This window comes from Micromonospora sp. CA-259024 (assembly GCF_050936255.1).
Taxonomy (GTDB): domain Bacteria; phylum Actinomycetota; class Actinomycetes; order Mycobacteriales; family Micromonosporaceae; genus Micromonospora.
The window spans coordinates 2,964,562-3,425,934 of the sequence record NZ_JBNJND010000001.1; the positions used below are offsets into that span (position 1 = coordinate 2,964,562).

A 461,373-nucleotide genomic window follows, 5' to 3' on the forward strand; every position below is an offset into this window, starting at 1 on the left:
TAGGTCGTCGAGCGGCTGGTCGGCGGAGTGCGGGGCGGTCATGTCGGGCTCCACGTCGAGTCGGCGGCCAGCATCTCCCGCAGCTTCGCCAGGCACCGGCCACGGGTCGGCCCGATGCTGCCGCGCGGCATGCCCAACGCCTCGGCCACCGCCGTGTAGTCGGGGCGGTCGACGTGCGCGACGATCCGCAGCAGCGCCCGGCACCGCTCCGGCAGCCGCGCGACGTGCTGCCATAGCGCCCGGTCACGTTCCTCGGACAGCAGCAGGTCGGCCGGGCCGGGATCCGGGTCGGGCGAGGACTCCAGCGTCGCCGCATCATGCGGCGTCTGCCGCTGGGCGAGCCCACGTACCCGCCAGGATTCCCGGCGGGTGGTGGTCACCAGCCACGCGGTGAGCGCGTTCGAGGACCGGATGGTGTGCAGTCCGCGTACTAGCTCCAGCCAGGTCGTCTGGACGACATCGGCGGCCTCCTCGGGGGCGAGGCCCTGTGCCCGGGCGACGTGCCACAGCAGCGGGTTGAGTTCCCGGACCACCTCGTCGAGGGCGTCCCGGTCGCCCGCCCTGGCCCGCTCGAGGCGCTCGCCGAGGCGTACCGCGCGGTCGAGCGATGCGCCCGCGCGGTCCACCGGGGTCTCCGACACCTTGGACATGGCGTCAGTCCGGCAGCCGCACGGCTGCCGGCACCAGCCCCTGGGCGAGCCGGCCCGCGTAACGGGCCGCCGAGAACGACGTGCCGCTCCAGTAGGCGTACGCGCCCAGCACGGTGACCGGTGCCGTGGACAAAGGCATGATGCTCACCGCGTTGGTGCCCTCGTGCCACTGGCGCACCCACACCCCGTGGTTGCTGTATGGCGCCCGGGCGGTCGGCGAGGCGCAGGCCCCGACGCTGATCACTGTAAGCGTCGGGTCGACCGCGAAGGCAGCCGGATAGACGGGGCTGTCCGTACCGCCGTTCCCGGCCGAGGCGACCACCGGAACGCCTCGTTCCGCCAGGCGTTTGAGCGCCGCCCGGACCGACTCCATCTCTTCTTCCTCGCCGAACCCCGGGCGGCCGAACGCAGTCAGCACGACGTCGACCCGGTGGCCGTCGGAGACTCGGTCCGCCAACCAGTTCAGCGCGTGTGCCGTGTTCAGGTCGCTGACCCGGCCCGCGTCGCTCATCACCCGCAACGAGAGGATCCGCGCGTCGGGCGCCTCAAGGCGGACCAGGCCGGCGAGGAAGGTGCCGTGCCCCCAATGACTCCCGAAGTCCGGCCCGGCTGTCTCCTCGCCGTGGCTCTCCTGGCCGGCGACCTCCGGAATGGTGCGCAGCGGCGTCCATCCCTGCGCCTCCTCCCAGTACGGCTCGCCGTCGGTCTCCACCAGCCAGTCGTGTTCCCGCACCCCGGTGTCGAGCAGCGCCACCACGGGCCGCCCGGCCGGGAACTGGCTGGCCGGGCGCCGTATGGGCTTCGACAGCATTACGTAGTCGGGCGCCGGAAGCCAGGCAACGGTGCCATGCCCGCTCTTGCAGCCGCTGGCCCGGAAGTACGGGTAGAGACTCCCCTCCAGCCGGGCGTCGTCCTCCACGGTGGCGGCCATGCACTCGTAGTCGGGCAGGCACTCCGGCACGTCGGCGTTGGACCGGCCGGCCAGCCGGCGGCTGGCCCGGGCCACGGCCACCGGGTCACCCTGGACGGGCAGTTCGATCAGTTCGACGGCGGGCGGTGCGACGGCGGCCGGCGGGGACAACGGCCGGCCAAAACCGGCCTCGGCCAGCAGCCTGTTGAGCCGCTCGACTGTCTCCGGACGCTCCGCCACCCACGCAGGCACGAGCACGACGTCAGGACGGTAAGGGGGGCGGGACACCTGACCTCCCGGTAGTACGACCGATTCACTCAGGACCGTCCCGCGCCCGGCGCGGGTCGGTGGTCACCAGCACAGTTGAGCACGTTCCGCTGCCGCCGCCAATGGCCCGGCCGGCGCATCGACGATAGCCATCCGATGTGTATCTCAGGCGCCCGTCCCCTCCCTTGCTGCAGATGGACCTGCCCCACGGCTTGTGCCTCCACCTTCGGCGTCGACGCAGGATCCACCTGCTGGGCTGAAGCTAACCAGTGAAGGTGGGCTGCCTGTTGTTTCCCATCCGCTCCCCGATCCGGGCACGGCACCGCCCTTCCTGAGTCACAGGCAGCACCAGCAATACAGATCCTCGCCTGCGGTGCGCTGACCTCCTTCACCAACTGTTCCTCCCTCGGCGGGCTCGTGGGCCTGCCCGGCCGCGCTGCGTACCATGTCTCCAAGCACGGGTGCTGGGTCTCACCCGCAGCGCTGCCCTCGAATACACGCCGCGCGGCATCCGGATCAACGCGGTCTGCCCCAAGACCATCGCCACCCCGATGGTCACCGGCATTGATCGATAGGGGCGAGCTCGACCGCGCCGAGGCCATCGCCAACCAACCCATCAACCGGGCCAGCGCTGACGGACCTTCGCCCGCAAGCAGGCCGGCTGCTTCGGCGTCCTCGGCAGGATCGGTCAGTGCAGCGCCCGCCCGCGCCGCGGGGAGATAGGGCTGGCGAGCAGGTTCATCAGGCGTCCGCGGTCATCGTCCTCGTTCCACCGGCCTATCGATGTGGTTGGTGAAACGATGGAAGATGTGGGAATTGCGAACCTGCTACACCTGCGATCTCGCCGCTGGCTATTCGTCTGCGCCCAGCGACCGTCGATGGCCGAATCCGCCCCCCGACCGGCCGCAAATGGCACAGTGGGGTGAGTGATCAGGAGCCGCTCGGCGCTGCACAGCGGTGGGCGCTTTTCCCGATTCCGCGGCGGTATTCAGGTATCCGCCGGGGGTGCCGGGGTCACCCGGTTGGAGCTGTTCCTCGACCTGGTGTTCGTGTACGCGTTCCTGAGCGTGACGGACCTCATGGCGGAGAACTTCCGCATCGAGGGCGTGCTCCAGGGTGTGCTGGTGGTTCTGTTGATCTGGCGTTGCTGGAGCTCATATACCCTGCTCGGCAATGTCGTCCGGGTGGACCGGGGATTCCTGCAGCCGCTCATGTTCGGGGTGGCCGCGACCATCCTGTTGATCGGCATCGCCGCGCCGGTGATCTTCACCGATCGGCCGGGGGGCTTGTTCGGGCCGTTGATCTTCGTCGTCGCCTTCCTGCTGGCCCAGTCCATCGCGCTACTGATCTTGACATACAGCGTCTCGGACAGGCCCCGAAGACCCATTCTTCGCGCATGGTTGCCCTTCTCCGGTGGCGCGGCCCTGCTCCTGTCCGGTGCGCTGCTGCCTCGCCACCTGCACTCGGACGTCGACGGTGGTTCCGTCCAACTGGCCCTGTTCTTCGCCGCCACCGCCGTCGACTTCACCGGCGTGCGGGCCCTCGGCACGGGCACCTGGCGGATCGTGTCCGTGCCGCACTGGGCTGAGCGGCACCGGCTGGTCATGCTCATCGCGTTGGGCGAGACGATCATCTCGATCGGCACCAGCCGCGGTCTCATCGGTGACCCACCGATCACCTGGTCCGTCATCGCGGGCTCCGCCCTGAGCCTCGTCGTGGTGGCAGTGCTCTGGTGGCGCTACTTCGACATCGCCGGATTCGCCGCCGAGCAGACGCTGGAGCAGCGGCCGGCAGCCACCAGGTCACGACTCGGCCGGGACGCGTACAGCGTGCTGCACGTCGTGATGATCGTCGGTCTCGTCCTCATCGCCCTGGGGCTCAAACGCGCGTTGAGTTCAGTCGAGCCCGCCACCGCGTACCGGTGGGACCAGCTCGGCACGCTCGTCCTCTATGGAGGCGTCCTGGTCTACCTGCTCGGCCTGGTGGCCCTTGAGCGTCGCACCATCCGCTTGCTGGGTCGTAGCCCGTTGCTGGGGATCGTTCTGGTGACCGCCTTGCTTCCGATCGCGGTCCGCCTGCCGCCGGTGGGCGCGGTGGGGCTGCTCGCCGCCATCCTCACCAGTCTGGTCCTGGCTGATCTCACCGTCTTCCGTCGGCGGCATCACGTTCTGCACCTGCAGGCGGCGCAGACCGCGGTCCGGGCTGCCACCAGCGGAGTCACACCCAAGGAACTCTTCCTCGATCTGGTGGTCGTCTATACGTTCATCCAGGTCACGGTGTTGATGACCCGGCAACCCACGGGAGTTGGGGTCGTCCGGGCCTTGGCTGTGCTAGGCCTACTCTGGGTGGCCTGGTCTCTCTATAGCCAGGTGGGGAACGTTCTTCGCAGCGAGTCCATCCCCGTGCGGTTGAGCGTACTGCTGGTCGTGGCGCTGACCCTGACGATCGGCATCGCCATCCCGCAGGCGTTCGACGTTGTACCCGACGGCCTACCCGGCCCATTGATCGTCGCGATCTGCTACGTCACGCTGCGCGTGCTGCACCTGACGGCGCTGGGCCTTCGTCGGGAGATACCACGTGCCCACCTGCTGCGGGCAAGCGTTCCAAGCGTGGCCGCGCTCGTCCTGCTGGTGATCGCCGCGGTGGCAACCTCGCGGCCGCATCCCCCCGAGGGGCTAAGCCAAGTCGTGGTGGGCCTGTGGCTCGCGGCCATCGTCGTCGACCTCGCTGGAGGCTACCTCGTCGTCCAGCGGTTCTGGCAGGTGAGTTCGACCAAACACTGGACCGACCGGTACGCCCTCATCATCCTCATCGCACTGGGCGAGTCGGTCATATCGGCAGGAGTGGCTGTCTTCGGCCGCCCGATCTCCTGGTCCGTGATCGTCGCCGTCGCCACCAGCATGGCCCTCCTCGCCACGCTCTTCTGGGCCTACTTCGACACGGACGCCATCGTCGCAGAACGCGTCCTGCAAGACCGCACCGGCAACCAGCGAGCCGCGCTGGCCCGCGACGCATACGCCTACCTACACCTACCCATGGTCATCGGGTTGATGCTACTCGCCTTCGGCCTGCGAAAGACCCTCGACCTCGTCAGCGAACCGTCAGGACCGGCGCGCGACCCGCTCGGGCACGCCATTCTCTTCGCCGGAGTGATCGTCTACCTTCTCGCCAACCAAGCATTCTGGTGGCGCACCCAGCACCAGATCCGCTGGGTCCGGGCCACCGGAATCCTGCTCGTGGCGATCCTCGCACCAGCGACCAGCCCACTGCCCCCGCTGTGGGCGCTGACCATCCTGACGGCCGCCACCGCCGCCGTCATGATGATCGACTCCCACCGCGCCGCCGAACTACGGCGACGGTTGCACGAGCCCAGTTGAGCGCCATTCGATGTCGTTGGGCGAAGCTCAAGGCCTTTCACGACACTCCGCTGCTCCCAACCTGCTCCCCCGATCCGGGCTCGCACCAGCGAGCGGGCGAGCCAGGCGGAGGCATCCCGCCAGCCAGCGACTGTTGCTCGAGGGGTGGCCGACCTGCCGGAGCACCGGCGCGAGGCGCTGCCCTGGCACTTCGCTTATGACAAGCTCCACGGCAGCTTGGACTACGTCGGCGTCGATGAACTGGTCCGGCAACAGTCACCCGTCCCGTGCCTACGCCGCGCGCCCGAACGGCAGCGGGAGCAGTCCGTCACCGCCGCCCTCGGCAGCGACGGCCGCTACCACCTGTGCCACGGCGACGGCCCGGCATGCGGGCGCAAGCCACGCCGCGGCGACAACTCCGGCCTCTACCTCCACCAGCAAGAGCTCCGCTGGTGGCACAGCGACACCGTCCACCACCTCCACGCTCCACGAGGCGTCACCGCGGTACGGCAGGTACGAGTAGCACGGTGGCTGGTGGAACTGGTCGAGGTCGACATCGACCCCGCTCTGGTGCGCGGACGGCAACGCTGTCGAGAACGAGCGGACTGGCCCGGCCACCAAGGGCCGGACACCGCCCTGGGCAAGGTACGAGCCGCCCCCGCCGCAGCAGCCGGCCGCTGGTGTCACGCCTGCGGCTGCCGTGTCGGCACCTCGATCGACCACGACCACTTCACGAACCAGGTCCGGGGCCTGCTGTGCCGACCCTGCAACAACCAGATCGAGTACTGCATGCATCTGACAGGCTGCCCGTTCGCCGACTACCTCAACGACCCACCAGCCCGCGACCTGGGGCTCGCCTACCCGCACCCCGACAGGGTCCGGCACACCACCGCCGATGCCCTACGCGTCGCGTACCTCGGGTTCGACCCTCGATACAGCCAAGGACGCCGGCGAAGCCGACGCGAACCCATCCCCGCCACGCCGACACCCCCGCCTCCTGCCTGACACGCGCAGCCATCGGCGTGCACGAGCGGCCGGAGCCAGCCGTCCAGTAACGGGTGACGAGCGCACCGTCCACCCGGCAGGACCGAACTCAGTCGGCAGCAGGCTCGGCAGACGAGGACGCGCCGACAAGCTGCAGGTATCTGAACCATCCGGCCGAGCAAGTCGAAGGTGAGGTCACGTAGGGCCGCCCGGAGCAGTTGGGCTGGTGCCAGGTGCTCTGCAGAGAACTTGTCCAAGATCAACCTAAGTGTTAAATTTGCGCTCGCATGTGGATAGTTCGCCACCCAGCAACTGAATTGGAGCGCCGATGACGACGGTCTCAGGGAAAGCAAGGAAGTTCCTTACGAGCCTTGCGATCCTAGTGCTTGCTATTCCTCTCGTTGTCTCTGTCGATCCGGCCAGATCCGCAGCGAGTGCCACAGCAGTCCGTTCGATAGGTGAACCGGTTACGCCGCCGGACGATAACCTCTGGCTCTACAATGGTGGTTACTCCCGCCTGTGTGCCCTGGCGCCGAGTAACGCGGAATGGGCCCCGGTCACGCAGTACCAATGCGGTTCATACAAGGATCAGAAGTGGAATTTCATTCCGGTTTATACGACGCCTGAGGGGCCGTATTATCTGATCCAGAACGTGAACAGCCAGAAGTGTCTGTTCATGCCTGCCGGGTCCAGCGCCAAAGCCGGGCAAGGCGATTGCTCCTATCATTTTAACGACATGTATTGGTTCATAGAGGATGCCGGCGTTGGTGGAGGCGTCCGCTTCCGGAACAAGGAGCGCAATAACTGCCTCCGATCTCCGAGCACCGTTTGGGGCGCGCAGCTAACGCAGTATCAATGCCTTCCTTACCAAGACCAGGCTTGGGATTTCTTCCTGCCCCGTTCTTAGCAACGATGATGTGAATTCCCCCAAGGCATTTTGTGTCGCGTTCCGGGGTTCAGCGCGTGGGCATCGGGCCGGGCTTTTTGAGCGTTGGCCCGGCCCGATCTGTTCCCGTCCTTAGTACTGCCAAGGCAGTAAGCGCGCACCGGTGGTTGTCGAGCCGAGCCGGGATTAGTTGTATAGCCAGGAGGCGCAGCAGAGACATAGCGCCAGTAGCGCGGCCGAGGTGAGTAGCAGTACGAGAAGCGTGGTCAGCTCGCTGCGCGCCGTCGGCGCCCGCCGCCCGTGGTTCCGCCCGGCGAAACCGAGGCCCGGTCCGCCCATGCAACCGATCCAACTCGCCATGCCACTGATCGACATCAACGTCCGTCACAGGCAGAACAACGAACGCGAGCCGAACTCGATTCGCTAACTGCCGTTGCAGTATTAGTACTCCAGCCGCACTTGGTGGAGTTGGAGTCTCCGCTGGTAGTGGGCTGTTTTGGCGCGGTACTGGTGTCGGCGTCGCCATCGTGACCATCGATGAATGTAGTCGAAGGGTCTGACGGTGGTCACCAGGTGTGCCAGCAGACGTCGGACCTCGCCGAGGGTGAGCGGAATGAGGCCGTCATCGTGTCCGACGCCCCCTTTTTGGCGTGGGCGGCGGTGACGGCGAGGTAGGCGTGGGCGCACAGAACGAGAGTTATGTGGCGGTACCAGGCGTCGTACCGACGCACCTGGTAATGATCAAGACCGACCTCGGTTTTGGCGGTCTGGAAGCACTCCTCGACCGCCCACCGGGTCCCGGCGATGCGGATCAGGTCCTCGTCCTGGGTGCCGGTGGGGGCGAAGCACAGGTAGTAGGCCAGGTCCGTGGGGTCGGTGATGCTGCGTCGAATCAACAGCCAGTGGCCGTATCCGTCGGCGGCGCCGGGCAGGGAGGCCACCGCCCAGTCGTAGAGCCGTGGCCCTTTGGCGCCGTTGCCGCAGCTGCGGCGCTTCCATGCCAGGGCCGGCGCGGCGGCGGCGAGGACGTCCGGGCGGGAGTTGCCGGCTATGGTCGGGACCCGCTGGTTGCGGGGCACGGCCAGGACGTAGCCGATGCGCTGCTGCTGCAACCAGGTCCGGAACTTCGAGTCCTGTCCATACGCCTCGTCCGCGGTGACCCACTTCGCGGACAGGCCGGCGGTGATGGCGCGTTCGATCATCCGCAGTCCCAGCGCAGGCTTTGTGGCGAACTCGACGTTCGCGGCAATGCCGGCTTCAGCACGGCGGGTGGGGTTGTCGCACCAGCCACGGGGCAGATACAGCTCCCTGTCGACCAGGATGCGCCCTGCCGGGCTGGCGTAGGCGAGGAACACTCCGAGCTGGCAGTTCTCCGTCCGGCCGGCCGTGCCGGAGTACTGGCGCTGCACCCCGGCCGACTTGATGCCCTTCTTCAGAAAGCCGGTCTCGTCGACGATCAGCACCCCGTCGTCGTGGCCGAGATGCTCGCTCACGTAGGCGAACAGGTCGTCACGAACAGCGTCCGGATCCCACGCGGACCGGTTGAGCAGCCGCTGCATCCGGTCCGGCGTCGCATCGCCGGCGGCCTCGGCCAGAGTCCAGCCGTTCTTGCTCGCCAACGGCGACAGCAACCCGACCAGGTAGGTCAGCGCCTGCCGACGCGGCTCCGCACGCCCGAACCGGTGCGCGAACCGCGCCAGCAGATCGTCCAACCCCGCCCGCCAGCCCACGATCTCATCGATCAACACAAGCACGGAAGCCTGCCCGCCCTCCGACCGACCACAACAGACAGACGGTGCGACCACGTGACCCATCCGGCGAATAGCATCGACGTCTGCAGCTACACGGCCGGCATGACTCGGCAGCCGATCCCGCCGATGAGCTGCCGAAACTCTAGATCAGGCAAGTGCGGCTGGAGTACTAGTCCCCGCCGACGTGCCACCCTCCAACGGTCAACGTTGAGGCTCGGTGCGGCGACCCGCTGCACCCGTATGTGACAGCAGACGAAGACCCGTTCCGTTGTTCAGCAGCCTTACCAGCGGCAGGCAGACCGCGACGGTCAACCAGCGGATCGAGGCGGCGTTGGGCGGCCCGGGTGCGTAGCGCCTGCGTTCCTATGCCTGTCGTGCTCTGGTGCCTGTCGTGCTGGCTACTTCCGGCCCCAGCGCCATGGAGTCGATGTGCAGCGGCTCGACCATAGAACGTGAAGCGGACTGAGTGTCCCACCTCCGGACTACGTTGACTGCATCAGCAAGTCAGATGGAGGGTGAGTGACGTCCGACTACTGGCAACTTCGGACCGGGGACTTCACGGATCGGAGGCGCCTGAGCGATGAGTTCGGGTTCTCGCGACACACCGGGATCGCCTACTCTCGGCGGAGCTCACACGTGGTGCTCTTTGCACGGGCGGAAGGCATGCAGCCGCGCACCGGTTGGATCGCCGATCGGTACCACTACCTTGGTGCCTCGGCACGCCAATTCAACGACGTCGTCCTAAGATCTTTTGAGCAAGGCCGCGTGCTGCACGTCATCGAATGGTCCGGCGCTACGGTGTACCGGTACCTCGACTCGTTCGTGCTGGAGGACGTGGAGTACACGGCCCTTCCCCGCGAATCCGACCGGGTCGGCACCGAGGTGCGGGTCTTTCGGTTGGCCCCGGTGCGCTATGCGATCCATGTGCCGGATCGCTTCTTCGAACCGGCTTCCTCAGGGCGTGCGGAGGTCGCTCCTCTACAGCGACACGAGCTGATCGGCGGTCCGCCCCTTGCTCCGGCGAGCTTCGAGCTACTGCGTCCGGAGGCGCGGCTCGAACATCGCTTCTGCCAGTACCTGATCAGCCAGGGCCGTCCTGCCCATCGCTGGCGTATCTACCACACCCCTGGCTGCAAGCCGCTGTTCAACGACTTCACCATCCCCGGATATCAGCTACTGATCGAGGCCAAGGCCGATTGCGACCGGAGAAGCATTCGAGAGGCGATCGGACAGCTCGCCGACTACACGCGGCACGTAGACGACGTACGACATGCCATCCTCGTGCCGCTGCGGCCGGAACGCGACCTCATCGAGCTTGTGCACAGCACCGGTGCCGCACTTATCTGGCCGGGCAGCGACGGCCGGTGGGCGACGACTGCGACGTACCTAGCTGGGTTGGGGCTTCGCGTCGTCTCGTCGGAAGACGCCTAAATCTTGTCTCCAATCATGATCCGCGAGACCCGGCTCGCGGGAGACCATGACCGGAACAGCTGGCGCGAGCTGGGCAAACGTTGCCAAGATCAATCCGTGAACAGTCTGTCGTATTCGACGTCAACTCCCGCCGAGTCGTGGGCTGGTCCATCGACGCATCATAGACCGCGAACCTGGTCACCAACGCCCTGTCCATGGCCATAGCAACCGCCGGCCCACCGGCACGATCATCCATTCCGACCACGCGCCCAGTACACGTCCCGGGCGTTCACCCGCCGCGCCCGCGATTCCCGGACTCGTCCCCTCGATGGGATCCGTGGGCGACTGCTACTACAACGCGGTCGTCGAATCGTTCGGGGCCGCATGCAAACCGAACTGCTCAACCGCAAGAAATGGAAGACCCGGATCGAACTGGCCAGCGCGATCTTCGACTACCTCGAGATCTTCCACAACCGGCAACGCCGCCGCAGCTCGCTCGGCACGCTCACCCCGATCGAGTATGAAAGGCTCCACCCGTTCATCACGTCCGCAGCCTAAGTCCACCAACACGACTCCAAGGAAGCCGGGGCACATCACCGACTCACCGTGATCCGACCTGACTCACCAGCCTGGCGCGTCGCTACAGCCCAGTCGCACTGCCTGCTCGATGATGGGATTGACGTCGACGGCGGCGCTTCGCAATGATCGAACCATGGCCGAGAGTTGGTAGCCGTCGTAAAAAGGTGGTTGAGTGCCGCGCAGCAGGTGGACGAGGAGCTCCGCGAAATCGGTAGGCGCCTGACTGATGCGCTCAGCCAGATCGTCGAGGAAGCGCGAATGCCGATCTAGATGGGCCGAGTGTTGCTGCGCCAGCGCAACGCCGTCTCCGACAGATTTGGTGAGGTACACCGCCCAGGTGGCCATGGCCGATGCCTCGTCGACGGTTAGTTCGATCGGGGTGCTCTTGAGCCGATCCTCCCAGTATGGGCGCATCCACCGGCTCCACTGGTGCTCGACCGCGTCGGCGTCCAACTCTGCCAGTAGCCAACCAACGCGCCGCAACCACTCAACTCGTGTCTTAGTGTCGGTGGTACGGGTGAAGGTTCGGGCCCATCCGTCAGCGGTCGGGGCGGTATCACTGAAGACGGCGACGGCAGCGAGTTGTTCGGGGATCTGATGCCCGATGTCCTCGCGGAACTGGCCGATGCGTCCGGCCGTTGCGAGGTAGAAATCAAGCAGCCCGGCCTCAAGGAGACGGTCGTTCCATCGGCCCCACGACAGGAACCCGTCCCAGGCGCGCCGTGCCCGGGCCTCGTCGCCCCAATCGAGCAGCGGCAGGATGGTGCGGTCAGCCCATTCCTGGTCGGCGCCGTGTAGGAAATGCAGACGGCTGGCGAGAATCACCTGCGCCATCGCCGCTCGATCGTCATCGCTGGCGATCAGTTCCTCCAGCCGCAACCGCATCGGCGCCGGCAGACCTGTCCAGCTGTCCGTCGCGGCTCGCCAATCGGCCGCGAGGGCATCCAGCCAGAACTGTGCGAGCCAGCCCGCGGGATGGTTAATCGCAGCGGTGAGGTAGTCGTCCCCGGCGGGGTCCCTGGTTGGTTTGCTCTCCAGCGCCGCCCAGACTTTCACGGCGAGATCCCGTGCTCCGGGGACGCCGTGCCACACGGTCCGCGTTGCCTTGTTCCCGCCGTCGTCGCCCAACATGCGGGCCACGTCTCCCGCAGCCGCAGCCGCGGCCAGCTGCACGCCGCCGAGCTGTTCAACGACAGCTGCTGACGCGGTGTCATCCAGAGCCGCGCCGGACCAGCCGCGAACAACAGCGCCGACGATGCCCGCATGGCCACCACCCTCGACGTCAATTAGGCGGAACCCGTCCCCGGGGTGGCTCTGGACCGTCTCTATCACCAGGTTGACGGCATCGTCCCAGGACGGGCCGTCGAAAGGGACATCGATTCCCTCGTATTGTCGTAGGGAGGTGAGGGCGGCGGCAGGATCCACCTCGATGCGGTGGTGCAGCGCTTCGACGGACATGGGCGGATTCGCTGCCACCCAGCCGCTCTCGAACCAGCGGCGAAACTCGGGATGCTCCCGTTCCCGATACTCGGGGTGCACGGCCTGAGCTCCCGCCAAGGCGACGCGGACGCTTTCGAGCTCGGGCGCATGTCGCGCGATCCACGCCAGAGCGGTGTACTTCTGGTAGTCGCTAACGTTGACTTGCGATGTCGCCAGCACGTCCGCGACGACCGCATCCGCCACCTCCCGGTCGGTGCCGCCGATAGCGACCTCGATCAGGCGGAAGACCTCATGCCACAGCTGGCTGTCGAAAAGCCATGCCCGTTCGCGCAGCCAGGCAACCTTGGCGGTGGCGCTGACGTCACTACGTTGCGCCCAGCCATGGACAGCCAGCCGACGTAGCAGGGGCACGTCCGAGGCAGCCCAGGCGTCCAGGTATGCGATGCCGGCTTGCCCGGCCAGCAGTGTTTCCAGGCAGTCTCGGGCAGCGTCCACGAGGATGTCAATCGGCCTGTTGATCTGGTCCTGCGGGTGCGGCTCGATTGCGGCCCGCCCGAAGGACAGCGGATCCCACCCCGGGTTCGAGACACCTGCGGCGGTGAGCATGCGATGTGCCTGGCGCAGGTGCCCGTCCACGATGCCGATGACTTCGGATGCCGCTCGCCCAAGATGCGGAGCAAACACCTTCTGCCACGCCTCTGGTAGCCAATGTGAGTCGCCTCGCACGCGCAGGTCGAACGTCGGCGGCCGATCGGGCAGGAAAGACCGTTGGAACACCGCCTGAGGCTCGGTCAGGTGCTCGAAAATCAGCAGCGCGGTGGCACGGTCCTCAGGCCACCGCGAGGCAACCAGCGCAAAGTCGAGCCAGCGATCTCGAGACTCCGGCGCGTCGCGCACCAACAGCACTAACCACGGTGAGAGCCACTCCGGGCGGCCCGCTTGCCGCCTGTGCAGGTGCAGGCCGATCGCTAAGCAGACCGCCGGCCCCAGCCGACCGCCCGCAGACTGCACCAACGCGAGCGCGGCGAGGCTGTGTTCTTCTTTCATCACGTAGTGCTCGACGAACCAGTCGGCAAGGGGCGACCTGTCGGGCGATCCATCGAACAGCCGCCGGAACTGGGGACGGTGTGCAGCCCACGACAACCACTCCGCGCTGCGCGCGTGCTCGATGAAGAAGCCCACCTTGTCGTCGTCGGCCAGAACACTCTCCAGGTATGACATCTCCTCGGGGACCCCGGACGGCGACGCTGACAGTAGTTGCGCGACCTGTCGGCGATGGTCGAGCAGACCCATGGACGACCGCGAGGCCCACTTTTCGACCACCTCGGTGAGGCCGGCGTGGGATCCGTCTACCACTTGGTAGGCGACGGCCTCGATCCGCAGGTGCCGCCAGTACGAGCTAGGCGGTTCCTGGATCAGCACGTACCGCCTACTCGGAGGGCGCAGCGCCCGGCCGAGATAGGTCATGACTACGTCGTTGTGGCTGTAGCCGATGAACAGGACGGTATACGTCGCAAACATGCGTTCCAGGAACCGGGCAGCCCACCCGTCTCGTAGATAGGCCCTCCCAAAGTCCTCGTCCGTCGCGATGAGATGGCGGGGCTCCTGCGCGAGAGTGCCATGCAAATAGACCAGGCCCTCAAAGTCGTCGCCCATGGGAAGCGCCGGCCCGTGGTACTCCATCGGCTCGTAGTCGCCTAGGACAACCGAGAGGTGCCGGTCGTAGTTGGTGGTCACAATCCGAATATTCGGGCCGGAGGTCGCCAGGGCTGCGATCGCCTTGTGCAGCCCGTTTGGCTGCGATGCAGGGTCTCCGATCCGTGTCGCCACACGCTTATGCACGTCCAGCAGCGGATTCGCATCGGCCTTGCCGAGCAGCACGTCCGGCGGGTCTGCCGGATCGATGCGGATGTTCGCGTCGGTGGCGACTTCCTCTGCTAGCACCTTAAAATTCGGCAGGCGGGAGGGAGGACTCATGGAGGCACCGGCGCCCACGAAGATGACCAACTGGCCGCGCCGGTGCGCGTCGATCAGTTCCTCGGGCACGTCGACATTCCCCATCCACACGGGGTGATCCTACGTACGACGACCGGAACCATGTCGCCTGCCGGGCGCGGCGATGCCGAAGAGCCCGCTGCCCCGGCCGATCCTCGTCACCAGCGGCACCGGTGTGGGCGCGCTGGAGGCGGCCGGGGGCAGGGCCGCGACGACGAGAGCATGCACGCGGCTGTGCCTCGTCGGCCCCATCTGCTCGAAGAACGGGGTGACGGTCGGTGGATCACCGCTGCCGGCGGCACCCTGCTCGCCACCGCAATAGCAACCACGATGGCGTTCTGCGCCGACAGCGTGCCGATCGAACAATGGGTCACGACGGCCAGACGAGCCCCGACGCGGAAGTGCGGCACGGGAAACGCGTCGCGGCGGATCAGCTTGTAGGCGGCGGAGCGGGACATGCCGAGCACCGCCGCGGCGGTTGCCAGGTCGGTGCTGGCACCCAGGGCGCGGATCCGCTCGGCCATCCACGTCGGCTCCCGCTCACCCGCGGCCGCCCCTTCCCCAGACTGCGGTGGCACCGTTCGAGTGCGTCTGGTTGCAGAAGCCGATGAAAGGCCATGCCTGCCGCACTCCGACTTCCACGACAAAAGCACCGACAAGGCGATTCATCTCCACGCACACATCATGCCCGAAGCCGAGATCGGCGGCGCTCATGTGCCGCGGCACATGGGCAACAGCGTCGGATCGGGGACGCGGGACGGGCCGGCCGGACCTGACCAGCGCCGGCCTCAAGATCGATGCCACGAAGGTACGGGCTTGGGGGTCCGCCGAGAGCCGAAGGAACCTGCCGCTCTCCCCTACGGCAAGCAGCCAGACAGCTAGACAGGATCAGGACCACCTCCCGATCGGAATATCAGGTAGAGCCTTCTGTCGCGCCTCGGGCACGATGCCCAGATGATGCTGCTGGTCCCCGCGAACCCTCTGTGGCCATGCCGACCCGACGACCACTTCGCTGCCGAAGCGCAAGCCGCCCGCGCTGCCGGGTTCGACGTCGCGGTGGTCGATCACGACGCCCTGACCCAGGGCGACCCGCTACGGGCGGTCGCGGCGGTGCCGGCCGGTGGCGTCGCGGTCTACCGCGGCTGGATGCTGCGCAGCGAGCAGTACAGGGCCTTCGCCGAAGCGCTGGCCGTCCGCGGCGTGACCCTACGAACCGGCAGCGACCAGTACCGCTGCGCCCACGAACTGCCCGGCTGGTACCACGCGCTCGCGGCGGTCACCCCGACTTCCACCTGGACCACCAGCGCAGATCGGACCGCGTTCGGCCGGGCCCGCGCGCAACTCGGTGACGGGCCTGCTGTGCTGCGCGACTACACCAAGTCGATGAAACACCACTGGCACGAAGCCGTGTTCGTTCCCGACCTCACCGACGCCACCGCCGCGTGGCAGATCGCCGCCCGATTCCTGGATCTGCGCGCCGACGATTTCACCGGCGGGTTCGTCCTGCGCTCCTTCGAACACTTCACCACCGCGGAAGTACGCACCTGGTGGACCCACGGCACCTGCGCACTCGTCGGCGCGCATCCCGACACCCCCAACGACCTCCCACCCGCCGAGGTCGGCCTCGCCACGATCACGCCGCTGGTCGCCGCCCTCGACCTGCCCTTCGTCACCGTCGACCTCGCCCGACGCGACGACGGCATATGGCGCGTCATCGAACTCGGCGACGGCCAAGTCAGCGACCGCCCCACCACCATCAACCCCCACGACTTCGTCGCCGCGCTACTCACCAGCACATTGATTGCCAAAAATAGGCGCTGAGCTGCACAGGCAGGCTCAAACAGTGGTCGCTTCTTGTTACTGGTTGTCAATGGCAGGCGGGGGTTTTCGGGGGATAAACGGGGGCAGGTCGGCAGGACAGCGCTGGGTCCCACCGCGCCCCGCTCCCCACCATCGGGGACGTCCCGTCACCAGAAAACAGCGCGCGCCTACCCGTCGCGACTCGCCTACCGTAGGCAAGGGGTTCGTGTCGGTGAGGGACTTGAACCCCCACGATCCGCATTGATGCGCACTCTGGGTGCGCATGCGCTGATACTACAGCCTGCGGCTACGGCAGCGCAGCTATGCAAAATATGCAGCGCTTGACACAGAATCAAGAAGCCAAATGCCGCATCTTCCCCGAGACGCAAATGACGCAGCAGGCCCAAGCGCGTGACAGCAACCCACGCAAACAACCACGCCCACTGGCACACAACCGAGTGGAGCCACTACCATCAGTAATGGCTCCACTCCGTTGTCAATGCGATAGACGAACCCTCGCCCAAGAGTCGCCACAAGAACTATCGACGGCTGACTCTAATCGAACTCACGGGAGGTAGGGAGATCGGCATCTCGTCCGTCACCCAGGCGAATTCGAGCGACGAAAGTCGTCCCCCTGAAAGCCAGACAAGCAACTCGCCGACATAGTTTTTAGCTTCATCGTAGACGTGGGCAACGACCGGCAGTACGCCGTCCGCTACTTGTGCAGTAGGCAGATCGGCCGATGTGTCGAGATCGATACTCGGCGACCCGCTCGGCTGCCACTTAGCCGATACCTTTGCTGAGTCAAGCTGCGCCCTTAGCTCCGCCACGCCAGGGCAGTCGTCGATCAGAATCGCCCGGATCACCTGGTGTTCAAGGGTGGTCAGAGGGCGAGGGAACTCATCACCCTGACCGTTCTCTAGATAAGTACTCATCATGGCGCTCCGGGGAACTTCGATGGAATGAATGCCGTTCCTATTCGAGGTACACCATTCACCATGGCACCCCGAATGGTCACAGTCTCGCCATAGAGTACACGCTGCACCTCGAAAGGCCCGCTCGCGGGAAGCCCGCAAGAACAGTTCAGGCTATCGACGATTGAGCGCATCGCCTCGGACCTGCCACCCGCAGCAGTAACAAGATCTCCAAATCCGTGCTTTGCAGGGTCAATCACATGCTCCAGTTTCTGAGGAGTGTTGGCGAGGTTGAATGCCTCATCCAATGTTGACTGACTCAGCGATGCGCATCCATTGGTGTTGTGAACGAGGACCGGCGTATCACCAGCCAACACGTAGTACGTGTGGATGTCAGCGACCGTAAGGTTGTAGGTCACTGCAACGCGGGCAGTCGGCTCGATGCGACCATCGAGGCGAATTGAAGCACCGTTGAGGGAGAGCAGCCTGTCACGAGAACTGAGCTGATCTGCCGGTTCCCACCGACCTGGTCGATCTGGTCAGTCGGGTAGACGGCTCGCCGAGCGACCAGCAGATCGCAGCCTGGCTGGCCAACCTGGCCGACGGAGAGGTGCTCGATCGGATGTCGAGACTGAAGGTCACCCATACCCACGACCCCGGCGTCATACTACAAAACGTCGAAGTGCTCAAAGGGCTACGTGACGAGGCTCTGGGATTCGTCCAGCGCTGACACCCGGTCTTGCCGGCCAGAGGCAAGGAAGTACCAGACCATCAGCAGTTCACGGCGCGAGGGCGGCAAAAATCGCAGGAGCTTTCACTAATCTACGGCCGGCCGAGAGTAACAGACCTGACCGAGGAATTCAGCATTGGCGAACGTCGCGCCGTGATCAGAGAGCCTGTCCTTGGCGCTCTGGATCGACAGTTTTATGGGCAGCGACGTCCTGCCGATCTTTGGGAATGTCCGCCAACCATTTGGACATCTGCCACTCATAAGGCTCGGATGACTCCCCGAATTTCACGCCAAGGTCACGGCGCACGGCCGCGTAGAAACGACCTCGCGCTTGACCAGCAGCATGTACAGCCTCGTGCCACGTCAAGTCACTGGACTGACTGTGAGCATGGCGGGGTCGGTTCAGCAGTGGTGAGCTGATAGCTGGCAGTGGTGGGCGTGACTCTTGGCCTGACTGGCTTTGTGCCTTTGGCTGGACTTGTCCGTCCGCTGCTGCCGGCGCCGGCCCGGCGGGAGACGTTTGGCCTGATCAGGAGCTTGACCGCCAGTTAGCGGCTGGCGTGTCTCATCACAGTCCTGCCATCTCCGCACCGGACCGGACCTTTGCGTCCCCACGGTGAGGAGAGAACGCATGTCCATGCTGGCAGATCTGGTCGAGGTCGTCATCGGCGTCGACACGCACAAAGACACCCACACCGCTGCGCTGCTCGATACCCGCACCGGCGGGGTCTTGGCGCGGATCACGGTCAACACCGACGCAGACGGCTACGCGCAGCTGGTGGCCCTGGCCGGACAGCATTCAGGGCTGCGGGCCTGGGCCCTCGAGGGCTCCGGCGGCTACGGCGCCGGCCTCGCCCGACACCTGGCCGATGCCGGTGAGCTGCTCGTCGAACTGGACCGGCCGCTGCGACCGGCCCGCCGGGCCGGGGCGAAGTCTGACCCGATCGACGCCGAACGCGCCGCCCGCGACGCCCTGGCCCGCACGCGGCTGGCGCAGCCCAAGACCGGCGCGCAACGAGCAGCACTGCAGGTGCGGCTGACCGCCCGCCGAGCGGCCGTGGAAGCCAGTGCTGACGCTCAGCGGCAGCTGCACGCGTTGGTGATCACCGCTCCCGAGGTGGTGCGGGCCCGCTTCCGCGGCCAGAGCACCCGGGCCATGCTCACCACCGCCACCCGACTACGCCCCTCCAGCAGCGCGGATATCGACGTGTTCACCTGCCTGACCGTGCTGCGCGACCTCGCTCGCCGCGTCCGCTTCCTCGAAGCCGAAGCCGCCGAACACGAAAGGGCGATCCGCACGATCGTCCGCTCCTGGCGACCCGACCTACTCGACCTCACCGGAGTCGGACCGATCGTTGCCGCCACCGTGCTCACCGCCTGGTCCCACCCCGGACGCTGCCGAAACGACGCCGCGTTCGCCATGCTCGCCGGCGCCGCCCCGATCCCCGCATCATCAGGAAAGACCATCCGCTACCGGCTCAACCGCTCAGGCGACCGCCAACTCAACCGCGCCCTGCACACCATCGTCCTGACCCGCCTACAACGCGACCAGGACACCCGCGCCTACGCCGAACGGCGCCGCGCCCAAGGCAAAACCGACCGAGAGATCAAACGCTGCCTCAAACGCTACGTCGCCCGCGAAATCTACCGACGCCTCGAAACCCCACCCCAAACACTTGACCCGGCATAGGAGCGTCCAACGGCCAACCGCATGAGGCGGAAAGTCACCTGGTGCCACTCCCGCGCGGCCGCGACTACCGCCTCATCACCTAGCATTAGCACCGCTTCCCACTTGGTCGTTCGCTCTTTCTCCGCATCGATAAGTTCAGCTTCGCTCGTCTCCCCGCCAAACCAAAAGTCGTCCTTATAAACGCCCCGCGTAGCGGCGAGGCGTACCGCAATCGAGATACCTTTCTTGACGGCATGCGCGTAGTCCGAGTAGGCGGCGAGCCGCCGCTCGTCCCAGCGGATCGCCTGTTGCCTGCGCCAGCGGCTCCGCTCCTGCGCCGCAGTGGTCAGGTACGTCGCAACAGCGCCGACGAGCACCCCGACGAGCGCAGGCAACTGAAGCAGTAAGAGACGCATGGCGTATCCATCCTCGGAGGCGCGCTGACGAGCTTCATCGTGTCGTTCTGGCGCAAGCCCGCGTTCAACCCCGGCAGGTAGGAACGGCTCCCGGTCCACGGTCGCAGGCCTCGGTGGCGCCCCTTCACGGGCTTCGAGCGCTAGCTCAGGTCACGATGCCGACGCTGGGCCAGCGTTCGACCGGGCGATGGCGGGCGAGCCGCTGCCGGGAGATCTCCGAGCTGACCCTGCTCGGGTTACGCCGCCACACCCCGTCGAGCAGGTCGTCGAGGCCGTACGGCGCACATACCGCGACCTGGCCGTCCGCGTCGAGGCGGACCCCTACTGCGGTGGCGTACTCGGGCCAGGTGGCGACCGCGTCAGCGATGGTCCGCAACGCGGCCACCGGACCGCCGCCGAACTTCGCCGGTACCAGGTGTGCACGGCGGCCTGGTTCTTCGCCTCCCACGGCGGATCAGGCCAGGCCGCCACCAACCGCCGGGTGGCCCGGTCGTCGTTGTCGCGACTCAGGTCCGCCCCGTCGAGGAAAACGACATCGACGTCCCGCACCCCCGCGGGGTCGAAGCCGTCGCCGTACCGCTCGCCCCAGACCAGGTCGCGGATAGCGCCCGCGCCGATCCAGGCGTCCGGCAGGCCGGAGTCCCGCACGACGCCCAGCGCCCGCACCAGCCACGGGCTGCGCCGGACCAGGTCCCGCAGTTCGTCTTCCCGCATCGTTTCCCCCGGTTGCCGCTGCTGGGATGCCTGCTCAGTCGAACAACCGGCCTACGAGGGCACCCTGGCCGGACTGCAGGATGTGCGCCGCCCGTAACGGTATCCAGAAGCACTCGAACTGGGTGGGCTCCTGCTCGCCGTCGTGGTTCTCCTGGCTCGCCCACCGCTCGGGCGTCGACTCGTGCAGCGCCAGCTCGAAGACGTGGCGACGCTGAATCTCGAAGCGGAGCGGGCTGATGTCGTACTCGATCTCCCCCAGCTTGCGCACGACGGTGAAGCCCGTCAGTCCGGTCTCCTCGCGGGCCTCGCGCAGCGCCGCGTCCGCCAGGTCCTCACCCAGGCGGACGCTGCCACCGGGCACCTGGATGCCCACCTCCTCGTAGCTGAAGTCGATGTGCCGGAAGACGAGCAAGCGCCCTTCCCGCACGACGTAGCAGAGAACCTTGTCGGTCATCACCTTCTCGGGCATGGTGCCTTTCCTCCGCTCGTTCCTGGTGCGTCTACCCGGGGTGTGGCAGGTGCGGGTCGGGCAGGCCGAAGATGGCGTCTTGGGCGGCCAGAGCAAGGCTGGCCTGGGTGGTAGCGGATAGGCCGAGCCTGTTCCAGTGGAAAATCACGTGCAGGGCGATTACTGCCCGCAGGCCACGGGTGAGGATGCCCTGTTCCCGTTGGCGGCGTAGGGCTGCGCCTGCGTTTGCCGCGCAGCGCCTCGGACTGGCGTGGCTCGCCCTGGGCGTCCTCGTCCTGGCTGGCCTGTACCTGTCCGGGCGGCGGCCGACGCTGTCCGGGTTGGCACCGGCGCAGCCGCAGCCGCGGCGGCTGCATGCGGAGCGGGTGTGATGGGCATGGACGGCATCGTGTACTCCCCCGGCCCCGACGAGCTGGCCTACACCTTCGGCGCCCGGATGCCGGTGGCGCATGTGCGCTCAGGGGACGTGCTGCAGGTCTTCACCGAAGACTGCTTCGGTGGCCTCGTGCGCGGCCCCGGTGATCTGCCGTCGCAGGTGTGCCGCATGCCCTACCTCAACCCCGTCTCCGGGCCGTTTTTCATCGAAGACGCCGAACCGGGTGACACCCTCGCCATTCACATCGCCTCGATCGTGCCGGCCCGTACGTGGGGTGTGTCGTCCACGTTCCCGCACTTCGGCGCGCTCACCTCGACCACCCACACCGCCACCCTCCAACCACCGCTGCAGGAGCGGGTGTGGGTGTACGGGATCGACCAGCGGGCCGGGACGGTTCGCTTCCGGGCTACGGGCAGCGACCACACAGTGGATCTGCCGCTGGACCCGATGATCGGCACGATCGGCGTTGCACCCGGCGGGTTCCAGGCGCTCTCCACCATCATCCCCGGCACTCACGGCGGGAACCTCGACTCGCCCGAGCTGCGCGCCGGCGCCACCGTCTACCTCGGGGTGAACGTGCACGGGGCGATGCTCGCCCTCGGCGACGGCCACGCCCGCCAAGGCGAAGGTGAGGCCTGCGGCGTAGGCGTGGAAATCGCGACCACCACCACGCTGATCGTCGAAGTACTCAAGGGCACGTCCACGCCGTGGCCCAGGATGGAAACCGACACGTCGATCATGTCGGTCGGCTGCGCCCGGCCCCTAGAGGACGCCTACCGCATCGCCCACCACGACCTCGTCGGCTGGGCCAGCACCCTCACCGGCCTGGACACCCTCGACGCCTACCAGCTGGTGTCGCAGGCAGGGCGGGCACCGATCGGCAACGTGTGCGACCCGAACTACACCGTCCTCTCCGCCGTCGACAAAACCCTCCTACCCACCCCGCGCGCTGCGTACGACGGGGTACACGGCCGGCTGCGGCAGCTCGCGGCCGGGCTGCTGTAGGAGTCAGCTGATGACCGCGTCGATCCCCCAACTGCCGCTACGCGACGAGCTGTTCCTCCTCGGCCACGACGACGACACCGGCCAGCCCCATGTGCACCGTCAAACCCTCGCCCTTGGCATGGCCGGGGCGGTCCTGATCGACCTGTTCCTGGCCGGGCGGGTCACCCTGGACCCGAACGAGACGACCTGCCCGGCCTCCACCCCGCAGCTTCGCCTGCGCGTCGACCGGCCAGTGGGTGACCTGATCGCCGACACTGCGCTTGCCTCGATCCGCCACGCCCACCCCGCCGCCACGGTTAGGCCCTGGCTGCGCGGCTTCGCCGACGACCTCTACGAACGCACCCGCGCCGGTCTGCTCGCCGCCGGGATCCTGCACCACCACACCCGACGCCGTCTCGCTGGCCTCATCCGCGCCGACACCTATCTGCCTACCGACACGAAGTGGACCGTGGTCCCCCGCGCCCGGCTGCGCTACCTCGCCGTCGGACATGAACTGCCTAACAACCACACGGCCGCCCTCGCCGGACTGGTCGCCGTCCTCGGCCTCACCCCACACCTCTACCTCGACGACGACACCACCGCACTCACCGTGCGCATGACAACAGTCGCCGACCAGCACCACTGGCAGGTCCGTGACATCACCGCAGCGGTCGACGCCGCCGTGGGTGACCTCGCGACCGCCGCCTACCGCTGAACCTCACCCCCGTCACGCATCGCGGGGCGGCGACGACGCCAGCCCGAGGATCGGCCCGCATCTGCTGTCACTCCCGACTCGTACACCGGAGGCTCCCCGCCATGAACGACGTTCCTCGTATCCGCGCTGCCCGCTGGGCCGACAAGGGACCCGTCGCCGCTCTGATCGCCGACGCCTTACACCCCAGCACTCTCGCCGAGTGGCTCGTTCCCGACCCGCGGCTGCGGCGGCGAATCCTGGCCGACGTCCTCGAGATCTGGGTGGAGCACGCCATGTTCTACGGCGACATCCACGTCACCGACGATCTCAGCGCCGCCACCGTCGGCTTCCACCGCTACCGCCCGATCCCACCGCCGGCCAGCTACCAGACGCGGCTCACCGCCGCCGCTGGCCCACACGCACACCGCTTCGACGCCCTCGATCAGATCCTCACCGATCAGCGGCCGACCGAGCCGCACTACGACCTTGCGTTCCTCGCCGTCGCAGCGCGTGCTCAGCGGACCAGGCGTGGCAGCGCGATCCTCAACTACCATCGCAGTCGCCTCGACCGCATTGATCTGCCCTCCTGGACCGCGACGACCAGCGGGGCTCAGCGCCTGTACGCCCGCTACGGATACATCTCCCGACCGGCGATCACGTTGCCCGATGGCCCGGCGATCTGCCCACTGCGCCGCAACCCCAACCACCCCGCTGACGCACGCCCGGTCACCAAGCCCCACCCAGCGCTGTCCTACGCACACGACCACAACGTCTAACCCTCGGCCGGAGGGCGGTCAACCCGATCGCGCCAGCAGCAACCCGAGCAGGACCGCCATCGCTGCCCCCGATTTGCGCCCAATGTAAGCCACACATACAGAGAAGACCGTTACCGGCTACTCCGGTAACGGGCTTCTGACCTGCACATACGAACGGTCGGCGATGCTGGTATCGAACCAGCGACCTCTTCGGTGTGAAACAGGACGCCGCACCGCTTCTGACCTGCCGAAATGTAAATCTGCGGGTCGGGGTGGGTGCAGTTGAAGGACGTTGGACGCGATTGAGTGCGGTTGAAGGCCGTTCAGGACAGCCTGTTGCTCCTCATCTGCTCCCCGATCCGGGCACGGCACCGCCCTTCCTTAGAGGTCCTCACTCTTTGAGCGTTGGAGTAGGCGCCGGCAGATGATGGCGCAGGCGAGGGTGAGGAACGCTTCGTGGATGTCGTCGCGGATCTCCCAGCGGATGCGCAGGCGGCGGAACCAGTGCAGCAGGCGATGGTCTGCTCGACGACCCACCGTCGCGTGCCGAGTCCTGACCCGTGCCCGGTGCCGCGTCGGGCGATGCCCGGGGCCACGCCGGAACTGGAAGGTCTCGGGTCTTCGTCTTGCGTCGCGGCGATCATGTCAGAACGATCGGCTGGCGGCTGGCAGATTGGTGCCATGGAGTGACCGGAGAGGATGCTCGCGTGGATCCCAGAAGGCTGCACTGGTCGTCACGCCGCTATCTGACGGCGCGATACGAGGAACTCCAGCGGGAGTACAGCCAGCTGCCCAACGATGGCCGCCAAGCCGATGGGTACCACTACACCACCAAAGCGAAGGGGATCTTCCCCCGTTACAACGTCGTGGACGCCATGCTCATAGAGGTTGAGCGGCTCGATCCGGAGCGGCTTCCCGGCGTCGACGCAGTGACCTCCACGCTGCTCGCGGCTGCCGAGAATGCGGAGTCCCCGTTCACCAAGCCACCGCACGACGAGATCCAGGCACAAGCCATGGCCGATGAGCGCCGGCTGTTCGCTGCAAACGTGCGGCGTTGGAAGGCGCAGCCCAGTCTCCGCGCCGACCCGGTCCCGTATCGGCGCGTGCTGACGCCCGAGGAGTCATCAGCCTGCCGCATGTCGCTGCAGCAGCAATGGGGTGTGCAGAACGGCTGTTGGCACCCGTTGCTGAGTAGTTCGGTTCCGCACGATGTGCTGGTGCTGACCGGAGAATCGATGTGGGAGAACGACAGCGTTGACCAGGTCCGCCGAGTACTGCGAGAGCTGGGCCGCCCGCGTGTGATCGAGCTGCGCGAGTACGGCGCCGATTACCTGCTGGATGTCGAAATCTTCGCACCGAGGTACACCGGGCCCGAGGGTCTCTGGAGCGACGAGCATCACGACTGGATCGCCTACGCATCCCATGAGGGAACCGTGGCATTCGGCGGCGCGCTCTCCACCGGGCTCGTGACAACCTGGCCTGAGGTCGACAGCTGGCGATGGCCAGGCTGGCAGGGACGCGGCCATGGATAACCCATGCCATCCTGCAGGAAGCCGCGCGCTGCACTCATCTCGCCATGAGCGGATGCCGGAATCGCGTGCTGGCGCCAGCTCGGTATCAGGAGCTGATAATCCGGTGGCAACCAGAGTGGCCCAGATGAGGGAGGAGGGCGGACTCGCCGTCGTAGGGGCGTCCGCAGAGTGGCGCTATCCACAGCTTATATCGGCCCCGGACGGCTGTCATTCGGGTGATCAGCCCTGTTGAGCTGTGGTTTCGCAGGCATACCGTCGCTGCTTGTGATTGACGACGATCCTTGGACGACGCTCCGAACGACCGCCGACACCTCGACAACTGACGGCCACATCGGTGCCTCCAGGGTGGTCTACATCCCCGGCGACCTCTGGCTGGACGGTCCGGCCGGAGACCCGGTGGCGAGGGGCTTGGCGGGCAATCCAGCGGCACCGCTCGACGTGCTGATGCGCCTGCTTGACGACCACGCCCACGCCGTTCCCGCGGCGTTCCGGCGACGCGTCGACCTGCCGTCTGTGGTCGTCGCGGCGGCGATGCGTCACCCCCTGGCCCGGGTACGCGGGGCACTCGCCGTCAACCGCCACATCGACTCTGCGCTCCGGCTTCGTCTGCTGGACGACCCCGAACGTCGCGTTGCCGCGCTCGTCCGTGAGGATCGAAACCTGGCCTTGCCGAACCGCGCGTTCATGCCGGTGCTGGACCGACTCGTCGAGCAGTTCCGACGTGACCTCATGACGTTGACCGAGCTGCGCGGTGAGGTGATCGAGGTGGCGGTGCGGGACCGGCGTGCGGTACGGGCTGTCGCCACCCACCCGGAGCCCCTTGTGCGCGCTGCGGCGGTCGAACTGCTCGACGGCCTGGACACAACGTCCCGTGAGGAGCTGCGGCAAGCCTTACTGCACGACGACGTTCCGGAGGTGCGCACGACGACCGCCCATTTCTACGCCGAGCGGGATCGGATGCAGGAGCTGGCGGACCTGCCTGTCAACGGGTATGCGTACCGAGAGCTGTTGGGCAGCCTGCGGCTCTCACCCGCGCTGATCGAGCATGTGCTCTCCGCCGAAGACGGGACGGCGGGCGTCGACGCGATGGCAACCAACCCCAACCTGCCGCCGAACGTGGTCGATGCGTTGTTCAACCATCCATCGGCGGATGTCCGGTGCGGCCTCGCCCAGCGCGACGACCTGACCGGCCCGCAGTTGGCATGGCTCGCCGCGGACCCGGACGTGTCGGTGCGAACAGCAGTCTCCGTCCATCCCGCGCTCACCGAGCAGCAGCGTGCCGCGGTCGACATCGACGTGACCACGGCACCGTGGAACCGGTGGACCGGCCTGTGCTGGCACGTGCAATGGACGTTGCTGCCTGAACCGCTGCCGCCACTGGCGGACTCGGTACAGCTCGCCACATCGGTGAACCCACTACTGCGCCGACGAGCCGCGGTCGACCCGAGGTTGCCGGCCGAGATCGTCGCCGCGCTCTCTGACGACCCCGAACCCGGCGTGCGATCCCTCCTCGCCCATCACCATCCGAACCATCCGACCGCGCCACCCGAACTGCTCCTGCGAGTGTTCCGCGAAGACGAGTACCGTCGATGCGACCGCTATCGGCTGCTGGCCCTGCCAAACTTCCCGACGGCGGCGCTAGCCCGGTTCGCCGACGACCAAGATCCGGCGGTCCGGCGGCTCGTCGCCCGCGACCCGCAGGCAGAACCTCCGCTCATCGACCAGCTCACCCGCGACCCCGACCCCGCGGTACGGCGGGCAATGGCGGCATGCCCCCAACTACCGGTGGACCGGATCGTCGACCTGCTCAACGACGCCGAATTAGCCGAGTCCGCAGCGAGGAACCCGGCCCTGCCGGTCGACGTGATGCGCAAGCGAATCGCCTCGTCCTCGCCCTCACTAGGAAAGCGCTAATGGTCGATCGGTACACCACCTGCACTCATCTCGACCATGTGCGGACGTCGCCCCGACTTAATAACCGGGAGCACCTTGGCTGACATCTTCGGATCCGCCGAAGTGGTCGTCACAGCGGATGCGCTGGTTAGGGAGATCGGTGAAAGTCGGGTCTCGACTGACCACACCAGCTACCGAACCGGTGGCGCCGGGAGTCTTCGGAATCCCGTGACCAGTCCGGGCCTTGCTGGCAATGCAGGAATTCCAGGGCTGCGCCAACGGGCAGATCACCGCCGCCACGTGCAGGGGCCCGGGTTACAGAAGGCGGGTCAGCTCGTGCATCGCGGCGAACTGTGTGTCGGATCGTGGTGGTGGCAGCTGCAGAAGGTTATCGGCGTCGCGGTCGCGCTGTTGGCTGCCCAGCACGATCGCGGCGCGTTCGAGTGTCGGGTGATCAACGAAGGGGACGAGCGCGTCGACTGGCAGGTGTGGCGCTGCGACCAGAAGCTCCCGCAACTGCGGAGCGGCGGCGAGGCCTTGAAGAGCTGCCGGGTGCCGGAGGTGACGCAACCCGAGGCATTCGGCACGCGTCAGCATGGTGCTGGAGCCGAAGTCCGGAAGCCGTTCGACGGTGAGCGTTTCCAGCCACAGCCACTGCAGTGCGAGCAAACGTGTCACCGGGGTGAGGTCGCTGAGCTTTCGCACCTGGCGCAGTGCCAGGTAGCGGAGTGTGGGGATCTGGGTGAACCATTCGCTGTTCGTCAACGAGCCGAGGGTCAACGCCAAGGCCTGCAGGTCTGGCAGGGCAACAACGGGCAGGACCTGGTCGACGGGAAGCCGCCACAGCGACAGCTCCCGCAGACCCGGGTTGCCGTGCAGCAGTTCGCTAAGCCCACGCCGGTGCTCGACGACCCTCAGCCGGCGAAGCCGACGAAACTGGGCAACCGGAGCGAGGTCGAGAGGTCTACGGGTCTCGCCGATGTCAAGGAACTCCACATCAGCGCTCAACTGATCCAACGGGGCCAGATCGGTCAGGCGCCACAGGCCCGCGACACTGAACCGGCGAACATGTGGAAACCAACGCAGGAACCGCAGCGTCGCCAAGTCGTCATCGAACCCGTAGACCCGCAGCGGGACCAACGGATTATCCCCCAGCAGCGCGGCCACCGACCGATACTCCGCCTCGGTGAGTGGCTCACTGAACTGGACGACATCCGCGTCCCTCATCCGGGCGCGAAGCTGCGCGACGTCGACCGGGCTCCGCACCTCCACGACACTGCCCATCCCCGGCATGATCCTCCACCGCCTATCGCCCGGCGGCAACCGGATCATGCCGGTGATCTGAGCCGCCGCGGCGCCAGTAGGGTCAGCCGGTGACCGCGTACGACATCGCCGCCAGATTGCCGACCATCGGACGGCTGCGGCAGCGTTGCAAAGCATTGGCCGTGCTGGAACGCATCATCGATGGTGGGGCACCGTACTACGCCTATACCTCAGCATGGGGTTCGGACGAGGCGGCGCTGATGAGCAACGGCAGCGGTGACGAGTGGGCCGTCGTGTTCACCGTCGACGGAGCGTTCATCCGAGTCTTTGACCATGAGTCGGCCATGTCGCCCTACGGCACCCCGGACCATGAGTTGTGGCCGGGTCTGCTTGACGGCATCCCCGCCGTGCTACGTCCGCAGGTGGAAGAACCCGCCTTCTGCGATGAGAGCGGGCAGTTCATCGCCACCGCAGTGCTGTGGCGGCTTTCCGATGACGACCGTTGGCACGCCGGCGACGGCATCACCTTCCCGCCACTACGCGGACCGTACGACGACACCGGGCCGGACGGTTGCGGCATACTCGAAATCCTGCTCGACGACATCGTCGACCAGTACATCGAGTTCGCCAACGACTACTACGAGATTGAGCTGGATCGGGCGGCAGTTGAGCACATCGTCGCTCACCGGCCGCTCACCGACACCCTGATACAGACCCTGAACCCGCAACTCACCCTCGACGACCTGCGCAAGGACATCGCCACCATCGGTTACCCGACCACCGCCACGTAGCGACAGGCTCAGCAAGCCGCTCGCCCTACAAGCGGATGTGTCCGTCACGGACCAGGCACACCCCGCCAGCGGCAGACTCGAAAGCCGCGCGCCCAACCCGGTCCGGCCATGTCAATCGTCCCTGGCCAGAGACGCCGGGGACCGTTCGAGCGGCTCTGGGCCTGGTCCCGATGACGCCGGCGACGCCAACACCAAGCACCGAACCTGCCACTACCGACGACGCGGCTACCCCTGAGCAAATGCCGAAAGCAACGGCGTTCTGACATGATCATGTTGTGCCCGTCCCCGAGCCGACCAAAGGCAGGCCGCCGCCGGAACCGCCTACGCCAGCGGCACGCAGCGAGCTGATCACGCTTCTCGTACTGCTACTCACATCGACCGTGCTGCTGGCGCTATGTCTCGCCTGCACCGCCTCTTGGCTCTACAACTAATCTCGGCCCGACAGCAGCCAACCGCCTGGGGCGCCGCGCTCACTGCCAGTGCATTACTAGTTCGGTCCGGCCGCCGTGCCGCCCTGGGCAGCCTTACCACGAGACAACGGCGCTGTGGGCCGCTGAGTAACCGCCACGTAGGCGAAGGCTCCCAGCCAGCCGGCGATCGCGAAGCTAACCACGCCGTCCCATGGGAACGGCAGGCCGGCCAGCACCAACCGGTAGAGCACCAGGTAGGCAACGATGGTCACCGCGAGAGCGGCGCCAAACGCCCACCAGCGATGCCGCGGACGGACCACCAACTGCCACCAGAACAGCACCAGCGGGCCGCCCGGAGCGAGCACGGCCGGACGCATCCACAGTTCCGGGTCGGTGCCCCTCACCGCACTGAGCACGGCGAGGAAGCCAAGCATGAGGACCGTCGCGAGGGGCGGCCCGAGAATCGCCCAGCGGAAGCGCATGGAATTCGGTTCGTCTGGCACGGCGGGCAACAGTACGCGAGACCGTACAGACCTCCCGCCGCCGAGAACGCACATCCGTGACGCCTTCGGGCCCGCCGAAGGGGTCATTACAGAGGATGCCCTGGTCACGGCGTCACGGGTGGGATCGGAGTCTCAGTTGACGGATCAGCTACCGGTCCCGGCAAGCCGCGACCAAGCGACTGGCGCCGACTTACAACTCCTAACTCTTTGAGTGTTGGAGTCGGCGCCAGCAGATGATGGCGCAGGCGAGGGTGAGGAAGGCTTCGTGGATGTCGTCGCGGATCTCCCAGCGGATGCGTAGGCGGCGGAACCAGTGCAGTAGGGCGATGGTCTTCCCAGCGTCGGGTGCCGAGTCCGGAGCCGTGGTCGGTGCCGCGTCGGGCGATGACCGGGGTGATGCCCCTGTCGCGTAGGTCGCGGCGGTAGCAGTCGTAGTCGTAGCCGCGGTCGGCGTAGATGTGCTTTGGTCGCTGTCTGGGTCGGCCGCGGGTGCCTTTGATCGGTGGGATCTTGTCGACCAGGGGCATGAGTTGGGTGACGTCGTGGCGGTTGCCGCCGGTCAGCGCCGTGGCGAGAGGGATGCCGCCCGCGTCGGTGATGACGTGGTGTTTCGAGCCTGGCTTGCGGCGGTCGACCGGGCTCGGACCGGTTTTGGGCCGCCTTTGAGCGCCCGAACGTGAGAGCCGTCGATCACCGCCCGCGACATGTCCAACTGCCCGGCGGCCCGCAGCTTGCCGAGCAGTGCCTCGTGCAGGCGTTGCCACACGCCGGCGTCGTTCCAGTCCCGCAACCGGCGCCAACAGGTCATCCCCGACCCGAACCCGAGTTCTTGGGGAAGGTACTCCCACGGGATCGCGGTGTAGAGCACGAACAGAATCCCGCACAACACCTTGCGATCATCCAGCGGCTTACGGCCAGGAAACCGTTGGCGGCGCGGTGGTCGAGGTGGCAGCAGCGGTTCGATCTCGGCCCACAGGTCGTCCGAGACGATCCACGGCGGCTGCTCACCCCTCCTCACGTTCAGACAGAACGACCCTCACGTCCCAGGGTTACGCCCAACATCATTTCGTTAGGAGCTCTTAAGCTCGTCGGCCATCGCGACCACTGTCAGCCGGCAAGGCCTCAAAATCCCCATCCTCATCGACGGTCGCCTCGTCATGCCGCCTAGCGTCGTTATCGGGCCCGCAGGGGAGATCTACGTCGGTCTCGACACCATGGCCGCCATGTCTTTGCCGGTAGACCACCGGTTCGTCGATAACCCAACGGACCTCCTCGGCCAGCCGATCAACACCGCCGATGCGACGCAACCCGACCCGGTGGATCTACTCGCCACCATGCTGCGGCACCTCACCCATCACGCTGCCGTCCACGTCAACGGGCCGATCACCGCGCTCACCGTCACCGTTCCGCCGAGCTGGGGACCACGCCGCTGCGGACACATCAGCGAGGCAGCAACCCGAGCGGGATTTCCACCACCCGCCCTGGTCACCGCACCCGCCGCCCTCGCCGCCTACGCCACAATGCTCGGCGTCACCGCACCGGAAGGCTCCTGCGTGCTCGTATGCCAGGCAGACCGCGAACCGGCGACCCTCACCGTTCTGCAGACCGCCGCCGACGGCTATCGCGAACTGGCGACACAGCAGATCAGCCTTGCCCATGGCCTCGACCACCTCATCGCCCACCACGTCGTCCAGACGGCCGCCGCAGACTCCGACCCGCTCCAAGCGATGGTCACTGCGCCCAGTAGGGACCAGGCAGACGTGGGACGTGCTCTCCTGGAATCTGTCCGCACCGCCAGGCATCTACTCACGACCCACGACCAAGCCCCGATCCTGCTGCCCGCGCCCCGCCAACCGGCCGTCATCACCCGCGACGACGTCACGGCCGCCGCACAGCCCCTCCTCGACCAGATCCCCGGCGCAGTCGACGGACTCCTCGACGCGGCCGACATCGACCAGACGCACCTCGCTGACATCGTCCTCAGACCAGCCCCCGGCCTACCCGCGCTGGCCGAAGCGCTCGCCGCGGCCACCGGCAAAACCCCTACGCTCATCGACCAACCCCACGCTCTCGCCGACGGGGCCCTCTCCCTCACCACCACGCACCAATCAGGCTCGGCAGCCGCCGCACGGCTACCCCGCGTGCACCTACGCATCAGCGACCTCACCGGTGCCCTACTCCTCGGTGCCTGTTCCCTGGTCCTGCTCCTGCAAGCCGTCCTCACCGCTTACATCTCCACCTACAGCACCTGGGTCGTCGGCGTCCGCACCTCCTTACCGCAACTCGGCACCGCCGGCGCACTCGTCATGCTCACCGCATTCGCCGTTGCGCACCTCGCCCCCACCACCTTCCTCGCCGGCACACCCACCGCCTCAACACCCGAACCCACCACCGGCAGCCTCATCCGCCGCGGATACCTCACCACCGCCGTCGGCGGCACCATCACCGCCGCCCTCTACGGCCTCGCCACCGGCACCGCCGTCGAATACGACTACACCCCCTACCTCAAATGGACCCTCGGCGCCGCCCTACCGCTGGCCGCCTGCGCCGCCCTCATCGCCGCCACCGCACCCCGCATCCCCGCCGACGCACTACCCACGTGGCTCGCCATGACCCGCCCCGCCGTCACCCACGCGATCACCGCCACCGCTGGCATCTACCTCATGCGCGCCGCACTCACCCTCACCACACCCATCTCCACGAACACCATCGCCCCCATCGCCGGCAGCATCGGCGCAGCCCTCGTCGGTATTGCCACCGCCCTCACCATCAGCCCCAGCCGTACGATCCGCGCCATCACCGCACCCGGCCTCGCCATCGGCTACGCCCTCGTCTTCACCGACGACACCACCAGCGCCCTCATCGTCGGCTACCTCACCGCCCTCACCTGGTGGGGCATCCGACTCACCGCACACACCCTGCGGCTCACCTTCCCCCAGCCAAGAACGGCGCTGCGCCGCCTCACCGACCGGACGGGCGGCTGAAAGGACCCAGACGCCTCTCGGGCCGCTACCACCGCACCTACAGCGCCGATGACAACGATGCCCATCGCATCGACCATCCGCGCAGCGCCTACCTCGGCCAGCAGCAGATCGTCGACAACTCGACCCATTGCTCGTCCGAGCTTTCCTACCTAACCGCGTCACGGCAACCAAGCCAGCAGTCCACCAAAATCAACAAATCAGAAGCCAGCGTCGGGCGCCTGGATCGGTTCCTGCGCGACATCGCGAAGGACCGTCCCTCGGCAGCCAAAGGCGCGAAAGTCGTCATGAGCCAGATGTTCACCCTGGCCGTTCGCCCGGCGCGATCCCCACCAACCCCCTACGTGACACCAGCCGGCTACGCAAACCCCGCTGCACCGTCGTCGCCCTCACCGACGAGAATCTCCAATCCGTCCGGACGGCGATCCGCGACTGGCAGCGACCGATCCCCGGCAAGCCCGGACCGCGGCACAGCGGCGATCTGGCGGACGTCGTCGACCTGATGCTCGCCACCGGCGCCCGCATCGGCGAGATCCTCGCCCTGCGATGGGAGGACCTGAACCTCGCCGCCGAACGCCCCACCCTGACGATCTGCGGCACACTCGTCTTCGTCAAAGGCCAGGGCTTCTTCCGCCAACCCTGGACCAAGAGCGACGCCGGCTGGCGGATGGTCGTGCTGCCCCGGTTCGCCGTCGGCATGATCATGACCCGCAAGCTCGTCGCCGCCGACAACCCCCACGACGCGATCTTCGCCTCCCGACGCGGCACCTGGCTGTCACCCAACAACGTCCGCCGTCAGTGGCGCGAGGCCCGCGCCGACACCGACCTCGCCTGGGTCACCCCCCACACCTTCCGCAAGACCGTGGCCACCCTCATCAAGGAAGAGACCAACACGAAAAGCGCCGCAGCACAGCTTGGACACTCCAGTGAGGAGGTCACCGCCACGTACTACATCGCCAAGCCCGCTCAAGCCCCGGACGTCTCGGACATCCTCGAGCGACTCGGCACCGACCGCGGGCGACGTCCCACACCCGCATCGCCCAACGATGCGCAGGGATGACGAACCTGGTTGCCGACCCCGGTAAATGGGGGGTTTTCGGGGGGCGGTTCAAAACCCCATAGACAAACTTAAAGCCCTGACCAGCGTTTCCGCTGGTCAGGGCTTTTTGTCTGTCGGGACGGCCGGATTCGAACCGACGACCCCTTGACCCCCAGTTCTACCACGATTGTGTCACGGCATATCGGAACAGGCTGATACGTCCTTAGAAACGGACAAGAGCGACGCCTCGAAATGCTGTCCCGTGTCGTGCTTTGCCGCCTCATCCGTCCGTTGCGATCCGATGCGTTACCGGGCTCGTTACCGCGGATGTCAAGGACTTCCTCTGCCAGGCAGTCCGGCCGGGCTCCGGCGTCGCGCGATCGCCAGTGGGCCGATCATCGATGTCAGGCTGGACAGGGTCCGATATCGTGCCGCGAACCTTCGCCCGCTGCACCGTCGACTAACGTGGGCCTGAACGTTGTCGTCAGGATGCAGCCGCAGAAGGCTGGTCGATCATGGGTGGTGCAGACACCGGCGGAGCGCCGGCGGGCTCCCGCTACGCCGACCAGCGGCCCTACGTCATCGCCGACCGGCTCGACGATCTTCAGGGACCGACCAGCGGCGAGGTGAGCCTGAACCGTCGGCTCGACTGGTCCGGGCGGGCGCGTTACGACCTGAGCAGCCAGCGTCGCCTGGCGAGCATGTACGAGACCGTGCTGCGCGAGGCCACCGCCCGCGAGGACCTCAGCCGATGGTTGGACGGCGCGACCCTGCTACGCCTGTGGCCCAGCCTCGTGTTGCCCCCACAGGTTCGCCGTCTGTGGGAAGCACGGTTCCCCGAACTGGCCAACGCTCGCCGACCCGCCGCATAGTGGCCGGCCAGACCCCGCCGATCCATCGCCGGCTGGCGCAGATCGCCCTGCAGGTCGGCGGCCAGTACGGGTTCGCGTTGGCCGGCGGGCACGCGATCGCCGCCCACGGCGTCCTCGACCGCCCCAGCGAAGACGTCGACCTGTTCGCTGAGTGGCAACGCCGCGCCGACTTCCCCACCGCCGTCGACGAGGTGATCGCCGCCTATCGTGCCGAAGACTTCCGCGTCGACATCGACCTTCGCGGACTTCCGGTCGTACCACGGCAAGCTGCCGGCGCGGGCGAAGGCCGTACCGGTGTTCGCTCTGCTGTTCGGCGAGGGCAACGTGGGTGAGATGACCGAGATCGCCGCGCTGACCGGCGGCCGTACGTCCGACGCGCGGACGACTCCGGGAGCGGTCAGCCGGTCTCGTCGTCGATCAATCCGTACGGGGGCCGATCGGGGTGCCGGGAGAACCGGACGATGATGCCGGCGGCGGCGGCCGGTGGTGGCGCGTTGTCCGCGATCACGATCTGCGCGCCGCTGCCCCGACCCGCCAACCACTCCTCGATGTGCCTGTAGACCCGGTCGACGATCGCGCTGTCGGCCAGATCGGCGGTGCCGTCACCGGTCTGGCCGAGGTTCTTCGGTGGGCTGTCCAACAACAGGAAACCAGGGTGCGAGGAACGCGTCTCCCAGGCGATCCGTCCGCGGCACGGCAACGCACGTGATCCGTCGAGCGGTCCCCCTCACACCCGGCGACCGCTCGACGGCGACCGCTTCACTGATTTCCAGGGCGTTGATGCGGTTAACGCGGTCAGCAGGCGCGCCGGCTGGTGGTCGTTTGGTTTTCACCGGTACGCCAGACGAACTGATCGGTGCCGGCGCGGACGGCGACAGCGGAGATTCCCCCATCGAACCGTAGCCTGACGCGCGGCTGCTGATCGTGGCTGCTGAGGCCCATGCCGATGGCAGCGGAGCCTCAGCAGCCGATCACGTTCAGACAGCGTCAGCGAACGTGTGAGACGCCAGGTTCGTACCTCAAACTGTGCGTACACATCATCAAAGATGTACGCCCACACCGAGTCATTGGGTTGAACGGCAAAATGCTCCGGATCGGGGGTCGGTCAGGGCGCGCGGACGCCTACCCCTCCAGCTTGCCGTCGTGGCAGTTGCGGGGCCCGGATACCGGGTCGCACCGCACCGGGACCGCACCGGGGAGTTCGGCCACGAAGTCACTGTCGTACCGCGCGGCCATGCCCACCGTCGGGAAGTCGGTGGTCACCAGTTGGGCACCGCTGGCCAGCGCGACATCCAGCCGGCTGAACTCCTCGTCCTTGACCGTGCTCAGCGGCTCATCCGACCGCGTACGCACCATGTAGCCGCGCTTGACCAGGTCGGTGATGGTCGCCGTGTTCGCGCCACGGGGGTCGTTCACCATGGTGATCGCCGCGTCCGGGTCGCCGGGGTTGCCTCGGGTGAAGACTGCCCGGCCGGCGAGGTTGGGGTGTCCGTTCAGGTACATGTCCCGGATCGCGCCCGGTCCGCCGTTGTCGAAGAAGAACATCACCTTGCCCCGGGCCCACTTCAGGGTCGGCCAACCGTTCTTGAGCACCGACTGCTCCAGCGTAAGGCCGGGCTTGCGCAAGTCGTCGGCGGTGATCAGCTCGTTCTCGGTGAAGACGGAACGGATCTCCTCGTCGATGTCGTCCAGCAGCGCCGGGTCCCATGCCGGGCTGACGGCGCCGCCCGCCTGCTCCAGGCGGTCGTCGGTCTGCTTAAGTTCGAGTTGGAACAGGATCGGCACATGCTCGGGATTGGCCCGCGACCACTCCTGGACCTGCTGCATGCAGCTGACCAACGTACGGCAGGTGCTGTTGTAGTCCATGTCGGCTACGTGCAGCACCTTCATGCCCGGCGTGGCCATGGCCGGATCGTCGATCGGGCCCAGCCCGGCTAGCTTACGGGGAAGCGGATGCCGGTAGAGCCCACCTTGCGGGTCGGGCAACAGGTCCAGCTCAAGCCCGCGCATGTTCTGCCGGCCGAGCAGGTCCGGGATGGATGCGTGGGAGTACCACCCCCAGGACGGGTAAGTAGGATCGATTTTCATCGATGCTTCCAGCTCGGCGCCCTGCATCTCCCGGTGATAGGCGTTGTGGGCGCCCATAAACTGGATCTGGTTCATCCGGACACCAGCGGCGTCGGACGAGCCGGCGGCGAGAGCTGGCTGCTGCGCCGGCATCACGGTCGGTAACAGGCTCACTGCGGCGACGGCGGCAACGACGCCGGCAACCACCGCGCCCATACGACTAACAACGGACATGCGTTTTCTTAAGTGGAGATTCACTGACTTAGGGTCGAAAGTCGGTGTGAACTCCCCACGTCATCGGTCCAGTGGTCAGCCAACCGGGTCATGAACCTTGCACGAAGGGAACACTCGCCGCCCCGCCTGGTCGGTGGGCAATGATCCCTGGGGCCATGGCTGACCCAATGAGCCGGTGTTGCACCAGAGAGCCCGCCCCAGCCAAGCGAAATGAAAGCTCCTAATCGGACTCATTTCTCCCAGCGGGATCAGACGGGCTCTTGGTGGCAAGCTGCTGCGTCAGCCGGTTCAGGCCGCCCTTGATCAGCCGCCCGCACTCGTCATCGCCGAGCGCACCGATCCCCGCCTGCGCACGCTGGAGGGTATTCGCGGGCACGGCCGAGATCGCCGAGCTTGCGGTAGCACTCAGCCAGGTTGAGATGCAACGACGGATACAGACTGGCCACCGGCAGCGGCACCCCGGCCCGCGCCACCCGGGCGTCAGTCAGCAGGTCGACCGCGGCCAGCGCTCGCTGATCCCAGACCAGCTCCTGCTGGACGTCATCCTGTACATCGGCCATCGAATGCGCGAAAAAGCAAACATGCAAGGGATCGCCGCGCTCCCCGCCGATGTCATCCCAAATCTGCCCGAACAAGTCGCGTGCAGCCTCACGCTCACCTTGATGATGATGCAGCCGCACCCCGTCATTGATGCGGGCGAGTGTCACGTCGGCGGCCATTGGATGCTCCTGCACGGCTTCATCTCGCGACGACGGCATGGATCATATTCTGCCTCACGACCATCGGGACAACAGCCCGACAACTTCACCAGTCGACCCAGGGTTCCACGAGACACTGCCGACTGGACCTACTTGCTGCTCGTCGAACGTTAAGCGTCTGGCCACATCCTGGCGTCAGCTTTCCTTCCTGGTCAGGCGTTCGATCTTCATTGCTCATCTCATGTCTGCTGAGCTTGGCCCCCTTCTGACTAGCCTTGTCGCGGTTTGAAGCTTTCAACCCGAGAAGGGCCTCTCATATGCATTGATGGTCATACACCGCCGCAGGCATCGGCCGGGCAGAGCGTCCAATGAACAGCGACAGCGCTCCAACAAGCCTGGTGATCCCTTGACGGCGACCCGACCCGAGTGACGGCAGCCTCGCACGACAACCAAGCCCATCGCCCGTTCCGAGGTCCGCAAGCTCGAATCTGCACGACAGCGTCGGACCCGCCACTCGGCTCCATATAACTACTTCCGGCGCCAGGTTCGTGGGTCATCCGGATCCGCGTCAGGCCTTAATCCCAACCGTTTCTGAACTGAAGTCCAATTCACGTCCCGGAGCCTCTTAGCGATGCTTTCATCTTGCTCGATCAGACGGTGCAAATCCGCCAAGTGGTTGAGGGACCAAGAAAGTTGATCATCAAGGCCTGCAGGCGCTGGGGTTCCCATTCCAAGCACTTCAAGCCAGACTCGCACTTCGTACGTAGTCCCACCGCGAACGCCAACACTAACACCCCGATTCCCCCGATCATTAAATGTCGATATGTCGATTAGGCCGTCCGTGAAGAGTAGCCTCGCGCTGCCCATCGGCCCATCAAGCGATTGCTCAACCAGCACAAATCCATGAGAGTCGAGGCGTCGCTCAAGGCCAGCAGGAAAACCTGAACTTTCCACACTCATCTCCCGCCTGGAATCATCGCATCACCCGGAGCAGTGAAATTGAAACCTGGACCTAACAAGTAGTTGACCTCCCGCTCGTACCACACTCCGGGGCCCATGTTATGGATGGGAGTTGCGAGCAAGAATGCCGCCACTCGACCACAGCCCGGGAGTCGACCGGGAACCGCTTCTGGCTGACATCGTCTCAGAGGTGCACAAGTTATGTGCATTCGGTCGTCAAGGAGCGATATGCGGGTAGTCGTCAGAGGGTTCCTGGTGGTGATGGCCCTGGCCGGACTGGCCGCGTGTGCGGGTGCGCCCACGGCGGCCGAGGCACCACCGACAGGCGGAAAGCGCCGCAGTCCGCTGCGGTAACCGGCACGCCGACCATCCGATCCGCGTGGACCTCCTTCGCGGTCCACGCCCCGGCAGCAGACGACGGACGCCCGCCCGACGCCCTCGCCCTGCCCCGCCTGGACACCGACTTCACGGTGGCGGCCGCAGTCCATTGCCAGCGAGAGCCGAAGCGACGCGCCGACGGCGGTAAGGACCTGGTCCTCACCGAGGGCCGAGCCACCGACGTGACCGCGCTTCTTGCCGCACTGCGCCTACCCGACGACACGACCCCCGTGGAAGCCTGCACACTGGAGATGCCCTGGGTGCCGAACCTGCTGTTACTCGACGCGCAGGGCCGTTGGATCCGACCGGGACTGCCGACGGATATCTGCGGCACTCTGCGCCCCGAGGTCTCGAACGCGGTGCGAGCCCTACGCCTGACCACCGTCTCGGAGAAGGACGTCCGGGAAGTCGTGTCAGCCGGAGCGGCCGCCTCCAGATGCGGCCAGGGATGGTCAGACGTGCTGGCCACCGAGACCAGAGACCCGAGACCCCTCCCACGGCCACGCAGGGTGTCGCTCCCATCCCAGGTGCGTCTGTGCGTGTACCGGGTGCCGACGCAGCAGCAGGACACGCCCCAGCCAGCCGGGACCTTCGAGTACGGGCTGCTCCTGCCACAGCACCGGCGCGCGGCCATCGAACGGACGCTGACGGCGCTGCGCCCAGCTGAGCAGTGCTCAGACGCCGCACACCGGTTCGCTGCCCTCCAGGACGCCACGATCACGGGCGACGTGGCCTACATCGAACTCGACCACTGCCGACGGGTCCTGGCCACACCGCTGTACGGCCCGCCGATCCTGGTCCAAGCCGACAACGCGCTCATCGAACTGCTCAGCAGGTAGTCGCCCGAGCCAGCCCGACGTCAACCTCCGCGCCGAGACGATGACAGGTTGCTCCACTGTCCACCGGTCGACCTGAGAAGACCAGGGCCAGGAAACGCCAACGATCCCGCCTCGCAGCCAGGCTTGTCGAAACACCCGACGCAGCGACAGCTGGCAACATCTGCAGCGCTTGACGCGAAATCAAGAGACCAGAATGCCGCTTCGTCAGGGATACAGACGAAGCGGCAGGTCAGAGCGTTCCATAGTCAGCGGACCGGAGGCCAACGATCGTCGCCGTTGTCGCTAATGAAGATCATCCGTTACCGGATGTTACCGCCGCTACCTGAGAGGATCTTCATCTTCCCAGGTCAATCGGTCGGGACGGCCGGATTCGAACCGACGACCCCTTGTTACCGTCCGCAATCATCCCGACCTTGTCATTGTTCATCAGGGATAGTCGCTGAGCTGCGCAGACACGATCAGGCGATGATCGCTACTTGTCACTGGTTGTCAGCCACGGGCGGGGGTTTCGGGGGGTAAACGGGGGAAGATCCCCACATGCAGCGGCAAGACTGTTCTGCTCTCCTCGTTCTACGGCGCCACGCCAGCACTCTCGGATACACAAGAACTAGCTCGGCATGAGGGACTCGGCCCGGCTGCCTGGCCCGGGCCTTCAGCCGGTGAGCGCCGTTCAGTACGGCAGAGCCCGGCCAAGTTGCTGGGCGTAGCCGCGGTGTGCGATGAGGATCGCGTCGAGCCACCGGGCCAGCATCTCGTCGGCCCGGAGCACCCGGGTCGTCTCGGCCTGGAAGGACTCGCGGTCGTAGTGGTAGGCGGACTCGACGTCGGGCTGCGCGGCGAGTGCGTTCTCCAGGTAGTCCTCGACGATGGACCCGAGGTTCGGCTGGACCAGATGGCCGACCTCGTCATCGAAGCCGAGGCCCCACCGCAGGCCGTCACCGGTCGAGACGTAAATCTGCGCCACCAGGTCCGCGCGGGCGATCGGATGCTCGTCCCGGGTCTCGTCGGGGCCGGCCAGGCCGATCAGCTCGGCCGGGAACCGGTCGAGGACAGCAGCCGCAGTGGGAAGATCAGCGAGCTGGTCACCGCGGTAAGCCACGCTGCCCTGGCCCGGGGTGCCGCTTTCCGGCTCGACGCCGGGCACCGCGAACGGCGGGAAAGCACTCATTTCTCAGTCCTTCGTATCGGAGGCCGTGTCGCGGGACGGGCCGGAGCCCGCCCCGCGACACCTGGGATCATTCCACCGGGAAGTGGATGGTGAACGGGATCTTGTTCGTCTTCAGGCAGTTGAACAGCTTCTCGGTCATGCCGAGGTCGTTCACGTTGGGCTGACCGCTACCGCTGCCGACGAAGTGCCAGTGGACGCCCTTGACACCCTTGCCCTTCATGTCCGGTTTGCCGGCGTTGGCAGCCTTGATCTTCTCCTGGTTGTCGGGGTTCATGTACCAGGCATCCTTCTCGCACTGGGTGACCTGCTCCAGGATCCGGTCGTCGCCCTGGGCGAAGCCCGACTTCACCTCGTGCAGGATCCAGCCGTCGGTGAGTTCCTCGCCGAAGTCGGCGTCCCGGCCGCCCTTGAACCTGTCGTCGTCCGGCCTGGCCAGCGGCAGCTGCGACCGGCCCACCTTGCCCTGGCTGGCCATCAGCTCGTTGAGGATCGTCTCGCCGTCCTGCCAGCCGTACGCCCAGCGCAGGTTGGGCCCGTCGACGTGCAGCGCGTCCGGGTCGGTCATCATCTCGTGGGTCCGCTTGAGGTCGGTCCGCTTGCCGTTGAGCAGCCGGTCGAAGGTCTTCTTGCTGATCCATCCGTCGGGGACGGCGGAGGCGGTCACGGCGAACGCCGCTGCCGCGTCCTCCGCGACGATAGCGTTGTAGACCTCCGGCATGATGAGCTCGTAGGTGAGCTCCTTGACGGTGTCCGGGATCTTGTCGTACCGGGCGACGTAGCGCGCCGCGTCCATGAGCCGGTGCGCGTACTTGGCGACGAACTTCGCGACCTTGGCCGGGATGGCAACCGCGTCGCCGACGTACGGGACGAGCCCGAGAACGTTGAAACCGACGCTCACCCAGTCGCCGTGGATGATCGCCGCGACGGTGTCGCGGATGTCCGCCAGGGTGCCGGTGATCCAGCCGACCACCGGGATGACGCTGGACGCGCTGGCACACAGGTTGCCGGCGAGCCAGGCCATCGAGTCCTTCTCGGCGAAGTCGCCGGCGAACATGCCGAGCAGGAAGTCGGTGACGTACGTCCACTTGCTGATCTGCTCGTCGAAGCGGCCCGGGTGCAGACCCTTCGACTCGGCGTTGGAGATTTCGTAGTCGTCACGCAGGCCGTCGTTGTCGGTGTCCTGGTTCAGCGCGCTGATCAGGTAATCGAGCTCGACACTGTCGGAGAGGCCGTCGCCGTCGGTGTCCACCTTGGTCGGGTCGGAGCCGAGGTCCTCTTCCGCGAGGTCCCGCACGCCGTCGCCGTCCGTGTCGATCGGCGTGGGGTTCGGGTTGATCGGCTGGCCGTCGCCGGGGACCGGCGGGGCACGCGGCTGGTCGGGAACCAGCGGGTTGGTGCCCTTGGCCACCTCGGCGCCGTCGTTCAGGCCGTCGCCGTCGGTGTCCGCCTCGGTCGGGGAGGTGCCGAGCCGCTGCTCTTCGAGGTTGGTCAGCCCGTCCCCGTCAAGATCCTCGGCGCCGTCGTTCACCGTGTCGTTGTCGGTGTCGTACGCGTTCGGCCGGGTCCAGCCGGCCAGCGCCGTGATCTCGAACTTGTCGGTGAGCTCGTCACCGTCGGAGTCGGCGAGCAGCGGGCTGGAGCCGAAGCGCAGCTCCACCACGTCGACCACACCGTCGTTATCGTGGTCACCCTCGTACGTGATGCCGAACCGGGTGAGTACCCGGAAGCCACTCTCCCAGGCGTCCTCGGCCTGGATGGTGGCGGGCAGAACGTTGGCCTTGACAAGCATCTCGTCGGCCTTGGCCAGGTAACCCTTGGCCGCTTCGAGGTCGGCGAACGCCTCGTCGATGCCGGCCGGAGCGGGCGGCGGAGGCGGGCTGACCCGGCGGAACGGGCCGATCGTCGCCTCGGCGTCCTGGATCGCCGCGTCGGCCAGCAGCCGTACCCCGGTAAGCGCCTTGACCAGCGCGGTGACGTGACCCTGCTCGGCCTCGCCGCTGGGCGGGCTGGCGCCGGTCATCCGGCTCTTGAGGAAGGCCTCGAGGTGCTTCAGGTTGTCGAACGCCGCGGCGGCGTCGGCCGTCCCGTTGAGCCGCGCGCCGTCGAAGTACCGGCTCTTGACGTCGGCCTGCACCGGCTCGAGCCGGCTTTCACCGAGATCGTCACCGACATACGGGCGCAGCGCCTCAGTGCCCTCGATGACGGACGCCTTTGCGTCGAGTTGGTACCTGGTGGCCGGGATCTTGGCGATCTCGACCTGCCAGAGCGGCGTCTCGGCGGCGGCCGCCGGTGTGCCGAGGAGGGCTATCGGAGCAACGACGGCCGCGGACAGCGCGGCCGCCATTCTCCGGCGTAGTGGTAAACCACGTCTCACAATGTTCCCCCAGTGTGTGGCGAGTTGCCCAATGAACCCGTTTTCAACCTGGCATCGAGCTCGGCGGCACCGGACCACAGAACAGCGCCGGCCACTGCCGGCCCCACCGCGTCGAAGAGGTTCAACGTGGGGGGATCGTATAGAGCCCCATGTATATTTAATATATATTTACAAATATATGTGGGCTGGCCTGCGGAAACTTAAGCAGCAGGCAGACGTTGGGAACCGGCAGGCGTCACTCGCCCGGCTCATCGCGCGGTGACGGCGAGGCAGCTGTCCTCCAGGCCGGGATCCATCGAGGCTCTTCGAAGTTAGGCGGGGTTGAGGTGTCCGCGCCGTCCGCACGGGGATCCGCGACTGGCAGCGACCGATCCCCGGCAAGCCCGAACCGCGGCACAGCGGCGATCTGGCGGACGTCGTCGACCTGATGCTCGCCACCGGCGCCCGCATCGGCGAGATCCTCGCCCTGCGATGGGAGGACCTGAACCTCGCCGCCGAACGCCCCACCCTGACGATCTGCGGCACACTCGTCTTCGTCAAAGGCCAGGGCTTCTTCCGCCAACCCTGGACCAAGAGCGACGCCGGCTGGCGGATGGTCGTGCTGCCCCGGTTCGCCGTCGGCATGATCATGACCCGCAAGCTCGTCGCCGCCGACAACCCCCACGACGCGATCTTCGCCTCCCGACGCGGCACCTGGCTGTCACCCAACAACGTCCGCCGTCAGTGGCGCGAGGCCCGCGCCGACACCGACCTCGCCTGGGTCACCCCCCACACCTTCCGCAAGACCGTCGCCACCCTCATCAAAGAAGAGACCAACACGAAAAGCGCCGCAGCACAGCTCGGACACTCCAGCGAGGAGGTCACCGCCACGTACTACATCGCCAAGCCCGCTCAAGCCCCGGACGTCTCGGACATCCTCGAGCGACTCCGCACCGACCACGGAAGCCGGCAACATCCCGCACCCGCCCTGCCCAACGATGCGCAGGGATGACGAACCTGGTTGCCGACCCCGGTAAATGGGGGATTTTCGGGGGGCGATTCAAAACCCCATCGACAAACTTAAAGCCCTGACCAGCGTTTCCGCTGGTCAGGGCTTTTTGTCTGTCGGGACGGCCGGATTCGAACCGACGACCCCTTGACCCCCAGGCAACGATCTCGACGCGCCAGCCTGCCGCGACTGTCGACTACGCTGGGCAACCTCGTCCGTCGGTGTCCACTGGCGTCCAGCCTTGTGTTCCTCGATCGTCACTCAGTTAGTCACCCAGGGAGTCATTCCGTGGCCCGCTTCCCCCATGGCGTCGAGCCTGCCCCATCGTGCCTCGGAACAGTAACCCTGCACGAGGACGATTCGACGGAGTGCAGCCGAGAGGACTGCCCGGGGACCGGCACCCTTCACTGGGACGTCGATGCCTGCGAAGCATCCGCCTGCGGCCACTGTCCGTCGGGACAAACGTGGAGCCACTGGACGCCTTCGGTGTGAAAGAACCATCACCGGTCGCTGTAGTGCGTTGCGAGCGTAAACGACCTGCCGGAACAATCCACAGGGGTCCACGGACGTCCGTCCTCGCTCGTGCCCGTCGTCACCCATTTAGTCGGGGCTGTCTCGCTAACGGTGTTTTCGGCAATCTTGGTTAGTAGGTTTCAGCGGCGGGGAAGCGGTCGCTGAAGGTGATGGCGAAGGCGTTCAACGCGGGTTTCCAGCGCATCGTCCATCGGGTTCTGCCTGCTCCGGTGGGGTCCAGGGACCGAGTCACCAGGTACAGGCACTTCAACGCGGCCAGCTCGTTGGGGAAGTGGCCACGGGCCTTCACGGCCCGTCGGTAGCGGGCGTTCAACGACTCGATCGCGTTGGTCGAGCAGATCACCTTGCGGATCTCCACGTCGTAGTCGAGGAACGGGATGAATTCGGCCCACGCGTTGTCCCACAACCGGATCACCGCCGGATACCGCCTGCCCCACTTCTCCGCCAAGTCGTCGAACGCGGCGCGGGCCGCCTGGGCGTTCACTGCGGTGTAGATCGGCTTGATGTCGTGCTTCAGCGCGTCCCAGTACTTGCGCGACGTGAGCCGGAAGGTGTTGCGGATCAGATGGATGATGCACGTCTGCACCACCGTCTGCGGCCACACGTTCGTCACGACCTCGGGCAGGCCTTTGAGGCCGTCGCAGACGAGGAAGAACACGTCCTTCACGCCCCGGTTACGCAGGTCGGTCAGCACGCTCATCCAGAACTTCGCGCCCTCACCACCCGTGCCAGCCCACAGCCCGAGGATGTCCTTCTCCCCGTCGAGGGTGACCCCGATCGCGGCATAGAACGGCCGGTTCGCGACCTGCCCGTCGCGGACCTTGACCACGATCGCGTCGATGAACACCGCCGCGTAAATCGCATCCAGCGGGCGATGGGACCAGTCGGTCATCTCCTCGATCACCTTGTCGGTGATCCGCGAAATGGTCTCCTTGCTGACCGAGGCGCCGTAGATCTCGGCGAAGTGAGCGCTGATCTCTCCGGTGGTCAGCCCTTTGGCATACAGCGACAACACGACCTCGTCGACCCCGGACAGGCGGCGCTGCCGCTTGCGGACGATCTGGGGCTCGAACGTGCCAGCCCGGTCCCGCGGCACGTCGATCTGCACCGGCCCGTTGGCCTCGGTCAGCACCGTCTTCGAGCGGGTGCCGTTGCGGATGTTGCCCGACTCCACCCCAGCCGACTCATGTTTCTCGTAGCCGAGGTGTTCGGTCATCTCCTCGTTCAGCGCGGTCTCCAGGACCGACTTGGTCAACTGCTTGAGCAGCCCGTCCGGGCCGGTCAGGGACAGCCCTTGTTCCTTGGCCGCCCGGACCAACTCGGCCGCGGCCTTCGCCTCAGCCGATGGCTCAGGCCGCTTCTTACGTCCGGTCTGGTCGTTCAGTGTCGCGGTCATCACGGCACCCTCCTCACCAGGCACAACGCCTGGCGGGTCAGGCCGGAAACACCGTTAGATCCACAGACCCATTTAGTCACTCAGCCGTTGTTGGAGCGGGTCTCTGTCGGCATATCAACCTCCGCACCAGGCCCGGAGTTGTTGCTCGCTGTCAGGAAGGTTGTAGCGGGTGAGCAACCTGGGCGCGGCCTGCAGGACGTTGCTGCTCAACAGGGTCGAGAGGGCTCTCTGCTGAGTCGGGGTGAGGTCGGCGAATCGCACACCGTCGGGTATCGGCCCGCTGGGGAAGGCGGCGTCTAACAGAGCGGTGAGTAGGGTGAAGGCGTCTGCGGTGGGATCAGCCGTAGCCGCCCTTTCGGCCAGCACATCGATCCGGTCACCAGCGACTTCCGGAGTCAGGTCTGCGATCGTCAGGGCAGCCATGCTGGCCATGTCACCTTCGAAGAACGGCCAATAGGGCACGGGTTCAATGGCCCCGAAGAGGCAGGCATAGAGCTCACTGACCAGGGATCGATCCGGATGCCTCAGTATCCGCGACAGGCCCAACACCGCCGACCAGCGCTCGGCACGGTTGACGCTGCCTCGCCGGGCAGAAAGCGCGTCGACCAACACTTCGCTGCCGTTAGGGCAACTCAGGCCCGCCGCGACGCAGGCAGTTGCCGCGACGACCGGCTCCGGCTCCCGACGGATGAGACCGGCCAACGCTGGGCCGACCAAGCCCTCGTCCTCAGGGAACCAGGCGAGCAGATAAGCCGCGTACAGCCGGACCGCAGCCTCGGACGCCTCCAGCGCTGCCACATAGACAGGCACCCCGGCCCGCACAGCGTCATACGCCTCGATCGTCCACCGCTGCTCATCACGAGCTCCCTCGACGTCCCCCCATTCGGCCCCCCGTGCCCGTGCGCTGCGCTCCTCCTCATTCGGTGCCGCTGCGATCCAGTCCCGATGCTCCGCTTCCAACTCCTCTCGGCTCATCGGCACGCGACGCTGCACCTCAGCCCTCATGTCTGACGGATCAGAACGGTCGCTGAGCCAGGAACTCTCATCGCCCACCGCGATCGCCGCCAACACCTGGCAGGCAGCAAAGCGGTCCGGGGCCGCCGGATCAGCAACGATATCGATCAGGTGAGAGGCCACCGCAGCACTTGCCTCGAACCTGGAGCCCTGGTGCACGAGCAGGTCGATGAGATCGCTGTACGCACGTTGGCGAACCTCCTGGCTGTCTGACCTGATAGAGCGTAGTAAGGCCGGGATCTCGATGGCGGGGCCGAACGCGTGGCTCACCGAGGACCAGTCAACCTCTTTGGCGGGTATCGAGCGCTGGGGCATCCGACCACCCTAAGTGTGAGAAGCCGCTGGTGCTGCCCAGCCCTAGCCCAGGCGATTCCATCCCGTCTGCCGTCGACCCGCCCTCTTGGGGAGCGGGCTGCCGCCCGGCCCGCCACGTCAAGCGGACCTTGACGCAGGTTCGGACGCTGGCGGGTCGGGCGGTGGTTTGCTCGGCTTGCCCGGGTCGATGGCAGGCGGGATGGCCTACCGCAACCACCCACGCACCCGGCACCCGCCGACGGAGCCCCGGTCATCCTGGAGCCGGAGCGCCCCCGCCGGAGGCGCAGTAACCGCAACCCCGCGACCGCCGCCAGCTCGCCAACGCGGCCGGCGTCCGTTCCCCTACGCCGCGCGGGTCCTGGCCGCGCGGCCAGGCCGGCTGCCGGCCCACCACACCACCGGTCAACGACCTGTCGTTCTGCGGCGGCCCCTTGGGCTTCTCGCTTCCGCGCCAGCCGCCGGGCGTGTTGCGTGGCCGGAGTCGGAGCGCCAGCGGAGCGACGGACGCGCGCCCAGACGGCGGCGCGTGCGGCCCGTTCAGGGCCGCCTTGAAGACGTACAGAAAGTTCTCACCACTTCGCCGGCAGCCGGCCCATGACGGACCGGTCGGTACGGGTCACGCGCTCCGGATGGTGTTCCACTCGTCCGCGAGCACGGAGTAGAGGAGCGAGTCGCGCCAGGCTCCGTTGGTGAAGACGTGGTCGCGGATGCGGCCCTCGTACTGCATGCCCAGTCGCTCTGCCACGGCGACGGACGCGGCGTTGTCGGGTCCGATGGCTGCCGAGATGCGGTGCAACCCCAGGTCCCGAAACCCGAACTCTGTCAGGGTGCGTACGGCATCGGTGGCATAGCCGCTCCCCCACTGGTCGGCGCGGATGGCGTAGCCCAACTTCGCCGCCTTGACACCGTCGAGCCCGAGCCTGGCGAAGCCGATTAAATCGTCTCCTGGCAGGGTCACGGCCAAGTAGTACTCATTGCGCGGCTCAAGCTTGGCTCGGGCTACCGCCCCCTCGATCATTGCTGTCGCGGCCTCAAGGTCCCGGTTGTCGAACGAGAGCCATTGGGTGACACGCTCGTCGCCGACGAGGGACAAGGAAGGGGCCGCGTCGTCGCTGCGGAACTCTCGCAGAATGACGGCGCGGCCCTTCAACATCACGGGGTACATGCCCTGATCTTGCCCTACCGGGGAAGCGCCCTCAGCGGGGTGCTGGTGAAGTCCTCGATCTGTTGGAGGAGGTCCCGCCCGTCGGCAGCTAGCCCAGCTCGGGTCACGGCCTGGTGCACACGCTGAACGGAGTGGACGATGCCGTTGATGCGTTGGTCGGACGGTAGCTCAAGGACCGGCCCGATCGCATCGATGGCACCCTCCAAGTCCCGGGCAGCGATCCGGGCGATGGCGAGGTCGGAGTGTGATCCGGCCTGGTCACCAAACGCCCATGCCGGGTCGTTCGGGTTGGCGTAGGCGTTGACGGCGCGGGTCGAGAGGTCGACGGCCTGCTCTGCCTCGTTCGGCAGCCACGCGAGGGCGTCCGCCGCGTAGTAGAGCGTACGAGGCTGGTTGAACGTGCAGATGCCGCCCAGCTCGTCGACCTCGTCCGGCTCGACCTGCTCCCACGCCTCCTCAGCCGTCCTGATGGCGGCAAGAGCCTTCTCGCTGTTGCCGAGTGCGGCGTAGCCACGAGCAGCGCTGACCGGCAACCAGACGGAGGTCGTACCTCCGGTGCCGGCGGCGAACCTGCTGCCCGCCTCCGCGTACCGGACGGCCTCGGCGTACCGGCCTGCCCAGTAGGCGACCATGGATTGCAGGCCACGAAGCCAGGCACGAAGTCCGTTGTGGTCGGCTTGATCGGCGCACAGCACAGCCGTACGGGCTTGCAGCATCGCGGCGTGCGGGTCGGCGAGGTCATGGGACGCCTTGGCGAGCAGCCCGCTCGTGACGGCGGTAAGGAAATGTAGTTGCCGGGCCTGCTGCGGCGTCTGTCTGCGCTCCAGCAGAGCGAACAGGGTGTCCTGAGTTTCGACCATGTCGCCGAGCAGTTCGGTGAGTGGCCGCTGCGGGTAGGCCAACGCCAAGCGCTGAACGTCGTCACGCAGTTGTTCGACTGCTTCTGGCGTGGTGCTCTCGGCGGCGAGGAGGGTGAAGCGTCGTGCTCGTTCGGCTGCCATCTTGATCAGACTCCTTTCGTTGCCGGGGGACGGCAGCACTAATGAGCCGTCGTCGGTAGCCGGCTTGGCTATGACAAGTTCCGGAGTCCAGGGCCGGAGAAGTTCTTCGAGTGGCATGCCGAACATCGCCTGTAGTGCGCGCCGGGTGGCGGGAGTCGCGCCCGCTGTTCCTCGCTCGCCTCGGGCCATACGACCGAGGTGACGGGCGCTGATGGCAGCGGGTTCCTCCAGCCGGAAAAACGCCTCAGCCATCTCTTCGTAGGTGCGTTCACGCTGCTGGATGAGGTACTCCAGCATGGTTCGGGGTGTGCGGCGTGTGTTTGCCACTGCTTCCCCTCCTCGCTCTGGGCTCCTACGTCGACGGTCGCGCACCTGCATGGCATCCCTCAACAGATGTCCCTCGATTGTCCACCGATGGTCCGTCAGAGGTCCTGATCGGGACCTCGATAGGTCCTGATCAATGACGCCACTCTCTCAGTGTGAGCCAGAACGGCACACCTTGACGAGCGAGTAGCGATGAGGAGGCAGCGCCATGGCCAGTTCCCTGCTGATGCCGGCGATCGCCATGATTGTCGGCACCGCCCTGCTGAGCTTGCAGATCTACATCATGACCCGAATCAACCACGGCGCTACCCGGAGCCCGCGACGGTCCAGGAAGCTCAGCGACAACGGAGCGAGGGGCAGCATTCGCTACAGCGTGGGTGCTGCCCCGTCCCGTATCCTGAGCGGTGATGACTCCTACGACCGATCCATCCGAGCTGCCGGACGACTGGTGGACAGCGGCGGAATGCGCTGCCTTCCTCGGGATCGCGCGCGGCACCTGGACGGCGTACGTCACGCGGGACCAGGCCCCCGCCCCGGAGCGGATGTTCGGGCGCTCCCCGGTGTGGCGTCCCCGGACCGTCAAGAGCTGGGCGGCGTCACGCCCCCGTCACGGCAAGTAGCCTCGATCCTTCCCTCCACAGCACCCGTGCTGTAAAGTCGGCCTCAATACAGCACCGGTGCTGTATGGCAATCCAATAGATGGCCCCGACGGGCTGCAACCCGTCGAGGCCGGTGCATCGGCTCCCTGCGAAAGGACCAACCGATGCCTGTTCAGCGTACCCAAAACCCTGCGTGTCGCGTCTCGGGTCTTCAGACGGACGCTCCTGCCGTGCCCTCCTTCACTGGGCATTGGTCGGTGGCGTCGACCCCTGTCGAGGCGTCGTGCGACTCGCCTGCGGGCTCTCGCTCGCATCTGTCTCCCGCTGACTACGGCCCTACCGTCCACTCCCACACCCGCACCGCTACCAGTCCCTGCAACGAACGGCTCCGAGAGCTACTGCTCTCCCTCGGTGAGTCCCCTGCGGACTTCGCCGGCAAGCTCGGTGTCGATCCGAAGACCGTCGAACGGTGGATTGGCAGCCGCGCCCGCACTCCGCATCCGCGTATCGCCTACCAGGCCGCGCGGCTGCTCGACGTGGACGTCACCTACCTGTGGCCCACCATCCACGGCCGCCGCGCCTCGAAGATCTCCGGCACTGACGAACTCCTGGCCATGTGGCCCGGACGTGCCGCCGTCCCCGCCGACCTGTGGCCCCGGCTGTTCGCCGAAGCCCAGCGGCGCATCACCATCATGGGCGACCCCGGCCTACCGGACCTCATCCCCAACCTCGCCCGGCTCCTGGTCGACAAGACCAACCAGGGCGTCCAGGTCCGGATCATCCTCGCCGACCCCGACGCCACCCCCAACCCCCTCGACAAGGCCCGCGCCATCGCCGCACAGGCCACCTACCAACCCCTCACCCAGCACGGCGTCACGGTCTGCCACTACCCGGGCAGCCTCGCCACCACCATCCTGCGCATCGACGACGACCTGATCGTCCGCACCGGCATCGACGGATGCCCCGCCGCCTTCGCCCCCGTCATCCACCTGAGGGCACTCACCGACGGCCCGCTGTCCCGGTCCTACCTGACCAGCCTCGACAGCATCACCGAAACCGCCATCCCGCTGACAATCGGCCTGCGGGCGGTGGCCTGATGACCACCACCTCAACCTCCACCGGCTACCGGTGGCGTCAACCCCGCCTTGTCCGAGGCTGGGAACCGGTCCAACTCATCGGCCGCTTGAAGATCCTCGCCGCTCGTGACGGTGTGGAACTGCCGAAGACCTACCAACTCATCCGCGACATCTACCTGTGGGAGCACCACCGGGCCGACCTGCCCGCACCCGTGGCCTCCCTGCTCGGCCGGATCTTCGACGGACCCAACCCGTTCGCCACCGGCCCCGTCCAGCACCTCCCGATGAAGGCGGCCCGCAACCGTGGCCGCTGACCTCATCGCCGTTGTCCCGGATCAGTGCACCACTGCTGGTCCGGGGCTCCGGCCCACCCTCGCCCCGTCGGTCGGCTCGTTCGTTGGTCGGGATGAGTCCGCGTTCCACCGGGCCACCGACCCGAACGTCTTCGACTGGCTCGACCACGTCAAGGCAGCCGCGGGCTGCTCCCACCCGATCCGCCTCTCGGGCGAGGTCGCCACCGTCGACCGGGCCACCGGCCAACTCCTGTCCGCCGCCCGGACCGAAAACATGCCGGACGGAGAGATCTACAAGCCGTGCGGCAACCGCCGCCACGCCGTCTGCCCCTCCTGCGCCCGCACCTACCAACGCGACGCCTACCAACTGCTGCGCGCCGGACTCGCCGGCGGCAAGGGCATCCCCGCGTCCGTCGCTGGGCATCCGGCAGTGTTCGTCACCTTCACCGCCCCGTCGTTCGGCATCGTGCACACCCGCAACGTGAAGCGGCACACCTGCGGCAACCGTCGCCGCTGCGACTGCCGGGCCGAACCCTGCCACGCGCGCCGGGCCACCGACCCCACCGCCCGACCCTGCCAGCATGGGCAACCGTCGGTCTGCTGGGCGCGTCACGAGGAGAACGATCCTCGGCTGGGTCAGCCGTTGTGCCTGGATTGCTACGACTACGACGCCCAAGTCGTGTGGAACCACTCCGCACCCGAGTTGTGGCGCCGCACCACCATCGCCATCACCCGACACCTGCGCACCCGCGCCCGGCAGCTCGGGTTGCCCTGGGTGGAGCAGGTCACCGCCTCCGGTCGGGTCCGTCGGGTGCCGCCGGCCAAGCCGTCGTTCGGCAAGGTCGCTGAGATGCAACGCCGTGCTGTCGTGCACTACCACGCGATCGTCCGTCTCGACGGCATCCACCCCTACGACCCCGACGCCGTCATCCCACCCCCGGCAGCCTTCGGCGTTGACGACCTGGTCGCCGCCGCCGAACACGCCGCCGCCACCGTCACCTTCACCACCCGCCCACACCCCGCGCAGCGGGCAGGCTGGCGCATCGCCTGGGGCGAGCAGGTCGACGTCCGCCCGATCGCCGCTGATGGCGAGATCACCGACGGCAAGGTCGCCGGCTACCTGGCCAAGTACGCCACCAAGTCCACCGAGGCCACCGGGCACGTGTCCCGCCGCCTCGACGGCGAGGTCATCGACCTCTACGCCAACGAGCACGGCAGCCACCCTGAACGGCTTGTTGACGCCTGCTGGACCCTCGGCGGTAACCGCGACTGGCAGCACCTCCGACGGTGGGCGCACATGCTCGGCTTCGGCGGCCACTTCCTCACCAAGAGCCGCCGCTACTCCACCACCTTCCGCATCCTGCGCAATGCCCGCGTCGTCTGGCGACGCACTGAGACCGGCCACGAATACGCCGACCAGACCGAGGAAGAGACGACGCTGATCGTCGGGCTCCTCACCTACGCCGGGTCCGGCTGGCGCACCACCGGAGACGCACTGCTCGCCAACACCGCTGCCGCCATGGCCCGCGAGCGGCACGAGGTAGCCCGCGAGGAGTTCGCCGCCGTGGCCTGATCCACCCACCGATTCACCGTCAAGACCGGCTTGACGGTCAACCACCGATCCGAGGAGAGGTAGCCCATTGCCCACCATCCTGACCGCACCCGAGAGAAAGGCGCTCTACCGAATCCCCGAAGCCATGACCCTGCTCAGCCTGTCCCGCTCCGTGATCTACGAACAGATCCGCGCCGGCCGCCTGCGCACCGTCCGACAAGGCCGCACCCGCCTCGTCCCTGACGCGGCGATCACCGCCTACGTCGACCTGCTCGAACACGAAGCCCAGAAAGGAGGCACCCGATGACCACACGCCGCGCCCGAGGCGAAGGCGGCCTGCACTGGGACGAGTCCCGGCAACGCTGGATCGCCACCATCACCGTCGGCTACACCCCAGCCGGCAAACGCATCGTGCGCAAAGGCAGCGGCAGGACCAAGACCGAAGCCCGCACCAAACTGCGCGAGAAGATCCGCGACTACGAAGACGGCCTCGCCCTGGTCCAGGGCGGACACACCGTGGCCGACGCTCTCACCGACTGGCTCACCTACGGCCTGAGCAACCAGTCCGAGAGCACAAGGGCCAACTACACCACCCTTGTGCGCTCCCACATCATCAGCGACCTCGGCGCGAGGAAGCTGCGGGATCTCAGCGCGACCGATGTTGACCGCTGGCTCATGGGCAAAGCCCAACGACTGAGCACCCGCACCCTGCGGCTCCTGCACTCGCTGCTCAACCGCGCGGTCAATCGAGCCATGGCGCGAGACAGGGTCGAGCGCAACGTTGTGGCACTTTGCGAAGTGCCCACAGGTCGCGGCGGCCGTCCCTCGAAGTCGTTGACGCTCGGCCATGCCAAGGCGCTTCTAATCGCTGCCGAGAGCAGCTCGTTGCACGCCTACATCGTCGTCTCACTGCTGACCGGCGCTCGCACCGAGGAACTGCGAGCCCTCACCTGGTCACACGTCGACCTCGCCGGCAAGCCGGACAACGATCCCCCGGTGCCGCCATCCATTCAGGTCTGGCGCTCGGTCCGCGCCGACGGAGACACCAAGACCAAGAAGTCGCGTCGCACCCTGGCCCTGCCGGCCCGGTGCGTCACCGCACTCGCCACCCACCACGAGCGCCAGGGCCAGGGCCAGCCTGCCGCTGATCGTCTCGTCTTCGCCTCTGCCACGGCACGGCCCTCGACCGGCACAACGTGCTTCGGGCCTTCCGCCCCGTCGTCGCCAAAGCGGGCCTCGACCCGCGCGACTGGACTCCCCGCGAACTGCGGCACAGCTTCGTGTCCCTACTGTCGGACAGCGGCATGAGCCTCGAACAGATCGCGGACCTCTGCGGCCACTCCGGCACGACCGTCACCGAGAGCGTCTACCGGCACCAACTACGGCCGGTCCTCCTGGGCGGCGCAGTCGCCATGGACCGGATCTTCGACGCTGAAGCGTAGTCACTCAGTTAGTCACCCAGGTACGACAAAGGGGCCGTCTCGATCTTCCGAGATGGCCCCTCACCTGCGTCGGGACGGCCGGATTCGAACCGACGACCCCTTGACCCCCAGTCAAGTGCGCTACCAAGCTGCGCTACGTCCCGCCCCCGCGTGGTTTCCCCCGCGGCAGCCGGTACAGCTTATCGCAGCGGCTTCGGGTCGTCCGCACAGGCCCCACCCGCGTCGCGAGGTGACCGAACCACCGCACACCCCCTACAGCGTCCTAGGAGGGTGGGGTAGGGAAATGCCGGATGGGCGCGGGGCCCATCCGGCATTTTTGGCGTACGGGGTCAGCCGTGGGCCTTGCCGCGACCACCGGGGCCGAGCTTCTTCCGCGGGCGGACCGAGATCTCGATCGGGCTGCCCTCGTAGCCGAATTCCTCGCGGAGCTTGCGCTCGACGAAGCGCTGGTAGCCGGCGTCCAGCGGGCCCGTGGTGAAGAGCACGAACCGCGGCGGCGCCACCCCGGCCTGCGTCGCGAACAGGATCCGCGGCGCGCGTCCACCCCGCACGGGGTGGGGGGTGGCCTGCACCAGCGCGGTCAACCACTGGTTGAGCTGCGCGGTCGGCACTCGGGTTTCCCAGCTGGCCAGGGCCTTGTTCAGGGCCGGGGCCAGCTTGTCCACCGCGCGGCCGGTCATCGCCGACAGGTTCAAGCGGATCGCCCAGGGGATGCGGCGCAGCTCCCGGTCGATCTCCTTGTCCAGGTAGTACCGACGGTCGGCGTCGACCAGGTCCCACTTGTTGAACGCGATGACCATCGCCCGGCCGGCTTCGGTCACCATCGACAGGATCCGCTGGTCCTGCTCGCTGATCGGCTCGCTGGAATCCAGCAGGACCACGGCCACCTCGGCGGCCTCGATCGCACCGGCGGTGCGCAGGCTGGCGTAGTACTCGGTGCCACTGGCCTTACCGACCCGCTTGCGCAGCCCGGCCGTGTCCACCAGCTGCCAGGTCTGACCACCGATCTCGACCAGGCTGTCCACCGGGTCCACAGTGGTGCCCGCCACCGAGTCGACGACCGCCCGCTCCTCACCGGAGAACCGGTTGAGCAGGCTGGACTTGCCCACGTTCGGTCGCCCGACCAGCGCCACCCGGCGCGGCCCGCGCGGCCGGTTCTCCACGATCGCCGGCGCTTCCGGCAGGGCGGAGAGAATGGCGTCCAGCAGGTCGCCGGAGCCGCGCCCGTGCAGCGCGGAGACCGGGAACGGTTCACCGAGGCCGAGCGACCAGAGTGAGGTCGCCTCCATCTCGATGGAGGTGTTGTCGGCCTTGTTCGCCACCAGGATCACCGGCTTGGCGCTGCGCCGCAGCATCTTCACCGCGGCTTCGTCCACGTCGGTGGAGCCCACCATCGCGTCGACCACGAAGAGGACGACGTCGGCGGTGACGACCGCCGTCTCGGCCTGCGCCGCGATGGCCGCGGCCCGGTCCTTCGCGTCCGGCTCCCAGCCGCCGGTGTCCACCACGGTGAACGCCCGGCCGTTCCACTGCGCGTCGTACGGCACCCGGTCCCGGGTCACGCCGGGGACGTCCTCGACGACCGCCTGCCGGCGGCCGATGATCCGGTTGACCAGTGTGGACTTGCCCACGTTGGGGCGCCCGACCACGGCCACCACCGGCTGCGGGCCGGCCTGCTCCTCGACGGCGACGTCGGGCTCACGCAGCTCGACCCACCCCGCACCCTCACTACGCTCGCTCATGCCGCTCCTTCGCTTCGCTCCGGACCGTCATGAGGCACGTCCGCACTGAACCCGATGATTCGCTCACTACGCTCGCTCATGCCGCTCCGACGCTTCGCTCCGGACCGACGACGCGCGCTCATGCCACGCCCCGCTCGCTGAGCAGGTCACGCAGCCGCGCCACGACCTCGTCGATACCCAGCTCGGTGGTGTCCAGCACCACCGCGTCCGGCGCCTGCGCCAGCGGGTTGACCTTGCGGGTCGAGTCGAGACGGTCCCGCCGCGCCAGGTCCGCGGCGGTGGCCGCCACGTCGACGGCGTCCTCGGCGCTGCGCCGGGCCGCCCGGGCCGCCTCGGAGGCGGTCAGGAAGACCTTGAGGTCAGCGTCCGGCGCCACGACCGAGCCGATGTCGCGACCCTCGACCACCATCCGGCCCGCGTTGACGATCATCTCGCGCTGCCGGACGACCAGCAGCTCGCGGACCGCCGGCACCGCGGCGACGGCGGAGACCGCCCCGGTCACCTCGGCGCCACGGATCTCCACGTCCACGCCCACGCCGTCGACGGTCACGCCGTACCCCTGCGGGTCGGTGCCGATGCGCAGATCGACCTCGCCGGCGACCTTCGTCACCGACGCGGCGTCGGTGAGGTCCACGCCGGAGCGCAGCACGGCCCACGTGATCGCCCGGTACATCGCCCCGGTGTCCAGGTAGCGCGCACCGATGCCAGCGGCGAGCCGCCGCGACACGGTGGACTTACCCGAACCGGACGGCCCGTCCACAGCGACCACACATCGCCCGGCCCGTACGTTTTCTTCCACCGTGTCCTCCTCAGCCCGTACCTCACGGATCGCCCGGTGATTCGGCGCCGCAAGCGGTTGTCCATCGTCATCAATCATGCCCGGGGTCCGTGGCGGACCCACGCGCGATGCCGCCGGAGGCGACCCACGCCACCGAGCGGCCGCGTCTCGGCCGTCCCGGAGCCTACCGGCAGCCGTACCCCGAACTCGGGGGTCAGTCACTCACCGCGTTGAACAGGGCGGCGACCTCGGCGTTGGTCAACCGCCGGATCCGTCCGGTCCGCAGTTCACCCAGCCGGATGGGACCGATCGAGGTACGCACCAGCCGGGTGACCGGGTGGCCGACCTCCTCCATCAGCCGTCGGACGATGTGCTTGCGGCCCTCGTGCAGGCTCAGCTCCACCTGGGCGGATTTACCCAGAGTGTCCACCACCTTGAACGAGTCGACCTTGACCGGCCCGTCCTCCAGCTCGACGCCGGCCAACAGGCGCTTGCTCAGGTTGCGCGGGATCGGCCCGACCACCTCGGCGAGGTAGGTCTTCAGCACCTGGTACGAGGGGTGCATGAGCTTGTGCGCGAGGGTGCCGTCGTTGGTGAGCAGCAGCAGGCCCTCACTGTCCGCGTCGAGCCGCCCCACGTGGTAGACCCGCTGCTCCACGCGGTTGCCGATGAACTCGGCCAGCTCGTTGCGTCCCTTATCGTCCGCCATGGTGGTAACCACCCCGCGCGGCTTGTTCATCGCCACGTAGACCAGGCGGGTGTCGACCTGGAGGCGCTCGCCGTCCACGTGGATCACGGCGGTGGCCGGGTCGACCTTGTCGCCGAGCTTCGCCACCCGGCCATCGACCGTGACCCGGCGGCGGAAGATCAGGTCCTCGCAGGCGCGCCGGGAACCCACGCCGGCGGCGGCGAGCACCTTCTGCAGGCGCTCAGCGCCCTCGTAGACGGGGGCATCGGGTTTGGGAGACCGGTTATCGGGTCGCATCAGCAAGCTCTTCTACGTCGTCGGGCAGGAAGGGAGCGAGGGGCGGTAGCTCGTCGACGGTGTTCAGCCCGAGCTTCTCCAGGAACAACGTGGTGGTCCGGTAAAGGAACGCCCCGCTGTCCGGTTCGGTGCCGCACTCCTCGACGAGGCCGCGAGTCACCAGCGTACGGATGACCCCGTCGCAGTTCACACCCCGGATGGCTGAGATTCGCGAACGGGTCACCGGCTGCTTGTAGGCGACCACGGCGAGCGTCTCCAACGCCGCCTGGGTCAGCCGTACGGACTGCCCGTCCAGTACGAACCGTTCGACGTACGTAGCGTATTCCGGCCGGGTGTACAGCCGCCACCCGCCGGCCGCCCGGCGCAGCTCGAACCCGTGCCCGGCCGCGGTGTAACCGGCGGCGATCTCGTCGAGCATCGGCCCGACCCGTTCGGCCGGCTGCTCCAGCACCTGGGCGAGGACCAACTCGCTGACCGGCTCGTCGACCACCAGCAGGATCGCCTCCAGCGCGCCGCGCAACTCGGCGTCGGACAACTCCGGCGCGGGCGCCGGCGCGGCCGTCGCGCGCCGCTTCCCCACCACCTCCCGACGGGGTACGCCGGCAGCGTCGCCGGGCTGCTCAGGCTCGCCGGAGGGCGTGGGCCGGGGCAGGTCCTCGGCACGAGGGTCGGTGGTCGGTGCCGGGGCCGACTGGTCGGGCTGGACGTCCACGCCGTCGGCTTCGGGGGGCACCTCGCCGCCGTCGGCTTCGAGCTGGGCGTCGTCGTCGGCTTCAAGCTGGGCGCCGCCGCCGTCGGCTTCGAGCAGGGCGTAGCCGCCGTCGTCGGCTTCGGGCTGGGCGTCGACGTCGTCGGCTTCGGGGGTGCTGGCGGCGGGTGGGCGGGGGCGGTCCCACGGCGGCACCCAGGCGGCGGCCTGGTCGGCCAGGGAGTCCCGGCGTTCCTCGTCACTCATCCCGCTCACCTTCCGTCGTTCCCGTCCCGCCCGGTCCCCCGGCCTCACCCGGTAGCGCCGGCCCGACCTCCGCCACCGGCGACCCGATGGCCGCCGCATCCGCGGTCGACGCGGCGACCGGAGCCAACCCGGCCCCGGTCGGCTCCGGGTCGGCCGGGGTGCCCGCGTACTCGTCGACGTGCACCTCGGTGTCGCCGTCGGCGGGGCCGGTCCAGCGCACGGTCAGCTCCTCCAGGGCCTGCTCCTGCACGAAGGAGACCAGGCCCTCCCGGTACAGCTCCAGCAGCGCGAGGAACCGCGCCACCACCTCCAGGGTCGCCTCGCAGTCGGCGCAGAGCAGCGAGAACGTGGCCGTGCCGGCCCGGCGCAGCCGGGCGGTGAGGATCGCCGCGTGCTCGCGGACACTGACCCGGACCATGTGCACGTGGGCGATGGAGACCTCCGGCACCGGCTTCGGGGTCATCGCCTTCACGGCCAGCTTCAGCAGCCGCTGCGGGCCGATGCCGAGCACCAGGTCGGGCAGCGCCTCGGCGTAGCGGGGCTCCAGGCTGACCGCCCGCGGATACCGTCGGCCGCCGACGGCCTCCAGCTCGGCGATGTGCGCCGCCGCCTCCTTGTACGCCTTGTACTGCAGCAGCCGGGCGAAGAGCAGGTCCCGTGCCTCCAGCAGGGCGAGGTCCGCCTCGTCCTCCACCTCGGCGGCGGGCAGCAGCCGGGCCGCCTTCAGGTCGAGCAGGGTCGCGGCGATAAGCAGGAACTCGCTGGCCTCGTCCAGGTCCCAGTTGTCGCCCATGGCCCGGATGTAGGCGATGAACTCGTCGGTGACCGTGTGCAGGGCCACCTCGGTGACGTCGAGCTTGTGCTTGCCGATCAGTTGCAGCAGCAGGTCGAACGGGCCGGTGAAGTTGGCCAGCCGCACCGTGAAACCGGCGGACTGCACGACGCCGACCGCCGGGGCGGCGGCCTCGTGCGGCCCGACCGGCGGGTCGAGGGGTGGTGCGGTCACCGGTCGACCGTAGTCCACGAGGTGGGCACGGGGCGTTCCGGCTACCGCTCCGACTGGGCGGCGATCACCTCGCGGGCCAGCTGACGGTAGTTACGCGCCCCGGAGGACGCCGGGTCCATCGTCGTGATGGGGGCACCGGCCACGGTGGACTCGGGGAACTTCACCGTCTTGGTGATGACCGTCTGGTAGACCTTGTCGCCGAACGCCTCCACCACCCGCTGCAGGACCTGCCGGCAGTGTGTGGTGCGGCTGTCGTACATGGTGGCGAGGATGCCCTCGAGCTCCAGGTCGAAGTTGAGCCGCTCACGCACCTTGTCGATGGTGTCCAGCAGCAGCGCCACGCCCCGCAGGCTGAAGAACTCACACTCGAGCGGGATGAGCACACCGTGCGCGACGGTCAGCGCGTTGATCGCCAGCAGGCCGAGGGAGGGCTGGCAGTCGATCAGGATGTAGTCGTACTCCTTGCGGACCGAGCGCAGCACCCGGGACAGGGCCATCTCCCGGGCCACCTCGTTGACGAGCTGGATCTCGGCGGCGGAGAGGTCGATGTTGGCCGGCAGCAGGTGCAGGCCTGCCACGTCGGTCTTGATCAGGACGTCCTCGGCGGTCACGTCGTCCTGCATGAGCAGGTTGTAGACGGACAGGTCGAGGTTGTGCGGGTTGACCCCCAGCCCCACCGAGAGGGCACCCTGCGGGTCGAAGTCGACCAGCAGCACCTTGCGGCCGTACTCGGCGAGCGCCGCGCCCAGGTTGATGGTGGTGGTGGTCTTACCGACGCCGCCCTTCTGGTTGGCCATCGCGATGATGCGCGCGGGACCGTGCCGATCGGTGGGCATCGGCTCGGGGATGGGCTTGCGCATCGTGTAGGCAGCCGGGTCCGCAGGACCCAGGTCCGCGCCGAGCGTGGCCTGCTGCTCGCGGAGCTCCGACGTCCAGGTCTCGGCACGGTCACCGTTGCCAGCCATGTCCTCGTTGCCCCCTCCCGACGACCCACCCGGCGTCGGAGCCGTCCGACGTCCTTCGCGGCGCCGCTGCGCACCCCGGTCGTGTCGCCCCAGGAGGTCCGCGCCGATGCCGACTGTACGCCACCGACCAGCAGGGGCTTCGGCACCGGCCCGGCGTGTCGGCGCCGACCGCGACCGGTTCAGCCCCGGGCGCGCGGATGGGCGGTGGCGTACACCTCGCGCAGCCGCTCCACGGTGACCAGGGTATAGACCTGGGTGGTGGTCACCGATGCGTGGCCGAGCAACTCCTGGACCACCCGGACGTCGGCGCCGCCGTCGAGCAGGTGGGTGGCGTACGAGTGGCGCAGGGTGTGCGGGGAGACGGCCGCGGGCCCCTCGACGGGCAGCCCGGCCCGGCCGGCGGCGCGGCGCAGGATGCCCCAGGCGCCCTGGCGGGACAGCGCGCCGCCGCGGGCGTTGAGGAACACCGCCGGGGTGCCCCGACCGGCGGCGGCCAGGCCAGGCCGGGCGCGGACCAGGTAGGCACGCACCGCGTCGGCGGCGTATCCGCCGACCGGCACCAGCCGCACCCGGCCACCCTTGCCGCGCAGCAGCACGGTGCCCTCGTCGGTGTCGAGATCGTCCACGGCGGCGCCGACCGCTTCGGAGATCCGCGCGCCGGTGCCGTACAGAAACTCCAACAGCGCCCGGTCGCGTAGCGCGAGGGGCGCGTCCTCGCCGGTCGCGGTGATCGGGCCGGCGGTCTCCAGCAGCCGGATGACGTCGTCGACCGGCAGCGCCCGGGGTAGTCGGCGCGGCGGGGTGGGTGGGCGGACGTCGCGGCTGGGGTCGGCGCCGGCCAGCCCTTCGCGCAGCGCGAAGCGGTGCAGGCCGCGCACCGCGCTGGCCGCGCGGGCGGCGGAGGAGACCGCCAGTGGCGGGTGGACGTCGTCGCCCGCGCGCAGCCGCGCCAGGTGCGACTCGACGACGCCGGCGCCGACCGACGCGAGGTCGGCGACGCCGGCGTCGGCGAGGGTCGCGAGGTAGCGGTCCAGATCCCGGCGGTACGAGGCGAGCGTGTTCGCCGACAGGCCACGTTCGACGGTGAGGTGGTCGAGGTAGCCGCGGACGGCACGGCGCAGAGCCGGCGTGGGCTGTTCGCCCACGCCGGCGGAGTCCGTGCGGCCGGTCAGCGCGCCACCGCTCAGGCCAGCGCGTCGGCCAGCGGGAGCACGTCCATGCCGTGCGCCTCGGCGACCGGGCCGTAGGTGACCTGGCCGTCGTGGGTGTTCAGGCCCAGCGCGAGCGCCGGGTCACGGCGCAGCGCCTCGCGCCAGCCCTGGTTGGCAAGCTCCAGGGCGTACGGCAGGGTGACGTTGGTCAACGCGTAGGTGCTGGTGTTCGGCACCGCGCCGGGCATGTTCGCGACGCAGTAGAAGATCGACTCGTGCACCTTGTAGACCGGGTCGGCGTGCGTGGTGGGGCGCGAGTCCTCGAAGCAACCACCCTGGTCGATGGCGATGTCGACCAGCACGCTGCCCGGCTTCATCCGGGAGACCAGCTCGTTGGAGATCAGCGTCGGTGCCTTGGCGCCGGGCACCAGCACCGCGCCGATGACCAGGTCGGCGTCGAGCACGGCCCGCTCGACCTCGTACGCGTTGGAGGCGACGGTCTGCAGGTGGCCGCGGTAGATGGCGTCGGCCTGGCGCAGCCGGGCGACGTTCTTGTCCAGCAGCAGCACCTCGGACTGCAGGCCCAGCGCGATGGCGGCGGCGTTCATGCCGGAGACGCCGGCGCCGATGACCACGGTCTTGGCCGCGTACACCCCGGAGACGCCACCGGGCAGCACGCCGCGCCCGCCGCCGGTCCGCATCATGTAGAACGCGCCGACCTGCGGGGCGAGCCGCCCGGCGACCTCGGACATCGGGGCGAGCAGGGGCAACGACCGGTCGGGCAGCTCGACGGTCTCGTACGCGATACCGGTGACCTTGCGGTCGATCAGCGCGTCGGTGCACTCCTTGGAGGCGGCCAGGTGCAGGTAGGTGAAGAGCACCTGCCCCTCGCGCATCCGGTGGTACTCCTCGGCGATCGGCTCCTTGACCTTGAGCACCAGCTCGGCGGTCTCCCACACCTCGTCGGCGGTGGCGAGGATCTTCGCGCCGGCGGCGGCGAACTCCTCGTCGGTGATGCTGGAGCCGACACCGGCGCCGGACTCGACGAAGACCTGGTGACCGCTGCGGGTGAACTCGTTGACGCCCGCTGGCGTGATCGCCACGCGGTACTCGTGGTTCTTGACCTCGCGTGGGATTCCGACCTTCACGATGCAGACACCTCTCTTCGGGGCCGCTCTCCCCCGACTGCTCGGTGCCGCAATGGCCCCTTTGCCACCGCGGTCCACCGGTCCCGCCGGCGGCAGTCTAGGCGCGTCCAACCGTGCCGCGAGCCAGCACAGTGGCATCCGGTGCCCGGGTGTCCTGACGAACTGTCAGGGCACCGGCCGGAATCGGCGGTGGAGCGCCACCTCAGCCGTCAGGACAGTGTTCGGCCCCTATCGTCCCATCTGTCGGGCGCGGGTGCGGACAGGGAGCGAGTGGATCACTAGTGTGTCCGCCCATGACCACTCCTCCTTACCAGCCGGGGTACGCCCCGGGTTACTCCGACAAGAGCAAGGTCGTCGCGGGCATCCTCGGCATCCTGCTGGGCACCTTCGGCGCCGGTCGGTTTTACACGGGACACACCAAGATCGCCGTTCTCCAGCTCGTGGTGAGCCTGGTGACCTGCGGTGTCGGCGCGCTCTGGGGCGTCATCGACGGCATCCTCATCCTGGTCAACGGCGGCACGGACGCGCAGGGCCGACCGCTGCGCGACTGATAGTCCAGACCGACAGCGAAGGGGCCCCGCGGTCAGCTGCGGGGCCCCTTCGCTCGTACTCCCTCGCCGGCTCGACCGGCGGCGACGCTCAGCGTGGCAGCGGCGCGTCCGCCCGGCGCAGCGCCGACCAGCCGGTGTCCCGGGCGCGAGCCGTGGCCAGCAGCCCGGCCACCGCGGACGCGTTGGTGATCTCCCCGTTCAGGACCATGGTGACCGCCTCGTCCAGGTCGATCCGGACGACCTGCAGGTCGGCCTCCTCGTCGCGGCGCTCGTGGCGCTCATCGGCCGGCACCTCGGACAGGTCCCGGGCCAGGAAGACCCGCACCAGCTCGTTGGTGAACCCGGGCGAGCTGTGCAGGTCGACCAGCACGTCGATCCGCCCGGCGGTGAGGTCGGCCTCCTCGGCCAACTCCCGCAACGCGGCCGCCGGCAACTCCTCACCGGAGACGTCCATCAGCCCCGCCGGCAGCTCCCACAGGTGCCGCCCGACCGGGTGCCGGTACTGCCGGATCAGCACCACCTGGCCGGCGTCGTCGAGCGCCACCACGGCCACCGCCCCGACGTGCCGGACGAGGTCGCGCAGCCCGGTCCCGCCGCCCGGCATGGTCACCTCCTCGGTGACCACGTCGAAGATCCGCCCTCGGTAACGCTCCTCGCGAGAGCGCACCTCGTAGCGGTGCTCGACAGCGCTCACGCCGTCGCCTCGCTGCGCTCGACGACGGCGCGAGGCGCCTCCCTGCTGAACCTGACGGTTCGCTCGCTCACGAGGCCGACGCGGCCTTCGTCGCGGCACCGTTGCGGGCGGCCTTGCGCGCCGTCGGGGCCTCCGTCGCCGCGTCCAGGTCGACCGGCAACTGGTCGGCCTGCGAGTACGCCACCGCGGCCTTGACGAACGAGGCGAACAGCGGGTGCGGGCGGGTGGGACGGCTCTTCAGCTCCGGGTGCGCCTGGGTGGCCACGAAGAACGGGTGCAGGCTCCGGTCCAGTTCGATGAACTCGACCAGGCGACCGTCCGGCGAGGTGCCGGAGACGTGCAGGCCGGCCTTGGTCAGCGCGTCCCGGTAGGCGTTGTTCACCTCGTACCGGTGCCGGTGCCGCTCGCTGATCGCGGTGCTGCCGTACGCCTCGGCGACGATCGAACCCTCGGTCAGCGTCGCCGGGTACGCCCCCAGCCGCATGGTGCCGCCCAGGTCGCCCTTGCCGGCGACGATGTCCTCCTGGTCGGCCATCGTGGCGATGACCGGGTGCGCCGCCCGCTCGTCGAACTCCAGCGAGTTCGCGCCGTCCAGACCGGCCAGGTGCCGGGCCACCTCGATGGTCATGCACTGCAGGCCGAGGCAGAGGCCGAGCAGCGGAATGCCGTTCTCGCGGGCGTACCGCGCGGTGCCGATCTTGCCCTCGATGCCGCGTACCCCGAAACCGCCGGGGATGAGGATGCCGTCAACGCCGGAGAGCGCCGCGGCGGCACCGGCCGGCGTGACGCACTCGTCGCTGGGCACCCAGCGCAGCTGGACGCGGGCCCGGTGGCCGAAGCCGGCCGCCCGGATCGCCTCGCTCACCGACAGGTACGCGTCGGGCAGGTCGACGTACTTGCCGACCACCGCGACGGTGACCGTGTGCCGGGGCCGGTGCACCCGCTCCAGCAGGTCGTCCCAGCTGGTCCAGTCCACGTCCCGGAAGGAGAGCCCGAGCCGGCGCACCACGTACGCGTCGAGCCCCTCGCGGTGCAGCACCTTCGGAATGTCGTAGATGCTCGGCGCGTCCGGGGCGGCGACGACCGCCTCGGTGTCCACGTCGCAGTAGAGCGACAGCTTCTCCTTGAGCTTGACCGGGATCTCCCGGTCACAGCGCAGCACGATCGCGTCCGGCTGGATACCGATGTTGCGCAGCTGCGCCACCGAGTGCTGGGTCGGCTTGGTCTTCAGCTCGCCCGACGGCGCCAGGTACGGCACCAGTGAGACGTGCAGGTAGAAGCAGTTGTCCCGGCCCAGGTCGTGGCGGACCTGGCGGATCGCCTCCAGGAACGGCAGCGACTCGATGTCGCCGACCGTGCCGCCGACCTCGGTGATCACCACGTCGGGAAGCTGGCCGTCCTCGTCCGGGTCGGCCATCGCCAGGATCCGCGACTTGATCTCGTTGGTGATGTGCGGGATGACCTGGACGGTGTCGCCCAGATACTCGCCGCGCCGCTCCTTGGCGATCACGTCGGAGTAGATCTGGCCGGTGGTGACGTTCGCCTTACCGGAGAGCGCCCGGTCCAGGAAACGCTCGTAGTGCCCGACGTCGAGGTCGGTCTCGGCGCCGTCCTCGGTGACGAAGACCTCACCGTGCTGGAACGGGTTCATCGTCCCCGGGTCGACGTTCAGGTAGGGGTCGAGCTTCTGCATCACCACGCGCAGCCCGCGCGCGGTCAGCAGGTTGCCGAGGCTGGAGGCGGTGAGGCCCTTACCCAGCGAGGAGGCGACGCCCCCGGTGACGAAAATGTGCCTGGTCGTCCGTGCTGATGGGGCCAAGGCCTGCTCCCGTGTCGTCTGTCGCGGTCATGCAGACCGCCGTGCTTGATCAGCAAAGTGATCACGCGATCCACGGGATTCGACGGTAACACCTCCCGGACCGGTACCCGCAGGCCGCACCCCAGGTGCGACACCACCGGGTCATCCGGACGACGCCCGGTGCTCAGGGAGCGGCAACCTCGGTCGATGACCGGGTGACCTGCCGGGGCGGTACGGCCGGCGTCGGCGCGGCGACCGTCGTCGAGCCACCCGCGGTCGGCTCCCCCGGGTCGTCGGCGCCCGTACGGCCCTCGGCCGGAGCCTGCGGGGCCGGGGGCGGCGCGACCGCCGGGGGCGCGCTCGCGGGCGGGCCGCTGATGGGACGGGGGTGGACCGCGCCCAGCGGCCCACCACCGCCGGTCGGGCCGTCATCCCCACCGGCCCGGCCGACCCCGCCGGATCCCGAATCGTCGTCGGCGCCGTCCGCGCGGGAGCGGCCCGGGACCGGACGGGTGCGGTCGGCGGCGTGCCCGAGCACCCGCAGCGACGCCAGAGCGGCCATCGGCACCACCAGCGCGGCGGCAGCGCCCATCACGTCCAGCGCCGCGCCGTCGAGCACACCACCGAGCACCGCGGCGACCACGGTGCCGGCCAACGCGGCCCGGACCGCCGGGTAGATGCCGAACAACCGCATCAGCCCGCCCCACGGCTGCAACAGGGCGAACCACACCAGCAACCCACCGGCCAGCGCCAACACGGTCAGCGGGCTGTTGACCAACGTCTCGAAATTCTCCGTGCTGGATCGGTGCACGGTGAACCCGCCCGTACCGTCACCGAGCGCGGAGAGGAACCGGCCCAGGCTGCCCCGCTCCGCCGGCGGACGGCGCAGGTCCACCACGGCGAACCCGATGCCGACCGCCAGTGCGGCCATGGTGGCCCAGGCCAGCCGGCTGATCGTCAGCCACCCACCGGCGCTGATCACGGCGGCGACGCTCACCCCGGCGGTGAGGGCGATCGCGCCGACCGGGTCGGCACCCAGGTACGGGCTGCCGACCACCACCACGGCGAGGCCACCCACGGCGACCATCACCGCCGGCCGCCACCCGCGCTGCACCCGTTGGGCGAGCCACCCCCCGCTGAGCAACGCGCCGGCGAGCAGCACTCCCAGGCCCACCGTGCTCAGCCCGGCGTACCGGCCACCCTGCAACGCGGAGTAGCCGACCACGCCGTTGAGCTGGAGGCTGGCACCGGTGAGCACGTCCAACCCGACGACGAGGGTGGTGAGGCCGGCCACCGCGCCGACCGGGCCGAGGGTGCCCGCGTACCCGGGGGCGAACCGGACCGCCGCCGTGCCGGCGGCCACCAGCAGCGCGGTGACCCCGGCGAAGATCCACCCGGGGTGCTCTGCGCGCCACCAGGGAACCGCGTCGGCCAGCAACGCCGCCGGCACCGTCAACGCGGCGGCGACCAGCAGCAGCTCCACCACTGCCACGATCCGCCCGGAGACGGGGGTCGGGCCGCTCGGCCCGGCGTGCGGGCGTGCCCGGCGCAGCAGCGGCAGGACCGCGAGCGCCAGCAGCACCTGCACACCGGCGAGCAGCGTGAAGAACCAGCCGGAGACGGTCCGCTGGGCGGCCGCCTCCCGGTCGGCGTCCGCCGGGGCGTTGATCGCGTCGGCCAGGTCGGCCGGGCGGTCGCCGGTGCTGATCGCCGGACGGCCGAGGAAGAGTCGTTCCGGCATCGGCCGGCCCAGCGCCGCCAGCGCGGTCGGCGCGAGGTCGACGAGTTGCAGGTAACCGTCGCGGCCGGTGCTGGCCGAGGTGAGCCACCCCCGCTCCCAGCCTGGCCCGTCGGCGACCGCCACGTGCAGCCGTGCCGGCTGGGCGGTGTCGGAGATCCCCGCGACCAGCACCAACGACCGCGGTGGCCGGGCGGCCAGCACCCGGGTCAGCTGGGCGTCCGCCGCTCGGGCCTCCTCGGCGCGGGTCGCCGGGGCGGTCCCGGCCACCGTGCCGAGGTCGACGATGCTCAGCACGCACGAACCGAGCAACGTCCGCGGGTCGGCCGGCAGCGCCGCGGCGTACCGGTCGACGCGGCCGAACGGTCGGGCGGCGGCCACGGCCGCACCCGGGCCCACGGCGACGGAGCAGCGCACCGACTCCGACAGCGACCCGGGCAGGGCGCCCCAGGGCAGCCGCTGCTGGTTGTACTGGACCACGCTCTCCTGGTCGGGCAGGTTCGCGCCGATGCCGTCCGGCTGTTCCACCGCGACCGCCGCCGCCGGGCAGCCACCGGCCGACCGGCTGCCGTTCCACGCGGCGAAGCTGCCCGCGCCCAGGGTCAGCCAGCCGTCCACCGGGCAGGTCGGTCGGTGTGCGGAGCGCACCGACAGCGAGCCGATCGACCCCTCCTGGGCCATCCGCCACAGCGTCGGGGTGCTCTGCGGATCCACGTCCTCCCACCGCAGCCCGGCGATCCCGGCGAGCACCACGAAGTCGGCGGTGCGTTGCGGGGTGCCCTGCGGTGGGCGGGCGGCCAGCGCGGTGACGCCCAGCGCCACCACGAGCACGGTCAACAGGGCGGGGGCGATTCGGCGCAGCATCACCGGTGTCCCGTTCTCGGGGCGTCGGAGTCCGGGGCCGCCGGGTCGGTCGGCTCCGCGGCCAGCTCGGCGTAGAGGGCGGCCAGCGCGGCGACGGTGTCCGTCTCGGTCGGCCACGTCGCCGCCCGTTCGGCGCCGCGCCGGCCCAGGTCGGCTCGGGCCACCGGGTCGTCCAACAGGGCGCGCACCGCCGCGTCGACCGCGTCCACGTCGCCGGCGGGGACCAACCTGGCGGCGTCGCCGACCAGCTCCGGTAGCCCGCCGACCGCCGTGGCGACCAGCGGTACGCCGGCGCGCAGCGCCTCCTGGGCGAAGAGCTGCCGGGCCTCCCAGTCGCTGGTCACCACCGCGAGGTCGGCGCCGGCGAGCAGGTCGGCCACGTCGGTCCGGTGCCCGAGCAGGGTCACCGGGGCGCGGGCCGCCGAGGTCCGGGCGGCCAGCGGCAGGTAGGCCGGGCCGCTGCCCGCGATCACCACGACCGGCGGCGGGGTACGGGTACGCCAGCGGGCCGCCGCGTCGATCAGCACGTCGTAGCGCTTCTGCGGGTGCAGCCGACCGACCGAGAGGATCAACGGCTGGTCCGGTCGGACGCCGAACTCGGCGCGTACCGCCGCCGGGCGTCGACGCGGCGCGGGCAGCGTCGGCGCGGCGACCGGGGCGAGCCGGACGTCGGCGGCGCCCAGCGCGGCGACCCGGTGCACCAGGTCCGTGGAGGCGCCCAGCGCCACCCGGGCACCCCGGGCCACCACGCGTTCGGCGAGTCGGGACACCCCGCCCCGCAACCCGCCGGCGAGCACCGCGTTGTGCCAGGTGACCACGAGCGGGGCGGCGGGACGGGCCAGCACGGCGACCAACCCGGCACGCAGGCCGTGGGCGTGCACCACATCGACCCGGGCCGCAGTGAGCACCCGGCGTAGGGTGAGCACCGCCCGGGCGTCGGCCGGGGTCGGGCTGGCCGGGATCTCCACCGGCTCGAAACGCGCGCCGACACCGACGAAGTCGAACTGTTCCTGGGTCGCCGCGGGCCCGCAGACCAGGACGTTGGCACCGCCCGCGACGAGGCCACGGGCCACCGAGCGGACGTGCTGACCGACCCCGCCGGTGCTGGACGCGAGCAGCACCGCGACGGTGCCCGACCAACCGGCAGGCAGAGCTGGCTCACTCATCGCGCAGCCGTCTCCTTCCCGTCGCCCCGCTCCGGGGAGCCCGCGCCCGGCGTCGGCCCGCCGCCCCGGCCCTGTGGGCCCCGCCGACCCAGACGCCGCAGCACCCGGGCGAGCAGTGGCTGTACGTCCCGCCGGTCGACGAACCAGACCACGGCGAGGAACACAGCCCCAACCAGAACCCCGGACAGCATGCCCTGACCGAGTGCCACCGCCATCGTCGGGGTGCCGCCGCCCGGCGTGTCGAGCCATCGGGTGAGGCCCAGCCCGGCGAGCGCGGCGAGCACACCGGCGAGAGCGCCGGCTGCCCCGGCACGCGCCGCGCCGGACAGTGCCGCACGGCCGGCGCTGCGCAGCACCGCCGTGAGCAGCAACGCCCCGAGCACCAGCATCCCCACCGAGTTGGCGGACGTCACCGCGAGCACCCGATCCCGTACCGGCAGCAGCGCGGCGAACAGCAGGACGACCGCTGGCACCACCAGAAAACCGACGGCGGTGGCGACCGTCGCCGCCCGGGTCTCGCCCCTGGCGTAGAGCGCCCGGGTGAGCACCGCGAAGAGGCCGTAGCCGACCAGGCCCGGGGCGTACCCGATGATCGCGGCGGTGGCGGTCTCGGCGGTGGACGCGGGGAAGAAGAAGTGCCCGACCGGCCCGGCGGTTCCGATCAACGCGGCCGTGCCGAGGAAACTGAACAGGAGCACACCGCGTACGGCCGGTGCCAGGGTCGCCCGGTAGGTGTCCTCGTCACCGGCGGCCCGTGCCGCCGCCAGGGTCGGGTAGGCCGCGATGGCCAGCGGCACCGCCAGCACCGCCCACGGCAGCAGGTAGACGGTCTGCGCCAGGTTGTAGACGCCCGGGTTGCTCCGCGCACCGGCGGTGACCTGGTTCAGGCTGACGATCAGGGCGATCTGCTGCGTGGTGACGGTGACCGCGCCGGCCACCGCCAACCCGCCGACCCGGGCCCGCGCGTCGGCGGGGAACCCGAACCCGGGCCGGAGACCCAGGTGCAGCCCGCGGATGGGGATCAGCAACGACAACGACAGCACCACCACGCCGAGGGTGGTGCCGGCGGAGAGCAGCAACTCACCACCGGGGCTCACCCCGTCGACGGTGGCGTACCGGCCCTGTGTCGCGGTGAACCCGAGGTAGACGACGATGACGGTGAGACTGGACAGCAGCGGGGCGAGCACCGGCCAGGCGAAGCGGCGGTACGCCTGGAGCACCCCGGTCAGCACGATGCCGACCCCGTACAGCGGCAGTTGCGGCGCGAAGACCCGCAGCATCCGGACGCCGCTCTGCTGCTGGGCGGCGGTCAGGTGGTGACCCAGCGACTCGACCAACGGCCCGGCGAACAGCACCACGAGGAGCGCGAGGGGCACCAGCAGGGCCAGCGTCCAGGTCAGCAGCGCGCCGGTGGTCCGGGCCACCGTCGTCCGGTCGCCGGCCGCGACCGCGCCGGCCAGCAGCGGTACGACGAGGCTGGCCAGCGCTCCCCCGGCGACGATCTCGAAGATGAAGTTCGGCACCGCGTTGGCCACCACGTAGGTGCCGCCGAGGTCGGTGGGCGCCAGGCTCCAGGTGAACACGGCGGTGCGGCCGAAGCCGGCGAGCCGGCTGACCACGGTGAGGACGGCGATGAGCGCGGCTGCTCCGGCCAGCCGGCCGGCGCCGGCGAGGGGTGCCGGTCTGGTCACGTCAGTCGGCGCGTCGGCCCAGTGCGTCGAGCTCGCGTAGCCCCGGGGTCCGCTGGATCACGGAGGTGAAGCTGACCTTCTCGCTGGTGGCGGTGAGGCCGGCGAGCGCGGCGAGCAGAGCGGCCCGGCCGAGCGGGCCGGTACGGGCGGCGAGCGCGACGCCGAGCAGCGCCCCGAGCGCGTTCGCGCCGCTGTCGCCGAGCATCACGTCCTCGGCCAGGTCGTCGCGGAGCAGGCCGGCGGCGGCTCCGGCCGCGCCCGCGGCGATCCCGCCGTGCGGGCCGCCGGTCAGCGGCGCGGCGAGCAGCAGCCCGGACTTGACGGCACGGCCTGGCCGCAGGTCGAGCAGGTTGAGCAGGTTGGCCGTGCCGGCGATGACGCCGGCGCCGAGGAGCACGTCGACGCCCCGGCCGAACGCTCCGTGGCGCTGGCGGCGCGGGTGCGCGGCGACCCGGGGGTCGGCGGCGAGCAGCGCGGCGGCGCCCAGCCCGGCGGCGCCCACCCCGATGACCTTGACCAGGCCTGCGGTGACCCGCCCCTCGCGCAGGGCGGCGAGGTGACCGGCGAAGCCCTTGGCTGCCTTCTGCGCCGGCCGCGCACCGACCACGTCGTCGTACAGCCCGACGCCACCGGCACCGAGGCCGGCGACCAGGGCGGCCCCGCCGGAGGCGCCGCTGGTGGCACCGAACGCGCCCGCGGCGGCCGCACCGGCGGCGAGCGCCGGCCCGGCGGCCAGGGTGACCGTGCGGCCACGGAAGTTGGTGCGCTCCAGGGCGGGCCCGGCCGGGGAGGTGCGCACCTCGCGCAGCGCGTACCGGGCCGCTGCGGCACCGGCGCCGGCGATCAGCAGCCGGCCCAGCGCCCTCACGCCGTTGCCTCGCTTCGCTCGGCAGCGGCGTGGGACGCCGCCCTGCTGTGCCTCAGGTTCGCTCGCTCACCCGTTGCCTCGTCAGTTACGGACACGGGGGTACGTCGTTCGCTCACTGGGGCAGTCTAGGCAGCAGGGACGCGGCGGTGTCGCCGACGCCGTACTGCCCGGCCTTCTTTTCGGTGAGCTGCTGTACCAGGGCGAGGGTGGTGACCAGCTGGCCCTGCCCGGTGTTGGCGTTGTCGACGGTGGAGATCGTCTGGGCGAGCACCGGGTCACCGCGGACCACGGCCACCAGGTTGCCGCCGACGGAACCGTTGCCGCCCACCACGATCGCCCCGGTGCGGTCGAACTGCTCGGCGATCTTGACGACCGACTCGTCCCGCTTGTCGGAGTCCTTGTCGACGTACGGCTGGCCGCTGACCACCACGACCGCCTCCGCCGAACCGGTGACCTTGTTGCTGTCGGTGGTCAGGTAGCCGGCGTTGTTGTACGCGGCGAGCACCGCCCGCCGGTCGGCGTCGCTGACCGGCGCGGTGCCCTGGGCCCGATCCAGCAGGACGCTGGCCAGCAGCGCGCTGGAGGTCTCGACACCGTGCCCGTTGCCCGGCAGGCCGGTGGTCTGCGCGGTGGGCCGGGCGGCGGTGACGGCCAACTCCAGCAGGTTGGAGTTGTTGTCCGGGTTGATGAACTTGTCCTGCAGGTCGACCCGGCCGGTGATAGTGGCCCCGGCGAGCTGAAGCTTCTTGAGCACACCCTCGGTGTGGTCGCGCCCGTTGGGCAGGCTGAGCACCACCACCCGACGCCCGGTGAGGGTGCCCGGCAGGACCACCTGGGAGATCTCCTCGGCGAACTCCTCCTCCAGACCGAGCTGCTTCTCCATGTTGCTGACCGTCTGGCGCCACTGCTGGTTGTCCTTACGCAGCCCGGTGACCTGCTCCTTGAGCGAGTCGGCGACCGGGCCGTTGAGGGCGGCTGTGCCGACCACCAGGCCGATCGCCAGAGCCAGGAAGACCGCGGTGAGGGACACCACGTGGTAGCGGAAGTTGATCACGCTTGCAGCCTCTTGATCGGTCGGGAACTAGAAGAGCCGGTACAGCTGGAACACGAAATTGTCCCACCATTCGGCGACAACGCCCAGGTACGCCTTCCCGACGGTCGACACGGCCACCGCGGACGCCATCGCCGCGATCGCCGACAGCACCAGCAACAGCAGCGACGAACCGGAGATGCTCTGCCGGTAGAGCCGGCTCACACCCTTGGCGTCGACCAGCTTGCCGCCGACCTTCAGCCGGGTCAGGAACGTCGAGGCCATCCCGCCGCGGCCCTTGTCGAGGAATTCGACAAGCGTGGCGTGGGTGCCGACCGCGACCAGCAGTGAGGCGCCCTTCTCGTCGGCGAGCAGCATGGCCAGGTCCTCGCTGGTCGCCGCGGCCGGGAAGGTCACCGCCGGCACGCCGAGCCCGTTGACCCGGGGCAGGCCGGGCGCCCGCCCGTCCGGGTACGCGTGCACGATCACCTCGGCGCCGCAGCGCAGCACGTCGTCGGTGACCGAATCCATGTCCCCAATGATCATGTCGGGGGTGTACCCGGCCTCGACCAGCGCGTCCGCGCCGCCGTCCACGCCGATGAGCACCGGCTTGAACTCCCGGATGTACGGGCGCAGCACGTCCAGGTCAGCCTTGTAGTCGTAGCCGCGCACCACGATCAGGCAGTGCCGACCCTGCATCTGGGTCTCGATGTCCGGTACGCCCACACCGTCGAGCAGCAGGTCGCGCTCCTGGCGGAGGTAGTCCATCGTGTTGGCGGCGAACGCCTCCAACTGCACCGACAGGCCCTCGCGGGCATCGGCCATCGCCTTGGCGACCGTCTCGGCGTCCTGCAGGCTGCCGTGCGCCACCGGCTCGTCACCGGCGAAGACCGTGTTGCCCTCGATGCGCACCTGGTCGCCCTCGCGGATCCGCTCGAAGACGCCCTCCCCCAGGTCGTCCAGGAGCGGGATGCCTGCGGCGATCAACACCTCCGGGCCGAGGTTCGGGTACCGGCCGGAGACCGAGGGCTTCGCGTTGAGCACCGCCGCGACCCCGACGGCGACCAGCGAATCGGCCGCCACCCGGTCCAGGTCGACGTGGTCGATGACCGCGATGTCACCGGGGCGCAACCGACCAACCAGGCGTTTTGTCCGGCGGTCAAGGCGCGCGGTGCCGAGGACTCTGCCCGGGTCGGAGTTCCGGTTCCGGCGCAACGTGGGTAGACGCATCGTGACCATCCTGGCATGTGGGGCAGGCTTTTCTGTCGCGACATGCCTGAGCAGGGCCGCCTACCCAGGGAAGCACACGTCGACACAAGCCGGTGTGCTTGCGCTCACAATACGCGGCGTCACAACCGTCTTTCCTTCGCCGCCACCGCCAGAAGCTCCTCGGCGTGGGCGATACCCAGATCCGAATCCGGCAAACCCGCCAGCATTCGGGCCAGCTCCCGGGCCCGCTCGGTGTCCTCCACCACTCGCACGCCGCTGGTCGTCACCGCGCCGCCGGTGTCCTTCGCCACCACCAGATGCCGGTCGGCGAACGCGGCCACCTGCGGCAGGTGCGTGACCACCAGCACCTGGTGGCTGCGGGCCAACCGGGCCAACCGGCGCCCGATCTCCACCGCCGCCTGGCCACCAACCCCCGCGTCGACCTCGTCGAAGACCAACGTGGGCGGGCCACCCGAGCCCGCGAAGACCACCTCGATGGCGAGCATCACCCGGGACAACTCACCGCCGGAGGCGCCACGCTGCAACGGCAACGCCGGCGCGCCCGGGTGGGCCAACAACCGCAGCTCCACCTCGTCACCGCCGTCCGGGGTGACACCCACCTCGACGCCGTTGACCGACAGCGTCGGCTCGGCACGCCCGGCCGGGCGGGGCAGCACCGCCACCTCGATCCGCGCGTGTGGCATGGCCAACCCGGCCAGCTCGACGGTGACCTGGTCGGCGAAACGGATCGCCGCCTCCTGCCGGGAGGCGGACACCCGCCCGGCCAGATCGGCCACCTCGACGGCGAGCCGCTGGCCCTCCCGCTCCAACTCGTCGACCAGATCGTCGGACATGTCCAGATCGGACAGCCGAGTGCGAGCCCGATCGGCCCAGGCGATCACCCCGTCGACGTCGTCGGCGTACTTGCGGGTCAGCGCGCGCAGCGCCGCCCGCCGCTCGTAGACGTGCTGCAACCGGGCCGGGTCCGCGTCGAGCGTCGCCAGGTACGTCGACAGCTCCGCGGACACGTCGGTGACCAGCGTCGCCGCCTCCTCCAGACGGGCCGCCAGCTCACCCAGCGCCGGGTCGGTGCCGGCCTGCGCCTCCAGCGTCCGCCGGGCGGTGCCCAGCAGCGCCGCGGCGTCCGGTGTCTCGTCGGCGGCCTCCGCGCCACCCGCCACACACTGCTGGGCGACCTGCGCGGCCGTCCGCAGCCCCTCGGCGTGCTCCAGCCGCTGCGCCTCGGTCTTCAGCTCGTCATCCTCACCGGGCTGCGGATCGACCCGGGTGATCTCGTCGAGGCCCAGCCGCAGCAGGTCGGCCTCCTGATTGCGCTCGCGGGCGTTGCGCCGCCGGTCGGCCAGGTCGTCGACCACCCGCCGCCACCCGGTGTACGACTCGCGCAGCGCGTCGAGCAGCTTCTCGTGCGCCGGGCCCGCGAACCGGTCCAGTGCGGCCCGCTGCTCGGCCGGGCGCAGCAGCCGCAGCTGGTCGGACTGGCCGTGCACGGCCACCGCCTGCTCGCCGACCTCACCGAGCATCGACACCGGCATGCTCCGGCCGCCGACATGGGCGCGCGACCGCCCCTCCACCGTCACCGTGCGGCTCAACAGCACCGAGCCGTCCTCGTCGGGCTCGCCACCGGCCTCGATGATCCGCGCGTGCACGGCGTCGGCGACCCGCCCGCCCAGGCGCAAGCGCCCCTCCACCACGGCCCGGCCGGGCTGGGCACGGACCCGGCCGGCGTCGGCCCGACCGCCGAAGAGCAGGCCGAGGCCGGTGACCACCATCGTCTTGCCCGCACCGGTCTCGCCGGTGATGACGTTCATCCCGCCGGTCAACGGCAGCGTGGTGTCGTCGATGACGCCCAGTCCGGTGATACGCAGCTCTTCCAGCACAGCCACCGACAGTAGACGCGAGGCCCGACAGTTGACCAGCCGACGGGCCCGGGTGCGGGCGGCACCCGGCCGCCGTACAGTTCTGCCCCGTGTTGGACGTGATCGGTTTGACCCCGGCTGAGGAGGAGCTTTACCGCTGCCTGCTCCAGCTCACCACGGCCCGCATCGACGAGTTGGTCCGTCGCCTGCACCGGCCGCGCGAGCAGGTCGTCGCCCAGGTCGAGGCGCTGCGCGACAAGGGCCTGGTGCAGCTCACCGACAACGACCCGGACGCCCCACTGCGTCCGACCGCCCCGGACGTCGCCCTCGGCGCGGCGCTGTTGCGTCGCCAGGAGGACCTGGAGGCGGCCCGCCGACGGGTCACCCAACTGGCCGAGGAGTACCGGTCCGGGCTGCGGCGGCACCACGTCGACCACCTCGTCGAGGTGATCACCGGCGCCCGGGTGCTCCGCGACCGTCTGCGCGATCTGCAAAATTCGGCGCGTACCGAGGTGCTCTGGTTCTGCCGGGCCAACCCCCTCGCGATGGCCGGCCCGGAAAACGTCGAGGAGTTCGACGCGCTGGCCCGCGGGGTGAGCTACCGGGCCATCTACGAGCGTGACCTGCTGTTGGAACCGGGCGCGTTGGCCGACCTGGCCAAGGGGGTCGCCGCCGGCGAACAGGCCCGGGTCCTGGACCGGCTACCGGTCCGACTGGCCATCGTGGACGCCCGTACCGCCATCTGCCCGTTGGTGCCCGACCGCGACGGCGGTGAACCGAGCGCCGCCGTGATCGGCCGCAGTCAACTGCTCGACGCGCTGCTCGCCCTCTTCGAGAGTCAGTGGCGGGTGGCCACCCGACTGCGGCTCGACGACCCCCTCGCCGGTGCGGCCACCGAGAGTCGCCGGCCGGACCCCGACGACCGCCCGGTCGACGGTTACCAGCCGGACGCCGACGAGGCGCGGCTGCTGTCGCTGTTCGTGGCCGGCGTACCGGACAAGTCCATCGCCTCCCAGCTCGGGGTGAGCCGGCGGACCGTGCAACGGCGGATCGCCGACCTGATGGACGTCGCCGGCGTGGACACCCGGCCCGGGCTGGCGTTCCAGGTCGCCCGGCGCGGCTGGCTCTGACGCCGAAGGGTCCGCCGTCGGCCGACGGCGGACCCTACCGGGGCGGGCGGGACGGCGTGACCGTCCCGCCCTGCCCAGGTCAGCGCAGCCCGTACGCCTGCAGCACCGTCTGGTCGACGCTGTTCCCGGCCCGGTCCGTGGCGTGCACCCGCAGCGACACCGTTCCGCGCCCCGCCGGCACGGTTGCGGTGTACCCGGTACCCGATCCCTTGGTCGGCGCGTTCCGCCAGGTCACACCCCCGTCGAAGGAGACCTGCACCCGGACGCTGGTGCCGCTGGGCGCGGGCACCCCGGCCGGCTGACGCAGGGTCAACGCCAACTGGTGCGGCCGGTTCCCGCGCACCGTGCCGAGCAGGTCGGCCGGCACCCGGTAGTCCACCTGCAGCAGCGACAACGGCTTCGCGGCGTCGCCCGCCGGTCGGGCCGAGGTGAACTCCCAGGCCGTCTCGGTCCGGGTGGCGTAGCGCCACTCGTCCGAGGAGCGCTGCGTGGCCACGTCCAGCCGGTAGCGGGCCGACTTCTCGGTGGTGGGCACCGGAGCCCAGCCGCCGGAAAGGTCGGCGATCTGCTGCCCGTTGCGGCTGACCCGGACCGCGACGGTGTCCGCCTCCTCACTGCCGCCGGCCAGGCTGTAGTTCCCGTCGGCGTCGACGAACTCGGCCACCCGCAGGTCCAGGGTGTCCCCGCTACGGGTCGGTACCGGAACCCCGCCGCCGGCCGGCACGGCCGGCCGGATCACCGGGGCGTGCCAGGTCTCGGTGTCCCGGTCGTCGGCGGTGTACTGCCGGGGCTGCTGGGTGAGCCCGCCGAGCAGGCGCCCCCAGGACCAGGTGAGCTTGTGCAGGACCTGGTGCTGCCACCACGCGTCCCCAGAGCTGACGAACTCCTGCCGGGTGGTGCCGGTACGCACCAACCGCTGGTCGTCGTTCCAGGACGTCTCCTGCCACGGACGCCAACCGAACCGCTGTTCGGTGGCCCACTCCGTACCGCCGACGTCTCCGTAGTTGGCGGTCACCTCGGCGGTGTTCTTGTCGGTGACCGTGTGCAGGATGCGCTCCGGCACCCGGCCCTTCGACACCTGCCACACGTCGTAGAGGTACGGGCTGTCCACGGTCAACGTCAGGTCCAACGTCGCCCGGCCCTTCCTGGCCTCCGCGATCAGCCGCTGCCCGTCGTCGTGGGCGACCACCAGCGACGGGATCGGCAGCCGGTCCCCGAGAGGCTGCCACACCGTCCACGCGCTGAAGTCCGCCGGCCGGACGATCAGCACGACGGCGGCGCCGGCGGCGGCTGCCGCCGCGATCTGCTCCTCCTCGGAGCGGTCCGGGCTGCCGGACAGCAGCGCGGCGGCGCCCCGCACCCGGGTCAGCTCGGCGGGGGTCCCGGTGCCCGCCCACACCAGCGGCAGCTTCCGCCGGTCGCTCGGCGCCGGCGAGAAGCCCATCAGGTTGATGTCCAGCGGACCGGACACCCCGCTGATCCGGGCGTCCACCATCGGCTTGACCAACTGCCAGCGCGACGAGAACTCGAACTCACCCTTGCTCACCGGGCGGGTCGGCGTGACGTTGACCTGCTGAATGGTGCTGAAGGTCATCACGCCGTGGTCGACCTGCCGGCCGTTGCCGAAGACCCGGTGCTCGTAGAAGCTGATCGACGCCCGCTGCTCAGTCGGCTTCGGCGTCTCGATCCGCACCGGAGTTCCCTTGCGCGGGTCCAACACGACGGTGACGTCCCCGGTGACCATCAACTCCGGGTCGGTGGCCAGGGTGATCTGCTCGTCCAGCGGGGCACCGTGCTCGATCAGCGCCTGGAGCAGGTACGGGCCCTCCTCGACCTGCACCTGCGTCTCGCCCGGGATCCAGCCGATGAAGTCGGACTCGGGCTGCTCGCCGAAGAGGGTAAGCACCGGTGCCAGGCCCGGCTGACCCTGCATGTCCAGCGCCCGCACGGTTACCGTGTGCAGCGGGCCACTCAGGGTGAGCGCGACCGCGGTGCGCACCGCGACGCCGTCCGCGCCGGTGGCCACCAGCCACCCGCTGTGCAGACCCCGGTCCAGCTTCGCCGGATCCGCCCGCAGCGGCACGGCGACGCTGCCGCCGGCCGGCACGGTCACCTCGGTGCCGCCGACCGACACCCCGTCGGTCTCGGCCGCGCGGGTGTCCAGGTTGCGCAGCTCCAGGGCCAGCCGCAGGGTCTGCGCGACCGTGGTGCCGTTGGTGTACGTCACGGTCCGCTCGGCCGCCGCACCACCGGTGCTGAGCCGGCCGAAGTCGGCCGTGCCGGACCCGTACACCCGCTGGCCGAGCGCCCGGGCCACGTCGACCCGGCCCGCGCCCTGCTCGAAGACGGTCAGCGCCGGGTTCGCCTTCGTGGTGCTCACCAGAGCGTCCTTGAGCTTGCCGGCGGTCCAGTCGGGGTGCTCCTGGGCGAGGATCGCGGCCGCTCCGGACACGTGCGGGGTCGCCATCGAGGTGCCGGACGCGGTCGTGTAGGCGTCACCCACCGGCGTACCCATGGCAGTGCCGGCCGCCCGCGCGGCGATGATGCCGACGCCCGGCGCGGTGATCTCCGGCTTCAGGCCGTTGTCACCGAGTCGCGGGCCCCGGCTGGAGAACGTCGCCAGGTTGTCGTCGCGGTCCACCGCGCCGACGGTCAGCGCCGCGGCGGCCGCGCCGGGAGCGCCGACGGTACGCGCCGCGCCCTCGTTGCCGGCGGCGACCACGAAGAGGGCGCCGGTTTCGGCGGTCAGGTCGTTGACCGCCATGCTCATCGGGTCGGTGCCGTCGGTCGCGGAACCGCCGAGGCTCATGCTGACCACCTTGGCGCCGGAGCGGGCGGCCCACTCCATGCCCGCGATGATGGACGAGCTGTAGCCGGAGCCACCGTCGTCGAGCACCTTGCCGACCAGCAACTGCGCGCCAGGGGCCACACCCTTACGCAGCCCGTCGGACGCCGCGCCGGTGCCGGCGATGGTGGCCGCCACATGGGTGCCGTGGCCGTGCCCGTCGCGGGCGCTGCCGCTGTCGGAGAAGTCCCGCGCCTCGGCGATCCGGCCGGCCAGGTCGGGGTGGGTGGCGTCGATGCCGGTGTCGAGCACCGCCACCTTCACGCCGGCACCGTCCCGACCGGCCGCCCAGGCCGTCGGGGCACCGATCTGCGGCACGCTGTACTCCAGCGTCGGGCGGACCTTCCCGTCCAGCCAGATCCGGGCGACACCGGCGCCGAGCTTGGCCGGTGAGCCGGCGGCGACACGCTGCTCGGTCGTGCCGCGCAGCGACGTCCACAGGCCACCGAGCTCACTCTTGCCGACCCGTAGCGCGGCGCCGTTGATGCTCTCCAGCGGCCGGGCGTCGGTGGCACCGGCGAGCGGCTTGACCCGCCCGGCGACCGGCTCCTGGTAGCGGACGATCAGCGGCAAGGCGCCCTGCGCGGCGTCGCCGTAGCCGTCGGCGGCCAACTCCTGCACGTCGAACAGGTCGGGGTCGAGCACCCCCGCGGAGAGGTACGGCACGACGTCGCTGGGTAGGACCCGCAGCCCGCCGTCGACCTCGATGGTCTGGAAGGTGATCCGGTTCCGGCCGGGGCCGGGGCGCACGGAGGCGCTGACCCGGCCGGGCGCTGCCTGGACCAGGTCGACCTGGTCGCCGGTGATCAGGGTGATGCGAAGGGGCGCAGCGCCCGGGACGGGCGTGCCCGATTTCGGGCCGGTGGGCCGGGCGGGCGGGTCGGCGGACGCCGGTGCGGCGAGGCCGACCACCAACGCGCCGACCGCGCCGACGGCGAGCCAGCGTGGGGACCAGTGCATGCGATGTGCTCCTCTACTCCTCCAGGTCCGTCATCCGTAGATGAGGGCCGATCGGAGTCTGCGACGGAGCCTGTCGCCAGGTCACTAGTCGTCGACCGCCGCAGCGGCGACATGTCGTCAGGTGGACAACTGACGTCCACCGAGGGTACGTGCCACGGTCACCGGCGGCTGCCGCGCCAGCCGTGCACCGGAAGGCCGAACTTCGCGACCAGCCGGTCGGTGAACGGGCGGGGCCGCAGCCGCACGATGCGCACCGGCAGGGCGCCCCGACGCACCGTCACCCGCGCGCCGGGTGGCAGGTCGTACACCCGTCGCCCGTCGCAGGAGAGCACGGCGAGGGTGGTGAACGGGTCGACGGTGATCACGAAGGTGGACGTCGGGGCCGTCACCAGCGGGCGGCTGAACAACGCGTGCGCGCTGATCGGCACCAGCAGCAGCGCCTCCACCTCCGGCCAGACCACCGGGCCACCACCGGAGAACGCGTACGCGGTGGAGCCGGTGGGGGTGGCGCAGACGACGCCGTCGCACCCGTAGCGGGACAGCGGCCGCCCGTCCACGTCGACGAGCAGTTCGAGCATCTGCGCCCGCTCGCCCTTCTCCACGCTGATCTCGTTGAGCGCCCAGGACTCGATGGTCGGGCCACCGTCGAACTCGGCGGTGACGTCCAGGGTGAGCCGCTCGTCGACGGTGTAGTTGCGCGCGACGACGTCACTGACCGCGATGTCCAGGTCGTCGATCTCCGCCTCGGCCAGGAAGCCCACCTTGCCGAGGTTGATGCCGAGCAACGGCGCCTTCGCCGGCCGGGCCAGCTCGGCGGCGCGCAGGAAGGTCCCGTCCCCACCGAGCGCGAAGACGATCTCGGCACCCTCGGCGGCCTGCGGGCCGGCGACCGGCACCACACCCGGCAGATCAAGGTCGTCGGCCTCGTCGGCCACCACCCGTACCTCGAAACCCGCGGCGATCAGGTCGGCGGCGACCGACCGGGCGTGTTCCGTGCTGCGCCGACGGCCGGTGTGGGTCACCAACAGCGCGGTCCGGCTCATCGGGCCGCCCGCCCCGGGCTGCGTTCCGTCGCTGTCGCCTCGGCGCGGCCGCGTGTCCCGCGGGCCGTTCCGGTGCCCTCGCTGCGCGCGTTCACCCTGCGACCTCCTCCGCCACGTCCGGCACGTCGCCGGCCGTCGTCGGGCCGTCCGGCCCGGCCGCCACCACGGCCCGCACCCGCTGCGGATCGGCCGGTGGTGCGCCCCGGCGCAACCATACGAAGAACTCCACGTTGCCGCTCGGGCCGGGCAGCGGGCTGGCCGCCACGTCGGCCAACCCGAGACCGAGCCGCGCGGCGGCGGCGGCCACGTCCAGCACCGCTTCGGCGCGCAGCTCCGGATCGCGGACCACGCCACCGGCGCCGACCCGATCCTTGCCGACCTCGAACTGCGGCTTGACCATCAGCGCCAGGTCACCGTCGTCGCGGGTGCAGCCGGCCAGCGCCGGCAGCACCAGCCGCAGCGAGATGAACGACAGGTCGGCCACCGTCAGGTCGACCGGCCCGCCGATCGCGTCAGGATCGAGGGTACGGACATTGGTGCGTTCCAGGACGCGGACCCGCTCGTTGGTGCGCAGCGACCAGGCGAGCTGCCCGTAGCCGACGTCCACGGCCACCACCTCGGCGGCGTCGGCGCGCAGCAGCACGTCGGTGAAGCCACCGGTCGAGGCGCCGGCGTCCAGGCAACGCCGCCCGGCGACGCTCAGCCCACCGGCCCCGAACGCGGCCAGCGCGCCCGCGAGCTTGTGCCCGCCCCGGGAGACGTACTCGTCGGTCGGGTCCGCGCCGGTCACCAGGAGCGGATCGGCGGGGTCGACCATCGCGGCGGCCTTGCGCGCGACCACCCCGCGCAGCTGGACCCGGCCGGCCTCCACCAACGCGGCGGCCTGCTCCCGGGAGCGGGCCAGACCGCGGCGGACCAGTTCGGCGTCCAGCCGGTTGCGACGTGCCATGGGTGGTTCTCCGGTCTGCTCAGGCCTGGTCGTACCGCTCAGGTCTGGTCGATGGTGGCGAGGGTCTCGCGCAGCGTCTCGTAGGCCGCCTCGTACTGCGCGATCTGGTCAGCCGGGGCGAGCGTCGCCGCGTTGGCCATTGCCTGCACGGCGGCGTCCACCGCCGGGTGCCGCGCCAGGTCGTCCTCGACGTCCGGCAGCGGGCCGGGGCGTGCGCCCGTCGGAAGACCGGGGCGTGCGCCCATCGGAGGACCGGGCCGGGCGGCGAACGACCCGCCGGGCGGCGGACCGGGCCGGCTCATTCGGCACCGTCCGGCGGCTGCTTGCGGGCCGCCTTCTTGGCCGGCATGGTCGCTGGAGTCGGGGCATCGTCGGCCGTCGGGCTGATCGTCGCTGGCGGCTTCTTCGCGACCGCCTTCTTCGCGACGGCCTTCTTGGCCACGGCCTTCTTCGCCATCGCCTTCTTCGCCACCGAGGAGACTGGGGCACCCGCCGAGGCGTCCGACGGCACGAGGCCGGTGCCGGGCCGCGCGGCGAGGGTCGGGTCGGGTTGCTCCCTGGGGCCGGCCGTCGGCGCGTGCGCCGGCTCAGCGGCGCGCGCCTCGCGTAGCTGCCGTTCCAGGTCGTGCACCCGTCGGGTCAGCTCGGCCACCTCGTCGGAGGTGGCCAGGCCGACCGCGCCGAGGGCCCGGTCGACCTCGAAACGAACCAGCTTGGTCAGCGCCTCCCGGTTGGCGGCGCCGGTGCTGACCAGTTCCTCGCCGAGGGCCTGAAGTTGGGCGGCGGTCGCGCCGCCGGAGCCGACGAGGCGACGTGCCACGTCCTGGGCCTTCTTCCGCGGCGCCTCCGCAAGGCCCATGGCCAGCTCGAGGTAGGCGCGCCACGCGTCCTGCATGCCTGAGTCCTTCCACGGGGGGCGGGGTGTGCAGGTGTCACGCTACCGGGCACCCCGGGCCGTCCCGTGCGGTACGGTGCCGAGGACGGTGTGGCGATCAACGAGGGGGAGATGTGGCCAGCGTGGACGAGTGCCGGCAGGCGTTACAGGAGCTGGCCGCCCGGTTGGATCGCAACGCCGAAACGGTGCGCGAGCGCATCGACCTGGACCGGACGCTGGCCTGCCGGATCACCGACCTGGACACCGCGTTCCACGGCCGGATCGCCGACGGTCGCCTGGTCGAGTTGACCGACGGCGACGACCCCAAGGCCAAGATCGCCCTGAGCACGTCCAGCGACGACCTACTCGCCCTGGTCCGGGGCGACCTGGACGTCACCGGCGCGGTGGCCTCCCGCCGGGTGTCGATCAAAGCCAACCCGCTCGACCTGCTGAAGTTGCGCAAGCTGCTCTGAGGCGCGACCCGGTCAGGTGACCGGGTCAGGCGGCGGCGGTCAGACCGAAGCTTTCCAACGCGTGGGCCGCGTCCGGGCCGATCGGACGAATCTTCGGTGGCGCCGGTGCCGACCAGGCCGCCGCGCAGAGCGCGGCCAGCGCGTCCAGCGGCCGACCCGACCCGGCCAGCTCGATCGTGCTGTCGTGGCCGGTCACGGACCAGCCGCCAGCGTCCGTCGGTCCCGGGACCCGCACGGCGGCAGCCGGGTCGAAGAGCCCCGCCAGGTCCCTCGCGACGTACGTGGGGCGCCGCTGCGGCCCGGCCGCCAGCAGGTCGGGTACGCCGCTGACGCCGGTGAGCACGAGCAGGCTGTCCAGTCCGGCACGGCGCGCGCCCTCGATGTCGGTGTCCAGCCGGTCGCCCACCACCAGACTCCCGCCACCGCCACTGCGCCGGGCGGCGGTCTCGAACAACGCCGACTCCGGCTTGCCGACCACCACGTCGGGATCCCGCTCCAGCGCGGTACGCAGCACGGCGACCAGCGAACCATTGCCCGGCAACGGCCCCCGCCCACTGGGCAGGGTCCGGTCGGTGTTGGTGGCGATCCAGAGCGCACCGGCGCGCACCGCGACCGAGGCCTCGGCCAACTCGGCCCAGCCGACCTGCGGGCCGTACCCCTGCACCACCGCGGCCGGATTCTCGTCGGCCTTGCTGACCGGGGTCAGGCCGACCGCGCGCAACTCCGCGCGCAGTGCCTCCGCGCCGACAACCAGCACCGGCGCGCCGGCCGGCAGGCGGTCACGGAGTAGCTCGGCCGAGGCGGCAGCGGAGGTGAGTACCTCCTCCGGCCGGGCCGGCACACCCATCCCGGTCAGCAGGTCGGCGACCTCGCTGGACCGGCGCGACGCGTTGTTGGTGGCGTACGCCACCGCCCGCCCCTCGGCGTGCAGTCGGGCCACCGCCTCGACGGCGCCGGGGATCGGCCGGTCGATCAGGTAGATCACACCGTCCAGGTCGAAAACGACCAGGGTGTACCCGTCGACCAGCCGCTCCCCCGCGCCCGCGTTCATCGCTGCGTCGACCCCGACTCGTCGTCCCGGACCGGAGTGGTCCCGTCGACGTTCGCCGCGTCCCCGGACGTCACGCTGCTGTCAACAGCGGTGTCCGCACCGCTGTTGTCGGCCTCGTCCGGGTGACGGTCCTCGTCATCGTCGTCGAAGTCTTCGTCTTCGTCGTCTTCGTCGTCTTCGTCGTCTTCGTCGTCGTCTTCGTCGTCGTCTTCGTCGTCGTCTTCGTCGCCGGTCAGGTCGGCGTCCGGTCGGGCCGGCACGGCGCCGGGAGCGCCCGGACCAGCTGCGATCTCCTCGGCGGCCTCGTCCTCGTCGTCACCCTCGATGACCACACCGTCGAGTTCCAGCAGCCGCTCGGCAGCGTCGGTCTCGCCCTCGGTGTCAACGTCGGCAGCGCGGGAGAACCACTCGCGGGCCTCCTCGCGCCGGCCCACGGCGAGCAGCGCGTCGGCGTACGCGTACCGAAGCCGGGCCGTCCACGGCACAGTGGCCTCGCTGGTCAGGTCCGGGACCTGCAGCATCGCCACGGCGGCGTCCTTCTGGCCGAGATCACCGCGAGCGCCGGCGGCGACGATCAGCAGTTCGATCGCCACAGCCTGGTCCAGCTTCTCCCGGTCAGCGCCGCGGAACAGGTCGATGGCCCGCTCCGGCCGGCCCAGGGCCCGCTCACAGTCCGCGAGCACGGCCAGGTGGCTCTGCAGCCCGCTCATCCGGTGGTACGTGCGCAGCTCGGCGATCGCCGTCTGCCACTCCCCCGCGTGGTACGCGGCCAGGCCGACGGCCTCACGGACGGCGGAGATGCGCGAGGCGAGCCGCCGGGCGGCAAGCGCGTGCGCCAACGCCTCGGCCGGGTCCTCGTCGATCAGCTGCCCGGTCGCGACCAGGTGCCGGGCCACCGTCTCGGCGACCGGCTTGTTCAGCGAGAGCAGCTCAGCGCGGACGTCCTTGTCGAGATCGGTCGCGACGATGTCGTCCGGCAGCGCCGGGGCCGAGCTACGCCCGCCCTCGAACGACTCGGAGCCGCGAGCGCGGTCGTCACGGCGGAACTCTCCCTCACGACGCGGCCGCTCGTCGGCCCGGGAAGCACCCGCACGGTCGCCGCCGCCCTCGCGGTCACCACCCCGGTAGCCGCCACCCTCGCGGGGCGCACTCGGACGGGAGCCGTCACGGTCACCGCCACGGAAGCCGCCCTCACGACGGTCACCACCGCGGAAGCCGCCCTCACGGGGCGCGCCGCCCTCGCGGCGATCCCCACCACGGAAACCGCCTTCGCGATCGCCGCCGCGGTAGCCGCCACCCTCGCGGGGACCACTCGGCCGGGTGCCCTCGCGGTCACCGCCACGGAAACCACCCTCACGGCGGTCACCGCCACGGAAGCCGCCCTCACGGGGCGCGCCGCCCTCGCGGCGATCCCCACCACGGAAACCGCCTTCGCGATCACCGCCGCGGTAGCCGCCACCCTCGCGGGGACCACTCGGCCGGGTGCCCTCGCGGTCACCGCCACGGAAACCACCCTCACGGCGGTCACCACCGCGGAAGCCGCCCTCACGGGGCGCGCCGCCCTCGCGGCGATCCCCACCACGGAAACCGCCTTCGCGGTCGCCGCCACGGAAGCCACCCTCACGGGGCGCACCCGGACGGGAGCCGTCACGGTCGCCACCACGGAAGCCACCTTCACGACGGTCACCACCGCGGAAGCCGCCCTCGCGGTCGCCGCCACGGAAGCCGCCCTCACGACGGTCACCACCGCGGAAACCACCCTCACGGGGCGCGCCGCCCTCGCGGCGATCCCCACCACGGAAACCACCCTCACGGGGCGCGCCGCCCTCGCGGCGATCCCCACCGCGGAAACCGCCTTCGCGGGGCGCGCCGCCCTCGCGGCGATCCCCACCACGGAAACCGCCTTCGCGGTCGCCACCACGGAAGCCACCCTCACGGGGCGCACCCGGACGGGAGCCGTCACGGTCACCGCCACGGAAGCCACCTTCACGACGGTCACCACCGCGGAAACCACCCTCGCGGTCGCCACCACGGAAGCCACCCTCACGCGGAGCACCTGAACGGGAGCCGCCACGGAAGCCACCTTCACGACGGTCACCACCACGGAAGCCACCCTCGCGAGGCGCACCCGGACGGGAGCCGTCACGGTCACCGCCACGGAAGCCGCCCTCACGACGATCGCCACCACGGAAACCACCCTCGCGGTCACCGCCACGGAAACCGCCGCCCTCACGCGGAGCACCAGGCCGGGAGCCGTCGCGGAAGCCGCCTTCGCGACGGTCGCCGCCACGGAAGCCACCCTCACGGTCACCGCCGCGGAAACCGCCCTCACGGGACGGGCCGGAGCGGGCGCCACCCTGGTAGCCGCCCTCACGACGGTCACCGCCACGGAAGCCACCCTCACGGGGCGCGCCGCCCTCGCGGCGATCCCCACCACGGAAACCGCCTTCGCGGTCGCCGCCACGGAAGCCGCCCTCGCGACGGTCGCCGCCACGGAAGCCACCCTCACGGGGCGCACCCGAACGCGTTCCGTCACGGTCGCCGCCACGGAAGCCACCCTCACGCGGCGCACCCGAACGCGAACCATCACGGTCGCCACCACGGAAGCCACCCTCACGCGGAGCGCTGGACCGTGAACTGTCCCGGTCACCACCACGGGAACCAGAGTCGCGGCCGCCGGCGTATCCGCCTCGGGCGCCGCCACCGCTGTCGCGGTCTCCCCGGTACGGGGGCCGGTCTCGGTCATCGCGGCGCGGGCCGCCATCGCGTCCGCCCGCGCCGTCAGTACGGTCTTCGTAACGACGGGGACGGTCTCCGCCCTGCGGTCCTGAACTCACAGGTACATCCTTCCTGATTGCGCCACCAATGGCGCTACGCAGTCGAGGGCCGACCCGGATGGGGCGGCCCTCGACTGGAAGATTGTCCGGCGGCGTCCTACTCTCCCACACCCTCACGAGTGCAGTACCATCGGCGCTGGAGGGCTTAGCTTCCGGGTTCGGAATGTAACCGGGCGTTTCCCCTCCGCCATGACCGCCGTAACTCTATGAACATATCAAACAACCCCGGCACACACTCACGGGTGTTCGCTTGTTCAGAGTTGCACAGTGGACGCGTAGCAGCTTAGTAGTCAAGTCCTCGGCCTATTAGTACCGGTCAACTGAACCCGTTACCGGGCTTACATTTCCGGCCTATCAACCCAGTCGTCTAGCTGGGGGCCTTACCCCACCAAAGGTGGGTGGGATACCTCATCTTGAAGCAGGCTTCCCGCTTAGATGCTTTCAGCGGTTATCCCTTCCGAACGTAGCTAACCAGCCGTGCCCTTGGCAGGACAACTGGCACACCAGAGGTTCGTCCGTCCCGGTCCTCTCGTACTAGGGACAGCCCTTCTCAAGTATCCTACGCGCACGGCGGATAGGGACCGAACTGTCTCACGACGTTCTAAACCCAGCTCGCGTACCGCTTTAATGGGCGAACAGCCCAACCCTTGGGACCTGCTACAGCCCCAGGATGCGACGAGCCGACATCGAGGTGCCAAACCATCCCGTCGATATGGACTCTTGGGGAAGATCAGCCTGTTATCCCCGGGGTACCTTTTATCCGTTGAGCGACACCGCTTCCACTCGCAAGTGCCGGATCACTAGTCCCGACTTTCGTCCCTGCTCGACCTGTCAGTCTCACAGTCAAGCTCCCTTGTGTACTTGCACTCAACACCTGATTGCCAACCAGGCTGAGGGAACCTTTGGGCGCCTCCGTTACCTTTTAGGAGGCAACCGCCCCAGTTAAACTACCCACCAGACACTGTCCCTGAACCGGATAACGGTCCGAAGTTAGATACCCAAATCAACCAGAGTGGTATTTCAAGATTGCCTCCACCCATACTGGCGTATGGACTTCACCGGCTCCCACCTATCCTACACAAGCTAATTCGAGTACCAATGTCAAGCTATAGTAAAGGTCCCGGGGTCTTTCCGTCCTGCCGCGCGTAACGAGCATCTTTACTCGTACTGCAATTTCGCCGGGCCTGTGGTTGAGACAGTGGGGAAGTCGTTACGCCATTCGTGCAGGTCGGAACTTACCCGACAAGGAATTTCGCTACCTTAGGATGGTTATAGTTACCACCGCCGTTTACTGGCGCTTAAGTTCTCCGCTTCGCCCCGAAGAGCTAACAGGTCCCCTTAACGTTCCAGCACCGGGCAGGCGTCAGTCCATATACATCGAATTACTTCTTCGCATGGACCTGTGTTTTTAGTAAACAGTCGCTTCCCCCTGCTCTCTGCGGCCATACAACGCTCCACCCGCGCGGGGCTTCACGTCTCCGGCCCCCCTTCTCCCTAAGTTACGGGGGCAATTTGCCGAGTTCCTTAACCACAGTTCGCCCGATCGCCTCGGTATTCTCTACCTGACCACCTGTGTCGGTTTGGGGTACGGGCCGCTAAGAACTCGCTAGAGGCTTTTCTCGGCAGCATAGGATCACTGACTTCACCTGAATCGGCTCGGCATCACGTCTCAGCCTATATGTGTTGCGGATTTGCCTACAACACGGCCTACACGCTTACCCCGGCACAACCACCGGCCGGGCTCAGCTACCTTCCTGCGTCACCCCATCGCTTGACTACTACCCATCAGGTTCCCACGCTCCCCACCCTCAACCCGAAGGTCTTGGATGGATCGGGTGGTTAGCACAACGAGGTTCATCAGGGACGCTCTTTCGCGGGTACGGGAATATCAACCCGTTGTCCATCGACTACGCCTCTCGGCCTCGCCTTAGGTCCCGACTCACCCAGGGCGGATTAGCCTGGCCCTGGAACCCTTGGTCATCCGGCGGAAGGGTTTCTCACCCTTCTTTCGCTACTCATGCCTGCATTCTCACTCGTGCCGCGTCCACAACTGGGTCACCCCGCTGCTTCACTCGCGGCACGACGCTCCCCTACCCATCCACACACCTGCACAAGGAATCAAGTCCAAGCGAGGATAAAATGTGAATGCCACAGCTTCGGCGGTGTGCTTGAGCCCCGCTACATTGTCGGCGCGGAACCACTTGACCAGTGAGCTATTACGCACTCTTTAAAGGGTGGCTGCTTCTAAGCCAACCTCCTGGTTGTCTATGCGACCCCACATCCTTTTCCACTTAGCACACGCTTAGGGGCCTTAGCTGGTGATCTGGGCTGTTTCCCTCTCGACTACGAAGCTTATCCCCCGCAGTCTCACTGCCGCGCTCTCACTTACCGGCATTCGGAGTTTGGCTGATTTCGGTAAGCTTGTGGGCCCCCTAGACCATCCAGTGCTCTACCTCCGGCAAGAAACACGCGACGCTGCACCTAAATGCATTTCGGGGAGAACCAGCTATCACGGAGTTTGATTGGCCTTTCACCCCTAACCACAGGTCATCCCCCAATTTTTCAACATTGGTGGGTTCGGCCCTCCACGCGGTCTTACCCGCGCTTCAGCCTGCCCATGGCTAGATCACTCCGCTTCGGGTCTAGGACACGCGACTGAATCGCCCTATTCAGACTCGCTTTCGCTACGGCTCCCCCACACGGGTTAACCTCGCCACATGCCACTAACTCGCAGGCTCATTCTTCAAAAGGCACGCCGTCACCCCGCAAGGCTCCGACGGATTGTAGGCGAACGGTTTCAGGTACTATTTCACTCCCCTCCCGGGGTACTTTTCACCATTCCCTCACGGTACTTGTCCGCTATCGGTCACCAGGAAGTATTTAGGCTTACCAGGTGGTCCTGGCAGATTCACGGCAGATTTCAGGGGTCCGCCGCTACTCGGGAACACCCACAGAAGGTCAGCAACTTTCACCTACCGGACTCTCACCGTCTACGGTCAGCCATTCCAGACTGTTCGACTAGCCACTGACTTTGTAACTCCTCGAGTGCATGTCAGTACACTCAGCGGGGTCCCACAACCCCGACCACGCAACCCCTGACAGGTATCACACGCAGCCGGTTTAGCCTCGATCCGCTTTCGCTCGCCACTACTCACGGAATCACTAAATTGTTTTCTCTTCCTACGGGTACTGAGATGTTTCACTTCCCCGCGTTCCCTCCACACACCCTATGTGTTCAGGTGTGGGTGACACCACATGACTGGTGCCAGGTTTCCCCATTCGGACACCCTGGGATCACAGCTTGGTTGACAGCTCCCCCAGGCCTATCGCGGCCTCCCACGTCCTTCATCGGCTCCTGGTGCCAAGGCATTCACCGTTCGCCCTTGACAACTTGACCACAAAGATGCTCGCGTCCACTGTGCAATTCTCAACAAACGACCAACCCACAACCCGATCCGCCCCACACCAAACCCAGTCCTCAGACCAGCGGTATGTGGGGCCAGGCCATGCCTGGCAACCTCACGAACCCACAGGCTCGCTACGGCTCCGAAAAAACAACCAACGGTTGTTCCTTCAGGACCCAACAGGGTGCTTACATTCTCCCCCAGCCGCACCGGTCACCTCGTTCCCACCACCCCGAAGAGCAGCTGTACTAGACGCAACCCGGCCGTTGCCAGGGCAAAACTTGCCAGTGTCTCCGCCATCTGAGCACCCCGACCCAACATTCGTAGGCCGCGGGCTCCTTACCGACTTTCGTCGGAAGGTGCTCCTTAGAAAGGAGGTGATCCAGCCGCACCTTCCGGTACGGCTACCTTGTTACGACTTCGTCCCAATCGCCAGCCCCACCTTCGACGGCTCCCTCCACAAGGGTTGGGCCACCGGCTTCGGGTGTTGCCGACTTTCGTGACGTGACGGGCGGTGTGTACAAGGCCCGGGAACGTATTCACCGCAGCGTTGCTGATCTGCGATTACTAGCGACTCCGACTTCACGGGGTCGAGTTGCAGACCCCGATCCGAACTGAGACCGGCTTTTTGGGATTCGCTCCACCTCGCGGTATCGCAGCCCATTGTACCGGCCATTGTAGCATGCGTGAAGCCCTGGACATAAGGGGCATGATGACTTGACGTCATCCCCACCTTCCTCCGAGTTGACCCCGGCAGTCTTCGATGAGTCCCCGCCATAACGCGCTGGCAACATCGAACGAGGGTTGCGCTCGTTGCGGGACTTAACCCAACATCTCACGACACGAGCTGACGACAGCCATGCACCACCTGTGACCGCCCCCGAAGGACCCCCCATCTCTGGAGGTTTTGCGGCCATGTCAAACCCAGGTAAGGTTCTTCGCGTTGCATCGAATTAATCCGCATGCTCCGCCGCTTGTGCGGGCCCCCGTCAATTCCTTTGAGTTTTAGCCTTGCGGCCGTACTCCCCAGGCGGGGCGCTTAATGCGTTAGCTGCGGCACAGGGAACCGGAGAGGCCCCCCACACCTAGCGCCCAACGTTTACAGCGTGGACTACCAGGGTATCTAATCCTGTTCGCTCCCCACGCTTTCGCTCCTCAGCGTCAGTATCGGCCCAGAGACCCGCCTTCGCCACCGGTGTTCCTCCTGATATCTGCGCATTTCACCGCTACACCAGGAATTCCAGTCTCCCCTACCGAACTCTAGCCTGCCCGTATCGACCGCAGGCTTGGAGTTGAGCCCCAAGTTTTCACGGTCGACGCGACAAGCCGCCTACGAGCTCTTTACGCCCAATAAATCCGGACAACGCTCGCACCCTACGTCTTACCGCGGCTGCTGGCACGTAGTTGGCCGGTGCTTCTTCTGCAGGTACCGTCACTCTCGCTTCGTCCCTGCTGAAAGAGGTTTACAACCCGAAGGCCGTCATCCCTCACGCGGCGTCGCTGCATCAGGCTTCCGCCCATTGTGCAATATTCCCCACTGCTGCCTCCCGTAGGAGTCTGGGCCGTGTCTCAGTCCCAGTGTGGCCGGTCGCCCTCTCAGGCCGGCTACCCGTCGTCGCCTTGGTAGGCCATCACCCCACCAACAAGCTGATAGGCCGCGAGCCCATCCCAAGCCGAAAAACTTTCCACCCCCAGCCATGCGGCCGAAGGTCCTATTCGGTATTAGCCCCGGTTTCCCGGGGTTATCCCAAAGCTTGGGGCAGGTTGCTCACGTGTTACTCACCCGTTCGCCGCTCGAGTACCCCGAAGGGCCTTTCCGCTCGACTTGCATGTGTTAAGCACGCCGCCAGCGTTCGTCCTGAGCCAGGATCAAACTCTCCAACAAAAAATTAGTTGAACAGCATCCTGACAACAAACAAATGTTGCCAAAGGAATCCCAACCAGCCAGAAAAACTGACCAGTCCGGGGTATAAATCATAATTGGCACTGGCTTTACAAGCACCCTGTTGAGTTCTCAAAGAACAACCACACACCGATCAAAAGCCCCACCTCAGTGGAACCCCATCTCGGGGCTTTTCGTACCGCGTCCCTCGCGCTTTCAGCGCCAGGCACTTTTACTACGTTACCCGCTGGTTTCCGCTGTGTCAAACCGGTGTTTCGCGGTTCGTCATACTTCGTCCAGTCATGCGGGCGCCATGTCTCAACCGGCTTGCGCCGATCTTGTCATGGATTCGGCAGGCCGGCCGCTGCGGTATCCCGCAAGCTCGCCCGGTTCCCTGCCGGTCGTTAACCTTACCCGGTCGGTTCCGCCGCACCAAATCCGCCTCGCGGCGAACCTTGGGGGCACCACCCGGGACCGGAACCGGAGAGAACAACCTCCGACCCGACGGTCACTGCCTCGCTCCGGCCTCTCAGGCTTTCGCCTGTTTCGTCCGTTCCGCGCTGGCAGAGAGAAAGTTACGCGTCCGGCGGGATGATCGTCAAATCCGCCGGACGCGTCCCCCGTCACATCGTCGACAGACGACTATTCGCCCAGCTCAACGCCCGCGAACGAGCGCTTGCCCCGGCGCAGCACCAGGTAACGCCCATGCAGGAGATCGGCCGGCGAGACCGCGGCGTCCACCTCGGTCACCCTGTTGTTGTTGACGTAGGCGCCGCCCTCGGCGATCACCCGGCGGGCTTCCTTGAGGCCACTCACGAGGCCGGAGTCCCGGAGTAGACCCGCCACATCCGGCAATTCGCCGGAGAGGCGCACCAGACCGGCCTCGGTCAACGCCGCGCGAAGCGTCTCCGGGGCCAGGTCGTCCAGCGACCCACGCCCGAAGAGCGCCTGACTGGCGGCGATCGCCTGTCGGGTCTCCTCAGGGCCGTGCACCAGGCTGGTCAGCTCCTCGGCGAGTGCCCGTTGCGCCAGGCGGGCCGCTGGCCGCTCGGCGGTCGCCTTCGCCAGCTCCTCCAACTCGTCACGGGTGCGGAAGCTGAAGTAGCGCAGGTAGCGGTCGACCTCCCGGTCATCCACGTTGACCCAGAACTGGTAGAACGCGTACGGGCTGGTCATCGTCGGGTCGAGCCAGACAGCGCCACCCTCGGTCTTGCCGAACTTCGTGCCGTCGGACTTGGTGACGAGCGGCGTGGTGAACGCCTGCACCGGCCCCTCGCCACGTCGACGTACGTAGTCGACGCCGGCGGTGATGTTGCCCCACTGGTCGGACCCACCGAACTGAAGCTGGCAGCCGTGCCGGCGGTGCAGCTCGAGGAAGTCGTTGGCCTGCAGCAGTTGGTAGCTGAACTCGGTGAAGCTGATGCCCGTCTCGAGCCGGGCCCGCACCACCTCCCGCGCGAGCATCTTGTTGACCGGGAAGTGCTTGCCCACGTCGCGGAGAAACTCGACCACCGACATCTCGCCGGTCCAGTCCAGGTTGTTGACCACCTGCGCCGCGTTCTCGCCGGTGTACGACACGAAGGGCGCCAACTGCTCGCGAATCCGTTCGACCCAGCCGGCGATCACCTCGGGCGGGTTGAGTGTCCGCTCGGCGTTCGCCTTCGGGTCACCGATCTGCCCGGTCGCGCCGCCGACCAGCAGCAACGGGCGGTGGCCGGCGAGTTGAAGCCGGCGGGCCATGGTGACCTGCATGAGCGAGCCGACGTGCAGACTCGGCGCGGTGGGGTCGAAGCCCACGTAGTAGGTGGCGGCGCTCCCACCGTCGAGCAGCTCGCGCAGCTCGTCGAGGCCGGTCGAGTCCTGGATGAGGCCACGCCAGAGCAGGTCGTCGGTCAGGGAGTCCCGCCCGGGCGGCGGGAGGCTGCTGTCGGTCACGGTCACCGATTCTCCCCCATCGCCGGTACGGACCCGTACCGGGTTTGGTACAACCCGCCCCGGTTAGGCTTGCGCACCGTCGATCAAGGAGGCGCTGCCGTGGAGATACCCGACCTGACGGGTGGTTTCGTTGCCCTGCTCGGCCTGAAGTTCGAGGAGGCGACCGCCGACCGGGTGGTCATCAGTTGGCAGGTCCGACCGGAGCTGCACCAGCCGTTCGGCATCCTGCACGGCGGGGTGTACTGCTCGGTCGTGGAGACCGCGGCCAGCGTGGGTGGTTCGCTCTGGTTGGCCGACCGGGGCACGGTCGTCGGGGTGTCGAACCAGACCGACTTCCTGCGGGCCGTCCGGGAGGGCGAGCTGACCGCCGTCGGTACCCCGGTGCACCGGGGTCGCAGCCAGCAGCTCTGGCAGGTGGAGATCACCGATGCCGACGAGCGGTTGGTCGCCCGCGGTCAGGTCCGGCTGCAGAACCTCTCGCGAGCCTGATCGGCGGCATCCGGACGGGTCAGCTGCGGGCCTCGTCCAGCACCGGCTCCGTGGGCTGGTCGGCGTCGATGTCGGCGTCATCGGGTACGCGGCTGAGCCGTACCTCGGTGATCGCCCGCTGGTCGATGCCGGCCACCACCAGCACCCAGCCGTCCAGCGTGACGTCCTCCCCGGCGACGGTGGGGATGTGCCCGAGGCGGGCCAGCACCAGCCCGGCGACGGTGGTGTAGTCACCGGCTGGGCGCGACGGCAGCTCGACGCCGATGTCCGGAAGGTCGTGCACCGGGAAGGTGCCGGGCAGCAGCAGCGCACCGTCGGGCTCGCGGCGCACCGAGTATCCGTCCCGGTCGGTCTCGTCGTAGATCTCTCCGACGATCTCCTCCAGGATGTCCTCCAGTGTCACGATGCCGTCGACGGCGCCGCGCTCGTCCACGACCAGGGCGATGTGCTGGCGCTCGGCCTTGAACTGACGCAGCGCGTCGACCACGGGCAGCGAGTCGGGCAGCAGCATCGGGGGACGGGCGATCTCGTCGATCGGGCGGTCGGCGGGCACACCCACCAGGTCGCGCAGGTGGATCACGCCGGCCGTGTCGTCCAGGCCGCCGTGGCGCACCACCGGCGCGCGGGAGTGCCCGGTGGCGGCCAGCACGAGCCGCGCGGCCTCCGCGGTGGTCCCGCTGTCGAGCGTGAAGACCCGCAACCGGGGTACGAGGACCGCCCGCAACCGCCGGTCGGCGATCTCCACCGCGCCGGCGATGATGGTGCGCTGCTCCTTCGTGAAGCCGTGGTTGCCGGCGACGATGTCGCGCAGCTCGTCCGGGCCGATCTCCTCCGGCTGGTGCCTCGGGTTGAGCCCGACCAGGCGGACCACCAGGTCGCTGGTGGCGCCGAGCGCCCAGACGGCGGGCCGGGTGAACGTGGCGAGCAGGTCGAGCGGGCGGGCCACCAGCAGCGCCCACCGCTCGGCGGACTGCATGGCGATCCGCTTGGGCGCCAGCTCGCCGAAAACCAGGGTGACGAAGGTCAGTGCGAGGGTGACCGCCACGATCGCCACCGTCTCGGCGGCGGCACCGAACACCCCGAGCAGCGGCACGAGGGGTTTGGCCAGCGAGACCGCCGCGGCGGCGGAGGCCAGGAAGCCGGCGAGGGTGATGCCGATCTGGATGGTGGCCAGGAAACGGTTCGGGTCCTTGGCGAGCCGGGCCAGCACCCGCCCGGCCCGGCTGGTGCGCTCCAACCGCTGGATCTGGCTGTCCCGCAGCGACACCAACGCCATCTCGCTGCCGGCGAAGAGCGCGTTGATCACGACCAGGATTCCGACCAGGGCCAGTTGGCTCCCGTAGCTCTGCACGCCCGGTTCGCTCCCTCACGGTGGTGGCACCGGCCGGAACGCGCGGCGCTCGCCGGTCGGCGAGCCCGCCCGGCGTAGGCGCTTCAGTGCCCCGTCTGGCGCCGGCCGAATCCTGCCCCGGCGACGCTACGCCGGATCGGTGCCCGATGACGCGGGCAGATCCAGGACGTACGAGTCGCCCTCCGGTCGGAAGCCGAGCCGGTGGTAGTAGGGGGCGACCATCCGGGGCGGGCTGACCACCCGGTGGAAGCCCCGTTCGGTGAACAGGTGACTGCGCCGGTAGACGAACTCGCCCGGGGTGAAGTCCCGGAACTTGGGGGTCACGTAGTCCAGGTCGATCTGCGCGACGCCGCGTGCCTCGGCGTGCGACAACACCACCCCGACCACCTCGTCGGCGGTGACCACCAGGAACGCGGAGCGCCCGGACGCGTCCGGATCCCAGCGGAAGTCCGGGTTGAACCGGGCGATATCGGCGGCGTGCACCCGCAGCGTGTGCGCGAGGAACTGGTCGCCAATGCCGACCTCCACCACCTGGTAGGTCTTCTCGTCGTGGCGGGTGGCGAGCATCCCGCGCAGGTACCAGATGTTGATGACCGCGAGCACGACGTTGAGCCCGACCCCGGGCCAGACCTCGATTGCGGCGTTGTAGCCGATCAGCACGAAGCAGCCGATGAGGTTGAGCGCACGCAGCCGCAGGATGCGTGATTGCAGCAGGGACCAGACCAGCACCGCGGAGCCGGCCCAGCCGACCAGATCCAACCAGTTCACTCCGCGAGACTAGTGCCCGCCCAGGTCAGGGCCGTCGGCGGGCAACTCCAGCAGCCACTCCTCGACGTCTTCGCCGCGCGCGTTGGCGTACCCCGAGTCTTCCCCGATCACGACGAACCCGCACTTGCGCAGCACCGCGAGGGACGCGGCGTTGTCCTTGGCGGCGCGGGCGTGCACCGGCCGGGGCAGCTCGCGCAGCAGGGCGGCCAGCGCCACCGTGGCGTGACCCCGACCCCAGCGGGCCGGGTCGATCCAGTAGCTGACCTCGGTCTGGTCGTCGACCGGGAAGGCGCTGACGTAGCCGACCACTTCGCCGTCGACCTCGATCGTGCGGACCAGGTTCGCCGGGTTGGTGAGCACCCGGGCCCAGTGTCGGGCGAACTCGCGGTGGTCGGACGGGTCCTTGGACGTGAACGCTGCCATCCGGTTGGCCTCCGGGTCCTGCTGGTGCAGGAAGAACTCCACGAGATCGTCCTCGCGGACCGGGCGGAGCCGCACATCGTCGAAGGTCATCGGACGAGGGTACGCAGCCATCGGGCGATCCGTGCCGAGCCTGGCGCGTCTGAGGCAGCACAATGACTCTGAGGCAGCAGACCGACCCAGGGAGTGCCGATGAACCGACCTGTCGTGGTGGGCGTGGACGGATCGCCGTCCAGCCTCGTCGCCGCGGAGCACGCGGCCCACGCCGCTCTGCTCCGGTCCCGGCCGCTGCACCTGGTGCACGGTTACCTGCACCCGCTCGGCTACGGCGTGTCGCTCAACCCGTACGACGTCGGGGTGCCGGCGCCCTCCGAGGAGGCGCAGAAGATGTTGGAGCGCACCGCGAGCGACCTGGCCGACCGTTGGCCCGGCCTGGTCGTCGAGGTGCGTCAGGTCGCCGGCGGTCCCGGCGTCACCATGATCGAGGAGTCCCGTCGGGCGGAGCTGGTCGTGGTGGGCAGCCGGGGGCTGGGCGGGTTCACCGGGCTGCTGCTCGGCTCGGTCGGCGCGCAGGTGGCCGCACACGCGCACTGCCCGGTGCTGGTGGTCCGACCGGATGAACAGCCGATCCCGGTGGACGCCCCCGTGCTGGTCGGCGTCGACGGCTCCGAGTCGTCCCGGCTCGCCGCGGGCTACGGCGCCAATGAGGCAGCGCTGCGGGATGTGCCGCTGGTGCTGGTGCACGTCGGCCCGCCGGACGGGGACCGAACGGTGCCGGAGGAGATCGAGGAGTCGCAGGCCGCGTACCAGGCCGAGGCGGTGCGGCTGCTGGCCGAGGCCTCCGCCGCGGTTCGCGCCGAGCACCCCGGCCTGGTGGTGCGGGAGCATCCGGTCCGGGCGGCCGGCGCGGCCCAGGGGCTCATCAAGGCCAGCGGCACGGCGTCGCTGCTGGTCGTGGGCACCCGGGGCCGGGCCGGATTCGCCGGTTTGTTGCTCGGCTCGGTCAGCCAGGCGGCGATCCAGCACGCGCACTGCCCGGTGCTGGTCGCCCACCCGTACCCGGTCAGTTGACCGGATCGTCACCCCGGCCGAGCATCTGGAGGAAGTCGGTGGTGAGGGCGAACGGATCGGCGGGGCCGCTGGACGGCGGCCGACGCTCGATCTGGTCGGCCAGCTCGCCGGCAGCGCGCCGGATCCGGCCGCGCAACGCGCCGTCGGCGGTGCCGTCGGACCAGTCTTCCGGGGCGGCGAAGACCGAGGTGGGGACCACCACCGCCCGTAGGTAGCTGAACATCGGTCGGACGGCGTGCTCCAGCGCCAACGAGTGCCGGGCGGTGCCGCCGGTGGCCGCGATCAACACCGGCCGGTCGACCAGCGACTCGGCATCCAGCACGTCGAAGAATGACTTGAACAGCCCGTTGTACGAGGCGCTGAAGATCGGGGTGACGGCGACGATCCCGTCCGCCCCGGTCACCGCGTCGATGGCCTCGCGCAGTGCGGCCGGCGGGAACCCGGTGAGCATGTTGTTCACCACGTCGTGGGCGTACTCCCGCAGGTCGACGACGCGCAGCTCCACCTCGTGGCCGCGCCGGACCAGCTCGTCGCGGGTCGCCGCGGCGAGCTGGTCGGCGAGCAGCCGGGTGGACGAGGGCTGGCTCAGCCCCGCCGAGACCACGGCCAGCGTGCGGCGGGTCATCGGGACACCTCCGGTGCCTTGCCCGTCACGTCGTCGACGGCGTGGACGGTGCTGTCCTTGGCGCCGCCGGCAGCGGCGACCAGCGAGGCGTGGGTGGGGGCCTCCGGCACGTGCGCCGGACGCAGCGCGGCGAACTCCTTGCGCAGCACCGGCACGACCTCCTCGCCGAGCAGGTCGAGCTGCTCCAGCACGGTCTTCAGCGGCAGACCCGCGTGGTCCATCAGGAACAGTTGCCGCTGGTAGTCGCCGACGTACTCCCGGAAGCTCAGGGTGCGGTCGATGACCTGCTGCGGGCTGCCCACGGTCAGCGGGGTCTCCCGGGTGAACTCCTCCAGCGACGGCCCGTGCCCGTAGACCGGGGCGTTGTCGAAGTACGGCCGGAACTCCCGGACCGCGTCCTGCGAGTTGCGTCGCAGGAACACCTGCCCGCCGAGGCCGACGATCGCCTGGTCGGCGGAGCCGTGGCCGTAGTGCGCGTACCGCTCGCGGTAGAGCCCGACCATCCGCTCGGTGTGCTCCTTCGGCCAGAAGATGTGGTTGGCGAAGAAGCCGTCGCCGTAGTAGGCGGCCTGCTCGGCGATCTCCGGACTGCGGATCGAGCCGTGCCAGACGAACGGGGGCACGCCGTCGAGCGGGCGCGGCGTCGAGGTGAACGACTGCAACGGGGTGCGGTACTTGCCCTTCCAGTCGACCACGTCCTCGCGCCACAGCCGGTGCAGCAGGTCGTAGTTCTCGATCGCGAGCGGGATGCCGGCGCGGATGTCCTTGCCGAACCACGGGTAGACCGGGCCGGTGTTGCCGCGACCCATCATGAGATCCACCCGGCCGTCGGACAGGTGCTGGAGCATCGCGTAGTCCTCGGCGATCTTCACCGGGTCGTTGGTGGTGATCAGCGTGGTCGCGGTGGACAGCAGCAGCCGCTCGGTGCGCGCCGCGATGTGGCCGAGCATGGTGGTCGGGGACGAGGGCACGAACGGCGGGTTGTGGTGCTCGCCGGCGGCGAAGACGTCCAGGCCGACCTCTTCGGCCTTCAACGCGATCGCGACCATCGCCTTGATCCGCTCATGCTCGGTCGGCTCCCGACCGGTGGTCGGATCGACCGTGACGTCACCGACGGTGAAGACTCCGAACTGCATGACCAGCTCCTCGCGTGTCAACCGGGTGCCGCCGTGGTACCCGGACGCAGCTCACAACTTATTTGACGAGTCAACTATTCCGTCGGCGGCGTGCCCCGCAGTGGCGCCGATCACTCCTCAGCACGGCATTCAGCCGGACAAACCACCGGTGCCCAGCGTCGCTCAGCCGCCCGCCACCGACGGCAGCACCTGCACCTCGGCGCCGTCGCCGACCGGGGTGGCCAGACCGCCGGAGTGCCGGCAGTCTTCCCCGTCGACGAATACGTTGACGTAGCGGCGCAGCTCGCCACGCTCGTCGCGGATCCGTCGGGACAGCCGTGGATGATGGGCGGCCAGCTCGTCGAGGACGGCCCGCAACGTACCCACGGCGGTGATGCTCAGCCGACTCGCACCACCGGCCTCGCCACGCAGCGGGCCGGGCAGCAGCACGGTGACCACGATCAGACCTCCGCGGCCCGAACGCAGAGCACGTCGGGCAGGTGCGCCGCCACCAGGGACCAGGAGTCGCCCTCGTCGCGGCTGGCGTAGACCGAGCCGGAGCGGGTGCCGAAGTAGACCCCGCCGGGCGTGGCGTCGTCGGCGCACATCGCGTCGCGCAGCACCGCCGGATAGAACGGCCCCTCGGGAAGCCCCACCGACAGCGGCTCCCACTTGCCGCCGGCGTCGGCGGAACGGAACACCCGGCAGCGGTGGTCGGTCGGGAACCGCTCGCTGTCGGCCACCAACGGGAAGGTCCACACCATGCCACCCCGCCCCGGGTGGGCCACCATGGGGAAGCCGAAGTCGCTGGGCAGCCCGTCGGCGATCGAGGACCAGGTGCGCCCGTCGTCGTCGGAGCGGTAGACACCGTGGTGGTTCTGCGCATACAGCCGCTCGGGGTTGCCGGCGTCCCGGGCGACCTTGTGCACGCACTGGCCGAACTCCGGCCACTCGTCGGGCATGAAGTAGGCGCGGATGCCGGTGTTGCCCGGCGCCCAGCTCGCCCCGGCGTCCTCCGAGCGGTAGACCCCGCCGGTGGACATGGCGACCAGCAGCCGAGCCGGATCACGCGGGTGGGGCAGCACGGTGTGCACCGCCTGACCGCCGAACCCAGCCTCCCACTGGGGGCGGTGCGGGTGGTCCCAGAGTGAACGGACCAGCTCGAAGCTGCGGCCACCATCGGTGGACTTGAACAGCGCCGACGGCTCGGTGCCGGCCCAGACCACGTCCGGCTCGTCGGGACCGGCCGGCATCAACTGCCAGACCCGTCCGAGGGAGACACCGGTGTCGGCTGGGAACGCGACCGGGGCGTGGTCGGGCTCGTCCCAGGAGGCGCCGAGGTCGTCGCTCGTGGCGACGCTGGGCCCGAAGTGTGAGCTGGTCATGCCGGCGAGCAGCCGCGGGGTGGAACGACGGGTGTCGACCGCGACCGCGTAGACACCGGTCATCGGAAAGTGCGGGCCGGTTATCTCCCAGCTGCGCCGGTCGTCGGCGCTGGTGGCGAGAAACAAACCCTTGGCCGTGCCGATCGCGAGCAGCGTTGCCATGACGTCCTCCGAACCGTCGGTGAGCAGGTGCGGTGATTATGGCCACACCCCCCGACATGTTCCGCGAGGACACACGGCCGGCGGGTCAACGCCGGGTGCGGGGCACGTGTCGCCGGTAGGCACTGACCGTCGGGTCACCGTCGAGCCAGAACCGCCACGGCACGTCGTGAGCGCCCGTCACGCCGACGCGCGGGCCGGCGACCACCGCCTCCGGCGGCACCGGCCGTGCCGGCGGACGCAACCGGACCGGCCCGTCGCCCAGCAGGTACCCGCCGTACGCGGAACGGTCGATGCCGAGCGTGGCGCAGAGCCGGGCCGGCCCACGGGCCAGGTCCACGTCCCGGCGCACGGCCGGCCGGCGGCCCCGAGCCGTGGCCAGGCCGTCCACCACCTCCCCGGCGCGCACCAGCACCGCGGCGGCTTCCCCCTCCACCCCGGTGACCACGTTCATGCACCAGTGCATCCCGTAGGTGAAGTAGACGTAGGCGTGCCCGGCCGGCCCGAACATCACCGCATTGCGCGGAGTGCGCCCGCGGTGTGCGTGCGAGGCCGGGTCACCGGCCGTGCCGGCGTACGCCTCGACCTCGGTGATCCGGACGGTGACACCGCCGGCGTGCAGCTGGCAGCCCAGCAGCCCGCGCGCGGCCGGCAGCAGCGGGCCGGCGAGCAGGTCGGCCAACGCCGCCAGGTCGGCGTCGGTGGCGTGGTCGCCGGGCAACAGATCCATGACCCGAACGGTACCCAGCCTCTTGCCTGAGCATCCCGCCGCCGGATCCGGCCGGGCACCCGGAAGCCCTCCGGTGTTCACCCGTTCGCCATCCACGCGCCGAAACCCGCCCCGCCACCGGCGGGTGTAACGAGTGTCGTCGCAGGGCGCGACGGCGCATCCGGAGAGGAACCACCATGAACGTACGCAGGATCCGTCGACCCCTCATCGCCGTCGGCCTGGCCGCGGCCGGCGCCACGCTCGCCCTCGCCCCGTCGGCCAGTGCCAGCGCCCCGCTGCGGGCGGCTGCCGCGGTCGACGGCGCCCCGCTGACCGCGGTCGCGCTCACCGGCACCGGCAAGATCGACGCCAGCGGCGCGGCGGTCTTCGTCCCGGTCACCCTGACCTGCTCGCAGCGCACCTCGGTCGATCTGACCGTCAAGGTCGCCCAGGCGATCGGGGACACGGTGCGGACCGGCACGACCACTCGGAAGGTGGTCTGCGACGCGACCACGCAGAAGGTCCGGATCGCGGTGACCGCGACGGAGCGCCCGTTCGCCCCCGGCGTGGCGTTCGGCGTGGTGACCGGCAACTCCTGCGACGCGTTGTGCAACTCCCTCACCGACGAGCACCGCTTCGAGCTGTCGCTCTGAGCCGTGGCGGGGCGGCACGGCACGACCGCGCCGCCCCGCTTCAACATTTGGTTGACAATCGTTCGTTGATGGGTTGGGATCGGGGTATGACGACGGACGATTTGTTCACGGCGCCAGACCCGTCCCGCGCCCGCGCACACCGCACCCACGAGGCGCTGCAGCGCATCAGCGAGCGGCACGCCAGCACGGACACCCAGCGCGGGCGCTGGGCCCACCCGTACGTGCTCGACCCGTGGGAGGCGGTGGCCCTGGTCACCGCGCTGGCCGCGGGCGGAGCCGAGCGGGAGCCCGCGGAGGAGCCGGTCGACGCCGCCGACCTCACCGCCGCACTGACCCTGCTGCCGCACGTCCGCGCCGAGCTGGACGCCCTGGAGGCCGGGCTGTTGACGCTGGCCCGCGACCGTGGCCTGACCTGGCAGGCGATCGCGTACGGGCTGGGCCTGGGCAGCGCGCAGGCGGCCCGGCAGCGCTACGAACGGGTCGCCGCCCGCTCCGCCGAGCAGACCGGCTGACCGCCATCCCCACGCCCCGACCTCCCCCGCCAGCAACTGGTCGCCTTGCGGAACCCGCGTTCGGCAGGGGCGAGCATGACCAGCGGCGTTGATCGGCTCCGGTGGGTGGTGGTGGGCACGACCTCAGACGAGGTCGGCCTTCTCCAACGCGACACAGCAGGTGTCGACAACGAGGTGGCCCGCGTCACTCCACGCCGGCCAGACCTGCTCGGTGCGCGATCGCCGCAGCCTCGGTCCGGCTGGAGGCGCCGAGTTTGGCGAGAATGCTGGAGACGTGAGTGCTCGTGGTCTTCTGCGTGATGAAGAGCTCTTCGGCGATCCGGCGGTTGCTGTACCCCTGCGCGACCAGCCGCAGCACCTCGGTCTCACGTGGGGTGAGCCCGAAGGAGGAGACGGCGGTGTCGTGCTTTGCGTCCTGCTCGTCCACCGGCGCGCTCTCCGCCACGAACGCCGCCGCGATCCCGGACCGCGCGGCAAGGACCTCGATGTCGGCAAGGACCAGCTGGGCGCCGAGCCCGGTGGCGATCCGGTGTGCAGCGGCGAGCCGATCGGCTGCGGCCTCACGCCGGTATGCGGCGAGCAGGGCGCGCCCTTCGCCGAAGAGGGCGCCAGCCAGCTCGTAGGGACGCTCCAGCGACTCGAACGCGGCGACGGCGGCGGCCCAACGCTCCGGGTCGTCATCCCCCTCCGCCCGCGACAACTGCGCCTGCAAGACATGCGCGAACGCGTGCGAGATGGGAAACACGATCTCCAGGTGTTCGGCGGCCTCGCGTACGGCGGCAAGTACCTCGGCAGACCCTGCACCGGCCGAAAATGCGTCCGCCTCGATCGCTGCGGCGGTGCAGAGCGCCGGCAGCACATCGCGCACCGGCCCGTTGGCCAGCCCCGCGGCGATGCGCATGAACTCGGCTCGGGCGCTGGCGATGTCGCCCTGGCGGGCTGCGGTCTCCATGACGTACTGGACCAACGGGATGAGGAATTGCGGCTGGAGATCCACGGTACCGAAAAGCTCGCGGGCGAGCGTCAGCTGGTCAGCGGCCTCGGCGACATGTCCTCGCGCCAACTGGCCGTACGCACGGCGCCCCACGATGGCAGCCCGTGGCTTGTCCGACTGGGCGACCGCTGCCGCTTCGTCGAGGGCCGCCTCCGACTCCGGCCAACGGCCCACCGAGAACAGGGAGACCGACCGGTTGCAGTGCACCCACGCCTCGGTATCGGCCAGGCTGAGCGAGCGACACATCTTTACGCCGTGATCGGCCGTCCGGATCGCCTCCTCGGAGCGGCCCATCCCCTCCAGGATCGAGGGAAGATTTTGGTTCACCCGCCCGATGATGTCGACCACGCCCAGCTTCTCGGCACGATTTCGTACCTCGTACAGGTCGGCGAGGCTGGTGCCGTCGAGATCGGTCGCGGCGTCGAGCCAGCAGAGAGTGATGCGAGCTCGTAGCTCCAGGTCCTCGGCGCCGCAGCCGGCGGCGTACGCCACGGCGAGGTCGGCAGCGGCTCGGCTCTGCGGTCCGGGTCGGTGCCGCGCCCCCCAGGTCGCTATGTGCCCGAGGATGTCGGCATGCAACATCGACGGGGGCAGTTCGGCGACCAACTCTTGCGCAGTTTGCAGTTCCCGCCACCCATCCCCGCGGTTCAACGCCTGGACCAGTTGGGAACAGCGCGTCCAGAACCACGCCGCACGGACCGGATCTGGCTCGTGTTCCCTCCCGAGGAGTTCCAACGCGGTACGCGCCAGGTGTAGAGACCTGTCGAGGTTCCCGCTGTGCCACCCGGCCGTGGTGGCGGCGGCAAGCAGGTCCAGAAGGCCCGGCCCCACCCCGCCCGCCCCGTGCCCGCGGCGCGGGTACCGCTGCGGAAGGCGCAGGGCGGGCAGGGCGCCGCGGACCTCATCCGGAACCCGGTCCCACAGCTCGAGCGCGCGTTCCAGCAGGCTCAGCCACTCGGCGTACGCGTATCGGGTCCACGCCTCGTCGGCGCCGGAGACGCACATGTACAGCGCTTTGGCGTCATCGTGGGCGGCATACCAGTGCTGGGCAAGGCGGCCGGCCAGCTCGTCGGGCCGGACGAGCGAGGGTGCGGCTTCCAGCGCCTCGCCGTACCGTCGGTTGATCAGGGCTCGCTCGCCCGGCAGCAGGCTGTCGCTGACGGCCTCGCGTACCAGTGAGTGGCGGAACCGATAGTCCGATCCGTTCGGTTCGGGGACGAGGATCTGGGCGAGCACGGCCGCGCGCAATCCCTCGATCAACTCTTCCTCGGGTAGACCCGTCACGGCCTTCAACAGCGGATATCCGATCGCTGCGCCACTCTCCGCGGCAATCCTGGCGATCCGCTGGCTGGTGTCCGGCAACGCCTCAAGCCGCGCCAGCAGCACCTCCCGGAGGTTGTGCAGCTCTTCCCCTGCGTGCTCCATGTAGGCGCGGGCGAGCTCTTCGACAAAGAACGCGTTGCCGTCGGAGCGGGCGAAGATGTCGTTGAGGACGACCGGGTCAGGCAGCGCCCCGAAGAGACCGCCGAGTTGCTTGGTCACCTCGACGCGGCTGAACCGGGACAACTCGACGCGGCGGACCGACCGGAGCCGGTCCAACTCCGCCAGGAGTGGGCGCAGGGGGTGCCGGCGGTCGACCTCGTCGGACCGGTAGGTACCGATGAGAAGAAGACGTCCGGTGCGCCTGCTGCGGCACAGGTATCCCAGCAGGTTGCGCGTGGAAGCGTCGGCCCAGTGCAGATCCTCGATCACCAACACCACCAGGCGGCTCGACGCCAGGCGTTCCAGGACCCGCGTGGTGAGTTCGAGGAGCCGTGCGACGTTTTCACTTCGGCGTTCCACGGACGTCCCGGCGTCCAGATCCGGCAGGATTCGGGCGAGCAGCGCCTCCTGACCCGCGCTCGCCGCCCGCACCTCATCGGGTAGCCGCTGCCACAGGACATGCAGCGCCGCGGTGAACGGCGCGAACGGGAACGCGTCGCCGCCGACCTCAATGCAACGACCGACCGCCACGACGGCCTGCTTGTCGTCGAGCGTACGAAGCAGCTCGTCAACAAGCCGGGTCTTGCCAACGCCCGCCTCGCCCCGCACGAGCAGCGTTTGGGGGGTGCCGCGGTCGGCCGCCCCGGCGGCCTGGCGCAGCTCGGCCAGTTCGGCTTCCCGCCCCACGAAGGCAGGGGTGACAGTAGCGGCGAGTCCCACAAGACCAACGATTGCATAAACCACAGAGTGTCGGTTTCGGCAGGCGCTCCGAATCTCCCATCTGGCTCGCGGAGAGACCCTCGCGAACCGCTGGCGGGCCGCGCGTTCTAGGTACTTCTTCCGAGCTGTGGCGGCTGCTGCCCGGGCAGTCAGGTCCAGGGGCCAGTCAAAGGCCGGAACTTCTCCCGATGCCGCGCCCTTTGCCGGCTGTGAGCATCGATAGCGCCCCGTCCCGACCCTGACTCCTGAGTCTTGGAGAGAACCCGCCAATGGCCATGTTCCGCACGCTCTACCGCAGCATGACCGGATTTCCCGGTGGGTTTTGGGTGCTGTGGAGCGCAACCCTGGTGAACCGGATGGCCACCTTCGTCTATCCGTTCCTCGGGATCTACCTGACCACCGAACTCGGGTACTCGGCCACCACCGCCGGGCTCGTGCTGGCGACCTTCGGCATCGGCTCCGTCGCCGGATCCTTGATCGGCGGTGAGCTGAGCGACCGAATCGGCCGGCGCCCGACGATGGCCGGCGCCCAACTCCTCGCCGCCGTGTCGACCGCGATCATGGGCTTCACCCCGAACGGGGTGGCCATCGCCGTGCTGGTGTTCTTCATGGGGCTCGGTGTGAGCGCGTCGCGGCCCGCGGTACAGGCGATGATCGTGGACATGGTCCCGCAGAAGGACCGGGTCCGCGCCTTCTCAGTCAACTACTGGGCCGTCAACATCGGTTTCGGTTTCTCCGCGGTGGTTGCCGGTTATCTCGTACACGAGGGTTATCTCTGGATCTTCCTCGGCGATGCCGTCACGACCTTGATCTGCGCCGTCATCATGTGGGTCCGGCTGCCGGAGACCAGACCCGAGCGCGCCGACACCGCCTCCTCGGGTACGGAAGCGCCAATCAGTTCCCGGCAGGTGTTCCGAGACTCCCGGTTCATGACGTTCTGCCTGCTCGCCCTCGGCGTGTGGCTGATGATGTACCAGGGGTGGAGCATCCTTCCGGTCGACATGGCCGGACGTGGGATCAGCACCCAGGCGTACGGGTTGATCATCGCCTTGAACGGCGTTGTCATCATCCTGCTGCAGATCCCCGTCACCGCCCTGGTGAAGGGACGCAAACTCGGCCTGGCTCTGGTGCTGACGCTCAGCGCGGTCCTTCTCGGTGCGGGATTCGGACTGACCGGCCTCGCCGGCACCTCGTTGATCTTCTCTGCGCTCTGCGTGGTGATCTGGACCCTGGGCGAGATCCTGTACGCCCCCGCGTCGTCGGCCGCCGTGGGCGAGCTGGCGCACACCCAGGCCAGAGGCCGCTATCAGGGCGTCTACAGCCTGAGCGGCTCCATGGCGTCGGTCCTGGCGCCACTTGTGGGCGGACTGGTGCTGGACCACTGGGGCGGATATTCCCTCTGGTCCCTCTGCGCCGCCGTCGGTGTGGTCGCCGCGGCCGGCTTCTGGATCCTGTTCCACCAGCCGGCCCGGAGTACTGACGGCTCGGGAGGTGACGCGGAGGACAAGCCCGCGGGCCCGCAGGAACCGGTGTCGAACCCGGCGGTCCGGCTACCGGCTCGCGCGGTTTCCGACCAGAACAGCACTGCCGGCATCGGCTAGCCGAGCGCACCGACCGACCGGCACCACAGACGCCCGACATCACTACACCTGAAATGAGGACCATCAATGCCTGATTATGACTACATCGTGGTAGGCGGCGGCTCGGCCGGATCGGTGATCGCGGCGCGGCTGTCCGTACGCCTCTCCGTGCGGGTGCTGCTCCTGGAGGCCGGGAGCCGGGAATTGCCGGCGCTGAGCGCCGTACCGGCGGCATGGCCCGCCCTTACGAACTCGCCCGCCAACTGGGGTGACGTCTCGGTGCCGCATGCGCAGACCGGCGCGACCATCCTGCAGCCACGGGGCCGCGGGCTCGGTGGCTCCTCCGCCATCAACGGCATGATCTTCCTTCGCGCCCACCGGTCGAGCTACGACGCCTGGCCGGCGGCGGGCGCGAACGGCTGGGGCTACGACGACCTGCTGCCGTACTTCCAGCGCACCGAACGGACGCGGGGCAAGAACGCTGCCATCCGCGGCCAGGAGGGCCCGATGCAGGTGGCCCCTGCGACGTCCGTGCACCCGCTGATGGAGGCGGCAGGAGAGGCAGCCGTGGAGGCGGGACACCCGCGTGCCGTCGACTTCTCCAACGGAATTGAAGACGGAGTCGGCCTGTTCGACCTCAACATCGTCGACGGCGTACGCCAGACCGCCGCCGACGCCTATCTCCGACCGAACCTGCACCGGCCGAACCTCGACGTGGTGACGGACGCACTGGTCCACCGGCTTGTCTTCGACGGTAACCGGTGCGTCGGCGTCGACTACACCGTCGCGGGCGAGACGAAGTCGGCGCAGTGCTCCGGTGAGGTGGTGTTGACGGCGGGCACGATCGGCTCGGCGCAGCTCCTGATGCTCTCGGGGATCGGCCCCAAGGAGCATCTGGGCGAGGTCGGCATCGACGTGCTGGTGGACGCGCCCGAGGTCGGCGCCAACTACCACGACCACCCCACCACCACCGTCACCTACACCTCATCGCGAGAGATTCCCCGCAGTGCCGGGAACCACGCCGAGGTGGGTGTACGCCTGCGCAGCGACCCCGCCCTCGCCGTGCCCGACGTGCAGCTCATCCTCAGCGAGGCGCCGCTGTCGCCGTTGGCTCCGCAGGTCGAATACGGCCACGGATACTCCTTCCTCGTCTCGCTGATGAACCCACGCAGCCGCGGCACGATCCGCCTGTCGGGCCCGAGCCCGGAGGCACCCCTGCTGCTCGACCCCAACTGCTACGCCGACCCCCGCGACCTCGACGCCATGATCGGGGGACTGCGCGCTGCCCGCCAGATCGGTGCGGCACCCGCGCTTGCCCCGTGGCGAGGCGAGGAGGTGGTCCCGGGACCGATCAACCACGACGCGACCCTGGGCCAGTACATCCAAGAAAGCCTTGTCGTCTACTGGCATCCGGTCGGCTCCTGCCGGATGGGCTCGGACCCGACCTCCGTCGTCGACGAGGAGTTGCGGGTCAGGGGAGTCACCGGGCTGCGTATCGCCGACGCGTCCGTCATGCCCTCCATCCCGGCCGCCAACACGCATGCGACTGTGCTGGCCGTGGCCGAACGGGCGGCGGATCTCATCAGGGGCCTTACCCGTCGATGAACCGAGCCCTGGGCCGGCCCTGGTCCCTACCGCCACGCCGCCCGCACACCGCGCCCGGTCTGCCGTCCAGCCTGTTATCTCGATCCCGCTGGGACGCCGACCCGCTCCCCTGCCGCCGCCCGGTGGATCGGATGAACCCTCGGGCAAGCGAGTCCAACCATTGACCGGAGCTCCCATGTCACCAGCTGACCTGACCAGGATCGCCGAACTCGTCGAGGCGGAGGTGAACTACCAATTGGACGCCGCTGTACCCGAGCCGACCCGCCGAGCGCTCGGCATCACCACCGGCCGGATCGGCGGCGGGACAACGGTCTCCGTTCGCAACGACCCGACGGGCGGCATGTTCAACAAGTCCCTCGGGCTCGGTGTCTCCGAATCGGTCACCGACAGGTTGATCAGCGAGGTGCTCGACTTCCACCGGGCACACGGCAGCCCGATGGCCCACATCCAGATCGCCCCGGAACTCCTGCCGAGCGACTGGGCCGAGATCAGCGCCGCCCACGGCCTCGAACCGGGCGGCGAGCTGGTCCGATTCGCGGCGGAGGTGGACGACGTCACGCCCGCCAGCACGGATCTGCGCGTCGGGCAGGTCGGTGCGCAGGAGACCGACGAGTGGGCGACGCGGCTCTGGGAGTTCTTCGGCGTGCCCGACCAGCACCTGATCGAGGTGTTTGCCGCCGTGGCCCGGACCGACGGCTTCCAGGCGTTCGCCGCGTGGGACGGCGACCAGATGGTCGGCGTGGCCAACCTCTTCCTGCACGGGAAGTCGGCCCACCTCAACTCCGGGGCGACCCGGGAGAGTCACCGCCGGCGTGGCGTGCAGTCGGCCCTGATCGCCGCCCGAGCCGAGTACGCCGCGGCAGCCGGTTGCCGCTGGCTCGTCAGCGAGGTCGGCAAGCCCGAGGTCGAGGGTATGAACCCATCGCTGAACAACATGGCCAGGGCCGGATTCACCCGGCTCTACGACCGCCGGAACTGGATCTGGCGGCCAGAGACCACCCGCGTGACGACGTCGCGCTCGTGAGCCGTTCACCGGCCCCGAGCGCCCTGACGATTGGTTGGACATGAGCACGAAAACTGGCGAGACACCGACGCAGCGGCCCGAGCGGCGCGCTCCGGACCTCAGCGGGCTGCACGAGGTCACCGGATTTCCATTCCCCGTCCATGTCAGTCCGGGCGGGGTCGAGCGGGGTGGGCTCGTCGCACAGCGCGCACAACAGGTGGCTGCCTGGTTGTCCGAGACGGTCGGCGCCCCGCCGACACCGCCGCTCTTCGTGGTCGGTCCGCAGGACTGGCAGAAGGTCGCCATCTTCCCGATCTACGGCGTGGTGCACGTGTCCCGGGACCGAATGGTGATCAACCAGGAACTTCCCCCGATGTGGGACGCTTTCCTGGACAACGTCATCCCGGAGCTGCCGCGGCAGACCAAGGGGCAGTTGAATGCCCGCTTCGGCGACCCGATCGACCTCGCCCCACTGAACGACCTGTTCGTGGCCCATGAGATGAGCCATCTCTCGCACGACTTCGCGGGCTGGCACGACCCAGGCAACCTCTGGCTCCGGGAGTTGATCGCGAACGTCGGCATGGTCGGTTACCTCTCGGACGTCGAGGCGGAGATGCTGCCGATCCTCGACGCGGCGGCGGCCTGCTGGTCGGCGCCGGTGCAGTGGCCGATACGCGCGCTTGCCCGCATCCGGGAGCCGGCAGACGGACACGGGCTCAACGGCGTGGCCAACTACATCTGGTTCCAACTCGGACTGATCATTGTGGCCCGGCGGCTGTGGGACAGACATGGGCCGGCAGCCTTCCAGCGCCTGTGTGAGTTGTCACGGGGCCCGGAGCTGACCCAGCCGGAAGTTCTCGCGATGCTCGACGACATCGACTCTGAGATCGGACAAGCGGTAAGGAACTGGCCCAACTGACGGATCGTCGTGTCGCTGCCTCGCTGCCTCGCTGGGGTAGCGGGGCCAGCGCTCTTCCAGGAGAGACGGCCTGAACCGGCCGTGGCGCCGACGGCACGCGCCGACGCCACGGCGAGATCAGCGCGGGACGACCCGTTCGGTGGCCCACTCCCGCCAGCTGGCCAGCCGGTCGGCCGCGGCGGCGAGCTGGTCGGCGACCGGGCCGGGGCCGGTGGAGCCGGGAGTGGTCCGGGCCGCGAGGGCCGAACGGACCGTGAGCACGTCACGCACCGACGGGTCGAGGTGCCCACTGATCGCGGCCAGGTCGTCGTCGGAGACGTCTTCCAGCTCGCACTCCCGAGCCACGCAGAGCGCCACCAGCCGGCCGGTGATCTCGTGCGCGTCACGGAACGGCACGTTACGTCGGACCAGCCAGTCGGCAACCTCGGTGGCGAGGGAGAAACCGACCGGGGCGGCGGCGACGAGACGGTCCACCCGGACGGTCATCGTGGAGATCATTCCCGCCAGGGCCGGGAGCAGCAGCTCAAGGGTGTCGACCGCGTCGAAGGCCGGCTCCTTGTCCTCCTGCATGTCCCGGTCGTAGGTCATCGGCAGACCCTTGAGCATGGTGAGCACGGTCATCAGGCCGCCGACCAGCCGGCCGGACTTGCCCCGGGCCAGCTCGGCGATGTCCGCGTTCTTCTTCTGCGGCATGATCGACGAGCCGGTGGCGAACGAGTCGTCCAGCTCCACCCAGCCGAACTCGTGCGACGTCCAGAGCACCACCTCCTCGCCGAGGCGGGACAGGTGCACCCCGATCATGGCGGTGATGAAGAGGAACTCGGCGACAAAATCACGGTCGGCGACGGCGTCCATCGAGTTGGCGAACGACGTACGGAAGCCCAGCTCCTTCGCCACGGCCATCGGGTCCAGCGGCAGCCCGGAGCCGGCCAGCGCACCCGCGCCGAGCGGGCTGATCGCCGCCCGGTGGTCCCAGTCGCGCAGCCGCTCCAGGTCGCGCAGCAGCGGCTGCACGTGGGCGAGCAACCAGTGCCCGAACGTGACCGGCTGGGCGTGCTGGAGGTGGGTCATGCCGGGCGCGGCCGTGTCGATGTGTCGCTCGGCCTGCTCGACCAGCGCATCGGCCAGCTCGACGAGGCGGCTGGCCACGCCCCGGGCGTGGTCACGCAGGTAGAGCCGCAGATCCGTGGCGACCTGGTCGTTGCGGGACCGGCCAGCGCGCAGCTTGCCGCCGAGGCTGCCGAGGCGCTCCAGCAGACCGCGCTCCAGCGCGGTGTGCACGTCCTCGTCATCGATGGTGGGGCGGAACGCCCCGGAGGCGCAGGCGGCCTCCAGGTCGTCCAGGGCGGCGAGGATCCGGCCCAGTTCCTCGGGGTCGAGCAGGCCGGCACCGGCGAGGACCCGGGCGTGCGCGCGGGAACCGGCGATGTCGTACGGGGCCAGGCGCCAGTCGAACTGCACGCTCACCGACAGTCGGGCGAGCGCCTCGGCGGGGCCGCCGGCGAACCGGCCACCCCACAGGCTCGTGCGGTTGGTGGCGGCGCTGTTCTCGGTGAGGCTCTTGTCGTCCACGCCGCCCATTGTGGGGGTCATCGGCCCGACCCGCCCAGCCGGGCGTCCCGAGCGGAGGCCATCCGGCTCGGAAGGCCCCACAGCTGCACGAAGCCCTTCGCCAGGGACTGGTCGAAGGTGTCGCCGGTGTCGTAGGTGGCCATCCCGAAGTCGTAGAGGCTCGCCTCGGAACGCCGGCCGGTGACGGTGGCCCGGCCGCCGTGCAGGGTCATCCGCACCTCGCCGCTCACGTGCCGCTGCGCGTCGTCGATGAACGCGTCCAGCGAGTCCTTCAGCGGCGAGAACCACAGGCCGTCGTAGACGAGCTCGCCCCAGCGCTGGTCGACGCTCTTCTTGAACCGGGCCAGGTCCCGCTCCACGGTCACCGCCTCCAGCTCCTGGTGGGCGGTGATCAGCGCGATCGCGCCGGGAGCCTCGTACACCTCGCGGCTCTTGATGCCCACGAGGCGGTCCTCGACCATGTCGAGCCGGCCGACGCCCTGGGCGCCGGCGCGCCGGTTCAGCTCCAGAATCGCCTGGTACGGGGTGACCGTCTCACCGTCGATCGCCACCGGCACGCCACCGTCGAAGGTGATCACGACCTCGTCGGCGTCGCGTTCCTGCGCCGGGTCGGCAGTGTACGAGTAGAGGTCCTCGATCGGGGCGTTCCAGATGTCCTCCAGGAAGCCCGTCTCCACGGCGCGACCGAACAGGTTCTGGTCGATCGAGTACGGAGACTTGGCCGACACGTCGATCGGCAGCCCCTTCTCCTCCGCGAAGGCGATCGCCTTGTCCCGCGTCCAGGCGAAGTCCCGGGCCGGCGCGATGATCTTCAGGTCGGGGGCGAGCGCGTTCAGCCCCACCTCGAACCGGACCTGGTCGTTGCCCTTGCCGGTGCAGCCGTGCGACACGATCGTTCCGCCGTGCTGACGCGCCGCGGTCACCAGGTGCTTGACGATCAGCGGCCGGGACAGCGCCGAGACCAGCGGGTAGCGGTCCATGTAGAGGGCGTTGGCCCGGATGGCCGGCAGGCAGTAGTCGGCGGCGAACTCGTCGCGCGCGTCGACCACCTCGGACTCGACGGCGCCACAGTCCAGGGCACGCTGCCGGATGGCGTCGAGGTCCTCGCCGCCCTGCCCGACGTCGACCGCCACGGCGATCATCTCGGCGCCGGTCTGCTCGGCCAGGTAGGGAATGGCGACGGAGGTGTCCAGACCTCCGGAATACGCAAGAACGACCCGCTCGGTCACGATGTGGTGGTCCCTTCAACGCTGTCTTCCCGGCGGGCCCAGCCGGCGAGCTTGTCACCGAGTGCGGCCCCGCCGACGGCCTCGCGGGCCACGACGAGGATGGTGTCGTCGCCGGCGATGGTGCCGACGATCTCGGGCAGGCCCGCTCGGTCCAACGCACTGGCCAGGTATTGGGCTGCGCCCGGTGGGGTACGCAGCACGGCGATGTTGCCGCTGGAGTCGACCCCGTTGAGCAGTTCGTGCAGCAGCCGCACCAGCCGGGCCGGTGCGGCCTCGGCGTCGCGCAGCGGCCGCTGGCCGTCCTCGGGGATCAGGTAGACGGCCGGGCCGTCGCCGCCGCGTACCTTGACCGCGCCCAGCTCGTCGAGGTCCCTGGAGAGGGTGGCCTGGGTGACGCCGATGCCGTCGGAGGCGAGCAGGTCGGCCAGCTCGGTCTGCGACCGGATCGCCTTGTCGCGGATCAGTTCCACGATCCGGGCGTGCCGGGCCGCGCGGGTCAGCGGGGCGGTCACAGGACTGGCCTTTCGTTCGCGACTGCGGGGCTCCGCTGCGCTGCACTCCTCGCGCTCACCGGGCCTCCCCGGTCGGGGCCGCCCAGCAGGAACGTCAGCAGCGCCTTCTGCGCGTGCAGCCGGTTCTCCGCCTGGTCGAAGACCGCGCTCTGCGGGCCGTCGAGCACCTCGTCGGTGATCTCCTCGCCCCGGTGTGCGGGCAGGCAGTGCAGCACGATCGCGTCCGGTGCGGCCTGGCCGAGCAGCTCCTTGTTGACCTGGTACGGCAGAAACGGGGTGATCCGGTCCAGCCCGTCGGACTCCTGGCCCATCGACGTCCAGGTGTCGGTGGCCAGCACGTCGGCGTCGCGTACCGCCTGGGCCGGGTCGGTCAGGACCCGCACCGACCCGCCGGTGCCGGCGGCGATCCGGGCCGCCTGGTCCACCACGGCCGGGTCCGGGGCGAACCCGGCCGGCCCGGCGATCCGGACGTGCATCCCGGCCATCGCCCCGGCCAGCAGGTACGACTGGGCCATGTTGTTCGCGCCGTCTCCCACGTACGTCAGGGTGCGCCCGGCCGTGCCGCCGCACCGCTCGCGCACGGTCAGCAGGTCGGCCAGCAGCTGGCACGGGTGGAAGCCGTCGGTGAGCGCGTTGATCACCGGCACGCTGGCGCCGGCCGCCACCTCGGCGATCCGGTCGTCGCCGTGGGTCCGCAACACGATGGCCGCGACGTAGCGGGACAGCACGCGCCCCGCGTCCGCGAGGGACTCACCCCGGCCGAAGTGGGTGACCTGCGTGTCCACCACCAGGGGGTGCCCACCCAGCTCGGCGATCCCGGCGTCGAAGGAGATCCTGGTCCGCAGGCTCTGCTTGTCGAAGAGCACCGCCACCGAGCGGGGGCCGGCCAGCGGCCGGTGGCCGAACCGGTCCGCCTTCATCCGCGCCGCCAGGTCGAGGACGGTGGACTGCTCGGCGGGCGAGAGGTCGTCGTCGCGCAGGAAGTGCCGGGTCATCGAGTCGTCCCCGTCGTGGTGGTCAGCGTGGGTGCGGCGAGCTCCGCGCCGGCGGCGGCCGGTGCCGTCGCGTCCAGCGCGGCGGGCAACGCGGCGAGGAAGGCGTCCGCCTGGGCGGCGGTGAGGATCAGTGGCGGGGCCAGCCGGACCACGTCCGGCTGCACCGGGTTGACCAGGAAACCGGCCTCCCGCAGGGCCTCGGCGAGCACCGACGCCACCGGTGCGGTCAGCGCGACGCCGAGCAGCAGCCCGGCGCCACGCACCCCCGCGATCAACGGGTGGTCCAGCGCCTCGATGCCCCGGAGCAGCCGCTCACCGACCCGCTTGACGTTGTCGAGCAGGCCCTCGTTCGCGATGGTTGCCACCACGGCGAGCGCTGCCGCGCAGCTGACCGGGTTGCCGCCGAAGGTGGTGCCGTGCGAGCCGGGGGTGAGCAGGTCCGCGGCGTGGCCGAAGGCCAGCATGGCACCGATGGGCAGCCCGCCACCGAGCCCCTTGGCCAGGGTGACCACGTCCGGCTCCACACCCTCGGACTGGTACGCGAACCAGTGCCCGGTGCGCCCGATGCCGGTCTGCACCTCGTCGAGGACCAGCAAGGCCCCGTGCCGGGTGGTGATCCGGCGCGCGGCGGCGAGGTAGCCGGCCGGCGGGACGATGACGCCGTTCTCGCCCTGGATGGGCTCCAGGATCACCATGGCGGTGGCGTCGGTGACGGCGGCCTCGAGGGCGGCGACGTCGCCGTAGTCGACGTGGGTCACCTCGCCCGGCAGCGGCCGGAACGGGTCGGCCTTGGCCGGCTGGCCGGTCAGGGCGAGCGCACCCATGGTGCGACCGTGGAAACCGCCGTTGGTGGCCACCACGTGGCTGCGCCCGGTACGCCGGGAAAGCTTGAACGCCGCCTCGTTCGCCTCCGCGCCGGAGTTGGCGAAGAAGACCCGGCCGGGCCGGCCGGCGAGCGCCAACAGCAGTTCGGCCAGGGCGACCGGCGGCTCGGCGACGTAGAGGTTGGAAACGTGCCCGAGGGTCGCGACCTGCTTCGACACCGCGGCCACCACGGCCGGGTGGGCGTGGCCGAGGGCGTTCACCGCGATGCCACCCACCAGGTCGAGGTACTCCCGCCCGGCGTCGTCGACCACGACGGCACCGGCGCCGGAGACCAGCGCCAGCGGTGGCGTGCCGTAGTTGTTCATCATGGATTGCGTCCAGCGCTGCGCCAACGTGCTCACGACTCGACCGTCCCGTCTTCTGGCACCACCATCGTTCCGAACCCTTCCGAGGTGAACACCTCGAGCAACGTGGAGTGCGCCACCCGACCGTCGACGACGTGCGCGGCGGGCACTCCCCCACGCACCGCCCGCAGGCAGGCCTCCATCTTCGGCACCATCCCCGACTCCAGACTGGGCAGCAGCTTGGCCAGGTCGTCCGCGGTGATCTCGGAGACCAGGCTGGTGGTGTCCGGCCAGTCGGCGTACAGGCCGGGCACGTCGGTGAGCACGACCAGCTTGCGGGCCTGCAACGCGATGGCCAGCGCCGCGGCGGCCGTGTCCGCGTTGAGGTTGTGCAGCACCCCGTCCACGTCCGGCGCCACCGTCGAGATCACCGGGATCCGACCGGCCTCGATCAGGTCGGTCACCGCGGACACGTCGACAGACTCGACGTCCCCGACCTGGCCGACGTCGACCGGCAGCCCGTCCACGTACGCGGGGCGGCGCACCGCGGTGAACAGCCGGGCGTCCTCGCCGGAGAGGCCCACGGCGTACGGGCCGTGCGAGTTGATCAACCCGACCAGTTCACGACCCACCTGCCCGACCAGCACCATCCGGACAACGTCCATCGCCTCGGCGGTGGTCACCCGCAGTCCACCCCGGAACTCGCTGGCGATGCCGAGCCGACCCAGCATGGCAGAGATCTGCGGACCACCGCCGTGCACCACCACGGGTCTGAGGCCGGCGTACCGCAGGAACACCATGTCGGCGGCGAACGCCCGCTGCAACTCGGGGTCGGTCATGGCGTTTCCGCCGTACTTGACCACGACCGTGGAGCCGGAGAAGCGCGCCAGCCAGGGCAGCGCCTCGATCAGCGTCTCCGCCTTGGCCTGGGCGCGGGTGAGGTCGGTGCTGAGACTCACCGCGCCAGCCTTCCGTTCGCGACTGCGGGACTCCGCTGCGCTGCGTTCCTCGCGCTCACGACGCCCGCCTTCCGTTCGCGACTGCGGGACTCCGCTGCGCTGCGTTCCTCGCGCTCACGACGAGTACGCCGAGTTCTCGTGCACGTACGCGTGGGACAGGTCATTGGTCCAGATCGTCGCGGCCGACGTCCCGGCGTGCAGGTCGATCCGGATGGTCACGTCCCGGCCGGTCAGGTCGACCTTCGAGCGGTCCTCCGCGGCGGCACCGCCCCGGCACACCCACACCCCGTTGACCGCCACGTCCACCTCGTTCGGCTCGAACGCGGCGGCGGTGGTGCCGACGGCGGCGAGGATCCGGCCCCAGTTCGGGTCGTTGCCGAACAGCGCGGTCTTGACCAGGTTGTTGCGGGCCACCGTGCGGCCCACCTCGACCGCGTCGTCCTCGTCGGCGGCGCCGACCACGTCGATGGCGATCTGCTTGGTGGCGCCCTCGGCGTCGGCCACCAACTGCTGGGCCAGGTCGTGACACGCCGCGGTGACGGCAGCGGTCAGCTCGGCCGGGGTCGGCTCGATGCCGCTCGCGCCGCTGGCCAGCAGCAGCACGGTGTCGTTCGTGGACATGCAACCGTCGGAATCGACCCGGTCGAAGCTGACCCGGGTCGCCGCCCGCAGCGCCGCGTCCAGCGTCGCCGGCCCGGCCACCGCGTCGGTGGTCAGCACGCAGAGCATGGTGGCCATCCCCGGCGCGAGCATCCCGGCGCCCTTGGCCATGCCGCCGACCGTCCAGCCGCTGCCCCGGGCCACCGTGGTCTTCGGCCGGGTGTCCGTGGTCATGATCGCCTCGGCGGCGGCCTGGCCGCCGTCCCGCGACAGCCCCCGGATCGCCGAGCGGACGCCCGGCAGCAGCTTCGGCATCGGCAGCCGCTCACCGATCAACCCGGTGGAGCAGACCGCGACCTCACCGGCACCGAGGATCAGCCGTGGGCTGACCGACGTCAGCGCGGCGGCGGTGTGCTCGGCGGTGGCGTGCGTGTCCTGGAAGCCGGCCGGGCCGGTGCAGGCGTTGGCGCCACCGGAGTTGAGCACCACTGCGCGGACCACACCGCCCTGCACCACCTGCTGGCTCCAGAGCACCGGCGCGGCCTTGACCCGGTTGGTGGTGAAGACACCGGCGACACCGGCGTCCGGGCCGTCGTTGACTACCAGGGCGACGTCCGCGCCACCGCTGGCCTTGAGGCCGGCGGCCACCCCGGCCGCCCGGAACCCCCGTGGGGTGGTGACACTCACGGTGCTTGCCTTTCGTTCGCGACTGCGGGGCTCCGCTGCGCTGCACTCCTCGCGCTCACGGGGTGACTCCCCAGATCGACAGGCCCGTCGTCTCCGGTAGGCCGAGCATCAGGTTGGCGTTCTGTACGGCCTGACCGGCTGCGCCCTTGCCGAGGTTGTCCAACGCGCTGAGCACGATCAGACGACCCGAGTCGACGTCGACGGTGGCCTGCAGGTGGCAGGAGTTCGAGCCCAGGGTGGCGGCGGTGTGCGGCCAGCGGCCCTCCGGCAGCACGTGCACGAACGGCGCGTCCGCGTACGCCTGCGCCAGCACCTGCTGTGGGTCGACGCCGCGCACCGGCACCGCGGTGACCGTGGCCAGGATGCCGCGCGGCATCGGCGCCAGGACCGGGGTGAGCGACAGGCCGGTCGCACCGGTGGCCTGCTTGATCTCCGGTACGTGCTGGTGGGTGCCCACCCGGTACGGCGACAGGTCCCCCATCACCTCGCTGGCCAGCAGGTGCGGCTTCGCCGCCCGCCCGGCGCCGGAGGTGCCGGAGGCGGCGACCACCACCACGTCGACGGGGCTGGCCGCGCCGTCGGCGATCAGCGGCGCGAGCGCCAGGGTGATCGCGGCGGCGTAGCAGCCGGTATTCGCCACCCGGGTGGAGCCGGCGATCAGCTCCCGCTGGCCGGGCAGCTCGGGCAGGCCGTAGGTCCACTGCCCGGCGTGCGTGCCGCCGTAGTACTGCGCCCAGGCGTACGGGTCGGCCAGCCGGTGGTCGGCACCCAGGTCGACGATCCGCACCTCGGCCGGGAGTTCGGCCGCGAGGGCCGCCGACTGGCCGTGCGGCAGAGCCAGGAAGACCAGGTCCGCGTCGGCCAGGGTCGTCGGGTCGGTCTCCCCGAGCACCAGGTCGAGCCCGGTGAGCTGCGGGTGCACCACGTCGACCCGGTGCCCGGCCTGGCTGTGCGCGGTGGCGGCGACCAGGTCGAACTCCGGGTGCCCGGCGACCAGGCGCAGCAGCTCACCCCCGGCGTAGCCGCTCGCACCGGCAACCGCGACTCGGATCCCCATACTCACCTCCGCATGACTATGCAGCGAAGGCTAGCAGCGCACTGGCACCCACTGCAACTTCATACAGTCGGCTGCATGGTGATGTAGCCCTACCCCAGGGTCCGCCCCGTCGCGGCCCGTGCGGGTGGGTGCGGACGTAGCCCGCCAGGTCGGTGAAGAAGCCGCTCGCCCCGAGGCGGTGGGCCGCGAGATCGTGCCGGAATCCCCGCTCGCACGGCGGCGCGGGCTCCTCGCGGCTCCTACGGGACGATCGGGAGCATATCGTCGTCACGTCTGGCCTGTGGTAGTCCGGCGGCTGCGGCGATGGCCTGGACGGCCTCCTCCAGCCCGGTGCTCTCCGGCAGGACCAGCTCGTCGGGCCAGCCCAGAGCGTCGTGCGCGGCGTACCAGCCGCTCATCTGCTCGGCGCTGAACTCGCTAACCTGCGGGCGCGTGAGGTGCCGCCGCAGCGTCTCGGGTAGGGACACGTCGAGGTAGCAGAACAGCGACCGCCCCCGATGACCGTCTCGCAGGCTCGTCAGCATGCTCCGGTAGCGGCTGGTGTGCATGATTCCCTCCAGCACCACGTGGTAACCGTGGTCGAGCGCGAACCGGACGGTCTGTCCGATCAGCGCCGGTGCCGCACCGCCGGGCTTGTCCCGCTCGCGCAGCAGGATGCGGCGCAGGTAGTCCTGCTCAACCAGCGCACAGCCCCGGCCATGCCGACGCCGCAGTTCACGGGCGATGCTGCTCTTACCCGAGCCGGAGTTGCCTCGAATGCAGACGAGGATCGTTTCCGGGCTGCCGGTCGGGACGGAGTCAGCGGCCACGGTGCCCCCTCGTAGTCAGTCGTTGCGGACGGTCAGTTTGAGGGCGGCGATGGCCAACTGGGTGAGGTCGGGCAGTTGGTTCTCCGCGAGGGTGACGCCGACCAGGTTGTCGAGTGGCGTCTTGAGCCCGCGGAGTCGGCTGCCTCGCAGGTCGACGCCGTCGAGGCGGCAGGAGACCAGCTCCAGACCGGCGAGGTCGCAGGACCGCAGCGCGATTCCAGGGAGCCGGCAGGTGGACCAGGTGCCGTTGGTGAGGGTGCAGTCGGTGAAGGCGACCGAGCCGACGGCGGTGACGCGTTGGAAGGTGGCGTAGTCGAAGCGGCAGCCGTCGAACAGGACGTCCTTGAGGCGTACGTCGGTCAGCCTGGTGCCGGTGAACCGTGAGCCGGTGATCGCGCACCGTTCGATGGTGACGCCGGTCAGGGCCGCCCCGGAGAAATCGGTGCGGGTGATCTCGCAGCCGTAGAGGCTGCCGACTTCCCAGGTGCTCTCGCTGAGGTCGCCACCGGTGATCAGGCTGCTGCGGATGCGGTGACCCTCCAGGTGCACACCACGCCACGACGTGCCCTCGACGAAAGCCTCGGTGAGGCCATCGGCCAGGTCGGTCATGCGGTCGAGGTCCTCCGGGGCGAGGTCCGGTAGCAGGATCTTCACCTCGCCGACTGTCGTGGTGCGCACGTGTCCTCAACCTGCTGCGAAGGGAAATGGGCTCGCCATCTCGCGCGTCGGATGTGCCCCACCGGTCGGCAGGTCACTGTTTCCAGTTGCCTCGGCCAGGCCGGCTGTGTCCTCCTCCGAGCGCTCTCGGCGCACCAGCCCCGCCTCATGCAGCCAGGACCGGTCCCGATGAGCCGTCAGTCGCGACACGTCACAGACCAACGCCACATCCGACGTGGACACCCGAAACGTGCTGAGCCAAGAAAGACGGGATCCGCCACCGCCGCGGCGACAACCGCCGCACGGCCGCCCGGTCACCCATGTCTTGATGATCCCTCTGGACATCGACGGCCGGATGCAGCGAGAGTTGCACGTCCGGTTCGGAGGGCGGGACGACGATGAAGCCCGGCGGATGGTTCAGCGGCTCATGCACGCCGACAACGGCCGATGGCGCGAACACACAGGCGAGGCCCCCACCCGGCCGCCCGCCTAGTGCTAACTATGTGTATTCCAGCTAGGGTGCAAGAGCGACCGTCCCCATCTACCCCCTGCGCAGGCCATGTCGATTGATACCCCGAGCGAAGCGGTTGCGGCACTGGCGCGGCGCCTAGAACTCGGCCGATTCGAGCGGCGGGTGCTCCGCCAGCCCGGCCTTCCCGGGATCGTGTTCTGCTGTGTGCTGCTGATCGTCACCGCGAACTTCCTCGTCAACGGTCCGTATAACGCCCTGACCCTCACCGGGATGACGCTGGCTCTGCTGAGCGTCGCTGCCTGGGTGTACGTGTGGTTCCGGCGGACACGCGGCGGGCTCTATGTCTTCGCTGGCGGCTTCGTCGATGCCGCTGGCCGCCGCCTTGTCGGCGTGCCGTGGGCCGACGTAATGTCCATCAGCACCGAGGAAACCTCGTACGCGGTGAACTCGCTGCCGGCCGGCACGACGCTGCACTACACGCTGAAGCTGCGGCGTCCGCCGCGCCCGGAGACCGTTGACTGGACCCTCAACACCACCTACGCCGACGTGGACCAACTGGCCGGCCTGATCTCCCGCCGCGCCGGTGTTCCGATCACCACCGTGAGCCCACCCGGTCGCTGACCCCTCGACCGGCTGTGGCACCAGCTGCGCGTCACGCCGTACAACGAGCGGTGCGCCAACTGGCTCCTGTATGGCGTCCAGCCGAACAAGGCCATGAGGCACATGGGCGGCTGCAAGCCGGGCGCTGCAAGGGCAAGGGCCACCAACGGGCCACCCTCAGCATCGGCGGCCGGCGCATCCTCGTCTCCCGCGACTGGTCCGGAAAACCCTCGCGGGTCCTACCTGTCCACCGCACCCTGTCCCCACCGGCGTAGCCCCGTCCAACGGCTCCCGAGCACCCGCCGAGCGACCACCCACCACCGCGGACACGAAGAAGGCCCTGACCCAGTGTGAACCACTGGGTCAGGGCCTTGCTCGTTGGTGCACCGCCAGGGACTCGAACCCGAACCCGCGGATTAAGAGATCGCGGGGCGGGGGCGGCCGACCCCGTCAGGCGCCGCGCAGGGTGGCGCCGAAACGTTCCGCCGCGACGGCGACTGCCGCGTCCCGCGCCGCGACCGCCTCCTCGACGGTGAGCGTCCGGTCCGGTGCGCGGAAGGTCAGCTTGTACGCCAGCGATCGGCGACCGGCGCCGAGTTGCGCTCCGGCGTACACGTCGAACAGTCGCACGTCCTCCAGCAGCTCACCGGCGCCCGCCTCCAGCGCCCGGCGCACCTGCTCCGCCGGCACCGAGTCGTCCACCACCAGCGCCACGTCGATCAGCGCCGGCGGGAAGCCGGAGACCGTCGGCGCGGGCGTCACCGGGGTCGACGGCAGCGCGTCGAGGTCCAGTTCCATCGCGCAGGTGCGGCGGGGCAGCTCCAGCGCCGCCACCGCGACCGGGTGCAGCTCTCCGGCGTGCCCGACGATCGTGCCGTCGACCCGCAGCTCGGCGCAGCGGCCCGGGTGCCACGGCGCGTACTCGGCCGCGCGCACCTCGACCCGCTCGTCGGGGACTCCGGCGGCGGCCAGCACGTCGCGGGCCGCCTCGATCGCGTCCGCCCAGCCGGCCGGGCGACCCGCACCCCACCAGCCGGCGGGGTCGACGTCGCCGGCCAGCACCACCGCGACGTGCACCGGCTGCGCCGGCACCACCGCGTCGGCGGCGGCGAACTCCGCGTCGGTGGGGCGCCGGTCGACGCCCATCGCCGGTGGGCTGCCGGCGCCGACCCGTGGGTGGAACACCGCGCCGATCTCGTAGAGCGCGAGGTCGCGGTGGCCCCGGCCGAGGTTGCGCTTGAGGATGCCGAGCAGCGGGCCGAGGAGCGTGGTGCGCAGCAGCGGCTCCTCCTCGGACAGCGGGTTGGCCAGCCGCACCGCCGGCCGGCGCGGGTCGTCGGCCGGGAGGCCGAGCTGGTCGGCCAACTCTGGTGACACGAACGGGTGCGCGAGCACCTCCACGTACCCCCGCTCCGCCAGCGACCCGGCGACCGCCCGGCGCCGACGCTGGCGCGGGGTCAGGCCGCGACCGGGAGGAGCGGTCGGCAGCACCGACGGCACCCGGTCGTACCCGTCGAGGCGGACGACCTCCTCGACCAGGTCGGCCGGATCGGTCAGGTCGGGCCGCCAGGTCGGCGGGGTGACGCTCAGCGTCGTCCCGGCGCCGCTGGCCACGCCGACCGCGCCCGGGTCCTCGGACAGCCGGTCGGCGCCCTGCGCGACCGTGCAGCCGACCCGCTCCAGCAGGGCGACCACCCGCGCCGGCGGGTACTCGACACCGACCCGCCGGGTGGGCAGGTCCGCCGGAAGGGTGATCGGGGTACGCGGCCGGACGTGGTCGATGTCGAGGATCTCCGTGCTCGGGGTGCCACCGCCGTGTTCGGTGAGCAGCCGCACGGCACGCTCCAGCGCCACCAACGCGACGGCCGGGTCGACGCCCCGCTCCCAGCGCTTCGCGGCCTCGCTGAACAGCTTGTGCCGGCGGGCCGTCCGCCCGACCATCGCCGGGTCCCAGTGCGCGGCCTCGAAGAGCACGGTGGTGGTGCCGGCGACGACCTCGCTGGTCTCGCCGCCCATCACCGCGGCCAGCGAGATCGGCCCGGTGTCGTCGCAGATGACCATGTCCTCCGCGGTGAGCACCCGGTTGACCCCGTCGAGCGTGGTCAGCTTCTCCCCCGCGTCGGCGCGACGGACCACCAGCGGCCCGGCGATCCGATCGGCGTCGAAGGCGTGCATCGGCTGGCCCAGCTCCAGCATCACGTAGTTGGTGATGTCGACCGGCAGCGAGATGCTGCGGATGCCGGCGGTGACGAGCCGCTGCTGCATCCAGGACGGCGTGGGCGCGGTCGGGTCGACACCACGGACCAGGCGGGCGGTGAACCGGTCACAGCCGACCGGGTCACGCACCTCCACCGGGTACGCCGGCGCCTCGGTGCCGCCCGGGGCGGGCACCAGGGCCGGGTCGCGCAGCGGCAGGTCGAACGCGTGCGCCAGCTCCCGGGCCAGGCCGCGCAGGCTCAGCGCGTACCCCCGGTCGGGGGTGATCTCCAGCTCGAGCACGACATCGTCGAGGCCGACCACCGGGCGCGCGTCGTCGCCCGGCTTGGCCGTCACGTCCGGGCCCAGCACGATGATGCCGGAGTGGTCGTCGCCCAGGCCCAGCTCCTTCGCCGAGCAGATCATGCCCGCGGAGTTGTGCCCGTACGTCTTGCGGGCGCCGATGGCGAAGCCGCCGGGCAGCACACCGCCGGGCAGGATCACCACCACCCGGTCACCCGGGGCGAAGTTGCGCGCCCCGCAGACGATCTCCTGCGGCTCACCGGTGCCGTTGGCGTCACCCACGTCGACCCGGCAGAACCGGATCGGCTTCTTGAAGCCGGTGAGCTCCTCGATCTCGCGGACCTCACCGACAACGAGTTTGCCGGTGACGGTCTCGGCAAGGTCCACCACGGACTCGACCTCGATACCGAGGTCGACCAGGGCCTGCTCCAGGTCACCGGTGGGCAGGTCGGCGGGCAGGTCGACGTACTCCCGCAGCCAACTGACAGAAACTCGCATGACTTCAGACCACCGTTCCCGTGTCTCGTACCCGCATCGCCTACGCCCCGGTCCCGAGCGCGCGGCTGAACCGCACGTCGCCCTCGAAGAGATGGCGGATGTCGCTGACCCCGTGCCGGACCATCAGGGTCCGGTCGATGCCCATGCCGAAGGCGAATCCGGAGTAGACCTCGGGGTCGACGCCGCAGGCGCGCAGCACCCGCGGGTTGACCATTCCGCAGCCGCCCCACTCGACCCACTGCGGGCCGTCGCGGTGCTCCGGGAACCACACGTCGAACTCCGCCGACGGCTCGGTGAACGGGAAGTAGTGCGGCCGCCACCGGGTCTTCGCCTCCGGGCCGAACATCGCCCGGGCGAAGTGGTCGAGCGTGCCCCGCAGGTGCGCCATGGTGATGCCCTTGTCGACCACCAGGCCCTCGGCCTGGTGGAACACCGGGCTGTGGGTGGCGTCGATCTCGTCGGTGCGGTAGACGCGGCCGGGCACGATCACGTAGATCGGCGGCTTGCGGCTGAGCATGGTGCGGGTCTGCACCGTCGAGGTGTGTGTCCGCAGGACGAGGCCCGAGCCCTCCGGTGCGATGTGGAACGTGTCCATCAGACCGCGCGCCGGATGGTCGGCGGGGATGTTCAGCGCGTCGAAGTTGACCCACTCCAGGTCGACCTCGGGCCCTTCGGCCACCTCGTAGCCCATGCCGACGAAGAGGTCGCTGATCGACTCCATCAGGGTGCTCAGCGGGTGTCGGGCGCCACGCGGACGCCGGTCGTAGGGCAGGGTGACGTCCACCCGCTCCTCGACCAGCACCCGCTCGGCCTGCTCGCGCTCCAGCACCTCGGCACGGTCGGTGTACGCGGTCTCGATCGCCCGGCGGGCCTCGTTGACCCGCTTGCCGGCGTCGGACTTCGCGGCCGGCGGCAACGCGCCGATCTCCCGGCGGGCCAGCGAGACCGGCGACCGGTCACCGAGGTGCACCGAGCGCAGCGCGCTCAGCGCGTCCGGGTCGGTCGCCGCGGTGAACGCCTTCGTGGCGTCCGCGACAGCCTCGTCCAGGGCAGCGGGATCGAGCAGGGCGACCTGCTTCGGGTCGTACGGATCGTTGCGGTAGCTCATGGCGTACGGGCACTCCCTCACGGCGGCGCCAGCCCTCAACGGGCGGCTAAGCGAGTCTACGGACGCGCGGCTGTGCCGCAGCCCGCCGGTAGGAGTTACGCAGGAAGCAGGTCAGGCCCGCCGCCCGCCGACACCGGCGGGCTGGCTAAACGAACGCCGTGGCGCGTTCATGGACGGACGCTCTCCCCTGCTGTCAGTCGCGCCGGGCTGGTCGCCCTCAGCGCTGTGCTCTCGCTGAAGCGTACAGGCAGATCGCGGCCGCGGCAGCCAGGTTGAGGCTCTCCGCGCGCCCGTGCAGCGGCACCCGGACCCGGGCGTCGGCCGCGGCGGTCAGCTCCTCGGGCAGCCCGTGCGCCTCGGAGCCGAACAACCAGGCGGTGGGCGCGGCGAGCCGTCCCTCGTCGGCGAGGTCGTCGAGGTCGCTGTCGCCGTACCCCGTGGTCGCGAAGACCGACAGCCCTGCTGCGCGCAGCGCGTCGACCACGGCGACCGGGTCGGGGGCGCGGACCACGTCGACGTGGAAGAGGCTGCCGGCCGAGGCCCGTACACACTTGCCGTTGTACGGGTCGACGGCGTCACCGGCGAAGACCACCGCGCCCGCCCCGGCCGCGTCGGCGGTGCGCAGCACCGTGCCGGCGTTGCCCGGGTCGCGGATCTCGGCGAGCACCGCCACGAGTCGGGGCGCGCCCGCGAGGGCCTGCTCCAGCGGCACGTCCAGGTGCCGGCAGACGGCGACCAGCCCCTGCGGGGCGACGGTCTCGGCCAACGCGGCGAGGGCGTCGTCGGTCACCTCGGAGACCGGCACGTCCGCGTGGGCCGCCGTGGCGGCCAACTCCGGATGCCGGTCGAGGGCGGTGGGCGTACCGAACAGTTCGGTGACCACCCCCGGCCGCGCGAGGGCCTCCCGGACCGCCTGCGGTCCCTCGGCCAGGAACCGGCCGGTGGCGTCGCGGTCCCGGCGGCGTTGCAGGCGGCGGGCGGCGACAACCCTGGGGGTACGCGGGGTGAAGGCCATGGTGTGCGCTCCTCCGGCACGATTGAGGCGCCCCCCGGACGGCGGTGCCGACACGGGAGACGCCTCGCTCTGGTGCGTGGGGATCAGGCGGCCTGAGCCGCCGCGCCGCCGGTGCCCTCGGCCGTGACCGCGGCCCGGGCCAGCTCGACGATCGCCGCGAAAGAGGCGGCGTCGTTGACAGCCATGTCGGCCAGGATCTTGCGGTCGACCTCGATGCCGGCCAGACGCAGGCCCTGGATCAGGCGGTTGTAGGTCATCCCGTTCGCCCGGGCGCCCGCGTTGATCCGCTGGATCCACAGCTGCCGGAAGTCGCCCTTGCGGTCACGACGGTCCCGGTAGGCGTACTGCATCGAGTGCAGCACCTGCTCCTTGGCCTTGCGGTACAGCCGGGAGCGCTGACCGCGGTAACCGCTCGCGGTCTCCAGCAGGGTACGACGCTTCTTCTGGGCGTTTACAGCCCGCTTGACGCGTGCCATCTCAACTCCTTCTTACGTAAAGGTGGCGCGCGTCAGCGGCCGAGCAGCTTCTTGATGCGCTTGACGTCGGCCTTGGCCAGCACGACCGTGCCGGTCAGCCGGCGGGTCTGGGTGGAGGGCTTCTTCTCCAGGTTGTGGCGGAGGCCGGCCTGCTGGGCAACGATCTTGCCCTTGCCGGTCACCTTGACCCGCTTACCCATACCCGTGTGGCTCTTCATCTTCGGCATGTGGAACGTCTTCTCCCCTGTTACTCGCCGCTGGTATCGGCGGCGGTGCCGGTGTCACCGGCTGCTGCGGTCTCGCCGACCGCCGCGGTCTCATCGGCTGCCGGAACGTCGGATTCGTCCGCTGCCCGGTCCCGAGGTGCACCGCGGGACGCCGTGGCGGCGACCGCGGAGGCCTTGACGGCCCGATGCGGAGCGAGAACCATGATCATGTTTCGGCCGTCCTGCTTCGGAGCGGCCTCGACGTATCCCAGGTCCGTGATCTCGGATTCGAGCCGGCGCAGGAGCCGGTAACCCAGCTCAGGACGACTCTGCTCGCGACCGCGGAACATGATCGTCACCTTGACCTTGTCGCCCGCCTTGAGGAACCGCACCACGTGACCCTTCTTGGTCTCGTAGTCGTGCGGGTCGATCTTCGGCCGAAGCTTCATTTCCTTGATGACGGTCTGCTGCTGGTTACGCCGCGCTTCGCGCGCCTTCAGTGCGCTCTCATACTTGAACTTGCCGAAGTCCATGAGCTTGCACACCGGCGGGCGCGCCATCGGCGCAACCTCGACCAGGTCCAGATCGACGTCCGCGGCCAGCTGAAGGGCGCGCTCCAGTGGGACGATGCCCACCTGCTCACCCTCTGGGCCGACCAGTCGGACCTCACGTGCCCGGATCTGCTCGTTCACGCGTGGTTCGACGCTGATGGGGCCTCCTCGAGTCGTTTCTGCTCTGTTGCCGACCCCTGCGGCTCCCGGGTGGGAACCGACCCGAAAAGCAGAAGGCCCCGGCGCATGCCAGGGCCCGCTCGACCGGTCAGCACGATCACAGGATCGCGCATCCGGCGCCGGGACGTGCCCGGAACCGGGGACCGGACCCGGCCACCGTAGCGGCGACTCGGGTGGGAGCAGGCGCTCCGCTTTTGAAGGCTGTCTGCTCGCACGCGGAGACAGCCTGGTCGACTCGATAACACTACACCGGCGCCCCGGCCGCCCCCAAACCGGGCACACCCGACCACTCCGGCCGCGCCCCCGGGATCTCGCCAGACCGCGGACGGGCGTGGGTCCGGTACGTCGAGTGGGGCGGGTGGACGGGAGCGCAGGCCGGCTAGCGGCCGATGACCCGCTCGGCGAGGTGGGCCTGGTGCGCCTGGTGCAGGCGCCGCAGCGCGCGGACCCCCTCGACGGCCAGCTCCTTGTCGGCGGCCTGCAGGGCGACAATCGGCATCAGGTCGTCGTCGTGCAGCTCCAGGCTGGCCCACGGCGCACCCCGGTCGAAGCGAACCCCGCGAACGACCTCCCAGGGCAATTCGTACGAGCTGATCACGTTACGCACCCGGATGCCGCGTGCGTCGGCCTCCACCCGGGGGCGGGTGAACAGCAGGAAGCCCAGGGCGCCGAAGACACCCAGGCCGATCATCGCGATCTGGTCGCCGCGCTGGAAACTGCCGTAGCCGTTGCCGGTCGGCCCACTCAGCGAGGTGGCGACCAGAGCGAACACCACGACCAGCGCGGCCGCCGCCGACCAGCAGACCACCCGAATGCGGCGGGGCTTCAGGCGGACCAGTTCGGTTTCACTCACCCCACCAGTCTGCCATCCGCACCTGCCCGTCGACGGCACCACCCGCCGCAGCGCGGGTGTGGTGCGGCGAGGCGGCGGCAGCGGCCCACACCCGCTGTAGATCCACTCCGGTTTGCCAATACGGGGGTGTCCCGCGCGGGCGGACACCCCCGTATCAACGATCCCGAGTTGATCAAGCAGCCGCCCGCGCCGGACGAGCGCGGTGTGCGGGTCCGGCGGGGACTGCCGCGGTCAGAGCCGGCAGGCGTGGATGTTCGTGACGAGGATGGCGCGGGCGCCCAGCTCGTACAGCTCGTCCATGATGCGGTGGACATCGTCGCGGAGCACCATCGCCTGCACCGCCACCCAGCCCTCGCGGTGCAGCGGCGACACGGTGGGCGACTCGATGCCCGGGGTGAGCCCGCTGGCGCGGTCCAGCAGACCGGCCGGCACGTCGTAGGCGAGCATCACGTAGCGGCGGGCCACCAGCACACCGTGCAGGCGGCGGAGCAACTGCTCGGCCTGCGGGTGTGCGGGCGCGCCGGCACGACGGACCAGCACCGCCGACGAGCGCAGCAGCGGCTCGCCGAAGACCACCAGGCCCGCCTGGCGCAGGGTGGCGCCGGTCTCCACCACGTCCGCGATCACGTCGGCGACGCCGAGGCGTACGGCGTTCTCCACCGCGCCGTCGAGGCGGATCACGTCGGCCTTGACGCCCACCTCGCCGAGGTGCCGCTCGACCAGCCCCGGGTACGCGGTGGCGATGCGGTGCCCGCCCAGGTCCCGTACGGAGGCGATGTCGTCGGGGCGGGCGGCGAAGCGGAAGGTGGCCTGACCGAAGGCGAGGTCGACGACCTCCTCGGCCGGCGCGGCCGAGTCGATCAGCAGGTCCCGGCCGGTGATCCCGAGGTCGAGGTCACCGGAGCCGACGTAGGTGGCGATGTCCTTGGGGCGCAGGTAGAAGAATTCGACGTCGTTGGCCTCGTCCCGGCAGACGAGGTCCTTGGGGTCGGTGCGCTGGCGGTAGCCCGCCTCGCGCAGCATCTGGGCGGCCGGCTCGGCCAGGGTGCCCTTGTTGGGAATGGCGACACGCAGCATGACGGAGTGCTCCTTCGATCCGGATGGCGATCAACGGGTGGGGGCACTCACAGATGTCGGTAGACGTCCTTCAGCTCGAGACCGCTGGCGAGCATCAGCACCTGGACCTGGTAGAGCAGCTGGGAGATCTCCTCGGCGGTGCGCTCCGGCCCCTCGTGCTCGGCGGCCATCCACGACTCGGCCGCCTCCTCGACGACCTTCTTGCCGATGAAGTGCACCCCCTTGTCCAGGGCGGCGACGGTGCCCGAGCCCGGGGTGCCGGCGGAGGCCTTGGCCTGCAGCTCGGCGAACAACTCCTCGAACGTCTTCACGGGAGACGATTCTTCCAGCCGGCCGACCGACACCCCGCGTCCGGGTCCGCCGGTACCCATCCAGCGGACATCGACGCGGCGATTCCCTATCGACATGGTGGGTCAATCTTCGATCGACCCTCATCGAGCTTTACGCTGTCCGCCATGGCCAGCAGCTCACGTCTCCTCGCGCTCACCCTCGCCGGCGCCGCTGTCGTAGCCACCGCCGGGTGCGCGCCCCAGGAGGACAAACCGACCCCCACCGTCACCGCATCACCGTCCTGCACCAGGGACAGCCTGCCCACCCGTACGCCGGGCAAGCTCACCATCGCCACCGACCAGCCCGCGTACGAGCCGTGGTTCTCCGAGGACAAACCGGACAACGGCGAGGGCTTCGAATCCGCCGTCGCGTACGCGGTGGCCGAGAACCTCGGCTACGCCCGCGGCGACGTCACCTGGACCCGGGTCAAGTTCAACGCCGCGATCGCGCCGGGGCCGAAGACCTTCGACTTCGACATCAGCCAGTTCTCCATCACCGAAGAACGCAAGCAGGCGGTCGACTTCTCCGCGCCGTACTACCTCGTACGGCAGACCGTCATCGCGTTGAAGTCCTCGAAGATCGCCGGCCGGACCTCGTTGGCCGACCTCCGCGACGCCCGGCTCGGCGCGCAGGTGGGCACCACCAGCTACCAGGCGATCACCGACGTGATCAAGCCGACCGCCAAGCCGCAGGTCTACGACAGCAACGACGACGCCAAGAAGGCCCTGCAGAACGGGCAGCTGGACGGTCTCGTGGTGGACCTGCCGACCGCCTTCTACATCACCGGAGCGGAACTCACCGACGCGGTGATCGTCGGGCAGGTGCCGCAGGTCGGCACGCCCGAGGCGTTCGGGTTGCTGCTCGACAAGAACTCGCCGCTGACCTCCTGCGTGACCGGCGCGGTCGGCCAGCTCAGCGAGGCGGGCACGCTGAACCAGTTGGAGCAGAAGTGGCTCGCGCAGGTGGCGGGGGCCACCGAGCTGCGGTGACCCTTCTGGATCACGTTCCCTCCGAGGCGCAGCTGCGGCGGTCGGCGTACCGGCGTCGGCAGACCGTCTACAGCGTGCTGGTCGCGGCCTCGTCCACGGCGGCGCTCGGCACACTGCTGGTCATCGCGGTGACCGGTGCACCCGGTTGGGACCGGGTCCGGCAGTCGTTCCTGGACCCGGAGATCGCCCGGGACGCGCTGCCGGCGGTGCTGAGCGGGCTCTGGCTCAACGTGCGACTGCTGGTCTGCTGCGCGGCCGGCGCGCTGGTGCTCGGGCTGGTGATCGCGGTGCTGCGGACGCTGCGCGGCCCGATCTTCTTCCCGGTCCGGGCACTGGCCGCCGGGTACACCTACACCTTCCGCGGCCTGCCGCTGATCATCGTGCTCTACCTGCTCACCCTGGGCGTGCCCGGGCTGCGTCTACAGGGCATGCCGCCGGTGCTGGTGCTCGGTGGGCTCGCTCTGGTCCTCACCTACGGCGGTTACCTCGCCGAGGTGTTCCGGGCCGGCATCGAGTCGGTGCATCCCAGCCAGCTCGCCGCGGCCCGCTCGCTGGGCCTGACCTACCGGCAGACGATGCGGCACGTGGTCCTGCCACAGGCCGTCCGCCGGGTCGCGCCGCCCCTGCTCAACGACGTGGTGGCGTTGCAGAAGGACGTCGGGCTGGTCTCGCTCGCCGGGCCGATCGACGCGGTCCGCGCCGCCCAGATCGCCACCGCCCAGTCGTTCAACTACACACCGTACGTCGTCGCGGGGGTGCTGTTCGTGCTCCTCGCGATCCCGCTGATCGCGGTCACCGACTGGGTGACGCTGCGCGCGGCCCGCCGACAGTCGGGAGGCTGAGCATGGAACTGCTGCGCTGCCGGGGCCTGCGCAAGGAGTTCGCCGGTCATATCGTGCTCGACCAGCTCGATCTGACCGTCGCCGAGCACCGGGTGGTGGCCCTGATCGGTGCGTCCGGGTCCGGCAAGTCCACCCTGCTGCGGTGTGTGAACCTGCTGGAGGACCTCGACGACGGCACCATCGAGCTGGACGGGGAGGACATCTCCGATCCCCGCGTGGACCCGGACCGGGTCCGCCGGCGGATCGGCCTGGTGTTCCAGGCGTACAACCTCTTCCCGCACCTGAGCGTGTTGGACAACATCACCCTCGCGCCGCGCCGCGTACACCGGCGGGCCCGGGCGGAGGCCGAGGCGCAGGCCCGGGACCTGCTCGACCGGGTGGGGCTCGGCGCCAAGGCGGACGCCTACCCGGACCGGCTCTCCGGCGGGCAGCAGCAGCGGGTGGCGATCGTCCGGGCGCTGGCGAACTCACCTCGACTGATGCTGCTCGACGAGGTCACCTCCGCGCTGGACCCGGAACTCGTCGGTGAGGTGCTGACGATGATCCGGGACCTGAAGGCCGACGGTATGACCATGGTGCTGGCCACCCACGAGATGGGCTTCGCGCGGGAGGTCGCCGACGAGGTCTGCTTCCTCGACGCGGGGCGGGTCATCGAGAGCGGCCCGCCCGAGCAGGTGCTCGGCGAGCCGACCCAGCCTCGTACCCGGCAGTTCCTCCACCGGATCATCGAGGCCGGTCGCCTCTGACGAAAAGGTCAGCCGCCGAAGCCGACCCGCTGGGCGTTGCCCGCGGCCACGGCCCGGACGGCCAGCGCCGCGTCGAGGGCCGCCACGGTGGCCGCCCATCCCTTGTCCTCCGCCGAGCCGGGCAGACCGGCCCGGTCCCGGGCCTGCTCGATGGTCTCCACGGTCAGCACCCCGTGCGCCACCGGCTTGCCCTCGTCCAGCGCCACCCGGGTCAGCCCGTCGGTGACCGAGCGGCAGACGTACTCGAAGTGGGCGGTGGCACCGCGGACCACCACGCCGAGAGCGACCACCACGTCGCAGCGACGCGCGAGGGCCTGGGCGACCACCGGCAGCTCGACCGAGCCGGCGACCCGGGCGACCACGGAGCGCGCCCCGCACGCCTCGGCGGCCGCCACCGCACGCTCCAGCATGTGGTCGGTCAGGTCGCCGTGCCAGCGGGCGGCGACCACCCCTACGGTCAGCCCCGCGGCGTCCACCGCGTCGACTCCCGGCTCACCGAAACCCGCCATCGTCATGCTCCGATCTCGTCGTTGGCGACCGGACGCCCCAGCGGCGCCTCGGACACCTCGTCCAACTCGTCCAGCAGGTGACCCATCCGGTCCCGCTTGGTGCGCAGGTAGCGCAGGTTCTCCGGGTGCGCGCCGGCCGGTAGCCCCTCCCGGCCGGTGATGGTCAGCCCGTACCCCTCCAGCCCGGCCCGCTTGGCCGGGTTGTTGGTCAGCAGCCGCATCGAGCGCACGCCCAGGTCGTAGAGGATCTGCGCGCCCGTGCCGTAGTCGCGGGCGTCGGCCGGTAGGCCCAGGTCGAGGTTGGCGTCGACGGTGTCGCGGCCCAGATCCTGCAACTGGTACGCCTGCAGCTTGTGCAGCAGTCCGATGCCGCGCCCCTCGTGTCCGCGTACGTAGAGCACCACGCCCCGGCCCTCCCGCGCGACCCGGGCCAGCGCGGCGTCCAACTGCGGGCCGCAGTCGCAGCGCAGTGAGCCGAACACGTCCCCGGTGAGGCACTCGGAGTGCACCCGGACCAGCACGTCCTGGCCGTCGCCGAGGTCGCCCAGCACCATCGCGATGTGCTCGGCCGGGTCGTGCTCGGCGCGGTAGCCGAGTGCCCGGAACACCCCGTGCCGGGTGGGCATCCGGGCGTCGGCGACCAACTCGACCTGCTTCTCGGTGCGCCGCCGGTAGGCGATCAGGTCGGCGATGGTGATCAGGGTGAGGCCGTGCTCGGCGGCGAACTTCTCCAGGTCCGGCAACCGCATCATGGTGCCGTCGTCGTTGACGAGCTCGCAGAGACCGCCGGCCGGCCGCAGCCCCGCCATTCGGGTCAGGTCGACAGCCGCCTCGGTGTGCCCGGGACGGCGCAACACCCCGCCCTCCTTGGCGCGCAACGGCAGGACGTGACCCGGGCGCACCAGATCGGCCGGACCGGTGGATGGGTTGCCCAGCAGCCGGGTGGTGTGCGCGCGATCGGCGGCCGAGATGCCCGTGGTGACGCCCTCACGGGCGTCCACGGTGACGGTGTACGCGGTGCCGGTCCAGTCCTGGTTCTGGTGCACCATCTGCGGCAACGCGAGCCGGTCGCAGTCGGCGCTGGTCAGCGCGACGCAGAGGTAGCCCGACGTGTACCGGATGGTGAACGCCAGCAGCTCCGGCGTGGCCAACTCGGCCGCGAAGATCAGGTCGCCCTCGTTCTCCCGGTCCGCGTCGTCGACCACGACGACCGGCCGGCCGGCGGCGATCTCCGCGACCGCCTGCTCGATGCTCCCGAAGCTGGTCATGCCACGGCCTCCGTGTAGATGGGTGTACGGGCGGCGGCCGGCCGGGTGGCGCGCGAGGTGCGCCACCAGGCGGCGAAGCCCCAGACGCAGAGGGCGCCGTAGATCAGGTACATGACCGCCGACGGGTAGAACCCGCCGCGCAACAGCAGTGGCACGCCGACCGCGTCCACCGCGATCCAGAGCAGCCAGAACTCCACCCAGCCGCGGGCCATGCCGTACGTGGCCAGCAGGCTTCCGGTGAGGATCCAGGCGTCGGGCAGCGGACCCCACGAGCCCAGCGCCGCGAGCACCGGGTACGCCGCGGCGGTGCCGACGACGGCGGCCAGCAGCATCACCAGTCGCTCCCGCCCGGTGGCCCAGCGCGGCACGACCGCCGCCTGCCCCGCGTCGCCGCGACGGTTCCGCTGCCAGCGCCACCAGCCGTAGACGCTGACCGCGAAGAAGAACACCTGTCGGCCGGCCTGCCCGTACAGGTCGTGTTCCTGCGGGGTGGCGAACACCCCGCCGAGGAAGACGGTGAGCAGCAGCGCGTTACCGACCATGCCCACCGGCCAGGCCCAGACCAGCCGGCGCAGGCCGAGCAGCGCGGAGACCAGCCCGAACGCGTTGCCGACGATCTCCCGGGCCAGCACCGGTGAACCGGCCACCTGCACCTGGGCGTCCAGCAGCCAGCTGAGCGGGCCCATCAGGCCACCTCGCCGGCGGCGTTGCCGACCCGGACGCCGAGCAGCCGCTCGACGTACTTGGCCAGCACATCGACCTCAAGGTTGACCGGGTCGCCGACGCCCCTCGCGCCGAGCGTGGTCAGCTTGAGGGTGGTCGGGATCAGCCCGACGGCGAACTCGTCCGCGCCCACCTCGGCCACGGTCAGCGAGACGCCGTCGATGGTGATCGAGCCCTTCTCCACCACATACCGGGCCAGGTCGGCGGGCAGCCGGAACCGGACGGTCTCCCACTGCTCGGCCGGTTCCCGGGAGATCAGCTCACCGACGCCGTCCACGTGGCCCTGCACCAGGTGCCCGCCGAGCCGGCTGCCGAGCGCGGCGGCCCGCTCCAGGTTCACCGGGTCGCCGGGACGCAGCGCGCCGAGCGCGGAACGGCGCAGCGTCTCCCCCATCACGTCGGCGGTGAAGACCCCGTCGGCCACGTCCACGACGGTCAGGCAGACGCCGTTGACCGCGATGGAGTCGCCGTGCCGGGCGTCGGAGGTGACCAACGGGCCGCGTACGGCGACCAGCGCCGAATCGCCCGCCGTGGACGTCACCCGGACGATCTCGCCCAACTCCTCGATAATGCCGGTGAACATGTCAGCCCTCCCTTTTGCGGGGCAAAGCGGTAATCCGCAGATCCGGACCGATCTGCGTAACGTCGACGAACTCCAGATCGATGGCCTCAGCGATGGTGGTCACTCCCGCGTCGACCAGGGCGGTCGGGCCGGCGCCGAGCAGCCGGGGCGCGACGTACCCGATGATCTTGTCAACCAGGCCGGCCTCCAGGAACGCGCCGGCCAGCCGGGGGCCACCCTCCAGCAGCACCGCGCGGACCCCGCGCTGGTGCAGCGCCGCGAGCAGCGCCGACAGGTCGACCCGGCCGTCCGTGCCGGCGCCGACCTCCTCGGCGGTCGCGATCCAGGTCCGCGCGGCGCCGTCGCGGACCCGGGCGTCAGCCGGGGTACGCCCCGAGCTGTCCACCACCACCCGCAGCGGCTGCCGGATGGCGAGGCTGCCGTCGCGCAGGTTGCGGGCGGTCAGCCGAGGGTCGTCGGCGAGCACGGTGCCCACCCCGGCGATGACCGCGTCGACAGTGCCGCGCAGCGCGTGCACGTCGATCCGGGCCGCCTCCGAGGTGATCCACATGCTGGTGCCGTCCGCCGCGGCGGAGCGTCCGTCGAGCGTGGCGGCGTACTTCCAGATCACGTACGGCCAGCCCCGGCGCATCGAGGTCAGCCACGCGACGTTGCCGGCCTCGGCCTCGTCACCGCGTACCCCCAGGTCGACCCGGACCCCGGCGGCGCGCAGGGTGGCGGCGCCCCCGGAAGCCACCGGGTTGGGGTCGGGTACGGCGATGACCACCCGGCCCACCCCGGCCTGGACGAGCGCGGAACTGCAGGGGCCGGTGCGACCGGTGTGGTTGCACGGCTCCAGAGTGACGACCGCGGTACCGCCCTTGGCCCGCTGCCCGGCCTGCGCCAGGGCGACGATCTCGGCGTGCGGCCCGCCGGCGTACGCGTGGAAGCCCTCACCCACGACCTGGCCGTCCTCGTCCAGCAGCACGCAACCGACCACCGGGTTGGGGCTGGTGGTGCCGAGTCCGCGTGCCGCCAGCTCGATCGCACGCCGCATCGCCTCATCAACGGAGACGCTGGCCATCGCCCTGCCCCTGCCCTCTCACTCGCCGGTCCGCGCGCGGGCGGTCAGGGAGGCTGCGGCCATGGGGCCACGGGCAGGCGGAGGCGGATCCGGGAACGGCACAGCCGCCCCCGGGGGGTCGGCACGGCACGCTGAAGACAGCGGCCGGCTCGGACCCGTCCGTCCCGCGCGCTGTCTCCCATCCGGACTGTCTGGGCGCGGACGAACCGCCCCCAACCGTCGGCCCCGGATTTTCACCAGGTCCACCGGGCGGCAAGCCGTCCGGGTCGCGGGCTGACCACGGTTGGACCGTGGATCACCGCCGGTTCGGAATTTCACCGAGTCCCGCCAGCGCGTGGTGGGTACACCGGAAGTCTTACACGCCGATCCGGGTGCTCCGCTACCTAGGCGAGCTACTTCACAGCGGGATCACGCGTCAGGTGACGCCACGGCGCCGGTCCACCGCCACGTACGAGCCCGGCTGACTCTTGGCCACCGTCTTCATCTCCGAGGCCACCGCGATCGCCTCGAGGGGGTCGGTGAACCGCTTGCCGGCGTCGGAGAGGGACACCCCGATGGAGAGCGTGACGAGGGCGGCGCGACGGACGGTGCCGCGCCGGTCCTTCAGCTCCACGAAGCCCCGCTCCCGGTCGGTCGCGTCGTAGAGCGTGTCGGCCGACTTCTCGAAGTCGACCACCGCCCGGGACGTCAGCGGGCGTACCTGGTCCGGGGCGCAGACGATGACGAAGTCGTCGCCGCCGACGTGGCCGAGGAACGCCGGCGGCAGCCCGACCGCCACCACCGCCCGGTGCAGGCTGCGGGCCAGCGCGGAGATGAAGTCGTCGCCGCGGACGAAGCCGTACCGGTCGTTGACGCTCTTGAACCGGTCGATGTCGATGTAGCCGACCGCGTAGTCCACGCCGTGCCGGACCCGGTCGCTGATCTCCCGACGGATCCGGCTGTTGCCGGGCAGCCCGGTCAGCGGGGAGACCTCCCGGAACTCCTTGTTGCGCCGCAGCGTGGACGAGACCCGGGCGATCAGCTCGGCGGTGTCGAACGGCTTGACCAGGTAGTCGTCCGCCCCGGCGCTGAGCCCGTGCACCTTGTCGACGGTCATGCCCTTGGCCGTCAACATGATCACCGGCAGGGCGGAGGTCATCGGGTCGGCGCGCAGCCGCCGGGTCAGCTCCAGCCCGTCGATCCGGGGCATCATGAGGTCGACCACCGCCAGGTCCGGCCGCTCGCGCTCGATGACCTCGAGGGCCTCCTGGCCGTCGCTGGCGTGGATCACCTCGAAGCCGTGCAGCCGCAGGTTGAACTCGACGAAACGAGCGATGTCCTCGTCATCGTCGACGACGAGGATGATGTCCTTACGGTCGCCGTCGGGGTCCACCTCAGGCCTCGGGAGCCGCGCGTTCCGCCAGCGCCCGCAGGTGCCGTACCGCCTCCGCCGGATCGGCGGCGCCATAGACGGCGGTGCCGGCCACGAACGCGTCGGCGCCCGCGGCGGCCGCCTGCTCGATGGTGTCGGCGGCGATCCCGCCATCCACCTCGATGCGCAGCTCCAGGTGCCCGGCCGACACGTGCCGGCGGGCGCTACGCACCTTGTCCAGCAACTGCGGGATGAACCGTTGCCCGCCGAAGCCCGCCTTGATCGTCATGATCAGCAGGGTGTCGAAGCTGGGCAGCAGATCCAGGTACGGCTCGATCGGAGTGTCCCGGTCGATGGCCAGGCCAGCCTTCGCACCGGCCGAGCGCAGGTCCTTGGCCAGCGCCACCGGGTCGTCGGACGCCTCCGCGTGGAAGGTGACGTTGTACGCCCCGGCGTCGGCGTAACCGGGGGCCCACCGGCGCGGATCCTCGATCATCAGGTGCACGTCGAACGGCATCGCGGTGACAGCCCGCAGGCTCTGCACCACGGGCAGACCGATGGTCAGGTTCGGCACGAAATGGTTGTCCATCACATCGACGTGCAACCAGTCCGCAGCGTCCTCGACGGCACGGACCTCTTCGGCGAGGCGGGCGAAATCGGCGGCCAGGATGCTCGGCGCGACGATCGGCGGCGGTACGGTCACCGGGCCAGTGTACGAACGTGGCCACCCACCATCCGCATCGCGCCACCTTCGGGGACGCGCTGTGATCCAGCAGTGACCGGTGGTGCAGAATTGGTCACTCCGGACCGCGAAATCCGGACGAACAGACATCAGTGGCTGGCCCATCGACGGAAACGCGACGACACTCCAACGGGGACGGTGCCGTAGGCTGCACGCCCGCCGGGGTCTCGCCGCGGGGCGCGGTGACCGGCCGCCAGCTCCCGGAAGGGCGGACGATGCGACGGTGGCTTCCAGCGCTGGTCCTGGCCGGCGTCACGACGATGCTACTGGCCAGCTGCGGGCCGGCACGGGGCGCGGACGGTGATCTCACCGACGACTGGCCGGCGCTGCGGGTCCCGAAGCCGTTCACCCCCGCCACCGACACCTGCCTGCCCCGGATCACCGCGGTCGTGCAGGCCAGCACGTACGAGACGGTGGACTGCGCACGCAACCACCTGGCCGAGGCCATCCACGTCGGCACCTTCGTCGGGCCCGACGCTCTGTCCGAGACCCGGCCCGAGCCCGGTTCGTCGGCGCTGCGTACGGCCCGCGCCGAATGCGACCAGCGGTCCCGGGAGGTGCTCGGCGGCGACTGGCACACCGCCCGGCTCACCCTGTCCCTCGCGTTGCCTTCCGTGCCCGCCTGGGCCGGCGGGGCGCGCTGGTTCCGCTGCGACCTCAGCGAGACCGGCAGCATCGACAACACCCGTCCGGTGAACCGCACCGGCAGCCTCCGCGGCGCGTTGATCGGCGACACCCCACTGACACACCGCTGCTTCGACCCGAAACTGATCGGGGACAACCTCAACTACATGGCACCGGTGCTCTGCGCCGAGCCGCACCGCGCCGAGTTCGTGGGCGTCTACCAGGAGCGCGACATGAGCTGGGCGGAGTTCAGTCGCTCGGCCGAGCAGGCGCACAAACGCTGCATGGCGTTGATCGCCGAGTTCGCGGCCGTGCCGAACAACAGCGACCTGCCGTACCGGGCCGGGTCCATCTACTACCCACCGTCGCAACGGGAGTGGGAGGAGGGTGACCGTGGCGTGCGCTGTTTCCTGTGGAGCGACGACCGCAAACTCACCCGCTCGATGCGCGGCGCCGGCCCGGAGGGACTACCCGCGATCTGAGCATCGGTGCCGTATGCTGCTGCGCCGTGGCGCTACCGACCGGCCGGGTCCGGCCGGAGGCCACCAGCGGCGGGAGGTCGGGGATGCGACGGTGGTTGGCGGCGTTCGCCGGGGGTGCGGCCCTGACCCTGGCGCTGGCCGGGTGCGGCACACCCGCCGGAGTCGACCGTGACCTCATCGACGACTGGCCGGCGCCCGTCGCGGCGCAGCAGTTCGTCCCCGAGGCTGGCGTCTGCCACCACTCCTCCCAGCAGGTCGGTTTCCTGAGCGGCTACAACCCGATGGCGTGCGCCGAGGAGCACCGGGTGGAGACCATGCACGTCGGCACGCTCACCGGCCCGGGCGCCGAGCGCAGCACGCCCCCGAAGCTCGGCTCGGTGGGTATGCGCGCCGCGCAGGCAGCGTGCGACACGGAGGTCACCAAGGCGGTCGGCGCCGACTGGCGTTCCGGGCGGCTCGGCCTGACCGTCGTGCTGCCGTCGCCGCAGGCCTGGGCGGGCGGGGCCCGCTGGTACCGCTGCGACGTCACCGAGATCGCCAGCATCGACGACACCGCGGTCGCGCCGCGCACCGGCAGCCTCCGGGGTGCGCTGGCCGGCGCGGCGCCGCCGGCGTACCGCTGCTTCGACCCGAAGCTGATCAAGGAAGAGATCGACGAGATGGTGCCGGTCTCCTGCACCGCCAAGCACCACGCCGAGTTCGTCGGGGTCTGGAAGGCCCCGGACATCAGCTACGACGAGTTCAACCGCACCATCAAGCGGACCCACCGGGCCTGCCAGACGGTGATCGCCAAGTACGCCAAGGTGCCGGACAACGCCCAGCTCGAGTTCCGGGCCGGGACGATCTACTACCAGCCGTACGAGGACGAGTGGAAGAACGGCAACCGTGGTGTGCAGTGCTTCCTGTGGATCAGCGACCGGGCCCTGACCCGCTCGATGAAGAACGCCGGCACCAAGGGCCTCCCGGTCACCTGAACCACCGCGCATCCGGCCGGTCGGACGACCGGCCGGATGCGCGTCACCTCAGCCTCGACGCAGGACGGCGAGGAACATCGCGTCCGTGCCGTGCCGGTGCGGCCAGAGCTGCACCGTCGGCCCGTCACCCAGACCCGGCATGCCGGCGGGCAGCAGCGGCCGGGCGTCGACGAAGTCCACCGCCACCCCGCTACGGCGGGCCGCCTCGGTCACCGTCACATGCGTCTCCACGGTGTGCGGCGAGCAGGTGACATAGGCGACCAGGCCACCCGGGCGGACCGCCCGCAAGGCCGCGCCGAGCAGCTCCCGTTGCAGCCGGGTCAGCGGTGGCAGGTCGGACGGTTGGCGGCGCCAGCGCGACTCCGGTCGGCGGCGCAGTGAGCCCAGCCCGGTGCACGGGGCATCCACCAGCACCCGGTCGAAGTGCTGCTCCGGCAGCTTCGGGTCGCCGCCGACGTCACGGCCGTCCATGGTCAGCACGGCCACCGGCAGGTCCCGGGTCGCCAGGGAGACCAGCCGCGCGCGGTGCTCGGCCACCTCCACCGCGGTCACCCGGGCACCACGCTGCGCGGCCAGCGCGCCGAGCAGCCCGGCCTTGCCGCCCGGGCCGGCGCACAGGTCCAGCCAACGCCCGTCCGGGCCGTCCAGTGGCGCGTCGGCGAGTGCGGCGGCCACCAGCTGAGAGCCCTCGTCCTGGACGTGGGCACGGCCGTCGACCACCGCCGGGATGTCGCCCGGCGCGCCGCCGGGCAGATAGACGGCGTACGGGGAGAAGGCGCCGGGCGCCCCGCCGACCTGATCGGCCAGCTCGACCGGGTCGATCAGCCCGGGCCGGGCGCACAGGTGCACCGGCGGGCGCTCGTTGTCTTCGATCAGGAGGCGGGCCGTCTCACCCAGATCGCCGCCGAGCGCCTCGGAGAAGGCCCGCACGATCCACTGCGGATGGCTGTACGCCAACGCCAGGTGCCCGACCGGGTCGGTCTCCATCGGTGGGGCGAGCTTCGCCACCCAGGCGTCCGCGTCACGGGTGGACACCTCGCGCAGCACCGCGTTCGCGAAGCCGGTGGCGCCGGGCGCGACCGAACGGACCAGGTCCACCGTCGACGAGACCGCCGCGTGCGGCGGCACCCGGGTGTGCAGCAGTTGGTACGCCCCGAGCCGCAGCGCGTCGCGTACCGGCGGGTCGATCCGGGCCACGTCCCGGCCGGCCGCGTCGGTCAGGATCGCGTCCAACGTGCCCAGGTGGCGCAGGGTGCCGTAGGTCAGCTCGGTGGCGAAGGCCGCGTCCCGGCCGAACAGCCCCTCCTCCCGCAGGATGATGGGCAGCACCAGATTCGCGAACGCGTCGTCGCGGTGCACCGCCGCCACCGCCTCGTACGCCGCGCGACGCGGCCGGTCCAGTGGTGGCCGGACCGGACGGCGGTCCCCGCCACGACCGGCCGACGGGCCGGAGCGCGTCGGGCGTGTCCCCTCCGGGGCCGTCACGCGAAGTCCTCGCCGGTGCCGACCCGGACGCCACGCGCCCAGTCGGTCGCGGCCATTGCCCGCTTACCGGCGGCACGGACCTCACCGAGGCACACCGGCACGGTCGCCGTTCCGGCCAGCACCCGCGACTTCTCCACCAGCAACTCCCCCGGCTTCAACTCTGGACCGTCGGGCACCGGCACGACCGGGCCGAGCTTCACCCGCTCGCCCCGGAACGTGGTCCAGGCACCCGGGGCCGGGGTGCAGGCCCGCAGCCGGCGATCCACCGCGAAGGCCGGGTCGCCCCAGCGCACCCGGGCGTCGTCCACGGTCAGCTTCGGTGCCAGCGACACCCCGTCGGCGGGCTGCGGCTCGGCCCGGGCGGTGCCGTCGGCGATCGCGTCCAGCACCGCCACCAGCAACCCGGCACCGGAGTCGGCGAGCCGCTCCAGCAGGTCACCCGAGGTGTCGGTGGCGCGGATCTCGTCGGTCAGGGTGCCGTACACCGGGCCCGTGTCCAGGCCCTGCTCCAACTGGAAGACGCTGGCCCCGGTCAGCTCGTCACCGTGCAGCACCGCGTGCTGCACGGGGGCGGCGCCCCGCCACGCGGGCAGCAGGGAGAAGTGCAGGTTGATCCAGCCGTACCGGGGGATCTCCAGGGCCGCCGGCGGCACCAGCGCGCCGTAGGCGACCACCGGCACGCAGTCCGGTGCGAGCTCGCGCAGCCGGTCGAGGAACTCGGGGTCGCGGGGGCGGGCCGGCGTCAGCACCTCGACGCCCCGCTCGTCGGCCCACTCGCCGACCGGGGAGCGGGACAGGCCCCGTCCGCGCCCGGCGGGCGCGTCGGGCCGGGTGACCACGGCGACCAACTCGTGCCGGGAGGCGGCGACGGCGGCCAGGGCGGGAACGGCGACGGCCGGCGTACCGGCGAAGATCACACGCATCCGGGTCACCGCCCCAGACCGAAGGGGCTGTCCGCGCCGTGCGGGTTGACCTTGACCGTGGGCGGGGCGGACGCGTCGTACCACTCGGCCTGGCGGATCGCCTTCATCGCCTCCTTGCGAGCGGCGGCGTCGAGCCGGTCCAGGAAGAGCACACCGTCGAGGTGGTCGGTCTCGTGTTGCACACAGCGGGCCATCAGGCCGGTGCCGACGATCTGCAACGGGTCGCCGTAGCCGTTGAAGCCCTTGGCGATGACGTTCTGGCGGCGCTTGGTGTCGAAGTAGAGCCCGGGGATGGACAGGCAGCCCTCCGGGCCGTCCTGCTCCTCCTCGTCGGGGAATTCGAGCACCGGGTTGACCAGGTGCCCGAGCACGTCGTCGACGTCGAAGGCGAACACCCGCAGGCCCACACCGAGTTGCGGAGCGGCCAGACCCGCGCCGTTCTGCTCACGCATCGTGTCGGTCAGATCGGCGATGAGCCGACGCAGCTCGACATCGAAATCGACCACCGGATCGGCCGGCGTGCGCAGCACCGGATCCCCAAACAGACGGATGGGCTGGACGGTCACGCGGGATGGCTCCTTCATGGGTGGGACGAGCGGTGCCGTACCAGTCTACGGAGTGCCCGGCTGCGCGCCGGCCGGCGTACCTCGATCGGCCACCGCCGGTGTGCCCAGCGTCACCGGAATGCTCTCGTAACCACGCAGCGTGAGCCGGGTGCGGTGCCGGGGCGCCTCGGCCAGGGCCAGCTCGGGCAGGCGGCGCAGCAGCATCGGGAAGGCCAACCGCGCCTCCAGCCGGGCCAGACCGGCGCCGAGGCAGTAGTGCGGGCCGGCACCGAAGGACAGCGGGTGGGCCTGGTCACGGGTCGGGTCGAAGCGCTGCGGGTCGAGGAACCGCCGTGGGTCCCGGTTGGCCGCGCCGAGCAGCAGCAGCGTCGTACTCCCGGCTGGCAGGTCGAGCCCACCGCAGGCAACCGGCGCGGTGCTGGTCCGGGTGGTCAACTGCACCGGGGAGTCGTAGCGCAGCAGCTCCTCGACGTACGCCGGGGCGAGGTCGGGATCGGCGCGCAGCGCGGCGGCGGCCTCGGGGTGACCCAGCAGCACGACAAGACCGTTACCGAGCAGGTTGGTGGTGGTCTCGAAGCCGGCCACCAGCAGCACCACCAGGTTGGCCAGCAACTCGGCGCCGGTGAGCCGGTCACCGTCGGCGTCGTGCACCTGGACCAGCGCGGTGGTCAGGTCGTCGGCCGGCGTACGACGCCGGGCGACGACCAGCTCGACGAAGTAGTCGCGCAGCTCGGTGGCGCCAGCGTCGGCGACGGCCAACTCCTCCACGGTGATCTCCGGCTCCAGCACCCCGGTCAGGTCACCGGCCCAACGGCGGAACAGCGGCCGGTCCGCCGCCGGCACACCGAGCAGCGCGCAGATCACACCCACCGGCAGCGGGTACGCGAAGTCGGCCAGCACGTCGACCGGCGCCCCGCTCTCGGCCCGGGCCACCATCGAGTCGAGCAGGTCCTCGGCCTGGGCGCGCACCACGTCCCGCATCCCGGCGATCCGGCGCGGGCTGAACGCGCCGGAGGCGAGCCGACGCATCCGGCTGTGATCGGGCGGGTTGGTCCGCAGCATGGACCGGGCGATCGACGACACCGCCGGGCTCTCCCGCCAGTTCGGCCAGACCTGGTCGCGCAGCGCGTCGTCCAGCACCCCGAGGCGCGGGTCGCGCAGCAGCTCGTCGACCTCCGGATAACCGGTCACCACGTACAGGCCGGGCATGGCCTGCACCACCGGCCCGTGCGCGCGCAGCCGCTCGTACGTCGGGTACGGGTCGACGCGCCCCTGCGGCGACATGAGCAGTGTGAGGGCCTCGGCAGCGTCCATGGCTGGCCTCCCCGTCGATGCGTCGGAGGCTCCATCATCGCGGTACCGGCCGCTCCCGGCAGCCCCTGTGGCGGGGAGGGGGCGCGGCCGGGCCCCGCGCCGGGCTCAGCCCGGCGCGGGGTACGAAATCGTCAGGCGCCGACGCTCGGATCCCCGGCGAGCACCGCGTCGCCGCGGAGCAGCGCGGGCTCGGGCAGCGGCAGCTGGATCTTGTGAGCGGCCTCCCAGTCGTAGACCAGGCCGGGGCGCACCTGGGCGGCGAAGTAGTCGATCGCGCTCATCCCACCCACCACCGGCTCGTCGACCTCGGCGACCAGTTGGGCGGGGACCAGGGAGAAGCCGTTCTGCAGAGCGGCGCTGAGCCGGCGGTGACCGTCGACGACGAAGAAGTACTCGCCGGTGAACCCGATCTTCAGCGGCTCCAGCGCCTCGTCACCGGCCTTGGCCACGTCGCCGACGAAATCGGTGTCCCACAGACCCCGCAGGGTCGCGATGTCCTCGGTCGGGTAGACCCGGGCCGGGTCCAGCAGCAGCAGCGGCGGCCCGTCGCGCAGCACCTCGGCGCCGAGTGTGCCCTCGTACGCGGCGATGATGTGCTCGATCACCTCGTCGGCGGAGGCCCGGGTGGTGTCGCAGATCAGGTCGTAGTTGCGCAGCCGGGCCTTGTCCACCCCGTAACGGATGATGAACCGGCTGCGCTCGCTCGCGCTGCGCTCCCGCAGCTTGGCCTTGGCCTCCTCCAGGGAGGCGTAGCTCTCCGCCGGCCCGGAGGGGCGGGCGAGCACCCGGCGGGCCGCCTCGCCCGGCTCGGTGATCATGTGGACCTTGAGCGCGTCGGTGAAGAAGTGCCAGGCCAGCCGGGAGTCCATGATCAGGTGCTCACCGGAGGCGGCGATGTCCCGTTGCAGCTGGTCGACGTAGCCGTCGACGGCCTGGTCGAGCTCGGCGTGCAGGTTGAGCTGCAGAGCGGTCATCTGCCGCTGCTGCGCCATTTCCCGGTAGAGGTCACCCACACTGACCCGGCGCATCCCGAGCCGCTTGGCGATCTCCACCGACACGGTGCTCTTGCCGCTGCCGAGGTCGCCGTTGAAGACGATCGATTGTCGAACGGTCACGACTGGCCCACCCCTGATAACCGGCTGTTTGACATCATCGACATCGCGTCCGACCGAGGCGTTCCCGCCACCGTCGTGCCACCGCGGCGACTCCAGCTCGGCCCACCCGTCTGACGCCGTGCCGTGACCTGGAGCCGTCGTACGCCCGGGCATGACGGGCGATGCTACCACTCTGCCGCCAGCGCTTTGCCGGACGCGGTGTGCGAGGGCCACCCCCGCGGACCAGGTCAGCCCGGCGTCGGTGGCGCCGGGAACGGTCAGAACAGGCTCAGCGGATCGACCTGGAGACGGACCGGATCGGCGGCCTTGCGGGCGGCGCGCGCCCCGGCGGCCGAGTGCAGCGCCTCGGCGAGCGCGGCAGCCCGGGCCCGGGGCACCCGGAGCAGCATCCGCTCCCGACCCTCCTCGGCCGGCACCGGCCCGAGCACCTCGGCGTCGTCGGGCAGCCGGGCCGCGGCGAGCAGGTCCGCCACCGCCTCGGCCGGGCCGGTGACGCTCGCCATCCGTACGGCCGGGGGGAAGCCCAGCTCCCGGCGCTCGGCCAACTCCCGGCCGGCGAACCAGGCGGCGTCCCAGCGCAGCAGCGCCTGCACCGGGGCGAGCGCACCGTCGGCGACCACCACCACGCGTCCGGCCGGTGCCGGGCGGGCCAGGGCCGCCGCCGCCAGCCAGCGGCGCAGCGCCTCCTCGCCGGCGCGCAGGTCGGCCCGGGTCAGCAGCGCCCACGAGTCGAGCAGCAGCACCGCCCCGTAGCCGCCCTCGGCGACCGGCTCGGCGCCGGGCGTGGCCACCACCAGGGCCGCGCCGCCGGGCACGTCGGTCAGCACCTCCTCGCGCCCCGAGGTACGCACCGGCACGCCGGGGAACGCCCGGCCCAGCTCCTCGGCGGTCCGTCGGGCGCCGGTCACCGCGGCCCGCAGCCGCCGCCCACCGCACTCCGGGCACGCGTACGCGGCGGCCACCCGGGCGCACCACCGGCACGCCGGGGTGCCACCGGCCGAGGGCAGCGCGAGCGGGCCGGCGCAGTGCGCGCAGCGGGCCGGGGTGCGGCACTCGGCGCAGGAGATCGAGGGCAGATAGCCGCGCCGGGGCACCTGCACCAGCACCGGCAGGTCCTGCCGGAGGGCGTCGCGGGCGGCCGTCCAGGCCAGGCTGGGCAGCCGGGCGGTGGCGGCCCCGGGGTCGCGGGCCAGTTGTGGGTCGTCGCCGGTCGGCGCGATGGCCGGGATACGGGCCCGCACGGTCGCCCGGTCGGCGACCACCTCCCGAGCCCAACCGGTCTCCAGCAGCAGTTGCGCCTCGGCGGTGCGGGCGTACCCACCGACCAGTGCGCCGGCCTCGGTGAGCTGGACGCGGGTGAGCAGCACGTCGCGGGCGTGCGGATAGGGTGCCCGGGGCTCGGAGTGCAGGTCGTCGCCGTCGTCCCAGACGGCGACGAGGCCGAGCCGGTCCACCGGGGCGAACATCGCCGCCCGGGTGCCGATCACCACCGGCACCTGCCCCCGGCGGGCGGCGAGGAACGCCCGGTAGCGCCGGGCCGGCCCGAGCGCGGCGGTCAGGCTGACGTGCCGCCCGGGGCCGAGCACACCGGTGAGTGCGGCGTCCAGCCGGTCGAGATCACGGGCGTCGGGCACCACGACCAACGCGCCGCGCCCCCCGGCGACGGTGGCCGCCACCGCGTCGGCGTAGCGGGCCGCCCAGTCCTCGCCGGGCAGCGCCGACCAGACCGCGCGGGGCGCCCGGCCGTCGGTGAGCGCGCGCAGCAGGGCCGGGCCGGTCGGGTAGTCCCGCCACCCGCGTGGGTCGACCTCGGCCTGAACGGGTGCGGGCGCGGGGACGGGCTGGTCGTCGCGGGGCTCCTTCTCCACCCGCGCGTGCCGGGGTGGCACGGCGAGCCGGAGCACGTCGGCGAGGCTGCCCGCGTACCGGTCGGCGACCGCCCGGGCCAGCCGGGCGACCTCGGGCGCCAGCACCGGCTCCGGCGAGACCACCTTCTCCAGGTACGCGAGGCGGCCGGTGTGCCCGGAGTCGTCGGCGCGCGACAGCAACCACCCGTCGACGAGCTGCCCGGCGAAGCGCACCTTCACCCGGGTGCCCGGCACCGCCACCTCGTCCAGCTCGGCCGGCACCAGGTAGTCGAACGGCCGGTCCAGGTGCGCCAGCGGGACATCCACGCAGACGCGCGCGACCGGCGACCCATCCGCGGGTCGCCGGTCGCTGCGCCTGGTGGCGGTCAGGCTCCCGCGGCCGACTTGAGGTCGGCGGCCCGGTCGGTGCTCTCCCAGGTCAGGTCCGGCAACTCACGGCCGAAGTGGCCGTACGCGGCGGTCTGCTGGTAGATCGGACGGAGCAGGTTGAGGTCCCGGATGATCGCGGCCGGGCGCAGGTCGAACACCTCGGTGACGGCCTTCTCGATCGAGGAGACCGGCACGGTCTCGGTGCCGAACGTCTCGATGAACAGGCTCACCGGGTGCGCCTTGCCGATGGCGTACGCGACCTGCGCCTCGCACCGCTCGGCCAGACCGGCGGCGACCACGTTCTTGGCCACCCAGCGCATCGCGTACGCGGCCGAGCGGTCAACCTTGGACGGGTCCTTGCCGGAGAACGCGCCGCCGCCGTGCCGGGCGTACCCGCCGTACGTGTCGACGATGATCTTGCGGCCGGTCAGCCCGGCGTCACCCATCGGGCCGCCGATCTCGAACCGGCCGGTCGGGTTGACCAGCAGCCGGTAGCCGTCGGTGTCCAGACCGAGGCTCTCCAGCTCCGGGGCGATGACGTGGTCGCGCACGTCCGGGGTGAGCAACGAGTCGAGCGAGATGTCCGCGGCGTGCTGGCTGGACACGACCACGGTGTTCAGCCGGATCGGGCGCAGCCCCTCGTACTCGATGGTCACCTGGGTCTTGCCGTCCGGCCGCAGGTACGGAATCGTGCCGTCCTTGCGGACCGCCGCGAGTCGGCGGGCCAACCGGTGGGCGAGGGCGATCGGCAGCGGCATCAGCTCGGGCGTCTCCGAGCAGGCGAAGCCGAACATCATGCCCTGGTCGCCGGCACCCTGCGCGTCCAGCGCGCTCTCCGACGCCCCGGTCCGCAGCTCGAAGGCATTGTCGACACCCTGCGCGATGTCCTCGGACTGCGCGCCGATGGAGACGCTGACCCCGCAGGAGGCACCGTCGAAGCCCTTCTTCGAGGAGTCGTAGCCGATGTCGAGGATGGTCCGGCGGACGATCGTCGGGATGTCGGCGTACGCCTTGGTGGTCACCTCGCCGGCGATGTGCACCTGGCCGGTGGTGATCATGGTCTCCACCGCCACCCGGCTGTGCGGATCCTCGGCCAGCAACGCGTCGAGGATGCCATCGCTGATCTGGTCGGCGATCTTGTCCGGGTGGCCTTCCGTGACCGATTCGGACGTGAAGAGGCGGCGTGTCACGGCACTCCTAAGCGTGTGAGGTCGTTCCGCGGCAGTCTAGTCACCACTGCGGCCGATGTCGGGACCGGTCGCGCCCTGTTCCACCCGTCAGGAGCGGCCGGGAAGCCGTGCCACGACGAGATCCCAGACGGCGTCGGCCACAGCTTCCTTGGCCTGCTCGGGCAGCTGGCTGACCGAGCCGTCCGCGCCGATGACCGTCACCGTGTTGGTGTCGGCACCGAAGACCTTGTCCGGACCGACCTCGTTGACCACGATCAGGTCGGCCCGCTTCCGGGCGAGTTTCGCCCGGCCGTTGGCCTCGGCATCGCCGGTCTCGGCGGCGAACACCACCAGCAACTGCTCCGGTCGTTTGCGCTGGCCGAGCTCCGCCGCGATGTCCGGGTTCGTGACGAGCTCGATGGTGGGCGCGACGCCATCGTCCGACTTCTTGATTTTGCCAGGCGCGTACGTCGCCGGCCGGAAATCGGCCGGAGCCGCCGCCATCACCACCGCGTCGGCCTCGACGGCGGCCTTCAGCGTCGCCTCCCGCAGCTCGGCGGTGGTGCCCACCCGGATCAGGTCGACGCCGGCGGGGTCGGAGAGGGAGACGTTGGCCGCGATCAGGGTGACCCGGGCGCCCCGGGCGACCGCCGCGCGGGCGAACGCGTAACCCTGCTTGCCCGACGAGCGGTTACCGAGGAAGCGGACCGGGTCCAGTGGCTCCCGGGTGCCACCCGCGGTGACGACCACCCGGCGACCGGCCAGGTCGGCGGGGGCGGAGGCGCCCCGGGCCAGGAGCCGACGGGCGACGGCGAAGATCTCCGCCGGGTCGGGCAGCCGGCCCTTGCCGGTGTCGACGCCGGTGAGCCGGCCGACGGCCGGGTCGATGACCCGGACACCCCGGGCCCGCAGCGTGGCGACGTTGGCCACGGTGGCCGGGTGCTCCCACATCTCGGTGTGCATGGCCGGGGCCAGCAGCACCGGGCAGCGGGCGGTCAGCAGGGTGTTGGTCAGCAGGTCGTCGGCGAGCCCGTGGGCGGCCTTGGCGAGCAGGTCGGTGGTGGTCGGCGCGACCACCACCAGGTCGGCCTGCTTGCCGAGCCGGACGTGCGGCACCTCGTGGACGTCGGTCCACACGTCGTCGGCGACCGGCTGGCCGGAGAGCGCGGCCCAGGTCGGCGCCCCGACGAACCGGAGCGCCGACGCGGTGGGCACGACCCGAACCTGATGACCCGATTCGGTGAAGAGTCGCAGCAGCTCACACGCCTTGTAGGCGGCGATGCCGCCGCCGACCCCGAGGACGATGGAGGCGGACATCGGCCGGCGAGGGCTTACGGCTGGTCGGTCGGCTCGGCGGTGAGCAAGCCCGAGTTGATCTCGCGCATGGCGATGGAGAGGGGCTTCTCCTGCGGGGTGGTCTCGACGAGCGGGCCGACGTACTCCAGCAGGCCCTCACCAAGCTGGCTGTAGTAGGCGTTGACCTGGCGCGCGCGCTTGGCGGCGAAGATGACCAGCGCGTACTTCGACGTCGTCTTCTCGAGGAGCTCGTCGATCGGCGGGTTGGTGATGCCTTCGGGGTTGGCGATGGATCCCACGAATTAACCTCTGCGTCTTTCGAGCCGCGCGGACGCGGTGCTGAGTCTCAACGGCGGCCGGCCATCAGCCGCGTACACGCGACCAGGCCGGATCCGGATAAGAAGAACCGAGTAAGCCTACCAGCTCGTCGACCACCCGATCGGTGAGGTCGTGGGTCAGCGTGTGCTCGAAGGCGGCCGTCACGGTGGCGTCGGCTCGGTACCCGGGTGGGCTCAGCAGCACCAGGCGGGAATCGGGCAGGCGCGCACGGACCAGAGCGGCGCCGGGCAGGTCGAGCGGGAGAAGCACCGGCTGCCCGGCGTCGAGCCGGGCGCGCAGTGTCGGGTACGGGGTGCCCCGGCGGTACGAGCCGATCCGGGACCACTCCAGCAGCTCGCCGGCGGCGAGCCGGCGATCGAACTCCGCGGGGGCGAGGAAGACGCGGTCAACCTCGTCGATCTCCGATTCCCGGCGCGGCCGGGTGGTCGCCGGCACCGGGATCCACACGGACGGAGAACGCGCCCGGACAAGCTCGACGACACTCTCCCTGCCGGAACCCGAAGGTCCAGCCAGGACAGTGAGCCGAGCCGCCGGGCGCGCCTCGTCATCCGTGCTCACTGCTTGTTTCTACACGCTGCCAGGTTCAGTTGGCGGCGAACTCTCCAAGCAGTGCCTTGCGCTGCTGCTCGCCGAGGCCGCGCAGGCGACGGCTGTCGGCGATCTTGAGCTTCTCCATGATCTGGGTAGCCCGGATCTTGCCGATGCCCGGCATGGCCTGCAGGACGGCCGAAACCTTGAGCTTGCCCACGACGTCGTCGCTCTCGGCGCGCTCGAGGACGGCACCGAGGGTGGTCTTGCCCTGCTTGAGCTGCTCCTTCAGCTGAGCACGGGCCTTGCGGATCTCCGCGGCCTTCTCGAGCGCGGCAGCGCGTTGTTCGGGGGTCAGTGACGGGAGCGGCACCAGTTCTCCTCAGGTCCCTATCGCGGCGGGCGGGGCGCACCGCCGCATCTGTGAAACGTGGTGTCGCTGTGAACCAAGGGGTCCATGGTTCCCAGCGCGGGGAAAACTAGCGGCCAACGCAGCTTTCGGCAACGTGGGGGCCGCATGATCACCGTAGAGTGACCGACCCGTCAGTCAGTCACCGGGCAGGCAGGACGGCCCGACAGTCGACCAACACGCGGTCCGCGGCGGCCCGCAGGGCGGCGACATCGGGGCCCGCCGAGAGCACCTCCCGGGAGTACGACGGGAGCACCGAGGCGAGGCTCGAACCGAAGACGGTACGCAGATCGGCCGCGCCGGCACCCTGTGCGCCAAGCCCCGGGGCGAGCAGCGGGCCCCCCACTCCGGAGAGGTCGTGACCGGTGTCGCCGATGGTCGCGCCGACCACCAAACCGAAGCTCCCGAGTGGGGTAGCACCCCTGTTGAGCTGGGAAATCTCGTCGATCACGGTCTGCGCCACGGTGCGGCCGTCGGCCGTGCGGGCCCGTTGCACGGCCGCGCCCTCCGGGTTGGAGGTCAGGGCCAACACGAAGACTCCACCGCCGTGCTTGGCGGCCAGTTCGAACATCGGCGCCAGCGAACCTACCCCCAGGTAGGGACTCGCGGTGACCGCGTCGACATACAGCGGGCTGGATGGATCAAGGTACGCGGAGGCGTACGCACTCACCGTCGAGCCGATGTCGCCGCGCTTGACGTCGAGCAGAACGAGCGAGCCGGCTTCCCGCAACTGTCGGATAGTTGACTCAAGAATCGCCACACCGCGGGACCCGAACCGCTCGAAAAAGGCCGACTGAGGCTTCACCACCGCAACCCGGTCACCGAGGGCTTCCACGACGGTCCGGGTGAACCGGTCAAGCCCCTGAACGTCGTCCGCGAGGCCCCAGCGGGCCAGCAGACCGGGATGCGGGTCGATGCCCACACAGAGCGGCCCGCGCTCGGTGATCGCCCGGTGCAGCCGGGTACCGAAGCTGTCCATCGGAGTGTTCCCCTCTCCTCGTCCGGACGGCAGCCCCGCCCGGATACCGTCGACCCGGTGACCGGGCCGACTCAGCCGACCGCCACCGCCGCCGCCACCCCGGCCGCGATCCGGGCCAGGTCGGCGTCGTCGGTGACGTACGGCGGCATCGTGTAGATCAGGTCGCGGAACGGTCGCAGCCACACCCCCTGGTCGACCGCGGCCGCGGTGGCCGCGCCGAGGTCGACCTCGTGATCGAGCTGGACCACCCCGATCGCGCCGAGCACCCGCACGTCGGCCACGCCGGGCGCGGCGCGCAGAGGCTCCAGGCCGGCGCGCAGGCCGACGCCGACCCTGGCCACCCGCGCCGACCAGTCCCCGGCCCGCAGCAGCCCGATGGAGGCGTTGGCCACCGCACACGCCAACGGGTTGCCCATGAACGTCGGTCCGTGCGCCAGTACGCCGACGGCGGAGATGCCCCGGGCGACGTCCGGGGTGCAGAGCGCCGCCGCGAGCGTCAGGTAGCCGCCGGTGAGCGCCTTGCCCACGCACAGCACGTCCGGCGTCACCCCGGCGTGCTCGGCGGCGAACATCTCCCCGGTACGACCGAACCCGGTGGCGATCTCGTCGAAGATCAGCAGCACCCCGTGCGCGCGGGTCACCTCGCGCAGCACCCGTAGGTAACCCGGGTGGTGGAAGCGCATCCCGCCGGCACCCTGGACGACCGGCTCGACGATCACGGCGGCCAGTTCGTCGGCGTGCCGCTCGATGGTGTCCGCCAACGCCGCCACGTACGCGTCGTCGGGCGGGTCGGTGAAGCCGCCCGGCGGGACCGGGGCGAACACCTGCCGAGGCAGCACGTCGCCCCAGAGGTGGTGCATCCCGCCCTCCGGGTCGCAGACGCTCATCGGGTGGAACGTGTCGCCGTGGTAGCCGCCCCGCCAGGTCGCCAGCCGGCGCCGCTGCGGCCGGCCGATGGCCCGCTGGTACTGCAGGCACATCTTCACCGCCACCTCGACGCTGACCGAGCCGGAGTCGGCCAGGAAGACGTGCTCCAGGCCGTCCGGGGCAAGCTCGACAAGGGTGCGGGCGAGCTGTACGGCGGGTTCGTGGGTGAGCCCGCCGAACATCACGTGGCTCATCCGACCGAGCTGGTCGGTCACCGCCGCGTCCAGCACCGGGTGCCGGTACCCGTGGATCGCCGCCCACCAGGACGACATCCCGTCCACCAGCTCCCGCCCGTCGGCCAGCCGCAGCCGCACCCCCTCGGCGCTGCGCACCACGTAGGGCGGGTTCGTCGACGGCATCGCGGTGTACGGGTGCCAGACGTGTGCCCGGTCGGCGGCCAGGATCTCCTCGGGTGTCACGCGTACTCCTTCCAGGCACGAACAGGCCGAGCGGTGGACGTCCTGCGGCCGGCTCGGGCAACCTCGTCTCCGCCCTTGCTCGGCGCCTCGGTGCCGGCCCGGCTCGGCACCGAGCCGGGGGCGGTCACCGGCTGGCGACCGAGTCCGGTGCCACCGCTGTGGCCGCCGCGCGGGCGGCGGCGCGGACCAGGGCCGGGCCCCGGTAGATGAACCCGGTGTAGAGCTGCACCAGGGCGGCGCCGGCGTCGAACATCCGCGTCGCGTCGTCCGGGTCCAGCACCCCGCCGACGCCGATGATCGGTAGCCGGCCACCGGTTTCCCGGTGGACGAAGGCGACGACCTCCCGAGCCCGCCCGGTGAGCGGCCGGCCGGAGAGGCCACCGGCCTGGGCGCCGCGCTCGGCGTCGACCGTCGCCAGCCCGGTACGGGCCAGCGTGGTGTTGGTGGCGATCACCCCGGCGGCACCCCGGGCCAGGCAGACCTCCAGCAGCTCGGCGATCGCCGCCTCGGTCAGGTCAGGCGCGATCTTGACCAACACCGGCTTCTCCCCCACCAGTGCGCCGAGCAGCGCGTCCAGGTGGGCCCGGTCCTGCAACGAGCGCAGCCCCGGCGTGTTCGGTGAGGACACGTTCACCGCGAAGTAGTCGCCGTGCCCGCGCAGCGCCCGGTACGAGGCGAGGTAGTCCTCGACCGCCTCGTCGAGCGGTGTCACCTTGGACTTGCCCAGCGAGATACCCAGCGGCACCCCGAGCGGGCGCGGCATCGCCGCCAGCCGGGCGGCCAGCGCCGCGGCCCCGGCGTTGTTGAAGCCCATCCGGTTGACCACGGCCTCGCTGCTCGGAAGTCGGAACAGCCGTGGCCGGGGGTTGCCCGGCTGGGCGTGCGCGGTGACCGTGCCGACCTCGACGAAGCCGAAGCCGAGCGCCGGCCAGGCCGGCAGCGCCGCCCCGTCCTTGTCCATCCCGGCCGCCAGCCCGACCGGGTTGGGGAACCGCACACCGAACACCGTGCGCGGAGCGCTGACCGCGTACCGGGCCCGCAGCGCGGCGAGGGCGGCCGGCTGCCGCGACAGGGCGGTCAACCGCCGCAGTGTCCACTCGTGCGCCGCCTCAGCGTCCCCGCCACCGAGCCGGAACAACCACGGCCGCACCGCCCGCTCGAACAGGGTCACTGGGCGGCCCGGAGAGTGGCGTGCAGGTCCTGCAGGGGGCGGACCTGCATGTCGCCGCGGATCCGTGCCTCGATGCCCATCACGGCCGCGGCGGCGCCGGGGACCGTGGTGATGCAGGGGATGTCGGCGGTGACGGCCGCACTGCGGATCTCGTAGCCGTCCGAGCGGGCGCTGGCACCCGAACCCTGCGGCGTGTTGACCACCAACGCCACGTGGCCGCCGAGGATCAGCGACACCGCGTCGTCCCCCTCACCAGCCTGGTAGTGCTTGCGGATCTGCTCGCAGGCAATGCCGTGCCGGCGCAGCACCTCGGCGGTGCCGGTGGTCGCCACGATCTCGAAGCCCAGATCAGCCAGCCGCTTGATCGGGAAGATCATGCCGCGCTTGTCCCGGTTGGCCACCGAGACGAAGATCTTCCCGGCGGTCGGCAGCGAGCCGTACGCGGCGGACTGGCTCTTGGCGAAGGCGTGCCCGAAGTTGGTGTCGATGCCCATCACCTCACCGGTCGACTTCATCTCCGGGCCCAGCAGCGAGTCGATCCCCTTGCCCGAGCGGGTCCGGAAGCGCTTGAACGGCAGCACCGCCTCCTTGACCGCGATCGGGGCGTCGGCGGGCATCGTGCCGCCGTCCCCCGTCGCCGGCAGCAGGCCCTCGGCGCGCAGCTCGGCGATGCTCGCGCCGAGCGCGATGCGGGCCGCCGCCTTGGCCAGCGGCACCGCCGTCGCCTTGGAGACGAACGGAACCGTCCGCGACGCCCGCGGGTTGGCCTCCAGCACGTAGAGCACGTCGTCCTTGAGCGCGTACTGCACGTTGAGCAGGCCGCGGACGCCGACGCCCCGGGCGATGGCCTCGGTGTAGCGGCGGACCTCGGCCAGGTGCGAGCCCGCGAGGGTGATCGGCGGCAGCGCGCAGGACGAGTCACCGGAGTGGATACCGGCCTCCTCGATGTGCTCCATGACCCCGCCGATGTAGACCTCACCGTCGGCGTCGCAGAGCGCGTCCACGTCGATCTCGATGGCGTCGTCGAGGAAGCGGTCCACCAGCACCGGGTGGTCCGGGGAGATGTCGGTGGCCCGACCGATGTAGTCGCGCAGCGTCGGGTCGTCGTAGACGATCTCCATGCCCCGCCCGCCCAGCACGTACGACGGCCGGACCAGCACCGGGTAGCCGATCTCGTCGGCGATCGCCTTGGCCTCGTCGTACGAGGTGGCCATGCCGTGCGCCGGCGCGCGCAGCCCGGCCCGGGCCAGCACCGCGCCGAACGCGCCCCGCTCCTCGGCCAGGTGGATCGACTCCGGGGAGGTGCCGACCACCGGCACACCGGCGTTCTTCAGCCGCTGCGCCAGCCCCAGCGGGGTCTGCCCACCGAGCTGCACGACCACCCCGACCACGCCCGGCCCGCCGGCCGCCCGGCCGGAGGACTCCTCGGCGTGCCAGACCTCCAGCACGTCCTCGAAGGTCAGCGGCTCGAAGTAGAGCCGGTCGGCGGTGTCGTAGTCGGTGGAGACCGTCTCCGGGTTGCAGTTGACCATCACCGTCTCGTAGCCGGCCGCCCGCAACGCCTGGACCGCGTGCACGCAGGAGTAGTCGAACTCGATGCCCTGCCCGATCCGGTTCGGGCCGGAGCCCAGGATGAGCACCTTCGGCCGGTCCGACGGCACGACCTCGGTCTCCAGGTCGTACGTCGAGTAGTGGTACGGCGTGGTCGCCTCGAACTCGGCCGCGCAGGTGTCCACGGTCTTGTAGACCGGGCGCACGTCGAGCCGGTGCCGCAGGGTCCGTACGCCGTCCTCGGCGGCCAGCTCCGGGCGCAGCGCGGCGAGCTGCCGGTCGGACAGACCGGCCCGCTTGGCACGACGCAGCAGCTCGGCGTCGAGCACCGGGGCGTCCACGATCTCCGCACGCAGCTCGATCAGCGCGGCGATCTGGTCCAGGAACCACGGGTCGATCCCGCCGGAGGCCTCGGCCACCTCGGCGATCGACGCGCCGAGGCGCAGCGCCCGCTCGACGGTGTACAGCCGGCCGTCGTGCGGGATCCGCAGCGCGGCGAGCGTGTCCGCGAGTGTCACGCCCGCCGGGTCGGGCAGGGTCCAGAAACCAGATGATTTGGTTTCCATCGAGCGCATGGCCTTGTTCAGCGCCTCGGTGAAGTTGCGCCCGAGGCTCATCGCCTCGCCCACGGACTTCATCGTGGTGGTCAGCTCCGGGTCCGCACCGGGGAACTTCTCGAACGCGAACCGGGGGATCTTCACCACCACGTAGTCCAGGGTCGGCTCGAACGCCGCCGGGGTCTTCAACGTGATGTCGTTGGGGATCTCGTCGAGGGTGTAGCCGATGGCCAGCTTCGCGGCGATCTTCGCGATCGGGAAGCCCGTCGCCTTGGAGGCCAGCGCGGAGGAACGGGACACCCGGGGGTTCATCTCGATCACGACGATCCGGCCGTCGACCGGGTTGACCGCGAACTGGATGTTGCAGCCGCCGGTGTCGACCCCGACCTCGCGCAGCACGGCGATGCCCAGATCACGCAGGCGCTGGTACTCCCGGTCGGTGAGCGTCATGGCCGGGGCCACGGTGACGCTGTCGCCGGTGTGCACGCCCATCGGGTCGATGTTCTCGATCGAGCAGACCACCACCACGTTGTCGTGCCGGTCGCGCATCAGCTCGAGCTCGTACTCCTTCCAACCGAGCACGCTCTCCTCGATGAGCACCTCGTGCACCGGGCTGGCCGACAGGCCGTCGCCGGCGATGCGGGCCAGGTCCTCCGGGGTGTGCGCCATGCCGGAACCCAGGCCGCCCATGGTGAACGACGGCCGGATCACCACCGGCAGGCCCAGCTCGGCGACTGTCGCCTCGACCTCGTCCATCGAGTGGCAGACCCGGGAGCGGGGCACCAGGGCGGTCGGGTCGTCGACGCCCAGGCGTACGCCGGCCTTCGCCACGATCTCCTTGAACAGCTGCCGGTCCTCGCCCCGGTTGATCGCGTCGATGTTCGCGCCGATCAACTCCACGCCGTACTTCTCCAGCACGCCGTTCTCGTGCAGGGCGACCGCGGTGTTCAGCGCGGTCTGCCCGCCGAGGGTCGCCAGGATCGCGTCCGGGCGCTCCTTGGCGATGACCAGCTCCACGAACTCCGGGGTGATCGGCTCGACGTACGTCGCGTCGGCGAACTCCGGGTCGGTCATGATCGTCGCCGGGTTGGAGTTGACCAGGCTGACCCGGATCCCCTCACTGCGCAGCACCCGGCAGGCCTGGGTGCCGGAGTAGTCGAACTCGCAGGCCTGCCCGATGACGATCGGCCCGGAGCCGATCACCAGGATGTGCTTGAGATCGGTCCGCTTAGGCATTGCTGCGCCCCTTGCTGTGGGTCCGGCCTTCGATCAGCTCGGCGAATCGGTCGAAGAGGTAGTCGGCGTCGTGCGGGCCGGCCGCCGCCTCCGGGTGGTACTGAACCGTGAATGCGGGCACGTCCACGGCCCGCAGCCCCTCGACCACGTTGTCATTGAGGCAGACGTGCGACACCCGCACGCCACCGAAGTCGGTGTCGATCACCTGGTCGGGGACCACCGCGCCGGCACCCGTACCGGGCACCTGCACGGCGCTGAGCCCCTGTTCGCGGCCCGACACGTCGACCGCGAAGCCGTGGTTGTGGCTGGTCACCTCGACCTTGCCGGTGGCCCGGTCGAGCACCGGCTGGTTGATGCCCCGGTGGCCGTAGCCCAGCTTGTAGGTGCCGAAGCCGAGCGCCCGACCGAGGATCTGGCTGCCGAAGCAGATGCCGAACAGCGGCACCTGTCGCCGCAGCGCCTCCCGGGCCAGCGCCACCGGCGCGTGGGCGGTGACCGGGTCGCCGGGACCGGGCGACAGGAAGATCGCGTCGGCGCCGGTGGCGAGCAGGTCGTCGATGCTCGACGAGGCCGGCAGCACGTGGGTGGTCACCCCGCGTGCGGCAAGCCGGCGCGGGACGTTGCGCTTGATGCCCAGGTCCAGTGCGGCCACGGTGAACCGGTGCTCGCCGACGGCCTCGATGACGTACGGCTCGGGGGTGGTGACCTCGGCGGACAGGTCCGCGCCGGCCATCTGCGGCGCCTGGCGGACCCGGGTCAGCAGGCTCTGCGGATCGTTGTCGATGCTGGAGATGCCCACCCGCATGGCACCCCGCTCGCGCAGGTGCCGGGTCAGCGCCCGGGTGTCCACCCCGCTGATGCCCACCACGCCCTCGGTGGCGAGGCGGTCCTCGAGGCCGCCGGTCGCCCGCCAGTTCGAGCCGATCCGGGCCGGGTCGCGCACGACATAGCCGGCCACCCAGATCCGGCCCGACTCGTCGTCCTCGGCGTTGACGCCGGTGTTGCCGATGTGCGGCGCGGTCTGCACGACCACCTGGCGGTGGTAGGACGGGTCGGTGAGGGTCTCCTGGTAGCCGGTCATACCGGTGGTGAAGACCGCCTCGCCGAAGGTCTCCCCGACGCTGCCGTACGCCTCACCGGGGAACGTGCGCCCGTCCTCGAGCACGAGGATCGCGGGCCTGCGCTTGGCCATTACTTGACTGCCTTTCCGTCCAGGACCGTCGGCTCGCCACGCAGGAAGGTCGCCACGATGCGACCCGGCAGCGTCATGCGGGCGTACGGGGTGTTGCGACTGCGACTGGCCAACTCCGCCGGTTCGATGGTGCGGCGGGCGGCCGGGTCGATCAGGGTCAGGTTGGCCGGCACACCGGGTGCCGGGTCGACGCCGTGCCCGGTCAGCCCGGCGATCCGGGCCGGGGTGCGCGACATCCGCTCGGCGATCAGGTCCCACTCGGGGCCCAACACGTCCAGCGCGATGGAGAGGGCCGTCTCCAGGCCGAGCATCCCCGGCCGGGCGTACGCCCACTCGCACTCCTTGTCCTCCACGGCGTGCGGGGCGTGGTCGGTGGCGATCACGTCGACCACCCCGTCGGCGAGGGCGGCGCGCAGCGCGGCGATGTCCGCGGCCGTACGCAGCGGCGGGTTGACCTTGAAGACCGGGTCGTAGGCTCCGGCTGGGCTCCAGTTGTTCGCGAGTGCGGGGCTCGCAAGCTCACTCCTCCCGCTCACGACTTCGTCGGTGAGCAGCAGGTGGTGTGGGGTGACCTCGGCGGTCACCCGTACCCCGCGCGCCTTGGCCTGGCGCAGCACCTCGACGCTGCCGGCGGTGGAGACGTGGCAGACGTGCAGTCGGCTGCCCACGTGCTCGGCGAGCAGCACGTCCCGGGCGATGATCGCCTCCTCGGCGACCGCCGGCCAGCCGATCAGACCGAGCCGGGTGGAGACCTCACCCTCGTGCATCTGGGCGCCCTCGGTGAGCCGGGGCTCCTCGGCGTGCTGGGCGATGATCCCGTCGAACGCCTTGACGTACTCCAGGGCGCGGCGCATCAGCTTCGGGTCCGCGACGCAGTGCCCGTCGTCGGAGAAGATCCGCACCCGGGCCGCGGAGTCGGCCATCGCGCCCAGCTCGGCCAGGCGCTCGCCGGCCAGCCCGACGGTGACCGCGCCGATCGGCTGCACGTCGACCAGGCCGGCCTCGCGGCCGAGCCGCCAGACCTGCTCGACCACGCCGGCGGTGTCCGCGACCGGGGAGGTGTTCGCCATCGCGCACACCGCCGTGTAGCCGCCCAGCGCCGCCGCGCGGGAGCCGGACTCGACGGTCTCGGCGTCCTCCCGACCGGGCTCGCGCAGGTGGGTGTGCAGGTCGACGAGGCCGGGCAGGGCGACCAGCCCGGTGCCGTCGATGACGGTGGCGTCCGGCGCGGACAAGCCGGGGCCGACCTCGGCGACGACACCGTCGCGGATCAGCAGGTCGGTCGGCGCGGCGCCGACGACACTCACGCTGGTGATCAGGTACGAGGTCACCGGTTGTTCCCTCCGAGCAGCAGGTACAGGACGGCCATCCGCACGGAGACCCCGTTGGTGACCTGTTCGACGATGGTGGAGCGGGGTGAGTCGGCCACCTCGGGGGTGATCTCCATCCCCCGGTTCATCGGGCCGGGGTGCATGACGATGGCGTGGTCGGGCAGCCGGCGCATTCGCGGGCCGTCCAGCCCGTAACGGCGGGCGTACTCGCGCGCGGAGGGGAAGTAGGAGTCGTTCATCCGCTCCCGCTGCACCCGCAGCATCATCACCACGTCGACGTTGGGCAGCACCGAGTCGAGGTCGTAGGAGACGTCGGTGCCGGGGGCGAGGGCTCCCGCGATGTCGACCGGGATGAGGGTCGGCGGGCCGACCAGGGTGACCTTGGCGCCGAGGGTGGAGAGCAGCAGCACGTTGGAGCGGGCGACCCGGGAGTGCAGCACGTCCCCGACCACCGCGACCGACAGGCCGGCGAGCCGGCCCAACCGGGCCCGCATGGTGTACGCGTCCAGCAGCGCCTGGGTGGGGTGCTCGTGGGTGCCGTCGCCGGCGTTGACGACCGACCCGTCGACCCAGTTGGCCAGGCGGTGCGGCGCGCCGGAGGCGGGGTGTCGGACGACGACGGCGTCGGCGCCCATGGCCTGCAGGGTCAGCGCGGTGTCCTTCAGGCTCTCGCCCTTGGTGACGCTGGACCCCTTCGCGGAAAAGTTGATCACGTCGGCGCTGAGCCGCTTCGCCGCCGCCTCGAAGGAGATCCGGGTGCGGGTGGAGTCCTCGTAGAAGAGGTTCACCACGGTCCGGCCGCGCAGCGCGGGCAGCTTCTTGATCTCCCGGCCGGCGACGGTGGCCATCTCGGCTGCGGTGTCCAGGATCTCGGTGGCGGTGTCGGCGTCGAGGTCCGCACCGGAGAGCAGGTGCCTGATCATGACGATGTCCCTCCGTACAGCTTGACCTCGTCGGCGCCGTCGGTCTCGGCGAGCGTCACCTTCACGCTCTCGGCGAGCGAGGTCGGGATGTTCTTGCCGACGTAGTCGGCGCGGATGGGCAACTCCCGGTGGCCACGGTCGACCAGGACGGCGAGTTGCACGGACGCCGGGCGGCCCACGTCGTTGAGCGCGTCGAGCGCGGCCCGCACGGTGCGGCCGGAGAAGAGCACGTCGTCGACGAGGATGACCCGCTTGCCGTCGATGCCGCCGGACGGGAGCTCGGTCGGGCCGATCGCGCGGGTGGCGTGCCGGCGCAGGTCGTCGCGGTACAGGGTGATGTCGAGCACACCGACCGGAACGGCGACGTCCTCGAAGGTGCTGATCCGGGCGGCGAGCCGCCGCGCGAGAGGGGTGCCCCGGGTGGGAATCCCGAGGAGAACCGTGTCAGCGGCGCCCTGGGTCTTCTCCAGGATCTGGTGGGCGATGCGGTCGACCACGCGTTGCACGTCGGCGCTGGCGAGAATCACCTTCACCGAGGGTTGTCGCGGTGGTGACGAGCGGGCAGCCGGTGGGTATGCCACGGCGGACCTCCTTCCCCGCCTCACGGGACGGGTCGTTAAAGGATGTCGGGCACCTCCGGCCGGACCGCGAGAGCGGACCTGGGCCGGGGCTTCACGCCACGTTACCAGTGGTCACCAGGCCGATGGACGGCGGCCGCTGATCACCGGATCAGGTCCACGAAATGGGGATAACTTCCCGGACGCTCCTCAACGGTAGGGTCACGACCACTTGACCAGGTGTCGCATTCCCCGTACCGTCACGCTCCGTAGCGATCGACGGGAGATCCCCGAGCAGCACTGGGAGTGTCCGAATGCCCTCTGAATACGCCAAGTCTCTGGGCGCCCGCCTGCGCTCCATCCGCCAACAGCAGGGTCTCTCCCTGCAGGGTGTGGAGGAGAAGTCGAACGGGCGGTGGAAGGCCGTGGTGGTCGGCTCGTACGAGCGTGGCGACCGGGCCGTGACGGTGTCCCGTCTGGCCGAGTTGGCCGAGTTCTACCGCGTCCCCGTCTCGGAACTGCTGCCCGACGGCAGTGGCGTCCGTCACGAGCCCACCAGCAAGATCGTCCTGGATCTCGAGCGGCTCTACGACGAGGCCTCCGAGGACCTGGCCTACGTCGCCCGCTACGCTCGCGCCATCCAGCAGCAGCGCGGCGACTACAACGGCCGGGTGCTCTCCATCCGCGCCGACGACCTGCGGGCGCTCGCGATCGTCTACGACGCCTCGCCGTCGGGTCTGATCGAGCGGCTCACCGAGCACGGTGTGCTGGTGGCCGACCCCCGGGCGTTCTTCGCCTCCTGAGCTGTCGCTTCACCGAAAGGGCCCGTGCCATCCGGCACGGGCCCTTCTCGTTCGTGGTGCTGCGCTGGCGCTGGCTCAGCGGGTGGCGTACTCGGCGATCCGGCCGAGCACCCCGTTGAGGAAGCGCGGCGAATCGTCGGTCGACATCTGCCGGGCCAGCTCCACAGCCTCGCTGATCGCCACCGCGTCGTCGATCTCGTCGACGTAGAGCAGCTCGTAGACGGCGATCCGGGCCAGGTTCCGGTCGACGACCGGCATCCGCTCCAGCGTCCAGCCCTCGGCGTAGCTGGCGATCAGCTCGTCGATCCGGTCGAGGTGCTCGGCGACACCCTCGACCAGGCCCACCGCGTAGCCGAGGTGCTCCGGCCGGGGCTGCTCGATCCGCTGCACGTAGCCGGCCAGTACCTCCACCGGAGGCTTGTCCCGTAGATCGGCCTCGTAGAGGACATCCAGCGCCCGCTTGCGCGCCTTGCGGCGCGCCGGCATCTGCTGCTTGGAACCCTCAGCCATCAGGCGCGGCCGAGGTAACGGCCGTCGCGGGTGTCGACCTTGATCTTCTCGCCGGTGGTGATGAACAGCGGCACCTGCACAGTGGCGCCGGTCTCCACGGTCGCCGGCTTGTTGCCGCCGGTCGAGCGGTCGCCCTGCAGGCCCGGCTCGGTGTAGGTGACCTCCAGCACGACGCTGGTGGGCAGCTCGATGTAGAGCGGCACACCCTCGTGCTGGGCGACGGTCGCCTCCGCCTCGGGCAGCAGGTAGTTCGCTGCCTCGCCGACGGTGCCACCGGGCACGGTGATCTGGTCGAAGGTCTCCAGATCCATGAAGACGAAGTCCTCACCGTCGGCGTACAGGTACTGCATCGTGCGCTTGTCGACGGTCGCGGTGTCGACCTTGGTGCCCGCGTTGAAGGTCTTGTCGACCACCTTCCCGGACAGCACGTTCTTCAGCGTGGTGCGCACGAAGGCACCACCCTTACCGGGCTTGACGTGCTGGAACTCGACGACGGCCCAGAGCTCGCCGTCAAGGTTGAGTACCAGGCCGTTTTTGAGGTCGTTGGTGGAGGCCATTTCCTGCCTTGATCATCAATTGGCGGACAGACCCTACGAGTCTACTAGCTGCGTCGAATCGCCCCGTCCCCGCTCGGGGCGGGCCCTCAGCGGACGGCCAGGTGGTGCAGGGCGAGGCGATAACCGTCGATGCCGAGACCGCAGATCACCCCGGTCGCCACCGCGGAGACCACCGAGTGGTGCCGGAACTCCTCACGGGCGTGGATGTTGGAGAGGTGCACCTCGACCAGCGGCCCGCGCAGCATGGCGCACGCGTCCCGCACGGCGTACGAGTAGTGCGACCAGGCGGCCGGGTTGAGCACCACCGCGGCGCCCTCGTCGGCGGCGGTGTGCAGCCAGCCGAGCAGTTCGTGCTCGGCGTCGGTCTGCCGGACCGTCACGTCGAGCCCCAACTGCCCGCCCGTGGATTCGCAGAGCGCCACCAGGTCGGCGTAGGTGCTCGCGCCGTACACGGCGGGCTCTCGGGTGCCCAGCCGGCCCAGGTTCGGCCCGTTGAGGACGTAGACCTTCACGAGGCGGCCACCTCACGGTAGGCCGCCTCCAGCAGCGCGTCGTCCGGGCCCTCCAGCATCGCCGGGCGAGCCAGCCCGTCCAGCACCACGAAACGCAGCCGGTTGCCCCGGGCCTTCTTGTCCACCCGCATCGCGGCCAGCAGTCGTGGCCAGGCGTCGGCCGGGTAGCTCACCGGCAGGCCGAGCGCGGCCAGGGTGGCCCGGTGCCGGTCGGCGGTCGGGGCGTCCAGCCGGCCGGCGAGCCGGGCCAGCGCGGCGGCGTACACCAGGCCGACGGCGACGGCGTGGCCGTGCCGCCAGCGGTAGCCCTCGTTCTGCTCGATCGCGTGCGCGAGGGTGTGACCGTAGTTGAGGACCTCCCGCACGCCCGACTCGCGCAGGTCACCGGCGACCACGTCGGCCTTGACCCGGATCGCCCGCTCGATCAGCTCCCGGGTCGCCGGCCCGCGCGGGTCGGTGGCCGCCGCCGGGTCGCGCTCGACCAGCTCCAGGATCGCCGGGTCGGCGATGAAACCGCACTTGACCACCTCGGCGAGCCCGGCCGCCAGGTCGACCGCGGGCAGGCTGTCCAGGGTGGCCAGGTCGGCCAGCACACCGACCGGAGGGTGGAACGCGCCCACCAGATTCTTGCCGGCGGCCGTGTTGATGCCCGTCTTGCCGCCCACCGCGGCGTCCACCATGCCCAACAGCGAGGTCGCCACCGGCACCCAGCGCACCCCGCGCAGCCAGCAGGCCGCGACGAAGCCGGCCAGGTCGGTCACCGCGCCACCGCCCACCCCGACGACCGCGTCGGTACGGGTGAAACCCGCCGCTCCGAGCCGGTCCCAGCAGGCGGCGGCCACGTCGATGTGTTTGCCCGACTCGGCGTCGGGCACCTCGATCGGCAGCGGCTCGACCCCGGCGGCGCGCAGGCGCTCGCCAAGCGCGTCCGCGAGGGCCTTGAGCGGGGGCGCGTGCAGCACCGCCGCCCGGGTCGCGCCGGGCAGCAGCCCGGGCAGCGCGTCCCACAGGTCGCGTCCGACCAGCACGTCGTACGGCCGTTCGCCGCCGACCGGAATCCGGGTCACCTCGTCCATCGCCGGCAGCCTAGTCCAGCGGGCGGCGTGGTGCGGGCGGCTGCCCACCTGCTGGCCGGGCCGCCCAGTCGGCGAGCAGGCGGGCGTGCTCGGCCACCGCGGCGCGCAGCGCGTCCGGATGTCGCACCGTGAACGGGCAGCCCAGACCGGCGAGCAGCACGGCCGTACCGGGCAGGCTTTCCACCCGGGCCCGCAGCAGCACCCCGTCGGCGGTGGCGGTCAGCTCGGCCACGCTGGGCGGGATGCGCCGACGGGCGGCGACCAGGTCGGTCTCCAGCAGCACCTCGACCTCGTGCCGGTACGGCACGCCGGCCAGCGACCGGGTCACCCGGGCCACCGGGTCGAAGCCCTCCGGCACGGTGAACGTCGCCCCGCCCGGCGTCACCACGTCGATGCGGTCCAGTCGGAAGGTGCGAACCTCCCCACGCCGGTGGTCGTGGCCGGTGACATACCAGCGGCCGGCGTGGAAGACCAGGCCGTACGGGTCGAGCTCGCGGTGCGACCGCTCGCCCCGCCAGGAGCGGTAGTCCAGTGCCACCCGCTGCCGGTGCCGGGCCGCCGCGGCCAGGGCGAGCAGGGTGCCCGAGGCCGGCCGCAACTCCGGCTCGGGGCGTCGCAGGGTGAAGCCGAGGTGCTCCTGCACGGCGGCGAGGCGGTCGGCGAGCGCCGCCGGCAGCACCCGGCGGATCTTCGCCAGCGCCGTGGCCGTGGCCGGTTGCTCGGTGGCCAACCCGACCCGTTCGGCGACGACCAGGCCGAGCAGGACGGCCACCGCCTCGTCGTCGGTGAGCATCAGCGGCGGCAGCTTGAAACCGGGGTGCAGCCGGTAGCCGCCGTGGCGACCCCGGTCGGCGGTGACCGGGATGCCCAGCTCGACCAGGGTGGCCGCATACCGGCGCACCGTCCGCTCGTCCACCCCGAGCTGGCCGGCGAGCTCAACAGCCGTCGACCGGTGCCGGGTCTGCAGGAGTTCGAGCAGGGCCAACACCCGACCGGCGGGATGTGACACGGGCCACTCCTCCAAACCGGGCGGATTCTGTCCGGATTCGATCGTACGGTCTGTCGGTAACCAAGAGAAGGAGCGACAGATGGCGACGTTCGTGCTGGTGCCAGGGTTCTGGTTGGGTGCCTGGGCGTGGCGGGAGGTGACCGCGACGCTGCGCGCGCAGGGGCACGAGGTGTACCCGATGACGCTGACCGGCCTGGCCGAGCGAGACCACCTCGCCGGGCCGGAGGTGGGCCTGGACACGCACACCACTGACATCGTCCGGCTGATAGAGGTCGAGGACCTGCGCGACGTGCTGCTGGTCGGTCACTCCGGCGGTGGCATGCCGGTCGCCCAGGCGGCCGACCGCATCCCGGACCGGATCGCCCGGGTGGTCTATGTGGAGAGCGGGCCGCTGCCGGACGGCACCGCGCAGTTCGACACCGTGCCGCCGGAGGAGCAGGAGCGGCTCCGGGTCGCGATCGGCGACGGTCACCTGCTGCCCCCGCCGGCCTGGGACCCGGCGGCCGACCCGACCAACCTCGCCGGGTTGGACGACGCGACGCTGGCTCTGCTGCGCGCCCGGGCCACCCCGCAGCCGCTGCGCGCCGCCACCGACCCGGTCCGGCGCACCGGCGGTCGTGCGGTTCCGACGGCGCTGGTCGCCAGCACCTTCCCGCTGACCGTGGTGGAGCAGATGATCGGCCAGGGGCACCCGTTCTTCACCGGGTTGGCCGGTGGTCAGCTGTTCGAGCTGCCCACCGGGCACTGGCCCATGCTCAGCGAACCGAAGGCTCTGGCCGACGTCCTCGACGCGGCCGCCCGAGGCTGAGGAGCTTCCACCGCGCCGATCTTGCAGTTCCGGTTACCGAGATGCGGGGAATGCCCCCTACGTCGGGGCAGCGACTGCAAGATCGGCGAGGCGGGGCGGCGTCAGCGCGGGAGCAGGGCGTCGATCTCGGCGACGATCTCCGCCGGGGTCCGACCGTCGGTGGCCACCGTCGCGGTGGCGACCTCGGTGTAGAGCGGTCGGCGCTGGTCCATCAGGTGCTTCAGGGTGGCCCGTGGGTTGATCGCCAGCAGTGGGCGGCCGGCGCCGAGCCCGACCCGCTTCACCGCGTCGGGCAGCTCGACCGAGAGGTGCACCACCCGGTGCCCGACCAGGGCGGCCCGGGTCTCCTCGGCCAGCACGGCACCGCCGCCGAGGGCGAGCACGCCGGTGCCGGCAGCCAGCGCCGCGGCCACGGCGGCCCGTTCGAGGGTACGGAAGTGCGCCTCGCCCTCGTCGATGAAGATCTCCGGGATCGGCTTGCCGGCCATCTTCTCGATGTCGGTGTCGGTGTCGCGGAACTCCACCCCGAGGGTGTCGGCGAGCGCCCGTCCGACGGTGGTCTTGCCGCAGCCGGGCGCACCGACCAGCACGACGACCGGTGCCATCAGCGAATGACCAGCGCGTCGAGGTACCCGGCCAGGTTGCGGCGGATCTCGGCAATCGAGTCTCCGCCGAACTTCTCGGTGGCCGCCTCGGCGAGCACCAACGCCACCATCGCCTCGGCGACCACCGCCGCGGCGGGCACCGCGCAGACGTCCGAACGCTGGTTGATCGCGGTGGCCGGCTCGCCGGTGGTGACGTCCACGGTGGCCAGCGCCCGGTTCAGCGACGAGATCGGCTTCATCGCGGCGCGAACCCGCAGCGGCTCACCGGTGGTGATGCCACCCTCCAGCCCGCCGGCCCGGTCGGTGACCCGGCGGACGCCGGTGGCCGACGGGATGATCTCGTCGTGCGCCTCCGAGCCGCGGGAGCGGGCCTGCTGCCAGCCGTCGCCGATCTCCACGCCCTTGATCGCCTGAATGGACATCAGCGCGGTGGCCAGCCGGGCGTCGAGCTTGCGGTCCCACTGCACGTGGCTGCCCAACCCCGGCGGCACCCCGTACGCCAGCACCTCGACCACGCCGCCGAGGGTGTCGGCGGCCTTCTTCGCGGCGTCGACCTCGGCGACCATCAGAGCGCTGGCCTCCGGGTCGAGGCAGCGCAGCGGGTCGGCGTCGATCCGGGCGGCGTCGGACGGGGTGGGGCGCAGCCCGGGCTTGGCGGCCACCGGGCCCAGCTCGACGACGTGCGAGACGATCTCGATGCCGAGCGCCTGGCGGATCAGCGCCTTGGCGACCGCGCCGACGGCGACCCGGGCGGCGGTCTCCCGGGCGCTGGCACGTTCCAGGATCGGCCGGGCGTCGGTGTGGCCGTACTTCTGCATGCCGGCCAGGTCGGCGTGGCCGGGGCGGGGGCGGGTCAGCGGCGCGTTGCGGGCCTGCCGGGCCAGTTCGTCGGGGTCGACCGGGTCGGCGGCCATCACGGTGCGCCACTTGGGCCACTCGGAGTTGCCGACCCGGATCGCGACCGGGCTGCCCAGGGTGATGCCATGCCGCAGGCCACCGAGCAGCTCGACCTCGTCCCGCTCGAACGACATCCGGGCACCCCGGCCATAGCCCAGCCGTCGGCGGGCCAACTCGTCGGCAATCTCGGTGGTGGTCACCTCGATGCCGGCCGGCACCCCCTCCAGCATCGCGACGAGGGCGGGACCGTGCGATTCACCTGCAGTCAACCAGCGCAACACAGCGGTCAGTCTGTCACGGCGGGCCACCGACGCGGCACGCTGCCCGTCGCGTCCCGCCCTGCGGACTCCGGCGCCCGCCCTGCGGGCGCCGGCGGCAGCTCAGATCCCCCGACCGCGCTTGTGCAGGGTGCGCAGTACCGTGTCGGCCCGGACCACCCGACCGGCGACGGCGAGGGCCAGGTAGGCGCGCGGCTCACGGGGATTGCTCCGCAGGGTGCGTCGGGCCCAGCGCAGCGCGCCCCGGCGGTCGCCGGAGGCGGCCTGGGCGAACGCGATCTGCCCGGCCACCCGTGCCGCACCGGCCGGTTGGCTGGCGAACTCCGGGTAGCGCCGCAGCAGCCACTGCAACGCCTCGGAGATGGTGTCCCAGCGCTGCGCGAAGTACGAGCGTTTGTGCCAGCGGACCAGCACCGACGGCGTGCTCAGGTTGATCAGCGGGGCGCTGCGCGCGGCCCGCAGCAGGAACTCGTAGTCCTCCGCGTAGCTGCCCGGGATCTCCTCGTCGACCAGCCCGAACCCGTCGCGCAGTGCGACGGCGCGGATCAGGAAGGTCGACGGGTGCAGCTCCGTCATCCGGTCGCGCAGCAGGTCGTCCAGGGTGATCCGGTCCCGGTCGAGCACCCGGTCGACGGTGTGCCCGTCGTAGCTGACGCGGATGCCGCAGCAGACGAACTCGGCCCCCGGATCGGCGGCCAGCGCGTCGACCTGGGCGGCCAGCTTGCCGGGCAGCCACTCGTCGTCGTCGTCGCAGAACGCGACCAACTCACCCTCAGCCGCGAGGGTGCCGCTGTTGCGTGCCCCGGCCAGCCCCGGCGTGCGGGTGTTACGGACCACCCGCACCGTGCGGGCCGGACCGCCCGCCAGCCCGGTCAGCGACTCATCCGGCTCGGACTGGTCGAACACCACCACGACCTCGAGCGGTCCCGGGTACTCCTGCGCCAGGATCGCGCGGACCGCGGCGCGCAGCAGCTCCGGGCGATCCCGGGTGGGCACCACGACGCTGACGCTCGCTTGCTGGGTCATCGGGTCTCCTCCGTACCCGGGCGCGGCCGGGACCGGGCCCACCACCGGGGCCGGCGCGGGGTCGAGCTGGCCACCAGGTCGTCGACGATCCGTCCGACCCGGGCCACCGCCGCCCGCCGCGCCTCGTGCGCGTCCGGGTCGGCCGCCACCGCGTAACGGGACGGGTCGGCGAGCCCGGCGGTCAACGCGTCGTGCAGCGCCTCCCGGGTCTCGCAGAGCGCCACCAGCCCGGCGGCGCCGAGCCGGCGGGCGAAGAGTTGCTGGTGGTCGTCGACGTGCTCACCGCGCGTCGGGTCACGGGGCACCACGATGGGCAGGCGGCCGTGCCGGCGGGCCTCCAGAATGGTCGCCGGGCCACCGTGGCAGACCACGAGGTCGGCGTTGGCCATCGCCTGCTGCAGGGCGTCGTGGCCGAGGAACGGCACCGCGCCGGGCACCTGCGGCGCGCTCGTGTGCCCGTGCTGCACGGTCAGCCCGACCGGAGCGGTGGCCTGCGCGTGCCACTGCGTCAGCCAGTCGACGAGCCGGTCGAAGGGGTGCTTGTCGGTGCCGACCGCGACCAGCAGTCGGATCTGGGCGGTCGCCGCGCTGTCACGCTGACGCGGCAGCCGGGCCCCCTCGGCGGTCGAGAGGGGTTGCGGACGCCGGGCGGTGCCCGTCTCCCCGGTCACAGCAGTGTCCCCACGACGGTCGCCTCGGGGTACTGCCGCCGCTGCTCGTCCCACTGCACGAGCATCGCGGACAGGAAGGGCCGACAGAGCCGGGCGGTCAACGTCGGGGTGTCGATCCGGTCGTACACCTCGATGTAGACGGTCGGGATGCGCCGCAGCCGGGCCAGCACCACGAACGGCACCGCCACCCCGGCGCCGGTGGTGACCACCGCGGCGACCCGCCGTGACCCCAGCACCCGCCAGGCCAGCAGCGCGTTGCGCAGCAGGTTCGGCACGTTGCGGGTGGTCGGGTGGTGCGCGGGCACCAGGTCCTCGCCGGTCAGCAGGGACACCGCCTCCGGGGTGTCGAAGGTGACCCAGCAGCGCCGCCACTTTTCGTACCAGGGCCGCAGGGCGAGTAGTTGGGCCAGGTGACCGCCGCTGGATCCGACCAGCAGCAGCACCGGCGCCTCACCGTCGTCGTTCTTCGTATCCACGCGACTCCCCACAAGTTCGCTTGGAGTTTCCGTTCAGGCCACGCAGAAGCAGATCACACGTTCCCCGGTCGTTGAATAGCGCGACCGGACGAGATGGCGATCTCCACATCGGGCGGTCCGGGGCACCGGTTCGCCCGAAAGCCATCGATCGTCGTCACCACCTGCAATTTTGTCGTCACTCTACGGCGTAGTCTCGACGCCGCGATTCCCCCGGATCAACCCCTATGTCTTTTCTGGATGACATTTAGGAGTGCGGGATGCAGCGCGCCGTTCCAGCCGGCCCCCGCGTCCGCGAGACGCCAGGTCCGCAGCCACATCTCCACCAGGTACGCGTCGGCGACGAGCCGGCGCCGCGGCGCGTCGAGGCCGAGCCGTTCACCGTGCCGGGCCAGTTGCCCGTCCACGGCCGACGCCGCGACGTCGGCCGGCTCACCCCGCAGCACCAGAGCACGCTGGAACGCGTCGTGCGCCAGGTCGAAGCCGACCGGCACGTCGGGCCCGCTGTGCTCCCAGTCCCAGGCGACCAACTGGCCGGCGTGCCAGCCCAGGTTCCACGGCACCCAGTCACCGTGCCAGTGGCCGAACTCGACGCTGGTGTCGCCGTGCCGACGAGCCAGCGCGGAGACAGCGCTGACCGCCCGCGCACCGGTCGGCTCGGCCGCCGCGGCCCGGCCGGCCTGGTCGGCCAGCCGGGTCAGGAACGTCGACCCGGCCAGTGGTCGGGGCGTACCCGCCGGGCCGCCGCGCCGGGCGACCGCGAGCAGCGCCGCGATCCGCGGTGGGTCGTCGACCGGCACGCCGCGTACCGCCGGTGGCAACGGCTCGATCACCGCGACCACCTGGCCCGCCCACGTTGTCTCGGTGAGCAGCCTCGGCGGCGTGGGATGGTCGGCGACACCCACCACCGCGCGCAACGCTCGCAGCGCCGCCGCCTCGGCGGTGACCAGCGCGCGGGTCGCGTCGTTCCAGCCGATCTTCGCATAGCCACGCGGACGACCATCGGCGCTGAAGAGTTGCAGGGTGGGCTTGCCGTTCGGGTCGGGTGGGCGGACCCCGCAGGCGGCCAGGAGTGGCCTGCCGCCCAGATCGGCCGCGAGCCGCTCGGTCAGCAACAGATCGGCCGCCGACGCCCCGGCGGGCACCGAGACGGTCAGCGTCGGAAAGGGTGCCAGCCCCACCCCGCCGAACCGGGCCAGCCCACCGAGCACCGCCCGCAGCGCGCGCACCTTCGGCGGCCGCAGGGCGTTGTACGCCAACAGCGACGCCGCCCCGGCCCGGGGCGCGCCCAACGGCACCAGGAACCGGGCCCGGGCGACCGACGGCACCACCGCGTACCGGGCCACCGCCTGGTGACCGGCCGGCGGGGTGCCGCCCACGGTCAGCGCGACCCGGTCGTCCGGGAAGACCGCACGGCTCACCCAGCCCAGACCGTCCACCCGGGAACGCGGGTCCGTGGCCGGGCCGACCTGTGTCGTCACGCCGCCCGGTCCGCCCAGTCGAGGTCCAGCCCGAGCCGCTGACGCAGCGCGTCGTTGTACGGCCGGTAGTACTCGGTCAGCTCGGCGCGCACCGCCGGCTCCAACGGCGACGAGCGCCGATCGTTGTAGACCTTGAAGTTGGGCAGGTCGTACGCCGGTAGCCCGAGGAAGTCGAGGGTGCGCCGGTAGGTCGCGCGGGAGTCGCGGTACAGGTCCTCGCTGGGCAGGAAGAGGATCTGCCCCCGGTCGAAGCGCTCCAACCACGGCTCCAGGTGCTCCAGGTAGCGCCCCCTGGCCCGGTACGTGTACCAGTCGTACGGTTCGCTGAACGACTCCGGTTCGGCGATCAACCGCTCCCGCTCCCCCGCCGTGCGCTCCGGCTCGGCGGCCAGCGCGGCGCCGAAGTCCAGTGGTTCGATGCCGTGGGTGCGGCGTTCCTTCCAGTGCGAGTACGCCCGCTCCACCGGGTCCCGCAGCAGCACGATCAGCTTCACCGTCGGCATCAGCGCGGCGACCCGCTGCGCGGCGAGGGGGTGGAACATGTACAGCGGGGCTGCCTCACCGACCCGAACCGGGCCGCCGTGCCGCTTGGCCAGGGCCTCCCGCTGCCGTTCGGTCGGGAAGTGCGAGCGGTACCAGGCCTCGCCGCGACCCCAGTGCTCCTCGAAGTAGTGCGCCGACTTGGTGTTCCACGCGGGAAAGAGCCTGGGCACCAGCGGGTGCTGGATCAGGTAGTTCCACAGCGAGGTGGTGCCGCCCCGCTTGGTCCCGATGATCAGGAAGTCCGGCAGGGGCCGGCGATCGCTGGTGCGCACCCCGTAGTCGACGAGCGACTCCTTCACCCGGGTGGTCACCTGCGTCGGGACCAACTGCTTGACCCGGTCACGGATGGACGCCACGACGGACCTCACCTGCCTCTCGTCGATGCCGGGGCGGGGTCGACGGCCGTAGCCGCGTCATCCCCTCCACGGATCTGCCTCATGGTCCCCCGGATGCCGGCGCGCACCCGGGGCAACGTCAACATGCCGACGCAACCGGCCAACAGCACGCCCAGCGCCACGGCCAGGCCGGGCAGGCCGCGCCCACCCGCCAGCACACCGGCGCCGGCCGCGAGGCCCACACCGGCTACCGTCGCCGCCGCTGCGCGCACCAACACGGTGTCGAACAGCGGCTCTCGGACCACCGACCGGGCGAACCCGGCGGCGGTGAGGTTCTCGGTGGCGATGCCGGCGGCCCAGGCCACCGCCGCGCCCGTGGCGCCGTACCCGGGGATCAGCCAGAGGCCCAGCGAGACGGTGACCGTCAACCCGGCCACCGTGGCCACCAGATGCAGCCCGCTACGCCCGCCCATGAGCAGCAGGCTCTGCACGTTGCCCACCCCGGTGTTGACCAGCATCGCCAGTGCGAGGACCGTCATCGCCGGCACGCCAGCGGCGAACTCCGGCCCGAACAGTTGCAGGAAGGCCAACGCGAAGACCGCCAGCAGCAGATACACCGGCCACGACAGCACCAGCCCCCAGGTGGTCAACTGCCGGTGCACGGCCGCCGCCGCGGCCCGCTCGCCGCGCCCGAGCAACCGGGACAACTGCGGTGACACCGCCACCCGCAGCCCCTGCATGGCCAGCTGACCGGCCAGCACGTACCGGCCGACAGCGCCGAACACGCCAGCGTCCGCCGGCCCGGCCAGCACCGAGGTGAGCAGCACGCCGACCCACATGCTGCCCGCGTCGATGGCCGCCGAGGCGGCCCGGGGCAGCGCGAAGCGCCAGAACGTCGACCAGTCGGTGCGGTTCGGACGCAGCGCCGCGCCCCGAACCAGTCCGAGCGGGCCGGCGACGAGGGTGAGGCAGACCAGCAGCGCCAACGCCGCCGGCACCAACCAGCCGGTCATACCGGCGAGCAGGCCGCCGCCGGCCAGCGTGGCGGCGCCGACCAGCACCGGGCGCGCCACCGGCAGCAGGAGGAACTGCACCCCGACGTACGCCCGGATGGACCGCACGCAGCGCAGCGCGGCCAACAGCAGGGTCATCGCGACCACCACCGGCACCGCGGCGAACGTGACCGTGAGCAGGGCCTCGCCGCTCGCACCGGAGCCGCCCAACAGCCGGGGCGCGAGCGCGTCGGCGGCCAGCACACCGGCACCGGCGACCAGGAGCCCCGCCAGCAGCGGCGGGATGAGGGCCACCGGGAGCACCCGGGCCGCGTCCCCGCCCGCGCCGACACGGCGTCGGGGCAGCGCCCACATCAGACCGGTCTCCGCGCCGAGCGTGCAGACCGCGGTGGCCACGGTGACCACCCCGATCGCGGCGAAGAACGCACCCGCGCCGGCCGTGCCGTACCCCCTGGTGATCACCACGGCCAGGACGAAGCCGAACAGACCGCTGGTGGCCGCGCCGAGCAGCCCCGCCACACCGCTGCGCGCGCTGCGTCGGGTCTCGGCCGTGCCGACGTCGGCCACGCCGGCGGTGACCGGCGGGGCGGTCACCGGTGCCGAGTCGGCCGGACCGACGGGCGGCCTCGTCGCGGCGGTCACGCCGGCACCGCCACGGGCCGTGCGGGCAGCGGGCGCCGCCCGGCCGACCGCTCCCGTTCACTCAGCGCCATCGCGAACGCGACCGCGAAGAACGCGACCGCCAGGTTCTGGTTGGCCATGCCATAGAACGGGATCTGCACCAGACAGACCACCGGCACCACCGCCAGCCACTGCCCGGCCGCCGAGGTCGCCCGCGCGCAGATCACCGCGGCGGCGACGAACCAGGCCAGGAAGCAGATGAGCGCGGGTACGCCGTGACTGAACAGCACCATCCACAGCTGCCCCTGGGTGCCGATCGGCGCCGCCGCCGAGACGGTGTCGACGTTCACCGGCGCGCCGTAGCCCAACCACGGCGACTCCTGCACCCGGCGGATCACCTCGGTGTAGAGCGAAAGCCGGTCGGTGTTGGTGTCACTGGAGTCGACCCGTTTGCTGATCAGGTCGGTGATCGGGATGAACAGCGTGGCCAACGCGCCGATCACCACCACCCCGACGATGGACGCGGCGACCCGGATGTTGCCGCGCAGGCTGGCTCGCACCCCGAGCACCGCCAGCCCGGCGCCGAGGCTGAGGAACATCGCCCGGTTGAGGGTGAGGAACGCCGGCGCCAGCGACAGCGGCAGCGACGCCAGCAGCGCCCAGCGCAGCAACCCCCGACGGCGCAGCATCGCGAAGGCCACCACGCAGGGCAGCGTCATGGCGTACGCGCTGCCGTAGTTGTTGGTGTACGCGAACGGCGCCGCCGGTCGGTAGATCGGGTTGAGCGAACGGGCGCTGTACTCCGCAGTGGTCAGGTGCACCATGTCCTGGATGAACGGGGTGCGGGCCACCCCGGCGGGCAGCAACATCTCCATCGGGGTGGTCATCGCCAACCGGGGCACCAGCACCCCGAGCCAGCCCAGCGCCACCAGCCCGAACCAGAACGCACAGATCGGGGTGAGCACCGCCACCAGGCTGGCGCGTTCCCGAGCCGCGGCGTAGACGTAGACCCCGACCACCAGCGCCGTCAGATAGAAGGCCAGGCGCAACGCGAACGTGAGCAGCGAGGCCGGCGACGACAGCTGGGTGGCGCTGACCACCACGATGGCGAGGAAGAGCAGCCAGATACCGGCCGCCGGCGGCAGCGGCACCCGCCCCCGGGTGAGCAGCAACGCGAACAGCAACGCACCCAGCAACGGCCAGCCGAGGTAGAACGCGCCGAGAAGCCACCAGAGCGGCACCAGGCCGAACATCAGCGACAGGGGCCAGATCGGCAGCCGGGGCGGCACGGGCGGTGGCACCGGCGCGACGGCGCCCGGGTCGTCCCCGGGCGGCGGTTCCGTCGCCGGGGCGCGGGTGACCGACACGCTCAGGCCCGGCCGTTCCGCGTGAGCACGAAGCCCAGCGGGGTGACCCCGGCGGCGCGCAGCCGCTCCACCAGGCGTCGCAGGTCACTCTGCCGGGTGCGGTCGCGCTCGACGACCACCACCGCACTGCCCTGCCGGGCCACGGCGACACCGCGCTCGTCGGACTCCGCCGGCGGGGCGTTGAACAGCACCAGGCCGTGGTCCGCGCCTTGGCGCCAGGTGCCGAACCGGACGCTGCCCACGCCCACGGCCACCTCGTCCGGGGCGACGACCCGACCATTCTCGGGTCGGGCGGTCGACACCCGGGGCAGCGTCAGCGTCGCGTCCGGGTCGGTGGACGGGCGGGCGCCAGGCGGGTGCGGGGAGGGCCGGCGAGCGGCCGCTCCGTCCGCGGCGCCGGCGGCGGCCGGGGTACTCCCGGCCGGTCGGGGCTTGGGCACCAGCGGCCGGGACGGGTCGATGGGCAGCCGCCCCCGGTCGGCGAGCACGCTGGCGCGCAGCCGCTCGGTGCGCCCGCTGTCGTCGGCGACGAAGACCTCCCGGCCGTCGGCGGCGAGCGCCACCGCGAGCCCGGCGGTGAGCGCGGTAGCGTCCTCCCGGGCGGTGACCAGCGCCACCCGGGCGGGCTGACGGACCCGCTCGGCGACCGCCATCGCCACGTACCGGACGTCGGCGTCGACCGCCCGGGGGCTGCCCCGGAACGCCGGCCGGCGCACCGTGCCGAGCAGCGGCAGGCCGGTGGCGTCCCGGCCGTCGGCGACCGAGCGGACCCGCCGGTCGGTCGACTCCCAGGCGTACGCCAGCACGATGCCGACCAGCGCGCCGCCGAGCAGGCCGGCGACCAGGTAGAGCGGCCGGTTCCCGGCGGAGGTGACCAGCGCCTTCTCGGCGGTCTGGGTGACCCAGCCGGGGTTGACGTCGACCGCGGCGATCTCAGTGCGGGCGGCGTTGAGCTGGGTGAGCTGGTTGTTGATCCCGGCCAGCTCGGCAACGAGAGCATCACCGGCAGCGGTGTCCTTGGCGGTGTTCGCCCGCTTCTGCAGCGCGGTCTGCTGAGCGACGACCTTGGTGATGCTGGCGTCGTAGGAGCGCAGCATCTCGGCGCGCTGCTGCTCGTACATGGTGCGTCGCACATCCAGGTAGGCCTGGGCGGCCATGTTGGCGCTCTGCACCGCCCGGTGCGCGTCGCGCGCCTGGTAGGTGAAGCGCAGGATCTGCCCACCGGTGGGCACCTCGACCTCAAGGGCGTCGCGGACGTCACGCGGGTCGGCGCCGGCCGAGTCGGCGAGCCGCTGCACCACCTCGGTGCCGGTGGCGATGCCGCTCTCCACGTTCATGTTGACCGCGCGGTCGGCACCCGCACCGCTGGGGGTGAACGCGTCGGTCACCACCGGTCGGACGGCCACCACGGCGCTCGCGGTCAGCGCCGCCGGCACCAGCAGCACATAGCCGAGCGCGGCGAGCAGACCGACCATGGCCACCGCCACCACCAGCCGCACCCGGTGCATCGGCACCCGCAGCAGATCGGTGAGTGTCACGGCGCGGTCGGTGCCGGAGGACGAGCTGTCCGTGGGCCAGGGGCCGGGAGCTGCATCAGTCATGGAACTTCTTCACCGTCTGTTGAGGATTGCCAACGACCACCACACCGGGTGGTACGTCCGTGCGGACCACCGTCGCCGCGCCCACGACGCTGTCCCGGCCGACCCGCACGCCCTTCAGCACCAGGGCGTGCGCCCCGACCCACACGTTGTCCTCGAGGACGATCGGGGCACGGGTGGCCGGGCTGGGCGGTGCGTGCCGCTGCTCGGGCGGCAGGTTGTGGAAGTCGTTGTCGAGCAGCTCGCAATCCGACAGGAGGCACCGGTCCCCCACCGTCACCGACGCCCAGGTGCCGATCCAGGTGGCGTTGAGCAGACAGTCGGCGCCGACGCGTACCTCACCGGGGCCTGCGAAACGGACGAGCTTGTTCAACCGGGTGCGGTCACCGATGGTCACCCGCACGCCTCGGCGCAGCCGGATCCGGCCACGGATCTCCACGTCCCGGCCCAGCGTCAAGCCCCGGTAGCGGAGCCGGTACCAGCCGCGTTTGACCGCGAAAACCAGACGCACCGCGCGTCTCGTACGGATGCCAGCGGCGTCGAGCAACGACCCTCCCCACGTCGCGGGGCCGGCGGCGGTGGTGCCCGCCACCGGCCCAACGTGAACAATCTACCGATGCTCCGTTACGAACGGTTGACCGTTACTGTACGGAGAAGAACGTCGATGGGGTGGACCAGGACAACTCCGGCGTCGCGGTGCTGATGACGGTCGCCGTGGCGCCATTGACCACCGCGGTCGGCGCGGCCGTCGGGTCGAACGCCACACTGCGCAACGCGCCGTCGGTGGCACCGTAGACGATCCGGCCGCCCACCCAGGCCATGCCACGCACTCCGGACCAGGTCACGCCGGTGGTCGGCAGGGTGAACTCGGTGGCACCGAGGTAGTTGCCATCGATCTCGAAGTACCGGTAGTAGAGGTTGTTGGTCCCGGTACGGGTGTAGTAGAGCCGACCGTCGAGGAAGAAGGCACCGGTCAGCGCCGCCGGGTTGTACCAGTCGTTGTAGCCGGAGGCCTCCCACGGCGAGCCGATCGCCCCGCCGTTGAACAGCGAGATGTCGATCCGGCTGCCGGTGGGCGTGCCGGCCACCGTGTGCGCCCAGTAGATCCGGTCGGCCACCCGCCAGGTCGCGCCGGCCGCCGTGTACGCGGGCTGGCTGACCGTGGTCGGGGTGCCGAGCGCGGTGCCGTCGAACGGCACCTTGGCCACGGTGCCCGCGGCGGTGCTCAGGTAGAGGTTGCCGGTGGTGGCGGTGGGCGGGTTCTTCGGGGTGAAGGTACGCCCGCCGGCGAGCGGGAACATGCCCAGCCGGCCGTGGTACTCCTCGCCCATACCGTCGGAGTTGTGCCCGAAGTAGAGGCCGTCCGAGCCGCGCCAGAGCACCGGCACCGAGGAACCCCAGTTGCTGGTGCCCGAGGGCATCGAGGCGCTGCCGCTGCGGCGCGGGTTCCAGTTCACCGGCATGCCGGTCGCCGGGGTGACGGCGGCGATGCCGAGCCGGTCGACCGCGCCCGGGCCGGCGCTGTCGCTGGCGTTCGGGTTGTTGACCCAGCGGAAGTGCCCGCCCAGGTAGATCACGTTGTCGGCCACCTCGACCGAGGTGATGGTGTCGTTGCCGGTGTAGTCGGCCCAGGTGGCGAGCAGGCCGCTGCCCCGCGCGGCGGTCTCGAAACGAACCAGGGCGTCGCAGTACGCGGCCGGCCAGCCACCGCCGCCGTTGGTGCCGACGACGAACCAGCTGCCGTCGCCACCGAACTTCACGTCCTGTACGTAGTGCACGAAGGTCGCGGGCGCGGCGCACGGCGGCACGAACTTCTCGGTGCTCCAGTCGAGCAGCGTGGGCGTCCCGGACACGTCCACCAGCGCCATCTGGTTGCGCGGCAGGTCGTTGACGAGCGTGAAGTTGCCGCCGATGACCAGGGTGTCGGCGTCCGGCGCGACGTCGATGGTCCAGACGTACGACGTGGTGCCGTGCCGCCCCACCGTGGCGTCGATGGTGAAGCTCGGGTCGATCGCGCCCGTGGTCGCGTTGAGCCGGCCGAGACCCGAGTGCGCGGTGCCGTTGAGCCAGTTGAACGCACCGGCCACGTACAACCAGTTGCCGTCCAGCGCCAGGTCACGGACCGTGCCGCCGTCGGAGCGCCCGACCCAGCTGTCGATGATCGCGCCGGTCGACGGGTTGAGGGCCACCAGGTTCTTGCGGGAGACCCCGTTGACGTTCTTGAAGGCGCCGCCGACGATCAGCGTGCCGCCGGGGCCGGCGAGGAGCGTGTTGACCGCGCCGTCGAGCACCGGCAGGAAGGTGGTCGACATGGTGCCGGTGGTGCGGTCGTACGCGAAGAGGTAGCGCTGCGTGATCCACGCGGAGCTGGCAGTCTGCCGGAGTTGGGTGAAGCTGCCGCCGACGAAGACCGTGTTGCCCACCTGCGCGAAGGCACGGGTTTCGCCGTCTCGCGCATGCGGAGTGAGGTCGGCGGGGTTCGCCGAGACCAGGGTCGCCGTCTCCGGGACCGGTACCACCGCTGCCGACGTGCTGGTGGGCACGCCCAGAACCGCGGCGACGATCGCCAACGCGACCGCCCCCGCCCGAACACGACGTCGACCTACGGAACGCCACAAGTGCGGGAGTTTGGGCACGCTGCGCCTCCAAGATGGATGAGAACCCGAGGTAGCGTGCCTCGTCCAGCCTGGTAAACAAAATCCGCCGATTGGGCGGTGCGTGAATCTGCTAGCCGACAGAACGCCGGAGGGTCGGATGTCCGACTCCCGGTGAACGGCGTCCGGTCAGTGCCTCGCTGTGATCAGCGGCCCCCTCCGGTGGGTTGCCGCAGGTACGGGTCGCGCCCGGCCTGCGCGAAGCCGGCCACCGCCGAGGCGTCGTGGTTCATCGTCATGTCGCAGGTCGCCGTCCGGCTGGTCATGCCGGGCGAGTTGAAGTAGATGGCGGCCTTGATCTTCGGGTGCGCCTTGAGCGCCGCCGGGAACTCCTGGAACCAGCGCTGCTTGGCGCCCGGGTCGGCGGAGTTGAAGTTGGTGCCGAACTCGGCGAGCATCCGCGGCTTGCCGGCGCCAATGCCGTTCTCGTCCAACCAGCGGTAGAAACCACCCACCGTCGTGCTCGGACTCTTCCACACCGTGCTGCCGTTGCAGACGTGGAAGTTGTACGGGTCGTAGGCCACCCAGTCGACGTAGTGGTCACCGGGGTACAGGCCGGCGTACCGGGAGTAGTGGCCGGACCAGCCCATCATCGTCCAGACCCAGACCGCGTTGGTCGCGCCGGCCTTGGCGAACCGGTCGTAGACGTAGCGCCAGGCCCGGACGAAGTCGGCGTCGCTGCCCTTGGCCGGCTCGTCCTCCGGCTCGTGGTCGAAGCCCATGAAAACCGGCACGCCAGCGGCACGGATCCGGCCCGCGACCGCGTCGATGGTCCCGTCCTGCCGGCCGCTGTAGACATCGGACCACTTCAGGGTCGTGCCGGCGGAGAAGTCGCGGGACTCCCAGGCGAAGAACATCAGCCGACCCTCGCGCATCTGCTGCTGCTCGTACACGTCCGGGAAGGCACCGTTGCTGCCGGCGTTGGAGAAGTCGTGGTAGCGGTGGACGATGTCGAACTTGCGCCCGACCTGCGTCTCCACGTCGGCGACAGCCTTGCCGTGGTCCCAGCCGCCGCCCGCCCCGGCGGGTGAGTACATCCCCCACCAGGCGCCGCAGGAGGGGACGAGCTTGTCCGACACCGAGCCGCACCGGCCGGCTGGCAGGGTGCCACTCGCGCTCGGGGTCGCCGTCCGGCTCGGGGCGACGGTCGGCGACGGCTTCGGCGCGGCGGTGGTCGGCGACGCGCTCGGCGACGGCGGCGGCGCGGGCCGGGTGGTCGTCACCGGCGACGGGCGGGCCCCGATGTCGTAGGTGATCACCAGGCTGGGGCGCAGGTCCGGGTTGCGGTTCTCGACCGACGCCCAGTAGATCCGGCTGTCCAGGCCGCTCTGGGTCAGCGAGACCGTCCAGGTGCCGTTGCCGGTGACCAGCTTGGAGATGTCCCACTCGTTGAAGCCCGTGGACACACCGGTCACGCTGTCCAGCACGTCACCGGCCGACGCCGGGGCCGGCCGCGCCTCACGGGCGCTCAGGGGCGAGGCGTGCGCCGTCACCGTGGCGGGGAACTGCTGCCAGGCGTGCACCCGCAGGGTCGCCCGCACGTTGACGGCGGCGGCCGGCACGGTGGTCACCGCGAACTCGATGACGGCCTCGCGGCCACCGCGTGGGTTGCCGTCGCAACGCGTCGGGCAGGTGGCCAGGGTCGTCTTGGCGGAGTTGTCGCCGTCCTGCGACACCGCGGTCGCGGTGGTGTCCGCCGCCGCCCGGATCGACAGGTCGTCGCTGGCCAGCAGGGGCATCATCGTGGCCACGATGCCGGCCACCACCGAACCGCCGACCACGCCGATGGCGATCGCCTTGCGCCGGGGACCGTTGCGGAGCCGGGTGATGCGGTGCAGTCCGTGCCTGGTCAAGGAAACTCCCTGTGTCTGCGGCCGTAACGGTGAGCAGCGTATCGATGACCAGGGCACGTCGTGGGTAGGACAGTTTTCCGTAAGCGCGTCTTAACCCTCAGCTAAGGTACGGGTGGTCCAGGTGATCGACTCGTGCTCCCTGAAATCGTGGTGTCCTAAGGACGGCGACAGGCCGACTTCATGACATCTGAGTGGATCATGCGGATGCGGGGCGAGCCTCGCACACCACCGGGCCGGGCGGCCCGTCAGCCAGCGCGAGCCGCCGTCAACGCGGCGGCCATCGCCGCCCTCGGCGCGGGCACGCCGGTGAACTGCTCGAACTGCCCGACCGCCTGGGCCAGCAGCAGGTCCAAACCGGACACCACCCGCAGGCCGGCCGCCTCGGCAGCCGCCGCCAGCGGGGTGGGCCACGGGTCGTAGAGCGCGTCGAAGAGCACCGTGCCCGACCGCCAGGTCACCACGCCGGCCAGCGGGTCGGCGACCCCCTTCGGCACGGTGGAGACGACCACATCAGAGGTGGAGAAAAGCCGGGGCGCATCGGTCCATTGAGCGGGCGCCAGCGCGACACCCAGCGCGTCCGCCACCGGCCGCAGCTCGTCGACCGCCTCGGCCCGGCGGGCCACCACCGTCACCGACGAGCAGGCCAGCTGCGCGGCGGCCGCGAGTGCGGCGCGGGCCGTCCCACCGGCGCCGAGTACCGTCACGGTGGCGCCGGCGGACACTCCGGCGTCGGTGAGCACCTGCACCATGCCGGCGACGTCGGTGTTGTCCGCGTACCAGGAGCCGTCCGGACGGCGTACCAATGTGTTGGCCGCGCCGACGGCGGCGGCGACCGGCGAGGCGGCCTCGGCCACGGCGAGCGCCGCCTCCTTGCCCGGCATGGTCACCGACAACCCGGCCCACTCCGGGCCCAGGCCGGCGACCAGATCCGGCAGCTCCGCCGCCGCGCACTCGATCCGGGTGTACGACCACCCGGTCAGCCCGGCGGCGGCGTACCCGGCGGTGTGGATCACCGGGGAGAGGGAGTGCGCGATCGGCTTGCCGAGCACCGCGGCCCGTCGTCGGAGCGCCATCAGATAATTCCGGCCTCCCGGGCCTTGGCCTCGTTGCGCTGGTGCTGCTCGTAGGTCTCCGCGAACTCGGAGTGGCCCTGCTTGTCGATCGCCACGAAGTAGAGCCACTTGCCCGTCGGCGGGGCCATCGCACCTGCCAAGGCTTCCTTACCCGGGTTGTTGATCGGGGTGGGGATCAGGCCGCGCAGCTTGCGGTTGTACGGGTTTTTCTGGTCGTCCAGCTCGGCCGCCGTCATCTGCTTGGACGACTTGGTGGGCTTGCCGATCGACTCCAGGTAGTAGTTGACCGTGACGTCCATCTCCAGGCAATTGCAGGGGAACTCGCCGTACGCCCGGTTGTAGGCCACCCGGGCGACCTTGCCCAGGTCGTCCTTGTTGCCCGCCTCGGCCTGGGCCAGCGACGCCACGATCAGCGCCTCGTACGGGCTGATGCCACCGCGTTCCTTCTGCACCCGGTCGGCGAACTTCATCTCCTCGGTCACCGCGAGGAAGTTGTCCACCATGAGCTTGAGGATGCTCTCCGCGGTGGCCTTCGGCGGGATCTCGTACGTGTCCGGGTAGAGGAAGCCCTCGACGGACTTGACGACCTTCTTGCCGTCCCCACGCGTGAACCACCAGTCCGGAACGCCGAGCGCCTCCGGGTCCTTCGCGGCGGTCTGGAAGTCCTTGACCGGGATCTTGGTCTTCTCGGAGAGCAGCTTGTAGATGTTGAAACTGGTCCGACCCTCGGGGATGGTCAGCCCGTTGACGATCTTGTTTTTCAGGTCGAGCATCGCGGTGACGGCGCTCGCGCCGCTCATCTGCTTGCGCAGCTTGTACGTGCCCGGCTGGATGTTCTTGCTGCGCGAGTCGGCCTCGGCGGCCTCGATGAACGCCTTCTGGCTCTTCACCACGTCGGCCGCCACGAGGGCGTCGGCCATGTCGGCCAGCAGTGCGCCCTGCTTGATCTCGACGGTGACCTCGCCAGCGCCGGCGCCGTCGTAGTCAGGGGTGACGAAGTAGTTCTGGATGCGGTCGAAGCCGTAGAAGGCGCCGCCACCGATGGCGCCCAACAGGACCAGGGCCATCAGCAGAGCCAGGAATGTCTTGCCCCGACCGCCACCGGACTTACCGTTGCGCTTGCGGAAGCCGCGCCGGTGCCGGCCCTTCTCACCCCGCTCCGGCTCGTCAAACCCAAGATCCAGATCGTCGATCATTACGTCCGCCTCCGCTGCGCGTCCAGCCAGCTCTGCAGGATCTCCACCGCGGCCGCCTGGTCGACAACCGCACGTTGACGCTTACCTCGGACGCCACGCTCGGCAAGCCTACGAGAGGCGACGACGGTCGACATCCTCTCGTCAGTGAGCGTTACCGGGACGGGCGCTATCACATCGACCAGTCGGTCAGCGTACGCCTTCACGTGGACGGCCGCAGGACCGTGCTTGCCGGCGAGATTGACCGGAAGGCCGACGACAACGCCGACGGCCTCGTGCTCGGCCACCAACGCGGCCAACTCCGCGAGGTCGCTCGGCACGGCGTCCGGCGCCGCCGTGAGATCACGAGCCAGGGTGACCAGCGGCGTTGCCAAGATCCCGTCCGGATCCGAGCGGGACACCCCCACCCGCACCTGACCGACATCCACGCCGATCCGCACACCGCGCGTCAGCTCAGTCACCGGTAGTCACCCTGGGGGTCAGACGAGCCAGGGCGGACCAAATGGTCCGCCCTGACTGACAGTGATCGCCCATCACGCTTCAGTGATCGCCTTCTCGACGGTGAGCAACAGGTTCGGCGCCTCGGCCGCGGGCAGGCCGCCGCCCTGAGCCAGGTCGGGGCTGCCACCGCCGCGTCCGGAGAACGCCGCCTTCACCAGCTCCGAGGCGGCCAGGCCCCGACTGCGCGCGGCCGCGTTGACCGCCACCACCAGGGACGCCTTGCCGTTCGACCGGGCCGCCACCGCGACCACCGCCGGCCGCGCCGGGTCGATCTTGCCGCGGATCTCCTGGGCCAGGGTGCGCACGTCGTTGCCGGCCGCGCCCTCCGGCGCCTCGGTGCCCACGTACGCGACCCCCCGCACATCCTTGGCCTGCGCCGCGAGCGCCGCCGCCCCGCCCAGCACCAGTTGGGCGCGCAGCTTCTCCAACTCCTTCTCCGCGTCCCGGAGCTGGGTGACCGTCTGCTCCACCCGGTCGGCGACCTGATCGTTGGGCACCCGGTACAGCTCGGCGAGCCGGGAGACCAGCAGGTGCTCACGGGCCAGGAAGCCGAAGGCGTCCATGCCGACCAGCGCCTCGACCCGACGGACGCCGGAGCCGATCGACGACTCGGAGAGGATCTTCACAAGGCCGAGCTGGGCCGAGCGGGCCACGTGCGTACCGCCGCACAGCTCCCGGGCGTAGTCACCCACCTCGACGACCCGCACCTCCTCGCCGTACTTCTCGCCGAAGAGCGCCATCGCCCCGATCCGCCGCGCCTCGTCCAGCGAGGTGATGAAGGCGTGCACCTCCAGGTCGGCCAGCAGCACCTCGTTGACCTGCTGCTCGACGTCGCGCAACACACTCGGCGACACCCCGGTCGGGGTGTTGAAGTCGAACCGCAGCCGACCGGGCGCGTTCAGCGACCCAGCCTGCGTGGCGGACTCGCCGAGGAAGTTCCGCATGGTCTGGTGCACCAGGTGGGTAGCGGTGTGCGACCGGGAGATCGCCCGACGCCGAGTGGTGTCGATCTCGGCGTAGCCGGTTTCACCGGCGCGCACCTCACCCCGGATCACCCGGGCCCGGTGCACGATCAGGCCGGGCACCGGCTGCTGCACGTCGAGCACCTCGACCTGCCCGCCACCGACCGTGATCATGCCCTGGTCGGGCTGCTGGCCGCCGCCCTCGGCGTAGAACGGGGTCGTGTCGAGCACCAACTCGATGGTGTCGCCCTCGGTCGCCGCCTGACGCGGGCCGTCGGCGCCGAGCAGCGCCCGCACCGTCGACTCGCGAGCCACCTCGCTGTACCCGGTGAACGTCACCGGGCCACCCGAGTCAAGCACCGACCGGTACGCCGACAGGTCGACGTGCCCCGTCTTGCGGGCCTGCGCGTCCGCCTTCGCCCGGGTCCGCTGGTCGGCCATCAGCCGGCGGAAACCCTCGTCGTCGACCGCGAGGCCCTGCTCCGCGGCGATCTCCAGAGTCAGGTCGATCGGGAAGCCGTACGTGTCGTGCAACTGGAACGCCTTCGCCCCGGACAGCGCGGTGCCACCCGCGGTGCGGGTCTCGGCGATCGCGGTGTCCAGAATCGTGGTGCCGGCACGCAGGGTGGAGAGGAACGCCTCCTCCTCCGCGTACGCGTAGTCCGCGATCCGGTCGAAGTCGGTCGCCAGCTCCGGGTAGGACGGGGCCATGCAGTCCCGGGCGACCGGCAGCAGCTCGGGCAGCGCCCGGTCCTGCCAGCCGAGCAGCCGGATCGACCGGATCGCCCGGCGCATGATCCGGCGCAGCACGTAACCGCGGCCCTCGTTGCTGGGGGTCACACCGTCGCCGATCAGCATCAACGCCGTCCGCACGTGGTCGGCGATCACCCGGAGACGTACGTCGTCCGGGTGCGACTCGCTCGCCACGTGGCCGGAGTGCGCGCCGTACCGCTTACCGGTCAGCTCCGCCGCCCGGTCCAGGATCGGCCGGACCTCGTCGATCTCGTACAGGTTGTCGACGCCCTGCAGGATCGAGGCCATCCGCTCCAGGCCCATGCCGGTGTCGATGTTCTTCGCCGGCAGGTCACCCAGGATCGGGTAGTCGTCCTTCGTCGTGCCCGGACCCCGCTCGAACTGCATGAAGACGAGGTTCCAGAACTCCATGTAGCGGTCCTCGTCGACCGCCGGGCCGCCCTCTCGGCCGTACTCCGGACCCCGGTCGTAGAACAGCTCGGAGCACGGACCGCACGGTCCGGGAATACCCATCGACCAGAAGTTGTCCGCCTTGCCCCGACGCACGATCCGCTCGGCCGGCACCCCGACCGAGCGCCAGATCTCGTACGCCTCGTCGTCGTCGAGATACACCGTCGGCCAGACGCGCTCCGGGTCGAGCCCGAACCCACCGTCGGCCTGCGACTTGGTGACCAGGTCCCACGCGAGCGGGATCGCACCGGCCTTGAAGTAGTCACCGAAGGAGAAGTTGCCGTTCATCTGGAAGAACGTGCCGTGCCGGCTGGTCTTGCCGACCTCGTCGATGTCCGGGGTGCGGATGCACTTCTGCACACTGACCGCCCGCTGGTACGCGGGAGTCTGCTGCCCCAGGAAGTACGGCACGAACTGCACCATGCCGGCGTTGACGAACAGCAGGTTCGGGTCGCTGATGGCGGGCAGCGGAGCGGACGGCACCACGGTGTGGCCATTCGCCTCGAAGTGCGCGAGGTACCGCCGCTTGATCTCCGCCGTCTTCATCGCTGGTGTTCCTCCGGAAAGATGTCTCGATCGCCGATTCGCGGGTCTTCCCGCAGGTCGGCGAACTGATCGTCGAACGCCTCGCCCTGGGCGAACGCCTGGTGGATCTCCTGCTCGCGTTCGGCCATCCCAATCCGGACGTCCTCCACGAAGCTACGCAGCGACTCCACGAGACCGCCAGCGGATTCCGTCACGGTGCTGGCAATGCCGGCCGGCGTGTACGCCTGGGCGGTCCGGGTCGCCTTGCGGACCACGACCACACCGACGGCCAGCCCGATACCGAGCCAGAACAAGCGCCTCATGTCTCGCTACCTCCTGTGCGCCGGCTGGTCAGCGGTCGCCGCGCCGCGCGGCCCGTCGCTGCTGCTTGATGGTGTCGCGCACCTCGCGCTCGGTCTCCGCGTGCCGGCGGCTGGCGGCGGCCTTGCGCACGCCGTAGCCGAACGCGGCCACCTTGACCAGCGGGTTGGCGGCCGCGGCGGAAACGACGGTGGCCAGGTTGGCGATGTTGGCGGTGACGTTCTGCGCGTGGCTGGTCATGGTGTCGACCTTCGCCAGTTGGAGGTTCACGCCGTCGAGCGAGGTCTGCACCTGCTCCAGCGCGGTGTTGACGTTCTTCACCGTGGTGTTCACGTCGCCGAGCAGCGGTGCGGTCCGATCGTTGAGGTCGTTGATCATCCGGGTGGTGGCGTCCACCGTGTGCCGCAGCCGCAGGATGGGCAGCGTCAGGATGAGCACCAGCACCGCGAACGCGCACGCCGCGATCAGCGCCGCGACCTCTCCAATGTCGCCCACGCCTGTCCTCCTCAAGCAGAGTTCCGCAGGACCCGACGTCCCCGGAACGCACAACCGTGGTACCCGTACCGGCCGCCAGGCCCTCGGCAGTCACCGACGGCGGGCGTGCCCGCCAGCCCCAGACCCTACCGTCCGTGATGGAGACCGGCTCACGACGGTGAGGGTGTCAGCTCACCCAGCGGATCCGCGCTGACCGTCGGGAACGGATCCTCTCCGGTCAGTGACGGGTCGGTCGCCGGCTGCGGTCTGGTCCGCTCGTCGTCGATCGCGTTGCGTACCTTCACCGACACCAACGAGCCGGTGCACTCCGTCGCAGCGGCCGACGGATCTTCAGACGGCACGATGGCCGGCTCGCCGTCGACCGGCGGCGGCACGCAGGTCGGCTCGCGTACCCACAGGTCGAGCGTCAACTCGTCGCGACGCCAGCAGGTGTAACTGCCCTTCACCGGCTGCTCCGGGCAACGGCTCACCTTCCACGGCTGCCAACCGTCCTGGCGCAGCGCGTCCTCATAGACCTGCGCCGTGTCCTTCGGCGACTTCTCCGAGGTCACGGTGCGCTCACGCAGCCGGCAGTCGAGCAGACACCAGCGGCTGCCGCTGACGTCGTCGACCGTCTTCGCGGCGGCCCAGCCGGGCACGTTGAGCTGGTCCAGATTGTCGAAGACCGGGTCACGGCTCAGCGTCCGGATGCCGAAGAAGAGCGGCACCGCGCCGAGCAGCACGACACTGACCAGCACCAGTACCGCCGCACGCAGGCGGCGCCGTTCACGCAACTGCCGGCGCAACTCGGACCGGGCACCCGAGGCGGCGTCGTCGTCCGGCGCGTCCTGGTCGGCCGAGCGCAGCGCCAGCCCGCCGGGCGGCTCCGGTGCCGGACGGTCGACCGGGCCGGACGGCGCCGGCACCACGGCGGCGGCACGGGCCACCCCGACGGGCTCGCCGGAGCGACCGGGCGGCGGCACAGGGGCGACGCCACTCGGCTCGGGACGGCCCGGCTCCCGATGTGGAGGCAGGGCACGGCCCGCGGCACGGTCGGACGGCGCGGGTCGACCGACCGGTGCACCACCACGGGCCATCGCGGGAGACCCGGGCGTGGCGCCCGGCTCACCGCTCGCCCGATCGTCGGCGAGGGGCGGCTGGACGCCGCCGGGTGGCCGGACGGCGGCACGAGCCGGGCCGTCCGGACGCGGACGCGGTGGGCCGTCCACACCCGGCGGTACGGCGGCGCGAGCGAGACCTTCCGGACGGGCCGCCTCGGCACCCGCGCCGGGGCGGGGCGGACCGTCGGCGCCACGGCGCCCGGCGTCCGGGACCGGTGCGTCACCCGGGACGGGCCGGGCCCGGCCGGGCGGGGTGGAGCGGGCGGGACCCCGAGACGGTGCGGTGGGGCCGGCGCCGGGCGCGGGTCGCCCACCGGCGTACGGGTCGTCTCCGCGGTCACCCGCCGGACCGGGACGGACCGGACCGGTCGGGCCGTCCGGGCCGGGTTCGGCCTGCGGGCGACGGCGGCGGCCGGTGGGGTCCGAAGTGGGCGTCGCGGCGCCCCGACCACGGGTGGGCCGCTCGCCGGCGGCCGGCGGGTAGGGCAGGGCATGTTCCCCGGTGGATCCCGGCGTGTCCGGCCGGGCGGCGGCGGCACGACGACCACTCGGTGGGTTTACTCCCGGATCGGCCGGCTGTCCGGCGGGCCGGCGGCCGGCGGGACGCTCCGCGGCGGGGTCCGGCACACCGAGTCGGCCGGCCTCGGCGAACTCCCCCGTGCCGGTGGTCGTCGCCGGACGGCGACCCGCGGCCGGCGGGGTGCCGCCTCGGCGGTCGACCACCGGTAGCCCGGGGTCGGTGTGCGGCAGGCGGCCGGCCTGACGCAGCCAGTCGGCGGGCCGCTCCGGGCGGTCCGCCCGGGGTTCGCCGCCGGCCGGCGTGCGTCGCTCCGGCTCGTCGGAGACAGCCCGGCGTCGACCGGTGCCGTCGACCGGGCCGACGGTGGGCGTGGCGCCGCTGTGACCACCGGACGCCTCGGGCACCGACGGCGCGTTGCCCGTGCGAGGCACCACCGGCTCGTCGGACTCCGCGGCACGGCGACGGCCGCCGGCTGGCGGACGAGAGCGGTCGGCGGTACGGCGGGCGGTGGGCTCCGTTGCCCCGGGGTCGACCGGGCCGGACCGACGCCGGGCGGTACGCGGGTCACGGTCGACGGCGGGGTCGGGCCGCAGGCCGTCCGAGACCGGCGGCACGGCTCCAGCCGGTGCCCCGTCGAACCGGGCCGGCCCGGAGGCGGCGGGTGACCCGGCGGCCCGCGCCGGATCGGGTGCCGCTCCGGTGGCGCGTCGACCGGCGGGCGTGCCGTCGGTGGGCGGCAGCGGACGGCTGGGCTCGGCGGGTTCTGGGCCGGGTCGGCGGACCGGCGGACCGGCGTCCGGCCGGCGCAGCGGCGGCATCGCGTCCGGGTGCCGCCCGGCTGCGGCGGCGTCCGGACGACGGCCGGCCGGGGCGCCAGAGGCCGGTGGGCCTGCGGATGGGCCGGGGGGAACCGCCGCGGGGCGAGGGCGGGCCGGGCCGCCGGGCGCGTCGGGAGTCGGTCGAGACCCCGGCGGGCCGGCCGGGTCACCGCCGACCGGGCGGGTGGTGGGCTGCGGCGGCGGTACGGCGGCGCGAGCGGCGGTGCCGGGCGCCGGCTGAACGCCACGACGCACCGGCTGACCCGAGGCGGGAGCACCGGGGCTGGCGGCGGGTGGCCGGTCGTCCGGGCGGCGACCCACTGGCGGCGCCTCCCCCGGCCAGGGCCCGTCGACCGGTCGACGGGCGGCGCCCGGGTCGCTCTGACGCTGGGCGGGCGGCGCCGAGGCCTCCGGCGCCGCCGGCGCACCGCCGCGCCCACCGGCCCGCTCTGCCGGCGGGCCCGTACGCGGCCCGGCGGGTTCCACCGGGACACCGCCCCGCGGGTTGGTCGGCTGCGCCGGGGCGCCGTCCGGGCCCAGTTCGGTACGTTGCTGCTTGGCCGAGCGCAGGTCGTCGATCCAGCCGAACTCCTCGCCGGCGACCGGCTCCTCCGGCTCGGTCTCGGCCGGCCGACCTCGACCCCAGCGGCGCGCCTTGGCGCGGGAATCGCGCCGCTCGTCCGGGCCCTCGTCCGGGCGGTCCCCACCACGCGATCTCACTGTTGACCCTCTCCTGCGGCATCGGTGCCGCTGTCCTGCATCGTGCCGGGGGTGCCCGTACCCGTCGCCGGACGACCGGCCTCGACGGAAAGCGCCGACGCGGTCCGCCCCGTTACGGGCGGCTCGGCTGTCGGAGTCTCCGGACGGGCGGCCGGGGCCGGCAGGCCACGCACGATCCGGCGCAGCAGCGGCAGCCGGGTGGCCACCGACCGTTCCGCGCCGTGCGGGCTGGGCTGGTAGTAGTCGGTGCCCACCAGGTCGTCCGGGACGTACTGCTGGGTGACCACGCCGCGCTGGTCGTCGTGCGGGTAGCGGTAGCCGGTCCCGTGGCCCAGCCCTCGGGCGCCGGCGTAGTGCGCGTCGCGCAGCCCTCGTGGCACCGGGCCACCGCGACCGGCCCGCACGTCGGCGATCGCGGCGCCGATGGCGGTGGTGGCCGAGTTCGACTTCGGCGCCGTGGCCAGGTGGATCACCGCCTGCGCCAGGTTGAGCTGCGCTTCGGGCAGCCCGACGTACTCGACCGCGTGCGCGGCGGCGGTGGCGACACTCAGGGCCCCGGGGTCGGCCATGCCGACATCCTCACTGGCGAAGATGACCAGGCGGCGGGCGATGAACCGGGCGTCCTCACCGGCGACCAGCATGCGGGCCAGCCAGTGCACGGCGGCGTCCACGTCCGAACCGCGCATGCTCTTGATGAAGGCGCTGACCACGTCGTAGTGGGCGTCGCCGTCGCGGTCGTAGCGCACCGCCGCCACGTCGACGGCCTGCTCGGCGGTGGCGAGGTCGATCCGCCCGGCGCCGAGCGCCGTGGCGGAGGCCGCCGCCGCCTCCAGTGCGGTCAGCGCCTTGCGGACGTCGCCCGCGGCGAGCCGGACCAGGTGGTCCTCGGCCTCGGTGGTCAGGGTCAGCGCGCCGTCCAGGCCGCGCTTGTCGGCGACCGCGCGGCGCAGCAGTCCCCGGACCGCCTCGTCGTCCAACGGTTGCAGGGTGAGCAGCACACACCGCGACAGCAGCGGAGAGATGACCGAGAAGTACGGGTTCTCGGTGGTCGCCGCCAGCAACGTGACCGTACGGTCCTCGACTGCGGCGAGCAGCGAGTCCTGTTGGGTCTTGCTGAACCGGTGCACCTCGTCGATGAAGAGAACGGTCTGCGGGCCGCCCGAGCGGCGTTGGCGACGGGCCGCCTCGATCACCGCCCGCACGTCCTTGACCCCGGCGGAGAGCGCCGACATGGCGACGAAGCGGCGGTCGGTCGCACCGGCGACCAGGTGCGCGATGGTGGTCTTGCCGCTGCCCGGCGGGCCCCACAGGATCACCGACATCGGGGCGCCGCCGGAAACCAGTTGCCGCAGTGGGGCACCGGGGGCGAGCAGGTGCTCCTGCCCGACCAGTTCGTCGAGGCTCACCGGGCGCATCCGGACGGGCAGGGGCGAATCGTCGGCCACCGCGGTGAAGCCGTCGACACCGGCGGGACCGTCGGGCGCGCTGCGCGACCCGGCGGGTTCACCGAGGGAGAAGAGGGCGTCGGACTCCATCACGAAGACAGTACCGGGCCGGGCCCACGACCCCGGAATCGCGCCGTGGGCCCGCCGTCGGTGATCGGTTCCGGTCAGCCACGACCGGGGCGCCGGCCCCGGTACCAGCGGCCGCCGCCACCGCCGCGCGGGCCGTTGCCCACGCCGCCGAGGTAGAGCGAGAGCAGGAGCAGCCCGATGAGCACGAGGGTGTTCCAGTTGAACAGGTCCGGCGCTCCGAAGTCGGTGTTGAGCAGGTCGAGCAGCAGGGCAAAGCCAAAGACGATGGCCGCGAGAATGGCGAGCATGTCGGTCCTCCGGTGGGGGTTCCCAGTAGGTCGGCGCGTGATGTACCCAATCGGTCGACTCGCCAATCTCCACGGTGGATTCGACCGCGCCCCGGCGGCCCGGCGCAGGCGCTCGACCCGCGACTCCTAGGCTGGTTGGCATGATCATCGACGACCAGGTGCTTCGGGACCGGAGCGCCGTCCTGGCCGCCGTCGGCCACCACCCGTTCGCCCGGCACGCACTCGGGGGGACCCCGCCGGTGCGCGCCTACCGTCGCGACGGCGCCGTGCTGTGGTTGGTGCCGCCCGAGTACGGGCCGGCCGGCTGCGCGATCGGCCCGGCCGGGCCGGCGATCGAGGTCTGTGTCGGGCTGGCAGCCGACGGCGTGCTGCGGCCGGGACAGCGGCTGCACCTGCCTCGGCACGATCGCGGTCTGCTGACCGACCGGCTGGCGGTGGCCGAGCACAGCGACTGGGACTTCCACTGGCTTGGCGCGCCGCCGCCGGTGCAGCCGGACGAGCAGCGGGTCGTACGCCTCACCGAGGCCGACCAACAGGCCATGGAGGCGCTGATCGACGAGGCGTTCCCGAGCACCACCTCCCGCCCGGGCGACCCACGGGTGGTGGCCTGGTACGGCATCCGGGCCGGCGGCCGGCTGGTGGCGTGCGGCGCGGATCGCAGCCAGGGCGACATCGGCTTCCTCGCCGGCCTGACCGTGGCCCCCGACCAGCGGGGTCGGGGTCTGGGTGCGGCGCTGACCGCCGGGATGTCCCGGGCGCTGCTGGCCCATTACGACACCGTCGGGCTCGGCGTCTACACGCACAACGTCGGGGCGGCGCGGCTCTACCGACGGCTCGGCTTCACCGGCACCCTTCCCCTCAGCACGCTCCGCCTCGCCTGAGCTGTCCGGAAGGGCCCCTTGTCAGCGCCGGGCGTCGACAAGGGGCCGGTGCTCAACGGTCGGCGGGTACGGGGACCGCGAGCGGGTCGGCGGCGGGGGCGGATCGGCGGCCGGCCAGCCAGGCGGGCAGGTAGAGCGGGGCGGCGACGGCGAGCACCACCGCGCCGACCACCATCGCGGTGCCGACGCTGGTGGCCGCGGCGAGCGCGGTCAACGCCACCCCGCCGAGCGCGCCGGCCGGCTGCGCCATCATCGAGTTCAGTGAGAGCACGCTGGTCCGGTACGGGCCGTCGACCTGCCGGTGCAGCAGCCCACTGTGCAGCGGGTTGGACGCGCCGTGCACGGCGTAGCAGGCCAGGTAGGCGACGAGCACTCCGACCGGTCCGGCGAACAGCCCCATCCCGACCACCGTGACGCCCTGCAGGATGCGCAGCAGGGCCGCGCCCGGCGCGGCACCCAGCCAGCGCAGCAGCAACGGGGTCAGTGCCGCGCCGGCAGCCGAGGCGAGCCAGGCGGCCGAGTTGGCGGGTCCGAGCAGCGCGGCGGCGCGTTCCGGGTTGCCGATCACCTCGGCGAGCCGCACCGGCAGCAGCGACTCGAAGGTGACCATGCCGAAGCCCCAGAACAGCTCCACCGCGACCAGAGCCAGCAGGACCCGGGAGCGACGCAGCAGCCCGATGGCCTCGCCGATCATCCGGGGCGCCTGGACCACCGAGGCCCGCACGGCCGCGAAGCCGGTGGCCGCACGCTGCTCGACCAGCAGGACGAACAGCGCGACCAGTGCCGCCGCCTGGGCCACGATGGCGACCAGCACGGGCACCGTGAGCGCGGTGACCGGCCCGATCGGGCCGAGTGCGACGAGGCCACCGCTGAGCAGCGCGCCAGCACCGATGGCACCGCCGATGACGGTGCCGGCGTACCCGAGGCCCCGCTCGTACTCGGCCTCCGGGTCGGCGGCCAGGGTGGCGTCGACGTACCAGGACTCCAGCGGGCCGCTGTCCAGCGCCCGGTAGATCCCCTGCAACGCCCAGACCAGGAAGAACAGCACGAACGAGTCGGCGACCGCGAACAGCGCCAGCGAGGCGAGGTTGAGCACTCCGGCGGCGAGCAGCACCGGTCGGCGGCCGAGGGCGTCGGCGAGCCCGCCGGTGGGCAGCTCCAGCGCCAGCACCAGCAGCCCCTGCGCGGTGCCGACCAGGCCGATCTGCGGCAGCGACAGGCCGCGCTCCTGCATCAGCAGGATCATCACCGGGATCATCAGACCCGTGGGCAGCCAGCGCAGGCCGTACAGCGTGAGGTAACGACGCCGGACCTGGCGTACGGTCAGTGCGCTCACCGGTATTCCTCCCGCAGCGGGTAGGCGGCCAGGAAGACCTGCACCGGCCGGGCCTGCGGGTCGGCGGATTCGGCGGATTCGGCCTCGCGGCGGTACCGCTCCAGCACCTGCCACACCTCTGCCTCGAGCTCCTCGAGCCGGGCCGGCGGGATGGTCATGAAGATGTCGCTCATGCCGAAGGCGTCCCGCCAGGCTGGGGACCACTCATGCTGGGTGGCGAACCAGCGTTCGGCGTGCTCGACGAGATGCCGCACCTGGTCGCCCTGAATCCACTCGATCGCGGCCCGGGCGTCGGGGTCGTCGTCGAAGTCGGTCGGTTCCCAGTTGGTGACGTCGTGCGCGGCCTGCCACCAGCGCTGCCGTCCGCTGCCCCGGTCAGGATCCTCGACGACCAGCCCGACCTCGGCGAGCTGGCGCAGGTGGTAGCTGGTCGCGCCGGTGTTGGTGCCGAGCATCGCCGCCAGCGTGGTGGCGGTGGCCGGGCCCTTCACGCGCAGAGCCCCGACCAGTCGCATCCGGAGCGGGTGCGCGAGGACCCGAACCTGCCGCTTGTCGATCCGCACCTCACGCGGCACCGGCCGCGGTGTCGATCCGTCGTTCGCCATGACTGCACAGTATCTCTGCACGTTTTCTATGCACAATAGGTGTGCAGGGAATGCGTGCAGAAAAAATATGGACGGGTCAGTGCGCCAGGAGCTCGCGCACACCGCGCAGTCGGGTGCGCAGCAGACCGGCGGCGCGGGTGCAGTCCAGGCGTACCTCGGTGGGGCCGGCCTGCCCAGCGGCGGCGCTGGTGGTGGTCTTCAGCCCGGCCGCGTCCAGGCCGAACCGCTCGGCGACCAGCAGGCCCAGCTCCGCGCGACTGACCGCGTCCGTGCCGGCCACGTTGAGCGGGCCGGCGTGGTCGCCGTCCACCAGTTCCAGCACGGCGTCGGCCAGGTCGGTGACGTCGACCGGGCAGCGGATCATGTCGGTGAACAGGGTGACCCGGCCGGCGAGGGCGTCCCGGCAGAGCTGAATCTGCTTGCTGCCCTCCCCCAGGATCAGCGAGGTACGCACCAGCACCGCACCGGGGTCGATCGCCCGCACGGCGGTCTCGGCCGCCGCCTTCGCGGCCCCGTACGCGTTCACCGGGCTGGGTGGGTCGTCGTCGGCGTACGGCGTGGGACGGCCGGCGTGCAGCGCGTCGCTGGACAGGTGCACCAGCCGGGCGCCCACCTGGGCGGCGGCGACCGCCACGTACGCGGCTCCGTCGGCGGTGACCGTCCAGTCGTCGTACCGGTAGGGGGTCGACACGACCGCGTCCGGGCGCACCTCGGTGACCAGCTCGCGCACCGCGGCCCGGTCGGTGACGTCCAGCCGACGCACCACGACGCCCGGCGCCGCGACCTCCCCCGAGTGGCAGGTCCCGACGACCGACCACCCGAGGCCCACCGCCCGCCGACAGACTTCCCCGCCGAGTAGCCCACTACCCCCGACCACGAGCACCCGCATGCCACCACTCCCCCGTCGACGACCAAGAGGTTTGCGTCACCTCGCCGGGGCGATGATGACGCAAACCTCTTGATCAACCAAGCAGGTGCGGGGTGGGGTCAGACCGGGTCGGCTACCGGGGCTGCCGGGCCGGCGGTGCCGGTGTGCGCGGTGGCCGGGGGCTTGGGCTTCGCGTCGATGCCGGCCTCGGTGCGCTGCTGGGCCGTGATCGGCGTCGGCGCGCCGGTCAGCGGGTCGAAGCCACCCCGGGTCTTCGGGAAGGCGATGACCTCACGGATGGAGTCGGCACCGGCGAGCAGCATGCACACCCGGTCCCAGCCGAAGGCGATGCCGCCGTGCGGCGGGGCGCCGTACTTGAACGCCTCCAGCAGGAAGCCGAACTTGTCCTGCGCCTCCTCGGGAGTGATGCCGAGCAGGTCGAAGACCCGCTTCTGCACGTCGCCCCGGTGGATACGGATCGACCCACCACCGATCTCGTTGCCGTTGCAGACGATGTCGTACGCGTACGCCAGCGCCCGGTCCGGAGCCTCCTCGAACCGGTCGACCCACTCCGAGTTGGGCGAGGTGAACGGGTGGTGCACGGCGGTCCAACCGCCCTCGTCCGTGCGCTCGAACATCGGCGCGTCGACCACCCAGCAGAACGCCCAGGCGCTCTCGTCGATCAGCCCGGCCCGCTTGGCGATCTCGACGCGGGCGGCGCCGAGCAACTCCTGAGCCTCCCGGGTGGTGGCGCTCGCGGCGAAGAACACCGCGTCACCCGGCTTGGCGCCGACCGCGTCGGCAAGCCCACCCAGGTGCTCGGCGGAGAGGTTCTTCGCCACCGGGCCACGCGCCTCGCCCGTTTCGGCGTCCAGCACCACGTACGCCAGGCCCCGCGCGCCACGCGCCTTGGCCCAGTCCTGCCAACCGTCCAGCTCCTTGCGGCTCTGCGCCGCACCGCCCGGCATCACCACCGCGCCGACGTAGCCGCCCGCGTCGATCGCACCGGCGAACACCCGGAACTCGGTGCCGCGCAGGTAGTCGGTCAACTCGGTCAGCTCGACGCCGTAGCGCAGGTCCGGCTTGTCGGAGCCGTAACGGGCCATCGCGTCGTGCCAGGTGATCCGCGGGATCGGCCGGCTGATCTCGTGCCCGGCCAGGTCCTTCCAGAGCGCCGAGACGATCGCCTCGCCGAGGTCGATCACGTCGTCCTCGGTGACGAAGGACATCTCGATGTCGAGCTGGGTGAACTCGGGCTGCCGGTCGGCGCGGAAGTCCTCGTCGCGGTAGCAGCGGGCGATCTGGTAGTACCGCTCCATGCCGCCGACCATCAGCAGCTGCTTGAACAGCTGCGGCGACTGCGGCAGCGCGTACCAGCTGCCGGGCTGCAGGCGCACCGGGACCAGGAAGTCGCGGGCGCCCTCGGGCGTCGAGCGGGTCAGCGTCGGCGTCTCGATCTCCAGGAAGTCCCGCTCGTGCAGCACGCCCCGGGCGAGGTGGCTGGCGCGCGAGCGCAGCCGCAGCGCGTTCGCCGGGCCGCTGCGGCGCAGGTCCAGGTAGCGGTACTTGAGCCGGATGTCGTCACCGGCCTCGATCTGGTCGTCCACCGGCAGCGGCAGCGGCGCCGCCTCGGAGAGCACCTCCAGCTCGACGACGGTCACCTCGACCTCACCGGTGGGCAGCTCCGGGTTCTCGTTACCGGCCGGCCGGCGGGTCACCTCGCCGACGACCTTCACACAGAACTCGTTGCGCAGCGCGTGCGCATCCTCCTCGCGGAAGACCACCTGGACAACGCCGGAACCGTCGCGCAGGTCGACGAAGACGACCCCGCCGTGGTCGCGCCGGCGGGCCACCCACCCGGCGAGCGTCACCGTCGAGCCGGCGTCCGCGGCGCGCAGGCTTCCGGCATTGTGGGTACGGATCACGGCTGGCAACTCCTCATCGTGGAACAGTCCTCACCAGCATTCTGTCAGGGGTGGCCGCCCCGCCTCCGGGGCACCCGGCAGGCCCGCGCGATTCGCTGGTGGGGCGGACCGGCGAACCCGACTCGGCCGGCAGTCTCGCCGGTTAACGTGGCGAGATGCGCGCCGTACCGAACTGGGCCGTCGCCACGGCGGCGGCGGCACCCGTGTTGCTGGTGGCCGGCTGGACGGTCGCGCAGGCGCGGCAGCCCACCGGGTACGACCCGATCCGGGACACCATCAGCGAGTTGGCGGGGCAGGACGCCACCGACGCCTGGATCATGGTCGGGGCCCTGGTGCTGCTCGGCTGCTGCTATCTGGCAGTCGCCGCCGTGTTGCACGCGGCCGGGCTGCCGAGCCGCTTCCTGCTCGCGGTCGGCGGGGTGGCCACCATCGCGTTGGTCGCCTTTCCCCGGCCACCGGTCGGGGGTTCGCTCAGCCACGGCATCGCGGCGACGGTGGCGGTTCTCGCCCTGGCGCTGTGGCCGGCCGGTTCGGCGCTGCGGCTGCCACGTGGCCCGGACGCCGCACACCCGAGCGCCGCGCAGCCGCCGTGGGCGTTCCGCCGGGCCGTGGGACTGAGTGCCACGCTCGTGCTGCTCGCCCTCTTCGGCTGGTGTGCCTTCGAGGTGACCAGCGGGTCACGCACGGGGTTGGCCGAGCGGATCACGGCGGTGGCCGTATCGCTCTGGCCGCTGCTGGCGGTCCTTTCCGCCCGACGGGCGCACCTCGCGTGGGCCACCGGTGGTGCCACATCCGTCGGTCCGGCCCTGCCTGGCGTCGTACCACCGGACCCCCTGCGACCAGCGGAGGGTCCGGATCGGCTCGCGTGAGGCGGGCCCCACGCGCGACGCGGGCCGCCGGAGGATTCCGGCGGCCCGCGAGCGGTACGTCGATCAGAAGACGCTGACGCCGTAGCGGCTGAGCGCCTCGGTGACCGGCTGGAAGAAGGTCGTGCCGCCGCTGCTGCAGTTGCCGCTGCCGCCGGAGGTCAGGCCCAGGGCGGTGCCGCCGGCGAACAGCGAGCCGCCGCTGTCGCCCGGCTCGGCGCAGACGTTGGTGCGGATCAGGCCGGAGACCGAGCCCTCGGCGTAGTTCACCGTGGCGTTGGTCGCGGTCACCGAGCCGGAGCGCAGGCCGGTGGTGCTGCCGGAGCGCTGGACCGCCTGGCCGACGGAGGCGTTGCCGGCGCCGGTGATGTCGCGGTAGCTGCCGTTGTAGAGGTAGACGTTGCCGGCGGCGTTGGCGGAGTTGCTGTGCCGGACGATGCCGTAGTCGTTACCCGGGAAGCTGGTGCCGGCACGGGTGCCGAGCAGCGCGGTCTGGGCGGAGTTCGAGTACCAGCTGGCCGAGATGTTGGTGCAGTGCCCGGCCGTCAGGAAGTAGTAGGTGCTGCCGCTGCGCACGTTGAAGCCGAGCGAGCAGCGCCCGCCACCGCCGGCGTAGATGGCCTGGCCGCCGGAGATCCGGGTGCTCAGCACGCCGGCCTCAGCCTCGATCCGGACCGCGCCGTTGGCCCGCGCGGCGGCGGCCTTGACCTGCTCCAGCTTCGCTCCGGTGACGGTGCTGTCCACCGAGACGACGACCTGGTTGGTGACCGGGTCGCTCCACCAGGCGGTGCCCGGGATCTTGGCGGAGCGCTCCAGGTCGGCGGTGGCCCGGTTGAGCTCGGCGGCACCGCGGGTGACGTAGCGGACGACAGCGCCGGCCTTGCTCGCCTTGCTGGCGGCGGCCGCGTCGGTCACCGTGACGACGGACTTGCCGCTGGCGTCGATGTACGAGCCGGCGGAGCGGTCGCCGAGTTCCGCGGAGAGCGCGGCGGCGGCGTCGGGCGAGGCGGCGGGGGCGGCCTGGGCGGGTGCGCCGATGAGCGAGCCGACGACCAGACTTCCGGACACGGCGACGGTGGCCGCGACGCGGAATGAGGACCTCGTGGGTCGCATGTAACAAACCTCCTGGGCGGGGGAACGGGTCTCGCCGGGGGCGACTGACCCGATGGCAACCCGGCCGATCTGGGGAAACCGGCCGAATGAACTGAAGTATTCACATACTTAAGATCATTGACAAGGCTTGGTTTCGCCCGGTTCCGCCGATCTTGACAGGCCACATCGCCGCAACACCTCTGACACGATGGCGAACAGGCACCGTCACACCGAATCGACGCCGCATTCATTTGTCTCGATGACGCCGGGTGGCGCGAGTGTCGTCGCGTCAGGGGGTACGACGGCGCGCGCCGGGCCCCGGGCGGGGCACCACGTCGCGTGGCTCACCCACGTCGTGCCCGTCGGCACATCGCAGTTCGACGCGTACCGGCGCGCCGCAGTCCCGGTGCGCGACACTCAGCGGCGAACCCTCGGGGTCGGCGAGGTACCGGTCGCCCCACCCGAGCACGGCGACCAGCACCGGCCACAGGTCGAGGCCCTTCTCCGTCAACCGGTACTCGTGGCGCGGCCGGCTGCCGGGCTCCCGGTACGGCTCGCGCCTCAGCACGCCCCGCTCCACCAGGGTGGCCAGCCGGTTGGTCAGCACCTGACGTGGGATGCCGGTGCGCACCCGCATGTCGTCGAAGCGGCGTACACCGCTGAACACCTCACGGAGCACCACCAGGGTCCACCGCTCGCCGAGGATCTCCATCGCGCGGGCGATGGTGCAGTTCTCCACCGACCAGTCCAGTGCCGCGGGTCGCATCCGACCAGGCTAGGTCTCATTGACAGACTCAGCAAGGTGCTGCCAGGCTGCGTCCATGACACAGACGCAGGAACCGGCGCGCAGCCGTACCTTCACCTGGTCGGACCCGGCCGCCAACGCCGCCCAGGTCGGTCAGCGCAGCGGCATCGACATGCTCCGGGCGATGATCGCCGGTGAGCTGGCCGCGCCGCCGGTGATGCACCTGATCGACATGGCCCGGATGGAGGCCAACGAGGGGTGGGTCGCCGTCGAGCTGATCCCGCAGGAGTTCCACTACAACCCGCTCGGCACCGTCCACGGTGGCGTCATCTCGACGCTGCTGGACACCGCCGCGGGATGCGCCGTGCACACCACACTCCCCGCCGGCGTCGGCTACACCTCGCTGGACCTCAACGTGAAGTTCCTCCGCCCGGTGACGGTCGACAGCGGCACGCTGCGCTGCGAGGGCACGGTGCTGCAACGCGGCCGCCGCACGGCCCTGGCCGAGGCCCGCATCACCGACGCGAGCGCCCGCCTGATAGCCCACGCAACCAGCACCTGCCTGATCCTCCCCCTCCCCTAACCCACCCCACCCCACCCCATCCCAGCCCGCCCCGTTGATCATGAAGTTATTGCCCCGACACGCCGTCGCGAGTGGCAATAACTTCATGATCAACGGGGCGGGTGGGGGCCGGGTGGGGGTGCGAGGAGGGGGTTTAGCGGAGGGCTAGGCGGGCGGCTCGGGCATCGCGCTTCTCCTCGAAGCGGCTCGCGGCGCGGTCCAGGTCTTCGAGCTGGGCGGCCAACTGCTCGCGGGCGGCTTCGCCGTCGGCGTTCAGACCGGTCACGTTGAAGACGTCCCACTGACGCAGCACCGGCTGCAGCACCTCGTCGCGGTGCTGCCGCAGGTCGTAGATTCCGGCCAGGGCGATCGCCACCGACTTGCGGGCGAAACCGTCGATGCCGTTGCCCGGCATCTGGAAGTCGGCCACCACGTCGGCGACGGCCCGCATGGCCTGACTCGGGGCCAGCTCGAACGCGGCGGCGAGCAGGTTGCGGTAGAAGACCATGTGCAGGTTCTCGTCGGCGGCCACCCGGGCCAGCAGGGCCTCACAGGCGGGGTCGCCGGTGGCCTTGCCGGTGTTGCGGTGCGAGATGCGGGTGGCCAGCTCCTGGAACGAGACGTACGCCAACGAGTGCAGCACCTCGTCGTCGTGCGCGTTGACGTAGCCGGCGGACATGTGCGTCATCCGGGCCCGCTCCAGCGCCACCGGGTCGACCGCCCGGGTGACCGTCAGGTAGTCGCGGATCGCGGTGCCGTGCCGACCCTCCTCCGCGGTCCACCGGTGCACCCAGGTGCCCCACGCGCCGTCCCGGCCGAACAGGGTGGCGATCTCGTGGTGGTACGAGGGCAGGTTGTCCTCGGTCAACAGGTTCACGATCAGCGCGGTGCGGGCCACGTCGGGGATGGTGGAGTCGGTCGGGGACCACGCCTCGCCGCCGAGCGGCCCGTCGAAGGTCCGCCCCTCGCTCCACGGCACGTACTCGTGGGGGAACCACTCCTTGGCCAGCGAGAGGTGGCGGTCGAGGTTGCGCGCGACCACCGGCTCCAACTCGACGAGCAGTGCGGTCTGGCTCACTGTGGTGCTGACGGTCACGAGAAACTCCCTACGGTGGCGTAACTTACGCTACCGTAGGTCCCCGCGGCCGTTCGCGCCAGTGGTGACACTCAACCGACCGCGGGCTTGAGGTCTCCCAGGGGTGGCATCCACTCCTGGGCACCGGCCGTGACCTGCTCACCGGAGCGGATGTCCTTCACCTCGTCCGCCGCTCCGTCGACACCCGGGAACCAGACGTACGGAATACCGCGCCGCTCGGCGTAGCGGATCTGCTTGCCGAACTTCGCCGCGCTCGGCGACACCTCGGTCGGCACCCCACGCCGCCGCAGCGCCTCGGCCACCCGGTTGCTCGCCGTACGCTGCTCCTCGCTGGTCACCGCGACGAGCACGGCGGTCGGCACCTCCCGCGAGATCGACAGCTCCCCCGCCCCGAAGAGCAACCCGAGCAGCCGGGTGACCCCGATCGAGATCCCCACCCCGGGGTACGAGACCGTGCCGGCGGTGGCCAGGTTGTCGTAGCGGCCGCCGGAGCAGATCGAGCCGAACCGCTCGTAGCCGCGCAGCTGGGTCTCGTAGACGGTGCCCGTGTAGTAATCGAGGCCACGGGCGATGCGCAGGTCCGCCACGCAGAGGCCGGGCGAGTGCTCGGCGGCGGTCTCCACCACCCGGACCAGCTCCTCGATGCCCTCGTCGAGCAGCGGGTCGGTCACTCCGAGCGCGCGGACGGCGTCGGCGAACGACGCGTCCGGAGCGGAGATCTCGGCCAGCGCCAGGCACGCCTTGGCCTGCGCCTCGCTCGCCCCGGCGGTCTGGGCCAGCAGCTCGGCCACCTTCGCCGGGCCGATCTTGTCGAGCTTGTCCACGGCGCGCAGCGCCGCCTCCGGGTCGGTCAGCCCGATGCCCCGGTAGAAGCCCTCGCAGATCTTGCGGTTGTTGACCTGGATCGTCACCGGCGGGATCGGCAGCGAGCGCAGCGCGTCCCCGATCACCAGGGGCATCTCCGCCTCGTGCTGCGGGGCCAGGGTGTCCCGGTCGACGATGTCGATGTCGGCCTGGACGAACTCCCGGTAGCGGCCCTCCTGCGGCCGCTCCCCCCGCCACACCTTCTGGATCTGGTAGCGGCGGAACGGGAAGGCCAACTTGCCGGCGTTCTCCAGCACGTACCGGGCGAACGGCACGGTCAGGTCGAAGTGCAGGCCGAGCTGGTCGTCACCGCCCGCACCCTCGGCGTCGGCGTGCAGCCGCCGGATCACGTAGACCTCCTTCGAGGTCTCGCCCTTGCGCAGCAGCTGGTCCAGCGGCTCCACGGCGCGCGTCTCCAGCGGGGCGAAGCCGTACAGCTCGAAGGTGGCCCGGATCTTGTCGAGCACGAACTGCTCGATCATCCGCTGGCCGGGGGTCCACTCCGGGAAGCCGGAGATGGGCGTGGGCTTGCTCATCGGCGTACTCCTTGCGGTCCCGCGCCCGCGGCGCGGTGGTGTCGTGGGTCCGCGCGCGGCGCGGAAGAGAACTAGAGGCCCCGGGTGGGCGCCGCCGGCCGGCCGCCGCCGACCTGCGCCACCTCGATGAGGTACGGGTTGCTGGCGCGCTCGCGGCCGATGGTGGTGCTGGGGCCGTGACCGGGCAGCACGACGGTGTCGTCGGCCAGCGGAAGGATCTTGTCGCGCAGGCTGGTGAGCATGGCCGGCATGCTCCCGCCCGGCAGGTCGGTGCGGCCGATCGACCCGGCGAAGAGAACGTCGCCGGAGAGGCACAGCTCGTCGGCCTCCCAGCCCGACCCCGCGCCGGGCAGCCGGAACAGCACCGACCCGCCGGTATGGCCCGGTGCGTGGTCGACGGCGATCTCCAGGCCGGCGAGCGTCAGGGTGGCCCCGTCGGTCAGCTCCGCCACGTCGTCCGGCTCCGTGTAGGTGAGCCGGCCGCCGAAGAGCGACCTCAGGTCGGCCGAGAGGCCCTTGGCCGGGTCGGCCAGCATCTCCCGGTCACCGGGGTGCACGTACGCGGTGATGCCGCGCGCACCGCAGACCGGCGCGACCGAGAAGGTGTGGTCGAGGTGCCCGTGGGTGAGCAGGACGGCGGCCGGATGCAGTCGGTGCTCGGCGAGCAGCGCGTCGAGCTGGTCGAGCACCCCGATGCCGGGGTCGACCACCACGCACTGCTCCCCCGGCGCGGTGGCAACCACGTAGCAGTTGGTGCCGAAGGCGTCCGCGGGAAAGCCGGCCACGAGCACGGGCGCTGTCCTTTCCGTCGAGCGGTTGTCGTCCTGCCCAGCAGCCTAACCGGCGGGCCGAGCGAGTTTGCCGCGTCCGTCCCTCCGACCCCGGCAGGCACAGTGACCACGCCCGATAAGCGCTGCTCGGGACGGGGTGGACCTCGTACACCACATTCCCAGTCGCTAGCCGTACACTCTGGCGGGCGTGTGGCGCGGCACACGTGACGCCAGGACGGGCCGGGACGCCCGGCCGCCGGCGACGACCAGGTAGAGGAAAGGGGAGCACGGGTGGCTTCCAGCAGGGACCGGCAGCGCAAACTGGCGCGGGCCAAGCTAGACCGGCAGTTGGCCCGCCGGGCCGCCGCCACGCGGCGCCGTCGGCAGATCCAGGCCGGCGTCGGCGCGGCCCTCATTCTCGTGTTGGTCGTGGCCGGATCGGCCTGGGCGCTCGGGGCCTTCGACTCGGACCCGAAGCAGAACACGGCCACGGAGGACACCTGCCTCTGGACGCCGCAGGACGCGACGACGAACACGAACCTCAAGGATGTCGGCACGCCGGAGACCAAGGGCATGCCCACCGACGGCACCCGGGCGATGACCGTGACCACCAACCAGGGCGCGCCGATCACCGCGGAGCTGAACCTCACCAACTCCCCGTGCGCGGCGGCGAGCATCGCCCACCTGGCGAGCCGGTCGTTCTACGACAACACCACGTGCCACGAGATCACCACCGAGGGTGCGCTGCGCTGCGGCGACCCCAGCGGCACCGGCCTCGGTGGGCCGACCTACTCGTTCTACGACGAGGAGCTGCCGACCGTACCGTCGGCGTCCCCGTCGGCCAGCCCGGCCCCCGGCCAGCCGCCGACGTACCCGAAGGGCACCGTGGCGATGATCGCCAACCCGCCGGGCAACAACGGCAGCCAGTTCCTGATCTTCTTCAAGGACTTCACCACCACCGACCCGAAGTACCCGGTGATCGGCCGGGTGACCGGCGGGCTGGACGTGGTGGAGAAGATCGGTGCCCTCCCGACCGTGGACAATGGGACCGGGGCCAAGGTCAAGCCCAGCACCGACGTGACGATCCAGAGCCTCACGGTCGGTGAGCCGGTCACCGGTGCGGCACCGGCGCCGTCGGCCTCCGGCACCCCGGTCAGCAGCCCGAGCGCCAGCTGACCGGTCGCCACCACCCACCCAAGCGGCACCCAGCAGCAGACAGCCAGGAGGATCCAGGCGTGACGTCCACCAGAGAGCGGCAGCGCGCGGCGGCACGCGCCCGGCTCGAGAAGGAGATGGCCGAGCGCGCGGCCAAGGCCCGCAAGCGCCGGCAGACGCAGGCGATCGTCAGCGCGGGTGCCGCGCTGGTGCTCGTGGTCGCCGGCACCGTCTGGCTGGCGATGACCCTCGGCGGCGACGACGACAAGCCCGGCACCACCACCGCGGCGCCCGGCGCGTCCGAGTGCGTGTACAACGCGCTGCCCACCGACCAGCGGCCCCCGCAGATCAAGGACGTCGGGCTGCCGAGCAACCAGCAGTCCGGCACCGGCGTGCAGACCATGACGATCGACACCAACCTGGGCCCGATCACGGCCAAGGTCGACCGGTCGCTCGTGCCGTGCACGGCGGGCAGCTTCACCCACCTCGCGGAGAAGAACTTCTTCGACAACACCAAGTGCCACCGCCTCGTGACCGAGGGCATCAAGGTGTTGCAGTGCGGTGACCCGAGCGCCACCGGCAACGGCTGGCGGGAAACCGACGGCCAGGGCGGCCCGAGCTACCGCCTGCCCGAGGAGAACCTGCCCACCGACAAGCGCCCGCCGTACCCGGAGGGTGTCATCGCGATGGCCAACTCCGGCCAGCCGGGCAGCACCGGCAGCCAGTTCTTCATCGTCTACGGCGACTCGCCGCTGGACCCGGCTTACACGGTGCTGGGCACCATCACCGGTGGTCTGGACCTCGTCAAGGACGTGGCCAAGGCCGGCGACGACGGGGCGTTCGCCCAGCAGGCCGGTGGCGGTCACCCGAAGAAGGAGGTCGTGATCAAGGACCTCACGATGAGCGCGCCGCAGAGCTGACGCTCGAGCAGACGACGAAGCGCCCGCCGGCTGAGCCGGCGGGCGCTTCCGTGTGCGGGGTACGCGTCAGGCGCCGGAGGTGACCCGGTACGCGTCGAAGACGCCGTCGACCTTGCGGACGGTGGCCAGCAGGTGGCCCAGGTGCTTCGGGTCGGCCATCTCGAAGCTGAACCGACTCACCGCCACCCGGTCGCGGGTGGTGGTGACGGTGGCGGAGAGGATGTTGACCCGCTCGTCGGAGAGCACCCGGGTGACGTCGGCCAGCAGCTTGTGCCGGTCCAGGGCCTCGACCTGGATGGCGACCAGGAACGTCGAGGCGGAGGTGAGCTTCCAACTCACCTCGACCACCCGCTCGCTCTGCGCCCGCAGGTCCTCCGCGTTGGCGCAGTCGTCACGGTGCACGCTCACCCCGCCGGAACGGGTGACGAAGCCGAACACCGAATCCGGTGGGACCGGGGTGCAGCAGCGGGCCAGCTTGATCCAGACGTCGCTGACGCCCCGGACCACGACACCCGGGTCGCTGCTGCTCTGGCGGCTGCGCGGTGGCCGGGTGGCGACGGCGGTCTCGGCGATGTCCTCCGCCGCGCCCTCCTCGCCGCCGTACGCGGCCATCAGCTTCTGCACCACCGACTGCGCGGAGACCTGACTGTCGCCGACCGCCGCGTAGAGCGACGCCACGTCGGCCAGGTGCAGGTCCCGGGCGATCGACATCAGCGCGTCGGAGGTGAGCATCCGCTGCAACGGCATGCCCTGCTTGCGCATGGCCTTGACGATCGCGTCCTTGCCGGCCTCGATCGCCTCCTCGCGCCGTTCCTTGTTGAAGTACTGCCGGATCTTCGTCCGTGCGCGGGGGCTCTTGACGAAGCCCAGCCAGTCCTGCGTCGGGCCCGCGGTCTCGGACTTCGAGGTGAAGATCTCGATCACGTCGCCGTTGGAGAGCGTCGACTCCAGCGGCACCAACTTGCCGTTGACCCGCGCGCCGATGCACTTGTGCCCCACCTCGGTGTGCACCGCGTACGCGAAGTCCACCGGCGTCGAACCCGTCGGCAGCGGGATGACGTCACCCTTCGGGGTGAAGACGTACACCTCCTGGCTGGACAGGTCGAAGCGCAGCGCGTCCAGGAACTCGCTCGGGTCGGCCGCCTCGCGCTGCCAGTCGAGCAGCTGCCGCAGCCAGGTCATCTCGTCGATGTGCGCGGGCGGGCCGACGATCTGGGTGCCCTTGTGCTCCTTGTACTTCCAGTGCGCGGCGATGCCGAACTCGGCGGTGCGGTGCATCGCGTACGTGCGGATCTGCATCTCCACCGGCTTGCCGGTGGGCCCGATGACCGTCGTGTGCAACGACTGGTACATGTTGAACTTGGGCATCGCGATGTAGTCCTTGAAGCGGCCCGGCACCGGCTGCCAGTTGGCGTGGATCACACCCAGCGCCGCGTAGCAGTCGCGCACCGTGTCGACCAGGATCCGGACGCCGACCAGGTCGTAGATGTCGTTGAAGTCACGGCCCCGCACGATCATCTTCTGGTAGATCGAGTAGAGGTGCTTCGGCCGCCCGGTCGTCTCCGCCTTGATCTTGGCGGCCTTGAGGTCGGTCTGCACCTTCTGCGTCACCTGCCGCAGCAACGCCTCACGCTGCGGCTGGTGCTCCCCGATCAGCCGGTTGATCTCCTCGTAGCGCTTCGGGAACAACGTGCCGAAGGACAGATCCTCCAGCTCCCACTTGATCGTGTTCATACCGAGCCGGTGCGCGAGAGGGGCCAGGATCTCCAGCGTCTCCTTGGCCTTCTGCTCCTGCTTGGGGCGGGGCAGGAACGTCAGGGTGCGCATGTTGTGCAGCCGGTCGGCCAGCTTGATCACCAGCACCCGCGGGTCCTTGGCCATCGCCACGACCATCTTGCGGATCGTCTCGGCCTTGGCCGCGTCGCCCAGCTTGACCTTGTCGAGCTTCGTGACGCCGTCGACCAGCAGGGCGACCTCGCCACCGAAGTCGGCACGCATCTGGTCGAGGGTGTATTCGGTGTCCTCGATGGTGTCGTGCAGCAGCGCGGCGACCAGCGTGGTGGTGTCCATCCCCAGGTTGCCGAGGATGGTCGCCACCGCGAGCGGGTGGGTGATGTACGGGTCACCGGACTTGCGGTACTGCCCGGAGTGCCACCGCGCGGCCGTGTCGAAGGCGCGCTGGAGCAGGCGGGCGTCGGCCTTGGGGTGGTTGTCCCGGTGGCTCGCGATGAGCGGCTCCAGCACCTCGCTGACCTGCGAGGTCTGCCAGGGCGCGTTGAACCGGGCCAGCCGGGCCCGGACCCGCCGGCCGGTGGGCGCGTTGGAGAGCCCGAAGCCACCGCTCGGCAACGGGTCCATGCCCGCGTCGGTCGGGAACGGCACCACCACGCCATCCGCGCCGGTGGGCGCCTCGGCGCTCGGCGGGCCGCTGGACGGACGCACCGCGCTCTCGCCCGGAGCCCTGCCGGAGCCGGTGCCCGTCACCCGGGCCGGCGCGTCGCCTGTCCGGTCAGTCACCGAGCCGTCAGCGTCGCCTGTCGGGTGCACCGTGCCCTCCGCCGGAGGGACGACATCGTGGGACACCGGCCTCCTCACCGCTCGCCGGAACACACCGGCCGAACATCGGCCGGCCTGGTCTCGCGCCGCCGGACGGCGTACCGCCGGCGTCAGCAAAGGGCAATGCTACCCGCACGGACGGTCCCCTGCCGCTCCGCCGGACGGTCGGCGCCGCCTCCGTCCCATGGGTCTGGGATCAAACGGTCAGCAGAGCATGGACGGGACGCGGCGCCAGCCGCTCCCGCCCACCGAGGAAACCGAGCTCCAGGAGAACGGTGAAGCCGGTGACGGTCCCGCCGGCCCGCTCGACCAGGTCCAGAGTCGCCTCGGCGGTGCCGCCGGTGGCCAGCACGTCGTCGACCACCAGCACCCGGTGCCCGGCGGTGAAGGCGTCCTCGTGGACCTCCAGGGTGGCCTCGCCGTACTCGAGGGCGTACGAGACGGAGTGCGCCGGGCGGGGCAACTTGCCCGCCTTGCGCACCGGCACCACGCCCACCCCGGCGGCGTACGCGACGGCCGCCGCGACGACGAACCCGCGCGCCTCGATACCGACCACGACGTCGAAGCCGTCCCGCCCGTGGTGGGCGACGATCCCGTCGACCACCTCACGGAAGGCCTTCGCGTCGGCGAACAGCGGCATCAGGTCCTTGAACATGACGCCGGGCTTGGGGAAGTCGGGCACGTCCAGCACCCGGCTGGCGACCAGTCGGGCGGCCTCCGGGCCGCTGTCCCCGCGCGCCGCGGTGCTGTGGGTCTCCGTCACGGCTGTTTCGCTCTCCTTCGACGACGAACGGCGTCCGGCAACAGCATGCCGGACGCCGTTCGGGTGTTTCCTGTCGGGTCAGCGCCGCTTGGCGCCACCCGGCCGGTTGCCGCCGCCACCCGGGCGACCGCCCCGGCCAGCGGTGGGCCGCTTGCCCGCCGGCCGAGCGCCCACCTTGGGGGCGGCACCGGCCAACGCGGCGGCGTCCGCGTCGAGCGGCTCGTCGGCCGCGTCGGGCTGCGCCGGGCTCGCGGCACCCTTCGAGGTGACCTCGCCCCGGGCGACCGCACCCCGGCGGGCCAGGACGCGCTTGTTGTGCGCCTGGATCCGCGGGTCGTAGTTCTTCAGGAGCGCCAGCAGCGGAGTGGCCACCAGGATGGAGGTCAGGAACGCCACCGCCATACCGACGAACAGCACCAGGCCGAGGTCCTTCAACGTGCCGGCGCCGAGCAGGCCGGCACCGATGAAGAGCAGACCACCGACGGGCAGCAGGGCGACCACCGAGGTGTTCAGCGACCGCATGAGGCTCTGGTTGACGGCCAGGTTGGCCGCCTCGCCGTACGTCTGGTTGTTGTTGGCGGTGATGCCCCGCGTGTTCTCCTGCACCTTGTCGAAGACCACCACCACGTCGTAGAGCGCGAAGCCCAGGATCGTGAGGAAGCCGATGATCGTCGACGGGGTGACCTCGAACCCGACCAGCGAGTAGATGCCGGCGGTGAGGATCAGGTTCATGACGAGTGAGGCGACCGCGGCGACGGCCATCCGCCACTCGAAGCGCAGGATCAGGTAGACCATCACCAGCGCGATGAAGATGACCAGGCCGAGGATGGCCCGCTCGGTCACCTGACTGCCCCACGCCTCGCTGACCTGGTTGCCGCTGATCTGATCCGCGTCGATGCCGAGGTCCTGGGCGATCTGGGCCTTGACGGCGTTGGCCTGCTCGGCGCTGAGCTGCCCGGTGCGCAGCTCGTAGGAGTCGCCGCCGGGGCCGCCGACCTTCTGCGCGGTGGCGACGTGGGCGCCGGTGTTCTCGGCGGCGAGGGCCGCGTTGACCTCCCGCTCGGCGTCGTCCAGGGTGCCGACGCTGGCCGGCACCTGGAACGAGTTGCCGCCGGCGAACTCGATGCCGAGGCTGAAGCCACGCAGCCCGAAGCTGAGGATCGCGATCAGGATCAGGATCCCGGCGACGCCGAACCAGAGCTTGCGTCGGCCGACGATGTTGAGACCGGCCTCGCCGTTGTAGAGGCGGCTCGCCAGACCGTTTTCAGCCATCTCAGGCCTCCTTGGCGCGCGGGTTGTGGGGCTGAGTCGGCTGGTTACGGGCCGGAAGCGCCCGGCCCAGCCCGCTGACCCGCGGGGACAGGAACGCCCGGGTCCGGGCGAACATCGTCATGATCGGGTGACGGAAGAGGAAGACCACCACCAGGTCCAGCACGGTGGCCAGACCGAGGGCGAACGCGAAGCCCTTGACCGTGCCGACCGAGACCACGTAGAGCACCACCGCGGAGAGCAGGGTGATCGCGTTGGCCGAGATGATCGTCCGGCGGGCCCGCATCCAGGCCCGGGGCACCGCACTGCGCGGGCTGCGCCCCTCCCGGATCTCGTCCTTCAACCGTTCGAAGTAGATGACGAACGAGTCCGCCGCCACACCGAGCGAGACGATCATGCCGGCGATACCGGCGAGGGTGAGCGTGAAACCGATCTGCCGGCCGAGCACCACCAGCGCGCCGAAGACCAGCAACGCGGAGAGGATCAGGCTCAGGAAGATGACCGAGCCGAGCAGCCGGTAGTAGAAGAACGAGTAGATGATGACCAGCAGCATGCCGATGCCGGCCGCGAGCAGACCGGCGCGCAGGTGGCTGGCACCCAGCGTGGCGGTGACGTTCTGCTGCTCCTGCTGCTCGAAGGTCACCGGCAGCGCGCCGTAGCGCAGCTGGCCGGCGAGCGCGCTGGCGTCCTTCTGGGTGAAGTTGCCGGTGATCTGGGAGTTGCCGGTCAGCACGCCCTGGATCTCCGGGGAGGAGACGATCTCGTTGTCCAGCACGACGGCCACCCGGCACTTGCCGTCCTGGCCCAGCGCGGTCGCGTCGCAGGCCTGGCCCTCGTTGGTGAACGCCTCACGGGTGAGGGCGGTCCACTTGCCCTGGCCGTCGCCGGTGAAGTCCAGGCTGACCACCCAGGCGTTGGTCTGGTCGAGCACCGCGTCGGCGTCGGACACGTCGGTGCCCAGCACCTTGCCCTGGTCGAGCAGGTACTTGGAGACGCCGTCCTCGCAGGAGACCACCTGCTGCTTCGGGTCGGAGATCGACGCCGGCGGGCGCTTGTCGAGCTGCGCGCAACCGATCGTCGGCACGTTGAACTGCATCTGCGCCGGCAGCACCGCCACCTCCTGTGGCGACAGCGTGCCGAACGGCTTGAGCTTGTCGGCCAGCGACGGGTCGGCGGTCAGGTCGGCCGGAGCCTGCAGCCCGCTGGCGGCCTGCCAGGCGGCGGCGCCGACCTTCTGCTCGACGGCCTTGCGCTGCTCCTCGATGCTCGCCGGCACCGGCTCGGTGCTGGCGCTCGGCGTCGGCGCGGCGGCACTCGGCGAGGCGGACGCGGAGGGAGTCGGCGTCGCGCTGGGCGATGCCGGGGCCATCCCGCCCTGACCGCCGCTGGGCGACGAGGTCACCTTCGGCGCGCCGCTGCCCGACGGGGTCGGGGTCGCGCTGCCGGACGGGCCCGGGGATGCACTGCCCGACGGGGCCGGCGTGGCGGCCGGCGGTGGCACCGCGGCCACCCCGCTGCCGTCGGCGGCCTTGAGCACCTTGCGGAAGCGCAGCTCGGCGGCCTCACCCACCTCGGTGAGGTCCCGGTTTTCACCCGGCAGGGAGATGACGATGTTCCGGTTGCCCTCGGTGACCACCTCGGCCTCGGCCACGCCGAAGGCGTTGACCCGGCTCTCGATGATCTGGCGGGCCTCCTCGAGGTTCTCCGCCGTCGGGGGCTTACCGTCGACGGAGTTGGTCGCCTCCAGCGTCACCCGGGTGCCGCCGATGAGGTCCAGGCCGAGCCGGGGCTCGAGCCGGTCCTTCAAGCTGCCGCTGGCGCCGGAGAAGAACACCAAAAGATAGAGGACCACGAAGATGAACCCGAGCACGGCGAGCTGCCGCCCGGGGCGCATCTGTCCCTGAGGTGGTGCCACGGCTGTCCTGTCTCCCTGTACGGTCGCGCCGCTGTGTGCAGCGGCGGCGGGTGTCGGGCCGGGGGTCCCGGCCGACGGATCTGCCCTGAGCCGACGAGGTGCCGACACGCGGGCCGGTCGCGCCGGCGCGGAACGCCGACGGTCACGGGAACGTGCCGACGTCCGGCGTCGACCCAACTATCCAGTTTTCACGTCTCGTCCGCTGCCCCGTCGGGCGCGGTGGCCCAGGAGCCGGTCGACCGGCCGCACGCCGGACCCGCCAACCCCGGGGCGAGGGGTCAGTCCTTGGCGGTGTCCGCGTCCTCGGTGACCGGCTCGCTCGGCAGCTCCGCGCGGGTGACGACCCGGGCGATGGCCGGACGGGCGTAGCGGGTCTGCACCCCCGGTGCGACCTCGATCAGGACGGTGTCGTCCTCGATACCGGTGACCGTGCCGTAGAGCCCGCCGATGGTCACGACCTCGTCGCCGGGGCCGAGGTTGGACTGCATGGCCTCCGACTCGCGGCGGCGCTTCTGCTGGGGCCGGATCATCATGAAATACATGACACCGAAGAGCAGGGCGATCATCAGGATCGGCGTGAAGCTGCCGGCCCCGCCACCCGCTGCTGCGTAATGCACGGTTACTGACCTTCCCATTGGCCACCTGCCCGGCACCTGGGGTGCCGGAGCGGAGGCGGATTCTCACGTCCTGTACAGACCGCGGCGAAGTCTAATCCCTGCACCTGAGAACACCGAATGCGGTGCAGATCACGTTCACATCACGGCTGATCGGCGTCCAACGAGAACAGATCGGGCGCCACTGGGACATCCACCCCAAATGTACCATTCGGTGGTGTTCGACCCAGATGCCGCCAGGCGGCCTCGGTGGCGACCCGCCCCCGGGGCGTACGGGCGAGCAGACCGGCACGGACCAGGAACGGCTCGCAGACCTCCTCGACCGTGTCCGGCTGCTCCCCCACCGCCACGGCGAGGGTCGACAGACCGACCGGGCCGCCCCGGAACGAGTCGACCAACGCGGTCAGCACCGCGCGGTCCAGCCGATCGAGGCCGAGCGCGTCCACGTCGTACACGATCAGGGCGGCACGGGCGGTGTCGAGATCGACCACCCCGTCGGCCCGCACCTCGGCGTAGTCGCGGACCCGGCGCAGCAGCCGGTTGGCGATCCGCGGCGTGCCCCGGGACCGACCGGCGATCTCGGTCGCGCCGTCGGGGGTGATCGGCACGCCGAGAATCCGCGCCGAGCGGTGCAGCAGCGTCTCCAGATCCGCCGGGGCGTAGAAGTCGAGGTGCGCGACGAAGCCGAACCGGTCCCGCATCGGCCCGGTCAACAGCCCCGAGCGGGTCGTCGCGCCGACCAGGGTGAACGGCTCGACGTCCAGCGGAATCGCGGTCGCCCCCGGCCCCTTGCCGACCACCACGTCGACCCGGAAGTCCTCCATGGCGCTGTAGAGCAGCTCCTCGGCGGGCCGCGCGATGCGGTGGATCTCGTCGATGAAGAGCACGTCGCCCTCGGCCAGGCTGGTCAGGATCGCCGCCAGATCACCGGAACGCTCGATCGCCGGGCCGCTGGTCACCCGGATGCCCGCGCCCAGCTCTGCGGCGACGATGTTCGCCAGACTCGTCTTGCCCAACCCGGGCGGGCCGGAGAGCAGGATGTGATCCGGTGGCGACCCCCGCCGCATCGCGCCCTGCAACAACAGGTCGAGCTGGTCGCGCACCCGGTCCTGGGCGATGAACTCGGCCAGCCGCTTCGGCCGTACCGTGGCCTCCGCGTCACGGTCGGCGTCACTGACGTACGCCGAGACAAGCCCGTCGGTCTCGCTCATCATGCCGCCTTCATTCGCGACTGCGGGGCTCGCAACCCCGGCTCACTCCTCGCGCTCATCGGGTGCGACCGAGCAGGCGGATGGCCTGCTTGAGCAGGACCGGCACCGGCGGGGTCTCGCCCTCGATCGTCTCCGCCACGGCGGCCACCGCCTGATCGGCCTGACCGGCCGTCCAGCCCAGGCCGACCAGTGCCTGCCGGACCTGGTCGGGCCAGCTGCCGCCGGTTACCCCGGCCACGCCGTCGGCGCCGATCGGCACCGGGCCGATCCGGTCGCGCAGCTCCAGCACCAGACGTTCGGCGCCTTTCTTGCCGATCCCGGGCACCCGGGTCAGCGCGGCCGTGTCGGCGTTGGCGATCGCCTTGCGAACCGCATCCGGGGTGTGCACGGCCAGCACCGCCTGGGCCAGCCGTGGGCCAACCCCGCTGGCGGTCTGGAGCAGCTCGAACAGCGATTTGGCGTCGTCGTCGGCGAAGCCGTAGAGGGTCAGCGAATCTTCCCGGACGATCAGGCTGGTGGCGAGCCGGGCGACCTGCCCGACACGCAGCTCAGCCAGTGTCCCGGGGGCGCAGTGCACGGCGAGGCCGACACCGCCAACCTCGATCACGGCTTGGTCGGGGCCCGTCGCGGTCACCGTGCCGCGCACGCTGGCGATCATCGCGCTCCTGCTTCCTCTCTTTTGCTCATCACTGAGCGGATCGGATGGTTCGCTCTCCGCTCAGGCGGGGCTGGGCTGGAGTCCTGGATCGGCAGTCTGATCCGTTGGCGATCGGCCCGTTCCTGCAGGATCTGCTTCACCCGCTGGTGCGAGGTGTGCAGGGCGATGTCGGGGTCGCCTATTCGTTGCAGGATGTTGATCGCAGCGTTCACGTCGGCCTGCCACACGACCCTGCACCAGGTGCAGTGAAGCCGATCCCCGTAGCGGCGGGCGAGACTGCCGCAGCGGTGACAGGCTTGTGAGGTGTAGGCGGCGTTGACGTGCACGAGCGCAGAACCTCTGCGCTCCGACACGCTCTTCAGCGCCTCCGCGGTGACTCCCTTGGTCCACGCGGCCAAGCGCCGGTTGGTGTTCCTGCCCAACGACCTGCGTCCGTTGAAGGTCGCGGTGAGGTCCTCGGCCACCACCGTGGCGGCCTTGTCGACGACGCGATGCACCGCGGTGAACGTTTCGGTGCGTACCATCGACTCCCACCGTGCCCGTCGACGGGCTCGTTTGGCGGTACCGAAGTTGTTGCGGGCGATCCGGTCGGCCTTAGCGTGGTCGCCACGGGTCCGGGCGGTGTTGGCGATCGAGCGCAACTTAGCTCGACGCTGGCCCTTGGCCTTGCGGCGGTCAGACTCGGTGCTCAGCAGGGCGCCGAGCTCTACGCCATGGTGGTTGCCGTCCGAGTCAGTCAGCGCCTCGCTGTAGCCCTTGTCTACACCAATGGTGGCCGGCCCGCACGGCTTCTGGGAAGTCCTCATTGTGCCGGCGTCGATCTGGTGGTGTACCTCGACCGTGCCCTCGCATAGGATCAACCGCAGCGTTCCAGTGGGGGCGACGCTGGTGTTCAGCGGAATTCGTACCATCTGCCGCCTGCGCAGGCCGGGCACCGCCAACCATAAACGGCCACGCCCGTCGGCGAGACAGTGGTGCTGATCGGCGCGGACCACAATCTGGTTGTGCGTTCTGTTGCGGCCCCGCCCCCAATGCTTGCGCACCTGCCGAGCCAAGAACGAATCATCTGCCCATCGGTCGGCTTTCAGCGCGGCGTACAGCCGTTTCCGTTCCTGCGGATCGCTGGTACGACGGCTTATCGCACGCCGTACGTCGACCTTCGCCGACGCCAGGCTCGCCGCGATGTCGGCCATGGCATCACGCACGGTCTCCTTCCAGGCGTTCGCCAAGACACCGAAACGTTCGTGCGTGCCATCGGCCAGCCACCGGTCGCGGACCTGACGGTCCCTAAGCCCGGCACCGACCCCGCTTACTGAGCCGTAGCGCTGCCACACTTCGCTGCGAACCCGGCCCAGCCGGCGGGCCTGCTCGGCCAGGGCTGAGTACTTAAGCTCGTTGATTCGGTGCGAGTATGCGACCCGGGTGACCTTCACCGGGAATCACCCCTGGCCAGATCAGCCCTCTTTAGCTCACCCTGACACCGGCGCAGGCCATCCAACCGAAACGAAAAACTGCGCTCGACGGCCAGCAGGTACTCAATCTGGTCCTGCCGCGGGGACACGACCTTCCCATCGACAACCACACTCTCGCGGCCATCCCAGAAGTTGACTTGCTCCAGAGCATCGAAGCCGAACCAGGCCAGACGATCCTCCTGCGTCACCACTAGGAGACTCCTCCTCGTCGTGCCCGGTCGGCCGCGGCGGCCAGCTTGGAGCGGGTCCCGCCGCGCCAGACGTGGCAGATGGCCAGGGCCAGCGCGTCGGCGGCGTCGGCCGGCTTCGGCGGCTCGGCCAACCGCAGCAGCCGGGTCACCATGGCGGTCATCTGCGCCTTGTCGGCCTGACCGGAGCCCGTCACCGCCGCCTTCACCTCACTCGGGGTGTACGTCTGCACCGGCAGCCCGGCGCGCGCTCCGGCCAGCACGGCAATGCCGCTGGCCTGCGCGGTGCCCATCACCGTACGCACGTTGTGCTGGCTGAACACGCGCTCGACGGCAACGCTCTCCGGCCGGTGCTCGGCGACCAGCTCGGTCAGCGACCGATCCAGGTGCAGCAGTCGCAGCGACAGGTCATCGGCCGGGTCGGTGTAGACCACGTAGTAGGCGATCAGGGTGCAGGGTCGGCCGGGCACACCCTCGACCACGCCCACCCCACACCGGGTCAACCCCGGGTCAACCCCGAGAACCCGCACGCCGCCCCCTCCCCCGAACCGTTACCAGTACGTGTGTTCGACACCCTACTGCCCGCCCTCCCACGGGCCCCACGGGACACGCCCGCCCCTGTCGATCATGGAGTGGTGCTGGGCGACAGATGCCGCGGAAGTGCCGTGATCGGGCACCACGACCCCATGATCGACGCGAGCAGGCCGGGGACCTGTCCCGCCTTGGGGGCCACACAGACTTGGTGTGGAGTATGTGTGGCCGGCCCATGTGCTCGGAGACGTACAGCTCGTAACTTCTTGCGCCATGACGGCAGAACCCGTGGCGGTCCCCCACGTCGTGCAGGTCGACCTCGCCGGTCGGACCGCCCTGGTCACCGGAGGCGGCAGCGGCATCGGGCGGGCCTGCGCCCTTCGGCTGGGCGCGGCCGGCGCCAAGGTGCTCGTGGTGGACCGCAACCTGGAGGCGGCCAAGGCGGTGGCCGCCGAGGCCGGCGGGCGTGCCGAGGGCGTCGACCTGTCCGACGTCGCAGCGGTGGACTCCCTCGACGTGGACGTGGACATCGTGGTGAACAACGCCGGGCTCCAGCACGTCGCGCCGGTGCAGGACTTCCCCGTCGAGCGTTTCGAGTACATCCAGCGGGTGATGGTGGAGGCGCCGTTCCTGCTGATCCGCCGGGCGCTGCCGCACATGTACGCCCGGGGGTGGGGGCGCATCGTGAACATCTCCTCCGTGCACGGATTGCGGGCCTCGCCGTACAAGGCGGCCTACGTCTCGGCCAAGCACGCCCTGGAAGGGCTGTCGAAGGTGGTCGCCCTGGAGGGTGCACCGCACGGGGTCACCGCCAACTGCATCAACCCGGCGTACGTGCGCACCGCCCTGGTGGAGAGCCAGATCGCCGACCAGGCGGCCAGCCACGGCATCGGCGAGGCCGAGGTGATCGAGAAGATCATGCTGGCCCGGGCGGCGATCAAGCGACTGATCGAACCGGAGGAGGTCGCCGAGCTGCTGGCGTACCTCTGCTCGCCGCCGGCGGCGTTCATCACCGGCGCGTCGATCGCCCTCGACGGGGGCTGGACGGCCAACTAGTGGGCCTGAGCACAATGTCGACCATGTCATCGCCGGTGGAGTTCCTGGAACTGCTCGCCCGTGAGGCCGCGGCGGTCGAGTTCGAGGGCCCGCTGGTGGCCGCGCGGGCCGCCGGGCTGCCGCCCGACCGGCTGGCCGAGCTGGAGCAGGCCAAGACGGTGGCGTTGCGCGTCCGGGCGTTGCTGGAGCGCCGGCGCCGCCGCGAGACCGAGCTGTCCGGCCTGTACGACACGGTCAGCGACCTGGCCGGGCTACGCGACCTGGACGACGTGCTGCGGGCGATCGTGCACCGGGCTCGCAACCTGCTCGGCGCCGACGTGGCCTACATGACGCTCAACGACGACGAGCGCGGCGACACCTACATGCGGGTGACCGACGGGTCGGTCTCGGCCCGCTTCCAGCGGCTGCGACTGCCGATGGGCGCCGGACTCGGCGGCCTGGTGGCCCAGTCCGGCGCCCCGTACGTCACCGCGAACTACGGTGAGGACGCGCGCTTCCACCACACCGGTGAGATCGACGCCGGGGTCGGCGAGGAGGGCCTGGTGGCGATCCTCGGCGTGCCGTTGCGGCTCGGCTCCACCTCGATCGGCGTGCTCTACGCGGCCAATCGTTCGGCCCGGCCGTTCGTCCGGGAGGAGGTGGCGCTGCTGGTCTCCCTCGCCGCGCACGCCGCGGTGGCGATCGACACCGCCCGGCTGCTGACCGAGACCCGATCGGCGCTGGCCGAGCTGTCGGCGGCGAACACCACCATCCGGGCGCACAGCAGCTCGGTGGAGCGGGCCGCGGCGGCACATGACCGGATGACCGCGCTGGTGCTGCGCGGCGGCGGCGTGGAGGACGTGGCGGCCGCGGTGACCGAGGTGCTGGGTGGCGCCCTGCTGGCGCTGGACGCCGAGGGTCGGCTGCTGGCCCGGGTCGGCGAGATCGACGAGCCGGACCGGGCGGACATCGTCGAGGCCGTGGCCGCGTCCCGGACCGAGGGGCGCAGCGTTCGACGCGCCCCCCTCTGGTACGCGGCCGTGGTGGCGGGCGCGGAGAACCTGGGCGCCCTGGTGCTACGCCCGGACGACGAGCTGGTCGACGCCGACCAGCGGATCCTGGAACGCGCCGCCCTGGTGACCGCCCTGCTGCTGCTGTTCCGCCGGACGGTCGCCGAGGCGGAGGGGCGGGTCCGCGGCGAGCTGCTCGACGACCTGATCGCCCGTCCGTTGCGCGACACCGACGCGCTGCGCAGCCGGGCCCGCCGGCTCGGGGTGGACCTGGACGCGCCGCACGTGCTGGTGGCGGTGGGCGACGACGCGATCGCCGCGACCGGTTCGGCCCGGCAGCGGGTGCTCTCCTGGGCCACCACGTACGCCTCGGCGCGTGGCGGGCTGGCCGCGGCGCGCGACGGTCGGGTGGTGCTGATGTTGCCGGGGCTCGACGCCGGTGGCAGTGCCCGTGCGGTGGCCCGGGACCTGTCCCGGGTGACCGGCCGACCGGTGACCGCCGGGGCGAGTGGTCCGTCGACCGGGCCGGCGGCGCTGGGCGGGACGTTCCACGAGGCGGACCGCTGCCTGACCGCACTGGGCGCACTGGGTCGTGCAGGTCAGGGGGCGAGCACCGCGGAGTTGGGCTTTGTCGGGCTGCTGTTGGGCACGGTGGGTGACCGGGGTGAGAAGGACGTCGCCCAGTTCCTCACCGCCACCGTCGGGCCGGTGGTCGACTACGACGCACGGCGGGGCACGGCACTGGTGAAGACGTTGGAGGCGTACTTCGGGGTGGGTGGCAGTCTGGCCCGTGCCGCCGAGCAGCTGCACGTGCACGTCAACACGGTGACCCAGCGGTTGGAGCGGGTCGGGCAGCTGCTCGGCGCCGACTGGCAGAAGCCCGAGCGGGCGCTGGAGGTGCAGCTCGCGCTGCGCCTGCACCGGCTGCGCGCCCCGGCCGCCTGACCCGGGGCGGACCCGGGTCGGGCCCGGCGAGCCGGGTCAGCGGGCGTGGATGCCCTCCAGCACGGCGTCGACGACCCGCTCGGGCAGGGTCTGCTCGTCGAGGTCCGGATTCCACTGCAGCACCCGCTGGATCAGCATCGGCCCGGTGAGCAGCGCCATCGTCACCTCCACGTCGATGTCGGCCCGGAGCACCCCCTCGTCGATGCCGCGCCGCAGCACCTCGCGCATCAGCTGCCGCCGGGGCGCGATGATGTTCTGGTAGAGCTGGAACTGGTCCGCGCTGCGGTTCACGGCGGGCGCCAGGCAGGGCATGATCTTCGCCGCTCGCGGGTCGACGTTCTTGCCGATCGCGCCGACCAGCAACACCAGGTCGTCGCGGACGGAGTGGCCCGCCGGCTGCGCCATGACGCCCTTGAGTCGCCGCAGCGCGTCCAGCAGCAACGCGTCCTTGCCCGCCCAACGGCGATAGATGGTGGCCTTGCCGACCCCGGCGCGAGCGGCGATCGCTTCGATCGAGAGCGCCTCGATGGTGCTGCCCTCGGCGAGCAGGTCGAGGGTCGCCTCGATGATCGCCTCGTCGGCGCGGATGCTCCGCGGTCGCCCGGGCGACCGCGGAGCATCGGCAGTGGACGTCATGTCCGCCATTCTCCCCGAACCTATGCCGTGCCGGCCAGTTCGGGCTCGGCGACCGGAGCCGCCGGGGCGAGGCTGGTGTCCTCCCGGCCCGGCATCCAGCGCAGCACCACGATGATCCCGAGCGCGGCGATCACCGCGGAGAGCCCGGCCGCCCAGTGCATGGCGGTGACGAAGGCGTCGTTGGCCGCCGAGATCAGCGCCGGTGCCGCCGGGCCGAGCTGGGCCGCCGCCGCGTACGCCCCGGAGATCGACTCGTTGGCCGCGTCGTGGGCCTGCGTGGGCAGACCGGTCAGCGCGTCACCGATGTCGCTGCGGTAGACCGCGGAGAGCACCGAGCCGAGGACCGCCACGCCGAGCGCGCCGGCCACCTGGCGGACGGTGTTACTCACGGCGGAGCCCACACCGGCCTTCTCCCGGGGCAGCGCCGACATGATCGATTCGGTGGCCGGCGGCATGATGTTGGCCATCCCGGCGCCCTGGATGAGGAAGACGAGCAGCACGATCCAGATCGGGGTGGAGGCGCCGATGAAGACGAAGGCGCCGAGCGACACCGCGGTCAGCGCCAACCCGACGGTGGCGACGGCCCGGCCACCGTAGCGGCGGACCATCGCGGCGCTGCGCGGCGCGAAGATCAGCTGAGCGCCGGCGAAGGGCAGGAAGAGCAGGCCGGTCTGCAGCGGGCTGTAGTCGCGGACGAGTTGCAGGTAGAACGAGCCGAAGAACATCGAGCCCATCGCGGCGAAGAACACCAGGCCGACGATGGCGACCGGCGCGGCGAACCGGGGCACCTTGAACAGCCGGACGTCCAGCGACGGGTGGTCGCTGCTCCGCTCGTGCTGCACGAACCAGGCCAGCACCGCGAGCCCGACCAGGATCGAGCCCCAGGCCAGCGGGCGGCCGAAGCCGTGCTCGCCGCCGTCGATGATGCCGTAGGAGAGGGCGACCAGGCCGACCACGGAGAGCAGGACGCCGAGCACGTCGATGCGACCCGGCTGCGGGTCACGCGACTCGGGGACCAGCAGCGCGACCAGGACCACACCGGCGACGACCACCGGCACGTTGATCAGGAAGACCGAGCCCCACCAGAAGTGCTCCAGCAGCGCGCCGCCGAGGATCGGGCCGATCGCCACGGCGAGACCGACCGCGCCGGCCCAGACCCCGATGGCCCGACCACGCTCGCGCGGGTCGAAGACGTTGGAGATGATCGACAGCGTCACCGGCATGATGGCCGCGCCGCCGACACCCATCAGGGCGCGGGCCGCGATCAGTTGGGCCGGGCTGTCCGCGTACGCGGAGAGCAGCGACGCCAGGCCGAACAGCGCCAGACCGATCATCAGGAAGCGCTTGCGGCCGGCGCGGTCGCCGAGCACCCCGAAGGTGAACAGCAGCCCGGCGAAGACGAGGGTGTAGGAGTTGATGGACCACTCCAGCTGGCCCTGGCTGGCGCCGAGGCCGTGCACCGGGTCGGCCAGGGTGCGCAGGGCGACGTTGAGGATCGTGTTGTCGAGGACGACCACGAGGAGGCTGATCACCAGCACCCCCAGGATCGCCCACCGCCTCGGGTGTCCGGTGTTGTTGTGCAGCTCCATGCCTGACTTTCCCCCCACGCTTGTCACCCGCGACGCAATACGATACGGGTCAGACTCGTAACCTGAGTCAGCCTACGACGCGCATTAACGATACGGCACCGGTCCGTATCGAATGTGGCTGGCGTCACGCACGGACGCCCGCTGGTCGACGCAGTTCCGGTCCGCACCCGAACCGGCGTGCCCCACGACGAGCGGGCGGCATGAGCGTGGCGACACCGCACCAGACGAACCCCCCGGGTAGACGTTCCCTACCCGGGGGGTTCGCTGAAACGGCGCGCGGCGGACGCGCGGTCCGCGGGACTCAGCGGCGGCGGGCCGCCAGCCGCTGGGCCAGCGCGGCGACGCTGCCCCAGATGCCGCGCCGGAACAGCACCACGACGAGGACGAAGATGCCGCCGGTCACCAGGCCGATCGCCTCGAACCCGGAGAACGACAACCAGTCCTCCAGCCGGACCACGATTCCGGCGCCGAGCACCCCGCCCCAGAGGGTGCCGATCCCGCCGAGCACCACCACGATCACGGCCTTGCCGGACGTGGTCCAGTGCAGCACGTCCAGCGAGACGAACCGGTGGCCGACCGCGAACAACCCGCCACCGAGGCCGGCGATGAACCCGGAGAGCACGAACGCGGTGAGCTTGTAGCGGTGCACCGGGTAGCCCAGCGCCCGCGCCCGGGCCGGATTGTCCCGGATGCCGACCAGCACCCGGCCGAACGGTGAGTGCACGATCCGCCAGGCCGCGGCCAGACCGAGCAGCACGATCGGCAGGATCGCGTAGTAGAAGAAGTAGTCGTCGGTGAGGTCCCAGCCGAACAGCTCCCGGGGCACGCCCTGGAGCCCGTTCTCGCCCTGGGTCACCGAGCGCCACTCGTTGGCCACGTAGTAGACCATCTGGGCGAAGGCCAGGGTCACCATCGCGAAGTAGATGCCGGTCCGCTTGACCGCCAGGTAACCGATCGGCACCGCCAGCACGGCCGCGGCGAGCGCGCCCGCCAGCACGGCGAGCGGGAACGGCAGACCGGCGTGGATGGCCACCAACCCGGTGACGTACGCCGAGGTGCCCCAGAACGCGGCGTGCCCGAAGGACATCAGCCCGGTGAAGCCGAGCAGCAGGTCCACCGCCACGGCGAACAGCGCCCAGCAGAGGATGTCCACCGCGACCGCCGGGTAGAGGCCGTTGGGCAGCCACGCCGCGACGGCCAGCCCGACGGCGAGCAGCGCGTACCGCACCCAGCCGGGGGCCCGAGCCACGGCGATCAGCCCGGACGGCGGCGTCGAACGGGACGCGTCGGCGGGAGTGTCCACGGTGCTGGTCATGCCGGCGCCTCCTCACGACCGAACAGGCCAGCCGGCCGCCAGAGCAGCACGCCGGCCATCACGATGAAGACGATCGTCTGCGACACGATCGGGAAGTCGGACAGGTACGCCTCACCCCACGACTGGACCAGGCCGATGCCGAATCCGGCGGCGACCGAGCCGAAGATCGAGCCCAGCCCGCCGATCACCACCACCGCGAAGACCACGATGATCAGGTCCGCGCCCATCAGCGGGTTGACCGCGCGCATCGGCGCGGCCAGCACACCGGCCAGCCCGGCCAGCCCGATGCCGAAGCCGAAGACCGGGGTCACCCACCGTCCGACGTCGATACCGAACGCGCGGGTCAGGTCGGGCCGCTCGGTGGAGGCGCGGACCACCATTCCGATCCGGGTACGGGTGAGCACCCACCACACCGCGACGCAGAGCAGCACCGCGAAGCCCAGGATGAACACCCGGTACGTCGGGAAGTCGAACAGCCCGAAGTTCACCGTCCCGCTCAACAGCGACGGGGTGGCGTACGGACTGGACTGCACGCCGTACCGCAGCTTCACCAGATCCTGCAGGATGAGTGTCAGGCCGAAGGTGAGCAGGAAGTTGTAGAGCGGGTCGAGCGTGGTCAGCCGGTGGATCACGGCGCGTTCGAGCGCCATGCCGAGCAGGCCCAGCCCCACCGGCATGATCACCAGGGCGGCCCAGAACGGCACACCTGCCTCGGTGAGCAGCACGTACGCGCCGAACGCCCCGAGCATGTAGAACGCGCCGTGCGCGAAGTTGACCACCCGCAGCATGCCGAAGATGACCGCGAGCCCGAGGGCGAGCAGGGCGTAGAACGCCCCGCTCACCAACCCGTTGAACGTGTTCTGCGCGAATCCGCTCACAGCGTCACACGCTCACAGCTTGCAGTCCGCGGAAGGCGCGCGGAACGCCTCCGCGGCGGGGATCGTCTGGAGCACCTTCACGTAGTCCCACGGCTCGGTCACCTCGGACTGCGGCTTCACCTGGGCCAGGTACGCGTCGTGCACCACCCGGTGGTCCTCGGCGCGGATCTTGCCGTTGCGCAGGAAGACGTCCTCGACGGTCTTGCCCTCCAGGCCCTTGACCACGGCGTCGGCGTCGTCGGTGCCGGCGGCCTGCACCGCCTCCAGGTACTGCAACGCGGCGGAGTAGTTGGCCGCGTGCGCGAACGTCGGCCGGGTGCCGGCCTTCTGCTGGAAGCGGTCGGCGAACTCCCGGTTCTTCGTGTCGAAGTTCCAGTACCAGGCGTCGGTGTACGTGGTGCCGGCCAGGGCAGCCGGGGTGAGCGAGTGGATGTCGGTGAGGAACATCAGCCCCACCGCCAGGTCGACGCCCTTCTCCCGCAGCTTGAACTCGTTGTACTGCTTCACCACGTTGACCAGCTCCGCGCCGGCCTGCATGGTGCCCAGCACGTCCGGCTTCGGGTTCAGGTTGGGCGCCTTGAGCAGGAAGGTGGAGAAGTCGCCGCTGGTGTTCGGGAACGGCGCGCCGTCCTTGCCGACCACCGTGCCGCCGGCCGCCGTGATCGCCGTGGAGAAGCTCTTCTCCATGTCCTGACCGAAGGCGTAGTTCGGGTACAGGATGTACCAGTTCTTGCCGATCTGCTCGGTGGTGGTCTTCCCGGTGCCGTTGGCCAGCATGTACGTGTCGTACGCGTAGTGGAAGGTGTACTTGTTGCAGCTCTTGCCGGTCAGATCGGTGGTCGCCGCCCCGATGTTGAAGTAGAGCTTCTTCTTCTCCTTCGCCACGTCGGCGACCTTCAGCGCCGCCGACGAGGTGGGCACGTCCAGGATCAGGTCGACGCCCTTGCGGTCGTACATCTCCTGGGCCTTGGAGTTGGCCACGTCCGGCTTGTTCTGGTGGTCGGCGGTCTCCACGGTGATGTTCTTGGTCACCGCCTTGTCGCCGTACTTCGCGGTGAAGTCGGCGATGGCCATCTCCACCGCGGTCACCGAGTTCTTGCCGGACAACTCCGAGTACACCCCGGACTGGTCGTTGAGCACGCCCAGCACGACCTTGTCGCCGGTCAGCTTCTGGTCGCCACCCGACTGGGGGCCACCGCCGCCGCAACCGGCGACCAGCACCACCGCGGCCGACGCCGCGGCCACACCCACCGTCCTGCGCATGCCCACTCCATCCATCCCGTGCGTCGTCGCGCGGGTCGTCGTTGGAAAAATCAGATCCCGAGGTACGCGAGCAGTTCGCGTTCCCGCGAACGCACCTCGGAGTTGTCCATCGCCTCGGCGACGCGTCCCTCGGCCAGCAGGTAGTGCCGGTCGGCGACTCCCGTGGCGAAGTGCAGGTTCTGTTCGACCAGCAGCACGGTCACCCCGTGCCGCTTGGCCTCCCGCAGCAGGTCACCGACCTGCTGCACCAGCAGTGGCGACAGCCCTTCGGTGGGCTCGTCGCAGAGCAGCAGGCGGGCGCCCATCCGCAGCACCCGGGCCAGCGCGAGCATCTGCTGCTCGCCGCCGGAGAGCATGGTGGCCGCCGAGTCCCGCCGGGTGTAGAGGGCGGGGAACGCGTCGTACACCCGCTCCAGCGACCACGGGTCGGGACCGACCGTGGGCGGCAGGGTGAGGTTCTCGGTGACGGTCAGGGTGGCGTAGCTGCCCCGGTCGTCGGGCACCCAGCCCAGCCCCAGGCGGGCACGCTTGTGCGCCGACAGCCTGGCGACGTCGCGCCCGTCCACCTCGACCGTGCCGCGCTGGCCGGGGTGCAGCCCCATCACGCAGCGCAGCAGGGTGGACTTTCCGGCGCCGTTTCGCCCGACCAGGGTGACCACCTCGCCGGCGGCGACCTGGAGGCTGACCTCCCGCAGCACCTGCGCCTCGCCGTACCAGGCGGAGAGGTTGTCAATGCGCAGCATCAGCGGCTCCCAGGTAGGCGGTGATCACGCGCTCGTCCGCGCGGACCTGCTCGTACGGGCCCTCGACGAGGATCTTTCCGGCCTGGAGCACGGTGACGGTGTCGGCCAGCCGCCCGACGACGCTCATGTTGTGCTCGACCATCACCACGGTCCGGCCCTGGCGGACACGGCTGATCAGCTCGACCGTGCGGTCGACGTCCTCGAGCCCCATCCCGGCGGTCGGCTCGTCGAGCAGCAGCACCTTCGGGTCCAGCGCCAGGGCGATCGCCAACTCCAGGGCCCGCTTGCGGCCGTACGCCAGCGACTCGGACGGGGCCTGCGCCAGGTCGGCCAGCCCCACCATGGCCAGCAACTCGTCGGCCCGCTCGGTGTAGCGGCCCATCAGCTTGGCCGAACGCCAGAACCGCCAGCCCAGTCCGCTCGACGACTGGAGGGCCAGCGCCACGTGCTCCCGGGCGGAGAGCTGCGGAAAGAGGCTGGTGATCTGGAACGAGCGGGCCACACCGAGCCGTGCCACCTGCTCCGGGGGCAGCCCGGTGACGTCCCGCCCGTCCAGCTCGATCCGCCCGCCGCTGGGTCGCAGGAAGCCGGTGAGCAGGTTGAACAGGGTGGTCTTGCCGGCGCCGTTCGGGCCGACCAAAGCGTGCACACTCTCCGGCGCGACGTCGAGGTCGACGTCGTCGACCGCCCGGAAGCCCCGGAAGTCCCGGGTCAGCCCACGGGCTGACAGGAGCGCTTGCCCGGCCATCGCCTCATCCTCCGCACGGTCGCGGCGACGGTCGGTTAGGTGACCGTGGTCACAGGCCCGTCGCGTGGACGAAACCTACGGCGGGCCGCGCGAGTCGAGCCATGTCGGTGGACTCCATATTCGACCGGCAGAGGGCGTGCGCCGACACCACTCCCGCGTACCACCGGCTTGACCGAGCCACCTAGGTTGATGATCCACACAGCCCAACGAAAGGCCCCCAACCCATGCCCGTCGGCTTCACCATGGCGATCGTCCTCGCCGTCGCCCTGGCGGTCTGCGCCGTCCTGGCTCTCGTCGCTCCGCGCAGCGCGGTGAAGCGGACGGCCGCGTTCGCGGCGCTCGGCTTCCTGGCCCTCACCCTGCTGGTCGGTGTCGCCTCCAGCGCCCACTCGGTGCCCATCCGCTCGGTGGGCATCGTCACCAGCTTCGGCAAGCCCACCGGCGAGGTGACCGGTTCCGGCCTGAAGTGGGTGGCGCCCTGGCAGAAGGTCGGCGAGTGGGACGCGGGCCGCCAGAAGTACGACCACATCGGCGGCGACAACTGCGTCCGGGTCCGCACCGGCACGCTCGCCGACGCCTGCGTCGAGGTGCTCGTCGAGTGGCAGGTCAAGCCGGAGAACGCGCCGAAGCAGTTCATGGACTACAAGGGAGACTTCGACAGCTTCCGGGGTCAGCGGGTGGGCGTGCAGCTCGACAGCGCCGTCAACGACGCCTTCGCCGCGTACAACCCGCTGGAGAAGATCGACGCCCAGACCGGTGACCTCAACGTCGACCTGAAGCCGTTCGCGGCGAACATCAAGACCAGCGCGGAGTCCCGGCTCGCCACCGACGTCGACATCCTCTCGGTGACCATCACCCGGGTGAACCACGACGACAAGACCGAGGGCAACATCAAGGCGTTCCAGGACAAGCTGGCCCAGACCCGCAACCTGGAGCAGGACCGCAAGAACGCCGAGATCTCCAAGCAGATCACCGAGACCAACGCGAAGGTCGACAAGGTGACCCGCTGCCTGGAGATCGCCGAGAAGAACGGCGCCAACCCGGGGCTCTGCATCAACCCGGGCATCGTCACCGGCAAGTGACCGGGACCGGCCCACCCGTTCCGGGTGGGCCGGTCACCCGGCGATCGTCACGCGGCGACGGCGTACTCCGGCAGGGTCAACCCGTCGGCCCGGCTGAAGACGAGCCTGGCCGTGAGCCCTCGCAACGGGCGGGAGGTCATCGCCCGCATGGTCGCGTCGCGCACACGGATCGCGGTCCGTGTCGCCGGCAGGAAGCCGGAGACGCCTCCGCCCGGTAGATCCTGGCCGCGCGCCACGTGCGCCCGCAGCGCCTCCTCGTAGCGGCGGTACGCGACCACGTGGTCACCCCGGGCCGCCGCCAGCTCACCGGCGAGCACGTACGCCCCGACCAGGGACAGGCTGGTTCCCTGCCCGGTCAGTGGGGACGGGCACCAGGCGGCGTCGCCGAGCAGCGCCACCCGCCCGGTGCTCCAGGTGTCCATCCGCACCTGCCCGTAGGAGTCGAAATAGAAATCGGGGGCGTCGGGCATCGCGGCCAGCAGTTCCCCGGTCCGCCAGCCGACGTCGGCGAAGCGCTCGGCGAGGAAACGCTGCTGGGCGTTCCGGTCCCGGCGGTCCAGGTCGAGCGGTGGGGAGACGAAGCTGAACAGCGCGCTGCTCGCGCCGTGCCGGGTCGGACGGGTGCCCACCACCCGACCACCCGGAGCGTTGTGCAGCTCGAACCAGCCCGTCTCGTCCCGGTACGGAGTGGTGAAGTAGGCCAGGTAGGCCCCGAGCGGCCGGACGTACGCCGACTCGGGGCCGAAGGCCAGTGCCCGGGTACGCGAGTGCGAGCCGTCCGCCCCGACGACCAGGTCCACGGTCCGCGGGGCGGATCGCGCGAAGGTGAGCCGCACCCCGTCCGCGGTCTGGGTGAGTGTCTCGATCGAGTCGTCGAAGACGTACTCCACGTCGGCGCGGGTCTCCTCGTACAGCAGACGGGCCAGGTCGCCGCGCTCGATCTCGATGTCGGCGACGATGCCCTCGCCACCGAAGGCGTGCACCGGCATCCGGTAGCGCGTCCGACCCCGCGCGTCGACGCCCGCCATGCCCTGCTCCCGCACGCACTCGGCCCGGATCCGGGCGGTGAGGCCCATCCGGTCGACGACCTCCCGGGCGGTCCCCCGCACGTCCACCGCCTGCCCGCCGGGGCGCAGCCCGGCCGCCCGCTCCACGACGGTGACGGCGAAGCCGTGCCGGCGCAGCCAGAAGGCCAGCGCGGGGCCGGCCACACCGGCGCCGGAGATGAGTACGGTCCTGTCGTCCATCGCACCGCTCCTGAGATCGTGCTTTACACCGTCAACCCAGCCGTCACCGCGGCTCGGTCGGGAGGTCGTCCCGCGCAGCGAACGGTAGTCACACGGGGGAGCCACGTGCTCGGCCCGACCTAGTACGCTGCGCCAGATAGGGCCGCCCAGAGCCGCCAGTACTAGTACGCTGCAGCGGAGGTGCGCCATGACCGGTTCCGAGCCGCCGTACCGGCGGATCGCCGCGGAGATCCGCCGCCGGGTCGACCTCGGGGAGCTGCGTCCGGGCGATCGGGTGCCGTCGGCCCGGCAGCTCACCCGCGAGCACGGGGTGGCCATCGCCACCGCCACCAAGGTCCTCGCGCTGCTGCGTGACGAGGGGCTGGTGCTGACCCGACCGGGCGCGGGCACGGTGGTGGCCCCGGCCCACGCGACGGTGCCGCAGGCGCGCCGGAGCACCGGTGCCGCGGAGCCGGAGCTGACCCGGGAGCGGCTGATCCGGGCCGCGATCGCCCGGGCCGACGAGGGCGGCCTGGCTGCCGTGTCGATGCGGCAGATCGCCGCCGAGCTGAGCGTGTCCACGATGTCGCTCTACCGGCACGTGCGCGGCCGGGACGAGCTGATCCTGACCATGGCCGACGCGGTCCTGGCGAACGCGCCGCTGCCGGCCGTTCCGCCGGCCGGGTGGCGGGCCCAACTGGAGCTGCTCGGCCGAGCACAGTGGGCGACCTACCGGCGGCACCGCTGGCTGCCGCACGCCATCTCGATCGCCCGTCCGCAGGTGCTGCCCCACGCCATGGCGCACACCGAGTGGGGCCTGCGGGCCACCACCGGCCTGGGCCTCGACCGGCACGTGCGCTGGCACGTCGCCATCGCCCTGATGGCGTACGTCCGCGGCATCGCGACGAACCTGGAGATGCGGGCGCAGGCGGAGCAGGACACCGGCCTCACCGACGACGAGTGGGTGGACCGTCAGGTGACCACGTTCCAGCACGCGATCACGAGCCGCGGTTACTCCACGTTGGCCGCGCTCACGGACGAGGGCGACCTGGACCTCGACCTGGAGAGCGTCTTCGAGTTCGGCCTGCGGCGGCTCCTCGACGGCTACGCCGTCCTGATCGAGCAGCCGCCGCCGGCCGACCCTCAGCTCAGTCCGGGAAGCTGACCACCCAGCGGGCGCCCTCGCCCCGGGCCAGCCGGTCGAACGCGGCCGGCGCCTCGTCGAGGGTGACCACCCCGCTGACCAGCGGTGACAGGTCGAGCGTGCCGTCGAGCGCGGCCCGGGCCAGCTCGGGCACCTCGCGGTCCGGGTCGGACGAGCCGTACACCGAGGAGCGCAGCGTCCGGGCGGAGTGGAAGATGTCCAGCGCACCGAGGCTGACCAGGTCGTCCTTGGCGCCCATGCCGACCACGGTCACCGCTCCCCCGCGCCGGGTGAGCCGCCACGCGGCCCGGATGGTGGCCGCGCGGCCGACGCACTCGAAGGCGTGGTCGACGCCCCGACCCTCGGTGCGCGCGCGTACCTCCTTGGAGAGCCGGTCGTCGGAGAGCAGGAAGTCGGTCGCGCCGGCGGCGAGCGCCAGGTCCCGCTTCGCCTCGGCGACGTCGACGGCGAGGATCGGCGTCGCGCCGGCCCGGCGCGCGGCGGTGAGCACGGCGAGCCCGACCCCGCCGAGCCCGACGACGGCGACGGACTCGCCGGGCGTGACCTGGGCGGTGTTGCGGACCGCGCCGGCGCCGGTGAGCACCGCGCAGCCGAGGAGCGCCGCCTGCTCGGCGGGCAGCCCGGCGGGGATCGGGATGACGGCGCTCTCCGGCACCACCACCGCCTCGGCCAGCGCGCCCAGGCCGAGGGTCAGGTGCAACCCGATGCCGTCGTCCATCTCGCCGCGCGCCACCGTCGGGGCGGTGTTCGCGGCGCAGAGCCACGGCTCGTCGTGCCGGCACCACCAGCAGGCCCGACAGGCGGGAGCCCAGTTGAGCACCACGGGCGTGCCCACGGCCAACCCGCTGCCCGGCCCGGCCTCGGCCACCACCCCGGTCGCCTCGTGTCCGAGCACCAGCGGGAACCTCGCGGCGAGGGTGCCGTTCACCATGGACAGGTCGGAGTGGCAGACGCCGGCCGCGCGGATCGTCACCCGCAGTTCGCCGGGGCCGGGCGCGGGCAGGCGTACCCGCTCGACCCGCAGCTCGCCGTCGGACGCACGCGCGACAAGCGCGCGAACCGTGACCGGCTCGGTGCCGCCCGCCGGCTCGGTGCCGCTCATCGCTGGATCGCCTTCAGCTCGCTGAACTCGGCGAGACCGTGCACGCCCAACTCGCGGCCGAGGCCGGACTGTTTGTAACCGCCGAACGGGGCGAGCGGGTTGAACGGCGCGCCGTTGATGTCGACCGCGCCGGTCCGCAGCCGCCGGGCCACCGCGAGCGCCGCCTCGGTGTCGGCGGACCAGACCGCGCCGGCCAGCCCGTACCTCGAGTTGTTGGCGATCGCCACCGCCTCGTCGGTGTCGGCGAACGGGATGACGGCGAGCACCGGGCCGAAGACCTCCACCTGGGCGAGCGCACTGTCGGGGTGCACGTCGGCGAAGACGGTCGGGGCGACGAAGTGCCCCTGGGCGGGCACCGGGGCGTCCGGCCCGCCGACGACCAGCCGGGCTCCGTCGGTGAGGGCCCGGTCGACGTGGCCGCGAACCCGCTCGGCCTGGGCGGCGGAGACCAGCGGGCCGAGCCGGGTGGCCGGGTCGAACGGGTCGCCGAGCCGGTAGCCGGCCACCGCCGTGGCGATCAGGTCGAGCGCCTCGTCGTACCGGTCGCGGTGCACCAGCATCCGGGTCCACGCCGTGCAGGTCTGCCCGGAGTTGAGCAGGGCGTTGCCGACGCCCACCTTGACCGCGGTGGCCAGGTCGGCGTCGGGGAGGATCACGTTGGCGGACTTGCCGCCCAACTCCAGCGCGACGCGGGCGATCCGGTCGGCGGCGCGCCGCATGATCCGGGCGCCGGTGACGGTGGAGCCGGTGAACGAGACCAGGTCGACGTCGGGGTGCCCGGCCAGGGCCTCGCCGACCACCGGCCCGGTGCCGGGAACCAGGTTGAGCACGCCCGCCGGCAACCCGGCCTCGGTGACCGCGTCGAAGAGCAGGTACGCGGTCAACGGGGTCAACTCGCTGGGCTTGAGCACCACCGTGCAGCCGGCGGCCAGCGCGGGCGCCAGCTTCGCCATCACCTGGTGCAGCGGGTAGTTCCACGGGGTGATCGCGCCGACCACGCCGATCGGTTCGCGGACGACGAGGGAGTTGCCGATGGTCTCCTCGACGGGTGGCCGGGTGGCGAGCGCGACGTGGTCGCGCAGCACGGTCAGCGGCAGCCCGACCTGCACCCGGGCGGCGAGCTTGAGCGGGGCGCCCAGCTCCACGGCGATGGTGCGGGCGAGGTCGTCGGCGCGCGCGGCGAGCGCGGTGTGCAGCCGGCCGAGGTGAGCGGACCGCTCGGCGGGAGGGGTGGCCGACCAGCCGGGGAACGCGGCGCGGGCCGCGGCGACGGCGCGGTCCACGTCGGCCGGGCTGCCGGCGGGCACCTGCCCGATCAGTTCACCGGTGCTCGGGTTCTCCACGTCGATCACGTCGGCGTCGGCGGGCCGCGTCCACTCGCCGCCGAGGTGCAGGTGGCGCCGAAGGCGCAGGGCGTCGGGCAACTGCGACGGCGGGGCGGCGAGGTCCATGTCGTCCCTTCGGGGTGGGCGATGGGCGATGGCGACGGGGTCGCGACGGGCGATGAAACTAGCGCTGGGAGTTTGGACGCTACCCGCTGGGCCGGGCGGACTCCACCGTGCCGACCGTGCGGGTGTACTCGGCGGCCAGGCCGTGCAGCAGGGCATCCAGGCCGAGGGCGAAGGCGCCCTCGTCGACGCTCTGCTGGTGCTCGGCGAGCAGGTGCGCCTGGCGCAGGTGTGGGTAGTGCGCGGCGTACAGCTCCGGGTCCTCGACGAAACCCCGGGCGAACGAGCCGAGCGCCGACCCGGCCACGAAGTAGCGCAGGGCGGCGCCGATGTGGGTGGCCCGCGCGGGTGGCCAGCCGGCGCGGACGAGGCCGCCGTAGACCGCGTCGGCCATGGCCAGCGCGGCCGGTCGACGGCCCGGCCCCTGGGCCAGGTACGGCACGATGTTCGGGTGCGCGGTGAGCGCCCGCCGGTACGACCAGGCCCAGTCGCGCAGCGCGGCGGCCCAGTCCCGGCTGGCGAGGCCACTGGTGTCGACGGCGGCGGTGACCGTGTCGGCGACCGCGTCGAGGATCTCGTCCTTCGTGGCGAAGTGGTTGTAGAGCGACGGCCCGCGTACACCCAGATCGGCGGCGAGCCGGCGGGTGGAGAAGGCGGGCAGGCCCTCGGCGTCGATCAGCGCGGTGGCGGTCTCGACGATCAGCTGCCGGGTGAGCCGGGGCTGGCGGGGTCGGGGCACTGCGCTCCTCGATGGTCTCGGCCGTCAGGTCTGGACGCGGCAAAACTTGCACCGCTAGTTTAAGGGTGACCGGCAGCGCCGACGCCAGGAGGGCCATCGTGGACTTTTCACTGACCGACGAGGAGCGGGCGGTACGGGACACCGTCCGATCGTTCATCCGCCGCGAGGTGATGCCCCTGGAGGCGGAGGTGCTCCGCCGGGAGCGGGCGCACCAGCCGGGCCTCGACCACTCCGAGGTGCGCGAGCTGCAGCTCAAGGCGCGCAAGTTCGGCTTCTGGGGCCTGGCCACGCCGGAGGAGTACGGCGGCATGAACCTGCCGGCGGTGCTCCAGTCGCTGATCTGGACCGAGCTGGGCCACACGTTCGTGCCGTTCCGCTTCGGCGGCGAGGCGGACAACATCCTGTTCCACGCCACCGAGGAGCAGAAGCGGGAGTTCCTCATCCCGACCATCGAGGGCGAGCGGCGCTCCTGCTTCGCGATCACCGAGCCCGGCGCGGGGTCGGACGCCGCGAACATTCGGCTCTCCGCCCGCCGCGACGGCGACGACTGGGTCCTCGACGGCGAGAAGACCTTCATCACCGGCGGGCACGACGCCGACTTCGCCATCGTGGTCGCGGTGACCGACCGGGACAGGGGTGCCCGCAACGGTGGGGCCACCGCGTTCCTGGTGGACCGGGCGATGGGCTGGCGCTCGGAGTTCATCCAGACGATGGGCGAGGGCGGGCCCGCGTCGCTCATCTTCGACGGCGTACGCGTGCCGCACCGCAACATCCTCGGCGAGATCGGGCAGGGCTTCACGCTGGGCATGGAGTGGATCGGCAAGGGCCGCTACACCATCCCGTCGCACGCCATCGGCATCGCCGAACGGGTGCTGCAGATGGCGATCGACTACGCCAACACCCGCGAGACCTTCGGCGCGAAGATCGGCACCAACCAGGCCATCCAGTGGATGATCGCCGACTCGGAGACCGAGCTGGAGGCGGCCCGCTGGCTGGTGCTGCGCTCCGCCTGGACGGTGGACCAGGGCCTGGACCCCCGGCACGCCTCGTCGATGGGCAAGCTCTACGGCGCGGGCATGGTCAACCGGGTGGTCGACCGGGTGCTCCAGATCCACGGTGGCATGGGCTACACCCGTGAGCTGCCCATCGAGCGCTGGTACCGGCAGGTCCGGCTCTACCGGATCTTCGAGGGCACCGACGAGATGCAGCGTCTGATCATCTCGCGGGACCTGCTGCGCGGGTACACGAAGATCGGTGGTCACCTGGCCTGAGGTGGTGTCCGCCTGGCCGGCTCAGCCGGTCAGCGCCTCCAGTGCGGCGTCCACGTCTGCCTCGGTGGAGTAGATGTGGAACGAGGCGCGGACCCGTCCGGCGCGGACCGCCGCCCGGATGCCGGCCGCCGCCAGGCGGTGCGCCGCATCGGGTACGTCCACGCTGACGATGGCGCTCTCCCCCGCCGGCCGGCCCAGCCCGGTCAGGAACCGGTTGGCCAGGGCCACATCGTGCGCCCGGATCGCCGGCACGCCGATCTCGGCCACCACCTCCAGGGCGGGCGCCGCACCGACCCAGCTGAACCACGCTGGCGAGATGTCGAACCGGCGGGCGTCGTCGGCCAGCCGCAGCGGCGGGCCGTAGTAGGAGGCGTGCGGGTCGCGGCCCGCATACCAGCCGGCGGCGTCGGGGCGCAGCCGGTCGCGCAACGCCGGGGCCAGATAGGCGTACGCGGTGCCGCGCGGATTCATCAGCCACTTGTAACCGCCCACCGCCACCACGTCGGCCCGGCTCCCGTCGAACGGCAGCCAACCGCACGCCTGGGTGGCGTCCACCACCACCAGAGCGCCGTGCGCGCGGGCCGCGGCCACGATCTCGTCGTACGCCGCGACAGCCCCGTCCGCCGACTGCACGAGGCTGAACGCGACCAGATCGGTGTCGGCGTCGATCGCGTCGACCAGCGACTCCAGCGGCACCATACGAATGTTGACGCCGCGATCCTCCTGGACCAGCCAGGGAAACAGGTTCGAGGTGAACTCGACCTCGGGGACCACCACCGTGGCCCCGGCCGGCAGTGCCGCCGCGACCGGCGCGAGGATCTGGGACACGGCCGCACCGACCGCCACGTCACCGGCCGGCACCCCGATGATGCCGGCGAAGGCGGTGCGGGCCCGGTGCACCGACTCGCCCCAGCCCTCCCACGACGTACGGCCCACCCGCCATTCGGCCAGGGTCTCCTGCAGCGCCGTCCAGGCCGGCTCGGGCGGCAAGCCGTAGCTGGCGGTGTTCAACCAACCGGGCTCCGGCTGCCACAGCTTCTGCGCCTGCTCGATCTCCATGGCGTCGACGGTAGGCGGGGTGGCGTCGAACGGGCACGACCAATCGGCGATCTGCGGCCTGTCAGGTCCGAGCAGCGGGCGCGTGGATCCGGGCGAGGCCGTCGGCGAGACCGGCGAGCCACCGGTCGACCTCGACCAGGTGCCGGACCGCCTGGGGATCGACCTCGCCGAGCAGCGGACGGATCCGATCCACCTCATCGACACAGGTGATCGGGGCAGGTATCGGGCCCGACGGCCTGGGATGCTCCACCGCGTCGGCGAGGTCGTCGTACGCCGATCGCAGGTGCCCGGCCGTGTCCCGCAGCAACGCCGCCGCCACGGGCCAGCCGGCGAGGCAGCCGGGCGGGTTGCGGCGCAGCAGCGACTCGGCGCCGAACACCATGTGGTGCCCGGCACTGAGGACGGCGTCCCAGTTCACCTGCTGACGGCGCGGATCGTGCCGCTCCGACTGGTACTGGAGGTACGACGAGTCGACGAGGACCATCCGCTTGCGGACCCGGTCGAGGGCACGGTCGGGAGATGGAGCGCCACCGAGCACCGCCTGGACGGTCTGCTCGATCGCGTCCGCGTTGGCCTTCAGATAGCGGGTGGCATTGCGCCGTAGGTCGTGGCTCGCGCCACGCGGCCACATCGCCACGCCGGCGAGCACACCGATCAACGCGCCCAGCAGTACGTCGACGAGGCGGGCCTCGGCGAGCCGCCACCCTTCGGGGGTGAGCTGCGCGAAGACGACCGTCAGCAGCAGGGTGAACAGCGCCTGCTGCCACACCGGGCCGAGGAGGCGACCAACGCCGAGGGCCAGCATCAGGGTGACCGGCAGGACGACGGCGTAGGCGATCGGCTGGTCGAGGACGAGCAGCCCGCCGCTGACGACGGCACCGGCGATCGTGCCCAGCACGGCCGGTCGCAGCGCGGTGCGGGTGTCCGCCGCCGAGGTACGGAGGACCGTGAGGGTGGCCAGCAGCACCCAGAAGCCGTGGGTCAGCTGCAACTCCCCGGCGGCCACCCGGGCGATGGCGAGCGCCACAGCCAGCCGCAACGAGCTGTGCAGGTGGGCGGAGCGGGGTGCCAGGTGGGAACGGAACTGCAACCAGTACAGCGTCCACGGGCTGCGCCGCGCGTACTCGAACAGCCCGGGGTAGGCGTCCTCGCCGCGGAGCCGCACCCCGGTGGCCACCCGGGCGCCGAAGGCGAAGACCCGTACCTGGTCGGCGAGGGCCAACGCCGTCGCGTCCCGGCACAACCGGGGTACGTCCGACGTGTCGCGGCCGTCGTCCCCGCCCACGGGGTAGGCCGCCTCGGCTCGCCCGTACGCGGCGTCCAGCTCGTCGAGGTGGACGACCGGGCCACCCGGCGACAAAGTCCGGCCGGCAGCGCGGGTCGTGTCCGCGCAGGAGCGCAGCAGACGCGCCGCCGCCAGGTCCGGGATCGGCTCCGGCGGCGCGTCCGCCGCCAGCCGGTCCGCCTCGGCGAGCACCTCCCGTAACGCGGCCGCGCAGAGCCGCAACGCCCGATCCTGAACGCCCGCCGCGGTGGGGGCCCACACCGGAGGGATGCGGCCCAACTCGACGGCGGCCACCACGTCGTGCGCCCGCTTACGCCGCGTGTCCCGACCACCCGCACCGGCGCGCGGGTCGGTCAACTCGTCTGCGGCGGTGTCGAGAAACGCCGCGACGCCGTCCGCGGCCTCGGCGAGACGCTGCCGGTAGGAGACCGGCACCGGGTCGGGCCAGAGGAACACCTCGGCCGCGGCGAGCAGCACGATGCCGAGCGTGACCCCGCCGAGACGCTCCAGCAGGGTGCCCGGCTGGTAGGGCGGGAAGGACGCCAGGATGTAGAAGAGCTGGAACGCGCTCGCCAGCCCCACCAGGCGCGGGTTGCCAACCCCGGCGAACGCCACGACGAACCCGATGACCAGCATCCCGCCGGCGGCCGCCCACGTGTTCACCGCCAACAGCGCGCCCGCGGCGATCAGCGCCCAGACCACCGGCAGAGACGTGACGAGGATCCGCGCCCGCTGCCGCGCCGGCCCGGGCAGTTGCGCGAACGACCCGGCGGCGATCACCCCGAACAGACCGTACGTGGCGATCAGGGAGTTGCCCGCACCGTAGCGGCAGCCGTAGAAGACGACGGACGCGACGAGTGTCAGCCGTGCCGCCCGTCGCAGGATGACGTCCCCCGGGTCACGGCGGCGAAGCCGGCCAAGGAGGCTGGTTCCGAGCACGCCTGCTCCCCCGGGTTTCGTCGCGGCACCCCTCCCCGGCCCACCATTCTCCACCGGGCCTCCCGGTGACGGCGGTTTTCGCGACGAATCACCGTCAGGTGGCGGTGGGACGGCTTCCGAACAGGCCGAGCCGGAGCGCTCGGAACAGGGTGCCGGGGCGGCTCAGGGTCGCCGGGTGGTCGAGCATGGTGGTGACCCGGCCCAGCCGGGCGTTGAGCACCGGGTCGGTCAGTGATGTCCGGAAGAGCAGGTCACCGAACCACTTGGTGACCTTGTACCCGGGTGGGTACGGCCCGTCGACGTGCGGAAGCTCGATGTCGGCGGTGGTGGAGACCTGCCAGGCGGCGTCGACGACCACCCGGACGTGGTCGAAGTACGCCCGTGCGGGCTCGTCGTGCGGCTTCGGGCCGGACCGGAGATACGCCGACAGGCAGGAAGCGTGCAGCGTCGCGGAGGTCATGCCCTGGCCGTACACCGGGTTGAAGGACGCGACCGCGTCACCGGCGGCGACCAACCCGGCGGGCAGCCGGTCGAGCTTGTGGAAGTCGCGGCGTCGGCTGTCCGCCTGGTGGTACGTGACCACCGGGCCCAGCATCTCCCCGCGCTCGGCGATGTCGCCGAACATCTGCGGGTAGTGCTCCCGACAGCGCGCGGTGAAGTCGGCGACGTCGCGGCTGGGCCGGTCCTCGTCGTAGCCGGCCACCAGCATGATCCAGCGGTCACCCTCGACCGAGTTGATGCCACCGATCCGGGCGGTGCGGCCCTTGCCCGCCATGGTGTGGAAGACCGCCACCCAGGTGTCGCTGACCTTCTCGTCGCGCTTGTAGAGCGCCGTCGCGTAGTTCAGCTTGATCGGCATTCGTTGCATCGGCGGGCGGGGCCAGCCGTGCTCGGCCAGCCAGTCGCTCAGCCGACTGGACCGCCCCATCGCGTCGACCACCAGGTCCGCCGGTTCGACGACCGGCCCGCTGCCGCCCTCGGGCACGTATCGGGCGCCGGTGACGCGTCGCTCGTCGAAGAGCAGGCCCTCCGCCCGGCCGTACACCATTCGGATGTTGTCGACGGCGAGGGTCCGCCGCCGGACCAGCGCCTCCAGGAACGGACGCGTGGTGATCAGCGCCGGACCGGTGTCGGTCGGTGCGGGCGGCAACCCCAGCACGCCGTTCACGAAGATCTTCGCCGTGCCCTGGTCGCTCGGCGGCGGAGGGGCACCGAGGGCGAGCGCCTCGTCGGCGATGCCGGGAAACCAGCGTTCCAACTGGACCTGACCGGCGGGCAGCAGCGCGTGCACCTGACTGCCCTGGGGCACACCGGGCCGAGGCCCGGCATCGACACCGGACGGGTCCCGTTCGATGATCAGCACTTCCTCGGCGTGGTCGCTCAACACCCGGGCCGCCATCAGCCCGGCCATGCTGCCACCGAGCACCACCGCACGCCGCATGACCACTGTGGTCGCGGCCGGTCGTTCGGCCGTCGCAATCTCCGAGAAGAGCCGGGACGGAGAGGGGGGCATGCGATCGCTCCTCAGGTGGTCGGGAAACCTCGGCATCCACGACCGTAACCATCGGAGCGCCCGTCGTCAGCGCTCAGCTGGCCCGCCATTTCTGGTTGGCGGTCCCGAGGCACTGCCAGATCTGCAACCGGGCACCGTTGTTCGGGTTCGCGTCGAGCACGTCGACACACCTGTCCGCCTTGGTGTTCACCAGGTCGTAGGCCTTGTTGAGGGTGAACTTCTGCGACCCCGCGCCGGAGCAGTCGGCCAGGATGACGGCTGCCCCGTCTTCGGTGGAGTGGCCGGCGACATCGAGGCACTTGCCCATCGAACGGACCGTGCCGTCAGCGGGGAAGGTCCACAGCTGCTTCGCGGTGCGACGACAGTCCCAGATCTGCAGCCGAACACCAGCGGTGGCGTTGCCATCCGGAATGTCGATGCAACGCTCACTGGCGAAACTGAGGATCTGCTTCCCGGCCGGCACGGTGCTCTGCGTCGGAGACGGCGGCGGGGCCGACGGTTGCTGCGCCGGGTTCCCCGGAGCCGTCGTCACCGTGCTGCCTGTCCCCGGCGAGGGCTGCCCCGGGCTCCCGGGCGCTGGCGGTTCGGCAGACCTGGACGGCGAGCCGGCCGCGACCGGCAGCCCCTGAAAACCATCCGCGATCAGCGCGAAGACGCCCGCGCTCGCCGACCATTCGGCGGCCGAGGTGGTCCAGCCGATCGAGTACGCGTGCCCGTTGTGACCGACGAACGCACGACTCACGGTGCGCATCGGCGTGCCGTCCTCGTCGGTGTACGTCCACTCCCATTCGGCGGCCCGCACCTGGTAGCGCAGTGCGGCGAGCCGGACCTGCCGGTAGTCGGCGTACCGCTTGCGTTCCGCCTTCTCCCGCGCGCGCAGCTCGGCGACCAGATCCGCGGGGATGGACCGGAGTTCGTCGACGACGAGCACCCGGCTGCCGTCCGGCTCGCGGAACTCGGCCCGCTCACCGTCGCGCCGCGAATGCCAGCCGTCCGGCACCGGTACGAGGAAGCGGGGATCGTCCCGGTAGTAGCGCCAGCCCGCAGGCGGCGGTGGCAGCACCCTGGACACCGGTGACTCGGCGATGGACGACGTGTTCACGGTCGGCGCCGCCACCCCGCCGTCGCCCGTTCCGCCGAACGGTCCGCCGTTCAGCAGGGACACCGTCACCAGCAGGACGAGCAGCACGGCGGCGGCGAGTGACCCGATCAGCCGGGCCCGACGCTGACGGCCCGGGCGTGCGACGGGCGCATCGAGGGCGGCCGGCGACGCGGGCGGGCCGGACTCGGCGGTGACGAACTCGGGCACGATCTTCGGGCCGGACACGTCGCCGGTGGAGTTGATCCGGGCGACCGGCCCGTCGCCGGTGGGGCTCACCCTGGCGACCGGCCCGTCGCCGGTTTGGCTCACCGGAGCGACCGGCTCGCCCGGGGTCGCGGCCTGACGCAGGAGCCGGTCCGCCTCCTCGGCGCTGATCCGCTGATCCGGCTCGCGGCGCAGCAACCCTTCCAGGAGTGGAGTCAGCTGCCCGGCCCGCTTCGGCGGCGGCGGCGGCTCGGTCGCGAGCGCCGCCAGCGTGGCGATCGGCGACGAGCGGTGGTACGGGGTGCGTCCCTCGACCGCCGCGTAGAGGGTGGCGCCGAGCGACCAGAGGTCCGCGGCCGGGCCCACATCGCCGTCGGTGGCCCGCTCCGGCGCGAGGAAGGCCGGCGAGCCGAGCACCATCCCGGTCTGGGTCATGCGTGGGTCACCGGGAAGGGTGGCCAGACCAAAATCGGTCAGCACCACCCTGCCGTCGTCGGCGAGCAGCACGTTGGCGGGCTTGACGTCCCGATGCAGCACGCCGGCCTGGTGTGCGGCCCGCAGCGCACCCAGCACGCCCAGACCGATCTGCGCGGCGCGGGCCGCCGGCATCGGCCCCTCGGCCTCGAGCACCTGGTGCAGGGATCGGGACGGGACGAGCTCCATGACGATCCATGGGTCGTCGCCCGAGTGCAGTACGTCGAAGACACGTACCACGTTGACGTGGCCCAGGCGGGCGACGGCCCGCGCCTCGCGCATGGACCGTTCGCGCATCTCCCGGCGTTCGTCGTCCCGCAGGCCGGGCGGGGCAACCAACTCCTTGATGGCCACGTCTCGCTGGAGCATCTCGTCACGGGCCTGCCACACGCGGCCCATCCCGCCCTGACCGAGCGGACGGACCAGCCGGTAACGATCGGCAATCAACTGTCGAGAGGCGTCGGGCACGACAGGAAGGTACCGGGCCGATGTTTACGTACCCAATTCTTGCGGCGGGTAGAAAAGCGACAGTTGGATTTGTCACAGGCGGGTTCGGCGGTTAACCACTGCACCATTTCGGCACAACTCCACTATTGACGCCCGCATTGTTGCCCAGCGCGATGTTACCAACACGTATATCGGCAACGTGCTATGAATATCGAATGAATTCGAATTCTGTGGAGACCTGGGACGCGGCGGTCCCGGTCCACCCGGAGCCTGGGCCAGGCACCCGGGCCAGGCCGTTTCTGGGGCAGAGCCTTCTCCTGTGCCTGCTGGTGGCGCTATCCGCCTGCACGCCCTCAAACGATTCACGCCAGCCCACCGCGCCACCTGTCGACGACAGAACCCAGCCGACGCCCGCGAGCAGTGGCGTGCCGGCATGCACGACATCGGTAGCGGCGCTGCCGACACTACCGGCGGGTTATCTTCTCGTGGGAGAAGACATGGCGACACCGGACGACACGGTGCTGTCTGCGGAGAAATCAGGAGAGGCCGATCCAGCGGCTCGACTATTCGCCAAATGGGGGCTGGTCGTACGCGCCGGCGCGGTCGTCGACATTCAGGTGGCACCCGGATGGGAAGACGACGCCCGAATCGGGTGGGGTGCTTCCCACACGCCGGCGACGACCGCCACGGTGCGCGCCTGCGCGCCGACCGACGGGCAGGCTCAATGGCTCGCCTTCGTCGGTGGGACGTGGGTCGCGCGCGCCGCCTGCGTACCGCTCATCGTGCGGTCGAATGGCCGGGAGGACCGCTTCCACCTCGGCATCGGCGTCGCCTGCGACGAGAACAGCACGTCGTAGAGCCATGCGCTCCTGCTGGGCGCCCAGGCAGCTTGCACAGGCGGGCGCGACAGCGTCCTGCCCGGCTGGCAGGATCCAGCCACATGGAAGAAGCGTTGTTGCAGCAGGCTGCCCTCATGCTTCGTGACGCCCGCCGGATCGTCGTCTTCACCGGTGCCGGCATCTCGGCCGAGAGTGGCGTGCCCACCTTCCGCGACGATCTCACCGGCCTGTGGGCGCGTTTCGACGCCCATCAGCTCGCCACTCCGGAGGCGTTCCACGCCGATCCGGACCTGGTTTGGGGCTGGTACGAATGGCGACGTGCGCGGGTGCGCCGAGCCCAACCCAATGCCGGGCATCTCGCGATCGCCGCCATCGAAGCCCAGGTCCCCGATTGCACCCTCGTCACCCAGAACGTCGACGACCTGCACGAACGAGCCGGAAGCCGGCTCGCGATCCACCTGCACGGCAGTCTCTTCGCACCCCGCTGCGTGGCGGCAGCCGCGCACCCGGCGACCTTCCCGGCGCCGCCGGACGGCGAGGCAGGCGAGCCGCCCGAAGGCCGCCGGATCCCGCCGCCTCGGTGCTCGTCCTGCGCGGCGCTCGTCCGCCCAGGAGTGGTGTGGTTCGGTGAAGGGCTGCCAGAAGCGGCGTTGAGCGCTGCGGTCGACGCCGCCTCCGCCTGCGACGTGCTGCTGACCGTCGGCACCTCCGGCGTCGTGTACCCGGCTGCCGAGATTCCGCGGATCGCGGCCCGCTCGGGCGCCACGGTGATCCAGATCAACCCGCAACGGACGCCACTGGACGAGGTCTGCGCCGTCAACCTGCGCGGCACCTCAGCGCAGGTTCTTCCTGCTCTGGTCGCCGCGACATGGGGGCCGAACGGAGAAGGTTGACCGAGGCCCGCGCGGCGGCCACCACGTGATCAGGTGATGAAAAGTAGGTCAGGAGAGGCCTGGGCACCTACTTTTCATCACCTGATCAAGGGAAGGACGCCGTTCCGGCATCCCCGATGGAGACCCAGGGGCCGCGCCCGTGCTCGACCGACGCGGCCTCAGATGGGCCCGATCAGACCGACGCCCCGACCGGCGTTGCCGTCTCGTCGGTGCGCCGCGCCACCGGCTCGTCGTCGTGCTCGTCGAGCATCGTCGCCTCGTCGAACGGGTCGTCGCCGCGCAGCACGCCGGCCGCCCGCTCCCGGTCGAACTCCCCGGTCCACGTCCCCACCAGCACGGTCGCGACCGCGTTGCCCGCGAAGTTCGTCAGCGCCCGAGCCTCCGACATGAACCGGTCGATGCCGACGATCAGCCCGACCCCGTCGACGAGGTCCGGCCGGTGCGACTGAAGCCCACCGGCCAGCGTCGCCAGCCCGGCGCCGGTCACGCCGGCAGCACCCTTGGACGCAATGATCATGAACAGCAGCAGCGAGACCTGCTCGCCGATCGAGAGCGGCTTGCCGAGCGCATCGGCGATGAACAGCGACGCCATGGTCAGGTAGATCGCGGTGCCGTCCAGGTTGAACGAGTACCCCGTGGGCACCGTGATGCCGACGACCGGCTTGCTGACACCGAAGTGCTCCATCTTGGCGATCAGCCGCGGCAGCGCGGACTCCGACGACGAGGTCGACAGGATCAGCAGGAACTCCCGGCCGAGGTAGCGCAGCAGCGAGAAGATCGAGATCCGGGCCACGAACCAGAGCAGTGCGCCCAGGAAGACCAGGACGAAGATGAGGCAGGTCGCGTAGAACCCGACCATGATCTGGGCGAGGCTCTTGAGGGCGTCCACGCCGGTCGCGCCGACGACGGCGGCCATCGCACCGAACGCGCCGATCGGTGCCAGCCACATGATCATGGCGAGGACCTTGAAGACCACCCGCTGGATGACGGTGATGGCGCTGAGCACCGGCTCACCGCGCCGGCCCATGGCCTGTACGGCGAAACCGACCAGCAGGGCGACCAGCAGCGTCTGGAGCACCTCGCCCTCGGTCAGCGCGGAGAGCAGCGTGGTCGGGATGACCCCGAGCAGGAAGTCCACCGTCCCGCCGGCCTCGTCGCCGGCGGCGGCCTTGCCCGCGCCCGCGAGGTCCTGGCCGAGGTTCAGGCCGGAGCCGGGGTGGATGAGGTTCCCGACCACCAGGCCGATGGCGAGCGCGACGGTCGACATGGTGAGGAAGTAGCCGAGGGCGAGGCCGCCGACCTTGCCGACCTTCGCGGCCTGCCGGACGGAACCGACGCCGAGCACGATGGTGCAGAAGATGACCGGGCTGATCATCATCTTGATCAGGTTGACGAAGCCGGTGCCGATGGGCTTGAGTTCCTTGCCGAAATCGGGGGCGACCAGGCCAACCACGATGCCGGCGAGCACGGCCACGATGACGGCCAGGTAGAGGTAACGGGTACGGTCCCGACGGACCGGGGGTGCCGGTGAGGTGGTGGATGCGGTGGTGTCCATGTCGACAATGTGAAGCGCGTCTCACGGGTTGACAGCCTTGCGGTCATTCTGTTCACCGCGGAGAAGACAACAGCAGCGGCGCGACGAGGAGGTGGTGGAGGTGGCCCGACGCCAGTGGAGCATCGCGGGGCAACTCTTCGCCCTCCAGGCGGTGGTGGTGACGCTGCTCGTGCTGGCCGGCGCGGCGGGCGCCGCCTGGCTGGCCCGCAGTGACTCCCGCCAGGCCGCGCAGGAGGAGGTGCTCGCGGTGGCGCAGACCGTGGCCCGCTCCCCCGACGTCCGTGCGGCCCTCACGACCGCCGACCCGGCCAGCGTCCTCCAGCCGTACGCCGAATCGACCCGGCTGGCGACGGGCACCGACTTCGTGGTGGTGATGGCACCCGACCGCACCCGTTTCTCGCACCCCACCCGGGAGCGGATCGGCCAGCCGTTCGTCGGCGAGATCGGGCCCGCCCTGGCGGGCCGCCCGTTCACCACCACCAACGTCGGCACGCTCGGCGAGTCGGTGCGCGCGGTGGTGCCGGTGTACGACGAACAGCGGCGCATCGTCGGCCTGGTCTCGGTGGGCATCACCACCCGCGCGATCGACCGGAAGCTGCTCGGCCAGTTGCCGGTGCTGCTCGGTGTGGCCGCACCGGCTCTCGCGCTCGCCGCGACCGGGTCGTGGCTGCTCAGCCGCCGCCTGCGGCGCCAGACGCACGGGCTGGGGCCGGCGCAGATGACCCGGATGTACGAGTACTACGACGCGGTTCTGCACTCGGTGCGCGAAGGTCTCGTCGTGCTGACCACCGACCGGCGGGTGGCGCTGGTCAACGACGAGGGCCGCCGGCTGCTGGGGCTCGACGCGGATGCCCCGGTGGTCGACCAGCCGGTCGCCGGGATCGATCTTCCGCCCGCGGTGGCCGAGTTGCTCGGCACCGGACGCGACGCCCGTGACGAACCTGTCATCGCCGGTGACCGGGTGTTGGTCGCCAACCAGCGGACCACGCGATTCGAGGGCACGGTGCTCGGCACCGTGCTGACGCTGCGCGACCAGACCGAGCTGCGCACCCTGGCCAGCGAGCTGGATTCCGTCCGCGCGCTGACCGAGGCGTTGCAGGCGCAGACCCACGAGTCGGCCAACCGGCTGCACACCGTGTTGACCCTGGTGGAGTTGGGCCGCGCCGACGAAGCCGTCCGGCTCGGCACCCGGGACCTGGCTCTCGCCCAGCAGCTGACCGACCGGGTGGTCGGCGCGGTCACCGAGCCGGCGCTGGCCGCGCTGTTGCTCGGCAAGTCGGCGCAGGCCGGCGAACGCGGGGTGGACCTGGTCATCGAGCCGGACTGCCGCCTCGACGACAGCCCTCTACCGACCGGCGACCTGCTCACCGTCGTCGGCAACCTGGTCGACAACGCCCTGGAGGCGGTGGCCGGGACGCCAGCGCCGCGCCGGGTGCGGGTCTTCGTCGGCACCGTCGACGACGAGCTGGTGGTACGGGTCGCCGACAGCGGCCCCGGCCTCGCCCCGGAGCGGGTGGCCGACGCGTTCCGGCGCGGCTGGTCCACCAAGAGCACCGGCCGGGGCCTCGGCCTGGCGCTGGTCGGTCAGGTGGTCCGCCGGCACGGCGGTAGCTCCGAGGTTGCCCGCTCGGACGACGGCGGCAGCCTGTTCACCGTCCGGCTGCCGGGCGGGGGTGAGCGGCCGTGACCGACATCCGGGTGCTGGTCGTGGAGGACGAGCCGCTGCTGGCCGAGGCGCACACCGCGTACACCGAACGGGTTCCCGGTTTTGTGGTGGTCGGGGTGGCGCACACCGCGCGGGCGGCGATGGCGGCGCTGCGCGCCAACAACGGCGGCGACGTCGACCTCGTACTCCTTGATTTCCGGCTGCCCGACCTGCACGGCCTGGACGTCTGCCGGGCGCTGCGGGCCGCCGGCAGCAGCATCGACGTGCTGGCGGTGACCTCCGCGCGGGATCTGGCGGTGGTGCGCACCGCCGTGTCCCTCGGGGTGACCCACTACCTGCTCAAACCGTTCACGTTCGCCGCGTTCCGCGACAAGCTGGAGCGGTACGCCGACTACCGCGCCCAGGCGCTCGCCGACGGTGAGGTGGCCGCCCAGCACGAGGTGGACCAGATGTTCGCCACCCTGCGCGGAACCGCCGGGCACAGCCTGCCCAAGGGGCTGGACGCGCAGACGCTCAATCGGGTACGCGCCGCCCTCACCGAGGGAACCCGCACGGAGGTGGGGCTGTCCGCGACCGAGGTGAGCGCTCGGACCGGCATCTCCCGGGTGACCGCCCGCCGCTACCTGGAATACCTGGTGACCGTCGACCGGGCCGCGCGCAGCCCTCGCTACGGCACCCCCGGCCGCCCGGAGGTCGAATACCGACCGAGGTGAGCGACAGGTCAGGCGATCTGACGGAGGTCGTCGCCGTAGTCGAAGATAATCCGCATCCGTGCGCCGAGCGCCCGCGCATATCGGCTCAGCGTCGCAACCTCGTTGGCCTCCAGATCGCCGTTCTCGATCTGGCTCACCCGGCCGGGCGTGACACCCATCAGCTCCGCCACCTGCCGCTGCGTCAGGCCCAGCCGCTTCCGCTCCTCAGCAAGGTGGAACGCGCTGATCCACGCCTCGGTACGGGCACGTTCGGCATCAAGCGCTTCATCGTCTCCGTCGTGCAGCTCGGCCCGAATGTCTTGCCAGTCGTGGAAATCGCTCATCAGCCCTCCCTCCGCTTCCTTTCGAAGGCAAGCCAGCCCTCGTACGCAACCTCAGCGACCGGAATCGCACTCTCGTACCACCGATTCCAATCTCCTGCCTTGTTGCCGGCCACCAATAGCACGGCCTGGGACCAGGGATCAAAGACGAACAGCACCCGAACCGCGACGTCCCGTCCGGACCTCGGTCGTAGCTCTTTCAGGTTGCTGATGCTTGAGCCTCTCAGGGTGTCGACCAACGGCCGCCCCAGGCCCGGACCAGTCTCCGCGAGCATGTCGATTGCCACGTTGACCGACCGGTACGTCGCGGGGTCAGCCTGGCGCAGAGATCGCAACCAGTCCCGGACGTCCCTTGTCGTCCTGATCGCCCAGCGAGGTGGCGGCTCATGAGACAGGGGAGAACTATAGCTCGACCTAAACTTATGCTCCAGGGCACCCCGCGGGCCAGGAACCCGGTGGCGGGGCGAAGATCCGTTGTTAGACTCGGTGGAGTTGGGTGCAAGCGATATGACCAGGGAGACCAGACATGGCGGGTGACGACGACATCTCCGGGTAAAACCGGACGTGTTCGGCCACGGGTTCGGCGCGAGTAGACGCAGCTGGCGTGGCCATGTCGTCGTTCACGGTCCCCGTTTGTCGTCGGGCGGCTCTGCAGCGCCCACCCCACCCTTTGAGGTCATTCGCATGTCTGATGCGTTCATTGTCTGCTCGAACCTGTCCTTCTCCTGGCCGGACGACACCCCGGTCTTCTCGGAGCTGTCCTTCACCGTCCCCGGCGGTCGCACCGGCCTGGTCGCACCCAACGGTGCCGGCAAGAGCACCCTGCTGCGGCTGATCGCTGGCGAGTTGCAGCCGACCGGCGGCAGCGTCACCGTCGACGGCCTGCTCGGATACCTCCCGCAGACCCTGCCGCTGGCCGGCGACCTGACCGTGGCCGAGGTGCTCGGCGTCGCCGAGCGGATCGCGGCACTGCACGCCATCGAGGCCGGCGACGCCAGCGAGGAACACTTCGCCACGATCGGCGACGACTGGGACATCGAGGAGCGCACCCGCGCCGAGTTGGACCGACTCGGCCTGGGTGAGCTGTCGCTCGACCGCCGCCTGCACACCCTCAGCGGCGGTCAGGTGGTCTCCCTCGGCCTGGCGGCGCAGCTGCTCCGACGCCCGGACGTGCTGCTGCTCGACGAGCCGACCAACAACCTGGACCTGGAGGCCCGGCACAAGCTCTACGACGTCCTCACCGACTGGTCGGGCTGCCTGCTGCTGGTCAGCCACGACCGGGAGTTGCTGGACCGGATGGACCGCATCGCCGAGCTGGACCGGGGCGAGATCCGCTGGTACGGGGGAAACTTCACCGCGTACACCGAGGCGGTGCAGGCGGCGCGGGAGCTGGCCGAGAGCAACGTGCGCAACGCCGAGCAGGAGGTCAAGCGGGAGAAGCGGGAGATGCAGCAGGCCCGGGAGCGGGCCGACCGGCGGGCCAGCAACGCCTCCAAGAACCTGAAGAACGCCGGTCTGGCCCGGATCGTCGCCGGAGGGCTGAAGCGCAGCGCCCAGGAGTCGGCGGGCAAGGCGCAGGAGACGCACTCCGCCCGGCTCGGCCAGGCCAAGGCCCGACTCGACGAGGCCGGCCGGGCGGTACGCGAGGACGACCGGATCACCGTGGACCTGCCGGACACCACCGTCCCGGGCGGGCGCACGGTCTTCTCCGGCCACGGGATGCGGGCCCGCTTCGACGACCGGGAACTGTTCGGCGGCGACGGCGCCGACCTGGTGATCCGAGGGCCGGAGCGGATCGCGCTCACCGGGGCGAACGGCGTCGGCAAGTCGACCCTGCTGCGCCTCGTCAATGGTGACCTCGAACCGGCCGGTGGCGACATCCGGCGGGCCGACGGGCGGATCGCGTACCTGTCGCAGCGGCTGGACCTGCTGGACCTCGACCGCACGGTCGCGGAGAACTTCGCCGCGTACGCGCCGGGCCTGCCGGACTCCAAGCGGATGAACCTGCTCGCCCGGTTCCTGTTCCGGGGCGCCCGGGTGAACCTGCCCGTCGGGGTGCTCTCCGGCGGTGAGCGGCTGCGCGCCACCCTCGCCTGTGTGCTCTGCGCCGAACCGGCGCCGCAACTGCTGCTGCTCGACGAGCCGACCAACAACCTGGACCTGGTCAGCGTGGCCCAACTGGAGAGCGCGCTGTCCGCGTACCAGGGTGCGTTCGTGGTGGTCAGCCACGACGAGCGGTTCCTCGCCGAGATCGGCGTGCAGCGCTGGTTGCGGCTGGCCGACGGCCAACTGCGGGAGATCGGGGCCCCCGACCGGGCCTGAGCCCGGTCGGCACGTCCTCGGCCCGGTCAGCTCACGTTGGCCGGGCCGAGGACGCTCTTCAGGTCACCCATCAGCGCGGTCGTCGCCGCCACCCGGAACGGACCCAGCCGTAGGGTGGTGGTGCGCCCGCCGTTCTGCAGCTTGACGTGCACCTCGGTGTCGCCGGGGTGCAGCACCAGGGTCTCCTTGAGTCGTTCCACCAGCGGTGGCGTGCACCGGTGCACCGGGATGGTGAGGGTGACCGGCTTGTTGGTGGCGCTGGTGCTGACGTCCGGCATGGACATGTCCATCGCCATGATCCGTGGGGTGTCGTCGCGGCGGTCGACCCGCCCCTTGACCACGACGATGGCGTCCTCGGCGATGTACTGCCCGATCACCTCGTAGGTGTTGGGGAAGAACAGCGTCTCCACCCCACCGGCCAGGTCCTCCAGGGTCGCCGAGGCCCAGGCGCGGCCCTGCTTGGTGACCCGGCGCTGCACCCCGGAGAGGATGCCGGCGAGGGTGACCACCGCACCGTCGGGCACCGCGCCGTCCTCGGCGAGGGAGGCGATGGTGGTGTCGGCCGCCGCGTTGAGGATGTGCTCCAGGCCGAACAGCGGGTGGTCGGAGACGTACAGGCCGAGCATCTCGCGCTCGAACGCCAGCTTGTCGCGCTTGTCCCACTCGCTGTCGCCGATGACCGGCATCACCGTCGTGCTGCCGGTGTCGGCGTCACCGAAGCCGGCACCGAAGAGGTCGTACTGGCCGACCGCCTCCTTGCGCTTGACGTCGGCGTACGCGTCGATGGCGTCGGCGTGCACCGCGAGCAGGCCCTTGCGCGGGTGCTCCATCGAGTCGAACGCGCCCGCCTTGATCAGCGATTCAATGGTCTTCTTGTTGCAGACCACCGCGTCCACCTTGGACAGGAAGTCGTAGAAGTCGGTGTACTCGCCCTTCTCCTCCCGGCACCGCATGATCGAGGCGACGACGTTCGCGCCGACGTTACGCACCGCGGCCAGGCCGAAGCGGATGTCCTTGCCGACCGGGGTGAACGGCCCGGCCGAGGTGTTCACGTCCGGCGGCAGCACCTGGATGCGCATCCGGCGACACTCGGCCAGATAGAGCGCCATCTTGTCCTTGTCGTCACCGACGGACGTCAGCAGCCCGGCCATGTACTCGGCCGGGTAGTGCGCCTTCAGGTACGCGGTCCAGTAGGAGACCAGGCCGTACGCGGCGGAGTGCGCCTTGTTGAAGGCGTACCCGGCGAACGGCACCAGGACGTCCCACACGGCCTGGATCGCCTCGTCGGAGTAGCCGCGCTCGCGGCAGCCGTCCCGGAACGGGATGAACTCCTTGTCGAGGATCTCCTTCTTCTTCTTGCCCATCGCCCGGCGCAGCAGGTCCGCCTGGCCCAGGGTGTAGCCGGCGAGGATCTGCGCGGCGCGCTGCACCTGCTCCTGGTAGACGATCAGGCCGTGGGTGGGCTCCAGGATCTCCCGCAGCGGCTCCTCCAGCTCCGGGTGGATCGGCGTGATCTCCTGGAGGCCGTTCTTGCGCAGCGCGTAGTTGGTGTGCGAGTCGACGCCCATCGGGCCGGGCCGGTACAGCGCCAGGACGGCGGAGATGTCCTCGAAGTTGTCCGGCTTCATCAACCGCAGCAGCGACCGCATCGGCCCACCGTCGAGCTGGAACACGCCCAGGGTGTCACCGCGGGCCAGCAGCTCGTACGCGGCCGGGTCGTCCAGCGGCAGGCCCAACAGGTCGAGCTTCTTACCGTGGTTGAGCTCGATGTTCTTGACCGCGTCGTCGATGATCGTCAGGTTGCGCAGGCCGAGGAAGTCCATCTTCAGCAGCCCGAGCGACTCGCAGGTCGGGTAGTCGAACTGCGTGATGATCGCCCCGTCGGCGTCGCGGCGCATCAACGGGATGTGCTCGATGATCGGCTCGGCGGACATGATGACGCCGGCGGCGTGCACACCGGTCTGCCGGATCAGCCCCTCGATGCCCTTGGCGGTGTCGATCACCTTGCGGACGTCCGGGTCGGAGTCGTACAGGCCGCGGATCTCGCCGGCCTCGGCGTAGCGGGGGTGCTTCGCGTCGAAGATGCCGGTGAGCGGGATGTCCTTGCCCATCACCGCCGGCGGCATCGCCTTGGTGATCCGGTCGCCGACCGCGTACGGGAAACCGAGCACCCGGGCCGAGTCCTTGATCGCGGCCTTCGCCTTGATCGTGCCGAAGGTGGCGATCTGGGCGACCTTGTCCTCACCCCACTTGTCGGTGACGTACTTGATCACCTCACCGCGCCGACGCTCGTCGAAGTCGATGTCGACATCCGGCATCGAGACGCGCTCGGGGTTGAGGAACCGCTCGAAGATCAGGCCGTGCTGGATCGGGTCCAGGTCGGTGATGCCCAGCGCGTACGCCACGAGGGAACCGGCGGCCGAGCCACGACCCGGGCCCACCGCGATGCCCTGGTTCTTCGCCCACTGGATGAAGTCGGCGACCACGAGGAAGTACGACGGGAAGCCCATCTGGTTGATGACGCCCAGCTCGTACTCGGCCTGGACGACGTGCCCCTCCGGGATGCCGTTCGGGTAGCGGCGGGCCAGCCCCGCGAAGGTCTCCTTACGGAACCAGGACTCCTCGGTCTCCCCCTCGGGCACCGGGAAGCGCGGCATCAGGTTGTGGAACTCGAACATGCCCTTCGGGTCGACCTTCTCGGCGACCAGCAGGGTGTTGCGGCAGCCCTCCTGCCACAGCTCGGACGAGTCCACCGCGCGCATCTGGTCGGCACTCTTGATGAAGTAGCCGCCACCCTCGAACCGGAACCGGTTCGGGTCGTCGATGTTGCTGCCCGTCTGCACACAGAGCAGCACGTCGTGGGCGGTGGCCTGCGCCTCGTGGGTGTAGTGCGAGTCGTTGGTGACCACCGGCGGAATGTCCAGCTTGCGGGCGATCTCGGTGAGCCCCTCGCGGACCCGGCTCTCGATGGAGAGGCCGTGATCCATGATTTCCAGGAAGTAGTTGTCCTTGCCGAAGATGTCCTGGTAGCTGGCGGCGACCTTGAGCGCCTCGTCGAACTGGCCCAGCCGCAGCCGGGTCTGCACCGCGCCGGACGGGCAGCCGGTCGTCGCCATGATCCCTTCGGCGTGCTCGGCGATCAGCTCCATGTCCATCCGGGGCCACTTGACGTAGTGCCCCTCCATGGACGCGCGCGAGTTGAGGGTGAACAGGTTCTTCAGGCCCTGTGCGTTCTTCGCCCACATGGTCTTGTGGGTGATCGCGCCGTTACCGGAGATGTCGTCGCTCTTCTGCTCCGGCCGACCCCACTTGACCCGCGCCTTGTGGTAGCGCGACTCCGGCGCCACGTACGCCTCGACGCCCAGGATCGGGGTGATCCCGGCGGCCATCGCCTGGTTGTAGAAGTCGTTCGCGCCGTGCATGTTGCCGTGGTCGGTGATCGCCACGGCCGGCATGCCGAGCCGCTTGGCCTCGGCGAACAGGTCCTTGAGGCGGGCCGCTCCGTCGAGCATCGAGTACTCGGTGTGCACGTGCAGATGCGCGAACGAATCAGCCATGCGTGGCGCCCCCCGGCGGTATGGATCTTGGTGGTCGGAGCCGACCGGGACCTACCCTACCGAGGTGATCTCGGCGGCTCCACCGTCCGCGCCGACGGTCGTGGCCCTCGTCTCCTCAAGGCCTGAGGATGAGCCTAGGCTCGGTGCATGGCCAGGTACTACGACGTGCACCCGGAGAACCCGCAGCCCCGGATCATCGGCCAGGTCGCCGATCTGATCCGCGGTGGCGGGCTGGTCGCCTACCCGACGGATTCCTGCTACGCGCTCGGCATCCAGTTGGGCGACCAGGACGGGCTGGACCGGATCCGCCAGATCCGGCACCTCGACGACCGGCACCACTTCACGCTGGTCTGCCGCGACTTCGCGCAGCTCGGCCAGTTCGTCCAGATCAGCAACTCGGTCTTCCGCCTGGTGAAGGCGTCCACCCCGGGCAGCTACACGTTCATCCTGCCGGCCACCCGAGAGGTGCCGCGCCGGATGTTGCACCCCAAGAAGCGGACCGTCGGCGTGCGGGTGCCCCGGCACACGGTCACCCAGGCGCTGCTGGCCGAGCTGGCCGAGCCGCTGGTGTCGAGCACCCTGGTCCTGCCCGGCGACGACGAGCCGATGACCCAGGGGTGGGAGATCAAGGAACGGCTCGACCACCAGCTCGACGCGGTGCTCGACGCGGGCGACTGCGGCAAGGAGCCGACGACCGTGATCGACCTGTCCGGGCCCGAGCCGGAGATCCTGCGCCGGGGCGCGGGAGACGTGTCCCGCTTCGAGTAGTGGACCCCGCCGCGCCGACGCACCGCGCCGGTCAGCAGCCATCCGCCGTGACTGGTCGCTCAGCTGCTGCACTTTGCTGCTGTACCGCTGGAGTCGGTTTGCTGGCTTCCCTGGTCCAGCCGAGAAAGCGGCGGTGCAGCACGCCGGCCGGCGTCCACGGGATGTCCTCGGTGGCTTGAACGAGGTAGGAGCCGAGGTAGAGGGCCAGCGACACCGGGGCATCCGCGTACTCCGCCAGTAGCTCCCGCTTCCGAGTGGGGCACGGCCAGGGCAGGTCGCAGCCTCCGCAGCTCCAAATCGGCATGACCGGGCCGTGGGTGGTCACCGCACACCATCCAGGAAGCACGCCGTGATCGTCCGGGCCTGTCGGCTGGTCGCCCATTCCACCTGCCAGCACGGGTACGGAGTCAGCCGCGACCACCAGGCGCGGCAGCCGGCACACATGCCGTCGAACCCTCGAACATGCACGGCCAGGATCGCCCGCTCCTGGTGGTCTTTCACGACGGCTCCTCTGCCGGCCAGTGGCCACGATTGATAGGGATGCGGTGTCGGGCGCGGCAGGGCAGTTCGACTCCGCAGCGGCAAATCCGCCGCCACTTTCGCCAGCACCAGATCGGCCGGTGCCGCCGGGCAAGAGTGACGGCCGTTGCGACCAGGTACTCCTCATATGAGACGTTTCGTCTGCTCAGAGTTGTACGGCCGAACTCTCCATCCGCCGTGCGGCTCACCGCTGCTCTTCCGGCACATCCTGCGCCGACTCGCGGTTGCCTTGGGATCGCCGTAGCTGTGCTGCCTGGTCGAGCAATCGCTGTTGCGCCGCCGCGTGCTCGGCGTCCTGGTGCCGCTGCCCCGTCCCGGGCGGTGGTGGTGGCTCGTGCTGCCGGAGCAACCACCGCACCAACAGGTACAGGTGGCATCGGATCGTCACGAACTCGCCCCCTCGTGGAGAGTCGGGAAGGCGAGCCCGACCGGGGCGTCAAAGCTGTAGACGGTGTCCAGCCCCATCACGCCCTGCGGGTCATCGGCATCACAGTTCATGCCGGAGACGGTCCCGCCGACCGGGATGCGGCGACCATGTCGACTGGTCATGTCACGGTGACATGAGCGGGCTCGACCTGCTAGTACACCGACCGTAGGCTCCAGGCTGAGCACCATGGGTAGTCGCCTGACAACGCTGGGAGCCGTTGTGCTGCTCGATCATCTTCGGATACCCGACGACCTCTGGTCGCGCGAGGACATGCGCGCGGTTCTGGCAGCCCGCGATATCGGTGCACTGTTCCGGCTGCTCGCCCGGCATACCGGCGCGAGCCAAACTCGCATCGGCGCGGCTGTCGGCCTAGAGCAGGGCTACGTCAGCCGGATCATCGCCGGCCGACGGGTGACCTCAATCGACGTGTTGGAGCGGATCGCCAACGGCTGTGGCATGCCCGACGATGCCCGGATGACGCTGGGCCTGGCGCCTCGCCAGCGGGCATATCGCCCGGACATGGCGGATCACCCCCGCAGCCGGCACAGTGATGTGCCGGCCAACCGATCCTGGCGCGATGACGTCCGGGCCGTCGCGCAGCTATGGGAAGGCGACGTGAACCGTCGAGACATACTTCGCCAGACAGTCTTCAGCTCCACCGCCTACACCCTGCCCGCTCTACGCTGGTTCGCCGCCACCACGCCGCAACCCGTCGAGCAGGAGGGCCGCCGAAGAGTCGGCCAACCCGACATCGACACCATTCGCCAAATGACCGCCACCTATCGGCGACTCGACAACCAATACGGCGGCGGCCATGCCCGCAACAACGTCACACGGTTCCTCCACCACGAGGTCGCGCCCTTGATGACCGAGGGCCGCTACGACCCGGCGATTGGCCGCAAACTGCTCGCCGCCTTGCCGAGCTGACCCAACTCGCCGGGTGGCAGGCGTACGACATGGCCGAACATGGCCTCGCCCAGCGCTACCTCACCCATGCCCTCGACCTCGCCCGAACAGCCGACGACGCCGGACTGGGTGCCGAGATCCTCGCCGCGATGAGCCACCAAGCCACCTACCTCGGGCACACCGCCACCGGCGTCGACCTTGCCCGCGCCGCCCGGCAGACAGCGCAGCGCGCCGGCCTCACCGTGCTGACTGCCGAAGCCCTGGTCATGGAAGCTCACGCCCATGCAGTCGCCCTTGAAGAGCGCGACTGCGCCACCGCGCTGCACCAAGCAGAGCAAGCCCTCGATCGGGCCGACCGCAGCAGCGACCCCCAGTGGCTCGGCTACTTCGACGAGGCGTACCTGTCAGCCAAGTTCGGCCACTGTTTCAACGCACTCGGTCAACACCGTCGAGCCGAACGCTTCGCCGCTCGCTCCCTAAAGATGGACGAACGCTATGTACGCGGCAAAGCCTTCAACCTCGCCCTCTTGGCCACCGTCCACGCCCACCAGGGCGAGCTGGAACGTGCCAGCGCCATCGGCGCGGAAGCCCTCACCCTGACCACACAACTACGGTCCGCTCGTGCGGTCCGTTACCTGCGCGATCTGCAAACCGATCTGACGCCCCACCGCCGTCGGCCGGCAGTTCGGCAGTTCATCACCCGCGTTGATGCTGCGTTCGGCCAACGTCGCTGACTACAGCTCGCCCAGAGCCTTGCGCGCCACCAGCTCCAACACCGCGATCACCGTGCCGGCACCCACGATCTCACCCTGGGACACGAGATGCCGCGCCTCGTCCAGCGGAATCCAGGCCACTCGCTCGGTCTCGTTGACGTCAACCGGAGCGCCGGTGTGCTCCGCGTTCCGGGCAAGGAACAGCAGGTTCTCCGCGTCCGCGGTCGCCACCCACGGCTGAAACGACAGCAAGGGCTCTACTGCTCCTGGAAGCCACCCGGTCTCCTCCTCGACCTCTCGGACCGCACACTTCGCCGGGTCCTCGCCCTCATCGACGTAGCCACCCGGCAGCTCCCACACCCATCGATCGAACACGAACCGGTGCCGCCGCATCAGCAACAGGCACTCTTGGCCGTCAATTACCGCAACCATGGCCGACCGGGGCGCCCGGATCACGTACTGCTCGAAGCGGACCCCATCCGGCAACTCCACATCCGCGATGCTCAACCTCGACCGGCGGCTGCCGTCTACAACCCGCTCACCATGAATCGTCCACCGCGTCGACCTGCCAGCCAACTCCTCCGTCACCCGGCCAGTATCCAACCAGCGGAATCGAGCCGCTGCCGCACGGCATCCCAACGACTCGACTCGGCCCATGACGGCCGCCGGCGAATCCGCCTTCGTTACCTCCTCCCCGACGGACACAACGATGTCTTTCTAGACAACAGTGTGTGGCACACAGTATGGTGTGACGCATGGTTAGCGAGGACGTTCTACGGACGCACCTACAGGAGTTGCGTCGAGGCACCGTCGTGGTGGCCAGCCTGGTCGCCTTGCGCCGACCGGACTACGGCTACGCACTGCTGCAACGGCTCACCGACCACGGCTTCCCGGTGGACGCCAACACGCTCTACCCGCTGCTGCGCCGCCTGGAGGACCAGGGCCTGCTGACCAGCGAGTGGAACACCGAGGAGAGCCGGCCGCGCAAGTTCTACCGGACCAGCGACGAGGGCGAGTCGATGCTGAGCCGGCTCCTCGACGACCTCGCCGCCGTGCAGACCTCCGTCACCGGGCTGATTCAAGGAGTGGACCGATGAACACCCTGACCGACCGCTACCTCGCCGCCACCCTGCGCTCGGTACCCGTCCAGCGTCGCGACGAGATCGCCACCGAGCTGCGCGCCTCGATCGAGGACATGATCGAGGACCGGACCGGCGGTGGCCAGGACACGACCACCGCGGAGCGGGAGGTGCTGACCGAGCTGGGCAACCCCGACCGGCTGGCCGCCCGGTACGCCGACCGCCGGTTGCAGCTCATCGGCCCGACCTACTACCTGGTCTGGCTGCGACTGCTGAAGCTGCTGCTCAGCTTCATTCCGGCAATCGTCGGCACGGTGGTCACCATCGTCGAAGCCGCCGAAGGCAAGGGCTTCGGTGCGATCGGGCCAGGCCTCGTGGCGGCCATGCAGGTGGCCGTGCAGATCGCCTTCTGGCTCACCCTGACCTTCGCCCTCATCGAGCGGTCCCAGCCGACCGTGGACCTGCCGGACTGGACGGTCGACCAACTGCCCGACGCCCCGGTACGCCGGGGCATCCCCCTCGCCGACACCATCGCCTCGGTGGTCATGCTGGTGCTGACCATCGGCTACCTGCCCTTCCAGCACTACCAGTCGTGGGTGCACGCCACCGACGGCGAGAACATTCCGATCCTCGACCCGGATCTGTGGTCGTTCTGGCTGCCGGCGCTGATCGTGGTCCTGGTCGCCAGCGTGATCTTCGAGGTCGTCAAGTACCGGATCGGGCGCTGGACCTGGACCCTGTTCGGCATCAAGGCTCTGCTCAACGTGGCGTTCGCGGTGCCGCTGGTGTGGTTGGCGCTCTCCGACCGGCTGTTCAACCCGGTCCTGGCCGAGCGCCTGAGCTGGCTGGCGGAGGCGGACAACCGGAACGCCCTCGGGGCGGCCATCGCACTGGGTGCGGCCGTGGTCATGGTGTGGGACCTGATCGACACCGCTGTGAAGACGCGACGTCAGACGGCGTGAGCGGCAGCGAACACGGCGGCCCGGCGCGTACCCCGCGCCGGGCCCGCCGGCCGTCGGCGGGTACCGGCCCGCCGGGTTGGCGGGCGCGGGCGGCGACGTGGCATCGTTCGCGGGTGACCGTGGCAGAGCGAGCAGAATGGCGCCGTCCGGGTCCGACGCGAGAGCAGCGCCGCAACGACCTCTGGATCGGCTTGGGGGTGACCGGGCTGGCGCTGGTGAGCCTCACCCTGGCGCGCAGCACCGGGGCGTTCCTGCTGGGTCCACCGCCGTCCGGGCCGGAACAGCTCTTCTGGACCGTCGCGGTAACCCTTCCGCTGATCTGGCGGCGACGCTGGCCCGCCGCGACCCTGCTGATCGTCTCGGTGGCGTTCATCGCCGCGCAGGCACGATCGGCGCCGGAGACCCAGTTCTCCTCGTGGGCCCTGTTCTGCGCTCTCTACACCGTCGGCGCCTGGGGGCAGGACCGTCAGCTCGCCCGTCGGCTGCGGATCGGCGTGATCACCACGATGTTCGCCTGGCTGGGCATCTACTACGCGGTGATGATCGAGCACATCCCGCCCGGTGCCTTCGCCGACGCGGTCGGGCCGGTGCCACCGGTGCTCGCCGCGATGGTCACCGGCGTGCTGGTCAATGTGCTGGTCTTCGGGTTCGCGTACTTCTTCGGCGAGACCGCCTGGGTGGCCGCGCGGCGCGAGCACGAGCTGCGCGCCCAGGCCGAGGACCTGCGCCGGTCGCAGGCCGAGTCCCGGGAACGGGCGGTGCTCGGCGAGCGGGTCCGGATCGCCCGCGAGTTGCACGACGTGGTCGCCCACCACGTGTCGGTGATGGGGGTGCAGGCGTCCGCCTGCCGCCGGGTGTTCGACCGCGACCCGGGCAAGGCCCGCACAGCACTGACCGCCATCGAGCAGAGCGCCCGCACCGCCGTCGACGAGCTGCGTCGGATGCTCGGCGTGCTGCGCGCCACCGCCGACGCCGACGCCGAGCCGCCGGCGACCGGCGGCATCGAACGGATCGGCGAGCTGGTCGAGCGGGCCCGAGCCGCGGGACTGACGGCCACCCTCGGGGTGTACGGCGACCCGGTCGCGGTGCCCGAATCGGTCTCGCAGGCGGCCTACCGGGTGACGCAGGAGGCGGTGACCAACACGCTGAAGCACGCCGGAGCGGATCTGTTGGACGTGCGGGTCCGGTACCTGGCCCGGGAGGTGGAGGTCGACGTGACCGACGACGGACGGGCGGGCGGCAGGGCCGACGCCGTCGGGCTGGGTCTGATCGGGATGCGCGAACGGGTCAGCGCGCACGACGGCGACCTGGAGGCTGGGCCGCGTGCTGCTGGCGGTTGGCGGGTACGCGCCCGCTTTCCGCTGCCGGTGTCGGCGGACCCGCCGGTCGCCGCGCAGCGGGAGACGAGCGACGGGCGACAGCTGGCAGCCGGCGCGGAGCGTTCGGCGTGAGCGCCGCACCAGCCCACGGGGCGGCCGCCGGTCGGGCGGTCCGGGTGCTGCTCGCCGACGACCAACACCTCGTCCGTACCGGCTTCCGGGTCATCCTCGAGGTGGAGGACGACATCGAGGTGGTCGGTGAGGCCGCCGACGGTGAGCGCGCCGTCGCCATGACCCGAGCAACCCGCCCCGACGTCGTCCTGATGGACGTGGAGATGCCCGGGATGGACGGGCTGGAGGCCACCCGGCGGATCACCGGCGCCGGGCCGGGTGCACCGGCGGTGCTGATCCTCACCACCTTCGACCGCGACGACTACCTGTTCGCCGCGCTGCGGGCCGGGGCCAGCGGCTTCCTGCTCAAGAACGGCACTCCGGAGGAACTGATCGAGGCGATCCGGGTGCTGGCCAGGGGCGACGGCCTGCTCGCCCCGGAGATCACCCGCCGAGTGATCTCCACGTTCGCTCGGCTCGGCGACCCGGCGGGCACCGCCCACCGTGGACCGGACGCCGACGCCGCGCTGGCTGAGCTGACCCCGCGTGAACGGGAGGTGCTGGTGCTGCTCGCCGCCGGATCGAGCAACGCGGAGATCGCCGCGACCATCCATCTGGGCGAGGCGACGGTGAAGACGCACGTGAGCCGGGTACTGGCCAAACTCGGCCTACGCGACCGGGTGCAGGCGGTGGTGTTCGCGTACGAGAACGGGGTGGTCCGGCCCGGCGGGTGACGGCCGTCCGCCGCGAGGTGGACCCGCCCGCTCCGCCGCCGGGCGGACGGCGGCAGGCCGTATTCGATCTAGCGTGGGCACGTGACCAGAACGCTTCGCCTCGACGGCGTCGACCGCAGCTTCGGCGACCGGCAGGTGCTCAAGAACGTGTCCTTCGAGGTGGCCGCCGGCCGGATGACCGGCTTCGTGGGCGCCAACGGCGCCGGCAAGACCACCACCATGCGGATCATCCTGGGTGTGCTCGCCCCCGACGCCGGCGAGGTGAGCTGGGGCGGCACACCGCTGACCCGGCAGGACCGACGGCGCTTCGGTTACATGCCGGAGGAGCGGGGCCTCTACCCCAAGATGACCACCCGGGAGCAGGTGACCTACCTCGGCCGGCTGCACGGCCTGGACGCACCGGCGGCGCGGCGGGCGACCGACACGCTGTTGGAACGGGTCGGGCTCGGTGAGCGCGGCGACGACCTGCTGGAGACGCTGTCGCTGGGCAACCAGCAGCGCGCCCAGATCGCGGCCGCGCTGGTGCACGACCCCGAGGTGCTGGTGCTCGACGAGCCGTTCTCCGGCCTCGACCCGCTGGCCGTCGACACCGTCGTCACCGTGCTGAGGGAACGGGCCTCCGCCGGAGCGCCGGTGCTCTTCTCCAGCCACCAGCTCGACGTCGTGGAGCGGCTCTGCGACGACCTGGTGATCATCGGGGACGGGGTGATCCGGGCCGCCGGCAGCCGGCGGCAACTGCGCGACTCGTACACCGTGCCCCGTTACGAGCTGGTGGTGGCGAGCGACGCCGGCTGGGTACGCGACCACCCCGGGGTGACCCTGGTCGAGCTGGACGGCGCGCGAGTCGTCTTCGACCTGCCGGCCGGCGCCGACGAACAGCCCGTGCTGCAGGCGGCCCTCGCCCGCGGCCCGGTCCGCGCCTTCCGCCCGGTCAGCCCCTCGCTCACCGAGATCTTCCGAGAGGTCACCCAGTGAACGTCACCCAGGCCACCCGGCTGGTCGCCGAACGCGAGATCCGGGTCAAGCTCCGCGACCGTACCTTCCTGTTCGGCACGCTCTTCTTCCTGTTGATCGCCGCGGCGGGCACCATCCTGCCGCCGCTGCTCTCCGGCGGGCCGTCCACCGTCGCGGTGACCGAGAGCGCGGCCGGTCCGCTGCGCGCAGCCGGCCTGGAGGTCCGGGTGGTCCCCGACGACCAGACCGCCGAGCAGGCCGTCCGCGACGACGACGTGGACGCCGCGGTCGTCGCCGGGCCGGCCGTCCTGGCCATGGATGAGGCCCCCGACGACGTGGTACGGGCCCTGAGCAGCCAGCCGACCGTACGCCTGCTCGACCCGGACGCGGTCGACCCGGTGGTGGCGTTCCTGGTGCCGTTCGTCTTCGCGTTCGTCTTCTTCATCACCTCGCAGACGTTCGGTGTGCAGATCGCGCAGAGCGTCATCGAGGAGAAGCAGACCCGGATCGTGGAGATCCTGGTCGCCGCCGTGCCGGTCCGGGCGCTGCTGGCCGGCAAGGTGGTGGCGGGCGGCATCCTGGCGTTCGGGCAGATCGCGCTCATCGCGGTGGTGGCGGTGCTCGGACTGCAGATCGGCGACAGTGGCGGTCTCCTCAGCCTGCTCGCCCCGGCGATCGGCTGGTTCGTGCCGTTCTTCCTGCTCGGTTTCGTGCTGCTCGCGGCGATGTGGGCGGCCGCCGGCGCCCTGGCCAACCGGCAGGAGGACATCGCGGCCGTATCGACGCCGGTGCAACTCGCCGTCATGCTGCCGTTCTTCGCGGTGATCTTCCTGAACGACAACGACACCGCGATGCGGGTGCTGTCCTACCTGCCGTTCTCGTCACCCACGGCCATGCCGCTGCGGCTGTTCACCGGTGACGCGGCCGGTTGGGAGCCGTTCGTCTCGCTGGCCATCCTTCTGCTCGCCGCCGGGGCGTTCCTGGTCGCCGGCGCCCGGGTGTACGAGGGGTCGCTGCTGCGCACCAACGGCCGGACCGCACTGCTCACCGCCTGGCGGGAGCGGGAGACGATCGGCTGAGCCGACGGTTCGCCCGCGCGGGCGCCGGTGTCCTGATCGGACGCCGGCGCCCGCTGCCGTACGGCACCGTGCCGACCGGTGTTCGGCGACTGCGAACAGGGCGAACGTTCCTACGGTGAGCCGATCCCCACGGCAACGACCTGGTCGTCGCCCGGACCGGAAAGGCTCTCCATGACCCCATCGAACGGCCCGCGGCACCACGCCGCCACACGACACCTGCGTCGTCTGCTCAGCGTGGTGCTCGCGGTCGTCCTCACCAGCACCCTCACCGCCCTCGTCCGCCCCGCACCGGCCGCCGCCGCGCCGGGTGATCTCATCCTCAACGGCACGTTCGACAACGGCAGCACCGAGCCGTGGTGGACCCGGCTCGCCTCGACCAGCACCACGGTCAACTCGGGGCAACTGCGCATCCGCACCAGCGGGCCGGCCAGCAAACCCACCTGGGACGACCTGGTCGGTCACTTCGAGTTCGGGGTGACCGCCGCGCAGCCGTACCGGCTGCAGTTCGACGCCTCCGCCGACGTCAGCCGCTCCCTCCGCGTCTCGGTGTCCCGGGTGGACACTCCCTTCACCTCGGCGGTCGACCAGACCGTCGCGCTCACCACCACGATGCGCCGGTTCACCTTCGACTTCACGTCGCCGTTCGGTGACCCCAAGGCGGTGCTCCTGTTCCACCTCGGCGCCCACGCCGCGTCCACGGTGCGGCTGGACAACATCTCGCTCACCCCACTGGCCATCGACCCGGCCAACGACCCGATCCTGTACTGGAATGGCATCCTGCTGGACACCTTCAAGGGCCTGAACGCCGGGCCCACCGTCCTGTCCCGCCAGGCGGCCATCCTGCACGCGGCGATGCACGACGCCGCCGTCTCGGTCACCGGCGTCGGCAACCCCTACCGGGTACGCGTGCCGGTCAGCTATCCGGGCACCATGGACAACGTCGTGGCACCGTCCCTGCACGCCGCCATCGACAGGGCGGCGTACGACGTGCTGACCGCCCTGTTCAGCCGCTACGGTCGCTCCTTCTCCTCGGCCCTCGCTGGCGCCGTCAACCGCCGGCCTTCCGGCGTGAACGCCGCGGAGGTCGCGCGGGGTGACACGGTCGGTGCCGCGGCTGCCGCCGCAAACCTCCAGGCCCGCACCAACGACGGCTCCGACAACGGGGATGCGTACCAGTTGGACGGGGTGCCCGGGTCGTGGCGGCCGACCGACGAAGCGGGTGCCGTCACCCCGAACTGGGGACTCGTTACCCCCTTCGCGCTGTCCTCGGGCTCGCAGTTCCGGCCCGGCCTACCGGCGGGCGCTGTCGACTACGGGGATCTGCTCGGCAAGCAGGAGTACCTCGACCAGGTCCGGGAGGTCCGCGAATACGGCGGCAAGGGACAGTCGCTGCGCACCGCCGACCAGACACAGATCGCATTCTTCTGGGCCAACGACCTGCCCGTGACGTACCGGCCGCCAGGCCAGCTCTTCGCGCACACCCAGATCGTGGCGAAGCAGCGGAAACTCGGCATCCTCGCCAACGCCCGGCTCTTCGGACTGGTCGCCCTCGCACTCGCCGACGCCGCCATCGCCGCCTGGGATGCGAAGTACCTGACCACGATCGACCTGTGGCGGCCGGAGAGCGCCATCGGCGACGGATGGCAGCCGCTGTCCCAGAAGGAGAGTGGGGTGTCGTTCTCGCCGCCCTTCCCTGCCTACGTCTCCGGGCACGCCACCTTCGCCGGGGCCTGGGCGGCGGTGATGCAGAGGTTCTTCGGCACCGACGCGATCGCCTTCGACGCCACGACCGACGATCCGCACACCGTGGGTGTGGTCCGGCACATGACCGGCTTCGACCACGCCGCCCAGGAGAACGCGCTGAGCCGGATCTACCTCGGCGTGCACTACCGGTTCGACGCGGAAGCCGGCCTCGCCACCGGCCGCTCGGTGGGCGCGTACGTCTACGCCAACCGGCTGCGCCCGTGAGTCGTTCGCCGGTGTAACGGGGGGATGCTCCCCGTCCGGTCCACGGACCGGACGGGGAGCATCACGTGTCACGGCGACGGTTCACAGTGCCAGTGGCCGAAACCGCCGGTACGCGACCAGACGTCCCGCGCCGCCCGGATGCTCCAACCAGGGTCCAGCGCGGTCCGGCGGTCGACGCCGCGTCGGGACAACTCCATGTCACTGAACTGGAACAACCCCCAGCGCCGCGTCCCGTCCGCGACGACCTCCACCCGGTACGGGTCCAGCCCGGACAGGCACCGCGCCACCTGCACCGCCCCGGCCGGATCCTCCGGGAAGACCCTGCGCAGGTACGTGCCGATCCGGTCCTCCGACCAGGTGGCCGGCACCACCGGATCGCCCGCCAGCGCGTCGAGCACCCGCCCGTCCGCGGTGCCGCTGACCGGCAGGCCCTCCAGCGCCTGGAAGGCGATCACCCGGCTGGTGGTGTCCGGGCCGAACCAGCCGTCCACCGGCACGTCCAGTCCGCCCGCCACCAGCCGCTCCTGAAGGTCCAGCACACACGGGCCGTACATGCCCTGGCGCAGGACCAGCGGACAGTCGTCGGTCGGCGGGTCGTCGACCGTGGCGGCGGCGCCCGGTAGCAGCGCCCCGGACGCCCCGACCGTCAGCACGCCGAGCACCGCGAGCACCGCCAGTCGAAGCCGGCGACGGACGGGCCGGGGCACCCCGGATCGCGGCAGCTGCGGCGGGACCGGGCCGATGCTCGCGGACGGGTCGACGGACGGGGGCGGGTCGACGGGGGTCCGCGACGGTTGGGTCTCCCATCGGTCCCGCTCGCCGAGGCGGGCCTCGATGTCCCGCCGCATTCTCAGCCACCTCTCGACCTCGCCTGCCGTCGCACCGCAGGCCGCGAGCAACGCCACGACGGTGCGCTCCCGGGGCAGCGTGGTCCGCCCCAGCATCGTGGCGAGAGTGCTCGGCGGCAGCCAGTGTCCGGCTGCCGAGGCGCGCCGGGTGATCTCCCGGTAGGTCAGGCCGGAGCACCGCCGCACGTCCCGCAGCAACGCGACGTACTCCCCCGCCGTGGCCGCCTGCGGCACCGGATCCCGGGCAGCGTCATCCATCGAATCTCCCCGCGTCGTTGATGTCGTCGGGCCCGGACCGGTGCCGGTCCGAGCCCGCCGGCCGTACGCCGTTCGGTGGCGCGGCCATCGAGGAACGACGCTAGATAAGCCGGCCGGCGGGGACAATGCCCTGGTCGTCGAGGTGGGATGTCCGCGCAGCTCACCGCGGCATGTCCGGGTCTTGTCCGACCATCTCGGACAGTCGCTCGGGGGCGGCTTGCCCCCGCACCTCCGGGGTCTGGAGAATCGGGCGATGACCACGGGGGAGCTACGACCGGACGAGGCGGCCGACGCGGCCGAGTTCGTCGACCTGCTGCGCCACCTCAAGGACCGGTCCCGGCTCACGTACCGGCAACTGGAGCAACGCGCGGCCGCCTCCGGTGACGTGTTGGCCCGCAGCACCGCCGCCGACATTCTGCGCCGGTCCACCCTGCCGCGGCCCGAGGTGCTGGTCGCGTTCGTCCGGGCCTGCGGCGCGGAGGATCAGGTCGAGGTGTGGCTGCGGGCGCGGCACCGTCTCGCGGTCGGCGCGTACGCGCCCATGTCGCCAGCACCCGATCTCCAGCCGGTCGACGTGGTCGCTACCGTGGCCTCGCAGCGCTCGGGCGCGGTCCGTCCGCGCTGGTTCGCGCGTCCCGTGCCGCTGGCGGTGCTGGTCGTCGGCGTCCTGCTGGCCGCGCTCGGTGTGGGCTTCTGGATCGAGCGGCCCGACGACGAGCAACGAGCGGCCGCGCAGCTCACCGGGCCGACCGCGACGGCCGGCGGCGGCACCTCGGCCACGCCGGGCGGCAGCGCCAGCGCGTCGAGCACGCCGAGCGCGGGCCGCAGCCAGATCCGCCCCGCCCGCAGCCCGCAGCTCTGTTTGACGGAGGGGCGCGACCGCACCGGCCAGTACACGAAGGAGATCGCGGTCCAGCTTCCCTGCGCGGACGCCACCCCACCCGACACCTACCTGGAGGCGGTGGCCGACGGGCTGTACTTCATCAAGTGGAACCACCCGGTGCACGGGCCGGGCTGTCTCACCATCCGCGCCGACGATCCCGGCCGGAACCTGCTCGAACCCTGGAGCGACTGCGACCCGACCAGGTCGCCCCAGCTGTTCCGCTTCGAGCCGACCGGGTCGACGCCGACCGCGTACCGCATCCGGCCGACCCGCACGGACCTGTGCGTCGGTCTCCGCGAGGACGACACCGACGTGTCGGCCGAGGCGCTGGTCGAACCGTGCACCGGCGGCGCCGACCAGGTGTTCCTGGTCGACGCGCTGCCGGAAGGCTGACGGCGGCGCGGGTCAACGAGCCGGCGGGACCTCGTCCCAGCCGGCGGGCAGCGGGGGCACCGACCAGGCCGGGTCGGGCTGCCACCGCGCCCACGCCGGGTCCCACCAGTGTTCGCCCGCGTCGAGTAGCGCCGCGATCCGGTCGCCCTCGGCCTGGATCGCGTCACCCATGCCCGGGTAGCGGCCCTCGACGAGTCGCTGGGCGAAGATCTCCACGTCCTTCCAGACGTACCGGTCGGCGTCCGCGCCCCACCACAGGTCCAGCTCGTGGTCCAGGGTGTCCACCCCGATCGGCGTACGCCGCAACGGGTCCTGAAGGTTGAAGTACCAGCCGGCGAAGTCGCGCCCCGGCCCCGTCCAGAACACGTCGACCGAGTGCGCCTCGCCGGGGCGTTGCAGCATCAGCTTGCCGTGCCCCGACCAGGAGCGGTGCCCGGCGGTCTCCCACGGGTGCCGCCTGCACGGAAAGACGCCCGTCTGCGGAAAGCCGAACTCGGCCCCCGGTGGGAGGTAGAGGGCGAGCAGGTCGGGCGAATCCTCGACGCAGATCGTCGGGCAGCCGAACCACACCTCGCCGCGAAGAACCTCGCGCCGGACGACCACGTCGCCCGGCGCGAACCGCCGCTGCGCCGCCACGCTCAGGCGTCGACCGCAGCCATCACGTCGTCGCTGATGTCGAAGTTCGCGTAGACGTTCTGCACGTCGTCGCAGTCTTCGAGGACGTCGATCAGCTTGAAGATCTTGCGGGCACCCTCTTCGTCCAGCGGCACGTTGACGCTGGGGATCAGGGAGGACTCGGCCGACTCGTACTCGATGCCGGCGTCCTGCAGCGCGGTGCGCACCGGGATCAGGTCGGTCGGCTCGGAGACCACCTCGTACGCCTCACCGATGTCGTTGACCTCCTCGGCGCCGGCGTCGAGGACGGCCAACATCACGTCGTCCTCGCTGGTGCCCTCCTTGGGCACGATCACCACGCCCTTGCGGGAGAACATGTACGACACCGAGCCGGCGTCGGCGAGCGAGCCGCCGTTGCGGGTCAGCGCGGTCCGCACCTCGGTCGCCGCCCGGTTGCGGTTGTCGGTGAGGCACTCGATGAGCATGGCCACGCCGTTCGGGCCGTACCCCTCATACATGATCGTCTGCCAGTCGGCGCCGCCGGCCTCCAGGCCGGAGCCGCGCTTGACGGCGCGGTCGATGTTGTCGTTCGGCACCGAGCTCTTCTTCGCCTTCTGGATGGCGTCGTAGAGCGTCGGGTTACCGGAGGGGTCGCCGCCGCCGGTCCGCGCGGCCACCTCGACATTCTTGATCAGCTTGGCGAACATCTTGCCGCGCTTGGCGTCGATGACGGCCTTCTTGTGCTTGGTCGTCGCCCACTTTGAGTGGCCGGACATCTTCTACCTCCGTTGCTACCCGCCGTCTGCATCGACCGCACCGCTCACGCCCCGCTCCCGCCGGCGCACGCGGAGGTGCCGGTCAGCTCGGTGGAAGCCGTGGCGGGCAGATGGCCCTGCCGAATCCCCGCAATCCTACCGACGTCCCCGCGGTCGCTGTCATGCACCGCGCGCGGTGGCTTCGTCCCGTCCGCTCGGACCGGGGCAGACGGGACGAAACCCCCTAGGGCTACGACCCCAGCAGCGCCCCCTCCGCCGGGCGCAGCGCCCGGGACCAGGCCACGACCTCACCGAGCATCGTCGACAGCTCCGCCTCCCGGCCGTCGCCCGGCGCGAAACGGCCGGCGTTCCGGTCACCCGGCTCGGCCCCGGTGAAGTCGAAGTCGGTGAAGATCGAGAGTGCCACTCCCGTCGGTACCACCACGGTCCGCACCTCGGTGAGGATCGCCCGCAGGTGGTCGGCGGCCCGGTTGCCGCCCTGCACGCCGTAGCTCAGCACCCCGGCCACCTTGCCGGTCCACTCCGCGTACAGGTAGTCGATGGCGTTCTTCAGGGCGGCCGGTATGGAACGGTTGTAGTCCGGGGTGACGAAGACGAAGGCGTCGCAGCCGTCCACCACGGACGCCCATCGCCGGGTGTGCGGGCGCCGGTAGTCGCCGAACAGCGCCGGCACCGGCTCGTCGAGCAGCGGCAACGACTGCTCCGCGAGGTCGACCAGCGTGAAGACGGCGTCCCCGGCGCGTACCGCCTCGTGTCGCTCGGCCACCTCCATGACCCAGTGGGCGACCGCCGCGCCACGTCGACCCGGCCGGGTGCTGCCCACGATCAGACCGATCCGCAGCGGTCCTGTGCTCTGTGCGTTTCTCATGGCCACGATCCTGCGGGCCACGGGACGGGGCGGGGAGACCGCCGCGAGGATGGCCCTGCCAGGGCCACCCACCGGCCGGCACCGGCTGCCAGACTGGTTCGGTGATGGACGGAGAGCTGGGCGCGTTCCTGCGTAGTCGCCGCGAGGCCCGGCGACCGGCCGAGGTCGGCCTCCCCGAGGGTCCCCGCCGACGTACCCCCGGGCTGCGCCGGGCCGAACTCGCCACGCTGGCGCAGGTGAGTGTGGAGTACCTGACCCGGTTGGAACAGGGCCGCGACACCCGGCCGTCGCCGGAGATCCTCGCGGCGCTCGCCGACGCCCTGCGCCTGGACCACGCCGACCGGGAACACCTGCGGCACCTCGCCTCGGCCCAACACGCCCGACAACTGTGCTCGGGTGACCGGTCAAGGGTCTCCCGCACCGTCCGGCCAACGGTCCGCGCACTGCTCGACGCGCTGCGCGACACCCCGGCGTACGTGCTCAACCGGCTCGGCGACGTGCTCGCCTGGAACGGGCCCTTCGACCTGCTGGCCCGCCCGCTCGGCCTGCTGGACGGAACGCGACCGAACCTCATCTGGTACGTGCTGACCGACGAGCGGGCCCGTGCGCACTACCCGCAGTGGTCGGCGCTGGCCGACCAACAGGTCGCGGAGTTGCACCTGCTGCGCCAGGGCGACCCGGCCACCGACGCGTTCGCCGAGCGGCTGGCCCGTACGGTGGGCGCGCCGTTCACCGACCGCTGGCGGCGGCGGCCGGTCACCGCCGCGCGTACCGGCCTGCTGACGATGCGCCACCCGGAGGCGGGGCTGTTGCGCCTCAGCGTCGAGACGCTGGAGCTGGCCGAGGTCGACCCGCAGCGACTGGTGGTGCAGGTGCCCGCCGACGCCGCCACGGCGACCGCGCTCGACCAGTTGGCGGGCCGCCGCCCGGGGCAGCTGCGGGCGGTCGCCGGCTGAGGCGACGGGTCACACCGTCAGGAGGCGGTGCGGACCAGGTCCACGAAGTACGCGTGCACGCGCAGATCACCGGTCAGCTCGGGGTGGAACGAGGTGGCCAGCAGGTTGCCCTGCCGCACCGCCACGATCCGGTCGGCGGCCGGGCCCCCGGTCACCGACCCGATGACCTCGACGCCGGCACCGACCCGCTCGACCCAGGGGGCACGGATGAAGACCGCGTGGAACGGCTCACCCGGCACCCCGGCGATGTCCACGGGCGCCTCGAACGAGTCGACCTGCCGGCCGAACGCGTTGCGCCGCACGGTCATGTCGATGCCGGAGAAGCCCCGCTGGTCAGGTCGGCCGTCGAGCACCTCGGTCGCCAGCATGATCATGCCGGCGCACGAACCGTAGACGGGCATGCCGCCGGCGATCCGCTTGTCGATCGGCTCGCGCATCTCGAAGATGTCGGTGAGCTTGCTGATGGTGGTGGACTCGCCCCCGGGGATGACCAGGCCGTCGACCGCGTCCAGCTCCGCCGGGCGGCGGACCGGGCGGGCGTCCGCGCCCGTCGCGGCCAGCGCCGCCACGTGTTCGCGGACGTCCCCCTGCAGCGCGAGCACACCGATCACGGGTGCCGTCACGTTCGCACCGTTCCTCTCCGCATCACGCCGTCGGTGAAGGGGTGCCCGTCACCAACCGCGCTCGGCCAGGCGGTGCGGCTGCGGGATCTCGTCGACGTTGATGCCGACCATGGCCTCGCCGAGACCGCGGGAGACCTTCGCCAGCACGTCCGGGTCGTCGTGGAAGGTGGTGGCCTTGACGATCGCGGCGGCCCGCTGAGCCGGGTTGCCGGCCTTGAAGATTCCGGAGCCGACGAAGACACCCTCCGCGCCGAGCTGCATCATCATCGCGGCGTCGGCCGGGGTGGCGATCCCGCCCGCGGTGAACAGCACCACCGGCAGCTTGCCGGTCTCGGCGACCTCCTTGACCAGCTCGTACGGGGCCTGCAGCTCCTTGGCCGCGACATACAGCTCGTCGGCCGGCAGCGAGGACAGCCGGCGGATCTCCTGGCGGATCTTGCGCATGTGGGTGGTGGCGTTGGAGACGTCACCGGTGCCCGCCTCACCCTTGGAGCGGATCATGGCCGCGCCCTCGGTGATCCGGCGCAGCGCCTCGCCCAGGTTGGTCGCCCCACAGACGAACGGCACCGTGAACGCCCACTTGTCGATGTGGTTCGCGTAGTCGGCCGGGGTCAGCACCTCGGACTCGTCGACGTAGTCCACGCCGAGCGACTGGAGGATCCGCGCCTCCACGAAGTGACCGATGCGGGCCTTGGCCATCACCGGGATGGAGACCGCCTCGATGATCCCGTCGATCATGTCGGGGTCGCTCATCCGGGACACCCCACCCTGCGCGCGGATGTCGGCGGGCACCCGCTCCAGGGCCATCACCGCGACGGCGCCGGCATCCTCAGCGATCTTGGCCTGCTCGGCGTTGACCACGTCCATGATCACGCCACCCTTGAGCATCTCGGCCATGCCACGCTTCACGCGGGCGGTGCCGACGACGGGGGCGGTACCGGTGTTCGAGGCGGTGTTTTCGGGCACGGGTCATCGCTCCTTGGACGTGCTCTGAGGGTGGCAGCGAAAATGCTACGCGGGGGTCAACGCCGCACCGACAGCCAATCAGACCCCCGGTGGCCTGCCCTGTGGCCCTGATCACCGGCTCACCCGCGAGCCTCCGGGTCAGGCGGCGGGAACGTCCGCCGGGACGATGAGAGTCGGGTCGTCGATGTCGAAGTAACGCGGCCACTCCCGGCCCCGTCCCATCCGCAACAACCGCACCAATGGGCGGCTACGCGCCGAACGGGCGTCCCGGACCAGATCGGTGTGCACCTGCCGGGCCAGCGCGAGCCGACGACTCGCGGCGATGACCGCCGCGCAGTCCGGATCGCCCGGATCCAACTGGACGACACGCAGCTGCCGGGTCAGGTCGTTCTCCGCCGCCTCCCGCTCGTCCGGGCCGGCGTCCAGCGCGATCCGGGCCGCCGCGTACAGCTCGACACCGGAACGCCGCTCAGCCAGCACGGCGGCTGCCGCGGCACGGCGCAGCAGGTGTGCGTCGAGGGCCCGGGCCGCCAGCTCCGCGCGGCCCTGCAGCCGCTCGACGCGACCGGCCGTCCAGATGAGGTACGCCGCGACCAGCCCCACGACCACGCTCGCGGCCACCACCCACCACATGTGCGGCATCGTAGTGCTGCTCCGTTTCGCCTCCGATTGGGCGCGGCCACGCCGGTCGCCCGGTCACCAGCCGCACCATGCGTCACACCGGCTCAGCTCAGCCCCACCCATTCCTGGTCGATGACCCGTCCGTCGGTTGCCTCGATCGCCGCTGCGTATACCTCCAGAACGCGGCGCGCAACCACCGGCCAGTCGAAATTCGCCACCACCTGATCGCCGCAGACGCTCAGCGCGCCCCGCCCGGCCGGGTCGTCCAGCAACTCGGTCACCGCGTCACGCAGCCCCACCGGGTCGCCGGTGGGGAAGAGCCGACCGGCGCGCCCGCCGTCGAGCACCCGCCGGAACGCGTCCAGGTCGCTGGCGACCACGGTGGTGCCCGCGGCCAACGCCTCGGTGAGGATCATGCCGAACGACTCACCGCCGGTGTTCGGTGCCACATACAGGTGCACACTGCGCAACATCCGCGCCTTGTCCGGTTCGGTAACCAGGCCGAGGAACGTGACCCGCTCGTGCAACTCGGCCGGGAACTGGTCGTACAGGTCGTCGGGGTCACCCGGGCCGGCGACCAGCAACCGCAGCCCCGGCCGGGTGGCGGCCATCGCCACGAACGCGTCGCGCAGCACCGGGAAACCCTTGCGCGCCTCGGTGAACCGACCCAGGAAACCCAGCGTGCCGCCGGTACCCGGGGCGCACTGCCCCGGCCAGCCCGGCAACGGCTCGGCGTCGGCGAACTTGGCCACCGCCACCCCGTTGGGGATCTCCACCGCGCCGCCGTCCATGTGCTCGACCTGGACCTTGCGGGCCAGCGCGCTGACCGCGATCCGGGCGGTGATCCGCTCCAGCACGATCTGGAGCACGCCCTGCGCGGCGGCCAGCACCCGCGAACGGGTCATCGCGGTGTGGAACGTGGCCACCACCGGGCCGCGGGCGGAGAGCACCGCCAGCAGCGACAGGCTCAGCGTGAGCGGCTCGTGCACGTGCAGCACGTCGAAGTCGCCGTTGGTGATCCACCGCCGGACCCGCGCGGTGGAGACCGGGCCGAACGCGATCCGGGCAACCGAGCCGTTGTACGGCAGCGGCACAGCCCGACCGGCGGACACCACGTACTCCGGCAGCGGCGAATCCTCGTCGGCCGGAGCGAGCACACTGACCTCGTGGCCGAGCGCGATCAACGCCTCCGCCAGGTCCATGACGTGGTTCTGCACCCCGCCGGGGACGTCGAAGGAGTACGGGCACACGATGCCGATCCGCATGCGTCAGCGCCCCCTGTCCGCGCTTGTGGGACACCACCTCACCGCGCCCACCACCCCTCAGGCCTGACCGGAGGCCGGCGCGGGCAGCGCAGTGCCGTCCCCCGCCCCCCGCTGGTCCAGCCACATCCGCTGCAACATGTGCCAGTCTTCCGGATGCCGGGCGATACCCGCCGCCAGACGGTCGGCGATCAGCTGGGTCAGCGACCGGACCCGCTGGTCCAGAGGCCCCACCTCGGGCCCCGGCACCGGCAGCGGGCCGGCGAGCGACGCGCACGCGGCGTCCGGTTCGTACCACATCGAGGCCACGTAGAGCGGCGCGCCGGTGTGCAGCGCGAGCAGCGCCGGCCCGGCCGGCATGCGGGTCTTCCCGCCGAAGAAGTCCACCTCCACCCCCCGGGCGGAGAGGTCCCGGTCGGCCAGCAGTGGCACCACCGCACCGGCACGGACGCGCTCCAGCAACACGTCGAACGCCGGACGCGGCCCGCCGCGGGTCGGCAGGATCTCCATCCCCAGACCCTCGCGGAAGGCCATGAAACGCTTGTACAAGCCCTCCGACTTGAGCCGCTCCGCAACCGTGGTGATCGGCCAACCGGTGGCCGCCACCCAGGCGCCCGCGGCGTCCCAGTTACCGGCGTGCGGCAGCGCCACCACGGCGCCCCGGCCCGCGGCCACGTCGGCGGCGAGCAACTCCGCGCCATCGAGGCGGAAGGTGGCCAGGATCTGCGCCCGGCTCAACGCGGGCAGCCGGAACGCCTCCATCCAGTACCGGGCGTACGAGCGCAGCCCGCGCTTGACGAGATCGTCCAACTCGGCCTCGGACAGCTCCGGACCGACCACCCGGCGCAGGTTCGCGCGCAGTCGGGCCGTACCCCCGCCGGGCCGGCGGTGGGCGCGGTCCGCGCCCGCCTGGAACGCCGCCGCCACCAGCGGCCGGGGTAGCGCACGGACCACCCGCCAGCCGGCGACGTAGCCGAGCTCGGTGAGGTTCACGCGGCCCGGCCGCCGGTCGTCCGGCGCCGGGTCGCCGACGCGCCACTCACGCCTGGCCGTTCGGCTGGAGCTGCTGGGCCTGGCGGTAGACGTGCGTCATCCGCTGCCCCACCGTGAAGATCGACACCGCGGCGAGCAGCCAGAGCGCGATCTCCAACGCCGGGTCGACGCCGACGCCGGTGAGGATCCCGCCGACCCCGACGATCAGCAGCCGCTCGGTGCGCTCGGCGATGCCCACGTTGCAGGTCATGCCGAGCCCTTCGGCCCGGGCCTTGACGTAGGAGACCAGACTGCCGGCGGCCAGGCAGACCAGCGCGGCGGCCACCCCGGAGTGGTCGTTCTGCGTGGCCAGCCAGTACGCGACCGCGCCGAAGACGGCACTGTCGGCGACCCGGTCCATGCTTGAGTCGAGGAACGCGCCGAATTTGGTGGAGCCGCCGCTCATCCGGGCCATCGTCCCGTCGAGCAGGTCGGTGAGCGCGAAAACGGTCACGATTAACGCGCCCGCGACCAGATGGCCGCGAGCACCGAAGCCGAGCGCGCCGACGAGCACACCAACGGTGCCCGCAACGGTGACGGCATTGGGGGTGACGCCCGCGCGCAGAAGGGCGCGGGCAATCGGCTCGACGACGCGGGTCATCCCCGCGCGGGCCGACACTTGGAAGATCTTCGCCATGGCGGTCCCCACGATAACGGTCCGCCCAGCTCCGGCGATACGGCCGGTACCTCCGACCCGCCCGGGAGAGGCTTGTGCCTACCCGGCAACGGGTGTGAGATCGAGCCGGAGGGTGAGCCAGCTCACCCGTCCACCCGTCCCGTTCCCGCTGTGCAGCAGACCACCGGAGGATATCGCCGCGCACTCGCCCCGGGCCGCTTCCCGTCGCGCGGCGGTCGCCACCACCACCGGCTGAGGGAGGTGCGCCCCATGGCGCAAAAAAGTCAGGACAAGGGTTCCACCGGCGGCACGCCGGTGATCACCGAGCCCGAGCGGGTACGCAACGTCGTGCTCGTCGGGCACTCCGGGGCAGGCAAGACGACCCTGGTCGAGGCACTACTCGCGGCGACCGGCACGATCAGCCGGGCCGGCACGGTGCCCGACGGCACCACCGTCGGCGACCACGATCCCGCGGCCGTACGGCAGCAGCGTTCGGTCAGCCTGTCCTGTGCACCGCTGCTGCACAACGGCATCAAGGTCAACCTGCTGGACACCCCCGGGTACGCCGACTTCGTCGGCGAGCTGCGCGCCGGGCTGCGGGCCGCCGACGCCGCCCTCTTCGTCGTCTCCGCGGCGGGCGGCATGGACGCGGCCACCGTCGCGCTGTGGGAGGAGTGCGCGGCGGTCGACATGCCCCGCGCCGTCGCGGTGGCCCGACTGGACCAGCCCCGCGCCGACGTCGACGAGACGGTGGCGCTCTGCCAGCGCCTCTTCGGCGACAACGTGATGCCCCTCTACCTGCCGATGCTCGGCGACGACGGGGTGTCCACCGAAGGCCTGCTCGGCCTGATCACCCGCCGGGTCTTCGACTACACCGCCGGGCTCCCCGCCGACGTCCGCGACCCGGACCCGGAGCACCAGCCGGCCATTGACGAGTCCCGCAACGAGCTGATCGAGGGGATCATCGCCGAGAGCGAGGACGAGACCCTCATGGACCGCTACCTCGACGGCGAGGAGATCAGCACCGAGGTGCTCATCGACGACCTGGAGAAGGCCGTCGCCCGAGGCCACTTCTATCCGGTGGTGCCGGTCTGCGCCCAGACCGGTGTCGGACTGGACGTGCTGCTGGAGGTGCTGACCGCCGCGTTCCCGTCTCCGCTGGAGCACGAGTTGCCGGCGGTGACCGGCGTGGACGGCTCACCGCGTCCGCCGCTGACCTGCGACCCGGCCGGGCCGCTCGTCGCCGAGGTGGTCAAGACCACCGTCGACCGCCACGTCGGTCGGGTCTCGCTGGTCCGGGTCTTCTCCGGCACGCTGCGCCCCGACCAGACCGTGCACGTCTCCGGGCACGGCATGGCCGAACGCGGGCACCCCGACCACGACGCCGACGAGCGGGTCGGGCACATCTACACCCCGCTGGGTGCCACCCTGCGCGAGGTGCCGCTCTGCGTGGCCGGCGACATCTGCGCGATCACCAAGTCGGGCAGCGCCGAGACCGGCGACACCATCTCGACCAAGGACGACCCGCTGCTGATCGCCCCCTGGGAGATGCCGGAGCCGCTGCTGCCGGTGGCGATCGTGGCCCGCAGCCGCGCCGACGAGGACGCCCTGGCCCGCAACCTCGCCCGGCTGGTCGCCGGCGATCCCACGCTGCGGCTGGAGCGCAACCCGGAGACCCACCAGCTGGTGCTCTGGTGCATGGGCGAGGCACACGCGGACGTGGTGCTCGACCGGCTACGCGCCGGCGGCGTCGAGCTGGACACCGAGCCGGTCAAGGTGTCGCTGCGCGAGACGCTGACCGTGCCCGCGAAGGGGCACGGCCGTCACGTCAAGCAGTCCGGCGGGCACGGCCAGTACGCGGTCTGTGACATCGAGGTCGAGCCCCTGCCCCGGGGCAGCGGCTTCGAGTTCGTCGACCGGGTCGTCGGCGGCGCGGTGCCGCACAACTACATCCCGTCGGTGGAGAAGGGCGTCCGCGCCCAGCTCGAGCGCGGCCTGGTCGCCGGCCACCCGGTGGTGGACCTGCGGGTGACGCTGGTCGACGGAAAGGCGCACAGCGTCGACTCCTCCGACGCGGCCTTCCAGACCGCCGGCGCACTGGCCCTGCGCGACGCCGCCGATCGTGGCCAGCCGGCGCTGCTGGAGCCGATCGACGAGGTCACCATCCGGGTGCCGGACGGCTCGGTGGGCACGGTGATGGGCGACCTGTCCGGCCGGCGCGGCCGGGTGCTCGGCACCGAACCGGACCCGGACGCCGAGGGCCGCACCCTCGTTCGCGCCGAGGTACCGGCCATCGAGTTGCTCCGCTACGCCGTCGAGCTGCGCTCGATGACGGCCGGCACCGGCACCTTCCGCCGCCACTTCGTCCGCCACGACCCGATGCCCACCCACCTGGCCGACCAGGCCCGCAAAGAACAAACCCCGTAACCCGCAACCCGGCCCCGGCCCCGGCCCCGGCCCCGGCCCCGGCCCCGGCCCCGGCGATCTTGCACTTTTTGTTGCCGATATGTCGCTGATGACGGCACTTGTCCCAGCAGAAAGTGCAAGATCGGCGGCGGTGGGGCGAGGGGACCGGGGCTTATGGGTTAGGGGTGGGTGGTGGGGTGGGTGGGGCGCGGCCAGTGGGGGCGGTCGGCGTCACGGAGGGCGGCGGTACGCAGGGCGGCCAGCTGGCGCTCCACCTCGATGAACTGGTCCGCCGGCAGCGGACCGCGATGCAGCGCGGCGGCGTTCTCCTCGACCTGGGCGACCGTACGGCAGCCAGGGATCGGGATGGTGCGACCACTGCGCGCCCAGATCCAGCCCAGCGCGCCCTGGGCGAGGGTGCGCCCGTCGGCGGTGAGCGCGGCGCGGACCGCGCCGACCCGACGCAGCCACTCCGGTGCCGGTCGGCCGCCACGGAACCACTCCAGCCAGCCCGGCGCCAACCCCCGTACGTCGTCGCGGGGCAGCGTCGACGTTGTCGTGTACTTGCCGGTGAGCAGCCCCATCCCGAGTGGCCCCCGGTTGATGCTGGCCAGGTCGTACTTGTCGCAGACCGCCAGCAGCTCGGGGGCGTCACGCAACACCGACAGGGTGTGCTGCACGGCGGTGGCGCCGGCCCCGGCGTGCCCGAACATGGTGGCCCGCTCGGGACGGTCGGTGCTCCATCCGTACGCCCGGATCAGGCCCTCGGCGACCAGGTCCTCGCAGGTGCCGATGAGTGCCTCCGCCCGGGGGACCGACAGGTCGGCCAGGTGCAGTTGGTACAGGTCGATGTGGTCGGTGTCCAACCGGCGCAGCGAGGCCGTCACGGCCCGCCGCAGATAGGCGGGCGACGCGTCCTCCCCGGTGGCCTGCCGGCTCGCCTCGTCGAACGTGTAGCCCCACTTGGTGGCGATCACGGCCTCGTCCCGGCGACCGGCGAGCGCCCGACCGAGAACCCGCTCGCCGTGCCCGGCGCCGTACGTGTCGGCGGTGTCGAACAGGGTCACGCCCAGGTCCAGCGCCCGACGTACGGCCCGTACCGACTCGTCGTCGTCGACCGCGCCCCAGCCCAGCGGCTGGGTGCCCTCCGCCCAGGGCCCACCGATCGCCCAGCACCCCATGCCGAGGGCGCTGACCTCGATGCCGCTACGCCCCAACGTCCGTGTCGTGACTGCCATCGGCCGATCGTGCCACCTCCGCCGGGCCGGGACGTAGCAGATCCCGGGAGCGAATCGCGGGTGCGCGTCGACAGGTCGGTACGGCATGATCGCCCGTATGCGACGGCTGGGCGTGGACATCGGCGGCGTGATCATCGAGCCGGCGGACGACGACGCCGACACGTCCTTCTTCGGTGCGCACTACCTGCGCACACCCGTGGTCGATGGTGCGTTCGACGCGCTCGCGGCGCTCGGCCCGGCGTTCGACGAGGTGCACCTGGTCTCGAAGTGTGGCGAGGTCACCGAGCGGCGCACCCGGGAGTGGTTGGCCCACCACGACTTCTCGGCGCGCACCGGCGTCCCGGCTGAGCGGGTGCACTTCTGCCGCACCCGGCCGGACAAGGCGCCGATCGCCCGCCGGCTCGGGTTGACCCACTTCGTGGACGACAAGCTGGAGGTGCTCGGCTACCTCGACTCGGTGCCGCACCGCTACCTGTTCCGGCCCCGCCCGGCGCAGGTCGCCCCGTACGCCGCGCTGCTGCCGCGCGTACACCGGGTGGAGAGCTGGCCGGAGCTGACGCCCCTGCTGCGCGCCGACTAGCCGGACCAGCGCGGACGTCACGCAGTGGCGGCGGTCAGGACGGCCAGGCGCGGGCGAGCAAATCGCGGGTGTCGCCGAGCAACTGCGGCAGGACCTTGGTGCGGCCGATCACCGGCATGAAGTTCGCGTCGCCGCCCCAGCGCGGCACCACGTGCTGGTGCAGGTGCGCGGCGATGCCGGCACCGGCCACCCCGCCCTGGTTCATGCCCAGGTTGAAGCCGTGCGCGTTGCTCACCTTGCGGATCACCCGCATCGCGGTCTGGGTGTACGACGCCAGCTCGGTGGTCTCCGGCAGGTCCAGGTCGGTGTAGTCGGCGACGTGCCGGTACGGGCAGACCAGCAGGTGACCAGGGTTGTACGGGTAGAGGTTGAGCACCACGAAGACGTGCTCGCCACGGGCCACCACCAGGCTCTCCTCCGGCGGCAGCTTCGGCGCCCGGCAGAAGGGGCAGCCGGTGGGCTTCTCGTAGCCCTCGGCCGGGCGGTCCTCGCCGGAGATGTAGGTCATCCGGTGCGGCGTCCAGAGCCGCTCCAGGCCGTCCGCCATGCCGCCGATGTCTGTGTGCCGTTCCGCCCCTGTCACGAGCCGATCCTACGGAGCCGCGAATGCGGGCCGCGACACCTGCCGCCGGGAAAATCCTTGCTGCAAGTTCTTGACGGACTATTGCCGGACCCTGAAAATTCCATGCATTCAGGAACTTCCATTCATTGATGGAGGCTTACATGATCCGATGGCTCGGCAGACTCCTCGCGGCCCTTGCGCTGACCGCCGCCACCACCGTGGCCGGCATCACCGTCACGGCCGGCGCGGCACAGGCTGACGGCTGTTACACCTGGGGACGCACCCTGTCCCAGGGGGCGTCCGGCGAGGACGTCCGGCAACTCCAGATCCGAGTCGCCGGCTACCCCGGCTACGGTGCCGTGCTCACCCTCGACGGCGCGTACGGCCCGGCCACCCGGTCGGCGGTGATCCGCTTCCAGCAGGCGTACGGGCTGCCCGCGGACGGCATTGCCGGCCCGCAGACCTTCAACCGGATCTACGCCCTCCAGGACGACGACTGCACACCGGCCAACTTCAGCTACGCCGAGCTGAACAACTGCAACACCACCTGGGCCGGCGGGGCGGTATCGGCGAGCACCGCGCGGGCCAACGCGCTCGTCTCGATGTGGAAGCTCCAGGCCCTGCGCCACGCGCTCGGAGACGTGCCCATCGCGATCAGCAGCGGCTTCCGCAGCTACGCGTGCAACAGCGCGGTCGGCGGAGCGTCGAACAGCCGGCACCTGTACGGCGACGCGGTGGACCTGGTCGGGTCCCCGTCGTTGTGCCGACTGGCCCAGCAGGCCCGCAACCACGGCTTCGGGCAGATCCTCGGCCCCGGCTACCCGGACCACAACGACCACACCCACGTGGCGGCGGTCGGCGGCTGGTCGGCGCCGACCTGCGGCATCTGAGAGATCACGCTCGTAGACGGACGTAGTGGCCTCCCCGGGTGCGGGGAGGCCACTACGTCAAGGATCGAGCACGATCGTCGGGCGACGCCGCGCCGCAGCGTGGCGCGGGGCCCGCTACTCCGCGGCGGCCGAGGGGCCGATGTTGGTCCGCGAGCTGACCACGTCGAGAACGTGGGTCACCGCCTCGGCGACGGGCACGCCGTTGCGCTGCGAGCCGTCGCGGTAGCGGAACGAGACCGTACCGGCCGCCACGTCGTCGTCACCGGCGATCACCATGAACGGGATCTTCTGCTGCTGCGCCGTACGGATCTTCTTCTGCATCCGGTCGTCACCCGCGTCCACCTGGGCCCGGATCCCCTCGGTGCGCAACGCCGCGACGAAACCGTGCAGGTAGTCGGTGTGGTCCTCACGGATGGGGATGCCCACCACCTGCACCGGCGCCAGCCACGCCGGGAACGCGCCCGCGTAGTGCTCGGTGAGCACCCCGAAGAACCGCTCGATCGACCCGAACAGCGCCCGGTGGATCATCACGGGCCGCTGCCGGCTGCCGTCGGCGGCCTGGTACTCCAGCTCGAAGCGCTCCGGCTGGTTGAAGTCGACCTGGATGGTGGACATCTGCCAGGTCCGGCCGATCGCGTCTCGCGCCTGCACCGAGATCTTCGGGCCGTAGAACGCCGCGCCGCCCGGGTCGGGCACCAGGTCCAGGCCGGAGGTCGCGGCGGCGGTCCGCAGCGCCTCGGTCGCCTCCGCCCAGTCCTCGTCGGCGCCGATGAACTTGGGCGAGTCGTCCCGGGTCGACAGCTCCAGGTAGAAGTCGTCCAGACCGTAGTCACGCAGCAGGTCCAGCACGAAGCTGAGCAGCGTGGACAGCTCGCCGGCCATCTGCTCCCGGGTGCAGTAGATGTGCGAGTCGTCCTGGGTGAGGCCACGGACCCGGGTCAGGCCGTGCACCACGCCGGACTTCTCGTACCGGTAGACCGTGCCGAACTCGAACATCCGCAGCGGCAGCTCCCGGTACGACCGCCCGCGCGACCTGAAGATCAGGTTGTGCATCGGGCAGTTCATCGCCTTGAGGTAATACTCCGCGCCCTCCAACTGCATGGGCGGGAACATGGTGTCCGCGTAGTACGGCAGGTGGCCGGAGGTGTGGAACAGCTGCGCCTTGGTGATGTGCGGGGTGTTGACGAACTCGTACCCCGCCTCCTCGTGCCGGCGCCGCGAGTAGTGCTCCATCTCCCGGCGGATGATGCCGCCCTTGGGGTGGAAGACCGCCAGGCCGGAGCCGATCTCGTCGGGGAAGCTGAACAGGTCGAGGTCCGCGCCGAGCTTGCGGTGGTCGCGCCGGGCGGCCTCCTCCAACAGCTTCAGGTACGCCTTGAGCTCGTCGCGGGTCGGCCACGCGGTGCCGTACACCCGCTGCAGTTGCGGGTTCTTCTCCGACCCTCGCCAGTACGCGGCTGCCGAGCGCATCAGCTTGAACGCGCCGATCAGCCGGGTGGTGGGCAGGTGCGGTCCCCGGCACAGGTCCGACCAGCAGACCTTGTCCTCCTTGGCGTCGAGGTTGTCGTAGATGGTCAGCTCGCCGCCGCCCACCTCCATCACCTCGTCGGTGTCCAGGCCCTCGCCCTTGACCTCGATCAACTCCAGCTTGAACGGCTCGTCGGCCAGCTCGGAGCGCGCCTCGTCCAGGCTGCCGAAGCGGCGGCGGCGGAACCGCTGACCAGACTTGATGATCTCCTGCATGCGCTTCTCGAGCTTGCTGAGGTCGTCGGGCTGGAACGGCTTGTCGACGTCGAAGTCGTAGTAGAAGCCGTTCTCGATCGGCGGGCCGATGCCGAGCTTCGCCTCCGGGAAGATGTCCTGCACCGCCTGGGCGAGGACGTGCGCGGTGGAGTGGCGCAGCACGTTGAGCCCGTCGGGCGAGTCCAGGCTGACCGGCTCGACGACGGTCTCCTCGGCCGGCGCCCAGTCCAGGTCGCGCAGCTGACCCTCCGGATCGCGGACCACGACGATCGCCTTGGGGCCGTTCGCGGGCAGTCCGGCCGCGGCCACCGCGTCGGCCGCCGTGGTCCCGGCGGCGACGACGACGGGGTCGGCCACGGCGGGGGTACGGGGTGCGGACACGGTGACTCCTCCAAGTGGTACGAAACGGTGCCGATCCTCGGCTCCTGCCGATGCTATCGGTCCACCCACCCACGCCTGGGAAGGGCACCTTCCTGACGGTCGGCGTTGAACCTTTCGCGTCTCGCAGCCGAACTAGAAGGTGTGGCCGAAAACCGGTGCCGGCCGCGTCGACACGGATGGGGGCAACGAGATGGCGAGCACGTACGGCGGTGGACGCCGGCGGCGGATCGCGGCGGCGACCGCGGTGACCGCCGCCGGGCTGCTGCTCTGGCCTGGCACGGCGCACGCGGCGGACGTGACGACCACCCCGGCCGAGGCACGGCAGGGCGACGCCGTGCGGCTGGAGTTCACCGTGCCGGAGGAGCGGGCCGGCACGAGGACCAACCAGATCGAGGTCCGGTTGCCGGCGGACGCGCCGATCGCGGAGGTCTACCCGATGTCGGTGAACGGCTGGGCACCCAGGATCAGCTCCCGCACGCTGGATCGGCCGGTGGCCGGTATCCACTCCTCCGGCGTGACCACGGTGACCACCGCGGTGACCTGGGTCCGGGTCGGCGAGAGCGAGCAGGGGCCGGCCCGGCTGGCGCTGTCCATGGGGCCGATGCCCCAGGTGGAGCGGCTCACCTTCGAGGTCGTCCAGACGTACGCCGACGGCACGGTGGTCCGTTGGGCGGACGCCGCCGGTCCGTACCGGGCCCCGGCGCTCACCCTGCTGCCGGCGGCGCCCGGCGCGGCGGGTCCGGCCGCACACGGCGGGCACGGCGGCCCGGCGGCCGGTGCGCCAGCCGCTCCGGAGAGCGGTGTCGACGCCCCGGCCGCTCGTGCGGACGGTGCTGGCGAGGAGTCCGGCAGCGCCGACGGGATGTTGGCCGCCGGCCTGCTGGCCGGGTTGGGCGGCGGCGCGGCGATCGGTTGGCTGGTCAGCCGGTGGCGCCGACGCGACCCGGACGAGGCCACCGCGCTGGCCGAGGTGACCGGCCGCGCGGACGAGGACGAGGCCCCGACGCTCGCCGAGGCGACCGGCCGCGCGGACGAGGCCGCGGCCCCGACGACGCCGGCCGTTTCCGCGTCATCTCGGTGATCCACTCGGGTTCCCGGGAACCGCGGCATCAACGCCGCACCGACAGCCCGATTTGCAGGAAGCCGAGTCGATCAGGGCAGGCCGGCAGGCCGGGTGGTCAGGGCAGGCCGGGTGGTCAGGCAGGCCGGGTGGTCAGCGCAGGCCGGGTGGTCAGGGCAGCCAGGTGGGTAGCGGCTCGCGGGCGGCCAGCCACGACTCGGGCACCCCGCCGGGAGTGCCGACGCCGGTGTACGCCGCCACCACCGCCCCCGCGATGGCGGCCGTGGTGTCCACGTCCCCGCCGGCCCGGACGCAGACCTGGATCGCCGCCGGATAGTCGTCGAGGTGGGTGGCGGCCACCCAGAGGGTGAACGCGACGGTGTCCTGGGCGGTCACCCGAGAGCCGTTGCCGAGCGCCGCCACCACCCGGGGCAGTGGCCGGCCGAGCAGCCCGGCCGCTCGGATCACGCCTCGGTGTACCTCGGTGCCCGGGTCGAGCGCGGCGGCGATCCCGGCGAGCAGCCGCTCCGGGGCCGGCCGGTGCCCGTCGAGGCGGGCCCGGGCGGCCAGCGCGGCGGCGACAGCCACCGCGACGGCGCCGGCGATCCCCTCCGGGTGCGCGTGGGTCACCTCGGCCGAGGCGCGCGCCTGCGCTGCGGCACGGGCGGTCGAGTCCGCGAAGTACGCGCCCAGCGGGCCGACGCGCATCGCGGCACCGTTGCCGCAGGAACCCTGGCCGTCGAAGGCGGACGCGGCGGCCACCGGCCACGGGGTACCGGTGCGGATCAGCCGCAGGATCAGCATCGCGCCAGCACCGTAGCCCCGGCGCGGGGCGCACCGCTCGGCGAAGGCCAGGGCCAGCCGGTCCCGGTCGATGCCGCCGGAGTCGGCCAGCTCGGCGAGGACCGAGCAGGCCATCTCGGTGTCGTCGGTCCACTCCCAGGGGGCCGGCGGCAGTGCGCCCGTGCCGAGATCCGGGGGCGCTGACCCCGGCAGAAAGTACTGCGCGCCGAGCGCGTCGCCGGTGGAGAGACCGGCGAGGCTGTCCCGGGCGAGCGCCAGGCGAGCATCGGCGAACAGGATGAACGACATCGTCGTACCAGCTTGCCCGTTCGCCAGGCACGTCGCAACGCGATCAACTTGCCAGGCCAAGTACGGTTCTGTCGTGGCCTCCGTGCTCCTGGTCGAAGACGATCACGTCGTACGCGGCGCGATGCTGCGGTCCCTCGCCGACCGGGGGCATGCCGTGCACGCCGTGGGTACGGCGTTGGACGCCCTGCGTCGGGTCGCCGCGGAGACACCCGATCTGGTGGTGCTGGATCTCGGCCTGCCCGACCTGGACGGCTCGGACGCGCTGCGGATGCTGCGCGGCATCACCGACATCCCGATCATCATCGCCACCGCCCGCGATGACGAGCAGTCGGTGGTCAAGCTGCTACGCGCCGGCGCCGACGACTACATGGTCAAACCGTTCACCGGGGCACACCTGGACGCACGGATCACGACCGTGCTGCGCCGGGCTGGCCGGGCCAGCCGGACGGTGCAGCCCGCGGTGCACAGCGTCGGCGGGCTGCGGGTGGACGTGGGCGAACGCAGCGCCCAGCTCGACGGGGAGCCACTGGCGCTGACCCGCAAGGAATTCGACCTGCTGGCGTATCTCGCCGCACGACCCGGGCGGGTAGTGTCCCGCCGGGAGCTCTTGGAGGAGGTATGGCGGCAGCCATCGGTCGGCGAGGATCAGACCATCGACGTTCACCTGTACTGGCTCCGCCGAAAGATGGGCGAGTCCGCGGCGAAGCCGCGCTACCTGCGCACCGTGCGGGGGGTCGGGTTCCGGCTGGTGGCACCGGACTGAGGACGGCGCTGGCCCTGCTCACGGCCGGCATGTGCAGTCTCGTCGCGCTCGCGTTCCTCATCCCGCTCGGGCTCAGCCTGCGGGAGCAGAGCCGGGACGAGGCGATCGCCGACGCGGCCCGACGCAGCGCGCTGGTGACCGGCGCCCTGGCGGTGAGCACCGACCCGGCGGTCGTCGAACGTGCCGTGGTGGCCAGCGCCGAGGGCGCCCCGACCCGGCCGGTGGTGCACGGGCTGGGGCTGGACGAGTCGGCCGGGCGGGCCAGCGGCACCGACCTGGACCGGGCCCGTGCCGACCGGCGGTCGCTGGTCGTCGACGTCGACGGCGGGGTGGTCCGGCTCGACCCGGTCGTCCTCGGTGACCGGACGGCCGTGGTGGAGGTGTTCCTCCCGGATTCGACGCTGGGCGAGGGTGCTGGCGGCACCTGGCTGCTGCTGTTCGCGGTCGGCGCGGCGATGGCCGGCGCGGCGGTACTGGTGGTCGACCGGGTCGCCGCCCGCGCGGTGGACTCGACCCGGGGGCTGGTCAAGGCCGCACTCTCGATCGGCGACGGCGACCTGGGCGTACGCGTCGAGCCGACCGGTCCTCGCGAGCTCGCCGAGGCCGGGTACGCCTTCAACCGGATGGCCGACCGGCTGGACGCGGCTCGCACCGATGAGCGGGAGCTGGTGGCCGACCTGTCGCATCGTCTGCGTACCCCGTTGACCGTGCTGCGTCTGGACGCGGAGGCGTTGGAGTCGGACGACACCAGCGTGGGTTCGTTCAGCCCGGCGGAGTTGGACCGGCTACGCGGCATCCGGCGGATCCGGCAGGCGATCGTCACCCTGGAGGGTGAGATCGACGTGCTGATCAAGACCACCCGCAAGGCGGTGGCGCACGAGGCCGGGCCGGCGATGTGCGACGTCAGCGAGGTGGTCCGGGACCGGATGGTGTTCTGGGCCGCGCTGGCCGGCGACCAGAACCGGCCGCACCGGGTGAACGGCGCCCAGTTGCGTATCCCCGCGCCGGTGCCGCGCGCCGAGTTGGCCGCCGCGCTGGACGCGGTGATCGGCAACGTCTTCCGGTACACCCCGCAGGGCACCGCGTTCGAGGTGGCCGTGTCCCGTCGGGACGGTTACGTGGCGATCCGGATCGACGACGCCGGCCCCGGCATCGCCAACCCGGACCGGGCGCTGCGCCGGGGGGCCAGTGACCAGGGCTCGACCGGGCTCGGCCTGGACATCGCCAAGCGGGTGGCGTTGCAGGCCAACGGCTCGGTGAGCATCGACCGTGCCCGGCTGGGCGGAGCCAGCGTGGTGATGCTGCTCGCCGACCCGGAGGCGACGCCCCGGCAGGTCAGCCGCTTCGGTCTGGTCGGCCGGATGGCACGCGACGCCCGGGACACGAAGGCCAGCGGACGTCGCTGGCCCCGTCAGCGCCCCACCGACGACTGACCGGCCCGGCCCGGGCTGTGGGCTGTGCGCCGGCGCAAGTCTTCCTTAGATCATGCTTAACGACAGTGGTGAATCGGCCGGGGGCTGACAGGATCACAGCACGAACCCACCAGTTCCACCGGCCGAGCGCATCACGCACCCACAGCCGGTGGAGCCGCGCGCGCGGCGGGAGTCTCAGGTCCCCCCACACCCTCGCTCCCGCCGCGCGCCCTGCTCCCCCCGACCGGCTCAGCCGGCGGCGGTGGCGAGGTACGCGTCGATCTCGGCGGTGATCCGCTGCTTGCCGGCCGGGTCGAGGAAGGACGCGGCCACCGCGTTACGGGCCAGCCCGGCCAGACCCTCGGGGCCCACCCCGAGCAGGCGGGCCGCCACCGCGTACTCGTCGTTGAGGGTCGTGCCGAACATCGGCGGGTCGTCGGAGTTGATGGTGACCAGCAGCCCGGCCTCGACCAGTCGGGGCAGCGGGTGCTCGTCGAGGTTGGCCACGGCCCGGGTCCGTACGTTGGACGTCGGGCAGATCTCCAACCCGATCTGCCGCTCGGCCAGGTACGCGAGCAGCTCCGGGTCCTGTGCGGCCGAGATGCCGTGCCCGATCCGCTCGGCGCCCAGCTCGTTCAGTGCGTCCCAGATGGTCTGCGGTCCGGTGGTCTCCCCCGCGTGCGGCACCGAGTGCAGCCCGGCGGCGCGGGCCTGGTCGAAGTAGGGCCGGAACTGCGGCCGGGGAACGCCGATCTCCGGGCCACCCAGCCCGAAGCTGATCAGGCCGTCGGGCCGCTCGTCCAGCGCGATGCGCAGCGTCTCCTCGGCCGCGGGCAGACCCGCCTCGCCGGGGATGTCGAAGCACCAGCGCAGGTCGAGGCCGAAGTCGGCCGCGGCGCGCTTGCGGGCGTCCTCGATCGCCTCACAGAACGCCGGGGCCGGGATGCCTCGACGCACGTGCGAGTACGGGGTGATCGTCAGCTCCGCGTACCGCACCTCTTGGCGGGCCAGTTCCCGGGCCACCTCGTGGGTGAGGATCCAGACGTCCTCCGGGTCGCGGATCAGGTCCACCACGCTCAGGTAGACCTCGACGAAGTGTGCGAAGTCGCGGAACTCGAAGTAGTTCGCGAGCGCCTCCGGGTCGGCCGGCACGGGAGTGCGTCCCTCGTGACGGGCGGCCAACTCGGCGACGATCCGGGGCGAGGCGGAGCCGACGTGGTGCACGTGCAGCTCCGCCTTGGGCAGGCCGGCGATGAAGGTGGGCAGATCGGTCACGGTCACTCCTGGGCATGGTCGCCGGTACGGGCGACGACGAAGACGCGGCGGAAGGGGAAGTACACCTGCCCCTGCCGCACCGGGTAGGCGGCGGCGAGCCGTACCCCCAGCTCGGCCCGGAAGGCGGACCAGCCGGCGGCGTCCAGCGCGGCCCGGACGGGGCGCAGCGCGGTGCCCTCCATCCAGGCCAGCACCGGGTGGTCGGCGGCGGGAAGAGCGCGCAGCAGGTGCACGTAGGTAGTCTCCCAGGCGTCCACCGCGCAGCCGGCGGCGGTCAGCAGCGCCGCGTAGTCGGCCGGGTCGTCGACCGGGTCCGCGCGCAGCAGCGGGGCGATCTCGGCCCGCCAGGTCGGTAGGTCGGCGACCTGGCGCAGAGCGTGATGCGAGGGGGCGGCGAAGTTGCCGGGGACCTGCATGGCGAGCCACGCGCCGGCGGGCAGCTCGGCGGCCCAGCGGCGCAGCAGCTGCTGGTGGCCGGGCACCCACTGCAGCGCCGCGTTGCTGAGCACCACGTCCTCGTCGCCAGTCGGGTGCCAGTCGCGCAGGTCGGCGACGGCGAAGTCGACGGGAGCGTTGAGGGCGGTGGCCCGGTCGATCATCTCGGGCGAGGAGTCCAGGCCGAGCACCCGGCTCGTGGGCCAACGCCCGGCGAGGGTGGCGGTGAGCTGGCCGGGGCCGCAGCCGAGGTCGACCACGGTCCGGGGCCGCTCGGCCGGGATCCGCGCCACCAGGTCGTGGAACGGCCGGGATCGTTCATCGCCGTAGCGCAGGTAGGTCGTCGGGTCCCACATCACTACCTCCCAAACCGTACGTCCGTCTTGTTGACGATATGGCTCGCCTGGCAGGCTGGCAACCCGATCACTAGGCTCAGGGCATGGAACAGCGCAGCTTCAACCGGCTCGGCCGGACCGTCGGCGCGGTCGGCCTGGGTGCATGGCAACTCGGGGCCGACTGGGGCACCGTCAGCGAGACCGACGCGATGGCGGTGCTCGCCGCCGCCGTGGACGCCGGGGTCACCTTCCTCGACACCGCCGACGTGTACGGCGACGGCCGCAGCGAGCAGCTGATCGGCCGCTTCCTGCGCACCCGCCCCGACGCCGGGCTGACCGTCGCCACCAAGATGGGCCGCCGCGTCGAGCAGCGTCCGGAGGCGTACACGTTGGCCAACTTCCGGCAGTGGACCGACCGGTCCCGGGCGAACCTGGGAATGGACACGCTGGACCTGGTCCAGTTGCACTGCCCGCCCACCGCCGTCTTCTCCTCCGACGAGGTCTTCGACGGCCTGGACACCCTCGTCGCCGAGAAGGCCATCGCCGGGTACGGCGTCAGCGTCGAGACCTGCGACCAGGCCCTCACCGCGATCGCCCGGCCCGGGGTGGCCAGCGTCCAGATCATCCTCAACGCGGTCCGCCACAAGCCGTTGGAGCGTGTCCTGCCGGCCGCCGCGGCGGCCGGGGTCGGCATCATCGCCCGGGTGCCGCTGGCCAGCGGCCTGCTCTCCGGCCGGTACGACGAGCACACCGAGTTCCCCGCCGACGACCACCGCAACTACAACCGGCACGGCGCGGCGTTCGACGTCGGGGAGACGTTCTCCGGCGTCGACTTCGAGCGGGGCCTGGCCGCCGTACGCCGGCTGGCACCGCTGGTCGACGCCGACCGCACCATGGCGCAGTTCGCGCTGCGCTGGGTGCTGGACCAGGCGGGCGTCACCGTCGTCATCCCCGGCGCCCGCGACGCCGACCAGGCCCGACGCAACGCCGCCGCGGCGAACCTGTCGCCACTCACCGAGAGCCAGTTGACCGGCGTACGCGAGATCTACGACGAGCTGATCCGCCCGCAGGTGCACGACCGGTGGTGACCCGCGCACCCGGGGTGCTCGCGGCGCGCCGCCCGGCCGGCGATGCTGGAGGGTGGCGCGCCGCCCCGGGTGGCGGAGAGAGGACGCGATGAGGGGCTGGCTTCCGCTCACCCTCGGCCTGCTGGCCGTCGTGATCGGTGCGGTGTGGACGGTGCAGGGCCTCGGTTACGTCCGTGGCAGCGTGATGACCGACGAGAAGATCTGGGTCGTCCTCGGCCCGCTCGTGGCACTGGCCGGGCTGGTGGTGCTCTGGCTCGGCCTGCGTTCACGCCGCCGACGCTGAGCAGTCGTTCCACTGCGGAGACCGACCCGACCCGGCACATGGAAAGCCCCGCATCCCGAGAGATGCGGGGCTACACAACGACCCATGGCCGGAGCGTCCCACTGGCCGGCGGGGGCCGGCCATATCACTCAGATGGGACGGACCTGCTCAGCCTGCGGGCCCTTCTGACCCTGAGCGATCTCGAACTCCACCCGCTGGTTCTCTTCCAGCGAGCGGTAGCCGCTGGTCTGGATGGCCGAGAAGTGGACGAAGACGTCAGCACCCCCGCCATCAACGGTGATGAAGCCGAAGCCCTTGTCAGCGTTGAACCACTTCACGGTTCCCTGCGCCATGTGTATCTCCTTCTAAAACTGGTGGCCGTGCACGCCGTCCGGCCGATTGGCCGATTTCGAGCAGCGGTGCCTGAGACGGCCCCACGAAGGAGACTTCTCTCAACCCACGCCATCTCGCAACAGCGGGGAACAGCAAATCACGGACGCAAAAAGTCTGTCACGACCTTCCCGACGAATTTCTCCGACATGTGACCTGACGGATGCCTAAGATCCGCTGGGCGGCGTCCGATGCCATGCGAAAGCCCCCTTCCCATCGATGCGGGAAGAGGGCTGAAGTCGCTGTGGTCAGTCCGGCCACCTGCCGGTCATCCGGCGGACGCCGACCGCGCCGCCCCGGTCCACGGCAGCCCGGACGACCGCGAAGATGGCCCCCTGCAACGCCGCGGCGGCCAGGATCTCGCCCCAGCCGCGATCCTCGTCGGTCGCGCTGGGCGCCTCGCCGTCGCCCGCGGTGACCTTCCAGACCTGCCGGAAGATCGATCCCGCGACCGCACCCGCGGCGATCCCCAGCAGCACGCCGACCGGCCGGTACGCGACCCTGCCGATGCTCTTGCTCACCTACGCCTCCCCCGCACGATCATCAGCACCACCACGGTGGCCACCGCACCGGCGGCGACGGCCGCCCACGGCACCAGATTGCGTCGCACCAACTCGCCCTTGTCGTGCGCCTGCGCGCGCGCCAACTCACCCTTGTCGTGCGCCTGCGCCCGCGCCAACCCGGCGCCACGCAGGGCCTGCCCACGGACCCGGGCGACGGTCTGCGCCGCCTGCTCGCGCATCCGCTCCTTCGCCTGCTCGGCGGACTCCCTGAGGCGCGCCTTGACGTCGGCCTTGGCCGCCAACGCCTCCATCGTCTCGCCCAACTCGACCCGGGTGCGACGGATCTCCTCGCGGAGGGCCTCCGTGTCGCCGGTCCCGTTGCCCGTCACTGCCGCCCCCTGTCCTTCACCGCGGCGGTGACGGTGTCCATGTCGGCCCGGAGGCTGCGGACCGTGGCCGCCGGCATCGGCGGGACCGCACGGCTGACCTGCTTCTTGCCCACCAGGGCGAGAACGCCGGCCACCAGGAAGCAGGCCACCGCCACGATCAGCGCGGCGGCCCAGGCGGGCAAGACCAGGTCGAGCAGCAGGATCGCCGTGGCGACCAGCGCGCCCAGGCCGAAGAATGCCAGCGCGCCACCGCCGCCGAACAGGCCGATCCCGATGCCTGCGTGCTTGCCCTTCTGCGTCAACTCCGCCCGGGCCAGCGCCAGTTCGTCCCGCACGAGGCGGGAGACCTGCTCGGTGGCCCGCTGCACCAGCTCAGCGGTGGAGGGCTCGCTCCCGTTGCGGGATGTGCGGGCGTTCGCCACGTCAGCCATGCTGTCCTCCTTTCCTCATCACCGCGCTGTATGCCCGGAGTCGCCGCCCGTCAATCCTAAGGCGCGCCGAGCAGCTCACCGTCCCGGTTGTCCGCACGCCGCGCCGCCAATCCGGCGCCGGCCCACTCGATCCGCGCCAGACACGTCCGGCAGCAGATCCCCCACCCAAGCCCGACCAAACCTCCCACCAGCGACCCCCCGGTGCCCACCCGGTCCCCCGAACCCCGGTGATCAAGAGGTTTCGGTCAGAAAACCGGGCTTGGATGACCGAAACCTCTTGATCACCAGGGAAGAGGGGGTGGGGTCAGGGGCGGGTTTCTTCGGGGCCCACGAAGGCTTCGCTGCGGGCGTCGCCGTCGTCGCTACCGCCGAAGACGCGGGCGTCGTCGGGCGCCCCGGTGTCGGTCGGGCGGCGTTCCGGCCGGCGCGGCTGCACCCACTGCCAGGGCAGGCTGCTGCTGGAGTCACCCCACTCGGTACGCGTCCGGGGCATCGCGGTCGGGCGGCTGTCCCGGATCCAGGCCACCAGGTGCTCGCGGACGAGGCAGCGCAGGTCCCACAGGCTGCCCGCGTCGGCGGCACTGACCAACGCGCGCATCCGCACCAACCCGCCGGTGGCGTCGGTGACCTGCAGGACGCAGACCCGGCCGTCCCACAGCTCGGTGCCCTCGACCAGGCGGCGCAACTCCTCGCGCATGGTCTGCACGGGCACCGCCCAGTCCACGTCGAACTCAGCGGTGCCGAGCACCGCCGCCTCGGTCCGCGTCCAGTTCTGGAACGGCTTGCTGGTGAAGTAGGAGGTGGGCAGGATCAACCGCCGGTCGTCCCAGATCTGCACGACGACGTAGCTGAGGGTCAGCTCCTCGATCCGACCCCACTCCCCTTCGACGACGACCACGTCGTCGAGCCGGACCGCGTCGCTGAAGGCGAGCTGGAGGCCGGCGAAGACGTTGCCGAGCAGGCTCTGCGCGGCGAGCGCGGCCACCACACCGACCACGCCGGCCGAGGTCAGCACACCAGCGCCGATGCCGCGCACGCTCGGGAACGTCATCAGCATGACGCCGACGGTCAGGATGACGATCACCGCGATGGTCAGCCGGCGCAGCATCACCACCTGGGTCCGTACCCGCCGGGCGTGCCGGTTGTCGGGCACGTCGACCCGGAACCGGGCCAGCGCGGTGTCCTCCACAACCACCAGCAGCGCGGCCACCAGCCAGGCCGTGGTGGCGATGACGCCGAGGATGAGCAGGTGCAACAGCAGCCGACGCCAGCCCTCACCGACGGCGTACCCGGTGCTGAAGCGGGCGGCGAACTGCACCGCGAGGACCGTGGCGGCGACCTGGAACGGGCGGTGCGCGTGGTCGGTCAGCTCCGTCATCAGCAGTGAGCGGTGGCCGAGCCGCCGGGTGACCCGGTGGACGACCTCGACCAGGAACAGGGCGACCGCCGCCGCGACGAGCGCGGCGACGGCCGTTCCGAGGTAACTCTGCACGGGTGTGGTGCTCCCTCCGGATGGGCGACGGTGCTCGGGCAAAAGCCCAATAGTGCCCGTTGCCTCCCGAATCGGCTAGCTCAGACCTTGCGGTACCGGGACTGCAGGAGGCAGAACAGGCCGAAGGCGGCGATGCCGAGGGCGACCAGGCTCAGCAGCACCGTGCCGTAGGACTGCTCGCGCAGCGTGTGCAGCGCGGCGTCCAGACCACGGGCCTTCTCCGGGTCGTAGTTCACCGCCGCCACGATGATCAGCAGGCCGGCGATGCCGTACGCGATGCCCTTGGCGACATACCCGGCGATACCCAGCCGGCGGGCCAACTTGCGGGTCTTCGGGCTCATCTGCCCGGTCTTCAGATGCTTCTCGAACCGCTTGACCAGACCGTAGATCACCAGGCCGACACCGATCGCGGCGAGCACCAGCCCGGCAAGGCCGACCAGCCAACGGCCACCACTGGAGGTCATCAGCTTGCCGGTCAACGCCTCCTGCTGGTCGGCGCTGTTGGAACCGGCGTCCTTGAAGACCTTGAACGCGGTCCAGGCGAAGTAGAGGTAGACGATGGCCCGGCCGGCCGAGGCGAGCCGCTCCACGACCCGTTCCCTACCCTGCTCGGCGCGGTGCCCCACCGCCGCCTCCAGCGCCTGCCAGATCGCCATCGCGAGCAGGCCCACCGCGGTGGCGATGACCAGGAACCTGCCCAACGGCTGCGCGGCGAGGGTCCGCAGGGCGCCGGACTGGTCGCCGTCGTCGCTCGACGTCCCGAACGCGATCTGCAACGCCAGCCAGGCGAAGAGCAGGTGGACGATGCCGTAGCCGATGAAGCCGGCCCGGGCGAGGAGTTCCAACCACCGGCTGTCCGCCGTACGGGAGGCGGTGGCTTCGGCGCTACGGGTAAGTGACATGGCGCCACAGTCTCCGATTCCGAAGATCCCCAAACGTCGGCCACCGCCCCCGCCCAGGTCAGTTGCCCGGGTTGCGCGACAAGCGAATCTTGACCTGCTGGTCGGTGACGCTGTCCAGGGTGACCGCGAAGCCCCCGGCCTCGGTGGCCTGCTGTCCGGTGGTGAGGGTGAGCTGTTCGCCGGCGACCTCGACGGTCACCTGGTCGCCTTCCGCGCCGACCAGCTTGGCCTCGACGCCCAGGATGGTGGCGCTCGCGTCGACACCCCGTTCGAAGGTGACCGTGCAGGCGTCCAGCCCGCAGTCTGTGGAGGCGCCCTGCGAGCTGCAGCCGGCGAGCACGGCGAGGCCGAGTGCCAGGCCGGCGAACAGACCGGCGGCGCGGCGGACGGTGGGCTTTGGGATGGTGGCGGGTCGGTTCGTCACCCCGCCAAGGGTACGAGATGTTCGCGACACCTCCACCGAACGGTGATCATCGTGCTGGCCGACCGGGGGTACGAGGGCACCGGCTAGGGTCCCGACATGCCCTTCGACATCGCCCGCACCCGGGCCGCCTACCCCGCCCTTACCGAGGGCTTCGTCCACTTCGACGGGGCCGGGGGCACCCAGACCGCGGCCGGTGTGATCGACGCGGTCACCGACACCATGCGTGCGGCGGTCGGCAACCGCAGCGCCGCCTTCACGCCGGGTCGCCGGTCGTTGGAGCTGGTGGCCGAGGCCCGCTCGGCGGTGGCCGACCTGCTCGACGCCGACCCGGCCGGCGTGGTGCTCGGCCCGAGCGCCACCGCGCTGACGTACACCCTGGCCCGCACGCTCGGCGCGGGCTGGCGCCCGGGCGACGAGGTGGTGGTCTCCCGGCTCGACCACGACGCGAACGTACGGCCGTGGGTGCAGGCGGCCGAGGCGGCCGGTGCGACGGTGCGCTGGGCCGAGGTCGACCGGCACACCGGTGAGCTGCCCGCCGGGCAGTACGCCGACCTGGTCGGTGAGCGGACCCGCCTGGTCGCGGTGACCGCCGGAAGCAACGCCATCGGCACGATGCCGGACGTGCCGACGATCGCCAAGACCGCGCACGCGGTCGGCGCGCTGGTCTACGTCGACGGGGTGCACTCGGTCCCGCACGGGCCGACCGACCTTGCCTCGCTCGGCGCGGACGTGCTGGTCACCAGCGCGTACAAGTGGTCCGGGCCGCACCTGGCGGCGATGGTCGCCGACCCGGCCCGCTGGGCGGCGCTGCGCCCGGCGAAGCTGGTGCCGTCCTCCGACGCGGTGCCGGAGCGGTTCGAGTACGGCACCCCGAGCTTCCCGCTGCTGGCCGGCGTGGCCGCCGCGGTGGATCACCTGGCCGGGTTGGACCCGGACGCGGTCGGGGACCGACGGGCGCGGCTGCGGGCCGGCCTGGCCGCCGCCCAGGCACATGAGGAGGCGCTGCTGGACCGGCTGCTCGCCGGGCTGGCGGAGCGCCCGGCCGTCACCGTCTACGGCTCGCCGGCCCGGCGCTGCCCGACGGTCTCGTTCCGGGTCGCCGGGATGTCACCCGGGGCGACGCAGGAGGCGTTGGGCGCCGCCGGGTTCTGCCTCTCCGTCGGCGACTACTACGCCTATGAGTACTTCCAGATGATGGGTCTGCGCGACAGCGGCGGCGCGGTGCGGGCCAGCATCTACCACTACAACACCGCCGACGAGGTGGACCGGTTGCTCGCCGAACTGGACGTGCTGGCCGACGGCGCGGGGAGAATGGCCGGATGAGCACCCTGGTCGAGGACAACCCGGCGAAGCACCGCTTCGAGATCCTGGTCGACGACGCGCTGGCCGGCTTCACCGCGTACCTGATGCGCGGGGAGATCCTGGTCTTCACCCACACCGAGGTGGATCGGGGCTTTCAGGGCAGGGGTGTGGGCGGCGCGCTGGTCCGGGGCACCCTGGACGAGGTCCGCGCCCGGGGCACCAAGGTGGTGCCGCAGTGCCCCTTCATGGCGGCGTTCATCGACAAGCACCCCGAGTACGCCGACCTGGTCGTCGACCTCCCGTAGGACCGGCGCGTCAGCGCCGGCCCCGTCAGCGCGGACGCGCCGGCCGCGCGCTCAGCGCGCGCCGGTCAGCACCTCGGCGGCTGCCCGACCACTGGCCCGGGTGGCGCCGTGGGTCGCCAGGTGCACGGCCCCGGTGACCAGCTCGGGCACGCCCAGCTCGACCACGACCGCGTCCGGCCGGGCGGCCAGCGCGCGTTGCACGGCGGAGCGCATCCAGTCGTGCCGGTGCAGGTCGCGCACCACCAGGACGAGGGGGCGGGTGCCGGCCCCGGCACCCGGGTCGGCCGGCACGTCGGGTTCCGCGTAGCGGACCGTGCTCGTACCGGGCAGCAGCTCACCCAGCGGCGCGCCGACGCCCCACGGGGTCTCCGCGCCGATGGCGATGTTGCGCGGCGGCTCGAACTCGACCACGTGCGCCGCACGGGTCAGCGGCAGGGTGACCGTCGCGGTCTGGGCGGCGGTGACCCGAACGGCCCGGCGGGCGGCGACCAGGCCGACGTCGGCGGCACCGCGCGCTGCGGCCGGTCCGGCGGTGCGGGCGGCCACCGTCCAGGCGGCGAGCTGACCGACCCGCTTGGCCGCCTCGGCGAGGCGTTCCTCGGGCAGCTCACCGGAGACGACCGCGGCCACGATGGCGTCGCGCAGCTCGCGGGCCGCCTCCTCGTCGGCCCGTTCGCCGCCGATGCAGATCGCGTCGGCACCGGCGGCGAGGGCGCGGACCGTCGCCCCGGCGAAGCCGTACCGGTCGGCGACCGCGCGCATCTCCACCGCGTCGGTCACCACCACGCCGGAGAAGCCCATCTCGTCGCGCAGCAGCCCGCTCAGGATGCGCTGGCTCAGCGTGGCCGGCAGTTGCGGGTCGAGCGCGGGCACCAGCAGGTGGCCGGTCATCACCGCCTGCACCCCGGCGGTCACGGCGGCCCGGAACGGGGCCAGCTCGCAGGCGTCCAGTCGCTCCCGGTCGGCGGTGATCCGGGGCAGGTCGTGGTGCGAGTCGACGCGGGTGTCGCCGTGCCCGGGGAAGTGCTTGGCGCAGGCGGCCACGCCACCGGCCTGGAGCCCGCGGACCCAGGCGGCGGTGTGCCGCGCGACCAGCGCCGGGTCGGCGCCGAACGAGCGGACGCCGATCACCGGATTCTCCGGGTTGGAGTTGACGTCGGCATCCGGGGCGTAGTTGAGGGTGATCCCCGCCGCGGCCAACTCGACGCCGAGGTCCCGGGCGACCGCCTCGGTCAGCCCCGGGTCGTCCACCGCGCCGAGGGCGAGGTTTCCGGGCCGGGAGCTGCCGTGGACCGACTCGAACCGGGTGACGTCGCCGGCCTCCTCGTCGATCGCCACGATGACGTCCGGCCGCTCGGCGCGCAGCGTCGCGGTGAGCGCCGCCACCTGCGCGGGGTCGACGACGTTGCGGGCGAAGAGCACTACTGAGCCGAGGCCCTCGCCGAGCCAGCGGCACACCCACGGTGGCGGGGTGGTGCCGACGAACCCGGGTTGCAGGACGGCGGAGGCGAGGGCCGGAAGGTGCCCGGTGGGCGCGGTCACGCCGCCCCCTCGTGGCGGTCGGCGTCGATCACCGGCGTCGGTGCGCCCCCGTCGACCCACTGGTTGCGCTCGCTCATGCGGCCCCCGTACCCCATCTCTCGCGCGCCCTCGGCGCACCGCCACCGGCAGGCGGTCCTGCCATGGTCACACCGGGCGATTCAATAGTCAATAAACCTTACAGTTGCCCGATGGTGCGGTCCCGGGGAGAGTGCGGGGATGGATCCCGCCCTGCTGGCCGACGCGACGAGCCCCGCCGACATCCCCGGCGTACGCCTGCTCGGCCTGGTGGTCGGCGCCCTGCTGCTGCTCGCCGCGATCCGGGCGATGTTCGGTCGATGCTGAGCGTTCCCCACCGATCGAGACCCGCCGAACCGGGCATGGTCGACGGCGACCCGGGTACCGCTCTCTCCATCAGCGGGTCCGCGCGCCGAAGGGGAAGCAATGAAGATCGGTTACTTTTTGTCCAGTGAGGAGTTCACGCCAGCCGAGTTGCTGGAGCAGGCGCGCGGTGCCGAACGGGCCGGCTTCGAGGCGCTGTGGATCTCCGATCACTACCACCCGTGGGTGGACGCGCAGGGCCAGAGCCCGTTCGTCTGGTCGATGATCGGCGCGCTCAGCCAGGTCTGCTCGTTGCCGGTGACCACCGCGGTGACCTGCCCGACCCTGCGGATCCACCCGGCCGTGATCGCGCAGGCGGCGGCCACCAGCGCGGTGCTGCACGGCGGGCGGTTCGTGCTCGGCGTCGGCACCGGCGAGGCGCTCAACGAGCACATCTTCGGCGACGCCTGGCCGCAGACCGACGTCCGGCTGGAGATGCTGGAGGAGGCCGTCGAGGTGCTGCGCGCGCTGTGGGGCGGCGACTTCGTCAACCATCACGGCAAGCACTACACCGTCGAACACGCCCGGATCTACACGCTGCCCGACACTCCCCCGCCGATCTACGTCTCCGGCTTCGGCCCGAAGTCCATCGACCTGGCCGCCCGGATCGGCGACGGCTACGTGAGCACCATGCCCGACGGCGAGATGGTCCGGCGCTTCCGCGAGAACGGCGGCGGCGACAAGCCGTGCCAGGCCGGCTTCAAGGCGGCGTACGCGCAGAGCGAGGACGAGGGCATGCGGATCGCGTACGAGCGCTGGCCCAACGCGGGGGTGCCGGGTGAGCTGTCCCAGGTGCTCCCCTCACCGCGCCATTTCGAGCAGGCCGCCGAACTGGTCAAGCCGGAGATGCTGAAGGAGGCGTTCGTCTGCGGCAACAGCGCCGACGCGCACCTGGAGATGATCGACCAGTACGCCAAGGCCGGCTTCGACGAGGTCTACGTGGCCAACACCGGCCCGCACCACCAGGGACTGTTCGACCTCTACCAGCGCGAGGTCCTGCCCCGACTGCGCTGAGCCCCGTCCGGCCGCGCGGCGGCAGCCCCGGCGGGCGTCGCCCCGGCCCCGGTCAGTCGGCGGCCGGGGCGACACCGTGCAGCAGGGTCACCACCAGGTCGTCGATGGCGGCGGCTGGTAGGCCCGGTGGCGTGCCGCCCGGGTGCAGCAGGTGCTGGAGCACCAGGTCGTGGCAGACACCGACGACCAGCGCGGCCACCGCGTCGACCCGGGCGTGCGGGGCGACCCGGCCGAGTCGTTGTTCGGCACGCAGGTAGTCGGCCACCGCGACCCGCACCGGCCAGTCGACGGCCTCCGGCTGGGGCAGCTCGGCGAGGCGGTCCAGGACGGCGCGCTGGTGCAGCAGCCCGGCGAAGGCCGGCAGGACCGCCGCGTGCAGAGCCAACGCCCAGGTCAGGTAGGCCCGCAGGTTCGCCTCGACGGTGGCGGCGCCCGCCTGCCCGGGCGGTGCGCCCGCCAACCGCTCGGCCGAGCGGAGATGGGCCTGCAGGGCGTACGCGAGCAACTCCTCCTTGTCGGCGAAGTGGTTGTAGAGCACCCCGTCGGCGACGCCGGCCTCTCGGGCTATGTCACGCACGGTGAGCCGCCCCGCGCCCCGCTCGGCGATCAGCCGTTCCGCGGTGGCGATCAGGTGGTCGCGCAGGCTCTGGTCGCCGCCGCGCAGCGCCGCCGCTCTCCTCGGTGCCATCGTCGACATGGTAGAGGCACGACGACCTCGATCCGGCCGGCGGTCAGCCGGGGCGCCGGGCGGTGACCAGCCAGGCGGTGCCGCGCAGGCGTACCCCGTCGGGCTGCTCGTACTGGCGCATCGCGGTGGTCAGTGCCGTGGTGGCCCGTGCCGCGACGGCCTGATCCACCCGCGACAGCTGGTGCCGGATCGGGCCCCAGGCGGCGAGGAACTCGCCGGCGTCGGCCGCGTCGCGCCCCCAGAGCTGCGTCGCCTCGACCGGCGTGCAGGCGACATCGAGGAATCCCGCGTCGGTGAGGACCTGCCGCACGATCGCGGGATCGGCGAGGGAGAGCGGTTCCGCGACGGCCGTGCCGTCGGTCTCCGACGGCGGCAGGTGGTCGGCGAGGGCGGCCAGCACCGACCCGAGGTCCCCGCCCCAACCATCGTCGAGGCAGACGAAGTGGAGCCGACCGCCGGGCCGAAGCGCACGGCCGATGGCGTCGAACGCGGTGACCGGGTCGCCGAAGAACATCACGCCGAAGCGGCTCAGGGCGACGTCGAAGCGGCCCGCCGGGAACGGGTGGACCTGGGCGTCGGCGTGGATGAACCGGACGTTCGACAGACCCTCGACCCGCGCGCTGGCCGCGGCGCGTCGCAGCATCGGCACGGAGAGGTCGATGCCGGTCGCCTCGCCAGGGTGGCCGGCGGCGGCGGCGAGTCTGGTCAGCTGCCCATTGCCGCAGCCGATGTCGAGCACCCGGTCGCCGGGGCGGACCGCGGCCAGCAGTAGCGGGTTGAAGCCGCGGTTGACCGCGTCGTAACGGTCGGCGTGCTCGGCCCAGTGCCGCCCCTCGTAACCGTTCCAGGCCTGCGCCTGCTGCTCGTTGACGATCACGCCACGCACCTCCATCGATCATGAACACTCGTTCACGAACATACGTTCATGATGGTGTTCGGCGAGCCTCCTCGTCAACCCGTCGACAGGTGCCGGATCGGCCCGTCCACCCACGACGGTTTCGGGCGTGAACGGGTCGGGTACCTCCGGCCCTCGATGAAACTGACCACGCACTCGATGACGTTGCGCCGCGCGGCCCGGAGCCTTTTCGGCTGGAAGGCGCTGCGGCCCAACCAACTGGCCGCCATGCGTGCGGTGATGAAGCGACGTGACGCGCTGGTGGTGTTGCCCACCGGTGCCGGCAAGTCGGCCATCTACCAGATCCCGGCCAGCCTGATCCCCGGCCCCACCGTGGTGATCTCCCCGCTGCTGGCCCTGCAGCAGGACCAGATCGCGGCCCTCAACGAACGCCAGCGCCCCGAACTGCGCGCGGTGCGGATCAGCTCGAACGAGTCGGCCGCCCAGCAGGCCCAGGCGATCACCGAGATCCGCGAGGGTCGGGCGGAGTTCCTGTTCATCACCCCGGAGCAACTGAGCAACCCCGACCGGATGGCCGAGGTCGCCTCGCTGAAACCGGCGCTGGTGGCGATCGACGAGGCGCACTGCATCTCGGCCTGGGGGCACGACTTCCGGCCCGACTACCTGGCGCTCGGGCACCTGATCGACGGCATCGGCCGGCCGCCGGTGGTGGCGCTGACCGCTACCGCGTCCCCGCCGGTACGCGACGACATCATCGCCCGATTGCGCCTGCGCGAGCCGGAGGTGGTGGTCTCCGGGCTGGACCGGCCCAACCTGTTCCTGGAGGTGGCCCACTGCCCCACCGAGGACTACCGGTGGCGACGCCTGGTGACGCTGCTGCGCGACGACGAGCGGCCGGGGATCATCTACGTGCCGACCCGCCGCGCGGCCGAGGAACTGGCCACCCGGTTGACCGACGCCGGCTTCCCGGCGCAGTTCTACCACGGTGGAATGCCGGCCGGCGCCCGTGCGGAGCTGCACGAGGCGTTCCTCGCCGACCAGGTCCCCATCATGGTGGCGACCTCGGCGTTCGGCATGGGCATCGACAAGCCGGACATCGCGTGGGTGGTGCACATGGCGCTGCCCGACTCACCGGACAGCTACTTCCAGGAGATCGGCCGGGCCGGGCGCGACGGTCACCCGGCCCGGGTGCTGCTGCTCTGGCAGGCCGAGGACGTCGGCCTGCAACGGTTCTTCAGCGGGGGCCTGCCCGACGCCGACGAGCTGCGGGACCTGGCCGCGCTGCTGCGCCGCGAACCGGCCACCAAGACCGAGCTGCGGGCGGCCACCGGTCTCGGGCCGCGCAAGCTGGGCCAGTACCTCAGCCTGCTGGAGCAGGTCGGCGCCGCCGAGCCGCGCGCCCGGCAGCGCATCGGCACGCCGCGCTACTCCCCCTCCCCGGCGGACGCCGCCTCGGCGGCACTGGCCGAGGCGGAACGGCAGCAGACGGTGACCCGGTCCCGCACCGACATGATGCGGGCCTTCGCCGAGACCAGCGCCTGCCGGGGGCAGACGCTGCTGGCCTACTTCGGCGAACAGATGACCCAGGTCTGCGGGCACTGCGACAACTGCCACCACGGCACCAGCGTCGCCGACCAGGGGGCGCTCGGGCCGTTCCCCGTACACAGTCAGGTGCGCCACCCGGAGTGGGGGCACGGCCTGGTGCTCTCCTACGAGGAGGACAGGATGACGGTTCTCTTCGATGAGGTCGGGTACAAGACGTTGTCGGTGCGCGTGGTGTCCGAACAGGGCCTGTTGACCCTGGACTAGCCTGACCCGGGCACCGGCGTGGGGCCCGGTGGATCGACCAAGCAGAGCACCGATTGACCAAGCAGAGCAGGGCGGAAGGGGCGTTGCCGTGATCGAGCAGCCGGCGTACACCGGTTTCGGTTTCTCCGACGGGGAGTGGGGGCTGCTGGTAGGCCTGCCGCAGTCGGTTCTGACCGCGGCGAGCGCCGCCGAGTCCGACGGCGCCCGCCGGACCATGGCGGAGACCGCGGCCGGGCTGGAGACCATCGCCGCCGGCCGGGAGTCGGCCAGCCCGCTGGTCGCCGCCGTGGCCGGTGAGATCGTGACCCGGGTCGGTGACCCGGAGACCGGTGAGGAGTTGCCGGTCATTTCGCCTGACGACCCGCGGGCACTGATCGACGACGTCCTGCTGCGGGCCGGCCAGGCCGCCGCGTTGCTGGCCGGCCGCGTCGACGAGGGCGAGGCCGGCGCGTACAAGCACTGGCTGGTGCAGATCGCCGAGCAGGTGGTGGGTGCCGCGGCCAGTGGTGGGCTGCTGGGCATCGGGGGCGAGTCCGTCAGCGACTCCGAGCGGCGCTTTCGCGACCGGCTCGCGCACGTGCTCACCGACTGACGGACGACAACGACGGACCGGCCGGACCGGTCGGCTCGGCGGCCAGCGCCGTGGGGTCGGCCGGTCGGACGCCGCGGAGCGCGACCAGCGCGGCGACCGCTCCGAGCAGCATCGCCGCCATGGCGGCGATCGCGGCGAGGTGCAGCCCGTCGGTGAACGCGCCCCGGGCGGCGTGCAGCACGGCATCGGCCAGATCCGCCGGCAGTTTCTGCGCCACCGCGAGCGCCCCACCCAGGGTCTCCCGGGCCTCGCCGCCGGCATCCGCGGGCAACCCCGCCGGGAGGCCGTCGATGATCTCGCGGCGGTACACGGCCGCGCCCACGCTGCCGAGGATCGCCATCCCCAACGCGCCGCCCAGCTCACTGCTGGACTCGGTCAGCGCGGACGCGACACCGGCCTGCTCGGGCGGCGCCGCGCCGAGGACCAGCTCGGTGACGAGTGACATCACCATGACCAGGCCACCCGCGTAGACACTGGCGCCGACGAGCAGCAGCCACAGCGGCGACTCCGGTGTGACCCGGGTCAGCACCGCGAAGCCGAGCGCGGCGATCCCGAAACCCGCGGCGATCAGGTACGCCCGCTCGACGCGCTGGGCGAGCGCGGCGGCGGCCGGCGCGATCCCGCCCACCGCGAGCGACGGCACCAGGCTCCACAGTGCCGCCCGCAACGGGCTCAGGCCGAGCACCAACTGGAGGTGCTGGGTGGTGAAGATGGCGAAGCCGACCAGGGCGAACATCGCCAGCAGGTTGACCGCGAGCGATCCGGCGAAGCCACGCCGGCGGAACAACGCCAGGTCGATCATCGGGTACGCCCGGGTCCGCTGCCGGTGCAGGAACAGCGCCCCCACCAGCAGGCCGGCGACGATGGTGAGCACCCGCGGCGCGGTGAGGCCGTCGCGGGCCATCTCCTTGATGCCGTAGATCACCGGCAGGAGCGCGCCGAGCGACAGTGCTGCGCTGATCAGGTCGAACCGCCCGGTCGCCGGGTTGCGGAACTCCGGCACCAGGATCGGGGCGAGCAGGAGCAGCAGCACCATCGCCGGGATGTTGATCAGGAAGATCGAGCCCCACCAGAAGTGCTCCAGCAGGATGCCGCTGAGCACCGGGCCGATCGCGATGCCGCCGGTGAGCGTGGCGGTCCAGATGCCGATGGCGGTGCCGCGCTGCTTGGCGTCGTGGAACATGTTGCGGACCAGGGCGAGCGTGGACGGCATCAGGGTGGCCCCACCGACGCCGAGCGCCGCGCGCGCGGCGATCAGCGTCGCGGCGCTGTCGGCGTACGCGGCCAGCAGCGAGGCCGCCCCGAACGCGGTGGCGCCGATCAGCAGGAGCCGGCGTCGGCCGATCCGGTCGCCCAGAGCGCCCATGGTGATGAGCAGTCCGGCCAGCACGAAGCCGTAGATGTCGAAGATCCAGAGCTGCTGGGTGCCGGTGGGGCGCAGCTCCTCGCTGATGAACGGGACGGCGAAGTAGAGCACCGACACGTCCATCGAGACCAGGAGCAGCGGCAGCATCAGCACCGTGAACCCGATCCACTCCCGCCGGCCCGCTCGGGGTGCCGGTGTGGTCGTCGTCGTCATGATCAGTTCCTTTCTGCGTATGGCGTACGCTGTTATGCGTAGACCATACGCAGAACTAGGATGGCGAGGCAAGGAGGAAAACGTGGCGGCAAGGACAGACGACAACGGCCCGGCGATCCCGCCGGCCATCGAGAGCGCCTGGGGGTTGCGTGAGCGGCCACCCAAGGGGCCCCGGCCAGGGCTGACCGTGAGCGGCATCGTGGACGCCGCCGTGCGGGTGGCCGACGCCGACGGGCTGGCGGCCGTCTCGATGAGCCGGGTGGCCAAGGAACTGGGCGCCGCCACCATGGCCCTCTACCGGCACATCGGCTCCAAGGACGAACTGCTGACGCTCATGGTGGACGCCGGCTACGGCCCACCGCCCGGGCCGCCCTCGCCGGAGGACGACTGGCGCGCCGGCCTCACCCGCTGGGCCTGGGCCGAGCACGACGTGCTGCGGCAGCGGACCTGGCTGCTGCACGTGCCGATCACCGGCCCGCCGATCACCCCGCAGCAGCTCGGCTGGATGGAGCACGGGCTGCGCTGCCTCGACGGCACCGCGCTCGCCGAGAGCGAGAAGATGTCCACGCTGCTGCTGATCACCGGGTACGTCCGCAACGAGGCCACCCTCAGCACGCAGATCGCCGAGGGCAGCCGCGCCGCCGGCATCGAGCCGGGCGAGATGATGCCGGCGTACGCCCGGATGCTCGGCCGGCTCATCGATCCGGCCCGCTTTCCGGCGCTGCACCGGGTGCTGACCTCCGGCGTCCTGAACCAGGACGACGACCTGGATGAGGAGTTCACCTTCGGCCTGGACCGGATCCTCGACGGCATCGAGGCCCTGATCCATCGCCGGGCGGGGTAAGGGCGCCGGATGCTGCCGAAAGACACCATCGACACCACCGTCCTGCCGCCGGGCGAGCGGTTCGGAATGTGGCTGGACCTGGTCGCGCGCACCTCGGCGCCGCTGCGCATCCAGTCCGCGCACGCCGACGACTTCGCCGCCCGCGCCGACTTCATCGCGCTCGGCCCGATCCAGCTGGTCGAATACCAGTACCCGTCGCTGGACGCCACCCGGACCCGCAAGCTGATCCGCCAGTCGGACCCGGAGCTGTACGTGCTCGCCCTCACCACCGGCGGCATCGGCACGTCCAGCCAGGACGGTCGCCGCAGCGAGATCCTGTCCGGCGAGTTCACGTTCTACGACGCGTCTCGGCCGCACGACGTCTGCCACCACGCGACCGAGCCCGAACGCGACCAGGCGACCTCGATCATCACACTGATCCCGCACGCCGCGTTGCCGCTGCCGCCAGAGCGGATGGCCGCGCTCTACGGCGGCCGGATGTCCGGCAGCGAGGGGATCGGGGCGCTGCTGGCGCAGTTCCTGCTGCAGGTCACCGGGCACCCCGAGCAGTACCATGCCGCCGACGCCAGCCGGCTCGGCACGGTGGGCCTGGACCTGGCCACCACCATGCTCGGCCGGCACCTGGTCGCCGAGGACGCGGTGCCCACCGAGGTCCGCCGCCGGGCACTGATCGCCCAGGTGCAGGCGTACATCCACCGGCACCTCGGCGACGCGACGCTCAGCCCACAGACCGTCGCCGACGCCCACCACATCTCGGTGCGGTCGCTGCACCGGTTGTTCGAGGCCGAGGACTCGACCGTGGCCGCGTACATCAGGGATCTGCGGCTGGCCCGGTGCCGGCGCGACCTGAGCGACCCGGCGCTGCGCAACCAACCGGTGCAGGCGATCGCCGCGCGCTGGGGATTCCCGGACAAGGCCCACTTCAGCCGGGTGTTCCGGGCGGCGTACGGGACGAGCCCGCAGGAGCATCGCGACGCCGTTTCGCATCCGACGCGGATCGTCAACCGCCCGGCGTCCATGGTCAACTCGCTCGGGGCAGACTGACAGCAACGCGGCCGACCGTCGCCCGCACATCGGGCCCAGGTGGGCCGCCAACGGGGGCCGTGGCGAGGCGCCCGCCGCGGGTGCGGCGGGCGGCCGCCCGGTGGGGACGCCGGAGGCCCGGGTCCCGTCACTCTCCCCCAGGATCGTCGGCGGGGCCGGTCAGGCCTTCTCCAGCAGCTCCAGCACGACCCGTTCGGCCTCCTCACGTGGCGCCCGCGCGTCCACCGACGCCACCACCCCGTCGTGGTAAAGGTCGACCACACGCGGATCCACGTAGGACGCGCGTGCCACCGTCGGAGTGTTGCCCAGCAGCTCGGCCACCTCCCGCATCACGGCGACCACCGCCTTGCGTCGGGCGGTCACCGAGCGGGCCGGGCCGGCGGTGGCCAGCTCGGTGGCAGCGAGCACGGTGGCGTGCCAGGTACGGAAATCCTTGGCGGTCATCTCCCCGCCACTGGCGTCGCGCAGGTAGCCGTTGACCTCGTCGCTGCGCACGTCGCGCCACTCCCGGCCGTCCCAGTAGCCGAACAGCCGGTCCGCCTGCCGCCGGCGACGGCGCAGATTGATCAGCACCTGGCACAGCTCCGGGTCCTCGATCCGGCGGACCTGCTCGATGCCTCCCTTGGCGGGAAACACGAAGACCACGCATCCGCCCCGCGACCGGGCGTGCTCGGGACGCAGGGTGGACACCCCGTACGTCGGGTCGTCGCCGGCCGCGTACTGGTCGCTGCCGACCCGGAACATCCCCATGTCCAACAGTCGGGCCACGGTGGCCAGCACCCGGTCCCGGCCCAACCCTCGGCCGTCCAGGTCACGCCCCACCCGCTCCCGCAGGGCCGGCAGCCGACGGGCCACCTCCAGCATGTGGTCGAACTTCGCCTCGTCCTGCTTCTCCCGCCACTGCGGGTGGTAGACGTACTGCTTGCGCCCGGCCGCGTCGATCCCGGTCGCCTGGATGTGCCCGTTCGGGTGTGGTGAGATCCAGACGTTCTGCCAGGCCGGAGGGATGACCAACTCCCGCAGCCGGGCCAGGACCTCCGGATCCCGGACCGCATCGCCAGTCGGATCGAGGAACAGCCAGCCCCGTCCGCGCCGGCGTCGTCCGTATCCCGGCCGGCCCGGGTCGCTACGCCGCAACCGCACCGGAGACCCGCACCACCCTTTCCACCTCGGCCACGGCGGTCAGCACCTCGTCGAGGCGCAGAGCCGCCATCGTCGGGTGGCTTCCTACCCCGTCCCACCTGGGCCTATCCCCGTCGCCGGCCCAGAGCACCCGGTGCTGGGGCCGATCCGGTGGCGGCCCCCAGTGGGTCGGCGGCACCGGCCCGAAGAGGACCACCGACGCGGTGCCGTACCCGGTGGCCAGGTGAGCCACCCCGGTGTCCCCGCTGACCACCAGCCGAGCGTGCGCGACCAGCGCGGCGAGCGCGCCGAGGTCGGTCCGGCCGGCCAGCACCGAGTCGGACGCCAAACCGGCGGCGTCGGCCACCCGGACCGCCAGCGCCCGTTCGTCGGCCGATCCGGTGAGCAGCACCCGGTGCCCCTGTTCGGTGAGCGTCCGCGCCAACGCGGCGAACCGCTCGGCGGGCCACCGCTTGGCGGGGATCTTGCTGCCGGGATGCAGCACGGTGGCCCCGCTGGGCAGCCCGGTCGGTCCGGGCCGGCGCAGGGCGAGGTCGCTGCGATCAGCCGGGATGCCGTACCAGGACAGCAGCCGGCACCACCGGTCCACCTCGTGCTCGTCGCCGGCCCATCGCGGGCCGTCGGTGAAGCCGGCGTCCGGTGTGGCGAAGGCGAGCAGCCGCCCGGGTCGGGTGGCCGCCAGCAACCGGTGCGACCGCGGGCCGCGCCCGTGCAGGTTGACCGCGACCTGCGGGGCCGACCCGACCCGGATGAGCCGGTCCAGCCCGGTGGTGTCCACCAGCCGGTCGACGCCGCCGACCAGGTCGACCAGCGGGGCCAGCCAGGCGGGCGCGGCGAGCGCCAGCTCCCGACCGGGGTACGCGGCCCGCAGCGCCCGCAGCGCGGGCACCGCGGTGACCAGATCGCCGACGCCGAGGGCGCGCAGCACGAGGATCACGGGTACGAGGTCTCCTGCTCGGCGCAGACCACCAACTCGCGAACCGCGCAGCCGGGCGGCTGGTTGAGCGCGAATATGATCGCGGCGGCGGTGTCGACGGGATCGTTGAGACTGGCGTCCGGCCCCGGCTTGTACTGCGGGTCACGTTCGTCGAAGAACGCGGTGCGCATCCCGCCGGGGATGAGCAGGGTGACGCCGACCTGGCCGGCGAGTTCGGCGGCGAGGGCGCGGGTGAAGCCGACCACGCCGAACTTCGCCGCGCAGTACGCGGTGGCGTCGCTGACCGCCTTGACGCCCAGGGTGGAGGCGACCGTGACGATGCGGCCCCGGGAGGTCAGCAGGAACGGCAGCGCGGCCCGGATCACCGCTGCGGTGGCCAGCAGGTCGACGGCGATGATCCGGTCCCAGGTCTCCCCCGGCACGTCGGTGAGTCGGCCCGGCACGTCCATGCCGGCGGCGGTGACCACCGCGTCCAGGCCGCCGGCCTGCTCGGCCAGGTGCTGGGTGGCGACCTCGGCGGCCCGGGTGTCGGCCAGGTCGCACTCGGTCCACGACACCCCGTCGATCGGCGGCTGCCGGTCCAGCACGAGCGGTCGACCACCGGAGGCGGCGATTGCGGCGACCACCGCCGCGCCGAGCCCGCTGGCGCCGCCGGTGACCAGGACGGTGGGCCCGGCGCCGGGCCGCGTCGCGGTCATCGGGTCCGCTCCCCGATGGAGCGAACGATCATGTCCGTGGTGGAACGGCCGTCCAGATAGGGCACCACCACCGTGTTCCCGCCCCACCGGCGCAGGACCTCCGCCTCCGGCAGGGTGGCCGCGGCGTCCCCACCACCGGTGGCGTAGTCGCCGCCCTTGACCCAAATGTCCGGGCGTACCCAGGACAACGCCGCGTCCGGGGTCGGCTCGTCGAAGATGAGGACCGCGTCCACGCAGCTCAGCGCGGCCAGCAACCGGCTGCGGTCACCCTCGGACATCACCGGCCGGTCCGGCCCCTTCAACCCGGCCACGCTGGCGTCGGAGTTGAGGCAGACGATCAGGCAGTCGCCCAGCTGCCGGGCGGCCTGCAGGGTGGCCACGTGCCCGGCGTGCAGCAGGTCGAAGCAACCCCCCGTCGCCACCACCGTGCCGCCTGCGGCCCGTACCTCACCGAGGAGCGTCGCCACTGCGGCGACTCCCACCCGGTCACCACCCGGACCAACCACACCGGCGCTCCTCGCGGGCGCTGGCGGAGGCAGGGCCGCCGCCACTCCCCCACCGGCCACGTACGCGGACGCCTCGGCGACCGCCGCCTGCACCGCTTCGGAGACCAACGCGCCCTGGGCCAACGCGAGGCTGGCGGCGGCGGCGAACCGGTCGCCGGCCCCGCAGGTGTCCCCCTCGGCGCTGCCCGGGGTCGGCACCACCAGCGGCGTCGACCCGGCGTGGCAGAGCAGCGCACCGTCGCCGCCCAACGTCACCGCGACCGCACCGGCCCGCCAGCGCCTCCGTAGCCCCTGCGCACCCCGGGACGCGGCGGCCAGTCGGGAGGCGCCGGGCAGTGCGGGGACCAGCTCGCGCACCTCCGACTCGTTCGGGGTGGCCAGGTGCACGCCGGGCACCGCCGCCGGGCCACGCGGGTGCGGGTCCCACACCACCGGCGCGCGGGTGGCGGCCAACGCGTCGCGCAGCGCGGGCTGCCGGGCCACCCCCCGGCCGTAGTCGCTGACCAATACCGCGGACGCCGCCCCGAGCACCCGGAGCACCTCGTCGGACGGCTGACCCGGCTCGCCCGACGCGCCGCCACGATCGTGGCGCAACAGCACCCGACCCCGGGCCCTCAGCCGGATCTTCTCCGGCGTCGCACCGGACAGGGCCAGTGGGTACACCTGCACACCAGCGGCGGCGAGCAACGCGCTCAGTCGGGCCCCGCCGGCGTCGTCGGCGAGCGCGGTCACCAGCACCACCTCGGCGCCCTGCGCGGCGGCGAACACCGCCGCCAGACCGGCCCCACCGGGTCGATCGATGGCCGCGGTCTCGTCGAGCACCGGCACCGGGGAGTCCGGGCAGAGCCTGTTCACCACCCCTTCCACGTCCCGGTCCAGCAGGGTGTCCCCGAGCACCACCACAGGTCCCCTCACGCTTGCCTCCTCATCCTCACGCGTCGACCTGCTGTCCGGTCCCACCGTCGAGCACCACCTCGACCCCGGCGCGCACCGGGCCGGCCGACGGCGGGCCGGCCGGCGCGGGCTCCGCCGGCACCGGGTGGACGGCCGCCGGGTCGACGGCCGCGGCCAGCGCGGCGGGCAGTTCCTGCTCGAGGTACTCACAGAGCAGGTGACTGGTCACGAGGTGCAGCTCCTGGACGACCTGGGTATCGGGGGACGCGACGGCCAGCACGTCGTCGCAGGCGTCGGCGAGGGGATTGGGGGTGGCTCCGGTGAGCGCCCAGGTGGTGAGGCCGGCGTCGTGGGCGGCCTGCGCGGCGGTGACCAGGTTGGGGCTGGTGCCGCTGGTGCTGAGCAGCAACAGGACGTCGCCGGGGCGGCCGTGGGCGCGCACCTGACGGGCGTAGACGTCGGCGTAGCCGTAGTCGTTGGCGATGGCGGTGAGCGCGCTCGTCTCCGCGTGCAGGGCGATCGCGGACAGCGGCTGACGGTCGTGGTGCAGCTTGCCGACCAGCTCGGCCGTGAGGTGCTGGGCCTCGGCGGCGCTGCCGCCGTTGCCGGCGACCAGCAGGCGGCCTCCGGCGGCCAGCCGGTGGGCCAGGTCCGCACCCCAGCGCGCCAGTTGCGACTCGCACCGCCGGTACGGCACCAGCGCCGCGGCGAGATTCGTCAGGTGGGTGTCGAGCAGGCTGCCCGCCGGCATCAAGCCACCACCCGGGTCGGCCGGCGCACCGCGGCCACCTCGCTGTAGACCTCGACCAGCCGCTCGGCGGTGGCCGCCCACGAGTACCGCGCCCGGGCCCGCTCACGCGCCGCCGTGGCGTACGCGAAGCGCCGGATCCGGTCGTCGAGCAACCCCTGGATCGCGGTGGCCAGCGCATGCGGGTCCCGCGCCGGCACGAGGTCACCGGTCGTCCCGTCGACCACGGTGTCCCGGATGCCGCCGACGGCGGTGCCGACGACCGGCACCCCGCAGGCCATCGCCTCCAGCGGGGTCAGGCCGAACGGCTCGTACCAGGGTGCGGCGACCAGCAGGTCCGCCGAGCGGTACCAGCGGCCCATCTCCTCCCGGGGCACCGCGCCGACCAGGTGCACCCGGTCAGCCACCCCGCAGGACTCGGCCAGCGCCCGCAGCCGTCGGGCGTACGGGTCGGTCTCCAGCAGCCCCTCGGGTGGGCCGCCGACGACCACGCACTCGGCGTCCGGGACCAGCGCCATCGCGCGGATCACGGTCTGGAAGCCCTTGCGTTCGACCAACCGGCCCACCGTCAGGATCCGGGCCCGATCCGGCTCGCGGTCGGCGGCCGGCCCGAGCGGGGCGAACGTGGCGAGGTTGACTCCGGAGGGCACGACGGTCATCCGGGACCGGGGCACGCCCATCCGGACCAGCTCGCCCACCTCGTCGCGGCACTGCGCGATGATCCGGTCCACCGAGCGGCCCAACTCCCGCTCATAGGCCACCCGTCGGGCCGGGCTGGTGTCCTGTACGCCCTGGTAGCGGCGCTTCACCGTGCCCAGCGCGTGGTACGTCTGCACCACCGGCACCCCGGTCTGCCGGCCGGCGGTCAGCGCCGCCAGACCACTCATCCAGAAGTGCGCGTGGATCACCTCGGGCACCCAGTCGCCGCCCCGCCAGCGCTCGATCAGCCAGCGACTGAACTCCCGCATGTGTGGCAGCAGCGCGTCCTTGGCCACCGGCTCGGCCGGGCCGGCCGGCACGTGCACCACGTCGTACCCGTCCGGGCTGCGGACGGTCACCGGAAGGTCGAGCGCGTCCCGGCGGGTGTAGACCCGCACCTCGTGCCCGGCGGCAGCGAGCGCGGCGGACAGCTCCGCGACGTGCGTGTTCTGGCCGCCGGCATCCTCCCCTCCGAGAACGGCGAGCGGGCTGGCGTGCTCCGAGATCATCGCGATCCGCATACTTCCTCCTCCAGCAGCCGGTCCCAGTCAGCGAGGAAACGGTCGAGGCCGTACTTGTCGCGGGCGGCCGTTCGTGCCGCCACGCCGGCCTGGCGGGCGGTCGCCGGTTCGGCGATGAACCGGCGGGCGGCGTCGAGCAGGGTGTCGGTCCGGGTGGCGAGGGCCCCCGCCTCGGGGGGCACCGCCGTCACCGCCTCGGTGGTGGCGAGCGCGACGACCGGCATGCCGATGGCCATCGCCTCGATGAGGCTGAGCCCGAGCGAGGTCCACCGGCACAGGTGCAGGTACGCGCGGCGTCGGGCCAGTTCGGCGTGCATCCGGTCCTGGGGTACGTCGTCGTGGGTGGTGAGCCGGTCGGTGGGCAGCCCGAGGTGGTCGGCGAGGCCGGTGACGCCCATGCCGTAGACGTCCAGTGGTGCGATCTCGGCGAAGTGGGGCAGCAGATCGGTGCCGGTGACGCGGCCTCGACGTACCGGTTCGTTGATGACGACGGCGAGTCGGTCCAGTTCCCCGGTGTAGGTGGCGGTGGGGGCGACGATGCCGTGGTCGACCACGGTGGTGCGGGTGGTGCCGGTGTCCCAGAAGATCTGGTTGAACCCGGTGACGTGGGCGATGAGCAGGTCGTCGCGGTCGGCCATCGGGTGGCGGGTGTGGGGTACGTCCCCCTTGGGGGTGTTGTGTTCGACGTAGATGGCGGGGATGTCGCGGCCGGGGCGGCGACTCAGCCACTTTTCGGCGAGGTCGATCTCCTCGGGGCGTTGCAGGATGACCAGGTCGACGTCGGTGTCGGGCAGGTCCTCCGGGCTGACTTCGATGGCGTTGTCGGGCCAGGGGTAGGTGCGGGCCCGGCCGAGGCCGTAGGGGCCGCGGTCGGGTGTGGTGGGAATCAGGTAGCGGTGGCTGCCGTGCACGAACGACGTGGTCCAAGAGCCGTGCACGTGCCAGAGCAGGATGTTCATCGGCCGCCACCACCACCGACGGCGAGCGTCCGCAGCGCGTCGACCACCTCGTCCGGGTCGATGCCGCTCAGGCAGGGGTGCCCGGGGACCGGGCAGCTGGCCGCCCGGGTGTCCCGGCAGGCCGTGGCGGCGTCGCCGAGTCGGACGGTGGGCACCCGGTAGGGCCCCCACTGGCCGAACGGAACGGTCGGCGCGAAGAGACTCACCACCGGTACGCCGGCGGCGGCGGCCAGGTGCGCGGGCCCGGTGTTGCCCACCACGACGGCACCGGCGTCCGCCACGATCGCGGCCAGCCCGGCCAGGTCGGTACGGCCACCCAGGTCGGTGCCGCCGGCCGCCGCGACCCGGGCGGTGACCGCACGCTCGTCGGAGCCGCCGGTGACCAGCACCCGGTGCCCGGCGGCGGTCAGCGCCCCGGCGATCCGGGTCGCCAACTCGGGCGGGCAGGCCCGACTCGACGCGGCCGAGCCGGGGTGCAGCACCACGTACCCCGGCTCGCCGAGGTCTGCCGGGCGCGGTGCCATGGCGTCCCGTCGGAGCCGGAGCACAGGCTCGTCGCCGTCGGGCAGCCGGTGGCCGGCGGCGGCGGCGAGGGAGAGGGCACGCTCGGGTTCGGGGACGCCCACCGGCACCCGGTGCCGGATGTCCAGCAGTGAACCCGGATAGTCGTCGCTGATCGCCGCGATCCGGCCGATCCCCGCCATCCGCAGCAGCAGCGCCAGCGGCAGCGCGGACTGGTGGAACGAGGTGAACACCACCGCCTCATCCGCGTCGACCGCGCTGAGGCGCGCGGTCAGGCTCCGCATCGCCTCCGGGTCGACCGGTGCCGGCGTGGGGTCGATCCACGGCAGCGGGTGCTCGATGATCTCGTCGACGCCGGGCAACAGGTCGGCGGCCGCACGTCCACGCGGCCCGCACAGCAGCACCACCCGCTGCGCGCCGGCCGCGACGGCACGGATCGCCGGGCCGGTGACCAGCATGTCCCCTGCCGAATCCGAGCGGACCACCAGCGCCGTCCGCACCGGGACACCGGGCGGGGTCGGTGGCTGCACGGCCTGTTGGCGGCGCAGGATCTCGTCCACGGCCGCCGGTAGGTCGGTGGCCACCCACCCGGCGGCGGCGATCTCCTCCGGCCGGGTCACCGGGGTCGGCACCAACACCCCCGCCGCTCCCGCGGCCAGCGCTGCGGCGACGTCCCGGCCGATGTCACCCACCAGCACACACCTGGACGCGGTCGTGCCCAGCTCCCGGGCCGCCGCGTGCACCAGCCCGGGCGCCGGCTTACGGCAGTCACAGCCGTCGGCGTCGTCGTGCGGGCAGACCAGCCACGCGTCGAAACGACCCAACAGGTCCTCGACGCGGGCGTGCACCGCCCGCATCTGCTCCCCGGTGAAGTAGCCACGGGCCAGACCCGACTGGTTCGTCACGACCGCCAGCCGCAGCCCGGCCGCCCGCAACCGGTCCAGCGCCGCCCGCGCGCCCGGCACCGGCCGCACCTTCTCCGGATCACCGTTGTACGGCACATCCTCGATCAGGGTGCCGTCGCGGTCCAGCAACACCGCGTCGTACAGGACGGGTCGGGGGTTGGCGACGGACCCGGAACCGGCGCGGTCAGCAACGGCGTACACCCCGGCTGACCTGCGCTGATACGGCTCCCCCTGGTCCTGTCGCACAGCCGGCGGGTTCCCTGCGCCCCGAGGAGTAAACGTCGTCGTCGACGCGGTGGACCAGCGCCGCCAGCGGTGCCCCGTGCGGCCTTACCCGCCGCACGGGAGAAGCTAACCCGCCCGCCGTTAGCCCCGCCGTGGCGCGGGTATGGGAGCCCAGTGGCGATTGTGGAGAAAGTGATCCAGGCTCCCCCGCAGCAGGTGTTCGACGTACTGGCCGACGGGTGGACGTACAGCGACTGGGTGGTCGGTACCACACACATGCGCGACGTCGACGACGCATGGCCCCGAGTGGGCAGCCAACTGCACCACCGGGCCGGCCCGTGGCCGTTCTCGTTGCAGGACGCGTCGACGGTGCTGGTCTGCGAGCCGCCGCACCGGCTCGTGCTGCGGGCCGGGCTCTGGCCGGCCGGCGAGGCGATCGTGGCGTTCACCCTGGAACCGGTCGGCGAGGGCGCCACCCGGGTCCGCCTCGGGGAGGACTTCGCCGCCGGTCCGCTACGGTGGGTCCGCAACAAGATCAACGACGTGGTCCTGCACCTGCGGAACCGGGAGACGCTGGACCGGCTCTCGGACATCGCCACGCGGCAGAGGGGATGACCGTGACGCAGACGGTGGTGGTGACCGGCGCGAGCGCTGGCGTTGGTCGGGCCGTCGCGCACGCGTACGCGGCCCGGGGCGCCCGGCTGGCCCTGCTGGCCCGGGGAGAGGCGGGCCTGGCCGCCGCCGAGCGGGAGTGCCGGGAGCGCGGCGCCACCGACGTCCGCGCGTACCGGGTCGACGTCGCCGACGCGGGGGCGGTGCAGCGGACCGCCGACGACGTGGTGCACCGGTGGGGCCGCGTCGACGTGTGGGTCAACAACGCCATGGCCTCGGTGTTCGCGCCGGCCTGGGAGATCCCGGCGCGCGAGTTCCGCCGGGTCACCGAGGTCACCTACCTGGGCACGGTGCACGGCAGCCTGGCGGCGCTACGGCACATGCGGGCGCACGGGCGGGGCACGATCGTGCAGGTGGGCTCGGCGTTGGCCTACCGGGGGATCCCGCTGCAGTCGGCGTACTGCGCGAGCAAGCACGCCATCCAGGGGTTCAACGACTCGCTGCGCGCCGAGCTGCTGCACGACTGCCCGGGGGTCAAGCTGTCGATGGTGCAACTGCCGGCCGTGAACACGCCGCAGTTCTCCTGGGTCCGTACCCGGCTGCCCCGACATCCGCAGCCGGTGCCGCCGATCTTCACGCCCGAGTTGGCCGCCCGGGCGATCGTGTGGGCCGCCGACCACGGCAGCAGGGAGCTGAACGTGGGCGGCCCGACGTGGAAGGCCCGGCTGGCCGACACCCTGTTTCCCGGGCTGCTCGACCGGAAGCTGGCCCGCGACGGGTACGACAGCCAGCAGACCGGCGAGGAGATCGACCCGGCCACCTGGCGGGACAATCTCGACCATCCCGGCGATGAGAAGACGGACCGGGGCACGGCGGGTGTCTTCACCGAACAGGCGCGTAACCGTTCGGCGGCACTCTGGGTCGGCACCCACAAGCCGACGTTGTCCGGCGTCGCGCTCGCCGCTGTGGCGCTCGCCCTCACCGCCGTTGCCCGCCGTAGGCGCTGACCGGCCGCCGCCGGCGTTCATCGGCCGTTGCGAATCTTGACCGGCAGCGCCGCGACCAGCGGATCGATGCTCGGACACAGCGGGACACCGCCACCCGCAACGCCCGGAAGGGGTGCCTCTTCAACCCGAATGTGACAACTGGATACCCTTTCCGGGAGCCCCCCGTCCGCAAACCGAGGATGTCCGACATGATCGAGCCTGTGCAGCTGCCGTCGCCGTGGCGGGACGCACGCCTGACCGTCGTCGTGCCCACCTACAACGAGGCGGGCAACCTACCCGCGCTGGTCGAGCGACTGCTGGCACTGCCGCTGCCCGGGCTGCGCATCCTCGTCGCCGACGACAACTCCCCCGACGGCACCGGCGACGTGGCCGACAAGCTGGCCATCGAGCACCCGGACCGGATCGAGGTCGTGCACCGCGCCGGCAAGGAGGGCCTCGGCCGGGCGTACGTCGATGGGATGGGGCGGGCGATCGAGGGCGGCGCCGAGTACGTGGCGCAGATGGACGCCGACCTGTCGCACCCGCCGGAGGCGCTGCCGGGGATGCTGGGCGCGCTGCTCTCCACCCAGGCCAGCGTGGTGATCGGCTCCCGGTACGTGCCCGGTGGCGAGCTGGACGAGAACTGGCCGCTGTACCGTCGGGTGCTCAGTGGCTGGGCGAACCTCTACGTGCACACCCTGCTGCGGGTGCGTATCCGTGACCTGACCGCCGGCTTCAAGATCTGGCGTGCCGACGCGTTGCGCGACATCGGTCTGGACCGCGTGCAGTCCAACGGTTACAGCTTCCAGGTGGAGATGCACTACCTCGCCACCAAGCTGGGGCACACCATCCTGGAGGTGCCGATCCGCTTCGAGGAGCGGCGCGACGGCGTCTCCAAGATGACCACCGCCACCAAGGTGGAAAGCGCCCTGATGCCGTTCCGCCTCCGCAGCAAGCACCGCAACATCACCCGCTAACCGTCCCCTGCCCCCCCCCCCCCCCGACCCACCCCGACCCACCCGGTGATCAAGAGGTTTGCGTCACCAGCGCCCCGAAACCTGACCTAAACCTCTTGATCACCGGGGCAACCGGGCGGGGGCAAGGGGATGGGGGCAGGGCGGGTGGGGGCGGGTCAGGTGGGGTAGATGGTGCGGTGGGCCGTGGTGATGGCGGCGGCGTAGGCGCGGCCGGTGAGCGCACGGTCGCGGGCCAGCGCCGCGCGGGCCGCGTTCGCGCCGGGCGCGCCGTGCACGCCGCCGCCGGGATGCGCCGACGCGCTGGCCAGGAAGAGCCGGTCCACCGGGGTGTCCGCCCGGCCCAGGCCAGGAATCGGTCGCAGGAACAGCTGCTGGTACGCGGCGGCGGTGCCACCGCCGAGCGCGCCGCCGACCAGGCTCGGGTCGCCCTTCTCCAGGTCGGCGGGCCCGGCCACGTGTCGGCCGACGACCAGTTGGCGGAAACCCGGGGCCGCCGCCTCCAGCACGTCCTCCATCCGCTGCACGTGCCCGACGACGTCCTCGGCCCGCCAGTCCCGCCGGAACGGCAGGTGAGTGTACGACCAGAGCGACTCGGTGCCCGGCGGAGAGTGGCTCGGGTCGGCCACCGACATCTGCCCCACCAGCAGGAACGGGTCCCGGGGCAGCTCGCCACGGGCCAACTCTCCCGCGTAGCGGGTCAGCCCGTTCAGGTCCGCGCCAAGGTGTACGGTGCCGACGCCGGCCAGTTCCCGGTTCGTCCAGGGCACCGGCGCGGAGAGCGCCCAGTCCACCTTCAGCGTCGAGCCGTCCCACCGGAAGTGCGCCAGGTCCTCCACCAGCCGCGACGGGAGCGCCGCCGCGCCGACCAGGTCGAGGTAGAGCGCTGGGGCGGGGACGTCGGCGAGCACGGCCCGCCGGGCCCGCCACAGCGCGCCGCCCTCCGTGCGTACCCCCATCGCCCGGCCCCGCGCGGTGAGCACGCGGTCGACGCGGGCGCCGTAGAGGATCACTCCACCGCGCTCCTCCAGCCGGGCCACCAGCGCGTTGGTGATCTGCTGTGCGCCGCCGTCGGGCACCGGCCATCCGACCTGCTGGCCCAGCATGGCCAGCAGCCAGCCGTACACCCCGGAGCCGGCCTCCTCCGGGGACAGGTCGGTGTGCAAAGCGCAGCCGGCCAGCAGGGCCGGCCCACCGGCACCGTCGAAGAGCTCGTCGCCGAGTTTGCGGACCGGCACCACCAGTCGCCGCGCCAGTCGCAGCGCGCCGGCGACACGCAGCCGACGCAGCAGACCCAGCCCTCCGCGTACCGGCGGGAACGGCGAGGTGATCGTGTCCAGCATCGGCTCGGCCACCTCGAGCCAGTCGGTGTACGCGTTGAGCCAGCGCTTACCGTCCCCGGGGGCGAACTGCTCCAGCGAGGCGGCCGTCACGTCCGGATCCCGGTTGATCACCGCGGCCCGGCCATCCGGCAGGAGGTGCGCCAGCACGTCCGGCGAATGCCGCCAGGACAACCCGTGCCGACCCAGGTCGAGGCCGCGCAGCACCGGTGAGGCGTACCCGAGGGGGTAGAACGAGCTGTAGAGATCGCTGAGGTAGCCGGGCGCGGTCACCTCGGCGGAGCGGACCGCGCCGCCGGGCACCGCGGTCGCCTCCAGCACCACCACGTCCCAGCCGGCGTCCGCCAGTAGGTTGGCCGCCACGAGGCCGTTGTGACCGGCTCCGACGATGACGGCGTCCGCGCTCTGCGCGCCGGTGGTGTTCATCCGATCCGCCTACCCGAGGCGCAACCGGGCGAAACGCGTTTGTCTCGCCGGGGCCGGGGCATCCAACGCCGCATGTACACGGTTGCGCAGTTGGTGGGCGGGGTGTGGGGCGCGGGCGGCGACGGCGGCGAGTTGGTCGTGCACAACCCGGCGGACGGTTCGCCGGTCAGCACGGTGCCGGTGGCCACGGCCGACGAGGTGGGCAAGGCGACCCAGGCGGCACGCGGCGTGGCGGACGAGTGGGCGGCGACCGCTCCGGCCGAACGGGCCGCCGCGCTGCACCGGGCCGCGGACGCGGTCGCGGCGGTCACCGAGGAGTTGGCCGCGGCGGTCACCGCGGAGATGGGCAAGCCGTTGGCGGACGCTCGCGGCGGCGTCGAGGCGGGCATCGGCACCCTGCGACAGTACGCGGAGCTGGCCCCGCTGCGCGGCGGGCGGACGCTGAACGGTGCGGCGGACGCGGTGGACTTCATGACACCCCAACCGCGCGGTGTGGTCGCCGCGATCACACCCTGGAACGACCCGGTGGCGGTCTCCTGCGGCCTGCTCGGCGCGGCCCTGGTCACCGGCAACGTGGTGCTCTACAAGCCCAGCGAACGGACACCGGCGACGGGCTGGCTGCTGGCCCGGGCGCTGGACGGGGCCCTGCCGGCCGGTGTGCTGTCGCTGCTCACCGGTGGGCCGGAGGTCGGCGCGGCGCTGGCCGCGCAGGAGGTCGACGTGGTGGCGCACGTGGGCTCGACCGCCACCGGGCGGGCGATCGCCGCCGCCGCGGCCGGCACCGGCGCGAAGGTGCTGCTGGAGAACGGGGGCAGTGACCCGTTGATCGTCGACGCTGGTGTCGACCCGGAGTGGGCGGCCGGTCAGGCCGCGCTGGGCGCGTTCGCCAACGCCGGGCAGATCTGCGTGGCGGTGGAGCGGATCTACGTGCACCGGGAGGTGGCCGAGGACTTCGTGGCCGCGCTGATGCGCCGCGCCGACGCACTGCGGGTCGGGCCGGGCGGGGACCCGGACACCGAGCTGGGCCCGTTGGTCGACAGACGCCACCGGGACCACGTGCACGGGCAGGTGGCGGCGGCCGTGGCGGCCGGCGCACGGGTGCGGGTCGGCGGCGAGGTGCCGGATGGGCCGGGGGCGTTCTACCCGGCCACGGTCGTCACGGACTGCCGGCATGACATGCCACTGGTACGGGAGGAGACATTCGGGCCGGTCGCCCCGGTGGTGCTGGTCGACTCGTTCGACGAGGCGCTGCGCTGCGCCGCAGACTCCCCGTACGGGCTGGCCGCCACCGTGTTGACCCCGTCGATGAGTCACGCACAACGGGCCTGGCGGGAGCTGCCGGTGGGCACCGTCAAGGTCAACGCGGTGTTCGGGGGCGCGCCGGGTGGCGCCGCGCACCCGCGCCGGGGCAGTGGGCAGGGCTTCGGGTACGGCCCGGAGCTGCTGGACGAGTTCACCGCCACGAAGGCGGTGCACATCGAGGCGCCGGGCGGTGGGCAGTGGTGAACGGGACGGGCGGACGCAGGGGTGGTGCGTCCGCCCGTCCCGTGTCGGGTCGCTCTGGTGCGGCGGCTGAGGTCAGTCGCCGCGGGCCTTGCGGGTGGCCCGGTCGTTGGCCTTCTCGATGGCCTTGACCAGGTCCGGCTTGGTCATGCTGGACCGACCGGGTACGTCCAGCTTGCGGGCCACCGACATCAGGTGGTCCTTGGTGGCGTTGGCGTCCACCCCAGCGGCGGTGGGTGCGCGCCGTTCCGGCCCGCCGCCGGCGGCCTGCTGGTCGCTCGGACCCTTGCGGCCCTTCGGCTCCCAGTGGTCGCCCACCTTCTCGAACTCGTGCTTCACCGCGGCGAAGGCGGTGCGGTGCGACCGCTCCCCCTCGCCGTAGGTCTCCACCGCCGAGTCGTGCGTCTTCTCCCAGGTGCGCTGCGCCTTATCCGGGGAGCGTCGCAGCGTGCTGGGCAAGTCCTCGCGCCCGGGCATCTCGTCCTCCTCCGTGTCGACAGGGTCACCCTGACCGTTCCCCGCTGACGCGGCGGCAAACCATACGCGGTGCCCGGAGGCGCTGGGAGAGTTTCTCGATTTAGCGATTCGGGTACGGCGGGGCCCAGGCCCGACCGGACGACCGGTCATCCGGGGCCCGGGGCACAGGGAGCGGGCATGACGACCATGGAGCCCGGTACGACGCTCGGCGGCAGACCGGGCACGCGGGTGCCCCGGCGGATGCGGCAGCTGAGCTGGCGGACGTGGCGTGGGGTGCTGGTCCGCAGCGTGCGGAACTTCGTCACCGACAACTGCTCCGACTCGGCCGCCGCGCTGACCTACTACGGCGTGCTCGCGCTCTTTCCGTCCGCCATCGTGGTGGTGGCCCTGGTCGGCCTGGTCTCCAGCGGGGAGCAGACCGTGGACACGGTGGTCGACCTGGCCACCCAGATGGGCGCCGGGTCGGTGGTGGCCGACGACGGCGTGGTCGGGGTGATCCGGGCGGTGGTGGTCGAGCAGAGCAACGCCAAGGTGCTGCTGAGCTTCGGTCTGCTCGGTGCGCTGTGGTCCGCGTCGGGCTTCATCGGCGCCTTCACCCGGGCGTCCAACGCCGTCTACCGGGTGACCGAGGGCCGGCCGGTCTGGAAGCTGCGGCCGCTGCAGATCGGCCTGGCCGCGATCACGCTGGTGCTGCTCGCGCTGGTCGCCCTCGGGCTGATCGTCAGCGGCCCGGTCACCGACGCGGTCGGGGACCTGATCAACGCCGGCGGCCCGGCCCGCACGGCGTGGAGCGTGGCGAAGTGGCCGGTGCTCGCCCTGATCATGATGGCGCTGCTGTCGCTGCTGTTCTGGATCGCGCCGAACGTGCGGCAGCCCCGGTTCCGCTGGCTCACACCGGGCGGCGCGGTGGCCCTGATCGCCTGGGCGGTCGGCTCCTTCGGTTTCGGCCTCTATGTGGCCAACTTCGGCTCGTACGACACCACCTACGGCAGCCTGGGGGCGGCCGTCGCGTTCCTGGTCTGGCTCTACCTGTCCAACTCGGCGCTGATGCTGGGCGTACAGATCAACGCGGAGGTGCAGCGCGGCCGGCAGTTGCAGGCCGGCGAGCCGGACCCGGAGGAGCCGGTGCTGCCGCCACGGACGCCCGCCGACACCTGAGGACCGGTTCGGGGTCGGATGTCCGGTCCGGAGCCGCGCCGACGGCCGGTGCGTGGTCCGGTGTCGGTTTACCGGGCGGGGTGCCGGGTAGCGCAGAAGGCATGGAGCGTGGCAACAGCAAGCACGGACCGAGGATCGACGAACAGATGAGCCAGGAGGTCAGCGGCCTCGTGCAGGGGCCGGGGACCGGCGGCTCTCGGGTCGACGAGTCGCGGGTGCCGGAACCGGCTGGCGAGGACCAGCCGGAGACCACCACCGCACCGGCCGGCGAACTGCGCACCGGCGCACCGAAGGGGATGAGTTCGACGGACGTCGAGCAGCGAAGCCGGCTCGGCCGGTTCATCTCGATGAGCGCGCTGCCGGGCGACCGCCTGACGCTCATCGCCAGCGCGCGCGACAACGAGGCGCCGGACGACATCGTGGCGGCGCTGGAACGCCTGCCCGAGGGCACCGTCTACCAGACGGTTTCCGAGGTGTGGGCCGCGCTCGGCAACAAGAACGAGACAACTCGCTGGTGAGAAGGATCGCCCCCCGATCCGGACGACCACCAGCGACTGAAGGAGGTTCCCTGATGAGTGGCGTTACCGAACATGTGGACGTTTCCGTGCCCGTACGCACCGCGTATGACCAGTGGACTCAGTTCGAGGAGTTTCCCGAGTTCATGGAGGGTGTGCAGGAGGTCCGGCAGCTCTCCGACACGATGACCCACTGGACGGTGGACATCGCCGGGGTGAAGCGCGAGTTCGACGCCGAGATCACCGAGCAGCTGCCCGACGAGCGGGTCGCCTGGCGCTCGACCGACGGCACCCAGCAGGCCGGTGTGGTGACCTTCCACCGGCTGGAGCAGGACAAGACCCGGGTGACCCTGCAGCTCGAGTTCGAGCCGCACGGGGTCGTCGAGCAGGCCGGCGACAAGCTCGGCATCGTCGACCGGCGCGCCAAGGGCGACCTGGAGCGGTTCAAGACCTACATCGAGCGGCGCGGTCAGGAGACCGGCGCCTGGCGCGGAAAGGTGGACCGTCCGCAGCCGTGATCCTGAGACAGCGACATCCGATGGCCGCCGGAATCTCGGCGGCCATCGCCGTACCTGAGCCTGGTCGCGCCGTTTGCGATCATCACGCCCGGGTACGGCTGATGGCATGACCGACGACAACAGGGTGTGGCGCAACGAGGAACGGCTTTCGTTGGAAGAGCTGGAGCGCGCCGTGTCGGGCTCCAGCCTCGACGGGCAGGCCGACGACGTGACCGGCAACGACGCCGGTGAGGAGGCCGCGTTCGGGCACGGGCCGGCAGCGGCGGACCGGGGCGGGCAGGCCCAGGGCGGCGGCCGGGAGCCCACCGACCCGGAGCGCGCCTACCGCCCGTCCACCACCGGCCGGACCGGGCCGGACGTCTGACCCTCCCCGTCGGCCTGAACGGGCACCGGCGGCGCGGCCAGCTCCGGGGTGGGCCGGCCGCTCGATCGGCGCGCGTCCACCTCGTACAGGACGATCAACGCCAGCGCGAGCACCACCAGGGCCGAACCCAGCGCCTGCACAGACGTGTTCCCGATCAGCACGCCGAGCCCGGCCGGAACGAGCGCCGCGCCGATGCCGGCGGCACCGATCTGGAGCCCGATGGCCCGGTCCGCGTGCGCCGGACCGACCCGGTCGGCGGTGGTGAGGGTGAGCAGCGGAAACACCGGCGCGGCGGCGAAACCGACCACGACCAGGCCGAGCACCGCCAACGCGGCCGGCCCGGGGACGGCGATCAGCACCGCGCCCACGGCCATCCCGATCAAACTGACACGCAGCACGAGCCCGGCCCCCAGCCGCTCGGCCACCACACCCTGCACCACCCGGCCGACGAAAAGGCTGCCCCAGTACGCGGAGACGCAGCCGCCGGCCACCGCCGCGCTCAGCCCACGCCCCTCGGTCAGCAGCAGGAACGCCCACAGGCCGGCGGACACCTCGATGGCGACGTACAGCACGAAGGCGAGCGTCCCCGACCAGACCGCCGGCAGTCGCAGCGTCGCCCGGACCGGGATCCGGACGGGCGGCGGGTTGGCACCCGCGGCAGTGGGTGACGTCCCGACGGCGGTGTCCGCCCCGGTGGCGCCCGGGACGCCGCGTTGCCAGGCCCGCACCGTGAGCGCGAACGCGGCGGCAAGAACGAGCTGGGCGGCGGCGATGATGCCGTACCCCCAGCGCCAGGCGAGCCCGGCGCTCAGCGCCCCGGTCATGATCAGCGGGCCGATCGCCACGCCCAGGCCGAAGAAGGCGTGCAGCCAGTTCATGTGGCGCGGGCCGAAGGCCCCGGCGGCGTACGCGTTGAGCCCGGAGTCGACCGCGCCGGAGCCGAGCCCGACCAGCAGCGCACAGCCCACCAGCACGGCCAGCACCGGGCTCACGGAAAAGCCGGCCAGCGCAAGGCTGGCCAGCAGCGTGCTGCCGGCGAGCAACGCACCCACGCCCACCCGGGCCAAGGTGAACCCGGCCAGCACACTGGAGGTGAGGTAGCCGATGGTGCCCGCGGTGAGCACCAACCCGACCGCTTCCGTCGGTACGCCGAAGTCGCCCCGAATGGAGGGCCAGCCGACGCCCAGCAGACCGTCGGGGAGGCCGAGACTGACGAACGCGAGGTAGGCCAGCAGGAGCAGCGAGGCGCGGGGACGCGGGGGCGTGGTGGACACGAGGAACCATCCTGCCGCAGCGGCACCCTAGTGGCGGAGGCACCCGATCGCTCGCGGCGGCAAGAAGTCGTGTCCGGACGGTCGAGAAAACGGACAGCTCATCCAGAATCGACCGATCGGAGGACGGCAAGTCGGACGGTTCGCGTAAGAATTTCGGGATGCATCAGGGCTCCGGATTCCTCTCGACGCGTCAGCGCCGCCTCGCCTGGCTCGGCTTCCTGCTCGCCGCACTGCAGGCGCCCGTGTCCGCCTGGCTCGTCGCCGACGAGTCGTGGCTGTTCAGCCTCTGCGTCGCGCTGATGGTGGCCACCGTGATCATCGCCGACGACGCGGCGCGGCGACGGCCGGCCGACGCGACCGGCGACTAACCTCCGCTACCCGGCCGGGCCTCGTGCCCCGGCCGGCCCCGGGTTCGGCGGCGCTCCTTCATCTCCGCCTCGTAGAGGTGGCGTCGCCCGCCCACCAACTCGTCGCGGGCCTGCTGGTCCACCTCCCGGAACAGCGCGTGGTAGCCGTCGTCGAAATCCTCGACGATCTGGAACGTCCACCGCCCGGCGATGACGTTGCGGCCCAGCAACTCGGTGTCGATCCGGTCGGCGATCCGCTGATGCCCGGCGGCGCGGAACTGCTCCACCGCGTCGTCGAGCATGAGGTCGGCATGCCCGATCAGCTGGTGCAGCGAGTACAGATGCCCCCGGGCCCGCTCCACGCACTCCAGCGCCTCGCTGAGCTTGCCCAGCGCGGCGACGGTCGCGTCGCTCACCCCGGCCGGCCGCCGGTGCTGCTCGTCCGGTCCGTCCGCCTGCTGTCCCATCCGTGCCTCCGTGCCGTGTGTCGCCGTGTGCGGGTGGTTCCCCTGCTGCCCCGTCTGTGCCGGATCAACCCCCGCGGTCAACTCCCGTTGTCCAGTGACGCGGCCGACATCCACCGAGTGGCCGAGGCCGACGCGGTCACCGGTCGGTTAGCCTCGGTCACCATGCGTGTGCCGTTCAACCGGGTCACCTCCCGTACCGCCGTCGACTCGGCGCGGTCCACCCTGGCCGCCCTCACCGTCTCCATCGGGACTGTCGGGCTCGCCGCCGCCGCCGCGCGACCGGGGCTGCTCGCCCTCGTCGACCAGCACGCGGCCGCCATCCGGGACAGCCTCGACGGGGACCGTCGCCCGCTGACCGCCGCGACGCTCGCCGGCTACGCCGAGGGGGTCCGATCGGCCGCCCTGGAGCACGGATGGGTGCCGCCGAGCGGGCCGGTGGACTGGAGCCGCCCGGAGTGGCTGCTCACCCGACTGCTCGCGGTCTGCGCGCTGGCCCGTTCGCTCGACCCGGCCTGACGCGGGCGGGGAGGGCACCCCGCGTCGTCCGCGGAACACCCTCCCCACCAGCCGTACCCTTCCCGCCCGCTACGAGCGGTACTGCTGGGCCTCGTCCACCTGGGGCATGGCCTGGGTGCGGTCGCCCCCACGGTCGGCCATCTGCCGCTCCACGTCGCTTCGCCCGGCCGTCGTGGCCTGACGCTGCTGCTGCACCGCCCGGGCCTCCTGGGCCGCCCGGTCCAGCCAGCCGTCCCACCGGTTCTGCATCGGCTTCACGAGACCACCACCGACACCGATGATCAGGATGCCGGCCACCGTGGCGAGCACCGCGATCAGCACCGGAGTGGTCACCGTGGTGGCGATACCCACCTGGTTGAGCGCGGCGATCACGCCGAGGGCGATGATGAAGATCGCCGTCAGGTCGGCCAGGACCTTGCCGTACGAGAGCCCTCCCAGCGCCCCGGTGACCAGATCCCGGACGGCGTTGGCGATCGCGGCCGCCACCACCACGATGACGATCGCGATGAACGCACGCGGCAGCCAGGCCACCACGCCGCTGATCAGGTCACTGATCGCGTTGGGCCCCCAGACTCCGAAGGCGAACTGCAGCGTGAACAGCAGTACGGCGTAGTACGCCAGTCTGGCCAGAATGTCGCTGGCGTCGTACTTCGTTCTCTCCAGGGCCCGTTTGATCCCGCCGCGTTCGACCGCCTGGTCGAAGTGCACCCGTTCCAGCACCGTATCCACGATCTTGAGGACGGCTCTGGCGATGAGCCAGCCGACCACGAGGATGACGATGAAGGCCACTGCCTTCGGGATGAAGAGCAGCACCGACCTCCAGGTGTCGGCGATGGCATCACCGATGTCGGCCTGCCGGACCGCGAGGGTTTTCAGCATGATGTCCCTCCTGTCGCATGGACTGCGACGGGCGCATACCCGGCAACCGGTGCGGCAGTCCGCGCAGTGCGTCGCGTTTTTTGCGACAAGCCGCCGGACAGGGGCCCTGAACTGCCCGAACGGCCACCGCGGCGGGTGTGGCGACGGCCCGCCGTCGTGATCGGATGCCTTTCTCGGTCAGCCGACTAGGCTGCGAACATGCCAGGAACGGTCGGGCGAGTCCCCACGCCAGCAACTCCGGGCCCGGGTGCGTCCACCGGGTCCGGCGCGGCCGCTGCCGTGCTCGCAAACGACTGGGCCGGCACCGCGCTGGGCCCGCCAGAGGGCTGGGACGTGGCGATCCGGGCCGTGGTCGAGCTGATCCTCGCCTCGCCGATGCCGATGGCCCTGGCGTACGGCGACGAACTCGTCCTGCTCTACAACGCCGGCTACGCCGAGTTGCTGGGCCCCAAGCACCCGCACGCCCTCGGTCGCCCGGCCGCCGAGGTGTTCGCGGACATCTGGGCGCTGCCCGGTGTCGGTGCGGTGATGGAACGCACCTACCGGCAGGGCGTGCCGTTCCTGGAGAAGGAATCCACTGTCCCGCTGGTCCGTGGGCACTCCGCGACGGTGGAGCAGGCGGTCTTCACCCGGGGCTACTCGCCGGTGCGCGACAGCGCCGGGCGGATCGTCGGCGTGTTGACGGTCGCCGCCGAGACCACCCACGTCACCGAGCAGTTGCAGAGCCTCAGCGAGGTGGCCGCAGCGCTCGCCGGCACGCTCACCCTCGACGACGTGGCCCGGGTGGCGCTGCGGTACGCGATCACCACGTTCGACCCCGACCAGGCCTCGTTCGCGGTCGACGAGGGCGGCGGCGGGTGGCGCATGGTGCGCCGGGTCCGCGGCGAGTTGCTGGACGAGGCCGACGAGCGGCTTCCCCCGCTCTGGCGGCGCGCGCCGACGGAGTGGTCGGCCCCGGTGGTGCGGGCGGCACGCTCCGGCGGCCCGTCGTTCACCGGAGACGGGCGACCCCTGCGGGAGACCGCGGTGGACCGCCACGACCAGAAGATCCGCTCGATGGCGGCCCTGCCCCTGGGCACCTCGGTGGTCCGCGGTGGGCTCGCGGTCGGCTACCAGGTGCCGCACACCTGGTCGCCCGCCGAGCGGGCGCTGCTGGCCGCGTCGGCCGAGCTGATCGGCCAGGCCGCCGAACGGGCCCGCCGGTTCGAGACCCAGCACGGCACCGCGCAGCTGTTGCAACGCAGCATGTTGCCGGAGCACCTGCCAGACCTGCCCCGGTTGCGGATCGCGGCCCGCTACGACCCGGGGGTGGACGGCAACGCCGCGGGCGGCGACTTCTACGACGCGTTCCTGCTGCCCAACGGCGGGCTCGGCGTGGTGCTGGGTGACGTCGCCGGGCACGACGTGCAGGCCGCCGCGCGGATGGGGCAGGTCCGCGCCGCGCTGCGCGCGCTGGCCCTGGCCGACCCGGCGCCCGACGCGGTGCTGGCCGGGCTGGACCGGCTGGTGACCAGTCTGGGCGCGGAGGCCGGCACTCACGAGCTCTTCGTCACCGTGGCGTTCGGGGTGATCGACGCGGAGCGGCGGGAGCTGACCCTGGCCAGCGCCGGTCACCCCGCGCCGCTGATCCGTCGCGGCGACCCGGACGGCCGTTCCCACGCCGAGTACGTCGACGTGCCGGTCGGTCCCCCGCTGGGTCTGGGCGGCCGGCCGGGCACCACCACTGTCGCGTTCCGCCCCGGTGACACCCTGCTGCTGTTCAGCGACGGGGTGGTGGAACGTCGCCGGCACAGCCTCACCGCCGGGCTGGCCACCCTCGGCGACGCCGTCGCCAAGGCCGGCAGTGGCGACCCCCGGGCGCTCTGCGCGGTGGCCACCGCGGCGGTACCGGGCGGCACCGAGGACGACGTGGCCGTGCTGGCGGTCGAGCACGCGCTCAAGCCGAGTCGCTCGGCGAGCATGGAGGTGCCGGCGGAGCCGACCGCGCCGAGCCGGGTCCGACACTGGATGACCGGCCAGCTCACCGAGTGGCGGGTGCCCGAGTCGGTGATCGGGGCGGCCGTGCTGTGCACCAGCGAGCTGACCACCAACGCGTTGCTGCACGCCGGCACCGCCGCCCGGGTGGAGATCGACCTCAGTCCCGAGCGGCTGCTGGTCTCGGTCGCCGATTCCGGCACCCGGGGCACCGTGACCCGGGCCCGCACCGACACGTTGAGCAGTCGCGGGCGCGGTCTCGGCCTGATCGAGGAACTCAGCGACGCCTGGGGCACCGACCCGTCGGTCCGTGGCTCCACGGTGTGGTTCGAGATCCTCACCCCACCGGCCGAGCGTTCCGGAGACCGCCTGACCGGGTAGGAGGACGCCCATGCGTACCGACAGCCCCGCCGGGGTCCTCTTCGATGTCGACGGCACCCTGGTCGACACCACCTACCTGCACACCGTGAGTTGGTGGGAGGCGTTACGGCAGACCGACCAGCCGGTGCCGATGGCGATGGTGCACCGCTCGATCGGGATGGGATCGGACAAACTCCTGGACCACCTGCTCGGCCCTGAGCGGGACCGCGACGCCGACACGAAGCTGCGCGACGCGCACAACACCCTGTACGCCGAGTACTGGGAACGACTCACGCCGCTGCCCCGGGCGGCGGACCTGCTGCGCGCCTGCGCCGAACGAGGGCTGCGGGTGGTGCTCGCCACCTCCGCCTCGGAACCTGAGGTCGACGCGTTGCGCCGGGCGCTGGCCGCCGACGACGTGATCGACACGGTCACCTCCTCGGCGGACGCCGAGCAGAGCAAGCCGGCCCCGGACATCCTGGTCGCCGCGCTGGAGCAGTCCGGGTTGACCGCCGAACGGGTGGTCTTCGTCGGCGACTCGGTGTGGGACGTCGTCGCGGCGGGCAGGTTGAACGTCCCGTGTGTGGGGCTGACCTGTGGCGGCACCAGCCGAGGCGAACTCGCCGGCGCTGGTGCGGTCGCGGTTTACGACGACCCGGGCGCGCTGCTGGCCGAACTGGCGGACTCGCCCCTCGCCCGGCCGAGGTGAGTCCCACTCCGATTCGCCGGCCGGTAGGCGCATAGCAAGCGGCCCGGTGGGGCATGGTCTGTCTCCGCCTGCCCCGCGCCGCGCGGGTGCGGCGGAGGGGTGGTGCCGTGGAGCCGGTAGACGTGGCGTTCGCGCTGGTGGGCCTGGGCGCTCTGCTCGCGGGCGTCCTGCCACGGGTGCTGGAGCGGCGCCCGCTGTCCATGCCGATCGCCTTCCTCGCCCTCGGCATGCTGGTGTTCCTGCTGCCGGTCGGGCTGCCGACCCCGGATCCCCTGGCCCACCCGGAGCTGACCACCCACCTCACCGAGATCGGGGTGATCGTCGCGCTGATGGGTGCCGGGCTCAAGATTGATCGGCCCTTGAGTTGGCGGCGGTGGTCGTCCACCTGGCGACTGCTGGCCATCGCGATGCCACTGTGCATCGCGGCGGTGGCCCTGCTCGGCTGGTGGTGGGCAGGACTGGTGCCGGCCGCCGCGCTGCTGTTGGGCGCCGCGCTGGCCCCGACCGACCCGGTGCTCGCCGCCGACGTACAGGTCGGCGAACCGACGGACGTGGAGGACTCCGAGGACGAGGTCCGCTTCGCGTTGACCTCCGAGGCTGGCCTGAACGACGGCCTGGCGTTCCCGTTCGTCTACGCCGCCATCGCCATCGCCTCGACCAGCCTGGCCCCACGCGACTGGTTGGCCGAATGGTTCACCGTGGACGTGCTCTGGAAGGTGACCATCGGGGTCGGGGGCGGCCTGCTCATCGGTTGGCTGCTCGGCAAGTTGTTCTTCCGCGCGCCCAGCGAGCTGCGGCTGGCCCGGCACGCCGAGGGTTTCCTGGCCCTGGCGGCGACGTTCCTGGCGTACGGGCTGGTGGAGGTGGTCGGCGGGTACGGCTTCCTGGCGGTGTTCGTGGCCGCCCGGGCGATCCGGGCCGCCGAGCGGACCCATGAGTTCCACTCGGTGCTGCACGACTTCGCCGAGCAGGTCGAACGGCTGCTCACCCTGGTGCTGTTGCTGCTGCTCGGCGGCGCGATCGTGGGTGGCCTGCTGGTCCCGTTGACCTGGCCGGCGGCCGCCGTCGGGCTGGCGCTGGTGTTCCTCGTCCGGCCGCTGATCGGCTGGTTGTCACTGCGCGGCGCGCCGGGGCGGCCGGCCGAGCACTGGGTCATCTCGTTCTTCGGCATTCGCGGCGTCGGCTCGTTCTACTACCTCGCGTACGCCACCACGAAGGCCGACTTCCCGCAGGCCGAGCTGCTCTGGGCGACCGTCGGGCTGGTGGTGCTCGTGTCCGTGGTGGTGCACGGCATCACGGCGACCCCGGTCATGCGGTTGCTGGACCGGGAGGGCGAGCGGACCTCCGACCCGACCGAACGTGATGCTGGTGACCGAACCGTCGCGGCAGCCGGACGCGCCTGAGCACGCGACCACCGGCCGGCGAGCCAGACGAGCCGGACGCTCCTATGCCGGGTCAAGTGTTTGGGGTGGGGTTTCGAGGCGTCGGTAGATTTCGCGGGCGACGTAGCGTTTGAGGCAGCGTTTGATCTCTCGGTCGGTTTTGCCTTGGGCGCGGCGCCGTTCGGCGTAGGCGCGGGTGTCCTGGTCGCGTTGTAGGCGGGTCAGGACGATGGTGTGCAGGGCGCGGTTGAGTTGGCGGTCGCCTGAGCGGTTGAGCCGGTAGCGGATGGTCTTTCCTGATGATGCGGGGATCGGGGCGGCGCCGGCGAGCATGGCGAACGCGGCGTCGTTTCGGCAGCGTCCGGGGTGGGACCAGGCGGTGAGCACGGTGGCGGCAACGATCGGTCCGACTCCGGTGAGGTCGAGTAGGTCGGGTCGCCAGGAGCGGACGATCGTGCGGATCGCCCTTTCGTGTTCGGCGGCTTCGGCTTCGAGGAAGCGGACGCGGCGGGCGAGGTCGCGCAGCACGGTCAGGCAGGTGAACACGTCGATATCCGCGCTGCTGGAGGGGCGTAGTCGGGTGGCGGTGGTGAGCATGGCCCGGGTGCTCTGGCCGCGGAAGCGGGCCCGCACCACCTCGGGAGCGGTGATCACCAACGCGTGCAGCTGCCGCTGAGCGTCAGCACTGGCTTCCACGGCCGCTCGGCGGGCGGTCAGCCGCACCTGCAGTGCTGCTCGTTGCGCGCCGGTCTTGGGCTGCGCCAGCCGCGTGCGGGCCAGGGCGTCGCGGGCGGCGCGTTCGGCGTCGATCGGGTCAGACTTCGCCCCGGCCCGGCGGGCCGGTCGCAGCGGCCGGTCCAGTTCGACGAGCAGCTCACCGGCATCGGCCAGGTGTCGGGCGAGGCCGGCGCCGTAGCCGCCGGAGCCCTCGAGGGCCCAGGCCCGCAGCCCTGAATGCTGTCCGGCCAGGGCCACCAGCTGCGCGTAGCCGTCTGCGTCGGTGTTGACCGTGATCCGCGCCAAGACCCCGCCGGTGCGGGTATCGAGCAGCGCAGCAGTGTGGGTGTCTTTGTGCGTGTCGACGCCGATGACGACCTCGACCAGATCTGCCAGCATGGACATGCGTTCTCTCCTCACCGTGGGGACGCAAAGGTCCGGTCCGGTGCGGAGATGGCAGGACTGTGATGAGACACGCCAGCCGCTAACTGGCGGTCAAGCTCCTGATCAGGCCAAACGTCTCCCGCCGGGCCGGCGCCGGCAGCAGCGGACGGACAAGTCCAGCCAAAGGCACAAAGCCAGTCAGGCCAAGAGTCACGCCCACCACTGCCAGCTATCAGCTCACCACTGCTGAACCGACCCCGCCATGCTCACAGTCAGGCCAGTTGGGCGGCCAGGGCACGGCCGAGGTCCCGGCCGGAGCGCCAGGCACTCTGGACCCGGGGCTTGCCGAACGCGTCGCCGGCCAGGCCGATCCCGTCGACGCCGAGGTGGTGGGTGTCGGCGCCGGCGCCGCTGGTCGGCTTCGCGTACGTCCAGCGATGCACGTGCACGTCGGCGGCCCGCTCGGGCAACCCCAGCAGGTCCCGGACGGCCTGCTCGATGGCCGGGCGGGCCCCGGTCGGCTGGGCCAGGTGCCCGGCGGCGAACTCCGGCACGGTGTGTGCGACCAACACCGGCGCGCCGTCACCGCGCCGGTCGCCGTCGTCGCAGACAAGGTTGAGGACCGGGTGGTCGTTGACGAACGCGCCACTGAAGTCGGGCCAGCGCCGGGTCGGGAAGCGCAGCACGGCGGCCAGCGACGGCGACCAGCGCTGCGCCTGCACGACCCGGGTGGCCTCGGTCAGGGCCGGGTCGAGCAGCAGGGCGGCCTGTGGGCCGGGCATGGCCAGGGCGACCGCCGCGCAGGGCTCGCCGTCCACGGCCGGCCCGGGCTCGACGCTGAGCACCAACCGGTCGACGGTCACCGGCACCGGGCGGGCCAGGTGCTCGACCAGCGAGCGGAGCCCGCGAGGTGCGGCGAAGCGCATCGGCCCGGGTACGTCACGGCGCCCGTCCCGGTCGTACGCCTGGAAGGTGTCGGTCCATTCGCGGACCAGGCCGGCGGTGCGCCACTGCTCGACCACGGAGACGAAGTCCGGGTCGGTGGCGGTGAAGTAGGCGGCGCCGATGTCCGCGGGACGGCCCTCGATGCGCTTGCTCGCCATCCGGCCGCCGCAGACGTGCCCCCGCTCCCGGACCCGCACCGGCACCCCGGCCCGGGTCAGCTCCACCGCACAGGCGATCCCCGCGATGCCCGCCCCGACCACCACCGCACCAGACCGGTCCACCCTCATCCGGTGATGGTAGGCGGCGGTGGCCGCGACCGAGGCCGGTAACCCTTCCCACGCGATCTTGCACTTTCTGTCGCGACATAACGCACATTCACCGCGCTACACCGACAGCAAGCGCAAGATCGCGCGTTCTGGTCAGGGGCGGGGGCGGGGCAGGGGGTGTAGCTCCACCTCGGTCAGGTGACCGGCGCGTACCTCGGCGGTGAGGAAGGTGGCGTGGGGTTGGGATCGGCGGTCGGTGGGTGAACCGGGGTTGAGCAGGCGCAGCCCACCGGGCGCTTCGGTGTCCCAGGGGATGTGCGAGTGCCCGAAGACCAGCAGGTCGACATCGGGGAAACGGGCCGCGCACCGCTTCTCGCGACCGGTCCGTGGCCCGGTCTCGTGCACCACCGCGACCCGCAGTCCGTCGAGTTCGACCCGGGCCACCTCCGGCAGCCGGGCGCGCAGCGCCGGGCCGTCGTTGTTGCCGTACACCCCGATCAGTCGACGCGAGCGCGCGGTCATCGCGTCGAGCAGCGCCTCGTCCACCCAGTCGCCGGCGTGCACCACCACGTCCGCCTCCTCGATGGCCGCCCAGAGCGGCCCGGGCAGGTCCCGGGCCCTCTTCGGTAGGTGGGTGTCCGCCGTGAGTACCAGCCGCATCCCCGCATTGTCTCCCGAGCCCCGAAGTTTCACGATCGAGCCGAAGGCGTGGCTCAGGAACGCGGTGGGGTGAAGTGCGCCGGCGGCATGCCACGATGGCGCAACACCGGGTTCTCCTCGACGTCGGTGAGAACACCGGCGGCATTGATCAGGCCGATGTGGGAGAACGCCTGGGGGAAGTTCCCCAGTTGCTCTCCGGTCAGCGGGTCGATCTGCTCGGCGAAGAGGCCCAGGTCGTTGACCCGGGCGGCCAACGCGCGGAACAGGTCGTGCGCCCGAGACCGCTCACCGGCCAGCGCCAGGCAACCCACCAACCAGAACGAGCAGATGACGAACGCCGCCGGGTCACCGTCCCAGCGCCGCAGCAGGCCGTCGTGCGACAGCTGCCGCTCCACCGCACGGACCGTCGCACGCATCCGCGGGTCGTCCGCCCGCAGAAACCCCACCAACGGCATCACCAGCACCGACGCGTCCAGCTCGTCGGATTCGAAACTTCCGGTGTACGACTGGACCCGGTCGCTCCATCCCCGTTCGAGCACCGTGGCGCGTACCTCGTCACGGGCGGCCGCCCAGCGGGCCACCTCCTGCGGCTTGCCGAGAAGCTCGCCGAAGCGGACCGCCCGGTCCAGGGCGACCCAGCACTGCACCTTGGACGAGACGTGGTGGCGTTCGATGCCGCGCTCCTCCCACATCCCCGCGTCCGGTAGCTTCCAGTCCCGCACGGCCTGGTCGGCGAGCACCCGGAGCAGGTGGTAGACCTCCGGATCCAACGGCTCCAGCCGGTCGCGCATCAGCCAGGCGGCATCCAACGCCTCACCGAAGATGTCGGTCTGCCGCTGCCGCCACGCGTCGTTGCCGATCATCACCGGCGGACTGTCGCGGTAGCCGCCGAGCTGTTCCAGGCGATGCTCGGTCAGGTCGCGCTCCCCCAGCACCCCGTACATGATGGGCACCGGCTCGTCTTCGATCCGGCCCATCGCCCGAGCCAACCAGTCGAACTGCCGCCGCACCTCGTCGAAGCAGGCCGACCGCCACAGCGCCCGCAGGGTGTGGCTGAAGTCGCGCACCCAGACATAGCGGTAGTCGTAGTTGCGGTCCCCGCCGAGCTTCTCCGGCAGCGAGGTGGTCGCCGAGGCCACCACCGCGCCGCTGGGCCGGTACGTCATGCCCTGCACCACCAGCGCGCTGCGCCGCACCTGCTCGGCGTAGAGCCCCGGGTACTCGTGCTGGCGGACCCAGGAGCGCCACCCGTCGACCGTGTCGGCGATCGTCCGGTCGGCGTCCGGCACCTCCGGTAGTGGGGCGTCGTAGGTCGGGGCGTACCCGAGGGAGAAGTTGTGGGTCGTGCCGGCGCGGGCGGTGAACGTCGCGGTGGCCTCGGCGTCGGCGCAGCTCAGCCGCACGCTGCCCCGCAACGTGAGCCGGGCGGCCCCCGCGATGGCCTCCAGCATCCCGTCCCGCTCCACCAGGTACGCGATGGCCCGCCCGTACTCGAAGCGGGGCCGGTAGTGCACCCGCATCGGCACCTCACCGGCGAGTCCCCGCACAGAGCGGACCAGGACCTGCGGCGAGCGCATCCCGATCTCATGACCACGGCTGTCGGGCTCGAGGGCGAGCGCGTCGGTCAGCGCGACCTCCCCCTGAGCGGTGCGGAAGACGGTCCGCAGCACCAGGGTGTCCTCCAGGTAGCTGCGTTCGACGGTGTAGTCGCCCTCCGGTCGGATCGACCAGTGCCCGGCGCCGTCGTCAAGCAGCCGCCCGAACACCGACGGGGCGTCGAACCGCCCCGGGCACCACCAGTTCACGGAGCCCGAGCGGTCCACCAGCGCCGCGCTGCGGCCGTCGGCGAGAAAACCGTGGTCGCTGATCTGTCCGCTCTCCACCTGTCTGCCTACCCGGGCAGCCCGCGCGCATTCCACCCCATGCGGCGACGCCATTCACCGTGACGGCGGGCGTTACCGGTCGGCGTGGACGGGAACCCGGCGAGCTGACGAGGGGGGATGCTCATGACGTCAGCTTCGGGGCCGGCCGCCGCTTGGCGGCCCGGCACACAGGGTGGCGACCTGCTTCCATCCGGGCCGGCCGGCCGCCTGTCGACGCCGTCGGGTGACGGCCACGGGCCGGAGACCGGCCCGCCCACCGTGACGATCGGCTCGTATCCGGACTATCCGTCCGCGCAGCGGGTCGTCGACTATCTGGCCGACAACCGCTTCCCGGTGGAGAACAGCGCCATCGTCGGCACGAACCTCACCCTGGTGGAAACGGTGCTCGGGCGGATGACCACCGGTCGAGCCGGCCTGCTCGGCGCCGGCACCGGTGCCTGGTTCGGGCTCTTCATCGGGCTGCTGTTCGGCATTTTCACCGTCGGCAACTGGCTGGCGGTGATCCTGGTCGGGCTGGTCATCGGGGCGATCTGGGGTGCCGTGTTCGGCGCGGTCGCGCATGCGATGACGGGCGGGCAACGCGACTTCACCTCGGCCAGCTCACTTCGTGCCGGCCAGTACGCCGTGACCGTCGACGCACAGCTCGCCGACCAGGCTCGACAACTGCTGGGCCGGATGCAGATGCCCAGCTCGGCCGGCAACACCCGCTGAGCGACGATCGACCGCCCGCCCGTCCCGGCAGCACTCGGGGCGGGCGGCCGTTCACTCGTGGTACGCCAGCTCGCCAGCGTGGATCTCGACGTCGACCCGGTTCTCCGGTGGTGCCAGCGGACAGGCCCAGCGGTCGTCGTAGGCGCAGCTCGGATTGTAGAGATAGTTGGCGTCCAGCCGGACCCGGTCGCCGGGCAGCAGCTCGACGCCCCGACCGAAGGTGCCCTTCACCGTGTCGGTGAGGTACCGGCCTCCCCCGTACGTCTCCCGCCCGCAGGTGCCGTCGCGCAACGGCACGAACAGCCCACCCCCGTACGCCTCGATCCACCACAGGGTCAGCGGCCCCCAGGGGGTCTCGGCCACCGCCACCCGCCGGTACGCGACCACCCCGTCCGGGCCGCCGGTGTCGACTCGCAGCTCGCCGTTGGCCGGACGCAGCAGTGCCTCCACCACGGCCGCCGGGTTGGCGGGAAAGTAGCGCAGCCCGGCGAAGTCGGGGCGCTCCGCCGGAGGGATCGGGCTCTGCGGGTGGGTGGCGAAGAGTTCGTCGCGGCCCGCGCGGAACCCGGTCAGGTCGACGTCGGACAGGTACAGCCGGGCCACCCGCTCACGCCAGTCGGCCAGCTCCAGATCATCCACGCCGTCGAGCCTATGCCGTCGCGGCGTGGCACCTCAGCGTGGCGGCCAGTTGCTCAGGACAGCGTCGAGGGCGTCGAGGGTCCGGGACCACGAGTCGTCCGTGGCCCGCGGGGTGTGGCGGAAACCGCCGGTCTTCTCCAGGCTCACGAACCCGTGGAACGTGCTGTGCATCATCCGTACCGCGTCGGTCTGGTCCGGCTCGGAGAGCCGGTAGCCGCGCAGGATCGCCCGGGTCATCTCGGCGTGCCGGACGCCCGCGCTCGCAGCGGCGGTCTCCGGGTCGAGGTCGATCTGCATGGCGGCGTACCGGCCTGGGTGCTCTCTCGCGTATGTGCGGTACGCGTTGGCGAACGCCACCAGCGCGTCCTTGCCGGCTCGGCCGGCGAGCGCGGCGGCGACCCGGTCGGCCAGCTCGGCCAGCGCCAGCAGGGCGATTCTGACCCTCAGGTCCTGCGCGTTCCTGATGTGGAAGTACAGGCTCGGGTCCTTCACACCGAAGTGGCGTGCGAGGGCGGCGACGGTGACGTTCTCCACGCCCACCTCGTCGGCCAGCTCGGCCGCAACCAGCGTCAGGCGCTCGATGGTCACCCCTGCACGTGCCATCCACCACACCCCAAACCTAGCCGTGTTAATGGTTTGCCTAAGGCGGCTAGGCTACTACCTATGTTAGCCGTCACCGAATCCGTCATCCGCGCCTCCTTCGTCAACTGCAGCCGGGGCGAGGCGAAGCGGCTGGCCGTACCAAACGATCTTGAAATGCGGCCCTGGGACGACCTCGACTTCCTCGGCTGGCGGGACCCCGCCGCGCCGCAGCGGGCCTACCTGGTCGCCGAGACCGACGGCAAGCTGGCCGGAGTGGTGCTGCGGGCCGCGACGCACCAGATCGGGCGCGTGCGGCACAGCATGTGCTCGCTCTGCCTGACCACGCACCTGGGCGACGGCGTCTCGTTGATGACCGCCCCCAAGGCCGGTCCGAGCGGACGGCAGGGCGACTCCGTGGGCACGTACATGTGCTCCGACCTGGCCTGCTCGCTCTATCTGCGGGGGAAGAAGCACGCCGGGCCCCCCACGCCCGAACCCCTGCCCCTGCCGCTGCGGATCGACCGCGTCAGGGCCGCCCTCGCGGCATTCCTCCGCAAGGTCACCGAGTGACGGTTGGAGACGACCGGCGCGGTCGGGGTCGCACCACTCTCGGCCCAGAGCTGCCCCCGTGTCTGGCCCGACCCCGGCGCGCCGCCCCACTGCCGGGGCAGCTCTACAGGCGCGCCGAAGGGTGTTCGGAGCCGATTCGCCCCTGACTAACCGTCGGTGGCCAGACGAGCGTGCAGGTGCTCGTCGTAGCGGCGGCCGTCGCCGTACCGGTACGACTCACGCAGCGTCCCCTCGGCCAGGTAGCCGGCCCGGTCGGCGACCCGGCAGGACGCCGGATTGGCCACCGCGTGACACAACTCCACCCGGTGCAGCCCGAGGTCCGCGAACGCCCAGTCGGTGAGCCGGACGACGGCGCGCACCGCCACCTGACGCCCGCGCGCCGCCGGCACCGTCCAGTAGCCGATGGACGCGTCGCCGTCGTGGATGCGGTGCAGCGACACCGAGCCGAGCAGTTTGCCGTCGGCCGCCGAGGTCACCGCCATCGAGGCGTGACCGCCGGAGGACCAGTCGGCTCGACGACGCACCCAGAGCAGCGCGACATCGTCGTCGATCGGGCCGCCACCCTGCGGGTTCCACTGGGCGATCGCGGGGTCGCGCAGGGCGTCGCGCACCGCCGGGGCGTCCTCGTCTCGCCATGGGCGCAGCAACAGGTCGGCGGCGGTGAGTTCCACGTGTTCCACGAGGCCGGAGTCTGGCACATCGCACAGGGTTCCCGCCGCCGGATTTAGAGCGCATCCTTCAAAACTGCACAAAAAACCGCCTTCGGCGGCCTACAGGTGAGGCAGGCAACGTCCGCAGTCACTAGTTAAATTTTTAAGAAGTGCTATCGTCGTGCCCATGACCGAGAGCCTGGACAGCACCCGAGAGGCCGCCTGGCGCGCCTACATCGAGGCCAGCCAGCGTCTCTACACCCAACTGGAAGAGGACCTGCGCGCCGACAGCGACCTCAGCTTCGCCGACTACCACGTGCTGGTCCTGCTCTCCGAGGCACCGGGGCAGCGGCTACGGATGGGCGAGCTGGCCAGTCGACTCATCTTCTCGCCCAGCCGACTGACCTACCAGATCTCCTCGATGCAGCGCCGCGGCATGGTCAGCAAGGAGCCCTGCCCGGACGACCGACGCGGCAGCGAGGCGGTGCTCACCGCCGCCGGGCTGCTCGCCCTGCGGGAAGCCGCACCTCACCACCTGGCGTCGGTGCGCACCTACCTGATGGACGACCTCGACGACACCGAGGTCGCCTGCCTCACCCGGGTCTTCGGCCGGATCGGTGACCGCCTGCGGGCGTCCCGGGCCAGCTCGACCACCCACGCCACGAGTTAGGAGCCTTCGATGCCCGCGATCACCGTTGACAACGTTCTCGTCCTGCCCCGCCTGCCCCAGCTGGGCGAGTCCACCACGTTCCGCCCGGTCCGCAAGGTGACCACGGCACCCAGCGGCTTCGAGGGTGAGGGCTTCCCGGTCCGTCGCGCCTTCGCCGGGGTGTCGACCACCGACCTGGACCCGTTCATCCACCTCGACCAGATGGGCGAGGTCGACTACGCGCCGGGCGAGCCCAAGGGAACCCCGTGGCATCCGCACCGCGGCTTCGAGACCGTCACGTACATCATCGACGGAGTCTTCGACCACCAGGACTCGCAGGGCGGTGGCGGCACCATCACCGACGGCGACACCCAGTGGATGACGGCGGGCAGCGGCCTGCTGCACATCGAGGCGCCGCCGGAGCACCTGGTGGTGAGCGGTGGGCTCTTCCACGGCACCCAACTCTGGGTCAACCTGCCGCGCTCGGCCAAGATGAACCCACCCCGCTACCAGGACATCCGGGGCCGGGAGTCGGCGCTGCTCACCACGCCTGACGGTGGCGCGCTGATCCGCGTCATCGCCGGTGAGATCGCCGGGCACCGCGGCCCGGGTTCGACCTTCACCCCGATCACCATCACGCACGTCACCGTGCAGCCGGGGGCACAGGTCGACCTGCCGTGGCAGCCCGAGTTCAACGCCCTGGTGTATGTGCTCGGTGGTCGTGGCACGGTCGGCACCGACCGGCGGCCGGTGCGCACCGGTCAGCTCGCGGTGCACGGTCCGGGTGACGCGCTGCGGTTCAGCGCCGACACCGGGCAGGACAGCAACACCCCCGCCCTGGACCTCTACATCATGGGTGGTCAGCCGATCCGGGAGCCCGTGGCGCAGTACGGCCCGTTCGTGATGAACACCCGGGACGAGCTGATCCAGGCATTCGAGGACTTCCAGGCCGGTCGCCTCGGCGTGATCCCCACCGAGCGGCTCCCGCACACCGGTGGCCAGGGCGCTCGGCCCTGACCATGGTCGACCGCTGAGATCGGCGCCGGCGCCTCCGGATTCACGTCGGGGGCGCCGGCGCCGCCTCAGGAGACCGCAAAAATCCCGGCGACGCCGAGAATCACCATCACCAACACCGCTACCAACGCACCCCGTTCGCTCTCCACCGCCGGCTCGCGGTACTCGGTCACGGGATTCGTCGTGTCGCGGGGCATGGTGTGGCCTCCTGGCTGTTGTCGCGTCGCGTGCGATGGCGTCGGTCAGCTCGTCGGTCCGTCGGCCCGACGTGCGGACCCGGGTCGGGGGTCCTACCGTGAGGACGTTGCCGACCTCCAGGGGGCTGGACGTTGCCGTCGCAGGACTGGTTCCTCACCGCGCAGGAACGTGCCAACCCGGTCTCTGGGTTACCCGTGTGGACCACGGGAAACCTCGCCGAGCCGTTGATTCACGGTGCCGCGTATTTCGACCGGCTGGTCGACGAGGTGGAGGCACTGGGCCCCGGGGACCACCTGTTCTTCACCGACTGGCGGGGTGACCCGGACCAGCGGCTACGCCCGGACGGCCCGACCGTGGCCCAACTCTTCGCCCAGGCCGCTCAGCGCGGCGTGGTGGTCAAGGGGTTGATCTGGCGCTCACACCTCGACGTGCTGGCCTACAGCGAGGCGGAGAACCGCGACCTCAGCGAGACGATCTCAGCGGCCGGCGGTGAGGTGCTGCTCGACCAGCGGGTCCGGCGCGGCGGCTCGCACCACCAGAAACTGGTGGTGCTGCGGCATCCGGGCGCGCCGGAACGGGACCTGGCGTTCGCCGGCGGGATCGACCTGTGCCACAGCCGGCGCGACGACGCCACTCACCACGGCGACCCGCAGCCCGTGCAGATGTCCGCCCGGTACGGGCCCAACCCGCCCTGGCACGACGTGCAGCTCGCGGTGCGCGGCCCGGTGGTCGGCGCGTTGGACACCCTGTTCCGGGAACGCTGGACCGACCCGATGCCACTGGACTCGGAGAACCCGATGGCCTACCTGCGGGATCGGTTGCGCGGCGCGGACCTGCGCGCCGACCCGCTACCCGAACAACCAGCCGATCCGCCACCCTGCGGTCCGCACCAGATCCAGGTGCTGCGCACCTACCCCGCCGTCCGCCCGCGTTACCCGTTCGCACCGCACGGCGAGCGGACCGTGGCTCGGGGTTACACCAAGGCGCTCCGCCGCGCGCGTCGGTTGATCTACCTGGAGGACCAGTACCTCTGGTCGGCCGAGGTGGCGAACCTGTTCGCGAACGCGCTGCGGGACACCCCTGAGCTGCACCTGATCGCCGTGGTCCCCCGGCACCCGGACGTCGACGGCAAGCTGGCGCTGCCGCCGAACATGGTCGGGCGCGAGCAGGCGCTGTCGCTGTGTGAGCGGGCCGCACCGGACCGGGTGCACGTGTTCGACGTGGAGAACCACGCCGGCATCCCGGTCTATGTGCACGCGAAGGTGTGCGTCGTCGACGACGTCTGGGCCAGTGTGGGCAGCGACAACTTCAACCGCCGATCCTGGACGCACGACAGCGAGTTGTCCTGCGCGGTGCTCGACGACACCCGCGACGAGCGAGAGCCCACCGATCCCGCTGGGCAGGGCGACGGAGCGCGGGCCTTCGCGCGGGAACTGCGACTGCGGCTCTGGCGCGAGCACCTGGACCGCGACCCGGACGGCGCGGACGACGCCGACCTGCTCGACCCGGCGGACGCCGTCGCGGCTGTCACGGCCGCCGCCGAAGCGCTGCAACAGTGGTACGACGACGGCCAGGTGGGCGAGCGGCCGCCCGGTCGGCTGCGCCCGCACCGCCCGGAGCGGCTGCCGTGGTACACCCGCACCTGGGCGTTGCCGGTGTACCGGCTGGTCTACGACCCGGACGGCAGGCCACTGCGGGCGAGGCTGGCCGGCACCTGGTGAATCGGTCGGGCCGGCTCCGGCGCGGCGGTGACCGGGTGCACGCTCAGCCCACCGGGGTAGGCGAACGAGGAGCGCGGCGAGTAGTAGCCGAAGCCGATGGTCAGCGGGTTGGCCGGGCGGAGCGCGTACATCGGGTGCTCGGGCTGGAGGAACTCCACCGACTCGATCTCGAACGGGGCGACCGGCTCGGCGACGAACGGGTAGACCGAGCTGAGGAGCTGGCCGTCGCGGCGGGTGAAGTAGCGGTGGTGCCCGCTGCTGATCACGTGACCGGTCTCCCCCACTCGACACCGCGCCCGGATCAACGGCAGCCCGTCGATCTTCGTCTCGGAGAGCAGGGACTCTCCACTCACCTCGATCCGGGTCCGGCCGGCGAGCACCGGGGCACCGCGGGCGGCAGCGTACTCACGGACCCGCCGGCTGGAGGCCACGTAGTGGGTCCACCAGCCGCCCGGATTGAGGCCACCGGGCGCGTCGACGCCCAACAGCGAGACGCCGAGGTAGGTCAGCGAGTACGCGCCGAAGCCGGACGTCTGGGTCTCGTCCTCGACGATGTACTGGTTGAGGAACACCTGGTGGTCGGGGCGGGGGCACAGCCCGGGCGGGACCAGTGCGGCGACCGCGTCCGGATCCGCCGGCAGCCAGCTGACGAAGAGGGTGCGGCTGTTCACGACGAGCTGGGGAGCGGCTGGATCGAGCACGGTGCCTCCGAACCGGATGTGTACACGAGACGCTACGGCCGGTCCCACCAGCGGGACAACGACAGATAGTCGACACTCCTCCCCTGATGTCGGATTTCATGTTGACCCCTCGATGCGAGCCGGGGACCGACCGGCGGAGCCGGGTGGATGACCGGGCGGCAGAACCTGACCGGAAGACGGGTAAGGACGCTCACAGCCTCCCGAATTTTCGCCCCTATGCGTCTTTTGCTACCGGACACACCTTAAGTACATCAGCCTTTCGGCTAGATATCTGGGAGACGATCAGGTTAAGGTGACTCCCGAACGGCCCATAGGAAGCTAAACCAAAGCGCCACTTCTTTTGTCCGCGGACGAGGTGCAGGGAGGACCCACCCATGACCGCGCCAACGATCACCGAGCAGCCCGGCACCGCTGCCACGGCCAAGCTTGACCCGCGCGCTCTCACCGACAGCGCCGCCGATCTGCTCAACGCCATGGCTGCCCTGCCCGCCAACCACCCGTCGCGCGCCGCGCTGCGGGACCGGGCGATCGAGGCCTGGCTACCGCTCGCCAACCACCTGGCCCACCGTTACAGCGGCCGTGGCGAGCCGACCGACGACCTGGCCCAGACCGCCGCGGTCGGCCTGATCAAGGCCATCGACAAGTTCGACCCGTCCCGCGGTGTCGACTTCGCCGGCTACGCGATCCCCACCATCATCGGCGAGCTCAAGCGGCACTTCCGCGACCGCACCTGGGACATCCGGGTGCCCCGCCGGCTCCAGGAGCTCCGGCTGGCCATCTCCGACGCCAACAGCACGCTCCTGCAGACCCTCGGTCGCTCGCCCACGGTCGCCGACATCGCCGCCCACCTCAAGCTCACCGAGGAAGAGGTGCTGGAGGGCCTGGAGGGCGCCCGCGCGTACAACGCGGTGTCGCTGTCCACCCCGACCGGCGACGGCGAGCGGGCCACCGAGCTGGGCGACATGCTCGGCGGCGAGGACACCGAGTTCGAGCTGGCTGAGCTGCGGGTCGCCCTCGGCCCGGCGCTGGCCACCCTCGACGAGCGCGAGCAGAAGATCCTCACCCTGCGCTTCTACGGCAACCTGACCCAGTCGCAGATCGCCGACCAGATCGGTGTCTCACAGATGCACGTCTCGCGGCTGCTGGCGCGGGCGCTGACCAAGCTGCGCGGCCAGCTCAACGGCACGTACTGAGCGGTTCACGACGAGAGGGCCGGGTCGACGGACCCGGCCCTCTCGCGTGCCCACGGTGTCACGCGGGCGTGACACCGTGGGCGTGGGACATCCGGCCGGGCCACTCCGACCCGGCCGGTCCAGTCAGCGGCCGACCGGCTCCCGCCACATCGGCCAGAACGGCGTGCCGTCGGGCACCCGGAACGGCTCGCCCGCCAGGTATCCGTGCTTCGCGTACAGGTCACGGCTGCGCGGACTGCTCGCCTCCAGGTACGCCGGCATCCCGTTGGCGTCCAGCCAGGCGTGGTGGTGCCGCATCAGCGCGGTGCCCAGCCCCTGACCCTGCCGGTCCGGCCGGGTCGCCAGGAAGGCCAGGTGGTGGTGATCCGGGTGTGGGTGGTTGACCGCGAACAGCTCGTCGAGATGCTGGAACCGGTCGGTCCACTCACCGCAGGCGGCGGCCAGTCGGGCGTCGTAGTCCACGGGCGGCGGAGCCGGCTCACCGACCGACGGGAACCAGACCGCGACCGAGGCCCGGTCCTCGGTGGCGTGGACCAGGCCGTGCCGCATCGCGTGCCCGACCAGAATCTCGAAGTCCCCGGCGAGCACGGCCTCCCGCTTGCTCGCGTCGGGCACCAGCCAGGACGTCACCTCCAAGACGGTGAACGCCTCGGCGATCCGGCCAGCCACCAGGGCGGTCTCCTCCGGCCCGAGTCGCTCGATGGCCACGCTCATCGGGTCACCTCCACGCTGGCCGGCGCCTCCGGCTTGACGGCCGCGCTCGCCGCGCCGAGGCCGATCCGGGCGTACGTGTCCGGGCGGTTGCCGCGCAGCACCAGCGCCCAGCCGATGCCGAGCAGGGCCGCCACCGGGTAGACGGCGGGTAGCGCCCAGCGCAGGGTGGAGTCCGGCGCGACGCCCAGCAGGTTGGCGAAGTTCGACACGGCCAGCCAGATGATCACGAAGAGCGCGATGCTGGCCAGGCCGGGCGCGATGGCCCGGCGCCAGAGGTTCTCGCCGCCGCCTCCGGAGCGCGCGAAGTAGGCGATCACCGCCACCGAGGTGGTGGCGATCAGCAGCAGCACGCCGAACCCGCCGGTGGTGCCGCCCCAGAAGAACAGCTGGACCACCGGATCCCAGCCGTTGGCCGCGTACAGCAGGATGACCACCAGACCGAGGACGCTCTGCGCCACCGACGCGGCCCGCGGTGCCCCGGTACGGGCCGAGGTCTGCCCGAACACCGCCGGCAGCACCCGCTCGCGGCCGAGCGCGAACGCGTAGCGGGCCGTGGTGTTGTGGAAGGAGATCATCGCGGCGAGCACCGAGGTCAGGAAGAGCACCTGCCCGATGGTGACGGCGGTGTCGCCAAGCTGCGCGGCGGCCAGATTGAAGATCAGTGCGACGCTCTGCTCACCGGCCTCGGCGACGATCCGGTCCGGCCCGACGGCGACGGTCATGGTCCAGGACGACAGCGCGTACAGCCCGGCGATGATCGCCACCGAGAGGTAGGTCGCGATCGGCACGGTCCGCTTCGGGTCCTTGCTCTCCTCGCTGAAGACCACGGCGGACTCGAAGCCGACGAAACCGAGGATGGCGAGCACCAGCACCGCGCCCACCCCCGGCACGAAGAGGTTGTCCGGTGAGAACGCGGCAAAGCTGACCTGACCGTCGGCCGGGTTGCCGATCTGCCCCAGGTCGAAGACGAGGATCACCACGATCTCGGCGACCAGCAGCGCGGCCAGGACCAGGCCGTTGATGTCCACCCGGAGCAGGCCGAGCAGGCCGACCAACGCCCACGCCACCAGGGCCACCACGGCCCAGTGCGGGTGCCCGCCGAAAATCCGGTCGAGCACCGGCTCGGCCGCCACACCGATGGTGCCGTACAGCCCGACCTGCAGCGCGTTGTACGCGATCAGCGCGACCCAGGCGGCGCCGACGCCGGCAGGTCGGCCCAGACCCCGGGAGATGTAGGCGTAGAAGGCTCCCGCGTTCTCCACCCGGCGGGACATCGCCACGTAACCCACCGAGAACAGGGTGAGCACCGCGGCGACCAGCAGGAAGGCCAGCGGGATCCCGGTCACCCCGACGACGCCGTAGCCGGTGGTGACGACGCCGGCCACCACGGTCAGCGGCGCGGCGGCCGAGAGCACGAAGAAGATGACTGAGGGAATGCCGAGGCGGCCTCGGGCCAGGGCTTCGGAGACGTTGCTGGGTCGGTCGACTGTCGATGTCGGGGGCATACGACTACTCCGATTGTCGAGGGGGGGGGAGGGTAGGGGGTTATCCGGGGGGATCAGGGAATGCCGCGCAGCACGGCGGCGCCGACGGCGGCCTCGGTGTACCCGACGAGTTCCTTCAGGGGTGCCGGCAGCGCGGGGATGAGGACGTTCAGCCGGTGGTGGGCGCGGGGGCCGGCGCTCCACAGCACCTCGCGGGTCAACCCCGCGGCCACCACCAGGCCGAGCAGCAGGGCGTCCGGCACGCTCGGCGGGTCCGGACGGTCCAGCAGTGCCCGCAGCCGGGTGGCCGGCCAGGCCACCGCGTTGAGGTCGATGGGCAGGTAGCTGACCGAGGTACGCAGCAGCCGGCGGCTCTCCTGGCGGCGCAGCACGCCGGCACGGGCGAGCCGCTCCCCCACCGAGGTCGTCGCGCTCTGCGCCAGGAAGCTGAGCCAGGTGCGCAGTTCCCGGTGCTGGGACTCGCCGATCAGCTGGTCGAGCACGGTGTGCGCCAGCGCGTCAGCCGGTGGGCGCCGGTCGATGACGGTGACCTGCCCGGCCGAGACGGTGATGTGTCCGTAAAGGAGCAACTCGCCGAGCAACCCGCCGGCCAGCCCGAGCCCGGTCGCCGCCGGGTGCAGTTTGGCTTTGCCACGACTGTCGTTGTGTGCGATCAGGAAGAACTCGTCGGCGATGAGCAACGGTCCTCCCGCACAGGTGTGTCCACAGTGATCGCGACCGAGAAAGGATGCACCGACAGCTACCGCAATGCAACTCCCAGATTTGAAAGTTGCACTCCGTGCAGGCGCGACCTGCGGATCTCGTCGTGGCAGACTCGGACGGTGACCGCCACCCCCGCCCTCCGACCCGCCGCCAGCCCGACCGTGCGCCGTCGACGCATCGCCAGGGAGCTCCGCCAGCTCCGGGAACGCGCGGGGATGACGCTCGATGTGGCCGCCCGCCAACTCGACATGTCGAAGAGCAATCTCTCCCGGATCGAGAACGCGCAGATCGGCATCAAACCGCGCGACGTCCGGGCGGCGCTCGCGCTCTACCAGGTGACCGGGGCGGACGCCGAGGCACTGATCGAGATCGCCAGGGGGGCGCAGCAGCGCGGCTGGTGGCAGAACTACAGCGACGTGCTGCCCGAGTGGTTCGAGTTCTACGTCGGGCTGGAGGCCGAGGCGGCGGCGCTGCGCACCTACGAGGCCGAGTCGGTGCCCGGGCTGCTGCAGACCGAGGCGTACGCCCGGGAGATCTTCCGACGCACCGCGGGCGAGGAGGGCGTGGAGCGCAAGGTCGCCGCCCGACTGCACCGACAGGAGGTGCTGCGTCGCGAGGACCCGGTCGATTTGTCGGTGGTGCTCAACGAGGCCGTCCTGCTGCGCCCGGTCGGCGGCGCCGCGGTGATGGCCGAGCAGCTGGCCCACATGAGTCGAATCGCGCAATTACCCAACGTAGTAATTCAGGTACTTCCATTCGCGGCTGGCGGTCATCCCGCGATGAGCACCCCGTACGTGATCCTCAACTTCGCCGACGCCGCCGACGCATCCGTTGTTTACCTGGATAACCTCACGATGGGACTGGCGCTGGAGGATGTCGACCAGGTGCTCCGGTATAGCCTTCTGCACGAGGAGCTGTGCCGGTTGGCGCTCGATCCGGCGGCGTCGTTGATCCGTCTAGAGCAGGCTTCTCGTAACTGTGCGTGACCGCGTCTGCGGCACGCCGACGCAGACGAGAGGTACCACGGATGACGGGGAACGACCTGAACCGGGCGGACTGGCGCACCAGCACGCGCAGCAGTGGCAACGGCAACTGCGTGGAGGTCGCGACAGCCGATGGTCAGGTCGCCGTCCGGGACAGCAAGGACCGCTCCGGCCCGGTGCTCGCCTTCGGCCCGTCGGCCTGGCGGGCCTTCCTGCTCGGCGTCGCTGAGGTCCGTCGCCACTGAGGCACCCGCGCCGGTGCGAGACTGGGCCGTGCTCTCCGACGTAAACCTGGACCTGCCGGTACGCCCGGTCCTGCCGGCGCTCGTCGCGGCCCTCGACGCGGCCGGCGCCGGCGTCCTGGTGGCCCCGCCGGGCACCGGTAAGACGACCCTCGCACCGCTGGCGGTGGCCGACCGGGTGACCGGTCGGGTGGTGATCGCCCAACCCCGCCGGGTGGCGGCCCGCGCCGCCGCTCGGCGGATGGCGGAGCTGCTCGGTGAGCGCGTCGGTGAGCGCGTCGGCTACGCGGTGCGCGGCGAGCGTCGGGTCGGCCCGGCCACCCGGGTCGAGGTGGTCACCACCGGCCTGCTGGTCCGGCGGCTGCACCACGACCCGGAACTGCCCGGCACGGGTGCCGTGCTGCTCGACGAGTGCCACGAACGACAACTCGACGCGGACCTCGCGCTGGCCTTCACCGTGGAGGCGCGGGCCACCCTCCGGCCGGACCTGTGGCTGCTGGCGATGTCGGCGACCCCGGACACCGACCGGTTCGCCGCGCTGCTCGGCGGGCCCGCCCCGGCCCCGGTGGTACGGGCCGAGTCGGCGCTGCACCCGGTTCAGCGGATCTGGGCGCCGCCGGCGCGCCCGATCGCCCCGCCCGGTGCCGGGCCGGTGGATCGTGCGCTGCTCGACCACGTGGCCGCCACCGTGCGGCGGGCGCTGCGCGAGCGCGACGGAGACGTGCTGGTCTTCCTGCCCGGGGCCGGCGAGATCGCGGCGGTCACCGGTCGGCTGGCCGACCTACGGGACACCGTCGCGCTGCTGCCCCTGCACGGCCGTCAACGCGGCACCGAGCAGGACGCGGCCCTGCGTCGCGCTGATCGGCGTCGGGTCGTGCTCGCCACCGCGCTGGCCGAGACCAGCCTGACCGTTCCGGGCGTGCGGGTCGTGGTGGACGCCGGGCTGTCCCGGGTGCCCCGCATCGATCTGGCCCGCGGGCTGGGCGCGCTGGTCACCGTGCCGGTCTCCCGAGCCGCCGCCACCCAGCGGGCTGGCCGGGCCGGACGGGAGGCCCCCGGTTACGTCTACCGGTGCTGGTCCGCGGCGACCCACGAGCGGCTGCCCGCCCGGGCCGAGCCGGAGATCGCCACCGCCGACCTGACCGGCTTCGCGCTGGAGCTGGCCGCCTGGGGCCGGCCGGACGGCGTCGGCCTCGCGCTGCCCGACGCACCACCGGCCGCCGCGATGACGGTGGCCCGGGACACCCTGGAAACCCTGGGCGCGGTCGACGCCGACGGACGGATCACCGCGCGGGGGCGAGCGATCGCCGCTGCCGGCGCGCACCCACGGCTGGCGCGGGCGCTGCTCGACGGCGCCGGTCAGGTCGGCGCCGACCGGGCGGCCGAAGTGGTCGCCCTGCTCGCCGAGGAGAGCGCGGCAGGCCCCGGTGACGACCTGGTCGCCGGCTGGCGCCGGCTGCGCACCGGCAGCGACGCGGGGGCGACCGCACGCTGGCGCACCGAGGTACGCCGGCTGCGCGCCGCGCTGCCCGTCGACGCACCGCCCGGAGGCCGCACCGGAACCAGCCGGGCGGCCGGCCCGGGAACCGGCGGGCGGGCCGACTCCACCGGCCTGAGCGACGATCTCGCCGCCGGACTGCTCGTCGGACTGGCGTACCCGGAACGGTTGGCCCGGGTGCGACGTCCGGGCGGATCGGCGTACCTGATGACCGGCGGGACCGCCGCGGAGCTGGCGGCCGGGTCGGGGCTGACCGGGTCCGACTGGTTGGCGGTGGCCGTCGCGGACCGCACCCCCGGCGCGCCGTCGGCCCGGATCCGCCGTGCCTCGCCGCTGGACGAGGCGACGGCCCGGGAGGCGGCCGGCCCGCTGCTGCGCACGAGCCGTGAGGTCGGCTGGTCCGACGGCGACGTGGTGGCCCGGGAGGTGACCCGGCTGGGCGCGATCGAGCTGCTCGAACGGCGACTGGACCGGCCGGACCGGGCGGAGGTGGCTGCGGCGTTGCTGACCGGCCTACGCCAGGAAGGGCTGGGGTTGCTGCCCTGGACGCCGGCGGCGCGGGCGCTGCGCGAGCGGCTCGCGTTTCTCCGGCACCACCTGGGCGACCAGTGGCCGGACGTCAGCGACGAGGCGTTGCTCGACGCCGCGCCGACCTGGCTGGGCCCGGAGTTGGCCTCCGCCCGACGCCGCGCCGACCTGGCACGGGCGGACGTGACGTCGGCGCTGCGCCGGCTGCTGCCCTGGGCGCAGGCCGCCCGCCTGGACGAGCTGGCCCCGGAGCGGATCGAGGTGCCGAGTGGTTCTCGGATCCGGGTGGACTACAGCGACCCGGCCGCGCCGGTGCTCGCGGTGAAGCTTCAGGAGACGTTCGGCTGGGCGGCGGCCCCACGCGTCGCCGACGGGCGGGTGCCGGTGCGTCTCCACCTGCTCTCCCCCGCCGGCCGGCCGGTCGCGGTCACCGCGGATCTGGCGTCGTTCTGGCGGACCGGCTACCCGCAGGTCCGCTCCGAGTTGCGCGGGCGTTATCCCCGCCACCCGTGGCCGGAGGATCCGGGAACGGCGACGCCCACCCGGCACGCCACGCCACGTCGGCGCTGAGCGCCGGCTACTCCTCGACGACGTCGGCCACCACCACTGTGACGTTGTCCGGTGCGCCGGCGTGCAACGCCAGGTCGATCAGCTTCCCGGCGCAGGCGGCCCGGTCCGGGTAGCCGGTGAGCACCTCGGTGAGGGTGTCCGGGCGGACCACGTTGGACAGGCCGTCGCTGCACAGCAGCCACCGGTCGCCGTCCCGGGGCACCATCGTCGCGTACGACGGGGAGACCTCGTCGCCCTGCAACGCCTGGGTGACGACCGCGCGGCGCGGATGGCTGCTGGCCTGGTCCGGGGTGATCACGCCCTGGTCCACCAGCATCTGGACGAACGTGTCGTCCCGGGTGACCTGCTTGAGGACGCCCTCGCGGAACAGGTAGGCCCGGGAGTCGCCGACGTGCGCGAGGGCCAGACAACTTCCGGTACGGGCGAAGAGCAGGGCGGTCAGCGTGGTGCCCATGCCCTGACGTTCGGGATCCTCGGCGACCGCCTGCCGGATCCGGGAGGTGGCCAGCGCGATGCCACCCTCAAGCGCGGCCACCAGGGCGTCCTCGGGGGTCTCCACGTCCAGCGGAGCGACCGCGTCGATGGCGAGGGCGCTGGCCAGATCACCGGCGGCCATCCCACCCATGCCGTCGGCGACGGCGACGAGCCAGGTGCCGGCGTGCAGGGCGTCCTGGTTTCCGCTGCGGATCAGCCCACGGTCGCTCGTTCCCACCGAGCGCAGCTTCAGGGTCATGGGAGGCAGCCTGCCAGGCGAAGGGCGCAGTTGTCTCTAGGAGATCAGGACGACGGCGCGTGGCGCGGCCAATCTCACGTTCACGCGTCGCGCGTCGTGGCGCACCCGCCGGGCTGGCCGCCCTCGTCGAATGCCACAACCCATCCAACCGGATCAATTGACAGGACGAACCGGCGCTGGAAACATCGAGCCGATACCTGGGAGCGCTCCCAGGTCTTCTCAGCTCCACCGTGCCACCACCACCGTCCCACCTCCGTCCCGGAAGGACTCCCCGTGACGCCATCCCGACGCCGCCTCCTGCTGGCCGCGGCGACCACCCTGGCCCTCACCGGCGCGGGCGCCGGCGCGGCCCACGCCGACCCACCACCGGACGCCCCCGAGCAGATCGACAACGGCGACTTCAGTGCCGGCGTGAGCCCCTGGTTCTCCTTCGGCACCGGCCCGCTCGCGGTCACCGACGGCCGGCTCTGCACCACCGTCGCGGGCGGGCTGGCCAATCCGTGGGACGCCGGCATCGGCCAGGACGGCGTACCACTGGTCGCCGGCGCCGAATACACCCTCGGTTTCGCCGTCTCCGCCACCCCCGGCGCCGCCGTCAAGGCCGTGCTGCAGCTCGGCAGCGCCCCGTACACCACGTACGCGGCCGTGGACGCCACCGCCACCGGCACCGCCCAGCGGGTCGAGCAGACCTTCACCGTCCCGGACGACAACCCCAGCGCCCAACTGATCTTCCAGGTCGGCGGCGCCGCCGAGACGCAGACCATCTGCCTGGACGACGTCTCGCTGCGCGGCGGCGAGCCTCCCGAGCCGTACGAACCGGACACCGGGCCACGGGTGCGCGTCAACCAGGTCGGCTACCTGCCCGGCGGGCCGAAGAACGCCACAGTGGTCACCACGGCCACCGAGCCCCTGCCCTGGCAGCTGCGCTCGGGCACCGGCGCCGTCGTGGCCAGCGGCACCACCACCGCGCGTGGTGTCGACGCCGCCTCCGGGCAGAACGTGCAGACCCTCGACTTCTCCAGCTACCGCACCCCGGGCAGCGGGCTGACGCTCACCGTCGACGGCGAGACCAGTCACCCGTTCGACATCTCCGGCGCCCTCTACGACCAGCTGCGCTCCGACTCGTTGCAGTTCTTCTACGCCCAGCGCAGCGGCATCGCCATCGACGGTGACCTGATCGGCGACGAGTACGCCCGTCCCGCCGGCCACCTCGGCGTGGCACCGAACCAGGGCGACACCAGCGTGCCCTGCCAGCCGGGCGTCTGCGACTACTCCCTCGACGTGCGCGGCGGCTGGTACGACGCCGGCGACCACGGCAAGTACGTGGTCAACGGCGGCATCGCCACCTACCAACTGCTGAGCACGTTCGAGCGGACCAGGACGGCGGCCACCGCGGCCGGCGGCACCGCACTGGGCGACAGCACCCTGCGGGTTCCCGAGCGCGACAACGGCGTACCGGACATCCTCGACGAGGCCCGCTGGGAGCTGGAGTTCCTGCTGCGCATGCAGGTGCCGGCCGGCAAGCCGCTGGCCGGGATGGCCCACCACAAGATCCATGACCGGAACTGGACCGGGCTGCCGCTCGCCCCGCACGACGACCCGCAGCCGCGCGAGCTGCACCCGCCGTCGACCGCGGCCACCCTCAACCTGGCCGCCACCGCCGCCCAGTGCGCGCGGCTCTTCGCCCCCTACGACGCGGCGTTCGCGACCCGCTGCGGCACTGCCGCGAAGACGGCCTACGCCGCGGCCAAGGCCCACCCGGCGGTGTACGCCAGCCCGACCGACGGCACCGGCGGCGGCGCGTACGACGACGGCACCGTCACCGACGAGTTCTACTGGGCGGCGGCAGAGCTGTACCTGACCACCGGGGCGCAGAACTTTCTGGCCGACCTGACCGCCTCACCGCACCACACCGGGAACGTGTTCGACTCCCGGGGCTTCGGCTGGCAGAGCGTGGCCGCGCTGGGCCGCCTCGACCTGGCCACCGTGCCGAGCGGGCTGCCCGCCGCCGATCTGGCCCGGGTCCGCGCCTCGGTCACCGCCGCCGCCGACACGTACCTCGCCGAGCTGCGCCGGCAGGCGTACGGGCTGCCGATGCCCGGTGACGCCAACAGCTACTTCTGGGGCGGCAACAGCAACGTCATCAACAACGCCGTGGTGCTGGCCACCGCGTTCGACCTGACCCGCAACCCCGTCTACCGCGACGGCGCCGTACAGGCCATGGACTACATCTTCGGTCGCAACGCCCTGAACATCTCCTACGTCACCGGGTGGGGGGAGCACGCCGCGCAGAACCAGCACAGTCGGATCTTCGGCCACCAGCTCGACCCGAGCCTGCCCCGACCGCCCGCCGGCTCGCTCGCCGGTGGCCCGAACGCGGCCCTCCAGGACCCGTTCGTGGCGCAACTGCTCGCCGGCTGTGCGCCGATGTTCTGCTACGTCGACGACATCAACTCGTACTCGACCAACGAGGTGGCGATCAACTGGAACTCGGCGCTGGCCTGGATCGCCTCGTTCCTGGCCGACCAGGGTGACGCCGGTGCGGTGCCGGCCACCACCTGCGCGGTGCGCTACACCAACTACGGCGCCTGGCAGGGCGGCACCGGGTTCACGGCGCAGTTGACCGTCCACAACACGGGTGCGACGGCCGTCAACGGTTGGAGCGTCCGGTTCGCGTTCACGGGCGACCAGCGGGTCCGTGAGGCCTGGCTGGCGAAGGTCACCCAGTCCGGTGCGACGGTGACCGCGCGCAACGAGTCGTACAACGCGAGGATCACCCCTGGCGGCACGGTGACCTTCGGCTTCAACGCGACGACCGCCGGCGGCGCCAACCCCAACCCGGGCCTGATCACTGTCAACGGGGCCCCCTGCACCACCTCCTGACCGACCCTCGTCGAGCCGGTGGTCTCCCCCACAGGGAGGCCACCGGCTCGGGTAGACCTCCGCACTCCGGCGGCATGCCCTGAGACCCGATCCGAACCAAATCACGTGGACCTGGCCCGTCGCGTAGGCCATGGTGAGGGCCATGGATGGTGGCGAACTGGCCGACGCGGAGCGGCGGGTGTGGGCGGCGATGCCGGCGGGGACACGCACCGCGCTGGCCGATCTGTCCGGCGCGGACCTGCGCACCCTACTGCTGACCGTGGCTCGCGACCGTGCGGCCACCGTGCGCCCATCCGATCTGGTTCGTCGCTGGCGCGAGGACCGGTTCGTCCGCCCGGCCCGCGCCGACCCACGCGCGTTCGCCCAGGCGGAGGCACGAATGTGGCAACTGCTGCCGGCCGACGTCTCCGGAGTGGAGCTGTCGCCGGTCGTACCGGTGGGCACCTGCTCGTCGACCGCACCGGTCAGCCAGAACAGGATCGTCACCACGATGCGCGCCAGCGAGGTGCTGAGCGACCCCACCAACGCTCTCGCCATCGAGGCGGCCGTGCGTCGCCGCCGAAGCAGCGAGGTGCACCTTGCCGCCGCCCATCGTGTGCTGCGGGCGCAGGACTTCGGCGCCGACGCGTCGGCGCACTTCCGGCTCTTCGCCCTGGTGTCCAGCGCCCGGGACGCCGGCTCGGGCGTCACACAGGCCCGGCTGCTGATCCGGCACCTCACCTACTGGCGGACCGTCCTCGCCGAACTGGCACCTGCGGCCGGACCTCAGCTGCACGTCACGACCTTCGACGACCGGGTCGTCCGGGAGCGACTGGTCGACACCGTCCGACCGGCACTCGACGGCGGCGTGGTGCCCCTGGTGGACGAGCCGGAGCGGTCACGTGGTCGCGGCTACTACACGGGTTGCGCACTGCGGATCACCGTCCTGGGCGGCAGCCTGGAGGTCGGCGACGGTGGCCTCACCGACTGGACCGCCCGGCTGAGCGGCGACGCCAAGGAACGTTGCCTCGTCTCCTGCCTCGCCACCGAACGCCTCGTCGACTGCATGCCCGACTAAGTTGGCCTGATGCGGGGTATGTCGCCGCTTCCCCCGTCCGGGCGGCTGCGCACCCTCTCCCTCGCCACCCTGGCGAACTCGGTCGGCTTGGGGCTGTGGCTGACCGGCGCGGCTCTCTACCTCACCAGGGACGTGGGGCTCTCCGCTGTCCAGGTGGGCGCCGGGCTCAGCGTCGCCGGGCTGGTCGGGCTGACCGCCAGCGTGCCACTCGGCGGGCTGGCGGACCGGCGCGACCCGCGTACGCTGCGAGCCGTTCTGCAGGTGCTCCAGGCGGCGGTCGCTGCGGCGTACCTGCTGGTCGGCTCGTTTCCGGTGTTCCTGGTCGTCGCGGTGCTCGAGCTGCTGTTGACCTCTGGCAACCTCGCGGTCCGCGCCGCGCTGATCGCCGCCGTCGCCGGCCCGCAGGCGCGGGTGCACGCCTTCGCCACGCTGCGGGCGGTGGCGAACCTGGGCATCGCGCTCGGGGCGGGGCTGGCCGGGTTCGCGCTGGCCGCCGACACACATCTGGCGTACCAGATCCTGGTGGCAGGCAACGCGGTCAGCTATCTGGTGTCGGCGGCGCTGCTGTTGCGGCTGCCGGCCTTTCCACCACCCCCGCGTCCCCCGACGACCGCCACGCTCCGCCGGGGTCGTCCGCTGCACGACAGCCGCTTCCTCGCGGTGAGCGGTGCGTCGGCGGTGCTCGGCCTCCACCAGACGGTACTCACGCTGGTGGTGCCACTGTGGGCGGTGACCCTGGTCGGGGCACCCCCGCCCGTCGTGTCGGCTGTGCTGCTGACCAACACGCTGCTCACCGTACTGCTGGCGGTGCGGCTGAGCCGGGGCGCGGACACCGCCGCCCCGGCGGCCCGGAAGATGCGCCAGGCCGGCCTGGTGCTGGCCGCCGCGATGCTGCTGTACGCCGCCACCGCCAGCCTGCCCACCGCTTCGGCGGTCACGCTGTTGCTGGTCGCCACCGCCGTCTACACCGTCGGCGATCTGTGGCACAGCACCGCCGGGGCCGGTCTCGCCTACGATCTCGCTCCACCGGACGCGGTCGGCGCGTACCAGGGTGCCGATGGAATGCTCGCCGGCCTGGCCCGCGCCGTCGCCCCGGCCCTGCTGACGCTGGTGGTGCTCGACGGCGGCGTACCCGGCTGGCTGGCCGTCGGCGGGCTCTTCGCCGTGGTGGGCCTGGCCAGCCCGGCGCTGGCCCGGTGGGCGTTGGCCACCCGACCGGCATGTAGCAGCATGGTGAGCATGACCGATCAGCAGAGCATCACCATTCGCCCCGGTGGTCCCGACGACGCCGCGACCGTGCTGCGGCTGCTCGACGGCGCGACCGCCTGGCTGGCGGCGCGCGGTCGAACCGGTCAGTGGGGCACCGAGCCGGCGTCGACGGATCCACGCCGGATCGCCCAGGCCGACGGTTGGGCCTCGGGCGGCGGCCTGCACCTGGCGATGCGCGACGACCATCCGGTCGGTGCCCTGGTGGTCGGCGCCGCCAGCGACGACGTGCCCCCGGCCACCGAGCCGGAACTCTACGTGCGGCTACTGGTCACCGACCGGGAGCACGCCGGCCTGGGAATCGGGGCTCGGCTGCTGGAGCACGCCGCGGAGCTGGCCCGGTCGCGAGGGCTGGGGCTGCTCCGGGTGGACTGCTACGGCGGCGACGATCGGGCGCTGGTCCGCTTCTACGAGGGCTGCGGCTTCACCGCCACCGACGCGTTCACCGTCACGCGACCGGGACGCGACCCGTGGCCCGGGCAGCTCCTCGTCCGTCGGCTCGGCTGAGTGCTCACCCCGACGCTGACCGCCGGGCCGCCTCCAGTCGTCGGGCCCGTCAGCCGATCTCCTCGTCGACGTAACACCACCGCCAGGCCTCGCCGGGCTGCGCCGAGCGGATCACCGGGTGACCGGTGGACTCGAAGTGCTTGCTCGCGTGCTGGTTCGGCGACGAGTCGCAGCAGCCGACCTGTCCGCAGCTCAGGCAGGTGCGTAGGTGCACCCAGTAGGTGTCACCGATGGCGACGCAGTCCTCGCACTGGTCCGGGGTGCGCGGCTCCACCGCACCCGCCTCGGTCAGGTGCTGACAGCTCACTTCTCGACCTCCCGCAGCAACGACTCTTCCAGGTCCAGGTCACGATAGGCCCGCACCAACACCTCCTCGGGGATCCGACCGGCGTCCCGGGCAGCCCGGAACACGTCCCGCTCGGCGTCGATCATCTCTTGTCGTAGCCGACCGTACGCCTGCGACGGGGTCTCCCGCTCGGTGCCACCGAGCCGTTCCCAGGCCATGTTGGTGCGGTCCTCCGACGCCCGACGCAGCCGATCCACCACCGCCTCCGGGGCGCTGTCCGCCAGCTCGTCGAGGCGGTCCCGGGCGGCCCGGCTGGCCTGCTGCTGCACAGCGGCGGCGGACAGCGCGTCCTGCACCGGGTCGTCCTGCGGCAGCTTCAAGCGGCGGGCGACCAACGGCAGCGTGGCACCCTGACCGACCAGGGTGAAGACGATCACCGCGAAGGCCAGCCAGATGAACAGCGCCCTGGGGTACGGCTCGTCGCCGGCCAGGGTGAACGGCAGGGCCAGCGCGGCGGCCAGGGTCACCACACCCCGCATCCCGGCCCAGCCGATGATGATCGGGAACTTCGGTGACGGCCGGACGTCCCGGCGGCGGACCCGGGGGACCAGCCGGGCCAGGTAGGTGGCCGGGAAGAGCCAGATGAACCGGGTCAGGAAGACGGTGGCGAGCACCGCGAAGGTGATCAGGATGAGCGAACCGGCCGGTTCGTCGAGGTCGCGCAGCACCTCCCGCAGTTGGAGCCCGACCAGCAGGAAGACCAACCCCTCCAGCAGGAAACGGACCAGCCGCCAGAACGCGCCGATCTGCAACCGGGACGCCGCCGACAGCAGCTGGGGCAGCTTGTGGCCGAGCACCAGACCGGTGACGACCACCGCGACCACACCCGAGGCGTGCACCTCCTCGGCGGTGAACACCACCGCGAAGGGGATGATCAGCGACAGCGCGTTGTCCAGCAGCGGGTCGCTGATCCGCCGGTGCAGAAAGCCGAAGACCACGGCGCCGAGCGCCCCGATCAGGATGCCGCCGCCGGTGGCCCGCAGCACCTCGACGGCGACCTCCGCGGTGCCGACCGCCGAGCCGATGGTGGCCAGCGTCGCGACCCGCAGCAGCACCAGCGCGGTCGCGTCGTTGATCAGGCTCTCCCCCTCCAGGATGGTGACGACCCGGCGGGGCAGGCCGACCCGCCGGGCGACCGCCGTGGCGGCCACCGCGTCCGGCGGGGCGACCACCGCGCCGAGAGCCAGGCAGATCGCGAACGGCAGCTGCGGCAGCAGCAGGTGCAGCACGAGCCCGACCACGAACGCGGTGAACAGCACCAGGCCGACCGCGAGCAGCAGGATCGGCCGGATGTTGTTCTTGAAGGCCGGCACCGAGGTCTCCAGCGCGGCCACGTAGAGCAGCGGGGGCAGGATGCCGACCAGCACCAGCTCCGGGTCGAGTTCCACCTGCGGGAAGCCCGGCACGAAGGAGAGCGCCAGCCCGAGCACGACCAGCACGATCGGCGCGAGCAGTCCGAGCCGGCGGGCCAGCGCGGCGCCCAGGGTGGCGATCGCCAGGAACACGACGACCGGAAACAGGCTTTCCATGGGGTACGAGCCTAGGGGTCCGCCGATCCGGTCCTCGATCAGCCGGCCCGGCGCAGCTTCGGCAGCACCTCGGCGCCGAACGCGTCGATGAAAGCGCGCTGCTCCTGCCCGACGTGGTGCACGGCGATCTGGTCGAAGCCCAGCTCCACGTACTCCTCCAGCCAGCCGACGTGCCGGCCCAGGTCCGCCGAGACGTTCACCACCTCGGCGACCCGCTCCGCCGGCACGCCGGAGGAGACCACGTCGAAGTGCTCGACCGTCTCCAGATCCCAGCAGACCGGCGGGGCGAAGACGTTGCTGCGCCACTGGTCGTACGCGAGCGCCTCGGCCTGCGCCTGCTCCGGCGCCCAGGAGACGTGCACCTGCAGGTGCAGTGGCCCGCGCCCGCCGGCGTCGCGGTACGCGTCGACCATCTCGCGCAGGTGCGCCACCGGGGCGTTGACCGTGATCAGCCCGTCCGCCCACTCGGCGCACCAGCGGGCGGTGGCCACGCTGACGGCGGCACCCACCAGCGCGGGCGGTTGCTCTGGGCGGGTCCAGAGCCGGGCGCGGTCCACCCGGACCAGGCCGTCGTGGCTGACCTCCTCCCCGGCCAGCAGCGCCCGGATCACGTCCACGCACTCGCGCAGCCGGGCAGCGCGGACGTCCTTGCGCGGCCACGGGTCGCCAGTGATGTGCTCGTTGCTGGCCTCGCCGGTGCCCAGCGCCGCCCAGAACCGGCCCGGGTACATCGCGCCGAGGGTTCCGATCGCCTGCGCGATGATCGCCGGGTGGTACCGCTGGCCGGGCGCGTTGACCACGCCGAACGGCATACCGGTGGCCTGTAGGGCGGAGCCCAGCCAGGACCAGGCGAAGCCGGACTCCCCCTGCCGGGCGCTCCACGGGGAGAAGTGGTCGGAGCACATGGCGGCGTCGAAGCCGGCCCGCTCGGCGTGCGCCACCGCCTCCAACAGGGCGCGTGGACCGATCTGCTCATGCGAGGCGTGAAAACCGAACAGCGTCATGCCCGCACTTCCTACCCACGGCCGCTCCCGCTGATGCGTACCGCGGCGTGCGCTACTCGGCGTGCGCGCCGGCTCCGGCCGAGGCGGCGCCCTCGCCCACCCAGACCGTCTTGGTGTTGCAGAACTCCCGCATGCCCAGCGCGGACAACTCCCGCCCGTAACCGGAGTTCTTCACACCGCCGAACGGCAGCTCCGGATAGGACGTGGTCATCCCGTTGATGAAGACGTTGCCCGCGTCCAGGTCGGTGGAGAAGCGCTCCTGCTCGGCCGGGTCCCGCGTCCACGCGTTCGAGCCGAGCCCGAAGCTGGTGCCGTTGGCGACCTCGATCGCCTCCTCGTACGAGGAGACCCGGAACAGGCCGGCGACCGGGCCGAAGACCTCCTCGGACCACATCCGCATCTCGGGCGTGAGGTCGGTGACCACGGTCGGCGGGTAGAACCACCCGTCGCCGGTCGGCAGTTCGCCGCCGCAGAGCACGGTCGCACCGTTGTCCGCGGCGTCGCGGACCTGGGCGTGCACCTCGGCGCGGCCACGCTCACTGGCCAGCGGCCCCACGTCGGTGTCCGGGTCCATCGGGTCCCCGACCCGCAGCGCGGCCATGTTCGCGGCGAACTTCTCGGCGAACGCGTCGAAGACGTCGGTGTGCACGATGAACCGCTTCGCGGCGATGCAGGACTGGCCGTTGTTCTGGCAGCGGGCGGTGGTGGCCACCTCGGCGGCGCGGTCCACGTCGGCCGAGGGCATCACCACGAAGGGGTCGCTGCCGCCGAGTTCGAGGACGGTCTTCTTCAGTTCGCGTCCGGCGATCTGGGCGATGGACCGACCGGCGGGTTCGCTGCCGGTGAGCGTGGCGGCGCGCACCCGGGGGTCGCTGAGGATCCGGTCGACCGCGTCCGAGCCGACCAGCACGGTGGTGAAGGCCCCCTCCGGGAAGCCGGCCCGGCGGAACACGTCCTCCAGCAGCAGGGCGGTCTGCGGCACGTTCGAGGCGTGCTTGAGCAGACCGGTGTTGCCGGCCATCAGTGCCGGCGCGGCGAAGCGCATCACCTGCCAGAGCGGGAAGTTCCACGGCATCACCGCGAGCACCACGCCGATCGGCTGGTAGCGGATGAACGCCCGGGTCGCCGTGACCGCCGCGGCGTCGGCCGGCTCGTCGGCGAGGAACGCCGGGGCCTTGTCGGCGTAGAAACGAGCCGCCGTGGCACATTTGGTCACCTCGGCCTGCGCCGCGACGTAGGTCTTGCCCATCTCCGTGGTCATGATCCAGGCGATCTCGTTCCGCTCGGCGTCCAGCATGTCGGCGGCGGCGTTCATCCACCGGGCACGCTGGTCGACGGTGGTCTCCCGCAGCTGCTGGTACGCGAGGTCGGTGCGCTCGATGGCGCTGTCGAGCTGCTCGGTGGACATCGCCTCATATTTCTTGAGCACCTGTCCGGTGGCGGGGTTGGTGGTGGCGATGGTGGGCATCTCGTCCTCCTGTCACTCGAACAACGAGTGTCGTACGCCCGGTTCCTCGCGGCGGCGGGCGGCGCGGCGGCGCTGGATCACGACCAGGTCGACCACGGCGACCACGGCGAAGACCGCGCAGAGCACACCGAGCCAGGCGAGGCCGGCCCAGAACGCCAGCACCGCGAAGAGCACCATGATCACCAACCCGAAGCCGGCGAGGGTGAGCCGGAGGTTCAGCGCGCTGTTCGCGTGGCCGACCGTGCCACGGGCGCGCCGGGGCTGCGATCTCGTCATACCTCCCGATCTACCCGCGATCGGGAGGGTTAACCCGTCGCTGGGCGGGCCCACGCCCGTCAGCGGCGGTGTGCTCTGGCACATCCGTTCGCGCCGGAGCCCTGACGACCGCAGGATGGGCGTATGTCAATGACCCTCGCCGTGCCGGTGACCGTCTCCATCGCCCGCCGTGTCGATCCGGGCCGGGCCAGCGAGATGGTGGCCTGGATGCGGGCCGGCACCGCGCTGGCCGAGGCGTTCCCCGGGTTCCTCGGCGCCGGCTGGGTGCAGAGTGGTCCCGGCTCGCCGGAGTGGCACATGCTCTACCGCTTCGCCGACGCCGAGACGCTGCGCCGGTGGGAGGAGTCGCCGCAGCGGCACTGGTGGCTCAGTTCCGCGCAGGGCATCGTCGAGCACACCCGGGTCGAGCGGCGTACCGGGATCGAGGGCTGGTTCGACCCGCCGCTGGAGCACTCGGTGGACCCGGTGGAGCCCATTGCGCCCGCGTCGCCACCGAGATGGAAGCAGGCCGTGACCATCTGGCTGGCGTTCTTCCCGCTGAGCCTCACCGCCACTCTGCTGACCAGCCACTTCCTGGACGCTGTGCCGCTGGCGGCGCGGGTGCTGCTGATGACGCTCTGCCTGACCCCGCTGATGACCTATCTGGTGCTGCCCCGGATCACCCGGGCGCTGCACTGGTGGCTGCACGGCCAGCCGGCGCCCTGGCGGGGCTTATAGCATCCCGCCGGCATCAGCGTCGGCGCTCTGCCGCATACCCGACAGCAACTTCCCGGCCAACCAGGTCCTACGCATAGAGTTACCGCGCTGTCGCTCTCTGCTGCGGGAACGGGGAATGTCATGCCTCGACGCTGGGTCACCGCCCTGGCCTGCCTCGCGGCGCTGGTCGCGCTCGCCTGCGAGGGCGGCACCTCCGCCACACCCCGGCCGACCAAGAGCCCACCGCAGTCCGGGGGGCCCGGCGGCATCGCCGCGCTCGGCGACTCGATCAGCACCGGGTTCGCCTCCTGCCTGGTGCTCACCTCCTGCGAGCGCAACTCCTGGTCCACCGGGGACGGCCTGCGGGTGCAGAGCCACTACCGGCGGCTGCTCGAACAGAATTCCGCGATCCGCGACCGGACGTACAACCACGCCCGTCCCGGCGCCCGCGCGGACGCGCTGGAGGACCAGGCCACGGCAGCGGTACGCGACCGCGTCGACTACGTCACCGTGCTGATCGGCGCCAACGACGCCTGCCGGGGCGGGGTGGACGCGATGACGCCGGTGGCGCGGTTCCGGGCCGACGTCGACCGAGGGCTGCGGGTGCTGCGGACCGGCCGGCCGAAGGCCCGGGTGCTGGTGGTGAGTATCCCCGACCTGTACCGGCTCTGGGAGGTCGGGCACGACGACCCACGGGCGGTACGCGCCTGGCGCCGGGGCATCTGCCCGGCCCTGCTGGCCGAGGCGACCTCGACCGCGCCCGCCGACCGGGCGCGCCGGGCCGCCGTCCGGGACCGGATCGACGCGTACAACGCCGAGTTGGTGGCGGCGTGCCGGGCGTACGGCTCACGCTGCCGGCATGACGGGGGCGCGGTGCACAAGGTCCGGTTCACCCTGGACATGCTCAACCCGCTGGACTGGTTCCATCCCAACGCCACCGGCCAGGGCCGGCTCGCCGAGGTGACCTGGCGCGCCTCCGGCATGGCCAACTGACGGTCCCGACCGACCGTCAGTGGTGGCGGGGCTCCGGGACGGCGGTGCCGCGTGCGCGGTAGAGCGCCCGGGAACGCTGCGCGAGATCCTTCGTGGCCGACGAGTTGGCCCAGGTGCCGAGCACGATGGCCGCGCCGGGGACGATCTTGGCGACCATCCGCTTGGCGGCCCGAACGCCGGCCATCTGGGCCAGTCGGATGCCGAGTTGCAGCATGACCCGACCGAGCGGCCGCTGGCCGCCCAGGCCGAAGAGCGCGTCGGCGCGTTCCCGGCCGGCGGCCACGCCGAGCGCCAGCCGGGCGCTCTCGGCGACCTTGTGCACCCGCTGCAGCACCAGCAGGTCGGTGGCCCGGTCGCTGTGCAGCGGGTCGACGTCGTACGCGGCGGCGATGTGCAGCACCATCCGCGCCTGGGTCCAGGCCAGCACGCCCACGTCGATCACGGCGCCGGGTAGCCCGGCCGCCCCGGAGACCGCGCCGGACAGACGGGCCAGGTTGACGAACTTGCGGGCCGCCTGGTCGGCCAGGACATCGGCCGAGACCCCAGGCTGCTCGGCCCGGGCCCGGCCGGCCCACTGCACGGCCTCCGGCCCGAGCCGGCGCACCGCCTCCAGGGCAAGGTGCTCCGGCGCGTACTGCGGGTCGTCACGCATCCGGTCCCAGAGACGGGCCGGCGGACCCTCGGGGGCGTCCACCGCCCCGGCCGGCAGGCCGACGGACGGCTCGGGGGTGGGGGCGGCAGGCTGGCCGCCGACGGGCGGGATGTCGGTCACCAGGTCTCCCCAGGGGTGGAAACGGCGGACAGGGCGGCCGATGGAGCGCTCAGCGGCGGCGGTTGGACAGTCGAGCCGCCAGCCCCTTCAGCTTCTGCTGGTTGCCCGGCTTGGCCATCTCCCGACGGCCCCGGTCGACCATCTGCTGCCCCTTCGGTGATTTCAGAAACGCGCTGATCCGCTGCATCAGTGACATAACGTCCTCCTGTCGACGATCCCTCAGTCATGTGTACCCCGTACCCGCAACACATGTACCCGGGATGCGACAGCCTCAACCCTGACCGTCCATAGTGGGCGGTAGGTTACCGCCCCGCCGGCACGATGGCGTCGACGACCCGGGTGGCCCGCCACTCGTGCTGCTGGTAGTGCTCGGGGTACGCGGAGACCTGCACCGCCTGAGCGGCGTCGGTGAGCCGCATCTGCTCCCAGCCGGGCACCTGCTCCAGCGCGGCGAGGAACTGCCGGGTGGCGAACTCGGGGTCCATCAGCCGGCCCACCGGGCCCCAGCCACTGCTGGAACGCTGCTGGAACAACCCGACCGAGTCGTGGTCCCAGCCGACACCCTGGTGCGGGTACTCCTGCGACTCGGGCAGCACGCCGCTGGCCACGTTGTAGAGGTTGCTCTCCTGCATGGCGGTGGCCACCGCGATCACCAGACCCCGGCGGGGTACCCCCATCTCGCGGCCGGTGCGGACGATCGCCTCGGCGTTCTCCATCTGGTCCTCGTCCAACCCGGCGACGGGCGCCGGGTCGGTCGGGCGGGCCGGCGCGACCTTGCGGGCCGGCGCGGTGGTGTCCGGGTCGGCGGGGGTCGGGGCGGCGGCGGGGGTGGTCGGGGCAGCCGCGCGGTCGAGGCCACGGGAGGCGCCCTGCTGCTCGGCGCGCTGCGCCAGCTCGGAGCTGGAGAGCGAGCCGCCCCGGGTCGCCGCGTCGGCGGTGTCGCCCCGGACCTGCGCGACGGCGGCCAGGCCGAGGCAGCAGACCACACCGGTCGCCAGCGCCACCTGTGCCCGGCGTCGCCCGGTCAGGTCCCGGGCGTACGCCCGGAGCCGACTCGCGGCGGTTGTCCGTTCGGTTGAGGTGCCATCCTCCGTATCGGCAGTGGGGCTGCTCGGGGCGTACGGGTCGTCGAGGGTGCCGTCGTCACGCATCAACCGAGGCTAGGCAGGGGGAAACCCCGATCACGCACGGTGACCACGTGGCGCTCGCCACAGATCGGGCCCCTCCTGGTGGACGACCCGGGCGGCTCGACCCGCCCGGGGAACGTACCTCGCGTACCGGATGAACCCGGCGCCGCACGCAGGCTGGCACGGCGGGTGACAGGCCCGGACATCCGCCCTCCGGACCCGACATGATCGACAAACTCGGCCTTTGGGCCGAACCGCCCCTCGACCGATCGGTCAGCGGAATCGGCCTGGCGGCGTAATCAGGTGATTAGTCCGGTCGCGCCCCACCCGCCGGGCGATGGATCGCCCGGCGCAGGAATGCACCAGGATGGCGGGTACGTTGCCCGAACGGGTGCCCTCCGTCGCGTCGGCACCCCGCAGGCACATTTCAGGGAGGTCCGCACCGGTGCTCGACCCACACGAGCTCTACCAGCTCACCGACGATCTGCCCGACCTCGGGCAACCGGTCCTGATCCAGGCCCTCACCGGGTTCGTGGACGCCGGCAACGCCAGCCGGCTGGCGCGCGAGCAGTTGCTCACCTCGCTGGAAGGCCGGCCGATCGCCACCTTCGACGTGGACCAGCTCTTCGACTACCGATCGCGACGACCGGTGATGACCTTCGTCGAGGACCACTGGGAGAGCGTCGACGCGCCCAAGCTGGAGCTGCACCTCCTGCACGACGACGACGAGACCCCGTTCCTGCTGCTCACCGGTCCCGAGCCGGACCTGCAGTGGGAGCGTTTCGTGGCCGCCGTCGCCGGGCTCGCCGCCCGACTGGACGTCCGGCTCACCGTGGGGCTCAACTCGATCCCGATGGCGGTGCCGCACACCCGGCCGACCGGGGTGACCGCGCACGCCACCCGCCCCGAGCTGATCAGCGGGTACGAACCGTGGCTGCAACGCGTCCAGGTGCCCGGCAGCGTCGGTCACCTGCTGGAGTTCCGCCTCGGCGAGCAGGGCCGCGACGCGCTGGGCTTCGCCGCCCACGTCCCGCACTACGTGGCGCAGACCGAGTACCCGGCCGCCGCCGAGGTGCTGCTCACCTCGGTGTCGCGCAGCACCGGGCTGCTGCTGCCCGGCGACGGGCTGCGCTCGGCCGCCGAGGTGGTTCGGGTGGAGATCGACCGGCAGGTCGCCCAGACCGAGGATGCCGCCGCCCTGGTCCAGGCCCTGGAGGAGCAGTACGACGCGTTCGCCCGGGGTCGGGGCGAGAAGAGTCTGCTCGCCCCGGACGCCGGCCCGCTGCCCACCGCCGACGAACTCGGCGCGGAACTGGAGCGGTTCCTGGCCGAACAGACCCGTCCCGGCGACACCCCGGGCAGCTGACCCGGCGCCGCAGGGGCGGATGCGGCAGGCTGGAGGCATGCGCCTGGCGACCTGGAACGTCAACTCGGTGAAGGCCCGCCTACCCCGGCTGCTGGAGTGGCTGGCCGACACCGGGCCGGACGTGGTCTGCCTGCAGGAGACCAAATGCCCGGACGGCGCCTTCCCGGTGGCCGAGGTGGGCGAGTTGGGCTACACCGTGGCCAGCCACAGCGACGGCCGGTGGAACGGGGTCGCCATCCTGTCCCGGGCCGGCCTGTCCGACGTCCGGGTCGGGTTCGCCGGCGAGCCCGGCTTTCCCGAGCCGGAGGCCCGAGCCATCTCCGCCACCTGCGACGGGGTGCGGGTCTGGTCGGTGTACGTGCCCAACGGCCGGACGCCGGACGACCCGCACTACGCGTACAAGCTGGCCTGGTTCGCGGCGCTGCGCGACGCGCTGGACGTCGAGTTGGCCGGCGGGTCGCCGCTGGTCGTCTGCGGCGACTTCAACGTCGCCCCGACCGACGCCGACGTCTGGGACCCGGCGGTCTTCACGCACTCCACGCACGTCACCCCCGCCGAGCGGGCGGCCCTCGCCGCACTGCGCGACCTGGGCCTCAGCGACGTGGTGCCCACCCCGATGAAGGGGCCGCATCCCTTCACCTACTGGGACTACCGGGCCGGGATGTTCCACCAGAACAAGGGCATGCGCATCGACCTGGTGTACGCCTCCGCGCCGTTCGCCCGGGCGGTCCGCTCGGCGTACGTGGACCGGGAGGCCCGCAAGGGCAAGGGCCCGTCCGACCACGCTCCGATCGTGGTCGACGCGGACCTGGTGCCGGTGGTCGAGGCGTTCTGAGCGCGCTCTCTCATTCCGGGGGCCAGGGTGGTGGCTAGGGTGGGCAGATGGCAGTCGTGAAGATCAACGCAATCGACGTTCCTCCGGGTGGCGGCGCGGAGTTGGAGAAGCGGTTCGCCGCCCGGGCCGGCACGGTGGAGAACTCCCCCGGCTTCCTCGGCTTCGAACTGCTCCGGCCGGTGGCCGGCGAGACCCGCTACTTCGTCTACACGAAGTGGGAGAGCGAAGAGGCGTACCAGGCATGGGCCGCCGGCCCCTCCCGCGCCGCTCACGCCGCCGCCCCCGGCGAGAAGCCACGCCCTCCGGTCGCCACCGGTGCCAGCCTGCTGGAGTTCGAGGTGGCCCTGCACGTCCCCCAGCCCTAGACGGGTCTCGGGTATCCGAGATCCCGCTGCGGCCAGTGGCGGAGATCGGGCCGGGCCGGACTTTTCGGCTGATAGCGTCGAACCGGCCTGAGCGGTAGCCGGCCATCAGCCGCCCCACCGGCGGCCCCGAGGAGTTGCGGGGGAATTCCGGCCATGTTCGACGGCTTCGAGGAATTCGACATCGACACTCCCGCCGCGACGATCCACGGACGCCGAGGCGGGAGTGGGCCTCCCGTTCTGCTCCTGCACGGCATTCCCGAGACGCATCTCATGTGGCACCAGGTCGCGCCGCGGCTCGCCGAGAACTTCACCGTCGTCGCCACCGACCTGCGGGGCTGGGGCGACAGCGGCAAACCGCCGAGCACCAGGGATCACGAGCCGTACAGCATGCGAGCCATCGCCCGTGACCAGATCGAGGTGATGCGCAGCCTGGGCCATGAGCAGTTCCGACTCGTCGGCCACGATCGCGGAGCCCGCTGCGCGTACCGGCTCGCGCTGGACGAACCAGACACGGTCACCCGGCTGGCCGTCATGGACGTCGTTCCCATCGGCGACGTCTACAACCGCGCCGACAGGACGTTCAGCCTCTCCTACTGGGTCTGGTCCTTCCTGGCGGCGCCGGCGCCGGTGCCCGAGCGGTTCATCGACGCGGCGCCCGCGGTGCTCGTCGACTTCATGCTCGACACCTGGCCCGAGGTGAAGGATGCCTTCCCGCCCGAGGTGCGGGCGGCGTACGTCAGGCAGTTCAGCGACCCCGCCACGGTCCACGCGATCTGCGAGGAGTTCCGCGCTGCCGCGACACTGGACTACCAGCAGGACGAGGCGGACCGGGGAAACCGGAAGATCGCCTGCCCGGTGCTGTTCCTCTGGAGCCAACGCGGTCAGGTCGCGAAGCTCTACGACGACCCGCTCGCGATCTGGCGGGAGTGGGCCGATGACGTGCGCGGGGAGCCCGTCCCGGTCGGGCACTTCATCCCGGAGGAGGCCCCCGAGGAGACCACGCGGCAGCTCCTGGACTTCCTGAGCTGACGCCGGTCTGCCCCACGGACGCTTGATCCACTCGGGATCAGCGAAACCGGGCTGTCCGAGTCGGCCTGATACCGCGACATCACCACAACCGAGTCGACCTTGCGGCGGGATGCGGCAGTGGCCGGCGGGGCGGGGTCAGGGTTTGCGGGAGGACTGCAGGGTGGCGAAGGCGATGACGTTGTCGGCGTAGCCGGTGCGGCCACCGATGAACTGGCCCCCACAGGTGATCAACCGCAACCCGGGTGGCCCCTCGTGACCGTAGATCCGCTCGGCAGGTAGCTGGTCCTTCGGGAAGTGCTCGACGGTGTCGACCCGGAACACCACCACCGACTTGTCCGCCCGGGCCACCTCGATCAGGTCGCCGGGGTGCAGCTTGCCCAGGTCGTAGAAGACCGATGGTCCGGTCTTGGTGTCCACGTGCCCGACGATCACCGCCGGGCCGGGCTCGCCGGGCGTGGGCCCGCGGTCGTACCAGCCGGTCTCGTTGTGCCGCTCCAGCGGCGGCACGGCGATCGAGCCGTCCCGCGCCTGTCCGACGGGCGCCACCGGCGCGGCGACCTTGATCGCCGGTACCGAGAGGCGCACCGGGCGGCTCGCCGACAACCCGACCGACTCGCTGCGGGACGGCCGGTCACCGCCGGCCGGCGCCAGGTCGAACGGGCCGACCGAGCGGCCCAGACCCGCCCCGGTCGCGAAGACCCCCGCCAGCACCAGCACCACGGCCAACGGCACCGACCAGGGACTACGGCCGGGCGGACGGCTACGCCGAGGCGTGACGGCGGTCGGCGGGCGAGCGGCCACCGCCGGACGTGACTCCACCGCCGGACGGGACTCGATCGGGCGTGACTCGATCGGCCCGCGGGCAGGCTGCGGAGGGCGGGCTGCGGGCGACCGCGGAGGGCGGAAGATCTCCATGGCAGCCTCAGTGGCGCGCAGCGCCACGGACGGGACGCGGCCGGCGTAGCGCCACCACGGCGAGGACCAACCCGGTGATGGTCAGCGCCGCGCCACCGGGCAGTAGCAGCTTGCCGGTCATCCCGTCGGCGCCCCCACCGAAGCCGGTCGCCGGGCCTCGACTGGGCTTGACCGGGACCTTCTTGACCACCTGGAGCATCGTCGACGCGGTCTCGCCGTCGCGGCACTCCAGCTTGACCCGGTAGTTGCCCGGGCGGGTGCGCTCGCGCACCATCGGCGCGGCGGTGAGCACCCCGCGCTGCGGTTGCACGCCAACCTCGCCGAAGGCGTCGGAGACCACGGTGGCGCCCACCGAGTTGTCCCGGCAACTGGCCCGGATGCCGACCAGGTAGCCGGGCTGCACGGTGCTGGGGCTCACCTCGACGAAGATGTCGACCGGCGCCGGTTGGGGCGTGCCACCGGGCGGTTCTTCGGGCTGTGGCGCTGGCGCGACAGCGCCGGGCTGGAGAGCGCCGGCCGCCGGGCGCACGAGGCCGGCGGGCTGGACCGCGGATACGGGTGCGGCCGGAGAAGTGGACGCGGCACGCACGAGGGCAAACCGAGGTGCGACGGGCTCGGGGGCGGCGTGCGCGGGGGCGGCGGCCAGCAGGGGGCCGGCGAGCACGGTCGCCACCGACAGGGAAACGCCGATGCGGGTCGCTGTCACGATGCCCCCTCTCGACGCTGTGCGGCCGTGTCGGGCAGTGGGGCACCCGGCCTGCCGTACCAGTTGGATCCTCTCATTTCCGGTCGCACATCACATCCGATCCGACGACGACGTCGCGTACGCTCGGGTCGCTGTGACCGCCATCGACCATGACCCCGCCGTCCCGCCCGCGAGCCGGACGATCCGCACGTTCCACCCCCGACGGGGTCGGATGAGCGACCGGCAGACCGACGCGCTGGGCCGGCTCTGGCCCGCGTACGGCCTGGATGTGCCGGACGGGCCGATCGTGCCCGTCGATCTGGCCGACCTGTTCGGTCGCCGGGCGCCGGTGGTGCTGGAGATCGGCTCGGGCATGGGCGACAGCACCGCCGCGATGGCCGCCGCCGACCCGGATCGAGATTATCTGGCGGTAGAGGTACACACGCCGGGAATCGCCAACCTGCTCGACCTGGCGGACCGCGGCGGCCTGACCAACGTGCGGGTGGCCCGGGGCGACGCGTTGTCCCTGGTCAACGGCCTGCCCGAGGGCGTTCTGGACGCCGTGCACGTCTTCTTCCCCGACCCCTGGCCCAAGGCCCGCCACCACAAGCGGCGGATCGTCCAGCCGGCGCACGTGGCGCTGCTGCGGTCCCGGCTGCGACCCGGCGGCACGCTGCACTGCGCGACCGACTGGGCCGAGTACGCCGAGGCGATGCGCGAGACCCTGGATGCGGACCCGGGGCTGGTGGACGTGTACGGCGGCTTCGCGCCGCGTCCGGCGCACCGCCCGGTGACGAAGTTCGAGCAGCGGGCGATCACGGCCGGCCGGCCGGTCGCCGACCTGCTCTACCGCCGACGGTGACGGCCAGACCCGGACGGGGGTCCGGCGGAAGCCGGGTTGGCGCGCAGGGGCATGATCCAGGCACCATGGACAGGCTATGACGCTCACCGCCGCGCTGCCGACAAGCGCCGACCCCGACACCCTCTTCGACGCGTTCGCCAGCTGGGCGAAGGAGCGCGGCCTCGACCTCTACCCTCATCAGGAGGAGGCGGTCATCGAGATCGTCTCCGGCGCCAACCTGATCATGAACACTCCCACCGGCTCGGGTAAGAGCCTGGTGGCGATCGCCGCCCACTTCGCGGCCCTCGCCGACAACCGGACAACCTTCTACACCGCGCCGATCAAGGCCCTGGTGTCGGAGAAGTTCTTCGCTCTCTGCGAGGTCTTCGGCGCCGAGAACGTCGGCATGCTCACCGGCGACGCCAGCGTCAACGCCGACGCCCCGATCATCTGCTGCACGGCCGAGATCCTGGCCAACCTGGCGCTGCGTGAGGGCGTGAAGGCCGACGTCGGCCAGGTGATCATGGACGAGTTCCACTTCTACGCCGAGCCCGACCGGGGTTGGGCCTGGCAGGTGCCGATCATCGAGCTGCCGCAGGCCCAGTTCATCCTGATGTCCGCCACCCTGGGGGACACCACCCGCTTCGTCGACGACCTGACCCGGCGTACCGGGCGGGCGACCGCCGTCGTGCGCTCGGCGGAGCGCCCGGTTCCGCTGATCTTCTCGTACGCGATGACGCCGCTGCACGAGACGCTCGAAGAGCTGCTGGAGACCAAGCAGGCCCCGGTGTACGTGGTCCACTTCACCCAGGCCGCCGCACTGGAGCGGGCCCAGGCGCTGATGAGTGTCAACGTCTGCTCCCGCGCCGAGAAGGACATGATCGCCGAGGCGATCGGTGGTTTCCGGTTCACCTCCGGCTTCGGCAAGACGCTGTCCCGGCTGGTGCGGCACGGCATCGGCGTGCACCACGCCGGCATGCTGCCCAAGTACCGCCGACTGGTGGAGACCCTCGCCCAGGCCGGCCTACTCAAGGTCATCTGCGGCACCGACACCCTCGGCGTCGGCATCAACGTGCCGATCCGCACCGTGCTGTTCACCGGCCTGTCCAAGTACGACGGGATCCGGACCCGGCTGCTCAAGAACCGGGAGTTCCACCAGATCGCCGGGCGGGCCGGCCGAGCCGGCTACGACACCATCGGCCGGGTCGTGGTGCAGGCCCCCGAGCACGTCATCGAGAACGAGAAGGCCCTCGCGAAGGCCGGCGACGACCCGAAGAAGCGGCGCAAGGTGGTCCGTAAGAAGCCGCCGGAGGGCTCGATCGGCTGGGGCCAGCCCACCTTCGACCGGCTGGTCGACGCCGAGCCGGAGCCGCTGACCTCCAGCTTCCAGGTCAGCCACTCCATGCTGCTCAACGTCATCGGCCGGCCCGGCGACGCCTTCACCGCGATGCGGCACCTGCTCACCGACAACCACGAGGACGCCGCCGCTCAGCGCCGGCACATCCGCCGGGCGATCGCCATCTACCGGGCGCTGCGCGCCGGCGGGGTCGTCGAGGAGCTGCCCGAACCGGACGAGACCGGCCGGCGGATCCGGCTCACCGTCGATCTGCAACTCGACTTCGCGCTCAACCAGCCGCTCTCCCCCCTCGCCCTGGCCACCATCGAGCTGCTCGACGCCGAGTCCCCGTCGTACGCCCTGGACGTGCTCTCGGTCATCGAGTCGATCCTCGACGACCCTCGGCAGATCCTCTCCGCGCAGCAGTTCAAGGCGCGCGGCGAGGCGGTGGCCGCGATGAAGGCCGAGGGCATCGAGTACGAGGCGCGCCTCGAACTGCTCGACGAGGTGACCCACCCGAAGCCCCTCGCCGAGCTGTTGGAGGCCGCGTACGAGATGTACCGGCAGGGGCACCCCTGGGTCGCCGATCACCAGCTCTCCCCCAAGGCCGTGGTCCGCGACATGTACGAGCGGGCGATGACCTTCACCGAGTACGTGCAGTTCTACGGGCTGACCCGCTCCGAGGGCCTCGTGCTGCGTTACCTGGCCGACGCGTACAAGACGCTGCGCCAGACCGTGCCCGAGGACGCCAAGACCGAGGAGCTGATCGACCTCATCGAGTGGCTGGGTGAGCTGGTCCGCCAGGTCGACTCCAGCCTCATCGACGAGTGGGAGCGGCTGCGCAACCCGTCCGACGTGGCCGAGGTGGCCCAGGCGCACGCCGCCCTGACCGACCGGCCACCGGCGGTGACCCGTAACGCGCGGGCGTTCCGGGTGCTGGTGCGCAACGCGCTGTTCCGCCGTGTCGAGCTGGCCGCCCTGCGCCGCTGGGACCTGCTCGCCGAGCTGGACGCCGGGGACGGCTGGGACTACGACGCGTGGGCCGACGCCCTGGCGCCGTACTTCGAGGAGTACGACTCGATCGGCGTCGGACCGGATGCCCGGGGACCCGCACTGCTCATGATCGAACAGGGCCGGGAGCGGTGGAACGTCCGGCAGATCTTCGACGACCCCGACGGCGACCACGACTGGGGCATCAGCGCCGAGATCGACCTGATCGCCTCGGACGAGATCGGCGCCGCGGTCGTCCGGATCACCGACGTCGGCCAGCTCTGACAGTCCGCCCGAAAACGGGGGCGTCCGGCGTGCGGACGGCCTCCGTTGTCGCGCTTTCCGTTCGTCCGGTGCCAGGAAAGGTGGCCAGCGGCTGACGCGGTAGCCAGGCGGGGGACGTCGTTCTGGTGGTGACCGGGCGAGTTGGGGCGCCAGCACCCGGGTCGACGATGGCGGACCGTTCCCCCAGGATCTGCTCGTTCAGCGGGCGTCGGCGAGGTGGACGCTGCGGGATGTCGGTTCCCACGCCAGGAACTCGGCGCGGGCTTGCTCCAGGCTGGCCGAGATCGCGTCTGCCGCATCGTTGCCGAGGACCAGCCGCAGCGGGGTCGGGTCCGCGTCGAGCGCGGCGAGGATGGCGGCGGCGGCCTTGGCGGGGTCGCCGGGCTGCCGGCCGTCGGCCGCGTCGAGGTTCGCCGCGACCACCCCCACGCTGTCGGCGTACGCGTCGATCGCCGGAGCGCGCAGCATGGCCCCGGCGGCGTTGAGGTTCGTCCGGAAGGCTCCCGGCTCGACGATCAGTACCTTGATCCCGAACGGCGCCACCTCGGCCACCAGTGCCTCGGAGAGTCCCTCCAGGGCGAACTTGGTCGCCGAGTAGGCGGAGACTCCGGCGAAGGACATCCGCCCGCCCATGCTGCTGAGCTGCACGATGGCACCCGAGCCCCGGCGGCGCATATGCGGCAGCACCTCCCGGGTCAGGGCCGCGGGACCGAAGAAGTGCAGGTCCATCAGGTCACGCAGCTGCCGGTCGGTGGTCGCCTCGACCGCGCCGACCAGAGCGCGGCCGGCGTTGTTGACCAGGACGTCGATCCGGCCGTACCAGAGGATGACCTGGGCGACCACGGCGGTGATCCGGGCCGCGTCCGTGACGTCGAGTTCGACCAGGCATACCCGGTCGGGGTGGGCCGCGACCAGGTCCTGGAGCGTCTCCGGGCGGCGGGCGGTTGCCACGACGGTGTCACCGGCGCGCAGCGCTGCCTCGGCGATCGCCCGGCCGAAGCCGGAGGAGGTCCCGGTGATCAGCCAGATCCGGCCGGTCGCCGGGCGGGTGGACGGGGTTTCGGTGGACATCTCGGCCTCCAGTGGTGCGATGAGCTGACCACAGGGTGGCCGGCGGCGACCTGGCGCGTCCAAGACAGAAGATCGTTCAAGCCATAAGGCCGATTTATGATTCCGGGATGGAGCTGCGCCAGCTGCGCTACCTGGTGGCGATCGACGAGGCCGGGAATCTGGGCCGGGCCGCTCAGCGGCTCTACGTCAGCCAGCCCGCGCTCTCCTACGCCCTGCGCAACCTGGAGGCGGAGTTCGGCGTGCGGCTCTTCGACCGGCACGCCGGGGGCGTGACACCGACCGCTGCCGGGCGCGACGTGATCACCGAGGCGCGCCGTACGCTCCGGCAGGTCGACCGGATCACGGCCGCGGCGCAGCGGCACCGGCGCGGCCAGACCGGGGTGCTGCGGGTGGGCTTCGAGGCGAGCGGCGCGGGCGAGCTGACGACGCGTTCCCGGGCGGAGTTCGCCCGCCGGTATCCGGGCGTACGGGTGGAGCCGAGGCGATTCGACTGGGGCGAGGAGGCCGCCGCGCTGCGCGATGGCCGGGCGGATGTCGCCTTCGTCTGGCTCCCGAACGACCTCACCGGCATGCGTGTCGAGGTGGTGCAGACGGAGCAGCGGCTGCTCGTCGTGGCACGGGACCACCCGCTCGCCGGTCGGGACAGCGTCTCGATCCTGGAAACCAACGACGAGCCGTTGGTGTGGACCGAGCGGGCGCCACGCGAGTGGGTGGACTGGTGGGCGGTGCACCCGCGGCCGGACGGGTCGAGTCCTCGCTGGGGCCCGACCAGCAACAACGTCGAGGAGATGCTGGAGCAGGTGGCGGAAGGGACGGCCATCTGCTTCGCACCGGCAAGCATGGCGAGCTACTACGCCCGTCCGGACCTCGCCTGGGTGCCGCTGATCGACGTCGAACCACTCCGGATCGCCCTCGCCTGGCCCGACCGCACCGACGCCCCACTCGTACGTGGTTTTGCCCACGTGGTTCGGGAACTTGCCGCCGAAAGGGCCTAGCCGGATCGCCGCTCAGCGACGGTGTCATAGGAGCCGCAGGTAGCCGCCAACCGGCCTTCCGGCCCGGAGGTTGCGCTGACGCCGGGGCGACGGGTACCCAGGTACCGGCTTGACCCGCGACCCTCCCAGGCCCGGCACCGCGCGCAGCACCCCGGCACCGTACCGGACCTGCCACTTCTGACCGGACGGTGCCAACCCGCGTGCCAACTCTCCCCGGACCGTGCCACCTTGCCGCGGACGGGACATTTCGCACCCCCGTTTTCGCTGGGCGATGTCAGAGGTGTCGATTAGAATGTATGTACTAATCGAGTTCCTGACCTGCAGGATTACGACTAGGGAGGACGCCCGTGACCGCGCCCGCCTCCACGCCCCTCACCCCCTACGCGACGCTGCTCGGCTTCACCCGCTACGTCGACCGCACCGGCCCCACGAAGGCGACCTTCGTGGGCGGGCTGCGCAAGCAGCGCGCCAGCCGATCCGGCTTCAACCCGCACGGCCAGTTCGTCAAGGCGCTCAAGGCCGACATCGCCTTCCACACCGGCGGCACGCACCTCACCGGCGTGGTCGACGTGGTCAAGCCACGATGGCGCCCGCTCTACCAGGCGCTGGTGCCCGGCGCCACGGCCTGGCTGCACTCCCTCGGCGAGCCGGCGGCCGTCGACCTCGCCCAGACCCGCGACGCCCTGGCCATGCTGGGCGACCTACCCGTCAAGATCAACCCCCACTTCGGGGTACGCCACGCCGATGGCCGCGCCGAAGCGGTCCGCCTGCACTTCGACGAGACCCCACCGAGCGAGGAGTCGGTGCTCGCCACCCTGCACCTGATGGCCCGACACATGGACGCGGTGCTCCCGCGCGCCGAGCCGGTCCTGGTCGACGTCCGCCGTGGCCAGGCCCACCGCATGCCTACCGACGCCAAGCCTGACCAGATCGAACGTTGGCTGGCCGGCGAGGCCGCCGCCTTCCGCGCCATCTGGTCCACTGCCGCCTAACCACCTGCCGCCTAACCCCCCACCCACCGCGCCACGCGCCCCACCCGCCAAGATCCGCGCAACTTCGGGAACACTGCCGCCTCCCATTGCCAGGAGGCAGCAAGGACAGCGAAGTTGCGCGGATCTTGGCGTTCCGGCCCGACGGGCGTTATCCACAGGCGCTGCCGGCGAGCACGTCCGCCGACGAGGATCTGTCGACGGGCGGGTCGGCGATGGTCGTGTCGACGGGTACGGCTAGTGCGCAGTCGGGATGTCGTTCGGCGTACGTAGCATGTCCCGCGATCAAGATCCACGTGAGATGCGCGGTGGACGAAGTGCTTGGAAAGTGGGCGGTGTTCGTGACCGAAGACCAGCAGCCGTTGCCGAAGTCCTGGCTGAGCGCGGCGTACCCGCGACGCGACCGGGCGACCGCCCGACCGGTCCGGCCGGCTCCGGACGCGGCGGAGCAGGCGTGGAAGCTGCTGGAGCCGCGGCTCAACCGAGTCGAGCACACCCTGCGCAACGAGCGGGCCGAACCGCGGTACGCCAACGAGGCGCGGCCGTGGCTGTCCCCGGATGTCCCGCCGGACGGCTCGCCGCTCGGCGCGGCCGTGGTCTGCGGGCTGGTCGCCGAGGAACTGGGCTTCTTGCAGGGCAACGAGGCGGAGGTCTTCCCTGAGGCCTGGGTGGCCGGTCGGGGCGTGGTCTTCGCCGCGCGGGCCGCCGCCGAACTGGCCGACCTGGACCTGTCGCTCGGGGGCGGGGTCTTCCTTGTCCGCTACCGCGCGAACCGGACTCCGGGGAGGTTCGACGCCCTGGAGTTCCACCATGCGATGCACTTTCGCACCGTCGAGATCATGAGCCGGGTGCGCGCGCACCTGGCCGCCGCGCCCGAGTCCGAGTACCAGGCGGCGGTCGCCGCGCTCGCCGAGTACCGCCAGACACCTCGGCAGCGGGCGGTGACCTCGTTCCTCGCGCCGACCCGGACCGACTGGGTGACCGAGGACTGCGCGTTGGTGGCTGGTGGACAACCCGTTGACTCCAACAACCACTTCCTGCTGTTCCACGCCGTCAGCACCGTCGAGCAGTTGGACCAGGTCGTCGACAACTTCTGGTCGGGGGAGGCGACCCAGTCGCTCGCGCCGCTGGCCACCGTCCTCACCTCGGTCGGCCCGGCCGCGATGAGCCGGGTGATCCGGTGGTTGGACGGCGGCGACCTGAACGCCGAGAAGCGGCGCCGGGCATACTCCGCGCTGGCGGTCACCCCCACCGACGAGGCGTTTCAGACGCTGCTGGACCGGATCGGGGAGGCACCGGCGAAGGCCGCGCTCACCACCGCCGCGCAGCGGTACCCCGCCCGGGCGCTACGCCTGCTCGCGACCGCCGCCACCACGACCGCGGCGACATCGACCGCGGCGACAGCCGCGATCACGGACCTGCTGGCGGCACACGTCGCGAGCCATCCCACCGTGGTGGAGCGGGTCGTCCCGGACCTGCCCGAGGCGGCCCGGCAGCGGATCGGCGCCCTCGCCTCGACCGAGGACGGCGTACCGGACGCGCCGGCCGAACGGGTGCCGGCGGTGCTGCTCAGCCCGCCGTGGGAGGTGAAGCGTCCCACCCGCCGGGGCCGGCCCACCGTGCTGGCCGAGCTCACCTGCTCGGATCCGACGGTCATCGCCTGGGAGCCGGGCGAGCAGGAGCGCTGGCGGGTTCCGCAGCACCGCGTTCCGTACCAGTGGGACCGCGACGTGCCGCTGACCGGGGTGGCACAGCAGATCCGGGAGGGCACGGCTCGGGCCTACGACGAGGCCCCCTTCTTCATCCTGGGCCCGGACGAGCTGACCCGGCCGCTGTTGGCGCAGTGGTGGCCACGGGACCGCTATGAGGCATGGCATCACCTCCCGCCGCTGGTGGCCCGGTACGAACTCGCCGCGCTGCCGGCCGTGCTGCGGGTCGCCCAGGACGGGCCGGAGTTTGCCGCCCACGCGTTGCTGGCCTTTGCCGGACCGGAGATCGCCCTGCTGATGGCCGACTGGCTGGCCCGGCTCAAGAAGCAGCGGCCGGCAGCGCTGGCCTGGCTGACCCGGCACCCGGCCGCCGCCGCCCGGGCGCTGGTACCGGCGGCGTTGGGCAAGCCCGGGCAGCCCCGGAGGGCGGCCGAGCAGGCGTTGCGGGCGATCGTCGCGGCCGGGTACGACGCCGAGGTGCGCGCCGCGGCCGACGGGTACGGCCCACCGGCCCGGGCCGCGATCGACACACTCCTCGCGGTCGACCCGACGGAGCTGCTGCCGACGAAGGTGCCGCGGACGCCGGACTGGGCCGAGCCCGTCCTGCTGCCCCGGGTGTTGCTCCGGGATCGGGCCAGCGCGCTGCCGGAGGCGTCGGTACGACACCTGACCACCATGCTGGCCCTCGGCGCGGCGGGCGAGGAGTCCGCCTGGACGGGTGGGGTCCGGGCCGGGATGGATACCATCCGCGGGGCCTGCGACCCGGCGAGTCTGGCCGAGTTCGGCTGGGCGCTGTTCGAACGCTGGCGTTCGACCGGAATGCCGTCGAAGGAGAGCTGGGCGCTGGGCGCCCTGGGCCTGGTCGGCGACGACGACACGGTCCGCCGGCTGGCACCGCTGATCCGGGCCTGGCCGGGCGAGGGCGGGAACAACCGTGCCCTGGCCGGGCTGGAGGTGCTTGTCACGATCGGCAGCGATACGGCGCTGCTGGAGCTGAACCGGATCGCCGAGCAGGTGACGTTCAAGGCGCTGCGGGAGCGGGCGGCCCAACTGACCGCCGAGGTGGCCGCCGAGCGCGACCTCGGCCCGGAGCAGTAGGGCGACCTACTGGTGCCCGAACAAGGACGCCCGGGCCGTTGCCGACAACCAGGTCGGACGGCTCCCTGAGGTCCCGCTGACCCGGACCGCCAAGATCCGCGCAACTTCGGGGATCCTGCTCTCTCACCAGCTCGTGAGACAACAGTTTTCGCCGAACCTGCGCGGATCTTGGGGTCGGGCGCGGGGTGGGTCAGGCGGCGGGGAGGTACTTGGTCAGGTCGTCGAGGATCTTGTTGGCGGCGCCGACCCCGATGCCGGTCATCCAGACCTCGTCGGCGACCGGGTACGCCTTGCCGGCCTTGACGGCGCCGAGACCCTTCCACAGGGTGCCGCCGGCCATCTTGGCCTGCTCGGCGGCGGCCTTGTCGCCGTACGCGGTCACGAAGATGACGTCGCCGTCGACCTCGTTGATCCGCTCGGGGCTGACCTGGTCGAAGCGCTTGTCCTCCTTGGCGGCGAGCAGCTGCCGCTCGGGGCGGCCCAGGCCGGTGTCGCCGATCACGATGCCGGAGAACGAGTCCGGCCCGTACACCCGGATGGCGCCGGGCATGAAGCGGACGATCGACACCTTGCGGGCGGCGGCGTCGCCGAGCGTGGCGCCGAAGTCCTTGGCCCGCTTCTCGTACGCGCCGAGCAGGTCCTTGGCCTGCTGTTCGCGGCCGAGCGCCTTGCCGTCGAGGAGGAGGTTCTCCTTCCAGGTGATGCCCACCTTCTCGGTGAACACGGTCGGCGCGATGGCGGCCAGCTCGTCGTAGAACTTCTCCTGGCGGAACTTGCTGCCGAGGATGAGGTCCGGCTTCAGCGCGTTGATCGCCTCCAGGTCGGGCTCGGTGAGCACCCCGACCTCCTTGATGCCGGCGAGCTTGTCCGCGCCGAAGTAGGTCGGCCAGCTCCTGGCCTCACCGGCGGTGGCGGCGCCAACCGGCGTGATGCCCAGCGACAGCGCCGTGTCGATCTTGTCGGTGTCGAGCACGACGACGCGCTTGGGCTCGGCCGGGACCTTGGTGGTGCCCATGGCGTGGGTGATCTCCCGGGTCTCCCCGGTGGTGGAGCCGGCGACCGGGTCGCTCTCACCGCAGGCGGTGAGTCCGACGCCGAGGGCGACGGCCGCGGCGAGAGCGGCGACGAGACGACGCATCAGAGTCCTTTCGAGGGGTACGAGCCGGCGAGCGGGGTGTCCGCGTCGCCGCTGGCGGGTCGGGCGTCCGGCACGGACGCAACCGACGAGTCGGGGCCGCCCACGCCGCCAGGCGCGGCGGCCGGGTTGGCCGGGTCGACAGGCGTGACGTCGGGTCCGCTCGCGCCGGCCGGCGGTGTGGCCGGGACGGAGGTGCCGCCGGTGTACGCGGGCACCACCAGCGGTGCCCCGGTCACCGGGCAGGGCACGACCACGCAGGCCAGTCCGAAGACGTCGCGGACCAGGTCGGCGGTGAGGATCTCCCGGGGCGGCCCGGCGGCGACGACCGCGCCGCCGCGCATCGCGACCAGGTGATCGGCGTAGCGGGCGGCCTGGTTGAGGTCGTGCAGCACGGCCACGACGGTGCGACCGCGCTCGACGCGCAGCCGGTGCAGGAGGTCCAGCACCTCCACCTGGTGGGCCAGGTCGAGGAAGGTGGTCGGCTCGTCGAGCAGCAGGGCGTCGGTGTCCTGGGCGAGCGTCATGGCGATCCACACCCGCTGCCGCTGGCCGCCGGAGAGGCTGTCCACCGGCCGGTCGGCCAGGTCGGTCACGTCGGCCAGGGCCATCGCCTGGTCCACCGCCGCGCCGTCCTCCGACGACCACTGCCGCCACCAGCGCTGGTAGGGCTGCCGGCCACGCCCGACGAGGTCGGCCACGGTGACGCCCTCGGGCACCAGCGGGCTCTGCGGCAGGACGCCGAGGCGGCGGGCCACCTCCCGGGTCGGCAGGTCGCGGATGGCGCTGCCGTCCAGCAGCACCGTGCCTCTGCGCGGGGTGAGCAGCCGCGCCATCGTGCGCAGCAGGGTGGACTTGCCGCACGCGTTCGGCCCGACGATCACGGTGAACGCGTCGGTCGGCAGGTCCAGGTCGAGACCGTCGAGCACGGTCCGCTCGTCGTAGCCGGCGACCAGGTCGCGGGTGGAGAGCATCACACGACTCCTTGAGGCGTCACGACGACCGCCGCCGTCCGCGCAGCAGCAGGAAGATCAGGTACGGGCCGCCGATCGCGGCGGTCAGCACACCGGCGGGCAGTTGGGTGGGTGCGATCAGTCGCCGCCCGGCCAGGTCGGCCAGCACCAGCAGCAGCGCGCCGAGCAGCGCCGCGCAGACCAGCGGCGGCCGTTCGGCCCGCACCAGCCGACGGGCCAGCTGGGGGGCGACCAACGCCACGAAGTCGACGGCGCCGACCTGGGCGGTGACCATCGCGGCGACGAGCACGCCGGTGCCGGCGAGGCCGATCCGGCGGGCCACCGGGCGCAACCCGACGCCGCGGGCGGTGTCGTCGTCCAGGGCGGTGCTGTTCAGCGCCCAGCCGGCCCAGGCCAGCACCGGCAGCAGCACCAGCAGGGTGCCGGCGATCCAGGCGGCCTCGGTCCAGCCCTTTCCGGCCAGGGTGCCGATCAGCCAGATCTGCGCGCGCAGCCCGTCGATCGGGTCGGCGGTGAGCATGACCACCTCGGTCAGTGCCCGGAAGGCGAAGGCGACCGCCACCCCGGCGAGCACGAACCGCTGCGCGGCCAGCCCGTGCCGGGCACCGAGGGCGAACAGCAGCACCGCCGCGAGCAGCCCGCCCACCAGCGCGGTGGGTGCCACCAGGACGGCGGCCATTCCGCTGGTCAGCGCCACGGTGGCGGCGAGGCCGGCACCCTGGGTGATGCCGATGACGTCCGGGCTGGCGAGGGGGTTGCGGGCCACGCTCTGGATCAGGGTGCCGGCCACGCCGAACGCGGCGCCGGCCACCGCGGCGAGCACGACCCGCGGCAGTCGCAGATCAAAGACAACCAGGTCGTACGGGGTGCCGGCACCGGAGAGGGCGCGCAGCACGTCGGCCGGGGCGACGTACGGGGTGCCCAGCGAGAGGCTGAGCACGACGGCCAGCAGGAGCAGCACGGTCAGCACGGCGGCCACCAGCACCGCGCGGCGGCGGATCAGCAGGCTGACCGGGCCGAGGCGCAGCAGCGACCGTCCGGGCAGCCGCGCGCTCTCGCCGTCGGACGTCGTGGCGGGTGTGGTGGCCAGGGAGCCGGAGGGGCGGTGGGTGGTGGTCACGCGGTCACCACCCGGGCGCGGCGGACCAGCACGGCCAGCAGCGGCGCACCGATCAGCGCGGTGACGATCCCGGCCGGTATCTCGCCGGGCGGGGCGACGAGCCGGCCGACGATGTCGGCGCCGAGCAGCAGCGCCGGCCCGAGCAGGGCGGAGACGGCGAGGGTCCAGCGGTGGTCCGCGCCGACCAGGGCGCGGGCGAGGTGCGGCACGGCCAACCCGACGAAGGCGACCGGCCCGGCCGCCGCGACCGCGGCCCCGGTCAGCAGCACCGCGGCGAGACCACCCCCGAGGCGAACCAGCCCGATCCGGTGGCCGAGGCCGCGGGCCACGTCGTCGCCGAGGGCCAGCGCGTCCAGACCTCGGGCCACCAGGGCGGCCAGCACCAGACCGACGAGGACGAAGGGCAGCACCTGCGCGGCGACCGACAGGTCCCGGCCGGCCAGCCCGCCGACCACCCAGAACCGGTACTCCTCGAACGTGCGGGCGTCGATGCTGAGCAGCGCGTACACCCCGGAGGCCAGGCTGGCGTCGAGCGCCGCGCCGACCAGCGCGAGGGTGACCGGGCTGGCGCCCTCGCGGGCCCGGGCGGCGATGGCGAAGACCAGCAGCCCGGCGATCAGCGCCCCGGCGATGCCGAACCAGACGTACCCGGCGAGCGTGCCGATGCCGAAGACGGAGATGGCAAGCACCACACCGAACGACGCGCCCGCGCTGATGCCGAGGATGCGGGGCTCGGCCAGAGGGTTGCGGGTGAGCGCCTGGAACAACACGCCGGCCACGGCGAGCGCGAGCCCGACGGCGAGACCGAGCGCGGTACGCGGCATCCGCAGCTCGCGGACGATGGTGCTGGCGTCACCGCCGTCCGGCGCGACAAGCGCGTGCCAGACCTGGTCGACGCCGAGTTGCCGGCTGCCGAGCGCGAAGCTGGCCAGCACGGCGAGCAACAGCGCCAGCACGGCCACGACGGTGACGGCCACCCGGCGGCCGGTACGCGTGCCGGACCGACTGCGGGCCGGGGTCGGCCGGGTGGCGAGGGTGGTCACGAGTCTCCTGCACGTTCGCGCTTAGGTTCGCCTTACCTTAGCCGACCTACTGAGGGTCGCCTAACTCGCATTCATCGATCTGGGGTGGGCTGACCAGGGCGGACGCCCGCGCGCGCGGGGTGGCGCGCCTAGGGTGGGGGCATGCGATTCGACCAGCACACGGTCGTGCTCCTGGTCCGACCGGCGGACGTCCCGGAGCTGCCGCTGGACGCCGTCGACCGGTTGCAGGACGCCCATCTGGCTCATCAGGCAGGGCTGGTGGAGCAGGGCCTCGTGCTCGCGGCCGGCCCGTTCCTGGGCGGCGACGACGAGCGGCTGCACGGCTTCGCCGTGCTCTCCATCGCCCCGGACGAGGCCCGCGAGCTGTACCGGAACGATCCGGCGGTACGGGCCGGGCGGCTGACCGTGCGGGTGATGAGCTGGATGGTGCCGGAGGGCAACGTGCGCTTCGAGAGCGTCCCGATGCCCCGGTCGATGCTGGAGGCGGCGACCGGCGACTGACGTCAGCCGGGCAGATCCCCGATCGGGACCACCCGCAGGGCGTCCATCTCGCCGACGATCACCCGCAGTGACGGGAAGTGGTCCCGCAGCACCTGCCGGCACGAGTCACACGGCGGGATGGCCTCGCGGCCCCGGTCGGCCACCGTGACGATCGTCTCGAGCGCGGTCACGCCCTGCGTCGCGGCCGTGCCGATCACGACCAGTTCCGCGCAGGAGCCGCCGGAGACGTGGTTCACGTTCACGCCGGTGAAGACCCGCCCGTCGGCGGTCCGGGCGGCCGACGCGACGGTGTGGCTCTGGCTGCGACAACGCAGTTTGGCAACCGCCGTGGCGGCCTGCACCAACGCCCGGTCGGTGTCCCGCAGCTCCATCCCGGCCCCCAGCGCTCGACGTCGACCGCCAACTCTAGGTCCCGTGCGTGGCCGTCCGAGGACCGGCCGCGCGGTAACCCGGGGGCGGTACGCCGCCGCGCTGCCTATCCTTGGGCACGACATGCAGAATCCAACCGCCTCCGCCGCGACCGACTCGACTCGCGAGCTGCACCGCCGCCTCGATCCCCTGATGTTCCGCGACCAGCGCCGGCTCCAGCGGCGACTGGACGGCGCCCGCAGGCTGCGCGACCCGCAGCGCAGGGAGGCGGCGCTTACCGAGATCACCGCCGACCTGGTCCGGGCCGAGCAGCGGATTGCCACCCGCCGTGCGGCGGTGCCCGTGATCACGTACCCGGCGGGGTTGCCGGTCAGTGAGCGCAAGGACGACATCGCCGCCGCCATCCGTGATCACCAGGTGGTGATCGTGGCGGGCGAGACCGGCTCCGGCAAGACGACCCAGCTCCCCAAGATCTGCCTGGAACTGGGGCGCGGCGTGCACGGCCTGATCGGGCACACCCAGCCCCGCCGGCTGGCCGCCCGGACGGTGGCCGACCGGATCGCCGACGAGCTGGGCACCGAGCTGGGTGACGTGGTCGGCTACAAGGTGCGTTTCTCCGACCAGGTCAGCGAGCGCAGCCTGGTGAAACTGATGACCGACGGCATCCTGCTGGCCGAGCTGCAGACCGACCGGATGCTCCGTCAGTACGACACGTTGATCATCGACGAGGCGCACGAGCGCAGCCTCAACATCGACTTCATCCTCGGGTACCTGCGGGAGCTGCTGCCCCGGCGACCCGACCTCAAGGTGATCATCACCTCGGCGACCATCGAGACCGGCCGGTTCGCCCGGCACTTCGCCGGGCCGCCGACGGCCGACGAGCCGGAGGGCGTACCGGCGCCGGTGGTCGAGGTCTCGGGCCGCACCTACCCGGTGGAGGTGCGCTACCGGCCACTCGTCGAGCTCGCCGACGGCGAGGAGGACAGTGACGGCGACGAGGAGACGGTCCGCGACCAGATCCAGGCCATCGGCGACGCCGTCGAGGAGCTGGCCGCCGAGGGCCCTGGTGACATCCTGGTCTTCCTCAGCGGCGAACGGGAGATCCGCGACACCGCCGACGCGCTGGGCAAGCTCGTCCAGAAGAAGCGGTCGCTGCTCGGCACCGAGATCCTGCCGCTGTACGCGCGGCTCTCCTCAGCCGAGCAGCACCGGGTCTTCGCCGCGCACAGCTCACGCCGGGTGGTGCTCGCCACCAACGTCGCGGAGACCTCACTGACCGTGCCCGGCATCAAGTACGTGGTGGACCCGGGCACCGCGCGGATCTCCCGCTACTCCAGCCGGCTGAAGGTGCAGCGGCTGCCGATCGAGCCGATCTCCCAGGCGTCGGCCAACCAGCGCAAGGGCCGCTGCGGTCGCACCTCGGACGGCATCTGCATCCGCCTCTACGACGAGCAGGACTTCCTGTCCCGCCCCGAGTTCACCGACCCGGAGATCCTGCGCACCAACCTGGCGTCGGTCATCCTCCAGATGACCGCGATCGGGCTCGGCGACCTCGCCGCGTTCCCCTTCATCGACCCACCGGACAAGCGCAACATCGCCGACGGCGTCAACCTGCTGCACGAGTTGGGCGCGTTGGACCCGGCCGAGGCCGACCCGGCGAAGCGGCTGACCGCGCTGGGCCGGCGGCTGGCCCAACTGCCGGTCGACCCGCGCCTGGCCCGGATGGTGGTCGAGGGCGAGCGCAACGGGTGCGCCACCGAGGTGCTGGTGATCGCCGCCGCGCTCTCGATCCAGGACCCGCGCGAGCGGCCGGCGGAGAAGCAGGCCCAGGCCGACCAGGCACACGCCCGGTTCGCCGACAAGGAGTCGGACTTCGTCGCCTTCCTCAACCTGTGGCGCTACCTGCGCGAGCAGCAGCGGGAGCTGTCCTCCAGCGCGTTCCGCCGGATGTGCAAGGCGGAGTACCTGAACTACCTGCGGATCCGCGAGTGGCAGGACATCGTCAGCCAACTGCGCCAGGTGCTGCGTACCCCGCAGGAGGGCGACCGGCGCGGCGGGCGGCCGGCACGCGACACCTCCGACGGCGCGGACGCCGGCCGGGGTGAGAGCCGCCGCGGCGGCGCTGATCTGCCGGAGGAGATCGACACCCCGAAGGTGCACCAGTCGCTGCTTCCCGGCCTGCTGTCGCACGTCGGCCTGAAGGACGCCCAGAAGCACGAGTACCTGGGCGCGCGGGGCGCGAAGTTCGGGCTCTTCCCCGGCTCGGCGTTGTTCAAGAAGCCGCCGCGCTGGGTGATGGCCGCCGAGTTGGTGGAGACCTCCCGGCTCTGGGGCCGGATCGCCGGCCGGGTCGAACCGGAGTGGGTCGAACCGCTCGCGCAGCACCTGGTCAAGCGCAGCTACAGCGAGCCGCACTGGGAGAAGAAGCAGGCCGCGGTGATGGCCTACGAGAAGATCACCCTGTACGGCGTCCCGCTGGTCACCTCCCGCAAGGTCAACTTCGGGCGGATCGACCCGACGCTGAGCCGGGAGCTGTTCATCCGGCACGCGCTGGTGGAGGGCGACTGGCAGACCCACCACCAGTTCTGGGCGGACAACAAACGGCTGCTCGCCGACATCGAGGAGCTGGAGAGCCGGGCCCGACGCCGCGACATCCTGGTCGACGACGAGACCATCTTCGGCTTCTACGACCAGCGGATCCCCGCCGACGTGCTGTCCGGGCGGCACTTCGACTCCTGGTGGAAGAAGACCCGCCGCGACCAGCCCGATCTGCTCACCTTCACCCGCGACCTGCTGGTCAACGACGGCCGGCCGGGGGTGGACGAGGGCGACTACCCGGACGAGTGGCAGGCCGACGGGGTGAGCCTCCCGCTGACCTACCGCTTCGAGCCGGGTACGCCGACCGACGGTGTCACCGTCGACATCCCGCTGCCGCTGCTCAACCAGGTGCCGTCGGAGAGCTTCGACTGGCAGGTGCCGGGGCTGCGCGAGGAGACGGTGATCGCCCTGATCCGCTCGCTGCCGAAGGCGATACGCCGCAACTTCGTCCCGGTGCCGGACTACGCCCGGGCCGCCCTGGCGGCGATCACTCCCGGCGAGGAGTCGCTGCTGGACGCGCTCACCCGGCAGCTGCGCCGGATGACCGGTGTGACCGTGCCCCGGGACGCCTGGGAGCCGGGCAAGCTGCCGGCGCACCTGCGGGTGACCTTCCGGGTGCTCGGCGACGACGAGAAGCCGGTCGCCGAGGGCAAGGACCTACCGGCCCTGCAACGCCAGCTCCGCCAGGAGGTACGCCAGGTGGTGGCGGCCGCCGCGCCGGAGGTGGCCCGTACCGGTCTGCGGGAGTGGAGCATCGGCACGCTGCCGCGGACCATCGAGCAGGTCCGCGCCGGTTACGCGGTGACCGCGTACCCGGCGCTGGTCGACGAGGGCGCGACGGTCGGGGTGAAGGTGTTCGACTCCCCCGCCGAGGCGGAGGCGGCGCACTGGGCCGGCACCCGCCGGCTGCTGCGGCTCACCGTGCCGTCCCCGGCGCGGTTCCTCCAGGGCCGGCTGAACAACGAGGCGAAGCTGGCGCTGAGCCGCAACCCGCACGGTGGTGTGCAGGAGCTGATCGAGGACGCGGCGGGCGCGGCCATCGATCGGCTGATCGACGCGGCGGGCGGACCGGCGTGGGACGCCGACGGTTTCGCGGCGCTGCGCGAGAGGGTCCGCGCCGACCTGGTCGACACCGTGGTCGAGGTGATGGACCGGGTACGCAAGGTCCTCGCCGCCGCGTACGCCGTGGAGCAGCGGCTCGGCGCCACCCGCAACCTCGCCGTGGTGGCCGCGCTGGCCGACATCCGCAACCAGCTCGCCGGGCTGGTGCACGCCGGTTTCATCACCGAGACCGGGTACGCGCGGCTGCCCGACCTGCTGCGCTACCTCACCGCCATCGAGCGCCGGCTGGACCGGCTGGGGGGCAACCCGCAGCGCGACCGCCAGCAGCAGGACCGGGTCGCGGTGGTGCAGAAGGAGTACGCCGACCTGCTCGCCGCACTGCCACCGGCACGCCGCCAGGAGACCGCGGTCCGGCAGATCCGCTGGATGATCGAGGAGTTGCGGGTGAACGTCTTCGCCCAGGCGCTGGGCACCCCGTATCCCGTCTCCGAGCAGCGGATCTACCGTGCGATGGACGACGTCGAGGGTCGCTGAGCCGGCCCGGCCGCGAGGGCGGCCGGGCCTCGTCGTGGAGTCGGTCAGGACAGCGGCTCGACGCCCGGCGGCAGCTCGCCTCGGTCGATCGCCGACTGGATGTAGTCGAGCAGGATCCGCCGAAGCTCCCGACCGGCGTGGGTGGGCACGATGTCGCGGCGGCGGGCCACCGCGATGGTCCGCCGCACCCCGGGCGGGGCCAGCGGGGTGATTCGCACCCCCGGCCGGCGGGCCAGCACGATGCCCGGCACCAACGCGATGCCGAGCCCTGCCTCGACGAAGCTGAGCACGGCGTCCATCTCGCCTCCGTCCACCGCGAAGGTCGGTTCGAAGCCGGCCTCCCGACACGCCTGGATGGTGGCGTCGCGCAGGTCGTACCCCTCCCGGAACATCACCATCGGCTGGTCGCGCAGGTCGGTGATGTGCAGCTCCCCGGTCACCGACGCGGTCGGCACCTCGCCCACCGAGGCCACCACCAGGCTCTCCCGCAGGATCGGGTCGACGCGCAGCCCGGGGTCGGCTCCCTGGGCCGGCATGATGATCAGGGCCAGGTCGAGGTCACCGCGGAGCAGGTCGCGCACCAGGTCCTGCGACCCGCCCTCCTCGACGCGGAGGTCGATGGTGGGGTGCGCGTCGCGGAACCGGCGCAGCACCGGCGGGGCAAGTGAGGTGGCCAGACTCGGGGTGGCCCCGAGCCGGACCCGGCCCCGGCGCAGCCCGACCAACTCCTGGACCTCGCGGGTCGCGGTCTCCACGTCGGCGAGGATCCGGGTCGCCAGCGGCAACAGCACCTCACCCGCCGCGGTGAGCGCGATGTTGCCCCTTACCCGCTCGAACAGCGGTGCGCCGAGGTCGGCCTCCAGAGCGTGAATTTGCTTACTGAGAGAAGGCTGAGTGATGCCGACGATGTCGGCGGCTTGGGTGAAATGTCGTACTTCGGCCACCGCAACGAAGTACCGGAGCTGATGGAGCTGCATCTACATAGCCTACGGCTATCAACACTACGAGTTTGATGCATTGGACGACTGATCAAAGTCCTCCTAGCGTCGGTCGTGTGGTAATCACGAAAACTCGGTCGCCCATCCGCTCGAACGTCGGCCTCAAGGCCGTCATGGCGGTGACGGGCATCCTGCTGGCGCTGTTCCTGATCTTGCACATGCTCGGGAACCTGAAGGTGTTCACGGGGGAGACCTCGTTCGACCACTACGCGCACTGGCTGCGCGACATCGGCAAGCCGCTGCTGCCCGGCGTCTGGTTCCTGTGGATCCTGCGCACCGTGCTGGTGGTGGCGGTCGTGGCCCACATCGTGGCCGCCACCGTGCTGGCCATGCGTGCCCGCGCCGCCCGGCCCGTCAAGTACGCCCACCGCAAGAAGGTCAACGGCAGCTACGCGGCCCGCACGATGCGCTGGGGTGGAGTGATCATCCTGCTCTTCGTGATCTACCACCTCCTGGACCTGACCACCGGCACGCTGAACCCGGTCGGCGACGCCAGCAAGCCGTACGGCAACGTCGTCGCCGACTTCGCGCCGGAGCGCTGGTACGTCACGCTCTTCTACACGCTCGCCATCGTCGCGGTGGGCTTCCACCTGCGCCACGGCGCGTTCAGCGCGTTCCGCAGCCTCGGCCAGCAGACACCGCGCGGCGAGCGCAGGGCGCGCACCGCGGCGCTGATCTTCGCCGTGCTGCTCTGCGCCGGGTACCTGGTGGTCCCGTTCGCCGTACTCACCGGATTGGTGTCCTGACATGGAACTCTTCACCGAGGGCGACCCGATCGCCGACACCAAGGCTCCCGCCGGCCCGATCGAGAAGCGCTGGGACACCCGGCGCTTCGAGGCCAAGCTGGTCAACCCGGCCAACCGACGCAAGATGACGGTGATCGTGGTCGGCACCGGCCTGGCCGGCGGCTCGGCCGCGGCGACCCTGGCCGAGCAGGGCTACCACGTCAAGTCCTACTGCTACCAGGACAGCCCGCGCCGGGCGCACTCCATCGCGGCACAGGGCGGCATCAACGCGGCGAAGAACTACCGCAACGACGGCGACTCCGTGCACCGGCTGTTCTACGACACCGTCAAGGGCGGCGACTTCCGCTCCCGGGAGTCGAACGTGCACCGGCTCGCCGAGGTCTCGGTCAACATCATCGACCAGTGCGTCGCCCAGGGCGTACCGTTCGCCCGCGAGTACGGCGGCCTGCTGGACACCCGCTCCTTCGGTGGCGCCCAGGTGCAGCGCACCTTCTACGCCCGGGGCCAGACGGGCCAGCAGCTGCTGCTCGGCGCGTACCAGGCGCTGGAGCGGCAGATCGGCCTGGGCAACGTGGAGATGAACGCCCGCCACGAGATGCTGGAGCTGGTCCTCGTGGACGGCAAGGCCCGGGGCATCGTCGTCCGGGACCTGGTCACCGGCGAGATCAGCACCGAGATGGCCGATGCCGTGGTGCTCGCCTCCGGCGGCTACGGCAACGTCTTCTACCTCTCCACCAACGCCAAGGGCTGCAACGTCACCGCCACCTGGCGGGCGCACCGCAAGGGCGCGTACTTCGCCAACCCGTGCTACACCCAGATCCACCCGACCTGCATCCCGGTCTCCGGCGACCACCAGTCGAAGCTGACCCTGATGAGCGAGTCGCTGCGCAACGACGGCCGGGTCTGGGTGCCGAAGACCAAGGACGACGACCGCAGCCCGAAGGACATCCCCGAGGACGAGCGGGACTACTACCTGGAGAGGATCTACCCCTCCTTCGGCAACCTGGTCCCCCGCGACATCGCGTCCCGCGCCGCGAAGAACGTCTGCGACGAGGGCCGGGGCGTCGGGCCGACCAAGCTCGGCGTCTACCTCGACTTCGCCGACGCGATCAACCGGCTGGGCCGCAAGGCCATCGAGGCCAAGTACGGCAACCTCTTCGAGATGTACGAGCGGATCACCGGCGAGGACCCGTACGAGGTGCCGATGCGGATCTACCCCGCCGTGCACTACACGATGGGTGGCCTGTGGGTCGACTACGACCTCCAGTCGAGCATCCCCGGCCTGTTCGTGATCGGCGAGGCGAACTTCTCCGACCACGGCGCCAACCGGCTCGGTGCCTCGGCGCTGATGCAGGGCCTCGCCGACGGCTACTTCGTGCTGCCCACCACCATCGCCAACTACCTGGCCTCGGGTCCGTTGGAGAAGGTCGACGCCAGCCACCCGGCGGCGGTCGAGGCGCGCACCGACGTGGAGGACCGCGTCCGCCGGCTACTCGCGGTCAACGGCGACCGGACCGTGGACTCGTTCCACCGGGAGCTGGGCCAGATCATGTGGGAACACTGCGGCATGGAGCGCAGCGAGGCCGGGCTGCGCAAGGCGATCGACGAGATCCGCGCCCTGCGCGAGGCGTTCTGGCAGCGGGTCAAGGTGTCCGGCACCGGCGAGGAGCTCAACCAGTCGCTGGAGAAGGCCGGCCGGGTCGCCGACTTCTTCGAACTGGCCGAGCTGATGTGCATCGACGCCCTGCACCGCGAGGAGTCCTGCGGCGGCCACTTCCGGGCCGAGCACCAGACCCCCGACGGTGAGGCGCAGCGCGACGACGACCGGTTCGCGTACGTGGCGGCCTGGGAGTTCACCGCCGACGGCGAGCCCTCGGTGCTGCACAAGGAAGACCTGAAGTTCGAATACGTCCACCCCACGCAGCGGAGCTACAAGTGAACCTGACCCTGCGCATCTGGCGCCAGAAGGGCCCTGAGGACAAGGGTCGGATGGTGACCTACCCGGTCGACGACGTGTCCCCGGACATGTCGTTCCTGGAGATGCTCGACGTGCTCAACGAGCGGCTGATCCTCGCTGGCGAGGACCCGGTGGCGTTCGACCACGACTGCCGTGAGGGCATCTGCGGCATGTGCGGCCTGATGATCAACGGTGACGCGCACGGGCCGCAGCGCGGCACCACGGCGTGCCAGCTGCACATGCGGCAGTTCACCGACGGCGAGACGATCGACATCGAGCCGTGGCGGGCCAGCGCCTTCCCGGTCGTCAAGGACCTGGTGGTCAACCGGAGCGCCTTCGACAAGATCATCGCCGCCGGTGGTTACGTCACCGCGCCGACCGGCAGCGCACCCGAGGCGCACTCCACCCCGGTGGCCAAGGCCAACGCGGACGCCGCCTTCGAGTCGGCCGCCTGCATCGGCTGCGGCGCGTGCGTGGCGGCCTGCCCGAACGGCTCCGGCATGCTCTTCACCGCCGCCAAGCTCACCCAGCTCTCGCTGCTGCCGCAGGGCCAGCCCGAGCGGTACACCCGGGTGATCGGCATGGTCGACGCGCACGACGAGGCCGGCTTCGGCGGCTGCACCAACGCGGGTGAGTGCACCCCGGCCTGCCCGAAGGGCATCCCGCTGAACACCATCGGCCGGCTCAACCGCGACTACCTCACCGCCACCGCGAAGGGCGCCGGCAACACCCCCGGCTCCTGACGTCCACCGGCACCACGCCAGACCGCCGTATCCCTTCCTGGGTACGGCGGTCTGGCGTTCGGCGTTTGGCGGTCGGCGGTCGGCGGTCGGCGGTCGGCGGTCTGGCGTTCGGCCGGGCGGTTGCGGTCCGAGCCGGCACCCAGATGAGTGCGTCTGATCGTGACAGTCGGAAGTGCTGGACAGCGGCGGCGCAACCTCGAAGCGGGTGACGCCGCCGCTGCACCTCACACGGTCGCCTGTGCGGCCGGCTGCGCGGTGGTCACTGGGTCGGTGGCCGGGCGTCGCCGGCGCAGGCTGCTTGCGAGACACAGCAGCATGCCGAGCGTCAGCCACGTGGCGAGGACGATGATCGAATGGGTGGCGCCGCGGCCGTCGAAGAAGGCGGTGGATCGCAGCAGCCAGCCTCCCGCGCCGGGCGGTAGCAGTTGGCCGAGCGTGCCGGACCAGCCGGGCAGCATCTCGGGCGCGGTCGCGGTGCCCGACAAGGGATTGCCGATGAGCATCATCGTGGCCGCGCCCAGGCCGAGCCCGGCGTATCCGAGCAGGGACTCCAGCCCGAGGATGCTCAGGGAGGTGGCCGCGACGGTCAGGGCGACCGCGCCGGTGTTCGCCCAGTAGGAGCCGGTCAGGGAGCCGAGCCAGAACTGCAGAATCGCCGACACGGCCAGGCCGCCGGTGACGGCGAAGGCGAGCGCTCCGATGACCCGACGGGTGGTACCAAGGACGAGTCTGGTCAGCAGAAGTGCGGCGAGCAGACCGCCCATGACGAGGGGCAGCCCTCCGGCGGCCAGCCCGGCGCCACGCGGGTCGTCGGCCGGCAGCGGGACGAGGTCACGGACGGCGGCCTCCGTGCCGGCGCCCTGGGACTGCGGCTGGCTGAGCGCGGTGGCGATGCCGTTGAGGGTCTGGGCGACGGCCGCGCTGGCGGCGGTGGCGAGGATGACCTGTGGGGCGCCGGAGCTGACGTCGATCGCCCCGTACACGTCGCGGTCGCGGATGAGCTGGTCGGCGGCGGCGGTGTCGGCGACCTCGGTGATCTCGAAGGCGTCGGGAAGGCGCTCGTCGAGGACGGCGCTGATCTGTCTGACCGCAGGTGCCGGCCCGGCGACGGCGATCGGCACGTCGTGCACCGACGAACGTATCGAGGGCCAGGCGAAGGCCGTCAGCAGCACGCTGACGGCCACCGTGAGCAGGGCGACGGCCCGGGCCACCGCCGTCCAGGGCGACGGCGATGCGTCGGTTGCCGGCTGGGCCTGAACGGCCATGTTGCCTCCTCCGGATCGGGCGGTGTTCATCGCAGGGTGAGCGGGGTTGCGGACTCGACGCGGGTGAGCTTTTCCGGATTGCGGACGTAGTAGAGGCCGGTGATGCCGCCGTCCTCGACACGGACGGCGAGGACGCCGTCGAGCTGGCCGTCCAGGCGCAGCACGAGTGATGGGTTGCCGTTGACCACGGTGGGCTCGGCGGTGAGGATGCTGTCCACCTTGGCGATGCCGGTGACGAACATGCGGGCCACCTTGTCGGCGCCGATGACCGGCCGCAACGCGGCCTGTTTGATACCGCCGCCATCGGCCACCAGGACCACGTCTGGGGCGAGCACGTCGAGCAGGCCCCGCAGGTCCCCGGTTTCGATCGCGTGCCGCAACGAGTCCAGTGCCGCCCGGGTCAGGCTCGCCGGGACCACCTGGCGCGGGCGGCGGGCGTCGACGTGCTGGCGGGCGCGGTATGCGATCTGGCGGACCGCCGAGGGGCTCTTGTCGAGGGCTGCCGCGATCTCGTCGTAACTGACGTCGAAGACTTCACGTAGGACGAACACGGCGCGTTCGGTCGGCGCCAACGTTTCGAGGACGAGCATGAGCGCCATCGACATGTTCTCCGCGAGCTCGACGTCGTCGGCCACGTCCGGTGCGGTGAGCAGCGGCTCCGGCAGCCAGGAGCCGACGTACGCCTCCTTGCGACGCTGCATGGTACGCAGCCGGTTGAGCGCCTGCCGGGTGGTGATCCGGACCAGGTAGGCCCGCTGGTCGTTCACCCGCGCCAGGTCCACTTTGACCCAGCGCAGCCAGGTCTCCTGAAGGACGTCTTCGGCGTCGGCCGCCGATCCGAGCATCTCGTAGGCGACGGTGAACAGCAGGTTCCGGTGGGCCACGAAGGTGTCGGTGGCAGGGTCGGCTGGTGGCGTATTCACTGCGAGACCTTCCATTTCCTGGTCGGTTCAGCGGGCGGCGAGCGCCTGGAGCCGCTGACGACGGGTGTCGTCGCGGAACTTCCAGGTGTAGGAGCCAGGCTTGCGCGCCTCATGCGCCAGGTGCTCGATCAGGCCGGGGAAACTGCTGCTCTTGATCTTCGCGCCGAGGAGGCCGCCGACAGCGAAACCTTTGGCAACGTCGTTCTTCGAGGCGATCTGTACGGTGGCGGCGCCGTGGCCCAGGCTGACGCACTGCCCGAAGAAGCCGATGGCGATGGTCGTGGGTTGTCCGCCCGCGATCCGAGCGAGCACGGTGTCGGCCGCATGCGCGCCGAGTGGATTGGCCGACTGGCAGCTCATCCGTAGCGGCATGTCCGACGGTGCGGCCGAGTCCCCAGCGGCGACGATGCGGTCGTCGTCGATGCTGGTCAGCGTCTCGTCGGTCAGGAGGCGTCCGGCCGCGTCGGTCGTGAGCCCGCTGCGGGCAGCCAGGTCGGGGACACTGAACCCGGCCGTCCAGATGGTCACCGTGCTGGCCAACTCGCGGCCGTCCCCCAGCAGGACGGCGTCGCGGCTCACCGCGGTGACCTTCGCACCAGGACCGTCGATGACGGTCACCCCGAGCTTGGCCAGGCGCTTGGCGAACGTGCGGCGAATCCGCGGGTGCAGGTACGGGTGGAGCACTCTGCCACACACGAGCGTCACGGTGCGGCCCTCGGCCGCCAACTCGGCGGCGACCTCGATGCCTGTCGCGCCCGCTCCGACCACCGTCACCACGTCCGTCGTCGGTGTGGCGTCGAGCACCGCCCGCAGCCGCTGTGCCTCCTCCAGGCTGGCCATGTTGTGGGCGTACTCGGATGCTCCGGGCACACTCGGGACGGCGCTGCCGCTGCCCACCGCGTAGATGAGGTAGTCGTAGCCCACCATGCTCCCGTTCGCCAGCGAAACGGTGCGCTCGGCCGCGTCGATCCGGGTCGCGGTGTCGACCACCAGCCGGACGCGGTCGGCCAGGACCTCGCCGTAGCCGACGACCGCGTCGCCGGTTCCGCCGACGAACTGGTGCAGGCGAATGCGGTGAACGAAGTTCGGCCGCGGGTTGACCAACGTAACGGTCACGTTGTCGCGCTGGGTGAGGCGGTTGGCCGCCATGACGCCGGCATATCCGCCGCCGACCACGACCACGTTGACGTTCTCCCTCATGGTGTCTCCCTCGTTCGCGGTGTTCGGCCACAAGACACCGCCTGGGGGGTTGGCGTAACAGCGCGTGAGCCCGGTCACTCACCCGGCTCAGGCCGGAGTTCGGCAAGCAGCGGGCCGGGTCGTCAAGGCTGTGGTAGGCGAGATCGACGACCAGCGCGGCTGTCACGGTGACGAGGAAAGACGGCCGGCCGGTGAGCTTGCGGGAGGCCGGCTCATCCCCTTCCGCGCCTCGGCGTCCGTCAGCCCATGGCAGCGCAGGTTCCGTCCCAGGACCTCGTCACCACTGGGTGATGAGCGGCGTGCCCGGTTCGTGCCGCCGCCAGGCTTCGGTGAGGCGGACGAGGCGGGTGGGGGCGGCGATGCCCCGCACAGTTGCGATCTTGCCGTTGGTGATGTCGAGCGTCACGGCGCCGACGACCTGGTCGCCGAGCACGAAGAGGATGGCGGGGGCGCGGTTGACGAGCGCGTAGTGGACGGCGGGCGTACCGCCGGCAAGTCGCCGCTTCGCGGGTGTGGGTTTGAAGCCGGCCCGTACGACGGCGGCGATGCGCTGCGGAGTGTCGTACCGCAGCAGCGTCTCGGTCAGGCCGGCGCCGTCGGAGATCGCGGTCGCGTCGTCGGTCAGCAGCGCCACCAGCCGTTCGGTGCGGCCCGAGGAGGCAGCGGCGAGGAACTCCACGACGATCCTGCGGGCGGATGCGGGGTCGACTTCGCCGCCGCGGCGCGCGGCGGTGATGCGGCGCCGGGCCCGGTGCAGGTGCTGCTGGCTTGCGGACTCGGTGATGTCGAGGATCTCGGCGACCTCGGCGTGGCTGTAGGAGAACGCCTCGCGCAGGACGTAGACGGCCCGCTCAACGGGTGACAGGCGCTCCATGAGCGTCAGCACGGCCAGGGAGACCGATTCGCGCTGCTCGAACGTGTCGGCCGGGCCGAGCATCGGGTCACCGTCGAGGAGCGGTTCGGGCAGCCAGGCGCCGACGGTGCGTTCGCGGCGGACCTGGGCCGAGCGGAGCCGGTCGAGGCACAGGTTGGTGACGACCTTGGTCAGCCATGCCTCCGGCACCATGATCCGCTGCCGGTCGGCGGCCTGCCAGTGCAGGAACGCATCCTGCACGGCGTCTTCGGCGTCGGCGGCGGAGCCCAGCAGCCGGTACGCCAGCGAGACCAGCCGGTTGCGGCTGGCCTCGAACCGGCTGGCGTCGAAGCGATCATTGGCGATGCTGTCCACGCGGACCAACCTAGGCGACTACGCGATCGCCTGTCCGGCGGGACGCATCCGGCACCGCGGCCAGGCGGTGCCTGCGCTTGGGCAGGCCGAAGGTCGGGTGCGAAACGGCCCACAGCGAGGTCTTGAGGATGCCCGCCTTGATCCGTGCGGCCTTCCGGCCGCCCACATACTTCGGCTTTGCCTGCGCTTCGTCGTCGACCATCTGCAGGATCCCGTCCCGCCGCCCGAGGCTGATGTGGTTGCCCGGGTAGCCCAGCTTGGTGTTCGCAATCTTGCGGCCGGTCAGGCGTCCCACGATCGCCTCGATCGCCTGCATGCCGGTGTAGCCGGCCGAAGCGCAGGACATCGGCAGCGGCTGGCCGTTGTCACCGATGGCGTAGGCGCTGTCGCCGGCGGCGTAGACGTTCGGGTGCGAGACCGACCGCATGGTGCGGTCGACGACGATCTGACCGTTCCCGGTGACCTCCAGCCCGCTGGCGGCGGCGATGGGGCTGACCGCGAACCCGGCCGTCCACACGGTCGCGTCTGACGCCAGGACGGTGCCGTCGGCGCACAGCACCCGCGTCGCTTCGACAGCTTCGACGCTGGTGTGCTCCAGGACGGTGATGCCCAGCCGGTCGCAGGCCTGGCGCAGGTGGCTGCGGGCTCCGGCGGAGAGCCGGGCACCCAGTTCGCCGCGGGCGACCAGCGCCACCGACAGGCCGGGCCGGGATTCGGCGATCTCGGTGGCGGTCTCGATGCCGGTCAACCCGTCGCCGACGACCAGCACCCTCCCGCATTCGCTGCGCCTGCCCAGGCTGTCCAGGCGCTCGCGCAGGCGCAGCGCCGAGGGCCGGGCGGCGATGTCGAAGGCGTGCTCGGCCACTCCGGGGACGCCAGAGTCGTTGCCGTGGCTGCCGAGCGCGTAGACAAGCGTGTCGTAGCCGAGCTCGCCGCCACCATCGGCGTCGGCCACGGCGACGACCTGGCGCTCGGGGTCTACGGCGCTGACACGGGCCAGGCGCAGCCGTATCCCCGTGCCCCCGAAGACGTCGGCGAGCTTCGGAGCCACGATCTTCTGGCCGGCGGCGAGCTGGTGCAGCCGCAGCCGCTCGACGAAGTCCGGCTCAGCGTTGACCACGGTGATCTCGGTGTCCACCGGGGACAGCCGGCGGGCCAGGTTCCCGGCCACGTGGGACCCGGCATAGCCGGCGCCGAGAACGACGATGCGGTGCTTCATGTGTTGCTCCTGTCCTTTGGTGTGCTCTCGTGAGTTGAGCGGGACAGCGCCCCGATTGCTGACGGGGATCGCATGTGGCATGGGTCATAGAGCGGCGGGAGCGGCGTCCAAGGATGCGCGCGACGCCGAGGCGGCGCAGATGCAGCCCAGCCCAATGCATGATCCACTCGGGTTCCGTGAAGTCGGCCTGTCACCGCGCCTCGGATACCGCGACGTCAGGAAACGCGAGTTGACCAACTCAACCTCGCCGCGGCGAACTCGCACCAACACGACACAAGGGGGCAAGGCGGGCACATCGGCGCGCGGTCCACGGGGCGCCGGGCTCACCGGCCGGCGCAGGAAGCGCACGGGCAGCGACCACCCGCCGGCCGCAGCTCACGGGCCAGCCAGGAGCAGTACGGGCGGCGGCCACCCATGGGCAGGGGGCGACGGTTCCCGGCGTAGGGACCAAGCCTGACCGCCCGAAGCCGGGGACGGTCGCCCCCTGCCCCGACCGCGACCACCCGACCGGCCCGAGACGGTCCTGGAGCGCAGCCGGTTCAAGTGTCCGCGCCCGGGTAGCAGTCTCCGGAGACGGCGGCGAGAGGAGACGAGGGACATGAAGGCCTTGACCTGGCAGGGCAAACGGGACGTACGGGTCGAGGAGGTGCCGGACCCTCGGATCGAGGAGCCGACCGACGCGATCGTGAAGATCACATCGACCGCGATCTGCGGCTCGGACCTGCACCTGTACGAGGTGCTCGGGCCGTACCTGAAGCCCGGTGACATCCTGGGCCACGAGCCGATGGGCATCGTCGAGGAGGTCGGTCCGGAGGTGACCGGGCTCAAGCCGGGCGACCGGGTGGTGGTGCCGTTCAACATCGCCTGTGGCAGCTGCTGGATGTGCCAGCGCCAGCTCTACGCGCAGTGCGAGACCACCCAGGTCAGCAGCGAGGGCAAGGGCGCGGCCCTGTTCGGCTACACCTCGCTCTACGGCTCGGTGCCCGGCGGGCAGGCGGAGTACCTGCGGGTCCCGCAGGCCCAGTTCGGCCCGATCGTCGTCCCGCAGACCGGCGCGGACGAGCGCTACCTGTACCTCTCCGACATCCTGCCCACCGCCTGGCAGGCGGTGGCGTACGCCGACACACCCCCCGGCGGCACCCTGGCGGTGTTCGGGCTGGGCCCGGTCGGGCAGTTCTGCGCCCGGATCGGCAGCCACCTCGGCGCCGGGCGGGTGATCGGGTTGGACCTGGTGCCCGAGCGTCTGGAGTTGGCCCGCCGGCACGGCATCGAGGTGCTCGACGTCCGCGAACTGTCCGACGTGCCGGGCGCGCTGATCGACCTGGTCGACGGACGCGGCCCGGACGCGGTGATCGACGCGGTCGGGATGGAGGCGCACGGTTCGCCGGTGGGCAGGCTGGCCCACGCCGCCGTTGGGCTGCTGCCGGACAAGCTGGCCCAGACGATGACCGACCGGGTGGGCATGGACCGACTCTCCGTCCTGCACGCCGCGGTGAAGGCGGTCCGCCGCGGTGGCACCGTGTCGATCTCCGGCGTGTACGGCGGCGAGGCGGACCCGATGCCGCTGATGGAGATGTTCGACCGGGGCGTTCAGCTGCGGATGGGGCAGTGCCACGTACGCCGGTGGACCGACGAGATCCTGCCGCTGCTCGCCCGCGACGACGACCCGTTGGGCGTGGAGGACCTGCGCACCCACCGGCTGCCACTGGCCCGGGGGCCGCAGGCGTACGAGATGTTCCAGAAGAAGGAGGACGGCTGCATCAAGGTCGTGCTCGAACCGTGAGCCGGGTGGTGGTGATCGTGGGGGCGAGCAGCGGGATCGGCCGGGCGACGGCCCGGGCGTTCGCCGAGCGCGGCGACCGACTCGTGCTCGCCGCCCGCGCCACCAGCACCCTGGCCGAGGTACGCGCGGAGTGCGCTGAGGTCGACGTGTTGACCGTGCCGACCGACGTCACCGAACCGGACGCGTTGGAAGCGCTCGCGGACGCGGCGATCGACCGTTTCGGCGGCATCGATGTGTGGGTGCACACGGCGGCGGTGATGGCCTACGGACGCTTCGACGAGTTACCCGGTCGGGTCTTCGACCAGGTGGTACGGACCGACCTGCTCGGCGCCGCCAGCTCGGTGCGGGTGGCCCTGCGGCACTTCCGGGCCGTCGGGGCGGGCACGATCGTCCTCACCGGTTCGGTGCTCGGGCACATCACCGCGCCGTACATGAGCGCGTACGTGGCCAGCAAGTGGGGGTTGCAGGGTCTGGTCCGGACGGTGCAGCAGGAGTTGCGCGACAGCCCGGAGATCCGGCTGTGCCTGGTCAACCCGGGCAGCGTGGACACGCCCGTGTACCAGCAGGCGGCCAACTATCTGGGTCGGATCGGGCGCCCTCCGCCGCCGATCGCCGGCCCGCAGCGGGTGGCACGGGCCATCGTGAACTGTGTGGACAATCCACGTCGGGAAGTTTCCGTGGGCCGGCTCAATGTGGTGCTGCGGGCCGGCTTCACCGTGCTGCCGGGCGTCTACGACGTCCTCGTCGGGCCGTTGATGCGGCTGGCCGGCCTGAGTGGACGGTCAGTGGCCGCGATCGACGGCAGCGTCTTCGCCCCGAACCCGGCCGGCGAGTCGGTACGGGGCGGCCACCTGCCCGACCTGCGGCAACTCGTGTCCGGGCCGGCCGGCGCGATCGGCGCCGCACTGCGCCGACGGCTCGGCTGACCTGTTCCGGACTGTTCGGAACTGTTCGGAGGCATCGTGCATCGATCAACTCGCCTAAGGTGGTGGGCCAGCAAGCGCTCTGGCGCTCCACTATGGGGGAGACGATCGACCATGCGACTGAACCGCAGAACCGCACTCGGGTTGGGCACGATGGCTACCGCCGGCACGGTGCTGGGCGCCGCGTCCCCGGCGAGCGCCGCGGAGGGCGCCGAGGCCGCACCGACCACCCCCGCCCGGGCGGCCCGCCGGGTCGCCGCCAGCTTCACCCGGTACAGCACCGAGGCCGGCGGCAACTGGCAGGCCTACGTCAGCGTGGCCGACCCGGCCGGCCCGCCGGTCGTCGCGGTGGCGGCCGACGCGGACCGGCGGATCGAGGCGTACAGCGTCAACAAGATCGCGGTCGCCACGGCGGTGCTGGACAAGGTCGACCGGGGGCTGCTCGCCCTGGACCAGCGGGTCGAGGTGACCGCGGCGATCGTCGTGCCGGGCGGTGACGGCATGTTCAGCCTGGACGGCGCGTACCCGAGCACGGTGACCCTCGGGCACGTGCTCGCCAACCTGCTGACCGTCTCGGATGACACGGCGGTGCGGCTGTGCGGGCTGGTCTGCCCGGCCGCCGAGATCAACGACATCCTGGTCGCCAAGGGTTTCCCGAACACCCAGGTCCAGCCGGTGGCCAACCCGAACCGCTTCTTCCTCGGCACGAGCACTCCCCGGGAGACGCACGACCTGTTGCGCGCCCTGGTCGGCGGCACCCTGCTCTCCCCCGCCTCGACGGCGTACCTGCTGGGCGTGCTGCGCTCCCCGATCGCCTTCACCGACGGCATCCGGCGCACGATGTCCTCCGACGCGCGGGCCCGGATCGGAACCAAGGCCGGCTGGTACGCCGACGCCCGCCACGAGGCCGGCGTGATCTTCGACCGCTCCGGCGCGGCGGTGCTCACCTACGCGCTCTTCGCCGACGGGCAGGCCAACCCGGACGACTTCGGTGCCACCCACCCGGCGGTTCAGGCCCGCGCCGCCATGGGCCCCCGGTTCCTGGCCGCGGTGGACCGGATCTCCGGCGCGGGCACGGCGTACCGGATGACCGCCCGGCGCCCCAGCAACGGCGGCTGAGCCCGGTCCCGGGTCGGTCGCCGCTGCCGGTGACCGACCCGGCGTGGCGACCGCCGGGGCACGGGTCGGCCCGGGTGACTACCGTGTAGGGCGGACACGTCGGAAGGACGGCAATGGGACGAGCGCAGAGCACGGATGTCGAACGGTCGCTCGGACGGCGGATGCGGGGCGCGGCCGGGCTCGCCGCGCTGGCCGGCCTGGCCTGGGTCGCCCGGGATGTGCCGGCGGCGCTCGGTGGCCGGCTCAGCGGGGCCCGGGCCGAACGGGCCGCCCGCTCGCCCCAGTTCCGCGACGGCACCTTCCACAACCGGGCCGGCACCCGCACGATGGTCGCCGAGCCGGGCCGCAACCTGCTCCGCGAGCTGATCTTCGGTAAGCAGAAGAGGCGCCCGACCGCGTCCGTGCCGCTGCTGCGGCCCAGCGCATCCGTGCTGCCAGGGCGCGCCGGCGCGCCGGAGGCCGCCGACACCACCGACGAGCTGAACATCGTCTGGTACGGCCACGCCTCGACGCTGATCGAGATCGAGGGCCGGCGGGTGCTGCTCGACCCGGTGTGGAGCGAGCGGTGCTCCCCCTCCGGGCTGGTCGGGCCGCGCCGGCTGCACGAGCCGCCGGTACGCCTGGACGAGCTGCCCCCGCTGGACGCCATCCTGATCTCGCACGACCACTACGACCACCTGGACATGGCCACCGTGCGCGGGCTGCTCGCGGGGCAGTCCGCGCCGTTCCTGGTGCCGCTCGGCGTGGGCGCGCACCTGGACCGCTGGGGCGTTCCCGCCGAGCGGATCATCGAGCTGGACTGGTCCGAGTCGCACCAGGTCGCCGGGCTGGAGATCACCGCCACCGCCGCCCAGCACTTCTCCGGCCGAGGGCTGCGCCGCGACGGTACGCTCTGGAGCTCGTGGGTGGTGGCCGGGGCCCGCCGTAAGGTCTTCTACACCGGCGACTCCGGTTACTTTGACGGGTACGCGGAGATCGGCGCCGAGCACGGGCCGTTCGACGTGACGCTGATGCAGATCGGCGCGTACGACCGGGCCTGGCCGAGCATCCACATGTTCCCCGAGGAGGCGGTCAACGCCCACCTCGACCTGCGCGGCGGGCTGTTCGTCCCGGTGCACTGGGCGACGTTCAACCTGGCCCTGCACGACTGGTCCGAGCCGGTGAACCGGCTGTGGGTCGAGGCGAAGGCCCGCGACGTGCGGCTCGCCGTGCCCCGTCCCGGCGAGCGCGTGGTGGTCGACGACCCGCCCGCCGTCGACGGGTGGTGGCAGGCCGTCGCCTGAGGTCAGAGCACGAACGCGTCGGTCCAGAGCGCACCGGATCGGCCGGAGAGCGCGTCCAGCATGGCCACCGCCTGACCGTCGGTGAGCTGCGCGACGAAGTCCACGATGGCCCGTCCCCGGGCCCGACCGATCCGGTCCGGGGTACGCGGGTGCAGCTCCGCCTCGGCCAACTCGACCAGGTCGTGCAGCCGGCGGGGCAGCCGGGACTCCTCCTCCGGGTCGAGCAGCCACTCCCAGAGCGCCTCGACCAGGGTGCCCAACAGCCGGGCCTGGCCGCGCTGGTGCAGGGCGAGATCCGGCCGGGCCAGCACGAACCGGTGGTGGACGAACTTCAGCACCTGCACCTCGTGCCACTGCGCGCAGCCGAGGAGCACGTACCCGGAGCGCACCGACGGCTGGTCGGTCATCGTGATCGCCTCGACAAAACGGGTGGACCAGCGGGCGGAGAACCGCGCCACGTACTGCTCGGCCTCGATCGAGCCGTCGAACGGCATCGCCAGCAGGCCGTTGACCAGCTCCTCGCGGACGTGCTCGACGGCGGCGGCGAACGCGTCGTCGTCGGCGATCCAGACGTCCTTGCGGTGCAACTGCCGGCGCAGCCGCTCGATCGCCGCCCCGGGTCGCCGGGCCGCGGTGGCCAGCGCCGCGTCGGTGATCGCCCGGAAATGCCCGCTCTCGCGCTGCCAGGCCATCAGCTCGGCGGAGACCGACCCCTGCTGGAGCACACCGACCCGGTAGAAGTCCTCCACGTCGTGGATGGCGTACGCGATGTCGTCGGCGGTGTCCATCACGGACGCCTCCACGGTCTGCTGCCAATCCGGGATGCGGCCGGCGAACGGCTCCCGGGCCTGCCGCAGGTCGTCGAGCTCGGTCCGGTACGCGCCGAACTTCGACGAGCCGCTCTCCGGGTCGTCCGGCGGCGGGGTGGCTCCGCGCGGCGGCGGGTCCAGCAGGCGTGGGTGCGGGTCGGGGTGGTCCAACCGGGTCCACGGGTACTTCAGCATCGCCGCGCGGACGGCGGCGGTCAGGTCCAGTCCGGTGGTGGCGGCGCCGCGGATCTCGGTGCTGGTGACGATCCGGTACGACTGGGCGTTGCCCTCGAAGCCGTCGGAAAGGCCGAGGCGCTGGCGGGCCAGCCGGTCCAGCACCCGCTCCCCCAGGTGCCCGAACGGCGGGTGGCCGAGATCGTGGGCGAGCGCCGCCGCCTCCACCACGTCCGGGTCGCAGCCGCCGAGCTTGTCGAGCAGGTCGCGCCACCGCTCGTCACCTGTCAGCCGTTCGGCGATCGCCCGGGCCACCTGGGCGACCTTCAGGCTGTGGGTGAGCCGGTTGTGCACCAGCAGGCCGGAGCCGACCGGGCTGATCACCTGGGTGACGCCCCCGAGGCGGGCGAAGAACGGCGAGCCGACGATCCGGTCCCGGTCGGCGCGGAACGGGTTGGCCGCGAGGTCGCCGAGGGCCCGGGCGCTGCCGCCGAAGAGCCGCCGGGCGCGCGGCTCCGCAGCTGGTTCCATGATCGCCACGCTAGCGCAGGCGCGGCGGGAGCGCCGCCGGGTCGCCTCGGCCCAGCGAGACGGGTCAGCCCGGCCGGGCGCGGCGGATCAGCCCGGCGCGGCGCGGCGGCTCCGCCCGGCCGGGCGCGGCGACAACGCCGGGTACCGCCCGGCACAATGCAGGCGGTACCCACTTCCGAAGGCGGATCGAGATCGTGACCCAGTCTGTTCATCAGCGGATCGCCGACGAGCTCGGCGTGGCCGAGCGTCAGGTGCGGGCAGCCGTGGAGCTGCTCGACGGCGGCGCCACCGTGCCGTTCATCGCCCGTTACCGCAAGGAGGCCACCGGCCTGCTCGACGACGCCCAGCTGCGCACCCTGGAGGAGCGGCTGCGCTACCTGCGCGAGCTGGACGAGCGGCGGGCCGCGGTGCTGGAGTCGATCCGCGGCCAGGGCAAGTTGGACGAGGCCCTGGAAGCGCAGATCATGGCCGCCGACTCGAAGTCCCGGCTGGAGGACATCTACCTCCCGTACAAGCCGAAGCGGCGGACCCGGGCGCAGATCGCCCGCGAGGCCGGGTTGGCACCGCTGGCCGAGACGTTGCTGGCCGATCCCAGCCAGGACCCACGGGCCTCCGCCGCCGGGTTCGTCGATCCGGAGAAGGGCGTCGCCGACGCCGCCGCCGCGTTGGAGGGCGCGCGGGCGATCCTCATCGAGACGTTCGCGGAGGACGCCGACCTGATCGGCACGCTGCGCGAGCAGATGTGGTCGCGGGGGCGCCTGGTTTCGCGGGTACGCGAGGGTCAGGAGACCGCCGGCGCCAAGTTCGCCGACTACTTCGCCTTCTCCGAGCCGTACCCGAAGCTGCCCTCGCACCGGATCCTGGCGATGTTCCGGGGCGAGAAGGAGGGCGTGCTGGACCTGACGATGGAGCCGGAGGAGGCCGGCGAGGCGGACGCCGTACCGACCGGCCCGAGCCGGTACGAGGCGGTCATCGCCGGCCGGTTCGGGGTCTCCGACGCGGGTCGACCGGCCGACCGCTGGCTGGCCGACACGGTCCGCTGGGCGTGGCGTACCCGAATCCTCATCCACCTGGGCGCGGACCTGCGGATGCGGCTGTGGCAGGCGGCCGAGGAGGAGGCGGTGCGCGTCTTCGCCACCAACCTCCGTGACCTGCTGCTGGCCGCGCCGGCCGGCACCCGGCCCACGATGGGACTGGACCCGGGCCTACGGACCGGGGTGAAGGTGGCCGTGGTGGACGCCACCGGCAAGGTGGTCGCCACCGACACCATCTACCCGCACGAGCCGCGCCGGCAGTGGGACGCGTCGATCGAGACCCTCGCCCGGCTGGCCGGCGCGCACGGTGTCGAGCTGATCGCGATCGGCAACGGCACCGCCTCGCGGGAGACCGACAAGCTGGCCGGTGACCTGATCACGCGACACCCGCAGCTCAACCTGACCAAGGTGATGGTCTCCGAGGCCGGCGCGTCGGTCTACTCGGCCTCCGCGTACGCCTCGCAGGAGCTGCCCGGGATGGACGTCTCACTGCGCGGCGCGGTGTCCATCGCCCGCCGGCTCCAGGACCCGCTCGCCGAGCTGGTCAAGATCGACCCTCGGTCGATCGGAGTCGGCCAGTACCAGCACGACCTGTCCGAGGTGAAGCTGTCCCGGTCGCTGGACGCGGTCGTGGAGGACTGCGTCAACGCGGTCGGGGTGGACGTCAACACCGCCTCCGCGCCGCTGCTGACCCGGGTCTCCGGGATCGGTGCGGGGCTGGCCGAGAACATCGTGTTGCACCGGGACGCCAACGGGCCGTTCCGGTCGCGTACCGAGCTGAAGAAGGTGGCGCGGCTCGGCCCCAAGGCGTTCGAGCAGTGCGCCGGCTTCCTGCGCATCCCCGACGGCGACGACCCGCTGGACTCCTCCAGCGTGCACCCCGAGGCGTACCCGGTGGTGCGCCGCATCCTCGCCAGCACCGGGCAGGACCTGCGCTCGGTGATCGGTAAGAGCGGAATCCTGCGCGGGCTGCGGGCCACCGACTTCGTCGACGACCGGTTCGGCCTGCCCACCGTCACCGACATCCTCGTCGAGCTGGAGAAGCCGGGCCGCGATCCCCGCCCGGAGTTCCGCACTGCCACCTTCGTCGAGGGCGTGGAGAAGATCGGCGACCTGACACCGGGCATGGTGCTGGAGGGCGTGGTCACCAACGTGGCCGCGTTCGGCGCGTTCGTGGACGTCGGTGTGCACCAGGACGGTCTCGTGCACGTCTCGGCGATGTCCCGGACCTTCGTGAAGGACCCCCGCGAGGTGGTGAAGTCCGGTGACGTGGTCAAGGTCCGGGTGCTCGACGTGGACGTACCGCGTAAGCGCATCTCGCTGACCCTGCGGCTGGAGGACGAGCCGGGCGCCGACGCCGGCCGCGGCGGCCGGACCAACCAGGAGGGTCGCGGCGGCCCGGCGCAGGGCGGACGCGGCGGCCAGGGTGGTCCTGGCGGTCAGGGCGGTCGCGGCGGCCAGGGTGGTCCTGGCGGTCAGGGCGGTCGCGGCGGCCAAGGTGGTCGCGGCGGTCAGGGCGGACGCGGTGGCCAGCAGCGGCAGGGTGCGCCGGCACCAGCCAATGACGCGATGGCGGAGGCCCTGCGTCGCGCCGGGCTGGCCTGACCGTCATCTGGCGCGATGACGCGGCGGTCTCGTGCAGATCGTGGACAGTTTCCGTTAGCTGCTAACGGAAACTGTCCACGATCTGCGATCGCGGGCCGCCGGAGGCGATATGCCGCGAGAACGCCGACCAACTCCCGAGGCGACCCAGGACGATGGCACCGCGCTGACCGTAGGCCTCCGACGAGGACCAGCGGCGGCGGCAGCGCGAAATCGGATCGCGTGGCGACGGCGTCTCGGGTGATGATCCGGCGGTGAAGATGCATGCCGACCAGGTCGACCTGAGCGTGGACGTGGTCGCCGCGCTGGTGGCCGCGCAGTTTCCCCAGTGGCGGGCGCTGCCGATCCGCCCGCTCGCCTCGACCGGCACGGTGAACGCCCTGTTCCGGCTCGGTACGGAGATCGTGCTGCGGTTTCCGCTACAACCGACCGCCGATCCCGAACTGCGCGCCGAGCTGCGGCGGGAGCAGGAGTACGCCCGGCTGCTCGCCGCGCACCTGCCGGTGCCCGTGCCCGAACCGCTCGGCCTCGGCGGGCCGGGCGAGGGATACCCGGGGCCGTGGACGGCGTACCGCTTCATCCCCGGGGAGCCCGCCCGGTTCGACCGGATCGGCGACCCCACTACCTTCGCCCGCGACCTCGCCGGCGTCGTGATCGCACTGCGCGGCATCGACACCGGCAGGCGGGCCTGGTCCGGCTCCGGCCGGGGTGGCCCGTTGGCAGCCCAGGACGCCGGAGTGCGGTCGGCCCTCTCCGTCAGCGGCGAACTCACCGACACCGCTCGGCTCGCCGAGGTGTGGGACCGCTGCCGGGACACGCCCCGGTACGACGTCGCCGACGTGTGGATCCACGCCGACCTGATGCCGGGCAACCTGCTGGTCCGCGATGGTCTTCTGACCGCGGTCATCGACCTGGGGACGGTCAACGTGGGCGATCCGGCGGTGGACCTGATGCCGGCGTGGAACCTGCTCGACGCCGGGTCGCGGGAGACGTACCGACGGGCGCTGGGCGTGGACGACGCGACGTGGGAGCGGGGGCGCGGATGGGCCCTGGTGCAGGCGATCAACGCGCTGCCGTACTACGTCGAGACCAACCCGGCGATGGCCGGCATCGCCCGGCACACGCTGCGGGCCGTACTCGACTGAGCCGACTCGCGTACCGTCGGCGTCGTGGGTGAGCGGGACGGCCGGGAGTGGCGGGATCAGCAGCGGCACGCGGTGCGGGCGCACGCCGACGCGGACGCGCGGCGGCGGGCCGCGGAGCAGGCGGAGGTGGCGGAGCTGGTGGCCTGGTTCGTGGCCGAGGCGACCCGGCGAGGGCTGCGCACGACCCGCCTGGTCGCCCGGGGTTACGACGGCCGTGGGCGCTACCGGACCGGGCTGACCGGCTGGTACGTCGACCGGGCCGAGACCCGGGCGGTGGACGTGGCCGGCCGGTTCCACCTGCTGACCGTGCGCGGTGGCCTGCGGGCCCGGCTGTTCGGCGTCGACCCGGAACCCAGCCCGGCGCCGCTGGTCGTCGGGGCAGGTGGCCGCGACGGCGAGTCGATCCCGTTGCGGACGCTGCTCAGCCGGCTGCTGAACGACGGAACCTGACCCAGGCTCACCACTGGGCCGGCCGCACCACGAGGGTGAGCGGCCCGGCCAGCACGATCGGGCCGTAGGCGGCAGCCACCGCCGGATTCGCCGCGGGCCCGCGCCGTGGTCACCGGGATCAGCCCCCCGAACCGGGGCTGCCGGACTTCCCCGACGGCAACGGGAGCGGTTCGAGCTGCGTGCCGCACACCGAATACGGGGAACGGTCGTTTGTCCATAGTAGCGACCCCCTATGATTGATTCATCCCCGTATGACCGGTTCAACCCAAAGGTTCGAGTGGTGAATCTCGTACATATTCAAGAGGATCCTCAGCGGCCGGCCCGCCGCACCTGGCCAAGGCCGACGCTTCCCGGCACCACGCGCGCCCACCACCGCTCGTCAGGAACCACGCCATGACGAGCGTTCCGCTCGCCGGTGGAATCCTGCTCGCACTCGTCGTCGGCACCCTGTTGCAGCCGCTGATCCTTCGCCTGCTGAGAGCGGCCGCCGTTCTCGACATACCGTCCGAGCGGTCCTCGCACAGCACACCAGTCCCGCGCGGCGGTGGCGTGGGCGTCGCCGCGGCGGCAGGGCTCGCACTTCTCCTGAACGAGCACGCACGACCCATCGCCGTACCGCTGCTCTTCTTCGCGGCGATCGGGCTCCTGGAAGACCTCCGGGGTGCCCCGATCCGCCTCCGGCTGCTCCTGCAACTGCTCGCCGGTGTGGCCACGGGACTGGTCCTGGTGCCCGGCGGGCATGCGTTGTCCATCCACGTGGTCCTCGTCCTCGCCCTGGCGGCGTGGCTGATCTCATACGTGAACGCCTTCAACTTCATGGACGGCATCAACGGCATCTCGGCCGTGCACGCGATCCTCGGCGGAGCGGTGTACGCCGTGCTCGGCGTGCTCACGGACCTTCCGCTCCTGACCGCGGCCGGCAGCCTGATCGCCGCCGCGTCCCTGACGTTCCTCCCCTGGAACGCCTGGGTCGCGAAGGTCTTTCTCGGTGATGTCGGGTCGTACGCCCTGGGGGGTGCACTCAGCACGATTGCCGCGTACGCCATCGTTCGCGGCACACCGCCGGAGGCAGCCGTGGCGCCCCTCGCGCTGTATCTCGCCGACACGGGCTGGACGCTCCTGCGCCGCATCAGTAAGGGCGAAGCCTGGTACCGCCCACACCGGAACCACGCCTATCAGCGGCTGACGGACGGCGGGTGGTCACATCAGCGGGTCACCGCGACGACCGCCGTCGCCGGCGCGGCCGTGGCCGGTTGTCTGGTCGCCGCGTCCTTCAGCGGACCAGTCGCGCGTGTCGCACTGGATGCCGCAGCCCTCGCCATCCTCGCCGCCTACCTCGCTGCCCCCGCCTGGCTCACCGCCCAGCGGGCCCAGCCTTCGCCGGAAGGAAGAACGATCCATGCCAGAACTGTCAGCTCAACAAGCCGGTGATCTGGCCGGCCCCGGGAATCGGCCGGTCAAGAAGGTCGCGGTGCTCGGCAGCAGCGGCTTCGTCGGCCGAGCGGTTGTCGCCGAGCTGCGCAGCAGGGGGGTCGAGGTCCAGCCTGTCGCCGCGCCGCGCCTGTCGTGGCCGCTCACCGAGGCGCTCCGAAACGACTCGGTGCCGGCGGATCTCCACCGGGACGTTGTCGACGCACTCGCCGCACAGCTCGACGGCGCCCACGTCGTGATCAACACAGCCGGGCTGCCGGACGGATCCGCCCCGGACAGTGCGGGGTTGTATGGCGGAAACGCACTGCTCCCCACCCTGGTCGCCCGAGCCAGCGCGCTGGTCAACGCCAACCGGTTGGTCCACGTCAGTTCGGCGGCGGCGCAGGGAGCGATGGCGCTCGACGAGACATCACGGACGATGCCGTTCTCGCCGTACTCCCGCTCGAAGGCGATCGGTGAACGCCTGCTACAGCGCGAGAACCGCATCGATGCTGTCATCTATCGGTCGACCTGGGTCCACGATGTGGATCGGCCGAACACCCGGGCACTCATCCGGCTCGCACAGTCGCGCATGAGCTGCGTCGCCGGGGACGGTACCGCGCCGACGCCCCAGGTCCTCATCAACGATGTCGCCACGGCGATCGTCCACCTCGGGCTCGTCAACGGCCCGGTGCCGCCCATCGTGCTCCAGCCCTACAACGGCATGACGACAGGGCTTCTGCTCCGCCTTCTCGGTGGCCGCGAGCCACTGCACCTCCCCCCACGGGTGGCGCGGTACGCGACGCGCTGCCTCACCGCGTACGGGCGGACGAGTCTGAACGCCAATGCGCACGCCCGTCGCGTGGACATGCTCCTGTTCGGCAAGCGACAGACGCCGGGCTGGCTCGCCGACCAGGGGCTGGCGCCCGAGCTGCGTCCCGAGGCATGGGAGCGGCTGAGAACGGCGGGCACCGGACCGGCCCCCACATCGGCCCCGGGCGCTGACGCTGTGGCGCGCCCACGAACAGGCGACTCGCACACGAGCGGAGCGGACGCGTCCAACAGGTATCTGACGAAGTAGCTCCGCCCCAACAGGAAGGTTCTCCATGACTCTCGCCCCCGTATCAGGCTCGAATGGCCTGAGCGGTTCCTTGGCTGCTCCGGCTGCGGTGGCAACGCGGTGAGAATCGGGATCATCACGCAGTGGTACGACCCGGAGGGGGGCTCCGCCGTCCTTCCGGGGATCATCAGCCGGTCGCTCGTCGCACTCGGGCACGAGGTGCACGTGCTCACCGGCTTCCCGAACTATCCTTCCGGCCGACTGTCTCCGGGCTACCGGCTGCGCCCGTACCGGTTCGAGATGATGAACGGCGTCTCGGTGCACCGGGTGCCGCTGGTGCCCGGTCACGACCGGTCGGCAGTCAGACGGGCTGCCAACTATCTCAGCTTCGCGGCCTCCGCGGCGGCCCGGCTGGACCTGCTCCGCAAGGTCGACGTGTGGCTGGTCTACTCGTCGCCGGCGACAGTGACGCTGCCCGCGATGATGGCCCGTTGGCTGCACGGACGCCCGTACGTGATCCTCATGGAGGATCTCTGGCCGGACACCCTGGCGGAGAGCGACTACGTGCGCCCCGGCCGCCGCACCGACCTGATAGTCCGGTTGCTCAACAGGTTCTGCGACGCGGCGCACCGGGGCGCATCGTCGGTGGCCGTCATCGCGCCCGGCATGGCCGATATCCTGGCCAGCCGCGGAGTCCCCCGGGACAAACTCTCGGTCGTCTACAACTGGGTCGACGAGCGCCTCTTCCGCCCGCGAACGCCTGATCCGCAGGTCGCGGCCGACCTCGGGCTGCAGGGCTTCGTCGTCATGTACGCCGGAAGCATGGGAAACCTCCAGGGGCTCGATGTCGCCGTCGACGCACTGGAGCATCTCGCCGACATCCCGGACCTGACGCTCGTGTTCGCCGGCAGCGGCGTGGAAGAGCGGCGGCTCCGCGAATCGGCCGCACGGTACGCCCCCGGCCGGGTGGTCTTCCTCGGCCAGCAGCGGATCGAGCGGATGGTCGAACTCATGCCACTCGGGGACGTCCAGTTGATCTCCCTGCGCGACCAGCCCTTCCTCCGCTCGATCATGCCGAGCAAGGTGCAGAGCACCCTGGCGTGCGGCCGTCCCATCGTGGCCGCCCTGGCGGGTGACGCGGCCCGGCTCGTCGACGAGTCCGGTGCCGGGTTCGTCGCTCCTCCCGGCGACCCCTACGCACTGGCCGACGCGATCCGTCGGATGTACGAGTTGGGCGCCGAGAAACGTGAAGAGCTGGGCCGCAGCGGCCGGCAGTTCTACCTGGAACGGCTCTCGGAACGGGTCGGCAGCGTTGCCCTCGCCAGGCAGCTGGAGAAGGCGGTCCGGGACCACGTCCCGGCCGATCGGTGACCACCGTGCCGGTGGCGCCACCGAAACCCGGCAGCTCACCCGGTGGCACCGGTGGACGAAACCGGACGGCGGCGGCTGTGACCGCGACAGCGGCCAGGCTCACTGGGCGGCCAATAGGATAGCCGGATCTTCAGCTCAGATAACCCGAAAACGACCAACAGTGCCGCTTCGCCCTGTAACAAGGACAAGGAGCGCAAAGCTCCTTCTGCCTGGCGGCGGAAGTAGTCGGAAGACGGGACAGGGAGCCAGTACATGCCCCAGGACACGGAGCACACGGAGCGGTTGGACCAGCGGACGCGGCGGGCCAGGGCCCGTCGCCGCGCGGTCGGATTTCTCGCGGCCGACACCACCGCCTGGGTCGGCGGTTCGGTCGCGGCCGCTTGGACCCGGTTCGAGTTCCAGCTTCCTCCGGGCCAGCTCGGCCGAGCCGCAGCGGTCGGAACGGCCGCGGCGGTCATACACGTGGCAGTGGCGGCGTTGCGCCGGCTCTACTCCGGACGACACCCGCTGGGCAGCCTTCAGGAGGTCCAGGGCCTCGCCGGCACCACCATCACCACGGCCGCCATCATCCTGCTCGGCCTGCTGCCGTCCAGCGACCGGCCGGTTCCGGCGAGCACCCCGGTGGTCGGCGGTGCGCTCGCCCTGCTGCTCATGCTCGGCACCCGGTTCGCGTACCGGCACCGACGTGACCTCGCCATGCGGCCGAATGTGCAGTCGTCGACGCCGGTGCTGTTGTTCGGGATGGGTGACGCAGGGCAGGGGCTGCTCCGGGCCATGCTCAGCGACCCACGTGGCCGGTACCTACCGGTCGGCGCCCTCGACGACGACCCGGACAAGCGCGACCTGCGCATCGGCCGGGTGCGCGTGCTGGGCGGACGGCACGATGTCGCCGCCTCGGTCCGGCGTACCGGCGCCACCGCCGTCATCTTCTCGGTGGCCAACGCGGACGCCGCGCTGATCCGCCAGATTCGCGAGGCGACCCTGGAGACCGGCGCGGTGTTCAAGGTGCTGCCCCCGGTCCGAGACCTGGTTGACCACCGGATCACCGTCACCGACGTCCGGGACGTACAGATCAGCGATCTGCTCGGCCGCCGCCAGGTGGTCGGTGACCTGCCACTGAGCACGAACAGCCTGACCGGCCGGCGGATCCTGGTCACCGGTGCCGGCGGGTCGATCGGCTCCGAACTCTGCCGTCAGGTGATGAAGGCCAACCCGGGTGAGCTGATGATGCTGGACCGGGACGAGTCCGCTCTGCACAGCCTCCAGATGTCGCTGGCCGGGAGGGCCATGCTGGACGGTCCCGAGCTGATCCTCGCCGACTTGCGGGATGACGAGGGTATTCGGCGGATCATTCGGGAGCGCCGCCCCGAGATCATCTTTCACGCGGCGGCGCTCAAGCACCTGACGCTGCTGCAGCGGCATCCGGGCGAGGCGGTCAAGACGAACGTCTGGGGCACCCTGTCGGTGCTGGACGCCTGCCGGGATGTGGCGAAGTTCGTCAACATCTCCACCGACAAGGCGGCCGACCCGATCAGTGTCCTCGGTTACTCGAAGCGGATCACCGAGCGACTGACCGCACACGCCGCGTCCCGGTTCCCGGGGACCTTCCTCAGCGTCCGCTTCGGCAACGTGCTGAGCAGCCGCGGCTCGGTGGTGACAGCTTTCCAGCGGCAGATCGAGACCGGGACGCCTCTGACCGTCACCCACCCCGACGTCACCCGCTACCTGATGACCGTCCAGGAAGCCGTCCACCTGGTGCTCCAGGCCGCCGAGATCGGACGGGACGGGGAGGCGCTGGTGCTCGACATGGGTGAGCCGGTCCGTATCACCGACCTGGCCCGACAGATGGCCGAGCAGGCGTCCAGCTCCGTCCCGATCGTCTACACCGGCCTTCGGCCCGGAGAGAAGCTGCACGAAGACCTTCTCGGCACGGGCGAGGTGGACACCCGGCCGTTCCATCCGCTGGTGTCGCACGTGGCCGTCCCGGCGCTCGACCCGATAGAGGTCAGCGGGCTCGACCCGTACGACGACGCGGCGAAGATCGTCGAGCATCTCGCGCTGCTCTGCGCCCAGCCGGTCGGTCCGGTGGTGAAGGGTCCGCTGGGCGTACCCCTGCAGTCGCACTGATCGACCCCGCCGCTGTGGCGGCGGTGCACGGGGTGACGCCGCGCGGCGTCACCCCGTTCCGTTCGCTGAAGGGCGCCCCGCGGTCACCGCACTCCGTGCGCGCGCCCGGGGCCAGGCGCACAGACACCGGGGCTGGCGACCGCAGGTTCGTGGTCGCCAGCCCCGGTGTCTGTGCTGGTCAGCGGCGGATGCCCGCCCAGTCGTGGTGCCGGCGCACGGTGGAGAGGATGAAGTCCACCACCCGTCGGGAGGTGTCGGGCACCTGGTAGTCGACCGGGCAGGGCACGCCCTGCGCGGCGACCTGCGCCACCGTCACCTCGACCGCCTCGACCACGCCCTGCGGGTCGAGGCCGGTCATGATGATGCCGCCGGCGTCGAGCGCCTCGGGGCGTTCGATCGACTCGCGCAGCGTCACCGCGGGGAAGCCGAGGATGGCGGCCTCCTCGCTGATCGTGCCGCTGTCCGAGAGGGTGCAGTAGGCCTTGGTCTGCAGATGTACGTAGTCGAGCAGCCCGAACGGGTCGTGGAAGGCGATGCCGTCCAGTGCGGTGGTATCCGGGGCCAGCGCCTCCAGCCGCTTACGGGTGCGCGGATGGGTGGAGACCAGCACCGGGAAGCCCCACCGGTCGCGAACCGCGACCAGGCAGTCCAGCAACCGCTGGAGCCGGTCGGGGCGGTCCACGTTCTCCTCCCGGTGTGCGCTGACCAGGAAGTACCGGTCCCGGTCGAGCTCCAGTTGACGCAGGATGGTCGAGCTGGCGATCGGCGTCCGGTAGTGCTCCAGCACCTCCCGCATGGGCGAGCCGGTGTGCAGGATCCGGCGCGGGTGCAGGCCCTCGGCGAGCAGGTTACGCCGTGCGTGCTCGGTGTAGACGAGGTTGAAGTCGGCCACGTGGTCGACCAGCCGCCGGTTGGTCTCCTCCGGCACGTTCAGGTCGAAGCACCGGTTGCCGGCCTCCATGTGGTAGACCGGCACCCGCATCCGGCGGGCCATCAGCGCGGCGATGCAGCTGTTGGTATCGCCGAGTACCAGCAACGCGTCGGGTCGCTCCTCGGCGATCGCCGCCTCCATGCCGACAAGCACCCCGCCGAGGACCCGCCCCAGCGACGAGGTGTCGACGCGGAGGAACCGGTCCGGCTCCCGCATCCGCAACTCTTTGAAGAACACGTCCGACAGGGCGCTGTCCCAGTTCTGCCCGGTGTGCACCAGCGTGTGATCCACCGTGTCGTCGAGTCGAGCGATCACCCGGGAGAGCCTGATGATCTCCGGTCGGGTACCGACGACGGTCATTACCCGGGTCATGTTCGTCCTCTCCGCGTGGCCGCCTGTCCAGGAGGCCCTCGAAATGTCCTGCGTCGACCTGTGGTGATCTCCGATCGACGTACACCTGTCAGCTCATGCGGCCCATGCCCTTCCAGCCAGCCGCGGACCACACCTTGGCGCTCGACACGGCCGACCGTCATGCCGGGACCGGCACCGGTGTCGCTGGGGAGAGCTCGACCGGCTCCGGCCAGGTGTCGGGTCGCGCAGGGTCGAACAGCTCATTGGTCCAGAAGAGCGTGAGCAGTTCGTCCACGCCCGTGTTGGTGATGTTGTGCGCCCACATGGTCGGCATGTCGATCACCACCGGCTGGTCGCCGCTGACTGGGAAACGCAACACCTCGCTGTCGCCGACCCGCCGCAGGCTGATCTCGGCGCTGCCGCGCAACACCACGAACCGCTCCACCTTGGCCAGGTGGAAGTGCTCCCCACGGGTGATGCCGGGCCGGGTGGTGGAGCAAAAGGTCTGCCCCGCTCCTCCGTGCGCCTTCACCGTCTCGACCAGAGCACCCCGGTTGTCCGATCGGGTCGGCAGCGCGAGCGGGTAGTGCGCCGGGAAGCAGTGCGAGCGGTAGGTGTTGAACAGTCGTACGTCGTGCCGGTTCAGCAGTGGCGGCAGTTCCCCAGTCCGGTACGTGGCCGCGAACCCGGTCAGCCCGTCGGCGAGATCCTTAACCCCGATTCGCAACGCTGGCATGGTCGGGTCCCAGGAACCGCCGGCGGGCATCCCGATCAGCCGAGACGCCGCGTCGGCGACGTGCACCAGGCTCAGCTCGCGATCGGCGTGCACCTCGGGCCGGCCACCCTCGGCGAGCAGCCGGCAGAAGGTGGCCACCGCCGAGTTGTAGTGGGGCCGCCCGTGCTCGCCGTACAGGTTGGGCAGGAGCACATCGTCCACGGGCAGGCCCGAGTCGGCCAGGATGCCCGCCGCGGTGGCCTTCGAGTCGCCGTACGGCGTGCCGTTGCCGGCCTGCACCGAGTTGGCGAAGACTACCGATCCGGGCGGAACGGCCGCCTGCCTAAGCCCCTCTGCGAGCTGGACTGCGAGCTGTATGTTCCCGGCCGCGACACTGGCAGGCTCTCCCCGATTGACTCCCGCCAGGTGCAGCACCCGGTCGACGCCGCTCACCTTGGCCGCAACCGCCTCGGGGTCGGCGAGGTCCGCCCGGGTGATCACGCCAGGGGCCGGCCAGCCCAGTGCGCGGAGCAATACCCGCACATGCCAGCCGAGGAACCCCCCAGCCCCGGTGACGGCGAGCCTCAGCACGCCAACACCGGGTCTCGCAGGGCCAACTCCGCGCGAATCTCGGGCAGCGTCTTCAGTAGCTCGACGATCTCGGCGACGGCGAGGCGCGGTGCGTTCGCCGAGTTGAAGTCCTCCGTCGGCCCTTCGCCGAGGTCGCCCTCGGAGACGTAGAGCGCGTAATTCAGATCACGCGCGTCCAGCGGTACCCGGAAGAAGTCTCCGAAGTCGTCCGCTTGCGCCAGCTCCTCACGGCTGGCCAGCGTTTCGTGCCATTTCTCGCTGTGCCTCACCCCGATCACGTCCAGTTTGAACGGAACGTCGAAAAGCTGGCAGACCGCTTCCGCGAGGTCACCAATGGTGCACGCGGCGGCCTTGCGAACGAAGACGTCACCGGGCCGCCCGTTGTGAAACGCGTGCTCGACCAGGTCGACCGAATCTGCCAGCGACATGAGGAAGCGGGTCATGGTGGGGTCGGTGACGGTGAGCGCCCGACCAGCCTTGATCTGCTCGACGAAAAGCGGGATCACCGAGCCACGGGAGAACATGACGTTGCCGTACCGGACGCACGAGACGGTGGTCACGCTGTTCGGGTTGTTCCGGGCGTGCGCCTGGGCAACCTTCTCCATCAGGGCCTTGCTCATACCCATCGCGTTCACCGGGTAGACGGCCTTGTCGGTACTGAGTACGACTACCGAGCTGACCCCATTCTGCGCGGCGGCCTCCACTACGTTCGCGCTGCCAAGAATGTTCGTGCGAACGGCCTCCAGCGGAAAGAACTCACACGACGGCACCTGCTTCAACGCGGCGGCATGGAAGACGAAGTCGACCTCGCGAGTGGCCCGCACGACGGTGTCAGGGTCCCGTACGTCGCCGACGTGGTAGCGCACCCGCTCGTCACCGAGCGCTCGGCGCATGGCGTCCTGCTTCGCCTCGTCGCGGCTGAGGATGCGCACCTCGGCCACGTCCAGGCCAAGCAGTCGACGGGTCATGGTTTGTCCGAAGGAACCGGTCCCACCGGTGATCAACACTCGGCGGCCCGCAGTCATCAAGCTCATTGATTCTCCCTGTTCGTCACGCGACGCCCAGTTCCATCCGCGAGTCCGGCGGGGCGCTGCGCAAGATCGATGCCGGGCGCCGGTGTCCCGGCGGGCACGCAGATGCCCTCGGCCAGGACGCAGCACCCGGGCATCCGGGTCAACGACAGGGCTCATCCCCGGATACGCGATCGCCGCAAACACCACCAAACAAGCCAGAGCTGCCTAAACGACTCGGCCCGCTTCGTCATCGTAAAGCGCCGAATCGCACCCTTTTCCGCTGTTGAGCTGGTAGAAACTGTTCCGTCGCCCCCATCGGTCCTGGTCGGGGCGATTGTTGAGGGCCCACGTAGAAGCGGGCCGGTTTGACCCGCCACCGAAGGAGTCCCATGCCGCGCGGTCACTCGTCCACCCCGGCTTGGCGCCGTCCGAAGACACGACCGGCCCACCGACCCTGCGCCCTGTCCGAGCGGCCCGCAGGGTCGACCCGGTGACCGCCGCACCGACGCGGGTCGCTGCCGTCCCCCAACCCAGGCACCTGAGGATGTCGGGTAGCGCCGGGACTACGCCAGTCGTGCGGGCTCGCCAGCTGACCGGAAGCCTGCCCAGCGTCCTGGTGCTCTGCCTTGCCGCCTTCATGATCGCCCGACCACCCTGGTGGTCGTTCAACTACGCCGCGCCCGTCGCACTCGCCGCGATCGTGCTCAGCGGCCGGCTACCTCGCCTACGGGCTGCGGACACCCTCGCGTTGCTCACCGGCGGTTGGGCGTACGCGAGTCTGCTCTGGACCGACCGGACCGACCTCGCGGCACCGGCAGCATACCGATACGTCTCGGTTTGCCTGCTCTTCGTGGCCGTCCGGCACGTGTTGCGGGGCCGGCGCGACCTGTTACTGATCGGCTGGACCTACCTGGCCGGGTGCGCGGTCGTCTCGATCGAGGTGATCCTCGGCGCACGCACGCAGGGCCCTGTTCTCGTCTTCGATCAGCGTTACGGCATCGAGGGCATCAATGTGAACTTCACCGCGTACACCTTGGCCGCCGGCGTGGTGCTGTCGCTGGTGCTCGCTGTGGTCGCCAGTACCGGTCCGACGCTGCTACGGTTCGGCCCACTGGCACTGACCCTGCTGCTCGGCTCCGCCGTTCTGCTCAACGGATCCCGCGGAGCGACGATCGGGATGCTGGCGGGGTTGACAGTAGTGCTATTCGCCTTGCTTCTTCCACGGCTGACCGTGCTGACTGTGGGGATGCTCGCCGCCGCATTGATCGTCCTGGTGCCGTTCGGAATGGCCCCGGAGCGTCAACTCCTTTGGTTTGACTCCCTCTACGGTCGGCCAACCGGCGACATCTCCGGCCGACTCGCCATCTGGCCGTACGCGCTCACGACGTGGTCGGAGGCTCCACTCACCGGATCGGGCGCCGGGGTGTTCATCAACACCAACCCATTCGAGATGGGACCGCACAATCTGCTGCTAACCGTCGGCAACGACCTGGGACTGGTCGGTGTGCTGCTGTACTTCGGCACGATCGCCGTGGCGCTGATCGCTGCTGCCCGCACCAGCCGGGCTGGCCTCCTGCTGATCGGCGCCTTCACAGCGACCATGACACCGATCTGGCTGACCGGACAGTGGGAGACGTCATTGGCGATGTGGCTCGTCCTCGCGCTGGTCACCGTTTCGCCGGAGGTCAACAACCCGCGCCGGGGCCGGCACGCACGGGCCAACCACCGGGCGTCCGGGTTACTCCAGTCGCCGCTGTTCACCGTCTCGCCGACGGGCGTCCCCAGTCTTGGCCACACCGGACGCCGCCGGGCATTCTGACGCGACCTCGTAGACGGCGGGATCCAGCGACATTGAGGCCGGGGCGCGGTCGAGGTATGCCCTGATGGGTGATGGTGTCGATGTCTCCGATTCAGGGGATCCCCGCGTCGTGCAACTTCGTGTTCCCACCAGCGCGTGGCGCGGACGCGATGCTGACCGGAAGTTCCGCCGCTTCTCGGAGTACCTGGGCGAAGCGGGCAGCCACCTGGTCCGCGCGGTGATGCCGTGCCGCGTACGCCAAGCCCTGCTGGCCGAGCCGCTGCCGCAGCGCGGGGTCGGAGCAGAGACGGGTCAACTCGTCGACGAGTGCGGTGCGATCATCCACGCCGACCACCGCGCCCGCCTGCGCCACCCCGATGTGGACCATCGAGGCCAGCTCGGCCGGCCCGAAGCCGAACACCGGCCGGCCAGCCGCCAGGTATTGGGGGATCTTCGTGGACAGCGAGTATCGGGTGTAGCGGCGGTGTTCGGCAGCGAAGGACTCCACATGCACCAGAACGTCAGCACGGCGCAGCACGGCGCCCACCTCGGTGCTGTTGATTGAGCGGCCCAATCGCACCGCCGGCAACCCGGCGAACACCTCGCCGTAACGGGCCAGGTCCGTCTCCGGTGCATGCACTGTGAGCCGCACCGGTACCCCGCCCCTCGCCAAGTCTTCAACCACCTCGCCAATTCGGCGCAGCGACCGCCACCGGTCCAGGTGCAGGCCACCGACGTAGACCAACTCGACCCGGCCCCGGTCGGGGGCCAGCAGGGCATCCGGATCGGCGAAGTCGACCGGGTCCACGCAGTTTCCGAAGGCAGCGAACGGCAGCCGGTAACGGCGCTCGAACTCACGTGCCATCGGCTCGCTGATGCCCATCCCGTACGAACTGTGCCGCAGCACCTCCCGCAGACTGGCATGCACCGCGAGCCGGGGCAGACCGAGGACCTGCCCCTGGGCGTACAGCGTGCTCGGCCAGTCGTCCATGAAGTGCGGGACCAGAGGCACCTGGCACTCCTGCGCGGCGACGGCGGCGAGGCGCATCATCCGGATACTGCCGAGAGGCGTATAAATCACCTCCGGACGTTGCTCGCGCATCCACCGACGTACGCTGCCGGGCACCCGGATCGGGCTGAGGTCGAAGAACGCCCGCAACTGGACGCGGAGGGCCCTGCGCAGCGGCCCGGGGGTCCGCTCGACGGCCGTCGGCGGCGTCTCCGTCCCACCTCGAGCCAAACCAGTCGGGTTTCCCCGAACGCGCTTCCACATCTGGAAAGTCCGGTACTCGACCGGCGCATTCTTCATGGCGAACCGGGCGAACGTGCCGCCGATCTCACGCCCCGGTTCCCGGTCCTCGTGGTACAGCTGGGCAAGCCGATCCGGGGGCCAGCCGGCGAAGAGGTTCGACAGCGTGATACCGGTGCCGGAGGAGCGATCCAGGACCCCCGCGCTCACCACAAGGACGCGGGGGAATTCCTCACTGTGCGACACGCTCACTCGATCCCTCCTTGATGTCCGCTGCGGGGTACCGCTGCAGCGTCCGGTGATATCCGTAGAGTGCGGCTGGCGCCACCGTCAACGCGTAGCCGAGCACCCCGAACCAGGGCACCGCATTGACCCCGAAGCGACCTGCCCCATACCACTTGCCCAGCACCGACACGACCATGAAGGCGACCCAGCCGATCAGTTGCGGCCGAATGACACCAGCCGCGTTCTGCACCATGAACCGTGGGGAGAGGGCGGCTTGGAGCACCCACCACATGCCGAGACCGGCCAGCAACCACGGGTCGCCATCCATGGGCACCGGAAGCCAAGCGGCGAAGAGGTGGTCGCCGACGAACACCAGGACTGTGGCGGGTAAGGCGGCGGCAAGCACCGAGATGATCGTCATTCGTCTCGTGATCCGCCGCACCCAGGCCACCTGACCCTGTGCGAGCGCGTCTCCGTTAGCCGACCAGAGCGGAATGTTCACCAAAATCACGAAGAGCCCAATCTGGGCCACGAGCCTCGCCGGCACCACGTAGCCGGCCACACTGGAGAGACCTAGCACGTGCGCGATGATCAGAGTATCGGCACTGGTGGCAAATGACATGGTCACGGTCAGCACGAAGAACAGGCCGCTGAGCCGGGTCAGTTCCTGGGCCGTCCCGGCCTCGACGGTCCGCAACCGAGGCCGCAGATCCGGATGCCGTCCAAAGAACCAGATCGTGTTCACCACGTTCACCAGCAGAGGCGCTGCGGCCGCTGCGGCGATGACCATGATCGGCGACAGATCGGCCCAGACCAGCATGAATACCACGCCCAGCGCAGCCAGATTGCCGCCGGTCTGCCAGATGTTGCTCCAGCTGACCTGCTGGTAGGCGTACTGAATGCGGATGATCAGAGAGAACGGGACGTTGAGTGCGAAGGCGGTGAGGCAGATCAGCGCAATCGCTCGGGTCTGCGCGGGGGTCGCTTGTCCGGACACGTTGAAGATTGCGGTCCACGGGATGGTGTCAGCGAGCAGCCAGAGCAGCGCAGTCAGGGTGACCGTGAGCAGCGAGAGAGTCAGGTAGGCACTGGAAATGTAGCGCCGGGCCCGGGCGACATCGCCGTGCGCGTAGCAGGGGGCGAGTTTGGTCATCAGGCCATTCCCGAGCCCGAGGTCGGCGAAACTCGCCATGGTGGCCAGCGAGACGACGGTCATCCAAAGGCCGTACAGATCCTTTCCAAAATATGGAAGGGTCACCGGGACCATCAGGATCGGCCCGATGATGCCAGCGGCCCGGCTGGCCACGGCAGTGACCAAGCCGCTAACCAGCCGGCTGCTCCGGTCCGGGCGACGGCGGTGCGCACCGGGTGCACGCGTCCGCTCTACGACGCCGGAGGACATCGTCGCCCTACTGTCCGGCGAGCACGTGCCCGGACATCCAGGACACGGTCTGCTCCAGACCGGCCCGCAACGGCGTAGGCGCCACCGTCGGGAACAACTCGAGTAGGCGGGAGCAGTTGGCCTGGGAGTCCCGTACGTCACCGGGCCGGGGCGGCTCGTAGACCACCTCCAGCCGCCGGTCGAGGATGCTCTCGAGTTCGGCGATCACCTCCCGTAGCGAGATCCGCACCCCAAAGGCGAGGTTCACCACGTCGGTGGTCGCGACCTGACGGACGATCGCATCCACTATCACCGAGGTGACGCTTCCGACAAAGGTGAAGTCGCGGGTCTGCCGGCCGTCGCCGTGCACGCGCAGAGGGTCGCCGGCGAGCGCGGCGGTGATGAATCGCGGCACCACAGCGGCGTACGCGTGGTGAGCCGCCTGTCGGGGGCCGAAGACGTTGAAAAAGCGGAAGGGCAGGACCTGCAGGTCATAGCAGGACGCGTAGGCGAGCGCATACGCCTCGGCGGCCAACTTCGAGACCGCGTACGGGCTGACTGGGATCGGACGCAGCCCTTCGTCGCGAGGCAGCACCGGATTGGCGCCGTACACCGAAGACGAGGAGGAGAGAATCACCTGTCGTACCCCGTGGCGACGGGCGGCCTCCAGCACCATGAGCGTGCCGGTGGCATTCGCGTGGTGGCTGGGCAGCGGGAGGTCGATGGAGCGAGGCACAGAGCCGAGTGCACCCAGGTGCACCACGCTCGCCGCGCCGGTCATCGCCTCGTCGAGCAGGTCGGGGTCGAGGATGGTGCCCCGGACCAGCCGGACCGGTACGCATAGGAGATTGTCCAGTAGGCCGGTGGAGAGGTCGTCAATAACGACGATCTCGCTGACCTGCCCGATCTCGCCGAGTGCCCGGACCAGGTTCGATCCGATGAAACCCGCGCCCCCGGTAACGACTACCTTCACTCGTCCCCCTATTCGCTGCCCCGTTCCTGCAACGGCGCTCGCGGCGCGCCCGCTCGGCGGCGCGCGCCGCGAGTGGGACAACGAGCGCTCGCCGCGCAGGTCACGCGACGTTGGCGTGGCGGCAGGTCAGTCCGACTGACGGGCCGCACTGGTATGGGCAATCGGGTCACCCTCGGGGGCGATCGGCAGCGGCCGGCTGAGCGTTTCGAGGAACGCCCGGAGCCGCAGCCCTTGCGGGCCGGTCCCGCGGGTGTGCCGCACGAACGCCTGCCCCGCGGCCCCACGAGCCGCCGCCTCCTTGACGGGCAGTGCCAGCACCCCCGCGATCGCCTCATACAGCCCGTCGACCGTGTCGGGCTCGGCGTAGGCGAGATGGGCGGCGTAGTCAGCAGGGATTCCGGGCAACCGGGTGGTGACCACTGGGACTCCAGCCGACAAGTATTCGATCAGCTTCGACGGAAACGAGTAACGGACGAAGTCCTGGTCCACCGGGCGCGGGTTGACCAGCACCGCCGCCGTGGCGAGCCGGCCGACAAGCACGTCACGGTCGATCAGCTCGGGCAGGGCGATCCGGGGGTCCGCTGCGGCTTGCTCCCGCAGCCAACACTCAAGGTCACCCCGACCGAACAGCAACAGCCGCAGTTGCTCCCCTGGCAACGCGCGAAACGCCGCTACCAGGCGATCCACACCGTACGAGCGGGTCAGCCCGCCAGCGTAGACGATGTCACGGGTGGCCGGTGCGGCTACGGTATGCGGCCGGACGGCGACCGGCGGGTTGAAGATGCCCTCCATGATCAGCCGTGGACGACCCGGGGCGTAGACGTCGGCGAGCGGCCCGGTCAGCGCGACCACCCCGGCGCAACCGCCCAGGGCGGCTCGAACAAGGGCCACATCGATCCGACGCAGTGTTCGGACCAGGCGCCCGTCGGTGGGCAACGGCACCCCCGGCGGGTCGGTCAACACCGGTACCACCCTCACCCCACGGCGCGCGAGCAGTGCGGCGGCCCAGAGGAACGCGGTGTTTACGCCGTGCACCAGCAGCACGTCGACGTTCTGCTCGCGTAGCTCCCGCCCGCCAGCGCGCCACGCCGCGATGAATCGGGTCAGGTGTTTGAGGCCAAGCAGATTAACGAAGCCGAGCAGCCGACCGTCCACGTCCGCGTGACGGAATCGTGCAGGCCGGAAATGGAGCCGGCCGTTGCCCGGGTAGGTGGAGACGGGCACGGCAGAGAGTAGCCGCACCGAGCAGCCGGCGGCCCGCAGCGCCCGGACCAGCCCCCAGGCGAACGTGTGCGTCTGGGTGGCGTGCCGGACGTCGCTCGCCATCACCTCAGCCAATACTTCGTCCGGGACGGTGAAACCCAGCAGGACGACCCGCGGAGCAGCGGTCGGGGAGGGCATCTCAGGCCGCCAGAATCCGGCGGTACACCCCATCGAGCGCCCCAAGCATGACGTCGAGACTGTATCGGTGGGTGACCGTCTGGCGGGCTAGCCCGCCCAGTTCCGCCCGGGCAGCGGCGTCAACGAGCAACGGCGCGAGCGCGTCGGCGAAGGCCACCGGGTCAGCGGCCGGCACCAGCCGTCCACCGCCGCCACGGAGCACTTCCACGTTGCCCCCGACCGCGGTGGCGACCACCGGAAGCCGATACGCCATCGCCTCGAGCAGCGCATTGGAGAGATTTTCGTGCAGAGTCGGAAAAACGAAAACGTCGGCTGCGGCGAGCAGGTCCGGCACGTCAGACCGATTGCCGAGCAGGCGCACCTCGACCGGGCCCGCTGCTCGCAGAGCGGCGCCGATGCCGTCGCGCTCGGGGCCGTCGCCAGCGACCAGCAGCACCGGACGACCAGCCTGCGGGGGCAACCGGCGCAGTGCCTCTGCCAACACCCCGTACCCCTTCTCCCAGGTCAGCCGGGCCAACGCGAGCATCACCACATCGTCGGGACGCAAGCCGAGGGCGCTCCGGCTACGATCCCGTCCGGCGTGCGGATTTTCGGGCACCGGCACGCCGTTGGGGATCACCCCGACGAAGCGGTCCCGGCAGCCGCGTAGGAAGTCCCGGCCAGCGGCATATTCGCAGACAGTCGCGACGTGCGAGGCGGCCCGCAGCGTGAGCGGCTCAGCGCCGTGAACGAGCAGCCCTCGGCGCACCGGCCGGCCGGTGTATCGCAGGTCTCGCACCGTGCCATGGACAGTGACCAGGATCCTCCGGCAGCCGGCGAGCCGGGCGGCGAGCACCCCCTGCAGGCCCTCATTCTGCAGCCCGCGGACGTGCACCAAGTCGGGCCGGAGCCGACGTAGCTGGGCAACCCAATGCCGCAGCATCACCAGATCCAGAGCCCCGTTGCCCCGCGACTGGTGCATCCGGACGAAGTCGTAGCGCACTGCAAGCTGCGAGTTGACAACCCGCTCGACTGCGGTGAGTGGACCGTTGGCGCCGGGCATGCCAGCCGAGTGCTGAACCACGACGGGACGTCCGCGGAGTGAACCGGACACCGCGGTGACGGTGCTGGGCTGTGTCAGCTCCACCTTCTACTCCCCTTTGTCCTGCGCCGGGGAGGCCTCCGGCGGCGGCGGGACCACTAGGCTAGCTTTACAGAAAGGACTTAACACGCAAACCTCACTAGGTGGATGTATGACCGCGTCCCTGACGCCGGAGGCGCCGACCGTCCCGTCCCCAACAAGTCGGGCTATCAGGCACCCACTGGTACTGACCTTCGCCGCATACCGATTTCCGCACGGGGACGCCATGTCCAACCGCCTGCTGCAACTTGCCCGGTCGGCCACTCCGCCGGGCGGCACGACCATGGTGGTCAACGACTGGCCCGACGACGGGTCGCGCCCGCCCGTTACCGCGGACCTGCCATCCGACGTACGACTGATCACGCTGCCCCGCTGGCGCGTCGGCGGTGGGCTCCTGGGCCGCTGGCTGCATCGGCGCGCCCGCCCGCTGCGGGTACTGAGCGCGCTGCGCCGCGCGGGCGTCCACCCGGGTGAACTGACCGGCGTGTACCTACCGCTCGGCCTGTGGAACCTGCTCACCTGGGCGGTGCTGCGCACGGCGGTGCGCTGCCCGGTGACCGTGGACGTGGTCGAACGGCACGACCGGGCACAGTTCCCCCGGGGCTGGCTCACCCCGTACTTCGTCCGCCACCGGTGGGCGTTCTACCTGGCCGGCCGGCTCGCCGACCGGGTCATCGCCATCTCCGAGGCGCTGGAGCGGCACTTCGTCGGCCAGGGACAGCCGACGCTGGTGGTGCCGCCGCAGGTCGACTGCGACGACTACGGCGATCCCGCGCCGCCCTCGCTCGGCGAGGGGCTCCGGCTGCTCTATGCGGGTTCGGCCGGCCCCAAGGACCAGTTGGCCGTGGTGCTGGCGGGTATCCGCCGCCTGGCGCCCGACGACCGGGCCCGGGTGCGCCTCGTTATCGCCGGGATCAGCAGGGAGCAGGCCAGCAGCCTCTCCGACCTGGACGAGACCGCCTTTGACGACGACCAGGTGAGCTTTCTCGGTCGGGTGTCCCGGGACCGGGTGCTCGCCGAGTTGCGACAGACGCATTTCTCGGTGCTGGTCCGCCCACCGGCCGGGTACGCCCAGGCGGGCTTCCCGTCCAAGGTGCCGGAGAGTCTGGCCGCCGGCTGCCCGGTATTGCTCAACCACACCAGTGACCTCCGGCGCTACATCGTCGACGGCCGCGAGGGCATCGTGCTCGACGGTTCCGGGGCGCAGGACGTCCAGCGCGGGCTGGAGCGGGCGCTACTGCTCGACGATCCGGGCTGGTCGGCGATGAGCCGCGCAGCCCGCGAGCGGGCGTACTGCTTCGACTATCGGGCCTGGACACCGGTGGTCAGCGACTTCGTCACCGGCGCCGAACTCGGCTCGGGCACCGGCAGCTCGGCCAGACCGGCCAACTCGGTGGGCGTCAGTCGGCGCTCCGGTGGGTAGAGCTGCCGCTCGTGGTCCTGGATGGTCTCCAGCGGCCAGCGCAGTCGGAGCACCCGGGCCGGATTGCCGGCCGCCACCGCGTACGGCGGCACCGATCGGGTGACGACAGCGCCGGCGCCGATCACCGCGCCCCGGCCGATGGTGACGCCGTGCAGGATCACTGCCCGGGTGCCCACCCAGACGTCGTCGGCGATGACCACGCCCCGGTCGTGGGTCTCGTCGCCGGCCTCCTTGCCGACCGCGATCATCGGTACGCCGACCTGGTCGATGCGGTGGTTGCCGCCCCGGATGGTCACCTCGGGGCCGAACATGACGTTGTCACCGATCAGGATCCGCGCTCGGGCCGCCATCAGGATCGGGCGGTACCCGAGGTCCACGTTGCGCCCGACCTCGATCGTCTCGCAGGTGTAGACGCCGTCGGGGTCAAGGGTGAAGTTGTCCCCGCGGGCGGCGAACCGGCCGGCGAGGGCGAGGCCCCGGATGGCCCGGCGAACGCGCGTGCCGGTGCACAGGAGACGGTCCAGCGCGACGATGGCCGGGCCGAGGACGGCGCCGGGCTGACCGGCCGACACCCGCATCAGAACCCCGCTCGTCCGGCGCTGACCTGCTCCGGAACCCCGTAGATCTGGCGGATCACCGCAGCCTTCTCGGCGGCCGGCAGGTGCCCGCACCCCAGCGAGCGGGCGCGCATCCGGTCGAGATAGTCGTCGACGCTGCGGATCACCTGGGCCGGAACGCCGGCCGCGACGCTGTTGTCCGGGATGTCCCGAGTCACCACCGAGCCGGCGCCGATGATGCAACGGTTACCAATGGTGACCCCGGGCAGGATGATCGTCCGTACGCCGAGGTAGACGTCGTCCCCGACGCTGATCGGTGCGGTCCACTCCAGATCGGGCACCTCCTTGCGGAGAATCAGCGTCCCGCCGTCGTGGGTGATGAACTGGACCCCGGCGGTGACGTAAACGTTGTCGCCGAGGGAGACGAGCCACGGCTCGGAGCCGAACATCGCCCGGTCGATGCCGTAGAACCGGACCCGACCTCGCAGATCGACGCCAATGGACCGGGCGAATCCCTCCGGGTCGCGGGCGGCGGCCCGCCGGTCCCGCAGGGCGTGCACCACGCCGCGCACCATGCTCAGCAATGCTGTCCCCGTTCTCGCCATGGGTGGGATTGATAGCGGTCCGAAGTGTAATTCCCCCTTATACCCTGCAAGGCCGCAATCGCCGAAGTAACCGACGAGACATGGCAACGCGCACAATACGAGCGTGGGTCGACGGGCGGTGGCGGCACGTCGAGGAGCGGTGCGACATCGAGGCGGTGTTCTGCGAGGCGATCGTCGGGCACCTGCGACGGGCCGCGCCAGCGCCGCCCTGGCCATCACAGCAGGCAGCGGCGCCGGCACGGCTAGCGACCTCGCACCCATCGACCGATTGACATCGATCACGCCACACCGAAGGCTCGCGCCTACAGGTCCTTCACCCAAGGAGGCGCGATGAGACCGAGACGATTGGCGATCGCCAGCGTGGTCACCCTGCTCGGCGCACTGGCACTGACCCCACCGGCCAGCGCGCGGCCACCGTCCGACCCGGGCGCCCGCGACGGCCTGGAGGTGTACGTCGGCACGGTCGACGCGAAACAGCGGGATCAGCTGCGCGCGGCGGGGGTCGACCTCGGCCACGACGCGAAGACGGACTCGGCCGGCCGTACGGCGGTCGAGACGGTGCTCAGCCGCCGGCAGGCGAAGCGGCTGACCGACCAGGGCGTCCCGCTGTCGGTGAAGAAGGTGCGCGGCAAGGACGCGTCGCAGGCGCTGCGGGAGCAGGCCGCCGCCGGCTGGACGGCGTTCCGCCCCTACGGTGAGCCGGGCGGCCTGCGCGACGAACTGAACGCCACCGCAGCTCGATACCCCAAGCTGACCAAGGTGGAGACGATCGGCCGCAGCCAGCAGGGTCAGCCGATCCTCGCCGTGAAGGTCACCAAGAACGCGCGGACCGTCGCGGACGGCCGGCGACCGGCGGTGCTCTACGCCGGTGCGCAGCACGCCCGCGAGTGGATCACGCCGGAGATGACCCGCCGGCTGATGCATCACGTCCTCGACAGCTACGGCACCGACCGGGAGATCACCCAACTCCTGGACACGACCGAGCTGTGGTTCCTGCCGGTCGCGAACCCGGACGGCTACGACTTCACCTTCACCCCCGGCAACCGGTTGTGGCGCAAGAACCTGCGGGACAACAACGGCGACGGGCAGATCAGCTCCGGCGACGGCGTCGACCTCAACCGCAACTTCAGCTACAAGTGGGGGTACGACAACGAGGGCTCGTCACCGGAGCCCAACAGCGAGACCTACCGGGGCCCGGGTCCCAACTCGGAGCCGGAGACCGTAGCCCTGGATCGGCTCTTCAAGCGAGTCGGGTTCGAGTTCTTCGTCAACTACCATTCGGCGGCCGAACTGCTGCTCTACGGCGTCGGCTGGCAGGTGAGCACCCCCACCCCGGACGACGTGATCTACGAGGCGATGGCCGGCGACGACGCGCACCCGGCGGTGCCCGGCTACGACCCGGACATCTCCGCCGAGCTGTACACCACCAACGGGGACACCGACAGCCACGCCACCGTCAGGTACGGCACGTTGGGCTTCACCCCGGAGATGTCCACCTGCGAGGCCGCCTCGGCGGTCGACCCGAACGACGAGTGGCGCCCGGAGGACTGCGTCAGCGGCTTCATCTTCCCCGACGACGAGGCGCTGATCGCCGGCGAGGTGGGCAAGAACCTGCCGTTCGCGTTGGCGGTGGCCCGGTCCGCGGCGGACCCGGACGACCCGGTCTCGGTGGTCGGGCGGAGCACCCCGGACTTCGTGGTGGACGCCTTCGACACCTCGTACGGGCGCACCCAGCAGGTCGCCTCGATCACCCGTCGCGCGCTGAAGAACGTGCGGATGCACTACACGGTCAACGGCGGACGGCCGAAGACGGTCGCGGTCCGCGAGTGGCGCGGTGGCGAGCGGTACGGCGACACGCACGACGACTACTACGCCGAACTGCGCGGCACGGTCACCGGATCCAAGCCGGGCGACCGGGTGGAGGTCTGGTTCACCGGGAACAAGCCGCGCGCCGGGGTGGTGGCGAGTGAACACTTCACCTACCGGGTGCACAGCGACGTCGGCGGTGACGTGCTGGTCCTCGCGATGGAGGACGTCACGGGCCTCAGCCCGGCGCAGACCGGCACCACCGCGAAGTACGCCGACGAGGTCGCCGCGTCGTTGAGCGCCGCCGGGCGCAGCAGCGACGTGTACGACTTCGACGCCATGGGCCGCAAGGCGCCACACCCGCTCGGCGTGCTGTCGCACTACAGGGCGGTGGTCTGGGAGACCGGCGACGACGTGATCCTGCGCTCCCCCGGTCAGGTGGCCGGCACGACGGCCAGGGCGGCGCTGGACACCGAGCTGGCCGTTCGGGACTACCTGAACGAGGGTGGCAAACTGCTGGTCAGCGGCCAGTACGCCTTGTTCGCGCAGGGTGCCAACGGGTCGTACGTCTATCACCCGGACGCGCCACCGGAGTGCACCGACGCCGAGGACGCCAGCTGTCTGCCACTGTTGAACGACTTCCAGCAGTACTGGCTGGGCGCGCACACCTACGTCAGCGACGGCGGCACCTCCCCGGAGGGCGAGCCGTTCCCGGTCGCCGGGGCCGACGTGCCGTTCACCGGTTTCAGCGGGCAACTCAACGCGCCCGGCTCGGCGGAGAACCAGGCGCACACCGCGTCGTTCCTGACCACGTCGAGCTTCCTGCCGCCGGACGAGTTCCCGCAGTTCGCCAGCTCCGCGCCGGTCGGCTGGACCCGACCGGGCGGCGCGCCGTTCGATCCACGTACGGGTGAGTGGTACCTGTACAGCGGGCAGACCGACGAGTCGTACAAGCGGCTGACCCGCACGGTGGACCTCACCGGGGCGAGCAGCGGTGAGCTGCGCTTCTTCACCTCGTACGACATCGAGCAGAACTGGGACTTCCTCTTCGTCGAGGCGCACGAGGTGGGCAGCGACGACTGGACGACCCTGCCGGACACCAACGGCAAGACCGGCACGGTCACCGGGGACAGCTGCGTCGAGGGTTGGGTGGAGCAGTTGCACCCGTTCCTCGCGCACTACCAGGGCGCGGACTGCTCCCCCACCGGGAGCACCGGCACCTGGAACGCGGCGACCGGTTCGTCGGGCGGCTGGAAGGAGTTCGTGGTCGACCTGTCCGGCTACGCCGGCAAGCAGGTCGAGGTGTCGATCTCGTACGCCTCGGACTGGGGCACGCAGGGTCTCGGTGTCTTCCTGGACGACGCCCGCGTGCTGCGCGACGGGGCGACCGTCGCGGAGACCTCGTTCGAGTCGGCCGACCTGGGCGGCTGGACGGTGGCCGGGCCACCGGCCGGCTCCGCGGGCAACGCCAACGACTGGTCGCGCAGCCAGCAGGCGTTCGAGGAGGGCTCGGTGGTGGTCACCGGGGACACGGTGTACCTGGGCTTCGGGCTGGAGGGTCTGCCACCGGCGGCTCGCGATGACCTGGTCGCCCGCTCACTGACCCACCTCACCGGTCAATCCCGCCCCTGACGGCGGCAAGGTGCGCCGACGGTCCCCGGACCGTCGGCGCACCTTTGGTGTACGCCGGGTGCGGTCGCCACCGATGTGGTGAGCTGTACGGGTGTCGGGGCTGGGACTTGTGCTGCACCCCACCCGGGATGTCACCGAGGTGGTCGGGATCATCGAACGGTGGGCGACGCGCCACCACAAGACGCTGATGGTGCGCGAGGAGGACAAGCACCGCGTGCCGTCCTGCATCGAACCGGTGCCGGCGGACGAGGTGGCCGCCCGCGCCGACGCCCTGATCAGCATCGGCGGGGACGGCACCATGTTGGGTGCGCTTCGTTCCGCTGTCCTCGACCCGAAGCCGGTGCTCGGCGTACACCTGGGTCGCCTGGGTTTTCTCGTCGAGGTCGAACCGCCGGAGCTGCCCGAGGCGCTGAGCCGGTTGCTGTCGAAGGACTTCACCGTCGAGTCGCACGCGTGCCTCGCCTGCGACGTCTGCGGCGACGACGTCGTGGCGTTCAACGACATCGCGCTGGTCCGCCAGCCCGGCGCCGGCTTCGTCAGCGCCACGCTCGCCATCGACGGTCAGCAGTACGGCTACTACCGGTGTGACGCCGTGGTGGTCAGCACCCCGATCGGCTCGACGGCGTACAGCTACGCCGCGGGCGGCCCACTGATCTCCCCGGCGGCGGACTCGGTGGTGATCACGCCGTCGGCGCCGATGGCCGGCATCTCCCGGTCGGTGGTGCTCGCACCGGACGAGAAGATCCGGCTGGAGCTGGAGCCCAATTCGTCGCCGGTCGTGGTGGAGATGGACGGGTTGGTGTTCCGTGACGCGGCCACCGAGGGGGCGGTGGACATCAGCTACCGCCGCAACGCCGGCCTGGTGGTCCGCTTCGACCCGCTGCGCTACCAGGAACGCAACCAGTTGAAGATGACTCTGCTCGACCTGCCGTTCCTACCCGAGCAGCTCCGCGAACTACTCCCCGAAGAACTACGCCGAACCCGACCAGAACTACCCCCACCCTGCTGACCCAACCCGCCCGGTTGATCATGAAGTTATTGCCCTCCGCCCCGGCATGCCGTGGCAATAACTTCATGATCAACGCGGGGAGGCGGTGGATCAGGCCCGGGTCAGGGCGCTGTCCACCAGGTTCTTGGCTTCTTCCTGGATCTGCTTGAGGTGGTCGGGGCCCTGGAAGGACTCGGCGTAGATCTTGTAGACGTCCTCGGTGCCGGAGGGCCTCGCGGCGAACCAGCCGGACTCGGTGCTGACCTTGAGACCGCCGATCGCCGCGCCGTTGCCGGGGGCGGTGGTCAGCGTCGCGGTGATCGGCTCACCGGCGAGCTCGGTGGCGGTGACCTGCTCCGGGGAGAGCTTGCCGAGCACGGCCTTCTGCTCCCGGGTGGCCGGGGCGTCGATCCGGGCGTACGCGGGTGCGCCGAACCGCCCGGCCAGCTCCGCCCAGTGCTCGCTCGGGCTGCGCCCGGTGGTGGCCAGGATCTCGGCGGCGAGCAGGCAGAGCAGCAGGCCGTCCTTGTCCGTGGTCCAGGTGGAACCATCGCGGCGCAGGAACGACGCGCCCGCGCTCTCCTCGCCACCGAAGCCGACCGCCCCGTCGAGCAGCCCGGGTACGAACCACTTGAAGCCGACCGGCACCTCCAACAGCGGCCGGCCCAGGTCGGCGGCCACCCGGTCGATCATCGACGAGGAGACCAGGGTCTTGCCCACCGCGGCGGCCGGGCCCCACTCGGTGCGGGTACGGAACAGGTGACCGATCGCCACCGCCAGATAGTGGTTGGGGTTCATCAGGCCGGCGTCCGGGGTGACGATGCCGTGCCGGTCGGCGTCGGCGTCGTTGCCGGTGGAGATCTGGAAGTCGGCGCGCGCGGCGATCAGCGACGCCATCGCGTTCGGTGAGGAGCAGTCCATCCGGATCTTGCCGTCGCCGTCGAGCGTCATGAACCGCCAGGTCGGGTCGACCGTCGGGTTGACCACGGTCAGGTCCAGTCGGTGCCGCTCGGCGATCTCACCCCAGTACGCCACGCTCGCCCCGCCCAGCGGGTCCGCGCCGATCCGCACCCCGGCGTCACGGATCGCGTCGATGTCGATCGTCGCCGGCAGGTCGTCGACGTAGCGGGCGAGGAAGTCGTACTCCCCGGTGGTGTCGGCGGCCCGGGCCCGCGCGTAGGTGATCCGGCGGACCTCCTTGAGCCCGGCGGCGAGGATGGCGTTGGCCCGGTCCTGGATCCACCGGGTCACGTCGGTGTCGGCCGGCCCACCGTTGGTGGGGTTGTACTTGAAACCGCCGTCGTCGGGCGGATTGTGCGACGGGGTGATGACGATGCCGTCGGCGAGGCCGCTGGTACGCCCCCGGTTGTGGGTGAGGATCGCGTGCGACAACGCGGGGGTCGGGGTGTAGCCGTCGCGGCTGTCCACCAGCACGGTGACCCCGTTGGCGGCGAGCACCTCCAGGGCGTCCACCGCGGCCGGCGCGGACAGCGCGTGGGTGTCCCGGGCGAGGAAGAGCGGCCCGTCCAGACCCTGCTCCCGCCGGTAGTCGCAGAGCGCCTGGGTGACCGCCAGAATGTGGTCGGAGTTGAACGCGTTGCGCAGGCTGGAGCCCCGGTGGCCGGAGGTGCCGAAGGAGACCTGCTGCGCCGGGTCCGCGGGGTCCGGATGCTCGGCGTAATAGGCGGTCACCAGCCGCGGCACGTCGACCAGGTCGGCGGGCTCGGCGGGCTGGCCGGCACGGGGGTGGGTCACTGCGGGATCCTCCTCGGGGAGTGCGGGCCGGTCACGGCTCGACCTTCTGGCCCTTGCCGATCACCACGATGCCATTGTCGGAGACGGTGTAGCGCTGCCGGTCCTTCTCCAGGTCGACGCCGATCTCGGCGCCCTCCGGGACGAACACGTTCTTGTCCAGGATGGCCCGCCGGACCACCGCGTGCCGGCCGATTTCCACACCCTCCATCAGCACCGAGCCCTCGACGTGCGCCCAGGAGTGCACCCGCACCTTCGGCGAGACGATCGAGTTCTCCACCAGCGAGCCGGAGATCACCACACCCGGGGAGACCATCGAGCCGACCGCCCGGCCGACCCGCTCGCCCCACTGGTGTACGAACTTCGCCGGCGGCCACGGCGGCTGCTCGGTGTAGATCGGCCAGTCGAAGTTGTACATGTTGAACACGGGGTGCACGTTGATCAGATCCATGTGCGCGTCGTAGAACGAGTCGAGCGTCCCGACGTCACGCCAGTAGCCGCGGTCCCGGTCGGTGCTGCCCGGCACCTCGTTGTCGCGGAAGTCGTAGACGTTGGCCTCGCCGCGCTCGACGAGCATCGGGATGATGTTGCCGCCCATGTCGTGCTTGCTGGTCTTGTCCTCCGCGTCGCGCTCGACCGCCTCGCAGAGCGCCCGGGTGGTGAAGACGTAGTTGCCCATCGAGGCGTAGATCTGGTCCGGTGCGTCGGGCAGGCCGACCGCGTCGGTGGGCTTCTCGCGGAACGCCCGGATCCTGCGGCCGTCCTCGCCGACCTCGATGACGCCGAACTGGTCGGCCGTCGACAGCGGCTGGCGGATGCCGGCGACGGTGACCGAGGCGCCGGAGGCGATGTGGTCCTCCACCATCTGCCGCGGGTCCATCCGGTAGATGTGGTCGGCGCCGAAGACGATCACGTAGTCGGGCTGCTCGTCGTTGATCAGGTTGAAGCTCTGGTAGATGGCGTCGGCCGAGCCGGCAAACCACCAGGGGCCACGACGCTGCTGTGCCGGCACCGGCGTGACGTAGTTGCCGAGCAGCGTGGACATCCGCCAGGTCTTGGTGATGTGTCGGTCGAGGGAGTGGGACTTGTACTGGGTCAGCACGACGATCTTGAGATAGCCGGCGTTGGCCAGGTTGGAGAGGACGAAATCGACCATGCGGTACATCCCGCCGAACGGGACGGCCGGCTTGGCCCGATCCGTGGTGAGTGGCATCAGGCGCTTGCCCTCCCCACCCGCCAGGACGATCGCGAGCACCTTGGCAGCCATGCCCCGACGCTATCCACCCGCGTCGCACTTCACCACTCGTACGGGGACTCTTCTGCACTAGGGTGCGAGGTCATGACGGAACCCACCCCTCTGCGCGTCGACCTCCTCAGCCGCGAGTACCCGCCGGAGGTCTACGGCGGCGCCGGGGTGCACGTCGAGTACCTGGCCCGGGAGTTGCGCCGTCTCACCGACGTGCGGGTGCACTGCTTCGGCCTGCCCCGCACCGAACCGGGCGTCACCGCGTACGCCGAATCCCTCGGCCTGACCGGCGCGAACGCCGCGCTGCGCACGATGGGCGTCGATCTGGAGATGGCCGCCGGCACTGCCGGCACCGACGTGGTGCACAGCCACACGTGGTACGCGAACCTGGCCGGTCACACCGCGAAACTGCTGCACGGGGTGCCGCACGTGGTGACCGCGCACAGCCTGGAGCCGCTGCGGCCGTGGAAGGCCGAGCAGCTCGGCGGCGGGTACGCGCTCTCCTCCTGGATCGAGCGCACGGCGATGGAGGCCGCCGACGCGGTGATCGCGGTCAGTGGGGGGATGCGCAACGACGTGCTCACCGCGTACCCACAGATCGACCCGGCCCGGGTCCGCGTGGTCTACAACGGCATCGACACCGTCCAGTACGCCCCGGACGAGGGCACCGAGGTGCTCGACCGGCTCGGCATCGACCCGTCCCGACCCAGCGTGGTCTACGTCGGGCGGATCACCCGGCAGAAGGGGCTGCCCTACCTGTTGCGTGCCGCCCGGGAGCTGCCGGCGGACACCCAGCTCGTGCTTCTCGCCGGCGCACCGGACACCGCGGAGATCGCCGCCGAGGTGGAGGAGCTGGTCGCGGAGCTGCGGGCGAACCGCTCCGGTGTGGTCTGGGTGGCGGAGATGCTGCCCAAGCCCGAGGTGATCCAGGTGCTCACCCACGCCACCGTCTTCGTCTGCCCGTCGGTGTACGAGCCGATGGGCATCGTCAACCTGGAGGCGATGGCCTGCGAGACGGCCGTGGTGGCGACCGCCACCGGCGGCATCCCGGAGGTCGTGGCCGACGGCGAGACGGGCCTGCTGGTGCCGATCGAGCAGGCGAGTGACGGGTCCGGCCGACCGCTGGCCCCGGAGAAGTTCGTCGCCGACCTGGCGGCGACGATCAACACGCTGCTCGCCGACCCGGCGCGCACCGCCGCGTTCGGCGAGGCCGGGCGGCAGCGCGCGGTCGAGCACTTCTCCTGGGACGCCATCGCCCGGCAGACCCTGGACGTGTACCGCTCGGTCGGCGCGGCCTGAGGAGGACGGGCGGCATGCGTGTTCGGCCTGGAGACAGTCGCCCGGCTGGTCCGGACCGGCCTCAGATCGCCGTTCCCGGTGGAGATTTGAGCAACGACGTCGCCTGAGCAGGATGACCACCGTGCCCGTTCCGGAGCGCGCTGGCTGCGATGCGGACGAGGTCGATGTTGACCCCGGCAGCGCCACTCGGGTCATCCACCTTCAGTTTCACGTCGAGGCTCACCGCAGTCTCGCCCCAACCCTTCGCCTCGATGTTGAGGTGAGCCACCTTCTGCGATCGGAGATGCGGCAGGTACCCGAGCGGGGCCACCTCGACTTTGTCAGCCGCCGACAGTGCGTTGAGCTTGGACTGCTTCTTGGTGTTGGGATTGTCGACGAGGTTGCGGAAGTCTTCGGTGCCGCCCAGATTGACCTGGTAGGAGCTGACCAGGGTAAGGCCCCGCTCCTCCAGTAGCCGCAGCAGCGCGTTGTGTAGCACCGAGGTACCGAATTGGCTGGCCAGGTCATCGCCGATCAACGGCAGACCAGCCATTTCGAATCGATCCATCCAGTGGGGATCGCGGGCGACCGGGTCGGAGGTGGTGTTGATGAAGGCGACACCCGCTGTGTGAGCTGCCTCGGCGTACGCCTGGGCGGTCTTTGGCCGGCCACTGGGCGCCGAGTAGAGCAGCACCTCCGCCCCGGCCAGCGCCGTCGCCACCCGCTCCACCTCGGTCGCGTCGACAAGGCCCTTCGTGACGGGCACACCCGCTCTGGGCAGGTCGCAGTTCAGCCGAGGGAAATTGTTGGGCGCCATGAAGATCGCCTCGGTCAGGTCCCGACCGACCTTCTCGTCGGACATGGCGAAGGCCGCCACGATGTCGATGTCGCCCACCCCGAGCCCGTCGATCATCGGCCTGCGGATTCCGACCAGACTGCCACTCTGGCGGTAAAGACCAATCCCCTGCACCAATGCAGACGTGTTGTTACCGACACCAACAACCACGACTTTCACCCGTTCGATCATGGCGGGAGGCTACGTCACCTTGGCGCATACGGTGGTGCGGTGATCCGCTCCGGCCGGACAACCGTCGGCACCGGAAAGTGCCGTACACCTGTTCTCGTCTTTGGTGGTGATCGATCAGCGACTAAAGCAGCGCCTTCCGCGGCGAGCAGCGTCCGGCCTGCCCGGGGCATGTCGCCGCGAAGATCCACACAACTTCCGTGAGACTGCGGTGTCCCGCAGCCTGGAAGCAGCAGTTTCCCGAAAGGCGTGTGGATCTTGGCGCGCGGCCCAACGTGCGGGATGGACCGGCGTGCTTGGCCGCGCGCGAACGGATCTCGCGCAGTAGGTTGGCGGGGTGACTGGACGGTTCCCGATCGAAGACGTCTCCCCCGTCGTCTCGTGCGGGCGGTACCCGGCAAAGGCGGTGGTCGACGAGCCGGTTCCGGTGTCGGCCCGCGCCTACCGGGAGGGGCACGACGCGCTGGGCTGCAACGTGGTGTGGGCCGGCCCGGACGGCCAGACCCGGCCGTTCACCCGGATGCGCCCCGGTGAGCCCGGCCAGGACCGCTGGCACGCCATCATCCGCCCGGACGCCGTCGGCTCCTGGACCTTCTCCGTCGAGGCGTTTCAGGACCCGTATCTGACCTGGCAGAACGCGGTGACCAAGAAGGTCGCCGCCGGGCAGGGGCCGGAGGACCTGGCCAACGACCTGGCCGAGGGCGCGCGGGTGCTCGCCGCCGCACGGGACCTCGTTCCGACCGCCGACCGGGCCCGGGTCGCTGCGGCGCTCACCGCGCTGGTCGACACCGACCTGTCCCTGCCGCAGCGGGTCGACCCGGCGCTGGCCCTGGCCGACCTGCTCTGGGAGCACCCGGTGCGGGAGTTGGTCACCGCCGGCGAGACGTACTCCCTCTGGGTTGACCGCAAGCGGGCGCTCTACTCGGCCTGGTACGAGTTCTTCCCCCGCTCCGAAGGGGCGACGGACGGTCGGTCCGGCACCTTCGCCACCGCCACCGAGCGGCTGCCCGGTGTGGCCGCGATGGGCTTCGACGTGCTCTACCTGCCGCCGATCCACCCGATCGGCCGGATCAACCGCAAGGGCCGCAACAACGCGCTCACCGCCGGGCCGACCGACGTGGGCTCGCCGTGGGCGATCGGCGCCGCCGAGGGCGGCCACGACGCCATCCACCCCGACCTGGGTACGCCGGCGGACTTCCGGGCCTTCATCGACGCGGCGGCGGCGCAGGGCCTGGAGGTGGCGATGGACCTGGCGTTGCAGTGCGCGCCGGACCACCCCTGGGTCACCGAGCACCCGGAGTGGTTCACCACCCGGGCCGACGGCAGCATCGCGTACGCGGAAAACCCGCCGAAGAAGTACCAGGACATCTACCCGGTCAACTTCGACAACGACCCCGAGGGCATCCGGGCCGAGGTGCTGCGGGTGGTGCTGCACTGGGTCGGCGAGGGCATCCGGATCTTCCGGGTGGACAACCCGCACACCAAGCCGTTCGACTTCTGGCACTGGCTGATCGCCGAGGTGAAGACTGTCGACCCGGACGTGCTGTTCCTGGCCGAGGCGTTCACCCGGCCGGCCATCATGCACGGCCTCGGCAAGATCGGCTTCACGCAGTCGTACACCTATTTCACCTGGCGCACGACGGCCGCCGAGATGCGGACGTACTGCGAGGAACTGCTCGCGGCGGCCGACTACATGCGGCCGAACTTCTGGCCGAACACGCCGGACATCCTGCACGAGTCGTTGCAGCACGGCGGCCCGCCGATGTTCAAGATCCGGGCGGTGCTGGCCGCGCTGCTCTCCCCGTCCTGGGGCCTGTACGCGGGCTACGAGCTGTTCGAGCACGTGGCCCGGCCGGGCGCCGAGGAGTACCTGGACAACGAGAAGTACGAGCTGCGGCCGAGGGACTGGGCCGGCGCCGAGGCGCAGGGCCGCTCGCTGGCGCCGTTCCTGGCCACCCTCAACCGGGTACGCCGCGACAACCCGGCGCTGCACCAGCTCCGCAACCTGCGGTTCCACGAGATCGACAACCCCGCACTGCTCTGCTGGTCGAAACACGACCCGGAGACCGGCAACACCGTCATCGTGATCTGCTCGTTCGACCCGCGCGTCGTGCAGTGGGGCAACACCACCCTGGACATGCCGGCGCTCGGCTTCGACTGGCACGAACGGTTCACCGTGCACGACGAGCTGACCGGCACCAGCTACGACTGGGGTCAGCGCAACGCGGTGCGGCTCGACCCGTACCTGCAACCGGCGCACGTGCTGACCGTCCGCCGGCCGACCCCGCCCGCCGCATCGGTGGTCGCCGCGACGGTCCCGGCCACGCTCACCGTCGCCGATGTCCCCGCCGACCTGTCCGGCGGTACCGCGCCGACCGCCCCCGCCCCGAAGGACGCCCGATGGACCAGTTGATCACCGGCGCCACGCACGACCCGCACGCGCTGCTCGGCGCGCACCCGACCGGCGGGTCGACGACGATCCGCACGATGCGGCGGGGCGCCGGGGACGTGGTGCTGCTCGTCGGCGATGAGCGGCACCCGATGAAGCGGGTGCACGACGTGGGCGTCTTCGAGGCTCAGGTCGAGGGCACCGTGCTCGACTACCGGGTGGAGGTCGACGGGGCGGCGCACGACGACCCGTACCGCTACCCGCCGACGCTCGGCGAGTTGGACCTGCACCTGATCGGCGAGGGGCGGCACGAGCGGCTGTGGGAGGCCCTCGGCGCCCGGGTCCTCGACGACGGTGTGGCGTTCAGTGTCTGGGCGCCCAACGCCCGCGGGGTGCGGGTGATCGGCGACTTCACCGGCTGGTCGCCCGACGACGGCTGGCCGATGCGGTCGCTCGGCTCCAGCGGCGTGTGGGAACTGTTCGTCCCCGACGCCCGGGTGGGTGCCCGCTACAAGTACCGGGTGCTGGGCGCCGACGGGCGGTGGCGGGACAAGGCCGACCCCCTGGCCGCGTACGCCGAGGTGCCGCCGGCCACCGCCTCGGTGGTGCACCACTCGACGTACCGGTGGTCCGACGCGGACTGGCTGGCCCGGCGGGCCGAGCGGCAGCCGCACCAGGAGCCGATGAGCGTCTACGAGGTGCACCTCGGCTCGTGGCGGCCCGGCCTGGGCTACCGCGAGCTGGCCGACCAGCTCACCGCGTACGTCACCGAGCTGGGCTTCACCCACGTCGAGTTCCTGCCGGTGATGGAGCACCCGTTCGGCGGCTCCTGGGGCTACCAGGTGACCGGCTACTACGCGCCGACCTCCCGCTTCGGCGACCCGGACGATTTCCGGTACCTGGTGGACCGGCTGCACAGCGCAGGCGTCGGCGTGATCCTCGACTGGGTGCCCGCGCACTTCCCGAAGGACGAGTGGGCCCTCGCGCGCTTCGACGGCACCCCGCTCTACGAGCACCCCGACCCCCGACGCGGCGAACACCCCGACTGGGGCACGTACGTGTTCGACTTCGGCCGCAACGAGGTCCGCAACTTCCTGGTCGCCAACGCGCTCTACTGGTGCGACCAGTTCCACGTGGACGGGCTGCGGGTGGACGCCGTCGCCTCGATGCTCTACCTGGACTACTCCCGCGAGCACGGGCAGTGGGCTCCCAACCAGTACGGCGGCCGGGAGAACCTGGAGGCCATCGCGCTCATGCAGGAGGTGAACGCGACCGTCTACAAGCACCACGCCGGTGTCGTGCTGATCGCCGAGGAGTCGACCGCCTGGCCGGGTGTCACCCGTTCCACCGCCGACGGCGGGCTGGGCTTCGGGTTCAAGTGGAACATGGGCTGGATGCACGACACCCTGCTCTACACCTCGAAGGACCCGATCTACCGCCAGCACCACCACCACCAGCTCACCTTCTCCCTGGCGTACGCCTGGAGCGAGAACTACGTGCTGCCGATCAGCCACGACGAGGTGGTGCACGGCAAGGGCTCGCTGGCCGGCAAGATGCCCGGCGACACCTGGCAACGGTTGGCGAACGTCCGGGCACTGCTGGCGTACATGTGGGCGCACCCGGGCAAGCAACTGCTCTTCATGGGCTCCGAGCTGGCCGACGACCGGGAGTGGAGCGAGGAGCGCGGCCTCGACTGGTACCTGCTGCACGACCCGGCCCGAGCCGGCGTGCAGCGCCTCGTCGGCGACCTCAACCGGGTCTACCGGGACACCCCGGCGCTCTGGGCACAGGACACCGACCCGGCCGGGTTCCGCTGGATCGCCGGCGACGACGTCGCCAACAACAGCGTCTCGTTCGTCCGGATCGCCCCGGACGGCTCGACGCTCGTCTGCGTGGCGAACTTCTCCGCGCTGCCGCTGCACGACTACCGGATCGGCCTACCGGCCGGCGGCACCTGGACCGAGGTGCTCAACACCGACGCGCACCACTACGGCGGCTCCGGGGTGGGCAACCTGGGCGAGGTGCACGCCGAAGACGTGCCGTGGCACGGAATGGTCGCCTCCGCCGCCCTCCAGGTCCCCCCACTGGGCGCCATCTGGCTCAGGCGCGATTGAGTGGAGCTGGTCGGACGCAGGTAGGTGAACGCAGCTGCTCAGTAGCCGGTCTCGTCAGTCGTGGATGAACCGGCTACGGGACCGGTGGACCAGGTCGCCGTACTCCTGTTGATTCTGTTCGATGAATCGTTTGACGAACGGGCACATCGCGATCACGGACATGTGCCTGCGCCGTACGTCGTCGAGCGCGCTGCGGATCAGCGCGCTCGCCGCGCCGCTGCTCTCGAATCCATCGCAGCTCTGGGTGTGGATGAAGACGAGGGAATCGCCGGTCGCGACGTACTCGGCGATCGCGACGAGTTGGCCGTCGGCGTTGGCCTCGTATCGCCTGCGCTCGGGGTTATCGGTGACGGTGACGTCCACGGCTCTCCTCGGCTGGTCGGGCAGGGCACAGGCATGCGGCGTCCAGGACGACGGTGGCGCGGTGTCGCACGTCGGTAGTGCCAGGTGGTGTGCGCCTCGACTCTCGATTCAGCGTGCCGCGGCCGGTCGCAGCGGTTCCGGGTAAGACGAGGCGGTGTGGGCCGGCCCAGCGCCGTTGCTGAGCCGACCGCGTCCCCGGTAGGGGACGTATCAACCGGCGGTGTGCTGGATCGCCTCACGGATCATCGCGACGACGTCCTTCGGACGCGAGAGCATGACAAGGTGGGAGGAGTCCATCTCGGTCGTGATCATCCCCGCCCGGCGGTAACCGAACCGCTCCACGTCGGGGTTGATGGTGCGGTCCGCGCTGGCCACGACGCCCCACGCCGGCCTGGTCTTCCAGGCCGCCGCCGGCGCCGATTCGGTGAAGGCTGCCGCGGCCAGTGGCCGTTGGGTCACGGCGAGGACCGCGGCCAGGTCCGGGTCGATGTCGTGGGCGAAGATCGCGGGGAATCGCGCGACGTCGACGGAGACGTCGACGCCCTCCCCGCCGCCTGCCGTGGGGTAGGGCGAGTAGACGAGCGCGGAGGCGAGGTCGGAGTCGGGAAACCGGCCCTGCAGCGCGCCGAGGCTCTCACCCTCGTCGAGGGCGTACCCGGCCAGGTAGACCAGGCCGACCACGTTGTCCTCGATGCCGGCGACCGTGATGACCGCCCCGCCGTACGAGTGCCCGACGAGCACCACCGGGCCGGGGATCCGCCGGACGACGGACGCGACGTAGGCCGCGTCACCGGTCAGACTGCGATTGGGTACGGCCGGCGCGAGCACCGGAATCCCGTCGGCGAGCAATTCGGGGATCACGGCGGCGAAGCTGGACGCGTCGGCGAACGCCCCGTGGACCAGCACAACGGTCGGTGCGATCGATTTGTTCATGATTCGTCCTTCCGGCCGATCAGTCGGCGATGAAGTCGAGGAGGTGACGGTTCACCAGCTCCGGGTGCGTCCAGGCGATGTTGTGCGGCCCGTCGGGAATGATCTCGTAGCGCAGGTCGGAGATCAGTCCGGGCAGCCTGTTGGCAGTGGCATCGATCGGCAGGATCCGGTCGGCGTCGCCGTGGATCAGCAGCGTCGGCACGTCGATCTTGCCCAGGTCGCCGCGGAAGTCCGTCAACCAGGTATCGACGCACGCGTGCGCCGCGTACGTGGACGCGCCGAGGGCGACGACGAAGCTGTTCTGCCACGCCTCGTCGCTGATCCGGGTCCCGCCGAGCACGTCGACGTTGTAGAAGTTGTCGAGGAAGTTCCTGAAGTACGCCGGCCGGTCCGCGAGCACCGCGGCCTTGATGTCCTCGAACACCTGCCGGTCGACGCCGTCGGGGTTGTCCTCGGTCTTGAGCAGAAACGGCGGAATGGCGCCCATCAGCACCGCCTTGCGGACCCGCTCGGAGCCGTAGGTGCCCAGGTAGCGGGTCACTTCACCGCTGCCCATGGAGAACCCGACCAGAGTGGTGTCGCGCAGGTCCAGCTGCTCCAGCAGGTGGTTCAGGTCGGCGGTGAAGGTGTCGTAGTCGTACCCGGTCGTCGGCTGGCTCGACTTGCCGAAGCCGCGCCGGTCATAGGTGATCACACGATAGCCGGCGGCGAGTAGTTCCCGGGTCTGCTTCTCCCAGGAAGCACCGTTGAGCGGGTAACCGTGGATCAGCACGACCGGTCGGCCGCTACCGTGGTCCTCGTAGTAGATCTCGATGTCGCCGCTGTTTTCCCGGCCGACCTTCACGTAAGGCACGGTTGTGCTCCTGTTGGTAAGAGGGATGTTGCCGGCCCGGCCTGCCCGGGTCCGCGCCCGGCGTCCGCGCCGTTGTCCTGAGTCAACCCGTCCGGCAGGCACGCCACCACGAGGAAGACACGCAGAAGACATGCAGAAGTAGCCGTACGGCAACCCGCGGCTCCGGTCGCGGGAGTAGTGGCCCACCGCCTCCGACATGCAAGAATGCCCTGCAACACTGCAGCCGGAGGGGCCCAATGTCGAACGAGGTGGCCTTCGGGCCGCTGCTACGGACGCTACGGCTCGCCGCCGACCTGACGCTCGAGCAGCTCGCCGAGCGCTCCGGGGTCAGCCACCGGGCAATCAGCGACATGGAACGCGGCGTCAGCCAGGGCCCCCAGGCCCGCACCGTCCAGGCGATCGCCGACGCACTAGATCTCGACTCCGAGCACCATTCGGCACTCACCTCCGCTGCCCGGGCCGGCCGCCGCCGCAGCCAGCCCGCTCCGATGCCGCGGACCGATGAACCATACGAAGCCGGCAAGACCGCGCTGACCGGCTCAACGGCCCCGGCGCAGAAAGGGGCCATGCCGACCCCGACCATCCCAGCGGAAAGCCCGTCGCCTGCAGTGCCGGCGCAACTCCCGGCGGACCTCGCGGTCTTCACCGGCCGCCGCGACGAGGTCGCCGAACTGGTCGACGGGCTGGCGTCGGCCGAGGACGCCACATCGCCGCGGATCAGCGTCATCACCGGAATGGCGGGCATCGGCAAGACCACGTTGGCGGTGCACTGCGCGCACCTGCTCGCCGCCCGGTGGCCGGACGGCCAGCTCTACGTCAACCTGCGCGGCTTCGACCCGACCGGCGCCACCCCCGCCGAGGAGGCGTTACGCGGATTTCTGGACGCCCTCGGCGTGCCGCCCAGCCAGGTCCCCGACGGGGTGGACGCGCAGGCCGCCCTCTACCGCAGTCTGCTTGCGGGAAAACGGGTGCTGGTACTGCTGGACAACGCGCGCGACACCGGGACGGTGCGGCCGTTGCTGCCGGGATCGGCGGGCAGCCTGGTGATCGTCACCAGCCGGAACCAGCTCCCCGGCCTGGTCGCCACCCACGGCGGCCATCCGATCCCGCTCGACCTGCCCGATCATGACGACGCCCGCGAGGTGCTGGCCCGGCGGATCGGCACCGTCCGAGTCGCCGCCGAACCCACGGCCGTCGACGACATCATCGAGCGGTGCGCCCGGCTGCCACTGGCGTTGGCCATCGTCGCCGCCCGCGCCGCCACCAACCGGGCATTCCCGCTCGCCGCGATCGCCGACGAGCTGTACCGCGCCGGTGGCCTCACGGCGTTCACCGGCCCCGAGGTCGCCGTGGACGCGCGGGCGGTGTTCTCCTGGTCGTACGCGGCGCTCAGTTTCGCGGCGGCACGGCTGTTCCGACTACTGGCCCTGCACCCGAGCACGTCGGCCGCGGTCGAGGCGGTCGCCAGCCTGGCCGGCGCGCCGGTCGAGCAGGTCCGGCCGCTGCTGGCCGAGCTCACCGGGGCACACCTGGTCACCGAGCCGCTGCCCGGCAGGTACGGCTTCCACGACCTGCTGCGCGCCTACGCCGCCGAGCTGTCCGCCACCATGGCGGAGGCGGACCGCCAGGCGGCACTCGGCCGGCTTTTCGACCACTACCTGCACTCGGCGTACGGCGCCGACCGGCGAATCAGCCCAACCCGGCCAACCATCAACCTACCCGTAGCGGCGCCCGAGGTGATGGTGCGGCAGTTCCCGAACGACGCCACCGCCGTCGCGTGGTTCACGGCGGAACGGCCGGCGCTACTTGCCGCCGTTGACGCCGCGGTCAGCGCCGGCATCGATGCCGCGGCCTGGCGGCTGGCCTGGACACTGGAGCAGTTCCTGGAGCGGTGGGGACACTGGGCCGACTGGACAGCGGTGCTGCGCACTGCGGTGCGGGCCGCCCGGCGGCTCGATGATCCGTACGCGCTGGCCCAGGCACACCGTGGCCTCGGCCTGGCCGCCCTCATCACCGGTGTCGGTGACGAGGCGTTCCCGCACCTCGTCGAGGCCCTCACGCTGTTCGAGCAGGTCGGCGACCTCGTGGGACAGGCGATCGCGCAGCGGACGCTGGCGTTCGGGCATGCCCAGCAGGGCCGGCTCGACCTGGCGCTGCGCCACGCCGAGCTGGCGCTCGGGCTGTATCAGGCAGCGGGCGACGCCAGCGGCGAGGGCCTGGCGCTGAACTTGGTCGCTTCGTGCCGCATGCTGCTCGGCGAGCACGTCTCGGCGCTGCCCATCGTCGAGCAGGCGATCACCATACTCGACAAGGCGGGCAACCAGCGGGGCGTGGCGGCAGCGTGGGACACCCTCGGCTCGGTCCGGCAGGCGCTCGCCCAGCCCGAGCCGGCGGTGGCCGCATACCGGCGCGCGGCCGAGCTGCGCGAACAGGTCGGCGACCGCTACCAGCAGGCGCAGACGCTGGTGCGGCTCGGCCGGGTGCAGGTCAGCGCGGGAGACCGGGTCGCTGCCCGGGACACCTGGGGCGCGGCGCGCGCACTGCTGACCGACATACAGCATCCGGACGCCCAGTCCGTCGGCGACCTGCTCGCAACACTGTCCTAACCACTGCGCAAAAACTTCACCGGACGCGTCAACCAACACATCGTGCGCGGCACCTGTGGTCACCGTCGTACGTCGCCGCCTCCTGCCGCGGGGGGCAACCACGACCGCGAACTGATGCGTCAGACGCCCCAGAACGCCCTCCCC

405 protein-coding genes, 1 tRNA gene, 3 rRNA genes, 10 pseudogenes and 1 riboswitch (1 of these 420 only partly in view) are annotated in these 461,373 nt (G+C 71.1%); of the genes and pseudogenes, 151 read left to right on the plus strand and 268 right to left on the minus strand.

Annotated elements, in window-relative coordinates; genetic code table 11:
* The 3 genes in view from ACQEUX_RS12845 to ACQEUX_RS12855 are tightly spaced (at most 4 nt apart) and all read right to left on the minus strand, a layout consistent with a single transcriptional unit that may run on beyond the window.
* Positions 1-42, minus strand: the beginning of a protein-coding gene (locus tag ACQEUX_RS12845; RefSeq protein WP_433046128.1) for a hypothetical protein. The gene continues 447 nt to the left of window position 1, outside the view; the window shows 42 of its 489 coding nt (coding positions 1-42); it begins with the start codon at positions 40-42; its stop codon lies off the left edge, out of view.
* Complete coding sequence (locus ACQEUX_RS12850) at positions 39-650, minus strand: RNA polymerase sigma factor (protein WP_433046131.1); 612 nt, start codon at positions 648-650, stop codon at positions 39-41. The genes ACQEUX_RS12845 and ACQEUX_RS12850 overlap by 4 nt, the downstream gene beginning before the upstream one ends.
* A 4-nt stretch (positions 651-654) precedes the next feature.
* Positions 655-1,818, minus strand: a complete 1,164-nt coding sequence (locus ACQEUX_RS12855; RefSeq protein WP_433046134.1) for a S8 family peptidase — start codon at positions 1,816-1,818, stop codon at positions 655-657.
* A gap of 470 nt (positions 1,819-2,288) precedes the next feature.
* On the opposite strand from ACQEUX_RS12855, the gene ACQEUX_RS12860 reads away from it, so the two are divergent.
* From ACQEUX_RS12860 to ACQEUX_RS12875, 4 genes are all read left to right on the plus strand, one after another.
* Positions 2,289-2,402 (plus strand): SDR family oxidoreductase, encoded by a 114-nt coding sequence (locus ACQEUX_RS12860; protein ID WP_433046137.1) that lies wholly within the window; start codon positions 2,289-2,291, stop codon positions 2,400-2,402.
* Between the two features lie 351 nt (positions 2,403-2,753).
* Positions 2,754-5,204 carry a low temperature requirement protein A gene (locus tag ACQEUX_RS12865; RefSeq protein WP_433046140.1) on the plus strand — a complete coding sequence of 817 codons (2,451 nt, stop codon included), beginning with the start codon at positions 2,754-2,756 and terminating at the stop codon, positions 5,202-5,204.
* Positions 5,205-5,348: 144 nt separating this feature from the next.
* The gene (locus ACQEUX_RS12870; RefSeq protein ID WP_433046144.1) at positions 5,349-6,188 is read left to right on the plus strand and encodes an endonuclease domain-containing protein; all 840 of its coding nucleotides are present in this window, start codon (positions 5,349-5,351) and stop codon (positions 6,186-6,188) included.
* Positions 6,189-6,495: 307 nt separating this feature from the next.
* A complete protein-coding gene (locus ACQEUX_RS12875) occupies positions 6,496-7,074 on the plus strand; it encodes an RICIN domain-containing protein (RefSeq protein ID WP_433046147.1) in 579 nt (192 codons plus the stop codon).
* Between the two features lie 545 nt (positions 7,075-7,619).
* Here the strand turns inward: ACQEUX_RS12875 and ACQEUX_RS12880 are convergent.
* Positions 7,620-8,801, minus strand: a complete 1,182-nt coding sequence (locus tag ACQEUX_RS12880; protein WP_433049778.1) for an IS701 family transposase — start codon at positions 8,799-8,801, stop codon at positions 7,620-7,622.
* Between the two features lie 639 nt (positions 8,802-9,440).
* On the opposite strand from ACQEUX_RS12880, the gene ACQEUX_RS12885 reads away from it, so the two are divergent.
* Together ACQEUX_RS12885 and ACQEUX_RS12890 are read left to right on the plus strand one after the other, a co-directional pair.
* Entirely contained in the window at positions 9,441-10,235 is a 795-nt protein-coding gene (locus ACQEUX_RS12885; RefSeq protein WP_433046150.1) for a hypothetical protein, read from the plus strand.
* 363 nt (positions 10,236-10,598) lie between these two features.
* The gene (locus tag ACQEUX_RS12890) at positions 10,599-10,772 is read left to right on the plus strand and encodes an IS3 family transposase (RefSeq protein ID WP_433046153.1); all 174 of its coding nucleotides are present in this window, start codon (positions 10,599-10,601) and stop codon (positions 10,770-10,772) included.
* A 63-nt stretch (positions 10,773-10,835) separates the two neighbouring features.
* Here ACQEUX_RS12890 and ACQEUX_RS12895 read toward each other — a convergent pair whose 3' ends face one another.
* Positions 10,836-14,294, minus strand: coding sequence for an SIR2 family protein (locus ACQEUX_RS12895; protein WP_433049781.1), 3,459 nt, complete (start codon positions 14,292-14,294; stop codon positions 10,836-10,838).
* A gap of 888 nt (positions 14,295-15,182) precedes the next feature.
* Here ACQEUX_RS12895 and ACQEUX_RS12900 point away from each other — a divergent pair.
* Positions 15,183-16,049 (plus strand): ATP-grasp domain-containing protein, encoded by an 867-nt coding sequence (locus ACQEUX_RS12900; protein WP_433046156.1) that lies wholly within the window; start codon positions 15,183-15,185, stop codon positions 16,047-16,049.
* A gap of 518 nt (positions 16,050-16,567) precedes the next feature.
* Here the strand turns inward: ACQEUX_RS12900 and ACQEUX_RS12905 are convergent.
* On the minus strand, positions 16,568-16,966 hold the full coding sequence (locus ACQEUX_RS12905) for a hypothetical protein (RefSeq protein ID WP_433046159.1): 399 nt from the start codon (positions 16,964-16,966) through the stop codon (positions 16,568-16,570).
* A complete protein-coding gene (locus tag ACQEUX_RS12910) occupies positions 16,963-17,427 on the minus strand; it encodes a hypothetical protein (RefSeq protein WP_433049784.1) in 465 nt (154 codons plus the stop codon). The genes ACQEUX_RS12905 and ACQEUX_RS12910 overlap by 4 nt, the downstream gene beginning before the upstream one ends.
* A gap of 876 nt (positions 17,428-18,303) precedes the next feature.
* On the opposite strand from ACQEUX_RS12910, the gene ACQEUX_RS12915 reads away from it, so the two are divergent.
* Positions 18,304-19,362, plus strand: a complete 1,059-nt coding sequence (locus ACQEUX_RS12915; protein ID WP_433046162.1) for an IS110 family transposase — start codon at positions 18,304-18,306, stop codon at positions 19,360-19,362.
* Here the strand turns inward: ACQEUX_RS12915 and ACQEUX_RS12920 are convergent.
* From ACQEUX_RS12920 to ACQEUX_RS12940, 5 genes and pseudogenes are all read right to left on the minus strand, one after another.
* Complete coding sequence (locus ACQEUX_RS12920; protein ID WP_433046165.1) at positions 19,317-19,757, minus strand: hypothetical protein; 441 nt, start codon at positions 19,755-19,757, stop codon at positions 19,317-19,319. The two genes, ACQEUX_RS12915 and ACQEUX_RS12920, sit on opposite strands and share 46 nt — an antisense overlap.
* Before the next feature lie 145 nt (positions 19,758-19,902).
* Positions 19,903-20,133, minus strand: a complete 231-nt coding sequence (locus ACQEUX_RS12925) for a nucleotidyltransferase family protein (RefSeq protein ID WP_433046168.1) — start codon at positions 20,131-20,133, stop codon at positions 19,903-19,905.
* Positions 20,079-20,471, minus strand: coding sequence for a nucleotidyltransferase family protein (locus tag ACQEUX_RS12930; protein WP_433046171.1), 393 nt, complete (start codon positions 20,469-20,471; stop codon positions 20,079-20,081). Before ACQEUX_RS12930 ends, ACQEUX_RS12925 begins: the two co-directional genes overlap by 55 nt.
* A gap of 34 nt (positions 20,472-20,505) precedes the next feature.
* Entirely contained in the window at positions 20,506-20,940 is a 435-nt protein-coding gene (locus ACQEUX_RS12935; protein ID WP_433046174.1) for an NUDIX hydrolase, read from the minus strand.
* A 31-nt stretch (positions 20,941-20,971) separates the two neighbouring features.
* A pseudogene (locus ACQEUX_RS12940) lies at positions 20,972-21,169 on the minus strand (thiopeptide-type bacteriocin biosynthesis protein); the annotation flags it as partial.
* On the opposite strand from ACQEUX_RS12940, the pseudogene ACQEUX_RS12945 reads away from it, so the two are divergent.
* The 4 genes and pseudogenes from ACQEUX_RS12945 to ACQEUX_RS12960 all read left to right on the plus strand — a co-directional run.
* Positions 21,168-21,311, plus strand: a pseudogene (locus ACQEUX_RS12945) (amino acid permease); the annotation flags it as partial. The pseudogenes ACQEUX_RS12940 and ACQEUX_RS12945 overlap by 2 nt on opposite strands.
* The gene (locus ACQEUX_RS12950) at positions 21,311-22,321 is read left to right on the plus strand and encodes an acetamidase/formamidase family protein (RefSeq protein WP_433049787.1); all 1,011 of its coding nucleotides are present in this window, start codon (positions 21,311-21,313) and stop codon (positions 22,319-22,321) included. The pseudogene ACQEUX_RS12945 and the gene ACQEUX_RS12950, both read left to right, overlap by 1 nt.
* Positions 22,322-22,331: 10 nt before the next feature.
* A complete protein-coding gene (locus ACQEUX_RS12955) occupies positions 22,332-23,015 on the plus strand; it encodes a GOLPH3/VPS74 family protein (RefSeq protein WP_433046177.1) in 684 nt (227 codons plus the stop codon).
* A gap of 101 nt (positions 23,016-23,116) precedes the next feature.
* Positions 23,117-23,770 (plus strand): N-acetyltransferase, encoded by a 654-nt coding sequence (locus ACQEUX_RS12960; protein WP_433046180.1) that lies wholly within the window; start codon positions 23,117-23,119, stop codon positions 23,768-23,770.
* 360 nt (positions 23,771-24,130) lie between these two features.
* Here the strand turns inward: ACQEUX_RS12960 and ACQEUX_RS12965 are convergent.
* A pseudogene (locus ACQEUX_RS12965) lies at positions 24,131-24,348 on the minus strand (transposase); the annotation flags it as partial.
* A 108-nt stretch (positions 24,349-24,456) separates the two neighbouring features.
* On the opposite strand from ACQEUX_RS12965, the gene ACQEUX_RS12970 reads away from it, so the two are divergent.
* Positions 24,457-25,281: a hypothetical protein gene (locus ACQEUX_RS12970; protein WP_433046183.1), complete on the plus strand. Its 825-nt coding sequence runs from the start codon at positions 24,457-24,459 to the stop codon at positions 25,279-25,281.
* A gap of 264 nt (positions 25,282-25,545) precedes the next feature.
* Entirely contained in the window at positions 25,546-27,195 is a 1,650-nt protein-coding gene (locus ACQEUX_RS12975; RefSeq protein WP_433040658.1) for a hypothetical protein, read from the plus strand.
* A 294-nt stretch (positions 27,196-27,489) separates the two neighbouring features.
* On the opposite strand, the gene ACQEUX_RS12980 is transcribed toward ACQEUX_RS12975, so the two are convergent.
* Complete coding sequence (locus ACQEUX_RS12980; RefSeq protein WP_433046186.1) at positions 27,490-28,458, minus strand: hypothetical protein; 969 nt, start codon at positions 28,456-28,458, stop codon at positions 27,490-27,492.
* An 89-nt stretch (positions 28,459-28,547) separates the two neighbouring features.
* Between ACQEUX_RS12980 and ACQEUX_RS12985 the strand changes: the two genes are divergently transcribed.
* Positions 28,548-29,228 (plus strand): hypothetical protein, encoded by a 681-nt coding sequence (locus ACQEUX_RS12985; protein WP_433046189.1) that lies wholly within the window; start codon positions 28,548-28,550, stop codon positions 29,226-29,228.
* Between the two features lie 487 nt (positions 29,229-29,715).
* Here the strand turns inward: ACQEUX_RS12985 and ACQEUX_RS12990 are convergent, their stop codons facing one another.
* Positions 29,716-30,141, minus strand: a complete 426-nt coding sequence (locus ACQEUX_RS12990; protein WP_433046191.1) for a hypothetical protein — start codon at positions 30,139-30,141, stop codon at positions 29,716-29,718.
* A gap of 199 nt (positions 30,142-30,340) precedes the next feature.
* Positions 30,341-31,132, minus strand: a pseudogene (locus ACQEUX_RS12995) (IS5 family transposase).
* Between the two features lie 232 nt (positions 31,133-31,364).
* Here ACQEUX_RS12995 and ACQEUX_RS13000 point away from each other — a divergent pair.
* From ACQEUX_RS13000 to ACQEUX_RS13015, 4 genes are all read left to right on the plus strand, one after another.
* Positions 31,365-33,125, plus strand: coding sequence for a hypothetical protein (locus ACQEUX_RS13000; protein ID WP_433046194.1), 1,761 nt, complete (start codon positions 31,365-31,367; stop codon positions 33,123-33,125).
* A 499-nt stretch (positions 33,126-33,624) separates the two neighbouring features.
* Positions 33,625-34,182 carry a tyrosine-type recombinase/integrase gene (locus ACQEUX_RS13005; RefSeq protein ID WP_433046197.1) on the plus strand — a complete coding sequence of 186 codons (558 nt, stop codon included), beginning with the start codon at positions 33,625-33,627 and terminating at the stop codon, positions 34,180-34,182.
* A gap of 494 nt (positions 34,183-34,676) precedes the next feature.
* Positions 34,677-35,033 (plus strand): hypothetical protein, encoded by a 357-nt coding sequence (locus ACQEUX_RS13010; RefSeq protein WP_433046200.1) that lies wholly within the window; start codon positions 34,677-34,679, stop codon positions 35,031-35,033.
* Positions 35,033-35,365, plus strand: coding sequence for a nucleotidyl transferase AbiEii/AbiGii toxin family protein (locus tag ACQEUX_RS13015; protein ID WP_433046203.1), 333 nt, complete (start codon positions 35,033-35,035; stop codon positions 35,363-35,365). The genes ACQEUX_RS13010 and ACQEUX_RS13015 overlap by 1 nt, the downstream gene beginning before the upstream one ends.
* Before the next feature lie 65 nt (positions 35,366-35,430).
* On the opposite strand, the gene ACQEUX_RS13020 is transcribed toward ACQEUX_RS13015, so the two are convergent.
* Positions 35,431-35,676: a hypothetical protein gene (locus tag ACQEUX_RS13020; protein ID WP_433046206.1), complete on the minus strand. Its 246-nt coding sequence runs from the start codon at positions 35,674-35,676 to the stop codon at positions 35,431-35,433.
* Between the two features lie 173 nt (positions 35,677-35,849).
* Here ACQEUX_RS13020 and ACQEUX_RS13025 point away from each other — a divergent pair.
* Positions 35,850-35,936: pseudogene (locus ACQEUX_RS13025) on the plus strand (ABC transporter ATP-binding protein); the annotation flags it as partial.
* A 219-nt stretch (positions 35,937-36,155) separates the two neighbouring features.
* Here the strand turns inward: ACQEUX_RS13025 and ACQEUX_RS13030 are convergent.
* The gene (locus ACQEUX_RS13030; RefSeq protein ID WP_433046209.1) at positions 36,156-37,274 is read right to left on the minus strand and encodes a phosphatidylinositol-specific phospholipase C1-like protein; all 1,119 of its coding nucleotides are present in this window, start codon (positions 37,272-37,274) and stop codon (positions 36,156-36,158) included.
* Between the two features lie 380 nt (positions 37,275-37,654).
* A complete protein-coding gene (locus ACQEUX_RS13035) occupies positions 37,655-38,053 on the minus strand; it encodes a hypothetical protein (protein ID WP_433046212.1) in 399 nt (132 codons plus the stop codon).
* 1,844 nt (positions 38,054-39,897) lie between these two features.
* Between ACQEUX_RS13035 and ACQEUX_RS13040 the strand changes: the two genes are divergently transcribed.
* Positions 39,898-40,209, plus strand: coding sequence for a hypothetical protein (locus ACQEUX_RS13040; RefSeq protein WP_433046215.1), 312 nt, complete (start codon positions 39,898-39,900; stop codon positions 40,207-40,209).
* A 670-nt stretch (positions 40,210-40,879) separates the two neighbouring features.
* On the opposite strand, the gene ACQEUX_RS13045 is transcribed toward ACQEUX_RS13040, so the two are convergent.
* Positions 40,880-41,377 (minus strand): hypothetical protein, encoded by a 498-nt coding sequence (locus tag ACQEUX_RS13045; RefSeq protein ID WP_074316583.1) that lies wholly within the window; start codon positions 41,375-41,377, stop codon positions 40,880-40,882.
* Positions 41,378-41,444: 67 nt separating this feature from the next.
* Positions 41,445-43,721, minus strand: coding sequence for a hypothetical protein (locus tag ACQEUX_RS13050; protein ID WP_433046218.1), 2,277 nt, complete (start codon positions 43,719-43,721; stop codon positions 41,445-41,447).
* A gap of 457 nt (positions 43,722-44,178) precedes the next feature.
* Here ACQEUX_RS13050 and ACQEUX_RS13055 point away from each other — a divergent pair, with 457 nt between their 5' ends.
* Positions 44,179-44,742 carry a tyrosine-type recombinase/integrase gene (locus ACQEUX_RS13055; RefSeq protein ID WP_433046221.1) on the plus strand — a complete coding sequence of 188 codons (564 nt, stop codon included), beginning with the start codon at positions 44,179-44,181 and terminating at the stop codon, positions 44,740-44,742.
* A 640-nt stretch (positions 44,743-45,382) separates the two neighbouring features.
* Here the strand turns inward: ACQEUX_RS13055 and ACQEUX_RS13060 are convergent.
* The 4 genes from ACQEUX_RS13060 to ACQEUX_RS13075 form a co-directional block, all read right to left on the minus strand.
* A complete protein-coding gene (locus tag ACQEUX_RS13060; RefSeq protein WP_433040727.1) occupies positions 45,383-46,669 on the minus strand; it encodes an IS256 family transposase in 1,287 nt (428 codons plus the stop codon).
* Positions 46,670-46,783: 114 nt separating this feature from the next.
* Positions 46,784-47,998 carry a hypothetical protein gene (locus ACQEUX_RS13065; protein WP_433046224.1) on the minus strand — a complete coding sequence of 405 codons (1,215 nt, stop codon included), beginning with the start codon at positions 47,996-47,998 and terminating at the stop codon, positions 46,784-46,786.
* 616 nt (positions 47,999-48,614) lie between these two features.
* Entirely contained in the window at positions 48,615-49,163 is a 549-nt protein-coding gene (locus tag ACQEUX_RS13070; RefSeq protein ID WP_433046227.1) for a GNAT family N-acetyltransferase, read from the minus strand.
* A 14-nt stretch (positions 49,164-49,177) separates the two neighbouring features.
* The gene (locus ACQEUX_RS13075; protein WP_433046230.1) at positions 49,178-50,461 is read right to left on the minus strand and encodes an XRE family transcriptional regulator; all 1,284 of its coding nucleotides are present in this window, start codon (positions 50,459-50,461) and stop codon (positions 49,178-49,180) included.
* Between the two features lie 434 nt (positions 50,462-50,895).
* On the opposite strand from ACQEUX_RS13075, the gene ACQEUX_RS13080 reads away from it, so the two are divergent.
* From ACQEUX_RS13080 to ACQEUX_RS13105, 6 genes and pseudogenes are all read left to right on the plus strand, one after another.
* Positions 50,896-51,108 (plus strand): helix-turn-helix transcriptional regulator, encoded by a 213-nt coding sequence (locus tag ACQEUX_RS13080; protein ID WP_433046233.1) that lies wholly within the window; start codon positions 50,896-50,898, stop codon positions 51,106-51,108.
* 236 nt (positions 51,109-51,344) lie between these two features.
* Positions 51,345-52,184, plus strand: a complete 840-nt coding sequence (locus tag ACQEUX_RS13085; RefSeq protein WP_433046236.1) for a hypothetical protein — start codon at positions 51,345-51,347, stop codon at positions 52,182-52,184.
* Positions 52,184-52,477: a hypothetical protein gene (locus ACQEUX_RS13090; RefSeq protein WP_433046239.1), complete on the plus strand. Its 294-nt coding sequence runs from the start codon at positions 52,184-52,186 to the stop codon at positions 52,475-52,477. Before ACQEUX_RS13085 ends, ACQEUX_RS13090 begins: the two co-directional genes overlap by 1 nt.
* Positions 52,467-54,029, plus strand: a complete 1,563-nt coding sequence (locus tag ACQEUX_RS13095) for a replication initiator (RefSeq protein ID WP_433046242.1) — start codon at positions 52,467-52,469, stop codon at positions 54,027-54,029. Before ACQEUX_RS13090 ends, ACQEUX_RS13095 begins: the two co-directional genes overlap by 11 nt.
* A 67-nt stretch (positions 54,030-54,096) precedes the next feature.
* Positions 54,097-54,315: a helix-turn-helix domain-containing protein gene (locus tag ACQEUX_RS13100; protein WP_433046245.1), complete on the plus strand. Its 219-nt coding sequence runs from the start codon at positions 54,097-54,099 to the stop codon at positions 54,313-54,315.
* Positions 54,312-55,450, plus strand: a pseudogene (locus ACQEUX_RS13105) (site-specific integrase). The gene ACQEUX_RS13100 and the pseudogene ACQEUX_RS13105 overlap by 4 nt, the downstream one beginning before the upstream one ends.
* Positions 55,451-55,519: 69 nt before the next feature.
* Here the strand turns inward: ACQEUX_RS13105 and ACQEUX_RS13110 are convergent.
* The 9 genes from ACQEUX_RS13110 to ald all read right to left on the minus strand — a co-directional run bounded on the left by ACQEUX_RS13110 (position 55,520) and on the right by ald (position 64,180).
* A tRNA-Pro gene (locus tag ACQEUX_RS13110) sits at positions 55,520-55,593 on the minus strand.
* Positions 55,594-55,779: 186 nt separating this feature from the next.
* Entirely contained in the window at positions 55,780-57,192 is a 1,413-nt protein-coding gene (gene der, locus ACQEUX_RS13115) for a ribosome biogenesis GTPase Der (RefSeq protein ID WP_433046248.1), read from the minus strand.
* A 118-nt stretch (positions 57,193-57,310) separates the two neighbouring features.
* Positions 57,311-57,991, minus strand: coding sequence for a (d)CMP kinase (gene cmk, locus ACQEUX_RS13120; protein ID WP_433046251.1), 681 nt, complete (start codon positions 57,989-57,991; stop codon positions 57,311-57,313).
* Between the two features lie 193 nt (positions 57,992-58,184).
* Positions 58,185-58,955 carry a pseudouridine synthase gene (locus tag ACQEUX_RS13125; protein ID WP_433046254.1) on the minus strand — a complete coding sequence of 257 codons (771 nt, stop codon included), beginning with the start codon at positions 58,953-58,955 and terminating at the stop codon, positions 58,185-58,187.
* Positions 58,942-59,910 carry an SMC-Scp complex subunit ScpB gene (gene scpB, locus ACQEUX_RS13130; protein WP_433046257.1) on the minus strand — a complete coding sequence of 323 codons (969 nt, stop codon included), beginning with the start codon at positions 59,908-59,910 and terminating at the stop codon, positions 58,942-58,944. Before scpB ends, ACQEUX_RS13125 begins: the two co-directional genes overlap by 14 nt.
* Complete coding sequence (locus tag ACQEUX_RS13135) at positions 59,903-60,916, minus strand: segregation and condensation protein A (RefSeq protein ID WP_433046260.1); 1,014 nt, start codon at positions 60,914-60,916, stop codon at positions 59,903-59,905. Before ACQEUX_RS13135 ends, scpB begins: the two co-directional genes overlap by 8 nt.
* Positions 60,917-60,957: 41 nt before the next feature.
* The gene (locus ACQEUX_RS13140; protein WP_405433883.1) at positions 60,958-61,881 is read right to left on the minus strand and encodes a ParA family protein; all 924 of its coding nucleotides are present in this window, start codon (positions 61,879-61,881) and stop codon (positions 60,958-60,960) included.
* A 179-nt stretch (positions 61,882-62,060) separates the two neighbouring features.
* A complete protein-coding gene (locus ACQEUX_RS13145) occupies positions 62,061-63,026 on the minus strand; it encodes a site-specific tyrosine recombinase XerD (protein WP_433046264.1) in 966 nt (321 codons plus the stop codon).
* 38 nt (positions 63,027-63,064) lie between these two features.
* On the minus strand, positions 63,065-64,180 hold the full coding sequence (gene ald, locus ACQEUX_RS13150; protein WP_433046267.1) for an alanine dehydrogenase: 1,116 nt from the start codon (positions 64,178-64,180) through the stop codon (positions 63,065-63,067).
* 230 nt (positions 64,181-64,410) lie between these two features.
* Here ald and ACQEUX_RS13155 point away from each other — a divergent pair, with 230 nt between their 5' ends.
* Positions 64,411-64,731 (plus strand): TM2 domain-containing protein, encoded by a 321-nt coding sequence (locus tag ACQEUX_RS13155; RefSeq protein ID WP_433049790.1) that lies wholly within the window; start codon positions 64,411-64,413, stop codon positions 64,729-64,731.
* 88 nt (positions 64,732-64,819) lie between these two features.
* On the opposite strand, the gene ACQEUX_RS13160 is transcribed toward ACQEUX_RS13155, so the two are convergent.
* The 9 genes from ACQEUX_RS13160 to recN all read right to left on the minus strand — a co-directional run bounded on the left by ACQEUX_RS13160 (position 64,820) and on the right by recN (position 77,687).
* On the minus strand, positions 64,820-65,425 hold the full coding sequence (locus tag ACQEUX_RS13160; RefSeq protein ID WP_433046270.1) for an NUDIX domain-containing protein: 606 nt from the start codon (positions 65,423-65,425) through the stop codon (positions 64,820-64,822).
* A 67-nt stretch (positions 65,426-65,492) separates the two neighbouring features.
* Positions 65,493-67,244, minus strand: a complete 1,752-nt coding sequence (locus ACQEUX_RS13165; RefSeq protein ID WP_433046273.1) for a CTP synthase — start codon at positions 67,242-67,244, stop codon at positions 65,493-65,495.
* 163 nt (positions 67,245-67,407) lie between these two features.
* Positions 67,408-69,825 carry a hypothetical protein gene (locus ACQEUX_RS13170; protein ID WP_433049793.1) on the minus strand — a complete coding sequence of 806 codons (2,418 nt, stop codon included), beginning with the start codon at positions 69,823-69,825 and terminating at the stop codon, positions 67,408-67,410.
* Positions 69,825-70,991 (minus strand): glycosyltransferase family 4 protein, encoded by a 1,167-nt coding sequence (locus tag ACQEUX_RS13175; protein WP_433046276.1) that lies wholly within the window; start codon positions 70,989-70,991, stop codon positions 69,825-69,827. Before ACQEUX_RS13175 ends, ACQEUX_RS13170 begins: the two co-directional genes overlap by 1 nt.
* Complete coding sequence (gene murJ / locus ACQEUX_RS13180; RefSeq protein WP_433046279.1) at positions 70,988-72,682, minus strand: murein biosynthesis integral membrane protein MurJ; 1,695 nt, start codon at positions 72,680-72,682, stop codon at positions 70,988-70,990. The genes ACQEUX_RS13175 and murJ overlap by 4 nt, the downstream gene beginning before the upstream one ends.
* A 1-nt stretch (position 72,683) precedes the next feature.
* On the minus strand, positions 72,684-73,550 hold the full coding sequence (locus tag ACQEUX_RS13185; protein WP_433046282.1) for a hypothetical protein: 867 nt from the start codon (positions 73,548-73,550) through the stop codon (positions 72,684-72,686).
* A 112-nt stretch (positions 73,551-73,662) separates the two neighbouring features.
* On the minus strand, positions 73,663-74,604 hold the full coding sequence (locus ACQEUX_RS13190; protein WP_433046285.1) for a copper transporter: 942 nt from the start codon (positions 74,602-74,604) through the stop codon (positions 73,663-73,665).
* A 27-nt stretch (positions 74,605-74,631) separates the two neighbouring features.
* A complete protein-coding gene (gene steA, locus ACQEUX_RS13195; RefSeq protein ID WP_433046288.1) occupies positions 74,632-75,810 on the minus strand; it encodes a putative cytokinetic ring protein SteA in 1,179 nt (392 codons plus the stop codon).
* A gap of 119 nt (positions 75,811-75,929) precedes the next feature.
* The gene (recN, locus tag ACQEUX_RS13200; protein WP_433049796.1) at positions 75,930-77,687 is read right to left on the minus strand and encodes a DNA repair protein RecN; all 1,758 of its coding nucleotides are present in this window, start codon (positions 77,685-77,687) and stop codon (positions 75,930-75,932) included.
* An 89-nt stretch (positions 77,688-77,776) separates the two neighbouring features.
* Between recN and ACQEUX_RS13205 the strand changes: the two genes are divergently transcribed.
* On the plus strand, positions 77,777-78,796 hold the full coding sequence (locus tag ACQEUX_RS13205) for a helix-turn-helix domain-containing protein (protein ID WP_433046291.1): 1,020 nt from the start codon (positions 77,777-77,779) through the stop codon (positions 78,794-78,796).
* 79 nt (positions 78,797-78,875) lie between these two features.
* Here the strand turns inward: ACQEUX_RS13205 and ACQEUX_RS13210 are convergent, their stop codons facing one another.
* The 5 genes from ACQEUX_RS13210 to ACQEUX_RS13230 all read right to left on the minus strand — a co-directional run bounded on the left by ACQEUX_RS13210 (position 78,876) and on the right by ACQEUX_RS13230 (position 85,488).
* A complete protein-coding gene (locus ACQEUX_RS13210; RefSeq protein ID WP_433046294.1) occupies positions 78,876-82,601 on the minus strand; it encodes a S8 family serine peptidase in 3,726 nt (1,241 codons plus the stop codon).
* A 158-nt stretch (positions 82,602-82,759) separates the two neighbouring features.
* A complete protein-coding gene (locus ACQEUX_RS13215; RefSeq protein WP_433046297.1) occupies positions 82,760-83,644 on the minus strand; it encodes an NAD kinase in 885 nt (294 codons plus the stop codon).
* A 91-nt stretch (positions 83,645-83,735) separates the two neighbouring features.
* Positions 83,736-84,593 carry a TlyA family RNA methyltransferase gene (locus ACQEUX_RS13220; protein ID WP_433046300.1) on the minus strand — a complete coding sequence of 286 codons (858 nt, stop codon included), beginning with the start codon at positions 84,591-84,593 and terminating at the stop codon, positions 83,736-83,738.
* Between the two features lie 38 nt (positions 84,594-84,631).
* On the minus strand, positions 84,632-84,895 hold the full coding sequence (locus ACQEUX_RS13225; RefSeq protein WP_433046303.1) for a hypothetical protein: 264 nt from the start codon (positions 84,893-84,895) through the stop codon (positions 84,632-84,634).
* Positions 84,892-85,488 (minus strand): phasin family protein, encoded by a 597-nt coding sequence (locus ACQEUX_RS13230; RefSeq protein WP_433046306.1) that lies wholly within the window; start codon positions 85,486-85,488, stop codon positions 84,892-84,894. Before ACQEUX_RS13230 ends, ACQEUX_RS13225 begins: the two co-directional genes overlap by 4 nt.
* A 113-nt stretch (positions 85,489-85,601) precedes the next feature.
* Between ACQEUX_RS13230 and ACQEUX_RS13235 the strand changes: the two genes are divergently transcribed.
* Positions 85,602-85,940 carry an alkyl sulfatase C-terminal domain-containing protein gene (locus ACQEUX_RS13235; protein ID WP_433046309.1) on the plus strand — a complete coding sequence of 113 codons (339 nt, stop codon included), beginning with the start codon at positions 85,602-85,604 and terminating at the stop codon, positions 85,938-85,940.
* A 25-nt stretch (positions 85,941-85,965) separates the two neighbouring features.
* Here ACQEUX_RS13235 and ACQEUX_RS13240 read toward each other — a convergent pair whose 3' ends face one another.
* Together ACQEUX_RS13240 and ACQEUX_RS13245 are read right to left on the minus strand one after the other, a co-directional pair.
* Positions 85,966-86,991, minus strand: coding sequence for an HAD-IIA family hydrolase (locus ACQEUX_RS13240; protein ID WP_433046312.1), 1,026 nt, complete (start codon positions 86,989-86,991; stop codon positions 85,966-85,968).
* Entirely contained in the window at positions 86,988-87,887 is a 900-nt protein-coding gene (locus ACQEUX_RS13245; RefSeq protein WP_433046315.1) for a Replicase polyprotein 1ab, read from the minus strand. Before ACQEUX_RS13245 ends, ACQEUX_RS13240 begins: the two co-directional genes overlap by 4 nt.
* On the opposite strand from ACQEUX_RS13245, the gene ACQEUX_RS13250 reads away from it, so the two are divergent.
* The gene (locus ACQEUX_RS13250; RefSeq protein ID WP_433046318.1) at positions 87,876-89,051 is read left to right on the plus strand and encodes a hypothetical protein; all 1,176 of its coding nucleotides are present in this window, start codon (positions 87,876-87,878) and stop codon (positions 89,049-89,051) included. The genes ACQEUX_RS13245 and ACQEUX_RS13250 overlap by 12 nt on opposite strands.
* A gap of 861 nt (positions 89,052-89,912) precedes the next feature.
* On the opposite strand, the gene rrf is transcribed toward ACQEUX_RS13250, so the two are convergent.
* The 4 genes from rrf to tyrS form a co-directional block, all read right to left on the minus strand.
* Positions 89,913-90,029, minus strand: a 5S ribosomal RNA gene (gene rrf / locus ACQEUX_RS13255).
* Positions 90,030-90,114: 85 nt separating this feature from the next.
* Positions 90,115-93,225: ribosomal RNA gene (locus tag ACQEUX_RS13260) — 23S ribosomal RNA — on the minus strand.
* 377 nt (positions 93,226-93,602) lie between these two features.
* Positions 93,603-95,117: ribosomal RNA gene (locus ACQEUX_RS13265) — 16S ribosomal RNA — on the minus strand.
* Together the 16S, 23S and 5S rRNA genes form the textbook arrangement of a ribosomal RNA operon.
* A 639-nt stretch (positions 95,118-95,756) precedes the next feature.
* The gene (tyrS, locus tag ACQEUX_RS13270; protein ID WP_433049799.1) at positions 95,757-97,049 is read right to left on the minus strand and encodes a tyrosine--tRNA ligase; all 1,293 of its coding nucleotides are present in this window, start codon (positions 97,047-97,049) and stop codon (positions 95,757-95,759) included.
* 99 nt (positions 97,050-97,148) lie between these two features.
* Between tyrS and ACQEUX_RS13275 the strand changes: the two genes are divergently transcribed.
* Positions 97,149-97,538, plus strand: a complete 390-nt coding sequence (locus tag ACQEUX_RS13275) for a PaaI family thioesterase (RefSeq protein ID WP_433046321.1) — start codon at positions 97,149-97,151, stop codon at positions 97,536-97,538.
* A 19-nt stretch (positions 97,539-97,557) separates the two neighbouring features.
* Here ACQEUX_RS13275 and ACQEUX_RS13280 read toward each other — a convergent pair whose 3' ends face one another.
* From ACQEUX_RS13280 to ACQEUX_RS13290, 3 genes are all read right to left on the minus strand, one after another.
* Positions 97,558-98,889 (minus strand): hemolysin family protein, encoded by a 1,332-nt coding sequence (locus ACQEUX_RS13280; protein ID WP_433046324.1) that lies wholly within the window; start codon positions 98,887-98,889, stop codon positions 97,558-97,560.
* A 126-nt stretch (positions 98,890-99,015) separates the two neighbouring features.
* A complete protein-coding gene (locus ACQEUX_RS13285) occupies positions 99,016-99,657 on the minus strand; it encodes a hypothetical protein (protein ID WP_433046327.1) in 642 nt (213 codons plus the stop codon).
* A 9-nt stretch (positions 99,658-99,666) separates the two neighbouring features.
* Positions 99,667-100,170, minus strand: coding sequence for a GNAT family N-acetyltransferase (locus tag ACQEUX_RS13290; RefSeq protein WP_433046330.1), 504 nt, complete (start codon positions 100,168-100,170; stop codon positions 99,667-99,669).
* A gap of 93 nt (positions 100,171-100,263) precedes the next feature.
* Here ACQEUX_RS13290 and ACQEUX_RS13295 point away from each other — a divergent pair, with 93 nt between their 5' ends.
* Entirely contained in the window at positions 100,264-101,148 is an 885-nt protein-coding gene (locus ACQEUX_RS13295) for a universal stress protein (RefSeq protein WP_433046333.1), read from the plus strand.
* Here ACQEUX_RS13295 and ACQEUX_RS13300 read toward each other — a convergent pair.
* The 5 genes from ACQEUX_RS13300 to ACQEUX_RS13320 all read right to left on the minus strand — a co-directional run bounded on the left by ACQEUX_RS13300 (position 101,141) and on the right by ACQEUX_RS13320 (position 105,162).
* Complete coding sequence (locus ACQEUX_RS13300; RefSeq protein WP_433046336.1) at positions 101,141-101,773, minus strand: FMN reductase; 633 nt, start codon at positions 101,771-101,773, stop codon at positions 101,141-101,143. The genes ACQEUX_RS13295 and ACQEUX_RS13300 overlap by 8 nt on opposite strands.
* Complete coding sequence (locus tag ACQEUX_RS13305; protein WP_433046339.1) at positions 101,770-102,909, minus strand: LLM class flavin-dependent oxidoreductase; 1,140 nt, start codon at positions 102,907-102,909, stop codon at positions 101,770-101,772. Before ACQEUX_RS13305 ends, ACQEUX_RS13300 begins: the two co-directional genes overlap by 4 nt.
* A gap of 162 nt (positions 102,910-103,071) precedes the next feature.
* Positions 103,072-103,347 (minus strand): ubiquitin-like small modifier protein 1, encoded by a 276-nt coding sequence (locus ACQEUX_RS13310; protein ID WP_433046342.1) that lies wholly within the window; start codon positions 103,345-103,347, stop codon positions 103,072-103,074.
* Between the two features lie 2 nt (positions 103,348-103,349).
* Positions 103,350-104,435, minus strand: coding sequence for a WD40/YVTN/BNR-like repeat-containing protein (locus tag ACQEUX_RS13315; protein WP_433046345.1), 1,086 nt, complete (start codon positions 104,433-104,435; stop codon positions 103,350-103,352).
* Positions 104,436-104,520: 85 nt separating this feature from the next.
* A complete protein-coding gene (locus tag ACQEUX_RS13320) occupies positions 104,521-105,162 on the minus strand; it encodes a DNA-3-methyladenine glycosylase (protein WP_433046348.1) in 642 nt (213 codons plus the stop codon).
* Positions 105,163-105,338: 176 nt separating this feature from the next.
* Between ACQEUX_RS13320 and ACQEUX_RS13325 the strand changes: the two genes are divergently transcribed.
* Together ACQEUX_RS13325 and ACQEUX_RS13330 are read left to right on the plus strand one after the other, a co-directional pair.
* Positions 105,339-105,794 carry a hypothetical protein gene (locus tag ACQEUX_RS13325; RefSeq protein ID WP_433046351.1) on the plus strand — a complete coding sequence of 152 codons (456 nt, stop codon included), beginning with the start codon at positions 105,339-105,341 and terminating at the stop codon, positions 105,792-105,794.
* Positions 105,795-105,880: 86 nt separating this feature from the next.
* Positions 105,881-106,306: a DNA-binding protein gene (locus ACQEUX_RS13330; RefSeq protein ID WP_433046354.1), complete on the plus strand. Its 426-nt coding sequence runs from the start codon at positions 105,881-105,883 to the stop codon at positions 106,304-106,306.
* Positions 106,307-106,490: 184 nt separating this feature from the next.
* Here the strand turns inward: ACQEUX_RS13330 and ACQEUX_RS13335 are convergent, their stop codons facing one another.
* Entirely contained in the window at positions 106,491-109,772 is a 3,282-nt protein-coding gene (locus ACQEUX_RS13335) for a helix-turn-helix transcriptional regulator (RefSeq protein WP_433046357.1), read from the minus strand.
* Between ACQEUX_RS13335 and ACQEUX_RS13340 the strand changes: the two genes are divergently transcribed.
* The 4 genes from ACQEUX_RS13340 to ACQEUX_RS13355 all read left to right on the plus strand — a co-directional run bounded on the left by ACQEUX_RS13340 (position 109,772) and on the right by ACQEUX_RS13355 (position 114,609).
* Positions 109,772-111,103, plus strand: a complete 1,332-nt coding sequence (locus ACQEUX_RS13340) for an MDR family MFS transporter (RefSeq protein WP_433046360.1) — start codon at positions 109,772-109,774, stop codon at positions 111,101-111,103. The two genes, ACQEUX_RS13335 and ACQEUX_RS13340, sit on opposite strands and share 1 nt — an antisense overlap.
* A gap of 66 nt (positions 111,104-111,169) precedes the next feature.
* Positions 111,170-112,687 (plus strand): GMC family oxidoreductase, encoded by a 1,518-nt coding sequence (locus ACQEUX_RS13345; RefSeq protein ID WP_433046363.1) that lies wholly within the window; start codon positions 111,170-111,172, stop codon positions 112,685-112,687.
* A 175-nt stretch (positions 112,688-112,862) separates the two neighbouring features.
* Positions 112,863-113,711: a GNAT family N-acetyltransferase gene (locus tag ACQEUX_RS13350; RefSeq protein ID WP_433046366.1), complete on the plus strand. Its 849-nt coding sequence runs from the start codon at positions 112,863-112,865 to the stop codon at positions 113,709-113,711.
* Between the two features lie 40 nt (positions 113,712-113,751).
* Positions 113,752-114,609 carry a hypothetical protein gene (locus ACQEUX_RS13355; RefSeq protein WP_433046369.1) on the plus strand — a complete coding sequence of 286 codons (858 nt, stop codon included), beginning with the start codon at positions 113,752-113,754 and terminating at the stop codon, positions 114,607-114,609.
* A 117-nt stretch (positions 114,610-114,726) separates the two neighbouring features.
* Here ACQEUX_RS13355 and argH read toward each other — a convergent pair whose 3' ends face one another.
* The 10 genes from argH to ACQEUX_RS13405 all read right to left on the minus strand — a co-directional run bounded on the left by argH (position 114,727) and on the right by ACQEUX_RS13405 (position 124,876).
* Positions 114,727-116,190 carry an argininosuccinate lyase gene (gene argH, locus ACQEUX_RS13360; RefSeq protein ID WP_433049802.1) on the minus strand — a complete coding sequence of 488 codons (1,464 nt, stop codon included), beginning with the start codon at positions 116,188-116,190 and terminating at the stop codon, positions 114,727-114,729.
* Positions 116,191-116,198: 8 nt separating this feature from the next.
* A complete protein-coding gene (locus ACQEUX_RS13365; RefSeq protein WP_433046372.1) occupies positions 116,199-117,410 on the minus strand; it encodes an argininosuccinate synthase in 1,212 nt (403 codons plus the stop codon).
* A complete protein-coding gene (locus ACQEUX_RS13370; RefSeq protein WP_433046375.1) occupies positions 117,407-117,922 on the minus strand; it encodes an arginine repressor in 516 nt (171 codons plus the stop codon). The genes ACQEUX_RS13365 and ACQEUX_RS13370 overlap by 4 nt, the downstream gene beginning before the upstream one ends.
* Complete coding sequence (gene argF, locus ACQEUX_RS13375) at positions 117,919-118,917, minus strand: ornithine carbamoyltransferase (RefSeq protein WP_433046378.1); 999 nt, start codon at positions 118,915-118,917, stop codon at positions 117,919-117,921. Before argF ends, ACQEUX_RS13370 begins: the two co-directional genes overlap by 4 nt.
* Entirely contained in the window at positions 118,914-120,143 is a 1,230-nt protein-coding gene (locus tag ACQEUX_RS13380; protein WP_433046381.1) for an acetylornithine transaminase, read from the minus strand. The genes argF and ACQEUX_RS13380 overlap by 4 nt, the downstream gene beginning before the upstream one ends.
* Entirely contained in the window at positions 120,140-121,045 is a 906-nt protein-coding gene (gene argB / locus ACQEUX_RS13385) for an acetylglutamate kinase (protein WP_433046384.1), read from the minus strand. The genes ACQEUX_RS13380 and argB overlap by 4 nt, the downstream gene beginning before the upstream one ends.
* A gap of 114 nt (positions 121,046-121,159) precedes the next feature.
* On the minus strand, positions 121,160-122,332 hold the full coding sequence (gene argJ, locus ACQEUX_RS13390) for a bifunctional glutamate N-acetyltransferase/amino-acid acetyltransferase ArgJ (protein ID WP_433046386.1): 1,173 nt from the start codon (positions 122,330-122,332) through the stop codon (positions 121,160-121,162).
* Between the two features lie 55 nt (positions 122,333-122,387).
* Positions 122,388-123,389 (minus strand): N-acetyl-gamma-glutamyl-phosphate reductase, encoded by a 1,002-nt coding sequence (gene argC / locus ACQEUX_RS13395; RefSeq protein WP_433046389.1) that lies wholly within the window; start codon positions 123,387-123,389, stop codon positions 122,388-122,390.
* 239 nt (positions 123,390-123,628) lie between these two features.
* On the minus strand, positions 123,629-124,198 hold the full coding sequence (locus ACQEUX_RS13400; RefSeq protein WP_433046392.1) for a kinase: 570 nt from the start codon (positions 124,196-124,198) through the stop codon (positions 123,629-123,631).
* A gap of 15 nt (positions 124,199-124,213) precedes the next feature.
* Positions 124,214-124,876, minus strand: coding sequence for a pentapeptide repeat-containing protein (locus ACQEUX_RS13405; protein ID WP_433046395.1), 663 nt, complete (start codon positions 124,874-124,876; stop codon positions 124,214-124,216).
* Positions 124,877-125,414: 538 nt separating this feature from the next.
* Here ACQEUX_RS13405 and ACQEUX_RS13410 point away from each other — a divergent pair.
* Both ACQEUX_RS13410 and ACQEUX_RS13415 read left to right on the plus strand, forming a co-directional pair.
* Positions 125,415-125,948: a hypothetical protein gene (locus tag ACQEUX_RS13410; RefSeq protein ID WP_433046398.1), complete on the plus strand. Its 534-nt coding sequence runs from the start codon at positions 125,415-125,417 to the stop codon at positions 125,946-125,948.
* A gap of 3 nt (positions 125,949-125,951) precedes the next feature.
* Positions 125,952-126,154: pseudogene (locus ACQEUX_RS13415) on the plus strand (replication initiator); the annotation flags it as partial.
* A 223-nt stretch (positions 126,155-126,377) separates the two neighbouring features.
* Here the strand turns inward: ACQEUX_RS13415 and pheT are convergent.
* From pheT to ACQEUX_RS13460, 9 genes are all read right to left on the minus strand, one after another.
* A complete protein-coding gene (pheT, locus tag ACQEUX_RS13420; protein WP_433046401.1) occupies positions 126,378-128,924 on the minus strand; it encodes a phenylalanine--tRNA ligase subunit beta in 2,547 nt (848 codons plus the stop codon).
* 40 nt (positions 128,925-128,964) lie between these two features.
* A complete protein-coding gene (gene pheS, locus ACQEUX_RS13425) occupies positions 128,965-130,032 on the minus strand; it encodes a phenylalanine--tRNA ligase subunit alpha (RefSeq protein WP_433046404.1) in 1,068 nt (355 codons plus the stop codon).
* A gap of 217 nt (positions 130,033-130,249) precedes the next feature.
* Positions 130,250-131,047 (minus strand): TrmH family RNA methyltransferase, encoded by a 798-nt coding sequence (locus tag ACQEUX_RS13430; RefSeq protein WP_433046407.1) that lies wholly within the window; start codon positions 131,045-131,047, stop codon positions 130,250-130,252.
* 83 nt (positions 131,048-131,130) lie between these two features.
* Complete coding sequence (rplT, locus tag ACQEUX_RS13435) at positions 131,131-131,523, minus strand: 50S ribosomal protein L20 (protein ID WP_007458417.1); 393 nt, start codon at positions 131,521-131,523, stop codon at positions 131,131-131,133.
* A 32-nt stretch (positions 131,524-131,555) separates the two neighbouring features.
* Complete coding sequence (gene rpmI / locus ACQEUX_RS13440) at positions 131,556-131,750, minus strand: 50S ribosomal protein L35 (RefSeq protein ID WP_007458415.1); 195 nt, start codon at positions 131,748-131,750, stop codon at positions 131,556-131,558.
* A gap of 20 nt (positions 131,751-131,770) precedes the next feature.
* On the minus strand, positions 131,771-132,421 hold the full coding sequence (infC, locus tag ACQEUX_RS13445) for a translation initiation factor IF-3 (RefSeq protein ID WP_433046413.1): 651 nt from the start codon (positions 132,419-132,421) through the stop codon (positions 131,771-131,773).
* A 418-nt stretch (positions 132,422-132,839) separates the two neighbouring features.
* The gene (locus tag ACQEUX_RS13450) at positions 132,840-133,313 is read right to left on the minus strand and encodes a PH domain-containing protein (protein WP_433046416.1); all 474 of its coding nucleotides are present in this window, start codon (positions 133,311-133,313) and stop codon (positions 132,840-132,842) included.
* 231 nt (positions 133,314-133,544) lie between these two features.
* Entirely contained in the window at positions 133,545-134,390 is an 846-nt protein-coding gene (hisG, locus tag ACQEUX_RS13455; protein WP_433046419.1) for an ATP phosphoribosyltransferase, read from the minus strand.
* 47 nt (positions 134,391-134,437) lie between these two features.
* Positions 134,438-134,701, minus strand: a complete 264-nt coding sequence (locus tag ACQEUX_RS13460) for a phosphoribosyl-ATP diphosphatase (protein ID WP_433046422.1) — start codon at positions 134,699-134,701, stop codon at positions 134,438-134,440.
* A gap of 144 nt (positions 134,702-134,845) precedes the next feature.
* Here ACQEUX_RS13460 and ACQEUX_RS13465 point away from each other — a divergent pair, with 144 nt between their 5' ends.
* Genes ACQEUX_RS13465 through ACQEUX_RS13475 form a run of 3 tightly spaced genes read left to right on the plus strand, consistent with a single transcriptional unit; the run spans position 134,846 to position 137,297 of the window.
* Positions 134,846-135,709: an ABC transporter substrate-binding protein gene (locus ACQEUX_RS13465; RefSeq protein WP_433046425.1), complete on the plus strand. Its 864-nt coding sequence runs from the start codon at positions 134,846-134,848 to the stop codon at positions 135,707-135,709.
* The gene (locus tag ACQEUX_RS13470) at positions 135,706-136,551 is read left to right on the plus strand and encodes an amino acid ABC transporter permease (RefSeq protein ID WP_433046428.1); all 846 of its coding nucleotides are present in this window, start codon (positions 135,706-135,708) and stop codon (positions 136,549-136,551) included. The genes ACQEUX_RS13465 and ACQEUX_RS13470 overlap by 4 nt, the downstream gene beginning before the upstream one ends.
* A gap of 2 nt (positions 136,552-136,553) precedes the next feature.
* The gene (locus tag ACQEUX_RS13475; protein ID WP_433046431.1) at positions 136,554-137,297 is read left to right on the plus strand and encodes an amino acid ABC transporter ATP-binding protein; all 744 of its coding nucleotides are present in this window, start codon (positions 136,554-136,556) and stop codon (positions 137,295-137,297) included.
* Between the two features lie 8 nt (positions 137,298-137,305).
* Here the strand turns inward: ACQEUX_RS13475 and ribH are convergent, their stop codons facing one another.
* From ribH to rpe, 7 genes are all read right to left on the minus strand, one after another.
* Positions 137,306-137,806 (minus strand): 6,7-dimethyl-8-ribityllumazine synthase, encoded by a 501-nt coding sequence (gene ribH, locus ACQEUX_RS13480; RefSeq protein WP_433049805.1) that lies wholly within the window; start codon positions 137,804-137,806, stop codon positions 137,306-137,308.
* A gap of 2 nt (positions 137,807-137,808) precedes the next feature.
* Positions 137,809-139,074, minus strand: coding sequence for a bifunctional 3,4-dihydroxy-2-butanone-4-phosphate synthase/GTP cyclohydrolase II (locus tag ACQEUX_RS13485; RefSeq protein ID WP_433046434.1), 1,266 nt, complete (start codon positions 139,072-139,074; stop codon positions 137,809-137,811).
* Positions 139,071-139,760 carry a nicotinamide riboside transporter PnuC gene (gene pnuC / locus ACQEUX_RS13490; protein ID WP_433046437.1) on the minus strand — a complete coding sequence of 230 codons (690 nt, stop codon included), beginning with the start codon at positions 139,758-139,760 and terminating at the stop codon, positions 139,071-139,073. Before pnuC ends, ACQEUX_RS13485 begins: the two co-directional genes overlap by 4 nt.
* Positions 139,760-140,380 (minus strand): riboflavin synthase, encoded by a 621-nt coding sequence (locus ACQEUX_RS13495; protein WP_433046440.1) that lies wholly within the window; start codon positions 140,378-140,380, stop codon positions 139,760-139,762. Before ACQEUX_RS13495 ends, pnuC begins: the two co-directional genes overlap by 1 nt.
* 1 nt (position 140,381) lies before the next feature.
* Positions 140,382-141,443 carry a bifunctional diaminohydroxyphosphoribosylaminopyrimidine deaminase/5-amino-6-(5-phosphoribosylamino)uracil reductase RibD gene (ribD, locus tag ACQEUX_RS13500; RefSeq protein WP_433046443.1) on the minus strand — a complete coding sequence of 354 codons (1,062 nt, stop codon included), beginning with the start codon at positions 141,441-141,443 and terminating at the stop codon, positions 140,382-140,384.
* A 166-nt stretch (positions 141,444-141,609) separates the two neighbouring features.
* Positions 141,610-141,779: riboswitch (FMN riboswitch) on the minus strand.
* A 79-nt stretch (positions 141,780-141,858) separates the two neighbouring features.
* On the minus strand, positions 141,859-142,890 hold the full coding sequence (locus ACQEUX_RS13505; protein WP_433046446.1) for a GGDEF domain-containing response regulator: 1,032 nt from the start codon (positions 142,888-142,890) through the stop codon (positions 141,859-141,861).
* Positions 142,817-143,497, minus strand: coding sequence for a ribulose-phosphate 3-epimerase (gene rpe / locus ACQEUX_RS13510; RefSeq protein WP_433046449.1), 681 nt, complete (start codon positions 143,495-143,497; stop codon positions 142,817-142,819). Before rpe ends, ACQEUX_RS13505 begins: the two co-directional genes overlap by 74 nt.
* A gap of 254 nt (positions 143,498-143,751) precedes the next feature.
* Between rpe and ACQEUX_RS13515 the strand changes: the two genes are divergently transcribed.
* Positions 143,752-144,642: a septum formation family protein gene (locus tag ACQEUX_RS13515; RefSeq protein ID WP_433046452.1), complete on the plus strand. Its 891-nt coding sequence runs from the start codon at positions 143,752-143,754 to the stop codon at positions 144,640-144,642.
* An 83-nt stretch (positions 144,643-144,725) separates the two neighbouring features.
* A complete protein-coding gene (locus tag ACQEUX_RS13520) occupies positions 144,726-145,616 on the plus strand; it encodes a septum formation family protein (protein ID WP_433049808.1) in 891 nt (296 codons plus the stop codon).
* Between the two features lie 48 nt (positions 145,617-145,664).
* Here ACQEUX_RS13520 and ACQEUX_RS13525 read toward each other — a convergent pair whose 3' ends face one another.
* From ACQEUX_RS13525 to pyrR, 19 genes are all read right to left on the minus strand, one after another.
* Positions 145,665-147,143 (minus strand): RsmB/NOP family class I SAM-dependent RNA methyltransferase, encoded by a 1,479-nt coding sequence (locus ACQEUX_RS13525; RefSeq protein ID WP_433049811.1) that lies wholly within the window; start codon positions 147,141-147,143, stop codon positions 145,665-145,667.
* A complete protein-coding gene (gene fmt, locus ACQEUX_RS13530) occupies positions 147,098-148,024 on the minus strand; it encodes a methionyl-tRNA formyltransferase (protein WP_433046455.1) in 927 nt (308 codons plus the stop codon). The genes ACQEUX_RS13525 and fmt overlap by 46 nt, the downstream gene beginning before the upstream one ends.
* A gap of 5 nt (positions 148,025-148,029) precedes the next feature.
* Positions 148,030-148,590, minus strand: coding sequence for a peptide deformylase (gene def, locus ACQEUX_RS13535; protein ID WP_433046458.1), 561 nt, complete (start codon positions 148,588-148,590; stop codon positions 148,030-148,032).
* Between the two features lie 45 nt (positions 148,591-148,635).
* Positions 148,636-149,904 carry a cytochrome P450 gene (locus tag ACQEUX_RS13540; RefSeq protein WP_433046461.1) on the minus strand — a complete coding sequence of 423 codons (1,269 nt, stop codon included), beginning with the start codon at positions 149,902-149,904 and terminating at the stop codon, positions 148,636-148,638.
* 131 nt (positions 149,905-150,035) lie between these two features.
* Positions 150,036-151,019, minus strand: coding sequence for an AAA family ATPase (locus ACQEUX_RS13545; protein WP_433046464.1), 984 nt, complete (start codon positions 151,017-151,019; stop codon positions 150,036-150,038).
* Positions 151,020-151,276: 257 nt separating this feature from the next.
* A complete protein-coding gene (locus tag ACQEUX_RS13550; RefSeq protein ID WP_433046467.1) occupies positions 151,277-153,193 on the minus strand; it encodes a primosomal protein N' in 1,917 nt (638 codons plus the stop codon).
* A gap of 59 nt (positions 153,194-153,252) precedes the next feature.
* The gene (gene metK, locus ACQEUX_RS13555; protein WP_347662259.1) at positions 153,253-154,446 is read right to left on the minus strand and encodes a methionine adenosyltransferase; all 1,194 of its coding nucleotides are present in this window, start codon (positions 154,444-154,446) and stop codon (positions 153,253-153,255) included.
* A gap of 87 nt (positions 154,447-154,533) precedes the next feature.
* On the minus strand, positions 154,534-155,742 hold the full coding sequence (gene coaBC, locus ACQEUX_RS13560; protein WP_433046471.1) for a bifunctional phosphopantothenoylcysteine decarboxylase/phosphopantothenate--cysteine ligase CoaBC: 1,209 nt from the start codon (positions 155,740-155,742) through the stop codon (positions 154,534-154,536).
* A 14-nt stretch (positions 155,743-155,756) separates the two neighbouring features.
* Positions 155,757-156,020 carry a DNA-directed RNA polymerase subunit omega gene (gene rpoZ / locus ACQEUX_RS13565; protein ID WP_030335666.1) on the minus strand — a complete coding sequence of 88 codons (264 nt, stop codon included), beginning with the start codon at positions 156,018-156,020 and terminating at the stop codon, positions 155,757-155,759.
* Between the two features lie 64 nt (positions 156,021-156,084).
* A complete protein-coding gene (locus ACQEUX_RS13570; protein WP_433046475.1) occupies positions 156,085-156,618 on the minus strand; it encodes a guanylate kinase in 534 nt (177 codons plus the stop codon).
* A 25-nt stretch (positions 156,619-156,643) separates the two neighbouring features.
* Positions 156,644-156,961, minus strand: a complete 318-nt coding sequence (gene mihF, locus ACQEUX_RS13575; protein WP_030335662.1) for an integration host factor, actinobacterial type — start codon at positions 156,959-156,961, stop codon at positions 156,644-156,646.
* 178 nt (positions 156,962-157,139) lie between these two features.
* Complete coding sequence (gene pyrF, locus ACQEUX_RS13580) at positions 157,140-157,976, minus strand: orotidine-5'-phosphate decarboxylase (RefSeq protein WP_433046479.1); 837 nt, start codon at positions 157,974-157,976, stop codon at positions 157,140-157,142.
* A 71-nt stretch (positions 157,977-158,047) separates the two neighbouring features.
* Entirely contained in the window at positions 158,048-159,322 is a 1,275-nt protein-coding gene (locus ACQEUX_RS13585) for an adenosylmethionine--8-amino-7-oxononanoate transaminase (protein WP_433046482.1), read from the minus strand.
* Positions 159,323-159,446: 124 nt separating this feature from the next.
* Positions 159,447-160,493: a quinone-dependent dihydroorotate dehydrogenase gene (locus ACQEUX_RS13590; protein WP_433046485.1), complete on the minus strand. Its 1,047-nt coding sequence runs from the start codon at positions 160,491-160,493 to the stop codon at positions 159,447-159,449.
* Positions 160,490-163,837, minus strand: a complete 3,348-nt coding sequence (gene carB, locus ACQEUX_RS13595) for a carbamoyl-phosphate synthase large subunit (RefSeq protein WP_433046488.1) — start codon at positions 163,835-163,837, stop codon at positions 160,490-160,492. Before carB ends, ACQEUX_RS13590 begins: the two co-directional genes overlap by 4 nt.
* Positions 163,830-165,029, minus strand: a complete 1,200-nt coding sequence (gene carA, locus ACQEUX_RS13600) for a glutamine-hydrolyzing carbamoyl-phosphate synthase small subunit (RefSeq protein ID WP_433046491.1) — start codon at positions 165,027-165,029, stop codon at positions 163,830-163,832. Before carA ends, carB begins: the two co-directional genes overlap by 8 nt.
* Positions 165,029-166,360 carry a dihydroorotase gene (locus tag ACQEUX_RS13605; RefSeq protein WP_433046494.1) on the minus strand — a complete coding sequence of 444 codons (1,332 nt, stop codon included), beginning with the start codon at positions 166,358-166,360 and terminating at the stop codon, positions 165,029-165,031. Before ACQEUX_RS13605 ends, carA begins: the two co-directional genes overlap by 1 nt.
* Positions 166,357-167,283 (minus strand): aspartate carbamoyltransferase catalytic subunit, encoded by a 927-nt coding sequence (locus ACQEUX_RS13610; RefSeq protein WP_433046497.1) that lies wholly within the window; start codon positions 167,281-167,283, stop codon positions 166,357-166,359. The genes ACQEUX_RS13605 and ACQEUX_RS13610 overlap by 4 nt, the downstream gene beginning before the upstream one ends.
* Positions 167,280-167,864 (minus strand): bifunctional pyr operon transcriptional regulator/uracil phosphoribosyltransferase PyrR, encoded by a 585-nt coding sequence (gene pyrR, locus ACQEUX_RS13615; RefSeq protein WP_433046500.1) that lies wholly within the window; start codon positions 167,862-167,864, stop codon positions 167,280-167,282. Before pyrR ends, ACQEUX_RS13610 begins: the two co-directional genes overlap by 4 nt.
* A gap of 290 nt (positions 167,865-168,154) precedes the next feature.
* Between pyrR and bldD the strand changes: the two genes are divergently transcribed.
* On the plus strand, positions 168,155-168,643 hold the full coding sequence (gene bldD / locus ACQEUX_RS13620; protein ID WP_007458348.1) for a transcriptional regulator BldD: 489 nt from the start codon (positions 168,155-168,157) through the stop codon (positions 168,641-168,643).
* A 75-nt stretch (positions 168,644-168,718) separates the two neighbouring features.
* Here the strand turns inward: bldD and nusB are convergent, their stop codons facing one another.
* The 5 genes from nusB to ACQEUX_RS13645 all read right to left on the minus strand — a co-directional run bounded on the left by nusB (position 168,719) and on the right by ACQEUX_RS13645 (position 172,307).
* On the minus strand, positions 168,719-169,129 hold the full coding sequence (nusB, locus tag ACQEUX_RS13625; RefSeq protein WP_208641306.1) for a transcription antitermination factor NusB: 411 nt from the start codon (positions 169,127-169,129) through the stop codon (positions 168,719-168,721).
* A 23-nt stretch (positions 169,130-169,152) separates the two neighbouring features.
* Positions 169,153-169,710 (minus strand): elongation factor P, encoded by a 558-nt coding sequence (efp, locus tag ACQEUX_RS13630; protein WP_433046504.1) that lies wholly within the window; start codon positions 169,708-169,710, stop codon positions 169,153-169,155.
* Between the two features lie 86 nt (positions 169,711-169,796).
* Positions 169,797-170,222 carry a type II 3-dehydroquinate dehydratase gene (aroQ, locus tag ACQEUX_RS13635; protein ID WP_433046507.1) on the minus strand — a complete coding sequence of 142 codons (426 nt, stop codon included), beginning with the start codon at positions 170,220-170,222 and terminating at the stop codon, positions 169,797-169,799.
* Positions 170,219-171,298, minus strand: a complete 1,080-nt coding sequence (gene aroB, locus ACQEUX_RS13640; protein ID WP_433046510.1) for a 3-dehydroquinate synthase — start codon at positions 171,296-171,298, stop codon at positions 170,219-170,221. The genes aroQ and aroB overlap by 4 nt, the downstream gene beginning before the upstream one ends.
* Before the next feature lie 10 nt (positions 171,299-171,308).
* Positions 171,309-172,307 carry a helix-turn-helix transcriptional regulator gene (locus ACQEUX_RS13645; RefSeq protein ID WP_433046513.1) on the minus strand — a complete coding sequence of 333 codons (999 nt, stop codon included), beginning with the start codon at positions 172,305-172,307 and terminating at the stop codon, positions 171,309-171,311.
* 79 nt (positions 172,308-172,386) lie between these two features.
* On the opposite strand from ACQEUX_RS13645, the gene ACQEUX_RS13650 reads away from it, so the two are divergent.
* Complete coding sequence (locus tag ACQEUX_RS13650; RefSeq protein WP_433046516.1) at positions 172,387-173,115, plus strand: alpha/beta fold hydrolase; 729 nt, start codon at positions 172,387-172,389, stop codon at positions 173,113-173,115.
* Positions 173,116-173,216: 101 nt separating this feature from the next.
* Here the strand turns inward: ACQEUX_RS13650 and ACQEUX_RS13655 are convergent, their stop codons facing one another.
* From ACQEUX_RS13655 to ACQEUX_RS13760, 22 genes are all read right to left on the minus strand, one after another.
* Positions 173,217-173,720 (minus strand): shikimate kinase, encoded by a 504-nt coding sequence (locus ACQEUX_RS13655; protein WP_433046519.1) that lies wholly within the window; start codon positions 173,718-173,720, stop codon positions 173,217-173,219.
* Complete coding sequence (gene aroC, locus ACQEUX_RS13660) at positions 173,720-174,898, minus strand: chorismate synthase (protein ID WP_433046522.1); 1,179 nt, start codon at positions 174,896-174,898, stop codon at positions 173,720-173,722. The genes ACQEUX_RS13655 and aroC overlap by 1 nt, the downstream gene beginning before the upstream one ends.
* Before the next feature lie 99 nt (positions 174,899-174,997).
* Positions 174,998-175,921 (minus strand): glycosyltransferase family 2 protein, encoded by a 924-nt coding sequence (locus ACQEUX_RS13665; RefSeq protein ID WP_433046525.1) that lies wholly within the window; start codon positions 175,919-175,921, stop codon positions 174,998-175,000.
* Complete coding sequence (locus tag ACQEUX_RS13670) at positions 175,918-176,592, minus strand: glycosyltransferase (RefSeq protein ID WP_433046528.1); 675 nt, start codon at positions 176,590-176,592, stop codon at positions 175,918-175,920. Before ACQEUX_RS13670 ends, ACQEUX_RS13665 begins: the two co-directional genes overlap by 4 nt.
* A complete protein-coding gene (locus ACQEUX_RS13675) occupies positions 176,589-177,068 on the minus strand; it encodes a UDP-N-acetylglucosamine--LPS N-acetylglucosamine transferase (RefSeq protein WP_433046531.1) in 480 nt (159 codons plus the stop codon). The genes ACQEUX_RS13670 and ACQEUX_RS13675 overlap by 4 nt, the downstream gene beginning before the upstream one ends.
* A 215-nt stretch (positions 177,069-177,283) precedes the next feature.
* Complete coding sequence (locus ACQEUX_RS13680) at positions 177,284-178,546, minus strand: hypothetical protein (RefSeq protein ID WP_433046533.1); 1,263 nt, start codon at positions 178,544-178,546, stop codon at positions 177,284-177,286.
* Positions 178,543-179,445: a sulfotransferase domain-containing protein gene (locus tag ACQEUX_RS13685; protein ID WP_433049816.1), complete on the minus strand. Its 903-nt coding sequence runs from the start codon at positions 179,443-179,445 to the stop codon at positions 178,543-178,545. The genes ACQEUX_RS13680 and ACQEUX_RS13685 overlap by 4 nt, the downstream gene beginning before the upstream one ends.
* Before the next feature lie 8 nt (positions 179,446-179,453).
* A complete protein-coding gene (locus tag ACQEUX_RS13690; RefSeq protein ID WP_433046535.1) occupies positions 179,454-181,079 on the minus strand; it encodes a lipopolysaccharide biosynthesis protein in 1,626 nt (541 codons plus the stop codon).
* The gene (locus ACQEUX_RS13695) at positions 181,076-182,359 is read right to left on the minus strand and encodes an O-antigen ligase family protein (RefSeq protein WP_433049819.1); all 1,284 of its coding nucleotides are present in this window, start codon (positions 182,357-182,359) and stop codon (positions 181,076-181,078) included. The genes ACQEUX_RS13690 and ACQEUX_RS13695 overlap by 4 nt, the downstream gene beginning before the upstream one ends.
* 68 nt (positions 182,360-182,427) lie before the next feature.
* The gene (locus tag ACQEUX_RS13700; protein WP_433046538.1) at positions 182,428-184,026 is read right to left on the minus strand and encodes a lipopolysaccharide biosynthesis protein; all 1,599 of its coding nucleotides are present in this window, start codon (positions 184,024-184,026) and stop codon (positions 182,428-182,430) included.
* Positions 184,019-184,570 carry an acyltransferase gene (locus tag ACQEUX_RS13705; protein ID WP_433049822.1) on the minus strand — a complete coding sequence of 184 codons (552 nt, stop codon included), beginning with the start codon at positions 184,568-184,570 and terminating at the stop codon, positions 184,019-184,021. The genes ACQEUX_RS13700 and ACQEUX_RS13705 overlap by 8 nt, the downstream gene beginning before the upstream one ends.
* 94 nt (positions 184,571-184,664) lie before the next feature.
* Positions 184,665-186,593, minus strand: coding sequence for a hypothetical protein (locus ACQEUX_RS13710; RefSeq protein ID WP_433046541.1), 1,929 nt, complete (start codon positions 186,591-186,593; stop codon positions 184,665-184,667).
* Between the two features lie 230 nt (positions 186,594-186,823).
* On the minus strand, positions 186,824-188,530 hold the full coding sequence (locus ACQEUX_RS13715; RefSeq protein ID WP_433046544.1) for a glycosyl hydrolase: 1,707 nt from the start codon (positions 188,528-188,530) through the stop codon (positions 186,824-186,826).
* Positions 188,531-188,775: 245 nt separating this feature from the next.
* Complete coding sequence (locus ACQEUX_RS13720; RefSeq protein WP_433046547.1) at positions 188,776-189,603, minus strand: shikimate dehydrogenase; 828 nt, start codon at positions 189,601-189,603, stop codon at positions 188,776-188,778.
* Positions 189,603-190,799 (minus strand): endolytic transglycosylase MltG, encoded by a 1,197-nt coding sequence (gene mltG / locus ACQEUX_RS13725; RefSeq protein WP_433046549.1) that lies wholly within the window; start codon positions 190,797-190,799, stop codon positions 189,603-189,605. Before mltG ends, ACQEUX_RS13720 begins: the two co-directional genes overlap by 1 nt.
* Entirely contained in the window at positions 190,799-191,257 is a 459-nt protein-coding gene (ruvX, locus tag ACQEUX_RS13730) for a Holliday junction resolvase RuvX (protein ID WP_433046552.1), read from the minus strand. The genes mltG and ruvX overlap by 1 nt, the downstream gene beginning before the upstream one ends.
* A 72-nt stretch (positions 191,258-191,329) precedes the next feature.
* Positions 191,330-194,008: an alanine--tRNA ligase gene (gene alaS, locus ACQEUX_RS13735; RefSeq protein WP_433046555.1), complete on the minus strand. Its 2,679-nt coding sequence runs from the start codon at positions 194,006-194,008 to the stop codon at positions 191,330-191,332.
* Positions 194,005-194,310: a hypothetical protein gene (locus ACQEUX_RS13740; RefSeq protein ID WP_433046558.1), complete on the minus strand. Its 306-nt coding sequence runs from the start codon at positions 194,308-194,310 to the stop codon at positions 194,005-194,007. The genes alaS and ACQEUX_RS13740 overlap by 4 nt, the downstream gene beginning before the upstream one ends.
* A gap of 28 nt (positions 194,311-194,338) precedes the next feature.
* Positions 194,339-194,803 (minus strand): DUF948 domain-containing protein, encoded by a 465-nt coding sequence (locus tag ACQEUX_RS13745; protein WP_433046561.1) that lies wholly within the window; start codon positions 194,801-194,803, stop codon positions 194,339-194,341.
* A gap of 149 nt (positions 194,804-194,952) precedes the next feature.
* Entirely contained in the window at positions 194,953-195,654 is a 702-nt protein-coding gene (locus tag ACQEUX_RS13750; RefSeq protein ID WP_433049825.1) for a hypothetical protein, read from the minus strand.
* 2,303 nt (positions 195,655-197,957) lie between these two features.
* Positions 197,958-199,496 (minus strand): replication-associated recombination protein A, encoded by a 1,539-nt coding sequence (locus ACQEUX_RS13755; protein ID WP_433046564.1) that lies wholly within the window; start codon positions 199,494-199,496, stop codon positions 197,958-197,960.
* A gap of 74 nt (positions 199,497-199,570) precedes the next feature.
* On the minus strand, positions 199,571-199,783 hold the full coding sequence (locus ACQEUX_RS13760; RefSeq protein WP_204944524.1) for a hypothetical protein: 213 nt from the start codon (positions 199,781-199,783) through the stop codon (positions 199,571-199,573).
* A gap of 140 nt (positions 199,784-199,923) precedes the next feature.
* Between ACQEUX_RS13760 and ACQEUX_RS13765 the strand changes: the two genes are divergently transcribed.
* On the plus strand, positions 199,924-200,664 hold the full coding sequence (locus ACQEUX_RS13765) for a GNAT family N-acetyltransferase (RefSeq protein WP_433046567.1): 741 nt from the start codon (positions 199,924-199,926) through the stop codon (positions 200,662-200,664).
* A 52-nt stretch (positions 200,665-200,716) separates the two neighbouring features.
* Here the strand turns inward: ACQEUX_RS13765 and ACQEUX_RS13770 are convergent, their stop codons facing one another.
* From ACQEUX_RS13770 to aspS, 4 genes are all read right to left on the minus strand, one after another.
* Complete coding sequence (locus tag ACQEUX_RS13770) at positions 200,717-202,000, minus strand: MFS transporter (RefSeq protein ID WP_433046570.1); 1,284 nt, start codon at positions 201,998-202,000, stop codon at positions 200,717-200,719.
* Positions 201,997-202,605 (minus strand): helix-turn-helix domain-containing protein, encoded by a 609-nt coding sequence (locus tag ACQEUX_RS13775; RefSeq protein ID WP_433046572.1) that lies wholly within the window; start codon positions 202,603-202,605, stop codon positions 201,997-201,999. Before ACQEUX_RS13775 ends, ACQEUX_RS13770 begins: the two co-directional genes overlap by 4 nt.
* Before the next feature lie 76 nt (positions 202,606-202,681).
* Positions 202,682-203,494, minus strand: coding sequence for a sugar nucleotide-binding protein (locus ACQEUX_RS13780; protein WP_433046575.1), 813 nt, complete (start codon positions 203,492-203,494; stop codon positions 202,682-202,684).
* A gap of 98 nt (positions 203,495-203,592) precedes the next feature.
* Positions 203,593-205,398, minus strand: a complete 1,806-nt coding sequence (aspS, locus tag ACQEUX_RS13785) for an aspartate--tRNA ligase (RefSeq protein ID WP_433046578.1) — start codon at positions 205,396-205,398, stop codon at positions 203,593-203,595.
* 155 nt (positions 205,399-205,553) lie between these two features.
* On the opposite strand from aspS, the gene ACQEUX_RS13790 reads away from it, so the two are divergent.
* Positions 205,554-206,267: a DUF998 domain-containing protein gene (locus tag ACQEUX_RS13790; protein ID WP_433046581.1), complete on the plus strand. Its 714-nt coding sequence runs from the start codon at positions 205,554-205,556 to the stop codon at positions 206,265-206,267.
* 63 nt (positions 206,268-206,330) lie between these two features.
* On the opposite strand, the gene ACQEUX_RS13795 is transcribed toward ACQEUX_RS13790, so the two are convergent.
* Positions 206,331-207,377: a S1 family peptidase gene (locus tag ACQEUX_RS13795; RefSeq protein ID WP_433046584.1), complete on the minus strand. Its 1,047-nt coding sequence runs from the start codon at positions 207,375-207,377 to the stop codon at positions 206,331-206,333.
* A gap of 268 nt (positions 207,378-207,645) precedes the next feature.
* Positions 207,646-208,122, minus strand: a complete 477-nt coding sequence (locus tag ACQEUX_RS13800; RefSeq protein WP_433046587.1) for a winged helix-turn-helix transcriptional regulator — start codon at positions 208,120-208,122, stop codon at positions 207,646-207,648.
* Between the two features lie 55 nt (positions 208,123-208,177).
* Here ACQEUX_RS13800 and ACQEUX_RS13805 point away from each other — a divergent pair, with 55 nt between their 5' ends.
* Positions 208,178-208,684, plus strand: a complete 507-nt coding sequence (locus tag ACQEUX_RS13805; RefSeq protein WP_433046590.1) for a PaaI family thioesterase — start codon at positions 208,178-208,180, stop codon at positions 208,682-208,684.
* A gap of 133 nt (positions 208,685-208,817) precedes the next feature.
* Here the strand turns inward: ACQEUX_RS13805 and ACQEUX_RS13810 are convergent, their stop codons facing one another.
* The 3 genes from ACQEUX_RS13810 to ACQEUX_RS13820 all read right to left on the minus strand — a co-directional run bounded on the left by ACQEUX_RS13810 (position 208,818) and on the right by ACQEUX_RS13820 (position 211,950).
* A complete protein-coding gene (locus tag ACQEUX_RS13810) occupies positions 208,818-209,759 on the minus strand; it encodes an acyl-ACP desaturase (RefSeq protein ID WP_433046593.1) in 942 nt (313 codons plus the stop codon).
* Between the two features lie 71 nt (positions 209,760-209,830).
* On the minus strand, positions 209,831-211,159 hold the full coding sequence (gene hisS / locus ACQEUX_RS13815) for a histidine--tRNA ligase (protein ID WP_433046596.1): 1,329 nt from the start codon (positions 211,157-211,159) through the stop codon (positions 209,831-209,833).
* 71 nt (positions 211,160-211,230) lie between these two features.
* Positions 211,231-211,950 (minus strand): MBL fold metallo-hydrolase, encoded by a 720-nt coding sequence (locus ACQEUX_RS13820; RefSeq protein WP_433046599.1) that lies wholly within the window; start codon positions 211,948-211,950, stop codon positions 211,231-211,233.
* Positions 211,951-212,220: 270 nt separating this feature from the next.
* Here ACQEUX_RS13820 and ACQEUX_RS13825 point away from each other — a divergent pair, with 270 nt between their 5' ends.
* Both ACQEUX_RS13825 and ACQEUX_RS13830 read left to right on the plus strand, forming a co-directional pair.
* Positions 212,221-213,105, plus strand: a complete 885-nt coding sequence (locus ACQEUX_RS13825; RefSeq protein ID WP_433046602.1) for a peptidylprolyl isomerase — start codon at positions 212,221-212,223, stop codon at positions 213,103-213,105.
* A gap of 59 nt (positions 213,106-213,164) precedes the next feature.
* A complete protein-coding gene (locus ACQEUX_RS13830; protein WP_433046605.1) occupies positions 213,165-214,004 on the plus strand; it encodes a peptidylprolyl isomerase in 840 nt (279 codons plus the stop codon).
* Positions 214,005-214,070: 66 nt separating this feature from the next.
* On the opposite strand, the gene ACQEUX_RS13835 is transcribed toward ACQEUX_RS13830, so the two are convergent.
* From ACQEUX_RS13835 to ruvC, 10 genes are all read right to left on the minus strand, one after another.
* A complete protein-coding gene (locus ACQEUX_RS13835) occupies positions 214,071-216,587 on the minus strand; it encodes a RelA/SpoT family protein (protein WP_433046608.1) in 2,517 nt (838 codons plus the stop codon).
* Positions 216,588-216,756: 169 nt separating this feature from the next.
* Positions 216,757-217,323 carry an adenine phosphoribosyltransferase gene (locus ACQEUX_RS13840; RefSeq protein WP_433046611.1) on the minus strand — a complete coding sequence of 189 codons (567 nt, stop codon included), beginning with the start codon at positions 217,321-217,323 and terminating at the stop codon, positions 216,757-216,759.
* Positions 217,324-217,401: 78 nt separating this feature from the next.
* Positions 217,402-218,595: a protein translocase subunit SecF gene (gene secF / locus ACQEUX_RS13845; protein WP_433046614.1), complete on the minus strand. Its 1,194-nt coding sequence runs from the start codon at positions 218,593-218,595 to the stop codon at positions 217,402-217,404.
* Position 218,596: 1 nt separating this feature from the next.
* On the minus strand, positions 218,597-220,507 hold the full coding sequence (secD, locus tag ACQEUX_RS13850) for a protein translocase subunit SecD (RefSeq protein ID WP_433046617.1): 1,911 nt from the start codon (positions 220,505-220,507) through the stop codon (positions 218,597-218,599).
* Between the two features lie 278 nt (positions 220,508-220,785).
* The gene (yajC, locus tag ACQEUX_RS13855; RefSeq protein ID WP_433046620.1) at positions 220,786-221,142 is read right to left on the minus strand and encodes a preprotein translocase subunit YajC; all 357 of its coding nucleotides are present in this window, start codon (positions 221,140-221,142) and stop codon (positions 220,786-220,788) included.
* A 122-nt stretch (positions 221,143-221,264) separates the two neighbouring features.
* A complete protein-coding gene (gene ruvB, locus ACQEUX_RS13860; protein ID WP_433049827.1) occupies positions 221,265-222,332 on the minus strand; it encodes a Holliday junction branch migration DNA helicase RuvB in 1,068 nt (355 codons plus the stop codon).
* Positions 222,333-222,387: 55 nt separating this feature from the next.
* Positions 222,388-222,990: a Holliday junction branch migration protein RuvA gene (ruvA, locus tag ACQEUX_RS13865; RefSeq protein WP_433046623.1), complete on the minus strand. Its 603-nt coding sequence runs from the start codon at positions 222,988-222,990 to the stop codon at positions 222,388-222,390.
* Positions 222,987-224,423, minus strand: a complete 1,437-nt coding sequence (locus ACQEUX_RS13870) for a zinc ribbon domain-containing protein (protein ID WP_433046626.1) — start codon at positions 224,421-224,423, stop codon at positions 222,987-222,989. Before ACQEUX_RS13870 ends, ruvA begins: the two co-directional genes overlap by 4 nt.
* Positions 224,420-224,650, minus strand: coding sequence for a hypothetical protein (locus tag ACQEUX_RS13875; protein ID WP_433046629.1), 231 nt, complete (start codon positions 224,648-224,650; stop codon positions 224,420-224,422). Before ACQEUX_RS13875 ends, ACQEUX_RS13870 begins: the two co-directional genes overlap by 4 nt.
* Before the next feature lie 2 nt (positions 224,651-224,652).
* On the minus strand, positions 224,653-225,180 hold the full coding sequence (ruvC, locus tag ACQEUX_RS13880; RefSeq protein ID WP_433046632.1) for a crossover junction endodeoxyribonuclease RuvC: 528 nt from the start codon (positions 225,178-225,180) through the stop codon (positions 224,653-224,655).
* A 274-nt stretch (positions 225,181-225,454) separates the two neighbouring features.
* Between ruvC and ACQEUX_RS13885 the strand changes: the two genes are divergently transcribed.
* Together ACQEUX_RS13885 and ACQEUX_RS13890 are read left to right on the plus strand one after the other, a co-directional pair.
* On the plus strand, positions 225,455-226,237 hold the full coding sequence (locus ACQEUX_RS13885) for a 3-hydroxybutyrate dehydrogenase (protein WP_433046635.1): 783 nt from the start codon (positions 225,455-225,457) through the stop codon (positions 226,235-226,237).
* Positions 226,238-226,251: 14 nt separating this feature from the next.
* Complete coding sequence (locus ACQEUX_RS13890; RefSeq protein ID WP_433046638.1) at positions 226,252-228,171, plus strand: helix-turn-helix domain-containing protein; 1,920 nt, start codon at positions 226,252-226,254, stop codon at positions 228,169-228,171.
* 36 nt (positions 228,172-228,207) lie between these two features.
* Here ACQEUX_RS13890 and ACQEUX_RS13895 read toward each other — a convergent pair whose 3' ends face one another.
* The 7 genes from ACQEUX_RS13895 to ACQEUX_RS13925 form a co-directional block, all read right to left on the minus strand.
* Complete coding sequence (locus tag ACQEUX_RS13895) at positions 228,208-228,816, minus strand: TetR/AcrR family transcriptional regulator (protein WP_433046641.1); 609 nt, start codon at positions 228,814-228,816, stop codon at positions 228,208-228,210.
* 11 nt (positions 228,817-228,827) lie between these two features.
* Positions 228,828-230,396, minus strand: coding sequence for an MFS transporter (locus ACQEUX_RS13900; RefSeq protein ID WP_433046644.1), 1,569 nt, complete (start codon positions 230,394-230,396; stop codon positions 228,828-228,830).
* Between the two features lie 301 nt (positions 230,397-230,697).
* Positions 230,698-231,711, minus strand: a complete 1,014-nt coding sequence (locus tag ACQEUX_RS13905) for a branched-chain amino acid ABC transporter permease (RefSeq protein WP_433046647.1) — start codon at positions 231,709-231,711, stop codon at positions 230,698-230,700.
* Positions 231,708-232,589, minus strand: a complete 882-nt coding sequence (locus tag ACQEUX_RS13910) for a branched-chain amino acid ABC transporter permease (protein WP_433046650.1) — start codon at positions 232,587-232,589, stop codon at positions 231,708-231,710. Before ACQEUX_RS13910 ends, ACQEUX_RS13905 begins: the two co-directional genes overlap by 4 nt.
* Before the next feature lie 12 nt (positions 232,590-232,601).
* Entirely contained in the window at positions 232,602-233,852 is a 1,251-nt protein-coding gene (locus ACQEUX_RS13915; protein WP_433046653.1) for an ABC transporter substrate-binding protein, read from the minus strand.
* Positions 233,853-233,902: 50 nt separating this feature from the next.
* On the minus strand, positions 233,903-234,595 hold the full coding sequence (locus ACQEUX_RS13920; RefSeq protein WP_433046656.1) for an ABC transporter ATP-binding protein: 693 nt from the start codon (positions 234,593-234,595) through the stop codon (positions 233,903-233,905).
* The gene (locus ACQEUX_RS13925; RefSeq protein WP_433046659.1) at positions 234,582-235,343 is read right to left on the minus strand and encodes an ABC transporter ATP-binding protein; all 762 of its coding nucleotides are present in this window, start codon (positions 235,341-235,343) and stop codon (positions 234,582-234,584) included. The genes ACQEUX_RS13920 and ACQEUX_RS13925 overlap by 14 nt, the downstream gene beginning before the upstream one ends.
* Positions 235,344-235,567: 224 nt before the next feature.
* On the opposite strand from ACQEUX_RS13925, the gene ACQEUX_RS13930 reads away from it, so the two are divergent.
* Positions 235,568-236,425 (plus strand): SPFH domain-containing protein, encoded by an 858-nt coding sequence (locus ACQEUX_RS13930; RefSeq protein ID WP_433046662.1) that lies wholly within the window; start codon positions 235,568-235,570, stop codon positions 236,423-236,425.
* Positions 236,426-236,472: 47 nt separating this feature from the next.
* On the opposite strand, the gene ACQEUX_RS13935 is transcribed toward ACQEUX_RS13930, so the two are convergent.
* A complete protein-coding gene (locus tag ACQEUX_RS13935) occupies positions 236,473-237,672 on the minus strand; it encodes an FAD-dependent monooxygenase (RefSeq protein ID WP_433046665.1) in 1,200 nt (399 codons plus the stop codon).
* Between the two features lie 187 nt (positions 237,673-237,859).
* Here ACQEUX_RS13935 and ACQEUX_RS13940 point away from each other — a divergent pair, with 187 nt between their 5' ends.
* Entirely contained in the window at positions 237,860-238,816 is a 957-nt protein-coding gene (locus ACQEUX_RS13940; RefSeq protein ID WP_433046668.1) for a TetR/AcrR family transcriptional regulator C-terminal domain-containing protein, read from the plus strand.
* On the opposite strand, the gene ACQEUX_RS13945 is transcribed toward ACQEUX_RS13940, so the two are convergent.
* From ACQEUX_RS13945 to ACQEUX_RS13955, 3 genes are all read right to left on the minus strand, one after another.
* Positions 238,800-239,918, minus strand: coding sequence for an alcohol dehydrogenase catalytic domain-containing protein (locus ACQEUX_RS13945; RefSeq protein ID WP_433046671.1), 1,119 nt, complete (start codon positions 239,916-239,918; stop codon positions 238,800-238,802). The two genes, ACQEUX_RS13940 and ACQEUX_RS13945, sit on opposite strands and share 17 nt — an antisense overlap.
* Positions 239,915-241,369: an aldehyde dehydrogenase family protein gene (locus ACQEUX_RS13950; RefSeq protein ID WP_433046674.1), complete on the minus strand. Its 1,455-nt coding sequence runs from the start codon at positions 241,367-241,369 to the stop codon at positions 239,915-239,917. The genes ACQEUX_RS13945 and ACQEUX_RS13950 overlap by 4 nt, the downstream gene beginning before the upstream one ends.
* Positions 241,370-241,448: 79 nt before the next feature.
* Entirely contained in the window at positions 241,449-242,105 is a 657-nt protein-coding gene (locus ACQEUX_RS13955) for a TetR/AcrR family transcriptional regulator C-terminal domain-containing protein (RefSeq protein WP_433046677.1), read from the minus strand.
* A 98-nt stretch (positions 242,106-242,203) separates the two neighbouring features.
* Here ACQEUX_RS13955 and ACQEUX_RS13960 point away from each other — a divergent pair, with 98 nt between their 5' ends.
* Complete coding sequence (locus tag ACQEUX_RS13960; protein WP_433046680.1) at positions 242,204-243,376, plus strand: acyl-CoA dehydrogenase family protein; 1,173 nt, start codon at positions 242,204-242,206, stop codon at positions 243,374-243,376.
* Between the two features lie 21 nt (positions 243,377-243,397).
* Here ACQEUX_RS13960 and ACQEUX_RS13965 read toward each other — a convergent pair whose 3' ends face one another.
* The 4 genes from ACQEUX_RS13965 to ACQEUX_RS13980 form a co-directional block, all read right to left on the minus strand.
* On the minus strand, positions 243,398-244,435 hold the full coding sequence (locus tag ACQEUX_RS13965; protein ID WP_433046683.1) for an aminotransferase class V-fold PLP-dependent enzyme: 1,038 nt from the start codon (positions 244,433-244,435) through the stop codon (positions 243,398-243,400).
* Positions 244,436-244,496: 61 nt separating this feature from the next.
* Positions 244,497-246,659: an FUSC family protein gene (locus tag ACQEUX_RS13970; RefSeq protein ID WP_433046686.1), complete on the minus strand. Its 2,163-nt coding sequence runs from the start codon at positions 246,657-246,659 to the stop codon at positions 244,497-244,499.
* A 94-nt stretch (positions 246,660-246,753) separates the two neighbouring features.
* Positions 246,754-248,172 carry an FAD-dependent oxidoreductase gene (locus ACQEUX_RS13975; RefSeq protein WP_433046689.1) on the minus strand — a complete coding sequence of 473 codons (1,419 nt, stop codon included), beginning with the start codon at positions 248,170-248,172 and terminating at the stop codon, positions 246,754-246,756.
* A gap of 73 nt (positions 248,173-248,245) precedes the next feature.
* Complete coding sequence (locus ACQEUX_RS13980) at positions 248,246-250,420, minus strand: protein kinase domain-containing protein (protein ID WP_433046692.1); 2,175 nt, start codon at positions 250,418-250,420, stop codon at positions 248,246-248,248.
* A 476-nt stretch (positions 250,421-250,896) separates the two neighbouring features.
* Here ACQEUX_RS13980 and ACQEUX_RS13985 point away from each other — a divergent pair, with 476 nt between their 5' ends.
* The gene (locus tag ACQEUX_RS13985; RefSeq protein WP_433046695.1) at positions 250,897-251,256 is read left to right on the plus strand and encodes a hypothetical protein; all 360 of its coding nucleotides are present in this window, start codon (positions 250,897-250,899) and stop codon (positions 251,254-251,256) included.
* An 83-nt stretch (positions 251,257-251,339) separates the two neighbouring features.
* Positions 251,340-252,131: an SIR2 family NAD-dependent protein deacylase gene (locus ACQEUX_RS13990; protein ID WP_433046698.1), complete on the plus strand. Its 792-nt coding sequence runs from the start codon at positions 251,340-251,342 to the stop codon at positions 252,129-252,131.
* 172 nt (positions 252,132-252,303) lie between these two features.
* On the opposite strand, the gene ACQEUX_RS13995 is transcribed toward ACQEUX_RS13990, so the two are convergent.
* Positions 252,304-253,686: a cation:dicarboxylate symporter family transporter gene (locus ACQEUX_RS13995; protein ID WP_433046701.1), complete on the minus strand. Its 1,383-nt coding sequence runs from the start codon at positions 253,684-253,686 to the stop codon at positions 252,304-252,306.
* 100 nt (positions 253,687-253,786) lie between these two features.
* On the opposite strand from ACQEUX_RS13995, the gene ACQEUX_RS14000 reads away from it, so the two are divergent.
* Together ACQEUX_RS14000 and ACQEUX_RS14005 are read left to right on the plus strand one after the other, a co-directional pair.
* Positions 253,787-255,373: an ATP-binding protein gene (locus ACQEUX_RS14000; protein WP_433046704.1), complete on the plus strand. Its 1,587-nt coding sequence runs from the start codon at positions 253,787-253,789 to the stop codon at positions 255,371-255,373.
* Complete coding sequence (locus tag ACQEUX_RS14005; protein WP_433046707.1) at positions 255,370-256,065, plus strand: response regulator; 696 nt, start codon at positions 255,370-255,372, stop codon at positions 256,063-256,065. Before ACQEUX_RS14000 ends, ACQEUX_RS14005 begins: the two co-directional genes overlap by 4 nt.
* A gap of 8 nt (positions 256,066-256,073) precedes the next feature.
* Here the strand turns inward: ACQEUX_RS14005 and ACQEUX_RS14010 are convergent, their stop codons facing one another.
* Entirely contained in the window at positions 256,074-256,388 is a 315-nt protein-coding gene (locus tag ACQEUX_RS14010; RefSeq protein ID WP_433046710.1) for a helix-turn-helix domain-containing protein, read from the minus strand.
* Positions 256,388-256,780, minus strand: coding sequence for a type II toxin-antitoxin system RelE/ParE family toxin (locus ACQEUX_RS14015; RefSeq protein WP_433049829.1), 393 nt, complete (start codon positions 256,778-256,780; stop codon positions 256,388-256,390). Before ACQEUX_RS14015 ends, ACQEUX_RS14010 begins: the two co-directional genes overlap by 1 nt.
* Positions 256,781-257,069: 289 nt before the next feature.
* Here ACQEUX_RS14015 and abc-f point away from each other — a divergent pair, with 289 nt between their 5' ends.
* A complete protein-coding gene (gene abc-f, locus ACQEUX_RS14020) occupies positions 257,070-258,707 on the plus strand; it encodes a ribosomal protection-like ABC-F family protein (protein WP_433046713.1) in 1,638 nt (545 codons plus the stop codon).
* Between the two features lie 26 nt (positions 258,708-258,733).
* Here the strand turns inward: abc-f and dnaE are convergent, their stop codons facing one another.
* Positions 258,734-262,264 carry a DNA polymerase III subunit alpha gene (dnaE, locus tag ACQEUX_RS14025; protein ID WP_433046717.1) on the minus strand — a complete coding sequence of 1,177 codons (3,531 nt, stop codon included), beginning with the start codon at positions 262,262-262,264 and terminating at the stop codon, positions 258,734-258,736.
* Between the two features lie 147 nt (positions 262,265-262,411).
* Between dnaE and ACQEUX_RS14030 the strand changes: the two genes are divergently transcribed.
* Positions 262,412-263,032: an L-threonylcarbamoyladenylate synthase gene (locus tag ACQEUX_RS14030; RefSeq protein ID WP_433046720.1), complete on the plus strand. Its 621-nt coding sequence runs from the start codon at positions 262,412-262,414 to the stop codon at positions 263,030-263,032.
* A gap of 31 nt (positions 263,033-263,063) precedes the next feature.
* Here ACQEUX_RS14030 and ACQEUX_RS14035 read toward each other — a convergent pair whose 3' ends face one another.
* Both ACQEUX_RS14035 and ACQEUX_RS14040 read right to left on the minus strand, forming a co-directional pair.
* Entirely contained in the window at positions 263,064-263,357 is a 294-nt protein-coding gene (locus ACQEUX_RS14035; RefSeq protein WP_433046723.1) for a hypothetical protein, read from the minus strand.
* Positions 263,354-263,659 (minus strand): annotated as a pseudogene (locus ACQEUX_RS14040) (hypothetical protein); the annotation flags it as partial. The gene ACQEUX_RS14035 and the pseudogene ACQEUX_RS14040, both read right to left, overlap by 4 nt.
* Before the next feature lie 559 nt (positions 263,660-264,218).
* On the opposite strand from ACQEUX_RS14040, the pseudogene ACQEUX_RS14045 reads away from it, so the two are divergent.
* Positions 264,219-265,639: pseudogene (locus ACQEUX_RS14045) on the plus strand (helix-turn-helix domain-containing protein).
* Here ACQEUX_RS14045 and ACQEUX_RS14050 read toward each other — a convergent pair.
* Positions 265,640-266,206 carry an NUDIX hydrolase gene (locus tag ACQEUX_RS14050; RefSeq protein WP_433046726.1) on the minus strand — a complete coding sequence of 189 codons (567 nt, stop codon included), beginning with the start codon at positions 266,204-266,206 and terminating at the stop codon, positions 265,640-265,642.
* A gap of 167 nt (positions 266,207-266,373) precedes the next feature.
* Between ACQEUX_RS14050 and ACQEUX_RS14055 the strand changes: the two genes are divergently transcribed.
* The 7 genes from ACQEUX_RS14055 (at position 266,374) to ACQEUX_RS14085 (ending at position 273,824) form a co-directional block, all read left to right on the plus strand.
* Positions 266,374-266,715, plus strand: coding sequence for a PadR family transcriptional regulator (locus ACQEUX_RS14055; protein WP_334632007.1), 342 nt, complete (start codon positions 266,374-266,376; stop codon positions 266,713-266,715).
* Positions 266,712-267,659 carry a permease prefix domain 1-containing protein gene (locus ACQEUX_RS14060; protein WP_433046731.1) on the plus strand — a complete coding sequence of 316 codons (948 nt, stop codon included), beginning with the start codon at positions 266,712-266,714 and terminating at the stop codon, positions 267,657-267,659. Before ACQEUX_RS14055 ends, ACQEUX_RS14060 begins: the two co-directional genes overlap by 4 nt.
* Before the next feature lie 113 nt (positions 267,660-267,772).
* Positions 267,773-269,110, plus strand: a complete 1,338-nt coding sequence (locus tag ACQEUX_RS14065; protein ID WP_433046734.1) for a sensor histidine kinase — start codon at positions 267,773-267,775, stop codon at positions 269,108-269,110.
* Complete coding sequence (locus tag ACQEUX_RS14070) at positions 269,107-269,823, plus strand: response regulator (RefSeq protein WP_433046737.1); 717 nt, start codon at positions 269,107-269,109, stop codon at positions 269,821-269,823. The genes ACQEUX_RS14065 and ACQEUX_RS14070 overlap by 4 nt, the downstream gene beginning before the upstream one ends.
* 81 nt (positions 269,824-269,904) lie before the next feature.
* A complete protein-coding gene (locus ACQEUX_RS14075; protein ID WP_433046740.1) occupies positions 269,905-270,798 on the plus strand; it encodes an ABC transporter ATP-binding protein in 894 nt (297 codons plus the stop codon).
* Complete coding sequence (locus tag ACQEUX_RS14080) at positions 270,795-271,856, plus strand: ABC transporter permease (RefSeq protein WP_433046743.1); 1,062 nt, start codon at positions 270,795-270,797, stop codon at positions 271,854-271,856. Before ACQEUX_RS14075 ends, ACQEUX_RS14080 begins: the two co-directional genes overlap by 4 nt.
* Before the next feature lie 171 nt (positions 271,857-272,027).
* Positions 272,028-273,824 (plus strand): carbohydrate binding domain-containing protein, encoded by a 1,797-nt coding sequence (locus ACQEUX_RS14085; protein WP_433046746.1) that lies wholly within the window; start codon positions 272,028-272,030, stop codon positions 273,822-273,824.
* 68 nt (positions 273,825-273,892) lie between these two features.
* Here ACQEUX_RS14085 and ACQEUX_RS14090 read toward each other — a convergent pair whose 3' ends face one another.
* Positions 273,893-274,930: a peptidoglycan-binding protein gene (locus ACQEUX_RS14090; protein WP_433046749.1), complete on the minus strand. Its 1,038-nt coding sequence runs from the start codon at positions 274,928-274,930 to the stop codon at positions 273,893-273,895.
* A gap of 253 nt (positions 274,931-275,183) precedes the next feature.
* Here ACQEUX_RS14090 and ACQEUX_RS14095 point away from each other — a divergent pair, with 253 nt between their 5' ends.
* Complete coding sequence (locus ACQEUX_RS14095; RefSeq protein WP_433046752.1) at positions 275,184-276,206, plus strand: RICIN domain-containing protein; 1,023 nt, start codon at positions 275,184-275,186, stop codon at positions 276,204-276,206.
* 12 nt (positions 276,207-276,218) lie between these two features.
* Here ACQEUX_RS14095 and ACQEUX_RS14100 read toward each other — a convergent pair whose 3' ends face one another.
* From ACQEUX_RS14100 to ACQEUX_RS14110, 3 genes are all read right to left on the minus strand, one after another.
* Positions 276,219-276,842 carry a DUF402 domain-containing protein gene (locus ACQEUX_RS14100; protein ID WP_433046755.1) on the minus strand — a complete coding sequence of 208 codons (624 nt, stop codon included), beginning with the start codon at positions 276,840-276,842 and terminating at the stop codon, positions 276,219-276,221.
* Between the two features lie 2 nt (positions 276,843-276,844).
* Positions 276,845-277,597: a YebC/PmpR family DNA-binding transcriptional regulator gene (locus tag ACQEUX_RS14105; protein ID WP_433046758.1), complete on the minus strand. Its 753-nt coding sequence runs from the start codon at positions 277,595-277,597 to the stop codon at positions 276,845-276,847.
* Positions 277,598-277,826: 229 nt separating this feature from the next.
* Positions 277,827-278,465 carry an NADPH-dependent FMN reductase gene (locus ACQEUX_RS14110; RefSeq protein ID WP_433046761.1) on the minus strand — a complete coding sequence of 213 codons (639 nt, stop codon included), beginning with the start codon at positions 278,463-278,465 and terminating at the stop codon, positions 277,827-277,829.
* A 104-nt stretch (positions 278,466-278,569) separates the two neighbouring features.
* Between ACQEUX_RS14110 and ACQEUX_RS14115 the strand changes: the two genes are divergently transcribed.
* Complete coding sequence (locus ACQEUX_RS14115) at positions 278,570-279,421, plus strand: helix-turn-helix transcriptional regulator (protein WP_433049832.1); 852 nt, start codon at positions 278,570-278,572, stop codon at positions 279,419-279,421.
* A gap of 17 nt (positions 279,422-279,438) precedes the next feature.
* Here the strand turns inward: ACQEUX_RS14115 and pdxT are convergent, their stop codons facing one another.
* The 6 genes from pdxT to pgsA form a co-directional block, all read right to left on the minus strand.
* A complete protein-coding gene (gene pdxT / locus ACQEUX_RS14120) occupies positions 279,439-280,044 on the minus strand; it encodes a pyridoxal 5'-phosphate synthase glutaminase subunit PdxT (protein WP_433046764.1) in 606 nt (201 codons plus the stop codon).
* A gap of 48 nt (positions 280,045-280,092) precedes the next feature.
* Entirely contained in the window at positions 280,093-281,010 is a 918-nt protein-coding gene (gene pdxS, locus ACQEUX_RS14125; RefSeq protein WP_433046767.1) for a pyridoxal 5'-phosphate synthase lyase subunit PdxS, read from the minus strand.
* 138 nt (positions 281,011-281,148) lie between these two features.
* Complete coding sequence (locus tag ACQEUX_RS14130) at positions 281,149-281,652, minus strand: hypothetical protein (protein ID WP_433046770.1); 504 nt, start codon at positions 281,650-281,652, stop codon at positions 281,149-281,151.
* A gap of 83 nt (positions 281,653-281,735) precedes the next feature.
* Entirely contained in the window at positions 281,736-282,896 is a 1,161-nt protein-coding gene (locus ACQEUX_RS14135) for a glycosyltransferase family 4 protein (protein ID WP_433046773.1), read from the minus strand.
* Between the two features lie 57 nt (positions 282,897-282,953).
* Positions 282,954-283,886, minus strand: a complete 933-nt coding sequence (locus ACQEUX_RS14140) for a phosphatidylinositol mannoside acyltransferase (RefSeq protein ID WP_433046776.1) — start codon at positions 283,884-283,886, stop codon at positions 282,954-282,956.
* A gap of 46 nt (positions 283,887-283,932) precedes the next feature.
* Positions 283,933-284,562, minus strand: coding sequence for a phosphatidylinositol phosphate synthase (pgsA, locus tag ACQEUX_RS14145; protein ID WP_433046779.1), 630 nt, complete (start codon positions 284,560-284,562; stop codon positions 283,933-283,935).
* A 249-nt stretch (positions 284,563-284,811) separates the two neighbouring features.
* On the opposite strand from pgsA, the gene ACQEUX_RS14150 reads away from it, so the two are divergent.
* The gene (locus ACQEUX_RS14150) at positions 284,812-286,968 is read left to right on the plus strand and encodes an elongation factor G-like protein EF-G2 (RefSeq protein WP_433046782.1); all 2,157 of its coding nucleotides are present in this window, start codon (positions 284,812-284,814) and stop codon (positions 286,966-286,968) included.
* A gap of 158 nt (positions 286,969-287,126) precedes the next feature.
* On the opposite strand, the gene ACQEUX_RS14155 is transcribed toward ACQEUX_RS14150, so the two are convergent.
* On the minus strand, positions 287,127-288,185 hold the full coding sequence (locus ACQEUX_RS14155) for an aldo/keto reductase (RefSeq protein WP_433046785.1): 1,059 nt from the start codon (positions 288,183-288,185) through the stop codon (positions 287,127-287,129).
* Positions 288,186-288,282: 97 nt separating this feature from the next.
* Here ACQEUX_RS14155 and ACQEUX_RS14160 point away from each other — a divergent pair, with 97 nt between their 5' ends.
* A complete protein-coding gene (locus tag ACQEUX_RS14160) occupies positions 288,283-288,765 on the plus strand; it encodes a hypothetical protein (protein WP_433046788.1) in 483 nt (160 codons plus the stop codon).
* Positions 288,766-288,799: 34 nt separating this feature from the next.
* Here the strand turns inward: ACQEUX_RS14160 and ACQEUX_RS14165 are convergent, their stop codons facing one another.
* A complete protein-coding gene (locus tag ACQEUX_RS14165; protein ID WP_433049835.1) occupies positions 288,800-289,312 on the minus strand; it encodes an HIT family protein in 513 nt (170 codons plus the stop codon).
* Positions 289,313-289,488: 176 nt separating this feature from the next.
* Between ACQEUX_RS14165 and ACQEUX_RS14170 the strand changes: the two genes are divergently transcribed.
* Complete coding sequence (locus tag ACQEUX_RS14170) at positions 289,489-290,217, plus strand: D-Ala-D-Ala carboxypeptidase family metallohydrolase (RefSeq protein WP_433046791.1); 729 nt, start codon at positions 289,489-289,491, stop codon at positions 290,215-290,217.
* A 114-nt stretch (positions 290,218-290,331) separates the two neighbouring features.
* Here the strand turns inward: ACQEUX_RS14170 and thrS are convergent, their stop codons facing one another.
* Positions 290,332-292,341, minus strand: coding sequence for a threonine--tRNA ligase (gene thrS, locus ACQEUX_RS14175; RefSeq protein WP_433046794.1), 2,010 nt, complete (start codon positions 292,339-292,341; stop codon positions 290,332-290,334).
* A 190-nt stretch (positions 292,342-292,531) separates the two neighbouring features.
* On the opposite strand from thrS, the gene ACQEUX_RS14180 reads away from it, so the two are divergent.
* The gene (locus ACQEUX_RS14180; protein WP_433046797.1) at positions 292,532-293,422 is read left to right on the plus strand and encodes a DUF1775 domain-containing protein; all 891 of its coding nucleotides are present in this window, start codon (positions 292,532-292,534) and stop codon (positions 293,420-293,422) included.
* Between the two features lie 150 nt (positions 293,423-293,572).
* Here ACQEUX_RS14180 and ACQEUX_RS14185 read toward each other — a convergent pair whose 3' ends face one another.
* Positions 293,573-294,493 (minus strand): ADP-ribosylglycohydrolase family protein, encoded by a 921-nt coding sequence (locus ACQEUX_RS14185; RefSeq protein WP_433046800.1) that lies wholly within the window; start codon positions 294,491-294,493, stop codon positions 293,573-293,575.
* A 73-nt stretch (positions 294,494-294,566) separates the two neighbouring features.
* Between ACQEUX_RS14185 and ACQEUX_RS14190 the strand changes: the two genes are divergently transcribed.
* A complete protein-coding gene (locus ACQEUX_RS14190; RefSeq protein WP_433046803.1) occupies positions 294,567-295,256 on the plus strand; it encodes a response regulator transcription factor in 690 nt (229 codons plus the stop codon).
* A 29-nt stretch (positions 295,257-295,285) separates the two neighbouring features.
* Positions 295,286-296,689, plus strand: coding sequence for a HAMP domain-containing sensor histidine kinase (locus ACQEUX_RS14195; RefSeq protein ID WP_433046806.1), 1,404 nt, complete (start codon positions 295,286-295,288; stop codon positions 296,687-296,689).
* 228 nt (positions 296,690-296,917) lie between these two features.
* Here the strand turns inward: ACQEUX_RS14195 and ACQEUX_RS14200 are convergent, their stop codons facing one another.
* Positions 296,918-297,943, minus strand: coding sequence for an adenosine deaminase (locus tag ACQEUX_RS14200; protein WP_433046809.1), 1,026 nt, complete (start codon positions 297,941-297,943; stop codon positions 296,918-296,920).
* 2 nt (positions 297,944-297,945) lie between these two features.
* Positions 297,946-298,734 (minus strand): trans-aconitate 2-methyltransferase, encoded by a 789-nt coding sequence (locus ACQEUX_RS14205; RefSeq protein ID WP_433046812.1) that lies wholly within the window; start codon positions 298,732-298,734, stop codon positions 297,946-297,948.
* 83 nt (positions 298,735-298,817) lie between these two features.
* On the opposite strand from ACQEUX_RS14205, the gene ACQEUX_RS14210 reads away from it, so the two are divergent.
* Positions 298,818-299,801, plus strand: coding sequence for an aldo/keto reductase (locus tag ACQEUX_RS14210; RefSeq protein WP_433046815.1), 984 nt, complete (start codon positions 298,818-298,820; stop codon positions 299,799-299,801).
* Between the two features lie 88 nt (positions 299,802-299,889).
* A complete protein-coding gene (locus ACQEUX_RS14215) occupies positions 299,890-300,084 on the plus strand; it encodes a hypothetical protein (protein WP_433046818.1) in 195 nt (64 codons plus the stop codon).
* Between the two features lie 128 nt (positions 300,085-300,212).
* On the opposite strand, the gene ACQEUX_RS14220 is transcribed toward ACQEUX_RS14215, so the two are convergent.
* The 7 genes from ACQEUX_RS14220 to ACQEUX_RS14250 all read right to left on the minus strand — a co-directional run bounded on the left by ACQEUX_RS14220 (position 300,213) and on the right by ACQEUX_RS14250 (position 304,594).
* Entirely contained in the window at positions 300,213-300,416 is a 204-nt protein-coding gene (locus ACQEUX_RS14220; protein ID WP_030338233.1) for a cold-shock protein, read from the minus strand.
* 285 nt (positions 300,417-300,701) lie between these two features.
* Entirely contained in the window at positions 300,702-300,974 is a 273-nt protein-coding gene (locus tag ACQEUX_RS14225; RefSeq protein ID WP_433046821.1) for a DUF4235 domain-containing protein, read from the minus strand.
* Positions 300,971-301,345 (minus strand): DUF3618 domain-containing protein, encoded by a 375-nt coding sequence (locus tag ACQEUX_RS14230; RefSeq protein ID WP_433046824.1) that lies wholly within the window; start codon positions 301,343-301,345, stop codon positions 300,971-300,973. Before ACQEUX_RS14230 ends, ACQEUX_RS14225 begins: the two co-directional genes overlap by 4 nt.
* The gene (locus ACQEUX_RS14235; protein WP_433046827.1) at positions 301,342-301,776 is read right to left on the minus strand and encodes a phage holin family protein; all 435 of its coding nucleotides are present in this window, start codon (positions 301,774-301,776) and stop codon (positions 301,342-301,344) included. Before ACQEUX_RS14235 ends, ACQEUX_RS14230 begins: the two co-directional genes overlap by 4 nt.
* A gap of 304 nt (positions 301,777-302,080) precedes the next feature.
* Complete coding sequence (locus ACQEUX_RS14240; RefSeq protein WP_433046830.1) at positions 302,081-303,268, minus strand: mechanosensitive ion channel family protein; 1,188 nt, start codon at positions 303,266-303,268, stop codon at positions 302,081-302,083.
* A gap of 80 nt (positions 303,269-303,348) precedes the next feature.
* The gene (locus ACQEUX_RS14245; RefSeq protein WP_433046833.1) at positions 303,349-304,170 is read right to left on the minus strand and encodes a DUF1206 domain-containing protein; all 822 of its coding nucleotides are present in this window, start codon (positions 304,168-304,170) and stop codon (positions 303,349-303,351) included.
* A 58-nt stretch (positions 304,171-304,228) separates the two neighbouring features.
* Positions 304,229-304,594, minus strand: coding sequence for a hypothetical protein (locus tag ACQEUX_RS14250; protein WP_433046836.1), 366 nt, complete (start codon positions 304,592-304,594; stop codon positions 304,229-304,231).
* A 96-nt stretch (positions 304,595-304,690) separates the two neighbouring features.
* On the opposite strand from ACQEUX_RS14250, the gene ACQEUX_RS14255 reads away from it, so the two are divergent.
* Together ACQEUX_RS14255 and ACQEUX_RS14260 are read left to right on the plus strand one after the other, a co-directional pair.
* Positions 304,691-305,917 (plus strand): cysteine desulfurase-like protein, encoded by a 1,227-nt coding sequence (locus ACQEUX_RS14255; RefSeq protein ID WP_433046839.1) that lies wholly within the window; start codon positions 304,691-304,693, stop codon positions 305,915-305,917.
* Positions 305,914-306,201: a GNAT family N-acetyltransferase gene (locus ACQEUX_RS14260; protein WP_433046842.1), complete on the plus strand. Its 288-nt coding sequence runs from the start codon at positions 305,914-305,916 to the stop codon at positions 306,199-306,201. Before ACQEUX_RS14255 ends, ACQEUX_RS14260 begins: the two co-directional genes overlap by 4 nt.
* Positions 306,202-306,252: 51 nt before the next feature.
* On the opposite strand, the gene ACQEUX_RS14265 is transcribed toward ACQEUX_RS14260, so the two are convergent.
* A complete protein-coding gene (locus tag ACQEUX_RS14265) occupies positions 306,253-307,743 on the minus strand; it encodes a glycoside hydrolase family 3 protein (RefSeq protein ID WP_433046845.1) in 1,491 nt (496 codons plus the stop codon).
* 216 nt (positions 307,744-307,959) lie between these two features.
* Between ACQEUX_RS14265 and ACQEUX_RS14270 the strand changes: the two genes are divergently transcribed.
* Positions 307,960-308,085: a hypothetical protein gene (locus tag ACQEUX_RS14270; RefSeq protein WP_433046848.1), complete on the plus strand. Its 126-nt coding sequence runs from the start codon at positions 307,960-307,962 to the stop codon at positions 308,083-308,085.
* A 99-nt stretch (positions 308,086-308,184) separates the two neighbouring features.
* Entirely contained in the window at positions 308,185-309,135 is a 951-nt protein-coding gene (locus ACQEUX_RS14275; protein WP_433046851.1) for a TIGR03557 family F420-dependent LLM class oxidoreductase, read from the plus strand.
* 52 nt (positions 309,136-309,187) lie between these two features.
* On the opposite strand, the gene ACQEUX_RS14280 is transcribed toward ACQEUX_RS14275, so the two are convergent.
* Positions 309,188-309,823 carry a TetR/AcrR family transcriptional regulator gene (locus ACQEUX_RS14280; RefSeq protein WP_433046854.1) on the minus strand — a complete coding sequence of 212 codons (636 nt, stop codon included), beginning with the start codon at positions 309,821-309,823 and terminating at the stop codon, positions 309,188-309,190.
* Positions 309,824-309,866: 43 nt separating this feature from the next.
* Positions 309,867-310,700, minus strand: coding sequence for a class I SAM-dependent methyltransferase (locus ACQEUX_RS14285; protein ID WP_433046857.1), 834 nt, complete (start codon positions 310,698-310,700; stop codon positions 309,867-309,869).
* A 156-nt stretch (positions 310,701-310,856) separates the two neighbouring features.
* Here ACQEUX_RS14285 and ACQEUX_RS14290 point away from each other — a divergent pair, with 156 nt between their 5' ends.
* Positions 310,857-312,488: a RecQ family ATP-dependent DNA helicase gene (locus ACQEUX_RS14290; protein WP_433046860.1), complete on the plus strand. Its 1,632-nt coding sequence runs from the start codon at positions 310,857-310,859 to the stop codon at positions 312,486-312,488.
* Between the two features lie 88 nt (positions 312,489-312,576).
* Positions 312,577-313,080, plus strand: coding sequence for a hypothetical protein (locus tag ACQEUX_RS14295; RefSeq protein WP_433046863.1), 504 nt, complete (start codon positions 312,577-312,579; stop codon positions 313,078-313,080).
* On the opposite strand, the gene ACQEUX_RS14300 is transcribed toward ACQEUX_RS14295, so the two are convergent.
* Entirely contained in the window at positions 313,070-314,665 is a 1,596-nt protein-coding gene (locus ACQEUX_RS14300; RefSeq protein WP_433049838.1) for an MFS transporter, read from the minus strand. The genes ACQEUX_RS14295 and ACQEUX_RS14300 overlap by 11 nt on opposite strands.
* A gap of 76 nt (positions 314,666-314,741) precedes the next feature.
* Between ACQEUX_RS14300 and ACQEUX_RS14305 the strand changes: the two genes are divergently transcribed.
* Positions 314,742-315,503, plus strand: a complete 762-nt coding sequence (locus tag ACQEUX_RS14305; RefSeq protein ID WP_433046866.1) for a TetR/AcrR family transcriptional regulator — start codon at positions 314,742-314,744, stop codon at positions 315,501-315,503.
* 9 nt (positions 315,504-315,512) lie between these two features.
* Positions 315,513-316,547: a helix-turn-helix domain-containing protein gene (locus tag ACQEUX_RS14310; RefSeq protein ID WP_433046869.1), complete on the plus strand. Its 1,035-nt coding sequence runs from the start codon at positions 315,513-315,515 to the stop codon at positions 316,545-316,547.
* A 159-nt stretch (positions 316,548-316,706) separates the two neighbouring features.
* Here the strand turns inward: ACQEUX_RS14310 and ACQEUX_RS14315 are convergent, their stop codons facing one another.
* From ACQEUX_RS14315 to ACQEUX_RS14350, 8 genes are read right to left on the minus strand one after another with little or no spacing between them, the layout of a single operon-like run.
* The gene (locus tag ACQEUX_RS14315) at positions 316,707-317,690 is read right to left on the minus strand and encodes a DNA topoisomerase IB (protein WP_433046873.1); all 984 of its coding nucleotides are present in this window, start codon (positions 317,688-317,690) and stop codon (positions 316,707-316,709) included.
* Positions 317,674-318,627 carry a glycosyltransferase family 9 protein gene (locus ACQEUX_RS14320; protein ID WP_433046877.1) on the minus strand — a complete coding sequence of 318 codons (954 nt, stop codon included), beginning with the start codon at positions 318,625-318,627 and terminating at the stop codon, positions 317,674-317,676. The genes ACQEUX_RS14315 and ACQEUX_RS14320 overlap by 17 nt, the downstream gene beginning before the upstream one ends.
* The gene (locus ACQEUX_RS14325; protein WP_433046880.1) at positions 318,624-319,325 is read right to left on the minus strand and encodes an SDR family oxidoreductase; all 702 of its coding nucleotides are present in this window, start codon (positions 319,323-319,325) and stop codon (positions 318,624-318,626) included. Before ACQEUX_RS14325 ends, ACQEUX_RS14320 begins: the two co-directional genes overlap by 4 nt.
* Positions 319,322-320,746, minus strand: coding sequence for a PfkB family carbohydrate kinase (locus tag ACQEUX_RS14330; RefSeq protein WP_433046883.1), 1,425 nt, complete (start codon positions 320,744-320,746; stop codon positions 319,322-319,324). The genes ACQEUX_RS14325 and ACQEUX_RS14330 overlap by 4 nt, the downstream gene beginning before the upstream one ends.
* A 16-nt stretch (positions 320,747-320,762) precedes the next feature.
* Positions 320,763-321,479, minus strand: coding sequence for a D-sedoheptulose-7-phosphate isomerase (locus ACQEUX_RS14335; RefSeq protein ID WP_433046886.1), 717 nt, complete (start codon positions 321,477-321,479; stop codon positions 320,763-320,765).
* Positions 321,476-322,693 carry a glycosyltransferase gene (locus tag ACQEUX_RS14340; RefSeq protein WP_433046889.1) on the minus strand — a complete coding sequence of 406 codons (1,218 nt, stop codon included), beginning with the start codon at positions 322,691-322,693 and terminating at the stop codon, positions 321,476-321,478. Before ACQEUX_RS14340 ends, ACQEUX_RS14335 begins: the two co-directional genes overlap by 4 nt.
* A complete protein-coding gene (locus ACQEUX_RS14345) occupies positions 322,678-323,652 on the minus strand; it encodes a glycosyltransferase (RefSeq protein ID WP_433046892.1) in 975 nt (324 codons plus the stop codon). The genes ACQEUX_RS14340 and ACQEUX_RS14345 overlap by 16 nt, the downstream gene beginning before the upstream one ends.
* Positions 323,649-325,325, minus strand: coding sequence for an HAD-IIIA family hydrolase (locus ACQEUX_RS14350; protein WP_433046895.1), 1,677 nt, complete (start codon positions 325,323-325,325; stop codon positions 323,649-323,651). Before ACQEUX_RS14350 ends, ACQEUX_RS14345 begins: the two co-directional genes overlap by 4 nt.
* Positions 325,326-325,478: 153 nt before the next feature.
* Here ACQEUX_RS14350 and ACQEUX_RS14355 point away from each other — a divergent pair, with 153 nt between their 5' ends.
* The 3 genes from ACQEUX_RS14355 to ACQEUX_RS14365 all read left to right on the plus strand — a co-directional run bounded on the left by ACQEUX_RS14355 (position 325,479) and on the right by ACQEUX_RS14365 (position 327,879).
* Positions 325,479-325,919 carry an SRPBCC family protein gene (locus tag ACQEUX_RS14355; RefSeq protein ID WP_433046898.1) on the plus strand — a complete coding sequence of 147 codons (441 nt, stop codon included), beginning with the start codon at positions 325,479-325,481 and terminating at the stop codon, positions 325,917-325,919.
* Positions 325,916-326,923, plus strand: coding sequence for an SDR family oxidoreductase (locus tag ACQEUX_RS14360; RefSeq protein WP_433046901.1), 1,008 nt, complete (start codon positions 325,916-325,918; stop codon positions 326,921-326,923). The genes ACQEUX_RS14355 and ACQEUX_RS14360 overlap by 4 nt, the downstream gene beginning before the upstream one ends.
* A 188-nt stretch (positions 326,924-327,111) precedes the next feature.
* Positions 327,112-327,879: a polyprenol monophosphomannose synthase gene (locus tag ACQEUX_RS14365; protein ID WP_433046904.1), complete on the plus strand. Its 768-nt coding sequence runs from the start codon at positions 327,112-327,114 to the stop codon at positions 327,877-327,879.
* 155 nt (positions 327,880-328,034) lie between these two features.
* Here ACQEUX_RS14365 and ACQEUX_RS14370 read toward each other — a convergent pair whose 3' ends face one another.
* The gene (locus ACQEUX_RS14370) at positions 328,035-329,642 is read right to left on the minus strand and encodes a phytoene desaturase family protein (RefSeq protein WP_433046907.1); all 1,608 of its coding nucleotides are present in this window, start codon (positions 329,640-329,642) and stop codon (positions 328,035-328,037) included.
* 72 nt (positions 329,643-329,714) lie between these two features.
* On the opposite strand from ACQEUX_RS14370, the gene ACQEUX_RS14375 reads away from it, so the two are divergent.
* Positions 329,715-331,148: an aldehyde dehydrogenase family protein gene (locus ACQEUX_RS14375; protein WP_433046910.1), complete on the plus strand. Its 1,434-nt coding sequence runs from the start codon at positions 329,715-329,717 to the stop codon at positions 331,146-331,148.
* A 72-nt stretch (positions 331,149-331,220) separates the two neighbouring features.
* On the opposite strand, the gene ACQEUX_RS14380 is transcribed toward ACQEUX_RS14375, so the two are convergent.
* Positions 331,221-331,622, minus strand: a complete 402-nt coding sequence (locus ACQEUX_RS14380; protein WP_433046913.1) for a ChaB family protein — start codon at positions 331,620-331,622, stop codon at positions 331,221-331,223.
* A gap of 177 nt (positions 331,623-331,799) precedes the next feature.
* On the opposite strand from ACQEUX_RS14380, the gene ACQEUX_RS14385 reads away from it, so the two are divergent.
* From ACQEUX_RS14385 to ACQEUX_RS14400, 4 genes are all read left to right on the plus strand, one after another.
* Positions 331,800-332,780 carry a YihY/virulence factor BrkB family protein gene (locus tag ACQEUX_RS14385; protein ID WP_433046916.1) on the plus strand — a complete coding sequence of 327 codons (981 nt, stop codon included), beginning with the start codon at positions 331,800-331,802 and terminating at the stop codon, positions 332,778-332,780.
* Between the two features lie 101 nt (positions 332,781-332,881).
* Positions 332,882-333,298 (plus strand): DUF2795 domain-containing protein, encoded by a 417-nt coding sequence (locus tag ACQEUX_RS14390; RefSeq protein WP_433046919.1) that lies wholly within the window; start codon positions 332,882-332,884, stop codon positions 333,296-333,298.
* Between the two features lie 53 nt (positions 333,299-333,351).
* A complete protein-coding gene (locus ACQEUX_RS14395) occupies positions 333,352-333,813 on the plus strand; it encodes an SRPBCC family protein (RefSeq protein WP_433046922.1) in 462 nt (153 codons plus the stop codon).
* Positions 333,814-333,919: 106 nt separating this feature from the next.
* A complete protein-coding gene (locus ACQEUX_RS14400) occupies positions 333,920-334,177 on the plus strand; it encodes a hypothetical protein (RefSeq protein ID WP_406068148.1) in 258 nt (85 codons plus the stop codon).
* Here ACQEUX_RS14400 and ACQEUX_RS14405 read toward each other — a convergent pair.
* Entirely contained in the window at positions 334,135-335,451 is a 1,317-nt protein-coding gene (locus tag ACQEUX_RS14405) for an MFS transporter (protein ID WP_433046925.1), read from the minus strand. The genes ACQEUX_RS14400 and ACQEUX_RS14405 overlap by 43 nt on opposite strands.
* 158 nt (positions 335,452-335,609) lie before the next feature.
* Here ACQEUX_RS14405 and ACQEUX_RS14410 point away from each other — a divergent pair, with 158 nt between their 5' ends.
* Positions 335,610-335,819 carry a hypothetical protein gene (locus tag ACQEUX_RS14410; protein ID WP_433046927.1) on the plus strand — a complete coding sequence of 70 codons (210 nt, stop codon included), beginning with the start codon at positions 335,610-335,612 and terminating at the stop codon, positions 335,817-335,819.
* Here the strand turns inward: ACQEUX_RS14410 and ACQEUX_RS14415 are convergent.
* Positions 335,816-336,265 carry a hypothetical protein gene (locus ACQEUX_RS14415; RefSeq protein ID WP_433046930.1) on the minus strand — a complete coding sequence of 150 codons (450 nt, stop codon included), beginning with the start codon at positions 336,263-336,265 and terminating at the stop codon, positions 335,816-335,818. The genes ACQEUX_RS14410 and ACQEUX_RS14415 overlap by 4 nt on opposite strands.
* 162 nt (positions 336,266-336,427) lie before the next feature.
* Between ACQEUX_RS14415 and ACQEUX_RS14420 the strand changes: the two genes are divergently transcribed.
* Positions 336,428-336,781 carry a DUF6401 family natural product biosynthesis protein gene (locus ACQEUX_RS14420; RefSeq protein WP_433046933.1) on the plus strand — a complete coding sequence of 118 codons (354 nt, stop codon included), beginning with the start codon at positions 336,428-336,430 and terminating at the stop codon, positions 336,779-336,781.
* A gap of 69 nt (positions 336,782-336,850) precedes the next feature.
* On the opposite strand, the gene ACQEUX_RS14425 is transcribed toward ACQEUX_RS14420, so the two are convergent.
* Entirely contained in the window at positions 336,851-337,660 is an 810-nt protein-coding gene (locus tag ACQEUX_RS14425) for a mechanosensitive ion channel family protein (RefSeq protein WP_433046936.1), read from the minus strand.
* Positions 337,661-337,858: 198 nt separating this feature from the next.
* On the opposite strand from ACQEUX_RS14425, the gene ACQEUX_RS14430 reads away from it, so the two are divergent.
* The 3 genes from ACQEUX_RS14430 to ACQEUX_RS14440 all read left to right on the plus strand — a co-directional run bounded on the left by ACQEUX_RS14430 (position 337,859) and on the right by ACQEUX_RS14440 (position 342,106).
* Positions 337,859-340,015 carry a SpoIIE family protein phosphatase gene (locus tag ACQEUX_RS14430; protein ID WP_433046939.1) on the plus strand — a complete coding sequence of 719 codons (2,157 nt, stop codon included), beginning with the start codon at positions 337,859-337,861 and terminating at the stop codon, positions 340,013-340,015.
* A gap of 10 nt (positions 340,016-340,025) precedes the next feature.
* A complete protein-coding gene (locus ACQEUX_RS14435; protein WP_433046942.1) occupies positions 340,026-340,703 on the plus strand; it encodes an HAD family hydrolase in 678 nt (225 codons plus the stop codon).
* A 107-nt stretch (positions 340,704-340,810) separates the two neighbouring features.
* Positions 340,811-342,106, plus strand: coding sequence for a cation:proton antiporter (locus ACQEUX_RS14440; RefSeq protein WP_433046945.1), 1,296 nt, complete (start codon positions 340,811-340,813; stop codon positions 342,104-342,106).
* A gap of 42 nt (positions 342,107-342,148) precedes the next feature.
* On the opposite strand, the gene ACQEUX_RS14445 is transcribed toward ACQEUX_RS14440, so the two are convergent.
* The 4 genes from ACQEUX_RS14445 to ACQEUX_RS14460 form a co-directional block, all read right to left on the minus strand.
* Positions 342,149-343,207, minus strand: a complete 1,059-nt coding sequence (locus ACQEUX_RS14445) for an IS110 family transposase (protein ID WP_433046162.1) — start codon at positions 343,205-343,207, stop codon at positions 342,149-342,151.
* A 251-nt stretch (positions 343,208-343,458) separates the two neighbouring features.
* On the minus strand, positions 343,459-344,418 hold the full coding sequence (locus ACQEUX_RS14450) for an NAD(P)/FAD-dependent oxidoreductase (protein WP_433046948.1): 960 nt from the start codon (positions 344,416-344,418) through the stop codon (positions 343,459-343,461).
* A gap of 132 nt (positions 344,419-344,550) precedes the next feature.
* Complete coding sequence (locus tag ACQEUX_RS14455; protein ID WP_433046950.1) at positions 344,551-345,057, minus strand: metallophosphoesterase family protein; 507 nt, start codon at positions 345,055-345,057, stop codon at positions 344,551-344,553.
* 53 nt (positions 345,058-345,110) lie between these two features.
* Positions 345,111-346,940 carry a glycoside hydrolase family 15 protein gene (locus ACQEUX_RS14460; protein WP_433046953.1) on the minus strand — a complete coding sequence of 610 codons (1,830 nt, stop codon included), beginning with the start codon at positions 346,938-346,940 and terminating at the stop codon, positions 345,111-345,113.
* 123 nt (positions 346,941-347,063) lie between these two features.
* Between ACQEUX_RS14460 and ACQEUX_RS14465 the strand changes: the two genes are divergently transcribed.
* A complete protein-coding gene (locus tag ACQEUX_RS14465; RefSeq protein WP_433046956.1) occupies positions 347,064-347,651 on the plus strand; it encodes a general stress protein in 588 nt (195 codons plus the stop codon).
* Between the two features lie 51 nt (positions 347,652-347,702).
* Here ACQEUX_RS14465 and ACQEUX_RS14470 read toward each other — a convergent pair whose 3' ends face one another.
* Positions 347,703-348,290, minus strand: coding sequence for a DUF1684 domain-containing protein (locus ACQEUX_RS14470; protein ID WP_433046959.1), 588 nt, complete (start codon positions 348,288-348,290; stop codon positions 347,703-347,705).
* 33 nt (positions 348,291-348,323) lie between these two features.
* On the minus strand, positions 348,324-348,893 hold the full coding sequence (locus ACQEUX_RS14475; protein WP_433046962.1) for a TetR/AcrR family transcriptional regulator: 570 nt from the start codon (positions 348,891-348,893) through the stop codon (positions 348,324-348,326).
* A 60-nt stretch (positions 348,894-348,953) separates the two neighbouring features.
* On the opposite strand from ACQEUX_RS14475, the gene ACQEUX_RS14480 reads away from it, so the two are divergent.
* On the plus strand, positions 348,954-349,442 hold the full coding sequence (locus ACQEUX_RS14480; RefSeq protein ID WP_433046965.1) for an FBP domain-containing protein: 489 nt from the start codon (positions 348,954-348,956) through the stop codon (positions 349,440-349,442).
* Positions 349,443-349,588: 146 nt separating this feature from the next.
* On the opposite strand, the gene ACQEUX_RS14485 is transcribed toward ACQEUX_RS14480, so the two are convergent.
* On the minus strand, positions 349,589-350,122 hold the full coding sequence (locus ACQEUX_RS14485; protein ID WP_433046968.1) for a GNAT family N-acetyltransferase: 534 nt from the start codon (positions 350,120-350,122) through the stop codon (positions 349,589-349,591).
* A 157-nt stretch (positions 350,123-350,279) separates the two neighbouring features.
* Between ACQEUX_RS14485 and ACQEUX_RS14490 the strand changes: the two genes are divergently transcribed.
* Positions 350,280-350,762, plus strand: coding sequence for a MarR family winged helix-turn-helix transcriptional regulator (locus ACQEUX_RS14490; protein WP_433046971.1), 483 nt, complete (start codon positions 350,280-350,282; stop codon positions 350,760-350,762).
* A gap of 9 nt (positions 350,763-350,771) precedes the next feature.
* Complete coding sequence (locus ACQEUX_RS14495; RefSeq protein WP_433046974.1) at positions 350,772-351,758, plus strand: pirin family protein; 987 nt, start codon at positions 350,772-350,774, stop codon at positions 351,756-351,758.
* Between the two features lie 65 nt (positions 351,759-351,823).
* Here the strand turns inward: ACQEUX_RS14495 and ACQEUX_RS14500 are convergent, their stop codons facing one another.
* The gene (locus ACQEUX_RS14500) at positions 351,824-351,952 is read right to left on the minus strand and encodes a hypothetical protein (RefSeq protein ID WP_255508778.1); all 129 of its coding nucleotides are present in this window, start codon (positions 351,950-351,952) and stop codon (positions 351,824-351,826) included.
* Positions 351,953-352,084: 132 nt separating this feature from the next.
* On the opposite strand from ACQEUX_RS14500, the gene ACQEUX_RS14505 reads away from it, so the two are divergent.
* A complete protein-coding gene (locus tag ACQEUX_RS14505; RefSeq protein ID WP_433046978.1) occupies positions 352,085-353,674 on the plus strand; it encodes a phospholipase D family protein in 1,590 nt (529 codons plus the stop codon).
* Here ACQEUX_RS14505 and ACQEUX_RS14510 read toward each other — a convergent pair.
* A complete protein-coding gene (locus tag ACQEUX_RS14510; RefSeq protein ID WP_433046981.1) occupies positions 353,623-354,375 on the minus strand; it encodes a hypothetical protein in 753 nt (250 codons plus the stop codon). The genes ACQEUX_RS14505 and ACQEUX_RS14510 overlap by 52 nt on opposite strands.
* A 374-nt stretch (positions 354,376-354,749) precedes the next feature.
* Here ACQEUX_RS14510 and ACQEUX_RS14515 point away from each other — a divergent pair, with 374 nt between their 5' ends.
* Positions 354,750-355,568, plus strand: coding sequence for a SigB/SigF/SigG family RNA polymerase sigma factor (locus ACQEUX_RS14515; RefSeq protein ID WP_433046984.1), 819 nt, complete (start codon positions 354,750-354,752; stop codon positions 355,566-355,568).
* A gap of 123 nt (positions 355,569-355,691) precedes the next feature.
* Here the strand turns inward: ACQEUX_RS14515 and ACQEUX_RS14520 are convergent, their stop codons facing one another.
* Genes ACQEUX_RS14520 through ACQEUX_RS14530 form a run of 3 tightly spaced genes read right to left on the minus strand, consistent with a single transcriptional unit; the run spans position 355,692 to position 358,467 of the window.
* Positions 355,692-356,282 carry a GNAT family N-acetyltransferase gene (locus tag ACQEUX_RS14520; protein WP_433046987.1) on the minus strand — a complete coding sequence of 197 codons (591 nt, stop codon included), beginning with the start codon at positions 356,280-356,282 and terminating at the stop codon, positions 355,692-355,694.
* Entirely contained in the window at positions 356,279-357,787 is a 1,509-nt protein-coding gene (locus ACQEUX_RS14525) for an APC family permease (RefSeq protein ID WP_433046990.1), read from the minus strand. The genes ACQEUX_RS14520 and ACQEUX_RS14525 overlap by 4 nt, the downstream gene beginning before the upstream one ends.
* 53 nt (positions 357,788-357,840) lie before the next feature.
* Positions 357,841-358,467 (minus strand): GOLPH3/VPS74 family protein, encoded by a 627-nt coding sequence (locus ACQEUX_RS14530; RefSeq protein ID WP_433046993.1) that lies wholly within the window; start codon positions 358,465-358,467, stop codon positions 357,841-357,843.
* Between the two features lie 183 nt (positions 358,468-358,650).
* Here ACQEUX_RS14530 and ACQEUX_RS14535 point away from each other — a divergent pair, with 183 nt between their 5' ends.
* The 3 genes from ACQEUX_RS14535 to hrpB are packed head-to-tail and all read left to right on the plus strand — an operon-like array spanning position 358,651 to position 362,310.
* Positions 358,651-359,475 carry a helix-turn-helix domain-containing protein gene (locus ACQEUX_RS14535; RefSeq protein ID WP_433049841.1) on the plus strand — a complete coding sequence of 275 codons (825 nt, stop codon included), beginning with the start codon at positions 358,651-358,653 and terminating at the stop codon, positions 359,473-359,475.
* Between the two features lie 41 nt (positions 359,476-359,516).
* Entirely contained in the window at positions 359,517-359,717 is a 201-nt protein-coding gene (locus tag ACQEUX_RS14540) for a DUF397 domain-containing protein (protein WP_433046996.1), read from the plus strand.
* Positions 359,718-359,745: 28 nt separating this feature from the next.
* The gene (hrpB, locus tag ACQEUX_RS14545; RefSeq protein ID WP_433046999.1) at positions 359,746-362,310 is read left to right on the plus strand and encodes an ATP-dependent helicase HrpB; all 2,565 of its coding nucleotides are present in this window, start codon (positions 359,746-359,748) and stop codon (positions 362,308-362,310) included.
* Between the two features lie 7 nt (positions 362,311-362,317).
* Here the strand turns inward: hrpB and ACQEUX_RS14550 are convergent, their stop codons facing one another.
* A complete protein-coding gene (locus ACQEUX_RS14550; protein WP_433047002.1) occupies positions 362,318-363,043 on the minus strand; it encodes a PP2C family protein-serine/threonine phosphatase in 726 nt (241 codons plus the stop codon).
* Positions 363,044-363,316: 273 nt separating this feature from the next.
* Between ACQEUX_RS14550 and ACQEUX_RS14555 the strand changes: the two genes are divergently transcribed.
* The 3 genes from ACQEUX_RS14555 (at position 363,317) to ACQEUX_RS14565 (ending at position 368,756) form a co-directional block, all read left to right on the plus strand.
* On the plus strand, positions 363,317-365,926 hold the full coding sequence (locus ACQEUX_RS14555; RefSeq protein ID WP_433047005.1) for a glycoside hydrolase family 9 protein: 2,610 nt from the start codon (positions 363,317-363,319) through the stop codon (positions 365,924-365,926).
* A gap of 142 nt (positions 365,927-366,068) precedes the next feature.
* A complete protein-coding gene (locus tag ACQEUX_RS14560) occupies positions 366,069-366,983 on the plus strand; it encodes a hypothetical protein (protein WP_433047008.1) in 915 nt (304 codons plus the stop codon).
* A gap of 9 nt (positions 366,984-366,992) precedes the next feature.
* Positions 366,993-368,756: an MFS transporter gene (locus tag ACQEUX_RS14565; protein WP_433047011.1), complete on the plus strand. Its 1,764-nt coding sequence runs from the start codon at positions 366,993-366,995 to the stop codon at positions 368,754-368,756.
* 49 nt (positions 368,757-368,805) lie between these two features.
* Here the strand turns inward: ACQEUX_RS14565 and ACQEUX_RS14570 are convergent, their stop codons facing one another.
* Genes ACQEUX_RS14570 through ACQEUX_RS14590 form a run of 5 tightly spaced genes read right to left on the minus strand, consistent with a single transcriptional unit; the run spans position 368,806 to position 373,379 of the window.
* The gene (locus ACQEUX_RS14570; RefSeq protein WP_433047014.1) at positions 368,806-369,063 is read right to left on the minus strand and encodes a UBP-type zinc finger domain-containing protein; all 258 of its coding nucleotides are present in this window, start codon (positions 369,061-369,063) and stop codon (positions 368,806-368,808) included.
* Positions 369,060-370,631 (minus strand): Na+/H+ antiporter, encoded by a 1,572-nt coding sequence (locus tag ACQEUX_RS14575; protein ID WP_433047017.1) that lies wholly within the window; start codon positions 370,629-370,631, stop codon positions 369,060-369,062. Before ACQEUX_RS14575 ends, ACQEUX_RS14570 begins: the two co-directional genes overlap by 4 nt.
* 38 nt (positions 370,632-370,669) lie before the next feature.
* A complete protein-coding gene (locus ACQEUX_RS14580; RefSeq protein ID WP_433047020.1) occupies positions 370,670-371,635 on the minus strand; it encodes a TIGR03885 family FMN-dependent LLM class oxidoreductase in 966 nt (321 codons plus the stop codon).
* Between the two features lie 52 nt (positions 371,636-371,687).
* On the minus strand, positions 371,688-373,103 hold the full coding sequence (locus ACQEUX_RS14585; protein ID WP_433047023.1) for an NADP-dependent succinic semialdehyde dehydrogenase: 1,416 nt from the start codon (positions 373,101-373,103) through the stop codon (positions 371,688-371,690).
* Positions 373,104-373,115: 12 nt separating this feature from the next.
* The gene (locus ACQEUX_RS14590; RefSeq protein ID WP_433047026.1) at positions 373,116-373,379 is read right to left on the minus strand and encodes a DUF6343 family protein; all 264 of its coding nucleotides are present in this window, start codon (positions 373,377-373,379) and stop codon (positions 373,116-373,118) included.
* 123 nt (positions 373,380-373,502) lie between these two features.
* Between ACQEUX_RS14590 and ACQEUX_RS14595 the strand changes: the two genes are divergently transcribed.
* Entirely contained in the window at positions 373,503-374,096 is a 594-nt protein-coding gene (locus ACQEUX_RS14595; RefSeq protein ID WP_433047029.1) for an antibiotic biosynthesis monooxygenase, read from the plus strand.
* A 120-nt stretch (positions 374,097-374,216) separates the two neighbouring features.
* Entirely contained in the window at positions 374,217-375,068 is an 852-nt protein-coding gene (locus ACQEUX_RS14600; protein ID WP_433047032.1) for a GDSL-type esterase/lipase family protein, read from the plus strand.
* A 16-nt stretch (positions 375,069-375,084) separates the two neighbouring features.
* On the opposite strand, the gene ACQEUX_RS14605 is transcribed toward ACQEUX_RS14600, so the two are convergent.
* The 3 genes from ACQEUX_RS14605 to ACQEUX_RS14615 form a co-directional block, all read right to left on the minus strand.
* Positions 375,085-375,840 carry an EcsC family protein gene (locus tag ACQEUX_RS14605; RefSeq protein WP_433047035.1) on the minus strand — a complete coding sequence of 252 codons (756 nt, stop codon included), beginning with the start codon at positions 375,838-375,840 and terminating at the stop codon, positions 375,085-375,087.
* Positions 375,841-375,889: 49 nt separating this feature from the next.
* The gene (locus ACQEUX_RS14610) at positions 375,890-376,036 is read right to left on the minus strand and encodes a hypothetical protein (RefSeq protein WP_186718350.1); all 147 of its coding nucleotides are present in this window, start codon (positions 376,034-376,036) and stop codon (positions 375,890-375,892) included.
* 106 nt (positions 376,037-376,142) lie between these two features.
* Positions 376,143-376,991 carry a peptidase M23 gene (locus tag ACQEUX_RS14615; RefSeq protein WP_433047038.1) on the minus strand — a complete coding sequence of 283 codons (849 nt, stop codon included), beginning with the start codon at positions 376,989-376,991 and terminating at the stop codon, positions 376,143-376,145.
* A gap of 421 nt (positions 376,992-377,412) precedes the next feature.
* On the opposite strand from ACQEUX_RS14615, the gene ACQEUX_RS14620 reads away from it, so the two are divergent.
* The 4 genes from ACQEUX_RS14620 (at position 377,413) to ACQEUX_RS14635 (ending at position 380,562) form a co-directional block, all read left to right on the plus strand.
* A complete protein-coding gene (locus ACQEUX_RS14620; protein ID WP_030335067.1) occupies positions 377,413-378,333 on the plus strand; it encodes a proteasome assembly chaperone family protein in 921 nt (306 codons plus the stop codon).
* Positions 378,334-378,370: 37 nt separating this feature from the next.
* Complete coding sequence (locus ACQEUX_RS14625) at positions 378,371-379,168, plus strand: exodeoxyribonuclease III (protein ID WP_433047041.1); 798 nt, start codon at positions 378,371-378,373, stop codon at positions 379,166-379,168.
* Between the two features lie 47 nt (positions 379,169-379,215).
* Positions 379,216-379,533, plus strand: coding sequence for an antibiotic biosynthesis monooxygenase family protein (locus ACQEUX_RS14630; protein WP_433047044.1), 318 nt, complete (start codon positions 379,216-379,218; stop codon positions 379,531-379,533).
* A gap of 153 nt (positions 379,534-379,686) precedes the next feature.
* The gene (locus tag ACQEUX_RS14635) at positions 379,687-380,562 is read left to right on the plus strand and encodes an alpha/beta fold hydrolase (protein ID WP_433047047.1); all 876 of its coding nucleotides are present in this window, start codon (positions 379,687-379,689) and stop codon (positions 380,560-380,562) included.
* Positions 380,563-380,697: 135 nt separating this feature from the next.
* Here ACQEUX_RS14635 and ACQEUX_RS14640 read toward each other — a convergent pair whose 3' ends face one another.
* Positions 380,698-381,381, minus strand: a complete 684-nt coding sequence (locus ACQEUX_RS14640; RefSeq protein WP_433047050.1) for a class F sortase — start codon at positions 381,379-381,381, stop codon at positions 380,698-380,700.
* Between the two features lie 103 nt (positions 381,382-381,484).
* Complete coding sequence (locus tag ACQEUX_RS14645) at positions 381,485-382,186, minus strand: hypothetical protein (RefSeq protein ID WP_433049844.1); 702 nt, start codon at positions 382,184-382,186, stop codon at positions 381,485-381,487.
* A 208-nt stretch (positions 382,187-382,394) separates the two neighbouring features.
* Between ACQEUX_RS14645 and trmB the strand changes: the two genes are divergently transcribed.
* Positions 382,395-383,024: a tRNA (guanosine(46)-N7)-methyltransferase TrmB gene (gene trmB, locus ACQEUX_RS14650; RefSeq protein WP_433049847.1), complete on the plus strand. Its 630-nt coding sequence runs from the start codon at positions 382,395-382,397 to the stop codon at positions 383,022-383,024.
* 76 nt (positions 383,025-383,100) lie between these two features.
* Complete coding sequence (locus ACQEUX_RS14655; RefSeq protein ID WP_433047053.1) at positions 383,101-385,614, plus strand: DEAD/DEAH box helicase; 2,514 nt, start codon at positions 383,101-383,103, stop codon at positions 385,612-385,614.
* A 198-nt stretch (positions 385,615-385,812) separates the two neighbouring features.
* Here ACQEUX_RS14655 and ACQEUX_RS14660 read toward each other — a convergent pair whose 3' ends face one another.
* Entirely contained in the window at positions 385,813-386,685 is an 873-nt protein-coding gene (locus ACQEUX_RS14660) for an oxidoreductase (protein WP_433047056.1), read from the minus strand.
* 107 nt (positions 386,686-386,792) lie between these two features.
* On the opposite strand from ACQEUX_RS14660, the gene ACQEUX_RS14665 reads away from it, so the two are divergent.
* The 3 genes from ACQEUX_RS14665 (at position 386,793) to ACQEUX_RS14675 (ending at position 391,476) form a co-directional block, all read left to right on the plus strand.
* A complete protein-coding gene (locus ACQEUX_RS14665) occupies positions 386,793-387,680 on the plus strand; it encodes a LysR family transcriptional regulator (RefSeq protein WP_433047059.1) in 888 nt (295 codons plus the stop codon).
* A gap of 347 nt (positions 387,681-388,027) precedes the next feature.
* Complete coding sequence (locus tag ACQEUX_RS14670) at positions 388,028-388,672, plus strand: hypothetical protein (RefSeq protein WP_433047062.1); 645 nt, start codon at positions 388,028-388,030, stop codon at positions 388,670-388,672.
* Between the two features lie 305 nt (positions 388,673-388,977).
* A complete protein-coding gene (locus ACQEUX_RS14675) occupies positions 388,978-391,476 on the plus strand; it encodes a hypothetical protein (RefSeq protein WP_433047065.1) in 2,499 nt (832 codons plus the stop codon).
* Positions 391,477-391,666: 190 nt separating this feature from the next.
* Here ACQEUX_RS14675 and ACQEUX_RS14680 read toward each other — a convergent pair whose 3' ends face one another.
* Genes ACQEUX_RS14680 through ACQEUX_RS14695 form a run of 4 tightly spaced genes read right to left on the minus strand, consistent with a single transcriptional unit; the run spans position 391,667 to position 395,748 of the window.
* On the minus strand, positions 391,667-392,614 hold the full coding sequence (locus ACQEUX_RS14680) for an ABC transporter substrate-binding protein (protein WP_433047068.1): 948 nt from the start codon (positions 392,612-392,614) through the stop codon (positions 391,667-391,669).
* Positions 392,614-393,585: an ABC transporter ATP-binding protein gene (locus ACQEUX_RS14685; RefSeq protein ID WP_433047071.1), complete on the minus strand. Its 972-nt coding sequence runs from the start codon at positions 393,583-393,585 to the stop codon at positions 392,614-392,616. Before ACQEUX_RS14685 ends, ACQEUX_RS14680 begins: the two co-directional genes overlap by 1 nt.
* Before the next feature lie 19 nt (positions 393,586-393,604).
* Positions 393,605-394,705, minus strand: coding sequence for a FecCD family ABC transporter permease (locus tag ACQEUX_RS14690; protein WP_433047074.1), 1,101 nt, complete (start codon positions 394,703-394,705; stop codon positions 393,605-393,607).
* A complete protein-coding gene (locus ACQEUX_RS14695) occupies positions 394,702-395,748 on the minus strand; it encodes a FecCD family ABC transporter permease (RefSeq protein WP_433047077.1) in 1,047 nt (348 codons plus the stop codon). The genes ACQEUX_RS14690 and ACQEUX_RS14695 overlap by 4 nt, the downstream gene beginning before the upstream one ends.
* A gap of 141 nt (positions 395,749-395,889) precedes the next feature.
* Between ACQEUX_RS14695 and ACQEUX_RS14700 the strand changes: the two genes are divergently transcribed.
* Positions 395,890-396,249, plus strand: coding sequence for a YciI family protein (locus ACQEUX_RS14700; protein WP_433047080.1), 360 nt, complete (start codon positions 395,890-395,892; stop codon positions 396,247-396,249).
* Positions 396,250-396,251: 2 nt separating this feature from the next.
* Here ACQEUX_RS14700 and ACQEUX_RS14705 read toward each other — a convergent pair whose 3' ends face one another.
* Positions 396,252-396,620 (minus strand): cytidine deaminase family protein, encoded by a 369-nt coding sequence (locus ACQEUX_RS14705; protein ID WP_433047083.1) that lies wholly within the window; start codon positions 396,618-396,620, stop codon positions 396,252-396,254.
* A 121-nt stretch (positions 396,621-396,741) separates the two neighbouring features.
* On the opposite strand from ACQEUX_RS14705, the gene hrpA reads away from it, so the two are divergent.
* Positions 396,742-400,812, plus strand: coding sequence for an ATP-dependent RNA helicase HrpA (hrpA, locus tag ACQEUX_RS14710; protein WP_433047086.1), 4,071 nt, complete (start codon positions 396,742-396,744; stop codon positions 400,810-400,812).
* A gap of 44 nt (positions 400,813-400,856) precedes the next feature.
* On the opposite strand, the gene ACQEUX_RS14715 is transcribed toward hrpA, so the two are convergent.
* Positions 400,857-401,789 carry a LysR family transcriptional regulator gene (locus tag ACQEUX_RS14715; protein WP_433047089.1) on the minus strand — a complete coding sequence of 311 codons (933 nt, stop codon included), beginning with the start codon at positions 401,787-401,789 and terminating at the stop codon, positions 400,857-400,859.
* 35 nt (positions 401,790-401,824) lie between these two features.
* Between ACQEUX_RS14715 and ACQEUX_RS14720 the strand changes: the two genes are divergently transcribed.
* The 3 genes from ACQEUX_RS14720 to ACQEUX_RS14730 are packed head-to-tail and all read left to right on the plus strand — an operon-like array spanning position 401,825 to position 405,256.
* A complete protein-coding gene (locus ACQEUX_RS14720; RefSeq protein ID WP_433047092.1) occupies positions 401,825-402,556 on the plus strand; it encodes a succinate dehydrogenase cytochrome b subunit in 732 nt (243 codons plus the stop codon).
* 1 nt (position 402,557) lies between these two features.
* Positions 402,558-404,495, plus strand: coding sequence for a fumarate reductase/succinate dehydrogenase flavoprotein subunit (locus tag ACQEUX_RS14725; RefSeq protein ID WP_433047095.1), 1,938 nt, complete (start codon positions 402,558-402,560; stop codon positions 404,493-404,495).
* Positions 404,492-405,256: a succinate dehydrogenase/fumarate reductase iron-sulfur subunit gene (locus tag ACQEUX_RS14730; RefSeq protein WP_433047098.1), complete on the plus strand. Its 765-nt coding sequence runs from the start codon at positions 404,492-404,494 to the stop codon at positions 405,254-405,256. The genes ACQEUX_RS14725 and ACQEUX_RS14730 overlap by 4 nt, the downstream gene beginning before the upstream one ends.
* Before the next feature lie 224 nt (positions 405,257-405,480).
* On the opposite strand, the gene ACQEUX_RS14735 is transcribed toward ACQEUX_RS14730, so the two are convergent.
* From ACQEUX_RS14735 to ACQEUX_RS14755, 5 genes are all read right to left on the minus strand, one after another.
* Positions 405,481-406,521 carry a hypothetical protein gene (locus tag ACQEUX_RS14735; RefSeq protein WP_433047101.1) on the minus strand — a complete coding sequence of 347 codons (1,041 nt, stop codon included), beginning with the start codon at positions 406,519-406,521 and terminating at the stop codon, positions 405,481-405,483.
* Positions 406,522-406,547: 26 nt separating this feature from the next.
* Positions 406,548-407,444 carry an RNA polymerase sigma-70 factor gene (locus ACQEUX_RS14740; RefSeq protein WP_433047104.1) on the minus strand — a complete coding sequence of 299 codons (897 nt, stop codon included), beginning with the start codon at positions 407,442-407,444 and terminating at the stop codon, positions 406,548-406,550.
* A gap of 27 nt (positions 407,445-407,471) precedes the next feature.
* The gene (locus ACQEUX_RS14745) at positions 407,472-408,644 is read right to left on the minus strand and encodes an NAD(P)/FAD-dependent oxidoreductase (protein ID WP_433047107.1); all 1,173 of its coding nucleotides are present in this window, start codon (positions 408,642-408,644) and stop codon (positions 407,472-407,474) included.
* Between the two features lie 277 nt (positions 408,645-408,921).
* Positions 408,922-409,872, minus strand: coding sequence for a sigma-70 family RNA polymerase sigma factor (locus ACQEUX_RS14750; protein ID WP_433047110.1), 951 nt, complete (start codon positions 409,870-409,872; stop codon positions 408,922-408,924).
* Positions 409,873-409,882: 10 nt separating this feature from the next.
* Positions 409,883-411,091 carry an NAD(P)/FAD-dependent oxidoreductase gene (locus ACQEUX_RS14755; protein WP_433047113.1) on the minus strand — a complete coding sequence of 403 codons (1,209 nt, stop codon included), beginning with the start codon at positions 411,089-411,091 and terminating at the stop codon, positions 409,883-409,885.
* A 598-nt stretch (positions 411,092-411,689) separates the two neighbouring features.
* Between ACQEUX_RS14755 and ACQEUX_RS14760 the strand changes: the two genes are divergently transcribed.
* The 4 genes from ACQEUX_RS14760 to ACQEUX_RS14775 all read left to right on the plus strand — a co-directional run bounded on the left by ACQEUX_RS14760 (position 411,690) and on the right by ACQEUX_RS14775 (position 416,199).
* Entirely contained in the window at positions 411,690-412,874 is a 1,185-nt protein-coding gene (locus ACQEUX_RS14760) for a zinc-dependent alcohol dehydrogenase (protein WP_433047116.1), read from the plus strand.
* Positions 412,871-413,800 carry an SDR family NAD(P)-dependent oxidoreductase gene (locus tag ACQEUX_RS14765; protein WP_433047119.1) on the plus strand — a complete coding sequence of 310 codons (930 nt, stop codon included), beginning with the start codon at positions 412,871-412,873 and terminating at the stop codon, positions 413,798-413,800. The genes ACQEUX_RS14760 and ACQEUX_RS14765 overlap by 4 nt, the downstream gene beginning before the upstream one ends.
* Before the next feature lie 111 nt (positions 413,801-413,911).
* Complete coding sequence (locus ACQEUX_RS14770) at positions 413,912-414,916, plus strand: serine hydrolase (protein ID WP_433047122.1); 1,005 nt, start codon at positions 413,912-413,914, stop codon at positions 414,914-414,916.
* 113 nt (positions 414,917-415,029) lie between these two features.
* Positions 415,030-416,199: an MBL fold metallo-hydrolase gene (locus tag ACQEUX_RS14775; protein WP_433047125.1), complete on the plus strand. Its 1,170-nt coding sequence runs from the start codon at positions 415,030-415,032 to the stop codon at positions 416,197-416,199.
* 2 nt (positions 416,200-416,201) lie between these two features.
* Here ACQEUX_RS14775 and ACQEUX_RS14780 read toward each other — a convergent pair whose 3' ends face one another.
* A complete protein-coding gene (locus tag ACQEUX_RS14780) occupies positions 416,202-417,713 on the minus strand; it encodes a deoxyguanosinetriphosphate triphosphohydrolase family protein (RefSeq protein ID WP_433047128.1) in 1,512 nt (503 codons plus the stop codon).
* 194 nt (positions 417,714-417,907) lie between these two features.
* Between ACQEUX_RS14780 and ACQEUX_RS14785 the strand changes: the two genes are divergently transcribed.
* From ACQEUX_RS14785 to ACQEUX_RS14815, 7 genes are all read left to right on the plus strand, one after another.
* The gene (locus ACQEUX_RS14785; protein WP_433047131.1) at positions 417,908-420,352 is read left to right on the plus strand and encodes a Tex family protein; all 2,445 of its coding nucleotides are present in this window, start codon (positions 417,908-417,910) and stop codon (positions 420,350-420,352) included.
* A 257-nt stretch (positions 420,353-420,609) separates the two neighbouring features.
* On the plus strand, positions 420,610-421,494 hold the full coding sequence (locus tag ACQEUX_RS14790) for an aminoglycoside phosphotransferase family protein (RefSeq protein WP_433049850.1): 885 nt from the start codon (positions 420,610-420,612) through the stop codon (positions 421,492-421,494).
* Between the two features lie 24 nt (positions 421,495-421,518).
* Complete coding sequence (locus ACQEUX_RS14795; protein ID WP_433047134.1) at positions 421,519-421,944, plus strand: hypothetical protein; 426 nt, start codon at positions 421,519-421,521, stop codon at positions 421,942-421,944.
* Positions 421,945-422,337: 393 nt separating this feature from the next.
* Positions 422,338-423,375, plus strand: coding sequence for a hypothetical protein (locus ACQEUX_RS14800; protein WP_433047137.1), 1,038 nt, complete (start codon positions 422,338-422,340; stop codon positions 423,373-423,375).
* The gene (locus ACQEUX_RS14805) at positions 423,344-424,435 is read left to right on the plus strand and encodes an NAD-dependent epimerase/dehydratase family protein (RefSeq protein WP_433047140.1); all 1,092 of its coding nucleotides are present in this window, start codon (positions 423,344-423,346) and stop codon (positions 424,433-424,435) included. The genes ACQEUX_RS14800 and ACQEUX_RS14805 overlap by 32 nt, the downstream gene beginning before the upstream one ends.
* A gap of 99 nt (positions 424,436-424,534) precedes the next feature.
* The gene (locus ACQEUX_RS14810; RefSeq protein ID WP_433047143.1) at positions 424,535-425,785 is read left to right on the plus strand and encodes a glycosyltransferase family 4 protein; all 1,251 of its coding nucleotides are present in this window, start codon (positions 424,535-424,537) and stop codon (positions 425,783-425,785) included.
* A gap of 252 nt (positions 425,786-426,037) precedes the next feature.
* Positions 426,038-427,912, plus strand: a complete 1,875-nt coding sequence (locus tag ACQEUX_RS14815; protein WP_433047146.1) for a polysaccharide biosynthesis protein — start codon at positions 426,038-426,040, stop codon at positions 427,910-427,912.
* A gap of 178 nt (positions 427,913-428,090) precedes the next feature.
* Here ACQEUX_RS14815 and wecB read toward each other — a convergent pair whose 3' ends face one another.
* The 3 genes from wecB to ACQEUX_RS14830 form a co-directional block, all read right to left on the minus strand.
* Complete coding sequence (gene wecB, locus ACQEUX_RS14820) at positions 428,091-429,215, minus strand: non-hydrolyzing UDP-N-acetylglucosamine 2-epimerase (RefSeq protein WP_433047149.1); 1,125 nt, start codon at positions 429,213-429,215, stop codon at positions 428,091-428,093.
* A 157-nt stretch (positions 429,216-429,372) separates the two neighbouring features.
* Positions 429,373-430,500 (minus strand): NAD-dependent epimerase/dehydratase family protein, encoded by a 1,128-nt coding sequence (locus tag ACQEUX_RS14825; RefSeq protein WP_433047152.1) that lies wholly within the window; start codon positions 430,498-430,500, stop codon positions 429,373-429,375.
* The gene (locus tag ACQEUX_RS14830) at positions 430,494-431,720 is read right to left on the minus strand and encodes a polysaccharide biosynthesis protein (protein ID WP_433047155.1); all 1,227 of its coding nucleotides are present in this window, start codon (positions 431,718-431,720) and stop codon (positions 430,494-430,496) included. The genes ACQEUX_RS14825 and ACQEUX_RS14830 overlap by 7 nt, the downstream gene beginning before the upstream one ends.
* 367 nt (positions 431,721-432,087) lie before the next feature.
* Between ACQEUX_RS14830 and ACQEUX_RS14835 the strand changes: the two genes are divergently transcribed.
* Complete coding sequence (locus ACQEUX_RS14835) at positions 432,088-433,332, plus strand: O-antigen ligase family protein (protein WP_433047158.1); 1,245 nt, start codon at positions 432,088-432,090, stop codon at positions 433,330-433,332.
* Positions 433,333-433,423: 91 nt separating this feature from the next.
* Here the strand turns inward: ACQEUX_RS14835 and ACQEUX_RS14840 are convergent, their stop codons facing one another.
* From ACQEUX_RS14840 to ACQEUX_RS14860, 5 genes are all read right to left on the minus strand, one after another.
* A complete protein-coding gene (locus ACQEUX_RS14840; RefSeq protein ID WP_433047161.1) occupies positions 433,424-434,812 on the minus strand; it encodes a glycosyltransferase family protein in 1,389 nt (462 codons plus the stop codon).
* Entirely contained in the window at positions 434,793-436,091 is a 1,299-nt protein-coding gene (locus ACQEUX_RS14845; RefSeq protein WP_433047164.1) for a lipopolysaccharide biosynthesis protein, read from the minus strand. The genes ACQEUX_RS14840 and ACQEUX_RS14845 overlap by 20 nt, the downstream gene beginning before the upstream one ends.
* Before the next feature lie 103 nt (positions 436,092-436,194).
* On the minus strand, positions 436,195-437,139 hold the full coding sequence (locus ACQEUX_RS14850) for an NAD-dependent epimerase/dehydratase family protein (RefSeq protein ID WP_433047167.1): 945 nt from the start codon (positions 437,137-437,139) through the stop codon (positions 436,195-436,197).
* A 126-nt stretch (positions 437,140-437,265) separates the two neighbouring features.
* The gene (locus ACQEUX_RS14855; RefSeq protein ID WP_433047170.1) at positions 437,266-438,540 is read right to left on the minus strand and encodes a glycosyltransferase; all 1,275 of its coding nucleotides are present in this window, start codon (positions 438,538-438,540) and stop codon (positions 437,266-437,268) included.
* A 1-nt stretch (position 438,541) separates the two neighbouring features.
* The gene (locus tag ACQEUX_RS14860) at positions 438,542-439,666 is read right to left on the minus strand and encodes a glycosyltransferase (protein ID WP_433047173.1); all 1,125 of its coding nucleotides are present in this window, start codon (positions 439,664-439,666) and stop codon (positions 438,542-438,544) included.
* A gap of 277 nt (positions 439,667-439,943) precedes the next feature.
* Here ACQEUX_RS14860 and ACQEUX_RS14865 point away from each other — a divergent pair.
* Positions 439,944-440,939, plus strand: a pseudogene (locus ACQEUX_RS14865) (glycosyltransferase); the annotation flags it as partial.
* A 23-nt stretch (positions 440,940-440,962) separates the two neighbouring features.
* Here the strand turns inward: ACQEUX_RS14865 and ACQEUX_RS14870 are convergent.
* Both ACQEUX_RS14870 and ACQEUX_RS14875 read right to left on the minus strand, forming a co-directional pair.
* Positions 440,963-441,661 carry an acyltransferase gene (locus ACQEUX_RS14870; RefSeq protein WP_433047176.1) on the minus strand — a complete coding sequence of 233 codons (699 nt, stop codon included), beginning with the start codon at positions 441,659-441,661 and terminating at the stop codon, positions 440,963-440,965.
* Positions 441,661-442,215, minus strand: coding sequence for a DapH/DapD/GlmU-related protein (locus ACQEUX_RS14875; protein WP_433047179.1), 555 nt, complete (start codon positions 442,213-442,215; stop codon positions 441,661-441,663). Before ACQEUX_RS14875 ends, ACQEUX_RS14870 begins: the two co-directional genes overlap by 1 nt.
* A 360-nt stretch (positions 442,216-442,575) precedes the next feature.
* Between ACQEUX_RS14875 and ACQEUX_RS14880 the strand changes: the two genes are divergently transcribed.
* Positions 442,576-445,683: a M14 family zinc carboxypeptidase gene (locus tag ACQEUX_RS14880; RefSeq protein WP_433047182.1), complete on the plus strand. Its 3,108-nt coding sequence runs from the start codon at positions 442,576-442,578 to the stop codon at positions 445,681-445,683.
* Between the two features lie 100 nt (positions 445,684-445,783).
* The gene (locus ACQEUX_RS14885) at positions 445,784-446,692 is read left to right on the plus strand and encodes an NAD(+)/NADH kinase (protein WP_433049853.1); all 909 of its coding nucleotides are present in this window, start codon (positions 445,784-445,786) and stop codon (positions 446,690-446,692) included.
* A 90-nt stretch (positions 446,693-446,782) separates the two neighbouring features.
* Here ACQEUX_RS14885 and pgm read toward each other — a convergent pair whose 3' ends face one another.
* Both pgm and glgC read right to left on the minus strand, forming a co-directional pair.
* A complete protein-coding gene (gene pgm, locus ACQEUX_RS14890) occupies positions 446,783-448,426 on the minus strand; it encodes a phosphoglucomutase (alpha-D-glucose-1,6-bisphosphate-dependent) (RefSeq protein WP_433047185.1) in 1,644 nt (547 codons plus the stop codon).
* A 31-nt stretch (positions 448,427-448,457) separates the two neighbouring features.
* A complete protein-coding gene (gene glgC, locus ACQEUX_RS14895) occupies positions 448,458-449,690 on the minus strand; it encodes a glucose-1-phosphate adenylyltransferase (protein ID WP_433047188.1) in 1,233 nt (410 codons plus the stop codon).
* A gap of 72 nt (positions 449,691-449,762) precedes the next feature.
* On the opposite strand from glgC, the gene glgA reads away from it, so the two are divergent.
* Positions 449,763-450,968 (plus strand): glycogen synthase, encoded by a 1,206-nt coding sequence (gene glgA / locus ACQEUX_RS14900; protein ID WP_433047191.1) that lies wholly within the window; start codon positions 449,763-449,765, stop codon positions 450,966-450,968.
* A 61-nt stretch (positions 450,969-451,029) separates the two neighbouring features.
* Here the strand turns inward: glgA and ACQEUX_RS14905 are convergent, their stop codons facing one another.
* Positions 451,030-451,974, minus strand: coding sequence for an inositol-3-phosphate synthase (locus ACQEUX_RS14905; RefSeq protein ID WP_433047194.1), 945 nt, complete (start codon positions 451,972-451,974; stop codon positions 451,030-451,032).
* A 334-nt stretch (positions 451,975-452,308) separates the two neighbouring features.
* Between ACQEUX_RS14905 and ACQEUX_RS14910 the strand changes: the two genes are divergently transcribed.
* The gene (locus ACQEUX_RS14910) at positions 452,309-454,384 is read left to right on the plus strand and encodes a maltotransferase domain-containing protein (RefSeq protein ID WP_433047196.1); all 2,076 of its coding nucleotides are present in this window, start codon (positions 452,309-452,311) and stop codon (positions 454,382-454,384) included.
* A complete protein-coding gene (glgB, locus tag ACQEUX_RS14915; protein ID WP_433047199.1) occupies positions 454,372-456,474 on the plus strand; it encodes a 1,4-alpha-glucan branching protein GlgB in 2,103 nt (700 codons plus the stop codon). The genes ACQEUX_RS14910 and glgB overlap by 13 nt, the downstream gene beginning before the upstream one ends.
* A gap of 54 nt (positions 456,475-456,528) precedes the next feature.
* Here glgB and ACQEUX_RS14920 read toward each other — a convergent pair whose 3' ends face one another.
* The 3 genes from ACQEUX_RS14920 to ACQEUX_RS14930 form a co-directional block, all read right to left on the minus strand.
* Positions 456,529-456,837: a GNAT family N-acetyltransferase gene (locus tag ACQEUX_RS14920; RefSeq protein WP_433047202.1), complete on the minus strand. Its 309-nt coding sequence runs from the start codon at positions 456,835-456,837 to the stop codon at positions 456,529-456,531.
* A 210-nt stretch (positions 456,838-457,047) separates the two neighbouring features.
* Positions 457,048-457,770 carry an alpha/beta hydrolase gene (locus tag ACQEUX_RS14925; RefSeq protein WP_433047205.1) on the minus strand — a complete coding sequence of 241 codons (723 nt, stop codon included), beginning with the start codon at positions 457,768-457,770 and terminating at the stop codon, positions 457,048-457,050.
* 19 nt (positions 457,771-457,789) lie between these two features.
* Positions 457,790-458,623 (minus strand): alpha/beta fold hydrolase, encoded by an 834-nt coding sequence (locus tag ACQEUX_RS14930; protein ID WP_433047208.1) that lies wholly within the window; start codon positions 458,621-458,623, stop codon positions 457,790-457,792.
* 236 nt (positions 458,624-458,859) lie between these two features.
* Between ACQEUX_RS14930 and ACQEUX_RS14935 the strand changes: the two genes are divergently transcribed.
* A complete protein-coding gene (locus ACQEUX_RS14935) occupies positions 458,860-461,229 on the plus strand; it encodes an ATP-binding protein (RefSeq protein ID WP_433047211.1) in 2,370 nt (789 codons plus the stop codon).
* Positions 461,230-461,373: the final 144 nt, after the last annotated feature.

Coding starts and splice junctions, on each gene's coding strand:
- ACQEUX_RS12850 (WP_433046131.1), bottom strand. CDS start 650: ATGTCCAAGGTGTCGGAGACCCCGGTGGACCGCGCGGGCGCATCGCTC.
- ACQEUX_RS12875 (WP_433046147.1), top strand. CDS start 6,496: ATGACGACGGTCTCAGGGAAAGCAAGGAAGTTCCTTACGAGCCTTGCG.
- ACQEUX_RS12890 (WP_433046153.1), top strand. CDS start 10,599: ATGCAAACCGAACTGCTCAACCGCAAGAAATGGAAGACCCGGATCGAA.
- ACQEUX_RS12895 (WP_433049781.1), bottom strand. CDS start 14,294: ATGGGGAATGTCGACGTGCCCGAGGAACTGATCGACGCGCACCGGCGC.
- ACQEUX_RS12900 (WP_433046156.1), top strand. CDS start 15,183: ATGATGCTGCTGGTCCCCGCGAACCCTCTGTGGCCATGCCGACCCGAC.
- ACQEUX_RS12905 (WP_433046159.1), bottom strand. CDS start 16,966: ATGATGAGTACTTATCTAGAGAACGGTCAGGGTGATGAGTTCCCTCGC.
- ACQEUX_RS12915 (WP_433046162.1), top strand. CDS start 18,304: ATGTCCATGCTGGCAGATCTGGTCGAGGTCGTCATCGGCGTCGACACG.
- ACQEUX_RS12920 (WP_433046165.1), bottom strand. CDS start 19,757: ATGCGTCTCTTACTGCTTCAGTTGCCTGCGCTCGTCGGGGTGCTCGTC.
- ACQEUX_RS12930 (WP_433046171.1), bottom strand. CDS start 20,471: ATGCGGGAAGACGAACTGCGGGACCTGGTCCGGCGCAGCCCGTGGCTG.
- ACQEUX_RS12935 (WP_433046174.1), bottom strand. CDS start 20,940: ATGCCCGAGAAGGTGATGACCGACAAGGTTCTCTGCTACGTCGTGCGG.
- ACQEUX_RS12950 (WP_433049787.1), top strand. CDS start 21,311: ATGGGCATGGACGGCATCGTGTACTCCCCCGGCCCCGACGAGCTGGCC.
- ACQEUX_RS12955 (WP_433046177.1), top strand. CDS start 22,332: ATGACCGCGTCGATCCCCCAACTGCCGCTACGCGACGAGCTGTTCCTC.
- ACQEUX_RS12960 (WP_433046180.1), top strand. CDS start 23,117: ATGAACGACGTTCCTCGTATCCGCGCTGCCCGCTGGGCCGACAAGGGA.
- ACQEUX_RS12980 (WP_433046186.1), bottom strand. CDS start 28,458: ATGGGCAGTGTCGTGGAGGTGCGGAGCCCGGTCGACGTCGCGCAGCTT.
- ACQEUX_RS13000 (WP_433046194.1), top strand. CDS start 31,365: ATGTCTTTGCCGGTAGACCACCGGTTCGTCGATAACCCAACGGACCTC.
- ACQEUX_RS13005 (WP_433046197.1), top strand. CDS start 33,625: ATGCTCGCCACCGGCGCCCGCATCGGCGAGATCCTCGCCCTGCGATGG.
- ACQEUX_RS13010 (WP_433046200.1), top strand. CDS start 34,677: ATGGGTGGTGCAGACACCGGCGGAGCGCCGGCGGGCTCCCGCTACGCC.
- ACQEUX_RS13035 (WP_433046212.1), bottom strand. CDS start 38,053: ATGGCCGCCGACGTGACACTCGCCCGCATCAATGACGGGGTGCGGCTG.
- ACQEUX_RS13045 (WP_074316583.1), bottom strand. CDS start 41,377: ATGAGTGCTTTCCCGCCGTTCGCGGTGCCCGGCGTCGAGCCGGAAAGC.
- ACQEUX_RS13050 (WP_433046218.1), bottom strand. CDS start 43,721: ATGGCGGCCGCGCTGTCCGCGGCCGTCGTTGCTCCGATAGCCCTCCTC.
- ACQEUX_RS13055 (WP_433046221.1), top strand. CDS start 44,179: ATGCTCGCCACCGGCGCCCGCATCGGCGAGATCCTCGCCCTGCGATGG.
- ACQEUX_RS13060 (WP_433040727.1), bottom strand. CDS start 46,669: ATGACCGCGACACTGAACGACCAGACCGGACGTAAGAAGCGGCCTGAG.
- ACQEUX_RS13065 (WP_433046224.1), bottom strand. CDS start 47,998: ATGCCCCAGCGCTCGATACCCGCCAAAGAGGTTGACTGGTCCTCGGTG.
- ACQEUX_RS13070 (WP_433046227.1), bottom strand. CDS start 49,163: ATGTACCCCGTGATGTTGAAGGGCCGCGCCGTCATTCTGCGAGAGTTC.
- ACQEUX_RS13075 (WP_433046230.1), bottom strand. CDS start 50,461: ATGCTGGAGTACCTCATCCAGCAGCGTGAACGCACCTACGAAGAGATG.
- ACQEUX_RS13080 (WP_433046233.1), top strand. CDS start 50,896: ATGACTCCTACGACCGATCCATCCGAGCTGCCGGACGACTGGTGGACA.
- ACQEUX_RS13090 (WP_433046239.1), top strand. CDS start 52,184: ATGACCACCACCTCAACCTCCACCGGCTACCGGTGGCGTCAACCCCGC.
- der (WP_433046248.1), bottom strand. CDS start 57,192: ATGAGCGAGCGTAGTGAGGGTGCGGGGTGGGTCGAGCTGCGTGAGCCC.
- ACQEUX_RS13125 (WP_433046254.1), bottom strand. CDS start 58,955: ATGCGACCCGATAACCGGTCTCCCAAACCCGATGCCCCCGTCTACGAG.
- scpB (WP_433046257.1), bottom strand. CDS start 59,910: ATGAGTGACGAGGAACGCCGGGACTCCCTGGCCGACCAGGCCGCCGCC.
- ACQEUX_RS13140 (WP_405433883.1), bottom strand. CDS start 61,881: ATGGCTGGCAACGGTGACCGTGCCGAGACCTGGACGTCGGAGCTCCGC.
- ACQEUX_RS13170 (WP_433049793.1), bottom strand. CDS start 69,825: ATGCTGCGCCGAATCGCCCCCGCCCTGTTGACCGTGCTCGTGGTGGCG.
- ACQEUX_RS13175 (WP_433046276.1), bottom strand. CDS start 70,991: ATGAGTGAGCCAGCTCTGCCTGCCGGTTGGTCGGGCACCGTCGCGGTG.
- steA (WP_433046288.1), bottom strand. CDS start 75,810: ATGCGTCTACCCACGTTGCGCCGGAACCGGAACTCCGACCCGGGCAGA.
- ACQEUX_RS13210 (WP_433046294.1), bottom strand. CDS start 82,601: ATGCACTGGTCCCCACGCTGGCTCGCCGTCGGCGCGGTCGGCGCGTTG.
- ACQEUX_RS13215 (WP_433046297.1), bottom strand. CDS start 83,644: ATGAGCCGGACCGCGCTGTTGGTGACCCACACCGGCCGTCGGCGCAGC.
- ACQEUX_RS13220 (WP_433046300.1), bottom strand. CDS start 84,593: ATGGCACGTCGCAACCGGCTGGACGCCGAACTGGTCCGCCGCGGTCTG.
- ACQEUX_RS13225 (WP_433046303.1), bottom strand. CDS start 84,895: ATGAGCCGGCCCGGTCCGCCGCCCGGCGGGTCGTTCGCCGCCCGGCCC.
- ACQEUX_RS13230 (WP_433046306.1), bottom strand. CDS start 85,488: ATGCAGGACGCGTGGCGCGCCTACCTCGAGCTGGCCATGGGCCTTGCG.
- ACQEUX_RS13240 (WP_433046312.1), bottom strand. CDS start 86,991: ATGAACGCGGGCGCGGGGGAGCGGCTGGTCGACGGGTACACCCTGGTC.
- ACQEUX_RS13290 (WP_433046330.1), bottom strand. CDS start 100,170: ATGACCTTCGACGATGTGCGGCTCCGCCCGGTCCGCGAGGACGATCTC.
- ACQEUX_RS13300 (WP_433046336.1), bottom strand. CDS start 101,773: ATGACCCGCCGCACGCTGGCCGTGGTCTCGGCGGGGCTGAGCCAGCCC.
- ACQEUX_RS13305 (WP_433046339.1), bottom strand. CDS start 102,909: ATGCAGTTCGGAGTCTTCACCGTCGGTGACGTCACGGTCGATCCGACC.
- ACQEUX_RS13315 (WP_433046345.1), bottom strand. CDS start 104,435: ATGGCAACGCTGCTCGCGATCGGCACGGCCAAGGGTTTGTTTCTCGCC.
- ACQEUX_RS13320 (WP_433046348.1), bottom strand. CDS start 105,162: ATGGATCTGTTGCCCGGCGACCACGCCACCGACGCCGACCTGGCGGCG.
- ACQEUX_RS13325 (WP_433046351.1), top strand. CDS start 105,339: ATGAACGTACGCAGGATCCGTCGACCCCTCATCGCCGTCGGCCTGGCC.
- ACQEUX_RS13330 (WP_433046354.1), top strand. CDS start 105,881: ATGACGACGGACGATTTGTTCACGGCGCCAGACCCGTCCCGCGCCCGC.
- ACQEUX_RS13340 (WP_433046360.1), top strand. CDS start 109,772: ATGGCCATGTTCCGCACGCTCTACCGCAGCATGACCGGATTTCCCGGT.
- ACQEUX_RS13345 (WP_433046363.1), top strand. CDS start 111,170: ATGCCTGATTATGACTACATCGTGGTAGGCGGCGGCTCGGCCGGATCG.
- ACQEUX_RS13350 (WP_433046366.1), top strand. CDS start 112,863: ATGTCACCAGCTGACCTGACCAGGATCGCCGAACTCGTCGAGGCGGAG.
- ACQEUX_RS13355 (WP_433046369.1), top strand. CDS start 113,752: ATGAGCACGAAAACTGGCGAGACACCGACGCAGCGGCCCGAGCGGCGC.
- argH (WP_433049802.1), bottom strand. CDS start 116,190: ATGGGCGGCGTGGACGACAAGAGCCTCACCGAGAACAGCGCCGCCACC.
- argF (WP_433046378.1), bottom strand. CDS start 118,917: ATGACCCGGCACTTCCTGCGCGACGACGACCTCTCGCCCGCCGAGCAG.
- argC (WP_433046389.1), bottom strand. CDS start 123,389: ATGGGGATCCGAGTCGCGGTTGCCGGTGCGAGCGGCTACGCCGGGGGT.
- ACQEUX_RS13410 (WP_433046398.1), top strand. CDS start 125,415: ATGTCGATTGATACCCCGAGCGAAGCGGTTGCGGCACTGGCGCGGCGC.
- pheT (WP_433046401.1), bottom strand. CDS start 128,924: ATGCGAGTTTCTGTCAGTTGGCTGCGGGAGTACGTCGACCTGCCCGCC.
- pheS (WP_433046404.1), bottom strand. CDS start 130,032: ATGAGCTACCGCAACGATCCGTACGACCCGAAGCAGGTCGCCCTGCTC.
- ACQEUX_RS13430 (WP_433046407.1), bottom strand. CDS start 131,047: ATGGCCTTCACCCCGCGTACCCCCAGGGTTGTCGCCGCCCGCCGCCTG.
- rplT (WP_007458417.1), bottom strand. CDS start 131,523: ATGGCACGCGTCAAGCGGGCTGTAAACGCCCAGAAGAAGCGTCGTACC.
- rpmI (WP_007458415.1), bottom strand. CDS start 131,750: ATGCCGAAGATGAAGAGCCACACGGGTATGGGTAAGCGGGTCAAGGTG.
- hisG (WP_433046419.1), bottom strand. CDS start 134,390: ATGCTGCGTGTCGCCATTCCCAACAAGGGCACCCTGGCCGAGCCGGCC.
- ACQEUX_RS13465 (WP_433046425.1), top strand. CDS start 134,846: ATGGCCAGCAGCTCACGTCTCCTCGCGCTCACCCTCGCCGGCGCCGCT.
- ACQEUX_RS13475 (WP_433046431.1), top strand. CDS start 136,554: ATGGAACTGCTGCGCTGCCGGGGCCTGCGCAAGGAGTTCGCCGGTCAT.
- ribH (WP_433049805.1), bottom strand. CDS start 137,806: ATGGCGGGTTTCGGTGAGCCGGGAGTCGACGCGGTGGACGCCGCGGGG.
- ACQEUX_RS13485 (WP_433046434.1), bottom strand. CDS start 139,074: ATGACCAGCTTCGGGAGCATCGAGCAGGCGGTCGCGGAGATCGCCGCC.
- pnuC (WP_433046437.1), bottom strand. CDS start 139,760: ATGGGCCCGCTCAGCTGGCTGCTGGACGCCCAGGTGCAGGTGGCCGGT.
- ACQEUX_RS13495 (WP_433046440.1), bottom strand. CDS start 140,380: ATGTTCACCGGCATTATCGAGGAGTTGGGCGAGATCGTCCGGGTGACG.
- ribD (WP_433046443.1), bottom strand. CDS start 141,443: ATGGCCAGCGTCTCCGTTGATGAGGCGATGCGGCGTGCGATCGAGCTG.
- ACQEUX_RS13505 (WP_433046446.1), bottom strand. CDS start 142,890: ATGGCGCCGCCGATCCGGCGGAGGCGGTACGGCACCTGCGGGCGCTGG.
- ACQEUX_RS13515 (WP_433046452.1), top strand. CDS start 143,752: ATGCGACGGTGGCTTCCAGCGCTGGTCCTGGCCGGCGTCACGACGATG.
- ACQEUX_RS13520 (WP_433049808.1), top strand. CDS start 144,726: ATGCGACGGTGGTTGGCGGCGTTCGCCGGGGGTGCGGCCCTGACCCTG.
- fmt (WP_433046455.1), bottom strand. CDS start 148,024: ATGCGTGTGATCTTCGCCGGTACGCCGGCCGTCGCCGTTCCCGCCCTG.
- ACQEUX_RS13540 (WP_433046461.1), bottom strand. CDS start 149,904: ATGGACGCTGCCGAGGCCCTCACACTGCTCATGTCGCCGCAGGGGCGC.
- coaBC (WP_433046471.1), bottom strand. CDS start 155,742: ATGTCCGCCTCCATCGTCCTCGGGGTCGGCGGCGGCATCGCCGCCTAC.
- pyrF (WP_433046479.1), bottom strand. CDS start 157,976: ATGGACAGCTTCGGTACCCGGCTGCACCGGGCGATCACCGAGCGCGGG.
- carB (WP_433046488.1), bottom strand. CDS start 163,837: ATGCCTAAGCGGACCGATCTCAAGCACATCCTGGTGATCGGCTCCGGG.
- carA (WP_433046491.1), bottom strand. CDS start 165,029: ATGGCCAAGCGCAGGCCCGCGATCCTCGTGCTCGAGGACGGGCGCACG.
- ACQEUX_RS13610 (WP_433046497.1), bottom strand. CDS start 167,283: ATGATCAGGCACCTGCTCTCCGGTGCGGACCTCGACGCCGACACCGCC.
- bldD (WP_007458348.1), top strand. CDS start 168,155: ATGCCCTCTGAATACGCCAAGTCTCTGGGCGCCCGCCTGCGCTCCATC.
- nusB (WP_208641306.1), bottom strand. CDS start 169,129: ATGCCGGCGCGCCGCAAGGCGCGCAAGCGGGCGCTGGATGTCCTCTAC.
- efp (WP_433046504.1), bottom strand. CDS start 169,710: ATGGCCTCCACCAACGACCTCAAAAACGGCCTGGTACTCAACCTTGAC.
- aroB (WP_433046510.1), bottom strand. CDS start 171,298: ATGGACGAGGTGACCCGGATTCCGGTCGGCGGCGAACGGCCGTACGAC.
- ACQEUX_RS13650 (WP_433046516.1), top strand. CDS start 172,387: ATGGCGACGTTCGTGCTGGTGCCAGGGTTCTGGTTGGGTGCCTGGGCG.
- ACQEUX_RS13655 (WP_433046519.1), bottom strand. CDS start 173,720: ATGGCACCGGTCGTCGTGCTGGTCGGTGCGCCCGGCTGCGGCAAGACC.
- ACQEUX_RS13665 (WP_433046525.1), bottom strand. CDS start 175,921: ATGACCCAGCAAGCGAGCGTCAGCGTCGTGGTGCCCACCCGGGATCGC.
- ACQEUX_RS13700 (WP_433046538.1), bottom strand. CDS start 184,026: ATGACTGATGCAGCTCCCGGCCCCTGGCCCACGGACAGCTCGTCCTCC.
- ACQEUX_RS13720 (WP_433046547.1), bottom strand. CDS start 189,603: ATGGCGCTCCGACGACGGGCCGCGGTGCTCGGCAAGCCGATCGCGCAC.
- mltG (WP_433046549.1), bottom strand. CDS start 190,799: ATGATCGACGATCTGGATCTTGGGTTTGACGAGCCGGAGCGGGGTGAG.
- alaS (WP_433046555.1), bottom strand. CDS start 194,008: ATGAAGACGGCGGAGATCAAGCGGCGGTACCTCGCGCACTTCGAGGCG.
- ACQEUX_RS13740 (WP_433046558.1), bottom strand. CDS start 194,310: ATGAGGCGCTTGTTCTGGCTCGGTATCGGGCTGGCCGTCGGTGTGGTC.
- ACQEUX_RS13755 (WP_433046564.1), bottom strand. CDS start 199,496: ATGGAGTCCGACGCCCTCTTCTCCCTCGGTGAACCCGCCGGGTCGCGC.
- ACQEUX_RS13760 (WP_204944524.1), bottom strand. CDS start 199,783: ATGCTCGCCATTCTCGCGGCCATCGTCTTTGGCTTTGCCCTGCTGCTC.
- ACQEUX_RS13765 (WP_433046567.1), top strand. CDS start 199,924: ATGATCATCGACGACCAGGTGCTTCGGGACCGGAGCGCCGTCCTGGCC.
- ACQEUX_RS13775 (WP_433046572.1), bottom strand. CDS start 202,605: ATGGCGAACGACGGATCGACACCGCGGCCGGTGCCGCGTGAGGTGCGG.
- ACQEUX_RS13780 (WP_433046575.1), bottom strand. CDS start 203,494: ATGCGGGTGCTCGTGGTCGGGGGTAGTGGGCTACTCGGCGGGGAAGTC.
- ACQEUX_RS13790 (WP_433046581.1), top strand. CDS start 205,554: ATGCGCGCCGTACCGAACTGGGCCGTCGCCACGGCGGCGGCGGCACCC.
- ACQEUX_RS13795 (WP_433046584.1), bottom strand. CDS start 207,377: ATGCGACCCACGAGGTCCTCATTCCGCGTCGCGGCCACCGTCGCCGTG.
- ACQEUX_RS13800 (WP_433046587.1), bottom strand. CDS start 208,122: ATGCGACCCGCGGCACTGGACTGGTCGGTGGAGAACTGCACCATCGCC.
- ACQEUX_RS13805 (WP_433046590.1), top strand. CDS start 208,178: ATGACACAGACGCAGGAACCGGCGCGCAGCCGTACCTTCACCTGGTCG.
- hisS (WP_433046596.1), bottom strand. CDS start 211,159: ATGAGCAAGCCCACGCCCATCTCCGGCTTCCCGGAGTGGACCCCCGGC.
- secF (WP_433046614.1), bottom strand. CDS start 218,595: ATGGCTGAAAACGGTCTGGCGAGCCGCCTCTACAACGGCGAGGCCGGT.
- yajC (WP_433046620.1), bottom strand. CDS start 221,142: ATGGGAAGGTCAGTAACCGTGCATTACGCAGCAGCGGGTGGCGGGGCC.
- ruvB (WP_433049827.1), bottom strand. CDS start 222,332: ATGAGCGAGACCGACGGGCTTGTCTCGGCGTACGTCAGTGACGCCGAC.
- ruvA (WP_433046623.1), bottom strand. CDS start 222,990: ATGATCGCCAGCGTGCGCGGCACGGTGACCGCGACGGGCCCCGACCAA.
- ACQEUX_RS13885 (WP_433046635.1), top strand. CDS start 225,455: ATGACGGCAGAACCCGTGGCGGTCCCCCACGTCGTGCAGGTCGACCTC.
- ACQEUX_RS13890 (WP_433046638.1), top strand. CDS start 226,252: ATGTCGACCATGTCATCGCCGGTGGAGTTCCTGGAACTGCTCGCCCGT.
- ACQEUX_RS13895 (WP_433046641.1), bottom strand. CDS start 228,816: ATGGCGGACATGACGTCCACTGCCGATGCTCCGCGGTCGCCCGGGCGA.
- ACQEUX_RS13900 (WP_433046644.1), bottom strand. CDS start 230,396: ATGGAGCTGCACAACAACACCGGACACCCGAGGCGGTGGGCGATCCTG.
- ACQEUX_RS13905 (WP_433046647.1), bottom strand. CDS start 231,711: ATGACCAGCACCGTGGACACTCCCGCCGACGCGTCCCGTTCGACGCCG.
- ACQEUX_RS13915 (WP_433046653.1), bottom strand. CDS start 233,852: ATGCGCAGGACGGTGGGTGTGGCCGCGGCGTCGGCCGCGGTGGTGCTG.
- ACQEUX_RS13920 (WP_433046656.1), bottom strand. CDS start 234,595: ATGCTGCGCATTGACAACCTCTCCGCCTGGTACGGCGAGGCGCAGGTG.
- ACQEUX_RS13925 (WP_433046659.1), bottom strand. CDS start 235,343: ATGGCCGGGCAAGCGCTCCTGTCAGCCCGTGGGCTGACCCGGGACTTC.
- ACQEUX_RS13930 (WP_433046662.1), top strand. CDS start 235,568: ATGCCCGTCGGCTTCACCATGGCGATCGTCCTCGCCGTCGCCCTGGCG.
- ACQEUX_RS13935 (WP_433046665.1), bottom strand. CDS start 237,672: ATGGACGACAGGACCGTACTCATCTCCGGCGCCGGTGTGGCCGGCCCC.
- ACQEUX_RS13940 (WP_433046668.1), top strand. CDS start 237,860: ATGACCGGTTCCGAGCCGCCGTACCGGCGGATCGCCGCGGAGATCCGC.
- ACQEUX_RS13945 (WP_433046671.1), bottom strand. CDS start 239,918: ATGAGCGGCACCGAGCCGGCGGGCGGCACCGAGCCGGTCACGGTTCGC.
- ACQEUX_RS13950 (WP_433046674.1), bottom strand. CDS start 241,369: ATGGACCTCGCCGCCCCGCCGTCGCAGTTGCCCGACGCCCTGCGCCTT.
- ACQEUX_RS13965 (WP_433046683.1), bottom strand. CDS start 244,435: ATGGAGATCGAGCAGGCGCAGAAGCTGTGGCAGCCGGAGCCCGGTTGG.
- ACQEUX_RS13975 (WP_433046689.1), bottom strand. CDS start 248,172: ATGCCCCCCTCTCCGTCCCGGCTCTTCTCGGAGATTGCGACGGCCGAA.
- ACQEUX_RS13985 (WP_433046695.1), top strand. CDS start 250,897: ATGGCGACACCGGACGACACGGTGCTGTCTGCGGAGAAATCAGGAGAG.
- ACQEUX_RS13990 (WP_433046698.1), top strand. CDS start 251,340: ATGGAAGAAGCGTTGTTGCAGCAGGCTGCCCTCATGCTTCGTGACGCC.
- ACQEUX_RS13995 (WP_433046701.1), bottom strand. CDS start 253,686: ATGGACACCACCGCATCCACCACCTCACCGGCACCCCCGGTCCGTCGG.
- ACQEUX_RS14010 (WP_433046710.1), bottom strand. CDS start 256,388: ATGAGCGATTTCCACGACTGGCAAGACATTCGGGCCGAGCTGCACGAC.
- abc-f (WP_433046713.1), top strand. CDS start 257,070: ATGTCTGATGCGTTCATTGTCTGCTCGAACCTGTCCTTCTCCTGGCCG.
- dnaE (WP_433046717.1), bottom strand. CDS start 262,264: ATGGCTGATTCGTTCGCGCATCTGCACGTGCACACCGAGTACTCGATG.
- ACQEUX_RS14030 (WP_433046720.1), top strand. CDS start 262,412: ATGGCCAGGTACTACGACGTGCACCCGGAGAACCCGCAGCCCCGGATC.
- ACQEUX_RS14055 (WP_334632007.1), top strand. CDS start 266,374: ATGGTTAGCGAGGACGTTCTACGGACGCACCTACAGGAGTTGCGTCGA.
- ACQEUX_RS14060 (WP_433046731.1), top strand. CDS start 266,712: ATGAACACCCTGACCGACCGCTACCTCGCCGCCACCCTGCGCTCGGTA.
- ACQEUX_RS14085 (WP_433046746.1), top strand. CDS start 272,028: ATGACCCCATCGAACGGCCCGCGGCACCACGCCGCCACACGACACCTG.
- ACQEUX_RS14090 (WP_433046749.1), bottom strand. CDS start 274,930: ATGGATGACGCTGCCCGGGATCCGGTGCCGCAGGCGGCCACGGCGGGG.
- ACQEUX_RS14095 (WP_433046752.1), top strand. CDS start 275,184: ATGACCACGGGGGAGCTACGACCGGACGAGGCGGCCGACGCGGCCGAG.
- ACQEUX_RS14105 (WP_433046758.1), bottom strand. CDS start 277,597: ATGTCCGGCCACTCAAAGTGGGCGACGACCAAGCACAAGAAGGCCGTC.
- ACQEUX_RS14110 (WP_433046761.1), bottom strand. CDS start 278,465: ATGAGAAACGCACAGAGCACAGGACCGCTGCGGATCGGTCTGATCGTG.
- ACQEUX_RS14115 (WP_433049832.1), top strand. CDS start 278,570: ATGGACGGAGAGCTGGGCGCGTTCCTGCGTAGTCGCCGCGAGGCCCGG.
- ACQEUX_RS14130 (WP_433046770.1), bottom strand. CDS start 281,652: ATGCCGCACATGTGGTGGGTGGTGGCCGCGAGCGTGGTCGTGGGGCTG.
- ACQEUX_RS14135 (WP_433046773.1), bottom strand. CDS start 282,896: ATGCGGATCGGCATCGTGTGCCCGTACTCCTTCGACGTCCCCGGCGGG.
- pgsA (WP_433046779.1), bottom strand. CDS start 284,562: ATGGCGAAGATCTTCCAAGTGTCGGCCCGCGCGGGGATGACCCGCGTC.
- ACQEUX_RS14150 (WP_433046782.1), top strand. CDS start 284,812: ATGGCGCAAAAAAGTCAGGACAAGGGTTCCACCGGCGGCACGCCGGTG.
- ACQEUX_RS14155 (WP_433046785.1), bottom strand. CDS start 288,185: ATGGCAGTCACGACACGGACGTTGGGGCGTAGCGGCATCGAGGTCAGC.
- ACQEUX_RS14160 (WP_433046788.1), top strand. CDS start 288,283: ATGCGACGGCTGGGCGTGGACATCGGCGGCGTGATCATCGAGCCGGCG.
- ACQEUX_RS14165 (WP_433049835.1), bottom strand. CDS start 289,312: ATGGCGGACGGCCTGGAGCGGCTCTGGACGCCGCACCGGATGACCTAC.
- ACQEUX_RS14170 (WP_433046791.1), top strand. CDS start 289,489: ATGATCCGATGGCTCGGCAGACTCCTCGCGGCCCTTGCGCTGACCGCC.
- ACQEUX_RS14180 (WP_433046797.1), top strand. CDS start 292,532: ATGGCGAGCACGTACGGCGGTGGACGCCGGCGGCGGATCGCGGCGGCG.
- ACQEUX_RS14185 (WP_433046800.1), bottom strand. CDS start 294,493: ATGTCGTTCATCCTGTTCGCCGATGCTCGCCTGGCGCTCGCCCGGGAC.
- ACQEUX_RS14195 (WP_433046806.1), top strand. CDS start 295,286: ATGTGCAGTCTCGTCGCGCTCGCGTTCCTCATCCCGCTCGGGCTCAGC.
- ACQEUX_RS14205 (WP_433046812.1), bottom strand. CDS start 298,734: ATGTGGGACCCGACGACCTACCTGCGCTACGGCGATGAACGATCCCGG.
- ACQEUX_RS14210 (WP_433046815.1), top strand. CDS start 298,818: ATGGAACAGCGCAGCTTCAACCGGCTCGGCCGGACCGTCGGCGCGGTC.
- ACQEUX_RS14215 (WP_433046818.1), top strand. CDS start 299,890: ATGAGGGGCTGGCTTCCGCTCACCCTCGGCCTGCTGGCCGTCGTGATC.
- ACQEUX_RS14220 (WP_030338233.1), bottom strand. CDS start 300,416: ATGGCGCAGGGAACCGTGAAGTGGTTCAACGCTGACAAGGGCTTCGGC.
- ACQEUX_RS14235 (WP_433046827.1), bottom strand. CDS start 301,776: ATGGCTGACGTGGCGAACGCCCGCACATCCCGCAACGGGAGCGAGCCC.
- ACQEUX_RS14245 (WP_433046833.1), bottom strand. CDS start 304,170: ATGTCACTTACCCGTAGCGCCGAAGCCACCGCCTCCCGTACGGCGGAC.
- ACQEUX_RS14255 (WP_433046839.1), top strand. CDS start 304,691: ATGCCCTTCGACATCGCCCGCACCCGGGCCGCCTACCCCGCCCTTACC.
- ACQEUX_RS14260 (WP_433046842.1), top strand. CDS start 305,914: ATGAGCACCCTGGTCGAGGACAACCCGGCGAAGCACCGCTTCGAGATC.
- ACQEUX_RS14270 (WP_433046848.1), top strand. CDS start 307,960: ATGGATCCCGCCCTGCTGGCCGACGCGACGAGCCCCGCCGACATCCCC.
- ACQEUX_RS14275 (WP_433046851.1), top strand. CDS start 308,185: ATGAAGATCGGTTACTTTTTGTCCAGTGAGGAGTTCACGCCAGCCGAG.
- ACQEUX_RS14280 (WP_433046854.1), bottom strand. CDS start 309,823: ATGGCACCGAGGAGAGCGGCGGCGCTGCGCGGCGGCGACCAGAGCCTG.
- ACQEUX_RS14290 (WP_433046860.1), top strand. CDS start 310,857: ATGAAACTGACCACGCACTCGATGACGTTGCGCCGCGCGGCCCGGAGC.
- ACQEUX_RS14310 (WP_433046869.1), top strand. CDS start 315,513: ATGCTGCCGAAAGACACCATCGACACCACCGTCCTGCCGCCGGGCGAG.
- ACQEUX_RS14325 (WP_433046880.1), bottom strand. CDS start 319,325: ATGACCGCGACGCGGCCCGGCGCCGGGCCCACCGTCCTGGTCACCGGC.
- ACQEUX_RS14340 (WP_433046889.1), bottom strand. CDS start 322,693: ATGCGGATCGCGATGATCTCGGAGCACGCCAGCCCGCTCGCCGTTCTC.
- ACQEUX_RS14345 (WP_433046892.1), bottom strand. CDS start 323,652: ATGAACATCCTGCTCTGGCACGTGCACGGCTCTTGGACCACGTCGTTC.
- ACQEUX_RS14360 (WP_433046901.1), top strand. CDS start 325,916: ATGACCGTGACGCAGACGGTGGTGGTGACCGGCGCGAGCGCTGGCGTT.
- ACQEUX_RS14365 (WP_433046904.1), top strand. CDS start 327,112: ATGATCGAGCCTGTGCAGCTGCCGTCGCCGTGGCGGGACGCACGCCTG.
- ACQEUX_RS14370 (WP_433046907.1), bottom strand. CDS start 329,642: ATGAACACCACCGGCGCGCAGAGCGCGGACGCCGTCATCGTCGGAGCC.
- ACQEUX_RS14375 (WP_433046910.1), top strand. CDS start 329,715: ATGTACACGGTTGCGCAGTTGGTGGGCGGGGTGTGGGGCGCGGGCGGC.
- ACQEUX_RS14380 (WP_433046913.1), bottom strand. CDS start 331,622: ATGCCCGGGCGCGAGGACTTGCCCAGCACGCTGCGACGCTCCCCGGAT.
- ACQEUX_RS14385 (WP_433046916.1), top strand. CDS start 331,800: ATGACGACCATGGAGCCCGGTACGACGCTCGGCGGCAGACCGGGCACG.
- ACQEUX_RS14390 (WP_433046919.1), top strand. CDS start 332,882: ATGGAGCGTGGCAACAGCAAGCACGGACCGAGGATCGACGAACAGATG.
- ACQEUX_RS14395 (WP_433046922.1), top strand. CDS start 333,352: ATGAGTGGCGTTACCGAACATGTGGACGTTTCCGTGCCCGTACGCACC.
- ACQEUX_RS14400 (WP_406068148.1), top strand. CDS start 333,920: ATGACCGACGACAACAGGGTGTGGCGCAACGAGGAACGGCTTTCGTTG.
- ACQEUX_RS14410 (WP_433046927.1), top strand. CDS start 335,610: ATGCATCAGGGCTCCGGATTCCTCTCGACGCGTCAGCGCCGCCTCGCC.
- ACQEUX_RS14415 (WP_433046930.1), bottom strand. CDS start 336,265: ATGGGACAGCAGGCGGACGGACCGGACGAGCAGCACCGGCGGCCGGCC.
- ACQEUX_RS14420 (WP_433046933.1), top strand. CDS start 336,428: ATGCGTGTGCCGTTCAACCGGGTCACCTCCCGTACCGCCGTCGACTCG.
- ACQEUX_RS14425 (WP_433046936.1), bottom strand. CDS start 337,660: ATGCTGAAAACCCTCGCGGTCCGGCAGGCCGACATCGGTGATGCCATC.
- ACQEUX_RS14430 (WP_433046939.1), top strand. CDS start 337,859: ATGCCAGGAACGGTCGGGCGAGTCCCCACGCCAGCAACTCCGGGCCCG.
- ACQEUX_RS14435 (WP_433046942.1), top strand. CDS start 340,026: ATGCGTACCGACAGCCCCGCCGGGGTCCTCTTCGATGTCGACGGCACC.
- ACQEUX_RS14445 (WP_433046162.1), bottom strand. CDS start 343,207: ATGTCCATGCTGGCAGATCTGGTCGAGGTCGTCATCGGCGTCGACACG.
- ACQEUX_RS14450 (WP_433046948.1), bottom strand. CDS start 344,418: ATGAGGGTGGACCGGTCTGGTGCGGTGGTGGTCGGGGCGGGCATCGCG.
- ACQEUX_RS14455 (WP_433046950.1), bottom strand. CDS start 345,057: ATGCGGCTGGTACTCACGGCGGACACCCACCTACCGAAGAGGGCCCGG.
- ACQEUX_RS14465 (WP_433046956.1), top strand. CDS start 347,064: ATGACGTCAGCTTCGGGGCCGGCCGCCGCTTGGCGGCCCGGCACACAG.
- ACQEUX_RS14475 (WP_433046962.1), bottom strand. CDS start 348,893: ATGGCACGTGCAGGGGTGACCATCGAGCGCCTGACGCTGGTTGCGGCC.
- ACQEUX_RS14480 (WP_433046965.1), top strand. CDS start 348,954: ATGTTAGCCGTCACCGAATCCGTCATCCGCGCCTCCTTCGTCAACTGC.
- ACQEUX_RS14490 (WP_433046971.1), top strand. CDS start 350,280: ATGACCGAGAGCCTGGACAGCACCCGAGAGGCCGCCTGGCGCGCCTAC.
- ACQEUX_RS14495 (WP_433046974.1), top strand. CDS start 350,772: ATGCCCGCGATCACCGTTGACAACGTTCTCGTCCTGCCCCGCCTGCCC.
- ACQEUX_RS14500 (WP_255508778.1), bottom strand. CDS start 351,952: ATGCCCCGCGACACGACGAATCCCGTGACCGAGTACCGCGAGCCGGCG.
- ACQEUX_RS14515 (WP_433046984.1), top strand. CDS start 354,750: ATGACCGCGCCAACGATCACCGAGCAGCCCGGCACCGCTGCCACGGCC.
- ACQEUX_RS14520 (WP_433046987.1), bottom strand. CDS start 356,282: ATGAGCGTGGCCATCGAGCGACTCGGGCCGGAGGAGACCGCCCTGGTG.
- ACQEUX_RS14525 (WP_433046990.1), bottom strand. CDS start 357,787: ATGCCCCCGACATCGACAGTCGACCGACCCAGCAACGTCTCCGAAGCC.
- ACQEUX_RS14540 (WP_433046996.1), top strand. CDS start 359,517: ATGACGGGGAACGACCTGAACCGGGCGGACTGGCGCACCAGCACGCGC.
- ACQEUX_RS14550 (WP_433047002.1), bottom strand. CDS start 363,043: ATGACCCTGAAGCTGCGCTCGGTGGGAACGAGCGACCGTGGGCTGATC.
- ACQEUX_RS14560 (WP_433047008.1), top strand. CDS start 366,069: ATGGATGGTGGCGAACTGGCCGACGCGGAGCGGCGGGTGTGGGCGGCG.
- ACQEUX_RS14565 (WP_433047011.1), top strand. CDS start 366,993: ATGCGGGGTATGTCGCCGCTTCCCCCGTCCGGGCGGCTGCGCACCCTC.
- ACQEUX_RS14575 (WP_433047017.1), bottom strand. CDS start 370,631: ATGGAAAGCCTGTTTCCGGTCGTCGTGTTCCTGGCGATCGCCACCCTG.
- ACQEUX_RS14580 (WP_433047020.1), bottom strand. CDS start 371,635: ATGACGCTGTTCGGTTTTCACGCCTCGCATGAGCAGATCGGTCCACGC.
- ACQEUX_RS14585 (WP_433047023.1), bottom strand. CDS start 373,103: ATGCCCACCATCGCCACCACCAACCCCGCCACCGGACAGGTGCTCAAG.
- ACQEUX_RS14590 (WP_433047026.1), bottom strand. CDS start 373,379: ATGACGAGATCGCAGCCCCGGCGCGCCCGTGGCACGGTCGGCCACGCG.
- ACQEUX_RS14595 (WP_433047029.1), top strand. CDS start 373,503: ATGTCAATGACCCTCGCCGTGCCGGTGACCGTCTCCATCGCCCGCCGT.
- ACQEUX_RS14600 (WP_433047032.1), top strand. CDS start 374,217: ATGCCTCGACGCTGGGTCACCGCCCTGGCCTGCCTCGCGGCGCTGGTC.
- ACQEUX_RS14610 (WP_186718350.1), bottom strand. CDS start 376,036: ATGTCACTGATGCAGCGGATCAGCGCGTTTCTGAAATCACCGAAGGGG.
- ACQEUX_RS14615 (WP_433047038.1), bottom strand. CDS start 376,991: ATGCGTGACGACGGCACCCTCGACGACCCGTACGCCCCGAGCAGCCCC.
- ACQEUX_RS14625 (WP_433047041.1), top strand. CDS start 378,371: ATGCGCCTGGCGACCTGGAACGTCAACTCGGTGAAGGCCCGCCTACCC.
- ACQEUX_RS14630 (WP_433047044.1), top strand. CDS start 379,216: ATGGCAGTCGTGAAGATCAACGCAATCGACGTTCCTCCGGGTGGCGGC.
- ACQEUX_RS14635 (WP_433047047.1), top strand. CDS start 379,687: ATGTTCGACGGCTTCGAGGAATTCGACATCGACACTCCCGCCGCGACG.
- trmB (WP_433049847.1), top strand. CDS start 382,395: ATGAGCGACCGGCAGACCGACGCGCTGGGCCGGCTCTGGCCCGCGTAC.
- ACQEUX_RS14655 (WP_433047053.1), top strand. CDS start 383,101: ATGACGCTCACCGCCGCGCTGCCGACAAGCGCCGACCCCGACACCCTC.
- ACQEUX_RS14660 (WP_433047056.1), bottom strand. CDS start 386,685: ATGTCCACCGAAACCCCGTCCACCCGCCCGGCGACCGGCCGGATCTGG.
- ACQEUX_RS14665 (WP_433047059.1), top strand. CDS start 386,793: ATGGAGCTGCGCCAGCTGCGCTACCTGGTGGCGATCGACGAGGCCGGG.
- ACQEUX_RS14680 (WP_433047068.1), bottom strand. CDS start 392,614: ATGCGTCGTCTCGTCGCCGCTCTCGCCGCGGCCGTCGCCCTCGGCGTC.
- ACQEUX_RS14685 (WP_433047071.1), bottom strand. CDS start 393,585: ATGCTCTCCACCCGCGACCTGGTCGCCGGCTACGACGAGCGGACCGTG.
- ACQEUX_RS14700 (WP_433047080.1), top strand. CDS start 395,890: ATGCGATTCGACCAGCACACGGTCGTGCTCCTGGTCCGACCGGCGGAC.
- ACQEUX_RS14705 (WP_433047083.1), bottom strand. CDS start 396,620: ATGGAGCTGCGGGACACCGACCGGGCGTTGGTGCAGGCCGCCACGGCG.
- hrpA (WP_433047086.1), top strand. CDS start 396,742: ATGCAGAATCCAACCGCCTCCGCCGCGACCGACTCGACTCGCGAGCTG.
- ACQEUX_RS14715 (WP_433047089.1), bottom strand. CDS start 401,789: ATGCAGCTCCATCAGCTCCGGTACTTCGTTGCGGTGGCCGAAGTACGA.
- ACQEUX_RS14720 (WP_433047092.1), top strand. CDS start 401,825: ATGCATTGGACGACTGATCAAAGTCCTCCTAGCGTCGGTCGTGTGGTA.
- ACQEUX_RS14725 (WP_433047095.1), top strand. CDS start 402,558: ATGGAACTCTTCACCGAGGGCGACCCGATCGCCGACACCAAGGCTCCC.
- ACQEUX_RS14735 (WP_433047101.1), bottom strand. CDS start 406,521: ATGGCCGTTCAGGCCCAGCCGGCAACCGACGCATCGCCGTCGCCCTGG.
- ACQEUX_RS14745 (WP_433047107.1), bottom strand. CDS start 408,644: ATGAGGGAGAACGTCAACGTGGTCGTGGTCGGCGGCGGATATGCCGGC.
- ACQEUX_RS14755 (WP_433047113.1), bottom strand. CDS start 411,091: ATGAAGCACCGCATCGTCGTTCTCGGCGCCGGCTATGCCGGGTCCCAC.
- ACQEUX_RS14760 (WP_433047116.1), top strand. CDS start 411,690: ATGAAGGCCTTGACCTGGCAGGGCAAACGGGACGTACGGGTCGAGGAG.
- ACQEUX_RS14770 (WP_433047122.1), top strand. CDS start 413,912: ATGCGACTGAACCGCAGAACCGCACTCGGGTTGGGCACGATGGCTACC.
- ACQEUX_RS14775 (WP_433047125.1), top strand. CDS start 415,030: ATGGGACGAGCGCAGAGCACGGATGTCGAACGGTCGCTCGGACGGCGG.
- ACQEUX_RS14780 (WP_433047128.1), bottom strand. CDS start 417,713: ATGGAACCAGCTGCGGAGCCGCGCGCCCGGCGGCTCTTCGGCGGCAGC.
- ACQEUX_RS14790 (WP_433049850.1), top strand. CDS start 420,610: ATGCATGCCGACCAGGTCGACCTGAGCGTGGACGTGGTCGCCGCGCTG.
- ACQEUX_RS14800 (WP_433047137.1), top strand. CDS start 422,338: ATGACGAGCGTTCCGCTCGCCGGTGGAATCCTGCTCGCACTCGTCGTC.
- ACQEUX_RS14805 (WP_433047140.1), top strand. CDS start 423,344: ATGCCAGAACTGTCAGCTCAACAAGCCGGTGATCTGGCCGGCCCCGGG.
- ACQEUX_RS14815 (WP_433047146.1), top strand. CDS start 426,038: ATGCCCCAGGACACGGAGCACACGGAGCGGTTGGACCAGCGGACGCGG.
- wecB (WP_433047149.1), bottom strand. CDS start 429,215: ATGACCCGGGTAATGACCGTCGTCGGTACCCGACCGGAGATCATCAGG.
- ACQEUX_RS14855 (WP_433047170.1), bottom strand. CDS start 438,540: ATGCCCTCCCCGACCGCTGCTCCGCGGGTCGTCCTGCTGGGTTTCACC.
- ACQEUX_RS14870 (WP_433047176.1), bottom strand. CDS start 441,661: ATGCGGGTGTCGGCCGGTCAGCCCGGCGCCGTCCTCGGCCCGGCCATC.
- ACQEUX_RS14875 (WP_433047179.1), bottom strand. CDS start 442,215: ATGGTGCGCGGCGTGGTGCACGCCCTGCGGGACCGGCGGGCCGCCGCC.
- ACQEUX_RS14880 (WP_433047182.1), top strand. CDS start 442,576: ATGAGACCGAGACGATTGGCGATCGCCAGCGTGGTCACCCTGCTCGGC.
- glgC (WP_433047188.1), bottom strand. CDS start 449,690: ATGGCTGCCAAGGTGCTCGCGATCGTCCTGGCGGGTGGGGAGGGCAAG.
- glgA (WP_433047191.1), top strand. CDS start 449,763: ATGACGGAACCCACCCCTCTGCGCGTCGACCTCCTCAGCCGCGAGTAC.
- ACQEUX_RS14905 (WP_433047194.1), bottom strand. CDS start 451,974: ATGATCGAACGGGTGAAAGTCGTGGTTGTTGGTGTCGGTAACAACACG.
- glgB (WP_433047199.1), top strand. CDS start 454,372: ATGGACCAGTTGATCACCGGCGCCACGCACGACCCGCACGCGCTGCTC.
- ACQEUX_RS14925 (WP_433047205.1), bottom strand. CDS start 457,770: ATGAACAAATCGATCGCACCGACCGTTGTGCTGGTCCACGGGGCGTTC.
- ACQEUX_RS14935 (WP_433047211.1), top strand. CDS start 458,860: ATGTCGAACGAGGTGGCCTTCGGGCCGCTGCTACGGACGCTACGGCTC.